Source organism: Shewanella jiangmenensis (assembly GCF_018596335.1).
Lineage (GTDB): Bacteria > Pseudomonadota > Gammaproteobacteria > Enterobacterales > Shewanellaceae > Shewanella > Shewanella jiangmenensis.
Window position 1 is genome coordinate 748,577 of sequence record NZ_JAHEPS010000001.1, and the last position, 461,373, is coordinate 1,209,949.

General features: G+C 55.5%; 411 protein-coding genes, 6 tRNA genes and 1 pseudogene (1 of these 418 running past the window's edge). 176 read left to right on the top strand and 242 right to left on the bottom strand.

The window, feature by feature from the left end; all coding sequences use genetic code 11:
• Positions 1-21 precede the first annotated feature (21 nt).
• Positions 22-897 (bottom strand): site-specific tyrosine recombinase XerD, encoded by an 876-nt coding sequence (xerD, locus tag KJI95_RS03325; protein WP_250885623.1) that lies wholly within the window; start codon positions 895-897, stop codon positions 22-24.
• Positions 898-1,188: 291 nt separating this feature from the next.
• The gene (gene brnQ, locus KJI95_RS03330; RefSeq protein WP_214505731.1) at positions 1,189-2,526 is read right to left on the bottom strand and encodes a branched-chain amino acid transport system II carrier protein; all 1,338 of its coding nucleotides are present in this window, start codon (positions 2,524-2,526) and stop codon (positions 1,189-1,191) included.
• 559 nt (positions 2,527-3,085) lie between these two features.
• Between brnQ and KJI95_RS03335 the strand changes: the two genes are divergently transcribed.
• From KJI95_RS03335 to KJI95_RS03360, 6 genes are all read left to right on the top strand, one after another.
• A complete protein-coding gene (locus KJI95_RS03335) occupies positions 3,086-3,790 on the top strand; it encodes a tRNA1(Val) (adenine(37)-N6)-methyltransferase (protein WP_214505732.1) in 705 nt (234 codons plus the stop codon).
• A 56-nt stretch (positions 3,791-3,846) separates the two neighbouring features.
• Positions 3,847-5,097, top strand: coding sequence for an ATP-dependent RNA helicase SrmB (gene srmB / locus KJI95_RS03340; RefSeq protein ID WP_214505733.1), 1,251 nt, complete (start codon positions 3,847-3,849; stop codon positions 5,095-5,097).
• Between the two features lie 170 nt (positions 5,098-5,267).
• Positions 5,268-6,473 (top strand): efflux RND transporter periplasmic adaptor subunit, encoded by a 1,206-nt coding sequence (locus KJI95_RS03345; RefSeq protein ID WP_214505734.1) that lies wholly within the window; start codon positions 5,268-5,270, stop codon positions 6,471-6,473.
• On the top strand, positions 6,473-9,676 hold the full coding sequence (locus tag KJI95_RS03350; RefSeq protein ID WP_250885554.1) for an efflux RND transporter permease subunit: 3,204 nt from the start codon (positions 6,473-6,475) through the stop codon (positions 9,674-9,676). Before KJI95_RS03345 ends, KJI95_RS03350 begins: the two co-directional genes overlap by 1 nt.
• A 137-nt stretch (positions 9,677-9,813) precedes the next feature.
• Complete coding sequence (locus KJI95_RS03355) at positions 9,814-10,419, top strand: TatD family nuclease-associated radical SAM protein (protein ID WP_214505735.1); 606 nt, start codon at positions 9,814-9,816, stop codon at positions 10,417-10,419.
• 83 nt (positions 10,420-10,502) lie between these two features.
• Positions 10,503-12,722: a PAS domain-containing protein gene (locus KJI95_RS03360; protein ID WP_214505736.1), complete on the top strand. Its 2,220-nt coding sequence runs from the start codon at positions 10,503-10,505 to the stop codon at positions 12,720-12,722.
• On the opposite strand, the gene KJI95_RS03365 is transcribed toward KJI95_RS03360, so the two are convergent.
• The 3 genes from KJI95_RS03365 to KJI95_RS03375 all read right to left on the bottom strand — a co-directional run bounded on the left by KJI95_RS03365 (position 12,712) and on the right by KJI95_RS03375 (position 15,479).
• Complete coding sequence (locus KJI95_RS03365) at positions 12,712-14,118, bottom strand: hypothetical protein (protein ID WP_214505737.1); 1,407 nt, start codon at positions 14,116-14,118, stop codon at positions 12,712-12,714. The two genes, KJI95_RS03360 and KJI95_RS03365, sit on opposite strands and share 11 nt — an antisense overlap.
• Positions 14,119-14,212: 94 nt before the next feature.
• A complete protein-coding gene (locus KJI95_RS03370; protein ID WP_214505738.1) occupies positions 14,213-14,728 on the bottom strand; it encodes a hypothetical protein in 516 nt (171 codons plus the stop codon).
• Positions 14,721-15,479: a winged helix-turn-helix domain-containing protein gene (locus KJI95_RS03375; protein ID WP_214505739.1), complete on the bottom strand. Its 759-nt coding sequence runs from the start codon at positions 15,477-15,479 to the stop codon at positions 14,721-14,723. Before KJI95_RS03375 ends, KJI95_RS03370 begins: the two co-directional genes overlap by 8 nt.
• Before the next feature lie 424 nt (positions 15,480-15,903).
• Here KJI95_RS03375 and KJI95_RS03380 point away from each other — a divergent pair, with 424 nt between their 5' ends.
• Positions 15,904-16,722 carry a cytochrome c3 family protein gene (locus KJI95_RS03380; RefSeq protein WP_214506177.1) on the top strand — a complete coding sequence of 273 codons (819 nt, stop codon included), beginning with the start codon at positions 15,904-15,906 and terminating at the stop codon, positions 16,720-16,722.
• Between the two features lie 9 nt (positions 16,723-16,731).
• On the top strand, positions 16,732-17,241 hold the full coding sequence (locus tag KJI95_RS03385) for a hypothetical protein (protein ID WP_214505740.1): 510 nt from the start codon (positions 16,732-16,734) through the stop codon (positions 17,239-17,241).
• Positions 17,242-17,256: 15 nt separating this feature from the next.
• Here KJI95_RS03385 and KJI95_RS03390 read toward each other — a convergent pair whose 3' ends face one another.
• The 10 genes from KJI95_RS03390 to tkt all read right to left on the bottom strand — a co-directional run bounded on the left by KJI95_RS03390 (position 17,257) and on the right by tkt (position 30,431).
• The gene (locus KJI95_RS03390; RefSeq protein WP_214505741.1) at positions 17,257-17,790 is read right to left on the bottom strand and encodes a hypothetical protein; all 534 of its coding nucleotides are present in this window, start codon (positions 17,788-17,790) and stop codon (positions 17,257-17,259) included.
• Positions 17,783-18,598 (bottom strand): hypothetical protein, encoded by an 816-nt coding sequence (locus tag KJI95_RS03395; protein ID WP_214505742.1) that lies wholly within the window; start codon positions 18,596-18,598, stop codon positions 17,783-17,785. Before KJI95_RS03395 ends, KJI95_RS03390 begins: the two co-directional genes overlap by 8 nt.
• Positions 18,599-18,761: 163 nt before the next feature.
• Complete coding sequence (nhaD, locus tag KJI95_RS03400; protein ID WP_432653771.1) at positions 18,762-20,186, bottom strand: sodium:proton antiporter NhaD; 1,425 nt, start codon at positions 20,184-20,186, stop codon at positions 18,762-18,764.
• 252 nt (positions 20,187-20,438) lie between these two features.
• On the bottom strand, positions 20,439-21,182 hold the full coding sequence (locus tag KJI95_RS03405) for a DUF481 domain-containing protein (protein WP_214505744.1): 744 nt from the start codon (positions 21,180-21,182) through the stop codon (positions 20,439-20,441).
• Between the two features lie 129 nt (positions 21,183-21,311).
• A complete protein-coding gene (locus KJI95_RS03410; RefSeq protein ID WP_214505745.1) occupies positions 21,312-22,907 on the bottom strand; it encodes a protein adenylyltransferase SelO in 1,596 nt (531 codons plus the stop codon).
• 112 nt (positions 22,908-23,019) lie between these two features.
• The gene (locus KJI95_RS03415) at positions 23,020-24,528 is read right to left on the bottom strand and encodes a M48 family metallopeptidase (RefSeq protein ID WP_214505746.1); all 1,509 of its coding nucleotides are present in this window, start codon (positions 24,526-24,528) and stop codon (positions 23,020-23,022) included.
• 324 nt (positions 24,529-24,852) lie between these two features.
• Entirely contained in the window at positions 24,853-25,920 is a 1,068-nt protein-coding gene (fba, locus tag KJI95_RS03420; RefSeq protein ID WP_214505747.1) for a class II fructose-bisphosphate aldolase, read from the bottom strand.
• A 133-nt stretch (positions 25,921-26,053) separates the two neighbouring features.
• Positions 26,054-27,229 (bottom strand): phosphoglycerate kinase, encoded by a 1,176-nt coding sequence (locus KJI95_RS03425; RefSeq protein ID WP_214505748.1) that lies wholly within the window; start codon positions 27,227-27,229, stop codon positions 26,054-26,056.
• Positions 27,230-27,310: 81 nt separating this feature from the next.
• Positions 27,311-28,327 (bottom strand): erythrose-4-phosphate dehydrogenase, encoded by a 1,017-nt coding sequence (gene epd, locus KJI95_RS03430; protein WP_214505749.1) that lies wholly within the window; start codon positions 28,325-28,327, stop codon positions 27,311-27,313.
• A 112-nt stretch (positions 28,328-28,439) separates the two neighbouring features.
• Positions 28,440-30,431 carry a transketolase gene (gene tkt, locus KJI95_RS03435; protein WP_214505750.1) on the bottom strand — a complete coding sequence of 664 codons (1,992 nt, stop codon included), beginning with the start codon at positions 30,429-30,431 and terminating at the stop codon, positions 28,440-28,442.
• A 367-nt stretch (positions 30,432-30,798) separates the two neighbouring features.
• On the opposite strand from tkt, the gene metK reads away from it, so the two are divergent.
• Entirely contained in the window at positions 30,799-31,950 is a 1,152-nt protein-coding gene (gene metK, locus KJI95_RS03440; protein ID WP_214505751.1) for a methionine adenosyltransferase, read from the top strand.
• A gap of 172 nt (positions 31,951-32,122) precedes the next feature.
• On the opposite strand, the gene KJI95_RS03445 is transcribed toward metK, so the two are convergent.
• From KJI95_RS03445 to KJI95_RS03455, 3 genes are all read right to left on the bottom strand, one after another.
• Complete coding sequence (locus KJI95_RS03445) at positions 32,123-32,443, bottom strand: hypothetical protein (protein ID WP_214505752.1); 321 nt, start codon at positions 32,441-32,443, stop codon at positions 32,123-32,125.
• Between the two features lie 85 nt (positions 32,444-32,528).
• Positions 32,529-34,580, bottom strand: a complete 2,052-nt coding sequence (locus KJI95_RS03450) for an EAL domain-containing protein (protein WP_214505753.1) — start codon at positions 34,578-34,580, stop codon at positions 32,529-32,531.
• Positions 34,581-34,664: 84 nt separating this feature from the next.
• A complete protein-coding gene (locus tag KJI95_RS03455) occupies positions 34,665-35,189 on the bottom strand; it encodes a GNAT family N-acetyltransferase (RefSeq protein ID WP_214505754.1) in 525 nt (174 codons plus the stop codon).
• A 149-nt stretch (positions 35,190-35,338) separates the two neighbouring features.
• On the opposite strand from KJI95_RS03455, the gene KJI95_RS03460 reads away from it, so the two are divergent.
• On the top strand, positions 35,339-36,304 hold the full coding sequence (locus KJI95_RS03460; protein WP_214505755.1) for a nucleotidyl cyclase domain-containing protein: 966 nt from the start codon (positions 35,339-35,341) through the stop codon (positions 36,302-36,304).
• A gap of 112 nt (positions 36,305-36,416) precedes the next feature.
• Positions 36,417-38,021: a GGDEF domain-containing protein gene (locus KJI95_RS03465; RefSeq protein ID WP_214505756.1), complete on the top strand. Its 1,605-nt coding sequence runs from the start codon at positions 36,417-36,419 to the stop codon at positions 38,019-38,021.
• Here the strand turns inward: KJI95_RS03465 and KJI95_RS03470 are convergent.
• Positions 38,006-38,230: a hypothetical protein gene (locus tag KJI95_RS03470; RefSeq protein WP_214505757.1), complete on the bottom strand. Its 225-nt coding sequence runs from the start codon at positions 38,228-38,230 to the stop codon at positions 38,006-38,008. The genes KJI95_RS03465 and KJI95_RS03470 overlap by 16 nt on opposite strands.
• A gap of 138 nt (positions 38,231-38,368) precedes the next feature.
• Here KJI95_RS03470 and KJI95_RS03475 point away from each other — a divergent pair, with 138 nt between their 5' ends.
• Positions 38,369-38,698 carry an META domain-containing protein gene (locus KJI95_RS03475; RefSeq protein WP_250885558.1) on the top strand — a complete coding sequence of 110 codons (330 nt, stop codon included), beginning with the start codon at positions 38,369-38,371 and terminating at the stop codon, positions 38,696-38,698.
• Between the two features lie 106 nt (positions 38,699-38,804).
• Here the strand turns inward: KJI95_RS03475 and KJI95_RS03480 are convergent, their stop codons facing one another.
• Together KJI95_RS03480 and KJI95_RS03485 are read right to left on the bottom strand one after the other, a co-directional pair.
• On the bottom strand, positions 38,805-40,103 hold the full coding sequence (locus KJI95_RS03480; RefSeq protein WP_214505759.1) for a dicarboxylate/amino acid:cation symporter: 1,299 nt from the start codon (positions 40,101-40,103) through the stop codon (positions 38,805-38,807).
• 138 nt (positions 40,104-40,241) lie between these two features.
• Positions 40,242-40,550, bottom strand: a complete 309-nt coding sequence (locus KJI95_RS03485) for a hypothetical protein (RefSeq protein ID WP_214505760.1) — start codon at positions 40,548-40,550, stop codon at positions 40,242-40,244.
• A 192-nt stretch (positions 40,551-40,742) separates the two neighbouring features.
• On the opposite strand from KJI95_RS03485, the gene KJI95_RS03490 reads away from it, so the two are divergent.
• Complete coding sequence (locus KJI95_RS03490) at positions 40,743-41,195, top strand: GNAT family N-acetyltransferase (protein WP_214505761.1); 453 nt, start codon at positions 40,743-40,745, stop codon at positions 41,193-41,195.
• 78 nt (positions 41,196-41,273) lie between these two features.
• Here KJI95_RS03490 and KJI95_RS03495 read toward each other — a convergent pair whose 3' ends face one another.
• From KJI95_RS03495 to KJI95_RS03505, 3 genes are all read right to left on the bottom strand, one after another.
• Positions 41,274-42,638 carry an L-serine ammonia-lyase gene (locus tag KJI95_RS03495; RefSeq protein ID WP_214505762.1) on the bottom strand — a complete coding sequence of 455 codons (1,365 nt, stop codon included), beginning with the start codon at positions 42,636-42,638 and terminating at the stop codon, positions 41,274-41,276.
• A 50-nt stretch (positions 42,639-42,688) separates the two neighbouring features.
• Positions 42,689-43,915, bottom strand: coding sequence for a serine/threonine transporter (locus KJI95_RS03500; protein WP_250885626.1), 1,227 nt, complete (start codon positions 43,913-43,915; stop codon positions 42,689-42,691).
• 429 nt (positions 43,916-44,344) lie between these two features.
• The gene (locus tag KJI95_RS03505) at positions 44,345-46,960 is read right to left on the bottom strand and encodes an acylase (protein ID WP_214505763.1); all 2,616 of its coding nucleotides are present in this window, start codon (positions 46,958-46,960) and stop codon (positions 44,345-44,347) included.
• Between the two features lie 220 nt (positions 46,961-47,180).
• Between KJI95_RS03505 and yjjX the strand changes: the two genes are divergently transcribed.
• The 8 genes from yjjX (at position 47,181) to KJI95_RS03540 (ending at position 54,179) form a co-directional block, all read left to right on the top strand.
• Positions 47,181-47,726, top strand: coding sequence for an inosine/xanthosine triphosphatase (gene yjjX / locus KJI95_RS03510; RefSeq protein WP_214505764.1), 546 nt, complete (start codon positions 47,181-47,183; stop codon positions 47,724-47,726).
• A gap of 109 nt (positions 47,727-47,835) precedes the next feature.
• Entirely contained in the window at positions 47,836-48,804 is a 969-nt protein-coding gene (locus KJI95_RS03515) for a bifunctional helix-turn-helix transcriptional regulator/GNAT family N-acetyltransferase (protein ID WP_214505765.1), read from the top strand.
• Positions 48,805-49,090: 286 nt separating this feature from the next.
• Positions 49,091-50,131, top strand: coding sequence for an NADP(H)-dependent aldo-keto reductase (locus tag KJI95_RS03520; RefSeq protein WP_214505766.1), 1,041 nt, complete (start codon positions 49,091-49,093; stop codon positions 50,129-50,131).
• Between the two features lie 139 nt (positions 50,132-50,270).
• A complete protein-coding gene (locus KJI95_RS03525) occupies positions 50,271-51,509 on the top strand; it encodes an aminotransferase class V-fold PLP-dependent enzyme (RefSeq protein WP_214505767.1) in 1,239 nt (412 codons plus the stop codon).
• Between the two features lie 46 nt (positions 51,510-51,555).
• The gene (locus tag KJI95_RS03530) at positions 51,556-52,041 is read left to right on the top strand and encodes a SufE family protein (protein WP_214505768.1); all 486 of its coding nucleotides are present in this window, start codon (positions 51,556-51,558) and stop codon (positions 52,039-52,041) included.
• A gap of 17 nt (positions 52,042-52,058) precedes the next feature.
• Positions 52,059-53,213 carry a membrane dipeptidase gene (locus KJI95_RS03535; RefSeq protein ID WP_214505769.1) on the top strand — a complete coding sequence of 385 codons (1,155 nt, stop codon included), beginning with the start codon at positions 52,059-52,061 and terminating at the stop codon, positions 53,211-53,213.
• Positions 53,214-53,467: 254 nt separating this feature from the next.
• Positions 53,468-53,620, top strand: a complete 153-nt coding sequence (locus KJI95_RS19430) for a DUF5993 family protein (RefSeq protein WP_250885628.1) — start codon at positions 53,468-53,470, stop codon at positions 53,618-53,620.
• 10 nt (positions 53,621-53,630) lie between these two features.
• Positions 53,631-54,179: a disulfide bond formation protein B gene (locus KJI95_RS03540; protein ID WP_214505770.1), complete on the top strand. Its 549-nt coding sequence runs from the start codon at positions 53,631-53,633 to the stop codon at positions 54,177-54,179.
• A gap of 78 nt (positions 54,180-54,257) precedes the next feature.
• Here the strand turns inward: KJI95_RS03540 and KJI95_RS03545 are convergent, their stop codons facing one another.
• On the bottom strand, positions 54,258-55,181 hold the full coding sequence (locus tag KJI95_RS03545; protein ID WP_214505771.1) for a polyprenyl-phosphate transporter: 924 nt from the start codon (positions 55,179-55,181) through the stop codon (positions 54,258-54,260).
• Positions 55,182-55,398: 217 nt separating this feature from the next.
• Between KJI95_RS03545 and KJI95_RS03550 the strand changes: the two genes are divergently transcribed.
• A complete protein-coding gene (locus KJI95_RS03550; protein ID WP_214505772.1) occupies positions 55,399-55,875 on the top strand; it encodes a hotdog fold domain-containing protein in 477 nt (158 codons plus the stop codon).
• Positions 55,876-55,930: 55 nt separating this feature from the next.
• On the opposite strand, the gene KJI95_RS03555 is transcribed toward KJI95_RS03550, so the two are convergent.
• Complete coding sequence (locus KJI95_RS03555; protein WP_214505773.1) at positions 55,931-56,662, bottom strand: 16S rRNA pseudouridine(516) synthase; 732 nt, start codon at positions 56,660-56,662, stop codon at positions 55,931-55,933.
• A complete protein-coding gene (locus tag KJI95_RS03560) occupies positions 56,659-57,294 on the bottom strand; it encodes a helix-turn-helix transcriptional regulator (RefSeq protein WP_214505774.1) in 636 nt (211 codons plus the stop codon). Before KJI95_RS03560 ends, KJI95_RS03555 begins: the two co-directional genes overlap by 4 nt.
• A 161-nt stretch (positions 57,295-57,455) precedes the next feature.
• Between KJI95_RS03560 and KJI95_RS03565 the strand changes: the two genes are divergently transcribed.
• Entirely contained in the window at positions 57,456-58,061 is a 606-nt protein-coding gene (locus tag KJI95_RS03565) for an NAD(P)H-dependent oxidoreductase (RefSeq protein WP_214505775.1), read from the top strand.
• Positions 58,062-58,101: 40 nt separating this feature from the next.
• Positions 58,102-58,524 (top strand): VOC family protein, encoded by a 423-nt coding sequence (locus KJI95_RS03570; protein ID WP_214505776.1) that lies wholly within the window; start codon positions 58,102-58,104, stop codon positions 58,522-58,524.
• On the opposite strand, the gene KJI95_RS03575 is transcribed toward KJI95_RS03570, so the two are convergent.
• Positions 58,484-58,900, bottom strand: a complete 417-nt coding sequence (locus KJI95_RS03575) for a TehB-like domain-containing protein (RefSeq protein WP_214505777.1) — start codon at positions 58,898-58,900, stop codon at positions 58,484-58,486. The two genes, KJI95_RS03570 and KJI95_RS03575, sit on opposite strands and share 41 nt — an antisense overlap.
• An 87-nt stretch (positions 58,901-58,987) precedes the next feature.
• On the opposite strand from KJI95_RS03575, the gene KJI95_RS03580 reads away from it, so the two are divergent.
• On the top strand, positions 58,988-59,464 hold the full coding sequence (locus KJI95_RS03580) for a YcxB family protein (protein WP_214505778.1): 477 nt from the start codon (positions 58,988-58,990) through the stop codon (positions 59,462-59,464).
• A gap of 63 nt (positions 59,465-59,527) precedes the next feature.
• Here the strand turns inward: KJI95_RS03580 and KJI95_RS03585 are convergent, their stop codons facing one another.
• A complete protein-coding gene (locus tag KJI95_RS03585) occupies positions 59,528-60,049 on the bottom strand; it encodes a GNAT family N-acetyltransferase (protein WP_214505779.1) in 522 nt (173 codons plus the stop codon).
• 241 nt (positions 60,050-60,290) lie between these two features.
• Between KJI95_RS03585 and KJI95_RS03590 the strand changes: the two genes are divergently transcribed.
• Positions 60,291-60,557, top strand: a complete 267-nt coding sequence (locus tag KJI95_RS03590; protein WP_214505780.1) for a hypothetical protein — start codon at positions 60,291-60,293, stop codon at positions 60,555-60,557.
• A gap of 224 nt (positions 60,558-60,781) precedes the next feature.
• On the opposite strand, the gene KJI95_RS03595 is transcribed toward KJI95_RS03590, so the two are convergent.
• The 3 genes from KJI95_RS03595 to KJI95_RS03605 are packed head-to-tail and all read right to left on the bottom strand — an operon-like array spanning position 60,782 to position 65,347.
• Entirely contained in the window at positions 60,782-61,849 is a 1,068-nt protein-coding gene (locus KJI95_RS03595) for an ACP S-malonyltransferase (RefSeq protein ID WP_214505781.1), read from the bottom strand.
• A complete protein-coding gene (locus KJI95_RS03600) occupies positions 61,846-64,113 on the bottom strand; it encodes a dehydrogenase E1 component subunit alpha/beta (protein WP_214505782.1) in 2,268 nt (755 codons plus the stop codon). The genes KJI95_RS03595 and KJI95_RS03600 overlap by 4 nt, the downstream gene beginning before the upstream one ends.
• 58 nt (positions 64,114-64,171) lie before the next feature.
• Positions 64,172-65,347 (bottom strand): acyl-CoA dehydrogenase, encoded by a 1,176-nt coding sequence (locus tag KJI95_RS03605; RefSeq protein ID WP_214505783.1) that lies wholly within the window; start codon positions 65,345-65,347, stop codon positions 64,172-64,174.
• A 175-nt stretch (positions 65,348-65,522) separates the two neighbouring features.
• Between KJI95_RS03605 and KJI95_RS03610 the strand changes: the two genes are divergently transcribed.
• The 5 genes from KJI95_RS03610 (at position 65,523) to KJI95_RS03630 (ending at position 69,798) form a co-directional block, all read left to right on the top strand.
• Positions 65,523-66,359, top strand: coding sequence for a LysR family transcriptional regulator (locus KJI95_RS03610; protein WP_214505784.1), 837 nt, complete (start codon positions 65,523-65,525; stop codon positions 66,357-66,359).
• Positions 66,360-66,533: 174 nt separating this feature from the next.
• Positions 66,534-67,397, top strand: coding sequence for a MipA/OmpV family protein (locus tag KJI95_RS03615; protein WP_214505785.1), 864 nt, complete (start codon positions 66,534-66,536; stop codon positions 67,395-67,397).
• A 29-nt stretch (positions 67,398-67,426) separates the two neighbouring features.
• The gene (locus KJI95_RS03620) at positions 67,427-67,804 is read left to right on the top strand and encodes a DUF3019 domain-containing protein (protein WP_214505786.1); all 378 of its coding nucleotides are present in this window, start codon (positions 67,427-67,429) and stop codon (positions 67,802-67,804) included.
• A complete protein-coding gene (locus tag KJI95_RS03625; protein WP_432653772.1) occupies positions 67,804-68,514 on the top strand; it encodes a response regulator in 711 nt (236 codons plus the stop codon). Before KJI95_RS03620 ends, KJI95_RS03625 begins: the two co-directional genes overlap by 1 nt.
• 3 nt (positions 68,515-68,517) lie before the next feature.
• Positions 68,518-69,798: a sensor histidine kinase gene (locus KJI95_RS03630; protein WP_214505787.1), complete on the top strand. Its 1,281-nt coding sequence runs from the start codon at positions 68,518-68,520 to the stop codon at positions 69,796-69,798.
• 50 nt (positions 69,799-69,848) lie between these two features.
• Here KJI95_RS03630 and KJI95_RS03635 read toward each other — a convergent pair whose 3' ends face one another.
• The gene (locus tag KJI95_RS03635; RefSeq protein WP_214505788.1) at positions 69,849-70,151 is read right to left on the bottom strand and encodes a DUF1289 domain-containing protein; all 303 of its coding nucleotides are present in this window, start codon (positions 70,149-70,151) and stop codon (positions 69,849-69,851) included.
• A gap of 131 nt (positions 70,152-70,282) precedes the next feature.
• Here KJI95_RS03635 and KJI95_RS03640 point away from each other — a divergent pair, with 131 nt between their 5' ends.
• Entirely contained in the window at positions 70,283-70,861 is a 579-nt protein-coding gene (locus KJI95_RS03640; protein WP_214505789.1) for a DUF4136 domain-containing protein, read from the top strand.
• A gap of 153 nt (positions 70,862-71,014) precedes the next feature.
• Here the strand turns inward: KJI95_RS03640 and KJI95_RS03645 are convergent, their stop codons facing one another.
• The 3 genes from KJI95_RS03645 to KJI95_RS03655 all read right to left on the bottom strand — a co-directional run bounded on the left by KJI95_RS03645 (position 71,015) and on the right by KJI95_RS03655 (position 74,132).
• A complete protein-coding gene (locus tag KJI95_RS03645; RefSeq protein WP_214505790.1) occupies positions 71,015-72,481 on the bottom strand; it encodes an AAA family ATPase in 1,467 nt (488 codons plus the stop codon).
• 89 nt (positions 72,482-72,570) lie between these two features.
• Positions 72,571-73,716, bottom strand: coding sequence for an HlyD family secretion protein (locus KJI95_RS03650; RefSeq protein WP_214505791.1), 1,146 nt, complete (start codon positions 73,714-73,716; stop codon positions 72,571-72,573).
• A 2-nt stretch (positions 73,717-73,718) separates the two neighbouring features.
• Entirely contained in the window at positions 73,719-74,132 is a 414-nt protein-coding gene (locus tag KJI95_RS03655; RefSeq protein ID WP_214505792.1) for a DUF3302 domain-containing protein, read from the bottom strand.
• 198 nt (positions 74,133-74,330) lie between these two features.
• Between KJI95_RS03655 and purT the strand changes: the two genes are divergently transcribed.
• From purT to KJI95_RS03675, 4 genes are all read left to right on the top strand, one after another.
• A complete protein-coding gene (purT, locus tag KJI95_RS03660) occupies positions 74,331-75,509 on the top strand; it encodes a formate-dependent phosphoribosylglycinamide formyltransferase (RefSeq protein ID WP_214505793.1) in 1,179 nt (392 codons plus the stop codon).
• Between the two features lie 266 nt (positions 75,510-75,775).
• Positions 75,776-76,381 carry a PepSY-associated TM helix domain-containing protein gene (locus KJI95_RS03665; RefSeq protein WP_214505794.1) on the top strand — a complete coding sequence of 202 codons (606 nt, stop codon included), beginning with the start codon at positions 75,776-75,778 and terminating at the stop codon, positions 76,379-76,381.
• 23 nt (positions 76,382-76,404) lie between these two features.
• The gene (locus tag KJI95_RS03670; protein WP_214505795.1) at positions 76,405-76,923 is read left to right on the top strand and encodes a DUF2271 domain-containing protein; all 519 of its coding nucleotides are present in this window, start codon (positions 76,405-76,407) and stop codon (positions 76,921-76,923) included.
• Between the two features lie 160 nt (positions 76,924-77,083).
• On the top strand, positions 77,084-77,896 hold the full coding sequence (locus KJI95_RS03675; protein WP_214505796.1) for a DUF4198 domain-containing protein: 813 nt from the start codon (positions 77,084-77,086) through the stop codon (positions 77,894-77,896).
• A 44-nt stretch (positions 77,897-77,940) separates the two neighbouring features.
• Here KJI95_RS03675 and KJI95_RS03680 read toward each other — a convergent pair whose 3' ends face one another.
• Genes KJI95_RS03680 through KJI95_RS03700 form a run of 5 tightly spaced genes read right to left on the bottom strand, consistent with a single transcriptional unit; the run spans position 77,941 to position 82,056 of the window.
• Positions 77,941-78,894 carry a D-2-hydroxyacid dehydrogenase gene (locus KJI95_RS03680; protein ID WP_214505797.1) on the bottom strand — a complete coding sequence of 318 codons (954 nt, stop codon included), beginning with the start codon at positions 78,892-78,894 and terminating at the stop codon, positions 77,941-77,943.
• A 3-nt stretch (positions 78,895-78,897) separates the two neighbouring features.
• Complete coding sequence (locus KJI95_RS03685) at positions 78,898-79,512, bottom strand: porin family protein (protein WP_214505798.1); 615 nt, start codon at positions 79,510-79,512, stop codon at positions 78,898-78,900.
• A gap of 16 nt (positions 79,513-79,528) precedes the next feature.
• On the bottom strand, positions 79,529-80,299 hold the full coding sequence (gene djlA / locus KJI95_RS03690; protein WP_214505799.1) for a co-chaperone DjlA: 771 nt from the start codon (positions 80,297-80,299) through the stop codon (positions 79,529-79,531).
• 9 nt (positions 80,300-80,308) lie between these two features.
• Positions 80,309-81,013, bottom strand: coding sequence for an N-acetylmuramate alpha-1-phosphate uridylyltransferase MurU (gene murU, locus KJI95_RS03695; protein WP_214505800.1), 705 nt, complete (start codon positions 81,011-81,013; stop codon positions 80,309-80,311).
• Positions 81,010-82,056, bottom strand: coding sequence for an aminoglycoside phosphotransferase family protein (locus KJI95_RS03700; protein WP_214505801.1), 1,047 nt, complete (start codon positions 82,054-82,056; stop codon positions 81,010-81,012). Before KJI95_RS03700 ends, murU begins: the two co-directional genes overlap by 4 nt.
• A gap of 145 nt (positions 82,057-82,201) precedes the next feature.
• On the opposite strand from KJI95_RS03700, the gene lptD reads away from it, so the two are divergent.
• From lptD to KJI95_RS03735, 7 genes are all read left to right on the top strand, one after another.
• Positions 82,202-84,496 (top strand): LPS assembly protein LptD, encoded by a 2,295-nt coding sequence (gene lptD, locus KJI95_RS03705; RefSeq protein ID WP_214505802.1) that lies wholly within the window; start codon positions 82,202-82,204, stop codon positions 84,494-84,496.
• A gap of 130 nt (positions 84,497-84,626) precedes the next feature.
• On the top strand, positions 84,627-85,931 hold the full coding sequence (gene surA / locus KJI95_RS03710) for a peptidylprolyl isomerase SurA (RefSeq protein ID WP_214505803.1): 1,305 nt from the start codon (positions 84,627-84,629) through the stop codon (positions 85,929-85,931).
• A gap of 3 nt (positions 85,932-85,934) precedes the next feature.
• Positions 85,935-86,924, top strand: a complete 990-nt coding sequence (gene pdxA / locus KJI95_RS03715; protein WP_214505804.1) for a 4-hydroxythreonine-4-phosphate dehydrogenase PdxA — start codon at positions 85,935-85,937, stop codon at positions 86,922-86,924.
• Between the two features lie 9 nt (positions 86,925-86,933).
• Complete coding sequence (gene rsmA / locus KJI95_RS03720; protein WP_214505805.1) at positions 86,934-87,737, top strand: 16S rRNA (adenine(1518)-N(6)/adenine(1519)-N(6))-dimethyltransferase RsmA; 804 nt, start codon at positions 86,934-86,936, stop codon at positions 87,735-87,737.
• A 56-nt stretch (positions 87,738-87,793) separates the two neighbouring features.
• Positions 87,794-88,174, top strand: coding sequence for a Co2+/Mg2+ efflux protein ApaG (gene apaG, locus KJI95_RS03725; protein ID WP_214505806.1), 381 nt, complete (start codon positions 87,794-87,796; stop codon positions 88,172-88,174).
• Positions 88,174-88,989 (top strand): symmetrical bis(5'-nucleosyl)-tetraphosphatase, encoded by an 816-nt coding sequence (locus KJI95_RS03730; protein ID WP_214505807.1) that lies wholly within the window; start codon positions 88,174-88,176, stop codon positions 88,987-88,989. Before apaG ends, KJI95_RS03730 begins: the two co-directional genes overlap by 1 nt.
• Positions 88,990-89,084: 95 nt before the next feature.
• Positions 89,085-91,106, top strand: a complete 2,022-nt coding sequence (locus tag KJI95_RS03735; protein WP_214505808.1) for a methyl-accepting chemotaxis protein — start codon at positions 89,085-89,087, stop codon at positions 91,104-91,106.
• 317 nt (positions 91,107-91,423) lie between these two features.
• Here the strand turns inward: KJI95_RS03735 and KJI95_RS03740 are convergent, their stop codons facing one another.
• The 7 genes from KJI95_RS03740 to rplU all read right to left on the bottom strand — a co-directional run bounded on the left by KJI95_RS03740 (position 91,424) and on the right by rplU (position 95,560).
• On the bottom strand, positions 91,424-91,831 hold the full coding sequence (locus KJI95_RS03740) for a DUF3718 domain-containing protein (protein ID WP_214506180.1): 408 nt from the start codon (positions 91,829-91,831) through the stop codon (positions 91,424-91,426).
• Between the two features lie 85 nt (positions 91,832-91,916).
• Complete coding sequence (gene folA, locus KJI95_RS03745) at positions 91,917-92,399, bottom strand: type 3 dihydrofolate reductase (RefSeq protein ID WP_214505809.1); 483 nt, start codon at positions 92,397-92,399, stop codon at positions 91,917-91,919.
• Between the two features lie 25 nt (positions 92,400-92,424).
• Positions 92,425-92,892, bottom strand: a complete 468-nt coding sequence (locus tag KJI95_RS03750; protein ID WP_214505810.1) for a threonine/serine exporter family protein — start codon at positions 92,890-92,892, stop codon at positions 92,425-92,427.
• Positions 92,889-93,650: a threonine/serine exporter family protein gene (locus KJI95_RS03755; RefSeq protein WP_214505811.1), complete on the bottom strand. Its 762-nt coding sequence runs from the start codon at positions 93,648-93,650 to the stop codon at positions 92,889-92,891. Before KJI95_RS03755 ends, KJI95_RS03750 begins: the two co-directional genes overlap by 4 nt.
• Before the next feature lie 21 nt (positions 93,651-93,671).
• Positions 93,672-94,841, bottom strand: coding sequence for an Obg family GTPase CgtA (gene cgtA / locus KJI95_RS03760; protein ID WP_214505812.1), 1,170 nt, complete (start codon positions 94,839-94,841; stop codon positions 93,672-93,674).
• Positions 94,842-94,979: 138 nt separating this feature from the next.
• A complete protein-coding gene (rpmA, locus tag KJI95_RS03765) occupies positions 94,980-95,234 on the bottom strand; it encodes a 50S ribosomal protein L27 (protein ID WP_037439204.1) in 255 nt (84 codons plus the stop codon).
• A 14-nt stretch (positions 95,235-95,248) separates the two neighbouring features.
• Positions 95,249-95,560 carry a 50S ribosomal protein L21 gene (rplU, locus tag KJI95_RS03770; RefSeq protein ID WP_011760937.1) on the bottom strand — a complete coding sequence of 104 codons (312 nt, stop codon included), beginning with the start codon at positions 95,558-95,560 and terminating at the stop codon, positions 95,249-95,251.
• Between the two features lie 283 nt (positions 95,561-95,843).
• Between rplU and ispB the strand changes: the two genes are divergently transcribed.
• Positions 95,844-96,815: an octaprenyl diphosphate synthase gene (ispB, locus tag KJI95_RS03775; RefSeq protein WP_214505813.1), complete on the top strand. Its 972-nt coding sequence runs from the start codon at positions 95,844-95,846 to the stop codon at positions 96,813-96,815.
• Positions 96,816-96,919: 104 nt separating this feature from the next.
• Here ispB and ung read toward each other — a convergent pair whose 3' ends face one another.
• A complete protein-coding gene (gene ung, locus KJI95_RS03780; RefSeq protein ID WP_214505814.1) occupies positions 96,920-97,582 on the bottom strand; it encodes a uracil-DNA glycosylase in 663 nt (220 codons plus the stop codon).
• A gap of 177 nt (positions 97,583-97,759) precedes the next feature.
• Here ung and KJI95_RS03785 point away from each other — a divergent pair, with 177 nt between their 5' ends.
• Entirely contained in the window at positions 97,760-98,080 is a 321-nt protein-coding gene (locus KJI95_RS03785) for a DUF3144 domain-containing protein (RefSeq protein ID WP_214505815.1), read from the top strand.
• 63 nt (positions 98,081-98,143) lie between these two features.
• Here KJI95_RS03785 and KJI95_RS03790 read toward each other — a convergent pair whose 3' ends face one another.
• Positions 98,144-98,770, bottom strand: a complete 627-nt coding sequence (locus tag KJI95_RS03790) for a LysE family translocator (RefSeq protein WP_214505816.1) — start codon at positions 98,768-98,770, stop codon at positions 98,144-98,146.
• A gap of 290 nt (positions 98,771-99,060) precedes the next feature.
• Here KJI95_RS03790 and KJI95_RS03795 point away from each other — a divergent pair, with 290 nt between their 5' ends.
• The 3 genes from KJI95_RS03795 (at position 99,061) to KJI95_RS03805 (ending at position 103,107) form a co-directional block, all read left to right on the top strand.
• On the top strand, positions 99,061-100,476 hold the full coding sequence (locus tag KJI95_RS03795) for a sigma-54 interaction domain-containing protein (RefSeq protein WP_214506181.1): 1,416 nt from the start codon (positions 99,061-99,063) through the stop codon (positions 100,474-100,476).
• Positions 100,477-100,732: 256 nt separating this feature from the next.
• Positions 100,733-102,232: a cytochrome c oxidase accessory protein CcoG gene (ccoG, locus tag KJI95_RS03800; protein ID WP_214505817.1), complete on the top strand. Its 1,500-nt coding sequence runs from the start codon at positions 100,733-100,735 to the stop codon at positions 102,230-102,232.
• Positions 102,233-102,567: 335 nt separating this feature from the next.
• A complete protein-coding gene (locus tag KJI95_RS03805; protein ID WP_214505818.1) occupies positions 102,568-103,107 on the top strand; it encodes a thioredoxin family protein in 540 nt (179 codons plus the stop codon).
• Between the two features lie 62 nt (positions 103,108-103,169).
• Here KJI95_RS03805 and KJI95_RS03810 read toward each other — a convergent pair whose 3' ends face one another.
• From KJI95_RS03810 to KJI95_RS03820, 3 genes are all read right to left on the bottom strand, one after another.
• Entirely contained in the window at positions 103,170-103,898 is a 729-nt protein-coding gene (locus KJI95_RS03810; RefSeq protein ID WP_214505819.1) for a phosphoadenylyl-sulfate reductase, read from the bottom strand.
• Between the two features lie 98 nt (positions 103,899-103,996).
• Positions 103,997-105,712, bottom strand: a complete 1,716-nt coding sequence (cysI, locus tag KJI95_RS03815; protein ID WP_214505820.1) for an assimilatory sulfite reductase (NADPH) hemoprotein subunit — start codon at positions 105,710-105,712, stop codon at positions 103,997-103,999.
• Entirely contained in the window at positions 105,712-107,520 is a 1,809-nt protein-coding gene (locus KJI95_RS03820) for an assimilatory sulfite reductase (NADPH) flavoprotein subunit (protein WP_214505821.1), read from the bottom strand. The genes cysI and KJI95_RS03820 overlap by 1 nt, the downstream gene beginning before the upstream one ends.
• A 350-nt stretch (positions 107,521-107,870) precedes the next feature.
• Here KJI95_RS03820 and KJI95_RS03825 point away from each other — a divergent pair, with 350 nt between their 5' ends.
• Together KJI95_RS03825 and pntB are read left to right on the top strand one after the other, a co-directional pair.
• Positions 107,871-109,397: a Re/Si-specific NAD(P)(+) transhydrogenase subunit alpha gene (locus KJI95_RS03825; RefSeq protein WP_214505822.1), complete on the top strand. Its 1,527-nt coding sequence runs from the start codon at positions 107,871-107,873 to the stop codon at positions 109,395-109,397.
• Between the two features lie 12 nt (positions 109,398-109,409).
• On the top strand, positions 109,410-110,894 hold the full coding sequence (gene pntB, locus KJI95_RS03830; RefSeq protein ID WP_214505823.1) for a Re/Si-specific NAD(P)(+) transhydrogenase subunit beta: 1,485 nt from the start codon (positions 109,410-109,412) through the stop codon (positions 110,892-110,894).
• Positions 110,895-111,288: 394 nt separating this feature from the next.
• Here pntB and KJI95_RS03835 read toward each other — a convergent pair whose 3' ends face one another.
• Positions 111,289-112,875, bottom strand: a complete 1,587-nt coding sequence (locus tag KJI95_RS03835) for a hypothetical protein (RefSeq protein WP_214505824.1) — start codon at positions 112,873-112,875, stop codon at positions 111,289-111,291.
• Between the two features lie 207 nt (positions 112,876-113,082).
• Here KJI95_RS03835 and KJI95_RS03840 point away from each other — a divergent pair, with 207 nt between their 5' ends.
• The gene (locus tag KJI95_RS03840; RefSeq protein WP_214505825.1) at positions 113,083-113,325 is read left to right on the top strand and encodes a DUF4258 domain-containing protein; all 243 of its coding nucleotides are present in this window, start codon (positions 113,083-113,085) and stop codon (positions 113,323-113,325) included.
• A 154-nt stretch (positions 113,326-113,479) separates the two neighbouring features.
• Here the strand turns inward: KJI95_RS03840 and KJI95_RS03845 are convergent, their stop codons facing one another.
• Positions 113,480-113,716 carry a hypothetical protein gene (locus KJI95_RS03845; protein WP_214505826.1) on the bottom strand — a complete coding sequence of 79 codons (237 nt, stop codon included), beginning with the start codon at positions 113,714-113,716 and terminating at the stop codon, positions 113,480-113,482.
• A gap of 356 nt (positions 113,717-114,072) precedes the next feature.
• Between KJI95_RS03845 and KJI95_RS03850 the strand changes: the two genes are divergently transcribed.
• Both KJI95_RS03850 and KJI95_RS03855 read left to right on the top strand, forming a co-directional pair.
• Positions 114,073-115,062 carry a transposase gene (locus tag KJI95_RS03850; RefSeq protein ID WP_214505827.1) on the top strand — a complete coding sequence of 330 codons (990 nt, stop codon included), beginning with the start codon at positions 114,073-114,075 and terminating at the stop codon, positions 115,060-115,062.
• A gap of 242 nt (positions 115,063-115,304) precedes the next feature.
• Positions 115,305-115,892, top strand: coding sequence for a YiiX/YebB-like N1pC/P60 family cysteine hydrolase (locus KJI95_RS03855; protein WP_214505828.1), 588 nt, complete (start codon positions 115,305-115,307; stop codon positions 115,890-115,892).
• Between the two features lie 158 nt (positions 115,893-116,050).
• On the opposite strand, the gene KJI95_RS03860 is transcribed toward KJI95_RS03855, so the two are convergent.
• Both KJI95_RS03860 and KJI95_RS03865 read right to left on the bottom strand, forming a co-directional pair.
• Positions 116,051-116,791, bottom strand: coding sequence for a sporulation protein (locus KJI95_RS03860; RefSeq protein WP_214505829.1), 741 nt, complete (start codon positions 116,789-116,791; stop codon positions 116,051-116,053).
• A 424-nt stretch (positions 116,792-117,215) separates the two neighbouring features.
• Entirely contained in the window at positions 117,216-118,115 is a 900-nt protein-coding gene (locus KJI95_RS03865) for a LysR family transcriptional regulator (protein WP_214505830.1), read from the bottom strand.
• Positions 118,116-118,215: 100 nt separating this feature from the next.
• On the opposite strand from KJI95_RS03865, the gene KJI95_RS03870 reads away from it, so the two are divergent.
• Together KJI95_RS03870 and KJI95_RS03875 are read left to right on the top strand one after the other, a co-directional pair.
• Entirely contained in the window at positions 118,216-118,578 is a 363-nt protein-coding gene (locus KJI95_RS03870; RefSeq protein WP_214505831.1) for a DoxX family protein, read from the top strand.
• A 281-nt stretch (positions 118,579-118,859) separates the two neighbouring features.
• On the top strand, positions 118,860-120,395 hold the full coding sequence (locus tag KJI95_RS03875) for an MFS transporter (RefSeq protein WP_214505832.1): 1,536 nt from the start codon (positions 118,860-118,862) through the stop codon (positions 120,393-120,395).
• A 169-nt stretch (positions 120,396-120,564) separates the two neighbouring features.
• Here KJI95_RS03875 and KJI95_RS03880 read toward each other — a convergent pair whose 3' ends face one another.
• Entirely contained in the window at positions 120,565-120,990 is a 426-nt protein-coding gene (locus tag KJI95_RS03880) for a hypothetical protein (RefSeq protein ID WP_214505833.1), read from the bottom strand.
• 50 nt (positions 120,991-121,040) lie between these two features.
• Here KJI95_RS03880 and KJI95_RS03885 point away from each other — a divergent pair, with 50 nt between their 5' ends.
• Complete coding sequence (locus KJI95_RS03885; RefSeq protein ID WP_214505834.1) at positions 121,041-121,208, top strand: hypothetical protein; 168 nt, start codon at positions 121,041-121,043, stop codon at positions 121,206-121,208.
• A 387-nt stretch (positions 121,209-121,595) separates the two neighbouring features.
• Here the strand turns inward: KJI95_RS03885 and KJI95_RS03890 are convergent, their stop codons facing one another.
• Positions 121,596-122,027 (bottom strand): universal stress protein, encoded by a 432-nt coding sequence (locus KJI95_RS03890; protein WP_214505835.1) that lies wholly within the window; start codon positions 122,025-122,027, stop codon positions 121,596-121,598.
• A 74-nt stretch (positions 122,028-122,101) separates the two neighbouring features.
• Positions 122,102-122,485, bottom strand: a complete 384-nt coding sequence (locus tag KJI95_RS03895) for a SpoIIAA family protein (RefSeq protein ID WP_214505836.1) — start codon at positions 122,483-122,485, stop codon at positions 122,102-122,104.
• A 248-nt stretch (positions 122,486-122,733) separates the two neighbouring features.
• Between KJI95_RS03895 and KJI95_RS03900 the strand changes: the two genes are divergently transcribed.
• Together KJI95_RS03900 and KJI95_RS03905 are read left to right on the top strand one after the other, a co-directional pair.
• Complete coding sequence (locus tag KJI95_RS03900; RefSeq protein ID WP_432653773.1) at positions 122,734-124,197, top strand: coniferyl aldehyde dehydrogenase; 1,464 nt, start codon at positions 122,734-122,736, stop codon at positions 124,195-124,197.
• An 11-nt stretch (positions 124,198-124,208) separates the two neighbouring features.
• Entirely contained in the window at positions 124,209-124,793 is a 585-nt protein-coding gene (locus KJI95_RS03905) for a TetR/AcrR family transcriptional regulator (protein ID WP_214505837.1), read from the top strand.
• Positions 124,794-124,875: 82 nt separating this feature from the next.
• Here KJI95_RS03905 and KJI95_RS03910 read toward each other — a convergent pair whose 3' ends face one another.
• The 4 genes from KJI95_RS03910 to KJI95_RS03925 form a co-directional block, all read right to left on the bottom strand.
• A complete protein-coding gene (locus KJI95_RS03910; RefSeq protein ID WP_214505838.1) occupies positions 124,876-125,664 on the bottom strand; it encodes a CsgG/HfaB family protein in 789 nt (262 codons plus the stop codon).
• Positions 125,661-126,050, bottom strand: a complete 390-nt coding sequence (locus KJI95_RS03915; RefSeq protein ID WP_214505839.1) for a curli assembly protein CsgF — start codon at positions 126,048-126,050, stop codon at positions 125,661-125,663. The genes KJI95_RS03910 and KJI95_RS03915 overlap by 4 nt, the downstream gene beginning before the upstream one ends.
• 2 nt (positions 126,051-126,052) lie before the next feature.
• On the bottom strand, positions 126,053-126,418 hold the full coding sequence (locus KJI95_RS03920; protein WP_214506183.1) for a curli production assembly/transport protein CsgE: 366 nt from the start codon (positions 126,416-126,418) through the stop codon (positions 126,053-126,055).
• A 275-nt stretch (positions 126,419-126,693) separates the two neighbouring features.
• Positions 126,694-127,077 carry an MAPEG family protein gene (locus tag KJI95_RS03925; RefSeq protein ID WP_214505840.1) on the bottom strand — a complete coding sequence of 128 codons (384 nt, stop codon included), beginning with the start codon at positions 127,075-127,077 and terminating at the stop codon, positions 126,694-126,696.
• A gap of 152 nt (positions 127,078-127,229) precedes the next feature.
• Between KJI95_RS03925 and KJI95_RS03930 the strand changes: the two genes are divergently transcribed.
• A complete protein-coding gene (locus KJI95_RS03930) occupies positions 127,230-127,901 on the top strand; it encodes an esterase/lipase family protein (protein WP_214505841.1) in 672 nt (223 codons plus the stop codon).
• A gap of 114 nt (positions 127,902-128,015) precedes the next feature.
• Here KJI95_RS03930 and KJI95_RS03935 read toward each other — a convergent pair whose 3' ends face one another.
• Entirely contained in the window at positions 128,016-129,191 is a 1,176-nt protein-coding gene (locus KJI95_RS03935) for a linear amide C-N hydrolase (RefSeq protein WP_214505842.1), read from the bottom strand.
• Between the two features lie 380 nt (positions 129,192-129,571).
• On the opposite strand from KJI95_RS03935, the gene KJI95_RS03940 reads away from it, so the two are divergent.
• Positions 129,572-130,477 (top strand): DODA-type extradiol aromatic ring-opening family dioxygenase, encoded by a 906-nt coding sequence (locus KJI95_RS03940; protein ID WP_214505843.1) that lies wholly within the window; start codon positions 129,572-129,574, stop codon positions 130,475-130,477.
• A 126-nt stretch (positions 130,478-130,603) separates the two neighbouring features.
• Here KJI95_RS03940 and KJI95_RS03945 read toward each other — a convergent pair whose 3' ends face one another.
• Positions 130,604-131,371: a cobalamin-binding protein gene (locus KJI95_RS03945; RefSeq protein WP_250885640.1), complete on the bottom strand. Its 768-nt coding sequence runs from the start codon at positions 131,369-131,371 to the stop codon at positions 130,604-130,606.
• A gap of 206 nt (positions 131,372-131,577) precedes the next feature.
• Between KJI95_RS03945 and pyrC the strand changes: the two genes are divergently transcribed.
• Both pyrC and KJI95_RS03955 read left to right on the top strand, forming a co-directional pair.
• Positions 131,578-132,603 (top strand): dihydroorotase, encoded by a 1,026-nt coding sequence (pyrC, locus tag KJI95_RS03950; RefSeq protein ID WP_214505845.1) that lies wholly within the window; start codon positions 131,578-131,580, stop codon positions 132,601-132,603.
• A 216-nt stretch (positions 132,604-132,819) separates the two neighbouring features.
• On the top strand, positions 132,820-133,218 hold the full coding sequence (locus KJI95_RS03955; protein WP_214505846.1) for a hypothetical protein: 399 nt from the start codon (positions 132,820-132,822) through the stop codon (positions 133,216-133,218).
• 175 nt (positions 133,219-133,393) lie between these two features.
• Here KJI95_RS03955 and KJI95_RS03960 read toward each other — a convergent pair whose 3' ends face one another.
• Positions 133,394-133,618: a type II toxin-antitoxin system antitoxin gene (locus KJI95_RS03960; protein WP_214505847.1), complete on the bottom strand. Its 225-nt coding sequence runs from the start codon at positions 133,616-133,618 to the stop codon at positions 133,394-133,396.
• 7 nt (positions 133,619-133,625) lie between these two features.
• Complete coding sequence (locus tag KJI95_RS03965; RefSeq protein ID WP_214505848.1) at positions 133,626-134,471, bottom strand: SPFH domain-containing protein; 846 nt, start codon at positions 134,469-134,471, stop codon at positions 133,626-133,628.
• Between the two features lie 218 nt (positions 134,472-134,689).
• On the opposite strand from KJI95_RS03965, the gene KJI95_RS03970 reads away from it, so the two are divergent.
• The gene (locus KJI95_RS03970; protein ID WP_214505849.1) at positions 134,690-136,321 is read left to right on the top strand and encodes a methyl-accepting chemotaxis protein; all 1,632 of its coding nucleotides are present in this window, start codon (positions 134,690-134,692) and stop codon (positions 136,319-136,321) included.
• An 85-nt stretch (positions 136,322-136,406) separates the two neighbouring features.
• On the opposite strand, the gene KJI95_RS03975 is transcribed toward KJI95_RS03970, so the two are convergent.
• The 4 genes from KJI95_RS03975 to prfB form a co-directional block, all read right to left on the bottom strand.
• Complete coding sequence (locus KJI95_RS03975; protein WP_214505850.1) at positions 136,407-137,495, bottom strand: PepSY-associated TM helix domain-containing protein; 1,089 nt, start codon at positions 137,493-137,495, stop codon at positions 136,407-136,409.
• Between the two features lie 322 nt (positions 137,496-137,817).
• On the bottom strand, positions 137,818-140,034 hold the full coding sequence (locus tag KJI95_RS03980; RefSeq protein WP_214505851.1) for a TonB-dependent receptor: 2,217 nt from the start codon (positions 140,032-140,034) through the stop codon (positions 137,818-137,820).
• A gap of 566 nt (positions 140,035-140,600) precedes the next feature.
• Positions 140,601-142,103 carry a lysine--tRNA ligase gene (lysS, locus tag KJI95_RS03985; protein WP_214505852.1) on the bottom strand — a complete coding sequence of 501 codons (1,503 nt, stop codon included), beginning with the start codon at positions 142,101-142,103 and terminating at the stop codon, positions 140,601-140,603.
• A 19-nt stretch (positions 142,104-142,122) separates the two neighbouring features.
• A protein-coding gene (gene prfB, locus KJI95_RS03990; protein ID WP_214505853.1) for a peptide chain release factor 2 occupies positions 142,123-143,221 on the bottom strand; the annotation gives its coding sequence in 2 pieces (ribosomal slippage) (positions 142,123-143,145 and positions 143,147-143,221; 1,098 coding nt in all).
• Between the two features lie 287 nt (positions 143,222-143,508).
• On the opposite strand from prfB, the gene KJI95_RS03995 reads away from it, so the two are divergent.
• Positions 143,509-144,492 carry an ion channel gene (locus KJI95_RS03995; RefSeq protein WP_214505854.1) on the top strand — a complete coding sequence of 328 codons (984 nt, stop codon included), beginning with the start codon at positions 143,509-143,511 and terminating at the stop codon, positions 144,490-144,492.
• Positions 144,493-144,598: 106 nt separating this feature from the next.
• Here the strand turns inward: KJI95_RS03995 and KJI95_RS04000 are convergent, their stop codons facing one another.
• From KJI95_RS04000 to hemG, 3 genes are all read right to left on the bottom strand, one after another.
• A complete protein-coding gene (locus tag KJI95_RS04000) occupies positions 144,599-146,263 on the bottom strand; it encodes a methyl-accepting chemotaxis protein (RefSeq protein WP_214506184.1) in 1,665 nt (554 codons plus the stop codon).
• A gap of 314 nt (positions 146,264-146,577) precedes the next feature.
• On the bottom strand, positions 146,578-147,144 hold the full coding sequence (locus KJI95_RS04005) for a cytochrome b/b6 domain-containing protein (protein WP_214505855.1): 567 nt from the start codon (positions 147,142-147,144) through the stop codon (positions 146,578-146,580).
• The gene (gene hemG, locus KJI95_RS04010; protein ID WP_214505856.1) at positions 147,126-147,671 is read right to left on the bottom strand and encodes a menaquinone-dependent protoporphyrinogen IX dehydrogenase; all 546 of its coding nucleotides are present in this window, start codon (positions 147,669-147,671) and stop codon (positions 147,126-147,128) included. The genes KJI95_RS04005 and hemG overlap by 19 nt, the downstream gene beginning before the upstream one ends.
• A 231-nt stretch (positions 147,672-147,902) precedes the next feature.
• On the opposite strand from hemG, the gene KJI95_RS04015 reads away from it, so the two are divergent.
• The 4 genes from KJI95_RS04015 to KJI95_RS04030 all read left to right on the top strand — a co-directional run bounded on the left by KJI95_RS04015 (position 147,903) and on the right by KJI95_RS04030 (position 151,368).
• The gene (locus KJI95_RS04015) at positions 147,903-149,111 is read left to right on the top strand and encodes an MFS transporter (RefSeq protein WP_214506185.1); all 1,209 of its coding nucleotides are present in this window, start codon (positions 147,903-147,905) and stop codon (positions 149,109-149,111) included.
• 175 nt (positions 149,112-149,286) lie between these two features.
• Positions 149,287-150,129: a TIGR03899 family protein gene (locus KJI95_RS04020; RefSeq protein ID WP_214505858.1), complete on the top strand. Its 843-nt coding sequence runs from the start codon at positions 149,287-149,289 to the stop codon at positions 150,127-150,129.
• A 283-nt stretch (positions 150,130-150,412) separates the two neighbouring features.
• A complete protein-coding gene (locus KJI95_RS04025) occupies positions 150,413-150,616 on the top strand; it encodes a DUF2986 domain-containing protein (RefSeq protein WP_214505859.1) in 204 nt (67 codons plus the stop codon).
• A gap of 119 nt (positions 150,617-150,735) precedes the next feature.
• Positions 150,736-151,368, top strand: a complete 633-nt coding sequence (locus KJI95_RS04030) for a GNAT family N-acetyltransferase (RefSeq protein WP_214505860.1) — start codon at positions 150,736-150,738, stop codon at positions 151,366-151,368.
• Between the two features lie 187 nt (positions 151,369-151,555).
• Here the strand turns inward: KJI95_RS04030 and KJI95_RS04035 are convergent, their stop codons facing one another.
• From KJI95_RS04035 to cobA, 8 genes are all read right to left on the bottom strand, one after another.
• Entirely contained in the window at positions 151,556-152,536 is a 981-nt protein-coding gene (locus KJI95_RS04035; RefSeq protein ID WP_214505861.1) for a Kelch repeat-containing protein, read from the bottom strand.
• Positions 152,537-152,934: 398 nt separating this feature from the next.
• Positions 152,935-153,765: a hypothetical protein gene (locus KJI95_RS04040; protein WP_214505862.1), complete on the bottom strand. Its 831-nt coding sequence runs from the start codon at positions 153,763-153,765 to the stop codon at positions 152,935-152,937.
• A gap of 10 nt (positions 153,766-153,775) precedes the next feature.
• Positions 153,776-154,480 (bottom strand): hypothetical protein, encoded by a 705-nt coding sequence (locus tag KJI95_RS04045; protein ID WP_214505863.1) that lies wholly within the window; start codon positions 154,478-154,480, stop codon positions 153,776-153,778.
• A gap of 452 nt (positions 154,481-154,932) precedes the next feature.
• On the bottom strand, positions 154,933-155,529 hold the full coding sequence (gene cysC / locus KJI95_RS04050; RefSeq protein ID WP_214505864.1) for an adenylyl-sulfate kinase: 597 nt from the start codon (positions 155,527-155,529) through the stop codon (positions 154,933-154,935).
• 27 nt (positions 155,530-155,556) lie between these two features.
• On the bottom strand, positions 155,557-157,308 hold the full coding sequence (locus KJI95_RS04055) for an SLC13 family permease (protein ID WP_214505865.1): 1,752 nt from the start codon (positions 157,306-157,308) through the stop codon (positions 155,557-155,559).
• 54 nt (positions 157,309-157,362) lie between these two features.
• On the bottom strand, positions 157,363-158,772 hold the full coding sequence (gene cysN / locus KJI95_RS04060; protein ID WP_214505867.1) for a sulfate adenylyltransferase subunit CysN: 1,410 nt from the start codon (positions 158,770-158,772) through the stop codon (positions 157,363-157,365).
• Entirely contained in the window at positions 158,772-159,680 is a 909-nt protein-coding gene (cysD, locus tag KJI95_RS04065) for a sulfate adenylyltransferase subunit CysD (protein WP_214505868.1), read from the bottom strand. Before cysD ends, cysN begins: the two co-directional genes overlap by 1 nt.
• 43 nt (positions 159,681-159,723) lie before the next feature.
• Positions 159,724-160,533 (bottom strand): uroporphyrinogen-III C-methyltransferase, encoded by an 810-nt coding sequence (cobA, locus tag KJI95_RS04070; RefSeq protein WP_214505869.1) that lies wholly within the window; start codon positions 160,531-160,533, stop codon positions 159,724-159,726.
• 391 nt (positions 160,534-160,924) lie between these two features.
• Between cobA and KJI95_RS04075 the strand changes: the two genes are divergently transcribed.
• On the top strand, positions 160,925-162,421 hold the full coding sequence (locus KJI95_RS04075; protein ID WP_214505870.1) for a S41 family peptidase: 1,497 nt from the start codon (positions 160,925-160,927) through the stop codon (positions 162,419-162,421).
• 164 nt (positions 162,422-162,585) lie between these two features.
• Here the strand turns inward: KJI95_RS04075 and KJI95_RS04080 are convergent, their stop codons facing one another.
• Positions 162,586-164,298 carry a hypothetical protein gene (locus KJI95_RS04080; protein WP_214505872.1) on the bottom strand — a complete coding sequence of 571 codons (1,713 nt, stop codon included), beginning with the start codon at positions 164,296-164,298 and terminating at the stop codon, positions 162,586-162,588.
• Positions 164,299-164,968: 670 nt separating this feature from the next.
• Positions 164,969-167,512 (bottom strand): TonB-dependent receptor plug domain-containing protein, encoded by a 2,544-nt coding sequence (locus tag KJI95_RS04085; protein WP_214506186.1) that lies wholly within the window; start codon positions 167,510-167,512, stop codon positions 164,969-164,971.
• Between the two features lie 343 nt (positions 167,513-167,855).
• On the opposite strand from KJI95_RS04085, the gene KJI95_RS04090 reads away from it, so the two are divergent.
• Entirely contained in the window at positions 167,856-169,466 is a 1,611-nt protein-coding gene (locus KJI95_RS04090) for an AMP-binding protein (RefSeq protein WP_214505873.1), read from the top strand.
• A gap of 93 nt (positions 169,467-169,559) precedes the next feature.
• Here the strand turns inward: KJI95_RS04090 and KJI95_RS04095 are convergent, their stop codons facing one another.
• From KJI95_RS04095 to KJI95_RS04120, 6 genes are all read right to left on the bottom strand, one after another.
• The gene (locus KJI95_RS04095; protein ID WP_214505874.1) at positions 169,560-170,846 is read right to left on the bottom strand and encodes an acetyl-CoA hydrolase/transferase family protein; all 1,287 of its coding nucleotides are present in this window, start codon (positions 170,844-170,846) and stop codon (positions 169,560-169,562) included.
• Positions 170,847-171,032: 186 nt separating this feature from the next.
• Positions 171,033-173,423: a TonB-dependent receptor domain-containing protein gene (locus KJI95_RS04100; RefSeq protein WP_214505875.1), complete on the bottom strand. Its 2,391-nt coding sequence runs from the start codon at positions 173,421-173,423 to the stop codon at positions 171,033-171,035.
• 445 nt (positions 173,424-173,868) lie between these two features.
• Positions 173,869-175,662, bottom strand: coding sequence for an ABC transporter transmembrane domain-containing protein (locus KJI95_RS04105; protein WP_349356698.1), 1,794 nt, complete (start codon positions 175,660-175,662; stop codon positions 173,869-173,871).
• Between the two features lie 127 nt (positions 175,663-175,789).
• Complete coding sequence (gene hutZ, locus KJI95_RS04110) at positions 175,790-176,338, bottom strand: heme utilization protein HutZ (protein ID WP_432653774.1); 549 nt, start codon at positions 176,336-176,338, stop codon at positions 175,790-175,792.
• A gap of 2 nt (positions 176,339-176,340) precedes the next feature.
• Positions 176,341-176,919 carry a heme utilization cystosolic carrier protein HutX gene (gene hutX, locus KJI95_RS04115; RefSeq protein WP_214505876.1) on the bottom strand — a complete coding sequence of 193 codons (579 nt, stop codon included), beginning with the start codon at positions 176,917-176,919 and terminating at the stop codon, positions 176,341-176,343.
• 10 nt (positions 176,920-176,929) lie between these two features.
• Complete coding sequence (locus tag KJI95_RS04120) at positions 176,930-179,074, bottom strand: TonB-dependent hemoglobin/transferrin/lactoferrin family receptor (protein ID WP_250885560.1); 2,145 nt, start codon at positions 179,072-179,074, stop codon at positions 176,930-176,932.
• 171 nt (positions 179,075-179,245) lie between these two features.
• Here KJI95_RS04120 and KJI95_RS04125 point away from each other — a divergent pair, with 171 nt between their 5' ends.
• From KJI95_RS04125 to KJI95_RS04140, 4 genes are all read left to right on the top strand, one after another.
• Positions 179,246-180,082, top strand: a complete 837-nt coding sequence (locus KJI95_RS04125) for a heme/hemin ABC transporter substrate-binding protein (RefSeq protein ID WP_214505877.1) — start codon at positions 179,246-179,248, stop codon at positions 180,080-180,082.
• A gap of 1 nt (position 180,083) precedes the next feature.
• On the top strand, positions 180,084-181,118 hold the full coding sequence (locus tag KJI95_RS04130) for a FecCD family ABC transporter permease (protein WP_214505878.1): 1,035 nt from the start codon (positions 180,084-180,086) through the stop codon (positions 181,116-181,118).
• Positions 181,119-181,143: 25 nt separating this feature from the next.
• Positions 181,144-181,902 carry a heme ABC transporter ATP-binding protein gene (locus KJI95_RS04135; RefSeq protein WP_214505879.1) on the top strand — a complete coding sequence of 253 codons (759 nt, stop codon included), beginning with the start codon at positions 181,144-181,146 and terminating at the stop codon, positions 181,900-181,902.
• A gap of 116 nt (positions 181,903-182,018) precedes the next feature.
• Positions 182,019-183,062, top strand: coding sequence for a phospholipase C/P1 nuclease family protein (locus KJI95_RS04140; RefSeq protein ID WP_214505880.1), 1,044 nt, complete (start codon positions 182,019-182,021; stop codon positions 183,060-183,062).
• Here KJI95_RS04140 and KJI95_RS04145 read toward each other — a convergent pair.
• Together KJI95_RS04145 and KJI95_RS04150 are read right to left on the bottom strand one after the other, a co-directional pair.
• Positions 183,043-184,503 (bottom strand): NAD(P)/FAD-dependent oxidoreductase, encoded by a 1,461-nt coding sequence (locus KJI95_RS04145; RefSeq protein ID WP_349356699.1) that lies wholly within the window; start codon positions 184,501-184,503, stop codon positions 183,043-183,045. The two genes, KJI95_RS04140 and KJI95_RS04145, sit on opposite strands and share 20 nt — an antisense overlap.
• The gene (locus KJI95_RS04150) at positions 184,500-184,805 is read right to left on the bottom strand and encodes a winged helix-turn-helix domain-containing protein (RefSeq protein ID WP_214505881.1); all 306 of its coding nucleotides are present in this window, start codon (positions 184,803-184,805) and stop codon (positions 184,500-184,502) included. The genes KJI95_RS04145 and KJI95_RS04150 overlap by 4 nt, the downstream gene beginning before the upstream one ends.
• 168 nt (positions 184,806-184,973) lie before the next feature.
• Between KJI95_RS04150 and KJI95_RS04155 the strand changes: the two genes are divergently transcribed.
• From KJI95_RS04155 to KJI95_RS04170, 4 genes are all read left to right on the top strand, one after another.
• Positions 184,974-185,507 (top strand): PH domain-containing protein, encoded by a 534-nt coding sequence (locus tag KJI95_RS04155; protein ID WP_250885561.1) that lies wholly within the window; start codon positions 184,974-184,976, stop codon positions 185,505-185,507.
• Positions 185,504-187,276: a PH domain-containing protein gene (locus tag KJI95_RS04160; RefSeq protein WP_214505882.1), complete on the top strand. Its 1,773-nt coding sequence runs from the start codon at positions 185,504-185,506 to the stop codon at positions 187,274-187,276. The genes KJI95_RS04155 and KJI95_RS04160 overlap by 4 nt, the downstream gene beginning before the upstream one ends.
• Positions 187,277-187,285: 9 nt before the next feature.
• Positions 187,286-187,834, top strand: coding sequence for a DUF924 family protein (locus tag KJI95_RS04165; RefSeq protein WP_214505883.1), 549 nt, complete (start codon positions 187,286-187,288; stop codon positions 187,832-187,834).
• Between the two features lie 115 nt (positions 187,835-187,949).
• The gene (locus KJI95_RS04170) at positions 187,950-188,717 is read left to right on the top strand and encodes a substrate-binding periplasmic protein (RefSeq protein WP_214505884.1); all 768 of its coding nucleotides are present in this window, start codon (positions 187,950-187,952) and stop codon (positions 188,715-188,717) included.
• A gap of 28 nt (positions 188,718-188,745) precedes the next feature.
• Here the strand turns inward: KJI95_RS04170 and KJI95_RS04175 are convergent, their stop codons facing one another.
• The gene (locus tag KJI95_RS04175; RefSeq protein ID WP_214505885.1) at positions 188,746-189,249 is read right to left on the bottom strand and encodes a cystatin domain-containing protein; all 504 of its coding nucleotides are present in this window, start codon (positions 189,247-189,249) and stop codon (positions 188,746-188,748) included.
• Between the two features lie 169 nt (positions 189,250-189,418).
• On the opposite strand from KJI95_RS04175, the gene KJI95_RS04180 reads away from it, so the two are divergent.
• The 3 genes from KJI95_RS04180 (at position 189,419) to KJI95_RS04190 (ending at position 194,665) form a co-directional block, all read left to right on the top strand.
• Entirely contained in the window at positions 189,419-190,276 is an 858-nt protein-coding gene (locus tag KJI95_RS04180; RefSeq protein ID WP_214505886.1) for a DMT family transporter, read from the top strand.
• Between the two features lie 81 nt (positions 190,277-190,357).
• The gene (gene pepN / locus KJI95_RS04185) at positions 190,358-192,982 is read left to right on the top strand and encodes an aminopeptidase N (RefSeq protein ID WP_349356700.1); all 2,625 of its coding nucleotides are present in this window, start codon (positions 190,358-190,360) and stop codon (positions 192,980-192,982) included.
• 390 nt (positions 192,983-193,372) lie between these two features.
• On the top strand, positions 193,373-194,665 hold the full coding sequence (locus KJI95_RS04190; protein WP_214505887.1) for a glycerophosphodiester phosphodiesterase family protein: 1,293 nt from the start codon (positions 193,373-193,375) through the stop codon (positions 194,663-194,665).
• A gap of 236 nt (positions 194,666-194,901) precedes the next feature.
• On the opposite strand, the gene KJI95_RS04195 is transcribed toward KJI95_RS04190, so the two are convergent.
• Positions 194,902-195,663: a type 2 periplasmic-binding domain-containing protein gene (locus KJI95_RS04195; RefSeq protein ID WP_214505888.1), complete on the bottom strand. Its 762-nt coding sequence runs from the start codon at positions 195,661-195,663 to the stop codon at positions 194,902-194,904.
• 400 nt (positions 195,664-196,063) lie between these two features.
• A complete protein-coding gene (locus KJI95_RS04200) occupies positions 196,064-197,053 on the bottom strand; it encodes a transposase (RefSeq protein WP_214505889.1) in 990 nt (329 codons plus the stop codon).
• An 87-nt stretch (positions 197,054-197,140) separates the two neighbouring features.
• Between KJI95_RS04200 and KJI95_RS04205 the strand changes: the two are divergent.
• Positions 197,141-197,497, top strand: a pseudogene (locus KJI95_RS04205) (transposase); the annotation flags it as partial.
• Positions 197,498-197,534: 37 nt separating this feature from the next.
• Here KJI95_RS04205 and KJI95_RS04210 read toward each other — a convergent pair.
• The 4 genes from KJI95_RS04210 to KJI95_RS04225 all read right to left on the bottom strand — a co-directional run bounded on the left by KJI95_RS04210 (position 197,535) and on the right by KJI95_RS04225 (position 202,337).
• Positions 197,535-198,482: a hypothetical protein gene (locus KJI95_RS04210; protein WP_214505890.1), complete on the bottom strand. Its 948-nt coding sequence runs from the start codon at positions 198,480-198,482 to the stop codon at positions 197,535-197,537.
• Between the two features lie 145 nt (positions 198,483-198,627).
• Positions 198,628-199,170 carry an imm11 family protein gene (locus tag KJI95_RS04215; protein WP_214505891.1) on the bottom strand — a complete coding sequence of 181 codons (543 nt, stop codon included), beginning with the start codon at positions 199,168-199,170 and terminating at the stop codon, positions 198,628-198,630.
• Between the two features lie 617 nt (positions 199,171-199,787).
• Positions 199,788-200,354 (bottom strand): phosphoribosyltransferase, encoded by a 567-nt coding sequence (locus KJI95_RS04220; RefSeq protein WP_214505892.1) that lies wholly within the window; start codon positions 200,352-200,354, stop codon positions 199,788-199,790.
• Between the two features lie 216 nt (positions 200,355-200,570).
• A complete protein-coding gene (locus KJI95_RS04225; protein WP_214505893.1) occupies positions 200,571-202,337 on the bottom strand; it encodes an alkaline phosphatase D family protein in 1,767 nt (588 codons plus the stop codon).
• 207 nt (positions 202,338-202,544) lie between these two features.
• Here KJI95_RS04225 and KJI95_RS04230 point away from each other — a divergent pair, with 207 nt between their 5' ends.
• On the top strand, positions 202,545-202,964 hold the full coding sequence (locus tag KJI95_RS04230) for a CBS domain-containing protein (RefSeq protein ID WP_214505894.1): 420 nt from the start codon (positions 202,545-202,547) through the stop codon (positions 202,962-202,964).
• Positions 202,965-203,093: 129 nt separating this feature from the next.
• On the opposite strand, the gene KJI95_RS04235 is transcribed toward KJI95_RS04230, so the two are convergent.
• Entirely contained in the window at positions 203,094-203,783 is a 690-nt protein-coding gene (locus KJI95_RS04235) for an LrgB family protein (RefSeq protein WP_214505895.1), read from the bottom strand.
• Entirely contained in the window at positions 203,780-204,229 is a 450-nt protein-coding gene (locus KJI95_RS04240; RefSeq protein ID WP_214505896.1) for a CidA/LrgA family protein, read from the bottom strand. The genes KJI95_RS04235 and KJI95_RS04240 overlap by 4 nt, the downstream gene beginning before the upstream one ends.
• A gap of 102 nt (positions 204,230-204,331) precedes the next feature.
• Between KJI95_RS04240 and KJI95_RS04245 the strand changes: the two genes are divergently transcribed.
• Complete coding sequence (locus KJI95_RS04245; RefSeq protein WP_214505897.1) at positions 204,332-205,222, top strand: LysR substrate-binding domain-containing protein; 891 nt, start codon at positions 204,332-204,334, stop codon at positions 205,220-205,222.
• Positions 205,223-205,267: 45 nt separating this feature from the next.
• Here the strand turns inward: KJI95_RS04245 and KJI95_RS04250 are convergent, their stop codons facing one another.
• From KJI95_RS04250 to KJI95_RS04260, 3 genes are read right to left on the bottom strand one after another with little or no spacing between them, the layout of a single operon-like run.
• A complete protein-coding gene (locus KJI95_RS04250; protein ID WP_214505898.1) occupies positions 205,268-206,074 on the bottom strand; it encodes a hypothetical protein in 807 nt (268 codons plus the stop codon).
• 18 nt (positions 206,075-206,092) lie between these two features.
• Positions 206,093-206,830, bottom strand: a complete 738-nt coding sequence (locus KJI95_RS04255; RefSeq protein ID WP_214505899.1) for an RES family NAD+ phosphorylase — start codon at positions 206,828-206,830, stop codon at positions 206,093-206,095.
• Positions 206,831-207,193 carry an antitoxin Xre/MbcA/ParS toxin-binding domain-containing protein gene (locus KJI95_RS04260; protein ID WP_214505900.1) on the bottom strand — a complete coding sequence of 121 codons (363 nt, stop codon included), beginning with the start codon at positions 207,191-207,193 and terminating at the stop codon, positions 206,831-206,833.
• A gap of 238 nt (positions 207,194-207,431) precedes the next feature.
• On the opposite strand from KJI95_RS04260, the gene nfsB reads away from it, so the two are divergent.
• From nfsB to KJI95_RS04295, 7 genes are all read left to right on the top strand, one after another.
• The gene (gene nfsB, locus KJI95_RS04265) at positions 207,432-208,085 is read left to right on the top strand and encodes an oxygen-insensitive NAD(P)H nitroreductase (protein WP_214505901.1); all 654 of its coding nucleotides are present in this window, start codon (positions 207,432-207,434) and stop codon (positions 208,083-208,085) included.
• A 230-nt stretch (positions 208,086-208,315) separates the two neighbouring features.
• On the top strand, positions 208,316-208,966 hold the full coding sequence (locus KJI95_RS04270; RefSeq protein WP_214505902.1) for a DNA-J related domain-containing protein: 651 nt from the start codon (positions 208,316-208,318) through the stop codon (positions 208,964-208,966).
• A 201-nt stretch (positions 208,967-209,167) separates the two neighbouring features.
• Entirely contained in the window at positions 209,168-209,914 is a 747-nt protein-coding gene (locus tag KJI95_RS04275) for a thioredoxin domain-containing protein (RefSeq protein ID WP_214505903.1), read from the top strand.
• A gap of 349 nt (positions 209,915-210,263) precedes the next feature.
• A complete protein-coding gene (locus KJI95_RS04280) occupies positions 210,264-211,646 on the top strand; it encodes a Na+/H+ antiporter NhaC family protein (protein ID WP_432653775.1) in 1,383 nt (460 codons plus the stop codon).
• A gap of 36 nt (positions 211,647-211,682) precedes the next feature.
• Positions 211,683-212,387, top strand: a complete 705-nt coding sequence (locus tag KJI95_RS04285) for a hypothetical protein (protein WP_214505905.1) — start codon at positions 211,683-211,685, stop codon at positions 212,385-212,387.
• Between the two features lie 130 nt (positions 212,388-212,517).
• Positions 212,518-213,189, top strand: a complete 672-nt coding sequence (locus KJI95_RS04290; protein WP_214505906.1) for a hypothetical protein — start codon at positions 212,518-212,520, stop codon at positions 213,187-213,189.
• Positions 213,190-213,204: 15 nt separating this feature from the next.
• Positions 213,205-213,936, top strand: coding sequence for a pseudouridine synthase (locus KJI95_RS04295; RefSeq protein WP_214505907.1), 732 nt, complete (start codon positions 213,205-213,207; stop codon positions 213,934-213,936).
• 66 nt (positions 213,937-214,002) lie between these two features.
• On the opposite strand, the gene KJI95_RS04300 is transcribed toward KJI95_RS04295, so the two are convergent.
• On the bottom strand, positions 214,003-216,159 hold the full coding sequence (locus KJI95_RS04300; RefSeq protein ID WP_214505908.1) for a S46 family peptidase: 2,157 nt from the start codon (positions 216,157-216,159) through the stop codon (positions 214,003-214,005).
• Between the two features lie 156 nt (positions 216,160-216,315).
• Positions 216,316-217,503, bottom strand: coding sequence for an amino acid permease (locus tag KJI95_RS04305; RefSeq protein ID WP_214505909.1), 1,188 nt, complete (start codon positions 217,501-217,503; stop codon positions 216,316-216,318).
• 564 nt (positions 217,504-218,067) lie between these two features.
• Between KJI95_RS04305 and KJI95_RS04310 the strand changes: the two genes are divergently transcribed.
• Positions 218,068-218,628: a TMEM165/GDT1 family protein gene (locus KJI95_RS04310; RefSeq protein ID WP_214505910.1), complete on the top strand. Its 561-nt coding sequence runs from the start codon at positions 218,068-218,070 to the stop codon at positions 218,626-218,628.
• 116 nt (positions 218,629-218,744) lie between these two features.
• Here the strand turns inward: KJI95_RS04310 and katB are convergent, their stop codons facing one another.
• The 4 genes from katB to exeM form a co-directional block, all read right to left on the bottom strand.
• A complete protein-coding gene (katB, locus tag KJI95_RS04315; protein WP_214505911.1) occupies positions 218,745-220,214 on the bottom strand; it encodes a catalase KatB in 1,470 nt (489 codons plus the stop codon).
• Between the two features lie 274 nt (positions 220,215-220,488).
• The gene (locus tag KJI95_RS04320; RefSeq protein WP_214505912.1) at positions 220,489-220,734 is read right to left on the bottom strand and encodes a YgjV family protein; all 246 of its coding nucleotides are present in this window, start codon (positions 220,732-220,734) and stop codon (positions 220,489-220,491) included.
• A 55-nt stretch (positions 220,735-220,789) separates the two neighbouring features.
• On the bottom strand, positions 220,790-221,227 hold the full coding sequence (locus KJI95_RS04325; protein ID WP_214505913.1) for a PaaI family thioesterase: 438 nt from the start codon (positions 221,225-221,227) through the stop codon (positions 220,790-220,792).
• Positions 221,228-221,403: 176 nt separating this feature from the next.
• Positions 221,404-224,004 (bottom strand): extracellular exonuclease ExeM, encoded by a 2,601-nt coding sequence (gene exeM, locus KJI95_RS04330; RefSeq protein WP_214505914.1) that lies wholly within the window; start codon positions 224,002-224,004, stop codon positions 221,404-221,406.
• A gap of 933 nt (positions 224,005-224,937) precedes the next feature.
• Here exeM and KJI95_RS04335 point away from each other — a divergent pair.
• Positions 224,938-225,372, top strand: a complete 435-nt coding sequence (locus KJI95_RS04335; protein WP_349356701.1) for a curlin — start codon at positions 224,938-224,940, stop codon at positions 225,370-225,372.
• Between the two features lie 13 nt (positions 225,373-225,385).
• Entirely contained in the window at positions 225,386-226,876 is a 1,491-nt protein-coding gene (locus KJI95_RS04340) for a curlin (protein ID WP_214505916.1), read from the top strand.
• Between the two features lie 285 nt (positions 226,877-227,161).
• On the opposite strand, the gene KJI95_RS04345 is transcribed toward KJI95_RS04340, so the two are convergent.
• Positions 227,162-227,827, bottom strand: a complete 666-nt coding sequence (locus KJI95_RS04345; protein WP_214505917.1) for a helix-turn-helix transcriptional regulator — start codon at positions 227,825-227,827, stop codon at positions 227,162-227,164.
• A gap of 466 nt (positions 227,828-228,293) precedes the next feature.
• On the opposite strand from KJI95_RS04345, the gene serA reads away from it, so the two are divergent.
• A complete protein-coding gene (gene serA, locus KJI95_RS04350; RefSeq protein WP_214505918.1) occupies positions 228,294-229,523 on the top strand; it encodes a phosphoglycerate dehydrogenase in 1,230 nt (409 codons plus the stop codon).
• Positions 229,524-229,651: 128 nt separating this feature from the next.
• Positions 229,652-230,611, top strand: a complete 960-nt coding sequence (gene ygfZ / locus KJI95_RS04355; protein WP_214505919.1) for a tRNA-modifying protein YgfZ — start codon at positions 229,652-229,654, stop codon at positions 230,609-230,611.
• Between the two features lie 119 nt (positions 230,612-230,730).
• On the opposite strand, the gene KJI95_RS04360 is transcribed toward ygfZ, so the two are convergent.
• Positions 230,731-231,753, bottom strand: a complete 1,023-nt coding sequence (locus KJI95_RS04360; protein WP_214505920.1) for an HD domain-containing phosphohydrolase — start codon at positions 231,751-231,753, stop codon at positions 230,731-230,733.
• A 31-nt stretch (positions 231,754-231,784) separates the two neighbouring features.
• The gene (locus tag KJI95_RS04365) at positions 231,785-237,043 is read right to left on the bottom strand and encodes a PAS domain S-box protein (protein WP_214505921.1); all 5,259 of its coding nucleotides are present in this window, start codon (positions 237,041-237,043) and stop codon (positions 231,785-231,787) included.
• Between the two features lie 665 nt (positions 237,044-237,708).
• On the opposite strand from KJI95_RS04365, the gene KJI95_RS04370 reads away from it, so the two are divergent.
• Complete coding sequence (locus KJI95_RS04370; protein ID WP_214505922.1) at positions 237,709-238,257, top strand: DUF3332 domain-containing protein; 549 nt, start codon at positions 237,709-237,711, stop codon at positions 238,255-238,257.
• 60 nt (positions 238,258-238,317) lie between these two features.
• On the opposite strand, the gene KJI95_RS04375 is transcribed toward KJI95_RS04370, so the two are convergent.
• Positions 238,318-239,460, bottom strand: coding sequence for a Na/Pi symporter (locus KJI95_RS04375; RefSeq protein ID WP_214505923.1), 1,143 nt, complete (start codon positions 239,458-239,460; stop codon positions 238,318-238,320).
• Positions 239,461-239,793: 333 nt separating this feature from the next.
• Between KJI95_RS04375 and KJI95_RS04380 the strand changes: the two genes are divergently transcribed.
• From KJI95_RS04380 to KJI95_RS04405, 6 genes are all read left to right on the top strand, one after another.
• The gene (locus KJI95_RS04380) at positions 239,794-240,486 is read left to right on the top strand and encodes an ABC transporter ATP-binding protein (protein WP_214505924.1); all 693 of its coding nucleotides are present in this window, start codon (positions 239,794-239,796) and stop codon (positions 240,484-240,486) included.
• Positions 240,487-240,509: 23 nt separating this feature from the next.
• Complete coding sequence (locus tag KJI95_RS04385) at positions 240,510-243,161, top strand: ABC transporter permease (protein ID WP_214505925.1); 2,652 nt, start codon at positions 240,510-240,512, stop codon at positions 243,159-243,161.
• A 1-nt stretch (position 243,162) separates the two neighbouring features.
• Entirely contained in the window at positions 243,163-244,413 is a 1,251-nt protein-coding gene (locus KJI95_RS04390) for a lipocalin-like domain-containing protein (protein WP_214505926.1), read from the top strand.
• A 117-nt stretch (positions 244,414-244,530) separates the two neighbouring features.
• Positions 244,531-245,859 (top strand): leucine-rich repeat-containing protein kinase family protein, encoded by a 1,329-nt coding sequence (locus KJI95_RS04395; RefSeq protein WP_214505927.1) that lies wholly within the window; start codon positions 244,531-244,533, stop codon positions 245,857-245,859.
• Between the two features lie 225 nt (positions 245,860-246,084).
• The gene (locus KJI95_RS04400; RefSeq protein ID WP_214505928.1) at positions 246,085-246,402 is read left to right on the top strand and encodes a DUF3144 domain-containing protein; all 318 of its coding nucleotides are present in this window, start codon (positions 246,085-246,087) and stop codon (positions 246,400-246,402) included.
• Between the two features lie 593 nt (positions 246,403-246,995).
• Positions 246,996-248,765 carry an NACHT domain-containing protein gene (locus KJI95_RS04405; RefSeq protein WP_214505929.1) on the top strand — a complete coding sequence of 590 codons (1,770 nt, stop codon included), beginning with the start codon at positions 246,996-246,998 and terminating at the stop codon, positions 248,763-248,765.
• Positions 248,766-249,094: 329 nt separating this feature from the next.
• On the opposite strand, the gene KJI95_RS04410 is transcribed toward KJI95_RS04405, so the two are convergent.
• From KJI95_RS04410 to KJI95_RS04470, 14 genes are all read right to left on the bottom strand, one after another.
• A protein-coding gene (locus KJI95_RS04410) for an IS3 family transposase (RefSeq protein ID WP_214506194.1) occupies positions 249,095-250,284 on the bottom strand; the annotation gives its coding sequence in 2 pieces (ribosomal slippage) (positions 249,095-250,026 and positions 250,026-250,284; 1,191 coding nt in all).
• A gap of 185 nt (positions 250,285-250,469) precedes the next feature.
• The gene (locus KJI95_RS04415) at positions 250,470-251,210 is read right to left on the bottom strand and encodes a hypothetical protein (protein ID WP_214505930.1); all 741 of its coding nucleotides are present in this window, start codon (positions 251,208-251,210) and stop codon (positions 250,470-250,472) included.
• 337 nt (positions 251,211-251,547) lie between these two features.
• Positions 251,548-251,757: a hypothetical protein gene (locus KJI95_RS04420; protein ID WP_214505931.1), complete on the bottom strand. Its 210-nt coding sequence runs from the start codon at positions 251,755-251,757 to the stop codon at positions 251,548-251,550.
• A 12-nt stretch (positions 251,758-251,769) separates the two neighbouring features.
• Positions 251,770-251,901 (bottom strand): hypothetical protein, encoded by a 132-nt coding sequence (locus KJI95_RS19550; protein WP_284730671.1) that lies wholly within the window; start codon positions 251,899-251,901, stop codon positions 251,770-251,772.
• 412 nt (positions 251,902-252,313) lie between these two features.
• A complete protein-coding gene (gene cspE, locus KJI95_RS04425; protein WP_214505932.1) occupies positions 252,314-252,526 on the bottom strand; it encodes a transcription antiterminator/RNA stability regulator CspE in 213 nt (70 codons plus the stop codon).
• A gap of 498 nt (positions 252,527-253,024) precedes the next feature.
• The gene (locus KJI95_RS04430) at positions 253,025-254,215 is read right to left on the bottom strand and encodes a class I SAM-dependent methyltransferase (protein WP_214505933.1); all 1,191 of its coding nucleotides are present in this window, start codon (positions 254,213-254,215) and stop codon (positions 253,025-253,027) included.
• 258 nt (positions 254,216-254,473) lie between these two features.
• Entirely contained in the window at positions 254,474-255,583 is a 1,110-nt protein-coding gene (locus tag KJI95_RS04435) for an endonuclease/exonuclease/phosphatase family protein (RefSeq protein WP_214505934.1), read from the bottom strand.
• 171 nt (positions 255,584-255,754) lie between these two features.
• Entirely contained in the window at positions 255,755-256,825 is a 1,071-nt protein-coding gene (locus KJI95_RS04440; protein ID WP_214505935.1) for an alpha-hydroxy acid oxidase, read from the bottom strand.
• A 30-nt stretch (positions 256,826-256,855) separates the two neighbouring features.
• On the bottom strand, positions 256,856-258,193 hold the full coding sequence (locus tag KJI95_RS04445) for a tetratricopeptide repeat protein (RefSeq protein ID WP_214505936.1): 1,338 nt from the start codon (positions 258,191-258,193) through the stop codon (positions 256,856-256,858).
• Positions 258,194-258,402: 209 nt separating this feature from the next.
• Entirely contained in the window at positions 258,403-259,098 is a 696-nt protein-coding gene (locus KJI95_RS04450; protein ID WP_214505937.1) for a TonB family protein, read from the bottom strand.
• Between the two features lie 5 nt (positions 259,099-259,103).
• The gene (locus KJI95_RS04455; RefSeq protein ID WP_214505938.1) at positions 259,104-259,514 is read right to left on the bottom strand and encodes an ExbD/TolR family protein; all 411 of its coding nucleotides are present in this window, start codon (positions 259,512-259,514) and stop codon (positions 259,104-259,106) included.
• Positions 259,486-259,875, bottom strand: coding sequence for a MotA/TolQ/ExbB proton channel family protein (locus tag KJI95_RS04460; protein ID WP_214505939.1), 390 nt, complete (start codon positions 259,873-259,875; stop codon positions 259,486-259,488). Before KJI95_RS04460 ends, KJI95_RS04455 begins: the two co-directional genes overlap by 29 nt.
• Complete coding sequence (locus KJI95_RS04465; RefSeq protein WP_214505940.1) at positions 259,872-261,248, bottom strand: MotA/TolQ/ExbB proton channel family protein; 1,377 nt, start codon at positions 261,246-261,248, stop codon at positions 259,872-259,874. The genes KJI95_RS04460 and KJI95_RS04465 overlap by 4 nt, the downstream gene beginning before the upstream one ends.
• Positions 261,241-262,065 carry a DUF3450 family protein gene (locus KJI95_RS04470; RefSeq protein ID WP_214505941.1) on the bottom strand — a complete coding sequence of 275 codons (825 nt, stop codon included), beginning with the start codon at positions 262,063-262,065 and terminating at the stop codon, positions 261,241-261,243. The genes KJI95_RS04465 and KJI95_RS04470 overlap by 8 nt, the downstream gene beginning before the upstream one ends.
• Before the next feature lie 148 nt (positions 262,066-262,213).
• On the opposite strand from KJI95_RS04470, the gene KJI95_RS04475 reads away from it, so the two are divergent.
• Both KJI95_RS04475 and KJI95_RS04480 read left to right on the top strand, forming a co-directional pair.
• Entirely contained in the window at positions 262,214-264,433 is a 2,220-nt protein-coding gene (locus tag KJI95_RS04475) for a TonB-dependent receptor (protein WP_214505942.1), read from the top strand.
• Positions 264,434-264,497: 64 nt separating this feature from the next.
• Positions 264,498-265,172 carry a Fe2+-dependent dioxygenase gene (locus KJI95_RS04480; RefSeq protein WP_214505943.1) on the top strand — a complete coding sequence of 225 codons (675 nt, stop codon included), beginning with the start codon at positions 264,498-264,500 and terminating at the stop codon, positions 265,170-265,172.
• 66 nt (positions 265,173-265,238) lie between these two features.
• Here the strand turns inward: KJI95_RS04480 and KJI95_RS04485 are convergent, their stop codons facing one another.
• A complete protein-coding gene (locus KJI95_RS04485; protein WP_214505944.1) occupies positions 265,239-265,916 on the bottom strand; it encodes a nitroreductase family protein in 678 nt (225 codons plus the stop codon).
• 166 nt (positions 265,917-266,082) lie between these two features.
• Here KJI95_RS04485 and KJI95_RS04490 point away from each other — a divergent pair, with 166 nt between their 5' ends.
• Complete coding sequence (locus tag KJI95_RS04490; RefSeq protein WP_214505945.1) at positions 266,083-267,756, top strand: sensor domain-containing diguanylate cyclase; 1,674 nt, start codon at positions 266,083-266,085, stop codon at positions 267,754-267,756.
• A gap of 57 nt (positions 267,757-267,813) precedes the next feature.
• On the opposite strand, the gene mrcB is transcribed toward KJI95_RS04490, so the two are convergent.
• The 3 genes from mrcB to KJI95_RS04505 all read right to left on the bottom strand — a co-directional run bounded on the left by mrcB (position 267,814) and on the right by KJI95_RS04505 (position 274,955).
• Complete coding sequence (mrcB, locus tag KJI95_RS04495; RefSeq protein WP_214505946.1) at positions 267,814-270,144, bottom strand: penicillin-binding protein 1B; 2,331 nt, start codon at positions 270,142-270,144, stop codon at positions 267,814-267,816.
• 12 nt (positions 270,145-270,156) lie between these two features.
• Entirely contained in the window at positions 270,157-272,664 is a 2,508-nt protein-coding gene (hrpB, locus tag KJI95_RS04500; RefSeq protein WP_214505947.1) for an ATP-dependent helicase HrpB, read from the bottom strand.
• Positions 272,665-272,753: 89 nt separating this feature from the next.
• Positions 272,754-274,955, bottom strand: a complete 2,202-nt coding sequence (locus KJI95_RS04505; protein ID WP_214505948.1) for a putative bifunctional diguanylate cyclase/phosphodiesterase — start codon at positions 274,953-274,955, stop codon at positions 272,754-272,756.
• Between the two features lie 87 nt (positions 274,956-275,042).
• On the opposite strand from KJI95_RS04505, the gene thpR reads away from it, so the two are divergent.
• Positions 275,043-275,618, top strand: a complete 576-nt coding sequence (thpR, locus tag KJI95_RS04510) for an RNA 2',3'-cyclic phosphodiesterase (protein WP_214505949.1) — start codon at positions 275,043-275,045, stop codon at positions 275,616-275,618.
• Between the two features lie 204 nt (positions 275,619-275,822).
• Here the strand turns inward: thpR and nqrF are convergent, their stop codons facing one another.
• From nqrF to KJI95_RS04540, 6 genes are read right to left on the bottom strand one after another with little or no spacing between them, the layout of a single operon-like run.
• The gene (nqrF, locus tag KJI95_RS04515) at positions 275,823-277,040 is read right to left on the bottom strand and encodes an NADH:ubiquinone reductase (Na(+)-transporting) subunit F (protein WP_214505950.1); all 1,218 of its coding nucleotides are present in this window, start codon (positions 277,038-277,040) and stop codon (positions 275,823-275,825) included.
• Positions 277,041-277,053: 13 nt separating this feature from the next.
• Positions 277,054-277,662, bottom strand: a complete 609-nt coding sequence (gene nqrE / locus KJI95_RS04520) for an NADH:ubiquinone reductase (Na(+)-transporting) subunit E (RefSeq protein WP_214505951.1) — start codon at positions 277,660-277,662, stop codon at positions 277,054-277,056.
• 10 nt (positions 277,663-277,672) lie between these two features.
• Complete coding sequence (locus tag KJI95_RS04525) at positions 277,673-278,299, bottom strand: NADH:ubiquinone reductase (Na(+)-transporting) subunit D (protein WP_214505952.1); 627 nt, start codon at positions 278,297-278,299, stop codon at positions 277,673-277,675.
• A 1-nt stretch (position 278,300) separates the two neighbouring features.
• Positions 278,301-279,065, bottom strand: coding sequence for a Na(+)-translocating NADH-quinone reductase subunit C (locus KJI95_RS04530; protein ID WP_214505953.1), 765 nt, complete (start codon positions 279,063-279,065; stop codon positions 278,301-278,303).
• Positions 279,055-280,278: an NADH:ubiquinone reductase (Na(+)-transporting) subunit B gene (locus KJI95_RS04535; RefSeq protein ID WP_214505954.1), complete on the bottom strand. Its 1,224-nt coding sequence runs from the start codon at positions 280,276-280,278 to the stop codon at positions 279,055-279,057. The genes KJI95_RS04530 and KJI95_RS04535 overlap by 11 nt, the downstream gene beginning before the upstream one ends.
• Entirely contained in the window at positions 280,278-281,645 is a 1,368-nt protein-coding gene (locus KJI95_RS04540; RefSeq protein WP_214505955.1) for a Na(+)-translocating NADH-quinone reductase subunit A, read from the bottom strand. The genes KJI95_RS04535 and KJI95_RS04540 overlap by 1 nt, the downstream gene beginning before the upstream one ends.
• A gap of 598 nt (positions 281,646-282,243) precedes the next feature.
• On the opposite strand from KJI95_RS04540, the gene KJI95_RS19555 reads away from it, so the two are divergent.
• The 10 genes from KJI95_RS19555 to KJI95_RS04590 all read left to right on the top strand — a co-directional run bounded on the left by KJI95_RS19555 (position 282,244) and on the right by KJI95_RS04590 (position 290,906).
• On the top strand, positions 282,244-282,687 hold the full coding sequence (locus tag KJI95_RS19555; protein ID WP_214505956.1) for a type IV pilin protein: 444 nt from the start codon (positions 282,244-282,246) through the stop codon (positions 282,685-282,687).
• A gap of 4 nt (positions 282,688-282,691) precedes the next feature.
• Complete coding sequence (locus KJI95_RS19560; RefSeq protein WP_214505957.1) at positions 282,692-283,123, top strand: GspH/FimT family pseudopilin; 432 nt, start codon at positions 282,692-282,694, stop codon at positions 283,121-283,123.
• On the top strand, positions 283,120-283,503 hold the full coding sequence (locus KJI95_RS04555) for a prepilin-type N-terminal cleavage/methylation domain-containing protein (protein WP_214505958.1): 384 nt from the start codon (positions 283,120-283,122) through the stop codon (positions 283,501-283,503). The genes KJI95_RS19560 and KJI95_RS04555 overlap by 4 nt, the downstream gene beginning before the upstream one ends.
• Positions 283,500-284,018, top strand: coding sequence for a PilW family protein (locus tag KJI95_RS04560; RefSeq protein WP_214505959.1), 519 nt, complete (start codon positions 283,500-283,502; stop codon positions 284,016-284,018). The genes KJI95_RS04555 and KJI95_RS04560 overlap by 4 nt, the downstream gene beginning before the upstream one ends.
• Before the next feature lie 15 nt (positions 284,019-284,033).
• Complete coding sequence (locus KJI95_RS04565) at positions 284,034-285,650, top strand: pilus assembly PilX N-terminal domain-containing protein (protein ID WP_214505960.1); 1,617 nt, start codon at positions 284,034-284,036, stop codon at positions 285,648-285,650.
• 398 nt (positions 285,651-286,048) lie between these two features.
• Positions 286,049-286,318: a chaperone NapD gene (locus tag KJI95_RS04570; protein WP_214506195.1), complete on the top strand. Its 270-nt coding sequence runs from the start codon at positions 286,049-286,051 to the stop codon at positions 286,316-286,318.
• Positions 286,315-288,798, top strand: coding sequence for a nitrate reductase catalytic subunit NapA (napA, locus tag KJI95_RS04575; RefSeq protein WP_214505961.1), 2,484 nt, complete (start codon positions 286,315-286,317; stop codon positions 288,796-288,798). Before KJI95_RS04570 ends, napA begins: the two co-directional genes overlap by 4 nt.
• 49 nt (positions 288,799-288,847) lie before the next feature.
• Positions 288,848-289,570 carry a ferredoxin-type protein NapG gene (napG, locus tag KJI95_RS04580; RefSeq protein ID WP_214505962.1) on the top strand — a complete coding sequence of 241 codons (723 nt, stop codon included), beginning with the start codon at positions 288,848-288,850 and terminating at the stop codon, positions 289,568-289,570.
• Positions 289,567-290,478: a quinol dehydrogenase ferredoxin subunit NapH gene (napH, locus tag KJI95_RS04585; protein WP_214505963.1), complete on the top strand. Its 912-nt coding sequence runs from the start codon at positions 289,567-289,569 to the stop codon at positions 290,476-290,478. The genes napG and napH overlap by 4 nt, the downstream gene beginning before the upstream one ends.
• Positions 290,475-290,906, top strand: a complete 432-nt coding sequence (locus KJI95_RS04590) for a nitrate reductase cytochrome c-type subunit (RefSeq protein ID WP_214505964.1) — start codon at positions 290,475-290,477, stop codon at positions 290,904-290,906. Before napH ends, KJI95_RS04590 begins: the two co-directional genes overlap by 4 nt.
• 82 nt (positions 290,907-290,988) lie before the next feature.
• Here the strand turns inward: KJI95_RS04590 and KJI95_RS04595 are convergent, their stop codons facing one another.
• On the bottom strand, positions 290,989-291,408 hold the full coding sequence (locus KJI95_RS04595; protein WP_214505965.1) for a GNAT family N-acetyltransferase: 420 nt from the start codon (positions 291,406-291,408) through the stop codon (positions 290,989-290,991).
• A 17-nt stretch (positions 291,409-291,425) separates the two neighbouring features.
• Positions 291,426-292,325: a LysR family transcriptional regulator ArgP gene (locus KJI95_RS04600; protein ID WP_214505966.1), complete on the bottom strand. Its 900-nt coding sequence runs from the start codon at positions 292,323-292,325 to the stop codon at positions 291,426-291,428.
• A 228-nt stretch (positions 292,326-292,553) separates the two neighbouring features.
• Between KJI95_RS04600 and KJI95_RS04605 the strand changes: the two genes are divergently transcribed.
• Entirely contained in the window at positions 292,554-293,180 is a 627-nt protein-coding gene (locus tag KJI95_RS04605) for a LysE/ArgO family amino acid transporter (protein ID WP_214505967.1), read from the top strand.
• An 84-nt stretch (positions 293,181-293,264) separates the two neighbouring features.
• On the opposite strand, the gene KJI95_RS04610 is transcribed toward KJI95_RS04605, so the two are convergent.
• The gene (locus KJI95_RS04610) at positions 293,265-293,549 is read right to left on the bottom strand and encodes a hypothetical protein (protein ID WP_214505968.1); all 285 of its coding nucleotides are present in this window, start codon (positions 293,547-293,549) and stop codon (positions 293,265-293,267) included.
• A 158-nt stretch (positions 293,550-293,707) separates the two neighbouring features.
• Here KJI95_RS04610 and KJI95_RS04615 point away from each other — a divergent pair, with 158 nt between their 5' ends.
• Complete coding sequence (locus KJI95_RS04615) at positions 293,708-294,085, top strand: TonB-dependent receptor (protein ID WP_214505969.1); 378 nt, start codon at positions 293,708-293,710, stop codon at positions 294,083-294,085.
• 82 nt (positions 294,086-294,167) lie between these two features.
• On the opposite strand, the gene mltA is transcribed toward KJI95_RS04615, so the two are convergent.
• Complete coding sequence (gene mltA, locus KJI95_RS04620; RefSeq protein ID WP_214505970.1) at positions 294,168-295,316, bottom strand: murein transglycosylase A; 1,149 nt, start codon at positions 295,314-295,316, stop codon at positions 294,168-294,170.
• 251 nt (positions 295,317-295,567) lie between these two features.
• Between mltA and KJI95_RS04625 the strand changes: the two genes are divergently transcribed.
• Positions 295,568-296,515 (top strand): L-threonylcarbamoyladenylate synthase, encoded by a 948-nt coding sequence (locus KJI95_RS04625; protein ID WP_214505971.1) that lies wholly within the window; start codon positions 295,568-295,570, stop codon positions 296,513-296,515.
• A gap of 113 nt (positions 296,516-296,628) precedes the next feature.
• On the opposite strand, the gene KJI95_RS04630 is transcribed toward KJI95_RS04625, so the two are convergent.
• Entirely contained in the window at positions 296,629-297,510 is an 882-nt protein-coding gene (locus KJI95_RS04630) for a pirin family protein (protein ID WP_214506196.1), read from the bottom strand.
• 97 nt (positions 297,511-297,607) lie between these two features.
• A complete protein-coding gene (locus tag KJI95_RS04635; RefSeq protein ID WP_214505972.1) occupies positions 297,608-297,805 on the bottom strand; it encodes a YheV family putative zinc ribbon protein in 198 nt (65 codons plus the stop codon).
• Positions 297,806-297,962: 157 nt separating this feature from the next.
• Between KJI95_RS04635 and KJI95_RS04640 the strand changes: the two genes are divergently transcribed.
• Together KJI95_RS04640 and KJI95_RS04645 are read left to right on the top strand one after the other, a co-directional pair.
• Positions 297,963-299,867: an ABC transporter ATP-binding protein gene (locus KJI95_RS04640; protein ID WP_214505973.1), complete on the top strand. Its 1,905-nt coding sequence runs from the start codon at positions 297,963-297,965 to the stop codon at positions 299,865-299,867.
• A gap of 28 nt (positions 299,868-299,895) precedes the next feature.
• Positions 299,896-300,330 (top strand): TIGR02444 family protein, encoded by a 435-nt coding sequence (locus KJI95_RS04645; protein ID WP_214505974.1) that lies wholly within the window; start codon positions 299,896-299,898, stop codon positions 300,328-300,330.
• A 118-nt stretch (positions 300,331-300,448) separates the two neighbouring features.
• Here KJI95_RS04645 and KJI95_RS04650 read toward each other — a convergent pair whose 3' ends face one another.
• Both KJI95_RS04650 and KJI95_RS04655 read right to left on the bottom strand, forming a co-directional pair.
• Positions 300,449-302,098, bottom strand: a complete 1,650-nt coding sequence (locus KJI95_RS04650) for a GMC family oxidoreductase (RefSeq protein ID WP_214505975.1) — start codon at positions 302,096-302,098, stop codon at positions 300,449-300,451.
• 9 nt (positions 302,099-302,107) lie between these two features.
• Complete coding sequence (locus tag KJI95_RS04655; protein WP_214505976.1) at positions 302,108-302,626, bottom strand: TAT leader-containing periplasmic protein; 519 nt, start codon at positions 302,624-302,626, stop codon at positions 302,108-302,110.
• A 140-nt stretch (positions 302,627-302,766) separates the two neighbouring features.
• Here KJI95_RS04655 and KJI95_RS04660 point away from each other — a divergent pair, with 140 nt between their 5' ends.
• From KJI95_RS04660 to KJI95_RS04670, 3 genes are all read left to right on the top strand, one after another.
• Positions 302,767-303,822, top strand: coding sequence for a hydrolase (locus tag KJI95_RS04660; RefSeq protein WP_214505977.1), 1,056 nt, complete (start codon positions 302,767-302,769; stop codon positions 303,820-303,822).
• Entirely contained in the window at positions 303,819-304,076 is a 258-nt protein-coding gene (locus KJI95_RS04665; RefSeq protein ID WP_214505978.1) for a YheU family protein, read from the top strand. The genes KJI95_RS04660 and KJI95_RS04665 overlap by 4 nt, the downstream gene beginning before the upstream one ends.
• An 84-nt stretch (positions 304,077-304,160) precedes the next feature.
• Positions 304,161-305,054 carry a phosphoribulokinase gene (locus tag KJI95_RS04670; RefSeq protein ID WP_214505979.1) on the top strand — a complete coding sequence of 298 codons (894 nt, stop codon included), beginning with the start codon at positions 304,161-304,163 and terminating at the stop codon, positions 305,052-305,054.
• A 349-nt stretch (positions 305,055-305,403) separates the two neighbouring features.
• Here the strand turns inward: KJI95_RS04670 and KJI95_RS04675 are convergent, their stop codons facing one another.
• Positions 305,404-306,177 (bottom strand): tetratricopeptide repeat protein, encoded by a 774-nt coding sequence (locus KJI95_RS04675; protein ID WP_349356702.1) that lies wholly within the window; start codon positions 306,175-306,177, stop codon positions 305,404-305,406.
• A gap of 391 nt (positions 306,178-306,568) precedes the next feature.
• Here KJI95_RS04675 and crp point away from each other — a divergent pair, with 391 nt between their 5' ends.
• From crp to KJI95_RS04695, 4 genes are all read left to right on the top strand, one after another.
• Positions 306,569-307,204 carry a cAMP-activated global transcriptional regulator CRP gene (gene crp / locus KJI95_RS04680; RefSeq protein WP_011761111.1) on the top strand — a complete coding sequence of 212 codons (636 nt, stop codon included), beginning with the start codon at positions 306,569-306,571 and terminating at the stop codon, positions 307,202-307,204.
• 89 nt (positions 307,205-307,293) lie between these two features.
• Complete coding sequence (locus KJI95_RS04685) at positions 307,294-307,638, top strand: PepSY domain-containing protein (protein ID WP_214505980.1); 345 nt, start codon at positions 307,294-307,296, stop codon at positions 307,636-307,638.
• Positions 307,619-308,293: a response regulator transcription factor gene (locus tag KJI95_RS04690; protein WP_214505981.1), complete on the top strand. Its 675-nt coding sequence runs from the start codon at positions 307,619-307,621 to the stop codon at positions 308,291-308,293. The genes KJI95_RS04685 and KJI95_RS04690 overlap by 20 nt, the downstream gene beginning before the upstream one ends.
• A complete protein-coding gene (locus KJI95_RS04695; protein ID WP_214505982.1) occupies positions 308,290-309,624 on the top strand; it encodes an ATP-binding protein in 1,335 nt (444 codons plus the stop codon). Before KJI95_RS04690 ends, KJI95_RS04695 begins: the two co-directional genes overlap by 4 nt.
• A 157-nt stretch (positions 309,625-309,781) precedes the next feature.
• Here the strand turns inward: KJI95_RS04695 and astD are convergent, their stop codons facing one another.
• From astD to KJI95_RS04730, 7 genes are all read right to left on the bottom strand, one after another.
• The gene (gene astD / locus KJI95_RS04700; RefSeq protein WP_214505983.1) at positions 309,782-311,242 is read right to left on the bottom strand and encodes a succinylglutamate-semialdehyde dehydrogenase; all 1,461 of its coding nucleotides are present in this window, start codon (positions 311,240-311,242) and stop codon (positions 309,782-309,784) included.
• 10 nt (positions 311,243-311,252) lie between these two features.
• On the bottom strand, positions 311,253-312,272 hold the full coding sequence (astA, locus tag KJI95_RS04705; RefSeq protein ID WP_214505984.1) for an arginine N-succinyltransferase: 1,020 nt from the start codon (positions 312,270-312,272) through the stop codon (positions 311,253-311,255).
• Positions 312,273-312,434: 162 nt separating this feature from the next.
• Entirely contained in the window at positions 312,435-313,649 is a 1,215-nt protein-coding gene (locus tag KJI95_RS04710; protein ID WP_214505985.1) for an aspartate aminotransferase family protein, read from the bottom strand.
• A gap of 309 nt (positions 313,650-313,958) precedes the next feature.
• Positions 313,959-314,936, bottom strand: coding sequence for an alpha/beta hydrolase (locus tag KJI95_RS04715; protein WP_214505986.1), 978 nt, complete (start codon positions 314,934-314,936; stop codon positions 313,959-313,961).
• A gap of 8 nt (positions 314,937-314,944) precedes the next feature.
• Positions 314,945-316,087, bottom strand: coding sequence for an HDOD domain-containing protein (locus KJI95_RS04720; protein WP_214505987.1), 1,143 nt, complete (start codon positions 316,085-316,087; stop codon positions 314,945-314,947).
• A gap of 166 nt (positions 316,088-316,253) precedes the next feature.
• On the bottom strand, positions 316,254-318,722 hold the full coding sequence (locus tag KJI95_RS04725; RefSeq protein WP_214505988.1) for a S9 family peptidase: 2,469 nt from the start codon (positions 318,720-318,722) through the stop codon (positions 316,254-316,256).
• A gap of 454 nt (positions 318,723-319,176) precedes the next feature.
• Positions 319,177-319,752: an anthranilate synthase component II gene (locus KJI95_RS04730; RefSeq protein ID WP_214505989.1), complete on the bottom strand. Its 576-nt coding sequence runs from the start codon at positions 319,750-319,752 to the stop codon at positions 319,177-319,179.
• A 135-nt stretch (positions 319,753-319,887) separates the two neighbouring features.
• Here KJI95_RS04730 and KJI95_RS04735 point away from each other — a divergent pair, with 135 nt between their 5' ends.
• Positions 319,888-321,042: a GGDEF domain-containing protein gene (locus KJI95_RS04735; protein WP_214505990.1), complete on the top strand. Its 1,155-nt coding sequence runs from the start codon at positions 319,888-319,890 to the stop codon at positions 321,040-321,042.
• Positions 321,043-321,218: 176 nt separating this feature from the next.
• On the opposite strand, the gene KJI95_RS04740 is transcribed toward KJI95_RS04735, so the two are convergent.
• From KJI95_RS04740 to KJI95_RS04805, 14 genes are all read right to left on the bottom strand, one after another.
• Positions 321,219-321,686: a ClpXP protease specificity-enhancing factor gene (locus tag KJI95_RS04740; protein ID WP_214505991.1), complete on the bottom strand. Its 468-nt coding sequence runs from the start codon at positions 321,684-321,686 to the stop codon at positions 321,219-321,221.
• A complete protein-coding gene (gene sspA / locus KJI95_RS04745) occupies positions 321,686-322,315 on the bottom strand; it encodes a stringent starvation protein SspA (RefSeq protein WP_214505992.1) in 630 nt (209 codons plus the stop codon). Before sspA ends, KJI95_RS04740 begins: the two co-directional genes overlap by 1 nt.
• Positions 322,316-322,409: 94 nt before the next feature.
• The gene (locus KJI95_RS04750) at positions 322,410-323,147 is read right to left on the bottom strand and encodes a cytochrome c1 (protein ID WP_214505993.1); all 738 of its coding nucleotides are present in this window, start codon (positions 323,145-323,147) and stop codon (positions 322,410-322,412) included.
• Positions 323,147-324,361 (bottom strand): cytochrome b, encoded by a 1,215-nt coding sequence (locus KJI95_RS04755; protein WP_214505994.1) that lies wholly within the window; start codon positions 324,359-324,361, stop codon positions 323,147-323,149. Before KJI95_RS04755 ends, KJI95_RS04750 begins: the two co-directional genes overlap by 1 nt.
• Entirely contained in the window at positions 324,361-324,951 is a 591-nt protein-coding gene (gene petA / locus KJI95_RS04760) for a ubiquinol-cytochrome c reductase iron-sulfur subunit (protein ID WP_214505995.1), read from the bottom strand. Before petA ends, KJI95_RS04755 begins: the two co-directional genes overlap by 1 nt.
• Positions 324,952-325,276: 325 nt before the next feature.
• Complete coding sequence (gene hflC / locus KJI95_RS04765) at positions 325,277-326,203, bottom strand: protease modulator HflC (RefSeq protein ID WP_214505996.1); 927 nt, start codon at positions 326,201-326,203, stop codon at positions 325,277-325,279.
• 3 nt (positions 326,204-326,206) lie between these two features.
• Entirely contained in the window at positions 326,207-327,340 is a 1,134-nt protein-coding gene (gene hflK / locus KJI95_RS04770; protein ID WP_214505997.1) for an FtsH protease activity modulator HflK, read from the bottom strand.
• Positions 327,341-327,371: 31 nt separating this feature from the next.
• The gene (hflX, locus tag KJI95_RS04775) at positions 327,372-328,679 is read right to left on the bottom strand and encodes a ribosome rescue GTPase HflX (RefSeq protein WP_214505998.1); all 1,308 of its coding nucleotides are present in this window, start codon (positions 328,677-328,679) and stop codon (positions 327,372-327,374) included.
• Between the two features lie 33 nt (positions 328,680-328,712).
• Positions 328,713-328,985, bottom strand: a complete 273-nt coding sequence (hfq, locus tag KJI95_RS04780) for an RNA chaperone Hfq (RefSeq protein ID WP_214505999.1) — start codon at positions 328,983-328,985, stop codon at positions 328,713-328,715.
• 80 nt (positions 328,986-329,065) lie between these two features.
• On the bottom strand, positions 329,066-330,007 hold the full coding sequence (miaA, locus tag KJI95_RS04785; protein ID WP_214506000.1) for a tRNA (adenosine(37)-N6)-dimethylallyltransferase MiaA: 942 nt from the start codon (positions 330,005-330,007) through the stop codon (positions 329,066-329,068).
• Positions 329,991-331,988, bottom strand: coding sequence for a DNA mismatch repair endonuclease MutL (gene mutL, locus KJI95_RS04790; protein WP_214506001.1), 1,998 nt, complete (start codon positions 331,986-331,988; stop codon positions 329,991-329,993). Before mutL ends, miaA begins: the two co-directional genes overlap by 17 nt.
• Before the next feature lie 4 nt (positions 331,989-331,992).
• Positions 331,993-333,318 carry an N-acetylmuramoyl-L-alanine amidase gene (locus KJI95_RS04795; protein ID WP_214506002.1) on the bottom strand — a complete coding sequence of 442 codons (1,326 nt, stop codon included), beginning with the start codon at positions 333,316-333,318 and terminating at the stop codon, positions 331,993-331,995.
• On the bottom strand, positions 333,315-333,776 hold the full coding sequence (tsaE, locus tag KJI95_RS04800) for a tRNA (adenosine(37)-N6)-threonylcarbamoyltransferase complex ATPase subunit type 1 TsaE (RefSeq protein ID WP_214506003.1): 462 nt from the start codon (positions 333,774-333,776) through the stop codon (positions 333,315-333,317). The genes KJI95_RS04795 and tsaE overlap by 4 nt, the downstream gene beginning before the upstream one ends.
• A gap of 66 nt (positions 333,777-333,842) precedes the next feature.
• Entirely contained in the window at positions 333,843-335,333 is a 1,491-nt protein-coding gene (locus KJI95_RS04805; RefSeq protein ID WP_214506004.1) for an NAD(P)H-hydrate dehydratase, read from the bottom strand.
• Between the two features lie 124 nt (positions 335,334-335,457).
• Here KJI95_RS04805 and KJI95_RS04810 point away from each other — a divergent pair, with 124 nt between their 5' ends.
• Entirely contained in the window at positions 335,458-335,646 is a 189-nt protein-coding gene (locus tag KJI95_RS04810) for a hypothetical protein (RefSeq protein ID WP_214506210.1), read from the top strand.
• A gap of 139 nt (positions 335,647-335,785) precedes the next feature.
• On the opposite strand, the gene KJI95_RS04815 is transcribed toward KJI95_RS04810, so the two are convergent.
• The 8 genes from KJI95_RS04815 to orn all read right to left on the bottom strand — a co-directional run bounded on the left by KJI95_RS04815 (position 335,786) and on the right by orn (position 338,166).
• A complete protein-coding gene (locus KJI95_RS04815) occupies positions 335,786-336,241 on the bottom strand; it encodes a ferritin family protein (protein WP_214506005.1) in 456 nt (151 codons plus the stop codon).
• A 355-nt stretch (positions 336,242-336,596) separates the two neighbouring features.
• Positions 336,597-336,672: transfer RNA gene (locus tag KJI95_RS04820), tRNA-Gly, on the bottom strand.
• A gap of 42 nt (positions 336,673-336,714) precedes the next feature.
• Positions 336,715-336,790, bottom strand: a tRNA-Gly gene (locus tag KJI95_RS04825).
• Between the two features lie 33 nt (positions 336,791-336,823).
• Positions 336,824-336,899 (bottom strand) — tRNA-Gly (locus KJI95_RS04830).
• Between the two features lie 106 nt (positions 336,900-337,005).
• Positions 337,006-337,081, bottom strand: a tRNA-Gly gene (locus KJI95_RS04835).
• 106 nt (positions 337,082-337,187) lie between these two features.
• A tRNA-Gly gene (locus KJI95_RS04840) sits at positions 337,188-337,263 on the bottom strand.
• A 106-nt stretch (positions 337,264-337,369) separates the two neighbouring features.
• Positions 337,370-337,445, bottom strand: a tRNA-Gly gene (locus KJI95_RS04845).
• A gap of 175 nt (positions 337,446-337,620) precedes the next feature.
• Positions 337,621-338,166 (bottom strand): oligoribonuclease, encoded by a 546-nt coding sequence (orn, locus tag KJI95_RS04850; RefSeq protein WP_214506006.1) that lies wholly within the window; start codon positions 338,164-338,166, stop codon positions 337,621-337,623.
• A gap of 111 nt (positions 338,167-338,277) precedes the next feature.
• Here orn and rsgA point away from each other — a divergent pair, with 111 nt between their 5' ends.
• From rsgA to KJI95_RS04875, 5 genes are all read left to right on the top strand, one after another.
• On the top strand, positions 338,278-339,333 hold the full coding sequence (rsgA, locus tag KJI95_RS04855; protein WP_214506007.1) for a small ribosomal subunit biogenesis GTPase RsgA: 1,056 nt from the start codon (positions 338,278-338,280) through the stop codon (positions 339,331-339,333).
• 34 nt (positions 339,334-339,367) lie between these two features.
• A complete protein-coding gene (asd, locus tag KJI95_RS04860) occupies positions 339,368-340,231 on the top strand; it encodes an archaetidylserine decarboxylase (RefSeq protein WP_214506008.1) in 864 nt (287 codons plus the stop codon).
• Entirely contained in the window at positions 340,231-341,109 is an 879-nt protein-coding gene (locus tag KJI95_RS04865) for a DMT family transporter (protein ID WP_214506009.1), read from the top strand. Before asd ends, KJI95_RS04865 begins: the two co-directional genes overlap by 1 nt.
• A gap of 72 nt (positions 341,110-341,181) precedes the next feature.
• Complete coding sequence (locus tag KJI95_RS04870; protein WP_214506010.1) at positions 341,182-344,382, top strand: mechanosensitive ion channel domain-containing protein; 3,201 nt, start codon at positions 341,182-341,184, stop codon at positions 344,380-344,382.
• A 9-nt stretch (positions 344,383-344,391) separates the two neighbouring features.
• The gene (locus KJI95_RS04875; RefSeq protein WP_214506011.1) at positions 344,392-345,114 is read left to right on the top strand and encodes a glycerophosphodiester phosphodiesterase; all 723 of its coding nucleotides are present in this window, start codon (positions 344,392-344,394) and stop codon (positions 345,112-345,114) included.
• A gap of 100 nt (positions 345,115-345,214) precedes the next feature.
• Here KJI95_RS04875 and KJI95_RS04880 read toward each other — a convergent pair whose 3' ends face one another.
• Entirely contained in the window at positions 345,215-345,547 is a 333-nt protein-coding gene (locus KJI95_RS04880; protein WP_214506012.1) for a DUF3392 family protein, read from the bottom strand.
• A gap of 54 nt (positions 345,548-345,601) precedes the next feature.
• On the opposite strand from KJI95_RS04880, the gene KJI95_RS04885 reads away from it, so the two are divergent.
• Positions 345,602-346,528, top strand: a complete 927-nt coding sequence (locus KJI95_RS04885) for a D-2-hydroxyacid dehydrogenase (RefSeq protein ID WP_214506013.1) — start codon at positions 345,602-345,604, stop codon at positions 346,526-346,528.
• Between the two features lie 188 nt (positions 346,529-346,716).
• Here KJI95_RS04885 and KJI95_RS19630 read toward each other — a convergent pair whose 3' ends face one another.
• Together KJI95_RS19630 and KJI95_RS19460 are read right to left on the bottom strand one after the other, a co-directional pair.
• Positions 346,717-347,928 carry a methyl-accepting chemotaxis protein gene (locus tag KJI95_RS19630; protein ID WP_349356703.1) on the bottom strand — a complete coding sequence of 404 codons (1,212 nt, stop codon included), beginning with the start codon at positions 347,926-347,928 and terminating at the stop codon, positions 346,717-346,719.
• Between the two features lie 15 nt (positions 347,929-347,943).
• A complete protein-coding gene (locus tag KJI95_RS19460) occupies positions 347,944-348,294 on the bottom strand; it encodes a PAS domain-containing protein (protein WP_250885562.1) in 351 nt (116 codons plus the stop codon).
• A gap of 274 nt (positions 348,295-348,568) precedes the next feature.
• On the opposite strand from KJI95_RS19460, the gene KJI95_RS04895 reads away from it, so the two are divergent.
• On the top strand, positions 348,569-348,760 hold the full coding sequence (locus tag KJI95_RS04895; protein ID WP_214506014.1) for a bacterioferritin-associated ferredoxin: 192 nt from the start codon (positions 348,569-348,571) through the stop codon (positions 348,758-348,760).
• Between the two features lie 308 nt (positions 348,761-349,068).
• Here KJI95_RS04895 and parC read toward each other — a convergent pair whose 3' ends face one another.
• From parC to nudF, 7 genes are all read right to left on the bottom strand, one after another.
• Positions 349,069-351,339, bottom strand: a complete 2,271-nt coding sequence (parC, locus tag KJI95_RS04900; RefSeq protein WP_214506015.1) for a DNA topoisomerase IV subunit A — start codon at positions 351,337-351,339, stop codon at positions 349,069-349,071.
• The gene (locus KJI95_RS04905; RefSeq protein ID WP_250885660.1) at positions 351,336-352,454 is read right to left on the bottom strand and encodes a PQQ-dependent sugar dehydrogenase; all 1,119 of its coding nucleotides are present in this window, start codon (positions 352,452-352,454) and stop codon (positions 351,336-351,338) included. The genes parC and KJI95_RS04905 overlap by 4 nt, the downstream gene beginning before the upstream one ends.
• Positions 352,455-352,516: 62 nt before the next feature.
• A complete protein-coding gene (gene parE, locus KJI95_RS04910; protein ID WP_214506017.1) occupies positions 352,517-354,403 on the bottom strand; it encodes a DNA topoisomerase IV subunit B in 1,887 nt (628 codons plus the stop codon).
• A gap of 55 nt (positions 354,404-354,458) precedes the next feature.
• Complete coding sequence (locus tag KJI95_RS04915) at positions 354,459-355,034, bottom strand: YqiA/YcfP family alpha/beta fold hydrolase (RefSeq protein ID WP_214506018.1); 576 nt, start codon at positions 355,032-355,034, stop codon at positions 354,459-354,461.
• A 27-nt stretch (positions 355,035-355,061) separates the two neighbouring features.
• The gene (gene cpdA / locus KJI95_RS04920; protein ID WP_214506019.1) at positions 355,062-355,901 is read right to left on the bottom strand and encodes a 3',5'-cyclic-AMP phosphodiesterase; all 840 of its coding nucleotides are present in this window, start codon (positions 355,899-355,901) and stop codon (positions 355,062-355,064) included.
• A gap of 15 nt (positions 355,902-355,916) precedes the next feature.
• A complete protein-coding gene (locus KJI95_RS04925) occupies positions 355,917-356,351 on the bottom strand; it encodes a DUF1249 domain-containing protein (RefSeq protein ID WP_214506020.1) in 435 nt (144 codons plus the stop codon).
• Positions 356,352-356,357: 6 nt separating this feature from the next.
• Positions 356,358-356,963 (bottom strand): ADP-ribose diphosphatase, encoded by a 606-nt coding sequence (gene nudF / locus KJI95_RS04930; RefSeq protein WP_214506021.1) that lies wholly within the window; start codon positions 356,961-356,963, stop codon positions 356,358-356,360.
• A 232-nt stretch (positions 356,964-357,195) separates the two neighbouring features.
• On the opposite strand from nudF, the gene tolC reads away from it, so the two are divergent.
• The gene (gene tolC, locus KJI95_RS04935; RefSeq protein ID WP_214506022.1) at positions 357,196-358,503 is read left to right on the top strand and encodes an outer membrane channel protein TolC; all 1,308 of its coding nucleotides are present in this window, start codon (positions 357,196-357,198) and stop codon (positions 358,501-358,503) included.
• An 84-nt stretch (positions 358,504-358,587) separates the two neighbouring features.
• Here tolC and KJI95_RS04940 read toward each other — a convergent pair whose 3' ends face one another.
• Genes KJI95_RS04940 through KJI95_RS04950 form a run of 3 tightly spaced genes read right to left on the bottom strand, consistent with a single transcriptional unit; the run spans position 358,588 to position 360,810 of the window.
• Positions 358,588-359,340: a TIGR04219 family outer membrane beta-barrel protein gene (locus KJI95_RS04940; protein WP_214506023.1), complete on the bottom strand. Its 753-nt coding sequence runs from the start codon at positions 359,338-359,340 to the stop codon at positions 358,588-358,590.
• A gap of 2 nt (positions 359,341-359,342) precedes the next feature.
• The gene (locus tag KJI95_RS04945) at positions 359,343-360,314 is read right to left on the bottom strand and encodes a DUF2333 family protein (RefSeq protein WP_214506024.1); all 972 of its coding nucleotides are present in this window, start codon (positions 360,312-360,314) and stop codon (positions 359,343-359,345) included.
• Between the two features lie 13 nt (positions 360,315-360,327).
• Positions 360,328-360,810, bottom strand: coding sequence for a copper chaperone PCu(A)C (locus KJI95_RS04950; protein WP_214506198.1), 483 nt, complete (start codon positions 360,808-360,810; stop codon positions 360,328-360,330).
• Between the two features lie 29 nt (positions 360,811-360,839).
• Between KJI95_RS04950 and KJI95_RS04955 the strand changes: the two genes are divergently transcribed.
• The gene (locus tag KJI95_RS04955; RefSeq protein WP_214506025.1) at positions 360,840-361,586 is read left to right on the top strand and encodes an enoyl-CoA hydratase-related protein; all 747 of its coding nucleotides are present in this window, start codon (positions 360,840-360,842) and stop codon (positions 361,584-361,586) included.
• A gap of 115 nt (positions 361,587-361,701) precedes the next feature.
• On the opposite strand, the gene KJI95_RS04960 is transcribed toward KJI95_RS04955, so the two are convergent.
• The 3 genes from KJI95_RS04960 to dusA form a co-directional block, all read right to left on the bottom strand.
• Positions 361,702-361,890 carry a PspC domain-containing protein gene (locus KJI95_RS04960; RefSeq protein ID WP_250885563.1) on the bottom strand — a complete coding sequence of 63 codons (189 nt, stop codon included), beginning with the start codon at positions 361,888-361,890 and terminating at the stop codon, positions 361,702-361,704.
• Positions 361,891-362,041: 151 nt separating this feature from the next.
• Entirely contained in the window at positions 362,042-362,314 is a 273-nt protein-coding gene (locus KJI95_RS04965) for a hypothetical protein (RefSeq protein ID WP_214506026.1), read from the bottom strand.
• Positions 362,315-362,519: 205 nt separating this feature from the next.
• Positions 362,520-363,500: a tRNA dihydrouridine(20/20a) synthase DusA gene (gene dusA / locus KJI95_RS04970; protein ID WP_214506027.1), complete on the bottom strand. Its 981-nt coding sequence runs from the start codon at positions 363,498-363,500 to the stop codon at positions 362,520-362,522.
• A gap of 190 nt (positions 363,501-363,690) precedes the next feature.
• On the opposite strand from dusA, the gene KJI95_RS04975 reads away from it, so the two are divergent.
• Positions 363,691-364,155: a chemotaxis protein CheX gene (locus KJI95_RS04975; protein WP_214506028.1), complete on the top strand. Its 465-nt coding sequence runs from the start codon at positions 363,691-363,693 to the stop codon at positions 364,153-364,155.
• 139 nt (positions 364,156-364,294) lie between these two features.
• On the opposite strand, the gene alr is transcribed toward KJI95_RS04975, so the two are convergent.
• On the bottom strand, positions 364,295-365,371 hold the full coding sequence (gene alr / locus KJI95_RS04980; protein ID WP_214506029.1) for an alanine racemase: 1,077 nt from the start codon (positions 365,369-365,371) through the stop codon (positions 364,295-364,297).
• A gap of 30 nt (positions 365,372-365,401) precedes the next feature.
• A complete protein-coding gene (dnaB, locus tag KJI95_RS04985) occupies positions 365,402-366,808 on the bottom strand; it encodes a replicative DNA helicase (protein WP_214506030.1) in 1,407 nt (468 codons plus the stop codon).
• A gap of 121 nt (positions 366,809-366,929) precedes the next feature.
• On the opposite strand from dnaB, the gene KJI95_RS04990 reads away from it, so the two are divergent.
• Together KJI95_RS04990 and KJI95_RS04995 are read left to right on the top strand one after the other, a co-directional pair.
• Positions 366,930-369,119, top strand: a complete 2,190-nt coding sequence (locus KJI95_RS04990) for a S46 family peptidase (RefSeq protein WP_214506031.1) — start codon at positions 366,930-366,932, stop codon at positions 369,117-369,119.
• Between the two features lie 187 nt (positions 369,120-369,306).
• On the top strand, positions 369,307-372,309 hold the full coding sequence (locus tag KJI95_RS04995) for a TonB-dependent receptor (protein ID WP_214506032.1): 3,003 nt from the start codon (positions 369,307-369,309) through the stop codon (positions 372,307-372,309).
• Positions 372,310-372,421: 112 nt separating this feature from the next.
• On the opposite strand, the gene rplI is transcribed toward KJI95_RS04995, so the two are convergent.
• The 4 genes from rplI to rpsF are packed head-to-tail and all read right to left on the bottom strand — an operon-like array spanning position 372,422 to position 373,873.
• Positions 372,422-372,871: a 50S ribosomal protein L9 gene (gene rplI, locus KJI95_RS05000; protein ID WP_214506033.1), complete on the bottom strand. Its 450-nt coding sequence runs from the start codon at positions 372,869-372,871 to the stop codon at positions 372,422-372,424.
• Positions 372,872-372,911: 40 nt separating this feature from the next.
• A complete protein-coding gene (rpsR, locus tag KJI95_RS05005; protein WP_011761169.1) occupies positions 372,912-373,139 on the bottom strand; it encodes a 30S ribosomal protein S18 in 228 nt (75 codons plus the stop codon).
• An 11-nt stretch (positions 373,140-373,150) separates the two neighbouring features.
• Entirely contained in the window at positions 373,151-373,456 is a 306-nt protein-coding gene (gene priB, locus KJI95_RS05010; protein ID WP_214506200.1) for a primosomal replication protein N, read from the bottom strand.
• A 9-nt stretch (positions 373,457-373,465) separates the two neighbouring features.
• Entirely contained in the window at positions 373,466-373,873 is a 408-nt protein-coding gene (rpsF, locus tag KJI95_RS05015; protein ID WP_214506034.1) for a 30S ribosomal protein S6, read from the bottom strand.
• A gap of 224 nt (positions 373,874-374,097) precedes the next feature.
• Here rpsF and KJI95_RS05020 point away from each other — a divergent pair, with 224 nt between their 5' ends.
• Positions 374,098-374,844 carry a DUF481 domain-containing protein gene (locus KJI95_RS05020; RefSeq protein WP_250885564.1) on the top strand — a complete coding sequence of 249 codons (747 nt, stop codon included), beginning with the start codon at positions 374,098-374,100 and terminating at the stop codon, positions 374,842-374,844.
• Positions 374,845-374,949: 105 nt separating this feature from the next.
• Here the strand turns inward: KJI95_RS05020 and rlmB are convergent, their stop codons facing one another.
• From rlmB to zapE, 7 genes are all read right to left on the bottom strand, one after another.
• Positions 374,950-375,690 carry a 23S rRNA (guanosine(2251)-2'-O)-methyltransferase RlmB gene (rlmB, locus tag KJI95_RS05025; RefSeq protein WP_214506035.1) on the bottom strand — a complete coding sequence of 247 codons (741 nt, stop codon included), beginning with the start codon at positions 375,688-375,690 and terminating at the stop codon, positions 374,950-374,952.
• Positions 375,691-378,117, bottom strand: a complete 2,427-nt coding sequence (gene rnr, locus KJI95_RS05030) for a ribonuclease R (protein ID WP_214506036.1) — start codon at positions 378,115-378,117, stop codon at positions 375,691-375,693.
• 38 nt (positions 378,118-378,155) lie between these two features.
• On the bottom strand, positions 378,156-378,773 hold the full coding sequence (locus KJI95_RS05035; protein WP_214506037.1) for a tetratricopeptide repeat protein: 618 nt from the start codon (positions 378,771-378,773) through the stop codon (positions 378,156-378,158).
• 145 nt (positions 378,774-378,918) lie between these two features.
• Positions 378,919-380,214 carry an adenylosuccinate synthase gene (locus KJI95_RS05040; protein ID WP_214506038.1) on the bottom strand — a complete coding sequence of 432 codons (1,296 nt, stop codon included), beginning with the start codon at positions 380,212-380,214 and terminating at the stop codon, positions 378,919-378,921.
• Between the two features lie 297 nt (positions 380,215-380,511).
• The gene (gene rpsI / locus KJI95_RS05045; protein WP_214506039.1) at positions 380,512-380,904 is read right to left on the bottom strand and encodes a 30S ribosomal protein S9; all 393 of its coding nucleotides are present in this window, start codon (positions 380,902-380,904) and stop codon (positions 380,512-380,514) included.
• 14 nt (positions 380,905-380,918) lie between these two features.
• The gene (gene rplM / locus KJI95_RS05050; RefSeq protein WP_214506040.1) at positions 380,919-381,347 is read right to left on the bottom strand and encodes a 50S ribosomal protein L13; all 429 of its coding nucleotides are present in this window, start codon (positions 381,345-381,347) and stop codon (positions 380,919-380,921) included.
• Positions 381,348-381,574: 227 nt separating this feature from the next.
• Complete coding sequence (gene zapE, locus KJI95_RS05055) at positions 381,575-382,687, bottom strand: cell division protein ZapE (protein WP_214506041.1); 1,113 nt, start codon at positions 382,685-382,687, stop codon at positions 381,575-381,577.
• A 265-nt stretch (positions 382,688-382,952) separates the two neighbouring features.
• On the opposite strand from zapE, the gene KJI95_RS05060 reads away from it, so the two are divergent.
• The gene (locus KJI95_RS05060) at positions 382,953-384,302 is read left to right on the top strand and encodes a DegQ family serine endoprotease (RefSeq protein WP_214506042.1); all 1,350 of its coding nucleotides are present in this window, start codon (positions 382,953-382,955) and stop codon (positions 384,300-384,302) included.
• A gap of 95 nt (positions 384,303-384,397) precedes the next feature.
• Positions 384,398-385,468 carry an outer membrane-stress sensor serine endopeptidase DegS gene (gene degS / locus KJI95_RS05065; RefSeq protein ID WP_214506043.1) on the top strand — a complete coding sequence of 357 codons (1,071 nt, stop codon included), beginning with the start codon at positions 384,398-384,400 and terminating at the stop codon, positions 385,466-385,468.
• A 166-nt stretch (positions 385,469-385,634) separates the two neighbouring features.
• On the opposite strand, the gene KJI95_RS05070 is transcribed toward degS, so the two are convergent.
• The 8 genes from KJI95_RS05070 to mlaF all read right to left on the bottom strand — a co-directional run bounded on the left by KJI95_RS05070 (position 385,635) and on the right by mlaF (position 390,485).
• Positions 385,635-385,808 (bottom strand): hypothetical protein, encoded by a 174-nt coding sequence (locus KJI95_RS05070; RefSeq protein WP_214506044.1) that lies wholly within the window; start codon positions 385,806-385,808, stop codon positions 385,635-385,637.
• A gap of 96 nt (positions 385,809-385,904) precedes the next feature.
• Positions 385,905-387,161: a UDP-N-acetylglucosamine 1-carboxyvinyltransferase gene (murA, locus tag KJI95_RS05075; protein WP_214506045.1), complete on the bottom strand. Its 1,257-nt coding sequence runs from the start codon at positions 387,159-387,161 to the stop codon at positions 385,905-385,907.
• Positions 387,162-387,171: 10 nt separating this feature from the next.
• A complete protein-coding gene (locus KJI95_RS05080) occupies positions 387,172-387,429 on the bottom strand; it encodes a BolA family protein (protein WP_214506046.1) in 258 nt (85 codons plus the stop codon).
• A gap of 25 nt (positions 387,430-387,454) precedes the next feature.
• Positions 387,455-387,745 carry an STAS domain-containing protein gene (locus tag KJI95_RS05085; RefSeq protein ID WP_214506047.1) on the bottom strand — a complete coding sequence of 97 codons (291 nt, stop codon included), beginning with the start codon at positions 387,743-387,745 and terminating at the stop codon, positions 387,455-387,457.
• Positions 387,742-388,383, bottom strand: a complete 642-nt coding sequence (locus KJI95_RS05090; protein WP_432653776.1) for an MlaC/ttg2D family ABC transporter substrate-binding protein — start codon at positions 388,381-388,383, stop codon at positions 387,742-387,744. The genes KJI95_RS05085 and KJI95_RS05090 overlap by 4 nt, the downstream gene beginning before the upstream one ends.
• 10 nt (positions 388,384-388,393) lie before the next feature.
• Positions 388,394-388,864 (bottom strand): outer membrane lipid asymmetry maintenance protein MlaD, encoded by a 471-nt coding sequence (gene mlaD / locus KJI95_RS05095; RefSeq protein WP_214506048.1) that lies wholly within the window; start codon positions 388,862-388,864, stop codon positions 388,394-388,396.
• 39 nt (positions 388,865-388,903) lie between these two features.
• Positions 388,904-389,686, bottom strand: coding sequence for a lipid asymmetry maintenance ABC transporter permease subunit MlaE (gene mlaE / locus KJI95_RS05100; RefSeq protein WP_214506049.1), 783 nt, complete (start codon positions 389,684-389,686; stop codon positions 388,904-388,906).
• The gene (gene mlaF, locus KJI95_RS05105; RefSeq protein WP_214506050.1) at positions 389,673-390,485 is read right to left on the bottom strand and encodes a phospholipid ABC transporter ATP-binding protein MlaF; all 813 of its coding nucleotides are present in this window, start codon (positions 390,483-390,485) and stop codon (positions 389,673-389,675) included. Before mlaF ends, mlaE begins: the two co-directional genes overlap by 14 nt.
• 201 nt (positions 390,486-390,686) lie before the next feature.
• Between mlaF and KJI95_RS05110 the strand changes: the two genes are divergently transcribed.
• The 11 genes from KJI95_RS05110 (at position 390,687) to KJI95_RS05160 (ending at position 398,518) form a co-directional block, all read left to right on the top strand.
• Positions 390,687-391,649, top strand: coding sequence for a calcium/sodium antiporter (locus tag KJI95_RS05110; protein ID WP_214506051.1), 963 nt, complete (start codon positions 390,687-390,689; stop codon positions 391,647-391,649).
• Between the two features lie 44 nt (positions 391,650-391,693).
• Positions 391,694-392,671: a KpsF/GutQ family sugar-phosphate isomerase gene (locus KJI95_RS05115; protein WP_214506052.1), complete on the top strand. Its 978-nt coding sequence runs from the start codon at positions 391,694-391,696 to the stop codon at positions 392,669-392,671.
• The gene (kdsC, locus tag KJI95_RS05120) at positions 392,672-393,220 is read left to right on the top strand and encodes a 3-deoxy-manno-octulosonate-8-phosphatase KdsC (protein WP_214506053.1); all 549 of its coding nucleotides are present in this window, start codon (positions 392,672-392,674) and stop codon (positions 393,218-393,220) included.
• Positions 393,217-393,774: an LPS export ABC transporter periplasmic protein LptC gene (gene lptC, locus KJI95_RS05125; RefSeq protein ID WP_214506054.1), complete on the top strand. Its 558-nt coding sequence runs from the start codon at positions 393,217-393,219 to the stop codon at positions 393,772-393,774. The genes kdsC and lptC overlap by 4 nt, the downstream gene beginning before the upstream one ends.
• Complete coding sequence (gene lptA, locus KJI95_RS05130; protein ID WP_214506055.1) at positions 393,761-394,321, top strand: lipopolysaccharide transport periplasmic protein LptA; 561 nt, start codon at positions 393,761-393,763, stop codon at positions 394,319-394,321. Before lptC ends, lptA begins: the two co-directional genes overlap by 14 nt.
• Positions 394,318-395,049: an LPS export ABC transporter ATP-binding protein gene (lptB, locus tag KJI95_RS05135; protein WP_214506056.1), complete on the top strand. Its 732-nt coding sequence runs from the start codon at positions 394,318-394,320 to the stop codon at positions 395,047-395,049. Before lptA ends, lptB begins: the two co-directional genes overlap by 4 nt.
• A gap of 113 nt (positions 395,050-395,162) precedes the next feature.
• Positions 395,163-396,644, top strand: coding sequence for an RNA polymerase factor sigma-54 (locus tag KJI95_RS05140; protein WP_214506057.1), 1,482 nt, complete (start codon positions 395,163-395,165; stop codon positions 396,642-396,644).
• A gap of 30 nt (positions 396,645-396,674) precedes the next feature.
• Complete coding sequence (gene hpf, locus KJI95_RS05145; protein WP_214506058.1) at positions 396,675-396,962, top strand: ribosome hibernation promoting factor; 288 nt, start codon at positions 396,675-396,677, stop codon at positions 396,960-396,962.
• Positions 396,963-396,964: 2 nt separating this feature from the next.
• The gene (gene ptsN, locus KJI95_RS05150) at positions 396,965-397,408 is read left to right on the top strand and encodes a PTS IIA-like nitrogen regulatory protein PtsN (protein ID WP_214506059.1); all 444 of its coding nucleotides are present in this window, start codon (positions 396,965-396,967) and stop codon (positions 397,406-397,408) included.
• Positions 397,405-398,256 carry an RNase adapter RapZ gene (gene rapZ, locus KJI95_RS05155; protein ID WP_214506060.1) on the top strand — a complete coding sequence of 284 codons (852 nt, stop codon included), beginning with the start codon at positions 397,405-397,407 and terminating at the stop codon, positions 398,254-398,256. The genes ptsN and rapZ overlap by 4 nt, the downstream gene beginning before the upstream one ends.
• A complete protein-coding gene (locus KJI95_RS05160; RefSeq protein ID WP_214506061.1) occupies positions 398,243-398,518 on the top strand; it encodes an HPr family phosphocarrier protein in 276 nt (91 codons plus the stop codon). Before rapZ ends, KJI95_RS05160 begins: the two co-directional genes overlap by 14 nt.
• A 106-nt stretch (positions 398,519-398,624) precedes the next feature.
• Here the strand turns inward: KJI95_RS05160 and KJI95_RS05165 are convergent, their stop codons facing one another.
• From KJI95_RS05165 to KJI95_RS05175, 3 genes are all read right to left on the bottom strand, one after another.
• Positions 398,625-399,008, bottom strand: coding sequence for a hypothetical protein (locus tag KJI95_RS05165; RefSeq protein WP_214506062.1), 384 nt, complete (start codon positions 399,006-399,008; stop codon positions 398,625-398,627).
• 70 nt (positions 399,009-399,078) lie between these two features.
• Positions 399,079-399,915, bottom strand: coding sequence for a molybdate ABC transporter substrate-binding protein (locus KJI95_RS05170; protein WP_214506063.1), 837 nt, complete (start codon positions 399,913-399,915; stop codon positions 399,079-399,081).
• A 224-nt stretch (positions 399,916-400,139) separates the two neighbouring features.
• Positions 400,140-400,808 (bottom strand): YiaD family glycine zipper/OmpA-like lipoprotein, encoded by a 669-nt coding sequence (locus KJI95_RS05175; RefSeq protein ID WP_214506064.1) that lies wholly within the window; start codon positions 400,806-400,808, stop codon positions 400,140-400,142.
• 395 nt (positions 400,809-401,203) lie between these two features.
• On the opposite strand from KJI95_RS05175, the gene KJI95_RS05180 reads away from it, so the two are divergent.
• The 6 genes from KJI95_RS05180 (at position 401,204) to KJI95_RS05205 (ending at position 407,964) form a co-directional block, all read left to right on the top strand.
• Positions 401,204-401,437, top strand: coding sequence for a transposase (locus tag KJI95_RS05180; protein ID WP_214506065.1), 234 nt, complete (start codon positions 401,204-401,206; stop codon positions 401,435-401,437).
• Between the two features lie 91 nt (positions 401,438-401,528).
• Entirely contained in the window at positions 401,529-402,674 is a 1,146-nt protein-coding gene (locus tag KJI95_RS05185) for an FIST signal transduction protein (protein WP_214506066.1), read from the top strand.
• Positions 402,658-404,082: a sensor domain-containing diguanylate cyclase gene (locus tag KJI95_RS05190; RefSeq protein WP_214506067.1), complete on the top strand. Its 1,425-nt coding sequence runs from the start codon at positions 402,658-402,660 to the stop codon at positions 404,080-404,082. The genes KJI95_RS05185 and KJI95_RS05190 overlap by 17 nt, the downstream gene beginning before the upstream one ends.
• Before the next feature lie 97 nt (positions 404,083-404,179).
• Positions 404,180-404,800, top strand: a complete 621-nt coding sequence (locus KJI95_RS05195; RefSeq protein WP_214506068.1) for an ABC transporter ATP-binding protein — start codon at positions 404,180-404,182, stop codon at positions 404,798-404,800.
• Positions 404,797-405,921: a DUF6136 family protein gene (locus KJI95_RS05200; RefSeq protein ID WP_214506069.1), complete on the top strand. Its 1,125-nt coding sequence runs from the start codon at positions 404,797-404,799 to the stop codon at positions 405,919-405,921. The genes KJI95_RS05195 and KJI95_RS05200 overlap by 4 nt, the downstream gene beginning before the upstream one ends.
• Before the next feature lie 156 nt (positions 405,922-406,077).
• The gene (locus KJI95_RS05205; protein ID WP_214506070.1) at positions 406,078-407,964 is read left to right on the top strand and encodes a bifunctional diguanylate cyclase/phosphodiesterase; all 1,887 of its coding nucleotides are present in this window, start codon (positions 406,078-406,080) and stop codon (positions 407,962-407,964) included.
• A 47-nt stretch (positions 407,965-408,011) separates the two neighbouring features.
• Here the strand turns inward: KJI95_RS05205 and KJI95_RS05210 are convergent, their stop codons facing one another.
• From KJI95_RS05210 to KJI95_RS05230, 5 genes are all read right to left on the bottom strand, one after another.
• Positions 408,012-410,120, bottom strand: coding sequence for a TonB-dependent receptor domain-containing protein (locus tag KJI95_RS05210; RefSeq protein WP_214506071.1), 2,109 nt, complete (start codon positions 410,118-410,120; stop codon positions 408,012-408,014).
• Between the two features lie 141 nt (positions 410,121-410,261).
• Positions 410,262-410,981 (bottom strand): tRNA (5-methylaminomethyl-2-thiouridine)(34)-methyltransferase MnmC2, encoded by a 720-nt coding sequence (mnmC2, locus tag KJI95_RS05215; RefSeq protein ID WP_214506072.1) that lies wholly within the window; start codon positions 410,979-410,981, stop codon positions 410,262-410,264.
• Positions 410,982-411,106: 125 nt separating this feature from the next.
• Complete coding sequence (locus tag KJI95_RS05220; RefSeq protein WP_214506203.1) at positions 411,107-412,282, bottom strand: winged helix-turn-helix domain-containing protein; 1,176 nt, start codon at positions 412,280-412,282, stop codon at positions 411,107-411,109.
• Between the two features lie 162 nt (positions 412,283-412,444).
• Positions 412,445-413,191: an MBL fold metallo-hydrolase gene (locus KJI95_RS05225; RefSeq protein ID WP_214506073.1), complete on the bottom strand. Its 747-nt coding sequence runs from the start codon at positions 413,189-413,191 to the stop codon at positions 412,445-412,447.
• Positions 413,192-413,436: 245 nt separating this feature from the next.
• Positions 413,437-415,245 (bottom strand): amidohydrolase, encoded by a 1,809-nt coding sequence (locus KJI95_RS05230; protein WP_214506074.1) that lies wholly within the window; start codon positions 415,243-415,245, stop codon positions 413,437-413,439.
• 294 nt (positions 415,246-415,539) lie between these two features.
• Here KJI95_RS05230 and KJI95_RS05235 point away from each other — a divergent pair, with 294 nt between their 5' ends.
• The gene (locus KJI95_RS05235; protein ID WP_214506075.1) at positions 415,540-416,091 is read left to right on the top strand and encodes an excalibur calcium-binding domain-containing protein; all 552 of its coding nucleotides are present in this window, start codon (positions 415,540-415,542) and stop codon (positions 416,089-416,091) included.
• A gap of 76 nt (positions 416,092-416,167) precedes the next feature.
• Here the strand turns inward: KJI95_RS05235 and KJI95_RS05240 are convergent, their stop codons facing one another.
• Positions 416,168-416,800, bottom strand: coding sequence for a DUF4124 domain-containing protein (locus KJI95_RS05240; protein ID WP_214506076.1), 633 nt, complete (start codon positions 416,798-416,800; stop codon positions 416,168-416,170).
• Between the two features lie 164 nt (positions 416,801-416,964).
• Positions 416,965-417,204 carry a DUF3624 domain-containing protein gene (locus KJI95_RS05245; protein WP_214506077.1) on the bottom strand — a complete coding sequence of 80 codons (240 nt, stop codon included), beginning with the start codon at positions 417,202-417,204 and terminating at the stop codon, positions 416,965-416,967.
• Between the two features lie 293 nt (positions 417,205-417,497).
• Here KJI95_RS05245 and KJI95_RS05250 point away from each other — a divergent pair, with 293 nt between their 5' ends.
• Positions 417,498-418,193 carry a glutathione S-transferase gene (locus tag KJI95_RS05250; RefSeq protein WP_214506078.1) on the top strand — a complete coding sequence of 232 codons (696 nt, stop codon included), beginning with the start codon at positions 417,498-417,500 and terminating at the stop codon, positions 418,191-418,193.
• A 313-nt stretch (positions 418,194-418,506) separates the two neighbouring features.
• On the opposite strand, the gene KJI95_RS05255 is transcribed toward KJI95_RS05250, so the two are convergent.
• The 4 genes from KJI95_RS05255 to KJI95_RS05270 form a co-directional block, all read right to left on the bottom strand.
• Positions 418,507-419,520 (bottom strand): OmpA family protein, encoded by a 1,014-nt coding sequence (locus tag KJI95_RS05255; protein WP_214506079.1) that lies wholly within the window; start codon positions 419,518-419,520, stop codon positions 418,507-418,509.
• Positions 419,521-419,893: 373 nt separating this feature from the next.
• Positions 419,894-421,798 carry an amidohydrolase gene (locus tag KJI95_RS05260; RefSeq protein WP_214506080.1) on the bottom strand — a complete coding sequence of 635 codons (1,905 nt, stop codon included), beginning with the start codon at positions 421,796-421,798 and terminating at the stop codon, positions 419,894-419,896.
• Between the two features lie 296 nt (positions 421,799-422,094).
• Positions 422,095-422,505, bottom strand: coding sequence for a large-conductance mechanosensitive channel protein MscL (mscL, locus tag KJI95_RS05265; RefSeq protein WP_214506081.1), 411 nt, complete (start codon positions 422,503-422,505; stop codon positions 422,095-422,097).
• 277 nt (positions 422,506-422,782) lie between these two features.
• Positions 422,783-425,698: a TonB-dependent receptor domain-containing protein gene (locus KJI95_RS05270; RefSeq protein WP_250885565.1), complete on the bottom strand. Its 2,916-nt coding sequence runs from the start codon at positions 425,696-425,698 to the stop codon at positions 422,783-422,785.
• Positions 425,699-426,548: 850 nt separating this feature from the next.
• On the opposite strand from KJI95_RS05270, the gene KJI95_RS05275 reads away from it, so the two are divergent.
• A complete protein-coding gene (locus KJI95_RS05275) occupies positions 426,549-428,630 on the top strand; it encodes a S9 family peptidase (protein WP_250885566.1) in 2,082 nt (693 codons plus the stop codon).
• Between the two features lie 173 nt (positions 428,631-428,803).
• Positions 428,804-430,522: a SulP family inorganic anion transporter gene (locus KJI95_RS05280; protein WP_214506083.1), complete on the top strand. Its 1,719-nt coding sequence runs from the start codon at positions 428,804-428,806 to the stop codon at positions 430,520-430,522.
• A gap of 56 nt (positions 430,523-430,578) precedes the next feature.
• On the opposite strand, the gene KJI95_RS05285 is transcribed toward KJI95_RS05280, so the two are convergent.
• Together KJI95_RS05285 and KJI95_RS05290 are read right to left on the bottom strand one after the other, a co-directional pair.
• Entirely contained in the window at positions 430,579-431,541 is a 963-nt protein-coding gene (locus KJI95_RS05285; RefSeq protein WP_214506084.1) for an alpha/beta hydrolase, read from the bottom strand.
• 2 nt (positions 431,542-431,543) lie between these two features.
• Positions 431,544-432,716, bottom strand: coding sequence for an MFS transporter (locus KJI95_RS05290; RefSeq protein ID WP_214506085.1), 1,173 nt, complete (start codon positions 432,714-432,716; stop codon positions 431,544-431,546).
• Positions 432,717-432,873: 157 nt separating this feature from the next.
• On the opposite strand from KJI95_RS05290, the gene KJI95_RS05295 reads away from it, so the two are divergent.
• Positions 432,874-436,377, top strand: coding sequence for a hybrid sensor histidine kinase/response regulator (locus KJI95_RS05295; RefSeq protein WP_214506086.1), 3,504 nt, complete (start codon positions 432,874-432,876; stop codon positions 436,375-436,377).
• Between the two features lie 15 nt (positions 436,378-436,392).
• Here the strand turns inward: KJI95_RS05295 and KJI95_RS05300 are convergent, their stop codons facing one another.
• From KJI95_RS05300 to KJI95_RS05320, 5 genes are all read right to left on the bottom strand, one after another.
• The gene (locus KJI95_RS05300; RefSeq protein WP_214506087.1) at positions 436,393-437,073 is read right to left on the bottom strand and encodes a response regulator; all 681 of its coding nucleotides are present in this window, start codon (positions 437,071-437,073) and stop codon (positions 436,393-436,395) included.
• Positions 437,074-437,202: 129 nt separating this feature from the next.
• Entirely contained in the window at positions 437,203-439,479 is a 2,277-nt protein-coding gene (locus tag KJI95_RS05305; protein ID WP_214506088.1) for a TonB-dependent receptor, read from the bottom strand.
• A gap of 266 nt (positions 439,480-439,745) precedes the next feature.
• Positions 439,746-440,690 carry an extracellular catalytic domain type 1 short-chain-length polyhydroxyalkanoate depolymerase gene (locus tag KJI95_RS05310; protein WP_214506089.1) on the bottom strand — a complete coding sequence of 315 codons (945 nt, stop codon included), beginning with the start codon at positions 440,688-440,690 and terminating at the stop codon, positions 439,746-439,748.
• A 217-nt stretch (positions 440,691-440,907) separates the two neighbouring features.
• Positions 440,908-441,567, bottom strand: a complete 660-nt coding sequence (locus tag KJI95_RS05315) for a CoA transferase subunit B (RefSeq protein ID WP_214506090.1) — start codon at positions 441,565-441,567, stop codon at positions 440,908-440,910.
• A gap of 9 nt (positions 441,568-441,576) precedes the next feature.
• Positions 441,577-442,290, bottom strand: coding sequence for a CoA transferase subunit A (locus KJI95_RS05320; RefSeq protein ID WP_214506091.1), 714 nt, complete (start codon positions 442,288-442,290; stop codon positions 441,577-441,579).
• A 163-nt stretch (positions 442,291-442,453) separates the two neighbouring features.
• Here KJI95_RS05320 and KJI95_RS05325 point away from each other — a divergent pair, with 163 nt between their 5' ends.
• On the top strand, positions 442,454-443,242 hold the full coding sequence (locus KJI95_RS05325; protein ID WP_214506092.1) for a 3-hydroxybutyrate dehydrogenase: 789 nt from the start codon (positions 442,454-442,456) through the stop codon (positions 443,240-443,242).
• Between the two features lie 117 nt (positions 443,243-443,359).
• Here the strand turns inward: KJI95_RS05325 and ssb are convergent, their stop codons facing one another.
• Positions 443,360-444,076, bottom strand: coding sequence for a single-stranded DNA-binding protein (gene ssb / locus KJI95_RS05330; RefSeq protein ID WP_214506093.1), 717 nt, complete (start codon positions 444,074-444,076; stop codon positions 443,360-443,362).
• Positions 444,077-444,115: 39 nt separating this feature from the next.
• Positions 444,116-445,483, bottom strand: a complete 1,368-nt coding sequence (locus KJI95_RS05335) for an MFS transporter (RefSeq protein WP_214506094.1) — start codon at positions 445,481-445,483, stop codon at positions 444,116-444,118.
• 253 nt (positions 445,484-445,736) lie between these two features.
• Between KJI95_RS05335 and uvrA the strand changes: the two genes are divergently transcribed.
• From uvrA to KJI95_RS05355, 4 genes are all read left to right on the top strand, one after another.
• Positions 445,737-448,565: an excinuclease ABC subunit UvrA gene (uvrA, locus tag KJI95_RS05340; RefSeq protein WP_214506095.1), complete on the top strand. Its 2,829-nt coding sequence runs from the start codon at positions 445,737-445,739 to the stop codon at positions 448,563-448,565.
• A 5-nt stretch (positions 448,566-448,570) separates the two neighbouring features.
• Positions 448,571-449,596, top strand: coding sequence for a M28 family peptidase (locus tag KJI95_RS05345; protein ID WP_214506096.1), 1,026 nt, complete (start codon positions 448,571-448,573; stop codon positions 449,594-449,596).
• A 207-nt stretch (positions 449,597-449,803) separates the two neighbouring features.
• Positions 449,804-451,825, top strand: coding sequence for a DEAD/DEAH box helicase (locus KJI95_RS05350; protein ID WP_214506097.1), 2,022 nt, complete (start codon positions 449,804-449,806; stop codon positions 451,823-451,825).
• A gap of 354 nt (positions 451,826-452,179) precedes the next feature.
• On the top strand, positions 452,180-452,791 hold the full coding sequence (locus tag KJI95_RS05355; protein ID WP_214506098.1) for a globin domain-containing protein: 612 nt from the start codon (positions 452,180-452,182) through the stop codon (positions 452,789-452,791).
• 96 nt (positions 452,792-452,887) lie between these two features.
• Here the strand turns inward: KJI95_RS05355 and KJI95_RS05360 are convergent, their stop codons facing one another.
• The gene (locus KJI95_RS05360; protein WP_250885568.1) at positions 452,888-454,849 is read right to left on the bottom strand and encodes an alkyl/aryl-sulfatase; all 1,962 of its coding nucleotides are present in this window, start codon (positions 454,847-454,849) and stop codon (positions 452,888-452,890) included.
• Between the two features lie 361 nt (positions 454,850-455,210).
• Here KJI95_RS05360 and KJI95_RS05365 point away from each other — a divergent pair, with 361 nt between their 5' ends.
• Together KJI95_RS05365 and KJI95_RS05370 are read left to right on the top strand one after the other, a co-directional pair.
• Entirely contained in the window at positions 455,211-456,161 is a 951-nt protein-coding gene (locus KJI95_RS05365; RefSeq protein ID WP_214506099.1) for a TerC family protein, read from the top strand.
• 65 nt (positions 456,162-456,226) lie between these two features.
• Complete coding sequence (locus KJI95_RS05370) at positions 456,227-456,427, top strand: hypothetical protein (RefSeq protein WP_214506100.1); 201 nt, start codon at positions 456,227-456,229, stop codon at positions 456,425-456,427.
• Positions 456,428-456,519: 92 nt separating this feature from the next.
• Here KJI95_RS05370 and KJI95_RS05375 read toward each other — a convergent pair whose 3' ends face one another.
• Positions 456,520-457,425, bottom strand: coding sequence for a dTDP-4-dehydrorhamnose reductase family protein (locus tag KJI95_RS05375; protein WP_214506101.1), 906 nt, complete (start codon positions 457,423-457,425; stop codon positions 456,520-456,522).
• Positions 457,426-457,557: 132 nt separating this feature from the next.
• On the opposite strand from KJI95_RS05375, the gene KJI95_RS05380 reads away from it, so the two are divergent.
• Positions 457,558-459,441, top strand: a complete 1,884-nt coding sequence (locus KJI95_RS05380) for a metallophosphoesterase family protein (RefSeq protein WP_250885570.1) — start codon at positions 457,558-457,560, stop codon at positions 459,439-459,441.
• A 161-nt stretch (positions 459,442-459,602) separates the two neighbouring features.
• Here the strand turns inward: KJI95_RS05380 and KJI95_RS05385 are convergent, their stop codons facing one another.
• The 3 genes from KJI95_RS05385 to KJI95_RS05395 form a co-directional block, all read right to left on the bottom strand.
• Positions 459,603-460,109, bottom strand: a complete 507-nt coding sequence (locus KJI95_RS05385) for a hypothetical protein (RefSeq protein ID WP_214506102.1) — start codon at positions 460,107-460,109, stop codon at positions 459,603-459,605.
• A 95-nt stretch (positions 460,110-460,204) separates the two neighbouring features.
• On the bottom strand, positions 460,205-461,254 hold the full coding sequence (locus KJI95_RS05390; protein ID WP_214506103.1) for an HlyD family secretion protein: 1,050 nt from the start codon (positions 461,252-461,254) through the stop codon (positions 460,205-460,207).
• Positions 461,255-461,373 carry the 3' end of a glycosyltransferase family 2 protein gene (locus KJI95_RS05395; protein ID WP_214506104.1) on the bottom strand. The gene runs 1,210 nt beyond the window's last position, so the window shows 119 of its 1,329 coding nt (coding positions 1,211-1,329); the start codon falls outside the window, past its right edge — the gene reads right to left on this strand; the stop codon is at positions 461,255-461,257.

Genomic DNA, 461,373 nt, shown 5'->3' on the forward strand with positions numbered 1-461,373 from the left:
AAGCGTGACAGAGATTCAACCTCAGCCACGGGGATGGTGCTTGGTGTGAAGCTCGGCGAGCCGGGTTCGGGCCACATGGGTATAAATCTGGGTGGTCGATAACGAGCTGTGACCGAGCAGCAACTGCACCACCCGAAGATCGGCGCCATGATTGAGCAGATGGGTGGCAAAGGCGTGCCTCAAGGTATGGGGCGACAATTCAGTGCCAATATTGGCCCGCAGCGCATACAGCTTTATCCGGTGCCAAAAGGTCTGGCGGGTCATTTGCTGGCCACGGCTTGACGGAAACACCACATCGGTCGCGCCCTGGGTTAACAGCGCCTGCCGGGCGTTTTTGAAATAGCTCTCCAGGGCGTCCTGGGCCACCTCACCCATGGGCACCAGCCGCTCCTTGCCGCCTTTACCGACAATCCGCACCAGCCCCTGGCGCAAACTCAGCTCAGACATCGACAGCGCCACCAGCTCCGACACCCGAAGCCCTGTGGCATACAAAAGCTCCAGCATCGCCTTATCACGGCACTCAATCGGGTCATCGCAATTTGGCTCAGCAAGCAGCCGCTCGACTTCCGCCTCCGACAAACTGCCCGGCAGCTGGCGCGGCAACTTGGGGGATTCAAGCGTTGCGGTGGGATCGTCAGCCTTCACGCCGCAGGTCAATAGATGCCGGTAAAAGCGCCTGAGGCTTGAGAGCATCCGCGCGCTCGAGGTTTTGGCCATGCCCAGCTTAACCCTGTGCTCGAGATAATCCCGAAGCAGCAAGGTGTCCACTTCAATGAGCGTCGCGCCACGGGCATTAATAAACGCATCAAGCTGGTACAGATCCGTGCGATACGCGCCGAGGGTATTGTCGGCTAGGCCGTGCACCGACCAGAGCTCATCGATAAAGGCATCAATCAGCTGTGCACCGGCCGCACTTGGCCCACTGTCCGCACCTGGCGAAGCGGCGGCGGTTGAAGCAGCGTTAGCGTCTGAAGCGTTAGCGGCAGAAACCGGCGACTTATCTGGCTTGGGGGATGAGGCTTTGGCGCGCAACGCGGACTCCATCAGAAAAAACAGGCTAAAGAGTAAAAGGCCAGTTGGCGTGTCGCGGCTCAGTCAAAGGCAAAAAGCCAAGCAAACGAGCACGAAAGACCACGCCAACAGGCACAAAAAAACCGGGCAAGCCCGGTTTTCAGTCAGATGCCAGCGTTACGCTGCCTCGACCTTACGGCTGCCGATAAACAGGCAGACTACCATGGTCGCGAGCGTTGGCAACAGCCAGGCCATGCCTTCGTTATAAAGCGGCATAAAGGCAAAGGCGCTCATATCCACACCGGCGGCCTTCAGGCCATCGATGGCACCAAACAGCAGCGCCACCGCCAGCACAGCGCGGTGCGAAAGCTCTGGATTCGGGAAACGCTCGGTCAGGAACGTCGCTGCCACCAGCGCAATCACCACAGGGTAAACACTCAACAGCACCGGAATGCTGATGGCAATCAGCTGGGTCAGGCCCACGTTGGCTACCACGGCACAAATCACCGAAAACAGCACCACAAACTGGCGATACTTGATGGATGGAAACAGCTCGTTGAAATAATCCGAGCAGGCGCTGACCAGCCCCACAGCAGTGGTGAGACAGGCAAGCGATACCACAGCTGCCAGCATCACAGCGCCCATGGTACCGAACTCACGGTCAACGTAACGGGTCAGGATCTGGCCGCCGTTTTCAGCGCCGGTGGCAATATCACCGGCAGTCGCACCAAGGAAGAAAAGCGATACGTACACAAAGGCAAGACCGCTTGCGGCAATCAGCGCCGCACGCACCAGCGCCTTGGTTTGGGCAGCTGGCTCATTCACACCTTTTTTACGCAGCAGGTCGATAATCAGCATACCAAACATCAAAGACGCGAGCGTGTCCATGGTGTTGTAGCCTTCAATCACACCTTTAATCAGCGGGCTTGCGGCATAATCTCCCTGAGGGATACCGGTTTCACCGCCGGGCAAAAACACCACCGACAGCGCAAGTACCATCAGCAGTATCATCAGCACAGGTGTCAGCACCTTACCGACGCTGTCCATCAGCTTGCCGGGAAACAGCGCCAGCAGCATGGTCAGGGCAAAAAAGCCCAAAGTACACAAAAGCTGTGACACATTCAGGCTGATGCTGCCAAGCATCCACACGGCGCTGGTATCTCCCAAAAACGGCTTGGCACCAATTTCATAGGCCACAAGGCCGGTGCGCGGGGCAGCGAAAGCCGGACCGATAATGATATAAATCGACACCGCCAGCGCAGTCGCGGCGAATGCCGGTAAGTAAGCCATTACCTTGCCCTGGGTCTTGGCCACTGCAATCAGGCCAACCAGCGGCATACCCACGGCGGTCACCAAAAAGCCAAGCATTGCCAACGGCATATTTTCACCGGCGAGCATGCCGGCAAACGGCGGAAAAATCAGGTTGCCCGCGCCCAGAAAGAAGGCGAAGGTCATAAAGCCCAGACTCAAGGTGTCTGAGAAACTCATCTGCTTGTTTTGCACAAGAAGCCCCATCTTATTAATCTTTTGTGAACAAACTTAAGTGATTATCCTGCGCTTGGCTACCACGAAGCACCGTCATCGGCAGCGCTGTAAAGCCATTATTACAAGATACGCAGCAATTATTTGGCCGAAAGCGCCCAAAAAACCCACAACTCCTAGGCGACGTTTGGCAAAGCTGGCCGTCTTGGGGGCCGACGTCATTAAAACAGCCCCCGGGGAGGGGAATGACTAATACCAGAGCCGGTAAATAAGCGCAACCAAAGCAGGCCTTCGGCGCCGAAAAAGCGCCTTAATGCAACAGCGAGGCTAATGCCATGTTGCGCGGCGTCACATTCCGCCAAGGCTCACAGCCCAGATAAGGTTACAAAGCATCAACAGCAGCAAGGCTTCGATGAAAGCTTTAACCAAGCTGATAAGACCAGTCAGAGGTGAATCTCAGGCCAAATGCCAGCCAAATGCCAGCCGAATGCCAACATCGGGGCACGGGCAAATGAGTTCAGCGCGATGGCGGCTGCCAGCCAAGCCTGTGTTAACATATGCCCCTCAGACGACGTATTCTGCGGACAGGTGAATGGGTTTTACGTTCAAAGCATTTCATATCAGCGATGAAGGGCTCGGTATGCCGGTCAGTACCGACGGAGTGCTGCTTGGTGCCTGGGCCCCGCTCGATGGCGCGCAAAAGGTGCTCGATCTCGGTGCCGGCAGCGGTTTGCTGTCGCTGATGGCGGCGCAGCGCTCAAACGCCCAAATCTGCGCCATCGAAATCGACAGCGCCGCCGCCAGAGTGTGCCGCGATAACTTTGCCGCAAGTCCCTGGGCTGACAGACTTAAGGTTATCGAAGCCGATGCCACCCGTGCCAATGCGCTTGCAGGCGAAGTATTTACTCACATTCTCTGTAACCCGCCCTACTTTGAAACCGGCCCTTTATCGGCAAAGCCCGGCCGCGCGCAGGCCCGCCACACCGGAAGCCTTGGCTTTGATGCCCTGTGCACTCTGCTTGCGCGCCATTTAAGCCCCGGTGGCAGCGCCAGCCTGATTTTGCCCATCGAAAGTGAGCCATCCTTTATGCGAGCACTCACTGACTGCCCGCTTGGCGTGACTCAAAGGGTTGAGGTCAGCACGGTTGAAGGCAAGGCACCAAGGCGGCTTTTGTACGCCCTTGGCCACCATAAAGAAGGGACTCCGCACTGTGATACCCTCGCCATCCGTGATACAAACGGCGAGTACACAGCGAGGATGCGAACGCTGACCCAAGACTTTTACCTGAAACTGTAAGACAAGGTTTGGATAAGCGCGTATAATACGCGCCCCTTTGTGTAGGAAAGCCGCCCATGCAATTTGAAGAATTCCAACTGGACCCGAGCCTGCTCGAGTCGCTGAAAGCTATGGGACACAAGTCCCCAACCACCATTCAACGCATGACCATTCCGCTTGCCATGGAAGCCAGGGATATTCTGGCGCGCGCCCCTACCGGTACCGGCAAAACCGCGAGTTTCCTGCTGCCTGCGCTGCAGCACCTGATTGATTTCCCACGCCGCCGTCAAGGTCAGGCCAGGGTGCTGGTGCTTACCCCAACCCGCGAGCTGGCAAGCCAAATTCATCGCTATGCCTGCCATCTGGCAACCCACCTTGAGCTCGACATCAAGCTTATCACCGGCGGTGTGCCCTACGGCCCGCAGGAAGAGATGCTGCGCGGCAACGTCGATATTCTGGTGGCAACGCCCGGCCGTTTGCTTGAATACCTCGACAAGGGCAAGTTCACCGCCGAGATGGTTGAAGTGCTGGTGATTGATGAAGCCGACCGTATGCTCGACATGGGTTTTGGCGAAGTGGTGAAAACCCTTTCCAAGGAAGCCCGCGATCGCAAACAGGCGATGCTGTTTTCGGCCACCCTCGAAGGCGGCGGTGTGGGCAGCTTTGCCCGTGAGCTGCTGAACGAGCCTGTGTTTGTCGAATCCGAGCCACCGCGCAGCGAAAAGGCCAAAATCCATCAGTGGATCCACCTTGCCGACGACAAAAACCACAAGTTTGCCCTGCTGTGTCACCTGCTGAAGCAGGAAGACGTGAAGCGCGCCATCGTATTCTGTAAGACCCGCGATATTGTTGCCTCACTCGAAGGCCAACTGCAGCAGGCCGGCATCGTCTGCGCCTTTATGCGCGGCGATATGGATCAGAAAAAACGCTTCCAGGCACTGGGCCGCTTTACCAAGGGCGAAGTGAATGTGCTGCTGGCCACCGACGTGGCCGCCCGTGGTATCGATATCGATGACATCACCCACGTGATTAACTTCGACATGCCACGCTCTGCCGACGTATACGTGCACCGCATCGGCCGCACCGGCCGCGCCGGCGCCAAGGGCACCGCCATTTCGCTGGTTGAAGCCCACGACATGCAGGTGCTTGGCAAGGTTGAGCGTTATATCGAGCAGCCGCTGAAGCGGCGCGTCATCGAAGAGCTGCGCCCCAAACACAAAGAGGCCAAGGTGCCGGGCAAGAAAAAGGTCAAAGGTAAAGACGCCAAGGCCAAGCCGAAAAAGCCAAAGAAGCCGAAAAAACCAGCTGAAAAAGCGGCAAAAGTGTAACTTTCAATGAAGAGGCCTGAGGGCCTCTTCTTTTTTTCTTTCTTTACCAATCACTTCCCATCAGCTGCCACGCAAGATCCAGATACATTTGTGTTACAAAAACTGATTGGTATCAGAGGCCGCATTTGGTAACTTAGCCAGCGTTACCTGTTAATGGAAAAGCGGGCCCTATGAGTACTATTGTCAGACGTTCACTCCCTTTCATCATCCTTGTGCTGTTTTTGATAGCCGCAGTCGCCCTGATGGCGACCCGCGAGGCGCCGGAGCAAAAGGCCGAAGAAGCCGCCCTGCCACTGATTGAAGTGATGCAGGTGCAGCAGGAAACCCTGTCACTGAACCTGCCATCCTACGGCGTGGTCAACCCCAAGCACAAAACCCAGTTGGTGGCCGAAGTGCAGGGACGGCTGCTCAGCGTATCGGCTAACTTTGTGGCCGGTGGCGTAGTAAAAAAAGGTGATGAGCTGGCGGTGATTGAACCGTCTGACTATCAAGCCGATTTGATGCAGGCCGAAGCAAGCCTTGCTCAGGCAACCGCCGCACTGAATGAAGAAATTGCCCGCGGCGAAGTGGCCAAAACCGAGTTCAAAGGTTACGACAAGGGCGTACCGCCTGAGCTTGGTCTGCGTATTCCGCAGCTGAAAAAAGAGCAGGCCAACGTTAAGTTTGCCGAAGCCGCCCTTGAGCGCGCCAAACGCAACCTCGCCCGCACCGTTATCCGTGCCCCCTTCGATGGCATAGTCAAAGGCCGCAATGTGGATCTGGGTCAGTACGTGACCATGGGCACCAAGCTTGGCGATTTGTACGACACCGGCATCGCCGAAATCCGTCTGCCGCTGGCCAATGCCGATTTGGCCTACCTTGAGTCAGTCGAAAAGCCCGACACTGAAGTGACCCTCACCGCCTCCCTCGCCGGCCGCGAAGTGAGCTGGAAAGGCGACATAGTCCGCAGCGAAGGCATGATAGATGAAGGCAACCGCATGGTGTATCTGGTGGCCGAGGTGAAAGACCCATATCTGCGTAACAACAAGGCTCAGGGCGAGCTGCCGCTTAAGTTTGGCACCTTCGTCAACGCCGTTATCAAGGGCCGCAGTGCCGGTGGCATAGTGAAATTGCCGCGTCACATAGTGCGCGACCACAAGGTGCCCGTGGTACTGCCGGACAATAAACTGGAGCTGCGCCACGTCAATGTGGTGCGCGCCGATGTGGAATTTGCCTACATCAAAGACAGCCTCAAAAGCGGCGAGCGCGTGGCGCTGACCAACGTCGGCAGCCTGGGTACAGGTCAGCTGGTCAAGGTTCAGGGCGACGAGACCAAGCCAAGCAGCAAACAAGACACCCCGGCTGAAGAGCGTCTGGCACAGGCAGGGGACAAGTAATGGACACCCAAAAAGGCATTATTGCGTGGTTTGCCCGCAACAGTGTGGCGGCAAACCTGCTGATGTTTGTGCTGCTGATTGGCGGCCTGTTCAGCACCCAAATCATCAATAAAGAAATTTTCCCAAGCTTTGAGCTCAACCTGCTGCAAATTTCGGTGGCTTACCCCGGCGCCGCGCCTCAGGAAATCGAAGAAGGGATCAACATCAAAATCGAAGAAGCCATTCAGGATGTCAGCGGCATCAAGAAGGTAACATCGGTGGCGAGCGACGGCGTGGGCAACATCACCATCGAGGTGGAAAACGGTGTCGATGCCAAAACCGTGCTCGATGAAGCCAAGCTGCGTATCGATGCCATTGCCACCTTTCCGGCCAACATCGAAAAACCCAACATCTTTCAGATTAAGCCAGAAAACAACGTGATTTGGCTGTCGATATATGGCGATATCAACGCCCACGAGATGAAAGAGCTGGCGAAAAACATTCGTGATGAAGTCGCCGCCCTGCCCTCGGTGACCCGCGCCAAACTGAGCGGCGCCCGCGACTATGAAATCGGCATTGAGGTATCTGAAGATAAACTGCGTGAATATGGCCTTACCTTTACCCAGGTGGCGATGGCGGTGCAAAACTCCTCCCTCGATTTGCCGGGCGGTGCCATTCGCGCCGAAGATGGTGACATTTTGCTGCGCACCAAGGGTCAGGCTTATACCGGCGATGACTTTTCCAGCATAGTGGTGGCAACCGGGCTCGATGGCAGCCGGGTGATGCTAAGCGATGTCGCCAACATCAAGGATGACTTCGAAGAGCGTCTCGATTACACCCGCTTTAACGGCAAACCGGCTGTGATAGTCGAGGTGCTGAGCGTTGAAGATCAGGACGCAGTGGCCATTGCCACCGAGGTGAAAAACTATATTACCGAGCGCAAGCTCAGCCTGCCCGCCGGCGCCGAGCTCGACTACTGGGGCGATTTGACCCACTACCTCAAGGGTCGTCTCAACATGATGCTGTCGAACATGTTGATGGGCGCGGCACTGGTGTTTGTCATTCTGGCGCTGTTCCTTGACCTTAAGCTTGCCTTCTGGGTAATGGTGGGCATCCCGGTGTGCTTCCTTGGCACCCTGCTGCTGATGCCGATGCAGCCTTTCGGGCTCACCATCAATATGCTCACCCTGTTCGCCTTTATTTTGGTGCTCGGGATCCTGGTGGACGACGCAATTGTGATTGGCGAGAGCGTGCACACCGAGGTGGAGCGCCACGGCCACAGCATGGATAACGTTATTCGCGGCGCGCAAAAGGTCGCCATGCCGGCCACCTTCGGCGTACTCACCACTATTGCCGCCTTTATCCCCATGCTGATGGTGGATGGCCCGATGGGCATCATCTGGAAATCCATCGGCATGGTGGTGATTCTGTGTCTGGCATTTTCGCTGGTCGAATCCAAGCTCATTCTGCCCGCGCACCTTGCCCACATGAAGGTGAACACCCAGCCGCCAAGCGGGCCTTTTGGCCGCTTTAAAGCTCGCTTCAACGAAAAAGTCGCGCACTTTATTCACCACAGTTACAAACACTTCCTCGAGCGCGCCATCCGTAACCGCTACAACTGGCTGGCAGGCTTTGTGGGTGTGCTGATCCTCGCGATTGCGCTGGTTGCCAGCGGCAAGGTGCGCTGGGTGTTCTTCCCCAGCATCCCTTCTGACTTTGTGCAGGTTAACCTGACCATGGAAGAAGGCACTTCGGAAGAAACCACCCTAAAAGCGCTGCAGCAGATTGAAGATGCGCTGTACCGCATGAACGGTGAAATGGAGCAAAAATACGGTGCACCTGTGGTCAAGCACAGCTTTTTTGCCCTTAACTCCCGAACCAGCGCCTTTATTTTTGCCGAGCTGACCAAGGGCGAAGACCGCGAGCTTGACGGCACATCCATTACCGAAGCCTGGCGCGAAGCCGTGCCTGAACTGGTTGGCATGAAAAAGCTCACCATGAATGCCACCACAGGCGATGGCGGCGGCGATGTGGCGTTTCGTCTGCAATCGAGCGACCTTGAGCAGCTGGCGCTGGCCGCCAAAGAGCTTAAAGCCAAACTGGCAAGCTACGAGGGCCTTTATGATATTGCCGACAATTACTCCTCCGGCAGCCATGAAATTCGTCTTAAAATTCGCCCCGAAGCCGAAGCGCTGGGTCTGACCCTGTCGGATCTTGCCCGTCAGGTACGGTACGGCTTTTACGGCTATGAAGCGCAGCGGATTTTGCGTAACAAGGAAGAAGTGAAGGTGATGGTGCGCTATCCGCTGGATCAGCGCCGCACCGTAGGCCACCTTGAAAGCATGCTCATCCGCACCCCAAATGGCCAGGCGGTACCCTTTGCCAATGTGGCCGAAATTGAAGTGGGCGATTCTTACTCCGCCATCACCCGGGTAGATGGCCGCCGCGCCATCAGCATCACCGCCAGTGCCAACAAGGACAAGGTGGAGCCGGGCAAGATAGTCAGGGAAATCGAACAGGAGTTTATTCCGCAGCTCAAGCAAAAGTATCCGCACATTTCCACTGCGCTCGACGGTCAGAGCCAGGAAGAAGCCAGTGCCATTTTCAGCCTGCTGCAGGGGCTCTTTTTCGCGCTCTTTACCATCTATGCGCTGATGGCAATCCCGCTTAAATCCTACAGCCAGCCGATGATCATCATGTCGGTCATCCCCTTTGGCATGATTGGTGCCATCGTCGGCCATCTGGTGCTGGGACTGTCGTTAAGCGTGCTCAGTTTGTGCGGCATTATCGCCCTTGCCGGGGTGGTGGTGAACGACTCGCTGATTTTGGTGGACTTTGTAAACCGTGCCCGGGAGCAGGGTTACTCTATCCGTGATGCGGCCATTAATGCCGGTTGCTATCGCTTCCGCGCCATTATCCTGACCTCGCTCACCACCTTCTTCGGTCTGGTACCTATTATCCTTGAGCGCAGTCTGCAGGCGCAGATTGTTATCCCCATGGCCACTTCGCTCGCCTTCGGGATCCTGTTCTCCACCGTGGTGACGCTTATCCTGGTGCCGCTGCTGTACGTTATTCTGGCGGACATGAGTGCCCTGTGGCGCCGCTTCTTCAACTGGTGGTGGCGCCCACAAGCCCAGCCTGCCCATCTGGTTTCAGACGCTGTGGCCAACACAGCATCTGAGCGTTCGCCTGACGCAGAGCCCGGCAAGCTCAGGATTGATTAAGCATCCGTAATACCGCAAGCAATGCCAGTGATTTAGACAAAAGGGAGAGCCAGGCTCTCCCTTTTTGATCGAGCAAACAGTTCGCTGGATAAGCCCCTGTTACACTGCCAACATTGTCAATCTGCCGGTTTGTTGCCATGCCCGGTTCCGCCACCCTGGTGTATGACATACGCCAAAGCCGCTATCTCAACATCACCGGCCGCTGCACCCTTCGCTGCGGCTTTTGCCCCAAGCAGCAAGGCAGCCGCGAGCTGCATCAATATCAGCTGGCGCTGGACAGCCAGCCAAGCGCTGCTGACATCATCCCACTCCTTGGTGAGGTAACTGACTTTGATGAATATGTGTTTTGCGGCTACGGCGAGCCGACGCTGAACCTTGAAACCCTGCTTGCGACCGCGCGGGAGATAAAAGCACGCGGCGGCAAGGTGCGGGTTAACACCGACGGCCTTGGCAACCTGTTTCACCGGCGCAATATCCTGCCTGAGCTCGCAGACTGCGTGGAGGCCCTGTCGGTCTCCCTCAACGCCCAGGACGAAGCGACCTATATCCGTCACTGCCGCCCCAAACTCAAGGGCTCCTGGCAGGCGGTCAATGCCTTTATCCGCGAGGCGCCAAGGCATATTGCAAAGGTCGAGGTGTCAGCCATCGACGGGCTTGACGGCGTGGATATCGCTGCCTGTCGCGCGCTTGTGCTTGCGGCAGGTTGCCAGTTCAAATACCGCAAGCTCGATGTGCTGGGTTAAGGCGAGCACCAACCTTATCTGCCCTGTATCCTAAATCGAATCGTGTTAACATGTTGGCCAACATCCGCCGACACCTATTTTTCATGCTGAAACCCAACTCAGGATTGTCCCCATCCCTTTCGCTTTTGGCCGATTCCCAGGGCGTGCGCTGGTCCCATCAGCGTATTCTGGCGCTTTCAAGCCAGTTGGCGATGCTGGTGATAAGCGTGGTGTTGGTGGTCAATGTCAGCATTACCCTCGGCGAGCGGCGGCTGCAGGAAGAGTGGGCAACCCAGAGATACAGCGAGCTGCAAACAGTCGGCGCCATGATTGCCGACAAGGTCACTTTCCAGCAATTCCGCACCCAAACCTTCGCCCGTGGTGAGCTCTTGCGCCAGTACATGGAAAGCGGCGATGAGCAGCTCAAGCAAAAATTGCTGCTGCAGTGGACGGCGCTGCAAAAGAACATGCCGGAGCTGATGGGCATTGCCCTGTTCAATACCAAGGGCGAGTTCCTGTTTGCCTCAACCGATCTCTTTGGACGCCAGACCCTGCCACCTTCGCTGCTTGGCGGCGCACGCAATATGGGCGGCAATGAGATTTACAGCTCGCCGATGGAGTTTTTGTCGGTCAATGGCGGCCTTGAGCCATACATGTATCAGCTGGCCTGGCTTGAAAACCCGGATCAGAGCGTGCGCGGTTATCTGGTGACTTACAACTCGATGCTGCGCACCCTCGAGATGATAAAGCCCGCACTCAGCGCCGGTCAGTCGCCGATGATGATGTTCGACACCCAGGGCCTGATGTACGCCGGTGCCACCGATGCGCCGCTGCCGCGCCTGCCAGAGTCCCTCAACGCCAGTCTGCGCCAGAGCTATCCCGCGCTGTGGCGCCAGATGGCTATGAGTAACTTTGGTCAGTTTCATGGCGACGATGCGACCTTCGTGTACCTTAAGGTCGATTTGACCACCCAGTACGAAACCCGCCGCGAATACTTTTTGGTGTCTTATATCCGTAACGACGATATCGCCGCCCGTTTTGCCCGCTGGCAGACCATTTTGATTGTCGGCGCCGCCATCATGACGCTGCTCGCCAGCGCCGCGCTGATTTTGGTGCACCTGTACCGGATGGAGCAGCGCGCCCGCTTTAACAGCATTCAGCTGGCGGCTGATCTTTTTACCGGCGATGAGGGGCTGCTGCTGGTGAATGATGCAGGCAGGGTGCTCAGTGCCAACCGCAAGGCCGGACAGCTGCTAAGCCTTGAAGCAACCCAACTGACCGACCGCAGTCTGCAGCGCTGCCTGCAGCTGGATGATGCTGAATATCAGCAAATCGTGGAGCGCACCAAAACCAAGGGCGAGTGGCAGGGCGAGCTTAAACTCGATACCAGCCCCTCAGCCACCATTCGGGTGCAGCTGCGCTTTACCCACGCCAATCGCGACAAACAGCAGTATTTTCTGGCCGAGCTTACCGACATCAGTGAGCTCAGTGAATGCCGCAAAGAAGAATCACTGCAGCGGCTTTTGGCCGACAGCGCCGTCGCCACAGCCCTGACCCTGGCCGACGGAACCCTGCTCAAGCACAACAGCGCCTTTGAGCAGCTCCTTGATGGGGTTGAAATTCAGGATGCCAACCTCACTGAATTGCTCGAAAACGACCTGGGTAACCAATGGCCGCGCATCACCCAGATGGTGGCGATGCAAGGCAGCTGGCAAGGGCAAATTCTGTGCTCCAGCAGCGCCGCCAGTTGCCTGCAGGCAACACTCAAGGGGCATCTGGATGAAGAAGGGGAAATCGAATATCTGGTCTGTACGCTCGAGCAGGCGGCGCGCGCACCGCGCGGACGCGACAATGGCCAGCTTATTCCCAACCGCAGCACCATTCTGGCCAATATCGAGGATTTATCTCGCTATTTCGACGCCCTGACCGACAGTGGCCGCAGCGGGGCCTGCCTGATGCTGATGGACATAAGCCCAGCCGGAATGCTGAGCCACATGAGTGACATAGGCCAGCTCGAGAAGCGCCAGCAGGAAGTGGAAATGCACCTGCTGCGGGAGCTGCCGACCAACTTCCAGATTTCACACTGGCAGCTTGGCAAGCTGGTCATCATACTGCCCCACACGGATGCCACCGAGGCGCACCGCTATGCCACGGAATCCATGGAGCAGCTTGGCAGCCATGGCCTCAGCGAAGGGATTTGTATCGGCATTGCGTCTTATCAGAGCGGCCAGGACTTGGAAGCCTTTATCAGCCATGCCGAAATCGCCCTGAAACGGGCCAAGCAGACGGGCGATCAGAAAATCTGTCAGGCCTTTACCCGCTGACCCCCAACAACTGCTCCGGCAGGGATTTTTCGCTGACACTGATAATGCCGCTGCGGTTAAGGGTAACCTTGTAGCGGGCATAACGGGGCGGCTTGCGGCCTTCTTTGTACACCAGCACCACGTTTATCTGATAGCGGCGCTCGGCGGTTTCTGAGCGAATGGCCCCATCCTGCTCGGCAAACACCCGCACCTTGCCGCGTTCAAGGTTACGCACAAAGGGCGCAAGACTGAAAGATACCTGCTCCGACAAACTATCGTATCCCGCAAGGAAAAAGCCGTCGCGCCCGACCCGGGTGGCAAGACCATAATGCAGGTACTCGGCCTCAATCCGGTTTTGCTGATGGCGACGGCTTAAAATCTCGGTCACCGCCAGCGGCAAATCCTTCACCCGCACAAAATCGAGCCACACATGTTGCTTGGCAATCGCCTTTTGGCTGGAGGTGTCGCGCAGCACTCTGCTCCAACGCGGCCTGCCGCGCTGAATGGCGCGCCACATCACGTTGCGGATATCTTCTTTGAAAATCTCCCGAAAACCGTAAATCACCGACAGGGTGAACAAAAGCCCCATGGTCAGGCCGCTGAACACGCCCTGGGCCTTGATGATAAGCGCCGACACCACCAGCATCACAAGGCCAGTGGCAAGGCCGGTAACCAGCTTTTTAAGCCCAACGCCCAAAGGTTTAAGCTCTTCTTTGAGCACCACGCCCTGCTGAATAAGCCGCCTGAGCAGCAACATCTTGTTGGAAATACGGTTGGGGTCGGATTTGGTTTTCTCAGAGTTGTAGCGCCTTGCGTCCCGATACGCCGACTCGGCGCGGCACAGCGCCAGCACGCCCTCGCGCACCGGCGCGAAATCTGACTCCTGCTCGGCCGTCCACGCCGGCCCCTGCATCAACAGCTGCAACAGCTTTTGCTCACCATGCCAGGAGAGGTAGTTATCGGCATGCTCAAACCAGGGTTTCCACTTGGGGTCTTCCGGCTCGTTGCGGCGAAACTTTTTCAGCAGCACGGCAAACTGCTCGCCAAGCTCCTTAAGCCTTGGGTAAAAGTCGGCTGCCTGTTTTTGCTGCAACAGCTCCTTGGTGTCTGTGTCCATCGCCACCGCAAACTGATAGGCAAAGAGATTCAGATACAACCTGAACTCTTCCACCGTGCGCTTGTTCAGGCTCGCGAAACGGCTTTGCACCAAAGGCAGGTGTAATCCGTCTGAAAAATAGGCGCGCCGCCCTACAATGGCACTGTGAAAATACTCTTCTTCATCGAGGCTTTGCGGACCAATACCCAAATCCTTGGGCAGGGCAAAGTAAAGGTCCAGGCGACAGCTTTCGCCGGCAGCAAGCTGATGGGAAAACTTAATCGAAAGTGCATCTTCCTGCTTTAAAACGACCTTGGCCACGGGTCTCCCTGAAATAAAAACCGTCGCCTGTCACCACTAGGTGGCAACAGAACATAGATTGCAGTGAATTGGCAGATGATAAGCCTTGCAAGGGTTAATGGATCAAACGGCAACCACAAACAGTATTGCTTGGCTGAAACAGCACTATCGCATAATCACGGGTCTTGTCCAGCTCAAGGATCTCAAGTTCAAGCTGATGCAGCCCGGTGGAAGATAGATTTAAGCCACTGACATAAGAGATATAATTCATGTGCATCGGCCGGGGTGCGCTATTTTTGCCGCCCTTTTCTTCCTTGTTGTGAATCGCTATCCGATAGCGGTTGCCGCTGCCCGGCGATGCGGTGAGCTCGCCTTCCATGCTGATACTGCCCGCCAGCGAGCCATCAAGATTGAAGTAACGATAATGAATTTGCGCCTTCTTGCCCTTGGTCACCAAATCCACCAGCAGATACTGGCGCGCCTTGCCATCATCGTCCGGCTCATACAGCTCAGATGAACAGTTAAGCAGTGTGGTTTCGGCGCCGCGGGTCAGCGAATAGATGGTGCCAAGAGCAAGTAATAACACCATTAAAATGCTGAGGTTAACGCCCCAAATCCAGGGTTTAGTCACAAATGTCCACCTCCCGCAGTCCCTCGGCGCTGATAAAGTCCCGCGGCTCGCGGCCATCGCTGAGCTTAAGATTGCGTACCACAGCCTGGCCAAGGTATTCGCCCCTCAGGGTCAGATTAAGCACCCGGGAGTCGTGGCTGAGCGACAGATACACATCGCGCCAGCGGGAGCTGCGACACTCGGCAAGCACACTGCCTATCATGGCCGCCTTTTCCACCAGCAGGGTATTGTTGCTGCGGGAATGGGCATACAGCACCAGACGGACCATCTGGCCGTCGGCCTGGGTAAGGGTATCGACCCTATAGGGCGCGCTTGGCGCAAGCTCTGCCACCCGCCAGGCGTAATAAACGCCGCCGGCGATGGCAAGCAGCATGGCAAAAGAGAGAAGCCACACAGGCACCAGGCTCACCCGCTGGCCAAAACGCCTGGGGCCATGCAGGTTACTGCGCCGCTCCTGCGGACTTAAGCGCAGCATATAGCCCTGCCCCTTTACGGTTTCAATCAAAAGCTCACTGCCGGGCCCGATGAAAGAGCGCAGCATAAACACCGCCCTTGCCACCGACGAGTCGCTGAGCGGCTGATGTTCATCATCTCCCTGACGAAGCTCGGCTTTACTCACCACCTTGCCGGCGGCGGCGCACAGAAGCCTCAGCACCTGCAGCTCGGCGCGGGGTAAATGCCATACGTCACCGGAGGCGCGATTAACCAACTCGCCCCGGGCGTCATCAAACCAGCATTCACCCAATTGCATTGCATATCCTCAACATAGACATGCGCCAATTGTAACTGCCTTCCCACACAGCGACTGTGATCTGGATTAAGACCGCGGCAGACTCCTACACCAAAGAGGTATGACCGCTTGTGTGATACGCATCATGTCGATGAATGGCAAGACTCACGGGCATGAATCGCCCCGAATCCACATAAATTAACCTGAAGATTACAAATAAGCCGCGCTGGCGCACATCCTGACAGATTGCGCATCTCAATAGCCCACACATTCAGCGTTAAAACCGATTAAGAGCCCAGCTTCAGCGCGCCGAGATTTCTGCGGTGGCAAATCACAGTCTTCATTTTCACAGGCGACATACTGACTGCCATGGCCTTGCGGCCCCTTTTACACAAAGACCTGAGCAAAGCGCAGAACAAGGCGCCAGACAAAGAGGATAAGAATGATGAAAATCGACAGAAGACAGGCACTTGGGCACATTATTGGACTTGGCAGTGCGGCGGGCCTTGGCCTGGTTGCAAGCCCCCTGATGGCCGCCACCGATGAAAACGGCAACTATCGCCTCGCGCTGGGCGAAAAGCTTAAATACGTACCGCTTGACCCCATGGCTACCGCCAAACTCGCCTATGAAACCGGCGGCGGCTGCATGCATCAGGTGTTTCATGCCACTGTGACCATGCTGGCCAATTCCGCAAGCAGCGATGCCGATAAGTTCAAAGCCATTCCCACTGCGCTGGCGGGCTACGGTTTTGCCGGTGTGGTCGGCCAGGGCACCCTGTGCGGCAACCTTAACGCCATCGGCATGCTGGTGAACCTGCTCGATGACATCAACGGCCAAAACGCTGCCGTGATTGGCGCTACTTTCCGCTGGTATGAAAACACCCTGCTGCCGCTGGAAAGCCCTGAATTTATCGCCGGTATCGGCTCAAGTGCCGAAAAAACCTTGCTGGTCGGCAAGTCGTCCGTCGCCAACAGCGTGCTGTGCCACTCCTCCATCAGCAACTGGTCCAAGGCATCGGGCAAAACCTTCAGCCAAAAAGGTGAGCGTTGTTATCGCCTGTCGGCCTCCATGGCCTACCATCTGGTCGAGCTGCTTAACCGTGCCCACAAGGGCGAAGTGATTGCCGGCACCCCGGCGGCCAAACCCTCTGACGAAGCCCAGCGCTGCCAGACCTGCCATGGCGTATCCGACACCATGGGCCCGGCCGCCAGCATCAAAACCGACATGGAATGTACCACCTGCCATACCGGCCACTTTAACTAAGGGGGCAACATGAAAAGCCGATACCTGTATCCACTGCTGCTGGGGCTTCTGCTCGCTGGCTGTGGTGACGACAACGACAGCACGCCGCCCGAGCCGCCCGTCCCTGCTGCGGTTCACATAGACGAGGCCGACACTGTCGTACTGACGGTGGAGAGCTTTGAGAGCGAAACCGGCATGGTGGAATTCAGTTTGAAAGATGCCAGCGGCGCGGCGCTCACCGGCGCAAGCCGCTATGAGCTGGTGTATTTTGGTCTGCCGGCCGAGGGCAAGGCATCACGCAATGCCAAGGCCTGGAAGCGCTGGCACGTAACACAGAGCTTTACCTGCAACGAGGTAGTGAGCGAATGTCAGGGCAAGCTCACCGAAGGAAGCAGTAAGGGCCGTTACAGCTTTGAGGCCCACGGACTCGACTGGAGCCAGGATGCGCCCAAAGACAGCCTGAGCCGCTACCGCCTTGCCATTACCCTGCACGGGGCCAAGGCAAGCAGTGAAATGCAGTTTGTTGCCGACGCGCCGTAGCCGGCAGCGGGGGGCTCAGCGAGCCATGGGTCCCCATTTTTTAACCTCGCAGCTCCACAGCGCCTGGCTGTCATCAAACACCACCAGCGCGCTGTGCTTTTCAAGTTCCAGCACCCTGAAGCTCACCGGCAACGGCTTACCCTGCACAAGCGGCTGTCGCCCAAGCATCACCACCTGCTGCAGGTGATCAGGCAGTCTTGGCTGAGTAAAATCCATCAGCACCTGCCCCTTATCGAGTGACAAGTGGTAACTCAGACTCGCAGGCGTCCATTCGCTTAAGGTGCCCCAAAGCCGGATAGCACCCAGTTCAACCCCGTCCCTGTGTACGCCGTACACCAGCTCAGCATTGCCGTCATGAATACTTAGATGCAGCGCCAGGTTTTCACTGAGCGGCCCCTCGCCATCGGCAAGCTGTGCCGTGCAGCCAAGCTCGAGATCGCCCCTATCTTCAGTCCAGTGTTGCATTCCTACCAATGCCAGCAAAGGCAGCAGTATCACCAATGCCGCAAGCCACAGGCTGCGACCAGACCAGGAAACCGTATCAGTCACAGACTCCCGCCTCCTTAAGCACGGCAAGCGACAGCGACTCATCGCCATCGATATCAAATAATTTCAGGTTTTGCGGCGCGCTCAGGGCGCCGCCTTCCAGCACCAGATGCAGTAACGGATGGGGCGCAGCGCTTGATGCCGACACCGAAATCCGCTGCCACGGCTGATGCTCACATTGGGGCAGAATGGCTTTTAACTGTTTGATGGCAGTGTTTGTTTCACCCACACGCCGCCACAGCAGCGACTCGCCACTGGCATTGGTCAGGGTTTGCTGCTGACTGAAGGGCAGCAGCTCAAGGGTTGGCAGCTGCCGGTTCAGAAAAAACAGCAGGCCGGCCAAAATCAGGATAAGACCAACAAACAGCGGCGCCGATAACTCCCCGGCGGGCCTGGCAAAGAGCCTTCGCGCCGGGCGGCGATGATGAAGGATAAAACCCTGGCGGCCAACGACTTCAAAATGGCTGTGCCAGTCGGCGCCGATGAGCCGCTCGAGGGAAGCCATGATGTCATCAAGCGCAACAAAACTCTTGTCTGCCCGTGTGTCTGTCCGTGTGTCTGCCCGAGTCTCTGTCCGAGAGTCTGCCCGGGCTTTGGGCGACTGAGCGGCATTGGCGGCCTGTTGTGGCAACTCGCTGCCACAGGCCGTGGCGATGGCCGCCTGAATGCTGGCGCGGGACACCACCCGGCCACGCTCGCCAAGCAGCATCACCAGCACGGCAGCCTGCACCCTGGTAAGCGGGCGCTGCTCACCAGTGGCAGTTTCGAGTTTCAGCGATGAGGCTAAAAATCGGGTTTGGCCGATAAACATGCTGCCGTCCTGTAAAGTGAAAGGGGCGGCAGTATAAAAGCACAGCAGCGATAGGGGTGTGATCCAGCTTGTCTAACGGTAAATATCATCTGAAAACGTGACGGGGCGCAGATCATCAATGATTCAAACACTTACAAAGATGATCTGCGCTGATGAAATGTTGTCAAAAGGTACTGGCGTTAATCCACATATGCACCAGAATTGACGCGATATAGCCAAGGGCGATGACGGGTGTCCACTTGAGATGCGCGCCAAAGGTGTAAATGCCCCGCGCCTGCCCCATCAGCGCCACCCCGGCGGCGCTGCCAATGGAAAGCAAACTGCCGCCGACACCGGCGGTCAGGGTTACCAGCAGCCATTGCCCGAGCGCCATGTCCGGGTTCATGGTCAGCACGGCAAACATCACCGGAATGTTATCGACCACGGACGACAGCAGACCAATGGCGATATTGGCATAGGTTGGGTCCCAGTGGCTGTACATGGCCTCAGATACCAGGCTCAGATACCCCATAAAGCCAAGGCCACCCACACACAGCACCACACCGTAGAAAAACAGCAGCGTATCCCATTCGGCGCGGGACACCCGGCTGAACACATCAAAGGGCACCACGTTGCCAAGATAAGTAAGCCGCTCTCTGTCCTGGCGGGCCTCAGCAATGGCACGCTCCCTGGCCAGTGAGCTGTTGAAGGTCTTTCTCAGGAAGTAGCCAAAAAACTGCAGGAATCCAAGGCCTGTCATCATCCCGAGTACCGGCGGCATGCCAAGGAAGGAGTGCGCCATCACCGCCGAGGCAATAGTGAGTAAAAACAAACCGACAATGCGTCTGGCGCCGCGGCGCAAAAACACCCGCTCCGATACAGCCGCAGGCCGGTCATTGCCCACAAAAAAGCTCATCACCAGCGCCGGTACCATAAAGTTAACCACCGCCGGAACAAAGAGGTCAAAAAAGTCCGCAAAGGGCACTATGCCTTTTTGCCACACCATCAGGGTCGTGATGTCACCAAAGGGGCTGAAGGCGCCACCGGCGTTGGCCGCAACCACAATATTGATACAGGCGAGGGTTACAAAGCGGCGGTTGTCGCCACCAACCTTAAGCACCACGGCGCACATCAGCAGCGCCGTGGTCAGGTTATCGGCCACGGGAGAGATAAAAAACGCCAGCAGTCCGCAAAGCCAGAACACTTGTCTTAGGCTAAACCCCCGCCCGACCATCCAGGCGCGCAGGGTATCAAACAAGCCACGCTCTTCCATGGCGTTGATGTAAGTCATGGCAACCAGCAGGAACAGCAAGAGTTCGGCGTACTCAAGCAGATTGTGCTTGAATGCAACTTCCGCCACCTGCGGCATACCGTGCTGGGTATAGACAAAGCCGAGCATCCCCCAGATGATCCCGGCCGCAACCAGCACCGGCTTTGATTTGCGAAGGTGCAGCTTTTCTTCAAGCATCACCAGAAGATACGCCAGCACAAATATCGTGAGTGCCAGATACCCTACCCCCGAGTGGGTCAAATCAAGCCGCTCAGTTTGCAACGCCGCCTCACTTGCCAGCGCCAGCGGCGACAGCAACACCCACAGCACACACGCCATTGCCAGCCCAGAAACGCGCCGCAACCCGCTTATCCAAAGCTCTGTTGTCATAACTTGCCTTAGTTGTCGTCATTTGCGCTGAAAGTAGCATGCCCCGCGAGCGGCAATTGTTGATTGAGCGCAACTTTCCTTGAATAAGCTTTGGCTGAATCAGGGAAAATTTCATTCTTTTTTTACATTTACCTACAAGGTGGTAATAAATAAACGCAAAAAAGGCGCCCTGGGGCGCCTTTTCAATGAAGACTGACTGACTCAGAACGCGTACAGCAAGGTCATGTTGGTTTCGGTGTCGGTGCTCTTTTTTCCTTCCAGCGGCTCGCTGTTATAGCGCACCACCACGGCAAATTTCATCGCCAGCGCACCTATAATGCTCGCCGTCAGCGAGGTTTCACTGCGGGCTTCGAGTTTGTCACCGTAATCGGCCACCACCAGTTGGCGGAACTTGGATGAATCACTGATCTCGGTTTCAAAGTTCATCACGCCGTGGGCAACCACGCTGGCATCTGAACTGTAACCGAGCAGCTGCGCCTGCTCACTGTCGAGGCGCTGGTACTGATAACCGGGGCCGATTTCCACATCAAATATGGTCTTGCCGGTATCGACAAAGCGGTGACCATAACCTGCGGCTGCGGTGAACTTGTAGTCGTAACCTGTGAAAGGATCCTGCTCGTAGTTGCTGTTGGCAAACAGATAATCATCGTCATCGAAACGATAATTGCCCTGGGCTCCGGCAAAGTAGCGCTCGGCGGTCACCACATCTGTGTCTTCCTTGTACAGCGCTTCGAGCACGTACTGGTTTTCCCAGTTGCCAAGCTCATGCTTCAGGCCAAGGCGACCCTTGAGCGAGCTGGTGTCGGTGTTGCCCGTGGTCAGGGTTGCGCCAAGCTCTGCTTCGCCGGCGAAGGTATTGTCGCCCTCAATAAAATCGGCCCCAGCCAGCGCAGGCAGGGAAATGGCGCCGGGAAGCAGCACTCCAATCAGCAGTTTGTTGAACATATTTTTATCCTTATCAGACTTTATTACTCCAAATTTCGCAGGGGATAGTACCACCCAGGGGCGAAAAGTTGAAACTTCAGCATTGTCTTCTATAAGGATTTTTCACTTATTTATCGCAATTATGCAGCATCAGGTACCACAAAAAGTACGAAACGGCGCACTGTCTTTGGGCGCTGGCATGGCGTAACCGGTTTTGCCCGGCTGCTCATCAAAGGGACGGCACACCAGCGCCAGCAGCGCTTCAAATGCCGCCATATCACCGGCCTCAGCATCATCGAGCGCCGCCTGCAGCAGGTGATTGCGCGGAATATAAATCGGATTGGCGCCAAGCATGCGTGCGCGGGTCTGCTCGGGCGGCTCGCCGCCAAGCCGTGCGCGCCAGCGCTCAAGCCAAGCAAGCAATGAGGCGGTATCGGCGCAGCTATTCACGCCTGATGCGCGCCAGAGCGACAGAATATGGCGCTCATCCTGAACCTCTGTCTCGAGACTGAACGCCAGCGCGCGAAACGCCTGGGTAAAATCAAGCCCAAGCTTGCCAAGCTCGGTAAGAAAACCCATAAACAGGTCCAGATCGTCCTCTTCGGGCGCGGCGATACCAAACTTGGGCGCAAATACAGCAAGCCACTCGCGGGTGTAAACCTCGGCAAAGCGGTCAAGCACGCCCTGAGCCAGCGCAAGCGCTTCGGATTCATCCTTTGCAAGCAAAGGCAGCAGCGCCTCGGCAAAGCGGGCGAGATTCCAGCGGCAAATGCCCGGCTGATTGCCATAGGCATAGCGGCCGTCGGCATCGATGGAGCTGAATACGGTATGGGGATCGTAAGCCTCCATAAAGGCGCAGGGGCCGTAATCTATGGTTTCACCTGAGATGGTCACGTTATCGGTATTCATCACCCCGTGAATAAAGCCAAGGCCCATCCAGCGGGCAACCAGCGCCGCCTGCGCATCCGCGACCTGCTCAAGCAGTGCCAACGCCGGATTGGTGGCGGTGTGCTCTTTACTCTCCGGCGTGGACGGCTCCTGAGTTGACGGCTCTAGAACTGACGGCTCCTGAGTTGACTGCTCCTGAGTTGATGGCTCATGCATTAACGGATAATGGCGCGCCAGGCTGTAGTCGACCAGGGCCTTGAGCGCCTCATGGTCCTGCCGGGCGGCAAAGTACTCAAAAGTGCCAACCCGAATATGGCTTGCCGCCACTCGGGCGAGCACGGCGCCGGGCTTAATGCCATCGCGGTACACATGCTCACCTGTGCTGACTGCCGCAATGGCACGGGTAGTCGGCACTCCGAGGGCATGCATGGCTTCTCCCATCAGGTATTCGCGCAGCACAGGGCCAAGCACCGCCTTGCCATCACCACCGCGGGAAAAATTGGTACGCCCGGAACCTTTAAGGTGAATGTCGCGTCGCCGCCCATGGGTATCTATGACTTCACCAAGCAGCAAGGCCCGGCCATCGCCCAGACGCGGTGAAAAGCCGCCAAACTGATGGCCGGCATAAACCAGCGCCACCGGCTCACTGCCGTCTGCGTTTAACATGCCGCTGAAAAATGCCGCCAGCCGGTCATCGGCGCTGTAGCGCATGTCCATGCCAAGCTCATCGGCAAGCTGCAGGTTAAGACACACCAGCTGCGGATTGGGCACCCTTGCCCCCTGCCATGGCTCATAAAATCCGGGTAAATCCCTGACCAGGGTGTTATCAAATCTGAAGGGGGAAAAATCCAACGCCATGCTTTACTCCTGACATACTGTGCCCAAACGGCGGTTAACACATGCTAGCAAGTGTTGCCCCGCCATGCCCGCATAAAAACAACAAGGCCGCCAAGCGGCGGCCTTTTGAGCATTATCCCTGACACTGCTCAGGCAGGTACTCGTTGGGAATATCCGGCGAGTGACATACCCACTCGATACCCGCTTCGTGAACCTCAGGAATAAGGTAAATTTCGTAGCCCTGGAAACTGCCAAGGGCGTCTGAGCCGGTGAAACCGATTATGCCCTGTTCATACAGCTGAATAACCGGCAGACCTTCAGGCACATCCACCGACTCAGGCCATGCCTGGGTGGTTTGGTAGTGGGTGGTGATAAGCTCCTGAATAGGCTTGAATCCACCCAGCTGCGCGGCAATATCGGCAGCAGACTGCTGCGGGTTACCGGCATCGAAGGCGACCTCAGCCGAGCTGTCAGCCCCGCTGCCATCCTCAGCAAATACGCCTGTGGTACCCTGGGCATCCGCATTGGCGCCGCCTTGATCCGCATAGCTTTGGTCAGCAGCGCTTTGATCCGTATAACTTTGATCGCTATAGCTCTGGTCCCATTGGCTGCTGTCCTGCGACAGACCACCGCCCAGCAGCCCCGGTAATTTGTCGGTCATGCCGGACATTTTCGGCAGCAGCAAGGCTGCCACTACGCCCAGGATCATAAAGAAGAAGATCATCGCCCCCAGCGGATTGCCGGTACGCGGCATCAGGAGTGACAGACACCAAGCCAGCACACTGCGCCCCGGTGCCACATAGGGCTTGCCTTCGGCGCGGGCCTTGAGATGGCCCATGCGCTTGGTCAGCCAGGGGTAGCTCGCGCCAAGCTCATGAAAGCTCATCCAGAAACCACGGCTTTCTTCACTTTGGCGGATATAGGCATCAAGGTTCATATTGCGCCACTGCTCTGAGCCGGCGGCCAGCACAGCCACGGCACGGCTTGCGGACTCTAAGCTATTGGTGCAGCGCAAACCGTGCAGATCGCAGCTGTATTTGCAGGCGCGGGCATAGGCAGGTCCAAGCAGCGGCAGCCAGCTTGAGAGCACCAGAAACGGGCCACTGCCGAGGTGACCACGGCGGATATGGCCAAGCTCGTGGCCCATGTAGAAATTGATCCCGTCCGGATCCTGTTTAAGCGCATCCACAATCGATGAGAACAGCACTACATAGTTACGGCGTAAAAAGCGGGTCGCGAGCGCATTGAGCATGCCATCGGCGGCAAAGAGATAGGCGCGCGGCGGCGTCTTTATCTCAAGGCGCTTGCAGCTCTCGAGAAACCGGGCATGAAGCTCGGGGAATTGGTCAGCGGTAATTTCCACCGCCGTGCCCTTGAGGTAGCTGATAAAGGCAGAGTGACCAAACAGATAGGCGATGAAAAACATCAGCACAAACAGGAGTGCCAAGCCCTTGGTCAGTACAATCAAGGTCAGCCACAGCAAGGCTGCAATAACAGCCAAAATGGCAAACAGCGGTTTTTCTTTGGGGTACACCAGCGCATCGAGTGCGATGGGTGCAGCAGATTGGGTTACAGAGTTTGGCGCGGGTGCGTCGGCGCTCGAAGCAGGGATAACCCCGCCTTCGGGTAAAACGGCTTCCATGTCAGTCAGTCCTTAAGGTTAAAATTCGAGCGCACGTTACTGAAAGCAAAGTAGAAAAACAAGTCCAACCTGAGTTTTTACCCAAATTAAAACAATCAGACTGCACAATTCTCAACGAACTGATGAAATAGTCGCGCCGCGTCATGAAAAGTGCCCAGGGTTAACGTCAAAAAACCTTGATGGCTAAAACAAAGGTCATGGCCGCAAAATCGAAATGCCTTGCCTGTAAAATCAAAAAGCCCCGGCAGCAAAATAAAAAAGCCCGCAATCTGCGGGCTTTTAGCTGTGTTTTTATCGGCTTACCGGTATTGGCCGGCAACAGGATCAACCGTTGATCTTCGGATCCAGCTCGCCGGTCTGATAACGCTTGTACATGGCCTGCAGTGACAGCGGCTTGATTTTCGAAGCCATACCGGCACAGCCAAAGGCTTCGTAACGCTCGGTACAGATCTCGGCCATGGCTTCCATGGAGGCCTTGAGGAACTTACGTGGGTCGAATTCACGTGGGTTTTCGGCCAGGAACTTACGTACCGCGCCGGTAGAGGCCAGACGCAGGTCAGTATCGATGTTCACTTTACGCACGCCGTGCTTGATGCCTTCGACGATTTCTTCCAGCGGCACACCGTAGGTCTCAGGAATGTCACCACCGTATTGGTTGATGATTTCCAGCCAGTACTGAGGCACAGACGATGAACCGTGCATTACCAGGTGGGTGTTGGGGATGCGGGCGTGGATTTCTTTGATGCGGTCGATACGCAGCACATCGCCGGTAGGCTTGCGGCTGAACTTGTAAGCACCGTGGCTGGTACCGATGGCGATGGCCAGGGCATCAACGTGGGTGTCGGCCACAAAGCGCGCGGCTTCTTCGGCGGTGGTCAGCAGCTGATCGTGGCTCAGTACGCCTTCGGCGCCGATGCCATCTTCTTCACCGGCAGTACCGGTTTCGAGGCTGCCCAGACAGCCGATTTCACCTTCAACCGACACACCACAGGCGTGGGCAAATGCCACTGTCTTGCGGGTTACATCGACGTTGTACTCGTAAGAAGCCGGGGTTTTACCGTCGGACATCAAAGAGCCGTCCATCATCACCGAGCTCATACCCAGCTGGATAGAACGCTGGCACACGTCGGGGTGGGTGCCGTGGTCCTGGTGGATACACACAGGGATATCAGGATACTGCTCGAGGGCGGCGTTCATCAGGTACTTGAGGAACTGAGGACGGGCGTACTTACGGGCACCGGCAGAGGCCTGCACAATCACAGGGCTATCGGTGGCTTCGGCCGCCTGCATGATGGCGCGCATCTGCTCGAGGTTGTTTACGTTAAACGCCGGAACGCCGTAACCATGCTCTGCCGCGTGGTCCAGCAACTGACGAAGGGAAATAAGGGCCATTTTTTACTCCATTAAATAGGGTGACATCCTTGGTTGGGTCACCGAGGTCGCTATCGTTTGGACTGATTTTTATACCTCCCGGTCGGGCCGGGAGGCGGTTTCTTTTAATTATAATAACTTAAAACTATTAAGCTTAGTTGCCGCGCGCTTTGAGCATGGCAACTGCTGGCAGCTCTTTGCCTTCGAGGAACTCAAGGAAGGCACCGCCACCGGTAGAGATGTAAGACACCTTATCGGCAATACCGTATTTATCCACGGCCGCCAGAGTGTCACCGCCACCGGCGATAGAGAAGGCAGAAGACTCGGCAATCGCTTGGGCGATGCGCTTGGTGCCTTCACCGAACTGGTCGAACTCGAATACACCCACAGGGCCGTTCCAGACTATGGTACCAGCGTTCTTGAGGATGGCAGCCAGGGCCTCGGCGCTGTCTGGGCCGATGTCGAAAATCATATCGTCGGCGGCGACGTCACTCACATTTTTCAGGGTAGCAACGGCATTCGGGCTGAACTCTTTACCCACTACCACATCAGTCGGCACAGGGATATCGCCACCACGGCTCTGGGCATTGGCCACCAGTCGCTTGGCTTCATCAATCAGGTCGGCTTCATACAGCGACTTACCTACCTGGTTACCGGCTGCGGCAATAAAGGTGTTGGCGATACCGCCGCCCACCACCAGCTGATCAACGATACCGGAGAGTGACTCAAGTACAGTGAGCTTGGTCGATACCTTGGAGCCACCCACGATGGCCACCAGCGGACGGGCGGGGTTGTCCAGCGCCTTACCGAGCGCATCAAGCTCTTCAGCAAGCAGTGGACCTGCGCAGGCGATAGGGGCGTACAGACCCACGCCGTTGGTAGAGGCTTCAGCACGGTGCGCGGTACCAAAGGCGTCCATCACGTATACGTCGCACAGAGCTGCCATCTTCTTCGACAGCGCCTCGTCGTTCTTCTTCTCGCCCTTGTTGAAACGAACGTTTTCGAACACCACCACTTCGCCAACGGCCACGTCAACGCCATCGAGGTAATCGGTGACCAGACGCACAGGGCAATCCAGTGCGGCCGTCAGGTAGTTAACCACCGGCTTCATGGAGAACTCTTCGTTGTATTCGCCTTCGGTCGGACGACCCAGGTGTGACATCACCATCACAGCCGCACCTTTTTCGAGCGCGAGTTTGATGGTCGGCAAAGAGGCACGCAGACGGGCATCGCTGGTGACGACGCCATCGGCCACGGGAACGTTCAGATCTTCACGGATAAGCACGCGCTTGCCGTTGAGATCCAGGTCTGACATTTTGATAATTGCCATGGTATTGCTTCCTTATTTTTAATCAAAAACAAATTCTTGCGAGAGCCGCTTTTCCTTGCAGCCCTTAATAGTCTTGTAGGGTCACGCCTTTTCTGTGGCGACCATCGCCAATGCGGTATCGAGCATGCGGTTGGCAAAACCCCACTCGTTGTCGCACCACAGCAGCATTTTTACCAGGTGCCCGGCGCTGACCCGGGTCTGGGTTCCATCCACCACGCTGGAGCGCGGGTCATGGTTAAAATCACATGATACCAGAGGCTCATCTGTGTAGCCCAGTATGCCGCTGGCACTGCCATCTGCGGCGGCCTTGAGCGCCGCATTCACTGTGGCGATATCCACCTGTTTTTCCAGCGTCACCGAGAGGTCAATGGCGGTAACGTTGATGGTGGGCACCCGTACCGAGATGGCTTCAAACTTGTCTTTCATCTGCGGCAGAATACGCTCAATCCCGCGGGCAAGCTTGGTGTCCACCGGAATAATCGACTGGCTGGCGGCGCGGGTGCGGCGCAGGTCGTCATGGTAGGCATCAATCACCTGCTGGTCGTTCATCGCCGAGTGGATGGTGGTGATGGCGCCGCTTTTCACGCCAAAGTGGCGGTCGAGCACATCGATAACCGGCACCAGACAGTTGGTGGTGCAGGAGGCGTTGGAGACCACGGTATCAGTGGCTTTAAGCGTGCCTTCGTTCACGCCATACACTATGGTGGCGTCGATATCAGCAGAAGACGGATGGCTTATCAGCACCTTACGGGCGCCAGCATGAATATGGGCTTCGGCACTGGTTCTGTCGTTGAGGGCGCCGGTACATTCAAATACCAGGTCAACATCCAGCTCACGCCAGGGCAGCGCGGCGGCATCTTCAATGCAAAGCAATTGGATACGGTCATCACCCAGATGCATCATGCCGTCATCGAGTGAGGCGCGGGTGTGAAATCGACCATGGGTGGTGTCGTAATTGGTCAGGTGGACTATGGCCTCGGGTTTGGCCAGTTCATTAATGGCAACCAGCTGCATTTGCCCGCGCTTACCGGACTCATAAAGCGCCCGCAGTACCGAGCGGCCAATGCGGCCATAACCGTTGATTGCAACACGGATCATAGTGGTGAGCAAATCCTCAGGGGAGGTAAAGAGCCCTGCCGACTCCCCTGCCGGCAGGACCTGAACGGCTTGTCGTTCAGACGGCGGATGCAGGCATCCGCCTTGCTCGCAATCAGCCCAGCAGCTCGTCGGCGGCAGCAACCACCTTGTCGACGGTGAAGCCGAACATTTCAAACAGCTGATTGGCTGGCGCAGATTCACCGAAGCTGGTCATGCCGATGATGCGGCCATTGAGACCCACATACTTATACCAGTAATCGGCAATACCCGCTTCCACGGCCACGCGTTTTGTGACGTTGGCAGGCAGAACGGCTTCTTTGTAGGCCGCATCCTGCTTGTCGAACACGTCGGTAGAAGGCATGGACACCACGCGCACCTGCTTGCCCTTGGCAGTCAGTGCAGCCTGCGCCTTCACGGCCAGTTCCACTTCAGAGCCGGTGGCAATGATGATGAGCTCAGGCGCAGCCGCGCTGTCTACCAGCACGTAACCGCCCTTGGCGACATTGGCGAGCTGCTCGGCAGTGCGTGGCATTTGTGCCAGGTTCTGACGCGAGAAGATGAGCGAGGTCGGGCCGTCTTTGCGCTCGATGGCGTATTTCCAGGCCACGGCAGACTCAACCTGGTCACATGGGCGCCAGGTGCTCATGTTCGGGGTTACGCGCAGCGAAGCCATTTGCTCCACCGGCTGGTGAGTCGGGCCGTCTTCGCCCAGACCGATAGAGTCGTGGGTGTACACCTGGATGTTCTGCACCTTCATCAGCGCAGCCATACGCATGGCGTTACGGGCATATTCCATAAACATCAGGAAGGTCGCGCCGTATGGCACAAAGCCACCGTGCAGGGCGATACCGTTGATGATGGCAGTCATACCGAACTCACGCACACCATAGTGCAGGTAGTTGCCGCTGGCATCGTCACCTGTGATGGACTTGGAGCGTGAGTACATGGTCAGGTTGGATGGCGCCAGGTCAGCACTGCCGCCAAGGAACTCAGGCAGCATGGCACCGAAGGCTTCCAGGGCGTTTTGCGAGGCTTTACGGGAAGCGATGTTGGCAGGGTTGTTCTGCAGCTTCTCGATGTAGGCCTGAGCTTCTGCGCCAAAGTTGGCAGGCAGTTCGCCCTTCACGCGGCGCAGGTATTCGCCAGCCAGCTCTGGGTAAGCGGCGGCGTAAGCGGCAAACTTTTCATTCCAGGCAGCTTCGGCCACTTTACCGGCTTCTTTGGCATCCCACTCGGCATAAATATCAGCAGGGATAACGAATGGATCGTGCTTCCAGCCAAGGAACTCACGGGCAGCGGCGATTTCAGCATCGCCCAGCGGCGCGCCGTGGCAGTCGTGTGAGCCAGACTTATTTGGTGAGCCATAACCGATAATGGTTTTGCAGCAAATCAGGGTTGGGCGTGGGTCAGCCTTGGCAGCCTTGATGGCTGCATCAATGGCGTCGGCGTCGTGGCCGTCCACACCGGCAATCACATGCCAGCCGTAGGCTTCGAAACGCTTCGGCGTGTCATCGCTGAACCAGCCTTCTACGTGACCGTCGATGGAGATGCCGTTGTCATCCCAGAAGGCAATCAGTTTGCCAAGACCGAGAGTGCCCGCCAGTGAGCAAGCCTCGTGGGAGATACCTTCCATCAAACAGCCGTCACCCATGAACACATAGGTGAAGTGGTCAACGATGTCGTGACCGTCACGGTTAAACTGAGCCGCCAACACTTTTTCAGCGATGGCCATACCCACGCCGTTGGTGATGCCCTGACCCAGAGGGCCGGTGGTAGTTTCGATACCAGGGGCATAACCGTACTCTGGGTGGCCCGGAGTGCGTGAGTGCAACTGACGGAATTGCTTGAGATCTTCAATTGTCAGGTCGTAGCCGGCCAGGTGCAGCAGCGAGTAGTGCAGCATAGAGCCGTGGCCATTGGAGAGGATGAAACGGTCGCGATCGGCCCACTGTGGGTTGGTGGGGTTGTGCTTCAGGTGACCACGCCACAGGACTTCGGCGATATCGGCCATACCCATTGGGGCACCCGGGTGACCGGAGTTGGCCTTTTGAACGGCGTCCATGCTGAGTGCGCGGATAGCGTTGGCGAGTTGTTTACGAGACATGCTCTCTCCTGCTTGTATTGAGGCTTTTCGGGCAATTGTAGGCGCATATTTTCCCTTACAAGGGCTTGTTGACGCAAATTTAAATTTCCATCCCAGCCACAGCGGTCAGGGCATATCGCCTGTGGCTGAACGTCCAAAAAAACGATGCGGCTGCAATTTAGACCAAATTTCCGCTTATCATCATGAAATCGTTGAACTAAATAAATTCCTTAAGCAAAACAAGCCTATTACTCTATTCCGGCTGCGTCACAGTTAGCAGTAAATTTTCTGATCCGGGGGATGATTGTGAACGTAATTTCAACTAAAATGGCCATCTAGATGTAGATGCTTCTACACGTTTAACGCTTAAAGACGAGATTTTCCCAACATGGCAAAACACTTGTTTACCTCTGAGTCGGTCTCAGAAGGTCATCCAGATAAAATTGCAGACCAGATTTCCGATGCCGTGCTCGACGCCATTCTGGCCCAGGATCCCAAGGCCCGCGTTGCGTGCGAAACTTACGTAAAAACCGGCATGGTGATGGTAGGCGGTGAAATCACCACCTCAGCCTGGGTCGACATTGAAGAGCTGACCCGCAAGACGGTGCGCGAAATCGGTTATACCCATTCAGATATGGGTTTTGACGCCAATTCCTGCGCAGTGCTGAGCGCCATCGGTAAGCAGTCACCCGACATCAACCAGGGTGTTGACCGCAGTGACCCACGTGAGCAGGGCGCGGGCGACCAGGGCCTGATGTTCGGTTACGCCAGCAACGAAACCGACGTGCTGATGCCAGCTCCTATCACCTACGCCCACGCGCTGGTGAAGCGTCAGTCTGAAGTGCGCAAAGACGGCACCCTGCCATGGCTGCGCCCGGACGCCAAGTCACAGGTGACCTTTGCCTATGACGAAGGCAAAATCATCGGCATCGATGCCATCGTTCTCTCTACCCAGCACTGCGACTCTGTGTCACAGGCCGATCTGGTAGAAGGCGTGATGGAAACCATCATCAAGCCAGTACTGCCAGCCCAGTGGCTGAGCCGTGACACCAAGTTCTTTATCAACCCAACCGGCCGTTTCGTTATCGGCGGTCCAATGGGTGACTGTGGTCTGACTGGCCGTAAGATCATCGTTGACACCTACGGCGGCATGGCCCGTCACGGTGGCGGCGCTTTCTCCGGTAAAGACCCATCCAAGGTTGACCGCTCAGCCGCTTACGCCGCCCGTTACGTTGCCAAAAACATCGTGGCTGCCGGTCTGGCTGATCGCTGTGAAATCCAGGTGTCCTACGCTATCGGTGTGGCCGAGCCAACCTCTATCAGCATCGAGACCTTCGGTACCGGCAAGCTGCCTGAAGACAAGCTGATTGCACTGGTACGCCGTCACTTCGACCTGCGCCCATACGGCCTGACCGAAATGCTGAACCTGGCCCGTCCTATCTACCAGGCGACTGCCGCTTACGGTCACTTTGGCCGCAGCGAGTTCCCTTGGGAGCAGACCAACAAGGCCGAAGCGCTGCGCGCAGACTCGGGTCTGTAATCGCCGCAAGCCAATAAAAAAACCGCCGAAAGGCGGTTTTTTATTGGCGCTTTTTAAACATGATTTTGAGTTTGAGATTGAGTTTGAGTCTTCGCTGTTGCAACCACAGAATTGGCTTTGCTTGGGGGAAAAACGCGCTCGATTGACGTGAGTGCATCGCTAAACCCCAAACTCAGCAGTGATCAAAATGCGCCGTTTCAACCAATAAAAAACCAAGCTGAGACTGCGGAATGGCCTCAAGCGTCATCGGCGTCAAGCTTGCTGAAAGTGACAGCGGCCGCACCTGCCACTCTGCCTGATAGCTGTTGCAGCGGCCGCAGTGATAAAGCTGGTTATCACACATAAACCAATAGGCTTCCGCATCGCCGCCTTTGAAGGCCACAGGCGCAAGCCCCGCATGAACACACAGACTGAAACCAAGCCTGAGTCTGTCCCAGGCGCTTAAGGATAAATCCCGGTAAGGGAGAAGTAACATCTCGGCACTGGGTGTCATACCTGTTCCCAATTTTGAATCCACATTGCGAAAAACTCTTACCTAAGGCATTGGCAAGCTGCGATAACAACATGGCATCACCTGTTTAGCCAGACTCTCTTAAGCTCGCAGCAAGATTGTCGCTCTCACCCGAATTAAAGCGCTTGGCAAAATCATGGGCGGCATCAACAGGCATAGCCTTGGCGTATAACCATCCCTGCACAAAACCAACCCCGGCACTCGCCACAAAATCCGCCTCAGCCTCAGTCTCAACCCCCTCGGCAACCAGGGTAAAGCCGAGCGAATGACACAGGCCGCACACTTCCTGGTAAAGCACCCGCCCCTTATCTTCGGCAATTTTTGCCAGCATGCTGCGGTCAAGCTTAATGCCATCCACGCGAATTTGCGTCAGCAAACTGAGACTGGAAAAACCGGTACCAAAATCGTCCAGCAAAAAACGGAATCCGCGCGACTGCAGCTGATCTATCGCAAGGTTTATCCCCTCTGGGTCCTGCATAAAGGCACTTTCGAGGATTTCGACTTCAATCTGCGGCGCAAATTCACCCAGCGACACACTGAGGCGGTCGATAAGTTTAACATCCCCAAGGTTGTTGGGGTCCAGATTAATACTGACCCTGGGGGTGAATCCCATTTCGCGCCAGCGGGCCAAATCCTCTGCAACAGTGGTAATCACAAACCGGTCAATCACATGGGAATAGCCCGCCTTTTGGAAGGCATCGATAAACCAGGGCCCCTTGATTTGGCCGCTGGCGTCTTTCAGGCGCAGGAGCGCTTCAAAGCCGATGATTTTTCTCTCCGGCAACTTGAGCTTGGGCTGGTAATACACCAAAAGTTCACCGCTCAGCACCTCACGCACCGTTTTTTCAAGGTTGCGGGAGGCAGCCAGGGTTTCCGATTGGGTGCGGCTGTATTGCAGCTCAGACATACGCTCTATATCGAGCTGCAACTCGGCGCGCTTGATAAGCTCGCGATCGAAACTGTTACTGTCGGCAAACACACTGTAGCGGCGGATAAAAGGCAGGTAGATGAATACGCCAACCAACAGCAATATCAGCTGCAGCACCATCACCCCAAAGCCACCGGACGCAATCCAGCCATTTAAGAAAATGGGCGTTACCCAGGGAAATGCCACCCCATCAAAAGTAAGCAGTCCGCCCCTAATCGCCGCCCAGGCAATAAACACGTTAAGGCACGGCAGCAGCACAAAGGGGATAGCTAGTCGGGGGTTAAACACGATTGGCAAACCGTAAATGAGCAACTCGTTGATATTTACCAGTGAAAACGGCGCTGCGATTTTGGCCAGATTATGGTTTTGACCGCGGCGACCCTCCAGAAAAATCGCTATCAGCAAAGGCATGGTCGCGCCGCTGCCACCAAGCAGCACAAAGAGATCCATAAACTGGCTGATGGTCAGATTGGGGGCAAACAGCTGCGCCCCGTTATCGGCGCCCATCAGCAGCAAATAGGCATTATCGCCATGCACACCGAAACACCAGAGCAAATGCGACAAGAGCACCCTGAACATGGTTTGACCAAGGGGCTGAAGCCCTGTCACCCACTCGATAATCGGTGAAAAGAGGTAAACCAAGCCCTCACTGACACCACGCAGCAGCAAAAAAACCACCACAAAGGTCAGCAGCATCGGCAGGATAAAATTAATGTGTTGCTGCAGATAGGCACTAAGCTCGGTGCCACGGATAAGCCGCAAACGGCTCATGGCCAAAAAACGCTGCAGCACATAGGCCACCAGAATAGGCGTCAAGACCACACGCGGGTCGCTGAGCACCAACATCAGGTAGTCACCAAGCATTTCGTGCCCCGTCGAATGCACGTGCAGGGAAAAAACCAGGCACAGGGACAAGGTTGCCGAGGCGACCGGCGACACTTCAAGATATTTGGCTAAGTGAAACGACAGTGAAAGCATCGCCAGCAGCGGAAACAGCCGCGCCAGTGTCACACTGAGCCCTTCAAACCAGGCAAACGCAGGCGTTTTGGCTAACTCAGGTAATGTTGCGTACGCCAGCACCGGCAACAGGGCCAGCAGGGCGTTAATCAACAAAAACGGCAGTAAGGCAATAAATGACTCACGTACCGCGAGCAGTAAACTGCGATCGACTAAGTTAAAGGTTCTGGGCATCCCGGTTATGCTCAAAGACGCAAGTCATTAACTTAACCTTAACCTAAACAGGCGCTCAGATCAAAATCACACCAGCCGTAAGTACTACTTTAATAACAAATAAAATCCGCGGCCTTCATCCTCAAAAAAATCCACCACTTGCATGCCTGCGGCTTTTACATGCACGTTAAGCGAGTGCTCATTTTCTTCGGCAATAAAGGTTGCCAGAGTATCGAACCGCGCACGGCACGCATCAAACAGGGCTGCAGTAAGCGGCGTGAATATTCCCTTGCCACGAAAAGCAGGAGCAACCCACACAGGCCCATAACAGCCAAGCTTTTGGATTTTTCGCCCAGCATCAGGACCGCAGCGCAAAGCGCGACTGAAAAACCGGCCGTAAAATCCCTGCTTCCCAAAAAAGCGCTCCGAGGCAGCCATGGCATACGCAACTATCTGCCCATCCACCGCCGCAACCAGTAAGATTTCTTTCTCAATCAGCTGCCTGAATTCGTCCCGGCCAAACAGCTGCGCCTCCAGCAGGCGCTCGTCACGATTGAGTTCATCCCGGCCATGCCTGCGCTCAAGAGCTACCAGCGCTTCTATATCGTCGATTGTTGCCTGCCTGATCACGCCGCGTTCCTGCCTTATCCACTAAATAAAGCCGATTATACCCGACACGCGCCCAAAGAGATGCTGATTGAAAACCATTGGAAATTTGCGGTAATCCCCAATAGCAACCACACTTTAGCTAACTGAATATCAAGAGACCGCTGCCGCTTATGCTGCCCGAATCCATCAATCCACATGTCAGTCTGCTGGAATCCGACACGCCGCAAATCAATCTGGTACGCTGGATGCACCAATGCGAGCTGATAAAGCGCTATTACGAAGCCGACTATGTGTTTGTAGTGCAAAAAATCAGTCACGGCTATGAAATTCTGGTAAGCGCCATCGCCGCCGTGCCGCACTTTACCTCCGGACAAGGGTTCGATCGTGACGTCCCCCTGTTTTTGGATTTGGTAAACGCCATGCCGGACGGGGTGTCGATTGACCTGTCGAAGTACCAAGCCGGTGAACTGCCAAGCGATTTTGATAGCTGTGTCGGCCTGCTCGCCCGGCCAATCCTCTGGCCTGATGGCTCAATTTTTGGTTGCCTGTGCGTCCTTTCGCACCACAAGGTCGAAAACCAGAGCATTAACAGTTTGATGCTGGAGCCCTTTCAAATTCTGCTGCAGCAGGATTTGGCGCTCCTTTGCCAAAGCCACAGAGTTGAATCCCTGTCGATGCGCGACCGCGAGACCGGCATGCTCAATCACTATGGTTTTATTATGATGGCGCCAAGGCAGCTAAACCTTGGAAGGCGCTTTGGTGCCCACGCCGGCCTCATTTTTTTTGAGCTCGAAAACGCAGGCACAGGCGACCCATCGCTTACCGAAAAACATCACCGCCTGCTTGGCAACATAGTGCAGCACACCATACGCACCGCCGATATCGCCGCCCATTACAGCGACACCCTGTTTGTGGTGCTCGCCTTTTTGGATAACGAGCGGGATTTAAGCCACATAGTACAGCGGGTGCAAAAGCAGCTGCAGTCACAGGACCCAATGCTGAAACTCGATTTCAGTTACCGCTTTTTCACCCCCGACACCAGCACCAAACTGGGCCCTATGCTCACACTTGCCAAAGAGAACCTCAAAAGCTGGCAGGCAAGCCAAAAAGCCAAACAAGAGGCCAAGGCTGAGTAAGCGCAGGCGAACTCATCTGAGCAGGGAAACACTGTGTTCGTCAGACTGGCTTTTTTAGCATTCTGTAGCTAAGTTATGATGCAATAACAAAAATTACATTGTGTAAACAACCATGTCCCAGAGTCCACACGCCGAATGGCTGCTGCAAGAATCACATCCAGCCATAGATGAAACCCGTTGGCAGCACATCACCCAATTGCTGGGTCAGCTGTTTAAAGCCAGCGCTGCTGCCTTGGTTCAATACCAGGGCGGCGAGGCGTGCATTTTAACCCTGCGCCAAACAAAAAACGTGGGGCTGGTGAAAGGCTCTGTCGATAACATCGACAGCCTGCGTTCACGCCTGCGAACCCCCGGTTTACCAACCGATGGCCTGTGGCAGTATGGACTCATTGAATTTCCGCTGTATTGGCCGGGCGGCATTCAATTCGGCGCGGCACTGCTGGTGTGCGACGCCCAGCCGCCCAACCTAGAATCCTGTCAAATGCTGGCCGGCCCCATGCTTGAACTTATCCAAAGCGAGCTTAAGGTCTATCGTCAGGCCAGACAAATCGAGCAGATGTCGCTGCAGGATGAAACCACCCAGATGCTTAACAGCCACGGCTTTAACCTGATGGCACCAAGGCAGCTGAATTTAAGCCGCAGACTCGGCTCGCACGCCGGGCTGGTCGTGATGGAAAATGGCACTCAGTTTGAAGGCAGCCTTGCTGAAGATAAACTCAAAGCTCTGTCCCAGGTGGTGTACGACAACCTGCGCGAGGCAGATCTTGCGGCGCGGCTTGGCAACCAGATTGTGCTGCTGGCCTTTGTCGACAGCCAGGCCAATCTCGACTCGCTGGTGAGCAGGCTTCGCAAGCAATTTGTCAGAAAACTCGAAGATCAGCGGGTCTTGACCGGACACAGTTTTTTCACCCCAGACTCCCACCTTGAGCTCGGCCCCATGCTGGCAGATGCGCAGACTGAACTTGAACAAACCCGCGCCCGCCTTTACCCCAAACCAAGTGAAGAGAGCAGCGCCAATGCCGCGCACGGCAGCAACGAACCCCTTGAGCAGCAAAAAACCGACAAGCTGGCAGAGACTTTAGCTTCTGACGAAGAAAAGGCAGAAGAAGAAACGGTAGAAGAAGAAAAGGTAGCAGCATCTCAACTGTCCAAGGCAAACGAGGCCGCCACCCCAGACGATACGCAAGCGCTGGCATTCACTGAGGATACAGAGCAAAGCGCAGTTGGCGCTGCGGCCACGACAGACAGTCAATCATCAGACTCACAGCCAAGCCCTGCCGAAACCGGCGAAGCGGCAGAACCAGTGTTCACTGCCGGGGCAGTGTCAGTAGCCAGCACTGAGGCCGAAAGCGGTGATGCCGAAAGCATTGATACAGGCACAGATGAGCCAGTCTTTACCATACTGAACGTCGAAGCTGTGAGCGACACTCAGGATGCAACGAGCGACGCTGTCTGCGAAAAAGTCGCTGAAATGGAAGGCGCAAAACCCAAAGGCCGCGCCAAGCGGGGCAGCAGCAAAGCGGCAGCTGCTACCTCTGCGTCTGCCAATGCGTCTGCCAATGCGTCTGCCAATGGGGCCAGCACAAAAGCTGCCAAAATCGGCAGAACCAGCAAAACCACTCACGGCAGCGGTAAAAACAGCGCTGAGGCATCCACACAGCAAAAGCCAGCCAAAACCTCACGGGCACGGCGCAGCAAGCCTCAGTCGCCGGACTGACGCCTCGCCCACTCAATCACCAGCACCACAGGATAGGGCGACATCAACACCAGCCCAAGGCCACCCAACACCGAAATCAGCAGCATGCCCTTAACTTCAAGGGCTGCCTCTGAGCCCCAATACAAGCCTGCCGCCGCCAGCACCATGGCTACGCCGATCCAGTGCAGGATTTTCAGAAATTTCATTACACTTTTCATCGATTCCACCACATAATCGCCCCAAGAATGGCGAAAGTGCCGCCACAGTAATGTATGGAACGCAGCATGATCAAGAAAATCACCTTAGCAGCATCACTGGCCTGGTTAGCAGCAGGTTGTCAGAGCACAGCGCAGATGGGAGACGCCACAATGGAACTGTTGGGCAGTTGGCACATAGAACAGGTATACGACCGTCCGGTCATTGACTACAGCCCGGCAAAGCTGGTGTTTGAAGCCGATGGCAAATTGACCGGCAACAATAGCTGCAACAACTTTTTTGGCAGCTTCACTCAGGACGGTGCAAACCTTTCTCTGACGCCCTCAGGCGCGACCCGCAAAGCCTGTGTCGATGCGCTGATGGATCAGGAAGCCCGGGTAGTCGATGCCATGCCCAAGGTCAAAGCGGCCAAAGAGCAGCAGGGTAAGCTGCTGTTTTTGGACGCTGATGGCAACACCATCATGATCTTAAGCCGCCTCTGAGCCCATAAGGCGAATCCCAGCAGGGCTTCATTTAATCAAGCCCTTCTGAGTCAGGCGCCAGCAAACCAAAAACGCCATCACAAAGCCCCGCGTGCGGGGCTTGCTTTTAACACTGACTATCCTGCTCACTCGCCATTCTGGCGCTGGTTTCCATGTCGGCATTGTAATGCTCGACATCGATTTCACCTTCCGAGCGGGCAATCACAGTGGTTGCCACCAAATCGCCCGACACGTTCACCACGGTGCGCGCCATATCGAGCACCCTGTCGATACCGGCAATAATGGCGACCCCTTCCAGCGGCAGCCCAACGGTGGTCAGCACCAGGGTCAGCATCACCAACCCGGCACCCGGCACACCGGCAGTACCAATGGACGCCAGCGTCGCAGTGAGCACTATGGTGAGGTAATCAACCCAGGTTAAATCGATGCCGAAGGCCTGGGCGACAAAAAGCGCCGTCACGCCCTGATACAGCGCCGTGCCATCCATGTTGATGGTGGTGCCAAGTGGCAGCACAAAACTGGAAATCTTTTTATTTACCCCAAGATACTCGCTGGCGCATTTCATGCTCGCGGGCAAGGTGCCGGCACTGCTCGAGGTGGTAAAGGCAACCGCCATGGCGTTGCTGATCCCCTTGAAAAACTGCAGCGGACTCAGCCCCGCAAAAAGCTTTAAAATCAGCGAATAAAACCCAAGCACATGCAAGGCGCAGCCAAGGTACACCGCCAATATCACCTTGATAAGCGGCAGCAGCATGTCCATGCCATACTCACCTGCGACCCAGGCCATCAGGCCAAACACGCCGTAGGGCGCAAGTTTCATCACCATATCCGTGAGTTTGTACATGGCCTCGGCCAGACTCTCAAACACCCTGATAGCTGGCTTGCCGTGGTCGCCAATCAGCACCAGCGCCACGCCCAGCGCCACCGCAAATACAATCACCTGCAAAATTTGGCCATTGGCGAGCGCCGCCACCGGGTTGGTGGGGACGATATTAATCAGGGTTTCCATCACCGACGGCGCCGCTTTCACTTCAGCCGTCAAATCATGGCCTTCGAGGCTAAGCCCGGCTCCGGGCTGGATAACCGAACCCACCAGCAAGCCAAGGGAAATAGCAAACGCCGTGGTGCCGAGGTAAAACACAAAGGATTTAAAGCCGATGCGCCCCATTCTGGCGGTGTCCTGCATCGAGGTCACCCCCACAATCAGCGAGCAGAATACCAAGGGCACAATCAGCATCTTGATGGTATTTACAAACAGGGTGCCGATGGGCTTAAGCAGAGTGGCGTCAGGCCCGAGCAGCGCGCCTGTGGCAATACCCAGCAACATACCGGTAAGAATTTGCAGCCACAGCGGCACAGCACACCAGCGCCGCCACAGGCCGAAAGAAGAGGATTTGGATGACATAACAAACCTTAGCTGACCGACAGAATTTCGCGCTAAGGTCCGTCCCGGCGCCCCGACAATCAGTGTCGGCGCGTTATGTTAACATTTGCCGATATTCACCATGGCGATCGGCCTCACAAGATACGCCGCCGTCACAGCTCAGGCCTCAAAAATGTCCCGCTGCTCGGCGCTGAACTTTTGCGGATACAAGGCTGCCGGCGGCTGCTCGCGCTCAATCAGATAGCTCCAGTAGTCATCATCGAAACCGGCCAGAAAATTCGCCTGTTGCCCTTGCTGACGCAAAATGAGATACCACCACACCAGCCCCCACAGCCCAAAGCTTGCCAGGGTCAGGCAAAAATGCAGCGGGTGGCAAATCCCTGCCGATTCTTCACTGATAGCTGTTTCAGGTGATTGATATGAAGGCAAAAAAAACTTGGGACGCACAGCATGGATACGTTTCATCATCGACTTCCCCTACCCGTGGCAATCAACAAGGTGATGGGATAAGTGTAGTCATATTCGACTTTGGTCGAATACCTCAAACGCAGTATTTTGCACCACCAACTCACAGCGCAGCCGCCCGACACTCGTGCCCGGCTGCATCATCGCCAAGGCCATGCTAGATTATCCGGCCAATAACAATAACAGGACTGTTTGATGAACATACGCAAGGCAACCGGCGCCGATTTGGTCGATATAGTCAACTTCAACCAAGCCATGGCACTCGAAACCGAAGGGCTGCAGCTAGATACCGCCACCCTCACCAGGGGCGTATCCACCCTGCTGGACAACCCCGCCAAGGGGTTTTATCTGGTGGCCGACATTGATGGCGAAATTGCCGGCTCGCTGATGGTCACTTATGAGTGGAGCGACTGGCGCGCCAAAGATTATTACTGGATCCAAAGTGTGTACATTCGCCCCGAGCACAGACGTAAAGGCATCTACACCCGCCTGTATCAGGCCGTGAAAGACCTGGCCGCCGCTACCGGCGGCGCTGCGAGCTTCCGTCTGTATGTGGAGCAGGAAAACAGCAATGCCCAGCGCACCTACGAGGCGCTCGGCATGGAAAAAAGCTACTACCTGATGTACGAAGAAAAGCCCAAAAGCTGATAAGTGAAAAGTGCGATAGCACTGATAAATAACGCATTTAGGATGTAAAAAAGGCCATCATTGATGGCCCTTTTCAGTTTAATCGCAAATGCTGGTGACCTTGATGGCAAGGCCGCCGAGGCTGGTTTCACGGTACTTGGCGTGCATATCCTTGCCGGTCTCGTACATGGTGGCTATGACCTTATCCAGGCTCACACGCGGGTCCGAGGTGCGCCGCAGCGCCATTCGCGCCGCATTCACCGCTTTCACGGCAGCAATGGCATTACGCTCGATACAGGGTACCTGCACCTGACCGGCAACCGGGTCACAGGTGAGCCCGAGGTTGTGCTCCATGGCAATTTCGGCCGCCATGCACACCTGCGCCGGGCTTGCGCCCATCAGCTCAGCAAGCCCCGCCGCCGCCATAGAGCAGGCAACGCCCACTTCGCCCTGACAGCCCACTTCGGCGCCGGAGATGGACGCATTGCGCTTGTACAAACCGCCGATGGCCGCCGATGCCAGCAAAAAGCGGCTGTATTCTTTCTGGCCAAGTGGCTGAATAAACTTGTCAAAATACGCCATCACCGCCGGAATAATCCCCGCCGCACCGTTGGTTGGTGCTGTCACCACCCGGCCGCCTGCGGCGTTTTCTTCGCTCACCGCCAGGGCGAAAAGGTTTACCCAGTCGACAATTTCCATGGGGTCAGCACTGATGCGGCCGCTGCTTTCAAGCTGCTTTAAGAGCGCCGGCGCCCGGCGCGGCACCCTGAGCGGCCCGGCCAAAATCCCTTCGGTGTGGCAGCCGCGCTCAATCGCCTGTTTCATGGTCAGCCAAATCTCACGAAAGCCGCGATAGAGCGACTCTTCGCAGTGCAGCGCCTTTTCGTTGGCCAGCATCAGCGTTGAGATACACACGCCGCGGCTGCGGCACAGGGCAATCAGCTGCTCGGCATTCTCAAACGGAAACGGCACCTCGGCAACAGCGGCATCTGTCTTGCCAAAATCCGCCTCTTCCACCACAAAGCCGCCACCCACTGAGTAGTAGGTGACCGAGTGCAACAGCGCCCCGCCGCCAAAGGCGCTCAGGGTCATGGCATTTTCATGCTTTGGCAGCGCATGGGGATGAAACACCATGGCATCGCGACCAAAATGCACCGGGCGGCCACAGGCAAGCCACAGGGTTTCAGTCTCATTCACCGCCGCAATGGCCGCCGGTATCGCATCAATATCCACAGTTTCAGGGCTGTTGCCCATCAGCCCAAGCAAAATAGCGCTGTCGGTATGATGGCCGCGGCCCGTAAGCGACAGTGAGCCATACACATCGGCCCGCAGGCTATCAACCCGACCAACAAGCTCAAGCTTTTCAAGGGTATCGATAAACCCACGTGCGGCCTTCATCGGCCCGACCGTGTGGGAGCTCGAAGGGCCTATGCCGATTTTGTAAATATCAAAGGTACTGAACATCTAAGACTCCGAAACGCAAAAGCGGCGCATCGCGCCGCCTCTCAACCAACTCAGGCTGCCAGACCGTAGAGGATGGCAGTCATCGACAGAACACCGGCAATTATCACGAAGATATTGCTGATGCGGCCACGGTAAGCCTTGAGCGCAGGCACGCGGTACACGGCATACATAGGCATCAAATACAGGATGGCGGCGATGATGGGACCACCGAGGGCTTCAATCATGCCAAGGATGCTGGGGTTGATAACGGCAACCGCCCAGATGGTCAGGAACATAAAGGCCAGAATGAAACGATTGATTTTGGCTTCATTCACCGCCTTGCCCTGCCCTTCAAGCTGGCGCACGATAAGGCCGCGCATACCTTCGCTGGCACCCATATAGTGGCCAAAGAAGGACGACACAATGGCCACAAAGGCGATAAAGGGACCAAAGTAGCTGACAAAACCGCTGTCAAACACGTTGGCAAGATACGACAGGATTGGCAGGTTCTGGCTCTTGGCCTCTGCCAGTTGCGCCGGGGTCAGCGACAGCACGCAGGAGAACACAAACAGCATCACAAATCCCACCAGCATCATGGCGGTATTGCGAAGGATAATGTCGGCCTTGCGCGACGCATTGGCACCGTGTTCACGCTTGAGTGACACCGCAAACTGACTGATGGCAGGCGAGTGGTTAAAGGCAAAAATCAGCACCGGAATCGTCAGCCAGATGGTGCCGAGAAACTCACCGGCGCTCGGCACTTCGGTAACGGCAGCAAGGTTCCAGTTTGGCATCAGATACAGCGACATAAAGGCTAAGATGGCCACCAGCGGGTACACCAGAAACTGGGTCACTTTGAGCATCATCTTCTCGCCCGACACCATCACCGACATCATGCCAAGGATAAGCACGCCCGACAGCAGCCAGCGCGGCAGCGATTCCATCCCCAGCTGATTGACAATAAAACTGTCGACCACGTTGGTAATGCCGACGCCATAAATCAGCACAATCGGATAAATCGCAAAGAAATACAGTACGGTAATCGCCTTACCAGCGCCCTTGCCGAAATGCTCTTCCACCACCTGAGTGATGTCGCTGCCGGCAATGGACGATGAGCACACAAAGCGCGACAGGCCGCGGTGCGCCAGATACGTCATGGGGCCAATCAAAAGCGCCATCACCACCAGAGGCCAAAAACCGCCCATACCGGCATTGATGGGCAAAAACAGAATGCCGGCGCCAACGGCTGTGCCAAACAGGCTCAGCATCCAGGTGGTGTCCTGGGCGCTCCACTTCATGGAATGGGTTGCAGGGGCGGCGACAGACGCGCTGGCCTCGATGGTTTGACTGGGGATGGCTTCGTTGGACATAGGCTCAACCTTGGCACCGTAAGTGCGGTAATCATGGGGGTATGAGTCGCGACTCAAATTCGGCGCAAGCATAGCCAAAAGGCAAGTACCAACCCTTGATCTGCGGTCAAATTACGTAATTTAATTTCATCAATTGCTGATATTGCGATCCTGATCCCGCATATCACGTAATTTGTTTTCAGTTAGGTTGCCAAACCTTAACCCAGCATTAACCACGGGCAACCCGAATAACACATTTACCCCGCTCCGGTAGCCTCACTCACTCTGATGAAGCAGCTTAAACAAAGTCGACACGGCAATAAAAAACCGGCCACTGGGGCCGGTTTTTGCACATTGGCGCTGTAAAGCAAGCGTGGATTAAGGTTTAGCGACACTGGTGCCGGTCAAATCCAGCGTTTGCTGCACATCGGCGGCAATGTCCGCCTCGGTGAAACGAAACGGACGGAAGCGCTTCTCAGTGGCATAGAGCAGGGCTTGGTCGGCAAACTCAGGCCGCAGAATGTTACTGGTTTGCGAGTAGGTCAAAATCCCCCGCGCATCCACGCCGGTGTCGGTAAAGCTCACCGCCATCATCCAGCTTGAGCCGTAGCGGATTTGATAGCCCTTGGCGGTAAGGCCGGAAGGCAGCACCTTGCCGCTGACGGCATCAACGGCAGCAGGATAGCTGTGCTGCGGAATAAGCGTGTCATCACCGCTCATGCTGGTCGAAAACACGTTAAAGCCACCTTCGGCATTGTGGGTACCGGGCCAGGGAATGCGCTGACCACTTGGCAGCCCGTTTGGCAATGAGCGCTCCACAAACTGCACGCTGCCAAGGGGCGCATCCACCGCAAATCCAGCCTTTTCGAGGTTAATCGCCGCCAGTGCCAGCGCCTTCAACGCACTGCCATCGGTGGCAAGACCGCTTGGTGTGGTAGCGGCGGCGGTGTAGTCAAAAGGCACGGTCAGCATAGTGTCTTTGAAGTTGTGGGCAAATTCGCGAAGGAGCGCCCCGCCTACGCTGTCGTTATCCTGCTTGCCATTCCAGCGTGACAGCGCATCACAGGCCGCGCTGATGTCCTTGGACACACCTTCGGCAACCACCACCGGGGTTGAGCCCTGGGCCGCGCACTGGGTCAGCAAATCGTCAAGCACCATTTCGGCAAGGTAGCTGCGGTTACCAAGCGCCGCGCCCTCGAGTTCATCGAGGTTAAACTTGCCATCGCTGCCACCTGCGTCGCTCATCATCTTCAGCGCCATGCGGGTACGCAGCGACTGCTTACCGCGCTCAGGGCCATACATGGGCGAGTAAAACTCCAGCGGCTCACTTAGGTTGGTCGACCAGAACGAGTTATTGGAGTTTTGCACAAAGTCGCTGCGCTCAAGTTTGGGCGCGCGGTTGTAGGGCATGGGGCCATCGAAGGCAAACATCGAGGTATTGCCGGGCAGTATGGTAAAACCTGCCTTGGCGCGGGCATCGATAATGGCTTTTTCGGTACGCAGCAGCATCACCGCCGCATCCGACAGTCCGGGCACGGTCGAGTCGTCGATATAAAAGGCATTGCCCTCTTTATCGGCGTACATGGTGTTGTTGAAAATCACCCCGTCGTAATCTTTAAACGCCTGCTGGAACTCGTCCTTGTTTTTGGCAAGGTTCATCGCCAGCCAGTGGTCGATGGGGTCCATGTTGGCCATGTTGGCGTCCTGCAGCATAAAGGCGCCGCCATCATCCCAGCCAAACGGCGCGAGGTTGGCAGGTGCTTCAATCATCACCCCTTTTTCAGTGGTGTAAACATCCTTTTCGGCCACCAGAATGCCCGCAGGCCCGGCATTGACCAGCACCTGCACTGTGTCTTTTTTGATGTCTTTGACTGCGCCATCCAGCAGGTACTGCATCCGGTCGCCGGACTTAAGTTCAAGCTGATACACGATAAAGTGCTCGGCGGTGGAGAAAGTATGGGTCCAGGCGAGGTTTTCGTTGAAGCCGATGTTGATTGGCCCGGGCATACCCACCAGCGAGCCTCCCATCACGTCCAGCTGGCCGGGGATAGTGGCGTGTGACTGCCAGAAGCGCAAATTGCCGGTATGCGGAAAGTGCGGGTTACCAAGCACCATGCCGCGGCCATTTTCGGTCTTGTCTTTCCCAAGGCCCCAGCCGTTGGAGCCTAAGTCTCTTGGGTTGGTTTCCGGGGTTTGAATACGCGCGGCGCGGGCAATCAGCCGCTGGTTCACATCATCGACAAAGCCTTTGGCAGAGACGTTATCCTTGCTTGCTGGCAGTCCGGCCACTGCCGCCACGCCGGCAGGCGCAGGGCCAATGATGCGCGGCAAATACTCGGTAGCATCGCCCGGGTTTGCGTAAAAAATCAGGTCGAGGAAATTGGCAGCCCCCGGCAACAGCGCGATAGAGAAGAGGTAGGTCACCACATCTTCGGCGACAATCGGCTTCACCCAGGGCTGACCGGCACAGAAGGGCTCGCCCTGCACCTTGCCCGCGTCGAGATCGGCCAGATACTGGTTATAGCCCGCCACAAAGCCTGAAATAAGCGCGCGGGAATTGTCGCTGAAACTTGGCCACTTGGCTTCGGCCTGAGCGCGAATTTTCAATGCTTTGTAAGCAAAGTCACTGATAAGGTTGCCATTGTCTTCCGAGGTCGGCATGCCGGTGGTAAAGTCCAGGCTGGCGTGGGGACCAAAATACAAAGAGCGCTGGCTGTTGGCCTTAATAAAGCCGTCGGCAAGGATACAGAGGTTATCTTCCGCCTGCACATAGCCGTTACCGTAGCCCAGGCTTTCCAGGTTATCGGCCTTGATGTGCGGCACACCATAAGAGGTGCGGCGGATATTGACTGAGAGTTTGCCGTCCGGCGCGAAGGCCACCAGGCCCGATCCCGGTGGCGGAGGTGTGGTATCAGTTGAGTCGCTGTCGTTACAACCTGTCAGCAGCATGCTGCCGCCAAGCCCCAATGCAAGCACGAGTTTGTTGAATGTCATTATTATGGTTCTCTTATGGATCCCTTTCCTTCAACAACCTTCACCCGACATCATTTCCGTACGGCATCACCGGACGGGCGAACCTGTTGTTGTATCCCGGCTGTTATTGCTACCTTGGCCCATCGAAGCGACAATGGCACCAAAATCCGAGCAAAAACACCTCGGACCATTTAAACAGCCATTCAAATAAACGTCCATAACGAAAAAAATATTTTACGCCATGACACAAGAGTACATTCCCGTGTTGGTCGGCTCGACCAATCCGGTCAAGATTGCCGCCGCGAGGCACGCTATTTCGGCCCTGTTTCCCCATGCTGCGGTGGATTGCAAAGGCGTTGCCGTGCCATCCGGTGTACCGGACCAGCCGATGACTGCCGCCGATACCCGACTTGGCGCCATCAACCGCGCCAAAGCATGCGAAGCCATGGGCGGCGCGCTGTTTTATGTGGCGATGGAAGGCGGCGTGGACCGTTTTGAAGATGGCCCGGCCACCTTCGCCTACGTGGTCATCATACGTCAGGGCGGCGGAATGTCGGTCGGACGCAGCAGCCAGCTGCCGCTGCCGGAGCAGGTGTTTGCCGCACTAGAGGCCGGCGAAGAGCTTGGCCATGTGATGGACCGGTTGTTTCACACCACCAATATCAAGCAGGCGGGCGGCGCCATCGCGCTGCTTACCCGCAATGCCGAAAGCCGCGAAAGCAGCTACCGTCAGGCGCTGATCCTGGCCATGGCGCCGCTGCTGCACACAGAGCTGTATCAGGCCTGAAATCTGGTCGGGCATCTGTGGGCTACATCGACGCTTGCTATAGGTTAAAAAACTGTTAGTTTAGTTGTAATTCGCAACGAACAGCATTCACGATTAAGTCATCTAAGCCATGGATAACAATCACAGCCAAGCCCAATCCCGCGCGCCGCAATCGATGGCGCGGGAGATCCGTCAGCTGTCGCGCCAATTGGTGCGCCAGCTCGGTATGCTTTCCGGTGCCTGCGGCGCGTTGCCCTTAAGTCCGGTACAGGCCCACGCCCTGCTGGAGCTTGGGCAGCAAAGCCTGTCCATCAAGCAACTGGCGTTACTGCTCAATATCGACAAGTCCAATGCCAGCCGGGCCGTCAGCCATCTGGTGGAAAAAAAGCTCGCCGAGACCAAGGTCAATCATCGCGACAGCCGCAGCCTGCAGGCCAGCCTCACCGCCAAGGGCCGCGCCATGCTGGCCAAACTCGATGAGCAGCAGGATTGTTATTTCCAGCAGGTGCTGGCCCAGCTGTCTGAAGAAGAAAGCAGCCAGATTGCGCTGGCGCTCGGACGTTTTCAGCGCGCCATTATTCAGTCAAAGGCGCAGGAAGGCATTGAAATCCGCACCATCACCGAGGCCGACGATGCCGCCATCGCCGCCGTTATCCGCACTGTGTCGGCGGAATATGGCCTGACACCGGACAAAGGCTATGGCGTTGCCGACAAAACCCTCGACTGCTTAAGCGAGGTGTACAGCATTCCCGGCGCCCGGTACTGGGTGATTTGTGACAAGGGCCAGGTGCTTGGCGGCGGCGGCATTGCGCCACTTGCCAGCGAGCCCGGGGTTTGCGAGCTGCAAAAGATGTACTTTTTGCCCGCCATTCGCGGCAAGGGGCTTGCCCGCCGTCTTGCCAACCACGCGCTCGCCTTTGCCCGTGAGGCGGGTTACCGCGAATGCTACCTTGAAACCACTGCTGTGCTGATTGAGGCGGTAAAACTGTACGAATCCCTTGGATTTGAGCATCTTACCGCACCGCGCGGCGCCACCGGCCACGACGCCTGTGAAATGCCCATGCTCAAACGCCTGAGCCAGAACGACTCAAGCATCTGAACCCTATGCCTGAATTCTGCGCCAGAGCCCAGCGCCAGAATCCGGCGGCTGCGCCCAAGGAACAGGTTCAAGCGCGAAAGCGCCTGTGGCGCAAGAGCGAAAGCGCAGCCGATGATCCGGCCTGAGCGTATCGCCCGTATCACCTGCATCACAGCAGCAGTAAACAACCAGGCGCCGGCGCAGCTGGCGCTTTTTTACCCTGTCGGCAGGCCGTGTATCCGGCCCGGCTTGCAATCAGGGGCAAACTTGATAGCTTCAACTCATTGGGCCACTAAAGGATTTTTTCATGGAATATCGTCGCCTGCCCCACTCCAGCCTTGAAGTCAGTACCCTGTGCCTTGGCACCATGACCTGGGGCGAACAAAATACCCAGGCCGAAGCCTTTGAGCAGCTCGACTACGCCATCGGCCGTGGCATCAACTTTATCGATGCCGCCGAGATGTATCCGGTGCCGCCGCGCCCCGAAACCCAGGGGATGACCGAGCAGATCCTCGGCAACTACTTAAAAGCGCGCGGCAACCGCGATGATCTCATCATCGCCACCAAGATTTGCGCCCACGGCGGCAAAGGCGATTTTATCCGCCCCAAGATGGCGCTCGACTGGAATAATATCCATCAGGCGGTGGATGCCTCGCTTACCCGTTTAGGCGTAGACACCATCGACCTGTATCAGCTGCATTGGCCCGACCGCAACACCAACTTCTTCGGCGAGCTGATGTACAAGCGCGATGACGCGGAGCATCAGACACCGATTATCGAAACCCTCGAGGCACTGGCTGAGCTTATCCGCCTTGGCAAAATCCGCTACATCGGCGTGTCGAACGAAACGCCCTGGGGGATCATGAAATACCTGCACCTGGCAGACAAACACGGCCTGCCGCGCATAGTGTCGGTGCAGAATCCTTACAACCTGCTCAATCGCAGTTTTGAAGTGGGCATGAGTGAAATCAGCCACAGAGAAGAGCTGCCGCTGCTGGCCTACTCGCCACTGGCGTTTGGCACCCTGACCGGCAAGTACCAAAATGGCAACTGGCCGGAAAAGGCGCGCCTGACTCTGTTTAAACGCTTTGCACGTTACACCGGCAGCGATACCGCCAAGGCCGCCACCGACGCCTATGTCAAACTCGCCGTGGAGTTTGGCCTGAGCCCGGCGCAGATGGCACTCGCCTTTGTAAACAGCCGCAGCTTCGTTGGCAGCAACATCATAGGCGCCACCAACCTTGAGCAGCTCAAAGAGAATATCGACAGCCTGGATGTGCGTCTGCCCGATGAACTCTTATCGCGCATCAACGCCCTTGGTGAAGTCTACCGCCTGCCCTGCCCCTGATGCGTTGAAAAGCAGCGCAAGCAAATATAGCCTCAACCCCAGCGCGGCCTTGCAATGGCCGCGCAAATCCTTAAAGATCGCAGCAGTGCTTTTTTCTGGCTCCTTTTTGGCCTTAACTTGCTTGCAGTGACAGTTTTTGATGGATATTTCCAGCCTTCGCGCCCAGTTTCCCGCCCTTGACCAACAGATAGGTGACTATCCGCTGGTATATCTCGACACCGCTGCCACCAGCCAAAAGCCGCGGCAGGTGCTCGATGCTATGACGCAGTTTTTAGCGACCGACAATGCCAACGTGCACCGCGCCGCCCACACACTGTCGGCCCGCGCCACCGCAAGTTACGAGGCCGTGCGCGCCAAAGTGCAGGCCTTTATCAGGGCATCGCGCCGTGAAGAGGTGATTTTCACCCACGGCACCACAGAGGCCATCAATCTGGTTGCCCATGGCTTAACGGCGCAATTTGGCCCGGGCGACATCATTCTTGTCGACAGCGCCGCCCACCACGCCAATCTGGTGCCCTGGCAGGAGCTTGCCAAACGCAGCGGCGCAAGAGTTGTACCTATCCCCTTAAGCGCCGATCTTCGTCTCGATGAAGCCGCCTTCGATGGGCTGTTAACTGAAAACGTAAAGCTGGTGGCACTCAGCCACATCTCCAACGTGCTTGGCACAGTGAATGACGTTAAGCGCCTTTGTGCCAAGGCCCGCGCCAAGGGTGCACTTACCCTGGTGGATGGCGCTCAGGCAGTGGCGCACCGGCAAGTGGATGTGGCTGATATAGAATGTGATTTTTACGTGTTCTCCGGCCATAAAATGTATGGCCCCGACGGCGTCGGCATACTCTTTGGCCGCTATGACGTGCTCGATACCCTCACGCCGCTGCTCACCGGCGGCGAGATGATAAAAAGCGTGAGTTTTGATGGCAGCAGCTTTGGCGAGCTGCCAAACCGCCTCGAAGCAGGCACGCCGCCAATTGTGTCAGTGATTGGCCTTGGCGCCGCCATCGACTTTCTGAATGCCATCGACCGCGATGCGCTTAAGCAGCATGAAGAGGAGCTGATGCGCTGCCTCACCCAAGGCCTTGCCGCCATCCCGGCGGTCAAGCTCTATGGCAGCGCCGGTGACACAAGGCTACCGCCGGAAAACAGCGGCGCCGTGGCCTTTAACCTTGCCGATGAGCATCATCAGGACGTGGGCATACTGCTCGATAAATACGGCATTGCGGTGCGCTGCGGCCACCACTGCGCCATGCCGCTGATGGCACTGATAGGGATTAAAGGCTGCTGCCGCGCCTCCATCGGGCTTTATACCAGCAAGGACGACATCGACCGTTTTGTTGCCGCGCTTAAAGACTGCGCCGAGCTGCTGGGGCTGGATGACTAACCCCGCCGCTTATATTCACCCCAATTCATCCATTTCAGAGGACAGCATGTCTGACATCAAGCCCGAAAGTCAGCCACAGGCGAGCGACTTTGCCGCGCGCCACAGCGCCAGTCAGGATGCCCTGCGTGCGCTCGGTATGCAGGTTGAAAGCGCGCCCAACTGGCAGGAAAAATACCGCGCCCTGATGCTGGGCGGCAAGGCGCTGATGCCGCTGCCGGACCAGTGGCAACAGGACGCAGCCAGGGTGCGCGGCTGCGAAAGCGCCGCCTGGCTTTATCATCACAGCCTTGGCGCAGATGATAACAAGCGCCACTACTTTATTGCCGCATCCGATGCCCGTATTGTTAATGGTCTGATTGCCCTGCTGCTTGGGCAACTCTCAGGGCAAACCACAGAACATATTTGCACCTTTGATATTGAAGCGTATTTTCGTAGCATAGGGCTTGAAGGCCAGCTCAGTCCGTCCCGTACCAATGGCCTTTACGCCCTGGCGCAGGCCATCAAAGCCTTTGCAACACAGGACCCTCACTGACTGTTTAAGGAGTAAACATGACAGACATCCACAAGCGCGCGCTGATAAAAGCCATGGGCGCCGGGGCTTTGCTGGCGGGACTGCCGCTGACAAGCCTCGCCAAAACCCAGGCCGCCAAGGCTAAAGGCTTGCCGCTGTATATCGATGGTCTGTCATTTTTGCCAAGCGATTTAAGCGACCTGAAGGCATCCAGACTCAGTGCCTTTTTGTGTGACATTTCCGCCATCGAAGAAGTGAAGCAGGAAGACGGCACTGTCAATTACAAACGCACCTACAACGCCTGCATGAAGTCCATCACCGAGGCGGCGCAAACGGTAAAAGACAACCCCAGCTTGCTGATGCAGGGCCTGCGCGGCGCCGATATTGAGCTAGCCCACAAGCAGGGCCGCACCGCAGTGTTTTTTCAAATTCAGGGCGCCGACTGCGTCGAAGAGCGCCTCTCCCAGGTGGATGAGTTTTATCAGCACGGCCTTAGGGTGCTGCAGCTGACCCACCACTACGGCAACAGTTTTGCCGGCGGCGCCCTCGACTACAACAACCGTGGCGGCCAGGATTTACCCCTTACGCCAAAGGGTTACGCCTTGGTGGATAAACTTAATGACAGCGGCATTCTGCTCGACTTAAGCCACTCGTCCGAGCAAACCGCGCTGGATGCCATTAGCGCCTCCCGCATGCCCGTGGTTCAAAGCCACGGCGCCGTACGCGCCATCGTCAATCACGCCCGCTGCTCGCCCGACAGCGTTATCCGCGCCATCGCCGATAACGGCGGCGTGTTCGGGGTGTTTATGATGAGCTTCTGGCTCACCAACGACCCAAAGCCCACCACGGCCCATTATCTTGCCCAGCTTAAACATGTGGCCAACATAGGCGGCATCGATGCTGTCGCCATTGCCAACGATTATCCGCTGCGCGGCCAGGAAAACCTGCTCAAACTCAATAACGATAACGCTGAAGGGGTAAAAGAGTACCTTGAGTGGTGGCACAGCCTGCGCGCCAAAAAAGTGCTCGGCTTTGACCATGAGCCGCAGCATGTGGTCATCCCCGAGCTTAATCACATCGAGCGCATGTCGCGCATCCACGATGCCCTCAAAGGAGCGGGATTCAGCGCCAGCGACACAGATAAAATCATCGGCGGCAACTGGCAGCGGGTGCTGAGTCAGGTATTGGTGTAGTCAGAGACTGACCCTCAACGCAAAAGCCCGCTGATGCGGGCTTTTTTGCAAATTGAGTTAGGCTAACCTTTGGTTTAGTGACTGTTTTGCCCGTGCCTGCACCAAAAAGCACGCAGTTTACGAAGCGTACGCCTTTGTTTTAATGCCAGATAAACGTTTGATCTTTTGAAGATTCAACAGAATGGCTGAACAGATTTCTGCCGGTCGCTAACTAGAATAAGCGCTCAGTTTTCAACGAGAGAGCGCTCATTATGATGTCCCTCATCTTCCTGTTATTCCTCATAACATGCCTGCTGATCATCAAGAATAAACGCAAACCCGCTTATGTGATGTTTGCTGTCAGCTGCGTGGCGACCCTGTATTGGTTCAGCTTCCACGCCACCGATCCGCTGCCAATCTTGCTATAAGGGGGAGATCATGTCAGAAACCTTATCCCGTCACCTCAACGCCCTCGGCGCGCTCGCAGTATCCCTGGTGCTGCTGTTTGCCTTTTACTCCCAATTTGTCGATGGCGACCTGCCCTGCCCGCTGTGCCTGTTGCAGCGAATCGGCTTTGTGGCGGTGTTAATGGGCCTGTGTGCCAACGTGGTATTCGGGCCGCATCCAAAACACTATGCCATGATGATAATCGGCGCCCTAATCGGCGGTGCTATTGCCCTCAGGCAGGTGGCACTGCACGTGATCCCGGGCACCCCATTTTATGGCGACGCCTTTTTTGGCTATCACTTCTACACCTGGGCCTTTATCGTGTTTGGCATCATCATATTCGGCAGCGCCATCATCATGTCCTTTGGCGAGCAATATCAACATGATGTGAGCAGCACATTCGCCGAGCAGTCGCCGTTTTTGAAGTTTTCGGTAGCCGTGGTGTTCGTGGTGATTTTGCTCAATCTTCTGTCTACCTTCGCCGAGTGCGGGCCGCTGGTTTGCCCCGACAATCCCACCGAATACTGGTTATTCAGTTAAGGCGCTGCAAACGGCTGCCCGCCGCTGGGGCACAAAAAAGCCCGCATTGGCGGGCTTTTGCGTTAACGCTCGAGGCCATCAATGGTTCGGCTTAGCGGCGCCCAGCTTTTCAATCACCAGCACCAAGCCTATGCCGAACAACGCACAGGCAATCGCGAGCATCAGCTCAGATGGCTGACCGCTGATTTGCTCAAACGCCCAGGGGCTCAAGTTTTGCTGATCCACAGGCACCTGCTCGCCGTGGGAGTTGGTGCGCCAACTCAGGGTTTCTTTCCAGGGCCAGATTTTGCCAAGGGTGCCGAGCATCAAGCCGGTGAGGAAGAAGATAGTCGCATCATGGAACTTACGCAGCAGCAGCGACAGTACATGACTGAAACACAAAATGCCGCAAAGTGCGCCTAAGGCAAAGCAGGCAAGAATATCCAGCTGCAGCCCTTTAGCGGCCGCGAGCACCGCAGGATAAAGCCCGAGCAGCAGCAGAATAAAGCTGCCGGAAATGCCCGGCAGCAGCATGGCGCAAATGGCCAGCGCGCCGCCCCAGAACACGTTGAAATAGGTGGCGGGAATTTCGGTTGGTGACAGCACGGTAATACCCCATGCCACAAAGGTGCCAAGGGCAAAGAGGGCAATCCGGCCTGCGCCAAAGCCTTTAACCTGACGCAGCATATGCCACACCGACACCAAAATCAGGCCAAAGAAGAAGGACCACACCGGAATAGGATGATGGGTAAGTAAATAGGAAATCAGCTTGGCGAGGCTGAAAATGCTGGTAAGTATGCCGCCAAGCAGACACACCAGAAAGGTGCCGTTGATTTTTTCCCACGCCGCTTTGGCGCCTTCGTGACGGATGGTTTTGATTAACCCCGGATTAATCGCCCGCACACTGTCGAGCAGCTTATCGAGGATCCCTGTGATAAACGCGATGGTGCCACCGGATACACCCGGCACCACATCGGCAGCCCCCATGGCCAGTCCCTTCAGATACGTCAAAAAGTAATTCACAACATCCCTCTAGCAAGATTTCAATTCTGCCGGCGACAGCGCCGCTTGTGTGGCGCGATTATATGTCTGCCCACCCTTTCCTGAAAATGAACTTTGCATCATCTTGCGCTTGTCGTTGGTTAACGGCGTGTTACACTGCCAGCAAACAAACAGGCCAGACCAGTTGCAATCTTATCCATCACAACTCCGGCCGACTATAAAGCACAGGAAGCAAACCATGACAGGCAAACCCAACAAGGTGATGGCGCTTTATCAAAAGTTGATACCCTATCCCTTTGGCAGAATCATCTTTTCCAAAATGGTGGCGCGGATGGCGCCCTACTTTGGCACCATCAAACCACTCATCACCGAGCTTAAACCCAACCACTGCGAATGCCTTATCAAGAAGCGCCACGCGGTGCATAACCACATTAAAACCGTGCACGTGATTGCCATCTGCAACGGTCTGGAAATGGCGATGGGCGTGATGGCCGAAGCCTCAATCCCGCCGCATCTGCGCTGGATCCCCAAGGGCATGAGCCTGGATTACACCGCCAAGGCGGGCAGCGATATCCGCTGCGTGGCCGAAGTCAGGCCCGAAGATTGGCAGGAAGGGGATTTACTGGTGCCGGTAACCGCCTACGATAAAGACAATGTGGTGGTGGTAAAAGGCCATATCAAACTGTGGATTTCGCAAAAGCCGCCCAAAGTCTAAGCATCTTTTAAACGAAAAAAGACTGATTTATCAGTCTTTTTTGTATCTGTCCTCTTTAAAGCCCTATCTGACCTTCACTCTGCTGGCAGGCACGTTTTTCATCGTCACTGAGTAGCCGCCACTGCCCCGGCGCAAGCTCAGGGTCGAGCGGCAGCGCCCCGATGCGAAAACGGTGCAGCGCTGTCACCCGGTTTTGAAAACGGCCGAACATACGCTTGATTTGATGATATTTGCCTTCATAAAGCTCCACCTCCGCCTCATGTTCGCCAATAATCACAAGCTTCGCCGGCAAGGTAGTGATGTCTTCGGTTTCAAAGTAAAAGCCCTGGGCAAAGGCATAGATGTATTCCGGCGTCAGCGGCTTTTCGAGGGTCACCCGATAGGCTTTCGGCACATGGGCACCGGGCTGCATCATGGATTCCGACCAGCGGCTGTCGTTGGACAGGAGCACCAGCCCCGAGGTGTTCAAATCAAGCCGCCCGACTATGTGCAGGCCGAGTCTAAGTGCCTCAGGAATAAGGTCGAGTACGGTTGCGTGCTCTTGGTCTATGGTGGCCGACACCAGGCCCACAGGTTTATGCACCATCAAATAACGCGGCGTGTCGGCTCTTAGCGCTGTTTCATCAAGGTAAATCTGACTGAAAGGGCCGATTTGCGCCGAAGCCTCTTTGGCAAGGTCGCCATCCACAGTCACCCGCCCGGCTTTAATCAGCTCGCGGGCTGATTTTTTCGGCACATTCAAGGTTTTGGCCAGAAACACATCGAGCCGGCCACGGGGCGAAATCATGCCTGATCCTTTGACTCAACCCAGCTTATGCGATAGCTGCAGCGGCGCGCGCCTTCGATAATGTGTTCACTGCGCTCGACCGTCACGCCCTCGCCCAGCAGGCGGCGAAACAGCATAAGCTCCGAGCGGCAAAAGTTCTGACAGCTGCTGGCCGCCGCGCAGATAGGGCAGTGATTTTCATACAACCACCAATGGTCGCCGTCCTGCTCGATGCTTGCCATATAGCCTTCTTCACTGCGAATAAGCGCAAGTATTCTGAGCCGCTCAGCCACAGTCTGCGCCCCTGCCATGCGTGCAAGGTACGCCGCCTCCGACGCCGCCTCGCGATGGCTGATGAGCGCGTCCATCCCCGCATCGCCAAAAATCACCTTTACCGAATCAATCAGCCGCAGCGTAAGTTCGCTGTGGCGGTCACCAAACTGGCTGTGGGCATCGTCAGTCAGCTTCCAGTAGCGCGCCGGACGGCCACGCCCTTCGCTGATGTCATCAAAAGCCAGATTGCCTTCGGCCTCCATGGCCTGCAAATGCTGGCGCACCCCCATGGAGGTGAGCCCCAATGCATCGGCAAGCCCAGCTGCCGTCATCGGGCCGTGCTGTTTCAGTAACTCGAGGATTTTTTGGCAGGTTTTCATCGGTCCACCGGACGAATTTGAGATGTCGCTTGCGCTCTATTATCGACAACCAAGGTATTAAGTAAACTTTTTTATTTACTTTTATCTTTACAGGATTAAATAAAGCATCTACCTTACAAATTAATTTAGAAACTAAAAACTTTACTAAAAGGTATCAGCCTATGAAGCTCAGTATCATCAACGGCAGCCAGCGCAAAGAGTCCCAAAGCGGCCGGGTCGCGCAGTTTATCAAGGCCCACAGCCACAGTTTCAGCGAGGTAGAAGTGATTGAACTGGCTGACTATTCATTGCCGTTCTGGGATGGCGACAGCATCGAGAGCAAGGGCGCAGACTGGGGAGTGATTGAGCCAAAACTGGCGCAAAGTCAGGCCTATGTGCTCATCACGCCTGAATGGAATGGGATGGCAACACCGCTTATCAAGCAGTTTTTGATGAATGCCAGCGTCCCGGTGACCGGCCACAAACCGGCGCTGCTGGTGTCGGTTTCCTCGGGTGTAAACGGCGTATACCCGCTGAGTGAGCTAATGGTTAGTGGCAATAAAAACAACAAGATGGTGTTTGTTCCGGCCAACATCATTGTGCGAAATGTCGATGAGATGCTGCATTCAGAGGAGGCCAGCGAGCAGGCGCTGAGCAAGGGTGAGCTTGCCAGTCGCGACCGCGCCATCCGTGAGCGAATAGCCGAATCCCTTTCACTGCTGGGGCGCTATGCTGAATTGCTCACACCGCTCAATGACTACCGCGACCCTTATGGTTACGGCATGTAAGGCTTGTAAAACATAACGATACACAATCAAGGAGCGCATCATGGTACATCTGGAACACATCAATCTGGTCGTGCATGACCTGCAAAAGAGCCTTAAGTTTTACCAAGCCGCTTTCCCTCACTGGAAGGTACGCGGTGGCGGCCAAGGTAGCTGGTACGGCAAACCGCGCCGATGGCTGCACTTTGGCGATGAGTATCAATATATCGCGCTGAATAACGACGGTGAAGGTGCGGCGCGGGATCTTAAGGGGCATCAGCCCGGGCTTGCACACTTTGCCTTTGTGGTGGCATCGCTGGATGGGCTTATTCAACGCATGGCGGACGCGGGCTTTGCCGTCGATAAAGACGGCGCGCCGGACTTGGGTCGACGCAATGTGTATTTCATCGACCCGGACGGCATGGAAGTGGAGTTTGTTCAGTATCTTAGCGATGAGCCTGCTGTGCGTAATCAGTATCCCGCGTAAAACCCGGGCTGCTGTCTGCGTGCTCGCCTTCCAGAAACAGGCTCACGGTGGAGCTTGCGGCGGCATTCACCTCATGCAGGCTCTCGTGGGCGAATACGTTGAGGCGAAAGCGGGTGTCTTCAGTTAAGGGCTCGAGGCTATAAAGCTTGCCGGGATGGGTCATGGCGCGATCGTTCGCGCCAAGGCGCACCTCGACCACGGGCTCGCCATCGGTCTCACGGTAGCCAAACCAGAGCAGATCGCCATTCAGCACTTCAATCTGGCTGTAAAAGCCTTTGCGGGTTTTGTGCTGCTCGAGTAACAGCGCGGGCACATCATTGCCGCCAAACACCCGGGTTGCTCCCAGAGGAACATAATTTTTTGGTACCAATGCCATGAGTCCCGTCTCCGGTTGAGCTGTGTTAACCTAGCATTAAGCCTACAATGGGATCATTCCCGCAGTTTCCTGACTCAAGAGCTCCTAATGCCTTCAAGTTTAGTCCACCAGCATAGTTTTATCCTGAATCGCGCCCATTTTGAAGAGTGTTTCGACCAATCGGTAGAGCCGGCACGCGGCTGGAAACCCTATGTAAAAACCATCGGGTTTACACTGATGACCTTTGCCCTGCTGGCAAGCCCTATTCCCAGCTATCTTGGCTGGTTTTTTATGGGCTTGACCATGGTGGAGTTTTTAAGCGTTAAGTACCAGCGCAGTTGGTGGTTGTGGCGCCAGTTGATGAGCCGCGCTGCCAACAATGAAGTGAGCCTCACTGTTACCGAGGATGCGCTGATCACCGAGTCGCTGGGTCAAAAGCGCGAGCTTAAGTGGAGTGCGCTCGATAAAATCAGTCGCACCGAGCGCGGCTATCTGCTGCATCAGGGCAACGCCAAACAGTATTTGTCCCGAAGTGCATTGTCGGATGATGCGGCCGCGTTTCTTGAGCAGCGCTTCGGGCTTTAAAGCCGCCAGCGCTGTTAGCAGATGGCTGACCACAACGTCACTCACGAGCAAAAGCGCCGCAAGCTAGCCAAAGTCGCGGCAACTTGCCATAAAAAACACATCCACATATTCGCCATTACGGAAGGCGTAGCCGATGGCTTCGCCTTCAATCACAAAGCCGTGGCGCTTATATAGCTTAATGGCGGCATGGTTGTCGGTGTACACCTCAAGCTCAATGCGCCGCACCGCCAGCCAGTTATGGGCGAGTTCAAGCAGCGCGCCAAGCAGCGCCGAACCCACACCTATACCCTGAAATTCTTCACTGACCGCCATACCAAGGTTTGCCACGTGTTTACGGCGTGGATTGGTGAACACTTCCATCCCGGCGTGCCCCACCACTTCGCCGTCAATTTCGGCGACCAGGCTGTAAAAATTCTCGGGCAAATTGCCAATCCGCTGCTGCCATTTTTCCAGTGACGGGAACGGCTGCTGCAGCGTATTGGCATAGCAACTTGGCTGACTGTAAATATCGCGCACCGTGGCGATATCGCCGCTTTGGCTGTGACGAACCAAAATACGGCCATCACCAAAAGAATACTCCGCCATCGCTCGCTCCTGCACTTTTGCTAATTAGCTGTAAGATAAAGAGATTAATATGCCATCTTTTTTGGGCACCGCACAAGAAGCACATTTATGGGAGTTTGGAAAAAAAATCTGACCGAAAGCACTAAAATCTCTCGATTTCAAACTGGCATTCTTGCTGTCACAATAGCGCCGCCTCCGGGGAATTGTAAGGCTGCCGAGCGGCACCTTGGCCCCAGAGTCGTTCATTCCTAAGGACCCCAAAATGCGCACCCCCTCAGCAATTCTCACCCAAGTTACCCTCGCGCTGGTACTTGTGGTCAGCTTTGCCGTTTCTGCCGAAGAAGAACCCACACTCGACCTTCCTCCGGCCCCCAGTGAAGATGTACAACAAATAAAAGAAGTCTGTCTGGATCTCATCACAGAGCAGGAAGTTGCCCCCGAAGAGCAAGAGCATTTTCTGCTGACCTGTGTAAATGACCAACTTTATGAGATGGGATATCTCGCCGTTCAGCAGCGGGATTTGAAGTAAGCGCATCTGTCGACGCTGTCAAAAACTAGCAAAAACGAAGCACAGTAGTAAAAAACGGCCGCCAGGGCCGTTTTTTTATTGTCTTTAGCCTAGCCCTGCTCGGTGCAAAGGTCAGGCTAAAGGCCAACGCTACAAACTCACAGCGGGACTTTTTACCGTGAGACTTTTCACCGCCTGACCTTTTACCGCTGACCTTTTACCGCTGGCTTTTTACTGCAGGCTTTTTACTGCCGCTTTTTTACTGCAAGAGTGCGCTGACTGTCCATGCCAAGGGCAACCATGGGGCAGCTTTGCTTTTGTGCGGCGCTGAAATCGGCTTTGCTGTGCCAGCCAAACCAATTGCAGCCGATAAGGCTTTGTGCCACCGCACCGCCAAGGGTGGTGCCGGGGCCCAAAATCATCACCCTGTCAGGGGCAAATTCTTTTACCGCTACCTGCACTGCCTTAGTGAAGTCGTAGGGCTCGGTTACCTGATGCCCCAGGGTGTAATCCCAGAGTTTTTCGGTATCTGTGCTGTACTGGGTCCAAATGGCGCCGCGGCCATCCACCATAGGTACCTTGGGCGCTTTAAAGAGGCTTTTTGGCAATAAACTTTTGCCTTTGACCGACACCTCGGTTAACAGCGGCGAGTGAAAGGCGCCATGGTTATAAAGCCGCATCGGATAACGCTCATCGATTTTCGGTAGCCGCTCTTCGGCAAGTTTAAGCCCCGCCTCATTGCCCGCCAGCACCCGAAAACCGCCAAGATGAATCGAGGTATAAAGGGCGCAGCCCTCGGTGGCCTCGGCCTCATCAAGCAAGGCATCCAGCATTTGGGTCGCAGCGGGGCTCGTATGCCAGTTATCATCCATCTCGGGATAAATCAGCTGCCCGCCGATTAAGCCATCCTGCATCATGGAGCCCATGGTATTGATAACGCCAATAGCTCCCTCTTCATCCAGCGCCCCAGCGCAGGCAAGGGCGATATACCAGCCCATGGAATTGCCGGTAACCGCCACTATCTCAAAACGGTCACGGTCAATATCCATAAAATCCGCCATAGCGCAGGCGTAAATCAGCGCCGAGGCATTTTCGCCCGGGGTATGCAGCTTAAAGGAGTACTTATCCATGGCATCGAGCTCAGCAATACTCTTTTGCCCCTCGTGGCGGCGAAAGGCGTCGATACCGGCGATAAACTCAGCTTTGTCGGCGTGCAGGCGCTTAAGATACCCAAGCTCTTCTTTGTTATAGCAGCCACGCCCTGGGGCTATCACTAACACTCTTTCTTTCGTTAGGGGTGTATTTGAGCTCATGCCGATGCCTCCAGTCCAATCACTATGGCGCCCTCTTTTTTACTGCCCTGCACCAGCTTAAGTGCTGCGGCCACTATGCTGTTTTTACTTGGCAGCGGCAGGGTCGCGGCATCGGCCAGCGGAATAAAGCAGTCTTCAGCGTTGAGGCGCGAAAGCGGCGGGCACTTATCCTTAAGCCTTTCATGCAGCGCAGTAACTATCGCCTCGGATACTGATCCTGAGCGGCGACATTCATCCACCACCAACACATGGCGGCAGTTGGCGGCGATATCACAAACGGCGGCTTCGTTGAGGGGCACCAGGTACCTAAGATCAACCACAGTGCAGTCTATGCCCGCTTTCGCAAGCTCCCTTTCTGCCTGACGGCTTAAGTAGTAACCATTGCCGTAGCTGATGATGCACAAATCCTTCCCCTCTCCAAAGCGGCCCGGCTCGCCGAATGGCAGTGGCGTGGCTTCGCGCTCGGGCACATATTCCGCCGCCCACAGGCTGTCGCCGGCCTCATGCAGGTCGCGGGTCATATAAAGCGCGATGGGCTCAAGGAATATCACCAGCCGCTGCTCTTCACGGGCAAGACGCACGCATTCGCGCAGCATCCCCTGGGCATCGGCGCCATTGGATGGGCAGGCGAGGATAAGCCCGGGAATATCGCGAAACACGGTGAAAGAGTTGTCGTTATGGAAGTGACCGCCAAAGCCCTTTTGATAAGCAAGCCCCGCAATACGAATAACCATCGGATTGGTGTACTGGCCATTGGAGAAAAACGGCAGAGTCGCCGCCTCGCCGCGAATTTGGTCTTCGGCGTTATGTACATAAGCCAAAAACTGGATTTCGGGGATGGGCAGCAGTCCATTGTGGGCCATGCCGGTGGCAAGCCCCAGAATGGAGGTCTCATCCAGCAGGGTATTGATAACCCGGCTCGGGCCAAAGCGCTCCACCAGTCTCGAGGTGACATGGTACACGCCGCCCTTTTTGCCCACGTCCTCGCCGCAGATAACGATATTGTCGTGGCTTGCCATGAGCTCAGTGAGGGTCAGGTTAATCAGCTTGCCCATGTGCACGGGTTTACCGAGCGACTGCTTGTCGGCGGCAAAGAGACTGGCAAAAGCGTCTTCTCCCAACGTTTTCACTGCACGGGGATTGGCAAGCTTCGGCGGCACCACACTCGCCATGGCATCTTTTGCCGTTCTAAGCTTGGGCCGGGTCGCAGCCACTCTGGCGATGGCAGCAATCCGCTCTTTAAGTTCCTGATACAGCGAAAGGATTTGCTCAGCGCTCAATACGCCCGCCTCAATCAGCATGGCGGCGCTGCGAAGCAAGGGGTCCAGCGCTTCGTTTTCAAGGATTTTATCTTTGGAAAGATAGGCAATTTCGGCATCGCTGCCGGCGTGGCCCATCAAACGCACGGTGCGAACATGCAAAAACACCGGCTGGCGGTGGCTTCGACACCAATGGGCTGCCTCTTTGGCCACCTTGTAGGTATCTAGCAAATCGAGACCATCACAGCAAAAATACTTAAGCCCGGGTCTTTGGCTGAAGTTGGCGCCAATCCAGCCTTTTGGGGTGGGGGTAGAAATACCTATGCCGTTGTCTTCGCAGACAAACATCAGCGGCATAGGAATATTCTGAAACGCCGCCCAGCAGGCTGCATTGATGGCTGTCTGGGCGCTGGCGTGGTTCGCCGAGGCATCACCAAAATTGCACATGACAATCGCATCGGGAGGCAAAGAGCCTTCCACGCCGAGGCGCTCGGTGAGCGGAACACTCAAGGCCACACCCACCGCCTTGGGCAAATGGGAAGCAATGGTCGAGGTTTGCGGCGGAATATTGAGTGACTTGCTGCCAAGCACCTTGTGGCGGCCGCCTGAGATGGGGTCTTCACTTGAGGCCGCGAACGAGAGCATCATGTCCCACAGCACGGTTTCCGCCGCTTCGTGGCGCGCGCGCTCAATCATAAAAGCGCCGCTGCGGTAGTGCAGCAAGGCCATGTCGCTGGTGTTGAGCACTGCCGCAATAGCCGCATTGCCCTCGTGGCCCGAAGAGCCAATGGTGTAAAAGCCCTCGTTGCGGGCTCGCATCCGCCGGGATTCCAAATCCAGCAGGCGGCTTTTTAATTGGGACTCAAAAATCCCGACAAAGTCGGCATCACTGAGCCCGAGGCGGCGATGATCCCAGCCCTGGGTATGGTCTAAAAAGGCCTCGATACGGCCACTTTCCAATGCTTCAATAAATTGCCGCTCAACGGCAATGGCCCTGTCTTCCATGCTTATCCCTCACTGGATGAACGAGACAAAAACGGGGGCTCCTGGCCCCCGTTATCCCTCAGCAAAATGCCTGCAGATCGGTCTGGGCACGGCCCAGGATCAGGGCATGGATGTCGTGGGTACCCTCGTAGGTGTTCACCGCCTCAAGATTCATCACATGGCGGATAACATGGAATTCGTCGCTGATGCCGTTGCCGCCATGCATATCGCGGGCGATGCGGGCAATGTCCAGCGCCTTGCCACAGGAGTTGCGTTTGATAAGTGAAATGGCCTCAACCGGCAGCGCATCGGCGTCCATCAGGCGGCCTGCCTGCAAGCAGGCAAAGAGACCGGTGGTGATTTCGGTCTGCATATCGGCCAGTTTCTTCTGATACAGCTGATTGGCCGCGAGCGGCCGGTTGAACTGAATACGGTCCAGACCATACTGACGGGCCGCATGCCAGCAAAATTCGGCGGCGCCCAGCGCGCCCCAGGCGATACCATAACGGGCCTTGTTCAGACAGCCGAATGGCCCCTTGAGGCCTTCAACGTTTGGCAGCAGCGCATCTTCGCCCACTTCCACATTGTCCATCACGATTTCACCTGTGATGGAGGCGCGCAGGGAGAACTTGCCCTCAATCTTAGGCGCCGACAGGCCCTTCATGCCCTTTTCGAGCACAAAGCCGCGGATCACGCCATCAAGCTTGGCCCACACAACAAACACATCGGCAATCGGCGAGTTGGTGATCCACATCTTGGCGCCGGTGATGCGATAGCCGCCATCGATGCGCTCGGCGCGGGTCTTCATGCCGGCGGGATCCGAGCCCACATCCGGCTCGGTCAAACCAAAGCAGCCCACCCACTCGCCGGTGGCGAGCTTTGGCAGATACTTGCGGCGCTGTGCCTCGGTGCCGTAGCTATAGATAGGATGCATCACCAGAGACGACTGCACGCTCATGGCCGAGCGATAACCGCTGTCGACCCGCTCGATTTCGCGGGCCACCAAACCGTAGCTGACATAGTTGGCATTGGCACAGCCGTATTCTTCCGGCAGCGTTGCCCCAAGCAGACCCAGCTCCCCCAGCTCGTTCATGATTTCGCGGTCAAAATGCTCTTCACGGTTAGCCATCAGCACCCGTGCCATCAATTTATCCTGGGCGTATTCATGCACCATGTCGCGGATCATCCGCTCTTCTTCGGTCAGCAGGGAGTTGAAATTCAGCGGGTCTTGCCAGTCAAATTGCACGCGGGCCATAGGTCATCCTTTATTAATTCGCTTGTTATTGGTCGGTCGCGGGCGGCATAACAACCGAAAGAAGCCGCAGCGCCACTTGTGAATTGCCTTAGCATAGGCATAATCAATCATTAGGAAAAATATTCTTTTTCTCTTACTTCCATAGCAATCTCCTATATCTTACGTTTAGGTAAAGATGAACCTTAAAGCCTTGAATTACTTTGTTGCCGTGCTCGAAAAAGGCAGCATCAGCGCCGCAGCCAAGCACTGCTATATTGCCCAGCCCTCAATCTCGGCCGCTATCGCATCGCTTGAGTCGGAACTGGGAGCGGCGCTGTTTGCCCGTCACGGCAAGGGCGTCTCGGCCACAGATGCAGGGATGCGGCTGTACCCGCTCGCCAAGCGGCTCTTAAACGAGTCCAAAGCGATTCAATCGCTGTTTTCCAAGCCAGAAACCCAGGTGCCGTTTCGATTGGGGCTGATTCGCTCGCTCGGGGTAGCGCGCATGAGTATGCTGCTCAAAGACTTTACCGCCGCCTGCCCTGACATGGACTTAACCCTGGTGGAACCCGGAGAAGAGTGCGATGGGCGCATCATCACCACTGCCGACCTGACGCCAAACGAGAGCTTTCAGGCGATGTGGCACGACACCTATCTGCTCGCCATACCGCCGTCTTTCAGCCTGGCACTGAAAAACAGCATCAGGCTTGAGGACCTGCAGGGGCAGCCCTTTATTCACCGGGCGCCCTGTGAGGCCCTGACAAGCCTTCAGCAACTCCTGGATATGGAAGGGATAAAGATGCAGGTGCGGGCCCGTATTCAGACCATCGAATATGCGGTGGGATTAGTGGCCGCAGGCCTTGGGGTAGCGCTGGTGCCTGCCATACCGGCACTGCTTGAGCAAGCCGATATCAGCTGCCGGCCGCTCGCGGATATTGAACTTAAACGCACAGTAGGGTTGGCGCTGCCCCTTGGCAGGCCCCACAGCGTGCAGCAGCGCCAGCTGTTATCCCTTTGCAAACTGTGCAGCTAGCCTTGTTCGGTTAGCCAGTGCTCAGTTAGCCAGAGCTCAATTAACTTTGGATCAACCTGCTTAAGACACAGGTATCAAATTGCAACAGTCCAAGCTTCATCTCTGGTTTGGCTGCAATTAAATGATACTCTGTTGCCATAATTGTTAACGGCGTAACCAACCAAAATCATAGTGATGAAGTCTTTTTCAGCCTTGGCACTGCTGCTGGGCAGCCTGTTTTCTCAGGCAGTTATGGCAGCCGAAAACACCTGTGACGACACCACCGACTGTATCCGGCAGGGCAGTTGGGACTTAGGCATTGCCCTCGGTTACGGGGTCAAATCCAACCCGCTGAAAGACTACAAAGACATCCCGATTTACGTGCTGCCCACGGTCGCCTATTACGGCGAAAAATGGTTTTTCGATAACGGCGCGCTCGGCTACACCCTTACAGAGCAGGAACGTTTTACCCTGAATCTGGTCACCGGCTTTTCAAGCGACAGGGCATATTTTTACCGCTGGGATCCGTCCAATATTTTTCTTGCCGGCAGCTCGCAAGCCCTGCAGCAAGCACCGATTGCACGCACCACCTGGGAACTCACCCCGCCCATAGGACCGCTGGAAGAGCGCAGCTTTACCTATCTTGGCGGAATGGAGGCGTATATCTATAACCGCTTCGGTACCTGGCGCGTGGCACTGCTGCACGATCTCTTCGATGTCCACAACGGCATGGAGGGGCAGATAAAATGGAATTACCATTGGAGTCATCAAGAATTAAGTCTTGATTTTGCAGCATTCCTTGATTGGAAAAGCCAAGAAATCGTGGATTATTACTATGGCGTGCGCCCCTCGGAAAGTGCATACTGGAGCCTTAATTACCAGGCCGAAAGCGGCTGGAATTCCGGTGTGGAATTCACCGCGCGCTACCACATGACACCAGAGTGGGAACTTCTGATGACCGCACGTTACACCCGGTTTGCCGACACGATTGCCGACAGTCCGCTGCTGGATGAAGACGATGGTTACGCCTACCTGATTGGTGCCGCTTACAGGTTCTGATCCGCTTGAAATGCCCCGGCCGCGTATTGATGTTATTGCCCCTGATAGCCCTTATCGGTCAATCAGTGGCTAAGGCCGCCGAAATCAAAGAAGAGGCGCTTACCCTCTCCCCGAGTCTGTGTCTGGTGAGTCCGGATTCATCCCGCTGCGACATTCAGGTCACCCTGTCCTGGAGCACACCGCAGCCCGTGTGTATCGAGCTTGAGCTGGACGAATTGCATCGCTGGTGCATCACAGAACCGACGCAAAAATCGCTGGCACTGAATATCAGCACCGAATCGGACGTGCATTTTGTGATGCGCGACCCAACGACAAATCAGCAACTTGCCGAGGCTGTACTCAGGGTCAAACCCTTGAGCGAACCCCAGACCCGGCGCCGCTTTCGTAACCCATGGAGTATTTTCTGATGACGACACAAGCACCGCACCGGATTTTGTTGGTTGAAGATGATGTGCGCCTCGCCAATCTTATCGTGGATTACCTCAAGGCCAACGGCATGCATGTGGAGCTCGAGCGCCGCGGCGATACCGTGCTGACCCGCCTGCTCAACTACAAGCCCGACATTATTTTGCTGGACATCATGCTGCCCGGCATGGATGGCCTGACCCTGATTGAAAAACTGCCCGATTACTTTGCCGGGCCGATTTTGCTGATGAGCGCCCTTGGATCCAATGAAGATCAAATCAAGGGGCTGGAGCTCGGCGCCGACGATTACGTGGTAAAACCGGTCGACCCGGCGCTGCTGGTCGCCCGCATCAACAACCTGCTGCGCCGCCACAGCGAGCCGCCCAAGCAGGAAAGCCACTGCCTGACCTTTGGCAAACTCAGTATCGATCCGCACACCCAAACCATTCGCCTTGGCGACAAAGAAGTGGATTTGACCAGCCACGAATTTGAGCTGCTGTGGCTGCTCGCCTCACAGGCAGGTCAGGTGCTGAGCCGCCAGTACATTTACCACTACCTGCTCAATATCGATTTCGACGGCAAGGATCGCAAAATCGATGTGCGGATCTCGCGCCTGCGTAAAAAGCTCGACGACAATCTGGAAACCCCTTTTCGGATCAAAACCGTATGGGGCCAAGGCTACCTGTTTGCCCCAGAGGCCTGGACCAACTGAGCCGTGAAACGCCTGTTTGTCAGCCTTTATCTGCTCCTGTGTCTGTCTATCCTCGGGATAGGCTGGACACTGGACAGCCTCTGGCACCATAACGTCAACGACACCGCCGCCGAAGACGCGCCGTTTCTGGCACTGGCGACCATTCTGGCCGACATGCCGCCGGCCGAGCGCGCACAGCACCTAAAATCCCTCGACAACAATCAGGCCCTGCCGATGACCCTGGTGGACGCAAGCCAGGTGGCGCTGTCGAGCAACGAGCCCCTTGGCGGCGGCAAGGTGTTTACCATAGCGCTGGACGATAACAAGGAGATGCGCCTGGTGCGCATTGGCGAGCAGGTGCTGATGGCAGGCCCGCTTGAGATTGATCCCAGAGAAAGCCTGCGCCCGCTGTTTACCCTGTTTTTCTATCTGATGCTCGCCGGCGTGGCGCTGGTGTGGGTCTGGCCGCTGTCACGGGATATCCGTATTCTGCGCGAAGCCACCGAGGCCTTTGGCCGCGCCAAATGGGATACCCGCATCACCCTTTCAAGCCGCTCGCAGGTAGCTGGCCTTGCCGATACCTTCAATGAAATGGCGCGTCATATCAGCGCCCTTATCGACAACCAAAAGCACCTGACCAATGCGGTTTCCCACGAAATACGCACCCCGCTGGCGCGGCTTAAGTTTGCCCTGGCGCTGATGCCGGGTTACTGCGGCGATGGCAGTGACGAAGAAAGACGCAACGCGTTTCTTGCCGATATGCAAATGGATATCAAGGAGATGGAGCAGCTGCTGCAGGAGCTGTTAACCTTTGCCAGCCTCGAAGCGCCGCGGGAAACACCCTTGTTTGAGCAGTGCAACCTCAGCGCCCTCGCCCGCCAGACCATAGCGCGGCTGCAAAGTCTAAACCCCGTGCCAATAAGCTTTCATGGGCCGCAGACCGATGCCATCGCACCGGCCGACCCATCCCTGATTGAGCGGGCGCTGCAAAACCTTATCACCAACGCCCAGCGCTTTGCCAAGAGCAGCATTGACGTGCGACTCATCCTCGAGGGTGACAGCTGGCTGCTGTCGGTCACTGACGATGGTGAAGGTATTCCAGAGCTGGATCAGGCAAAGATTTTTGAGCCATTTTACCGGGTCAGCAGCTCGCAAAACGGCAACAAAGGCCATGGTCTCGGGCTTGCCATCATCAAACGCATCATGCAGCGCCATAAAGGCAGCGTGAGTCTTGAAAGCCGCCCCGGCCACACATGCTTTAGCCTGCATATTCCGGCCAAAGGCCAACTTCATAGCCAGTCGTAACAGAGCCAGGCGTGACTGACTCAGGCGTGAGAGATTCGGTCGAGACAGATTCAGTCGAGACTGAAATCCCCCAAATCCAGCGTAGGCGGCGCATCATCCAGCGGTAAACTGCCATTCATTGACGCCCGCTCGGCCTTTTCGGCTTCCTGCTTCGCCTTGAATGCGGCATAGGCACGGCGCTTTTTACGGTCGCGGCAAAGCCGTATGGTTTCCATCTTTTGCGCATCCGACATTTGCTGCCAGTTAAAGCGTTCATCACGGCTTCGAAAACAGCCCAGACAAAAGCCACGGTTGTCACTCTGACACACGTTGATGCAAGGGCTGGGAATTTCGAAAAAAACTAATTGTTCCATGGACAAAGGCTGAAAATACCCCGTGGGCTAGGTATAACATCAAACCCTGAAAAAGGCGAAATAATCTACAGCAGCGCTCTTGCCTTGTTCAGCAAGCAGGGGCAGAGTAAAGAAAAAACAGGGAGACTCCCATGAAGCGAATGCTGTTAATTTTCACCTTACTGCTGCTTGGCGCCTGCCAAAGCGGCCCGAAAACCGACTACGACCCCAAGGTTAACTTTGCCGCCATGCAGACCTTTACGCTGCTGTCACCGGCTCAAACCAGCGACCCGCTGAGCTCAGAGCGCATTCGCGCCGCCATCGGCGACAGCCTGCGCGCCAAGGGCATGCGCGAGATTAACGGCCAGAATAATGGCCAGACTAACAGCAATGATAATAGCGATCCAACGAGCAGCGCCGATATCAAAGTCACCTGGGCCTTTGAAACCGGCAGTAAGCCCTCCAACTCCGGTCTCTCCATCGGTCTTGGCAGCGGTTCATGGGGCCACTCCGGCGGTATAGGCGTTGGTACCAGTATTGGCATCCCGATTGGCGGCGACACCTTATATCAGCTTATTCAGATTGATGTGCTGAGCGCTGCCGGCGACAAGCTGCTGTGGCGCGGCAGTGACGGCTTTGAATTCAGCGATGGCGGCGACAATAAGGCCAAAGCGACCAAAGAAACCGTGGATAAAATCCTCGCAAGCTTCCCACCCAAAGCGGGCAGCTGATTTAAACGGGCTTTTCCTAAACACATAAGCGGCACATATAAGCCGCACAAAAAAAACTGCACAAAGAAGCCGCGTCATCCTGAGGTGACGCGGCTTGTTTTTATCCGAGCGTAAACCTTGGCGATTAGGGCGAAGACGCACCGGCATCCGCCCTCAATCCAGATGGGCGTTTACCGTGCGACCAGCAGCCCATGAGCGCAGCGACTCGATTTTCTCCCGCATCACCACAGACAATGGCCGGGTGCGGGATAACTCTTCAAGAATAATGCCCTGCTCCACCGGCTGCTGACGACTGGCGGCGGCATAAATGGCCGAAATCACCACCTGCTCGATTTCAGCGCCGCTGAATCCCTGACTTGCGCGGGACAAAAGCCCCAAATCCATGCTGGTGACATCCACCGCGCGCTTTTTACAGTGAATAAGGAATATCGCCTTACGGATTTCTTCATCAGGCAAATCCACAAAAAAGATTTCATCCAACCGGCCTTTACGCATCAGCTCAGGCGGCAGTGCCTGAATGTCGTTGGCGGTGGCCACCAGAAACACATCGCTTTTGCGCTCGGCCATCCAGGTCAGCAGGGTACCCAAAATCCGCGACGATGTGCCCTCATCGCTGCTGCCGCCGCTGACACCCTTTTCGATTTCATCAATCCACAGCACACAGGGCGCCATTAAATCAGCAAGCTCCAGCGCCTGGCGCAGGTTCTTCTCGGTTTCACCTATGTACTTGTTATACAGCGCGCCCATATCGAGCCTGAGCAGCGGCCGCTGCCACACGCCGGCCACGGCCTTGGCGGCAAGACTCTTGCCACTGCCCTGCACCCCAAGCAGCATAATGCCCTTGGGCGGCTCGAGGTTGGGGTTTGTAGCCGGCGCGCGGGCCTTGAGCCAGTCTTTGAGGTTATGCAGCCCGGCGATATCGGCAAAGCTGCTGGTGTCGTACTCGTATCTGAGCACGCCATCCATGTCCATCAGGCGAAACTTGGCCTGATTCACCCGCGCCACATCGTCATGGCTGATGGCGCCATCATCGACTATCGCCTTGCGAATAAGTCGGCGGGCATCATCAAAGGTCACGCCGCGCAGGTTATCGGCAAGCCGCGCCACCGCCGCATCGTCTGTGATAAGCGGCAGGCCCTGACGGCGGACTTTGTCAATTTCTTCGGCTATCAGGTTTTCGAGCTGGTTTTTACTTGGCAGCGACAGGCGAAAATGGGCGCAGTAACGGCGAATTTCAGGCGGAATATCAAAGGCATGGCTCACCAGCACCAATGTGTGTTTCAGCGAGTCGTATTCAAGCGCTATCTCTTTGAGCAGCCGGACGTTGCGCGGCGCATCCTGCATAAAGGGATGAAAGTCGCACAGCACATAAATGCCCTGCTGCTGGGTGGATTTGATTTGACCAAGCAAATCCGCCGGATCGGTATTGAATTTCTGACTGCCCATGTCCTTGTCGACCCGCGACAGGCCGCTGGTGATGGACCAGGTAAAAAGTGGCTGATACAGAGTGGATGCCACCCGCTTAAGCAGCTCTATTACCCGATATTCTTCATAGGTTTCAATCACCACTATCGGGGTGTTCGACCTCAGTACTGCGGTTAAGTCCTTTACGTCCTGCATCAGCTTTTATCCGTTGTGTAAAAAAGGGGCTCAACGAGCCCCTCGATTATGGGTGTAAATCCCCGCTGAGCACAATCGGCACCTGAGGATTAATGCCCTTCAGAAAACAGGTAGTTAAGCCAGCCCTGCATCCGCAGCAGCACTTTTCGCATCACAGCCACATGGGAGAAGTGGTCGGTGTAAATCGCGACCTGCCCGGCCACACCGGCGGGCAACTCGGCGAGCGCCTCAGGCTTGTCGAACTCTATCATCACCAGCACCCGGCCGCGCTGAAACAGCCTTGCAGAGGCCTGCAGCTGACCGTTTGACTGCACCTCGCCCTCGGCCATGGCAGGCAGCACCTGCGCCACTTTGCCATGGAACACTTGCCCGGGCGCCGCATCGAGAATGACTTCGGCCTCATCACCGGCTTTAAGGCGAAGCAGCGAGTTTTGCCAGAAGGCACCGACAAAATAGCGCTGCTCGGATGGAATAAAGCTCATCACCGGCCGAAGCGGCATTGGCACGGCCACCATGCCGGGGCGCAGCGCCATGTGGGTCACCATACCGTCGGTGGGCGCTCTGACCACAGACTGCTCCAGATCGAACTCGGCCTTGGCCAGATCGGCGGCGGCCGCAGCGACCTTGGTGTTAACCCCATCGATATTGGACTCAAAGGCCAGGCGGACACGCATCTCTTCAGCACTGGCGGCAGTCAATTGCGCCTCGGATGCAAGATACAACTGACGCTTGTTATCCATTTCAAGTTCGGTGAAGGGCGAGTTGGCGCCACCCTTTTTGCGGCCGGCCTGATAGCGGTTGTACTCAGCAAGGGCACGGTCGCGGTCGGCTTTGGTGCGCTCAACTGCAGCTCTGGCGCTGTCCCAGGCGGCCTGCAACTGCGGCACTTCCTGCTCGGCAGCCTTGAGGGCGGCCTGTTTTTGCACCACAGCCGCCTTAAAGGGCACAGGGTCGAGCCTAAAGAGCACATCACCTTGTTTTACTGGCACATTGGGCTGCACGGCAACTTCAACCACCTTGCCGGTTACCAGCGGATTGATGGGCACAGTGACAAAATACTCCCGCGCAAAGCGGCTGTAGGGGTGGTTGTAGTTCATCAGCAGCAGCAAGGTGCCCAGCAGCACTATGCCGCCCAGCACGGCGGTGGGCACTGTCCACTTGTTAAGCGGGATCTTGAAGACTTTGAAAATCACCACGCAGATGGCGGCATAGGTCAAAATAAGCAGTAAATCCATGATTATGCCTCCCCGCCCTGAGCTTGTGTTTGAGCTTGTGTTTGAGCTTGCGCGTGAGCCGGGTTTTGGGCCGCCGCAGATTTATCGAGCTCCAGCGCCTGCAGGCGGTTTTCAAGCTCAAGCAGGTTGGCACTGAGTTCTTTCACTTTTTCTTCCAGTTCGAGCTCACGCTTTACCACTGTGCCAAAGCCCCAGCCGCGGTCTTCGCGGTACAGGGTGGCCCAAATCCATAAAAACGGCCACAGCACATGCAAGGTAAACAGGCTCACCCAGCCGGCAATATGCAGCGCATCCTGCTGGGGATGATTACGCTTTTTGGCAATTTCGTAGGGAATGTCATGGATGGCGATAACGCCATAAAAAATCACCACCACCACAAACAGCAGCACCCCGAGTGCAAAATAGTCCAGAAACACAGCCACCTCCCGCCTGATCAATAATCATACTTTTGTTATCAGAGAGTAGCGCAATCCGCTGCAGACATACCAGATTCAAGTCTCAATTGTTTGCTATTTTCTGTTTGATTTTGAGCACATTTTCCCGAGCGCTTCCTGCATTTTTTGCCGATGCAGGTTATTATTTTTGACCTCAGACAATAACGAGGATAACCCGCCATGATAGGCACCCCCTACACTCCGGGCGCAACCCGCGCCATGCTGCTGGGCTCTGGCGAGCTTGGCAAAGAAGTCGCCATCGAACTGACCCGCCTCGGGGTAGAAGTGATTGCGGTTGACCGTTATCCCAACGCCCCGGCAATGCAGGTAGCCCACCGCAGCCATGTGATAAACATGCTCGATGGCGCCGCGCTCCAATCCTTAATCGCGCTGGAAAAACCCCATCTGGTTATCCCCGAAATCGAAGCCATCGCCACCGAAACCCTGGTTCAGCTCGAAGCTGACGGCCTCAAAGTAGTGCCAACCGCCCGAGCGGCGCGTTTGACCATGGACCGAGAAGGCATACGTCGCCTTGCCGCCGAAACCCTTAAGCTGCCCACCTCGCCCTACGTATTTTGTGACAGTCAGGCCGAGCTTGAAGATGCCATCGCCGTGACCGGCATTCCCTGCGTGGTAAAACCTGTGATGAGTTCGTCCGGCAAGGGCCAGAGCGTTATTCGCAGCCAAAGCGATATCGCCAGCGCCTGGGATTACGCCCAAAGCGGTGGGCGCGCCGGCAAGGGCCGCATTATAGTCGAAGGCTTTATCGACTTTGATTACGAGATCACCCTGCTGACTGTGTCTGCGGTGGACGGCATTCATTTTTGCGCGCCCATCGGCCATCGTCAGGAAGACGGCGACTACCGAGAATCGTGGCAGCCACAGGCCATGAGTGCACTGGCGCTCGAGCGCGCCCAAACCATTGCCCGCGAGGTGGTGCAAAACCTTGGCGGCTTCGGCCTTTTTGGGGTTGAGCTCTTTATCAAGGGCGATGCAGTGTACTTCTCCGAAGTCTCGCCCCGCCCCCACGACACCGGCATGGTGACCCTTATCAGCCAGGATTTATCCGAGTTCGCGCTGCATGTACGCGCCATTCTCGGTTTGCCAATCAAGGGCATAGTCCAGTATGGCCCGAGCGCATCGGCGGTGGTGTTGGTGGAAGGCCGCTCCAGCAACCTCGGCTACTCCGGGCTTGCTGAGGCGCTCGCCAAACCACAAACCCAAATCAGACTCTTTGCCAAACCCGATATCGACGGCCGTCGCCGCCTCGGTGTGGCATTGGCGCGGGCAGAAACCCTGGATGAAGCGCTCGCCAACGCCCTTGGCAGTGCCGCCTGCATCAAGGTGCATTTCAACTGAAATCGGCTATCTGCCGCCAGCACTTGGATTTAAGGCAGATTTTTAAAACAAGGCCGATTTTTAATATAAGGCAGCCCACTGGCTGCCTTTCTATTTAGCCTGCCTTTCTTTTTAGGCTGACTTTCTTTTTAGGCTGGCTTTCCTTTCAGGCTGCTTTTTTGCCCGCAATCGGCAGCGCCAAATCGACGTGTAAACTTTGTAAAGCCATTTCAATTGAGAATAAATCTTAATTAGATTGATACCACTTTGGTTTACCGCCTGTGGTTATGTCTGTCTCTTTACGTCCGGGTAAAAAAGCCCTGTCAGTTGCCCGCACCCTGCATGTGTATGTCTCAATGGCACTTTTGCTGCTGATGCTGTTTTTTGCCCTGACAGGTATCACCCTCAACCATCCCGATTGGTTTGGCGCATCCAGCGCCGACACCCAGCGTGACATCGCGCCCTTGCCGGCATTTTTAGTGCCAGTCGAAGCAAGCTCAGTGCGCTGGCAGGACAATGCCGCCCACTGGATGGCAAGCAACTGGCAGGGAAACCGCGCCGAGGTTGAGATAAGCGACGATGAGCTGGTGCTGGTGCAAAAAGGCCCCGGCCGCTATCGCACCATTACCCTGCTTAGCGAGGCACAGCAGGTTGAAATCGAGACCCTGGATTATGGTCTGGTTGCCGTGCTTAACGACCTGCACAAGGGGCGCAGCACAGGCCCGGTGTGGAGTTTGGTGATAGATATCAGCGCGCTGCTGATGCTGATTTTTTCACTGACCGGCGCCTTTTTACTGCTGCCGCAGCAGCGCAGGCTTAAGCGCTCTTTGGGCTATATGACCGCGGTCAGCGCCAGTTGTCTTTTGATTTACTTCTGGTTTATTCCCGCCTGAACCGGCGCCACATCGAGGATGTTATGAAACACACGACCGCACTGCTTTTTGCATCCATGCTGCTGACTGCCCTGCCGACAATCGCAGCAGCCGCGCCGGACACGCTTGAAATCGAACTCACACTCGCCGACATCCAGGGCGGCCAATATCACAGGCCCTACACCGCCGTGTGGGTTGAAAACGCCAATGGCGAGCCGGTGAAAACCATCGCCCTGTGGCTGCAACACGACGGAGAAAAGTGGTTTAAAGACGTGCGCCGTTGGTGGCGTAAAAGTGGCCGCGATAATCCGGCGCTGATTGATGCCGTATCGGGTGCAACCCGCCCGGCGGGCCTGTATCGCCTGAGCTGGGATCAGACCGGCGACGATGGCAAGCCGCTAAGCGCCGGTGACTATGAACTCTTTATCGAAGTGGTGCGCGAAAAAGGCAACCGTGAGCTTATTCGCGCGCCGCTGACACTGCCACTTGCGCCCTTTGAGCGTGAGCTTGCCGCCACCAGCGAAACCGCGGCCACAGTGCTCAGGGTATCCGATACCCAATAACTTGCCCCGAATCGTGCTTTTGCCTTTGTCAGCTGCGCCCGCTTATCGACAGTTGACGCGGGCCAGCACTGATTCAAACAGGACTGATGCAAACAGCACTGATGCCACATGCATTAACGCCAACAGGCATTCACGAATAACATCTGCTACGGAGCCTCCCATGAAAAAACTCTTACCCCTTGCCGCCTTACTGCTCACGCCTCTGGCCCAGGCACACGACCGCTGGATTTTACCCAGCCATTTCAACGTCTCAGGTGAAGATGGCAAAGGCGTGTGGATAAGCGCCGATGTCAGTGCCAGCGAGCGCATGTTCGAGTTTGATAAACCCTTTGGCGCCGAAGATGTGCAAATCATCACCCCCGATGGCAGCGCCGCCAAACCGGCCGCCAGTTTTCGCGGCAACCGCCGCGCGGTATTTGATTATGAGCTGACAAGTGACGGCACCTACAAGCTCGAGAAAGAGGCCAAACCGCGCTATTTTTCGCGCTACAAAATCAAAGGTCAGGATAAGCCGGCGCGTATCGCCGCCGACAAGGAAACGGCCAAAGCCGCCATGCCAAAAGATGGCTATGAGCTGGAATCGGCACTGTATTTTTCGCGGGTTGAATCCTATGTGACCCTCAACAAGCCGTCAGAGCAGGCGTTCAAACCCAGCGGTGAGTTTCTGGAATTGGTGCCGGTGACGCACCCGGCCGACTTTATTGAAGGCGAAGCGCTGACACTGAGCCTGCTGTTTAACGGCAAGGCGGCTGCAGGCGTGAAAGTGACTGTGGTCGCCGATGGCATGCAGTACCGCAATCAGGCCGAAGAAACAGCCCTTAGCAGCGATGACAAAGGCCAAATCCGCTTTACTCCGCCAAAGGCTGGCCGCTACCTGCTGCATGCCGAGCTTGAGTCGCCGCTGCCGGACACCCGCCTTGCCGATAAAGCGGTGAGCGAAATCTTCCTCACCTTCGAAGCCAATCTGCAGTAAAAAGCAGGTAACTCGTACGCCATTAAGCGGCATAAAAAACCGGGTCAATCGACCCGGTTTTGTTTTTCGCCCCGCAAAAAGGCATCAAGGTTTGCCAGCGCAATATCGAGCAGGTTCTGCCTCGCCTTGACTGTGGCCCAGGCGTTGTGGGGCGTAATACTGATATTGGGCGCATGCAGGAGCGGGTTGTCCGGCGACGGCGGCTCGCTTGAGAGCACATCCACCGCGGCGCGAATGCGCCCCTGGTGCAGCGCATCGGCGAGCGCCGCTTCATCCACCAAACCGCCGCGGGCGGTGTTGATGATAAGGGCGCCCTGCTTCATCAGCGCCAGATTCTCACGGTTAACCATCATCGCCGTTTCCGCAGTCAGCGGGCAGTGCAGCGACAGCACATCGGCGCGGGCAAACAGGGTTTGCAAGGGCACAAACTCGGCGCCTGCGGGTAAATCGTCGGGCTTTTTGCGGCTTGTGACCAATAGCTTCATACCAAAGGCGGCGCCGATAGCGGCCATGTGCCTTGCAATATCACCAAAGCCCACCAGCCCCAGCGTCATGCCCGACAACGACTCGAGCCTGCCGAGGGTAAAACAGAAATCCGGCTGCGCCGACCAGGCGCCGCGGATCACCGCCTGATGATGCTCCCACACCCGCGAGATATGGTGCAGCACATGGGCAAAGGCATTTTGCGCCACCGCATCCGGCCCGTAGCCCGGTACATTGGTTACCGCAATGCCGAGGCGGCGCGCCGCATCCATATCCACCACATTGGTGCCGGTGGCGAGCACGCCTATGTACTTAAGCTCAGGCAAGGCGGCAAGGGTGTCAGCATCCAGCGGCGTTTTGTTGGTCAGCAGCACCTGCTTGCCGGCGGCGCGGGCAAGAATATGCCCGGCTGGCGTGCGTTCATGCACCTCCACATCGCCAAAGGCGGCCAGCACAGACCAATCCAGATCGCCGGGGTTCAGGGTATGGCCGTCCAGCACACAAATCGATGTCATCAATTAAAACCTGATACTCACACCAAAATTGGCCTGCCCCTGCCACATCACATCGGCTTCTACCTGCCACAGGCAGTTGCTGGCGTCGCAAAAGAGGTCATTCTTGCTGTCGATAAAGGTGGCGTAGGCGCGCACATCGCCCACCAGTGCCACGTTGGCGGCGAGGCGATATTCAAGCCCGGCGCCAAACCCCATGGAGAAGCGGGTTTCGTCGCTGTAGTTATCGCCGGGGCGCATCTGGGTCAGGCCCATGGATGCGGTGACATAGGGCATCAAATCGCCCTTGGGAAAATACAGACTGCCACCCACATGGGCATAGTCGATATCCAGGGATGTTACCCGCTCGTTGGAGAAGGCGCCGCCCGCGAGCAAATCTGTGCGCTGGCTTGAATACAGCACATACATATTGCCCGGGTGATTGGTGGTGGTACCAAAGATAATGCCGTAATGGGACGACTCATCGGCGCTGACGCTGCCCGGGGTGTCAAGCCCGGTTTTGCTGGCATCCAAATCACTGGCGGCAAAGCTGTAGCCCACAAAAGGCGTGAGGTACATTTCGGCCTGAGCCACCGGCACCATCAATAGGGCTGCGGCCAACACACTGGCGGGGTATTTCATTGTATTCTCCCTGATATCAACGCATCCCGCGTGCGGCCTTAACGGCTTCGTACGCGGCCTGAATGTCCTGAGCCTTGCGTTTGGCCAATTCCATCATTTCCTGTGGTAATCCTTTTGCCACCAGCTTGTCGGGATGATGTTCGTTCATCAGCTTGCGATAGGCTTTCTTAACGTCCTGATCTGTAGCAGATTCTTCAATACCCAGCAAGACATAGGCGTCTTTGAGGGTGCTGCCGCCACCATTGCCCTTGCGGGCAAAATTGAACTCGGCCTGCCAGCGACCAAGCAGCATCTCCAATGCCTGTTCGCTGAAACCAAGCTCGGCGGCCACTGTGCGCAGGATCTTAAGCTCGTTCGGGTGCAGCTCGCCGTCGGCCAGCGCCACCTGAATTTGGATCTCAAGGAACATCTGCAACAAATCGTTACGGCCCACCGACAACAAACGAAACGCGCGCAGATTGCCCTTAAGGTCAAAATCCGCAGCCTTGCCGTCACGGAAGGACTGCTGCGCCTGACGCCTGGCGTCATTGTCGAGCCTGAGCTGATCCATAAGCCCGCTGGCAAGGCGAATGTCGGCTTCGGTCACTTGCCCCGAGGCCTTGGCCACATGGCCCATCACCGCAAAGGTGGTATTGAAAAACACCTGCTGGCGCTTGCTGGCATTACCCACGGCGCGGGCAAACTTTTTATCGAGCCAGTGACCCACCACCAGCCCAAGCAGTGCGCCGAAAATCTTGCCGAACATAAACCCGATGAGAAACCCGAACAGCTTTCCTTTGTACTTCATAGCGGCGCGTTACACTCCTTCGGCCCGGGATTGTTGCATGAGTTGCAGCATGGCTTGTTGCTTGAGTCTGTGATTGAGCCCGTCGAGGCGCTCGAGGGTACCGACATCGCACCAGTAATCGCGGTAATGCTCACCGCTCACCTGCCCAAGCGCCATGTGCTCACGCAGCAGCGGCCCAAGGGCGTGTCTGCCAGGCTTAAGCCCGGCAAACAGCGCCGGCCGGTAAATCCCCATGCCGGCAAAGGTGAGCTTGCTGTCGCCCTCGGCCAGCACTCGGCTGCCATCGAGGGCAAAATCCCCCTGTGGGTGCTGCGACGGGTTATCCACCAAAAAAAGGTGCGCGAGGGTCGAGTCATCGAGGGTCGGCAGCGATGGTAATCGGTCGATAAAGATATCGCCGTTAATCACCAAAAACGGCGCATCACCAAGCAGCGGCAACGCTTTTAAAATGCCGCCTGCGGTCTCAAGCGCGTCCTGCTCGTGGCTGTATTGGATGGAGACACCAAATTGACTGCCATCGGCGAGGGTTTCAACGAGTTTATGCCCAAGCCAGGCGGTGTTTATCACCACCTCACTTATTCCGGCGGCGGCGAGTTTTTCAAGGTGATAGACAATAAGCGGCTTACCGGCGGCTTCCACCAGCGGCTTAGGCACAGCATCGGTGAGCGGGCGCAGGCGCTCGCCCCGGCCTGCGGCGAGGATCATCGCCTTCATGCTGTAGCCTCCAGCGCCGGCATTACCCGCGTCATGATGAACTTGGCAAAGTCGCCAAGCTCTTTGTAACGCACAGCCACATCGCGAATGTAATGCAGGGTCAGAGGAATGTCTTTAAGGTAGCCGGCTTTTCCATCCCTGTGGTTCAGGCGGGCAAAAATGCCGGCCGCCTTGATATGGCGCTGCAGCCCCATCAGTTCAAACCAGCGGCGAAACAGCACCATGTCGGTCTCAGGCGGCACCAGCGCCTGTTCGTGGGCAAGCACAAAAAACTCGACCAGCATGTCATCGACTATCTCTTCGCTCCAGCGAATGTAACAGTCGCGCAGCAGCGACACCGCATCGTAGGTCACAGGGCCAAGCACGGCGTCCTGAAAGTCCAGCAGCTTAAGCTCACCGTCCACTACCATGAGATTGCGACTGTGAAAATCTCGGTGCATACCGACTTTGGGCTGCGAGAGCGCATTGGCGGTGAGCATATCAAAGGCGTCTGTGAGCACGGCTTGCTCGGCGTCGGTCAGCTCAAGCTTAAGGTGGGTGCCAAGCAGCCACTCGGTAAAGATCCCCAGCTCACGGCGAACAAAGGCCCCATCGTAGTCCGGCAGCGGCCCGAGGGCCGTTTCGGTCACGCCAGCAATGGCGGGCAGCAGCGCCAGCGCCTTGGGATACCAGTGGCGCACCGTTTGCCGGTCAAGCAGCGACAGCAGCTGCACATCACCAAAGTCCTCCAGCGCCATAAAGCCCTGGGCGTCATCTCTGGCAACAATGGCTGGCACAGGCAGGCCTGCGGCGGCGTAAGCATCGCGCACCGCCACAAAGGGCTCGGTGGGAATAAGCGCCACCGGCGTATCCATGATGATTAAATCACGGCCCTGACAACGGGCTCGAAAGTAGCGGCGAAAGCTGGCATCCCCGGAGATAAGCTCGGGGGTACTGACCTCGGTGAAGGTCTGGGAAAGCCAATGATTAAGAGTAAGAAATCTCGGGTCTGACACAGGGGTTCCATGGCTCTTGGCAAAAAATTGCTTTATTATAGCCAGCATATTTTTTGGAAACAGCCAATTCGTTGATACTGGAACCCTGGCAGCCCCAAATCGGGTAGAAGTGCAACTTTTCCCGCCCGTGTGTGTCCACTGAATGGGCAGATAATTTCATCCAGAAACAGAATTTCAAACAGAATACTTAACCATGCAGATCCGTTATTTACTGGCCTTGGGCCTGTTTCCGCAATTGGCACTCGCCGATGACGTCGTGCAGGCTCCCGCCGAGGATCAGTGCCTGGTGATCCCGCCGGTACCGGTTCCTGACGCAGATGCGCAGTCAAGCACCTCTGAGCAGGTGGAAATCCGCTCCAACAGCTCTGATGCCATCATGAATCAAAGCGCAGTGTTTGAAGGTGACGTGAAGTTTCGTCAGGGCAGCCGCTCTATCCACGCCGACCGCGCCAACATGGATTACGAAAAGCAGCGCCTCGAAGCCTCAGGCAATCTGGTGTTTCAGGACAGCCAGTTTACCGTTACCGCCGACAACCTTAGCGCCGAAATCAAAGACAACAGTGCCAAGCTTGAAGGCGCCAAATACTGGCTGCACGGCCAGCAGGTTCATGGTGATGCCAATAAGCTGGAAATCACCAAAGACAACAACCTCAATCTGCGCGGCACCAATTTTACCACCTGCCCACCCGGCGATAACTCCTGGAAGCTTGAAGCCGAGCGCATCAAAATCGATGGCACCGAGGAATGGGGTGAGGTGTGGGACGCCACACTGCGTATCGGCGATGTGCCGGTATTCTATGTGCCGTACATGACGGTACCCGTGTCGGACAAGCGCAAAACCGGCTTTCTGTTCCCCGAATTCAGCACCAGCACCACCAACGGCGTGGAAGTTGCCACCCCCTGGTACTGGAACATAGCCCCCGAATACGATTTAACCCTGACACCGCACTACATGTCGTCCCGCGGCCTGTTTATGCAGGGTGAATTCCGCTATCTGGCAGGCGATGCCCAGGCCGGACAGGTAAACCTTGAGTACCTCGGCAGCGACCGCATGCTCGCCAAAGACAGCGACCGTTACCTGTATCACTGGGAGCAGCGGGGCGCCATCGACAAACACTGGCGGGTAAACGCCGCCTTTACCGATGTGTCGGATAACAACTACTTTAACGATCTCGACTCAGCCGTGGCCCGCGCCACCGACAACCAATTGTCGCGCATCGGCGAGATGAGTTATTTCGAGAACGATTGGAACGTCAGCGCCCGGGTACAGGACATCAAGGTGCTGGGCGAAGATGAGATGCCCTATCAGGTGATGCCTCAGGTCAACTTCAACTACCGCCAGCGCGACCTTATCAACACCCTCGAATTCGGTTTTATGGGCGAAGCGACCAACTTCGAACACAAAGACAGCGAGATGGTCACCGCGACCCGTCTGCACATGCAGCCCTCGCTCACCCTGCCCATTCAGGGGCCGGCGGGCTCACTCACCAGTGAGCTCGCGGTACTGCAAACCAACTACTGGCAGCGCAATACTGAACTGTTGAATGGCGAAAGCCTGGATGAGAGCGTCAGCCGCACCATTCCGCGGGCAAAAATTCACGGTCAAATCAACCTTGAGCGCAACACCTCCTGGCTTGGAGACCGCTATCGCCAGACGCTGGAGCCGCAGTTCCAGTACCTGTACGTTGGCTATGAAAATCAGAGCGGCATCGGCGTGTACGACACAGCGCCGCTGCAGGACGACTACTACGGCCTGTTCCGCGCCCGCCGTTTTTCCGGCCTGGACCGGGTTGCCGATGCCAATCAGATGACCCTGGGTCTGACCACCCGCTTCTTCGATGAAAATAACCTCGAGCAGTTTAAATTCAGCCTGGGTCAGATTGCCTATTTCTCGCCGAGCAAGGTGTCGTTTTACGAAGGCCTGATTGAAGAACGCCCCAGTGAATCGGCGATTGCCGCCGAGCTCGATGCCCGGGTGACCGACAACTGGTACTTAAGCGGCGCGGTGCAGTACGATGCCCGCACCAGCGACAATAAAAAATCCGAGTTTACCCTCGACTATCGTCCGGGTGGCAACAAGCTGCTGCAGTTCAGCTATCGCTATGTGCCGGATTTGATTAACACCAACAACAACGATCAGGTCAATATCAGCCAGGCCGGTATGCGTACCACCTGGCCGCTCACCGACAACCTGTATTTTGTCGGTAACTGGTACTACGACCTGAACGAAAGCCGCTCGGTGGAAACCTACACCGGCTTCCAGTACGAAAGCTGCTGCTGGGCCGTGCGTTTGAGTTACCACTACCGCATCAAGACCAACTACGAAGACACCTTCAATCCGGTGCAGGACAACCGCGAGCTGTTTGAAAGCGGCGTGTACCTTAACTTCGTGATTAAAGGTCTGGGTGGCTCGGGCCCGCTTGGGGTCAGCGATATGCTTAACGAAGGACTGTTCAATTACAGAAAGCCGCTTTATCTGCGGAATTGAGGAATTCGTGCGGAAATGTGGTAGATTGCGAAACCACATCAAAAACACGTTGTCCAAACAGGTTAACACTACCGGGTTTTCTTCGCCCGCCAGGTGGATGAAAACTTAAGAAAGCCAAGGATTTATTTGGATGAAACCCTGTAAAAATCTGATATTTGCCGCGCTGGGCATGGCCATGAGCCTGCAGAGCGTTGCCGCGCCACAACTGCTCGATCGCGTTGCTGTACAAGTGAACGATGGCATAGTACTGGAAAGTGAAATCCAGAACCTCATCACCAACGTCAAACAAAATGCCCGCGCCGCCGGCCAGAGCCTGCCATCAGACGAAGCGCTGCGCACCCAGGTCATTGAGCGCCTTATTCTGACCCGTCTGCAGCTGCAGATGGCCGACCGCATCGGCCTGCACATAGGTGATTTACAGCTCGACCAGGCGATTGAAAACATTGCCCGCGAACAGAAAATGAGCGTTGCACAAATGCAGCAGGCCATTGCCGCCGAAGGCATGAGCTTTGCTCAGTACCGCGAGCAGCTGCGCGAAGAAATCACCCTGGGCGAAATCCAGCGGATTCAGGTGCAGCGCCGTATTCAGGTATCTCCTCAGGAAATCAACAACCTGGTGAAGATGATTGAAGAACAAGGCAACAAGGACGTGGAATACCAGATTGGCCACATCCTGATTGAAGTGCCAAGCAACCCCACCAGCGCCGAACTCGAAGCCGCCAGCAAGCGCGCCCAGACAGTGCTGGAGCGCCTCAACGGCGGCGCCGATTTCCGCTCCATCGCGATTGCGGCCTCGTCTGGCCCCAAAGCGCTGGAAGGCGGTATTTGGGATTACATGAACATCAACGAAATGCCGACCCTGTTTGCCGAAGTGGTTGGTGATGCCAAGAAAGACGAGATCATTGGCCCCATCAAGAGCGGCTCAGGTTTCCATATCCTGAAAATCGTCGATATCCGCGGCCTGCAGACCAAAGAAATCGAAGAAGTGCGCTCACGCCACATCCTGCTTAAGCCATCGCCGATTCTGTCAGAAGAGCGTGCCAAGGCCATGCTGGATCAGTTCGTGAAGCAAATCCGCAGCGGCGAAGCCAAGTTTGAAGACATTGCCCGCCAGTACTCTGAAGATCCGGGTTCTGCCACCAAGGGCGGCGAACTGGGCTGGGCCGAGCCAAGCGTGTATGTGCCTGAATTTGCTCAAATGCTCGGTCAGCTGCGCTTGGATGAGATCAGCGAGCCGTTCCGCACTTCCCACGGCTGGCACGTGGTGCAGCTGGAAGAAAAGCGTAAAACCGATGCCACCGATCGCTTTAACTCCAACCGGGCGCACCAGTTGATTTTCCGTCGTAAATTCAACGAAGAACTGCAAACCTGGCTGGATGAAATCCGCGCCGAAGCCCACATCGAAGTGTGGGAGCCTGAGGCCAACCGAGGTTAATACGTGACAGTAAAACGCATCGCCATCACCCCCGGCGAACCCGCCGGGATAGGTCCTGATCTGGTTATCCAGCTGGCACAGCAGGATTGGCCCGTGCAGCTGATTGCCTGCGCCGACCCAAAACTGCTCAAGGAGCGTGCCCGCAAGCTTGGACTGCCGATAACCCTCGAGCCCTATGATGCGTCACTGCCGGCCAAGCCCCAGGCCGCCGGCACCCTCAGCATAGTGCCCTTCAGCCTCAACGCCGAGGTTGAATGCGGCAAACTCAACGAGCAAAACGGCGCCTATGTGGTGGATACCCTGCGTTTTGCCGGTGAGAAAAATATGAGCGGCGAGTTTGACGCCGTGGTCACAGGTCCGGTGCACAAAGGCATCATCAATCAGGCCGGCATTTCTTTCAGTGGCCACACTGAGTTTTTTGCCAATCAGGCCGGTTGTCAGGACGTGGTGATGCTGCTCGCCTGCCCCGGATTGCAGGTGGCGCTGGTGACCACTCATATTCCGCTGGCGTACGTGGCCAAGGCCATCACCCGCGAGCGGCTGCACAAGATTATCCGCATTCTGCATGCCGATTTGGTGAGCAAATTTGGCATTCAGGATCCTAAAATTTACGTCTGCGGTCTTAATCCCCATGCCGGGGAGAATGGACACCTTGGCCGCGAAGAGCTGGATGTGATAATCCCCGCCCTTGATGAACTCAGGGAAGAGATGCATTTCAATATTGTCGGCCCTCTGCCCGCCGATACCCTGTTCCAGCCAAAATACCTGGACGATGCTGACGTGGTGCTTGCTATGTACCATGATCAGGGTCTGCCGGTACTCAAGGCTCAGGGTTTTGGCAAGGCGGTGAACATCACCCTGGGCCTGCCATACATCCGTACCTCGGTAGACCACGGAACCGCGCTCGAGCTGGCCGGTACCGGGCGCGCCGACATCGGCAGCTTTGTCTGTGCCCTGAACAAGGCCATAGAACTTGCCGCCAAGACCAATTGATAGAGAGTCATGAGCAATAAAGTCCATTTGGGCCACACGGCCAGAAAACGTTTCGGTCAGAACTTCCTCACCGATGGCAATATCATCAACCGGATTGTCGGTGCCATTGCGCCGGACAACGACCATGTGATGGTGGAAATCGGTCCGGGCCTTGCCGCCCTCACCGAGCCGGTGGCGCAGTCCATCGATAACCTGACGGTGATTGAACTCGACCGCGATCTGGCCGAGCGTCTTAAGGTACACCCAACGCTGAAAAACAAGCTCACCATCCATCAGGGCGATGCGCTTAAATTCGATTTCAGTCAGTTGGTGGTGCCCGATCGCAAGCTCAAGGTGTTTGGTAACCTGCCATACAACATCTCCACCCCGCTGATGTTCCATCTGTTCGAATTTGCCGAGCATATTGAGAACATGCACTTTATGCTGCAAAAAGAAGTGGTGCTGCGCCTGTCGGCCTCGCCCGGTACCAAGGCCTACGGCAAGCTGACCGTCATGGCTCAGTACTATTGCCAGGTGGTGCCAGTGCTCGAAGTGCCGCCCGGCTGCTTTACCCCGCCGCCGAAGGTCGATTCTGCCGTGGTGCGTCTGGTGCCGTATGCAGTGAAACCCTGGCCCTGTAAGGATGTGGAGCTTTTGCGCACCGTGTGCAACACCGCGTTCAACATGCGCCGCAAGACCCTGCGCAACAACTTAAAACCCATGCTGTCGGATGCGGACTTTGAGCTGCTTGGCATCGACCCGGGCCTGCGTCCGGAAGATATCAGCGTGCAGCAGTATGTTGCCATGGCCAACTATCTTTTCGACAAGCGCTAATCAAGGCGCGAGTCACTATTACACTTAAGAGTCTGATAAACAGTTTTGGAATGACGATGACCGACGTAGATCCCGCCATCAAGGTTCAGGTAGATACCGAGTACCTCGAAGAGCAATCCACGCCAGCCGAAGACAAGTACGTGTTCAGCTACACCATCACCATCATCAATCTGGGTGACAGGACGGCCAAACTCGAAACCCGCCATTGGATAATCACCGATGCCAATGGCCATATCACCGAGGTGCAGGGCGCCGGCGTGGTGGGCGAAACGCCAACCATACCACCCAACACCGCCTACCAGTACACCAGTGGTACCGTGATGGATACCCCGGTAGGCTTTATGGAAGGCCGCTATGGCATGGTGTGGGAAGACGGCAAGCAGTTTTTTGCCGCAATCCCCACCTTCCGTCTGGCAGTGCCCGGCGTGCTGCACTGATGGCCCGTTACTTTGTCGGCGATATTCAGGGCTGTTACGAAGAGCTGATGCTCTTGCTGCTGCGGGTAGATTTTCATCCCTCCCGCGATGAGCTCTGGTCGGTGGGCGACATGGTCGCCCGCGGGCCCGAATCCCACAAAGTGCTCGGCTTTATGACATCCCTCGGCGACGCCGCCAAGGTAGTGCTTGGCAACCATGATTTGCATCTCCTTGCCATCACCGCCGGCCTTAAGCGCGCCAAACCCAGCGACAAACTCAAAAAACTGCTTGAATCCAAGCACCTGCCCGGTTTTATCGACTGGGTGCGCCATCAGCCACTCATGCGCGAAATCCCCGAGCACAAACTCATCATGACCCACGCCGGCGTGCCGCCCCAGTGGGATTTGGCGACCCTGCGTACCGAAGCCGGCGAAGTCAGTAAGCTTTTGCAAAGCGATGGTTACCTCTCGCTTATCGGCGCCATGTACACGGATGAGCCGGAAGCCTGGGACCCCACAGCCTCGGGTTTTCTGCGTCACCGCTATTGCATCGATGCGCTGACACGGATGCGTTACCTGCACCCGGACGGCCGCCTCGATTTTGCCTGCAAAAAGCCGCCCAGCGATTGCACCACCGAGCTTAAGCCCTGGTTTGAGCTTCCATCTGAGCTTGACGACCACACCCTGGTGTTTGGTCACTGGGCAGCACTGATGGGACACACGGGCAAAGCAAATCGCATCGCCCTCGATACCGGCTGCTGCTGGGGCGAAGATCTCACTCTGTGGCAGCTCGAAAGCGGGGAAAAAATTACTCAAAAGAAGTTAAATTTGGGTTAAACTAACGCGCAAACTGGCCGATACAAAAGAGCCTCGCTGGCGCCTAAGCGCGCAATCCATTCGGGACAAGAATTACAATATCTCCGGAGTACCCTATGAGAATGAAAGTCGCCACCAGAGTTATTGGCGGATTCGGTTTTATCACTCTGCTGTTAATCCTCCTCGGTCTGGCCTCACTGTGGACCAATTCCCAACTGAAACAAAGCACTGCCGTAGTACAAGAGCTCAGTATGCCGGCGCTGGAAGCAACCAGCCATCTGACCGAGACCTTAAGCGAGCAGCAGCGACTGTTACTTAAGGCCTTTCACAGCAAATCCGCCGCCAGTGTCCCGCCAATCGAGCAATCCTTTGTAAAGCTTGGCCAGGAGTTTCAGAATAAGTACGCCTCGCTGTCGTCGCTGCTTGCCAATCAGAGTGAATTTTCAAGCGAGCTGAACACCCTTCGCAGCAGTTTCCAGACGCTCGACAGCAACAGCAAAGCCATGCTAAAAGCCCGCTTTGCCGCGCTCAGCGAGCAGGAAGCGCTGCTCAAGATGCGTGAGAAACTCGAAAACAGCGCCGATGACGCCTCATCCAACCTGCTGGATATCGTTGATCTTGAGAGCAGCGAAAACCAGACCGAGCGTGAGCTTGCCGCCGCTGCGGGCGCCATCGACACCACCATGACCAACCTTATCACCACTGTGTACGATCTGGTGGCGACCGAGGAGAAGAGCAAATACGAGCTTATCTCCAAAGAGCTGGATTACATGGTTGGTGAAGTCAAAACCAAGACCGAATATCTGGAGCGCCATGGTCAGGGCGTGATTGATGCAGAGGTCATCTCCGCGTTTAAGGACGACTCAGCCAAGGTACTGAAACTGCTTGAAGGCAGCGACACCCTGGTTGCCCTGAAAGCGGTGCAGCTTGGCAGCGACCAACTGGCAAACGACAAGCTGGATGCGGTGGAAAAAAATGCCGTGACAGTGACCGCCCAGATGCGCCAGCTGACCAAAAACATTGAAAACTTCACCACCAAAATTGGTGACGACGCCCTCGGCTCCATCAGCCGCGCATCCACACAAACCATGCTGCTGGTCGGTTTTGCCATCGTGATTGCCATCGCCATCAGCATGGCGGTAGTGCGTCCACTGAAGCGCTCCCTCGATGAGGTGAATGACGCCCTTAACGTGCTTGCCAGTGGCGACCTGACTCACAAGCTTGATGGCTCAGGCCACGACGAATTTGCCGAGCTGTCGCGCAACTGCAACCGTCTGGTGGACAGTTTACGTCGGCTTATTACCAGCATTCTTGACCGCTCCAATCAGCTGGCGGCCGCCGCCGAAGAAACCTCGGCCATCACCTCGCAAACCACCAGTGGTATTCAGGAGCAAAAAAATCAGGTCGATCAGATTGCTGCGGCCACCACTGAGCTCAGCTCCAGCGCCCATCAGGTCAACATGAGCGCCGAAGACGCCCTCGGCCAAATTAAGCAGGCCGACGACGAAGCCAAGCATATGCGCGCCATCGCCGATGAAAACAAGCGCACGATTTTGTCGCTCGCCGACGAAGTGGCCAAGGCCAGCAAGGTGATTAACAAGGTACATGCCGACAGCGCTTCCATCGGCTCTATTCTCGATGTAATTCGCGGCATTGCCGAGCAAACCAACCTGCTGGCACTGAACGCGGCCATCGAAGCCGCCCGTGCCGGTGAGCAAGGCCGCGGCTTTGCGGTTGTTGCCGATGAAGTACGAAGCCTCGCCTCCCGCACTCAGGACTCCACCCGCGAAATCCAGCAGATGATTGAAGTGCTGCAGCAAGGCACGCAGCAGGCGGTTGCGGTGATGCAGCTTGGGCAGAATCAGGCCCAGTCCTGTGTTGAAAAGACCGAGCAGGCCAACCAGGCGCTGCAAACCATCAGCAATTCGGTGCATCGTGCCTACGACGCCGGCACCCACATTGTGCACGCCGCCGAGGAGCAGAATCTGGTCAGCCAGCAGGTTTCAGAGAAGCTTGAGCATATTGCGGCCATCTCGGAAGAAACCGCCATCGGCGCCGATCAGACCGCCAAATCCAGTCAGGAAGTGGCACGGCTCGCCGAAGAGCTGCAAAGCTCGGTAAAAGAGTTCCGGGTGTAAGAGACCTCTGTACAGAGACTAAAAAGCCCGCTTGGCACGATAAACAAAAAGCCCTGAAATGCGTTCAGGGCTTTTTTCTTTCCGTCGGCAACACCATCCCATAACCTGGCCGAGACAATGCACCACAGGCACCTTGATGCGTTGCTATGCCAGTCACCTCAATCGCTTCTATGGCCTTCCTATCGGGCCTTACTATCGCAATCCATCCAAGGCTCACACTGGCTGATAAGCGTTTGCCGTTAACCTGCAATCAAACAAAGCAGATTTCAGCCATAAAAAAACCGGGCAAGCCCGGCTTTTTTATCAAGACGCTGCGATTAATCTTCCGACTCTTCGCCGCCGCCAGCCATCCGCTCTTTGATTGCAGCGGTAATGGGGCTCGCACCATGACCGTTGGCTTCTGCCCAAGCCAGCACTGTCATGCCATCAGCCTCGGCAACGCCGAGCTCATTGGCGGAAAGACGTTTGGCAACAAACTCGCCTACATCGTTAGCACCGGCCGCCATGGCAGTACGCAACAAACTGCTGCCGTCACAGCTGATGCCGGCATACACGTTACGCAGTTTAACCCGGCTTTCTTTGAGCTTTTTACGCAAACGATTTTTATCGTTGGCTTTTACATAATCACACAGGCTCGCCACCAGCGGGTCGGCATTGGCCATGGATGGGGTCGGGACAAAGGAAGCCGCTATCACTGCAGCAAGGGCCAAAGGCAACACTCGCATCATAAACTCCTTGGTTTGTTATTTTAGTTATCAGTAAATTCCATTTAACGGATTTACCTGTAGGGCACATTTAAACCAAGTTAATTTAACACTTTTTTACCAGTGTGATAAAGCGATATTCCAGCCCTTTGGCTGACACATGATTGCTGGAATCAAGCAGCTCCCAGCTGCCATCATCCCATTCGGGGAAGTGGGTATCGCCTTCAACATCAAGCGAAATTTCAGTCAGATATAACTTATCAGCCTGATCCAGCAGGCTTTGATACAGCTGTCCGCCACCAATCACGACCAGTTCGTCACAGTCGCCCACCAGCGCTTTGGCCTCATCAAAGGAAGACACCAGACTAATACCTTCGTGGGGGTAATCGGTTTGGCGGGAAATAACGATATTGTGACGCCCCGGCAGCGGCTTGCCGATGGACTCAAAGGTCTTGCGCCCCATCACCACAGGCTTGCCCAGGGTCATGGCTTTAAAATGCTTCAGATCTTCCGGCAGGTGCCAGGGCATCTGGTTATCTTTGCCAATAACCCGGTTATTGGCCATGGCGGCTATCATGGCGATACGCATCTAAGTTCCCTCTTATTTGAATGGTTTATATGACGGGACGGGTACGGAAATACAGCAAACTCGGCAGCGCCAGCCCAACCGACAGCGCGCCGAGAATAAACACGGTTTTGAGGCCATTACTGATAACGGCGCCGGTAAGCTCGGGGCTGACCTGCGACTGTGCCGTAAGCTGCACCAAAGCGATAACGGTATTAAACGCGTAGGTGCCTGGGATCATTGGAATAATGGCGGCAACTGCGTAAAGCAGCGGCGGCGCCAAATGGCGCCTGGCAAAAGCGATGGTGATAGTCCCCACCAGAGCGGCTGCGGCAAAGGTGGCCCACTCGATGGGCAGGCCAAAGTGCAAAATCAAGGTTCGGAAACTGTGCCCAAGCGCGCCGGCAAGGGCGCAGTAAGGCAAAAATCGCCGTGGCACGTTAAATACCATGGCAAAGCCCACCGCCGGAATGGCCGAAAATAGCGCATCGTTAATCAGGGTGATAAGCAGATTCACAAAAACTTGCCTCCCAGCTGCATGGCAATGGTTATGCCTATCACCGACGCCACGGTCAGCAAGGTGGCATGGCCCCAACGGGAAATGCCCACGTTCATGTGGCCTTTCACCATATCTGAGATGGCGTTGATCATCGGAAAGCCCGGCACCAACATCAGCACACTGGCCGCCATGGCAAGCTCAGGGGTCTTGGTAAGCGGACACTCGTAACCAAGCTGCGCCACCGCCGTAGTGACAAAGGCGGTGATGGAGAAAATGACCAGCGGATTAAAGTGGCGACGGGCCAGAAAGAGCCTTGCGCTCATGCCGATGGCTGAAGCAACAAAGGTAATGACAGAGGCCATCCAATCGCCGCCAAACAGGTGACAAAAACTGGCGCAGGACAGACCAATCATAGGAATAACCAGATAGGCAGGATAGGTCTTGGGCCTTATCCGCTCAACCCGTTTACGCACCTCGTTGGGCCCATAAAGGCCTTTTTCGGCCAACAGGCAAATGCGCTGCAGCTCGCACACCACGCGCATATTGATGCCGTGCTCGCGAATGCGGCGGGTGGTGGTGATACAGCGGCCGTGCACCAGACTGGTGAGTACCAGCGAGTTGGAAGAAATGGAGAGTTCAACACTGCCAAGGCCAAGGGCCCTGCCCAGACGCTGACTGATCTCTTCAACCAGATCAGACTCAGCGCCGTAGGCCAGCAGGAGCTGCGCCACGCGCACCACCTGCCGGGTTATATCATTTTGGGTATCTGCGTACACCGCTATCCCCGATTTGAAGGCTTATCTTTGGTAAATGACTTCCACGTCGTAGTCATCATCGTCAAAGTCATCATCGTCGTCCGAATCGTCAAAGTCCGGGTTCAAATCGTCCAGTTGAGCCTTGTGGTAGTTATCCCACTTGAACTCCACTTCTTTGTCCGGATCTTTAGCGGCTTCATCATCAGGCAGACTCTTGATGAAATCAAACAACTTTTCCGCGATTTCCTTGGTGCCTTCACGGGTTGCGGCCGACATGGTGTAGATGTCACCTTCCCAACCGAGGTCAGCAACGATGGCATCAACCTTTTCCTGCAGCTCTTCTTCGAGCAGCAGGTCGGTCTTGTTGAACACCAGCCAGCGAGGCTTGGCCGCCAGCTCAGGCGAGTACTTCTCAAGCTCGGCCACAATGGCGCGGGCGCTGTCGGCAGGATTGGAGCCATCGATAGGCTCGATATCCAGAATGTGCAGCAGCACGCGGCAACGCTCGAGGTGCTTGAGGAAGCGGATACCGAGACCGGCACCGTCAGCTGCGCCTTCAATCAGACCGGGAATATCGGCGACCACGAAGCTTTGACCAGGGCGTGGATTCACTACGCCGAGGTTTGGCACCAAGGTGGTGAAGGGGTAATCAGCAACCTTGGGTGTTGCGCGGGATACGGCGCGGATGAAGGTCGACTTACCGGCGTTTGGCATGCCGAGCAGGCCCACGTCTGCCAGCAGCAGCAACTCAAGACGCAATTCACGTACCTCACCCTTGGTACCCAAGGTCTTTTGGCGTGGCGCGCGGTTTACGCTGCTCTTAAAGCGGGTGTTACCCAGACCGTGGAAGCCACCTTTGGCCACCAGCAGCTTTTGGCCATCTTCGGTCAGATCGCCAAGCACTTCTTCGGTCTCGATATCCACAGCACGGGTACCCACAGGCACACGCAGGGTCAGATCGCTGCCGCCTTTACCGGTACAATCACGGCCGCGGCCGTTTTCACCGCGCTCAGCCATGTGAAAGCGTTCGAATCTATAGTCAATCAGGGTGTTGAGACTGGAATCGGCAATCAGATAAACACTGCCGCCATCACCGCCGTCACCACCGTCAGGACCGCCGTCCGGAAGGTACTTTTCACGGCGAAAACTCACACAACCACTGCCACCGTCACCGGCCTGAACCTTGATGACCGCCTCGTCGACGAACTTCATATCAACTCCTCACCACAGAATAGGGCAATTATACCGCCTGTAGCGCGGCGAACCAAAATCTCTGTATCCGGGCATGCCCCCAGACAAAACAAAAGCCCCACCAAAGGCGGGGCTTAATCAGCTAAGCTAGTTAGAAGCTTATTCTTCGATGCTAACAAACTTACGGTTGTTAGGACCTTTAACTTCGAACTTCACCTTGCCGTCAGTCAGGGCGAACAGGGTGTGGTCACGACCAATACCTACGTTCACACCGGCGTGGAACTTGGTGCCACGCTGACGTACGATGATGTTACCAGCCAGAACTGATTCGCCGCCGAAGCGCTTTACACCAAGACGTTTGCTTTCTGAATCGCGGCCGTTACGAGTAGAACCGCCAGCTTTTTTGTGTGCCATGAGTCAGACTCCTATTAAGCGTTGATAGCAGTGATTTTAACTTCAGTGAACCACTGACGGTGGCCCATCTTCTTCTCGTGGTGCTTACGACGACGGAACTTTTGGATAGTTACCTTTTCGCCGCGGCCGTGAGCAACAACAGTAGCAACTACTTTGCCGCCAGCAACCAGTGGAGCACCCACTTTCACGTTTTCGCCATCAGCAACCAACAGAACCTGATCGAACTCGATGGTTTCACCGGTAGCAACTTCAATTTTTTCCAGACGAACTGTATGGCCTTCAGCAACACGGTGTTGCTTGCCACCACTTTGAAAAACAGCGTACATAGCTATTTTACTCCAAATTCCTGACGCTTCGGTCTCATACCCCTCTGGGGCTACAACGCGATGCGCCACAAAAAACTTTAATGACAATGGGCGCGGAGTTTACGCGAAGAATCCAGGACTGGCAAGACCTAATTAGCAAAGATTAAAAAAAGATCTGCATAACTCCCACATTAACGGGGCAACTGCTGCCATTGGCCTTATTTTTAGGTAAGATCGCGTTATTATAACACTTACGCCTAAATCAGGGCTCTATTATAGCCAGCCCTGACAACCAGAGTCTGTTATGGATTTGAATGCGATTCGACAGCTGGCCGACGCCGACATGCAGGACGTCAATCAGCTGATCTACAAACAACTGGAATCCGATGTTGCTCTTATCAATCAACTTGGCTTCTACATTATTAATGGTGGCGGTAAGCGTCTGCGCCCTTTGCTGTCGGTATTGGCGGCTCGGGCGGTTGACTATAAAGGTGAAGGTCACCTCAAGCTTGCGGCCATTATCGAATTCATCCATACCGCTTCGTTGCTGCATGATGATGTAGTGGACGAGTCGACCCTGCGCCGCGGCCGCGAAACCGCCAATGCCCTGTTTGGCAACAGTGCCAGCGTACTGGTTGGTGACTTCCTTTATACCCGCTCCTTCCAGATGATGACCGAGCTTGGCAGCATGAAAGTGCTGCAGGTGCTGGCCGATGCCACCAACGTGCTGGCTGAGGGTGAAGTACTGCAGCTGATGAACTGCAACGACCCGGACACCACAGAAGAAAGCTATATGCGGGTCATCTACTGTAAAACCGCCAAGCTGTTTGAAGCGGCAACCCGCCTTGCGGCCGTGTTGGCCGGCAGTGACGAAAAGACTGAAGAAGCGCTGGCCGACTATGGTAAATACCTCGGCACCGCCTTCCAGCTGATTGACGACCTTCTGGACTACACCAGTGACGCCGAAGAGCTTGGCAAAAACATCGGTGATGATCTGGCCGAAGGCAAGCCAACGCTGCCGCTGATTTATGCCATCGCCAAGGGCAATGACTACGAGCAGTCACTTATTCGCAGCGCCATCGAAAAAGCCGACGGCACAGGTGCCATCGAAGAAATTCTGGCCGCCCTCGAGCGCTGTGGCGCGCTGGAATACACCCGCAAACGCGCCGAAGAAGAGTCGGCCAAGGCCATCGCGGCCCTGTCGGTGCTGCCTCAGGGCGACTTCAGAACCGCGCTTGAATCGCTGGCAAAAATTGCGGTTTCCCGCAGTAACTGATGCGCTTTTCTTCCTGATAAGCTTCTAGCAGATTAGTTTTCTACTCAAAAAAGAACCTCGCCGCGGCGAGGTTTTTTTTGTCTGGCGCAAGATAAGCGCAACTGTTACAAGCGCCAATCGATGGGCTCGCTGCCTTGGGCCTTGAGCAGTTCATTGATTTTCGAGAAGTGAGCACAGCCAAAAAAGCCGCGATACGCCGACAGGGGCGATGGATGCACGCCGCTTAGTACCTGATGCTGGGGCGCGGTAATGCCCTTACCCTTTTTAATCGCGTGGCTGCCCCAAAGCACGAAGATGATGGGCGTCTCGCGCTCGTTCAGCAGCTTAAGCGCCGCGGCGGTAAAGGTCTCCCAGCCCGCCTTGGCATGGGAGTGGGCCTTGCCCTCCTCCACCGTGAGCACGGTATTGAGCATCAGCACCCCCTGTTTGGCCCAAGGCAGCAGATAGCCATGGTTTGGGGTGGTAAAGCCCTCAATATCGACCGCAAGCTCTTTGTACATGTTCACCAGCGACGGCGGCGGTTTAATCCCGGGCTTCACCGAAAAGCACAGTCCATGGGCCTGCCCCGCACCGTGATATGGGTCCTGACCAATCAGCACCACCCGCACCTTATCCAGCGGCGTATGTTCAAAGGCCGCGAATACCTCATCCTCAGGGGGATATACGGTTTTACTCTGACGCTCGGCGGCGACAAACTCGGTCAGCGCCTGGAAATAGGGCTTGGAGGATTCGGCGGCAATAAAGTCCTGCCAGCTTGCAATGGCCATGGGGCTCCGGGGGTTTTGACATTCTGGGGCAGCAGTGTACCCCATAGCCCACGGCAAATCAGCCCACTGTGATTAGCCCTGTTGGGAAACGACACAGATCTCAATCATCGCCGATAGCGGTAGTCAGCTGCATTGAATTGAGTAAAATCAGCAAAGACGAAAATACGGGAACCAACCATGTCTGAGACAAATACCAACCTGTTTGAACTTGCCGATAAATTTATCGCGCTGGCCAACGAGCTTGCCGCCGCCGAGGGGGATGTGGGCAAAGTCGGCACCGCCCTGCGCTTCGCCGCTGCCCGTTTCAACGCCTTCGAGGCCGCCATAAAATCTGCGGATCTGCAAAACGAAAAAGCCAATGCGCTCAAATGGTTCAGTGACGACTATCAGGACATGCTGAACGATAACCTGGACGACCATATCGCCAATCCGCCGGTTGTCGCTGCGCCCAATGCTGAAGCTGCCATCGATACTGCAGTGCAGACGTTTAAGCTTTAAGGCTCGCTGTTAGAAAGCAAAAAGGCCGTAATCTGCGGCCTTTTTCGTAAAATTGAGGTCGTATTAAAAGCCCTGCCACAGGGTCCAGAGCACCCGAAGGCCAAGCAATATCAGCACCAGCCCCGAGAGCTTGTCGATAAGCGCCGCCTTCCCCCTCAGTTTTGGCAGCAATCTTGGGTGCGAAAGCATAAGTGCCACCAAAGTGTACCAAAGGCCGTCCACCAAAAGCGGCGTCAGTACGATAATCGCCTTGCCTTCCAGCGTGGATGACGCCATCACAAACTGGCTGAAGAGCGCGAGGAAGAACAGCAAAATCTTGGGGTTAAACAGGGAGATGGCAATGCCGTCACGGGCTGCCTCGGTGAGCGTTGATACCTTACCGGCCGCAAGCTTCTCCTGCATACCGCCTTTGGAGTTCAGCGCCCCCCAGCCCATCCATATCAGATAAAGGGCACCAATCAGCGCAATACCGTTAAACAGCAGCGGCGCCTCTTTCATGGCAAGCGCGAGCCCCAGCAGGGTGATAAGTGCATAAACACCAATCCCCAGTGCATGTGCCCAGGCACAGGCAATACCGGCACCGCGGCCGCCGCCGAGCGTATGACGCACCACCATGGCAAGGCTCGGCCCCGGCGACATGGCCCCCAAACAACAAACGGCCAGCAGCGCCAGCCAAACACTCAAACTCATCAGTCCCCCTGAAATCCCATCTTTTGAGTCGCGCCAGCGCGCTGCTACATCCCAAGTCCCATCGCGGTTATCGTACTCAGAGACCGGTCTCGGAGCGGCCACTATACTCCAGCAGACACAGCGGGATGAAGCCCAATTCCGTCGATGACGGAACTATTCACTCGGAAATGGGGTGTGAGGTCACGATATTTCGTGATCCAACCAACAAACTGCGCCTCGGATGCCCTGACGGCGTGTTGCCGCGCGCTATACTCAGGGCCACGTCTATCTACAATCCGAGTCGTTTTGCCATGTCCAAGCCTGACAGCTTTTTACCCGAAAACCGCCTGCTGCTGGATGCCGTCAGTGAAGGAATTTATGGCTTTGATCTCAATGGCAATGCTGTATTTATCAACCCCGCCGCCGAACGCATGACCGGCTGGCGCGCCGATGAACTGCTTGGCCACAAAATCCATGATTTTCATCACCACAGCCATGCCGACGGCAGCCACTACCCCCATGAAGAGTGCCCGATTTATCAAACGCTGAAAGACGGCAAGGCCCGTGAGATCAGCAATGAGGTGTTCTGGCGTAAAGATGGCAGCAGCTTTCCGGTGCATTACAGCTCAACCCCAGTCTGGCAGGAAGGAAACCTTAAGGGCGTAGTGGCGATATTCCGTGACATCAGTTTGCAAAAGCAGACAGAGCAGTCGCTGCGTCAGGCGCTCGAGCAGGTGCAGGCACTGTCAGAGCAGCTGGCGTCCGAAAACTCACTGCTGCAGGCCGAGCTTGAAGATAAGCGCGGCCCCTCTCAGCTTACCGGCAGCAGCGCCTGTATGCAGGCACTGCAAAAGCAAATCCGCCTGGTCGCCAACACCGGCAGCACAGTGCTGATTCAGGGCGAAAACGGCACCGGCAAAGAGTTGGTGGCGCGGGAGCTGCACCGCCTCAGCAGCAGGCGCGACAAACCGATGATTTCAGTCAACTGCGCCGCCTTCTCGGCGTCACTGCTCGAAAGCGAGCTGTTTGGCCATGAAAAAGGCGCCTTTACCGGTGCAAGCAGTCGCCGCAAGGGCCGCTTTGAACTGGCCCACAGGGGCACGCTGTTTCTCGATGAAGTGGCTGAGCTCAGCCTCGAAGCCCAGTCCAAGCTGCTGCGGGTTATTCAGGAGCAGGAGTTCGAGCGACTTGGCAGCAGCGAAACCATCAAGGTCGATATCCGCCTGATTGCCGCTACCCATCACGATCTGCAAAAGCGGGTTGAGCAGGGGCTGTTTCGGATGGATCTCTTCTATCGTCTGAACGTGTTTCCGCTGCGGGTACCGCCGCTCAGGGAGCGGGTCGACGATCTGCCGGAGCTTGTGAATCAGCTGCTGAAGGGCTTGTCAGTGAAACTCGGTAAGCCGCTCTCTGCAATCGATAAGCAAAGCCTTGATAAACTGTCGAAATACAGCTGGCCCGGTAATGTGCGCGAGCTGCAGAATCTGCTGGAGCGCGAGGCAATTTTGACCCAGCACCCCATCCTCAGTCTCTCAACAAATCAAGGGTTGCAGCCGGGCAACGGCCGCGGACAAACCCTTGCTGAAGTGGAAGCGGCGCATATTCTTGCCACACTCGAGCAATGCCAGTGGCGCATCACGGGTGCCCAGGGGGCGAGTGTCAGGCTGGGGCTGCCGCCAAGCACCCTGCGCTCGCGGATGCAGAAACTCGGGATCCGCCGCCCCTGAATGCGCCCGGCTTAAAACTGCATTTAACACTTAAATTAACGCTTAACTTAACGCCGTATTTAACGCTGAAGCCCTCAGCTCTACGTCAACAAAAAGCCAGCAAAAGTCACGATATATCGCCACATCACGATATGCCGTGACTCAATCTGAGTTCACAAACAAAGCCATCCCATAAAATTCAATAAGTTAAACAAAACTCCTCTCTGGCACGCCACTTGCCATGCACAGCCTTGTTGCATGCCATTCAGGAACCATTATGACCAGAAAGACCCCAGCGCCCGATACGATTCCCGTGACCTTTATTCCAAGCCCGGGCGTGCCACGCCCGACTGTTCAAAGCAAGAATGTTCAAAGCCAGAATGCTCCAAGCCCGGAACAAGGCCCGCAGCCCTTATCAACCAAAGCAGCCAGGCCACAGATTGCCACTCCCAGCGGCGGTAAAATTCAGTTTCGCAGCCAGACCGGCTACTTTCAGCGCCTGCGAAGCACCCTGAATGCGCTGCTTATCCTCTTGTTTTTGCTTATCCCTTTTATCGATTGGAACGGCCGTCAGGCCATTTTATTTGATATCGCCAGTCAGCAGTTTTATCTGTTTGGCCTGAGTTTCTGGCCCCAGGACTTTACCGTGCTGGCGTGGATTTTTATTGCCGCCGCCTTCGGGCTGTTTTTCGTCACCCAATTCTGGGGCCGGATCTGGTGTGGCTTTTTGTGCCCGCAAACCGCCTGGACCTTTATGTTTGCCTGGGTGGAGGAAAAAATCGAAGGCAGTCGCAATCAGCGCATCGCCCTGGACCGGGCACCCATGAGCCCGGCCAAAGCCGGCAAACGGGCGGCCAAACACAGCCTGTGGCTGCTGATGTCGCTTATTACCGGCTGCGGCTTTATCGCGTACTTTATTCCGGCCAAAACCCTGTATCCCGAAATATTCAGTTTAAGCAGCGGCTTTTGGGAAACCGCCTGGGTGTACTTTTTCGCGCTCTGTACCTACCTCAATGCCGGTTGGATGCGCGAGCAGATGTGCCTGCATTGCTGCCCTTATTCGCGTTTTCAGTCGGTGATGTTTGATGAGCACACCCTGACTGTTACCTACGACGGCGCGCGGGGTGAGAGCCGCGGCCCCCGTAAACGCAAGGCAGATACCGGGCTTGGCGATTGCGTGGACTGCAATCTGTGCGTGGAAGTGTGCCCTACCGGCATCGATATCCGTAACGGCCTGCAGTATGAGTGCATCAACTGCGGCGCCTGCGTCGATGCCTGTAATCAAACCATGGACCATTTCGGCTATCGGCCAAACCTTATCAGCTTTACCAGCGAGGCGGCGCTTGTGGGTAACACCGAGCCCGTGTGGCAGCGCAGGCGCTTCCTTGGCTACGGCGTTGCGCTGGGCCTAATCCTCATCACCCTTGGCATCGACCTTTCACGGCGCGACGCCATCACTTTAAACGTGCTTCGCGACCGCCAAACCCTGGCGCGGGAGGTGGCGAATGAGCAAGTTGAGAACACTTACCTTTTAAAAATCCGCAATAAAACCCAGCAGGAGCGGATATATCAGATATCGGTAAGCAGCGAGCTGCCCTATGACATTTCACGCCAGCAGGTGCGGATTGGCGCCGGTGAGCAGCTTGAGGTGCCACTCACGCTCAGGGTTGCCAAACAGCAGCTGACCTTGCCGCGCCATCCGGTGCAATTTACGGTGACAGATGAAAGGGAGCCAGCCGAGGCGGTGAGCCAGGCATCGGTGTTTTTCGCACTCTAGGCTGAGAAATAGAGGCTAAGAGAGCGACTGATATTGCCTCAATCAATGTAACTATATCAGTAGCTTAATTCTAAACAGCGGCCGGTTCTTAACGACTGGCCGCTTGCTTGTTTGTGGTAAGGCCTAACCTTCGCCACGGCAATCATCCGCGCTCAACACTTCTCGCTCAACCATCCTCGCTCACCCCTTCCCCGCTCATCAGTCCCAGCTCAAAGTTCTGCGCTTAAAGTTCCGCGCTCAGGGAGAGCAGCCACAACCACAGGCGATAGCTTGCTTTCACCTTGGCTTAAGGGCGAGACCGTATCCTGAATGCTCTTTTACCCATGGAGCCTTCGATGATCCTGACACTCAGCATCCTGATGACACTACTGCTTGTAGCCGCCATGGTGGCGCTGATCATTGCCCGCACCCGCGGCAAACCTATCCCGCTGGCGGTGATCCCCGTGATTGGCCTGATGGCGCTGATGGTGGGCTCGGCGAGCTTTTTTGTGCACCGTGCCAGTGGCGAGCAGGATTATCGCGAGCTGTTATGGCAACCGCTGGCGGCCGACAAAATCCCCATGCTGGTTGAAAGCGGTTATACCGTGTTTGTGGATTTGCACTCCGACTGGTGCATGCCCTGCCAGACCAACCGCGCCGGTGTGCTGCACCGCCCCGATGTGGTCAATACCCTGATGTCCGGCAAGGTGGTGCTGATGCAGGCCAACTGGAGCCAGGAAACCGACCTGATTGCGCCTTTCTACGGCAAGGTGGCCGCCCCGGGCGCGCCGTTCAACAAGGTCTATGGCCCCGCGCTGCCCACCGGAAAAGTCCTGCCGGGCGAACTGACTGAGAACGATGTGATTGTGGCCATCCATAAAGCCAAAGGCCATTGATCCTGCTGAATAAATCCCATAAAAAACGCCGGCGATTGCCGGCGTTTTTGTTTGCTTCTGCGTCAGATTTCGTAGTGCAGACCACACTCACGCTTCATGCCATTAAAGCGGGTCTCTTCTTCACTCATACCCAGCTCCAGCGGCTTGGTGGAGTGAGTGTCGCCCACCGACACATAGCCCTGCTCCCACAGCGGGTGGTAAGGCAGCCCGAACTTGGTCAGGTATTCATGCACATCCTTGTTGCTCCACTCGATAATCGGCAACAGCTTAAAGCGCTTGCCGTGAATGGCAAGAATGGGCAGCCCTTCGCGGGTCGAGGCCTGGGTGCGGCGAAGGCCAGCAAACCAGGTGCTGACTTCCAGCTCCTGCAGCGCCCTTTGCATCGGCTCGACCTTGTTGATGCGGTTGTACTGCTCAAGGCCATCGAGCCCCTGCTCCCAAAGCTTACCGAAGCGGGCTTCCTGCCAGGCTGCTGTCATCGGCGCGCGGTACACCTGCAGATTCAGTTTTAAACGCTCGGTCAGTTCATCGATAAAGCGGTAGGTTTCAGGGAACAAATACCCGGTATCGGTCAGCACCACAGGAATATCGCTTTTTACCTGCGTCACCAAATGCAGCATCACCGCCGCCTGGATACCAAAACTGGAGCTTACAATATGCTCGCCGGGTAATTCACGCAGCGCAAATTCAACCCGCTCGGCAGGCGTGACCTTGGCCAGCTGTAGATTGATGTCCCCAAGCGCGGCCGCTTGCTCGGCTGCGTCCAGACTAAGTAAATCGTGATAATTCATGCTTATCTCCAAGGGTTCTGGCGTCGCTACACGTCTTGGCCATCGGCCATCGGGCCGCCAAAACAAACGGGGGAAGCCTAGCTTCCCCCTGACTGGTATCAGGCGTGGAAGTCGGTTTTACTGACTTTCACTTCGGCAACAACACCCACCCGAATAACAAAATCACCAAAACATTCACCTGGGTTACGCTCAAATGACCAGCGGCCAATCAAGCTATCCAGTGCAGCCAGAATTTCCGCTTCGGCCACGTTATCCAAATACAATTTCGGAATACGGGTACCCGCAGTGTTACCGCCCAGATACAGGTTGTATTTGCCAGGACCACGGCCCACCAAACCGGCCTCTGCCAACATGGCGCGGCCACAGCCATTCGGGCAGCCCACGACGCGCAGGATGATATGGTCTTCGGCAATGCCGTGCTTGCTCAAAATCCCTTCAACGTGGGTGACCAGGGTTGGCAGGTAACGTTCGGCTTCTGCCATCGCCAGCGGACACGTTGGCAGTGACACGCACGCCATCGAGTTTTTACGCTGGGTGGACGAGTTATCCAACAAACCATGACTGCGCGCCAACAGCTCAATCTGCGCTTTATCTTCAGCAGCAACCCCTGCGATGATCAGGTTCTGGTTTGCCGTCATGCGAAAATCGCCTTTATGCACTTTGGCAATTTCAGCAACACCCGTTTTCAGCGGCTTACCCGGATAATCGAGCAGACGGCCGTTTTCGATAAAGAGTGTTAAATGGTGCTTACCATCAATGCCTTCCACCCAACCAAAGCGATCGCCACGGTGGGTAAATTCGTAAGGACGGCTTGGGCCAAAGGCCACGCCAACCCGTTGTTCCACTTCTGCTTTAAAAGCATCCACACCGATGCGATCTATGGTGTATTTGGTTTTGGCATTTTTGCGGTTAACCCGATCGCCGTAGTCACGCTGCACTGTCACCACGTGCTCAGCCACTTTCAGCACATGCTCAAGACCGATAAAGCCCAAGTCTTCTGCCCGGCGCGGATAAGTCGCTTTATCGCCGTGGGTCATCGCAAGGCCGCCACCCACCAACACGTTAAAACCAACCAGCTGGCCATTTTCGGCGATAGCGACAAAGTTCAGGTCATTGGCGTGAACATCGACATCGTTATGCGGTGGGATCACCACAGTGGTTTTAAACTTACGCGGCAGGTAGGTATCACCCAGCACCGGCTCAGTTTCCGTTGTTTCTACTTTTTCTTCGCCCAGCCAAATCTCGGCATAGGCGCGGGTTTTTGGCAGCAAATGTTCAGAGATTTTCGCAGCCCACTCATAAGCTTGCTGGTGCAACTCCGATTCCACAGGGTTTGAGGTACACAGCACGTTGCGGTTTACGTCACCGGCGGTGGCAATCGAGTCGATGCCGATTTTATTCAGCATCTGGTGCATCGGCTTGATATCCGGTTTAAACACGCCGTGGAACTGGAAGGTCTGGCGGGTGGTTAACCGGATTGATCCGTACATGGTGTGCTCGCGGGCAAATTCATCAATCGCCAGCCATTGCTCAGGCTTGATAATCCCGCCGGGCATGCGCGCCCGCAGCATCACATTATGCAGCGGCTCGAGCTTTTGCTCCGCGCGCTCAGCACGTAAGTCGCGGTCATCCTGCTGATACATGCCGTGAAAACGCACCAATAAGAAGTTATCACCGGTAAAACCGCCGGTAATTTCGTTTTTTAAATCTGTGGTGATAGTGCCACGCAAATGGTTGCTCTCAGCCTTCAGACGCTCGTTATCAGACAGCTGGCCCTGTACCTGCAGTTCAGGTTTAATTGGATATTGGCTCATTAATAAACATCCTTCTGATAACGTTTGCTTGCGCGTAACTCTTCGAAATACTCGTCGGCTGCTTCTTCAGACAAGCCACCGTGGGTTTGGGCAATTTGTAATAACGCCTGATGTACATCTTTCGCCATCCGGTTGCCGTCACCACAAATATATAAGTGCGCACCTTGTTGCAGCCAAGACCACACTTCGGCGCCTTTGGCAGCCAGTTTATCCTGCACATACACTTTTTGTGCCTGGTCGCGGCTAAATGCCACATCCAGGTGGGTTAACACGCCACGCTTCAAGTAGTCCTGAAGCTCCACCTGATATAAGAAATCACGGGTGAAATGCGGGTTGCCAAAGAACAGCCAGTTTTGGCCGGTCGCACCTGCGTTATCACGCTCTTGCAGGAACGCCCTAAACGGCGCAATACCGGTGCCGGGGCCAATCATCAACACTGGCGTATCATTGCTTGGCAGGCGGAAGTTGTCATTGTGTTCAACAAAGACTTTCACCGGCTCACCTTCAGCCAAGCGCTCGGCCAAAAAGCCTGACGCACCACCTAAATGGGTGCTGCCAAAAGCATCGTAACGCACCACGCCAACGGTTAAATGCACTTCTTCGCCCACTTCGGCCTGGCTTGAGGCGATGGAATACAAGCGTGGCTGCACTTTGCGCAGACTGTCCACCAGCTGCTGTGCGCTGATGTTGGCAGGGTTTTGCACAATCACATCGGCACTTTGTTTATCGGCCAGATAAGCGCGCAGCGCGTCTTTGTCTGCGCCAAGCGCCTGCAATTCGGCATTGTTGCTCGCCTCGGCGTACTTGGTCACCAGCGACGGGTAAGCCTGGGTGAGCTCCAGCTCGTCGGTTAACGCTGCTTGCAGGGTTAACGTCTGGCCAGACAGTTCAACTTGCTCGCTGCCGGTTAAGCCTGTGGCGGCCAGCACGCTGGCGACAAGCTCTGGTGCATTGCGGAAATACACCCCTAAAGCATCACCCGGCTGATAGCTCAGGCCGGAGCCTTCCAGCGAGATCTCAATATGACGCACATCTTTGGTGGAATTACGCGCCGTAATTTTTTGATTAACACTTAACTCAGCGGTAGCTGGGTTTTGCTTATCATACTGGCTGTGGCTGCCCGCGGTGCCAGTCGCACCTGGCCATGCAATCACTTTCTCGCTACCGGCGCCTGATGCTTTAAGCAGCGGTGCAAACACATCCAAGGCTGCTTCCTGCCAGTTTTTCGCCCCCTCGGCATAATCAACGTCAAGCAGGGCTGGCTCATGCAAGCGCTTTGCACCCAATGCAGCCAGTTGGCTGTCAAAGTCAGTGGCGGTTTTGCAGAAAAACTCATAGCTGGTATCGCCAAGGCCCAACACGGCAAATTGCAGCTCAGGTAACTTGGGTGCCTTTTTACCAAACAGGAACTTATAGAAACTGACAGCACTCTCGGGTGGCTCACCCTCGCCATAGGTCGAGGCAACAATGATCAGGAATTTTTCTTTTGCCAACGCATTGGTTTTATACGAGGCAATATCCTGCAGCTGCACAGCTAAGCCACGGCTTTCTGCTGCCGCTTTGATTTTACTGGCCACGCCTTTGGCATTGCCGGTTTGCGATGCGTAAAGCACGGTTAAGGTCGCGGCTTCCTGGGCGGCTGGTGGCGCAGCAAAAGCACCCCCAGCGGCAGATTGGGCGCTTGCCGCCAGATAACCACTGACCCAGGCCAGTTGCACAGCATTGAGCTCAAAGGTCAGTTTCTTGAGATTGTCGACCTGCTCGGCACTGAGCGGGGACGCGAGGGATGATAATTCTTTTAACAGCATGAGGACGACCCAGTGACATTTTGATGGATGCTAGCTTAGTGAAGTTTCTCCAAAGCAAAAAAGAATAAATATTAATTTTTAATTCACTTTAGGAATATGCAGAGCTGAAAAATTAAGCTACAAAAGTGTGGCCCGGCGCAAAATTTTTGCTCCGACCAGTGGCTTAGCTCGCCACATGAAGAATATGAGCTTGTGTCAGCAGGCAGACTTGCCACAATGAAGCCACACCGTGAAAAGCTCTGTCCCCTACAGACAGCAGACCAGGCGACCTCGCCCCGGTCAGTCTTGACCTGTTTCGCCCGACACAGGACACGGTGTGTTCATGTTTTTTCAACCATCAGGGAATCGTCATGCAAATTGGAATTCCGAGAGAGAGTCTCGCCGCTGAGACCCGGGTCGCCGCGACCCCGGCCACGGTAGAGCAACTTAAAAAGCTCGGCTTTGAGGTTGCTGTTGAAACCGGAGCAGGCGTACTTGCCAGCTTCAGCGATGCAGCCTTTGAGGCGGCGGGTGCCAGCGTAGTGCCCTCCGTATGGCAGGCCGACTTTATTTTTAAGGTCAATGCCCCTACCGAAGATGAAATACAACAAATCAAAGACGGCGCAACCTTGGTGAGTTTTATCTGGCCCGCTCAGAATCCTGAGCTGGTTGAGAAATTATCAAAGCGCAACATTAACGTGATGGCCATGGACATGGTGCCGCGTATTTCCCGCGCCCAGTCCCTCGATGCCCTGTCATCCATGGCCAACATCGGCGGCTACCGCGCCGTGGTCGAAGCCGCCCACGAGTTTGGCCGCTTCTTCACCGGCCAAATCACCGCTGCCGGTAAAGTACCGCCTGCCAAGGTGCTGGTAATTGGTGCCGGTGTAGCCGGTCTTGCCGCCATTGGTACCGCAGGCTCCCTCGGCGCCATTGTGCGCGCCTTCGACACCCGCCTTGAAGTGGCGGAGCAAATCGAGTCCATGGGTGGCCAGTTCCTCAAGCTCGACTTTGGCGGCGAAGATGGCTCCTCATCAGATGGCTACGCCAAGGTGATGAGCGAAGAGTTTATCAAGGCCGAGATGGCACTTTTTGCCGAGCAGGCCAAAGAAGTGGACATTATCGTTACCACGGCGCTTATCCCCGGCAAACCTGCTCCGCGTCTTATCACCAAAGAGATGGTGGATTCGATGAAGAGCGGCTCGGTGATTGTGGACATGGCGGCTGCCACCGGCGGCAACTGTGAATACACCAAGCCCGGCGAGCTGTATGTTACCGCCAACGGCGTGAAGGTGATTGGTTACACCGACCTGCCCGGCCGCCTGCCGGCGCAGTCTTCCCAGCTTTACGGCACCAACCTGGTGAACCTGATGAAGCTGATGTGCAAAGCCAAAGACGGCAATGCCGTTATCGACTTTGACGATGTGGTGATGCGCAACATGACAGTGGTCAAAGCCGGTGAAGTGACCTTCCCGCCGCCAGCCATTTCAGTGTCTGCCGCTCCGGCCAAGGCCGCCCCCAAGGTAGAGCTTAAAAAAGCCGAGCCCAAAGCCCCTTCCAAGCTTAAGTACATCCTTGGCGCTTTGGGTCTGATTGGCTTTGGCGCCGTGGCAAGCGTGGCACCGCCTGAGTTTTTGTCCCACTTCACCGTGTTTTTGCTCTCCTGCGTGGTGGGCTACTACGTGGTGTGGAACGTAACCCACGCGCTGCACACGCCGCTGATGTCGGTCACCAACGCCATTTCGGGCATTATCGTGGTGGGCGCACTGCTGCAGATTGGCGGCGGCTCGACGCTGGTTACAGTGCTCGCCTTTATCGCCGTGCTTATTGCCAGTATCAACATCTTCGGTGGCTTTACCGTCACTCATCGCATGCTGAAGATGTTCCGTAAGGATTAAGGGGGAATCACTGTGTCTCAAGGACTGGTAACAGCCGCCTACATAGTAGCTGCGCTGTGTTTTATTTTGAGTCTCGCGGGCCTGTCCCGTCAGGAGACGGCCAAGCAGGGTAACCTCTTTGGTATCACCGGCATGAGCATTGCGCTGATTGCCACTATCCTCAACCCCGAAACCAGCGGCGTGCACTGGATCATTCTCGCCATGGTTATCGGCGGCGCCATCGGTGTGCGTTTGGCACTCAAGGTCGAAATGACCGAGATGCCGGAGCTGGTTGCCATTCTCCACAGCTTTGTGGGTATGGCCGCCGTACTGGTTGGCTTTAACAGCTTTATCGACCTGCACCCGCAGGCGGTAAACGAAGTGGTGATTGCCGTTGGCGGTGATATCAATGCCACCCTGGAAGCCGCCAAAGCCGCATTGCAGGAAGCGAGCAAAGCCGCCGAAGGGCATCACCTCACCGGCGCTATGCTCAGCATCCATCTGGTAGAAGTGTTCCTTGGCGTCTTTATCGGTGCCGTGACCTTCACCGGATCTGTGGTCGCCTTTGGTAAGCTGCGTGGCCTTATCTCCTCCAAGCCGCTGATGCTGCCCCATCGCCATAAGCTCAACCTGCTGGCGGTATTGGTATCTCTCGGTTTGATGGTGTATTTCGTCAAAGCCGACGGCGCCATGCTGCCGCTGATCCTGATGACCCTGATTGCCTTCGCCTTTGGCTGGCATCTGGTGGCCAGTATCGGCGGCGCCGACATGCCGGTAGTGGTGTCGATGCTGAACTCCTACTCGGGCTGGGCGGCTGCGGCGGCGGGCTTTATGCTCTCCAACGACCTGCTGATCGTTACCGGCGCTTTGGTGGGTTCTTCGGGTGCCATCCTGTCTTACATCATGTGTAAGGCGATGAACCGCTCCTTTATCTCGGTGATTGCCGGTGGCTTTGGCACCGACGGCGCCGTGTCGAGCGGCGATCAGGACTTGGGTGAATACCGCGAAACCAACGCCGAAGATGTGGCCGACATGCTGAAAAACGCAAGCTCAGTCATCATCACCCCCGGCTACGGTATGGCAGTGGCTCAGGCTCAGTATCCTGTGGCCGAAATCACCCAGAAACTGCGTGACCGTGGTATTGAAGTACGCTTCGGTATCCACCCAGTTGCCGGTCGTCTGCCAGGCCACATGAACGTGCTGCTGGCCGAGGCCAAGGTGCCTTACGATATCGTGCTGGAAATGGATGAAATCAACGACGACTTCCCAAGCACCGATGTAGTGCTGGTGATTGGCGCCAACGACACAGTTAACCCAGCGGCCTCGGAAGACCCCACCAGCCCCATCGCCGGTATGCCGGTACTGGAAGTGTGGAAAGCCCAAACCGTTATCGGCTTTAAGCGCTCGATGAACACAGGCTACGCCGGGGTGCAGAACCCGCTGTTCTTCCGCGACAACACCCAGATGCTGTTTGGCGATGCCAAGGCCAGTGTCGAGGCGATTCTGAAGGCGCTGTAAGCCTTCAAGCATCCCCGGCTGTTGTTGCACCGCTAATAATGCACAGCTAGCTAGTGCACAGCTAAATTTAAAAAGGGCGCCATAAGGCGCCTTTTTTTATCCCCGCTCGACAGCCGCAATTGCCATTGGGTTGAGTTGTCTTGTTGTGTCGCTGAGTAAGCGACTTTAACATCACGGCCTTCCAGCCCTGTCTAATTCGTCTCAGCTCGACCTCGTTCTTAGACAATGCACGGCAGTCCTGCCGCGCAACGAACACCAATGCCCTGCGGCCGCTTGGAGCGGGATTGGTGTATTCCTCAGCAAAGGTGTTTTGGGTGTCCTGGCTCTTCCTCGGACAACATATTCACTTATTTACATCACAAGTATTGATAATCTTTACGCTTTCAATTGCTATCTAAAGAATGTCAAAAATGTCAACTTTTAAATCATTAAGTCTTTCTTGCATTTCTTTGTATCTCTCATCCATTTTGTTCGAGTAATCATCAAATGCAGAAAAATCTTTATAAAGTTTTTCTTTAGCACACTCAGACATTCCAGCTCTAATCAAACCAACCAAGTTTTCGTTGAAAACCTTTAACCTACCAGAATAACTTTCATCAACCCCAACCAAGCTGTCAAAGTAATCAACTGAATTAGCAACCTCACTTTTAGAACGAACTAACTCCAATATAGAACAGTAATTTCTAAAAGAGCGTTCAACTCTTGCTTTCCATATGTAATCGCTAGTTTCAGAAGGATGAAAAGATTGAATAATTTCAATTTTTACTTGCTCACTCAGCTCGAGATTTTTATGATTCTCACTTAATAACATAATTGTATTTGCAAGCTTTGACACTTTCCCACTTACGTCACTAGTGGTAAATTCCCCAGAAAATAAGTCAGAGAAATCTATTATATCCATCCAGCCGCTACCAGAATGTTCCACATACATTTCTAGCATCTCAAGACTCATGCGTCTAAACGCACTAAGAATATAAGGTGAAAATGATTTAGCTAAAGGATTGAGCAAGACGAAAAGAGTTGGAGACTCCTGCCGCATTAGAAGGTGGCGCTCAGCCATGTATTCATAAAAACTAGGAAATCCGAGGTTTTTACTCCAAGATGTATAGTCTGAACTTAAATACTTTGGTGTATATCCGTCATACTCACAAACATCTGATATTAGTTCAATAGTCTTATTAAACGCCTCTGGAAACTCCTTCATCCACATCGAAAAAAGTCTAGAATTTAATTCAAGAACACTAACCTTACTAACCCTGTGATTAAGCCAGGACCACGTACTTTCCATTGGCTCAAGAAACTCCCATCGCAGAAAACTATTAAGCTCAAATTGTAGATTTTTAGACATGCAAGCATGTATTACACTCATCAACTTAGGGTTATTAAGTGTTTTAATCAACTCCATGCAGGCATCGTCCCACATCGATAAATATTTTTCTAATTGCTTTTCCGACAGACGAACATCCTTCTCATGCTCTTCATAGTTATATGAAAAATCATTCCGCTCAAAATGATGTAATTCATCCAATGTCAAACTATCGTTCTCTAGATAAATCGTTTTAGAAGTCATTTTCAATTCAGACATAAACATTAAATATTCATAGTTTTTAATTTCACGCTTTAAGCCATCTATCTCAAGCAACATTCTTTGATTATTTATATGTGATTTTGATGGGGATTTAATGTATCTAGCTAGATTTTCATCAGTGTAAGCCTTTATCAACTCGCATAAATAATAATCTCTCTCGGACTTTTTCATGGGGATTGAGTCGAATAGAGGTACTAGATCTCTTAACGGAAGTTGACGTCGATCTGCAAAAATATCTGAAAGCTTAGACGCTGCACCTATTGAACGCCCGCCAACACGTCTTTTCATCTCTTCATGGACCTGGTTCCTCGATAAGCCGGATCTCTTGACTAAAGTTCTTATCAGCTCGCCAGCTGACATCAGCCTATTGGTTTCTAAGTCACGAATTTTCATTTTTGCTCCGCTTTGAGGAAGTTTTCAGTCTGGAGCATATCCACCTTAGCATCTCCGGTAAAGTCTCATTCATGTGATTTTCCTGCGACAAAATGAGTCACAAATTTGTGACTTTAGCTCAGGCACAAAAAGTCACAAATTTGTGACTTGAATGACGTGCATTCCCTTGCCTAAATTGTCGATAACGAACAACACGAGGGCATGCTTATGTATACCAGTCATGTGGAAAAGCGGATGCAGCAAAGAGGATTCTCCAGTGCCGATATCGACTTAATCGTCAATCATGGAGTTGAGAAAATCTCTTCAGGCTCCAGCGTCTACACACTGACCAAAAAAATTGCAAATAGGCTTGTTTCTGAGGGCTATGAGCTAGCTCAAGTTGACCGATGTAAAAGCTCATACGTGGTTGTTTCAGATGGCTTGCTTATCACTGTTGCTCACATTAAATAGAAGGAGTTGGTTTATGTACACTTGTGGAAGATGTGGCGGTAGAGGTTACATTCCTAGATATTCACACGTTTTCGATGGTATTTGTTTCTCATGTGACGGCGAGGGTACCCTCCCCTACCGTTCGAGTTCTATTTACAACTCTACTGATTCCATCTCAAACTGCCGTCGAAATTCTGAATTTGAAAAGGTTTGGGTATTGATTGTTGATGAAAATCAGAAAATTCTTTTCAATAAAACCATCGCTGCCTGTGATGCCCCTCAAGCCAACGCCATCTTTAAGCCAGAGATTGATGCTCTCAGTCGAAAACACCCCAATGACGAGTTTCAAGTTGTCGTTGGGAAAGTCAACCAGCGTAGGGAAGATGTTATGTCTGAATTTAAAGGTCAACATTCAGCCTCCAGTTCTCCAATTAGCAAGGTACGAAACTATGACCCAACTCTTCCATGGCATACTTAGCCTGTACTTCCCCCTTCATAAGGTTGGAATTATAGGAGCGCCCCATAGACTGGACCTTAAGCATTGAGATGATGAAGCATTCCATCCAAGCTGTTGTCTTTATTAGACTTTGACTGTGGGCTTCGTCGACACGTTTGGGCAATGAAATTTATTGCCCAAGCCACATCCGCCCGCAATTGGGTCTGAGATTGAGTTGCCAAAAATCTTTGAGGACAGCCAAACCTTTTTGAGGTTTCGCCGCCCCTCGACTAGGCTTTGACGAACCTCCTTTGAACCTGTTGAGGCTCGCCATGACTACCGCTCGTCGCCAATTAATTGATGCCGAAAGTACGCCTTTTTACCATGTGATAAATCGCTGTGTCAGACGGGCGTTTTTGTGTGGCGAGGATGCGCTATCAGGCCGTAGCTATGAGCATCGCCGTGGCTGGATAGTTGATAAAATCAGGCAGTTGTCGTCGATATTTTGTATTGATGTCTGCGCCTATGCGGTGATGTCGAATCACTATCATTTGGTGCTGAAAATTGACCTTGTCGCTCAAAAGTCGCTGTCGCCATTTGAAGTGATAGAACGTTGGACACGGCTTTTTTGCGGCAATCCCGTCGCGGCAAAGTTCCTCAAGGGCGAAAGCCTGTCAGAGGGCGAGCGCGTCTTGGTCGATGGCTTGATTAGTGACTGGCAGGAGCGGCTTGGCAGTATCAGTTGGTTTATGAGGTGCTTAAACGAAGAAATTGCCCGCAAGGCCAATCGGGAAGATGGCTGCAAGGGCGTATTTTGGGAAGGGCGATTTAAATCTCAGGCGTTACTCGATGAACAGGCGCTGCTCGCCTGCATGATGTACGTAGATTTAAACCCCATTCGTGCAGGCATTGCTGACTCGCTGCAAGCATCTGATTACACATCGATTCAGGAACGAATAACTGACCTTGCAGAGCCTGCGCCGCCAAAAGCCTCGCTAAAGCCGTTACTTCAATTCGATGGCGCTGCCATTAACGCCGAGCAATCCGGGATCCCCTTTCACTTTGCCGATTATCTGGAACTCATTGACTGGACGGGCCGAGCAGTGCGTGACGACAAACGCGGCTTTATTACACCTACCAAACCTAAGCTTTTGCATGAACTTGGTATCAGCGATGATGCCTGGATAACTTCAGCGAAAGAATTTCGTCGCCAATACAGTGGCATCAGCGGCCGGTGGGACGCGATGTGTGCCATGAAAGCCAAGTCCGGTGGCAAGTGGTGCCGGGGCAAGCAATGCAGCACGGCACTACATCCCTTTTAACGTGAATCAGCCCCTCTTATGTTGACCAAACAGGCTTGAGCCTGATATCAACATGCCTTTAACTCTCTATTTTGTAATGATTTTAAATTAGCTTGAGAGATTGGGATAATAAAACCGAACTTTTCGTTAATGCTGTTGTATGCCCTTTGGTTTTATTGGCTCTTGATTCCTTCGTTGATTCCGATAGATTCCACCTATACCACGCGCCAAAGAACATACCTTTCAATGGTAGATTGCTGAAAATGAAAAAAGTATTTTGCTTGCTTATCGCCATAACAGTTCTCTTGGGCTGTATGGCTCGACCAACAGTGGAAATCACCAGTCAAACAATACACGCAGAACAAAACATGCGTATCAAAGAGCAGCTGTTAAAGCTGGCTAAGACCGGCGATTGGCTGGTGATTAGGGGGTATCACGCCACCGATAACCTGGTGACCAACGCGACCGGTATTCCCATTAGTCATGTAGGGGTGTTCAATCGGGACTCCCTTAAAATTGTCGAGGCGGAAGGCCAAGGCGTTCATTTGTCAGAACTGGATGATTTTATCGATAAATCTTACAGACTGATTATTATTCGGCCAAGATGGCGCACTGAGGCCAACGCCATAGCGGCTTGGAACAAGGCGGAAAAACTAGTGGGCAGTAACTACGATTTTCTGGGCACCATTGGCTTTAACTATCCCAATAATTACTACTGCAGTGAGTTAGCGGTCAGCATTTACAGCGAATGGTATAGCGGCAAAGAGAAATTTCCCGCGGTCGTAAAACCGGGTGAGCTCTATCTGTGGGGAAGTGTTTTATATGACTCCCTGCCAAGAGACGAAATCTAGCCAAGCGAAAAACAGCAAGAGAAAAACCAGGACAGCCGAAAGATTTGGCTTCCGCAAGAGCTCTGAAAGGGGCTCTGCCATTCCAAAAAGAAAAGGCGCCCTGGTCAGACATAGAGGCGCCTTTTTTACCATGCTAATCAGCCTGCTGAAAGCCGCTATCAGCGGATGTAGTGCTTAAGCTTGGTCAGCACCTCGCTGGCGCTGGCGTTATTGGCGAGCGAGAAGGCGGTGTAACCGTCGCCGCGGAAGGCGCGGTCGAGTTCGATTAAGAGATGAGTCTCGGTTTCATCGCACACCAAAGAGATTTCCACTTCGCGCAGACTGGAGAAGCCAAAGCTGCGGGGGTGGAATTCCAGCTCCTGATAACAGCCGGAGCGGGAGCGGAAACTAGGGGCATTGAGGTAGCCCTGCTCCACATCGGCCTTGGTGAGGGCAAAGCCCAGTTCGTTCATGGCGTTCAGCACATGCTCAAGCACAGGTGTTGGCAGAATTTCCACCACATCGGCGTCGGTCGGGTCGATGGCCGAGTCGATGTCGGCACCGGTCTGGATCCACACATGGCACTGGTTGTTACGAACTGGCAGCGCGGTGAAAGGCGTCTCAGGATGCAGCTGCGCCCTGAACGGCAGCTCGCGGGCTTCGCCGGGCTGAACCTCGAACGACTCCGCCACCCGCCACTTGGCCAGACAATGGTTTTTGAAATACTCACCATTGTCGGTACTCACTTTTACCTTGGTCATCAGCGCCAAATCGATACCATCGATTTTTTGTGCCACATCACCGCCTTTCACCACTATGGTGGCCTCGAACTGCTGTCCCGGCAGCAAACGGCTTTGATGCAAACGGGTGTCGACTTTGGCGCTGCCAATACCAACGGCAGCAAGGAGCTTTTTGAACATGTATCCATCCTGAATAACAAAAGAGGCGGGCATTATGCCGCTGGGCCTGGCCCACTTAAAGGGGTAAAGGCCCAATCAAAGGGGGAAAGGCCCAAATCAAAGGGGTAAAGGCCGCCAATCAGCCGGTGGGCCGGGCGGCTGATGCATCTTCACCCGCGAGGGTTAACTGAGGATTAATTGACGCAGCCACCCAAGGCTTTTCTGCGCCCCGGTGGCGGTTTTAATGGTTTGGCATAACGGGATTAAAGCCTGCCGGCGCACTGTTTCGGGCGCACTGTTTATGGTGCGGTGTTTCTGGTGCGGTGTTTCTGGTGCGGAGTTTCTGGTGCAGTGGCTACGGCGCTCTGCGTATGGCGCTGATGGCTTACGGCGCCTTTGCCCAAGCCACACTCCTTATCGCCTAAGCAACAACAGCCACAGCTGGTTAAGCGATTGCCGCCAGCGCCTGCCACAGCCGCGCGGCCACCGGCCCCGGGGTGATATCGGCGCGGCGTGCCAGCGAATACCCAAACTGCTCGCAGGTGCTCATATCCTTAAGCTCGAGTCGCTGCAAACGGCCTTCATCCAGAGCAGCTTTAATCATCCACAGCGGCAGCCGCCCCCAGCCCATGCCCTGTTCAATCAGCGACAGCTTGGTGGCAAAGCTGTTGACGTACCAGTGGCGCTGTGCGGTCTGAACCCCAAACTTAACCCCACGACTGCCACTGCCGCTGTCCTGCACCAAAATCTGATATTCATCCTTAAGCTGTGCCACCGTCTGCAGTGCACTGTGGCGCGCGATAAGCTTGGGCGACGCCACGTTCACCATCTCACCCCGGGTCAGAAACTGCATTTGGATTCTGCTGCCCGCGCCTTTGGACGGACTGAGAGACGGGCTCAGCGGGCTGATACAAAGCTCTGCCAGATCTTTTTGCACCAGCTCCACCGCGCCGGTCAAATACTCCTGGCGGATAATAATTTCACAGGCGGGAAACTCGGCCTGCACCGCCTCAAAGGCCGGCAGAATGGGCGCAAGCTCGAAGGAGGCCTCCACCGCCAGCGTCACCTGCGCCTCATTGCCGCCGGCAAGAAATCCCGCCACCTGCAACAGCTCGTTGTGACTCTCCAGGGTGCGCATGGCCAGCTGATGAATGCGCTCACCCGCATCGGTTAACTTAAGCCGGTATGCATCGCGGCTGAACAGACTCAGCCCTAGCAGGGATTCAAGCTGGCGGATGGCATGGGTCAGCGCGGGCTGGGTCTTGCACAGGCGCTCGGCGGCAATACGCAGCGAGCCGCACTCCACCACGGCATTCAGCACCTTAAGCTGTTCGATTGAAGGCATAACGATAAACTCTTTGAATCATCCTGATAAATTAACATCAATATAATTTATTTTTTGATCGACTGATACTTAACTCACCAATCCACTTATGGTGCATTTTATGAGTAAGCTCAAAGACATACTAAAGTTTACCCCCATAGTATTGCTGGCGCTGCCAATGCTGGGGTTTGGCGCCGCCAAACTCGCCGGAGTGCCGGAGCTGCACCGCGCCTTTCACGCCATGAATTTACCAACCTGGTTTGGCTACTTTATTGGCGCCGCCGAGTTTGCCGCCGGCATTGGTTTACTGCTGCCGCGCTGGAGTGCGCTGGCCGCCACCGGGCTTATTCCCATCATGCTGGGCGCCGCCGGTTTTCATATTGCTTTTAAGGTTCCTTCACCCCTTCCGGCGCTGATTTTTATCGCGCTTTGTGTCTATATCATCAACCTACGCCGCAAAGACGCCATCTGGTATCCGTTCTGATCCCAAGGTTTTCTGAGTCGCGTATTTTCCATGTGGAAGGGAGCCCTGGATTTCCCCCTCAAAGGCTCCCGTTTTTTTATCTTGCCCGCCCTTTTCTCATCGCCTTCAACGGCAGTTGCGCTGACTGTGCTTATTCCACATCTTTGGCCGCATTTTTTGGTCTTTGGCGTTAAAAACGGTACAGTGGCCTATTCCGGCGGCAGACTCCCCCGGAACGGTTGTGGCATGCACGCCACGGCCGCATAACAACACCAATAAAAAGACAAAGAGAAGGAAGCGTCATGAGTCAATCAAGCAAGCTTGCCGGCAACGATCTTTCAGAGGTCAAACAGCTTGGCATGTGGGCCTCCATCATGAGCCTGGGATACATTTTCTGGCTGGTAGGTGGCATGGAACTGGTGGAGCGCATCGCCTACTACGGCGTAAAGGCCAGTGCCGGTTTGTATGCCAAAGCGCCTGTGTCCGAAGGCGGCCTTGGGATCAGCCTGTCGGATTACGGCATCATCATCTCCACCTGGGCGATACTGCAAACCTTTATCCCGGTGTTTTCCGGCGGTATTTCTGACCGGGTCGGTTACAAAGAAACCATCTTCGCCTCCACCATCATCAAGATTGGTGGTTACCTGTGTATGGCCTGGTTCCCGAGTTTTTGGGGCTTTATGGCCGGTGCCATGCTGCTGGCGGCGGGCACGGGGATTTTCAAACCCGGCATTCAGGGCACCCTGGTGCTGGCCACACGGCGAGACAACAGCTCCATGGCATGGGGCATTTTCTATCAGGTCGTAAACATCGGCGGCTTCCTTGGCCCTTTGGTGGCCGTGCATATGCGCCAGCTCTCCTGGGACAATGTGTTTTATGCCTGCGCCGCAATTATCTCGCTTAACTTTTTGTTTTTGCTCACCTATAAAGAGCCTGGCAAAGAGGCGCGCCTCGAGCGCCAGCGCAAAATCAAAGCCGGCGAACTCAAGCAGGAATTTCTGTGGAAGGATGCCTGGAACGAACTGAAAAAGCCGGTGGTGATTTACTACATGCTGGTGTTTGCCGGTTTCTGGTTTTTGTTCAACTCACTGTTCGACGTGTTGCCCATTCACATTGCCGAATGGGTCGATACCAGCGTGATTGTCACAAGCCTCTTTGGCGAAGAAGGCACCCGCAGCGGCATTTTGCAGTTTTGGCTTGGGCTGAATAACGAAGGCACCAAGGTGATGCCCGAAGGCATGTTGAACCTTAACGCGGGCCTTATTATGACCAGCTGCTTTTTGGTGGCGGCACTCACTGCCAAGTACCGCATCACCACCGCCATGCTGTGGGGCTGCCTCCTGTCTATCGGCGCCTTTGTGATGATTGGCGCCACCCATGCCGCCTGGTACATAGTGTTGGCCATCGCCATGTTTTCGCTCGGCGAAATGATGATAAGCCCGAAAAAGAACGAGTTTATGGGCAATATCGCCCCAGAGGGCAAAAAGGCAATGTATCTGGGCTTTGTGATGCTGCCACAGGGCATAGGCTGGGGCCTTGAAGGCTATTTCGGCCCCAAGCTGTATGAGATGTACGCCTCGAAAGAAAAGTTCGCCCGCCAGATGCTGGGCGAAGAAGGCATGAGCGCCGCCGATGTGGCCGCCATTCCCAATGGCGAGGCGTTCAGCCATCTGGTGGAATTTACTGGCCGCGGCAGCCGCGAGCTCACCGAAGTGCTGTACAACGCCCACAACATCGGCATGGCCTGGTACATCATCGCCGCCATCGGCACCATCTCGGCGGTGGGGATTTTTATCTACGGCAAGTGGCTGTTACGAATGCAGCAGCAACAGGCCTGATGGCGCACATTGAGTATCACAGTTAAATCAATGCCCTGAAACGGGCTGATTAAAAACAGAAAAGCTGCCGTTGGCAGCTTTTCTTTTATCCTTTGCACCTGCAGAACTGGCGTTAAACGTCAGACCTTGTAATGTCAGACTTTGCAACGGCAAATAGCTGAGCTTGAGCTCAGGCCTTGGCGGCAGACTTTTTCAGCCACTTGGCGACATCGTTGCCGAGGGTGTTCACAGTATGCTGCAGCACGCTGCACGAGCCCTTGAAGCCGCCCCAAAAGCCGCCGCCGGAGAAGCGGGAAAAGGTGTTACTGTCGGCAGCTTTACCATCCACCATCAGGGTTGCAGTGGCAAACACCTGCTTACGATGGGGGTTAAAGGGGTTGGCGTTACCTTCGCTTATCACGCTGTTGATGGTCACCTTGACCACAGTGCCCTGGGTTGGCAGCGCATCGACCGACTTAATCTGCAGTTTTTGCTTGTTGCCGTATTTGACAATCGAGTCGGCAAACTGGCTGCCAAGGGCGGTGCATTCTTCTTTGACCTTGGAGACAATCTCATCGCTGTCTTTGAAGGGAATGTTGCTTTCGATATAAAACACCCCGGCTTCGCCGACAATGGCCGCGGCAGTGTTGGCCTCAGGAGCAGCAGGTGCAGAGGCTACAGCAGGTGCAGCAGGTGCAGCAGGTGCAGCAGGTGCAGCAGGTGCAGCAGGTGCAGCAGGTGCAGCAGGTGCAGCAGGTGCAGCAGGTGCAGCAGGTGCAGCAGGTGCAGCAGGTGCAGAGGCTACAGCGTCAGTTGATGCTTGCCCAGCCGTAAGCAGGCTTTGTTCAGTTGCAGGCGCAGTTTCAACGGCAGGATTTGTTTCTGCGCTCGTTTGTACGTTTGTTTGTACGTTTGTTTGTGGTTTGGCCGGCTCACTTTTTGGGGTAGAGCCGCAGGCGGCAAGCAAAACGGCCAGCAAGGGGGCCAGCATCAGAGCGCGAGAGTTTGATGTCATTTGTCAGTCTTCCCTGTGAAGTTTCCATGTTTACAAAGGCGCAACCTATCGGAATTTCTGACAAAAGAAAAGTGTTCACAGAATTTTGCTACAACTTTGCAACCACTCGCCGCAATTCACTTCGCGAGCAGTTTATGCGCTGCCGGCTATTTTGCGGCCGGTTAGGATACGGCCAGTGACTTAACGCCCAGCTATTCGACCACCTGCTACTTAACCACCAGCACAGGACAATGGGCGCCATTGGCCACCGCCTCGGCCACATTGGCGTGCAAAAAGTGCTGCAAGCCTTTATAGCCGTGGCTGGCAATCACCACCATGCCGACGTCAGTTTCATTGGCCTCACGTACGATTTCCTCTGCAGCGTCACCCTGGCGAATACGGGTTTCAACCTTAAGATCAGTATTGAGTTTGGCGAGCAGGTCGCGCATTTTCGCGGCCGCCGCTTCTTCCATACTCTTGGCGAGCTCATCGGGGGTGATGGCCAAAATCATGAAGTTTTCATCGCCCATCGGCCGGGGCACAACGTGCAATATTTTAAGCCCCACACGGTAAAAATTAGCCATTTCCACCGCATACATCAGTGCATGGGACGCCGTGGTTGAAAAATCGGTGGGCCACAAAATCGCTTTGTTAATCATGATATCCTCCTCATTTACCTGCATTTACCTGTGCCAGGCAAAAGCCTGCTCCGCGCAATGCATTCACCAGGCGCTCAGTCTCCAAGCCACTCGAGCGCATCCTGCCGGTCGATAAAAAATCTGGCATCGGCGGGGGTAAACCAATCGGCGAAGCGGGTCATCCACTCCTGCCAGCCGGGCTTACCGACCACAGCGACTTTTTCAAAGTGACGGCCGTGTTTGATGCCAAGCTTTAAATCATCCCACATGGCGCGGGCTTCAAAACCGTCAAGCTCGGTTACGTCGGCAAGCAGATAGATGTCAGGGTCTTTGACACCGGCAATGGCGCCTTCAAGCACAGGCACCATGCGCTCGTAGTCTGCATGGGTTAAGGTGCCGACCACCCTGAGCACCACAAAAAAATCATCCTTGCCGTGGCGCTCAACCCCTATGCTGAGCCCGTGTCTTAATTCAGCCATTTACTCCTCCTTGTCCCTGTCTACTCACTTCAATTGCCTGCTCACTTCAATTGCAGTCGGTGAATGCAGTTCGTGAATTGCTGTCTTTAAAGTGTGACCCCGGATAGCGGCCGCAGACGTGATCCAGCTCAAACTTTTCCGGACTGCTTGCCAAAATCCGTCCCCCGCACTACCATTGACCGACTAATCAGTCGGTTTATTTTTATGCCGACCTGTCGCTACCCTTCCCCCCATCCGGAGGAGCCGCCATGAATGCCATCGCGCCACAAAGCCTGAGCCCGAATCAAAACGACAACCAGAGCGAGCGCCAGCACATCGCCGCCATGCAAAATCTGTTTAATGCGCAAAAACAGGCCTTTGCCGCAGCCCCCTTCCCGACGATGGCGAAGCGGCGCGCCGCACTCCATGCCATCAAGGCGGCGCTGCTTGCCAGGCAGGATACGCTTATCGAGGCGCTGGCCACGGACTATGGCGATCGCAGCGCCGACGACAGCCGCATATCCGACATCATGCCGGTGATTAATCACATCAATTACACCCTGTCGCACCTTAAAGGCTGGATGAAGCCAAGCCGCCGTCACGCCGGTATTTTGCTTGCCCCAGCCAGCGTCAAGGTCGAATACCAGCCCAAGGGCATTATCGGCATTATCGTGCCCTGGAACTTCCCGGTGATGTTAAGCCTCGGCCCGCTGGTCACCGCCATTGCCGCCGGTAACAGCGCCATGCTGAAGATGTCCGAGTTCACCCCGGCCACCAACAAAGTGCTTAAAGCCATGCTAGCCAAGGTGTTTAATGAACAGGAAGTCGCCGTTATCGAAGGCGAGGCCGAGGTGGCAGCGGCGTTTTCATCCCTGCCCTTTGACCATATTCTCTTTACCGGCTCCACGGCAGTTGGCAAGCATGTGATGCGCGCAGCGAGCGCCAATCTGACGCCTGTGACCTTAGAGCTTGGCGGCAAATCCCCTGTAATAGTGGCGCCGGACATGGACATGGATACCGCCGTCGAGCGGCTGATTTACGGTAAATGCCTGAACGCCGGGCAAATCTGCGTCGCGCCCGACTATGTGCTGGTGCCTCAGGGCAAGGAAAGCGCCTTTATCAGCGCCTACCAGGCCAAGTTTGCCGCCCTGTATGGCAAGGTCGAAACCAACAAAGACTATGGCGCCATCATCAACGAACGTCAGTGGCAGCGATTGATGGCAGTGCTCGATGACGCCAAAGCCAGGGGCGCCGAGGTTCACAGCGCCAGCGGCGAAGCGCCGCTGCATCCCATCCGCAAACTGCCAACCCAGCTGTTGACCAAGGTGAATGACGACATGCTGGTGCTGCAGGAGGAAATTTTCGGCCCGCTGCTGCCGGTTATCCCCTACGCCACGCTGGATGAGGCCATTGCTTACATCAATGCCCGCCCAAGACCGCTGGCGCTGTATTTGATGAGCTTCGACGGCAACACTCAGGACAAGGTGCTCAAACTCACCCACTCCGGCGGCGTGTGTATCAACGAGACGGTATTCCATGTGGCCGCCGATGACGCGCCCTTTGGTGGCATTGGTCCATCCGGCATGGGGCATTATCACGGCGAAGAAGGCTTCCGTACCTTCAGCCACGCCAAAACCGTGCTTAAGCGGGGTCGGCTGAACACAGGCAAAATGGTGCATCCGCCCTACGGCAATGCGATTCAAAAGTTGCTGATGAAAGTGTTTTTGCGCTGAGGAAAACTCCCATGGTTAAGCAAACCGAGGGCGTGGACAAGCGCAGCCAAATTCTGGCTACGGCGCTTAAGCTCTTTAATTCACAGGGCTTTCACGGCACCTCCACCGCCAGCATTGCCAAGGCGGCGGGGGTTGCGACCGGCACCCTGTTTCACCATTTTCCGAGTAAAGAAGCCCTGCTGGAAATCTTGTTTTTATCGGTGAAACAGGAATTTGCCAACGCCCTTGGCGCCATGGCTGTGCCGGAAGGCGAGCTTAAGCAGCAGGCCCGCACCCTCTGGCTGGGCGCCATCGACTGGGGCATGGAAAACCCCGACAAGCAGCAGTTTTTCCAGCAGTTTTCGCTGTCGGTGGAAATTCCGCTGCCGCTCAGGGAAGAAGCCATGCAGGGGATTCTGGGCTTTATCGGCGCCATGATCCTTGAAGGCCAAAAGCGTGGCGTGATTGCCGCGCTGCCATTGCCACTGCTGCTGGAAAACTGCCACGGCCAGTATCTGTCGGCCAGCCGCTTTTTTCTGGACCGCCCGGCACTTGCCCGGGATGAGACCCACCGCGAGGCGAGTTTTCAATTGTTCTGGAATGCGCTGCGCCCTTGATTTTGGCTGTGTATGCGATGAAAAAAATGGGTGCCCGAGGCACCCATTTTTGTTGGCAGCAAAGCGCTTTTTTAGACAGCCCTTAGCCTTCCTGCTCCAGCTGCTGGCTGCCGGGCGCCGTTTGTGACGCCGACCAGTAGCCATGACGAATACCCTTTTCAATCAGCTCTGCCACCGCTACCTCAATGGCCTGCTGCACGCAAAACTGCACCGGCTCGTTGGTGGTAAAACCGATTTCAGCTTCGGCAAGGCGGTTTAAGCTGGTAAAGCGAAACAGCCCGGCGCGCATCTCCTGCGACATCACCCGCTTGGTGGTGTTGACCGACATCAGCACCTTGCCGCTGTGCACATCCACCGCGCGCAGGTAAATGGTTACCTGATCTTCGCGGTACATTTCAGAGGCGCCAATGCCATAGTATTCCACCCCAGCGCCGCCGGTGCTGGTGTTGGTTTCATAGCTGATAATGCCGCCTTCGAGCAGCAAGCGGGCGTTGGCCATCACAGGCAAGCCATCGGTTTTCTTTTGCTTATCAATAAACTTGCGTTCAGTAAGCAGGTTTTGCAGCCCTTCACGCTCAACCGGGGTAAACCAGCCGGTGTCGAGCAGGGTTTGCACCAGCATAGAAGTGGCGCCCTGGGTCACGGCGGTGGAAAACGAGCTTACGTTGGCCTGGGGTTTATACTGACCGGTCTGATCCCGAAACGAGTACACCGCCACCGGAATGGGGTATTTGGGGCCGGGCTTAGACTGCAGGCTGCGCATGGTTTCGCTGAGCGGATTCACCTGCGCTTCGGTAATGTTGACATCGGGCTTGGGGATAAGGCTGCAACCACCCAAGGTCAGCAGCAGCGCTGCGGCGATGAGTCTCATGGGTTACCTCCATACACCGGCATTTCAATCACAGTCACTTCGCCGGTAAGCTGGTTGGTAATGGTCAACACCACACCGCCGCCGTTGGTGGCCACCTCAATGCGATAATCGCCTGTGTCGTACACGCCGTCTTTCACCTCACCATCGGCCACCTTGCGGGTGATGGAGTTGATGATATTGCGCTCCAGCGACTCTTTAAACCGGGTGACAAAGTCCTTCTCTGACGACTCGGCCTGATTGTCGTTCTGGCTCTGGGCCTTGTTGAGCAAAAAGGCGCCGTTGAGGGGCGAGCCACCAAAACTCGGGTTAACCGGGGTATACACCAATTCGGTCGCGCCTACGCTGCCCGACAGCGCCAACGCGGTTATCAGTAACTTCCTGTTCATTGTTATTCCTGTGTGCCGCCAATGGGCTGCAGCTCATCACCGGTAATGGCACTGGCGCGTACCGCGGCCAGATAATCCACTGTGATAAGCACGGCTTCCTTGGCCTTGTCTTCAATTGAACTGGCTCGGCGACCAAAATGGGTGCTGTAAATTTTGGTGCCGTTGATTTCGAGTACCAGCAGCGTGCCAGCCTGGGGAAACACGGTTTCAATGAGGGTCACGTTAAAGCCCTGAGTAAAGGGCAATTCGCGAAAGTACGAGGAATAATGAAAGCTGAATTCCTTGCCAAAGCGGGTCAGGGTTCTGTCAATTACCAGCCCGCTGATCTCCACATCATCATTCAGCGCCATCAGTTTGCCCGATGGCATTAACAACAAAGGCAGCAACAAGGCTGCCAATAATGCCTGCTTCAAATCGCCTCTCCCCTGGCCGCAGTGTCCCGCTGCATCACTGTTGGAACCTGAGCAATGTAGCAGGATTGAAGCGCAGAAATCACCTAAAAAGACTAACCATTACAGCAAATTAGCCAGAAGGTATAGGTCGCAGGCTGGCTGGTAATACTTTTTTCCTGTATAGAAAAAAACCGCCAACAGTTGGCGGCTTGGGGTATTTATTGAGTTAGCTGAAGCTGCTGGCTGCGCGCTTAAAACGCCTGCGCCAGCACAGTGAAGCTTGCGATTATGCCTACAAACCAGAGGCTTGAGCGGAGCTTATCGGTATCGTACAGATAAGCGAGCTGATAACCGACCCGGGCAACCACATGCACCACGGCCGCCACTTCGGCGGTGCCATTGACCTTGCCTGCGGCAATCACAGCCACCACCGCCAGACCAAAAATCAGCAAAGATTCAAAGGCATTTTGATGGGCCGCCAGCGCCCGCGCGCCAAAACCCTCAAGCTTTGCCTGCTGACTGCGGGGATGATGGTTGTCGTAGCCGCCAAGTTTTGCCATCGCCACCGCCACCGGCCCTTTGGCAAGGTAAGGCAGCAACATGGCAAGCAGCAGACAGGTGAGTAAGGTGGTCATGGAAGGCTCCCGAAAATGGATAAATGTTCATTTGTGTTTTGGCTCATTTAGCCAGCTAATAAGGGGATGTTCAAGCCTGACGGGGCGCGGCTTATCATGGCTCGCCGGCCAAGGCCTTTCAGGGTGCGGAATGAGGCTTGCCAGGGAGCACAATGGAAACTCAAACAATGCACGCGATTTTCATCCATGGCCTTGGGCGCACGCCGCTGTCGGGGCTGCCGCTGCTGATGACCTTAAGGCGCGCCGGTATCCGCTGCCATGTGCTTGGCTACCTTGCCGCCACCGAGTCGGTGGAGTCCATTGCAAACCGTCTTGCAGCCAAAATCAACGCCCTTGGGCCAAACGCCCCCTATGTGCTTATTGGCCACTCCCTTGGCGGCGTCATCAGCCGCTACCTGCTCACGGGCCCTAATCCACCGGTCAATCTGCCAAAGATGCTGTTTTTACTGGGCTCGCCCGTCAATCCATCCCGGCTTGCCGCCCGTTTACAACCAAGGCTGCTGTTTCGGCTCTTCAGCGGCGATGCAGGGCAACTCCTTGGCAGCAAAGAGCGGATGGCCGCCATCGGCGCCCCGAGCGAGCAGCTTAACATCCCCTGCTGCGCCTTTATTGGCACCCGTGGCATCTCTACAGCTGGCCGCACGCTGCCGCCGTTTTATGGCGAGAGTAACGATGGCGTAGTGGCGCTCTCGGAAGTCACCGCCCCCTGGCTGATGGATGAGGCACTTTGCGAGCAGGTGGAAATCGCGCTGCCGCACACGTTGCTACCATCGAGCAGCGCCATTGGCAAGGCAATCCTTATGCGGCTCGAGCGATTTAATTGATATCAAAGCGCGACTTGGTTAATAGCAAAAAAGCGGACAGCGGTGAAAAGCCATAAAAAAGCCCGGCACAGGAGGCCGGGCAACAACAGCGCAGGATGAAAAAAACTGGCGTTATCAGCCGTTTTTAGGCGGGAACAGCTGCTCTATGTCCTGGGATTTTTCTTTATCCAGCGGCAGGCGCACCACCTCTTTGGCGTTGAAATCCAGATTGTTGAAATCCACCTCCCGCACCCGGCGGTTGTGCATGGTGTGGTAATGCATCACCAGGTTTTTTGTGTCGTAGGCCGTGGTCCAGATGGTGGAGCTGCGCATGCCTTTTTGATTCACTTCACCGCCGCCCTCGGCCGCTGTGCCCACCGTCAGGTTAAAGTTGTCCAGCACCCGGAACGCTTCATACAGGGTCTCATCACCGTCGGCTGTTTTACGGGCGGTGCTGGCATAGGCGGCCGCGCGCAGGAAGCGCGACGGTGACGTCAAATCGCCCGGCAGGCCATACAACCTGGCGCCGGCACCAAATTTGATGGCTTTGATATCCTTGGCCTGGCGGTGCGGCAACGGCTCATCCAGATTGACGTAGTTGAGCAGGTTGTTCATGTGCCAGTCGTAATTGGGGCCGTTGGTCACCACCCCGAGCGGCGCTTCATGCACTGTGGTAACACCCTTGGTAAATTCCACCACTATGGCCTTACCTCGCGGATCCGTGAGGAAAATATGCACCGGTGGCACGCCGCCGATGGCATCCACATGCACGCCCACCACCTGAATTTTTTCAAGCGCGGCGCGCACTTCGTCTGTGTTTGCGAAATTGGTCAGCAGATAAGGCGCCAGTGCCAGAATGGGCACCGAGCTGTCAGCCTTGGCCGGATCGTACTTGGCGTACTCGGCAAAGCCTTCATGATAGAAAAGGTTGGCTGTCAGGCCTTTTTCGTTCATGCCGTCGATAAACAGGTCTTTATTGAGCGCATCTACGCCGACCAATCCGTATTTGGTTTTCCACGACATCCCTTTCTTGCCATCGGGCAGGTCGGTATTGATTTGATAACCCCGGGGGACAATGGTGATACGCGAATTCAAATCAAAGGTGCCCCACTCCTCGGTACGGGCAAAGATAACGGCGCCATCGTCGGCAACCAGGGTTACGCCGGTACAGGCGGTTGCGGTTTGCACCGGTACTGCAGCGGCAAATACCAGCGCCATGGCGGCGCACAGGGCCTTAAATTGATGTCGGGGCTTAGCTTTATGTCGCGCCTCAGTTTGCTGTCGAGACAGGGCGTGGAATGCAGACTTCATCGGTCAATCTCCGTATTGATGCGCACGGCAAGGCAAAATCAGGCAGCCGGATTGGCTGACGTACCCAGTACCGTATCTGGTTGATAGTCCGACTCTATGTCGTTTGAAAAAGGCTTAACAATCAGGCAAAAGTGCCGCATTCCCGAAACAGTGAGCCAGCCAGCAGCCTTGGACACAAAGTGGCATACTTAGGTTGGAGCTACTGTTCGGATGGCATCAGCTATGCGCTCCCCCTTGCTGTTCCCTTGCTTAGTATCCTGCTTATATCTTGCTTATATCTTGCTTGGCCCGGCACGCTAAAGGCACACTGGTATCTGGTTTGTATTAACGCGCCCGGCTGTTTGCCTTTTTGCCTGCTCCGCCTGACTCAGGAGAATAAAATGCCTCGCTCCAACATAGCCCCGGTTCTGTTTATTCCCCACGGCGGCGGTCCCATGCCTTTGCTCGATGAGCCCCCTCATACCGATGCCGAGCATAGCCACGCTGAGCTGATTGCCTTTTTACAGGCGCTGCCGGCAAGCTTTGCCAAGCCGTCGGCCATTGTGGTTATCAGCGCCCATTGGGAAGAAACTGTACCCACCATAACCGGCAGCGCCCAGCCCGGGCTTATCTACGATTACTATGGCTTCCCGCCGCAAAGCTATCAGTTTAAGTATCCGGCGCCGGGCGCCCCCAAGCTTGCCGCAAGAATACAAACGCTGCTTCAAAACGCAGGCTTTACTGCCCACATAGATAACCAGCGCGGTATAGACCACGGGGTATTTGTTCCGCTGATGCTGATGTATCCCGCAGCCGATATTTCACTGCTGCAGCTGTCGCTGATAAAAGGGCTGGATGGGGCGCAGCACATTGCCATGGGCAAGGCGCTCGCTGCGCTAAGGGACGAAAACGTACTTATTCTCGGCTCAGGTTTTTCGTTTCATAACCTGCGCGCCTTTGGCATGGGCGGCGCTGATGATGCGCTCAATACAGGCTTTGAGCGCTGGCTTGAAGACACCCTCAGTGACCCATCGAGCAGCGCAAACGACAAAGCCGAGCGCTTATGCGCGTGGGATAAGGCGCCGGGCGGACGCCATTGTCATCCGCGGGAAGAGCATTTGCTGCCGCTGCATGTGTGCTTTGGGGCAGGCTTGGGCTCACAAAGCGTCGGTGCAGGCTCGGATACAGATGGCCTGCGCGGCGACAACAATGACGGTTTGAGAATTGAAGGTTTGATAAATGGCTGCGCTATCAAGCGTTTCGATGGCAGAGTGCTTGGCAAAAAGACCTCCGCCTGGCAGTGGTAACGCGCCGTATTGGCAACGACAGGCGCGCCTAATTCAACGCGCCTGACTCAACACGCCAAGCTCAACGCGCCTAAGTTAACACGCCAAGCTCAACGCGCCAGGCTCAACGTGCCAAGCTGAACGTGCTCAGCGCGCCTTATCGATAGCGCCGCACAGCGCTTCCACGCCCTGAATCGCGCGGGGGCCGGCGCGGTGCAACAGATCTGCATCAAGCTGATAAATATGCTTATTGGCCACCGCCGGCACTTCGGGCCACTGGCTCCAGTCTACGGCGGTGGTGTTGCCCTGCTCCTGACTTATCAAAATCAGCTCAGGTTTGCCCTTAAGCACGGCCTCGACGCTCACCAGCGGGTACTCGCCCTTGGCGTCGACAAACAGGTTATCGCCGTTGCAGACTTCGATTATCTGCTGGATCCAACTGCCGTGGCTCACTGTCATCAGCGGCTGGCCCCAGAGCTGATAAAAGAGTTTTTTGCGGGCTTTAGAGTGATTTGCGAGCCTAAGCGCCGCCAGTTCGGCACGAAAATCCGCGGCAACCTGACGCGCCTTGTCTTCATTGCCGGTAAGCTCACCAAGGGCTATCAGCTCCTCGGCGACGGCATCGAGGGTTTTGGGGCTGCTGGAAAAGGTGGCAAAGCCGAATTTTTTCAGCATTTCCAGATCTTCCGCGCGGTTACCGCCATCCCAGGTCACTATCAGGTCGGGCTTAAGCTCCAGCACCCGCTCCATCTGAATGCCGTAATAACCGCCGATACTGGGAATGAGTTTGGCCGCCTCGGGATAATCAGCATGATCGGTTGTCGCTACAATGCGCGAGCCCGCGCCTATGGCATACAGCATTTCCACGGCATGGGGCGACAGGGCAATAATCCGCTCGGCGCCTGCACTGGCCATCGCGGGGAACAAAGCAACAAAAAGTGCGATTTTAGGCAGGATATTCAACATCTTTTCCTTGTTGGGACCACTCCATTAAAGAGCCGCTACTATAGCCCAAAGCGGCGCTGCGGCCAAACCTTGAGCGGGACTATTATCGCGCCCTCCTTGCCCTTTAAAGCCCGGATACTTAAAATCTGGCCACTCTCACAGCCGAAGATAGCCCTATGACCAAACTTACCCTCACCCGTCCGGACGATTGGCACATTCACCTGCGCGATGGCGTCTCACTTGCCGACACAGTGCGCGACGCCGGCCGTTACATGGGCCGCGCCATTGTGATGCCAAACCTGGTACCACCTATTACCAATACTGAAGCCGCCCTCGCTTATTACGAGCGCATCAAGGCCCACAGCAGCACCGCCTTTGAGCCGCTGATGGTGCTGTATCTGACTGATAAAACAAGCCCGGACGAAATCCGCGCCGCCAAAGCCTCAGGTAAAGTGGTTGCCGCCAAGCTGTATCCGGCCGGTGCCACCACCAACTCGGATTCGGGCGTTACCGACGTGGCGAACATCTATGGCGTGCTCAAAGCCATGGAAGAAGAAGGTTTGCTGCTGCTGGTTCACGGTGAAGTAACCGACTCTGCCATCGACATTTTCGACCGCGAGCGCATCTTTATCGAAAACATCCTGTCAAAGGTTGTGGCTGACTTCCCGGGCCTTAAGATTGTGCTTGAGCACATCACCACCAAGGATGCGGTGGACTTTGTGATGTCCGCCGGTGATAACGTTGGCGCCACCATCACCGCCCACCACCTGCTGTATAACCGCAACCACATGCTGGCCGGTGGCATTCGTCCGCACTTCTACTGTTTGCCAATTCTCAAGCGCAACACCCACCAGCAGGCGCTGCTGGCGGCCGCGACCAGTGGCAGCAAGAAGTTTTTCCTCGGCACGGATTCTGCGCCCCACGCCAAGGACAAAAAAGAAGCCGCCTGTGGCTGCGCCGGCTCTTACACCGCCCACGCAGCGCTGGAGCTTTATGCCGAAGCCTTTGAAGCCGAAGGTAAACTCGATAAGCTCGAAGCCTTTGCCAGCTTCAACGGCCCTGACTTCTACGGTCTGCCACGCAACAGCGACACTGTTACTCTGGTTAAAGCGCCCTGGCAGGTGCCTGAGTCTTACCCGCTCGGCGGCGCGACTGTTGTGCCTATCCGCGCCGGTGAAACTATCGGCTGGAAGGTTGAGTAAACCGCATAAGCCGCAAACCGGCTAACCCGCCCAAAGCCACATTCGTGTGGCTTTTTTATTGCCCGCTTCAGCCTTAAGTCACAAGCTTGCTGCAAATGTTACCCTGCGTCAGCTAAGGTTCAGCTCGCTCTGATACCCTGCCTGCAATCGGCACAAAGCACATCTGCGAAGCACATCTGCGCCGCCGTTTGTCCGGATCCATGAATGAGGTAAATCATGAGACTTTTGCCCTGCCTGCTGCTGGCATTACTGCTTTTGGGTGGCTGCACCAGTAAACCTGTACTGGATCTGGAGGAGCAATTGGTGCCGACCAGCTTTAGTGGCGAGCCGCTTGCCCTTAGCAAAGTGGAGCAAAGTATTCTCAGCGCCAGCCGTAAGCGCGGCTGGATAGCAAAAGTGGTTGCCCCAGGGCTGATTGAAGCGCAAATTTCGGTGCGAAATCATGGCGCCAGCGTTCAAATCCCGTTCAATCAGGACAGCTACGCCATCCGCTACAAAAACAGCGAAAACCTCGACTTTGACGAAGGCAGTATCCATCGCAACTACAACAAGTGGGTTGCCAATCTGGCCAAATCCATTCGCCAGGAACTGCTGGGCTCAGGCGTGGCGCGCTGATGTCGAACGGCCTCAGGCGAGGGCTTACTGGCCTTTAGCAACATAGATGCTTAGCAGTACGGGCGCTTCGCAATTCAGGCGCTTTGCAATAGAGGCTTTGCGATTAAGTAAAAAGGAAGCCCGAAGGCTTCCTTTTGGGTTTTATCGGGCGTGAAACCCGATAATGATGCGCTTATTACTCACCCGCACCGTCTGCATCAGACTCTCGCGCATCCTCTTCATTTTCAACCACTTCAGTCAGTACCTTTTGCACCAGCTTTACCCGCCCGTTCTTTACCAGCGCATCGCGCAGCACAAACTCTATCTGGGCGTTGAGGCTACGAAGCTCATCATCGGACCAGCGCTGCATGGCCGCCAGCACATCGGCACTTATCCTGAGTGGGTATGCCTTTTTCGTCATTCACACCTCAGTACAGGCTGCCACTGTTCACTACAGGCTGGGCGCTTTTATCACCGCACAGCACCACCAGCAGGTTGCTGACCATCACGGCCTTGCGCTCTTCATCAAGCTCGACCACGTTTTGCGCCTTTAACCGCTCAAGCGCCATTTCCACCATGCCCACGGCACCTTCAACGATTTTGGCCCGGGCGGCGATGATGGCGCTGGCCTGCTGGCGCTGCAGCATGGCGCTGGCAATTTCAGGGGCGTAGGCGAGATGGCTGATGCGGGCCTCATGCACTGTGACCCCGGCGCGGCCAAGGCGCTCCTGAATTTCCTGCTTCAGCTTATCGGCAATTTGCTGCGGATGGCTTCGAAGCGCCACCACATCTTCATCCATCGGATCGTAGGCATAGCTGCTCGCCATATTGCGAAGCGCCGCCTCACTCTGGATAGAGACATAGCTTTCGTAGTCATCCACCTCGAACACGGCTTCGGCGCTGTCGGTGACCGACCACACCACTATGGTCGCGATTTCAATGGGATTGCCCTGATTGTCGTTTACCTTGATTTTGGCGCTCTCAAAGTTGCGGATCCGCAGTGAAATCGTGCGTCTGGCAAACAGCGGTATGGTCCACTGCAGGCCGGTGTCGCGCACTGAGCCAACGTAGCTGCCAAAGAGCGTCATCACCTTGGCCTGATTGGGCTGCACCATAAAAAAGCCAAGCCAGCACAGGCCATTGAGTATGCCGCCAAGCAAGCCTGCCACCACATAGCCTTTGAGGAACATGCCCAAAAACAGCAGCTGCAAAAACAGCAGCACCACAAAGGCGATATAACCGTTAAGCGAAAATCCACGTTTTTCCTGAACCATGACCACCTCCTATTGATATCACTTTGATATCAACTTAGATCAAATTTTCGCCTTCCACAATCTTTTTTGAACCTCATCACAAAAATCAGCAATTCTGTCTGCCAGCGCCAAAGTTAAGATAAACAGCACGCAATTCAGTTATTTTTCACAAATGCCTCAGATACTATGGTGATACAGGGAAAAAAGTATTAAACCCTTCTACTGACAAGGATTAATTCATGACTTTAGGCTTTCGTGCCAAAATTGCCCTGCCGGCAATTGCCGTTGGTGCAACCTTCCTGACCCTTATCATCATCGCAATTCTCAACTTCAATACCGCCGCCCGGCTCGGCAAAGAATCCACCACCGAGCTGACTCCGATTTACAACGACTTAAACGATGCCTACCGCGATTTTTACCAAACTGTAGATGCCATCAAGGGCCTGGCACTCGCCCGCCCAAACAGTGACGACATCAAACACTGGCTGTTTGAATACCAGGACAATGCACCAAAAATCCAGGCCAGACTCGAAAGCATCAGGCCACTGATTGCCGATGGCCGCCTGCCGGCGAGCGAAGGCCCGAGGCTCGATTCGCTGCAGGATCAGCTTAAGCGCTGGCTGGGCAGCCACAGGGTATTTCTTGAAAACCCGCAGGATGCAGCGCAGCTGTTCCAAACCCACGGCGCCAAGCTGGAAGCGGATTTTGCGCTGATGCGCGGCGAACTCAAGGGTTTACAAACCGCCATAGAGGACTACATCGCCAAACAGCAGCAAGCCCAGAGCAACGAGCTTGAAGACACTGCAGTGGTACTCGAAGTGGGCACCTTTATCGCCGTCGGTGGCGGTGCCGTGCTGGTGTGGCTGCTGTCGGGCTGGCTGCTTGCCCCCATCACCCGCCTGCAGCAGGCCATGGAAGCCATCGCCAAGGGAGATGGCGATTTAACCCAGCGCCTCAGCGCCCAAAGCGATGATGAGCTCGGCGCACTTGCCCACAGTTTCAACGACTTTGCCGAGAAAATTCAGCACACCCTCAAGGACGTGACCCGCGCCGCCGACAACGTGCGCTCGCAAACCGCTGAGCTGGTTGAGCTGACCCGCGATGTGTCACGCAACGCCGATACCCAGCGCAGCGACAGCGATGCCGTGGCCACCGCAGTACATGAACTCAGTGCCAGCAGCGCCGGGGTGTCACAAAGCGCCGTTGATGCCGCCAATGCCAGCACCTCGGCGGGCAAAGATGCCGCCGATACCCAGCTGGTGATTGAACGCGCCATTGGCGATATGGGCAGCCTTGCCAACGACATAGGCAAGGCAAGTGATGTGATAAATGCGCTGGAGCAGGATGTGGCCAACATCGCCTCCATCCTCGATGTCATCCGCAACATTGCCGACCAGACCAACCTGCTGGCGCTTAATGCCGCCATCGAAGCGGCCCGCGCCGGCGAGCAGGGGCGCGGCTTTGCGGTAGTGGCCGATGAAGTCCGCAGTCTTGCCAGCAAGACCCAGGACAGCACAGGGGAAATTCAGGCCATGATCACCCGTCTGCAACAAGGGGCGCGGGACGCGGTGGCCGTGATGGCCAGCAGCCGCAGCAGTGGCGAGCGCACAGCAATGCAGGTTGAAGGCGGCCGCAGCTCGCTAAGCAGCATAGTCGCCTCGGTGCAGCGCATCATGCACCTGAACGACCATATCGCCCAGGCATCCAAAGAGCAGAGTGATGTCAGCGGCAATGTCAGCCAAAGCATTCAGCGGATTGCCGACGGCAGCCATCATCAGGCATCGCAAATGGATACGGCGCTCGATGTGTGTCAGCGTCTGGACCGTGAATGTGTGGCACTGGACACCTGTCTCGCCCGCTTCAGGCTATAGCGCCTGCTTTTGTGTGGAGCGACTGGCTGCATCTGTAGCAAAGCGTAATAAAAAGGCCCGCAGTTGATTGCGGGCCTTTTTGCATTCAGATGCTGGCAGGCAGCCCCTTTTTACGCCGGCGGCTGAGATAAAGATACAGGCCGCTTATTCCCAAAATCAGCGGCATACTGCCAAGCACGGTCCAGACAATCCGGCTGCCCATGCCGGCAAAATCGCCAAAATGCAGCGCACGGAAGCTGTCATCCACCGTCAGATACCAGGGCTGGCTCGACTGCTCAGTTTTCGTGGTCAACTCGCCGGTTTGCGGGCTGAAATTGACACTGGCGCTGTAATTGCTCGCCAGTGGATTGACCCCGGGCAGCTTGCCGTAAAAGGTGATATCCAGCTCAGGCTCGGTCGGAAATACCAGAAAATTCAGCCGGATCCCCGGCAGTGCCACCTGGGCGCGCTTGAGCAGCTCATCAAAGTTGACCGCCTCGGTGTAAAGCGGGCCTTTGAGCGGTGGATGCGGCTCTGTTACCTCATGCAGGTCGTGCAGCAACTCCTCTGCGTTCCAATAACCGCCGGTAAAGGCAAGGATAATGAGCACAGGTGCCGCCCAGGCGCCCGCGAGGCGATGCAATGACGAGTTGCGGACCCGCCAGTCGCCGCGCCAGCGCAGGCTAAAGAGTTTGCGGTAAAACTGGCGGTGCATTTTAAGACCGCTGATCCCTAAAAACAGCAGCGCCAGCGACGCAAGAAACCCCACAATGGTGCCGCTTGGACCGAGTAAAAAGCGGTAATGCAAATCCACCAGCCAGTCACTCAAATAGTCACTGAGCCCCACCGGCTCACTGAGCAGCACGCCGCGATACGGGTCGAGAAACACCTTGGCCCATTCCTGGCTGTCGCGGTGCACAAGATACACGGCGTCACTGCGCACACCATCATCAAAGAGCTCCCAACTGCCAAGCTCATAGGCTGGCAGCTGCTGCTTTATGTGGGTCATCAGGCTGGTCATCGATTGCCGTTGCCCCACTTCGGCAGGCGCAGGCAGAGTCGCCTTGCCGGACAGCAGCCAGGCATCCAACTCCGGCTTGAACACCAGGATGGCACCGGTTACCGACATAATAAAAAGTGGCACCAGCGCCAGTAGGGCCAGCAACCGATGCCATTTAATCCATTGTTTTGACATATTTTCCCTGCGAAATTTCATCTGCAAGCAGTCTTAGCCAAAAGACCGCGTGGCTGGCAGAGTAGCATTTTGATAATAATTCTCAATTGTAAGACGGAGAATTTACACAAGCGACTGACGGGCAGCAGAGGGAGTTGTAAAAAGCGGCAATAAACAAAAACCGGCCGGAGCCGGTTTTTGCTTTGACTGTTTCGCACGCTGCGCTTTCATCTGCAGCGCTGCACTTCTTTTGGCTGCACTTCTTGTGGCTGCGAATCGATTTACTACACTGCTTTGCCCGCCATGATGACCACAGCAGGCAAGCAGTTGTAGGACGCCGAGATTAAAACGGCAGGCTGTAGCCAAGGCTCACAGTGCGGCCCATGCCTTTGAAATTACGGGTATCGTTTGGCATGGTTTGCGAGTAGTAGGTGTAATAGTCTTCGTTCAGCAGGTTCTGCAGACCAACCGACAAGCTGCCGCCGTACAGGGGCACAGTGAACGAGGCATCGACCGTGTAATAACCGTCGAAATTGGCGTACTCGCTGCCATCGGCCTTGTGGAACTCGCGATCCATAAAGTAATTCAGTTGGATACGGCTGGTCGCCTCAAAGCTGAATTCATGCTCCCAATACAGGTTGACCCGGTTGGGGGCGATGTTGGCACCATCGAGATCTGTGTCGGTGCGGCCATCCTGATTGGCATCGTAACGCCCTTCGGTGAGCGCCATATTCAGCCCGAGGGTGTCGGCGTCGCCGACATAGGCATTCAGGCTCGCCTCAATACCACGGATGATGCTTTTCTCGCGCTTGACGCTGTAAATGCCGTCCTGATTGAGCTCAAGCCGCGCGCCCATATCGCTGCCGGAGTGGAATCCCGCCAGCTTGGCGGTAAAATACTCGCCCTGATAATCGATACCAAGCTCGTAGTTGTCAGTGAGCACAGGCTCAAGGTTAATGGCGCCATCGACGCTGGCGTTTTCAGCCGGGAAGCTGTTGCCATCACGCAGCAAGCGGCCAATGTCGGCCATGCCAAAGCCCTGGCTGTAGCTGGAATAGACCCTGAGTGCCGGGGTCAGGTTGTAGCTGGCACCGAGGTTAAACAGGGTCTGGCTGAAATCCGGCTCGCCACCGGCGACCTGCTTGTTGCCAGCACCCCACAGGGTCTTGTAATCATCCACCTTGAGGGTTGCAAATTCCTGGCGGATCCCGGCCGACAGCGCAAGCTGCGGCAGCGGCTCGAAACTCAGCTGGGCAAAAGGCGCAATGTTGTCGTAGCGGGTTTCAGGCACCCAGGACACGCCGGTTTGCACCAAATCCTGCTCTGTGGTGTCGCTGAAAAGGTCAAGGCCATAGGCGAGATCCACGCCAAAGCCCAAGAGATCGTTCGCCAGCAGCGAGGTCTTGAGGCCCCATTTGTTCGAGCGGTTACGGCTTTGCTCGTAATACAGATTCTCGCCCTTGTTGGTGGTGGAGCAAGTTGTCAGGCCGGGCGCAGAATCAAACTCGGGATCGTAAAAACTGGCAAAACAGCCGCCGCCGTACACCGCCTGAAAGTTCTGATTAAACAGCTGCATTTCCAGCTGCTGACCGCCAATATCATTATGCTTGTACACCAGGCTTGAGGTGGTCACCCGGTTGTTGGCCGCGTCCCACGGCTGGCTTTGCTCCACCGCCGAAGTGGGAATGTCGTTGGCGACACTGCCCTTCACCGCCATCCAGTTGCCATTATTGTTCATCCGGAAGTGGTTAATCATAAGCTCGAGGCGCGAATCGTCCATGTCGTAGCCGAACTTGAGGAACAGGTCTTTGCTTTGGCTGTCCATCGACTCGCCCTGGGTAGTATCAACCCCAATCACGTCGCCGTTGGCATCGTAATACACGCCGCTGCTGTGATAGCCGACAGAGCCGAGCATATCGAGCGCGCCGCTGCTGCCGGAAAAGCTGTAGTTGGCGCCAAAGCTCAGGCTGTCGTGGCTCAGGTCGGTCGGCGCCGATACGTCCAGACTGAGCTTATGACCGCTGTCATCGGGTTTCTTGGTGATGTAGTTGATGATACCGCCCTGGGCACCGAGACCATGCAAGGCGTTGGCGCCGTGGATAATTTCAATGCGCTCAATCATGTCAGGATCAATTGTCTGGCCCGAGCGGCCGCCGCTTCGAAGCGGATTGGATTGAGGCACGCCATCAATCATGATAAGTGGAGCACGACCGCGCAGGGTCTCGCCTGTGTTGCTCATCTTCTGCCGGCTTGGCGAAAACCCGGGCGCGAGGTTACCTATGATGGTGGACAGGTCGCGACTTGCCGCCAACTGCTGCTGCAGCGTTTCCTGGTCAATTACAGTCACAGTATTGGGAATAGCGCTGACGGGCTTTGCCATGCGGCTTGAGGTAATGACCATCTTTTCAATCGGCTGCTGCGACTGACTGGCGACAGCCGTGTCATTTTCGGCCTCTGCAGGAAGATTTTGCGTGGCAGCATCAGCATTGGCATGGGCAAACTGGGGGGCAACGATGGCTGTGACAACGGCCAGCGCCAGGGCAGTGGGAGCAAATTTCATCATGGTTCCTGTCTCTCTTTCACCCCGTGGGGCGAATGTAGTCCGGGGACGTGAGTGGCAACGGCGCTCCCTGCCAAAAACTCAAATGATAATCTGTATCATTCGTATAATTGATGCGAAGTATAAGGATCTGCTCAGGCACTGTCCAGTAGAGTGCAAACTCAAACTTGCCAAAAACCAATGTGAATGCTGATGTTTAGACGAATGTGTTCGACGGGAAAATGGTCGTTACACCGATAATTCCACCATTTATCAGGCGGGTTTTGCCTGCTTATCGCGGTTTACCATGCGATCACAGGTAAAATTGACGCCAGGCAGGCAAAAGATTTTTTGGAGACTGGGATCCGGCGCGCATTCCTGCAAGCCGACAAAACCATCTGTACGTAAAAACAACAGTGCGTAAAAACCCGAGTGCAAAGACATCAGCGCAAAAACCCGAGCGCACAAACATGAAGGCGCAAAAACAACAAAGCCGCCCTGAATTTCATCAGGACGGCTTTGATATTAAGGCTTTACGCTAAAGGGCTTATGCGAAGTGCTTACGCTAAAGCCCTTATGCGAAAGGCTTAGGCCTGTGGACGCATGGCCGGGAACAGGATCACGTCACGAATGGTGTGGGTGTTGGTAAACAGCATCACCAGACGGTCGATACCAATGCCCTGACCAGCGGTTGGTGGCAGGCCGTGTTCCAGTGCGGTGATAAAGTCAGCATCGTAGAACATGGCTTCGTCGTCACCGGCATCCTTGGCTTCTACCTGTGCCTTAAAGCGGTTGTCCTGATCTTCAGCATCGTTAAGCTCGCTGAAGCCGTTGGCCACTTCACGGCCGCCGATGAAGAACTCGAAACGGTCGGTGATGAAGTCGTTACCATCGCTGCGACGGGCCAGCGGCGAAATGTCCGCAGGGTAGCCGGTGATGAAGGTTGGCTGCATCAGCTTAGGCTCGGCGGTCTCACCGAAGATCTCCTCAAGCAGCTGTCCGCAGCTCCAGAAGGTTTCGATTTCGATACCGACATCCTTGGCGAGCTTACGCATGAAGTCGAGGTTCTTCACTTCTTCGTAGGTCATGGCCTGGATGGTGGCATTGTCAGGATTGTAGTGCTTGATGGCTTCCAGCATGCTCATACGGGCAAATGGGCCGCCAAAATCAATCACATGCTCACCGTAAGGCAGCTTGGTGTCACCCAGCAGATCCAAAGCGATGCTGGAGAGCATCTCCTCGGTCAGGTTGATGAGGTCGTTGTAGTCGGCGTAGGCCATATAGAATTCCATCATGGTGAATTCTGGGTTATGGCGTGGCGACAGACCTTCGTTACGGAAGTTACGGTTGATTTCAAACACGCGCTCGAAACCACCCACCACCAGACGCTTCAGATACAGCTCTGGGGCGATACGCAGGTACATTTCGATGTCCAGCGCATTGTGATGCGTCACGAACGGACGGGCAGAAGCGCCGCCTGGGATCACGTGCATCATCGGGGTTTCAACTTCCATGAACTCTTTTTTGATCATAAAGTTACGGATAGCGGCAACCACTTTGGAGCGCATCTTGAACGCTTCGCGTGAGTCTTCGTTAACGATAAGGTCAACGTAACGCTGGCGATAGCGGGTTTCCTGATCGGTCAGGCCGTGGAATTTTTCCGGCAGCGGACGCAGTGCCTTGGTCAGCAGCTGGTAGCTTTCCATGTTGACGTACAGGTCGCCCTTGCCAGACAGGTGCAGAGTGCCTTCAACGCCGATGATGTCACCAATGTCCAGACCCACATAACGTTCTTTCAGATCGGCCTGAACGTCTTTGTCGGCATACACCTGAATGCGGCCGGACACGTCCTGCAGCACCAGGAAGGGGCCACGCTTGGCCATCACACGACCGGCAACGGCGGTCTTGAAGCCCAGGGCCTCCAGCTCTTCTTTGCTGTTGGCACCAAACTCGGCCTGAAGCTCAGCGGCCTTGTGTTTACGGCGGAAGGTGTTCGGGTGACCATTGGCCGGGCAGCTCTTGCGAACGTGGTCCAGCTTGGCACGACGTTCCGCAATCAGCTTGTTCTCGTCTTGAATGTGTTCAGTCATCGTCTCTTCTCGCAGTAAATTACAGCCCGGATTTGAGGCTTGCTTCAATAAACTTGTCCAGATCGCCGTCCAGCACCGATTGGGTGTTACGGGTCTCGACGCCGGTACGCAGATCCTTGATGCGGGAATCGTCCAGCACGTAGGAGCGGATTTGACTGCCCCAACCGATGTCGGACTTGGCATCTTCGGCCGCTTGCTTTTCGGCGTTCTGCTTTTGCAGTTCCAGTTCAAACAGCTTGGCTTTCAGCTGTTTCATGGCGGTGTCTTTGTTTTTGTGCTGAGAGCGGTCGTTCTGACACTGCACCACGGTGTTGGTGGGCAAGTGGGTGATACGTACCGCAGATTCAGTCCGGTTTACGTGCTGCCCACCGGCACCAGAGGCGCGGTAAACGTCGATACGCAGATCGGCCGGGTTGATATCAATCTCAATCGAATCATCGATTTCCGGATACACGAACACGGAGCAGAACGAGGTGTGACGACGGCCGCTGGAGTCGAATGGCGACTTACGCACCAGGCGGTGAACGCCGGTTTCAGTGCGCAGCCAGCCGTAGGCGTACTCGCCGGTGAACTTGATGGTGGCACTCTTGATGCCCGCCACGTCACCGTCTGATACTTCAATCAGCTCAGGTTTAAAATCGTGGGCCTCGCCCCAGCGCAGATACATACGCAACACCATGTCGGCCCAATCCTGAGCCTCGGTACCACCGGAGCCTGACTGAATGTCGAGATAGCAGTCAGAGGCGTCCTGCTGGCCGGAGAACATACGACGGAATTCAAGCTCTTCCAGGCGCTTTTCAAGGCCATCCAGCTCGGATTTGGCATCTTCGAAAGTGCCTTCGTCTTCTTCTTCGACCGCCAGCTCCAGCAGGCCTTCGACGTCCTCAAGACCTGTGTCCAGAGTGTCGATGGTCTTTACCACCAGCTCCAGGCTGGCGCGCTCTTTACCCAGATTCTGGGCACGCTCGGGTTCGTTCCATACATCAGAGCTTTCCAGCTCACGGGTCACTTCTTCCAGACGCTCTTTCTTGGCGTCGTAGTCAAAGATACCCCCTAAGGAGCGAAGTGCGATCGGCAAGCTCCTTGATTTTGTATTTAACCGGATTGATTTCAAACATGAGAGTCAACTTAAATCGATTGGATTAACGGAAAAATTAAACGGCGTATTCTAGCAAACTGACCGGATTGTTACCAGTTCAGACGTCCGGAAATCCGCGGCCATCCGGGTTATTTTTTATCAGCCTGCCAATATCGCCGAAACAGCACAAAACGCCGGGCGAAACAAAGCAAAGCGCCCTCTTCTGCACGCAGCGCCGTATCCGCAAGATAAAACTGCACCCAAATCAGCAGCTAATATTTATCACTGATTTTTATCGCCCCGCAGAGCAGGGGCTATACTTTGGCGATGGACGAAAAAAAACCAACATGCTGCTATCACGAAGATGAGGGATTCTCCTGCAGTGAGCCTGCAGGCCCAAGCGGCCTGTGCTACTGGCACGACCCCCGCATCACCAAAGATGGCCCGGACGATAAAGCCAAACTCGAAGCATACGCCCGCGGCGGTGGCATGCTCAGAGGCGTGCACCTGAAACGGGCCAATCTTGCCGGCATCGACCTTGTCAAACATCACTCCAAAACCGGCTACGACATGAGCCATGCCGAGCTGTACCGCGCCAATCTGCAGGGCGCGCACCTGTTTAATCTCAACCTCGAAAACGCCAGCCTGATGAAAGCGGATTTACGGGAGGCCAATATTCACTGCGCCAATTTGCTCAACACCAACCTGCTCGGGATCAAATGGTTTGGCGCCAAAATCGAAAACATCAGTACCGGCAAACTCATCAAACAGGAAAAGCTGGCAATGGAGGCCGAGAAAGTGGGCGAAATGGAAATCGCCATTGACTACTTTGAACAAGCCGAAGAAATCTACCGTGATTTACGTAAAGCCGCTGAACGCGAAGGATTATTTGCCATGGCAGGGCATTTTATTCAGAAAGAGCTCACCATGCGACGCCACCAGCTGCCCAAGTATTCAAAGGCACGCCTGGTATCAAAATTGGTTGACGTATTTTGCGGTTATGGCGAATCGCCAATGCGGGTCATCGGCTTTTCCATGATGCTCATTCTGATTTGTGCCGTGCTGTATTTCTTCACAGGTCTCAGCTACGGCGGCACTGAACACGTATTTCGGCCAGAAAACACCTTCAGCCGAAACTTTTACCTTTTTTTCAATTGCATATACTATTCAGTCGTCACCTTTACCACCCTTGGCTACGGCGACTTTACCCCCATAGGTTTTTCAAGGCTAATCGCCGCCATCGAAGCCTTCACCGGCAGTTTTACCATCGCCCTGTTTGTGGTGGTATTTGTGAAAAAAATGACCCGCTGACCCCTAGGTTGCTGACGCCACGCCAACTGTAATTCTGAGCGCAAATCGCGCGACCTGAGCCAATAACAAGGGCACACTCGGGTGCCTTTGTCCTGCCCGGCGCTTGTCACACCTTAAACTGCCCCACCAGCTGCGCCAACTGGCCGCCTTCGGTGGATACGGTGCGGCTCACGGCGCTCGCCTGCAGGCTCGATGCCAGCAGCGCATTCACTATCTCCTGAATGGCGTAAACGTTGCGGTTAATCTCTTCGGTTACTGAGCTTTGCTCGGTAGCCGCGGTGGCGATTTGGGTGCTCATGTCATTGATGGCGGTGACGGCGCTGGTGACCGCGCCAAGGCTGTCGGAAATCGCCTGGGAAGAAGCCACCGAGCGCTCACAGCTTTGCTGACTCTCATCCATGGTTTTTACCGCCGTGGCCACCAGCTTATGCAGCTCGGTGAGCATCTCATTGATTTCCAGGGTGCTGGCCTGAGTACGGCTGGCAAGGCTTCGTACCTCATCGGCGACTACCGCAAAACCACGGCCCTGTTCCCCGGCGCGGGCAGCCTCAATGGCGGCGTTAAGTGCCAGCAGATTGGTCTGCTCGGCAATACCGCCGATAACCGACAGTACCGAGTTGATTTTCTTCGATTGCTCACTGAGCGAGGTGATGTTTGCCGCCGCCTCGTTAACCTGCCGCATCAGGGTCGATATTTCCCTGACCGATGAATCGACACAGGCCTGAGCGCGGGCCACATCGTCGGTTGCGGCGTGGGTTGCCTCCGCCACCTGGGTAGTATTTTGCGCCACTTCGGCGGCGGTGGAGGACATCTGGGTAATCGCCGTCACCACCTGATCGGTTTCGTTGTTGTGATTGCCAAGCTGCAGCGCCATTTCGGAGGTTTGGCGGTCTATGTCGACAGCCGCCTGCTTCACCCGGGTGGTGGTGTCGGCCACATCGCGGATTATCCGCTGCAGCTTGTCAACAAACAGATTAAAGGCATTGCCAAGCTCGGCGATTTCATCCTGCCCTTTTACGTTAAGCCGCGAGCGCAAATCGCCGTCGCCACGGGCGATATCGTTCAGGCTGTCGACCATGCTGCGAATGGGCACCACCATGCGGTTGGAGGCAATAGTGATGGCAATCAGGGTCGCCAATGTCAGCAGGGACGACATCAGCAGGATCCCGAGTGCTTTATCGACCATGGCGCTGCTTGCCATGTCGCGATACCCATCCACCACAGCATCGATGTCGTCAATGTACACCCCGGTGCCGACCAGCGAATCGGTGCCGGGAATAGGCGCTGCGTAACTGATTTTTTCCACCAATCCTTCGACGCCGGGCTTGGCATGAAAGTAGCTGCTGAAATCGCCGCCACGGCGGGCCGAGTCAATCAGCCCCACCACAATTTTGGTGCCGCTCGGGTCGGTCATGCCGATAAGATTGGTGCCCTCCTGCTCGGGCTTGGCACCATGAAACACACTGAGGCCGGCGTAATCGTAAATAAAGAAATAACCGGCTGCGCCGAATTTAAGCTGCCGCAGCGCGCCGTTCACATCACCTTTATCGCCGAGTTGCCGCTGATACACTATGGTGGCGAGCGCCATGTCGGTTGCATCTTTAAGCTGCTGTTTTCGCTCGTTTACCAACTTGTCTTTAAACAGGGCAACTGAATCGTGCAGCGCCTGGCTTTCCAGTCGCCACGAATAGGCCATCACAGCCGTGAGGATAATTATCAAAGGAGCCAGCGACAGCAGCAGAAACTTGCTGCGCAGGCTGTAATTCGACATCGACATGGACATAACTTAACCCCCGTGGCAACCACAGCGCCTGACTGAACATTCCTGTTGCCAGCGCCAGCGATAACACCCGCTCGCCAATCCATAGCCCATCAAGAGAGTATAGTCCGGTCTGAACTTGGGCTTTAGCATGAATGAGGAATTCGCCCAGAGGGCAAAGCAGCAAAACACTTATCGGAGGGAATACCGCAGCCACAAATAAGACACGCGCTAACGCTATTCAGACATTTGCTCACGCAAATCCAGATAATCCACGCGGCTAAAGGGCACAAAGCCCGATGTGTTAACGGCGGAAGAAGTCGGAGTTAACGGCGGAAGAAGTCGAGCAGATGGGACAGCGCAGCCAGTACGTGCAAAATCAGCACGATAAAAAAGGCAGTAGCGACATCCTGATGCCAGCCGCGCCACCTGAGCGCCTCGGCAGAACCTTCTGCCAGATACCAGCCAAGGCCGGTCAGCGCGGCGGCGCACAGCAGCAGCGCGCTGAGGCCTTCAAGCAAACTGAAGAGGCCCGCACCGCCGCCTTTGGGCAGTTGTCCACGCAGCAAGCCCTTGATATCCGAACCTAATGCCGACTGTCTAAACGGGAAAAACTGCCCCGCCCTGCCGCCAGTCAGGCAGTAATAGAGTAGCAGCAGCGACAGCGGCACCAACAGCAGCCCTAAATACACATGGGTCAGTTCCCAGATGCTGGCATTTTCCCTAAGCCTGCGGGCCATCAGCAAAAACGGCGAGCTGCCAAGCACCAGCAGGGTTGGCAGCATAATCAGCAGATGGAGCCTTGGCAGCAGCCACTGCCAGGCGCGTGCCGCCTTGCCTTTGCGCTTGGCAATTTGGCTGGCAGAGCCTGAACTCAGTGGGCTTTGGGGCATAGTTTCTCCATGGTCGCCACTTCGCGGGCAAAGCTGTCGACCTTGTGCCAATCCGTGTATTCCACCTTGGTATTGGGATCGGTCGGCCCTTTGGTTATCCACATGATAAAGCGGATGATATGTCTATCCATGGCACTGTACCCCCGGTAATCAAGATTACCGCCAAACACTTGCAGCAGCTCAGGTCGCCAGGGTGATTTGCCCAAAAAATCCTGCATATAAGGATTGGTGGCCGGGGTATTTTTGGCGCTTTTGCGCGCCACCAGACTTACGGAGAAAAACGCGCCTGCCTTGGCTTTCAGCAGCTCAAGGTTTTGCTCGATATAGCTGTACACCGCACTGTTGTGTTTGCCGTGGCGAATGCTGGCGCCCAGCACCACCTTGTCATACTCGTCCAGCGGCGGCGCATCGGTCAGCGGCATGAGCGTGACATCATCGCCCTGCCTTTGGATTTCCTTGGCCATGCGTTCACAGATCTTGCGGGTCTGGCCATGGACAGTGGAAAAAAGGATCAGTGTTTTGCTCACGTTGCACCTGCCAACTTAACTTGGGATTCAAAGGCATATTAGGACAAAGTGCTGCAAAAATTGGTGAAATGGATCACGACCTCCCGGGTTAGCGGCCGGGGATTGCGCTAAATCCAAACTGTCTCACATTTGCGGCGCTATTTTCGGCGCCATCCACGGCCGAGCCGCCGATAGCCAAGCGCGCCACTTGGGGTTAACATGCTGAAACTCAGTTATTTCAATCACATTAACATGCTCACCATTTCAGACGCCAAACAGGCACGGCAACTGCTGCTGTGGATGACCTTTATCATGTCGATGGTGTTTGCCGTGTGGCAGGCGCTACTTAATAACTTTGTGATTGAAAAGGCCAATTTCAGCGGCGCCGAAATCGGATTGCTGCAGAGCCTGCGCGAAGTGCCGGGCTTTCTCGCCTTTACCGCCATATTCGTGCTGATTTTTATCCGCGAGCAGCGCTTTGCGCTGTTTTCTTTGCTGCTGATGAGCGTTGGCGTGGCTATCACCGGCTTTTTGCCAACCGTGCTCGGGCTCTATTTCACCACGGTGCTGATGTCAGTCGGGTTTCATTACTACGAGACTCTTAACCAGTCGCTCACGCTGCAATGGGTCGAAAAAGACGAAGCGGCGGCCTTTATGGGCACGGCGCTTTCGTGGAAGGCCGCCTCCGCGCTCGGTGGCTACGGCAGTATCTGGCTGCTGATGACGGTATTTAAGCTCGATTATGTGTGGGTGTATTTATTTATCGGCGGCCTTGGCTGCCTGATGACGCTCGCGCTGTGGCTGCACTTCCCGCATTTTGAAACCGGCGAAGTACAGCATAAAAAGGTGATTTTACGGCGCCGCTACTGGCTCTATTACCTGCTGACCTTCCTCTCCGGCGCCAGACGGCAAATCTTTGTGGTGTTTGCCGGTTTTATGATGGTGGAGAAGTTTCATTACAGCGTCAGTGAAATCACCGCGCTGTTCCTTATCAACTATGTGATTAACCTGCTGTTTGCCCCGGCCATCGGCCGCCTTATCGCCAGAGTCGGCGAGCGCAACGCCCTGTGCATCGAGTACCTTGGCCTGATTGGCGTGTTTGTCAGCTACGCCCTGGTAGAGAACGCCCACTTTGCCGCCGCGCTTTATGTGATTGACCATTTGCTGTTTGCCATGGCGATTGCCATGAAAACCTATTTCCAGAAAATCGCCGACCGCGCTGACATTGCGGCCAGCATGTCGGTGAGCTTTACTATCAATCACATAGCTGCGGTGGCCATTCCGGTGGTATTGGGGTATTTGTGGATTGAATCCAATGCGGCGGTATTTTACATCGGCGCGGCGCTGGCGGCGTGCTCGCTTCTGGCATCGCTCAACGTGCCCCGCGTGCCCGCCCCCGGCAACGAAGTTGCCTATGTGGGCGCCGTGAAGAGTGAACCATTAGAAGTAAAAACACCGTGAGTTCAAGGCACTGTGAGTTCAAAGCTCAGAGAATTGAAAGCACTGTGAATTCAAAGCACAGTAAAACATAGCGTCGCAATCAGTACGCGACAGTGACAATTAACTAAGTCGACAGAGCAAAACCGTCAGGACACTGTGCCAAGCCGCCAGGGCACAGCAAGGGAGCAAGCGCCGGATGAACGCCGAACAAGAAGCCGTAGTGATAGACAGCAGCACCAAAACCGACAGCGAAGTGTCGGCGCGGCGCAAGGCCCTGGTCATAGGCCGCATACTCGGCCTTGCCGGCGAAGGCGATTACAAGCCATCCAATGTGTCGGTGGCCGAGCGCGCCGCCTTTCGCTACCGAAAACTGCAGGCTCAGTATCAGGCCAACGTGGAAGCCATCTATGCCATGGCAATCAAGTACACGCCATCGGATGTGGTGGGCAGCGATCCGGACCCTGACTGGCTGTATCAATTTTTTGAAATGGCTGAAAAAATCCATAACAGGCGCATGCAGGAGCTGTGGGCTCGGATTCTGGCAAAAGAGCTGACCGAGCCGGGTAACTTCAGCCTGCGCACCCTGGAAACCCTCTGTCGCCTCACCTGGCGCGAGGCGCAAACCCTCGAAAAAGCGCTGGCGGTGGCGCTGACCATAGGCAACGATGGCAGGCTTAAGCTGCTGTCGGGCTACCGGCTAACCGGCGGTTTTGGGCAGTATTTTCGCAAATCGCCCACCACCGCCATGCCACTGTCGCAGTTTGGCCTGCCCTACTCGGCGCTGGTGATGTTGATGGATGCCGGCATACTGCACAGCAGCGAGTTTGAGACCGGCCTGCTGGATCCCAAACAGCGCTTTACCCTCACGCTGCAAAAGGGCGAACTCAGCCTGCAGCCCAAAAGCAGCCACCTGCTACTGAGTTACTATCGCTTCTCACCTGTGGGCGATGAACTCGCCCAGCTGGTCCGCCCCCAGGGCGACACCAACTTTGGCAATGTACTCAAGGGCCTGCTGGCAAAGGACTTTATCGTAAGTTAGTGGGCTTAATGGAGTGAGTTTAGCAGCTCGCCAATCATCCCAAGGCTTCTCCTGCATTCAAAGGCGCAAGCGACGCGATAACTTAGCCACGCGTTTAAGCCCGCCTGAAATGCTGCTATAGTGCGCGGTCTTTTTATACTGCGCTTTGTGCTGACGACTGATCCGGCAAACAACTCTTCTGGCAAATGAATCAGATAAGTTGCGCTGAGGATATGCTCAGCAAGGCCGGCAGAAAAAATTGCCCAGCGAACACCTCCTGAAAACCAATCCACCACTGCCGTTTATGAACAGAAAAAAGAAAATCAATCAAACCCTGATTGCCAAAGACAAAAAGAAAAAGGCCAAGCTGCATGGCAGCAACAAGCCAAAGTATATTTCCAAGGCTGAACGTGAGAAATTGGCACAAACCGATGCTGCAGATTTGGCTGGTTCAAAAGCGCACGCAGAGCACGAGCAAGCACCCGAGCAAACGGCTGCGCAGGATTGAGCCAAGTGCAGCGCAGGCTAGCCCTATCGGACATACGCTTTAAGCGGATTAGGCCAAAGAGCTGTGAGCCTTAAGCCCATAAAAGCAGGCCGCTTTAACAGCAGGAGCAAGGATACGCCATGACCAACAAGCCAGCCCTTTATGAAAAGCCAGCCCTTTATGCAAAGCCACCTGTGCTTCGAGGCCAGCGCATCCAGCTAAGAGCACTGGCGCAGCGCGATCTGCCCGCCTTCACCGCCTACCGCTGTCACCCCGATGTCGCCCGCTACCAAAGCTGGACTGATTATGATGCAGTGCGGGCACAGCAGCTGCTCGATAACCAGCAAAACAGCGACTTTGGCGCGCCGGACTCCTGGTTTCAGCTTGCCATCTGCGATACCAACGATGCCCTAATCGGCGATCTCGCTCTGCATTTTTTGGATAATAATCAATTGGAAATCGGCTTTACCCTGGCCCCTGCGCATCAGGGAAAAGGCTATGCTGCCGAAGCCGTGCGCTGCCTGCTCAGCTGGTTTTTTGAGGAAGACGGCAATAGCAGTTATGAGAATAGCAGCGTTGAAAAACCCAAAGGCCACCGGGTATCAGCCACTTGCGATACCGAAAACCACGCCAGTTATCAACTGCTCGAGCGCCTTGGCTTTCGCCGCGAAGCACACTTTGTAGAAAACATCTTCTTCAAAGGCGCTTGGGGTTCGGAATACCAATACGCCCTGCTCAGACGCGAATGGCAGGCAATGCAAGGCGGCAGCTAAGGCAAGACCGTTGAGATAAAAGCCAAAGGTCGAAAAATAGTACAGTCAAAAATAGGGCAGGCACATAGACACAATGTCATGCCTGCCCTGACTCCTTTTGCCCCTTACCTTTTGCCCCTTAGTTCTTTCGCACAATATGCCTGAGTGAATATCTGTAAGACACTTCATAAGATTATGGTGGCCATGTTTATTCTGTCTTCTCAGGGTAAAAACGTTGGGTAGTGTTTAGCGTTTGCTCCAATCCAACGTGTTTTGCACCGCCAATCAGTAGGATATGGTCATCAACTGTGACAGCGCCAAGACCATGCCTCGCGATTTCATGACCCTTTACTCGTTGCCACTGATTGCTTTTGAAATCAAACACCAGAATATCTTTATTGACGCCTTGTGCACTTTCACCACCAAATACATAAAGCTTGTCACCCAAAATGGCCGCTGCATGTCCGGCTCGGCCCTCAGGCATACTTGGCCCTTCCAGCCATCTATCCTCAGCAGGCAAATACTCAAGTAGGTCGTTAAACACCTTGCCATTAGTTTGTCGTCCGCCAATAACAAACCAACGCTCACCTAACTGTACCGTTGCCGCACTGTTTCTGGCACCGGGTAATGATGCCTTGCGAGTAAATTCAAAAGTCTGCGGATCAAATACCAAATGCACATCGACATCAGTACTGTGCTGCCATTGACCGTTTAACTCGCCCTTGGCACTACGCCCCCCCACCAGGTGCACTTTGTTATTGATAACCGCAGCTACGGTTTCACTTAACGGCATTGGCAGTGTCGCCACCGGGCGCCAACGGCTCCGTTCTTCATCAAGCATCAAGACATCATCTGAATTAAACCACTGCCCTTGTTGAGTTTGCACAAAGCCGCCAAAAGCGAATAGTCTCTCGCCCACCGCCTGCAAATAAGTATGATGCCGCCCTTCAGGTAAATCCGGTGCACTCGTCCACGCTCTATTGTCTTGTGACAAATAATGGACTTTTGCAGTCATATTTCCCTGCTGAGCCGGAAGTTCTGATGAAATTCCCCCTGCAATCCAAACTTCGTCACCTACCAGAGCTGGATAAATCTCTTGTATCGCTTCCGGCAGTAATAAAGTCTCGTGGGACTCTTCAGGTTCAGCCATCGTAATAGAGCTGACTATCAGTAAGGAGGAAGTCAGCAAGGAGGAAGCCAGCGAAGTAAATATGAGTAGAGGCCGACGCATAGATATCCTTTATCAATAACCAGTAAAAAATAACGCTTAGAGCCCCTTGGATTTCGGCCATAACCGCCACACCTTGGTTTAACCGTCATACCTGGGTTTAACCAGCACACCTTGGTTTAACCGCTACACCTTGGTTTAACCAACAGCGCCGTAAAACCTAACGCTCGCACATTTGCAAGAGGACATCCATAAGCCTTTCGCAGCAGGTTGCACGGAAATTTGTCCCGTTCTAAGCAGAAAAAGATAGAAAAAAAGTAAGAAAGTCATAGGGCTACAAAGGCAGCAAGCACATAGCAAAGTTCGATAAGGAGTGTTGTGGGTGTCCTGACACTTCATATATGTCCTGTCTTTTTTGCTCATTTCTTAAAAAAAGCAGCTTCTGAGATATCATCAGTATCAAACTCCACCGACTCCATCCCCCCACTACCGATATCATATCGAGATAAGCTAACCTGATTTTTCCCCAACGATTCAGAAACAATAATTCCAATAATGCTATTTCCAACAATCAACCTAGGAATGAAGTTTTCTGCTTTTATAATCATTCCCCCGCTAACAAAAAAGTATTTACCCCACTCTTTCCCTCTACAAACAATTCCATAATCTTTGGAAATTGCAACTGGAACACAGTAATCCAATTTTGCTATATAATTACTTACAGCTTTACCCTGTATTAATTTCAATACCTTTTGCTTGATGTCAAAATAGGCAATCCCTTCTTTTGAGGAAGTTGAGTTACCTCGCCCTATAGAAATAGGCAATTCCTCATGTATTCTTTCAGAACCATTTTCATCAACACATACAATCGAACTGCCTTCGCTATCAAGCAGGTCACGAGCAAAGCATAGGCTTCCATTTATGAATGATGGATATTTTCCATTAGAAATAAATGAAACTTTATTTTTACCTATCGAGTAACCGTATATTTCAGCCACATTTCCATGTTCAGGCTTAAAATAGCCAACTGAAAAAAAAACTTCTTCCCTGTTAGCAATTACGCCCAAAAAAGAATAATTGGGATGACTAGCCTTTAAATAACTTAAAAATTCGATCTTACCAACTTCATCAATTACACCACCATCCACTTCATACTCGTAGATACGCCCATCTCTTTTTAGAACAAAATAGTCTTCAGCCACAGCACTAAGCGATAAAAAAAGAGAGACAAAAATCAACATGAATTTCAACTGCACACCCTCACAATCCAGAAAAAAGCTTTCGGGCGGACGTAACAAACATCTGACAATTGTGAGTTGTCAAATTATAACTATTACCGTCCCACGGTATAGATGTACTAATCGGCATCCCTACAGAATCCAGCCCTATCACAGTTTGTGAACCAGGCATATTTGTAAGCATCGAGTATATATCAACTGCCCCATCAGCGACATACATGGGGGAAGAAAACAAATAATCTTTCACAGTCCAACCTTGGGAAAATGAGTTGAACGTTCCGGTTGTTGTATACCCTATTGTATGTAGGCTACCGACCTCATCAAACCAGAATATATCTTCATGTAAAACCTCTTGATCCATGGCATCTCTGTTGGGTTGCTGTGCCATTCCCGGTGTATGAGCCAATTTTCTTTTACCAGAGAATACCAAGGTCTTACCTTTTTCGTATCCCATTTTCTGCTTCAATTCATCTTCGCTGTCAGACCTTATTGTCGCTTTTCGTTTAGATAAAGCCGTTTCAGCATTGAACAATTGAATGAAAGCTCCTGTAACTGCACCATTCACAAACTTCCCTCCGGAAAGCTTTGAAGCAGTTCCCCCAATAACCCCAGCGACAACGACCCTCATCGGACGATAACTTGACTCACCACCACCAATCTGATTGATCAAGGGCTTAAATGCAATTAAAAGATAGGACAGGCACAACGCTTTACTCGCAGCGAGCACGAGGCAACACTCCCCATCGAAGCCGCTTTGGCTGTTGGGCTGAGGGAAACGGGCAAGCCGAGATAGGGATATCGAGGCAGTGACCGTCGAGCTTGGAGCGAGTCGGTCACGGTGCTCGTTTTCAGCCCATAAAGCCAAAGTGCTCGGCTTCGTCTGGGGTCGCTGGGGGATTGGATAAGGGGGCAAGTCGATACTGCCTCCGCGTGGCGTACAGAGCACTTCGGCTTCCGCTAAGCGACAGAAACTTTTCTGTCGCTTGCCTTTCAGGCACACTTTCGCCCTTTCCTCGGGTGTGGGGTGAAGCCCCACGACTTTGGTTGCTTGAAAAGCAACAGAGATTAAAACTATGTGGCGTTAGCCATCCCATCGAGTAGGAAGCAGGAAGTAGGAACAGTCTACTCAGCAATTACCAGCGAAGCACTCGGCTAACGATAAAGCCCCCTGATGCTCAATCAGGCCGGAATGTACCCACCACCAATCAAATAATCCACCAGCTTCGCCACCTGCGAATCCAGATCCCCCTCACTGGTATCAATCACCAATTCCGCACTTACAGGTGCCTCGTAAGGCGAGGAAATACCGGTAAAATCTTTAATCTCACCAGAGCGGGCCTTCTGGTAAAGGCCCTTCGGATCGCGGGATTCACACACATTGAGCGGTGTGGCTACGTGCACCTCGATAAACTCACCCTCGCCCACCAGTGAGCGTACCAGATCCCGCTCGGCGCGCTGGGGCGAAACAAAGGCCGAGAGGACCAAGAGCCCGGCGTCCAGCATCAGCTTGGCCACCTCGCCCACCCGGCGGATGTTTTCGCGTCTGTCGTCGAGGCTGAAGCCTAAATCGTTACACAGGCCGTGGCGCACATTGTCGCCATCGAGCAAATAAGAATGCAGGCCGCGACGATACAGCTCGGCTTCCAGAGCGCCAGCGAGGGTGCTCTTACCGGCACCGGAGAGGCCGGTAAACCAGAGGATGGCGCCGCGATGGCCTTTTTGCTCGGCGCGCTCGCTGCGGGTAATGGCGTGTTGATGCCAGACGATATGGTTCATGGGTGCTCCTTCCTCTGTTATCACGGCTTACAGGCGGTGAAACGGGAACAATAACGGAATTAGGGTCAGCACCGCCAGACTGTAGGCCAGCGCCATCGGCAAGCCGACGCCCACATATTGTTTCAGGCGATAATTGCCGACTGTGAATACCAGCAGGTTGGTCTGGTAGCCCCAGGGGCTGATAAAACTGGCACTGGCACCAAACAGCACCGCCATGATAAAGGGCATGGGGTCGATGCCAAGGCCCTGCGCCAGACTGATGGCGATGGGGCACACCAGCGCGGCAGCGGCGTTGTTGGACATAAGCTCAGTGAGCAGCAAGGTAAGCAGATACACGCCCGCCAGCACCAGCACCAGATGCACACCGCTGAAACCGCTGGAGAGTGCATCGGCCAAAAGCTTGGAGATGCCGCTGTTGCTCATGGCTTCCGACAGCGCCAGCGCGCCGCCGACAATCAGCACTATATCAATCGGGAAGCGGCGCTTAAGCTCAGACAGGGTCACCACCTGAGTAAACAACAGCCCCGCCACAAACAGGGTCAGACCCTTAAGGAGCGGCAGCACGTTGAACATGGCAAGGCCAATCACAGCCGCAAAGGAGGCCAGCACCCAGGCGCTGCGCGCCGGAGTCAGGCGGGTGGAGGAATCCACGCCGTTGACGAGCAAAAATTCTTTATCGAGCCGCTGTGAGGCATCACCAAAGCCCTTGCCCGGTACCAGCAGCAGCGCGTCACCGGCCTGCAGTTCGATGGTGCCAAGACCGCCGCGCAAACGCTCGTGACCACGGCGCACCGCTACCACCACCGCATCGAAGCGCTCACGGAACTGGGCGTCTTTCAAGCTTACGCCGTTCAGGCTGGATGAGTGGCTGATAATAGCTTCGGCAAGACTTTGGCCATTCATGGTGTGGTGACCATAGAGGGTCAGGCCGTCGATTTCCTGCAGCACTGCCACCGACTCCATGTCGCCGGCAAACAGCAGTACATCGCCTTGCTGAATGACTTCTTCCGGCGTAACCGGAATGATGGTGGTCTTTTCGCCATCAATCACCCGTTGGATTTCAGCCAGATACAGCTTACGCAGATGACGAAGGCCGGCATCGCTGACCGTCTTGCCAATCAGAATTGAGCCCTTGGCGATACGCGCCTCAAGGAAGTACGGCAGGTCGTCTACGTTTTCGGCTTTTTCGGTCACCGGCAGCTTGTCGGCAATCAGCCACAGCATCAGCATGCCCGAGGCAACAACACCTAAAGCCACACCGGTGGTAGAGAAAAACTCAAGCAGCGGCAGACCGGCTTTGTCGAGGAAACTGTTCACCACCAGGTTGGTGGAGGTGCCAATCAGGGTCAGGGTGCCGCCGAAGGTGGCCGCAAAGGCCATGGGCAGCATCAGCTTGGAGGGCGCATAACGCTGGTTGCGTTTGATGGCACCAATCAGGCTCGCCACCACCGCGGTGTTGGCGGTAAAGGATGACAGCACAGAGGTGGAAAACCACAGCTTGGTGAGTACGGTACGCAGGCCGCCACGGCTAAGCTGCACGCCAACCCAGCTGATAAGGCGGGTCTTTTCCAGCGCCACAGACGCGAGCAGCAACAGCACCAGCGTCAGCAAGGAGGAGTCGGTGAAAGATGCCGACAACTCATTGAGACTTAAAAGGTTAGTCACATAGGATAGCAGCGCCACAGCGGCAAACACCCATGACGCCGGCACCCGGGTACAGGTGAGCATGCCAACCAAGGTCAGCAGCATACCTATTACCCAATATTGCTCTAGCGTCATAGTGTCTATCCTTTCAATCAGTTAATGAGCGGGCGCGGGGCCCGCTTTTGGGTTTCAGCGTTTGCTGATATCCAGCGCCTGCCAATGTGGAAAGTGCTTACGGATAAGGGCATTGAGCTCAAGCTCAAACTCGCTGAAGTCAGTGGCCTTGTGCTCGGCTTCGAGGGCACTCTCCACCAGACCGGCACCGACAGTGATGTTGCTGATGCGGTCGATAAAGATAAAACCACCTGTGTCGCGGTTATCCTGATACGCATCGAACACCACGGCTTCGTCGAGCTCCAGCTCCACCAGCGCAATGCCGTTCAGTGGCAGCTCGGTGGCCTTGTCTTCGGCGAGGGTGTTCACATCTATGCTGTGAATGATGTGACGCACAGTGCCGGGCACCTTCTTGGTGGCAAGCTTGATGTTGTACTGTTTGCCCGGAGTCAGCGGCTGCTCGTGCATCCACACCACCTTGGCGAGCAAGCGGTTGGACACGGTGACATCGCTCGATACCGGCACAATCACGTCGCCACGGCTGATGTCGATTTCATCTTTGAGGGTCAGGGTTACCGCCTGACCTGCAAAGGCCTCGTCGAGGTTGCCGCTGAAGGTGACTATGCTGTCGATCACCGAGGTCTTGCCCGATGGCAGCGCCTTGATGGCATCGCCCACCTTGAAGTTGCCGCTGGCGATGGTGCCGGCAAAACCACGGAAATCCAGGTTCGGGCGGCTCACGTACTGCACCGGCAGACGGGCTTCAAACTCACGGTTGGCACCGGTTACCGGAGCACTTTCGAGGATAGACAGCAGGGTCTCGCCGCTGTACCAGGGGCTTTCCTCGGAGCGGCTGACCACGTTGTCGCCACGCAGGGCTGACAGCGGCACAAACTTGATGTCCGGCACCTTGAGCTGCTCGGCAAAGGCGAGATAGTCGCGTTTGATTTCTTCAAAACGCGCTTCATCGAAGCCCAGCAGATCCATCTTGTTCACCGCCACCACAAACTGCTTGATGCCGAGCAGTGAGCAGATAAAGCTGTGACGACGGGTCTGGGTCTGCACGCCGTAGCGGGCATCCACCAGTATGATGGCGAGGTCGCAGTTGGACGCGCCGGTAGCCATGTTGCGGGTGTACTGCTCGTGGCCGGGGGTGTCGGCGATGATGAATTTGCGCTTCTCGGTAGAGAAATAGCGGTAGGCCACATCGATGGTGATGCCCTGCTCGCGCTCGGCCTGCAGGCCGTCTACCAGCAGTGCCAAATCAATCGCTTCGCCTGTGGTGCCGTGCACCTTGGAGTCTTTCGACAGGGCGGCGAGCTGATCTTCATAAATCTGGGCGCTGTCGTGCAGCAGACGACCAATCAGAGTCGATTTACCATCGTCCACCGAGCCACAGGTCAGAAACTTGAGCAGCGACTTGTGCTGTTGTCTTTCCAGATACTCTTCGATACCCAGATCTTTAACTTGCTGTGCAATAGACATCAGAAATACCCCTCGCGCTTTTTCTTTTCCATGGAACCGGAAGAATCGTGGTCAATCACCCTGCCCTGACGCTCACTGGAGCGGGACAACAGCATCTCTTCGATGATGCCGGTGAGTGTGGTGGCGCTGGATTCAATCGCGCCGGTGAGCGGATAACAGCCCAGGGTGCGGAAACGCACCAGCTTCTGCTCGGGCACTTCGCCCTCGTTCAGCGGCATACGGTCATCATCGACCATGATCAGGGTGCCGTTACGCTCAACCACAGGACGGTAGTCGGCAAAGTACAGCGGTACTATGTCGATGTTTTCCTGATAGATGTATTGCCAGATATCCAGTTCGGTCCAGTTGGACAGCGGGAATACACGGATGCTCTCGCCCTTGTTTACCTGGCCGTTGTAGGTGTGCCACAGCTCAGGGCGCTGGTTTTTCGGATCCCAGCGGTGCTTGCTGTCGCGGAACGAATACACACGCTCCTTGGCGCGGGACTTCTCTTCGTCGCGGCGGGCGCCGCCGAAGGCCGCATCAAAGCCGTACTTGTTCAGCGCCTGCTTCAGACCCTCGGTCTTCATCACGTCGGTGTGCTTGGATGAACCAAAAGTGAACGGGTTCATGCCCATGGCAAGACCTTCAGGGTTCTTGTGCACCAGCAGATCGAAACCGTACTTCACCGCCGCTTCGTCGCGGAATTTGATCATCTCGCGGAATTTCCAGTCGGTATCCACGTGCAGCAGCGGGAAAGGGATCTTGCCCGGATAAAACGCCTTACGTGCCAGATGCAGCAGCACAGACGAATCCTTGCCGATGGAGTACAGCATCACGGGGTTGTCGAATTCCGCCGCGACTTCACGGAAGATCTGGATGCTTTCCGCTTCCAGTTGCTCAAGGTGACTTAACACAGGCCCTGACATCTTGTTTCTCCGAGTTACTAATGGGTTAACCGCGTTAGCAGTATTAAATTGAGTTCTGTTTGGCTGCCGGGGTACTGGCAGCCGCTGGCTCGAACCAGCTCAGGGAAGCGGCAAGACTCACCACTTCACCGATAATCATCAGCGCGGGCATCACTACCCGCTCGTCTTTTGCCAGGGATTCAAGCTCGCCCAGGGTGCCGACAATCCGCTGCTGCTGGGCTGTGGTCGCCTTGGAGACGATGGCCACCGGGGTGTCGGCGCCGCGGCCATGGCTAATCAGCTCACGCTGGATAAGTCCGGCGTTGAGAATGCCCATATACACCACCAGGGTGTTGGCGGGATTGGCGTAGCCCTGCCAGTTCATCGGGCGGCTTTCCAGCTGGCAGTGGCCGGTAATAAAGGTCACGCCCTGGGCAAAGTCCCTGTGGGTCAGCGGAATACCGGCATAGGCCGAGGTACCACTGGCGGCAGTAATGCCGGGCACAACTTCAAATTCCACCCCGGCTTCCACCAGAGTTTGCAGCTCTTCACCGCCACGACCGAAGATAAAAGGGTCGCCGCCTTTGAGGCGCACCACGCGCTTGCGGGTGTAGGCCTTGGTGACCAGCAGTTGGTTGATTTCTTCCTGGCGGGCGCTGTGGGCGCCGGCCCGTTTGCCCACGGCAATTTTTTCAGCCTGCTCAGGAATGAGGGCGAGGATGTCATCGCTGACCAGCGCGTCGTACAATACGGCATCAGCTGTTGAGAGCACGCGGGCAGCCTTCAGGGTCAACAGCTCCACATCACCTGGACCTGCACCCACTAAAAAGACTTTGCCCTTGGGTCCCTGACCCGGCAGCGTTACCACATCCATACACACCCCCATTTCACAGTTGCCAGCAAATATAGCCGCCCTTATATTCCATAATAAATAGAAAATAATTTGTTTTTATAACCAAAAGAAATATAGAGCCGTGATCCAGCCCGCAAATCGGCCAAAGACAGGATCCGGATTGGTGATGGTGGGTAAAATCGGCGCTGGGATTAGGAAAAACAGCCGGTTAGCACAAATTTGGCGACCCTGGGGTGACGAGACCGCAAACTAAGTTATTGCAAAAAGATCTATCAGTTTTGCCGCTGACAAACGCTCAAAAGCGCGGCAATGAAACGTGATGCGCTGTTACCCTGTCAAAGTCATGGACTATAATGCTCAATCCCAATATCTTGGTATCGGCTTTTCAATCAATGGCTTGTTTTAAAACCACATGACAGCGCATTCCACAGGCAACGCCGATAGCAACCTCGCCCATGTCGAGGCGATTCTGGCGGTGCTGGTCATCATCATTACGCTCAGCGCCATGCGCCTCAGTTTATTTCTGTGGCCGGAAGAGGCGCGCGCCAGCGTGCTCACGGCGCGGGAGATGCGTCAGGACCTGTATTTACTTCGGCGCGAGCTTGACGCCCACTCAGCCTTTCTGACCCTGGATGAAGCGAGCAAGTCGGCCCAGATTGATGCGTACATTAAGGCGATGGCAAGCCGCTATCCGGATCAAATCCCATCGACAATCTTTGGCGCCGAAGTACTGAAGATAATGAATATCCTGCAGGACCCCGGCACAGGTACTGGCCCCGAAGCCGAGTTTGGTCAGCGGCTGCCGATAGTGCCGCGGGCGCTGGATGACCGCTGGCTGGCGCTGGATGACTCCCTTAACGCCTGGGATGAAGACCATCCCTTTATCAGTCACATAGACGATGTGCCCCTGAGCCGCTGGCAGGAGGCCACCCAGGCCTTTTTGCCGGGCAGCAGCAAATACAGCCTGACCAGTCAGGCCCAGTGGCTCAGACGGATTGCACTGCTGCGCCATGAACTTGGCCTCAGCGCCAAACCCAGTGTCACCCTGACCCTGACCAGCCTTGAAGGTCAGGTGCGTCGGGTAACGCTGCAGCTGTTACCGGACGAGCCGCCCGTCACCGAAAACCTTTTTTCCATCAAGCCCCTTGGTGAAAAGGCCAATCTAATCACCCTCACCAATATCGATGAAATTGAGCATAACCGCAGCCATCAAAAGCAATTTCAGCAGGCCATGGCCGCCGATCTGCTGGTGCTTGACCTGCGCGCCGCCCAGGGCGAGAGTCCGGCGCTGCTGACCATACTCGGCGCCTACGCCGACTCGGACGACCCGCTTATCGGTTTTGCCCGCTACCGCGCCTCAGCAAGCAAGCGCAACGACTACCTCGGCACCGACGCATACCGTGCCGCAGACTCGGGCCCAACCCTGGCAGGGGACGATGCCCATGTCCGCTTTGGCCAGTGGTTTGTCCGCAGCCAGCCAAAGGGCCCCAAGGTCACAGGCCGCTTGGCGGTGATTGCAGGCCCCGGCTGTCGGCAGGAATGTGAATGGATAGTCCACAGCGCCAAGCAATGGCAACGGGCCATTATCATAGGTGAAGACACCATGGGCGACCTTGGCAAGCTGCACCGCCTGCGTCTGCCGAATCTTAAGCAGGAGTTTTTCTTTTCAAGCTCCCTCGCCTACGCCCGTGATGGCAGCCTGATTTCCGGTGCCGGCACCAGCCCCGATATCTGGGTGCCGGGCCAGGAAGCCTTCGATGCCGAGGGGCTGCTGGCGCTGATTGGTGAATTGCCAAGCTCAGACGGCGCTTTGGAAGCCAAGACTCAAGACTCCGATGAAAACGCCGCTGCCCAGGAAGCCGCAAGTGACACGTCGCCAGCCGCCAGTGCAAATACGGCCCAGCGCTGAGAAACCAGCCACTGAGATGCAGGCCGCCACTAACGTTCTTCAGTACTGACCTTCACTACCGATAAAAGCGCCTGACTTTTCCCCGCCAAACCGGTAAAAAAGTCGCAAAAAAAGCGCCGCTATTGCGGCGCTTTTTCACGCTTTCTGCCCCAACCTGAACCGGCTTAGGGCTTCATCACAAAGCCAGAGCGGAACACTGGCCCCTGGGCATTGACGTCAACTGCCATCTGGATCTTCATGTTGAAGTTTTCCATGCCACTCAGCTCAGGCGGCACTTCTTCACCAGAGGCTTCGAGCAGTGTCATCAGCGGGCCCATCATGCGGCCATAGTCGGCCGACATGCCGTACAGACCGTTGGCGCTGAGCTTTTCAGACGACAGCGCATCGGCAGCCTTTTTACCGCCTTCACCGCTGTACACCACCATATGCTGGCCGCGCAGGCCAAGCTTGGCACTGACACCAAACTCAGGCGGAATGAAACCGGACAGGTCTACATCTTCACCGGCCTTGAGTTCAATCTGGCCCAGCACGGGCGCAAAGGGCTTAACCATGTTAAACAGCAGCGCCGGATCTTCGGCAGAGAGGCTTATCAGGGCATCGAGCTTGTTCAGCTTTGGCTCGTCATCCACCACCTCAAGCTGATAGTCAATCAGGGCAGCGGCAATGCCTTTAACGCCATCGGCCATACCGGTTGCCATGCCCAGCATCGCCGGATTCAGCTCAGACAGCTGCGCCTGTAATTCGGCCAGCGGCTGACACTGCAGCTTGGGCTGCATGGCATCATTCCAGACTTTGGTCAGCGACGGCGCGAGCTCAGACACATCCAGCCCCAGCCCCATGGCAATCACGCTGTTTTGCGGATTGGTGGTGTAAGAAGGCAGGAAGCCGCGCATTTTCTCAAGCGCCGCTAATACCACGGCGTTCTTGGTTTCGACTACCAGTTTCATGTCCATGCTGGTTTGCTGACTGTCGACTTTCAGCGTCGTTAAACCGGCTACAGTGCGCGGCCAGTTGGCGGCGATGGCATTAAGCTCGGTCTGACACTCGGCGGTGCGGATTGCCTGGAACGGATCTTCACCTTCCTCGGCCACCAGGGCGCTGAGCTGCTTGCCCAGCTGGTTGTCGCCGCTCACGACGGCACGGACCAGTTCCTGATGGTTGATAAAGCTGATGCTGTCTTCAAGGAAACCGTGGGTCTTGATGATGTCGGCGATTTGACTGGTGGCCGAAATTGGGTTGGCAACCTTGGTCACACCCAGCGCATGCTCAAGCAAGGCGGCATCCTGCATCGAGGTGTTAAGACTGACGCTGACCATGCCTTCACGCTCAGCAACAACGAGCTCTATCTTCGTCGCATCGGCGCCTGGCTCACCCAGGGTGTAAGCCCGGTAACTCTGGCCCGCAACCGTGCCCACACTGTGCTTAAAGCCACTGAAGGTTTCGGCTTCATCCAAAAGCGCCCAGAAAGCGGCTGCGTTGGCCACTTCCATGCGGGCAACCGGCAAGGCACCGAGGGTATAGAAATAACCGCGCGGCTGCTCACTCAGACCAAAACGCTTGATAAGAGCGTCGGGATCCTTAAGCCCATCCAGATACGCCTTATACAGGAAGGCGCCAAAGCGGATGGCAGGCTCAGAGGTATCGGCGAGCATTTCAGCAAGCACAGGGTCTTCTGCCATCATCGCCGTATTGGCGGCGGTGGCTTTCAGATAATCCTTCAGCGGGAACGGCTTCAGCTGGGCTGAAAACAGTGGTGTGTCGGCGGGAATATAATCGAGGGCCGGGTTACTCAAGGCGTTTTGGCCTTGCTGCTGGCTGTACCAATAACCCCCTGCCCCTGCGGCAAGGATTGCCACGGCTAGCGCAAGTTTCTTCATGGGAAGACTCCATTCTTTTAAGGTAAACAAATTTGAGGCGGGCACCCGGTTCCTGATAGGCACCCAATGTCTTGTGAGACAGGGGCTTAATCTAGCACAAGCGCATGACAAAGGCGATTTGCGGTTCAGTAAATGGTGCAGGGGATTTACTGAGCCAATTTTGGCGCTGCGGATGTGGGACTTAGGAAAAAGGCAGAAAGTAAAACCCCGGATAGCCCAGAAGGAGAAGTGGGGCTACCCGGGGGAAAGTGTGATTGTCAGGCGCCAGCAAGCCAATCAAGGAGATTCGGCCACACGGCCAGGTCTGAAGCTCTGTGGCGGGCAACGAACGAAGCTCAAATTAAGCTCCAACTATCCGTGACAACAGCCCGGCGGCGAACTTAAAACCATCTACGGGAACTTCAAACTATAGCGCAAATATTATCACTGTGAACAAAGCTGTGAGTAAAAATGTACAAAAGTTGTAACCAACAATGAAATCAATAAATTTTAACATTTAAAATCATTACTTTAGATATAACACCCCATGTTGACATTTTTATCCACAAAAATTTTATTTGAACAGAAAAGTCAGCAGCAATAAACGCCGCTTAAGCTGAAAACCAGAAAAACCAACCGCCATAAAACGTAAAAAGGGCTGCCGCAGCAGCCCTTTAGGTCACAGCCAAGATCAGAAGTTGTAGTTGATCCGGCCGTAGTAGTAACCGCCGTTAAAGCCGTATGGCGAAGTCACAGGGTATGCGGCACCGGCCACGCCAGCCCATGGGTTGTCGTCAGGATAGGTATCCAGCAGGTTCTGCGCGCCCACCGCAATGCTCCAGTTATCATTGAAGTCATAACCAAGCTCGGCATCAAAGGTCACGGTGGAGCCGTTGAAAATCGGCAGCTCGCCTTCTGAGTCCAGGTGATCTTCGTAGAACTTACCGTAGTAGTTCATCCGCAGCATGGAGCGCATATTGGCGCTGAGTTCCTGGGTCCAGGTCAGGGTGCCCTTGTGCTGTGGCAGACCTTCTTCCAGAATTTTTACCCGCGCTTCGGTGATGTTATCGGGGTTGTAGCTGTCTACCTGGGTTTCGGTCCAGTTGTAAGCCAGTGCAAAGTTGCCGCCATCGAGCCAGGAAGGCGCATAGCTTGCCACCAAATCCACCCCCTGAGTTGTGGTGTCGAAGTCGTTGGTGAAATACAGCACTGTGCTGTAGCTGTTGGCATCGAGCACGCCCTGAGCTATCAGCGCATCCTTATCTTCCTGGGTCAGCTCCTGATTCGAGCTCTGGGTAATACGGTCTTCCAGAGTGATGTGGAAGTAATCGGCTGTCAGGAAGAACTCGCCCACAGTTGCCACGGCACCGAAGGACAGGTTGACTGAGGTTTCTGGCTCAAGGGCAGTACCACCCTTTTGCACCGAAATCGGGTTGGTTGGCGGCAGCGTTGCCTGATCTTCAAGCTGACCACCGGAGTAAGCTGTGGTCACGTTGCGCACGTTGCTCTGGCCCACAGTCGGAGCGCGGAAACCCGTGCTGGCGGCAGCGCGCAGCGAGAAGTCATCGGTAACGCTATACATTGAGCTCAGCTTCCAGTTGGTGGTTGAGCCGAAGTCATCGTAATACTCGTAACGCAGCGCGCCGGTCACCAGCCAGTTGTCGGTCAGGTCGTGCTCGGCATCAAAGTAGGCGGCGTAGTTATTGCGACTCCATGAACCGGCATCCTGTGGCTTGAAGCCCGGGAAGCCGTTGGAGCCGATACCAAAGCCCTGGGTGTACAGCGGGCCAATCTCGAAGGATGCGGCATCACCGTTATAGATTTCAAAGTTTTCGTTGCGGAACTCAAGACCCGAGGCAAAGCTCCAGTCATCCACTTCAAAGTAACTGAAGTCCAGCGAAGCGCCGCGCTCAAGCTGCACATAACGGCCGGGTTTAAAATCGTTGGGCGAATCAGGTCCCAGTGACGCGTTAACTGTGTTCTTGATATAGAAATCGGCATCGCTCTTACCGTAGCTCACGCCGAAGTCATAGTTCAGGTTGTTGTCCATGGTGCCCTTTACACCGGCGCTCAGGGAGGTGTCTTCAATCACACCGCCAAAGCGAGGGGTAAAGCCGCCGGGGAACATCTCATTGAATACGAAGCAGTTGGGATCATTTTTCACCTGCGCCAACGCATCCGGATCGGGCTTGTTGTCGACTATCTTAATCACAGGGCAGTTACCGGACATATCACCGGTTAAATCGCCCACCAGCAGGGTTTCACCGTCATCGTTGCTGTACACACCGCCACGGTTGTTGGGGTTACGGAAATAGAAACCGCCTTCCACATCGCGACGAGCCCAGTTACCGAACATATAAGCGCTCTGGTTGGCGCTCAGATCCAGACCTGAGTTAAAGAAAAGCTTAAAGTCGTCCTTGGTTTCCGGTGCACCCCAGATTTGCGCCGGATTGGCGACGGCGCTGTTGCCGGCCGCAATCAGGTCGGCGGCATCGTCGCGCTGCACGCTGCGACTGGTGGAATCAGCGGTCTTGTACTCACCACTTACGTTAAAAAAGCCGTTTTCAGTCAGCGGCATACCTATGTTGGCCGCCACCATGGGGCTGGAGCCGTCACCCTCATAAAACTCGCCATAGCGGGCTTCGATGGTGCCGCCTTCGGCATTGTCTTTAAGCTGGAAGTTAACCACGCCGGCGATGGCGTCGGAGCCGTACTGGGCGGCCGCGCCGTCACGCAGCACTTCGACCTGCTTCAGGGCAACAGCCGGGATCACCGAAATATCCGGACCCTGGGCACCGTTGGACACGCCGCCGCCGAGGAATGAAATCACCGCCGCGCGGTGGCGGCGCTTACCGTTAACCAACACCAAAGTATGATCAGGCGCCAAGCCGCGCATGTTGGCCGGACGAACCAGGGTCGCCGCGTCGGAAATCGGCTGGGTGTTGACGTTATAAGAAGGCACGACCTTGCCGAGCAGATCGTTCATGTCGGTGGTGCCGTTTTTGGTGAATTCTTCGTTGTCGATAATATCAACCGGCACAGGTGATTCGCCCACAGAGCGCGGCGCCGCGCGCGAGCCAACCACAGCAATTTTTTCAATGTTGTCAGAAGCCTGAGCTTCGGCCTGCGCCTCTGCTTCTGCGGCAACGGCACCAGCGCTCACCCCGGCCATGGCCAATGTAATGGCAAGGCTTAATGAACTTAAGCCAAAGGTCTTTTTGTCATGGAAAGTCATCATCAATGTTCTCAGTTATTTTATTTGTTTTCGCTCTGCCGAGGGTCAGAAAGGTCCGGCAAAGTCAGGAAAAGGGTTTCCTTTCGACACATTTCTATAACACTTTCGTTTTGACTGACAACAACCTTTTTACATCTTTAAATTTACATTTGAGCAACCATTTCAATATCAACAACTTAGTGAACAATATTTTTTACACCGCATTGTATGCGCTATAAAAGAAATTTAGGACATAAAATCAACACCCTAAAAGGGTTCGACACTTTTGGACAGTTGACCCTGCCAGCGTATTGGCCCTAAGCTGACTATCTTATGGCAAGCGACCTTGCACACAGGAATCACCATGACTAAAAACAATAATAATCAGCTGGATATAAGTGAATACACCTCCCTCACCGACCTGTTTCAGCAGGCCTGCGAGCGCTACCGAGACCGGCCCGCATTCGCCTGCCTCGGTAAAAGCCACAGCTTTGGTGAGATAAACACCCTGTCAGATCAGTTTGCCGCTTATTTAACCCATCACTGCCATTTGTCCCCCGGTGACCGGATTGCCATCCAACTGCCCAATCTGACTCAGTTTGTGATTGCCGCCTACGGCGCCCTCAAGGCTGGCCTGGTGCTGGTCAATACCAACCCGCTTTATACCGAGCGCGAGCTTATCCATCAGTTTAAAGATGCGGGAGCCAAGGTGCTGGTCGTGCTGTCGGACTTGCTGCCAACCCTCGCCAAGGTGGTGGCCGAAACGCCGATTGAGCAAGTGATATCCACCCATGCCCTTGATTTGATTGCGCCGCAAATTCAGCCCAAAACCGGCCTTAAAAACATCGAGTTTTTAAAGGCGCTTGCCCTTGGCGCCGAGCATCTTGGGCCCAATACGCCCTTTAGCCCCATGCCGGCAAGCCACAGCACCCTGGCGGCGCTGCAATACACAGGCGGCACTACGGGGCTTTCCAAGGGGGCGATGCTGAGCCACGGCAACCTGATTGCCAATGCGCTGCAATGCCGCGACCGGCTGCAGGATGTCATCACCCCGGGCGAAGATATTTTTGTGGCGCCGCTGCCCATCTACCATATCTATGCCTTTTTGGTGAATCTGGTGCTCTATGTTGAGCGCGGTGGCTGCTCTGTGCTTATCCCCAATCCGCGCGACATACCGGCGCTGATAAAGGCCTTAAGCCAATATTCCTTTACCGGTTTTGCCGGACTCAACACGCTTTTTGTGGCCCTGTGCCATCAAAGTGAGTTCAAGGCGCTGGACTTCAGTAAACTTAAACTCACGATTTCAGGCGGCACCGCGCTGACCGAAGCGGCGTCAAACCTATGGCAGCAAACCACAGGCTGCACCATCAGTGAAGGCTATGGTTTGTCTGAAACCTCACCCGTGGTGACCTTAAACCAGCCGCGCCACGAGCGCCTTGGCACCATAGGCAAGCCCGTGCTTGGCACCGAAGTGCGCATTCTTAACGAGGATGAGGCCGAAGTGGCCATGGGCGATGCTGGCGAGCTTGCGGTGCGCGGCCCGCAGGTAATGGCGGGTTACTGGCAGCAAGCCGCTGAAACCGAGCGGGTATTCACCAAAGACGGTTTTTTCAAAACCGGCGATATCGCCATTGCCGAGCCGGACGGCTGCTACCGTATCGTCGACAGGAAGAAAGACATGGTGCTGGTATCTGGCTTTAACGTGTACCCCAACGAGGTGGAAAACGTGCTGGCAAGCCACGCTCTGGTGCTTGAGTGCGCCGTGATTGGTGTGCCCGATGAGCGCAGCGGCGAAGCGGTCAAAGCGGTGATAGTTCTTAAAGGCGATAGCAATCAGGAGGAGGCCAGAGCCGCGATTATGGCTCACTGCGCGGCCAATCTTGCCGGTTATAAACAGCCGAAAATCATCGAATTTGTCGATGCGCTGCCAAAAAGTACCGTCGGAAAAATTCTGCGCCGGGCACTTAGAAGCTAATCATCGCTGTTCATTCAAGACCAAAACACCTCGCCCGGCGAGGTGTTTTGCATCAACATCAACATCAGCATCCACATCAGCATCAGCGGCTGGCTAAACCGACAGGCCCCACACTTCATGGGTTTCACGCGCAAGTTGCTCCCGAAAATCCGGATGGGCGATATCAATCAGTGAACGAGCCCGCTCGCGAATGGATTTGCCGCGCATATAGGCCACGCCGTATTCGGTAACTATATAGTGCACATGGGCGCGGGTAGTAACCACGCCCGCCCCCGGCGACAGCACGGTACTGATGCGCGACAGCTTGCCGCCACAGGCTGTGCTTGGCATGGCGATAACCGAGCGGCCGCCTTCCGACAGCCCGGCGCCGCGGATAAAGTCCATCTGGCCGCCAACCCCCGAGTAAATGCGGGTGCCAATGGAGTCGGCGCACACCTGGCCACTCACATCCACCTGCAGCGCCGAGTTTATCGCCATCACCTGCGGGTTGCGGCGGATAATGGCGGTGTCGTTCACCTGCTCAATATCGAGAAACGCCACCTGCGGGTTATCGTCGACAAAATCGTACAGCCGGCGACTGCCAAGGGCGAAGCCGGTCACCAGCTTGCCCGGATGAAACAGCTTGCGGCTGTTATCCACCACGCCGCGCTCCACCAGATTCAGAATACCGTCGGAAAAAAGCTCAGTATGCACTCCAAGATGCTGATGATTACCAAGGCAGCCAAGCACCGCATCGGGAATGCCGCCAATACCCATCTGCAAGCAGTCGCCGTCGCGCACCAGCGCCGCCACATTGCGGCCAATGGCCTGACTCACGCTGTCGGTGGTGGCAAGCGCATGCTCAGGCAGAACCATCGGCGCCTCAAAAATTGCATCGAAGCGGCTTAACGGGATAAAGCTGTCGCCGTGGGTGCGCGGCATTTCGGGGTTAATATGGGCGATGATTTTACCGGCCACCTCACAGGCGGCGCGGGTTGCCTCCACCGAGATCCCGAGCGAACACATGCCGTGCTTATCCGGCGGCGACACCTGCACCAGCGCAGTATCGATGCGCTGCTCGCGGCGGCGAAACAGCTTGGGCACCTCAGATAAAAACACCGGCACATAATCGGCGCGGCCCTTGGCGAGCAGCTCCCGGGTCGGACTGCCGCCAAAATAACAGCGATGGCGCAAATGAGCCTCAAGCTCGGGGCCGCTCAAACACTCAGCATGTTCGGTATGCAGTTGCAGCAGGGTGAGATTGCGCCGTGTCAGCGCGTGCTCGGCCAGTGCTTCAAGCAGCAGCCTTGGGGTGGCCCCCATCGAGTGGGTCCAGATAAACTCGTCATTGTCGATGACCGACACAGCCTCAAGGGCGGTGGCGCAGTATTTGGGTATCATCTTGCATCCTTGAAGATTCAGACCTTGCTGTTATAGCAGCATTTTTTAGCACACATGCCGATCTTGATCATGTTTTGGCCGGAGTGGGAAAAATCCATTTCTCCCACCCAGCGCCTGTGCACTTAACGGCGTTAAGCCAGAGTTTGGCTTCTAGCCGAAACCCAGAGTTTGACTCTCAGCCGAAAGTCACAGTTTGACTTCCAGCCCCAAAGTCAAAGTACGACCGGGCTCAGGCATGGCCACCACTGAGCCTGCCGACACTGTGTACCTGTTGGTGAGGTTGGTGAGCGAAGCATAGGCTGCGTAGTTTTTGCTGAAGCGATAGTCGGCATAAAAATCGAGCTGATAGCTTGATGGAATGCGCTGCAGCGCGTTGGCGCCGGTGCCCGACAAAAAGCCGCCCGGATGATTCTTGGCCGAATGGCCCTTGTAGGTCAGGCCAAGCTCCAGCGCGTCATCAAACAGTTTTGTGCCCACGCTCACCACCAGATTCTTTTTCGGCGGAATACGCAGCGGCGTCAAGCCACCGGAAAAACCGGTTTCGTTGCAGCTATCTACGCCTTCGGCCTCGCCAATCAAGGTCGAGCACATTTCAATATCTGTGTAATAGGTGTAAGACGCTTTGGTACTAAACCACGCATGGTCGTAACTCACCTCAGCCTCGACGCCGGGTAATTCAAATTTGTCGTAGTTGGTGAAGGTAAAGGATTGATCCCACCATTGTGCACCCGGTTTTTTGCTCGGTAAAAAGCCGGTGGCTATCATGTCGTTGATGCGGGTATGGAAGTAGTTTGCCCCGAGTGTCAGCTCATCGGCGCTGCCCAAAAGCTTGGTGAAGACACTTTCAATACCGGCCTCAAATAGCTCAATATTTTCTTCGGTTATGGGGTAATCCGGCGAGTAGGAAAACACCTCGTTCGACACGGTCGATTCATACAGGCTCGGCATACGGTAGGCGTTGCTGTACTTGGCCTTAAGCGCGGTGTTCGTAAAAAGCTCATACACGGCTTCCAGGGTCAGGTCGGTTTTGGGGCCAAACTCCAGCGTATTGTTTATCTGAAAATCCTCATTGACCGAATCATGGTGGTTCAAGTTTAACGACAGCGCCAAGTCAGCCAGCTCAAGGTGACCATTGGCGAACAGGCTGCGCTTGGTCTGCTTACCATTGCGCGACGTTGGCTTGAGGTTTTTATTCGCAGCCGCATGGCGGCGTTTGAAGATTTCCTGCCAGTTGTCGAACGGTGAAAGGGTTTCATCCTGCCAGGATGCGCCGTACATCAGGGTCAGCGGCACAGTGTCGGTCAGCTGAATTCTTGAGGTGTTAAACAGCCCCACGCCATGGCGCTTGTTATCGTACTGGTGAAAGTACTGACCCGCGTTGGGGCCAAGATTACTGCCAAGGGCGTTGTACTGCTCAAGCTCGGCATCGGTGTGCCACAGGTTTACCCGCACGTCCAAGAGCGGATTGTCGCTGGCGCTGAACTTGTACAGCACATTGTAACTTTGCACATCGGCCGTACCCGGTTTCCACTGGGGCATGGTTTCCACGCCTTCTGGAATTTCCTCTGAGTGCCATTGGGTTTTACCGTTTGCATCGACCGTCGACCAGAATTTGGAATCGCCGGCGCGCTGCTTATGCCAATAGGAGGCCAGCATTTCGCCCGCTTCCTGCTGATGCAGGCGACTGCTTAATTCAAGGGAATGCTCATCGGTAAAGTCGATGCCAAGCTTGGCAAGGTAGGATTCGCTCTCAAAGCTGGTATTAACCACTTCACCTTCGGGATTGACCGGCGGCAGATCGCGGATAACAGTACCATTCCAACCGGTCCGCTGTTCAACGAAGGCGTCATAGCCGTGTTTGCCTGCAAAGTAGTTGCCCATACGCTTATCACTGAAGGCGAGCAAAGCATTGACCTTATCGAGCTGCATACCGGTGGCCACCATCACCCCGCCGCCGGAAAAATCCAGGCTGCCGGGCTTATCATGCACCTCGTAATATTGCTGCTGGTGAAAGTCGCTGCTGACCTCTGGCATGTGGTTATTGTTGTGGGTTTTCAGCTTGACCAGGGCGCCAAACTGCTTGCCGTCGCTGACCACATCGGCAGCGCTCAGGGTACGGATTTGCACAGTGCCGCCAATGGCGCCGGCGCCAAAAGCCGCCCCCTGACTGCTGGGGCCCTTTTCCAAATCGAGATGGCTAATCAGATCTGTGTCTATGTAAGTACGGTCCGACGTCCCCATGTAACCACGGTTGGTATGGGTCGATTGCAGGCTGCCGTCGATAAAAATCTGCACCCGGCCCTCGCCCTGCACGCCACGAATACCTATATCCAGCGCACCGGCTTCGTTACGCAGGTTATTGGCTTCAACGCTGGTGTTGGTCGAAAAGATATCGGCGTTGGAAATCCCCTTGGTGTGCTGGGCCTCAGCCAGCTTGCGCTGCTGCTTGCCGTTAACGACTATGACTTCGATGTCTTTGTCTTTTGGCTGTTTTTCAGCGTCGGCCGCAAAAACGGCGTTGGGAAGTGTGCTGGTGAGCAGGGCGGCGATGGTCAGTGAGAGTCTTGAAGGTTTCATAAACGGTCTTGTTAGTTATCGAATAAGCCCGTGGATGATAGTGATTCTCATTTGCATGGCAACGCATTTTACAAAGGTAAGCAATTCGTTTCATTTGTTAATCAAATGATTTTTGAATAGCTTTGGAGTGATTTTTAAATGATGAGGCAATTCGGCTGCCTGCTATGCCGCGAGTGATGCCAAAAGCAAGCCAACCAACCACATATCCATTTAAAACAATGGTATAGCGGCTTATGTCGGCAGAAAATTCCCGCTCCGCGACAGCGCAGCCAAGCCGTGTAAACGCAAAAAAATGAGCCGTTTAGATGCAGGAATGAGTCGTTTAGACGCAGGAATGAGTCGTTTAGACGCAGGAGTGAGCCCTGTAAACACCAAGGAGCGAGCAGCGCCAGCCGCTGCTCATTGGTGGTAGATGAGGGAAAAAGGGCGAAGCTGCCAAACCGCCTCAGCTCTCGTTAAGCAGCTGCAGGCTGGCGAACTCGCGGTACTGAGGGCTGGTTTCCAGAAGCGCTGCATGGCTGCCTTCGGCGATAATTTTGCCCTTATCCATCACCAGAATTCGGTCGGCGTTTATCACAGTTGCCAGCCGGTGGGCGATGATAAGGCTGGTGCGGCCCATGATGAGGGTATCGAGCGCTTCTTTGACGTAGCGCTCGCTCACTGCATCCAGCGCACTGGTCGCTTCATCGAGCAGCAGCACAGGGCGGCCTGCGAGGATCGCGCGGGCTATGGCGATGCGCTGCTTTTGGCCGCCGGAGAGCTTAACCCCACGCTCACCCAAATAACTGTCGTAACCCTCGGGCATCGCCTCAATAAACTCGTGGGCTCGGGCGGCAATACAGGCGGCTTTCACCTCGTCGAAGGTGGCGTCAACCTTGCCGTAGCGCACGTTCTCCAGCACCGAATCAGCAAAAATCACCGACTCCTGCGGCACCAATGCAAAGGCGCGCCGAAGCGAGTGAATATCGACATCGGCAATGTCGATATTGTCGAGATACACAGCGCCACTGTCCGGCGCATAAAAGCGGCCAAGGAGCTGAAACAGCGTGCTTTTACCGGCGCCGCTTTCACCCACCAACGCCACTTTTTCGCCGGGGCGAATGTGCAGCGAAATATTATCAAGTGCTTTGGTTTGGCTGCCGGGATAGCTGAAACTGAGCGATTCGATACGAATATCACCCGCAACCTTTGCCGGCATAGGCACGGGGCTTAGCGGCAAAGGAATATCGCTTTTTGCCTCCGATAGCTCTTTCAGGCGCTCGGCGGCGCCGCTTGCGCGCTGCACATCTCCTATCACTTCGCTGATGGTGGCAGTGGCTCCGGCCACCAACAGGGCATAAAACAAGAAGGCCGACAGTTCACCTGCGCTGATGGCGCCGCTCATCACATCCCTTGCGCCAACCCAAATCATCAGCGCAATGGCGGCTATGGTTAAAAACATCACTCCGGCAATCAGCAGCGCCCGAAACTGGATCCGCCGGCCGGCGCTGCCAAGCACCTTGCCGAGCAGACCACCGAACTTGTCGCGGTCAACCTGCTCGTGGGTGTACGACTGCACCGTATGGATTTCATGCAGGCTTTCATCGATATAAGCGCCAAGGTCCGCCACCCTGTCCTGACTGTCGCGGGACAGCGCCCGCACCTTGCGGCCAAAAAGCAATATCGGCACCAACACCGCCGGCACGGCCACCAGCACCAGCGCGGTGAGTTTGAGGCTGGTAATAGCCATCATCACTATGCCGCCGAGCACAGACACAAACGAGCGCAGCGCCATGGAAAAACTCGAGCCAATCACGGTTTGCAGCAAGGTGGAGTCAGCGGTAAAGCGGGAAATCACTTCGCCGGTGCGCAGTTTGGCGTAAAAGGTTGGCGGCAGGGTCAACAGGTTATCGTACACCCGGGCGCGGATATCATTGCTGACCCGCTCACCAAGCCAGCTCATCAGATAAAAGCGGCAGAATACGGCGCTGGAGCTGATGGCCGCAATGCCGATGAGCACCCACACCAATTGATTGAGCCGCTCGGCATCGCCGGCGACAAAGCCTTCATCAACAATCAGTTTTACCCCCTGCCCGAGGGCAAGCCAGGCAACTGAGCCAATGAGTAAACACAGCAGCGCTGCCGCGACTCTTCGCTTATAAGGGCGCAGAAAACTGCCAATCCAGCCAAGCACTTTGGGCTTGGCCACGACCTTGGACGTGTCAGCGACTGCGGCCGACACCAGGGATGCATCCGGCACGGCGGACTCCGGGATAATTAAGAGGGGATGTGGAAGCAATATGTGGGCAGGCCGGATAAAAAACAACCTCGGCCTGCCAATGGGCAAATGCCGAGGTCGGTACGAGCTGGCCTTAAGCACTCAGCCGTTAAGCGCTTTGGCTTTTAACGGCATCGGCATCGCCCTGATGGCCATCCTTTTGCCAGCGAATATCCAGCATCTCGCTGCCAGAGAGCGCAAAGGCCTGACCGAAGCCTTTGACATACAGGCCGCGGGTCGGCGTGAGCCGGTAAAGATTAAAATCGGCAAGCCCGGCAAGGCCGCGGGGCATGTCGCCAAAGCGCTGCGCCAGCGCATCGACTGCGGCGTTAAATTCAGCGCTGTCGCGGCCTACGGCCTCGGCGGTCACATCAAAGGTCAGTCGGCGGCGGGCGAACACGGTTTTGGCCTCAGACTCATCTTCCAGCAGCATGGCCGATACCTTGCTGCTTTGCTTGAGGTTTTGGCCGTGGCGCGCCAGATCGCTGACCAGAATGTAAAAGCCGTCAGACGTCAGCGCAAAGGGCGAATAGCTGGCATTGGGCGTACCGTCGCTGTCGCGGGTCGCCAGTTGCAGGGTTTTGCGGCTGTGTTTGAAAGCTTCGATTTCCGGCAGCAGCCGCTCTCTCAAACGCTCGTCTTGTTGGGTATGGTCCACTGTTATTCCTCCTTCGCTGCGAGTGTGGCGCGCAGCTGCATAAACGATTCAAGCTGCCCGGTCAGCAAGGCACCGGCCTTGTCACGCCCCAAAAACAACTTGAACACTACCGAGCCATCGGCGGCAAAAAAACAAAAATGATGGCTGTCCCGTCCCCGCATCGGCCGACTGACCAGCGCAAGCGCAGCAAAGGAATCCGGCTTGATATGGCCATCAATCCCCTCACCTTTCTGGATAAGGTTGTAATAGCCATGGGCAGGCTTACCTAGGGGGAAAGGTCCTTTAAATTCAAACACGTTACCTGCTACCTGAATGATGGCAGTCAAAGGCCCCCAGCCGGCAAGCTCAGTCAATAAGCCGGTTACGGCGTCGGGGCGACCGAGGGGATACCAGGCCACCATGGCTGGCGGCATGGCCCTTAGCACAGCAAGCTCACTGACGCCGAGGGTGCGGGCCGCCTCGGCAAAGCTCAGCTCAGGCGTTTGGGCAAACAGCGCCTCGATACTTGCCTGACGGCATGGCTGCGGCCCGGTCTGCGCCGTGGCAATTACGTCGGCTTGCGGCTGGATTTGTGTATCCATCTGTTATTCCTCAGAAACGGTAGCCAAGGGAGAGCTTGAAGTTGCGACCCGGCTCATACAGGGTTTGCCAGGCGCGGCGATACTGCTCGTCACCCACGTTTTCGATGGCAAAATCCACCCGCGTACCGCTGAGCGTGCCCGCCTGCGGCTGCCAGCTCAGGTACAGATCCCACAGGCCATAATCATCGTAACTGCCGACACTGTGGCCAGCCGGCACCTCGTCCTGAATCGCCACGTACAGATAACGGCTGCCCAGTTTCATGTCGCCGTCCATGATGGCGCGGGACAAATCGAGCTTGAGTTTGTTGGCCGGCATGCCTTCGATATAGCTGCCATCGAGCTTGTCTTTGCCGCGGGTTTCGCCGTAGCTGAATCCAAACAGGGTCGCGCCGTAGCGGTAGCTGCCTTCAAGCTCAAAGCCGGTAAGGCGGGCAGCAGTCACGTTATCCCAGCGGGTGTACTGTTCAAGCCCCGGAATGCCCATCAGAGGGTCTGTGACCCGCTGCACGATAAAGTCGTCGATGTCATTGCGAAACACGCTCGCGCTAAGCAGCAACTCATCGTCACCGGCAAGATTGCTGAACTGCAAATCCGCCTTCAACTCTTTGTTTTTGGCCTGCTCGGGACGCAGGTTTTCATTCACCTGAAACTGGTTACAAAGCCCGCGAGGCAGGAATCCCGGGATCGGTGGAATGCAGTAATGGCTGCCGCTCGAGTACATTTCTTCCACGCTCGGCGCACGGAACGCTTCATCGTAGCGGCCACTCAGGGTAAGCCAGGGCTCTGCCTGCCAGATAAGTCCAAAGCTTGGGCTCAGGGCATTGTCCGACGCCGAACGGTCAAGGTTGTTGCTTTCGTTGTCGTAGCTGTCGTAGCGAACTCCGGCTTCGGCCACCCAGTTTTCAGCAAAGCTGAGGCTTGCCGACGAAAACACGCCAAATACCTGAGTTTCACCGTCGATATTGTCGGGGCGCTGCCCGGGCTGCCCATTGGCATCGCGCACGGTTTGAATGCGGTCGCGGTAGCCGTCGGCGCCAAGAAGCAAAGTCAGAGCGCCAATCGGGCTTTGGCCGAAGTCGCTTTTGTTCACCACACTCAGGCCAAGGGTGTCGTAATCGGTGTCATCAAACTGATTGCGGCTGACTCTGTGCTCCTGATAACGGCTCTGGTTTTGATACAGCTGAGCGGTCAGATCCAGCCAGTCGCGCTGCTCGGGGGCGAGGCGATACTTAAGGTTAAGGTTGCTGTCTTCGGTGCTACGGCGAACCAGCGGCACCGAGCGGCTCTGGGCGACCGCCGGATTGCTTGGCACCAGCTCGCTGATGTCACTCGAGCGGGCGCTGAGCTCCAGCCGCTGTCCATCGGACAATGCCCAGCCAAGCCTTGCCAGGGCGTTATCGCTGCGTGAAGCACTGTGAGCCAGTGCTTCGCCGCCGCCAATGTCGATGTCGTCACTGTCGCGATAGCTGCCGCTCAAAAGCCAGTCGAGCGACCCACCGCGGCCATAGACACCACCGGAGGAGCGCATAGCATCACCATTGGTTTCAAAGCCTTGCTTAAGGTAAGCGCCAAAGTTGTCGCCTTCATCCAACAGCTCTTCCACTGATCTGGTATTCATCGCCACCACGCCGCCGATGGCGGCGCTGCCCCACAGACTTGACGCAGCGCCGCGCACCACTTCCACCGAGGATAAAAGCTCAGGGTCGATAAAGAAGCTGCCACGGTGGCCAGCCGACACATTTTGCCGCGCGCCATCAATAGTTTGCAGCACACGGCTGCCTGACAGACCGCGAATGGCAACCCCTTGACTGCTGGCGCGGGGGCCGTTGCTTATCTCGATATTGGCCTCACCCGCGAGGGTCTGCGCCACCGACGCACTTTGCAGCTCGGCCAACTTCTCGGTATCGACCACAGCAATACTGCGGCCAGTGTCTTCGACCGCCGCCTCGGTGCGGGTGGCCGTAACCACATGCAGGGGTAATTCGGCAATAGCTTCAGAGGATTGCGCTTTACTGGATCCTGCTTGAATGGATCCAGCTTGACTGGTTTCAGACGTGCTGCTGCCAGTGGTGTTGCCATAAGCCGTGTCGGCTGCCATGGCAGCGCCATTCACCAGCACCGCCAAAATCGCCAGGTTCAGGGGGGATTTGTGCATTAAATTCACTCCACGAATGTCCTGAGATCGGCCTTGTTTCCAACCGATGCCCAAATTTCGTAAGCACAATATCCGACTGTTGAAATGAGATCAAATAATAATTGTTATCATTTGCATTGTTATTTAGCTTGATTTTGATCAAAAATAACCGGACTTTTTTCCGGAGGTTTTATGTCACCTATTCGCCACTCTCTCGTTGCCCTGTGCGGGCTGTTTATGATTTCTGCGCCGCAGGCTATGGCCGCCGAGCGCATCGTCAGCGCCGGGGCTGGCGTCACTGAGCTTATCCTCGCCCTCGATGGCGCGGCTAAACTGGCAGCGGTGGATGTGACCAGCAGCCTGCCAGCCAAACTCGCTAACTTGCCCAAGGTCGGCTACCACCGCCAGCTTGGCAGTGAAGGCATTCTCGCCCTTGGCCCGGATCTGCTGGTCGGCTCCGATGCCATGGGCCCCAAAACCACACTGGATACCCTCAGGCAAGCGGGGGTCGAGGTACTGGTACTGCCAACCGCAAGCGGCAGCGACGAACTGAAGGCCAATATTCACGCCTTGGGTAAGCACCTTAATCAGGAACAGAAAGCTGCAGCGCTTGCGAGCGACGTAGAGCAAAGGCTCACCAAGCTTAAACAACAGAAAGTGTCAGGTAAGGTGCTGTTTGTGCTGATGCAGTCCGGCCGTCCGGCCCGTGTTGGCGGCAAAGGCACCGCCGCCGACAGCATCATCACCCTGGCGGGCGTCAGCAACATCGCCGATTTCGAAGGCTACCGTGATGTGTCGGCCGAAGGTCTTTTGGTAATGGCTCCTGAGCTGATTTTGGTGGCAAACCGCGGCGAGGCCGAGCTCAGCGCCGACAAAGTGCTGGAGCAAATTCCCCTTCTTGCCCACACGCCTGCGGGTAAAAAAGGCGCGATTCAGGTACTGCCTGGTGCAGCGCTGATTGGCGGTGTCGGCCTTGGCGCCATCTCGGCAGCCGAAGCCCTGCAAGCTCAGTTTGCGCCGGAAAACTGAGATGCAACGCGCAGTTACCTCTAAGCAGCAAAGGCTCGCTGTGCCTTGCCTTTTGCTGCTGCTGACTCTTTGCAGCCTGCTCTCTATCAGCACAGGCCCGCTCAGCATAGACCCGCTGCAGGCGCTCGGCAGTTTGCTTGATACGCTCACGCCCGCAAACCTCAGCACCCTTGCGCCCCATGAGCGACTCATCATCGAGAATGTGCGCCTGCCGCGCACCCTGCTTGCCATGGCCACAGGTGCCTTGCTGGCCATGTGCGGCGCCGTGATGCAGGGGCTGTTTCGTAATCCGCTGGCAGACCCCGGAATAATCGGCGTGTCGTCCGGCGCCGCCTTGGGCGCAGCCGTTTGTCTGGTGCTGCTACCGGCCGCGCCAACCTTTGCCGTGCCCGTCAGTGCCTTTGTGTTTGGACTTGGCACCACAGTGCTTATCTACCGTCTTGCCAGCCACAACGGCAGCACCTCGGTGCCGCTGCTGCTGCTTGCCGGAGTCGCGATTGCCGCACTCGCCGGTGCCGGCATCGGCCTTTTAAACTACATCGCCAGCGACACGGCGCTTAGGGACTTAAGCCTGTGGCAGATGGGCGCCATCGCCGGTGCCACCTGGCCCTACACCTTGCTGAGCCTCGCTGCGGCGCTGGGACTCTTTGTGCTGTTTCGCCGTGATGCCCGCTCGCTCGATGCGCTGCTGCTTGGCGAAAGTGAAGCGCGCCATTTGGGCATAGACACCCAGGGCCTGAAGCGGCGACTGGTCATACTCTGCGCCCTCGGGGTCGGTATTGCGGTGGCGGCCACCGGCATCATCGGCTTTATCGGTCTGGTGGTACCGCATCTGGTGCGGATGGTAAGCGGCGCGGCCCATCACAAGCTGCTGGTGCAAAGCGCGCTGGCAGGCGCATTGCTGCTGGCGCTGGCGGATATTCTTGCCCGAAGCCTAATCGCCCCCGCCGAAATGCCGGTAGGGCTGGTTACAGCGCTGCTTGGCGCGCCATTTTTTGTGTTTTTGCTCATTAAACAGCGGCATAAGCTGGGTTAAAGCGCTGTTACTTAAGGATGCTTTTATGCTGAAAATCACCGAACTCGGCTTTGGCATGCCGAGCCGACCAGTGCTTAGCGCCATTGATTTCACCCTTGAGCAGGGCAAGGTGTATGGCCTGCTTGGCCCCAATGGCGCCGGTAAATCCACCTTGCTTAAACTGCTGTGCCGCGAGCTTACCCCGGCCACTGGCAAGATAGAACTCGATGGGATTGCGCTTAATCTGTGGTCGCGCCAGGAGCTTGCCTGTCGGCTGGGGGTGCTGCCCCAGCATGCCAAACTCGACTTTCCGTTTCAGGTCGCCGAAGTGGTGGCCATGGGCGCCTTTCCGCTGTCACTCTCAAGCCAGGCCATTGCCGCTGAAGTCAGCCACTGCCTGGCGCAGGTGGGGCTTAATGGCTTTGAGGAGCGCGACTACGGTAAGCTCTCCGGCGGTGAGCGTCAGCGGGTGCAACTGGCGCGGGTGCTGCTGCAGCTGAGTCAAACCGACAGGGGCATTCTGCTGCTGGATGAACCCACCTCAGCGCTGGATCTCGCCCACCAGCACAGGGTACTGCAGCTTGCACGAAACCTCGCCCGCGAGCGTAATTTTATCGTAGTGGCCGTGCTGCACTGCCTCAATCTTGCTGCCGAATACTGCGATGGCATTCATATTCTCGATAATGGCAGGCTCAAACTCAGCGGCGGCCCGAAAGCGTGCCTGACGCCTGAGCAAATCAATGCGGTATGGCATTATCAGCCAAGCCGCTTTGTGGCCGACGATGGCCGAACGCTGCTGTTCTAAAGGATCGGCTTTTTTGAAAGAAATGCAGTGTTGAACGAAATCGAAATGTAATAACTATTGGCGCTGAATTAGGGGTTTAGCTAGAGTCTACCAAACACACAGAAACGGATGTCGATGTGAACCACTCTCTCTTTTCCCTGCCCCGCCGGATACATAATCGCGCTGGGCCGCTGACCTGTAATCTCTTTGCCGCGCTGTTGCCGCTGACCTTTTTAAGCTCTGCGGCGCTGGCGTATGAGCCAAACGAAGGACACCGCAAGCTGACTCAGGCCGCCTTTGAGGTGCTGGAAAAGTGCAAGATGCCGCTGAGCGCCGAGCTTAAACAGCAGGTGATGGCGGGTAACCTCGCCATGGACAAGGGCGCGGCTAAACTGCCGGATAGCCTGATGGACAGCATTCATGCCAACGCGCTTTATCCGATGAAGGTCAGAGTTCATAACTGGCATTTTTATCATCCGGATAAAACCTCGGACGCCGAGCGGCTGTCGGGCAAAACGGATATGTCGATGGCACGGCTTTGGCAGGCGGGGCAAACCGGGCTTGCCACTGCCGATAACGGCCACAAGGGTTATTACCTTGGCGCGCTGCTTCATCTAATTCAGGATGTGACTGTGCCGGCGCACACGACGCCTGTGTACCACGGCCCGAAAATTATCGCCTGGAAAGGGGAATTTGCGCCGCTTATCCGCTACCTTGGCTGGCGCCACCGCGGCTTGTTTCTTATCAGCGACCCCATAGATAAATGGCCGGTCGTCGGAGTTAAGGTCGGCGTTAAGCTCGGCGATAAGTTCGATGCGCCTTGCCCAGCCGTTATAGCTGATGTAAACGATGAAACTGCACCTTTGGCCGAGGCGTTTGACACGCTGAGAGAGACCACCTCGCGCCAGACCCTGAGCGCCCTCGATGCGCCGATTCAGGGCTGCGGTGAGCCGTGGGGGATATTCTGGCGTCAGAACATAGGCCACAGGTATTTTTCGGGCTATAACCAGGCGTTAAAACCCTTTGATAAAGAGGGGGACTTTGTCTTTAACGGCAAGCAATGTACCCCGGATTACCAGTCATTTGTGGCCGCCAGACATCAGGCGGCGGTCGATGCCAGCGTGGCCGCGCTGGCGTTATGGCTTAAGGAGTCCGGTGCCCTTAATCGGTCCGGCTCATAAAGGCTTCGAGGGCATCGGCAAGTTTGGATACCCCCGCCGTGAGTTTACTTTGGGGGCGGCTAACCAGCAGTCTTTCTTCGGCGCGATAGAGCGCACCACTGCTGCTGTAGCCAAGCCAGGGCCAGGGCTCAGACTCCCAGCGCCTTAGGATTTCAGTGATTTTTCCCTGATAGGCCCAGGGCATACCTGCAAGCTCAGAGTCGGGGTTCGCAATCAGGCTTGCCAGGGTTTCGCCAAACAGCATGCTCGCGCCAACACCTTCACCGCCATAGCCGCCGATAAAACCAAGGCCAGTGCTGCTGTCAAAAATTGCGTGGGGTCTGAATCGGCGCGACAGTGCAAGGCAGCCGCCCCAGCCATGGGTCAGTTCAACCCCTTTGAGGGCGGGGAAAAAGGCGCTGAGCAGCTCACTTCGAAGGTCAAAAATATCGCCCATGGGCGGCTCGCCTATGCGCCGTGGCTGAAAACCAAAACGGGTTTTGACTGCGCCGCCAAAGCCATAACCGCCGCGGGCACCAAACACCAGCCGCCCATCCTGACTGCGCTGGCCATAGGTGATAAGCCGTGATGCATCAGCAAAGGTCTGCCTGCCGTCAAGGCCAATGTTTTGCCACTGCGCGTCGCTTAACGGCTCGGTGGCACAAAGCACGCTGAAAACCGGCAGACTGGTGTGGCCATCAAGCCCCAAAAGGCGCTGATAACCTTCAAGCGCCGACACCAGCACAGGCGCCTTCACCGAGCCGTGGGCGGTAGTCACTTTGTGCTCGCCGGGTTTACTGCTGACAGCCATCGCGGCGCTTTGCTCAAAGAGTTCAACCCCAAGCGCCTCAACGGCGCGGGCAAGGCCCCTGACGAGTTTGAGCGGCTGCACCCGCGCGCAGTGGGGAGTAAAAATAGCGGCGCGGGTATCCGGAAGATTCAGCGCCGCGCTCGCCTCATCGGCCTCAAGCCAGCGGATGTCGGCCTCATCAAAACCAGCGGCGCGAAAATGCTCAAGCTCGGCCGTTAACCGTTTAAGCTGCTGCGGGTAGCGCGCCGCCACATGTAAATTGCCGCCATGGTGAAAGTCGCAGTCAATGCCAAGGCTCGCAAGTAAGCGCTCGCCCTTCGCCACAGTGCCGGTGATAAGCGCCTTGGCGCGGGAACGCCGCTCGCCATCCAGCATCGCCAGATAGTCTGTATCGCCGCCAAAACTGCCCATAAACCAGCCGCCATTGCGACCGGACGCGCCTTCGCCCGCCATGGCCGCTTCCAGCACCACCACCTTAAGCGACGGATTGACGCTTTTAAGAAAATACGCGCTCCACAGCCCCGAATAACCGGCGCCAAGAATACAAACGTCGGCCTCGATATCGCCCTCAAGCATGGGCCTTGGCGTCATCGCCTCGCCAAGGGTTGCCGCCCACAGGCTTTCATCCAGCCCGCCGGTTTGTGTTATCACGCCTCGCCTCCGAGAATGGCTTTGACTTCATCGAGATGGGTATCCATCCAGGCGCTGCTGATGGGCCCCCAGGTGCGAATGCGGTAGTAACCGGCGTTATGGCGCTCGCCGTCCTGCACAAACTCAACCTCAATGCCGATATCGCCAAAACTGGCAATAGCGTCCTGTAAGGTGCGCCTTGGCATGCCGGTGAGTTTGCTTAAGGACAATAAATTATGCCGCTCATCATCCATAAGATGAGCCAGATACAACTTGCGTAAAAATGCCTTGTGCTGCTTGCTGACATCTCCGGTGTGGGGCATGGCGAACTCCTGACAGATTTTTCACCAAATTACTTGAATTTGCGCCGCTTACCAAGAGGCACGCAGTTAACACCACAGCAGGATAGACATGTGGCAAGGCTATGGATTTATATAAGTTTTCACTGCTATATTGCCAAAATGCACCACAATTCGACATGGATAAACCCAATGCAGGAACAAGATCTCGACCACAGCGCCGCCTACAGGCTGCTGGAGCCGGGCCACTGGAGCGTATTTGAGCTGCCCGCACTGCAAAGGGTTGAGAAATCCTACGCCAAGATGCTGAGCATTATGGTGACAGTGCCGATAGCAGCACTCGTACTTGGCCTGTCGGTACTGCTGTGGCGCGATGGCTTGCACCAGCTGCTGTGGGGCGTGCCGGCTATCGTTTTACTCCTGTGCCTTGCCGCTGTGTATCTGTGTCGTCGCCATGTCGCGCATCTGGGGTATGGCGTCACCGAGCTTGAAATCATCAGTCAGAAAGGGATCTGGTGGCAAAGCCGTACCGCCCTTCCCTACAGCCGTATTCAGCACGTTACTCTGTCCCAGGGGCCGCTGGAGCGCCGTTTCGGATTGGCGCGAATCGAATGTTTCAGCGCCGGCAGCGGCACGGCTGAAATTGAAATTGCCGGTCTGGCCGAGGCAACCGCTGAAGCGCTGCGAAGCCATCTGCTTGGCAAAGCCGGAGCGCAGGACGCATGAGCCCCAATCAGCAGCAAAGCACAGATAACCGGCCAGTGTTGGAAATGCCAGAGGGCCAGGAGCCGCCCCACAGCGACCAATGGCAACAGCTGTCGCGCTGGTCGGTGCTGAGTTTTACCCTCTCGGCCAGTAAACAGCTGCTGATGCAGGGCTATGCCGTGGTGCCAATCGTCTACACCGGCTGGAAAAAGGGCTTTGACTCACCACTTATGCTGCTGGTGATTTCCGCCGTGCTGCTTGGGATTATCATCAATGGTCTGGTGCAGTATTTTACCTTCAGATTCAGGGCGCTGGATAACAAGCTTGAGGTGCGCCGGGGCCTTGTATTTGTCCGGCGCGACGAGCTGCCGCTGGATAAAATTCAGAATATCCGCCTCGACCAGCCGTTTTATTTCAAGCCGCTGAACCTTTGCACTCTGGTGATTGAAACCGCCGGCTCCAGCGACAGTGAAGTGAGCATTGCAGCCATGAGCCTTGAGCGGGCGCAGGAACTCAAATCCCATCTGCTTGGCGAAGGCCGCCACGCCGCTGACGCGATGCAGGGCGCAACATCAGTGGCGACCTCAGCCTCAACATCGGCTTCAACATCAGCAGCGGCCTCAGATGCCACATCCGCACAAGGCTTGGCCGAAGCATCAGCAAAAGCATCCGGCGCATCAACAAAAGCCCAAGGCGCATCAGCCAAAACATCGGAGCGCCGCGACGACATCCAGGTTATCCACCGCAGCGCCCGGGAGCTGGTGATCTTTGGCCTGTACCATAACAACCTGATTTGGCTTGCGGTATTTGCAGGCTCCCTGCTGGGGCAAATCCCGCTGCATGAAATTATCGAACGGCTCGGATTTGAGGCCGCATCCCAGTGGCAATCCAAGGGGCCGCTGCTACTTGCGATGCTGAGTCTCGCACTCATCGCAGCAGGCTACCTTGCCCTCAGTCTGCTGTCGGTGCTGTTTGCGCTGCTCAAATACTTTCCTTACGCGCTACACCTGCTGCATTCAACCGCGCAGCATCGGCCACAGAGTGAAGGCAGTGCAAAACGGCAGCCGACACTTGAGCGGCGCGGCGGCATTATCGCCCACCAGCAGGATGCAGCCGCCATGCGCCGGGTGCAGTTGGTGGCATTCAATCAGCCACCGCTGGCACGGCTGATTGGCCGCTGGACGGTATTTTTTCATCAGGTGAAAGGCAGCGAAGTTGAGCGGGTGGCCAAACTGCCCATGTTGGTGCCAGCATTGAAAGAGTCGGAGCTTGCGCCGCTTCTTGCTAAGTTGGCGGCGCTGCCGGGCGGCGATGCCTCGCTGCCGTCCATCAGCACGTTAAACCCCATTCATAAGGCCTGGTTTTACCGCAAGCTTATTCCACTGCTGGTTGTCGCCGTCGCGGCATTGATTGCACTGAGCAGCCTCGTTTCCACAAGTAGCCTGCTTTCCACAAGCAGCCTGATTGGCGAGCTTGTCCTGACCGGCGCCCTGCTCGCAAGCCTTGGCCTGTGGCTCAGGTACCGCCATTACGGCTATCAGCACAGCAACGACCTGCTGTGGCTTCGAAGCGGCCTGCTTGGTCATACGCTGGTGCGGATCCCGCTTGGCAAGGTGCAGCACGTTCGCCTGCATCAATCGCCCTGGCAGCGAAGACACAAGCTCGCCACCCTTGAGCTTGGGCTTGCCAGTGGGGTGCAGCGCCTGCCCTGGGTACCGCTTGAACATGCCAAGGCGATTGCCGACCACAGCTTACGCCTCACCCGCACCGATCGCCGCAACTGGATTTAGGAGCGCACTATGACCGACATGCACTGGCAAACTGTTATCGATTTTTGGTTTGAAGAAATCAGCCCCAAACACTGGTGGCAAAAGGATGAAGCCTTCGATAAAGCAATCCAGAGCCGTTTCGGCGACTGGCTGATTGCGGCCAAAAAAGCCGAGCTTTATCCGTGGCGTACCGAGCCCTTGGGGCGGCTTGCCGAGGTGATAGTGCTGGATCAGTTTTCCCGCAATATCCATCGAGACACCCCGGCCGCATTCGAGGCCGACCCAATGGCACTGGCGTTGGCGCAGGAGGCCGTCGCCCTAGGCATCGACACCCTGCTGCCCGCGCCCATGTTGCCCTTTTTGTACATGCCTTATATGCACAGCGAATCACAGCTTATCCACGAGCAGGCGCTGGTACTTTTCAGCCAGCCGGCGGCGAAGGGCAATCTTGAATTTGAGCTGCGCCACAAGGCAATTATCGACCGCTTTGGCCGATATCCCCATCGCAATCAAATTCTTGGAAGACAATCAAGCAGCGACGAGCTGGCCTTTTTACAGGAGCCGGGTTCATCTTTTTAACGCAATGATTTTAACGAGGAGACAAGAAGCGCGCCTGAGTGTGAGCTAAACTCAAATCAGTCTCACCACAGCCACATCCCAAGGCGCGGGTTTTCAATCTGAATCACAGGCTGCCATGACACGAAAACTACACCTTATCAATACCTTGATTGCCGCAAACCTGAGCATCTTGATACAACCTGCCGCTGCGGACACCCTGGATATAGGGGTAAGTTTTGCCATTCCGCCCTATGTCATTCAGGCCAACAGCAGCGGTCTGGAACTCGATATTCTCACCGAAGCCCTCGCCCGCAGCGGCCACCGCGCTACCATTCATTACCAGCCACTGGCGCGCACCTTCCGTGAATTACAGGACGGAAAACTGGACGGGATCATCAACACCCAGCCGCACATACTGGATGGCGTGTACTACAGCGAGGTGGTGATCCGCTTTCAGAACTGCGCCTTCAGCCTTTCCGGCCGCAAGCTTAGCATCAGCTCCATAGCCGATCTTAAAGACAAGAGCGTGGTAGCTTTTCAGCAGGCCGGACGCCTGCTCGGCGATGAGTTCAAACCCATTGCCGCACAGGAGAGTTACAGCGAAATTGCCGCCCAGCGCAACCAGGTGCATGTGCTGTTTAAAGGTCGCACCGACGTCATCATCATGGAGCGCAGTATTTTCGGCTATTACCGCAAGCAGGAAATCAATTCCGGCTTTTTTGATGCGCAGGCGCCCGTAGACGAGCACTGCATCTTCCCCCCCACAGATTACCGCTTCGCCTTCCGCTCAGAGAAAATCCGTGACGACTTCAACCGGGGTTTGCGCGACATCAGTGAAGACGGCACCCTCGATGCCATCCGCAGCAAATACCGCGACATGCTGGCCCTACCCGAAGAGCGCTGAGCTAAGCAGCAGCCAGCTTGCCTAACGCTTATTTGGGCGGGCAGAAGGGTTTAAGGTTTCCCTGTTTTGCCACCTGCTTCATGCTGTGCTGGCCTTTTAAATCCCGGTACACCACAGTGTTCCACACTTCGCCATTATCCATTTCAAATTCAATGGCGTAATTAATGCCGGCCACCACCTGGGTGCGCACTTCGCGGATACTTTTAAGCTTGGCGGCGCTGTTCATTTGCGACAGTACCGAATCGAGCGCCGCGCGGGCTTCGTCGGTTACCTCGCCCTGACGATGCCAGCCGCCCGGCAAACCTTCACCCGGAAGACAATCCATACCCACATCCTCTCTTGTTGCGCTCTGCCCCATGGTGTTGCCAGACTCGCTGGCCTCCGGCGCTGCGCTTGCTGACGGCGCTGCTGCTGACGACGCGGCGCTTGTTGACGCAGCGTTTGTCGAGGGAGCCTCGGTACAGGCGCCGAGCAGCATCGCCGCCCCCAATAATAATGCCACCTGACCTTTTGCGAATATCGCTTGCTTCATTACCAACACCTCCTTTGCTGTTTCAGCTTTTATATCAGACTATTAAATGCCAAAGCCTGAGCCGGTTCCAAAAACCGTCTTTTGGCTGACCCTTGCCGCCCCTTAACCAAACCGCTACATTGGCCCCTCACGCCTGACATCCTTTACTGTTAATCCTTAGCCACGAATCATGAACAGCCGCTTTTATTTGATGGCCGCCTGCTCCGCCATCCTGATGGGCACCATAGGCATTATCGCCCGCCTCGGCGAGCTGGATGCCGCCACCCTCACTTTTTATCGTCTCGGCCTTGGCGCCCTGGTGCTGGCGCTGTTTTTACTGCCGGGCAACGGCTGGCGTCGCCTTGGCGGCTGGCCGCACTGGGCGACTCTGGTTGCCGGTGTGCTGCTTGGCAGTTTTATTCTGTGCTTTTTAAAGGCCATCGAAACCATTCCGATGTCGATGGCCATCATGCTGGTGTATCTTGCGCCCGCCGTGGCCGCCATCGGTGCCCATCTGCTGTTTAATGAGCGGCTGACCAAAGCGTCCCTCGCGTTGGTACTGCTGGCGTTTTTCGGCTTTGCCATGCTGCAGGAGTTCCGGCTGCAAACCCAGGGCGCCGAGGCGGTTGGTCTTGGCTTTGCCATAGCCTGTCTGCTGGCCTACAGCGCCTTTATTCTGGTGAATAAAAAAATTCCGGCAACGGTCGACCCCTATGCCAAAACCCTGGTTCAGCTGATGGTTGGCGCCCTGTGCGCCCTGCCCTTTATCTGGAGTGAACCGCTGCCTGAGGGGCAAGACTGGCTGTGGCTGCTGCTGGCGGCGTTCTTCCCGGGATTTATTGCTATTTTGTTTGCGGTCAAGGCGATAGCGGCGTTGCCCGCCAAGGTGTTTGGCACCCTCGCTTATCTTGAGCCTTTGGTGGTGGTGCTGGCAGGCTTCTTTATCTTCAGCGAACCCATGTCGGCACTAAAGTGGGGCGGCTGCGCGCTTATTCTTGTCAGCGGCATAGCTCAGGCGCATCTGGCGCGATCTCAGTCGGGCTCCTGACTGGCATTGCGCTCGTCCATAGGGTAATTTAGGCGCCAAAAATACAAGCCGCTCAGGCGGCAATTTGAAGGAAGCAGTTACGTGAAGTTTTCAAGCCATGTCCTGGTGGCCGTCGCCGCGCTCACCCTGGCCTCGTGCGCCAGCACAGGCCGGCATAATCCGCTGATGCGCGATGGCACCGCCTATATCAGCGCCACCCAGGCCGAGCATCGCTCCGAGCGGGTCAGCAACGTCAGCTACGAGCTGGATTTTAACCTTACCGGCGAGCGCGAATTCAGCGCCACCAGCATAGTGACCTTTGATTTATCCGACGCAGGCTCAGCGCTGACGCTGGATTTGAATCAGGCACGGGTCACCAATCTGGTGATCAACGGCACCAAGGTGTACCCCAACTACAATGGCAGTTACCTCACCCTTAACGCCAAACTGCTCTCCAGCGGCAGCAACCGGGTGGAAGTGAGCTTTGTTCGGGCCCACAGCACCAATGGCGAAGGCCTGCACCGCTTTGAAGATCCGGTCGATGGCCGTATCTATCTGTATTCCCATTTCGAACCCGCCGCCGCCCAGCAGATGTTTGCGGTGTTCGACCAGCCCGATCTGAAGGCAAGTTACAAACTCAAGGTCAAAGCACCGGCCGAATGGCAGGTGGTGAGCACCATGCGCGAGAGCAATGTCAGCCCCGAGGGCCTGTTTAAGGTGTGGGACTTCCCCGAAACCCCGAAACTGAGCCCGTACAACTTCTCGCTCCATGCCGGCCCCTACAAGGTATGGCAGGACAGCCGCGCCAAGTATCCGATGCGCCTTTTTGCCCGCCAGTCGATTGCCGACAAGGTTAACCCTGAAGACTGGTTTAACTATACATCTCAGGGCCTTACCTACTTCGAGCGCTACTTCGGCATTCCCTATCCCTTTAAAAAGTACGATCAGCTGCTGGTGCCTGACTTCCTGTATGGCGCGATGGAAAACGCCGCCGCCATTACCTTCTCCGAGTCCGGTTTTGTCAGCAGTGGCGAGATGAGCCTGCCGCAAAAGCAGTCCCTCGCCGGCGTTATCATGCACGAAATGGCGCACCAGTGGTTTGGCGATCTGGTCACCATGAAGTGGTGGAATGGCCTGTGGCTGAACGAGAGTTTCGCATCCTTGATGGGCACCATGGCACTGGCTGAAATTCCCGAGTTTGCCCATGCCTGGCAAAGCTTTTTTGCCAGCGGCAAGCAGCGCGCCTACACGCTGGACAGCCTGGTGACCACCCACCCGATTGAGGTGCCGGTGCCAACCTCAGGCAACGCCTTTGATAACATTGACGCCATCACCTATCAAAAGGGTGCCGCAAGCCTGCGTCAGCTGAGCTACCTGCTCGGGCCTGAAATTTTCCGCCGCGGCGTGTCCAACTACCTGACACAGTTCAGCTATCAAAACGCGACCCTGGATGACTTTATCGGCAGCCTGGGTAAGGCAGCCGGCAAAGATTTGTCGGGTTGGACCAAAGACTGGCTGTATCAACCGGGCGTAAACAGCATCGAAGCCGATTACCTCTGTGAAGGCGGCATCATCACCCGCTTTGCCCTGCTGCAAAGTGCGCCGGTGGAATACCCGACCCTGCGCGAGCAAAAAGTGCGGGTGGCACTGTTTGATGGCAGCAGCCATGGCCTGCACCGTGACAGAGTGGTAGATGTGACCTTTAAAGGTTCGCGCACCGAAGTGCCTGAGCTGGTTGGCCGCGACTGCCCCAAACTGGTGTACCCCAACTTCCAGGACTGGGGTTATGTAAAGGTAAACCTCGATCAGCGCTCGTTTGAAACCGCCCGCAGCCTGTTAAGCCAAGCCGACGATACCCTGCTGCGTGCCATGCTGTGGCAAAGCCTGTGGGACAGCGTGATTGACGGCAAACTGCCGCTGCAGGACTTTGTGGCCACCGCGCTTATCAACGCGCCGCTGGAAAACGATCTGCAGATCAGCGAGCAAATCATCGGCAAGCTTAAAACCAGCGCCTACTACCTGCACAGCAGCGATAAACGCAAAGGCAGCTTCGCCGAAAAGGGCCTGCGCGCCCTGTCGCAAATGAGCCTGCGCCGCGCCATGGAAAGCCGTGGCAACAAAGAATTGCAGGGACTGTGGCTCGATGCCTACATTGATTTGGCCTATGGCGGCGATGCCATAGAACACCTCAATGCGCTGCTTGATGGCGAAACCAAGGTGCGCGGCGTGGACGTGGATCAGGACAGACGCTGGGACATTATCGCCCGCCTCAACCGCCTCGATGCCCTCGGCGCCGAGCGCCGCATCCGTGATGAGCTTGAAAAAGACAGCGGCGACAGTGGCCAGAAAGCGGCTATCCGCGCCAAACTGCAGCGCCCCGATGGCAATATCAAGCGCCAGTGGCTCGCCAAAATCGGCGCCGCCAGCGAGCCTTTCCCCAAGCTTAGAGTCGCCATGGATAACCTGTATCAGCCCGAGCAAGGCGCGCTTGCCCGCGCCAGCACAGACGATCGTCTCGGTATGCTGCTCGCCCTCGATGGCCGAGGCCCGGTGTATTCCCGCGCCGCCGCAGCCATTATTCCCGGCAACTGCACCCAGGATGACATCGACAGCCTGACCCGCTACATCGATTCAGACCCCAAACTCTCAAGCGGTATGAAGCGCGCCGTGCTCGAAGCCCGCCAGTTGCAAGAGCGCTGCGTACGCATAGTCTCCCGCCTGCCGTGAGCCCGCCAGCGCTAAACAGATTCGAGAACAAGGCGTAATAGAAAGCAAAGCGCCCAAAAAAGCCCCTCAACGGGGCTTTTTTATTGGCCGCGATTGACCCGCCCCTAAACCATCAAAGGCGCTCGAAAGCGAGGAAAGCGAGGACAGCCATAACAAATTCGTAGCCAAAGCCCGAAAGCGAGGACAGCCATAACAAATTCTTAGCCAAAGCGCCGACGAAAGCGAGGACAGCCAGAACAACTCAGCAGCCAAAACGCTGGCAAATGCCAGACCATTCGCCGGGTGTGCCTTCGTCATCTTAGTGTCACGGGCTTGTCACTTGCAGGTAGCGCCCCTGTCACCTTGACCGGTTACTGTGTTGCCGTCTTAACTCATCCAAGGTAATTCAATATGTTGACTCGCAGTTCCTTTCCTTCGGCGGCTGCCCTGCTGCTCATGCTTCCAATCGCGCTGCTCAGCGGCTGTAACGACAGTAACGACAAGCCCACCGAAGAAGCCGTTACACCAAAGCCGCCGGTGGCCAAGGCCAGCGCTGAAGTAGGCGTGCGCCCCGCGCATCTGATATCACAAATGAGTGATGGACCGGTTAAATCCAAACTTCAGTCCTGCGCCGGCATGCGCTTTTATCGCAGCGACTTTTCGATTGGCCATCGCGGCGCCGCGATGCAGTTTCCCGAGCATACCCGCGAGTCTTATCAGGCCGCCATCGACTCAGGCGCAGGGGTTGTGGAATGCGACGTGACCTTCACCGCCGATAAGGAGTTGGTGTGCCGCCACTCCCAGTGCGATCTGCACACCACCACCAATATCCTCGCCGTGCCTGAGCTTGCCGCCAAGTGCAGCAAGCCATTCACCCCCTATGATGCAGCCACCGGCACTCCGGCGTCGGCCGAGTGCTGCACCAGTGATATTAGTCTTGAGGAGTTTATGAGCCTGAAAGGCAAGATGGATGGCGCCAATCCAAAGGCCACCACGGTGAACGAGTACCTTGCCGGTACCCCGAGCTGGCGTACCGAGTTGTACTCTGCCACCGGCACCCTGATGACCCATGCCCAATCGATTGAAATGTTCAAAGCCGCCGGGGTGAAGATGACCCCAGAGCTGAAAGCGCCCTCGGTTGCCATGCCCTTTGATGGCATGAGCCAGCAGGACTATGCCGACAAACTGGTGGCCGAATACCAGGCGGCGGGCGTAAGCGCGGAAAATGTCTATCCCCAGTCTTTTAATCTTGAGGACGTAAAACACTGGATTGCCAGCGCGCCGGAGTTTGGCAAGCAGGCCGTGTATCTTGATGAGCGCGATACGACCTTGCCGGGCTTTGACCCGATGAATGCAGCGAGCTGGCAACCCACCATGGCGGAGCTGAAAGCCAGCGGCGTGCAAATCATTGCACCGCCGCTGTGGATGCTGGTGACGGTCGGCGGTGATGGCAAGATAGTGCCATCAACCTATGCCACCGAGGCGCGCGCCGCCGGCCTGGATATCATCACCTGGACCCTTGAGCGCTCGGGCCACTTAAGCGCTGGCGGCGGCTGGTACTATCAAAGCATCAAGGATGTGACCAGCAACGAAGGCGTGGTATATGAGCTTTTGGACGTGCTCGCCAAAGACATAGGCGTGATTGGCGTGTTTTCCGACTGGCCCGCAACTGTGACCTACTACGCCAACTGCAACGGCCTGTAACGACGCTTTATCCATTGCTCAGGCAACGTATGCAACGCATCAGCACCAGGAGAAATACAAAAGCCGGGCTTAACCCGGCTTTGATGCGCGCGGTTTTAATGCGCGCTGCTTTTCGCATGATTGTTTGCAGGATTGCAGGGGCCGCTGACACGACAGCGCGCTTTTTTAACTCAGGTCAAAGGCAAAACTAAACCAATGGCCAATGTGCAAGGGAAAGGGCAAAGCAAAAGCCTAAGCTAAGGCTTGGAGGATTGGACACGGCTTGCCTGTGCCATCGCCTGCAGCCGATATACCTCAATTAGCCCCTCGTCTGCCATGCTGCGCAGCACAGCCTCTAGCGGTTTGGCAAGGTCTGCATTTTTGGGATGCAGCACAGGGTAACCATCCACCTTTTCAAGCACTCCCGCCACTTTAACCTGCCCTTCGGGAAAGGCGCCCGACGCCAGTAACGAGAGCACATCCACTTCGGCATCCACATACACATCGGTGCGACCGGCAAGCAGCTTGCGGATCCCGGTTTCCCAATCATTGGCGATGGATAGGTTTTCCGGCTTGATAATCGCAACCAAACGGGACTCAGCCAACGCCGCGCCGCGCCGATACTCGACTTTGAGGTTATCGGCAGTAAGGTCTTCCCACCGCTGCAGCTTCAAGCCCTCTTTTACGCTGAACGCGGTAAAATTGGTCCAGGCAACGGCCACCGGCACCAGAATAAGACTGGGATTTCGCTCGATAAATTGCTCAGAGCGTGCAAGGTCGCCATCCACCTCGCCCTGACTTAACAGCAACTCACCGCGCTTATCCGGAAAGGTTTCCACCTGATATTGACGCCCAAGCCGCCTGAAGGCCTCGTCATACACCAACTTAAGCCACAGGTATCCGGCATTTGTGTCATTGCGGGCGCTGATAAAAATCAGCGGTTTATTCTCACCCATGGCAGATGAGCACAGACATGCAAGCAGTAAGATAATGCCGTAAAAACTGTGGTTCCTTGCCACCGCCAACTCCTTGAAACCATCGCCAGTGACTGCATTTTCTTAAGTAATACACCAAGATGCAGCGCCAAGAGTCAGTATAGAACGCCCCGGCAACGGCGGGCAGCAAAGTTGAAAAATGGCAACTATGGATTGAAAAGGCCTCGAGAGAAAAGCGCTCTGGCGGGAAACCATACCGCTGCAAGGCTGTGCGGCTGTGCGGCTGTGCAAAGGTAATGGGACATCCTTAAGATTCGTTAGATCGAAACGCATGAAGCGTGTCTCCATTGCGACACTGACTAGCGTTGTGGTTCTTCGGTATCTGCGCTCGGAAAAATTGGAAACCACAGCAAAGCGTGATTTACAGACATGCCGACATCAGGCTTAGGCCTGTTTGAGTTAACCTTCGAGTGCCTGATGGGTGTTAATTAGGATGTATCGCTTCGCTTTGCTGCTTACCTCGGCACCACTTGCCGCCGCATTTGGCTTTCATGGCGCACATGGCATCCCACCGGCCGCTGATGCCACTGTATTGGCGACGAAATTCTTTCGCTGAGGTTATCCAGGCATCATCAGCGATGCCGAGTTCTTGCAAAAGCTTTGGTCTGGTAGAGGCAATAAAGCCGCGTTTGTCGTTACGCACTGCTCGGCCGGTCCAGTCAATAAGTTCCAGATAATCAGCAAAATGAAAGGGGATGCCGGATTGCTCGGCGTTAATGGCAGCGCCATCGAATGGGAGTAACGGCTTAAGCGAGGCTGTTAGTGGCGCAGGCTCTTCAAGGTCAGCTATTCGTTCCTGAATAGATGTGTAATCAGATGCTTGCAGCGAGTCAGCAATGCCTGCCCGAATGGGGTTTAAATCTACGTACATCATGCAGGCGAGCAGCGCCTGCTCATCTAAAAGCGCCTGAGATTTAAATCGCCCTTCCCAAAATACGCCCTTGCAGCCATCTTCCCGATTGGCTTTGCGGGCAATTTCTTCGTTTAAGCACCTCATAAACCAGCTGATACTGCCAAGCCGCTCCTGCCAGTCACTAATTAGCCTATCCACCAAGATACGCTCACCCTCTGACAGGCTTTCGCCCTTGAGGAATTTTGCCGCAACGGGATTGCCACAAAAGAGCCGTGTCCAGCGGTCTATTACTTCAAATGGCGACAGCGCCTTTTGAGCGACAAGGTCAATTTTCAGCACCAAATGATAGTGATTCGACATCACCGCATAGGCGCAGACATCAATACAAAATATCGACGACAACTGCCTGATTTTATCAACTATCCAGCCACGGCGATGCTCATAGCTACGGCCTGATAGCGCATCCTCGCCACACAAAAACGCCCGTCTGACACAGCGATTAATCACGTGGTAGAAGGGCGTGCTCTCGGCATCAATCAATTGGCGACGAGCGGTAGTCATGGCGAGCCTCAAAAGGTTCAAAGGAGGTTCTTCAAAGCCTAGTCGAGGGGCGGCGAAACCTCAAAAAGCTATGGCTGTCCTCTAAAATTAGGCAAGGTACTGGCATACACCTTACTCAGCGACTTACCCGAGCTTGGCAAACTTAACCGCAAAGAAATCGCTGCACTGGCAGGCGTTGCCCCCATGAGCCGCGAGAGCGGCAGTTACACAGGCAAACGACGTATTCGCGGCGGCCGAGCCAAAGTGCGAACGGTGATGTTTATGGCCATGATGTCAGCCATCCAGTGCAACCCTGTTTTCAAACGCTACTACGAACATTTAAAAGCTCAGGGGAAGCTTCCAAAAGTGGCGTTGATTGCCTGTATGCGAAAGCTCTTGGTCACACTCAACACCATGATGAAAAATGGGACTCGCTGGGGCGAAAAATCACCTGAAATGGCGTAATAAATATTGACGGAATGCCACAGTCACTTGTTAGGCCTTATTGATAATCCCAAAACTTATAGTTTAATGATTTTTCAAGTAACTCTATTTTATTTTGTATCTGAGCTGTACCAGAGTCGGTAATCACACCTTTTTTATGCATTTTAGATACATTTTCTTTAACTTTTTTTCGTTCGCTAAATCGTTGCCGGTTTAGCTCTATGCCTTGTGTAAAGCTCTTAGCGATGAACTTTAAGACCCCTTCATATTCTATACAGAACTCTACGTAAGGCTTAACGGAATCTGTTACGTCTAGCCACTGACTATTTTGATCGGCGATTTTATCGAAATCACATGGCTTTATAATAGTATTATTTGGAATCCCAGTATTTTTAATTTTGCTATCAAGATAAACTTTACGTGCTAATTCGGAACAGTATGAGAATTTCTTTGCCGGTTTCTTTTTTGGCAAAATTATATATGGTTGCTCAATATAATAAGCGCATGTCTTGCTGAGCACCTCACTGTCTTTCTCTTGTAGTCCTTTAAATCGAATAATCCGCCAACCTTCTTGAACATCATTCAAAACTTCAGGTATTAATTTAAGAGAAACACCGATATTGGGCATTGCATCTATACATATAAAGTCGGCTAGAACGATTACAACATGACTAGATCGAGCTTTTGAGTAAACCGTTTTTTGTAATTTCGCCAATACCTTTGAGGAGTTTGAAGTACCAGTTACAAGAATAATATCTCCTGTTTTCAGTTCATCCTTAAAATTCTGAAGCTTTTCAGTAAAATCATTTTCTTCGCCTCGAGTTAACTTGCGATATATTGGTAAGTGCTCTTTCTTGATACCTGCATTTGTTCCCAGCATATCTAGTAGTTCATCAGGCATGCTTTTAAATTGTTCGATAACTTTGGCACCAGAACCTTCCGTGCCCATAGTTTGAAACACATTGGCAGTAGCTTGCATTCTTATTTGATGCTTTAAGTCTTCCACTGAAATTTTCCTTGTCCGCCTATGCTAGAGTAACCGAGGCCTAACGCCTCAAACACCGGCTTGGTGAAGTTGGCGGCTTTTTTGGAACAAAAAAGGTGACAGCTTTACCAAGTCCGTGTGCTTTGACTTGTTACATTTTGACTGGCTATACGCTCTTAAACTGCGCACCCAAAACCCCTGCTGATTCTAAGTTTTGTTTTACTTGAGTACTTACAACAATAGCAATGCTAAAGCCCTTAACTCTAAAAATATTGAAACCTGAACATTTCTCAGGATTGACCACCATTTTGAAGAAGCCTCGATACTCGCCAGCTTTCTCGGGACGAACAGGATCATTTACCTCGAACTTTTGAAATTCTGATTCTTCTTCGTTAATGCACTCAAGCTCTTTCGGCAGAGCCATGATATAGAACTCACTGTCAGTTTTTTTACCAATAATATTTGCTTTAGCAAATTCAATATCATCAACGCCAGAAAGAGCCTCTTTGAATTTCTTACTTACAACGCTTACGCCATATGCCTCGTTACACGTGTAATCCATTTCGAAGCCGTCACGACATACCTCAATTTCATACTCTCTTTCAGGATCTAGGCTATGCGCTAATTCCCAGTTGTCTGCAAAAGCAACATCTCCCAAGTACCATCTATTGGGAAAATTAATATCATCAGCTAACTCGTAATACTTCAATCTCTCAGATTCCTGACTGAAATGTAACAGTTGTATAACGAGCCGGCTCATTTATCACCTCAGACCAGTGAAAGGCGTGCCGACTAATATTCAATATAATTAATCACTTAGTCCGTTTCGTCCAGATAACTTGCCACAGTAAAGCGTGCCGGCTCGTTTTCCATCTCAGACCAGTGAAAAACGCACCAACTAATATTAAATAAAATTAAAAACTTATCTTGCCTTGTCCAGATAACTTGCCGCAGCAAAGCGTGCCAGCACGGTTTCTCGCCTGTTATATCCCTTGCTGACTGATGCAAGGATCTGTTTTTAAAAGGCTATACCGTTAAACAAAGAAGCAAAGCGTACCAATCGAGCATGATCTTTGCGCATTGCTACTAAGCGTGGGCATGGCTACCGCACGGGCTGGAGTGTGATTCTGCGTCCCTGATAAGTGCTTTGATCCATCAAATCAGCATCTTGGCATAAGGTTCACTGGCTGGGCAAGCGTAGAAATTGAACTGCGCTTATGAGCAAATTGCCGCCCACAAAAAAGCCGTGTCTGTTGGATAAACAGTAACACGGCTTTTTGTTACCTGTGCTTGATGGCTGGCAGGCTTAGCGCATAACTCCAAGCGTTAGATAAACAGCTCGGCGATATTTTTCAAATCACTCTTGCCGTTGGCGATTTCATCCGGCGTCAGGCCAGACACTTCGTGGGGGAATACCAGCCAGTCTTCGGAAGCGTGAATATAGTAGTCAGGCTTTAACGGCACAGCGGTGTTTTTTGGCTTGTAGTATGGGCAGGCAATGCGGATATCGCGCGGCATGTTAAGGCGCATCAGCTGCGACAGTTTTTCTTTCAGCGCGTGAATGCTGCGGCCTGAATCGAACACGTCATCTACAATCAGCAGGCTGTCGTCGGCGTTACAGTTTTCGATGATGTAATGCAGGCCGTGAACCTTGATTTCTTTGCTTTGCTTGTCGGTGCCGATACCGTAGTAGGAGGAGGTGCGTACTGCGATGTGGTCGGTATCAACCTTTTTAAAATCAAAGTATTCCTGCACTGCGATACCGATTGGCGCGCCGCCGCGCCAAATGCCGACGATAAACTGTGGCCGAAAACCGCTGTCGTAAACCTGGGCGGCGAGGCGGAAGGAGTCTTCCAGCAGCTGCTGGGCGGTAATGTAATACTTATCAGACATGATCTTTAACCCCATCATAGTTATTGTGTTTTTATATCCGGCCTTACCGGAAGGATGCACAGACAGGGCCCAAACCCGCCTTACTGCATGATTTGGGCGCGCATTTTACACAAATTTTTGCGCCTTGACTGCTGCAAGCATAACAAGGCAGAGAATTTCCTCCAGCCACAACGAAAAAATCCACCCGCAGGTGGATTTTTCAGCTTAACAACTTACTCAGGCGACCGGTTCAATCACATGGGCACCTGCCGCGGTGCGGGCGCTGTAGCGCCGCTCTGTGGCCTCGGTGAAGTCTTTATCGAGTATGGTGGACACAAAGTGCCAGTCGCTGCGCACCTCAGCCTCGGTGAAGGTGAGCACCATAAAGCCACGGTCTTTGAGGTTGGCATACTTCAAATCTTCCACCAGCCCCACGACTGCGGCTTCGGTGGCCGGAATTTGCTCGGGCGGCAACTGCAGGTAGTACTCAAGCCCGGGGGATGACACAGAACTGGTGGCAAACTCCACCCCAACCTGATTGCCATTGACGTCGCGAAGCTCGTTGGCCCAGGCATTGTGGGTGTCACCGGCAATGACCACCAGATTGGCGTTGACCGATCTGGCTGTCCCCAGAATCACTTCCCGCTCATAGGCGTAGCCGTCCCAGGCATCGAGGTTATAGGGAATGGCCGGCAGCTTCAGCAGCGCTATCACCTCGGGGGTCAGCTTGTGCTGATTTGCGCCAAGGTACATGAGCTCCTGTTGGGTAAGAGTCGGATCGCCGGCCTGAGCGCGGGCCGCGAGCTGCGCCAATGCGGCCAGTTCGGCAAATTGCGGAATAGACAACTGCTGGGTGGCAATCGCGGCAGGCAGCATCATCTTGCCCATCAGAACCTGCTGCCCCAGCACCTGCCAGCGGGCAGTGTTGGTGAGTAGCTTGCTTTGCAGCCACAGCAGCTGCAGCGCGCCCAGCATGGTGCGGCTGGTGCTGGTCACATCGGCCATAAAGCTGGTGCCATCAAAGGCGCCGGTGGCCGGGTCGAGGTAGGTTTCAAATTGCAGCTGCTCGTCGCGGCCAAGCAAGCGGGTGTCGAGCATGTGCAAATCGACCAGATCGCCAAAGGCGAAACTACGGTAAATCTCTTCATGGTTGCCTTCGCGCCATGGGCGAATGGGCAGCCATTCAAAGTAGGCCTGCAGCGCGGCTTCTTTACGGGCGCCGTAATCGCCCTCGCCTTCGTTGTGGTTTTCAGCGCCGTCACGCCAGGCATCATTGCACACTTCGTGGTCGTCCCACACTGTGATAAAGGGCACGGCAGCATGCAGTTTCTGCAAACTGGCATCGCCCTTGTACTGGGCATAGCGGCTGCGATAGTCGCCAAGGCTTACAAGTTCGTGGGCGGGCAGCACTTCGCGGCCAAGGGCAGCGGCATTTTCACTGGCGTAACCGCCGCGTGGATATTCGTAGATGTAGTCGCCAAGGTGCACCACGGCATCCAGCCCCTGATAGTTGGCGGCCAGTTCATACACGTTAAAGTAACCGGCGGGGAAGTTGGCGCAGCTCATCACCGCGAGCTTAACCTCCGACACAGCCCCCTCGGGCAGAGTACGGGTTTTGCCGACGGGCGATGTCTTGTCGCCGCTCATAAAGCGGTAGTAGTAGGTACTGCCGGCGGTAAGGCCCATGGCATCGACCTTGACTGTGTAATCGCGGTCTTTGTTGGTCACCATACTGCCATCGGTCACCAGCTCGTTGAACTCGGCGTCTTTGGCCACCTGCCAGGACACAGTCACCTCGCCATCGCGCTCCGGCGTGACTCGGGTCCAGAGTATGACCGCATCATGGGCGGGATCGCCACTTGCAACGCCGTGGGCAAAGGTGACTGCCAGCGCGGGTTCATCCTTGCTGTCTGAGCAGCCCATCAAGCCATAGGAGAGCACCGCAGCGCCCACCCCTTTGGCCGACATGGCCAGAAAATCGCGACGTGAATAAGACCGTTTCATTATTATTATTCCTTTGGTTGTAAGCTATTGAAGTGGTATGAGGTCTAATGAGCCTTAGTTTGCAACATAACTATTACACAAGCATGACACACTTGATAAGCCCTTTGATTAGCATCTTGAAAAACAACCAGTTAAACGGAATGCTATACTTTAGCGACCATGGCCGCCGCCCGGAAACCAGCCTGCCGGGCCCTCAGGGAGAAACCTATGCAAGTCAAAGACATTATGACGGTTGCGCCGGTCTGCATCAGTGATGCGGCCACGCTCAAGGACGCCCATTTACTGATGCAAAACCGTGGCGTGCGCCACCTGCCGGTGATAGGCGAGACGGATGGCCAGTACAAGGGGGTGCTCACCCACAAAAAGATGGTCTCGACCCTGGTAACTGTGCTTAACAAATACGGTCAGGGCGGGCTTGACCGCAAAGAGCGCATGACCTCGGTGGCCGAATTGATGGATAAAGACAGCGATACCATCAGCGACGATGAGCCGCTTACCGTGGTGGTGGACTTTTTTATCGACAACAAGCTTGGCTGCCTGCCGGTGCTGGGTCAGGATCGCAAAGTGATTGGCATAGTCACCTCATCAGACTTTGTGAAACTCTGTAAACGCCTGCTGCAAATATAAAAAAAGCCGGCCACAGGGGCCGGCAAAACAAGCAACAAAGGTCAAAGATGGATTCGGGACAGGCAGCGAGCAGCGCTGCCATTCAGGCTAAACCAATAACAAGGCAAGCTATACCAAGCGCAGTGCAAGCTATACCAAGAGTAATGCAAACAGCGGCGCTGTGAGCACCATGGCGATGCCGGTGAAAATCATGGTCAGGCTCGCAACCACAGCTTCTTCCTCACCGTATTCCCGCGCCTTGGCAGCACCCGCGCCGTGGGCAGATGCGCCAAGGGCAGCGCCGCGCGCCAGCGCCGAGCGTACCCTACCCAGACGAAACAGCGGCCCGCACAGCAACATGCCGATAATGCCGGTCATCAGCACCACCATGGCCGTCAGCTCAGGCACTCCGCCAAAGGCAGTGGTGGCCTCCATGGCAAAGGGCGTGGACACAGAGCGCACCAGCACGCTGTGGCCAAGCTCCGGCGGCAATTCAAACAGTTTTACCAGCCCCCATGACGACAACAGCCCCAGCAGCAGGCCAGCCATGACTCCAAGTGTCAGAGTGATGGGGTAGCGCGCGATAAGTGCCCGCTCACGGTAAATCGGCAGTGCAAAGGCGATGGTCGCAGGCCCAAGCAAGAGCACCAGAAAATGGGTGTATTCAAAGTAACTTGGCAGCGGAATATCAAGCAGCAGCACGGCGGCAATAATCAGCACAGGTGCCAGCAAAATAGGTGCTGCCCACCAGTAACCCAGCTTGCCGTAGAGGCGCTTTGCCCCGTAGTAACCGACCAAAGTAATTATCAGGCTTAACAGCCCAAGCCAGGTGTGGCTCATTTTGCGGCTCCGAATTCGAGCCGCGCCAGCTCCCGCGACAGCCGCAATCTGCGCTCAAACTTAAAGACGCGGTCCACCACCCAGGCAGTGCCAAGCAGCACGGTCACACTGCCGGCCACCAAAAAGCCCAGCATCTGCGCGCCATACTGCTCAAGCACGGCCTCGTACTGGATAACCGAAATCACCGGCGGAATAAAAAACAGCAGCAGATCGCCCAAAAGCCAGGCGGCACCGGCCTGCAGCGACTGCTCGGGCACCCACTTGAGCGACAACAGCAAAAGTAACACCCCAAGCCCCACTACCCCCCCGGGAAGCGGCAGGTCAAAATACAGCACCAGCCCATGGGCAAGCCAGGCCAGCAAACAGATAGCCGCCGCCTGCAGCAGGGTTAAACCTGCGTGTCTGGCACTGCGTTTCAGTTTGGCTTTGCCTTGTTCAAGCGTCATGGGGGCTCTCGTTGGGTGATTTGCACAGCCATAGTCTAGGGTTGTTATTTGAATAAAAAAAATGAATATTAAGCATAGATAACATTACCAAAGGATATTCAATTGGACCTCAGGGCCATCAAATACTTTATCGAAGTGGTCGATGCCGGCGGCTTTGCCAAGGCATCAGACAAGGTGCACCTGACCCAGCCGGCACTGTCCAAAGCCATCCGTCAGCTCGAAGACTCGCTTGACTTGCAGTTGATTGAACGGGGCAAGCGCGGGGTGGCGCTTCGGCTCTCGCCCGCCGGTGAGGTGGTATATCGCCACGGTTTGGCGCTGCTGGCGGCGCGGGATGACATGCTTGGAGAGCTTGAAGCCATGCGCAACCTTAAAAGCGGCAGGCTTAAGTTTGGGCTGGCGCCTCTTGGCAGTGCCGAGCTGTTTGCCCCTGTGATTGCCCGCTTCAGGAGCCTCTACCCCAAGGTGGACATGCAGCTGCTGGTACGCGGTGGTATCGAGCAAACCAACGCCCTGCGTAAAGGGGAAATTGAACTTGCCACCGGCATTACCGCCCTTGATGCGGAGTTTGACGGCATCCGCATACGGCGCGACCCCATGGTGGTGGTGCTGCCAAGGCAGCATCCATTAGCCCACAGGCGCGAGTTGTGCCTGCACGAGCTGGCCGACACGGCGCAAATTCTGTTTGAACCTGAATACGCCCTGCATCAGTTGGTGGTCAATGCCTGCACTCAGGCCGGATTTGCGCCCAAAGACGTGACCAGGGTCAGCCAGCCGGACTTTGGTATTGCGCTGGTTGCCGCAGGCACAGGCGCCATGATCCTGCCAAGCTATATCGCCGATCGCCACGCGGTAAGCGGCGTGGTCAGTGTTGCCCTGTGCGAAACCGATCTTTACTGGGAATTGTCGCTGTTCTGGCGCCGTGGTCAGCCGTTATCCTTCGCCGCCGAGGCCATGATTGCGCTGGTAAAAGAGCGCCTTGGGGATATGTAATTCGAGGCTCGCCAGGCGGCAAGCCCCGAACGTTTTGCAATGCACTTACCAGGGCACAGTCAGGTACACCCGATACAGGGTATCTGAGTCCCACGGCAAAATAGGCAGGTAGTCTTCGCTGTCTTTGGGCCACTTGTCGTAGTGGTCAAGGTTGTAGTCGGTCTGCTCTACGCTGAAAGTCAGTACCGACTGCTGATACAGCCCGGGGGTATTGATATCCAGCCGGCCGCGATAACGGGTCTCCAGGGTATCGCTGCCATCGGCCCAGTATTCAACGCCGCCGGACAGTTTCCAGCCCGGCGCCAGCATCACATAGGCGCCGACATCGCTCATCCAGGCGCTGGCATCATTACCAAACTCGCCGCGCTCGTAGCCCCGCTCCTTGGGCACGTCATCGTCTATCTCAAGAAAGTAATAACCCATCCCCAGCTGCGCCGTGGCACCAAAGGCGGGCCTTGCGTAATCGAGCAGCAGCGACGGATACAACTTGATTTGTTTCTCAACCGAGCTGACCGTGTTGCGCTTGCCGCGCAGGTCCAGTTGCCAGTCGAGGGTTAAGTGCGGTGACAGTGCCAGCCACTTGCCACGGGCAAAGTAGGATGACTGAAACCAGATCGGAATATGATCCGGATCCAGCTTGTCTTTATCGCGATCGACAAAGGTATCGAAACTGCCATGCAGGGCAATGCCGCCCTCGGTCAGGTAGTCCAGCCCAATTCCGGCATGGGCACCGAAGGTATCTGAGCTTTGCACCTGAAAATCATGGCCGCCGAAGGACAAGGTCCAATCCAGCTCCGACGCCGACACGCCGTCGGCTCCCAATGCCAGCACACAAGGCAAAAAGTATTTCATTGTTCCCCCTACAATGAATCAGGCCGGGCGCGGTAAGACACCCTCCTGCAAAAAATCTGTTAATTCAAAATACTGCGGCAGCTTACCCCGGCCGCGTTCGGTAAAGGCCAGCCGCTGTGGCTCCAATTGGCAGATCCACAGCCGCTGATCCAATGGCTCACTTTGCAGCACCGACGGTTCAACCACCGCCAGATTCACGCCCAGAGGCCAGCGCGCCGACAGGCTGCGGATAAGATCGCACCCCTGCTGCACCAATTGCTGCCCCAGTGCCTGAGTGTAGTCATAGTGGCGCTTGTCGGTGAGCCTGGCGATAAGTCTTTGGTCGTCAATCAAGGTTAAATCCGCGCAGGCGCGGGCCTTTATTTCAACCCGGAACATCATGTGCTCCGAGCGCAGCACCCCTTCATAGGGCGTCGCCATATCCGCCATAAACACAAAGCGATAAAAAGCGACCTCAGCCAAACAGGTTGCCACAGATTCGCTGGCATAAAAAAAGCTTGGCATCAAACGGTTGCCAAAACGTGAGCCATGGCGCAGCGGCGGGTAACGAAACGGGGATTTAAGCAGGTAATGCAGCTTTTCGGTGCCGGGCCTGTAGGGTGGCTTGGCGTCATCGAGCAGGCTTTCAAGCAGCATCTGCTCTTCAAAATTGTCTACCAGACTCAGGGTGGCGGCCTCTTCCTGAGACTCAACCAGCCTGAAACCACTGCCCTCGTAAGGGCGGCCCTGACACGTTGAAGGAATGTTTAAGTCCATTTACACCTTGCCACGCATGGCATCGAGATATTGATTAACGCTCACCAACCCCACCACCGAGCGCAGCAGTTCGCGGGGCGCGCCGCCAAGGGCGTGATTGGGGCTGTTAAGCCAGTGGCGCATAAAATCCTGCTGACCACCGGCAATGGCATACAGCGAGCGATAGACACGCACCAGCTGTAATTGCAGCTCGCCCTGCTTGGATTCGGGTTTAAACCCCTGCGCGGCATTGCGGCTTAAGGTGCTGGGGTTCACCCCGATAATGTGGCTGGCTTCGGTGTTACTCAGCTCCAGCGCATGGCAGGCATTGATAAAAGCCTTGTAGAGCACGGCGGCGGCATCGGGTTTGGCAACGGCTGACATAGACATAACTCCCGGCAGGTGATGTAGATATTTTAGCCAGCGTAAATTGCATTTGCAATAAAAAAGCAAGTATTGCGGCATATGCAAACAGCCTGCACCATCCATCCTTAAGATTAAGCCGGGAAAATTGCCGTTATTATCAAAATATTTTTGAAACTTATGCCGCCTTCCGCCGATTGTTTTAGCGCCGCTCGAGGGTAGAATGCTGCATCATATCCAGCCTCATCGGAGAGAATCCATGCAAGAATTAGCTCAACTGGTCCGCCGTCGCCACACCTGCAAAGCATTTGATCCCAATCGTAAAATCAGCCCTGAGCAGGTAGAAACCCTCAAGACTTTACTGCAGTTTTCACCCTCTTCGACCAACTCTCAGCCCTGGCACTTTGTGCTGGCAGGCACAGAGCAGGGCAAAGCGACCATCGCCAGGTCCACCGAGCAGTTTGGCTTCAATACGCCGAAAATCCTCAATGCATCCCATGTGCTGGTGCTGTGCACCAAGGCGCAAATGGACGAGGCTCACCTGCTGCGGGTGTTGGAGCAGGAGCAGGCCGATGGCCGCTTTGCCGATGAACAGGCCAAGCAAAATCAGCACAATGGCCGTTCATTTTTTGTGAACATGCACCGCTTTGAGCTGAAAGATGCCCAGCAGTGGATGGAAAAACAAATTTATCTGGCGCTCGGTACCGTATTGCTTGGCGCGGCGGCCATGGAAATTGATGCTTGCCCGATTGAAGGCTTTGATGCCACTGTGCTCAATCGCGAGCTGGGCCTCAGAGAAAAGGGTCTGTGCGCCTCGGTGGTGGTGGCACTGGGTTATCGCTCAGACGCCGACTTCAACGCCAATATGCCCAAGTCGCGTCTGCCACAGGATGAGATTTTCACCCTGCTGTAATGGCGAGCCGCTTTGATTGCGGCTTGATCTTGGGATTGAGGCTTAATCGCTGCGGCATGGCTTAAGACAGCGGCTCCGGATCGCAAGTCAGAGTCTCAGCCTAAGGACCAATGCCCCGACATATTCCTGTCATGCCGGGGCATTACGATTGTTCATAATTAAATCGCATTTGTCATCCCCGCCCCCTGTGGCATAGTGGCTGAAGTCACTTTTCAGGATGAATCGCGCCCATGCTTCTGCCTCCTTTGGTTCCGCAAATCGCCCAGGCCTCCACCGAGGTATCGGCAAACAAAGGCGACAATCCCCTTATCTGGCCACTGCTGAGTGTGCTGCAACAATCCCCCCAGGGCTGGAAGGTGCACCATCTGGCGAGCGAGCTGCAAAGCCGCGGCCTGATGCATAACCTCGATCCTGTGCCGGAAAAAGACCTGTTCAAGCGCAATTTTTTACTGATGAACGCCCTGTTTGAACTGCAGGACATGCTGCTGCCGGGGCAGTGGTTGCAGGCGCAGGCCATGGATATCCGCCTGCTCAGAATTGTGCCTGCCAATGTCGACCTGATCCTGCATCAGGAGGCTGGCCTTAAAAGCTATTACCTCGACTGGGGCAATTACGACACCAGCACCAACGTGGTGCGCGACATGCTCGAATCCTTCTGGAACAGCTATCAAAGTTATATCGGCATCAATGGCCGCGTGATGCATCAGACGCAGGCGCTCAGGGTGCTTGAGCTTGATATCAGCGCCAGCGACCGCGAAATCCGCCGCCAGTGGCGGAAACTGGCACTCAAATGGCATCCGGATCGCCCCGAAGGTGACGCGGCGCGCTTTCGTGAAGTATGCGAAGCCTGGCAGGCGCTGCGGGGCCGCTCCGGCGATTAACCGGGCAGCATTTTGTCAAACTCCAGGGCAGATCACAGTCCGGCGCGGGCTTTTTGGCCGCGATTCAGAGATAATTAAGCCTTTCCTTTCACACTGTTTTCATCCTGGCGACTCAAGTCAGTTTCCTTAAAGACTGCGCCGAGAGCTCAACTGAGCCTGCAGCCGCCAATCAATTATTACAGCCTGAAACCCGGAGTGATTATGCTTAAACGTTTTACCCTGGCCGCTGCCATCGCCGCCTTGCCTCTGACTGGCTTTGCCAGCGAATTTGTTGAAGGCAAACACTTTGTGCAGATTTCCGATAACGCGCCAAGCGAAACCCCAAAGCTGACCGAATTCTTTTCTTTTTACTGCCACAACTGCTTCAACATGGAGGTGATGTACCTGCCCACCATCAAAAAGCAGCTTAACCAAGACGTGACCTTTGACACCAAACACGTTGACTTTATGAACAGTGAAATCGGCACCGAAGTGATGCGCTCGCTGGCCGTTATCCAGCAAAGCGGCAACAAGCCTGAGCTGGTGCACGCCATGTTTGCCGCCATTCAGGGCGAAGAAGGCGGTCAGGGACACCACGACCACAGCGCCCCAGGCCACAAGCATGAGCCGGGCATTGAAACCGCTGCCGACATCAAGGCAGTATTTGCCAAGCACGGTATTGATGAAGCCGCTTACGATAAATTGGCCTACAGCAAAGACACAGATGCCAAACTGGAGCTGTGGCGCAAGCAGCAGCAAGAGTTCAAAATCCAGAGCGTACCAAGCTTTGTGGTTAACGATAAGTACATGATTAATCTTCAGGAAATCAAAACTCTGGAAGAATTGTCAGCCCTGGTTAACTTCCTTGCCATCGAAAAAGACAAGGATCAGGACAAGGGCGGCAGCCTCGGCTGGGCCGCAATTGGCCTGATGGCACTGATTGCACTGGGCCGTCGCCGCTACGCTTAAGTGCGAAGCTCAGGCCGAATTGTTAAACCTGGGCCTGATGGCTAGACCAAGGCCTGCTAGACAGGGCCTGATGGCGAAAGCCAAGCCAAATTGCTAAATCTAAGCCTAACAAAACAAAAAGCCCCGCACTGCGGGGCTTTTTGTTTAACGTAAATTGTTTGGCGCGTGTTTTTTGCCACACGTTGTTTGCCACGAAGACGCCTCATAACCTCGGTTTCACAATTTCAAAATGGATGTATAACCATCTAGACGTCTAAATTGACAGATGGCTGGCTATCCCATATCCTTTGGCCTAAGTTGTCGGGAGATGAAGCCGTTACGACACCCAATTTGTCGCTGCCGCCGGGAAATGCAGGAAGAATTCCCGCCGGCACATCAAGATAGAGAGAACACCTTGAATCAGTCCAATGCCGCTTCAGGCCAGTCACAGCCAGGCTCTTTGCTGGCGCTCTTACCTCTGTTTGTGTTTCTCGCGCTGTTTATCGGTGCCGGGGTCTACTTTACCCAGCAGGGCGTCGACTTTGCCTTCTATCAGCTGCCGAGCGTTGTGGCCATTCTGCCGGCAATCGTGCTGGCGCTGCTACTGTCCAAGCAAAAGCTCAATCAGGCGATTGAGACCTTTGTTGGCGGCATTGGCCACAGCAACATCATTGCCATGTGCTTGATTTACCTGCTGGCTGGCGCCTTTGCCTCGGTTGCCAAAGCCACAGGCGGTGTGGACGCCACCGTGGCGCTGGGTCTGTCGCTGATCCCGTCTGATTTGCTGGTACCGGGCTTTTTTGTGATTGCCGCCTTTATCGCCACCGCCATGGGCACCTCCATGGGTACCATAGCCGCCGTTGCCCCTATCGCTCTGGGTGTATCCCAGGAAGCGGATATTTCCCTGCCACTGATGGCCGGCGCCATCATCTCCGGCGCCCTCTTCGGTGATAACCTGTCTATCATTTCCGACACCACCATTGCCGCGACCCGCACCCAGGGCTGCGACATGAAAGACAAGTTCCGTGAAAACCTGATTTTTGCCATTCCAGCCTCCATCATCACCCTGATTGCCTTCACTTTTGCCGGTCAGGGCGAAGCTAACGTGGCACCGCAAAGCGTGGATATTGTCAAAGTACTGCCTTACCTCGCGATTCTGTTTTTGGCGGTGGCCGGCCTTAACGTATTTGTGGTGCTGACACTCGGTATTGTGCTGGCCGGAGGTGTTGGTCTTGCCACCAGCGACTATAGTCTGGTGAGCCTGAGTAAGGATATTTATGCCGGTTTCACCAGCATGCAGGAAATCTTTATTCTGTCGATGCTGGTTGGTGGTCTTGCCGCACTGATGCAGCAGCAAGGTGGCCTTGCCTTTGTAAACAACCTGATTGAGCGCATTATCGGCCGTTTCTCGAAGGCAAAGGGCGAAGCCTCCTGCCGCGCCGCCGAGCTTGGTATGGCCGGGATTGTGTCGCTGACCAACAGCTGTGTGGCCAACAACACAGTGTCGATTGTGGTCAGCGGTGACATCGCCCGTGAACTGGCCCAGAAGCACGGCGTCAGCGCCAAGCGCAGCGCCAGCATTCTCGACATATTTTCCTGTATCGTTCAAGGACTTATACCGTACGGCGCCCAGGCACTTTTAATTGGCGCAACCTTTGCCATTACCCCTTTAGAGGCAGTATCCTACGCTTGGTACTGTATGATTCTGGCGCTGGTTGCAATTGCTATTGTGGTTTTCAGAAAGCGCCATTGATTGAATTCGGGAGGCCTGGCCTCCCCCGGAAGCGGCATGAGCGACGAGCAAAGAACCGATTTCAGCGAGTTTGACCCACACCGACTGGTGTTTCACATGTCCATTGGCGGGGTAATGATTTGCGCCTTTGGCATGAGTCTGTCGATTTTGGCGGTGCTGGGTGACATTGGCTGGCAGATAATCAATCTGCGCATCGATCGCCTCGGCGACTACTTAAGCTCGCCGCTGGCGTACGTGTACAACATCTGTCTGCTGTTTGCCGGCGCGAGTTTTGTGATTGCCATGCTGGGGCTGTTTAGCCTCAGGTACAACAGTTTCAGCCGCTATATCGCTATCATCGGCGGCTGCACTGGCCTGAGTATCATGCTTCTGGGCATTTACCCTTTCAATGACCCTGAATCCCATCGGCTGGCGGCGGTGTTTTTTCTGTTTTGCAGCCTGGCGATGTTTCTGATGCTGGCACTGACACGGCGCAATCATCGTGAGCTTTGCAGCGCGCCGCTGTGTCTCACGGCCCTGATGGGCCTAATCTCCTGCATCGGGCTTTTAATGCAGCTTGACCTCAATACCCTCGACTATCGGCCCTGCGGTGAGCTGACGGAGTTTTGCCCGGTAGCCTTTGCCATGTGGATCCACACCAGCGCCACCATGCTGGCCGGTATTGGTCTGGCGCTGATGGCCAGAACCCTGATGCACCGCGCCATTGCTGAGCGGGCACCGAGCACTGATCTACTTCGCTAACGATCTGCGGCGTGTAAAATCCGCCGCTTTGACTAACATCTGCGCATCACACAGCAACCAAAGCCGGTTTATCTTGCCCGGGCGTATGCCTTTGGGGCACAGTAAGCTCATCTGAACGTTGGAGCCATCAATGCCAGTTGCTGCCAATCAACCTTCACAGCGGGATTTACCCCTGCTGGCGGCGGGGCTGATTTTACTGTCGCTTATCATAGGTCTTGCCGGATTTTCGGTGGGCGTGCTGTTTCATGCTGAGCAGGGCGATATGAGCTGGAGCTTTCGCCCCTCGGGCCTTGGCAATTATCTGCAGTCGCCGCTGGCGTGGGTGTATAACGCCGCCCTTATCTGGGCTGGCCTGTGGCTTTGTCTTGCCATGGTGACTCTGGCGTATATGCGGCCGCGCCTGCCGGATCTGCTGCTGCCTCTGGGCGGTGGCCTTATCGCGCTGATGGTGATGTTGATGGGGGTATTCCCCAATCATTACGGCAGTACCCATACTCTGCTGGCCATCAGTTTTACCCTGACCATGGCACTGACCCATGCCATGGTTCTGGGGTCGGCTATCCGCTGGCGTTTGTATTATGCAAGCCCGCTGCTGTATGGCCTGAGCCTACTCGGCCTTGGCTGCGCACTGCCGATACTGCAGCAAACCGACTGGCTGACCATGACCATCCCAAGATGCGAGCCTTCAGCCGAGGTTTGCACTATTGATATGCTGCTGTGGCTGCAGCTTGCTGCCGTCAAACTGTGGGTGTTGGTGCTTGGCATCAGCATTTATCGTAAACCGCACCGCAAACAGGGCTGACGGACCCGCAGCGCCATGACCCGTCTGTGTAAATACCTCGCCGATGCCGGAGTTGCCTCCCGCCGCGGCGCCGCGCGCCTGATTGAAGCCAAGCGCGTTACCTTAGATGGCAAGCTTGCAACCCACACTGACCCTGTATTGGCTCACACGCTGGTGTGTGTCGATGGCAACGCCGTTAACCCCTCAACTGATAAACACTACTACGCCTATCACAAGCCAGTTGGCGTAGACTGCCGCTTGCTTAAAAATGACCCCTGCAGCCTGCTGAATCAACTGCCGGCGGCCTTTGCGGGCGAAGGCATACCAAGGCTATATCCCGCCGGCAGGCTCGATAAAGACTCCCGCGGCCTCTTGCTTCTGACCAATGATGGCGAGCTGACCCAGCAGCTGATGCACCCGGATTTTGACCATGAAAAAGGCTATCTGGCGACCTTGGATAAAGCGCCAAAAGCGGAGGATATTGCCGCCATTGCCGCAGGCTTGGATTATGGCGACGGCCCCACCCGCCCCTGCCGGGTCGAGCGAATGTGTGATGACGACGCTTCAGAAGCAGACGTCACGTTTCGGGTACGGATGTTTATTACCGAAGGAAAGAAGCGGCAAATACGCCGCCTGTGGCGCGCTCGGGGCTATAAGGTGGTGGATTTGCTCCGCGACTCCATTCAAACCCTGATGCTTGGAGAGCTTGCCGAGGGTGAGATGCGCCCGCTGACGCCCGAAGAAATGAGCTTACTCAAACGCACTTAAGTGCAAACCCGCCATAAAAAACGGGGCCGTTCGGCCCCGTTTTTTATTCAGTCAGTAAGCAGACTGTTATTCAACAATTTCCATCTCGGCCAGCAGGTTGTCTGCATTGTCGAGGTACTTCATCACCCACAGCATGTAGCGGCTGTCGACGTGGATGGAGCGGTTGATGTTGTCGTCGTAGTTCCAGTCGCCGATGATGCTCTCGTACACGCCATCAAACAGCAAGCCAACCAGTTCGGCGCGGCCGTTGAGGGTGGGCGAGCCTGAGTTACCGCCAGTGGTATCCACAGTAGACAGGAAGTTCACCGGTACTGAGTCTATGTCTTTGACATAGAAATCACCGTATTGCTTGGCCTTGATAAGCTCGAGCTGCGCCTTGGGTGCATCGAATGGCTCAACGCCAGTGTCTTTCTGGGTGATACCTTCAAGACGGGTGAATGGCACTGAGTACTGACCATCTTTTGGCGAATAACCCTTCACGTTACCGTAAGTTACGCGCAGGCTGGAGTTGGCATCGGCGTACACAGGCTTACCCTGCTCTTTGTTGTACGCGATGATGGCTTCCATGTAAGCAGGACGCACTTTCATCAGCTCGCCGCCCAGCGCCTTCTCGGCTTTTTCGCGGGCCATGCTGGTGTCAAAGGTGGCTACTGCCAGTTGGATGAACGGATCTTTGCTGGCTTTGAAATCGTCAACTGACTTTTCCATCCACGCCATACGTACGTCTTTGTTGCCGATTTCGGTCTTGGCGTACATCTTGTCGAGCTGCTTCTTAAGCTTCTTCTCGTCAAACTTCTTGCCAATGTCGAAGAAGGCGTCGATATCCGCGCGGCGCTTGTCGGCAGGCAGTGCGGCGTAGCGCTTGAGCATCTCAAACAAAATGGCCTGATCAACCTTGGCATCGTAACGGCGATCGATACGCTCAAGACCGGCCACAAAGCGGGTCATGTCGCGCTCTTGATAACCGGGTTCACGCTCCATGTCGGCCAGCAGCTTTTCATGGGCCAGACGATACAGGCGCGAAGCCGTGCTCATCGGGGTGGAGTAGCTCATGTAACCCAGAATGAGATCCAGTTCCTGATCCTTTTTGCTTTCGGCTACCAGGCGCTCAAGCTCGGTCAGGGTCTTGCCATACTGGGCTTCACGCTTGGCATCGGCCTTGATCCAGGCGGCAAGCTCAGCTTCACGGGCCTTGCGGTCAGCCAGCATGCTGGACTTGCCGTAGGACTCAATCATGGAGCCGAAGTTTTTGGCGTAGTTGGCAAGGCTTGCCAGGGTGCTTTCGTACTTGATGCGCTCATCGCTGCCATCGGGCGCCGTGGTTTTGATGATATCAATCACGCGCTCACGCAGCTCTTTGCTGGCGGGATAATTCCAGGTGAACTGGTTTTCCACTTCATAGGCGGTGCGGTAGCGGTTGGTGGAGCCCGGGTAGCCGGTCACCATCACAAAATCGCCGTCCTTCACGCCCTTGGCAGACACTTTCAGGAAGCTCTTTGGCTCGTAAGGCACGTTGTCCTTGGAAAAATCTGCAGGCTTGCCATCTTTACCCACGTAGGCGCGGTAGAAAGAGTAGTCGCCGGTATGACGTGGCCACATCCAGTTGTCGATGTCGCCGCCGTACTTGCCGACGCTGGCGGCTGGGTTATGCACCAGACGCACGTCGCGGATTTCCATTTGCTTGATGAGGTAGTACTCAAGGCCGCCATGGAAGCTGTACACGCTGCAGCGGTAACCGGCGTCTTTTTCACACTCGGCCACGAGGGATTTTTCTTTGGCTTCAACGCCCTTGTAGAAGGCATCGCCGGTGGCGTTTTCAAGGCCGGCCTTGATGTCGGCGGTCACGTTGGTCAGTGACTCGGTCACGTATACCCGTGAACCCGGCGCGGCCGGCAGCTCATCGGCAAAGGTTTTGGCCAGAAAGCCATCCGCCAGCAGGTTTTTCTCGGCGGTAGAGTTGTACTGGATTGAGCCGTAGGCGCAGTGATGGTTAGTCACCACCAATCCCTTTGGCGATACGAAAGATGCGGTGCAGCCACCCAGGCTAATCACGGCATTCATCGGGAATTCGGTCAGTTTGGAGATGGACTCAGGATTGATTTCAAGGCCCTTGGCCTTAAGGGTCGCAGCAAGTTCGGGCAGCTGGTGTGGTTGCCACATGCCTTCGTCCGCCTGAGCCCCGAATGCAGCGGCAATGGCGGCGGTCAGTAACCATGTTTTCATTGTTGTATTCCGTTTATTTTTGAGTGTCTTATGGGGTCAATTGCATTGCTGCGCCCATAAAAAAAGCCGGGCGCGAAGTCCCGACTTTAACATACGGTGCCGGGCTGTCACAGCCCGTGATAAATCCGTTTACAAATCAGTTGCTATGACCTGAGTTCACAGCGCCACAAAAAGCTGAGCGGCGATAATAACCAGGCCAGCCAGCGCCAAAAGGCCCAGCACAGCGTTACCGCCACGCACCTGATAGCCGTCGCTCGATTGGGCGCGCTGCTTCAGCGCCATGGCAATCGGCAGGAAGATAATCATAAACACCAGCGGAATGGCAGCAAAACCCAGCACGGCCACAAAGCCTTCCGGCACATAGAGCGCACACAGCATGGGCGGCACAAAGGTAATGGCCCAGGTTTGTACCCTGCCCCAAATACCGCCCTGAGAGCGGGTCAGCTCCGACAGAAAATCAAACAGGCTCATGGTCACCCCAAGGAACGAGGTGATAAGCGCCAAATCGGCAAATACCGCAATACACTGGCCGACCAACGGATTGGCTGCCAACTCCTGCAGCGCGCCAATGAGTTTTGGCAGCGCGCCGCCAAAGCCATTGATGGTATCGCCGCCGACAGTGCCCAGGGTCACCATCAGCCACAGGATGTAACACACCAGCGGAATGGTGGAGCCAATCAACAGCACCTTACGCAGGCTTGGCGCATCACCATCGAGGTAGCGCACCAAAGTGGCGATACACACATGAAAACCAAAGGAGGTAAACACCACAGGAATCGCCGCCATCCAGGCATTGGTCGAGACCTTTTCAAAGGCATCGGCGGCAATCACCGACGGGCGCACCTCGGGCAGCAAAAAGCCCACCACCAGCACCAGGAGCACCACCATCAGGCTAAAGAGCAGGCGCGAGAGTTTATCCACCCAGCTCACGCCAAGGGCCGCAACGCTACCCAGCACCAGGGTAAAAAGCACCACCGCCAGCTGATTATCCAGCTGCAACGCAAACACCGACTCGAGGCGATGCACCAACAGCGACGAGCCGCCGGTCAGATAGGCGGCAGTCAGCGCAAACAGCAAGCTTAAGAAAGAAGCGCCCTGAATCAGCTGGCCCTTTTTGCCCAGCGTCTTACCGGTAATGGCGTGGACATTGTCACCCACGCCGCTGCGCAGGTTGATTTCGAGCATCAAAAGTGAGGTATAAGCCGAAATACCCCACACCAGAATCAGCAATACCAGAGCGGGGATCACCCCCAGCGCAGCCGTTGCCAGCGGCAGTGCCAGCATACCGGCGCCAATGGCGGTACCGGCCACAATGGCAATAGAGCCAAGAAATTTCAAATTCACGGAACTGTCCTGTTCATGTCTTGCAAAGCAATTGTTGTTATTGGGAGACAGCGAGGACGTATCCGCCGCCCCTTGAAGGTCTGAGCCGGTTTTCAGTACTGCCGAAAACAATCAGCAGTGAAGACGCTTATCCCCATCAGCTCGTTGAAGGCTTTCTCAATAAAATCGACTGCAGCCGACATTAACAGAGCCATAAAGGCACGGCAAGCGCAGCGCCCCACAGCATGACCGACTGGCGTCAGGCGGCGCCTGCGACACCATAAACAGGCACAGCACCGTTACCCAAGCTCAACAAGCGCTGCAATTGTATCGACGCAGCCGAAAAGGCCATACTTGCGAAGCGCACACTTGCGGGTATAATGGCCGTCTCACTTTCGGGGGAGTAGCCAGCTCAGATTGCCAGGCAATTTGGGGGTAAACATCAACAGACTTGGCCATATGCCATGGTGTTTACGATAAACAAGGCGTTTATCCGGCAAGACCTGAGCGCGACTAGCCACAACCAATAACTATGGGGTGGCGGGCTTGTCGTGCTTTGTTGGTCAGCCACCCCGGGAACGCATCATGTTAGAAGCCTTTACCGCCTCCACCTTAACCGTGGCCATCGCCGAAATCGGTGATAAAACCCAACTGCTGGCCTTGCTGCTGGCTGCCCGCTTTAAAAACAAAACCGCCATTATCCTCGGCATTTTCATTGCAACACTGGCAAACCATTTTGCCGCAGCCTGGCTTGGCCAATGGGCATCGGGGCTGATAAGCCCTGAGCTTGCGCGCTATCTGGTGGCGGGCAGTTTCTTTGCCATCGCCCTGTGGGTATTGGTGCCGGATAAAGTGGAAGCCGAAGAAAGCGCCCTTTACCGCTTCGGCCCCTTCCTGGCGACCCTGGTACTGTTTTTTATTGCCGAAATCGGCGACAAGACCCAGGTGGCTACCGTGGTACTTTCAGCCCGTTACGATGACCTGTGGATGGTGGTAATGGGCACCACAGTGGGCATGCTGCTTGCCAACGTGCCAGTGGTGATTGCCGGCCATTTCAGTGCCGACAAGCTGCCGATGACCTGGATCCACCGCGGCACCGCGGTACTCTTTGCCGTGATGGGGGTTGCCACCCTGATGTGGCACTGATGCTCTGATACGAAGCGGCGCTAATGCACTGTCATCAAGTGTCTGAATAAAAAGAAAGGGAAGCGATTGCTTCCCTTTGTTGTTTTCAAGCCCGATTGTGCGGCGTTAAGCAGGGCTTAGAGCACGGCGCGAATACGCTTTCCGTAGTCGGCATCGGCCTTGTCGAAGTGCGCCAGCATCCGCTCCTGCACGTCTTTAGAGGCCTGACGCAGGGTCGAGGCGATGGTTTCGGCAAGGCGGCTCTTTTCGCCGTCGCTGAACAGGCGGTACAGGTTGCCGGCCTGGCTGTAGTCATCCTTACCGTAGCGGCTGTAACGGGCGGCTTCACCTTCGAGACGCAGTGGCGGCTCGGCAAAGTGCACCGGCTCAGTCAACGCACCTTTTACTGTGCTTGGACCATAGTTGGCACTGGCATCGCCACCGGTCTGGTGTTGTTGGCCCTTGTCACCGTGGTAGGGGCACTGGGTACCGGCCATGGCGCCGCCGCGCTGGTGATGATTGGCCACAGTGGCATGTGGGCAGTTCACCGGCAGCTGGTTGTAGTTGGCACCGATGCGATAACGCTGGGCGTCGGCATAGGCAAACAAACGGGCCTGCAGCATCTTGTCCGGTGATGCGCCCACACCCGGTACCAGGTTACTTGGCGCCAGCGCCGCCTGCTCTACTTCGGCGAAGTAGTTTTGTGGCATGCGGTTAAGCTCAAGCACACCGATTTCCAGCAGCGGGTAATCCTTGTGTGGCCATACCTTGGTCAAATCGAACGGGTCGATGTGATAGGTGTTGGCATCGGCTTCAGGCATGATCTGCACGTTCACAGTCCAGCTTGGGAAGTTGCCATCCATGATGGCTACCATCAGATCCCGCTGTGACGAATCCGGATCTATGCCTTTCAGTTTATCGGCCTGCTCGTTGGTCAGGTTCACCACGCCCTGACGTGATTTGAAGTGGAACTTGACCCAGAAACGCTCGCCTTTGGCATTCCAGAAACTGAAGGTGTGGGAGCCGTAACCGTGCATCTGACGGTAGTTGGCCGGAATACCGCGGTCTGACATCAGAATGGTCACCTGATGCAGCGCCTCAGGGTTCAGCGACCAGAAGTCCCACATGGCCTGGGGATCTTTGAGGTTAGTCTGCGGGTTACGCTTCTGGGTGTGGATAAAGTCAGGGAACTTGATGCCATCACGCAGGAAGAAGGTCGGGGTGTTGTTACCCACTACATCGTGGTTGCCGCGCTTGGTGTAAAAGCGCACCGCAAAGCCGCGTGGATCGCGCTCGGCATCGGCTGAGCCCATTTCGCCGCCAACAGTAGAGAAGCGCACGAAGGTTTCGGTGACCTTGCCTTCGCCGATAAAGTGGTCGGCAATGGTGTACTCAGACAGGTCGCGGGTCAGGGTGAAAGTGCCGTAGGCGCCTGTACCCTTGGCGTGCACCACGCGCTCCGGGATACGCTCGCGGTTGAAATGCGCAAGTTTTTCAATCAGTTGCCAGTCCTGCAGTAACACAGGACCACGGCTGCCTGCGGTCAGAGAATTCTGGTCATCGGCAATCGGGGCACCATTCTGGCTGGTCAGGTAAGATGTGGACATAGCAGTTCTCCTTAGACAGGTTTCTTTGAAATCAAATCTTCAATCAGGTCATATACAGTCGCCATCGCAGTTCACCTCAATGGTTGCTGGTTGATGTGGCTATAGTATGAAAAGCAGCTCCCCACTTAAAACGATTAATAACGATAATCCTGATTATTTTTTTAGATTAAAGCCTGACAGACGGCTATGTGTTATTGCCAGCCAGTGTAGCCCAAAGACGAAAAAACCGGCGTGACTCAGGCCACACCGGTGAGAATGGTTACCATTTGATACGTTATTCAGACGAGGGATTTTGCGGCTCGCGATACAGCTTCACCAAATAGTAAGCATCGATAATCACAATAAAAAAGTTCACCAGCGCCACCGGCAACGCATCGATGGCAAGGCCATAGGCGACAAACAAGGCCGCACCGACCAGGTTCCACCAGCGCAGCTTTTTGATGTTGGCCATCATCAGCGAAATTGCCACTACCACCGAGGCCAGATAGCCGACCCATTCCCAAATCGTTGCTGTTTCCATCGCTTTTTCCTCAGTCCCACGCTATTTGGGGATGATAACCTTATGTGATTGTAGTTCAGCGCTCCACAACCGCCGCCGTCATCCGTGAGATACAGGTGAGTTCGCCGGCACCGTTATGCACCAGCACTTCCCACACCGAGCTGCGCTTGCCAAGGTGCACAGGCCTTGCTGTCGCAGTCAGTACCCCATTACGGGCGGCGCGCAGGTGGTTGGCGTTAATCTCCTGCCCCACGCAGTAATACTTTTCAAAATCCACCACGAAATTAGCGGCATAACTGGCCACGGTTTCGGCCAGCACCACATTGGCGCCGCCATGGACTATGCCAAGCGGATTGTGTACCGCAGGTGTGGCTGGCATGGTGGCCTTCATATAATCGTCACCGATTTCGCTGATTTGGATCCCGAGGGTCTTCATCAGGGTGCCGCGGCCGTGCATGCCTTCATCCATCTTGGCGCAATCTTCCAGGGTGACCGGCCTGAACCAAATACTCATTCGTTGTTCCCCAACTGTGACTAATGGGCTCAGTGTACTTGCCACTGTGCCACAGGTAAACCGGCGCCCTCATCCTCCCGCGGTATGAAAAGCACTTGAAACTGGAAAGAAAAAGGGGATGCACGCATCCCCTTTCACTACTCAGTGTTCCCTGAAGGAACGCCTTGCCCAGTCGCTTATTTCAGGCGGCGACGTCCAAGACCCATCAGGGTCATAAGCGCCAATGCCAGCCCACCCAAAGCGCCGCCATCATCTTTTTTCGGCGCTTCTTTATCCGGATAGCTTAAAGCCACAATCACAGGGTCGTGATCCGAGGCCGAGAAGGCGTTTTCGGATTTCTCCAGGCTGCCGGTGAACTTCTTGCCGTACTCAAACAGGTTGGATTCGACCGAGTTGATGTGCCAGTCCTCGATGTCCACCACTCGTTTCGCCAGGCTGTCGTTGCCCAGAGCATGGTCGAGGTTACCCAGCTCGCCGTTGTAGCTGTAGGAGTAGGTATCGGCACCGTGCACCTGGGTGTTGAGGTTGATCAGGCCATAGCCCTTGTCGATTACACTGCCTTCCTGCTCATAGGTTTTGCCGCCAAGGGTGGTGTAACTAGCCGTTTTAACCGCCCGATTTGACTTGCTGGCATCGTAATCGGTAAGCACACGCACCGGATCTTCCATGCCGTAGGCATTGAGATCGCCAATCACCAGCAGATCGCCTTCCACCGACTTTAACCGCTCGCCAATCACCTTGGCCGCCGACACACGGAAGGCATTACACTTACCCTGCAGATTGGCCGGATCGCGGCTCTCATCAAAGTTCACCCAATCCTCAAGACAGCCAGAGCCCTTGGACTTGAGGTGGTTGACCACCACGGTCAGCTTGTCGTCCTTCACCTTGAAGGTTTGTGCCAAGCTGTGACGCTGGTACTTGTCCTGCGCCGGATTTTGCTCTGCCGTGCCCTTGTTGTCGCGGCTCAGCACACCCGCCGGCGCGTGCTGCTCCGGCGTTTCAATCACAAAGGCAGCGCCATCAGGGCTCACCTTGGACGCGCGGTAAAGCATGCCGACCGTGATGGCATCATTGCCGAAGAACTTGCCATCGGTTTTGTCGGCATCGGCGATTTCAACAAACTTATAAGCATTTTCAGCGGTTTGCTTGGTATTGAGGGCATTGACCAAATCGGCGATGGCGCTCTTGTCGCCAAAACCGTTGTTGGCGATTTCCATCAAACCAACGATATCGGCATCCATGGCGGTAATGGCGCTGACGATTTTGGTGCGCTGCAGCAACATTTCTTCTTCGGTCAGGGCACCACGGTTTTCGCCGGTGGGGTTAGCATCGCCGCCCGCGACCTCGTTGAAGAAGTTAAGCACGTTGAAGCTGGCCACCCGGATATCGCCCTTGCTGGCCACAGACGGAGCATTGGTGCGATCATTACCGCGAACAATGTCGGCCGGGGTGATGGTGTTACTGGTCACCAGACGATATTCATTAAAGCTGTAACTCACCATGCCTTCGAGACCTTTGAGCTCATCGCCCACCCGAATGTAGCCGGTTTCGGCATTAAAATCGGGCAGGAAAGGCACCACGCCATTGGCGGCCTTGAAGTCGGATTCGACAAACAGCTCATTGCCACGGTTTTGTTTTTCAAGGGCAATGGCTTCCTCACTCAGGGCCGGATAAAGCTGAGTCGGCTTCATCAGCGGCGCCTTGTGAGACAACATCAGGTTGTTGCGACGACCGGCATAGTCGTAGCTGAAGGTACGGCTCACTTTCATCTCGCTGCCGGCATCCAGCACTATCTTCATGCCTTCAAAGCGCTCCAGCGCCTGCTCCAGGGTTTCTCCATCGGTCACGGCAAACGGCACTGCGCCAGGCACCTCGCCCTTGGCGCCTACTTCAAACTTCTTGTCGGCCTTGATATCGATTTGGGTCAGGCCGAAATACTCTTTCACCTTACCCTGAACGCAAACTTCAACGCCGGGCTGGATGGCCTCAGGAGCGGCTTCTCCGAGGAATACAAAAATGCCATCGGAAGTCAGCGGCGAGTTATCGCCCTTCACATCAATGAGATAAAAACCTTTGGCGAGGCTCTCGCCGCGGGCGCTGACCACGCCGCGCAGGGTCACTTCGGTCTCGGATTCAAACTTACCCTCAGGCACCAAGGGGCTCTTGTCGCCGCTGCCCTGAATTTCATAAATAGGCACCAGGGTGGCACCGGCGCAGCTGAACGTGGGCTCCGGCGGCACCACCACGGCATCGCCGACACGGCCAAGGCCGCTGAAGGTATCGACGGCTGACGTGTCCCAGTCGGCGTCGTTGAATACGGCATTGGCCTTGAGCGCCGAGGCTTTGCGGGCGATAGTAACGTTCAGGCCCCAGTCTTTCGGAGTGGGAATAGCGCCAACCACATCCACAATGGCGCCATCTTTCATCAACGCCACCGCATCTGTGCCGTTAAAGAAGAGTTCACCATTCATGCTGTCGGTGCCGGCTGGCAAGGTAATAGCGGCGCTCGGGTGCAGCACCACCTTAATACCCTTGGCGGGCAGGCTGGTGCCATCCAGCAGCACCATGTTGGTGGGAGTGGTCGCGCCATCCTTGTAGCGCACCAGCGAATAGCCGCTCAAATCAACGGTCGCATCACCGCTGTTGTACAGCTCAATCGCCTTGTTATTGGAATTGCCTTCAACATACTCGGTGATCATCACCTCGGCAGAAGCCGCCAATGGCAGCGCCGCCGCAACTGCCATGGCGACGGCAGTCAGCTTTTTAACATTATCCATATTTTCAACCCCGTTATTTTAATAATGGCGTTATCTTTCGTTAACGCGGGCGGGATTGTTACAGAGTTAATACTCTAAAAGAAGGGGTGGGATCACAGTTCGGCTAATGGATATTCGCAGCAAATTCAGACGCAAACAGTACAAAGAACCATCATTTTGTTTGATGATAAAGATAGAGCAATTATTTTTAGTTAAATAACAGCGACTAACAAACTCAATATAAAACATATCATACTGAATAATCAGATATTGTTTTCAAAACCACGCCATTATTTTACTCCTGCCATTTAATCAAACGCGCATTATTTAAACAGCCATTCCAGCGATTACCAGGCCAGTTAAACCGTATTCTTTACCGATAAAACACTGCAAGAATAAACGTGACTGAATTAAAGGAAGGGGCGAAAAAACCGCTATCAACCAGGCTCGCAAAGCAGGGTTTTGAGGGCATAAAAAAAGGTGGCCGGAGAGCCACCTGAAAAGTTACTGCCTGCGTCTGCTCAGTAAAAAAACTGTTCAGTAAAAACAACTTGGAAAAAACTGGCCGGTAAAAGCCATTCAGCTAAAACCATTCAATTCAGGCCAAGTCGTGCAATGAAAGCGGATTTGCCCCAAGGCGCTCGACTGCCTTTCATTACGCCGCCTACTGTGCACTCTGTAAGCAGGGATGAAAACCGCCCGGCGCACACTCCATACTTTTCTACTAGCCCTAAACAGCTAAGCCGGCCTGCACCAACATTCGCAAAAACACACTAAGTCATTGTTTTACCGAAAGAGTAATTACACCTCATACCAGTAAGACTCAGGCCGAAACAGCCAAATTAAATAAGCTTTCTTCCAATTGTGAGTACCGGCCCGGCACCGTAAGTTTGTGCCTGAATCCGATGGCAACATTTTGCTAACCATATGGAATGCATCGCAAAGGAGTGTCGAGTGTCTACCAATAAGACGTGGGTGTTGACCGCCTCCCTCCTGCTTTGCAGCTTCTTTGCCAACGCTGAACCCACCACAGATGACGACAGCACGCTGCACTCGCTGCCCGTCACCTTGCAAACCCTGCTTGAAACCCACGGCCGCGAAAATCTGGTCGAACTGTTTCAGGTCGGGGCGCAAAACCAGTTCAGCGCCGAGCAAGCCGGCAGTCAAAATCAGCTGTATGCCGCCCAGGCAGGTTCGGGCAACGAGGCCAAAGTGATTCAGGTTGGGGTAAACAACAGCGTTGAGCTGCGCCAGGTTGGCAGGGACAACCGCGCCACAGTTGCTCAGATTGGGGACGACAACCAGGTACAACTCAACCAGTTAGGCAGTGCCAATTTCACCATTCACCAAATCGGCGACGGTGCATCCATCGCCGTGACTCAATATTAACAGGGAGCGTCACATGAAATCACAAGCAAACAAATCCTTGGTAGCACTGGCCATCGCCGCTGCATTTGGCCTGTCTGCACAGGTTATGGCCGGCGAAGCCAATGACATCAAAGTCACCCAGTCAGGCAGCAGCAACGAAGCCACTGTCGAGCAGACCGGCGTAATGCACGTTGCCGAAGTGACCCAGTCAGGCGCAGATAACAGCGCTGTAGTGTCTCAATCAGGTACTTTCCACGAGTCTTACAGCACCTCAAGCGGCAACGGCAACCAAGTGGCCGTGACTCAAACTGACCTGTGGCACATTGCCAACACCGAGCAAACCGGTGACAACAACGCCGACACAGTGACCCAATCAGGCTTCCTGAACGTAAGCGCCGCCGCCACCACAGGTAACGACAACAAAGTCGACGTTATTCAAAACGGCTTCCTGAACGAAAGCTCAGTTGAGCTGATTGGCAACGAAAACACTGCCAGTGTGGATCAGGATGGCGACGGTAACTTCGCCGTATTCCGCGTTGCAGGCACAGGCAACGATGGCAAGATCACCCAAACTGGTAACAACAACCAGGGCGGCCTGCTTGCACTCGATGGCAGCACCAACGAAGGCGACAACAACGACGTGACCGTTTACCAGAAAGGTGACAACAACGTCGGTGGCGTGCGCGGCGTAGCCGGCGACAACAACGCCATTGAACTGACCCAGGAAGGCAACAACAACCTGGCCTTTGTTTACGGCCTGCAGGGCAGCGACAACGACCTGACCATGAGCCAGGACGGCAACCGCAACACCTCAGTGCTGGAATTCACCACCGGTGACCACAACGACGTGGAAATCACCCAGAAAGGCGAAATGAACGCCATCGGTGACAGCCTGATTGCCGTGGTTCAGGGCAATGACAACCAAATCGACATCAAGCAAAAAGGTGATGTCAACAGCGCACAGTTCGCTGTTGTTGGTAACGACAACGACGTGGATCTGGAGCAAAAAGGCAACGCCAACTACGCCGAGTTTGTAGCCCAGGGCAACGACAATACCCTGGATCTGAGCTCCAAAGGCGACAGCAACGAGATTCAGGCTGGCGCTTTCGGCGAAGACAACAGCCTCGAAGTGGTTCAAAAAGGCGACATGAACTTCGCTTACACAGTGACCGCCGGCAACGACAACGAAGTTGACGTGAAGCAAAAAGGCAATGATAACGAAGCCATTGTAACCATTGAAGGCAACAACAACACCGACGTGGTTGCCGACCAGACCGGCGATCTGAACGTGATTGACCTGCTGATCGTTGGCGATGAAAACCTGGCCAAGCTGACCCAAACCGGCAATGGCAACTGGGTAGGTAACGATGACGGCGCCTTCGCAGTAACAGGTAACGGTAACAGCCTGCTGGTTGCTCAAAGCGGCACCAACAACCTGGTCACCGGCTCACAGAACGGCGTTGGCAACAGCATCAACGTGATGCAGTCTGGCACCGAAAACGTCGCGACTGTTATTCAGCACTGATCTTTCAAGGCTGATTAGCCAAACAAAACGGGCCACGCTCAGGTGGCCCACTGAAAAGGAGCCCAAGGGCTCCTTTTTTATTGCGCTGATGCTATTAACGTAACTGTCATTTACCGGCACTGGTTTAACAGCTGCTTTGGCAGGTGCTGATGTCACAGGCACGGATTTAACTGAGTTTGGGCTGTGAAGGCAGAAGCTGGCTTATGAAGCTAATGCCCGAAAGATAAACGCAAGAGATAAACCTGAGGCTAAAACCAATGCAGCCCGAACGGGCTGCCATAAAGGTTAACTGACCAGAGCGAAATGACTTTGATGGGTTTGCGCCCAGCGCAGCAACTCAACCCGGTTACGGGAATGGGTTTTGCGGAAAATAGAAGAGATATGCGCTTTCACTGTGTGCTCGCTGATACAGAGACGATCGGCAATTTCCTTATTGCGCGCGCCGCTGCCCACCAGCTGAATAATAGTGCGTTCGCGGCTGGTCAGCGACTGCAGCATAGCCATGGCATCCGGCGACACTTCAACGTTCGAATCCAGCTTCTGCACCAGACGGCGGAACATCTTGCTGATAAGCGGCCGGTCAAACCAGAGCTCATCAGCCACCATCTTACGCAGGCCTGTCAGCATCAAATCCATGCGCTGATCGGCAAACAGCAAACCGCGGATCCCAAGCAGCAGTGCCGCTTCCTGATCCAGTGACTCACGGTCAACCTGATACAAGGCCACCGGCACATGGGACACCAACCGGCTCGCCAAAAGTGGAATGCCTTTGCTGTCCAGCGCTGCGCCCTTTTGGGCAATCAGATAGAAGGTATTGTTACCGCGTTCAACATCAAGCTCACCCGGATGTTTAACGATACGGGTTTTAAGCCCGATTGACTCGGCCAGAATGGCCAGATGACAGGGTGCAACCAACTGATGCACAAACACTAACTCATTTACCGTATTCAACGCTCCATCTCCCTTTATAGATCGCAGCGACCGATACTTCCCTGTAAGACGTTATGCACGCCAACTGCTTGAACCGGAATAGCCATTGTGCTGGCTGGCGCATATAAAACCATCAGTCTAAGGCATGAATCAACCCCAGCCTCAACAGGAACAACGTACTGTAACCAATACTCTTTCCCGAAAAGCCAGCAATGGTACGACTTTCGGCGCCATATTTCTCCATTTTGTTAAATTATTAACAATTGTAAATTCAGAGTTTTTGCACTCGTACAAAAAGCGGCCGGGCCAAACGCAGCCTTAGCATCTGCGGCACTGTTCATCTTACTGAATAGAGTTCTTTAATTTGAATAAACACTTTAGCCATCCAGCCCTCCACAGTGTGTAAAAAAAATGCTACTTTGGGTGGGCATTGACAGTCAGCAGACCATTACCAAAATTTGGCATTAGAAAAGAGGGTATCTACACCATGGCGAAACACTCGCTGGATAAGGATAAGATCAAGTTCCTGCTGCTCGAAGGCGTCCACCAATCTGCGGTAGATGTACTTGAACGGGCGGGCTACACCAATATCGAATTTCACAAGGCATCCCTCTCCGATGAGGCGCTGGCTGCATCCATTAAAGATGCCCACTTCGTTGGCATTCGCTCCCGCACTCAGCTCACCGCTGAGGTGCTGAAAAAGGCCGAGAAGCTGGTCGGTGTTGGCTGTTTCTGTATCGGCACCAACCAGGTGGATTTGAAAGCCGCTGAACTTGCCGGTATCCCTGTTTTCAACGCCCCCTTCTCCAACACCCGTTCGGTAGCCGAACTGGTGCTCGGTGAAATCATCATGCTGATGCGCGGTATTCCGCAGCGCAATGCGCTTTGTCACCGCGGTGGCTGGCTCAAGAGCGCCAACGGCAGCGTCGAAGCTCGTGGCAAAACCCTGGGCGTAATTGGTTATGGCCATATCGGCACCCAGCTTGGCATTCTGGCCGAAACCCTCGGCATGCGGGTTAACTTCTACGATATCGAAGACAAGCTGCCGCTCGGTAACGCCCAGCAAATCCACTCACTGGAAACCCTGCTCGCCACCAGCGATGTAGTCAGTCTGCACGTGCCCGAAACCCCGGCCACCAAAGACATGATTGGCCGCGATGAACTGGCGCAGATGAAAAAAGGCAGCTTCCTTATCAATGCCTCCCGCGGCACTGTGGTGGACATCGACGCCCTGACTGCGGCGCTGAAAGAGAACCACATCGCCGGCGCGGCCATCGACGTGTTCCCGGTTGAGCCCAAGTCAAACGACGATGAATTCCAAAGCCCGCTGCGTGGCCTGGACAACGTTATCCTGACTCCACACGTGGGCGGCTCCACCGAAGAAGCGCAGGAGAACATCGGCATCGAAGTGGCCGGTAAACTCGCCAAATACTCAGATAACGGCTCAACCGTGTCGGCAGTAAACTTCCCTGAAGTATCGCTGCCGCTGCACAAGGGCACCTCGCGTCTGCTGCACATCCACAAAAACCGCCCCGGTATCCTTATCAAGATTAACCAGGCGTTTTCCGAGAAAGGCATTAACATCTCGGCCCAGTACCTGCAAACCACCGCCGATATCGGTTACGTGGTTATGGAAGTGGATACCCATCAGGCCGAAGAAGCGCTGGAGCAGATGCGCGCCATCGAAGGCACCATCCGCACCCGCCTGCTGTACTGAGGTACGGCTCAGCAATGCCAAAGGCGCCTTCGGGCGCCTTTTGTTTTTTGCGTGCCACGGCCATTCACCCCGCCTGCGCTATCCGCTACAATCGATGCCAAATCTCGGTTCATTTCAAGGAACAGGCAATGACATTCACCATCTCTCAGGCCAACTGGGCACTGGACAGCGACGGCCCGGCTCTCTCCTTAAGCCTGCTTAACCATATGGGGCTGGTGTCGGTCACCGGCGAGCAGGGCGCAAGCTTTATTCACGGCCAGGTCACCGCCGATATCAGTTCACTCAAGCCCGGCGACATTTGCTGGGGCGCCCACTGCGATCCCAAGGGCCGTATGCTCGCCACCTTCCGCGCCCTGAAAAAGGACGACGCCCTGCTGCTGCTGTTGCCGCGCAGCGCGCTTGAAGTCTCACTGCCACAGCTGAAAAAATACGCCGTGTTCAGCAAAGCTGAGCTCACCGATGTCAGCGCCGATTACTGTCTACTTGGCGTGGCCGGCAAAGATGCCCATACCTTTGTCAGCGGCTATTTTGGCGAGATTAATGCCGCCGTGAGCTACACCGACAAGGGCATAGTCATCCGGGATGGCGAGCGCTACATTCTGCTGCTTGACCGGACTCAGGCCAACGCGGTTATCGCTGCCAGCGACCAGCCGCTCTTTGGCGCCGATGTGTGGCAGGCCGAAGAAATCCGCGCCGGTTACCCCAATATTGCCGGCAGCCATGCCAGCGAATACATTCCGCAAATGTGTAACCTGCAGGCCGTGGGCGGCATCAGCTTTACCAAGGGCTGTTACATGGGGCAGGAAACCGTGGCCCGCACCAAGTATCGCGGCGGCAACAAGCGCGCCCTTTACATACTGCAGGGCGAGAGCAAGACTCCGGTCAGGCTGGAAAGCACACTGGAAATCGCCGTTGAAGGCGGCTATCGCAAAGCCGGCAACATCATCGAGGTGGTGAGCCGTGGCGGTAAGGTGCTGATGAGCGCCGTGCTTGCCAACGACACAGCCGCCGATGCGGTGCTGCGTCTGGCAGACGACCACGAGGCGAGCTTCCGCCTGCTGCCGCTGCCTTACTCCCTCGAGGACTGATAGCAATAAGCCAGGCTCGTAAAAACGGGTTCGTAAGGACAATGCAAGACACAAAAAAAGCGCTTCGGCGCTTTTTTTATATCTGAATCAATACCTCTGAAAACCGACACACAGACAGCTCAGGTCTCGATATGCTGGTCACGGATGGCAATCACCTCGGGCAGAATCACTTTAAAGTGCTCCACCAGGGCCGGGTCAAAGTGTTTGCCTGCTTCGGACTCCAACAGCGCCATGGTGTCTTCTATGGTCCAGGCTTTTTTGTAAGGACGAATCGATGTCAGCGCATCAAACACATCGGCAATGGCAACGATGCGCCCTTCGATGGGAATTTCCTCGCCTTTGAGGCCATTGGGGTAGCCGGAGCCATCCCATTTTTCATGGTGAGTCAACGCAATACGGCGCGACATCTGCAGCAGAGGGTCGGCATGTTCGCCGATAATTTCGGCGCCTATCTGGGCGTGCTGCTGCATGATTTTCCACTCATCCGCATCCAGCTTGGCGGGCTTTTTCAGTACCGCATCCGGCGTGCCGATTTTACCTATGTCGTGCATGGGCGCGGCGTTGTAGAGCATTTCACAAAACGGCTCGGGCAAGCCCACCTGCAGCGCCAGAAGCCGGGCATAGTGGCTCATACGCACCACGTGCAGGCCGGTTTCGTTGTCCTTGTATTCGGCGGCGCGGCCGAGGCGGCGGATGATTTCAAAGCGGGTGCGTTCAAGCTCTTTGGTGCGCTCGCGCACCTGCTCTTCAAGCAGCCGCTTCTGGTCATAGAGCGCGAGGTGAGTCTTTACCCGCACTTTCACAATGGGCGCGCTAACCGGCTTGGTGATGTAATCCACCGCGCCAAGCTCAAATCCCTGGGTTTCGTCGGCCACTTCTGCCATGGCGGTGACAAAAATCACCGGGATATGGGCAGTCATCGGCTCCTGCTTCAAGCGGCGGCACACCTCATAACCGCTCATGCCCGGCATCATCACGTCGAGCAAAATCAGATCCGGCGGCGAGCTTTGCGCCACCGCCAGCGCCCGGGGGCCGTCAATGGCCACTTTGACCTTGTAGTCCTGCCCCAGTATGCCCACCAGAATGTCGATATTCTCCGGGGTATCATCCACCACCAACACAGTAGCCTTATCGACTGTCACCTTGATATCTCCCCTGAATTTGCCAAACCCGTCACGCGTCCGAACTGCCTTCGAGTTCCTGCAGCAGTTCTTTGAGTAAATCGGCCCCATCGTCAAACTGATAACCCGACACCAGCTCGGTCACGGGTTTAAACCTGGCCTTGAGTTTTGGCGCCACCTGAGCGCCAAGCGCATCGATCGCCATTACAGCACTGGCGTCGGACTCTTCGAGTTTGGCCAGAATCGCCCGAAGCGCCGCGCAAACCTCAGCATCGGGCAGCACCTCCGCCTGAGCGTCGGACTGTGCATCGCCCTCTTCACCATCAAGCCACAGGCGGATAGCCGCGACTATGGGCGCAAGCTTAAGTTCAAGCTCGGCAAGCAACTCATCCACCGCCTCCCCTTGACTGAGCTTAGCCTCAAGGCTTCGACCAAGTTCCACCAACACCTCGGCGCTGAGGTTACCGGCCACGCCTTTCAGCGTGTGGGCAAAACGCACCGCATCCTCCTGCCGTCCTTCTTTGATGGCCTTACGGATTTGCGCCGGCGCCTGCGCCTGGCCATCGGCAAAGCGCTCAAGAATACGCCGGTAGAGCCGGGCGGAGTTTTGCACCAGCTGCAACCCCCGGTCGATGTCGATATCGTCGTGCAGCGGCCAGCTGACCATGGCAGGCGTTGCCGCTTTCAGCGTCATGTCTGCTGCCGGCAAGGTGATATCGGCCGGGCCCAGATAGCGCAGCAGCGCCTGATACAAGAGCCCCACTTCGATGGGCTTGGCAATATGGTCGTTCATGCCGGCGGCAAGGCACAGCTCCCTGTCGCCCGCCATGGCGTTGGCTGTCATGGCCACCACCGGCAGCTCGGCCAGCCCCGGCATTTTGCGAAGCTCGCGGGTTGCCTGATAGCCGTCCATGACCGGCATCTGGCAGTCCATCAGCACAATATCAAAGGTCTGCTGACTGAGTTTTTCCAGCGCAATCTGGCCGTTATCGGCGATGGAGAGCACAACGCCCACCTGCTCAAGAAACTCAGTCGCCACTTCCTGGTTCATTTCATTGTCTTCCACCAGCAGCACGCGCTTGCCCCTGAGGCATTCAAGCTGCGCCGCATCCAGCGGCTCAGCCTTGCGCCGCACCGGCTTTTGCCCCTGCTTGCCAAGGGCCGACATAATGCCGTCGAGCAGCCGCGAGGCACTGATGGGTTTGGCGATATAACCACTGTTCCCGCGCGCCGCCACCTCATCGACAAAACTGGCATCCGCATGGGCCGACACCATCAGCACCACGGGCGGATTGGGCAACTGCTTAAGGCGGGATGCGGTTTCAAGGCCGTCCATTTCCGGCATTTTCCAGTCGACCATGGCGATGCGATAGGTGTTCGCGGCGCACTTCTCCAGCGCTTCCATGCCACTGCGGGCCGTTTCCACCGCAAAACCCATGCTTTGCAGGGTGGCGCGCATAATGTCGCGGGCGGTGTTGTTATCGTCCACCACCAGCACCGGCATGTTTTCAAGCTCACGCTCCACATTGGGCAAGGCCTGTTCCGACACCTTGGCACTGATGGTGAAAAAGAAGGTACTGCCGTTACCAAACTGGCTGTCGACACCTATCTCGCCGCCCATGAGCTCCACCAGCTGTTTGCAGATGGCGAGTCCAAGGCCGGTGCCACCGTATTTACGGGTGGTGGAGGTGTCGGCCTGACTGAAGGATTTAAAGAGTTTGCCCTGCTGCTCGGCGGTAAGGCCGATGCCGCTGTCGCGCACCGCAAACTTAAGCTGCACCTCATCGCCATCGCGGGCAAGCTCACTGATAGACAGCATCACCTCGCCGCGCTCGGTAAACTTAATCGCGTTATTCATCAGGTTAATCAGCACCTGCCCGAGGCGCAGCGGATCGCCTTCGAGGTGCCTTGGAACATTGGGCGCCACGGAAAACAGCAGTTCCAGCTGCTTGGCCTCGGCCTTGACCGAGAACATGTCGCCCAAATCTTCAAGGATGGTATCGAGCTGGAACGGCACCACTTCGATATCAAGCTTACCGGCTTCGATTTTGGAAAAGTCGAGAATGTCGTTGATTATCCCAAGCAGCGACTTGGACGCGCGCTCGATTTTCTCCACATAATTGCGCTGTTTGCGGTCAAGATTGGTCTGCAGGCACAGCTGCGACATACCGATAATGGCATTCATCGGCGTGCGGATTTCGTGGGACATATTGGCCAAAAAGTCGCTCTTGGCCTGATTGGCGGCGTCGGCGTCCTCTTTGGCGGCAAGCAGCTCATCCGACAGCAGTTTAAGGCGGGTGATGTTGGCAACACTCATCACCACCGAGCGCTCGCCATCGTCTTCATCGAGTTCAGAGGCTATCACCGCCATCCACATCAGCTCGCCAGAGCCGCTCAGCATACGCCACTCGCCGTGGATGCTGTCGCCACTCTCCGTGAGAGCCTGCGGCAAGTTGGTAGCAAGCTCTCTGTCGTCGGGGTACATCAAATCCGCCAGCGCGCGGCGCTTCACATCATCCAGACTCATGCCAAGGTCGCTCAAGAAGCGGGCGTTGCAGTCTTTAATCATGCCGCGACCATCAAGATTGACTATGCCCATGCCGGCGTTATCAAACAGGGCGCGGAAGTGCGCCTCGCTCTTGGCAAGCCCGGCCTCCATTTTTTTGCGGGCGCTGATGTCCATCATGTAGCCGTTCCACACCAGGCAATCGTCCTGCTTGCTGCCGCGGGCCCCGGCCTCAAGCCAGCGCACTTCGCCGGACGGGAAGCTGTAGCGGAACTCCTTGGTCCATTGCATGCCGCCTTTGCCGCTGAGTAACCGGATAAACTCGGGGCGGTCTTCATCGTTGATACGCTCGGCAACCAGCTCAAAATTGGCAAAGATTTCATCACGATGGAAACCCAGGGTCGACATCACTGCGCTGGACAGGAAGGTAAAACGGCGATCTTTTTCGTGGCGCCAGGTGAGCTGATACACGGTACTCGGCACAGATTCGGTGATGTGTTCCAGCCGCTCGCGGGACTGCTCCAGCCGCTCCTGAAACAGTTTTTGCTCTGTGATGTCGTTGATGGCGCCGTCAAACCACAGCGGGTTGCCGTCTTCATCGTAACTGGCCTTGCCTTTTTCGTGGATCCAGCGCAGCTGGCCATCCCGGTGCACAATCCGGTATTCCACCTCAAAGGCATGCTGCTCGGCGAGGGCTGTGTCTATCACCCGATTGCAGTGGCCCATGTCGTCATCAAAAATGATGGAGGCGAAACTGCGCTTTTTGTTGTCGATAAAGTGCCAGGCCGGGTAGCCGGTGATATCGGCGATATTGTCGCTGACATATTCCATCACCCACACCTCGCCGATGCGGGTGCGGTACACGGCGCCGGGGATATTGGACACCAGCCCGCGGAACCGGCTCTCGCTCTCGCGAATTTTTTGCTCCACTTCTATCTGCACCGACAGATCGCGGATAGAGGCCGCTACCTGGTGCTGGCCATTATCATCGGCGGGCAAAATACTGAGGCCAATCTGCACCGGAAACAGGCTGCCGTCACGCTTGAGCGCATGCAGCAAGCGGCCTTCGGCCATGATCCTGTCTTTGCCTTTGGCAACAAACTCATGGCGGCTTTGGGCGTGGGCAACCCGGTGCATTTCCGGCATCAGGGTTTCAACATTAAGCCCAAGCATCTCATCGCTGCGATAGCCAAAAAGCGACTGACAGCGACTGTTGCTGAACACCAGATTGCCAGCCTCATCGACAATCAGCATTGCCTCGGGCGCTGCCTCGAGCACTGCATTGGACCAGGCCGCCGCCGACATCTGCTCGGTCACATCGGTAAACAGCATTTCCACCGACAACAGGGCACCATCGTTATCCAGCAGCGGCTGCATAAACAAATCAAGTCGGCGCAGGCGGCCATCGTGGGCCTCCATTTCGACCTGATGGGCAGGCACACTCTCACCGCTTAGCGCCCGCTCCGTGTATTGCCAGTTTTGCTCGTTGATGGGATTGCTGGAAAACAGCCTTTGGTATTTGCGCTTCATCAGCTCGGGCGAGAGACCAAGCACCTTCTCCACCCCGTTGCTGACCTGCTCGAGCGCGCCGCTGGGTGCCATCGAGCAATAGAAGGATTTGTCGCTCATGCCATCAATCAGCCGGGCAAAGCGGTTACCACGGGAATCGAGCAGTGCCTGCTCGCGCTCTTCCAGCGCTGCCGCCATCTCGTTGAATTTCTCGCTTAAGGTCGCGACTTCCCGCACCGCGCCCGATGGCTTTTGCAGCCGCTTGATTTGCCCCTTGCTGAAACTGACAATGCCGCTTTCAAGCCACTCGAGCGGCGCAGTCAAGCGCCGGGCGCTGGCATAACTGGTGAGCAGCAACAGCCCCAAAAACAGCAGCATACTGAGCGACACCCCAAGCACCTTGTGGCTCATAGCCTCCAGCAGATGCTGCTCCGGGGTCACGACCAGCAAACGCCAGCCAAGGGGCTGCACCGGTGCCACACTGACGAGATAACGGGTGTTTTTGCGATCGCGAACGCTAAGCTCGCCCTGCGCCATGGTAAGGAGGCGCGGGTCAACGCCATCAACCAACCAATCGGCGAGCGTGCCATTGAGCGACAGCTCGCTGTCGGGGTGATAAATCAGCCGGCCGCTGCCGTCGGCCACTATCAATTGTTTGGGGCTTATCCCCACAGTGGCGGGCAGGCCTGCGAGCGCCAAGTCGGTGGTCACCACACCAAGGGCAACCTTGCCACCAAAGGGCTGAGAGAAAGTGAGCATAGGCACATCGCCGCCGCCCTCATCGAAATAGGCCGGGGTCCAGTAACCCTCGGGGTTGTCTATCGCCTTGTCCCACCAATCCCACTTGCCGCTGCTGTAGTCGTAGCCATCGCGGCCGAGATCTTTTTGAATAAGCTCATTATTCTGACGAAACACATAGGGGGCGAACAGGCGCGCCGTGGGCAGAAAATCCGGTTTGAATGCGATGGCGGTGCCATAAAATCCGGGATTGAGCGCCATACGCTCGCGCAGTTGCAGATAAAGGCTGTCGCCTTGTTGAAGCTCTTCGGTGCTGGCGAGGTTAGTCAGGGCAAAGGCCAGGGTGCGGGTGTCGCGCTCGGTGAAGTTAAGCTCAGACTCCAGTCTGCCGGCGGCGTAATTGGCTTTTTCGGCCAGATCGGCAAAAAAATCCTTACGGGTCTGCTGATAATCAAACCAGCCATTGACCGCCGCCAGCGCCGTCATCAGCACAATCAGTGGCAGGGCAATTTGCAGCAGTATTCGGGTCTTGAAGGTTTTAAGCCTGGTTTCCTGCATCCTTTCTCTCCACCGCCGGGCTTTCCACGCGCGGGCTTTCCACGCGGATGTGCCACGGCAAAAGACAAGCTGCGCCAGTGGCAAAACACCACCTGCTACTCTCTTGCCCAAGCGGGAAGGACGACAGTAACTTTAGCGCTTCCTGTTACTCAACTAGTTGAACTATAGGAAAATTCTAAAGCAATATAAGCACCGGAATTGAGTGTAAACAAGCAATTCGATTAAGTATGATCTTAAAGTTGTCACCGGCACGACAATCCCTCATACCAAATTACGAGACGGCGTCCCAAAGCGATCAGCGCGCAACCAAGGTAACAGTGTTTTTTTAAACTTGCATGCGGTAAAAGCAAAGGCATGGGGGCGAAGACAGCGCGGTTACAAAAGGTCACAGCTGTAAAAATCGCCGCCACATCAGCCCCAGGCGCAACACCTCAAGCCAACGCCAAGCCAACGCCACTTCAACCACCAGCAAACCCAATCTCAACCAGACGACGTTTCACTCAACAGCGCCCCAGTGATGCTTACAAGCCAAGCGAGCCGGACAAGGCCGCAACAAAGGTTTTACCCAAGGCTGTGAAGCAGCGCGCGGCGTTTTTTCGCTCAGTCTTTAGGATCTGCGCCCCTGTCGAATGGCCTAGCGCCAAAGCAATCCTAAGGAATACCCAATGAACAAGAAGATGATAGCCGTTACCGCCAGCCTGCTTGCCTGCACCCAGCTCAGCGGCTGTATGGGCCAGATGGGTCTGAGCAGCATGCTGACCCAGGGCAACCTGTCGGCGGTGGACAACCGTTACGGCCGCGCCGGCTTGTATATGCTGCTGGCCCCTGTTTATGGCCTGACCGCCACAGCGGATCTGTTTATTTTCAACAGCATCGAATTCTGGACCGGTAAAAACCCCATCACAGGTAAATCCCCTGCCCTGGTCGACACACCGGCCAACGCGGTTATCAAGGTCAATGACAAGCTTGGCAAGGAGCTGAGCACTGCGCCACTTAAAGGCACCATTGGCATGGCCGGCAGCAAACACATTGAGGATGCGCAGTTTGTCGCCATCGACGATGACACCCTCGCCATGCTGGTTCGCTTTGACGATGGCAGCGAGCAGACCATGACCGGCAAACGCAGCGGTGACTCGGTGCGCTTTTTTGTAGACGACAACTTTGTCAGCGAAGTGAGCATTGATGAGCTGAGCCGTTACGCCGCCGCACGCTGATAACGATTTGCAGCGACGCAAAAAAGGGCGCAGTGCGCCCTTTTGCATTGACAGAAGCGGTTAACGAATCGCCAGCAGCAAGGTACCCGGCAGCACAAAGAAACAGCCAAGCACGTAGGCGAGCGCCGCACCTTTGTGTTTTACGCTGGTGCGGGCCAGCGCCTCGGCGCAGTGCACCGGAATATCGCGCAAAAACGGCAAACCAAAAATCAGCGCAACCGCAAACACGTTAAACAGCACATGCACAAAGGCAATGGTCAGCGCCACTTCAGATGCCGCGCCTGAAATCGCCGTCGCCGCCAGCAGCGCCGTAATGGTAGTGCCTATGTTGGCGCCCATGGTGAAGGGGTAAATCTGCCGGGTGGTAAACACGCCGCTGCCTGCCAGAGGCACCATCAGACTGGTGGTGGTGGACGACGACTGTACCATCACAGTCACAGCTGTGCCTGACAGAATCCCCGCCAGCGGCCCCTTGCCAATGGCGCTGTGCAGCATGTGTTTGGCGCGGCCAACCAGCGCTTTTTGCAGTAACTTACCAAGAAAGGTCACCGCCAGCAGAATAAGGCCAATACCGATAACAATCATGGCCACACCTGCCCACAGCGGCTCAAGCCAGGAAACCGATGCCTTAACCAGTGACTGACCGGGCTCGGTAATCACCTTCATAAAGTTGTAGTCTTTCATCGACAGGTTGGCATCGACAGTGACGAGATCAGCCAGATAACGGGCAGATTTCTCGAGGATGCCGAACATGATTTCCAGCGGCAGGAAAATCATCACCGCCATAATGTTAAAGAAGTCATGCACGGTCGAAGCCGCAAAAGCGCGCTGAAACTCGTCTTTATTACGCACATGGCCGACCGACACCAGAGTATTGGTGATGGTGGTGCCTATGTTGGCACCCAGCACCATGGGAATGGCCACCGACATGGGCAGGCCGCCCGCCACCAGCCCCACAATCACCGAAGTTACCGTGGAGGAGCTTTGCACCAGTGCGGTGGCAAATACCCCCAGCAAGAGTGCCACGAAGGGGTGACTGGCAAAGGCAAAAATCGCTTTTGCACCCTCACTGCCACCGGAGGCCAGTTTGAAACCATCGCCGACTGAACCTACAGCCACCAATACGAGGTAAATCATCGCGGCGATGGCAATCCAGTTCATCACCTTGGTTTGAAGCGAAGTGGTTTGTACAGTTTGACTCATGCTATTTCTCTTGGATTCGGGGAAGTCGCGGCGCATTAGACCAAAGCTTTATGACAAAAATATGTCAGTAAAAAGACAGTCAAACCCGCCGAAAATCTCGCCCCAAAGGGCAAAACCGCGCACTATAAACACCAAGTTATAAATCATCATTAAAATTCACATTTGCCACGAATTTAACCAGCATTTTTAGCATCTACGGCACCTTCAACTGCCAACAAAGTGCAGCAAAAGCAGTTTAAAAAACGATCCCAAGCCCGTGATTAACCGTAGTTTTAACTGAGTGACTCGGGTATTCTCGAGCCACTGCGCAGTAAATGGACCTCAGGAGCAGTCATGACCCCCATCGTCGCGCTTGCCGGCATAAAAAAAAGTTTTCAGGATGGCAGTGAACGCCATCTGGTACTGGACGGCCTGACCCTTGCCATCCATGGCGGCGAAACCATCGCCCTCACAGGTCCAAGTGGCTGCGGCAAAAGCACCCTGCTAAACCTCATTGCCGGTTTCGATACCCCCGACAGCGGCGATATTCACCTCCTTGGCAGGCTCGCCAACGATTTTACCGCCCGCGACTGGGACAGTTTTCGGCGCGCCGAGCTTGGCATGGTGTTTCAGCAGTTCAACTTGCTCGACCCGCTCGATGTGCGCGCCAATATTCACTTTCCCCTCGCCCTCAATGGCAAGCCCTGGAATGGCTGGTGCGACACCCTGATAAGCCGCCTTGGGCTTAGCGAGCTGCTGTCACGCCCAATCGACAGCCTCTCCGGCGGCCAGCAGCAAAGGGTGGCCATTGCCCGCGCCCTCGCCCAGCGCCCGCCACTGCTGCTTGCCGACGAGCCCACAGGCAACCTCGATGAACAGTCCGGCGATGAGGTAATGGCGCTGCTGACAAGCCTTGCCCGCGAGAGCAACACCGCCATCCTGATGGTGACCCACAGCGAGCGCTGCGCCGCCTTTATGCAAAGGCGCTGGCACTTAAGTGGCGGGCGCATTGCTGAGCGCGAGCAGCACCGGCAGGCAAATGTATGAGCACAGCCCGGGCAGGCAAATGTATGAGCACAGCCCGGGCAGGCAAAGGTATGAGCACAGCGGCGCAGCGACAACATCACCGCCCCCTCCATGGACTCTGGCTCAGCTTCAGGGTGTTTTTGGGGCACTACCGCCGCGCGCCGCTGCAGGCGGGGGCGATTTTGCTTGGAGTCATCTTGTCGGTGGTGCTGCTCACGGCGGTTAAGAGCATCAATGAAAACGCCCGCAGCAGTTACCGCGAGGCCACCGCGCCACTTTCAAGCCGCGCCGCCTTTACCCTGCTGCCCGCAGGCGGCAAGGCATATCTCGATGATGAGGTGTATTTCCGCTTAAGCCGTCAGGGGCTTAAGTTAATGCCAAGGTTAAACGGCGTGATGACCGACGACAGCGGCCGGCGCTTTTATCTCGACGGCATAGACATCATAGCGGCCACGTCAATTGCAGCCTCCTACACCAGTACATCCGCGCCAGGCACCAGTACACCCGCGCCAGGCACCGGGCCAGCCAGCCCATTGTCGGCAAACCTCGACCTTGGCAGCTTACTCACAGGTGCGCCTGTGCTGCTGTTAAGTCAAAGCCAACTTGAAAAGGTGAGCGCCAAAGGTGCGCTCAAACTTAAAGGCCAAGCCATTGAACTGATTGGCCTTGATGACGCTCTCGGCCTTGGCAGCGCCACTGTGGCCGATCTCGCCTTTGCCAAACAGGCGCTCGAGCTGCCCCATTCACTGAGTTCAATCGAGGTGCTGGATAACATCCCCCTTGAGACCTTTAAACAGCAGCTCAGCGCCGCCGGCATTGATGAATCAAGCCTTGATATCCTTCAAGGCGACAACGGCGCGGCGCTGACCGAGCTCTCCGGCAGTTTTCACTTAAGCCTTAAGGCCATGGGCCTGCTCGCCTTTGTGGTGGGGCTTTTTATTGCTTACAACGGCGTGCGTTACAGCCTGATGAAGCGCACCCGTTTGCTGCTGCAACTGCGACAGCTCGGCGTGGGGCAGCGCGAGCTGCTTGGCGCGCTGGTGCTGGAGCTGATGCTGATGGTAATTTTTGGCGCAGCAATAGGTTTTGCCCTTGGGCTGTGGCTTGGGCAGGGGCTGATGCCGCTGGTATCCATGACCCTTGAGCAGGTTTACGGCGCGCGGCTGCTGCCCGGTCATTGGCGCCCCGGCTGGTTTATCGAAGCCTTTGGGCTCAGTGCGGCGGCCAGTCTCTTTGCCTGTATTCCGCTGATGGCGCGCCTGGTGGCAACGCCGCTCGCCTCGGGCCGTCATCAGGCGGCAAATCAGGGGTTTGATGTGAAGATGCAGCGCCTGCAGCTTTTTGCAGCCGCCGCGTTGTTACTGCTTGCGCTTATCATCACCCTGTTTGAGCCTGGCGTGAGCCAATATCTTCGTGAGCAACAGCTTACCCGCTTGTTGCCCCTTTACAGCCTTGGGCTTATCGCGCTGGTGACCCTCGCCGCGCCGCTGCTGCTGCCAAGCCTGCTCGCAAGGCTGCCTGCGCTCTTTGGCAAATCGGGGGTAATCCGCCCCGGGCTTGGGCAGTACCTTATTGCCGAGCTTAAGGTGCTGGCGCCGCCCATGTCACTTGCCATGATGGCCATGCTGCTGGCGCTGTCGGCCAATATTGCCATGACGACCCTGGTGGTGAGTTTTGAAGGCACGTTAAAGGTCTGGCTCAATCAGCGCCTGCACGCCGACATCTATTTACGCCCCGGCGACAGCCACATGCCGCAGGTGATGGCAACGCTTGAAAACGATAGCCGCATCAGCGCCAGTTACCGCCAGTATTCAAGCCCTGCGCTGCTTAACGGCATGGGCGAGCAGCAGCAAACCCGCTTTCGGCTGCTGGCGCGCGACAGTATTTCGGTGCGGGAAACCAGCACCTTAAAAACCTTCGATGCCGCGCTGTGGCAGGCCATGCAGGCCGGCGGGCGGCAAATCCTGATTAACGAGCCCATGGCGCAAAAGCTTAACCTGCGACTTGGGCAGCGGCTTGATATCACGGTGGGCGGCAAAGACGTCAGCCTTGAAGTCGCAGGCATTTTTTACGATCACGGCAATCAGCAGCTTGAAACCCTGATTGAAGAAACCCTCTGGCAGCAACTCGGGTTATCGCCAATTCCCATGAGCCTTGCACTAAGCTGCAACGGCTGCGATGCCGAGCAGCTGGCCGACACCCTCGCGGGCGAGCTTGAGCTGTCGCGGGCGCAGATTTTCAGCCAGCAGAACATCAAAAAAATCGCCATCAGCATGTTTGGCCGCACCTTTGAAATCACCGCAAGCCTTGGCACCCTCACCCTGCTTGTGGCCTCGATTGGGCTCTTCTCGGCGCTGTCGATGCTCTCGGCGAGCCGCGAAAACCCGCTGGCACGGCTGCACGCCCTCGGGGTGAGCCGCAGTGAGCTGCTGTTAATGAGCGCTGCGCAAATGCTGCTGATGGTGCTCGCCACCGCGCTTTTGGCCATCCCCGTGGCCTGGGTACTTGGCTACCTTTTGATCCACAAAGTGATTTTGCTCTCCTTCGGCTGGAGTCTCACCATGGACTGGCAATGGCTGCCGGTTTTCAGCGCCGTAGGCGCAGCGCTGCTGTCGGCCGCACTGGCACTGGCCTGGCCCTTGTGGCGCCAAAGCCGCCGCCCGCTTATCCGCAGTTTGCAGCAGGAGGCAAATTGATATGGCATTCTGCAAAAAAATCAAAACCTTGCCACTTATGTTGCCGATTATGCTACTGCTTGCGCTGCTGTCCGGCTGCGGCGAACCTGTCACAACTCAGACGCAAAACAGCCAAATCCAGGACAGCTCCGGCATGGGCGAGCTGATGTCAGGGGATATCACAGGTTTTGATAAGGTTAAGCCCACAACGGCACTAAGTTTTCCCGCAGACCATGGCCCCCATAATAACTTTCGTCAGGAGTGGTGGTATCTCACCGCCAACCTCACAACCGCCAGCGGCGAGCCTTTGGGGCTGCAATGGACCCAGTTCAGAGTCGCGCTTAAGCCGCTTAACCCAGCGCCAGAACAAGAGCCAGACCCGGCATTGAACCAGGCAGCTCAATCAGACAATAGCTGGCAAAGCCGCCAACTGTGGTTTGCCCATGCCGCCGTGACCCGTAAAAACAGCCATATCGCCGCCGAGCGCTGGTCGCGCGGCCATGGGGCGCTTGCAGGCGCTGGGGGCAGCCCCTTTGCTGTGTATCTCTCGGACTGGCGCTGGCAGTCGCAAACCGAGGCGCTGTTTCCCGCAAGCCTTGCTGTAGCGCACAGCGGCGATAAGGGCACGCTCGCATACCGGCTCAACCTCTCAAGCAGCTCGCCGCTGCAATTACAGGGCGACAAGGGCTACAGCGCCAAGAGCGCCGATGCGGGGCTGGCATCCCACTATTATTCCGCGCCCTTTATCCACATTGAGGGCGAGGTGCTGCTGGACGGCAGCTGGCAACAGGTTCGCGGCCAGGGCTGGCTCGACCGCGAATGGAGCTCGGCGTTTTTGGGGCTTAAGCAGCAAGGCTGGGACTGGTTCGCGCTGCGCCTCGACGATGGCTCGGCGCTGATGCTGTTTGCGCTTCGTGAGCAAAACGCCAAATCCTTCACCCATGCCAACCGCATGTGGCCCGATGGCCGCAGCCAAAAGCTTGAAGTGATTTCGATGTCGCCAAGCGACTACCATCAGGGCTATCCGGTTGCCTGGCAACTGAATTTGAAAGACAAAAGCGCAGGCGAAAACAACGGGACAGGCAGCGAGCTTAACCTCAAAGTTGAGGCCCTCAATCCCGACGCCCGCATGGCGCTCAGCATGCAATATTGGGAAGGCCCGGTGCGCATCAGTCGCGGTGACAGCAAGAGTGACAGTGACAACAAGGGTGACATTGATAGCAAGAGTGACAGCCACATAGGTGAAGGTTATATGGAGCTCACGGGCTATTGACGACGAACCGGCAGCTGACGTGGCGATGGATTGCCACATCGCCCTCTTGCTTGTTGGCTCGGGCCTAACTGACTACAATGCCCGGCAACTTTTGAGTCGAATATTGTGGTAGCTCTTATGCCAACCAGTTCTTTGCCATCAAGCACAGCAGAAACAAGCCCGGCACCTGTCACCCGCATCAAACTTGCCGAGGGGCTCAGCGAGTTTCCGGTCGAGCTGTATCAGCATGCCGACACGCTTGAGCATCTGGATTTATCGGACAATCAGCTCTCAAGCCTGCCCGCTGACTTTGGCCGCTTTGTTGCGCTCAAGAGGCTGTTTTTTACCAATAACCAGTTCGAGTATATCCCGGAAGTACTGGCAAGCTGCCAAAGCCTCACCATGGTGAGCTTCAAAGGCAATCAGCTGACCAGGTTTGCCGAAGGAAGCCTGCCCGAAGAGCTTGAGTGGCTAATTTTAACCGACAATAAGCTTTCGCAGCTGCCCGAGGATTTTGGCCGCTACCGCAGGCTTAAAAAGCTCGCGCTATCAGGTAATCAGCTGTCATCGCTGCCAGACTCGATGGCAAATTGCCGCGAGCTTGGGCTGGCGCGACTGTCGCTGAACCGCTTTGAAGCCTTCCCCAACTGGCTGTTTGCGCTGCCAAAACTTGCCTGGCTCGCCCTTGGCGCCAACCCGGCCACGCCGGTGAGCAATCACAGCAGCATACCCACACAAGACATAGCCAACTACCTGCTGGACGCCGAGCTTGGCACAGGTGCCTCGGGCACCATTTACCTTGCCCATCATAAAGACAGCACCGAGCCTGTGGCTCTGAAAAAGTTCAAAGGCTGGCTGACCAGCGATGGCTGCCCCAAGGATGAGCTCAATAACGCCCTCAACGCCGGGCTGCACCCAAACCTGATTCCGATTGTGGCCAATATCAGTGGCCTTGAACTGCCTGCCATGGTGATGCAGCTTATCCCCAACACTTTCAAGTCGCTGGGTATGCCGCCGTCTTTTGCCACTATCACCCGCGATACCTATAAGCCAGAGCTGACATTAAGCCGCGCGCAAATCCTCACCCTCGCCCGCCAGGTAAGCTCAGCCATGGCGCACCTGCACGGCGCGCAAATCTGCCACGGCGACCTCTATTCCCACAATATGCTGGTGAATGAGGCATCTGAGTTGTACCTCGGTGATTTTGGCGCGGCGACGGCGCTCGAATCCTTACCCGCCCATCAGGCCGATGGCTTTAAAAAGCTTGAAGTACGCGCCTTCGGCTACTGGCTGGATGAGATGCTAAGCCGCTTAAGCCCCAAAGCTGACAGCAATCGCCAAGAGCCTGAAAGCGACAACGAAACAAGCAACGACGCCCTGATTACCCTGCGCGAGCAATGTCTTATGCCATCTGCAAGCCTGCGGCCTGATTTTCGCCAGATCAGCGAGCGGCTACAGCAGTTGTAAGCCGAACGATGGGAAAACGGCTGGCCGCCTTCTCCCATCCCCATCATCTCCAAAAGCACGCCGCAACTCATATCTGGGATGCGGCGCAGCAATATCCTCAATTATCAAGCGATTCTGTGATTCAGTCGGCTGTCACTTTACGGGTAAATACCTTAGGGTAAGGGCAACGCATTAAGGCGCGAGCGCCCGCGCAGGCGACCGCCCCCAACAACAGGAACTGTTCACATGTCTGAAAAAGAATCTGCAACCACGACTGACAGCCAAGCCGCCTTTTACGAGCGCGCCACAGCCATGATTAAGCTCGCCAACCAGCAAAATCAGGACCCGACGATTAAAACCGGTGAGATCAGCGCCTCTTTCATGTGGGCCGTCGCCCGCTACAACGCCTGGTTCGGCTCCACCAGTTTTGAAACCAAAGAGCAGATGCAGGCCAAAAAGCAGGAAATGCTGGATTACTACATGGAGCGTTACAAAGAGATGCTCGATGCAAATCTTGATGATTATATTGAGAATTTTGACCACTATCGGTCCACCCAAAAGTAGGGAGGCTGATGCCCCAGCCTGCTCTGGCTGTTAACTCTATGTCGCTTTGCAAGCGACGGTAGGTCGTGGGTCTCCGACCCACACCCGGCCAAAAGGGGATCTACAGCGATCCCCTCTTACTCTTTTATAACTAAAGCCCGCGCCGCCCCTGACGAAGCCGAGCACTTTGGACTTTTGGGCTGAAAACGGACACCGCGACCGATTCGCTCCATGCTCAACGGTCGCTGCCTCGATATCCCTATCTCAGCTTGCCCGTTTCACTCAGCCCAACATCCAAAGCGGCTTCGAAGGGGAACAACCGTGTCGTCCGACAGTAAGATGAACAGTTTCATCTCACTAGCGTTTCCCGAAGACCTTTGGCCGCCACGCGCGGGATGGCGTGTCCCTCAGCATAAGTGTTGTGCCTATCTTATCTTTTGCAACATCCAAAGCGGCTCCGAAGGGGGAATAGAGTGATACCTTAGGCAACGGTGTAGTGCGAGAGTAGTGGGTGCCCTGACTTTTCATAGTTATTTAAAGAGCGATCTCTTGATTCTTATATCCTAAGTGAGTAAATTTCAGTCATATTTTTCAGTAAATAACAGGGACAGATTTTGAGCATTGGAGAAGCAGTAACAGGCGAAGCGTTTAAGTTATTATTGGCAGAAGCTTTTTCTTATATCAAGTCCAGAACAAGCCAAATTTACAAATTTCAAAAATTAAATGTAGACGAAGTATATCTTAAAGCTAGGAATGTTGAACGAGTCAAAACCATATGGCAGGTTGATAAAAGTGTAGATCTAAGAGACTTTTATTACCCAGCATGTATTAGTGTTAGCAATAAAGAGATCGCTGTGAGCTCTCTTTCGGTATTTCCTAGTAATGACAAAGCTGTAATCCAAGGGACCGCGGGGCAAGGAAAGTCAATTTTATTGAGATATCTTGCGGGTGCCAGTTTAAGAGATGGTGAGATAATACCTATCTTTGTCGAATTGAGAAAAATATCTGAAAGAAAAAGCATTGAAGACCTAATAGTCACCGCAATTAATGAAATGGGGATCAACATTGGGCATTCAGAACTGGACCTTATATATTCATCGAGAAAGTTTTCATTACTTCTTGATGCATTTGATGAAATACCAGAGTTCTGTATCATTGATACGATCTCCTATATTGAAGGGGTTTGTGCAAAACATTATGACCAGCAAATAGTAATTACCTCAAGGCCAGGGGCAGAAATACAAAAGGTACCTTATTTCTCTGTATATCACTTAAAACCTTTAGTACAAAATGATTTCAGACCCATGTTGCTTAAGTTATTTAGCGGGGATGAAGTTGTGGTTCATCAAATATTAAAATCCCTCAACAGCAATGACTGTGAGATTGGCTCATTAATCACTACACCACTATTATTGACACTACTTGCCATAACTTATAAAACATATAATAAAATACCTTCTCAGTTACACGAGTTTTATGAAAGAATTTTCAACGTTCTAGTTAATAGACATGATGGCACAAAACCTGGTTTCAAAAGAAGCTATAAGTCAAATCTAAACGAAAGAGAACTAGAAGAGCTTTTCTGTGCATTTTGCTTTTTTTGCATGATTGAGGATAAAACATCATTAACATTGCAAGAAGCTGTATCCATATCCAAGAAATCCAAGGAATTGCAAAGGGTTAGCCCTAGCTCAGAACACGCGTTTCTCAATGATTGTGTTAAAAACACCTGTCTATTACTTGAAGAGGGATTTAGTTACCACTTCATACACAAAAGCATTCGAGAATATCATGCTGCCAAATTTATTAGCATCAGTCCTCCAACACTAAAATCCAAATTCTATGATGCTGCGAAAAAATCGCCAAGTAAGTATAAGGTTGAACTGGACTTCCTAAAAGTAATTGATGAACACTGCTTCAATATGGATTTTTTGCTTCCTATCTACTCAGATATAATTAGCGTTCTTAAATTAGATCTGGAGACGCCAGCTTCTGTTTCAATGGAACAGATTTTTAACGATTCGTTTGTAACGTTGGGGCGGAAAGGTATCGGCAATAATGAATTCAACAAGTTTTTTCTCAGTAGAGTTGTTTTAGGGGACAATGTAATCTTTAAATGCGCTTCTATTTCAGCAGGAGGAAATAGAATTATCGATAATATATTTGACACTATCTTCTCTAAAAGTATAGAGCATGCTTTTGAGATGGAAGATAGTTTAGAATGTCATGACATAAATCTCATTGAATATATAAAGATGATCAATGTTGAGGATGATATATCAAATTTTATAAATTCATTTATCGCTAAAATCATTGAGAAGTATAAGGATGTTAAACTTAAGCAGGAGGCTAAAGAGAGCAAGATTGTTGATATATTGTTTTGATAGGAAATAGTGAGGACAGGCATAACACTTAGCTCGCAGATTGCACCTGAACTGCCTCCGCGTGGCGGGCCAGAGGCCCTTCGGCTCAAGCTAAGCGATAGAAACTTTTCTATCGCTTGCCTTGCAGGCTCGTTTTCGCCCTTTCCCCAAGTGGGGATTGGGCGAGTGTCGCGCAGCGACATGTTCACGAGCGAGAGCCATAGATGGGGGAAAGAGTGAGGACAGCCACAACACTTATGCTAAAGGATACACCCTCCCCATCGAAGCGGCCGAGGGTGTTGCTGAAAATGGCGTAGCGAGGCATGGGCGAGTGTCGCGAAGTGTAGTGGTCAAGTAAAACTGGCCACGGGTTTATAGTTAAGCCAGTATCTTCTCTCTGACTCATTTGGGTTCAAGCCACCGTTGTAATGATGTGGTCTGATGTTGCTGTAATACGCCAGGATATATTGGGTGATTGCCAGCTTGGCCTCGGTAAAATTCCGATAACCGATTTCCGGTATCCATTCCGTTTTTAAACTCCTGAAAAATCGCTCCATAGGGCTGTTATCCCAGCAATTTCCTCTGCGACTCAGGCTCTGGGTTATCTGGTAACGCCACAGCAATTGTCGGAAACTTCGGCTGGTGTAGTGACTCCCTTGGTCACTGTGGAACAACACGCCTTTAGGCCTGCCACGTTGCTCAAATGCCATGCTCAAGGCCTGCTTGGTTAACTCACTGTCCGGTGAGTGCGACAGCGCCCAACCCACTGGTTTGCGCGCAAATAAATCCAGCACCACAGCCAAATAAACCCAGCGAGTGCCTGTCCAAACATACGTCACATCGCCGCACCACACCTGATTGGGCGCAACCACGTCAAATTGGCGGTCCAACCGATTCGGGATGTCTACATGTTCTTGATTGGCTTTCTTATAAGCATGCTTTGGTTGTTGGCAACTGACCAATTCCAGCTTTTTCATTAACCGACCCGCACGGTAACGGCTTAATGCAAAACCCCGAGCGGTCGCGATGTCGGCTATGGTTCTGGCCCCAGCAGAGCCATTGCTCTCTCGGTGGATTTGTCGGATTGCACTGTGCAAATACACCGTCTCTGGGCATATCTGCGACTCCTGACTTAACCAATACCTGTAGCTGCTGCGCTGGACACCAAACACCTCGCACAGCCAGGCGACCGGGTATCTTGCCCGGTGGCTCTTGTTGAGTTTCTCAATCAGCGAGAAGTGTTCATGGAGTCCGACATCAACAGAGCGGTAGCCTTTTTTAGAACTTCCTTTTCTAATTCAAGCCGTTCTATGCGCTTCTTCAGTTCACGGATTTCAATCTGCTCAGGTGTCATTGGCATAGCCTTGGGGGACTGGCCAGAGCGTTCTTCGCGCAGCTGACTTACCCACTTGCCAATAGTGGAATACCCCACGCCCATTGCCTGAGCAGCCTCTTTTTGGGAGTAGCCTTGGTCAAGCACTAACTGAGCCGTTTCCAACCGGAACTCAGGGCTAAAATTCGGACCTTTTTTCTTTGCCATTTCGTCACCTAATGCTGCTATGGTTGCAATCATAACAGCTCTAATCAGGTGGCCAAATTCACTATGCCACTACACCCACAACACTCATGCAGAGGGATAGAGCAAAGAGTGGAGACAGCCGCAGCGATTGGCGGCTGATTCAAGATTGGTTACACCCTCACTACGGCTCTGGGAGCGTCCGGTTTTTACCAGAATTTCCACCAGGGTTTGCTTGGTTTGGTTATGGCCGCATCCGTTTGATGCTGTGAGATTGCGGGCGGTGGTGCTTTATCGGCATTGTCGGCAGCACTTGTCGTATCAGGGCCTTTAGCATCCGGGCTTTGTGCCCAGCCGAAGCTATCTATGCCTTTTACACCCATATCCAGCGCCGAGGCGTTTCGAGCTCTGAGACGATCAAGATAGGGATTACGATAGAGTTCGACCAGACTGACCGGGGGCAAACTGCTGTCATAAAAAGCGAGCTCGGCCATTGCATCGAATGAGTCTCTGCTACGGCTAAAACCCTTGGCGAATGTGGCAGCTTCTACATCCGGGTCATTCAGAAACAGAACTTCGATGGGATGGAGAGACAGATACGGATACGGCATATCCTGAAGATCTGCGACTGCCTTTTCCCAATATTGTTCACCCAGCTTTTCATCGCCGCAAAATTCAATGACTAAGGATTTACTGGCAAACAGATTGGCCTGTGCACGCTCTTTGGTTGTGCAGGGCGCCATGTAATTTAAAACAAATGGCGATTCGTCATCATCTACGCAGTGATATTGATTGGCTATCAGATCCGATGCTTCAAAGCAAAAATACCAGATAACCGGAATTTGGTTGCCTGCGGTAGACAGCACCTCGTAGGCCTCGCCCCGTTCAAGTATTTCAACGATATCAGAGCTGTGAATAACAGAGTTTATCAGGTATGCGTTATTAGCCATGGATTACTCAATGTAAGGGAGAATAACCGAACGACACCCGTTAAAATACGTGTTGGACGAGGCAGTCGGTTTTAAACGTAAGGGATTACAACAATTGCGGATGGGAATATGCACTGTCGATTTAGGTAACAGGAATGAGTCGCGAAAAATAGTACAGATGCCGACTTAGAATGTCTATCAGTACAGCCACATAGACTGAACGAAAAACGGAGTGGGTCTGGCTGGCGGAGCTGGAACAGCTTAGGGCTGGGTAACGAGGGACTTAAACAAAGAAATTGCCCGCAAGGTCATTCGAAATTGCGGACAATCTGAACCACTACAACTGAATTTTGGGTACTTATTTTTGCCTGCTATTGAAAAATCGCTCGGCGCTGGCGAACAGCTGATCGCACTGCTTTTGCTGCGCTGCATATTCAGCACTGTCTTCTGCCAGGGTATCCAAAACCGCTTTGGCGCTTTGATACTCACCGACCATATGTTCAAACTTTGAGTCAAAATTATCCTGACGGGCTTTTTTACCGACTTTACCCTTAGATGGCTTACGCATGGCACTCTCCTGTTAAAGTTCCAGCTTTTTCTGCTGCTCTCTGGCTATCAGAATGTCTTCGATTCTTTTTCTGACCTGATGACTATTAACAGGCTTTTTCGAATTATCACTCAGTGGCTTGCTTCCAGGCTTTTTAACGCTCATGACGTACTTCCTTTTCTGATTGAAATTCAAACACTCTCCAGATGAACTAAAGAGAGATAGCCGTTATACCGGAACCAGTAGACTCGTTAATCTTGATGGATTATTGAGGTGTGAGCTGTGATGAATAGCATACTCTGCCGAGCAATCACGGAGCAGATACTGTCGCTCCTGACGCTAAACAAACAGATACTGAATAAACAGATACTGAATAAACAGACACTAAATAAACAGAAACTAAAAACTGACACTAAAAAATTGGTACTAACGATTTGATAATAGCGATTTGATGCTATCAGCGGTATAGATAAAGCATGATGGTGGTACCTGCACGGCTGGCTTATGGCGCAGCATTGCAAGTACCCAAACAGTGCAGGTGCCTACTGCTGTGCAGCTGGCACCTGAAAACAAGCAGTTACAGCAGAGTGACGTTTGCGGCCTGTGGGCCTTTGTTGCCCTGCTCTACGTTAAACTGTACTTGTTGGCCTTCGGCTAAGGTTTTGAAACCGTCGATGGCAATTGCTCTGAAGTGAACAAAAACATCGGCGCCGCCATTATCTGGGGAGATAAAGCCAAAGCCTTTAGTATCGTTGAACCATTTTACTGAACCAGTAGTTTTAATAGACATAAATATCTCGAATAAATAAAAATTGAAGCTACTAAATTGGAAATGAAGAAAAAGGAATCGCAGGATAATTATGACAAACTGATTCAGTTTGAAACTGAGAAAATCTTGAACTAAATATATCAATAGTAACTGTGCTCTTTGAGCTGCGACAACTATACACTTTATGAGCAGAATAGATAGTTATTTCTCATTTTATTTTCTCACTTTGCAAATTTACCTCGAAAAATCAAACGTAAAAAATGGCATTAAAACTCATTAAATCAGACGGCTGCAGACAAAATTGAGGTTTTTAAAACAGCCATAATGAGTTTGCTCAAACTCCCCGCCTCGGCAAAGGTGTTGGCAATGTATTTCTCAGCAGAGATAAGCTGGCGAATGGTCGCAGCCTATTCTTCGGCCCAAAAGAAAAGCCTGCTCATCAAGAGCAGGCTTTTGGTTAGGTGCTATGAGTTACCAAATCGAGTTACCAAATCGAGTTACCAAACCGGATTAGCCGGATTACCAAACCCGGGCAACCAATCCCTTGAGGTAGAAGCCTTCCGGGAAGGCGGCGCCAATAGGGTGATCTGAGGCTTGGCTCAGGCGCTCGATAAACTGGGCATCGCGGCCTGCATCCAGCGCGGCGTCAGCGACGATTTTCTGAAACAGATCTGCAGGCATCAGGCCGGAGCAGGAGAAGGTCAGCAGAATGCCGCCGGGCTTAAGCAGCTGCATGGCAATCATATTGATGTCCTTGTAGCCACGGCAGGCGCCATTGAGCTGGGCCTTGTTGTCGGCAAACTTCGGCGGGTCGAGCACTATCACATCGAAGGTTTTGCCTTCGTCGCGGTACTGACGCAACAGCTTGAATACATCGGCTTCGCTGTAGGTCACATGGTCGTCGTTAAGGCCATTGATGGCCATGTTATGGCGGGCGGTGTCGAGCGCGAGCGTGGATACATCCACGTTTTCGATGCTGGCGGCACCGGCCTTGGCGGCATAAAGACCAAAGGTGCCTGTGTAGCAGAAGCAGTTGAGCACCGACTTGCCCGCCACGAAACGGGCGGCCATGGCGCGATTGTCGCGCTGATCAAGATAAAAGCCGGTCTTGTGGCCCTTTTCCACATCAACGGCAATCTTGATGCCGTTTTCTTCAATAATCAGTGGCATGGCAGGCAGCTCGCCATGGAGCAAACCTGTCACCAGCGGCAGGCCTTCTTTCTTGCGGGAGTCCACATCGGAGCGCTCATAGATGGCGCACTCGGGGAACTGCTCAGCCAGCACAGAAACTAACGTCTCACGCCAGTAATCGGCACCGGCCGACAGCAGCTGGCACACCAGCACATTGGCGTAGCGGTCGATGGTGATGCCGGGCAGGCCGTCAGACTCAGCGCCCACCAAGCGGTAACCTGTGAGGCCCTTTTCACCGATAAGCTCATCGCGGCCAGCCTGGGCGCGGGCAATACGGCGGGCGAAAAAGTCGCGATCGATGGCTTCTTCTTTATCGAACGTCCACACCCGCACCTGAATTTGTGAGGCTTCGGACCAGGCACCGCGGCCAAGCCAGCGGCCATCGTGGGCGACCACATCCACGGTTTCGCCGCTCAACGGCTTCCCCTTGATGTTGTGAATGCCGCTGGAGAACACCCAGGGGTGACGACGGTCGAGGGACTTTTCACGTCCCGGCTTGAGTTTGATACGAATGCTCATGAAGATGTCTCGATAACGCCCAAAAGGCGTGTTTCAGATTGGCAGCGGCCCCGATTATCAAAGTAATCAAAGTACCAAAGTAATCAAAGTTGCCAAAGCTCAAGTTGCCAACGCTAAAGTTGCCAACGCTGCCGCTGCCGTGATTGGGCGCTATTTTACCCTGCCTGCGTCACCCTGTTAAGGCGACCTTGGCAGGCATTGCCTTAAAAACGCAAAAGCCGATGGTTAAGACCGCCGGTGTGGCGCTTGCGCTCAGCGCTACAGCAGCTCAATCCCGGCCACCAGGGCCGCATGATCCGAGCTTTCACTGTCGCGCTCATACACAGGGCGTCGAAGGTGCTCATCGAATACCGAGAAGTGGCACACCCGGCCACGGGCAGGGGCGAGCGCGCCATCAAAGTCCTGACTTAACAGGATATGGTCGAGCAAAATCCCCCGCGAGCCCAGATAATGGGTCGGGCGGCGAAGGTGTGTCACCGGCTCCTGCGGCGCCTCTTCGCTGCCCGGCATACCAGTCTCGCTGCCGACAAAAGCGCTGTCCAGCGCCAGCCCCTCCATAAACAGCATTGAGGCATCTTTCAGGCCAAAATGATCCACCCGGCGGCGAAACGCCTCATCAGACATGGCGCCAAAGCCCGCAGCCATCCGGTCGCTACCATGAATGGCCCCGGCGCCGAGCCAGAAACCGCGAAATTCGGCCGCATCCATACCGCCATTAAAATCGCCCATGACCACAAACGGGTTGGCGCTTTCATCGCGACGCGTAAGCAGCGCATGATACAGCAGCATGGCCTCAAAACCCCGGCGGGCACTGCTGGCAAAACTGCCAAGGGCGCGGTGGGCCAACAGCCGTGGCAGCGCCGTCATTGAGCCAAGTGCCTCAGGGTCAAACAGCGGCCGCGGCGATTTGAAATGCAGCACATAGATATCGAGCGCGCCCCAGTCAGCAAGTTCTATCGTTGCCCTGAGCACCTTGCGGCCAAAGCGAAAATCGGCGGCAAGCCCCATGGCGGCAACGGCCTCGGGGCAAGGCTCGACCGCAGTTACCTCAGCAATCGGCAGGCGGCTGGCAATGGCCACCACAGGCGCGTGATACACAAAATCTTCGCCTTTGGGGCTGTCGACCACGGCAAAATGCACATAACCCTGCTCTGCCATCAAGTGCTTAAGTTCATCGACGCTGAACACCTCCTGAAAGCCAATAATATCGGCCTCAAGGGATGTTACGCAGTGGCGCAGCCAGTTGCACTTTTTCTGCCACTGGGCATTGGTGTAGATGCGATCAAACTCGTAGGCAGCCGAGGGCGGCGCCAAAAAGTTAAACAGGTTCAGGGTGGCGATATCCACCCGGGCAAGCTTGTTTGTCAAGGCTTGTTGATTGTCCCCGACCGGCGTGGCTGCCGGGCCCGACGCTAAGCTCGCTGCGGGTTCTTCGGCGGATTTGGCTTTTATCGCTTTGGGCAAGCGGGTTTCCAGACTGGTTTTTGATAAGGCTAAGCCTAGCGTCAGCGGCCTTTGAGGGCAATATCGATGCTGTTGCTACTTGCCCCACAAACAATCGCGGTTCAGTTCTTTTAGGCTGCTTGCGCCAAGCAGTGCCATTACCATGGCAAGCTCATCTTTCAGGATTTTAAGCATGCGCGCCACCCCGAGGGCGCCGTCCAGCGCCAGCGCCTGCATGAGCGGGCGGCCAAGCAGCACGCAATCGGCGCCAAGGCACACAGCCTTGGCGATATCGCTGCCACGGCGAATGCCGCCATCGAGCATCACTGTCATCTCAGGCCCCACTGCGGCGCGCACCGCACTCAAACACTCTATCGTGGCCGGCACGCCATCGAGCACCCGTCCACCGTGGTTTGAGACGATAATGCCATCGACGCCAACGGCCTTGGCAAGCGCTGCATCCGCTGGCGACAAAATCCCTTTAAGAATAATGGGCAATGAGCTTTCGCTTCGCAGCGCCTCGATGCTGCGCCAATCCGGCGCACAGGCAAGCAGCCCATCGAGGGTCGTGGGCGCAGGTTGCATGCCCTCAAGCTCCACCGCGCTCACATTTGCCGGAAGTGAAAAGCCTGTGCGCAGCTCAGACAGCCGAAGCCCGGTCACGGGCGCATCCACAGTCACCACCAAGGCACTGAAACCACAGTCTTCGGCGCGCCGGATCAAGCTTAAGCTGTCCTGCCAGCGCGGCTGCAAATACAGCTGAAACCACAGCGGCGGCCGCTTAGCGGGCAGCGCTGCGCCGCAGGCAGCGCGCGCCACCTCGGCCATAGGACAACTGCTGAGGGTGGAAAGCACAAATCCTAAATCCTGCGCCATCGCCGCCGCTGCCGACGCAAGCTCACCATCGGGATGAGCAAGACACTGCAGCGCGAGCGGCGCAAGCATAATCGGCGCCGCCAGCGGCTCATTAAAGAGCGTCAGCGAGCAATCCACTTTGGCTGCACGCAGCACCCTTGGCAGCAGCTTAAACTCATCAAATGCCGCCTGATTGCGCTGAAAACTTAAGCCGTCACCGGCAACGCCAGCCACATACTGCCACAGGGCGTCATTCATCCGGCTGCGGCTTTGCAGCTCGAGTCCCGCAAGGGATAAAAACGAATTGGTCACTTAATTACTGCCCGTAAAACCAAGTGCGCCTCAGCGGCGCGCCGACAGCCGCTCGAGCTGCTCAAGGTTATCTTTAAGGTCGCGCCGCGCCGGATTATCTTTCAATGCCTGCGCCAGTAACTCAGAGGCGCGGCGCCAATCCGCGCCCTTAATGGCAAGCTGGGCGTGGCCCAGAAGTGCCCGCTCCCGCACCGCTTTAATTGCCGCAGCGCGCACATAATAAAGCTCGGCACGGGCGCTTTCGCCCTTGGCCGAGTGCAGCTGGGCCAGCGCCAGCAGCACACTGCCATTTTGCGGCGCGCCGGACAGCGCCTCAGTAAGCCAGCGCTCGGCTTTGGCACCATCGCCCCGCGCCGAGGCTATCGCTCCTTTAAAGCCAAGATAGCGGGCACGATTGGCAGCGCTTAAGCCTGGCGGCTCTTGCTTAAGCGCCCGCTCGGCGCCATCCAGATGCCCTTCGGCCAGAAGATAATCGATGGCGGATGCCGCGTCGCCAAAGTCAGCACCGGCAGTAAGCGCGCGGCCAATCAAAGTGCCGCCCCGCTCCATACTGCCCTGACGCAGATGAATGCGACCGGCCAGCATCAGGTTATCGGCGCGCTTTTCACCCAGAGCGATGGCGCGCTCAAAGCTTGCCAGCGCGCTCGCCTCTTCGCCGGATTGCAGCGCAAGCTGGGCGCGCATCAGCCACAAGGCGGCATCGTCACTGCGCTCGCCCAGCATCTCATCCACCAGCGCCCTTGCCGAAGGGTAGTGCTGCGCCTGCATCAGCGCATGCAGCAGCCCTTCCTGCCACTGGCGCGAAGCGGGCTCAAGCAGCAGCGCCTGCTGATAACCTGCCACGGCGCCAAAGGGCGAGCCATCCTTTAGATTCATATAGGCGAGCTGCCCAAAAAGCTGCGCATCCTGCGCCCCGAGTGAAAGCGCCGCTATCAGATGGCGGCGGGCATCTTTGGTGTTGCCGGCCTTCAAATAGCCAAGCGCCGCCGCGCGATGGGCGCGCATCATGCCGGGCTGAGCCTTAAGCGCAGCTTCAAGCACAGTCGCCGCCTCGCCATAACGTTCAAGGGCAAGCAGCACCTGGCCTTCAACCAACAGCAGCGCTGCGCTGCGGCCATCGCGGCTGCCACTGAGAAGGCTGGCGGCGCGGCCAAAATCGCGCTTTTCAAGCAAGGGTTTAAGCTCATCGGCAAGCCCCTGCTCAGCAGGCTTAAGCCGTGGTTCGGCCGCTGGGGCAACATCGTTACTGAAGCTCACCGACGGCGGCGTTAGACTCAGGCTAACCTGCTTATCCATGTGGGCTGCCAGAGCACTCATATCCGCAGCGGCAAAGGCCGGGGCTGAGCTCAAGGCAAGCGTCGCAGTCATTGCAAGTGTCGCTGTCTGTGCAAGTGCCGCTGTCAGTGTGACGGCTACGGCCTGCAAGCTCAGCCCGCGCCGCCCACTCATCCTCTTGTTTTCCAATATCTTTTGTCTGTTTTTCATGACGTTCTTTCTGCTTTCATGATGATTTGTCTGCTTTCATGATGTTGTTCGGCCTGGATGACTTTCTGCCTGGAAATTTTCCGGTGTGCAGCTCATGACTTTTTGAATTCAACCGGCCAGATAAACCTTGCCTTCACCGCCACACCGCCGCGAGTAGGCGGGCTGAATCGGGAGCCGCGCAGCAACTTGTTGATGGCATCGTCAAGCTCGGGATGGGGATTATCGGCAATGGCCACCAGTGTGGGTTTGCCGCTTTCATCGATAAACACATCGAGGCGCACCACGGCGCGCTCGACGCCCTTGCGCGCGAGCGCCGCAGGAAACGCGGTTTTAACCTGGGTCAGCAGGCTTGGCAGCCCATCGAGCTCATCAAGGCCAAAGGCCTGCCAGTCAACACTGAGGTCGGCCTCAAAATTGTCGGTAATCTTAAGCACCGGCTCGGGCGCGCGGATATTGAGCGGCGCAGGCGTTGGCACCTCAAGGGAAAGCTCCATGGCCGCGCCCGCGCCTTCAACTGCAACTGCTATCGGTGTTTCTGGCATCTGCGCCTGCATAGATGCCGGTGGCGGCGGAGGAGGCAGCGACACGGTTGTCACCTCCCGCACCATCAACTTTGGCGCGGTGGTGAGCGCACTTTGCTGGCCCAGCCACAGCAGCGCGAGCGCAGCGCCAAGCACGGCGGCGGCAATCAGACTGGCGTAAAAATGATGTCGCCCGGCTTTTACCGAAGCTTTTACCCGGCTTTTCTCAGGCATTGCGGGGCTTGGCCCCATGCTGCTTTGTGTCATGGCAATCAACCCTGGGGCAAGGTGGCGATGCTGACGCTCGCGGCGCCGGCCAGCTTGGCTTCATCCAGCACCTGGACCAAAAGCTCGGTAGACACCAGCTTGTCGGCCTGTATAACCACGGCGCGTGGCTGCTGTTTCATCAGCTGCGCCACAGTGCCCTGCACGCCGCTGACGCCGATATTGGCGCCGTCGTACATCACCTCGCCGCCCGCGGTAATCGCCAGCAGCACCAGATTGCGCTCAAGCTTGGCCGCCGACAGCGCCTGGGGCTTGTCCACCTCGACCCCGGTTTCTTTGACAAACACTGTGGTGACGATAAAAAAGATCAGCAGAATAAACACCACATCCAGCAGCGGTGACAGGTCGATATGCTGCTGATGTTGCTGCTCAAGCCGCTGCTGAAGATTGGCGCGCATTGGCCTGCTCCCGTTCAAGGTTAAGACTGAGGCGCTTTAAATAACCAAGCAGCAGCCAGGCAGGCAGCGCCAGCATCAGCCCAAGCTGGGTGGTCCAGAGCGCATCGGCAATGCCGGCGGCCATGCCGCCTTCAAGCCCTTCGCCCCGCGCCATGGCGGCAAAGCTGTCGAGCAGCCCCATGATGGTGCCCAAAAGCCCCAGCAGCGGCAGCGCCGCCACCGCCTTGCCAAGGGCCTCACACCAGCCCTTGTCGCATCCATCCAGCCCGGTTTGCAGCCGAAGGATCAGAAACGCGATCCGCTGATAAATCCCAAGCCCAAGCAATAACAGACACCAGACCAACAGGTTATCGAAACTCATGCGAGGGCCTCCCTTGGCTGAGCAGCCGCTTCAAAGGGGTTTTTGCCGGGTTGCTGACCTGGCGTTTCTGGGTCGCTGCCATGCCGTGACAACTGAGCCGCCATTGGTGGCTGCTCAAGCTGACTTAAATGAATGGCGCACTGCTCCAGCTGGCCGTAATAGGTTTTCACCCGCCGCGCCAGCAGCGCATGCACCAGGAGCGCCGGAATCGCGACGATGAGCCCAAGCTCAGTGGTCACCAGCGCCTCGGAAATACCGCCGGACACAGCCTGAGGGTCCCCCGCGCCAAAGAGCGTCATCAGTTTGAAGGTTTCAATCATGCCGCTCACAGTGCCAAGCAGCCCCAAAAGTGGCGACACGGCGGCCGTGATGGCGATGGCACCGAGGAAATATTCCAGCGTCTGCTTATGACCAAGCAAAGCGGCAAACAGCTTGTCGTCGCGCTCTCGGCCATGCTTTGAGTGAAGGCAGATGTCCATCAGCTCGCGCTGCATCCCAGCAATGCCCGCCACGGCGCGGCGCTCATGGGCAAGCCGCTCGGCAAGCAGCGGCTGCACCACAGGAAGCCGGTAAAGCTGCCAGGCTTTGAAGAGGGCAATCAGCAGCGCAAACACGCCAAAGGCCAGAATGGGCAAGGCCCACAGGCCACCTTTTTGCACATGCTCAGGCAGGGATTCGCGCTCGGCCGCGCGTGCCAGCGCCCGCTCGAGGGTCGGGTCAAACCAGACTGAGCCGGGCTTTCCGTCAAACAATGCCTGCAGGCCATCGGCTTCAACCTCGACACCGGCGCGAGGGCCGCTGTCGCTCTGCGCTGCAAATCCGGCGCCGTCGCTGCCTAGGTACCAGCTCACAGGCCCAAGGGTCAGCACGGGCAAGGTCACCACCTTGCCATCGGCCATGGCAACGGGCTGATCGCGCCAGCCGGCGGCGTGTGGCAACTCATTTGCCAGCAGCGCCGACAGCGCGCCAAGTTCAGGCTCTGCCTGTCCGGCAAGGGCCGTGCCTGCCACAAAACGCGCCAATGCCGCGCGCTGAAAATCGGCCTGCTGCTGCCACTCGCGGCCACGTTGCTTGAGGGATTCAAGACTCATGGCACTTTCATCGGCGGCGCGGCGCACCGCAGATGCCTGCTGTCTAAGCTCCAACAGCTCGGCCTCGGCGGCGGCGAGGCGGCGGCTTAACTGCTGCCGCTCGGCAAGCTGCGCCTGCTCAAGCTGCTCGAGCTTCGCCTTGCTGGCGCGCACTTCTGCGGTAAATTCATCGGCCTTAGCAGAAGACTGCGCCAGCATCAGGGCGCCAATCATGCCAAAGGCAAAGGCGAGTGGAGCGAGCCTCATAAAACGGGATTGATGGCGCAAGGCACTGTTACTCATTTGCAGACTCCGCAGATACAAGGGGCTCAGACGCTGATACCGGATGCTTGGGTTCAGGCGCCGGATGCTTTGGAAGTGGCGACAGCGCCACCCTGACCAGCGCCGCTTCGCGCTCACGGGCCGCCATGGCAAAAATCCGTCCAAGCTCGGCGGCGCCGGGCTCAGCAACCTGCTGCCACTGCCATACACCGTCCACCGCGCGGCCTTCCATCACCTGACTGCCATCCAATGTCAGATACCAGCCCTGCCCCGCGCCCAGATACAGCTGACGCACCAGCAGCGGCTCGCCGCCCGGGGTGATGATTTCTTCTTCAAAGGTGGCGATGCGGCCATTGAATTCACGCAGTTTGCCAAATGCCGTCAGCAGTGCGTCGAGGCGCTGATTGTTATCGCCGGCAAGCTTTGCGTCATCCAGCAGGGTTTGCCACTGACGAGCCAGTGGCGGCGGCAACATAGGCAGCAGAGCCCGGGCACGGGCAAGTTCGGTATCAAGCCAGCTGCGCATTTGGGTCTGGCGTGCTTCGGCGTCCAGCTGGGCGCGCTGCAGCGCGAGCCGCTCGGTCTCGGCTTCGCTGCCCTCCTGTCGCTGCTCACCAAGCAAAGCTTCGAGGGCGTTCTTTTCGGCGGCCAAAAGCTCGAGCCGCTGCTGCAGCAAGGGTTTGCTTTCCTGCCATTCAAGCTGAAGTGCCGAGCGTTGCCGCTCGAGGCTGAGCCAGTCGGACATGCTGCGGTCGAGCCCATTCACTTCGGACGCCGCTTGCCCTTGTATTGCGATACCCAGCGCAGTGAGCGCGAGGAAGATTTTAGTTAAGCGCATATTTCTCAATCACTTATCAGGATTTACGTGACGACGATCAACATTATGTTGCAGATGATAATTATTTTCATTACGATCCGCAACCTCGTTTAAGCCTGAGTTAATAAATCAACTTTCCCCGTGAAGGGAACCACTGGAGAAATGCACCATGAAAGCCCAACCAACCAAGGCATGCTTTGCCCGTCGTCCACTCGCCAAGGCCATAGTGCTGGGTCTGACGGCGATGGGATTATCGGTACAGGCCGCCGAGGCGGTAAAAGAACTGCAGCTGACCGAAGTGAAAGATGAAAAGCAGCAGGAGTACAAAAAAGACAAGGCATCGTCGCCCAAATACACCACACCGCTGTTGGAAACCCCGCGCACCATCAATGTGATCACAGGTGATGTACTCAAAGATCAGGGCGTGACCAGCCTGAACGATGCGCTGCGCAACGTCAGCGGCGTGTCCACCTTCGGCGCCGGTGAAGGCGGTGGCGGCAACATCACCACCAACGACAAGATCACCATCCGTGGCTTCAGCGCCAACAACGATATTTATGTCGACGGCATCCGCGATATCGCTGGCTATTCCCGCGATATGTTCAACTACGAGCAGCTGGAAGTGACCAAGGGCGCCGGCAGCAGCATCAGCGGCAAAGGCTCGGCGGGCGGCACCATCAACCTGGTGACCAAGCGCGCCAAAGACGATGAATTTAGCGTGATGGAAGCGAGTTACGACGAGGCCGAGCGCCTGCGTCTTACCCTGGATGGCAACACCCAGCTTGGCAGTGTCGGCAATGGCCGGATTAACCTGATGTTCACCGAGGGCGGCGACACTTTGGGCAACGACATCGAAAACTACCGCACCTTGGGTGTGGCACCGTCTGCCAACTTCAAACTGGCCGAGCGCACCAGCCTTGGGCTGGATCTGTTTTACATGGAGCAGGACAACAACCCGCTGCTGGGCCTGCCCTGGGTGAATGAAGATGCCGCCGCCCAGCTCAATCGTCCGGTTGGCCCTATCGACAGCCAATACTGGAGCAACTACTACGGCGTGGCCGCCCGCGACTTTGAAAAGGTCGATACCCTGATGGCAACCCTGGTGTTTGATCATGAATTCAGTGATTCGGTGCGCCTGATTGGCCAAACCCGCTTTGCAGAAAACGACAAGCAGTCCACCCTCGCCCGCCCTATCTTCAAAAACAGCCGCGATCCCAAAACCGGCGTGCGCAGTTATGAAGATTTGATTGATCTCACCTTTACCCAGAATATCGACCAGACCAGCAAGCTGGCGCTGACCCAGTGGGATCTGCAAAGCAACTTCAGCACCGGTGCCATTGGCCATCAGCTGGTCACCGGCGTTGAGCTGTACCAAGAGTCATTGGAAAAGCAGCTCCTGTCAGACAAGCGGGTACTGGATACCCCGTATGTCCCCCTTGATAAACCCGCGCCGCATCAAAGCTTCACCGGTCAGGTAGAAATCATCGGCAAGCCGACAGAAGTCACCGGCAAGGGCGCAGCCATTTATGCCCTCGATACCTTAAGCCTTGGCGAGCACTGGCAAATCGATGGCGGCGTTCGCGTTGAAAACTACAGCGCTGAGGGCTCGACCTACCTCTCAGGAAACGTACTCAAGGAAGGGGTGAAGGCCGACGACAACTTCTTCAGCTGGAACCTCGGCGTGTCGTATCAGCCAAACGCCTACAGCAACTACTATGTGGCCGTGGCCAACGCTCAGGATCCGGCTGGCGGCAATCTGGTATTCAGCGGCCGCACCGACAGCCAGCTTGAGCAGTACAACAGCCTCAAGCCGCAGGAGTCGACCAACTATGAAGTCGGCGCCAAGTGGGATTTGCTTGAGCGTCGCCTGCAACTGACCAGCGCGGCGTTCCTCACCCGCAAAACCGTGACCGACACCAACGATAAGGGCGATGTGTTCCTTGGCGGCGAGCAGGAAGCAAAAGGGATTGAACTTAATCTCAGTGGCGCCCTGAGTGACGATTTGAATCTGATCGGCGGCTACACCTGGCAGGAAACCGAAGTCACCAAGGATTTCAGCCTCGACACCACAGGCAACGGCCTGACCGCCGCCCCTGAGCACAGCGCCAGCGTCTGGCTGACCTACGACATCGACGCCCTAACCCTGGGCAGCGGCGTGCAGTACAACTCAGGCAATATCTTCTGGCGTCAGAACCGCGCCTTCTTTGAAGCGGACTCGGTTTACCTGCTGAGCCTGATGGCCTCCTACAGCCTGAGCGACAACCTGATGCTGCAGTTCAATGCCGACAATCTCACCGATGAAGAATATGTCAGCGACTACAGTGCCCGCGGTCACTTCCGCCCGGGTGCCGGCCGCAACCTCAAGCTGGGCGTACGTTACGCATTCTAAGGGTAGTAACGGCAGTTAATTTTTCGGGGCACCGCTGTGCCCCTTTACCTTTTTTGGAGCCAAGATGCTGGTCAGGATCCCCGCCGTACTCTCACCCGCGCAGGTACAGGAATGTCGCGCCCTGCTGGAAGCCGCCGACTGGCAGGATGGCAAGCTCACCGCCGGTCATCAGGCGGTGCAGTGCAAACACAATCTGCAGCTGCCGCCGGATGGCGAGCTTTCGCGCCAGCTGGGGGACTTTATTCTGGCGCGCCTTGGCGACAATCAGGCGTTTTTGGCCGCAACCCTGCCAAACAGGATTTTCCCGCCCATGTTCAACTGTTATCAGGCCGGCGGTACCTTTGGCGACCATGTGGACAATGCCATACGCCGGGTCGGCGGCGTGAAAATTCGCACCGACGTGTCGATGACGCTGTTCTTAAGCGATCCCGACAGTTACGACGGCGGTGAGCTGATTATTCAGGACACCTACGGCGAGCAAAAGGTTAAATTTGCCGCCGGCGACATGGTGGTGTATCCCGCCACCAGTTTGCACCGGGTCACACCGGTTACCCGGGGGCGGCGCCTTGCGGCGTTTTTCTGGCTGCAAAGCCTTGTTCGCAGCGACGAGCAGCGCCGGATGCTGTACGACCTCGACCTGGCTATTCAGGCGTTAACAATGAAAGATGCCGCCGAGCCTGAGCTGGTGCGCCTCACCGGCGTGTATCACAACCTGCTGAGGCAATGGAGTGAAACCTGAGCGGCAATACCCAAAGCAAAAGCCCGGCAGTGCCGGGCTTTTCATTCGAGAGTGTCATCACAGGGCTTAGATAAAGGAAGCTACCTGCTCGAGGGTCTTTTTCTTCAGCGCATGGTCGGGAATGGTGGCATCTTCGGCCGGATAGCCTGCCACAATCAGCATGTAAGGCCGGTCCACATCGTTGTCGCGATCGCAAATTTTGCTTAAAAAGCTCATCGGCTTGGGGGTGTGAGTCAGGGTGCCAAGCCCGGCATGGTGCAGCGCCTGAATCAAAAAGCCGGTGGCAATTCCCACAGATTCATGCACATAGTAGTTGGTTTTGTCATCCCCTTCGGCCACACCACCACGCTTTTGGCTGAACACCGCGATCAGCCAGGGGGCGGTTTCAAGGTAGGCCTTGTTGGCATTGGTGCCCAAAGGCTTTAACGCATCCAGCCATTCCTGTCCGGCGCGGCCGGCATAAAAACTTTGCTCCAGCGCCTCGGCCTCGCGGCGAATGGCGGCTTTGACCTCAGGGCTTGAGATGGCGACAAAATGCCATGGCTGATGGTTGGCACCGCTTGGCGCCGAGGCGGCAGTTAAAATGCAATGCTCTATAATTTCGCGGGGCACGGCGCGGTCGGAAAACTTGCGGATAGAGTGACGGCGGCGCAGCTCGGCCAGATTGGTTTCGGCGCGAAATCGCATTTCATCGAGTGGATATTCCACAAAATCCGTCAGCGGGTGATGTACTTCGTTGGTCATAAGAGTCCCTTCCTGGCATGGATTGTTATCGTTTGGCACCAAGTTAGCAGGAAGCCGGGCCAGATTTAAGTAAAACCTTTACCGTACATTTTTCTGATAAATATACAAATGAATGCCAACTCATTAATATAATTAACAAACTAACGGATTGCTTTAACAAGACGCAATGAAGGCACGACAAGGGATAGTCTTTATATTACTGCTGCTATGCTCTGTGCTTGCCAAGGCGCAGCCTGTCAGGGTGTCCGACTTGCCGCTCTCCCCCCTTGCCACTGAATGGATGCAGTTAAGCGAGCGCCACGGCTCCTACACCACGGCGATGGCGTATCAGGCATTTAAAGACCGTAATTTCAGCCCCCATGGTAAAGGCATTCCAAGCCTTGGGATCGGCGCGCCGCCAATTTGGCTGGCGCTGGAGCTGCTAAACGATTCAGACAGCGAACGTGAGCTGATTTTCGAACTCGCCAACGGCTGGCAGGATGACATTCGCCTGAGCCACTTTGCGGCCGATGGCAGCGAGGCGCACTGGTCAGGGGGCGATATCCACAAAAACGCCGCTGATAACCGCTTTTTTCGGGTCAACCTCAGCATTAAACCGGGTGTGAGCGTGCTGCTGCTTCGGGTCGAAGGGCCCGACCCACGGGTGCTGCCAGTTTATCTAACCTCACGGGAAAACACTGCCAAGCGTGAGCGGGCCGAAGCCTACAGCTATGGCTTTCTCTACGGTGGCATTGTTGCCTTGCTCGGTTATAACTTCCTGTTGTATTTGGGGATAGGCAGTCGAAGCTACCTGTATTACTCGGTGTTTCTGCTGACCTTTTTATGGCTTAACCTCAGCTACACCGGCCATGGCAGCGCCTGGATTTGGCCGAGCCTCGACCACTGGCGCCAATGGTCCAACCCGCTGCTGATGACCCTTTACTGCATCACGGGGCTGATGTTTGCCCTGCGCTTTTTGGGCATAGATAAATTGCGGCCACGCTTAAGCCAAATCGTGCTCGGGCTTGCGATGCTGATGATGCTGGTGCAGGCCGTCGCCTTTTACATCGACGACAGGGCGCTGGCGCTGATTGTGGCATTCGATTTGGTGTATATCTTTTCACTGCTGATGCCGCTCCTCGGCATAATGGCCTGGCATTTTGGCATGCCCATCGCCAAGCTGTTTTTGCTGGCCTCTGTGTCGACCATGATAGGCATGAGCACCACAGCACTCACCGTTGACGGGGTACTGCCTTTTAATCAATGGACCTACCGCGCCGCCGAAATTGGCATGTTTATCGATGCCATGTTGCTGGCTCTGGCGCTGGCGGCTAAGTTTCGTCAATCTGAGCAGGAGCGCACCCTCGCCAAACGACTGGCGGCAACCGACCCGCTTACCGGCGTGGATAACCGCCGCGCCTTTGGCGAGCACCTGCTGCAGAGCTGGAACCAAAGCCGCGACCTGCGCTGCCGCGCACTTATCATGATAGACATCGACAAATTCAAATCGATAAACGACAGCTACGGCCACGATGTGGGCGACAAGGTACTGACCGATATCGCCCGCAGCATTCGCTATTCCATTCGTAACCGCGACCACTGCGGCCGCTGGGGCGGGGAAGAATTTGTAGTGCTACTGCCAAACGCCACCGAGCAGGAAATCGCTGCCATCGCCGAGCGCATTCGCCAAAACATTGAGCTTTTACGTTTTCCACGACCTGCCGACAGCCTTAAGGTTACTGCCAGCGTGGGCGTGTGTGTGGATGAAGGGCTAAGCCATTATGAAGACATACTGCGGCGCGCCGACGAAGCCATGTACAGCGCCAAAGCCGCCGGCGGCAACCGCATTGTGTTTGTTTGATAATTAGGCCACCAACAACAAGCCCGGCGATTGCCGGGCTTGTTGTTAATACTGAGGTTAGTTACCCAGCAGCTGTTGCCACCAGGACAGTGGCTGGCCGCAGTTAGGCTCAGGGTTCCAGCTGCCGGCGCGGGCCGGAACCGGAATAGCACCGGCGCAGTTGCGCTCAAGCGGCGAGCCCTGGGAGTTGAAGTATCCCTGAATCACGCCATCGGGCGGCGTCATCCGCAAGCCCACCGGCGGACGCTGCTCAAGGAACGCCTGATAAATCGCCATCGCACCGCTTGCTCCCACCAGCTTGGTCTTACCGTTATCGTCGCGGCCCACCCACACGGCGGCCACGTTTCGCTCATCAAAACCGGCAAACCAGGAGTCGCGGCTGTCGTTACTGGTACCGGTTTTACCGGCGAGCGTAATGCCGGGGAAAGTGCGGCCAAGGCGCGCACCTGTGCCTTCGGCCACCACGCGGGTCATGGCGTACTGGGCAAGGTAAGCGCCGACCGGATCGATAGCCTGCTCCGATGGCAAACGGCTGGTCAGAATCGCTTCGTTGTTCATGTCCAGCACGTCGGTAACGGTATACAGCTGGCGGAAACGGCCGTTATCCGCAAGCGTCTGGTACACCTGTGCCACCATCATGGGCGAGCCATCCACGGCGCCAAGCAGCATGGACGGATAGGGATTGATGGTCTCTTCCCGCCAGCCGGCATCGCGCATGGTCTGCACCACGTTTTCAACTCCAACCGCCATGCCCAGATTCACAGTCGGGATGTTGAGCGACTTGAACATGGCGCGCATCAGCGGCTGACGGCCACTGAAGGTCTTGTCGTAGTTCAGCGGCGACCATGACTGACCATGCTTGTTGGTGATGGTCAGCGGCTCGTCCTTGAGGGACGTCATCAGGTTGTATTTCGGATCCTCAAGGGCGGTCATGTACACAAAGGGCTTCACCAGAGAACCAATCGGGCGGCGCATTTCGGTGACGCGGTTATAGCCGTCAAAGCCCGGGTTGCGATCGCTTACCAGCGCCGCAATACCGCCGCCGTATTTGTCGGTCACCACCATGGACGCCTGCAGCTCTTTCGAGTCTTTGCCGATGCGGCCCATTACATCTTTCACCGCTTTTTCAGCCGCTTCCTGGGCAATCGGGTCAAGGGTGGTATAGACCTTGATGCCAGATTCATTCAGCAGACTGTCGCCCCAGCGCAGCGCAAGCTCCTTTTTCACCTGGGCATAAAACGCCGGGATCTTCTGATGCACCGGACGATTTTCAGGCCTAAGCCCCAGCGGTGACTCGGCGGCAATCTTGAATTCATCGACGCTGATTTTGCCCGACTCCATCAGGAGGCGCAGCACCAGATCCCGCCGCTCCTGGGCTCTGTCAGGGTAGCGCCACGGGTTGTAATAGGACGGCCCCTTAATCACAGCCACCAGAAACGCCTGCTGCGCCACGGTCAGCTCAGTCAGCGGCCGGCCAAAGTAAAACTGCGACGCCAGCCCCATGCCGTGCACGCCACGGGCCTTGTCCTGCCCCATGTACACTTCGTTAAGGTACGCCTCGAGGATTTCGTCTTTGCTGTAGCGGAAGTCGATGATGATGGCCATCAGCGCTTCGCGGATTTTCCGCTCCAGAGAGCGCTCGCTGGTGAGGAAGAAGTTTTTCGCCAGCTGCTGGGTCAGGGTCGAGCCGCCCTGCACAGTGCGACCGGCACTGATGTTAATAAAGGCTGCGCGGATAATCGCAAACGGGTTCACCCCGTGGTGCTCGTAAAAGGCACGGTCTTCCACCAGCAGCAGGGCGTCCACCAGGTGCTGCGGCAACTCTTTACGCGGCACAAACAGGCGATCTTCGCCGTCACCGGCGATAATGCGGTCAAGCAGCATGGGCTCCAGGTGGAATACCGCCAGCTCGCGCTTATCGCTGCCACGGGAAACTGAGCTTACGCCCTGCTCATCAAAGCTGATAAGCACTCTGGTTGCTTCCTGGCTGCCCAAGGGATGCAAAAACGGCCGACGCCACAAATCCACTTTGGTGGCCGAGGCTGAAAACTCACCCACTTCGCGTGGGTTGGCCACCTTGCGATAACCAAGAAGCCGCAGTTCCGCCAGCAGTTGGTGATGGCTCACCGCAGCGCCGGGGTACAGCGCCATGGAGCGGCTGTAGATTTGTGCCGGCAGATGCCATTTCTGGCCTTCGAATTTTTGTGCGATTTGCTGATCAAGATAGATGGCAGCGGCGCCACACAGCACCACTACAATCAGGGCCAGTTTCCATAAAAAAGACCAGATACGCCATAAAATACCCGGCTTGCTGCGACGGGCGCGGGACTTGCTTTTGGCTTTTCCTTTGGTGCTTTGTCTCTGTGCTGAGCGGTCTTCCGTTCTCATAATCTCTCTGCCTCAGGCCTGGCCCAAGGTCTTTTTCTTGGTAAATTTGGTTGGCAAGGTGTTTGCCGGGTCGTCTGGCCACAAGTGTCTGGGATAACGGCCGCGCATTTCCTTTTTCACGTCCTGATACGGCCCCTGCCAGAAGCTCGCCAGATCGCCGGTCAACGCCAGCGGCCGCTGGGCTGGTGACAACAGCTCCATGGTGAGCTTGAGTTTGCCATCGGCCAGCAGGGGCGTATCGGCCATGCCATAGGCCTCCTGCAAGCGCACCCTGAGCATGGCGCGGCCATCGGCTTCGTAGCGAATGGGCGCGCGGGTTCCGGTCGCCATAGGGTAATGGGTCGGCAGCGCCTCGTCCAACTTTGTTCGTGCCTGCCAGTCGAGGCTGTCACGTAAAATGCGTCCAAGGTCGAGTTTTGCAAGCTGCTCGAGGCTTTTTATCTCGCCAAGGTAAGGGCCAAGCCAGCTTTCAAGGTTCTCCAAAAGCGACTCATCATCCATGGCGGGCCAGTCACCGCCGAGCAGTGTCGCGGCAAGGGTTACCCTGAGCCGCAGCTGCTCGGCCGCCTCATCAATATTAAGACTGCCAAGGCCTTTTTGGCGCAATCTTGCTATCCAGGCGCTGGCGCGAAGCTCGGCCGGCACCTGCGCCAGCGTCTGGCGCGACAGCACCAGCTGCCCCACCTGCGTCTGCCGCTCGGCCACAAAACGGCCACGGCCTTCATCAAAACCGCTCACGTCCCGCTCTGTCTTTAAAAAAGCGAGCGGCCCGTCGAACAGCCTTACATCCAAAGGTGCGCCCAGCCATAAACGACCTGCGCTGCGCCCTTCTATCTCGCCAAAATCCGCCGCCACCAGCATGGACTCGAGCGCCATGGCATCGCTTTCATCCACAGTAAGCCCGCTGCCGTTTGCCAGCACAAAGCCCTCTTTGCCCCGCGCCATGGCGATGCGATCGGGGTATGCCAGCGCCAGCAGTAGACCGCAGTCGTGGGGATGGGCTGCGCGGGCCACCGCAGCCAAATCGGCGCTGAGATTAAGCTTGCCAAGCCACTGCCGTGCCTGAGAAGCCGCCTCGCCGGACTGGGCCCACAGCAGATACTGACTGATGTCGGCGCCGCGCCGGGGCAAACCGCGCCCTTCCAGAATCGCCGCCAGCACACAGGCAAGCGGCGCCAGATTGGCATCATTCAGGCTAACGCCAAGCAGTTTCGCCTTTTGCAACATATGGGCGAGGCGGGGATGACAGCCAAGGGTATGGGCGGTGCGGCCAAGGGCGGTGAGCTTGTGCTGCTCGTCCACCAGCTCCAAATCTTTTAAAAGCGCCCAGGCGAGTTTTTCATTCACCCGTGGCGGGCAGGACAGCAATTTAAGCTCAGCAAAACTGCGGGCGCCCCAAGCGGCGGCTTCCAGCGCCAGCGTCACCAGTTCGCTGCGCAGAATTTCCGGCTCATCGGCCTTCATCTGCCGCTCAAATTCATCCTGACTCCAGAGCCGGATACAGAGCCCCGGCGCCAGTCGGCCGGCGCGGCCTGCGCGCTGAATAGCCGATGCCTGACTGATGCGTTTAAGTCCAAGCCGGGTTACGCCGCTGCGAGGGTTAAAGCTGGCCTGACGCACCAGCCCCGAATCGACCACCTGCGTCACGCCATCTATGGTCAGACTCGATTCGGCCACGTTGGTGGCGAGCACCAACTTGCGCCGCCCCTGTGCATCTTTGCCAAGCGCCAGATCCTGGGCTTTGGCATCAAGCTCGCCGTAAAGTGGACAGATGGCAAACGCCTGCTCGCTCAAACGCTCGCGCAAAAAGCCGGCCACACGCTCGATTTCGGCCTTGCCCGGCAAAAACGCAAGCACAGTACCGGGGGCAATGTCCGGCGGTAATTCGCGCTTGCCGCTGGCAAGTTCGAGCAGCACCCGCCCCATTTGCTCGAGGTAATCCGCGCCGCCGGCAGCGGCGTACTCAACAGTGACGGGATAACTACGCCCTTCGCTTCGAAGCATAGCCGCCTGCGGCATTAGCTCATGCAGCGGCAAACCACTTAAGGTTGCCGACATGGCCATGATTTTCAGGTCGTCCCTGAGCCCTGCCTGCACCTCAAGTGCCAGCGCCAGTCCAAGGTCGGTGGTTAAATGGCGTTCATGGATTTCATCGAAAATAATCAGGCCGACACCGCTAAGCTCGGGGTCGTCCTGGATCATGCGGGTCAGAATACCTTCGGTGACCACCTCAAGTCGGGTGTCTTTGGAAACCTTGCTGTCGCCGCGCACCCGATAGCCCACTTCGCCGCCAAGGGCCGAGCCGCGCTGGGATGCAATAAAGCGGGCGACGCTGCGGGCCGCCACACGTCTGGGCTCCAGCATCACTATCCGCCCCGAGATTTCGGGCCAGTCGAGCAGCGCCAGTGGCAAAGCGGTGGATTTACCGGCACCGGTTGGCGCCTCAAGAATAAGCTGGTTGTGGGTGTTCAGCGCTGACTTAAGGTCATCAAACAGGTCGCAGACGGGCAGTGAATTCAAGGCTTATCCGGCAGGAAACAAACAATGGCGGCTATTGTACTGGCTTACGCCCAAGCTTGCATCAGCAAGGCGGATTTTGGAAACGCCGCTCAGTGACCTTCGCCAAGCTGCCAGGGCGTTCGCAGGCCCGAATCCAGGGTATCGAGCGGGGTTGGCTTGCCGATGGCATAGCCCTGAGCGTAATCCACCCCGAGGGTTTTAAGGCGTGCACCTATCGCCTGTGATTCCACAAACTCGGCAATCACCTCAAAATCCATGTCGCGGCCAAGCTGACAGATGGCGTTGACAATGGCTTGATCCGATTTGTTTTCACACAGATTAACCACGAACTGGCCGTCGATTTTGACAAAATCCACATCCAATAATTTAAGGTAGGCAAAGCTTGAAAAGCCGGAGCCGAAGTCATCCAGCGCCAGTTTGCACCCCAGCGGCCGCAGCAGCTCAATCAGGGCCTGCGCCTGATCAAGCTGGCTCACCGCGGCGGTTTCGGTGATTTCAACACAGAGCTTATCCACCAGCTCAGGCTCGGCCATCAGCCGCAGCTCAAGCCAGCTCATAAATTCCGCATCACCGAGGGAGGTGGCCGACAGATTAACCGACACCATATCAAGCTCGCGCCAGATGTGAATATGGGCGCTGCCCCAGCGCAGCAGGTTATCCACCACCCAGCGATCGACCCGCGAGGCGAGATTGTAGCGCTCAGCCGCCGGCAGGAAGATTGCCGGGGAAAGGGTCTGGCCGCCGGGGCGCTCAAGGCGCAGCAGAATTTCCATGTGCAGCCCGATTTCGTTGCGCTCAAGCGGCTCAATAAGCTGATAGTAAAGCTGAAATTCGTTCTGCTGCAGCGCCTCTATGATGTCCACCGACGCGGTCATCTCGCTGTAGAAGCGGTTCATTTTCGGGTCGTTCGAGGTGTAAATTTGCCAGCCATTGCGGCCCTGATCCTTGGCGACACGGCAGGCGGCATCGGCGCGGCTCATCACCGCATAGATGTCGCTGACACCGGGCTCCAGCGGTGCAACCCCCATGGAAACCGATACGCTGTGGCGCCGGTGCTCCCAGCAAAACTCGTGTTCAAACAATTGGGTACAAATGCGCTGGGCGATGATTTTGGCGGTCTCTTCGTTGCAGTGGTGCATCAAAATAGCAAACTCATCACCGCCGAGGCGGGCGACCGTATCACCCTTACGAACCAGCTGTTTGAGCCGCAGCGCCACCTCGCACAGCAGTTTGTCGCCGGCCTGATGCCCGCTGACGTTATTGACCACCTGAAACTGATCCAAATCCAGAAACGCCACACAGATGGGGCTTTCCTGCACCTGCGCCATCTCTTTTGCCAGTAAGTCTTCAAAGTGCGAGCGATTGGGCAGCCCGGTGAGGGCATCGAAATTGGCATGGAATGACAGCTCATCGGCAAGGCGATGGCGCTCACTCACGTCTTCCACCAGCATCAGCACATTACCGGCTGCGTCTGCCATCGGGCTGAAACTGAGCCTGAGCCACTGCTGCACCATCATGGCGCCCTTGAGCGGAATCTCACACCACGCCTGATGCAGTATGCCGTCGCGCACAATTTGCAGGGTATCAAGCAGCATGGAGCCATCTTCCGGCCTGACCAGCGCCAGCAGATCCTGACCATCGGACAAGGGCAGATTTTGCCTTGCCACCGAATTGAGCAGCTTAACCCGATTGCGCGGGTCCACCAGCCCGCAGGCGAGCGGCAGCTGATTAAAGAGCTGCTGATGTTTGCGCTCACTTTGCAGCAGCGAGCGGGTGACGCGGGCCAGCTCCTTCACCGCAGCCACCAGCAAGGACGCGTTGGTCAGCGCGTCTATCGATTCATCGTTCCACTCACGAATGCCGGCGCAGTGCATGGCACCGAGCACAATCTGACTTTCGCCAAGCCTGACCGGCGGCAACACCAGCAGACTTTTAACGCCCCGCGCCAGCAGGAATTGCCGCTCGGCGTCGGTGTCAGGTCCAAGCGCAGCGACATCGGGAAGATTGATAAGCTGTGGTCTGCGGATAAGGTGCCTGAACCAGGCCATTTGCAACAGCGGCCAGCGACGTGGATCGCCCGCGCCGCCAAATTCAGGATTCAAATAGACATTACGCAGCCGCACACCGCCCTGACTGCCCGGCTGCGACAGCATAAACACCCCGTCACAGCCAAGTTCAGTGGCAATCAGCTGCAGGGTGCGGTCGATATTTTGCTCAAGGGTTGCCAGCGGAACCTGAGTAAAGTTCGCGGCAAGTGCCCGATGCAGCGTATTCGACTTCGGCAGCGACATATACCTCATCCCTTGGTAATGGCATGACTTGCATTCAACCTAGAGTATAGGCAAGGTTTTATTAACAGAAAGAACGGGGCTGGTTTTATGGCATTGGCCAAACGCTTGTTTTTGGGTTTTTCGCTGACTGAGCAGCAGTGCTTGGCCATGCGGGGCTTGCAGCAAGACTTAAAGCAGAGCTCAAACAGCTTGAATTGTGACGCCGTCGATTGTGAGGCGGTAAGTTCTGGCGGCCTCGATGTCACGCTGGGCAACCTGCATCTTACCCTCGCCTTTTTAGGACAAACAGACGCGGCAACCGAGGCGCGGCTTTGCGATGAAATCACCCACATGCCCAAACCAAGGTTTCACCAAACCCTGGATAGTTTTGTGCATTGGCCGGGCGCTGGGGTGGTTTGCCTTTGGGGTAAGGCTGAAGACAGCGCCCTTATCGAAATGTTTAAGGCAAGTCAGGCGATTGCCGCCAAACTTGGCCTGCATCAGAGCGAGCACACATTTAACCCGCACATCACCTTAAAACGCAAAGCCAAAGTATTTGAAATGCCTGAGTGGACACCTGCACCGCTTACACTCACGCCTGACGCGCTGCATCTATATCACTCCCAAAGCACGGCCTTTGGGGTGCAATACCAGATTCTGCAAAGCTGGCCGCTCGGCGATTAGCTTAAGCAATCATGCATTTGGGAGATGCAGAAGAGAGCGCAGTTGCCAACTTAAACAGCAAGTTTCCGCCCAATAAACATAAAAAAATCCCCACCTGAGTGGGGATTTTCAAAGTATCAGCGGTTCAGATAACAGCCCTATAAACTAAGCAAGCAGAGCAACTAAGCAAGCAGAGCAACTAAGCGACCAGAGCAGCAGCCAGTATCAGCCACCAAAGTCATCGAGCAGTATGTTATCGCGCTCAACGCCCAGACTTTCGAGCATGGCAATCACAGAGCTGTTCATGATTGGCGGGCCGCACATGTAAAACTCACAGTCTTCCGGCGCCTTGTGCTGCTTTAAGTAGTTCTCATACAGCACGTTATGGATAAAGCCGGTGTAGCCAGTCCAGTTATCTTCCGGCAAGGGCTCCGACAGGGCGATGTGCCACTGGAAGTTAGGGTTCTCGGCCGCCAGACCATCGAAGTCTTCCTGATAGAACACTTCACGCAGGGAGCGGGCGCCGTACCAGAAGCTCATCTTGCGCGACGTTTTCACCCGCTTGAGTTGATCGAAGATATGACTTCGCATCGGCGCCATACCGGCACCACCGCCGATAAACACCATTTCGGCGTCGGTCTCTTTGACGAAGAACTCACCGAAGGGGCCGGAAATAGTCACCTTGTCGCCGGGCTTCAAGTTAAAGATGAAGGACGACATTTGTCCCGGTGGCAGCTCAGGGCTTGGCGGCGTGGCAATACGCACGTTCAGCATGATGCGGCCCTTTTCTTCGGGATAGTTGGCCATGGAGTAGGCGCGCATTACTTCGGTATCGACCTTGGAGACCAGATTAAACAGGCCGTACTTTTCCCAGTCATCGCGGAAGATTTCCGGAATATCAAAGTCTTTGTAATGCACTTCGTGGGCGGGGGCTTCAATCTGAATGTAACCACCGGCCTTAAAATCCACCTCTTCGCCTTCTGGCACCTTAAGCAGCAGCTCTTTGATGTAAGTAGCGGTGGAGCGGTTGGAAATCACCTCACACTCCCACTTCTTCACCCCGAAGATCTCTTCATCGAGCTCAAGTTCCATATCGGATTTCACCGCAACCTGACAGGCGAGACGGCAACCCTCTTTGGCCTCTTTCTTGGTGATATGGTCAAGTTCGGTAGGCAGGATATCGCCGCCACCGGATTTCACCTTCACCCGGCACTGACCGCAGGTACCGCCGCCGCCACAGGCAGACGGCACGAAAATGTTTTTACCGGCCAGGGCACCGAGCAGCTTGCCACCGGCAGGCACGGCCACACTCTTGTCGGCATCGTCGTTGATGCGAAGCTTCACATCACCGCTTGCCACCAGCTTGCTGCGGGCAATCAAAATGACCGCCACCAGGATGCACACCACCACGGTGAACATGCCCATTCCAATCGTCATTTCCATGGATGTTCCTCCGTTAAAGGCTGATACCGGCAAAGGACATAAAGCCCAGCGCCATCAGCCCTGTGGTGATAAAGGTGATACCAATACCCTGCAGCCCTTCGGGGATGGCATTGAACTTGAGCCGCTCACGAATACCGGCCAAGAGCACAATGGCCACCGCCCAGCCGGTACCGGCACCGGCGGCAAACACTGCTGACTCGGTCAGGGTGTAGTCGCGGTTGGCCATAAAAATCACCCCGGCGAAGATGGCGCAGTTTACGGTCAAAAGCGGCAGGAAGATCCCCAGCGTCTGGTACAGCACCGGCATATAGCGGTCGAGCACCATTTCAAGGATTTGCACCAGCGCCGCAATCACCCCGATAAAGGTGATGAGCTGCAGGTAGGACAAATCCAGCTCCGGAAACCCGGCCCAGGCCAGCGCACCCGGCTTGAGCACGGCAACGTAAATCAGCTGGTTGAGTGGCACTGCCAGCACCATCACCACCACCACAGCCACACCGAGGCCGAGGGAGGTCGACACCTTTTTGGATACCGCGAGGAAGGTACACATCCCCAGGAAGAAGGACAGCGCCATGTTGTCGATGAAAGACGCCTGAATAAACAGATTGATGTAGTGTTCCATATCACTCACCTCAGGCCTTGGCGCGCTTGCGCTGAGCTATGTTAACCACCCAGATGATGACGCCAATCAGGAAGAAGGCGCTGGGTGGCAGCTTGAACATCTCGTTGGGCAGATACCAGCCGCCCTGCTCTATGGTCTTCAAAATGCTGTGACCAAACAGGGTGCCTGAACCCAAGAGTTCGCGCACAAAGGCGACACTGAGCAGGATAAAGCCGTAACCGGCGGCGTTACCCAGCGCATCCAGCACCGACAGGTGCGGCGGCTCCTTCATGGCGAAGGCTTCGGCGCGGCCCATCACGATACAGTTGGTGATAATCAGACTCACAAACACCGACAGCTGCTTGGATAAGTCCGGCGCCACGTCCTGCAATACCATGTCCACCACAATCACCAGCGAGGCGATAATGGTCATCTGGGCGATGATGCGCACACTGTTGGGAATAAGCGCACGGATAAGCGAGATAAAGAAGTTGGAGCACACCAACACAAAGGTTACCGCCAGGGTCATCACCAGCGCGGTTTGCATGGAGTTACTCACCGCCAGGGCCGAACAGACCCCCAGCACCTGCATGGCCACCGGGTTATTGGCAAACACCGGCTTGAGCAGCAGATCACGATTGGATAATACAGCGCTCATGTTACACCCCCGCCGCTTTCAGTTTGCCAAGGAAGGTTTCAAAACCCTCGGGACCAAACCAGAACTGCACTGCCTTGGCGACACCGGCACCGGTACGGGTGGCACCGCTCACGCCATCAACGGCGCTCTTGTCACCGGCCTTGGCTTCGCCCTTCACGATCTTGAAGGCCACATCGCCCTTGGCGTTGAAGATTTGCTTGCCCTGCCACTTGGCGAGCCAGTCATCGTGGTTGATAAAGTCGCCGATACCCGGGGTTTCACCGTGCTCGTAAAATACAGCGCCGGAGATGGTGTTAAGGTCGGCCTTAACGCCCACGTAACCGTAGATAATTGACCACAGACCCTTGCCATACACAGGCAATACCAGTGCCTGCAGCTGGCCCTGCTCGTCCAGCACCTTGAATACCCGCACCTGATTGGCGCGGGTCTTGATACGGGCGGTGTCTTTGGCAATCTTGCTGGAGGTATCGGGATTGATGGCCGCCATGCGCTCGTCAAAATCGAGGATATTGTCACGCTCAATCATCTCGCCGCTGGCGATATCCACCATCACAGGGCGCACCCGCGCCTCGAAGGTGCCTTTGACATCGCTTACGTCCTTGATATCAGCCGCAATCAGCACGTTTTGCATCAGCTCATTGCGCTTTTTCACCAACTTGCGCTCCTTGAGCACATCGGCGGTGCCGGTGATCATAAAGGAGCACACCAGGCACAGCACGACCGTAAAGGTCATGGTGCCGAGGATACTGTCTTTGTTAAAGGCCATGGCGCTTCAGCCTCCGTTTGATGTTGAACCGAGCCACCAGCGAATCCAGCAGCGGTGCCCACAGGTTGGCGAACAGAATCGCCAGCATGATGCCCTCGGGCTGCTTGACGTTGGCAACGCGGATAAGAATGGTCATGGCGCCCACCAGAATGCCGAACATCAGCTTGCCGGGGCGGGTATAGGCGGTGGTCACAGGATCGGTAGCCATAAACATCATCCCCAGCGCAAAACCGCCGGTAACCAGATGCCAGGTCCAGGGCATGGCTGCCATGGCGTTTTTGCCATCGCCCAGCAGATTAAACAGCAGCGAGGTGGCAATCATGCCCAGCATCACACCCACCACAATGCGCCAGTCGGCAAGGCGGGTGAGCAGCAGCAAGGCGCCGCCAAGGAGAATTGCCAACGCCGAGGTTTCGCCTATCGCGCCCACTTCAAAACCGAGGAAGGCATTCCACCAGGCGCCATCGCTAAAGGCGTGGTACCAGGGATAGTCAGCAAACTTCATCTTGTTGGCGGCAACTTCGGCAAGCGTCGTGGCCGAGCTGTAACCGTCCACCGCCACCAGCTGCGCCGAAGTGGTCACTTCGCTTGGGTAGGCAAAATAGATAAAGGCGAGACCCGCCAGCGCCGGATTCAGGAAGTTGTAACCCATGCCACCGAACAGCTCTTTGGCAACCACCACACCAAAGCTGATGCCCATCACCACCAGCCAGAGGCTGATATTGGCGGGCAAACACAGGCTGAACAGCAAGGCGGTCACGAAGAAGCCTTCCTGCATTTGCTGGCGTCTGGCCTTGGCAAACACCATTTCCCAGAAGATGGTGGTGATAAGGGCAGCCAGATAAATCGGCAGATAGTAGATAAGGCCATATGCCATCAGGCCGACAATGCCGGTGCTTTCACTCAGGCCGCCAAAAACGGCGTTGTACAGAGCCTGATGCCAGTTATCCAGCGGTGCACTGCCCGCCAGAATCGCCAGCTGCGCCTGCAGGCCAGTGTTGTAGATGCCAAACAAAATCGCCGGCAGCAGACACAGGCCCACCAGGGTCATGGTGCGCTTTACTTCGATGGCATCGCGCACGTGCACCGTGTCCTGGGTGCTGGCACCATGGCCGATAAACAGCGAGCGGAAATAGTCTTTAATGGTCAACCCGGGCGCGTAGTAGGCGTCCTGAGCCGTTGGTTTGCTTTTTGATTCAGTGGGTTTGCTCATCAGCCTTCCCTCTCGATAATCGTCAGGCAGGCGCGAAGCTCCTGGCCAAAATCGTACTTGCTGGGGCAGACAAAGGTGCACAGGGCCAAGTCTTCTTCGTCCAGCTCCAGTGCGCCCAACAGCTGCGCCTCGTCGGTGTCACGCACCACCAGATCCCGCACCAGCAGGGTGGGCAGAATATCCAGCGGCATCACCCTGTCCAGCTGACCAAAGGCCATCATGGCGCGCTTGGCACCGCCGGTGTGGGTGGTCATGTCGTAGAGTTTTTTCGGCAAAAAGCGCGACAGCACGGTACGGGTGATAGAGAACTTGTCCCGACCCAAACGTACCCAGGGCAGGAAGTGCTCGCTGTCATCTTCGGTGACTACCGAAATCTGTGGGTGGAAGCGGCCGAGGAAGTCGAACGCACCTTCGGCGGTGTGACCGGACAGCACAGAGCCTGACACGACGCGGGAATGCACTTCGTCTTTCAGCTCGCCCTTGACGATATCGCTGACCTTTGCACCCAGCACAGTAGCGAGCAGCCTTGGATTAAGCACGTTGGGGCCACCGAGTGCGACGATACGGCGGTTATCCAGCTGTCCTGTGGTAAAGAGGCGACCAACCGCCATCACGTCCTGATAGCCGATGTGCCACACCTGACGCTCCATATTCACCGGCATCAGCATGTGGATGTGAGTGCCCACCAACCCGGCAGGGTGCACGCCCTGGAATCTGTGGGTCTGTACCCGTGGCAGCTCGGCGCCGGGCAGGCTGTCGTGGCGACCATCCTGACACAAAAACACCGGCCCATCGGTGAGATGAGTGAGTACCTGCATACCGGCGGCAAAGGCATCCACGTCGGTATTGATAATCACCCGCGGATCGGCCGCCAGCGGATTGGTGTCCACGGCAGTCACAAACAGGCCTGCAGGCGCAGTGCCTGGCTTGGGAGCACGGGAGAAGGGACGGGTGCGAAGTGCAGTCCACAGGCCACTTTGCAGCAGCTTGTCCTGCACCTGCTCACGGGTCAGGGCGGCAAGGTTTGCCTCGGCGCCAAAATCGATAGCCTCGTCGGAGCCATCACAATCGATGACCACCGACAGCAGCAGGCGCTTGTCGCCTCTGTGAATGGCTGACACAACACCGGCACAGGGCGCGGTAAAGCGCACTCCCGGGTTGCTCTTGTCTTCAAACAGCGCCTGACCCTTGATGACCCGCTCACCCTCTTCCACCAGCATGGAAGGCTTAAGCCCCACATACTCCTTGCCTAACACGGCAAGCTGGCTTGGTTTGGCGGCGGTATCAATCACCTGCCTTGGCGCCCCGGCAATGGGCACATCCAGGCCCTTTTTCACTGTGATTATCGCTTCGGAATAATCTGCCATGATTGCGGTCGCTCATATGGAAAATACACTGCGTATGATCGTACTTGGCAGCGCAAAAAAATTCCGTCAGCCACATCACAATTGGCTCAAAAGTGAAATTTAACTACAAAACATCACAAAACCCCGCCAAAGCGGCGCGAAAATCGCCTTGAACACACTTATTTCGTAGGAATATTACAAAGAGGACAAACCACAGCCGAATGCTGGATTTATATTTAAAACATTAACTTATGGCTACAACCCCAATAAAAGATTGGGATCCTGACGGGCACAAATTCTGAAAGTTGTAGAAAAGCTACCGCATAACCAGCCTGTGGCAGTGACCAAATCGCCGGGTGATCAAGCTCTCAATTCCGCAATAAAGCCTTCGTGACCAACAAGGCATCCCGGTCAGGAACCATGACATGCCGCAGTCAAGGCACACAAATTTGCGTCACTTCTGACACTTCAAACATCGCTTATAACCAAACGATATAGCTTGAATGTAAAGAGTATACAAACATATTGCACATATACGTCAAAAGCCCTATGTTCAGTCAAAAAAATGACAACGCTGTCGTTTGTCAAAATATAACGATAACAAAGGTATACAATCTACATGGCATGGAAGCATCCCCGCAATTTAACACTCAGCGGCAAACTCAGCAGTAAACTCAGAGCCAGTCTGACATCCAGCACAAGCAGCACAGGTTTCACCCTGATTGAACTCATGATAGTGGTCGCCATTGTCGGCATTATTGCCGCCATCGCGCTGCCGTCTTATCAGGAGTATCTCAAGAAAGGCCGCCGCTTTGACGCTCAGCAGCAGCTGATTAGCCTAAGCCACGGCCTTGAGCGCAGTTACTCTCGCGACGGCGCCTACCCCAATGCCATCGCCAGTCTGCCGTCGGACGATTTTTACACCTACAGCTACAGCCAGACCGGCGGCACCGAGTATGAATTAAAAGCCACGCCGACAAGCAGACAAAGCGACAGCTGTGGTGCCCTCACCCTCAATCAAAAGGGTGTCGAAGGCGCCGCCAAGGCCGGTTGCTGGGAGTAACGCCATGAAGCAAACCAATCAAGGCCTGAGCCTGGTTGAGCTGATGGTGGTAGTTGCTATGGTGGGTATTCTCTCTGCCATTGCTATCCCGTCGTACAACAATCTCATTGCCAGTGAACAACTTACCGCCAGCGCCAACCGCCTGCAGGCGGGTTTTAAATACGCCCGCTCCGAAGCGATGAAACGCAGCGAAACGGTTCATCTCAAAGTTCAGCAGAATAAAAGCATCAAGATAACCCAGGGTAACGAAGAGCTGAAAATCATCCCAGCCCCCGATGCCAAGGTGACTGTCACAGGGCTTGCCGACATCAGCGTATCGCCCCTTGGCACCACAGCCAGCGCCAACATAAAACTTGAGCGCAGCGGCCAGAGCCTGAGGCTGTGTATTTTGCGCAGCGGCCAGAGCCAACTCACCAAAAACGGGTGCCCCACATGAAGCAAACACAACAAGGCTTTACCCTGACCGAAGTCATGGTGTCACTGGTTATTTCGGTTGTGGCGCTGCTTGGCCTTGGCAAGGCGCAGCTGCAATCGTTAAAACACGCCAGCAACAGTTTCAATTACACCCAGGCGAGCATCCACGCCCAGAACGTGGCCGAGCGCATCTGGCTGCGGGCCTGCGAATTTCAGCGCAGTCCGGCGCAGTTTGAGGATGTGAATTACCGCCAGAGCCTGCAGCCCGGCGGCAACTACAGCCTCACCCTACCGGCGAACTTTGCCAATCAAATGGCCATAACCGTGAGCTGGCAGGACAAACGGATTGAAGATAACAACAGCGTCAGTGTGAATTTGACCTTTCCGGAGTTTTGCCAATGATGCGCCGCCAACAGGGCATGACCCTGACCGAACTTCTGGTGGCCATGGTACTTGGCCTGCTGATTAGCCTTGCGGTCATCAACCTTTATACCCCACTGAAAGCCACGGTGGCCGAGAGTAAGCGGCTGGAAATGGCCAATGAGAGCCTGCGTTTTGTGACCCTGCACCTTGGCCGCAGCATCCGCCATGCGGACTCGGTCACGGGACTCACCCCCACCAGTCTGGATCTCAACATCAAGGTTGGCGCCGATCAACAGACCCAAAGCTGCCTGGACAACACCAAAACGGCGGATTTCGTTGAAAGCTGGCGCTTCGAGGCGCACAAGCTTTACTGCAACGATGGCAGTGGTGAACAGCTGCTTTTGACCGACATCAGCGCCCTGACCTTTGCTCAAAACGGCGCACTGGTCTCAATTAGTCTGTCGCCCCAGGGCGCACCGACCAATCAGGCCACCACCCGAATCGATATCGCCATGCGCAAGCCCCTGTGGCAAGCCGCAGCAGCCAATCCATAAGTTGAGGGAACAACGATGCGTCAAACAGTCCATCCATCCCGAGAGCGGGGAGCCGTACTACTCGTCGTGCTGGTGTTCAGCATCATGGCCACCCTGCTGGTGGTCACCAATTTGAAAGACAACATAGTGCAGGAGCGCGCCGCCGGAAACTTCCAAAAGCAGCTCAACGCCCGCTACACCGCCGAGCAGGGCATGTACGAGAGCTACAACAAGATTAAAGCCAAGCTCAAGACCCACCCAAACAGCACGGTAGACATACTCAAGGGCGAACTGCCGGGCCGCGCCAACGGCGCCATTAAAGGCAGTCATTTTGAGACCAGCAATCACCGCATCCCCGCTCCGGGACTGCTTATGCTGGCGAGCCGCGGCCATCATCTCGAAGGCGCCGCCGGGCTTAATGTCGCCTTTGCATTGCTGGGCCAGCCTGGCAATGATATCTACAAAGATGCGGTAGTCGCCTGCGACGGGTTAACCCTCAATGGCAGCGGCACCATCGACAGCTACGACTCATCAAAAGGCGCCTACGGCGACAACAATAAGGGTAAAAATGGTGATGTTGCCACCATTCGCCCCGATGCCGATGTCACCCTTACAGGCGATGCGCCAATCCGCGGCGATGTTCGCGCCACCGGTAACATAACGACCACAGGTACCTCTCCCATCAGCGGCAATGTCCATGCCACCAAAAACGTCACCATTCAAGGCGGGGCAGTTGCGAGCAACAGGGTGGGCGGCAATGTGATGAGCGGTGGTAACTTCAACCTGGACAACGGCAATGTAGCAGGTAGCGTTAAGGCAAATGGAAATGCAACCTTGGGGGGAGGCGCGTCGATTATGAGTAACGATTTGCTATACGGTGGTCAGGGAACATTCGCCGACAGCGAAGATAAAAAGTATTTGCAACCGGGCTACAAAGGCAATCCCAACGTACAGGAGGTTGCAACGGGCACCTGTGATCCAATCGGCATGCCCGGATTAGTCGGGAAATTTACCGGTGCGTCGCAAAGCCTGACCGTAAGTTCTACACAAATCTTGAATCTGCAACCACAAACCAACTCTTATGATTCACATAACGGCTGGAAGCCACCAACGCTTACGAGCTCAAATGCCGACATCCTAGGCCATTCAGGCCCCGTATATCGATTCGACGACTTAAAAGTTAATAGCGATGGCAAACTTAACATCAGTGGTGGCGACGTTACCCTGATTGTCTCAGGTGATTTCACCTTAACCGGAGACGCTAAGGTTAACATAGCCTCTGATTCCAGTTTAACCATTGTAGTCAAGGGTAAGACAGAGCTGAGTGGTAGCAAGATATTCGACAGCGCAACGGTCAACGGCGCCGGGATCAGAGATAACGGAAAAGTGTCAATGTCACTTTTCTCTGCCTATAACCTCAAGGATGGCGTGATACTGTCGGGTGCTGCCAACATGTATGCGTCTATCTACGCCCCTCTGACCGATGTCAAACTCACCGGCAGCGGCGATCTCTTAGGCTCTGTTCGTGGAAAAACGGTAACTGCATCCGGCGCAGGTGCCATCCACTACGACGAAGCCCTGGGCCTTGCCGACCTTGGCGACGAACATGCCCGTCCGCCCGTTCTAGCGCTGCGTGACTGGCTGTGGCTGTAAGCCGCAAGCCGCAAGCCGCAATAATAGTCCGTGACATTCAGCTATACACTAAAAGGCCCTGCGGGGCCTTTTTGCTTTTCCGCTCTCAGGGATGTTGCAACTGACAGCCAGCATTCAACCTAACTACCCACAAAGCAATAGCCAAACAAGAATCAGTTTCATTTAAATCTCTGAGACTTAAGGCCTGTTTAAGCTTGCAGCGCCAGTACAAATTCTCCTTTACCAATGCGCCTTTTGGTTAAATTTCAAACTGAGAAGCAGATCACGCTCAAAAACATGATCTGGGTCTACAAACCTGTTTGATACCTCCTAGTGGGTATACCCACAAAAATAGCAAGGTCTAGACTCGAAACCATCCGATTGACCCTAAGCGGTCGAATCCTATGGGAGCAAGCGTCATGACCCAGGAATATCACGTCACCAGTTTGGTGGTGCACGCCGCACCAAGCCAGGCCAATGCCATTGGCGCAACCATTGCGGCCCTGCCCGGCGCCGAAGTCCATGCCATCAATCCCCAAGGCAAGTTGGTTATCACCCTGGAAGGGTCAAGCCAGCGGGCCATCCTCGACAACGTCGAGACCATCAACGCCCTTAACGGGGTGTTATCCAGCAGTCTGATCTATCACCAATCAGAACTCGAACAACAAGAGAGTGAGGAAACACCATGAGCATAAGCCGTCGCGAGTTTCTAAAAGCCAATGCCGCCGTTGCTGCGGCTACGGCCGTGGGTGTCACTCTGCCAGTGAAAGTGGTTGAAGCCGCTGAGCAGAACGACAACATCAAATGGGACAAGGCCCCCTGCCGCTTCTGCGGCGTGGGCTGTTCGGTGCTGGTAGGCACCCGGGACGGCAAAGTGGTTGCCACCAAGGGTGATCCCGAAAGCCCGGTCAACAAGGGCCTGAACTGTATCAAGGGCTACTTCCTGTCGAAGATCATGTACGGCAAGGACCGTCTGGACACGCCACTTTTGCGCATGAAAGACGGCAATTACGACAAGAACGGCGAGTTCACCCCGGTAAGCTGGGAGGTGGCGCTGGACACCATGGCCGACAAGTGGAAGGCGAGCCTCAAGGCCAAGGGCCCCACTTCGGTGGGCATGTTTGGCTCGGGCCAGTGGACCATCTGGGAAGGCTACGCCGCCGCCAAGCTGCACAAGGCCGGTTTCCTCACCAACAACATCGACCCCAACGCCCGCCACTGTATGGCCTCGGCGGTTGCCGGCTTTATGCGTACCTTCGGTATCGACGAGCCCATGGGCTGTTATGACGACCTCGAAGCCGCCGATCACTTCGTGCTCTGGGGCGCCAACATGGCCGAGATGCACCCCATCCTGTGGGCGCGCCTGTCAGATCGCCGCCTGAGCCACGCCGATGCCCGCGTGCATGTGCTGTCGACCTTCGAAAACCGCTCCTTCGATCTGGCCGATAACCCCATGGTGTTCCGTCCGCAAACGGACATGGTGATCCTGAACTTTATCGCCAACTACATCATTGAAAATAAAGCGGTTAATAAAGACTTCGTCAGCAAGCACACCAAGTTTGCGTTGGGTGTGACCGACATTGGTTACGGCCTGCGCCCTGACCATCCGCTGGAGAAAAAGGCCAAAAACCCCGGCAATGGCAAATCCACGCCGATTTCCTTTGAGGAATACGCCAAGTTTGTCAGCAGCTATACCCTGGAATACGCCAGCGAAATGAGCGGCGTACCGGCCGAGCGCTTGGTGGAGCTCGCCAAAGCCTATGCCGATCCTAAGGTGAAGGTGATGAGCCTGTGGACCATGGGCGTTAACCAGCACGTGCGCGGTGTGTGGACCAACAACATGCTGTACAACATCCACCTGCTGACCGGCAAAATCGCCACCCCCGGCAACAGCCCCTTCTCGCTCACCGGCCAGCCATCGGCCTGCGGCACCGCCCGTGAAGTGGGCACCTTTGCCCACCGCCTGCCCGCCGACATGGTGGTGGACAACGACAAGCACCGCGCCCTGACCGAAAAGCTCTGGCTGCTGCCCGAAGGCGCCATTCCGCCCAAGCCCGGCTTCCACGCCGTACTGCAAAGCCGGATGCTCAAAGACGGCAAGCTCAACTGTTACTGGACCATGTGTACCAACAACATGCAGGCCGGCCCCAATATCAACGATGAAATCTATCCGGGCTTCCGTAATCCCGAAAACTTCATCGTGGTATCAGACCCTTATCCAACAGTCACCGCCATGGCGGCCGACCTTATTCTGCCCACCGCCATGTGGGTAGAAAAAGAAGGTGGCTACGGCAACGCCGAGCGCCGCACCCATATGTGGCACCAGATGGTGAAGGCCCCCGAAGGTGCCAAGTCTGACCTGTGGCAGCTGATGGAATTTGCCAAGCGCTTTACTGTGGACGAAGTCTGGCCCGCCGAGCTGATTGCCAAAAAGCCCGAGTACGCTGGCAAGACCCTGTTTGAAGTGCTGTTTGCCAACGGCGTTATCAACAAGTATCCGGTGTCCGACTGCAAGGGTGAGATGAACGACGAGTCCGAACACTTCGGCTTCTACGTGCAAAAGGGCATCTTCGAAGAATACGCCGCCTTTGGCCGTGGCAAGGCCCACGATCTGGCGCCGTTCGATACCTACCACCCAACCCGCGGCCTGCGCTGGCCTGTGGTGGATGGCAAAGAAACCCTGCGCCGTTTCGTTGAGGGGTCAGATCCTTATGTGAAGGCCGGTGAAGGCTTTAACTTCTACGGCAAGCCCGATGGCAAGGCAGTGATTTTTGCCCTGCCCTTCGAGCCCGCCGCCGAAGAGCCGAACGAAGAATACGATCTGTGGATGAGCACAGGCCGGGTGCTGGAGCACTGGCACACCGCCTCCATGACCGCCCGGGTACCTGAGCTCTACCGCGCCTACCCCGACGCGCAGATTTTTATGCACCCTGAAGATGCCAAGGCTCGCGGCTTAAATCGCGGCGATGAGGTGATAGTGGCCTCACCCAGAGGCCAGGTGAAGACCCGGGTTGAAACCAAGGGCCGCAACAAGCCACCCCGTGGCGTGGTGTTTATGCCCTTCTTCGATGCCCGTCAGCTGGTGAATAAGCTGCTGCTGGACGCGACCGATCCGCTGTCAAAAGAGACAGACTTCAAGAAGTGTCCGGTGAAGGTGATGAAGGCCTGAGCGGCCTCATCCCATCAAGCACGCTAACTACAGGCAGGAGATAGGGTAAATGGCAAGCCAACCCCGCAGCAGCAAAGGCATCAACCGACGTCAGTTTCTGGCGACGTCGGCGCGTTTGTCCTGCGCGGTTGCGCTGGCAGGCGGCGGCATCGCCACCATCGCCTCATCGCAGCAGCTTGCGCCTCAGGCCATCCGGCCACCGGGAGCGCTGACCGAACAGGCGTTTTTGTCGGCCTGTGTGCGCTGCGGTTTGTGCGTCGAGGCCTGCCCCTACGACACCCTGAAACTTGCCCGCTGGTTTGAGGGCGCGCCCACCGGCACGCCCTGGTTTGAGGCCCGCAAGGTGCCCTGCGAAATGTGCGATGACATCCCCTGCATCAAGGCCTGCCCAAGCGGTGCCCTGGAGCAGACGCTCACCAACATCGACCAGGCCAAAATGGGCATAGCGGTACTGATTGATGAAACAAACTGCCTGAATTTCAAGGGCCTCAGATGCGATGTCTGTTACCGGGTTTGCCCGCTGATTGACAACGCCATCACCCTTGAGCGCTCCCGCAACGAGCGCAGCGGCCATCATGCTCTGTTTATCCCTGTCGTCAATCCGGACTCCTGTACCGGCTGCGGCAAGTGTGAACATGCCTGCGTGCTGGACGAGGCAGCCATCAAGGTATTGCCACCCCAGATTGCCCTTGGCAAACCGGCTGCGCACGACAGCTACATCGACACCGAAAACACGACCCTGGAGATGCTGAATAAGGGGTTTGAACTATGAGCACAGCCAAGGTAAACAAGGCACGCTTTGCCGAAGACGCCATCCGTGAGCTCGGCTGGTGGAAAGCGCATCGCTTTTTGCTGCTGCGCCGCGCCGCCCAGCTCGGTTTACTGGCACTGTTTGCCATCGGCCCCCTATGGGGACTGTGGCTGCTCAAAGGCAACCTCTCATCGAGCTTACTGCTCGATACCATCCCCATGGCCGATCCGCTGGTCACACTGCAGCTGCTGACCTCGGGCCATGTGCCCGAAGCCAGTCTGCTGCTTGGCGCGGCGATCATCGGCGGCTTTTATGCGCTGATGGGGGGGCGGGTGTTTTGCAGCTGGGTGTGTCCGGTGAACATGGTGACAGATCTCGCGGCCTACCTTCGCAGACGCTTTGCCCTGCCAAGGACGCCCGAACTGCCCCGCAGCCTGCGTTACTTTATGCTGGCGCTGGTGCTGCTGTTGCCCATAGTCACAGGCGTGGCCGCCTGGGAGTGGCTCAACCCCGTGCCCGTGCTGTATCGCGCCGTGCTGTTTGGCGCTGGTGCCGGGCTTGGGCTGCTTGTGGCCATCTTCCTTGCGGACCTCTTGATTGTCGAGCGGCTGTGGTGCTCGCACCTGTGCCCAAGCGGCGCTTTGTTTGCGCTGCTTGGCAAACTGAGCCCGCTGAAGATGACGGCCGTCAACGCCAGGGACTGCAACAACTGCATGGACTGTTTTGCGGTCTGCCCCGAGCGGCAGGTACTCAAGGGCGCTCTCAAGGGCGCAAGCCCGGTGATAACCGACAGCGACTGCACCCTGTGCGGCCGTTGTATCGATGTCTGTGCCAAGCGTGTATTCACCTACAAGAACCGATTTACCTTCCAGGATAATTCTTTACCGAATAGCCACCGAATTGCCACCAAGGCGGAGAACGAACAATGAAAAAAGTACTCACCTTAGCCGCGCTGCTCGTCGCCATTGCCGGATGCAGCGGCCAACAGGCCAGTAGAAACAACGAGCCAGTGAACGTCCAGTCACTGGCGGGCAACACCCCCATCACCGAGGTGCGCCCGGCCGATGCGCTGCCAAGCTATCCAACGCGCGGCAAAGCCATCGAGCGTAACTATATCGAGCAGCCGCCGCTCATCCCCCACAAGGATGACTACTCGATTACCATGAGCAAAAATGGCTGTATGAACTGCCACAGCTGGGACAAGGCCGAGCGGATGAAGGCAACGCCGGTTGCCAAGTCTCACACCCTGGACGCCAAGGGCACGCTGAATGGCCAGAACTACTTCTGTACCCAGTGCCACGTGGCCCAGGCCGAAAACAAGTCGGAGCTGGTGGAAAACACCTTCAGCACCAACTAATGTTTGCAGCCCAAGGGAACAGCAACAAACAAAAAGCCCCGCATTAGCGGGGCTTTTCTTTGGCGAATGGTGGATTACTTCTTCAATCGAAGTGCCACACAAGCAGCCTGTCACCATTACTTTGCAGCGCCCCCGGCTGCCAACCGGCCTTCAGGTAAAAGGCTTCGGCGCGAGTCCCCGGCTCTGTGGTCAACTGCACAGTGGAAATACCTTCATCACGAAAACACTCCATCATGGCCTGCAACAGCATGCTGCCGCAGCCACGGCCCTCAGCCTCGGGAGCCACAAACAGCGCCCACACGCTGGCCTCGTTTAAATTGGCAACCGCGAACCCCAAAATGCGGCCCTCTTGCTCCGCCACCCAGCCACGACCAGTTTGCTCGATTTCGGGCACATAATCGGCCTCGCCGATGGCACAGCTGGTAAGCCGGTTTTCCCGTACCGCCAGTCTTATCACATGCATTGCGGCAATATCCTGGCGGGTAGCTTGTCTGATGTTCATTTCAATGTCCGTTGAATTTATGCCGTTTTTTCGCCCAGCACCTGCCGGGCGGCCACCGCTAAAGCCCGGTAGATGATGGTGGTATATTTGGCCTTGATGTTCCAGTGCTGCCAATACAGGGCCACATCCATGGTCACCGATGGGCAGAGATCGATGAGCACTCCCGCCGCAATCAGTTTATCAGCCTGCAAATGACCAACCATGCCATAACCCAAATGCTGACAGATGGCATCGAGAAACCCCTCCGACGAAGGGACCGTATGCTGGTAAAAACCGCTTGAGGGCAAGGAAAAGTGCTTGGCCAGAAAGCGCTCGTGCAGCCGGTCCTTGGTGGAGAAAATCACCGCCGGCGCCTTGGCCAGCGCATCCTGAGTCAGACCCGCCGCAAAAAAGCGCTCAATAAACTCAGGGGTTGCGACGCAGCGATAGCGCATCACCCCCAAAAACTCCGCCGAGCAGCCCGCCATGGGTTCGGCGTTGGTGGTCACGCAGCCAACCGCTTCACCATTTTTCAACAGGTTATGGGTGTACGACTCATCATCCACTATCAGTTTCATCAGCCAGCCATAGCGGGCAAACAGCGGGCTTAAGGCCGGCAGAAACCAGGTGGCGAGGCTGTCGGCGTTGACGGCGATGGCTATCTGGGTCGGCTTGTGCGGATCGTCAGCATTAAGCTCACTGCCAAGCTCACTTTCCAAAAGCGCCACCTGATGATAATGCCGCAAAAGCCGCTTGCCGGCGGGCGTCGCCGTCACCGGCACAGAGCGGATAAGCAGCGACTGACCGATGCGCTCTTCAAGTGCCCGGATCCGTTGGGATACCGCCGACTGGGTAATGCACAGCACCCGCGCCGCCCGCTCAAATCCGCCGGTTTCCACTACCGTGGCCAGCGCCTTGAGGTTGGTGTAATCGAGCATCAGCCTCTCCTTTTTCCTGCGCCGTCACACAGAAAACACCCTGCAGCAACAAGCTATAAACATCATAAGAGATACTAATATCCCATAAAAAACATTAGTTATCTTACTTATTTTAACGGGAGTAAGCTTGGCGGCAATTACCGATTTGGACGATGACACTGGCCGTAACGCGCCAGCAGCGACGCCATTCATCGACCGTTAACACCTTCTGCTGAAAGAGAATTTCAAATGGAAACCGCATTTTTGCAAGGCATCATGATAGGTGCCAGCCTGATTATCGCCGTTGGCGCCCAAAATGCCTTTGTGCTCAAACAGAGCATTATGCGCTCCCACAGCCTGCCGATAGCCCTGACCTGCTCTGTCATCGATGCGCTGATGATTGCCGCCGGTGTAGCGGGGCTTGGCTCAATTATCATGGCGTTTCCGGCGCTCAAGCACGCGGCGACCTTTGGCGGCGCAGCGTTTTTGCTCTGGTATGGCACCAATGCACTCAAGGCGTCTTTCAATGCCAAGGAAATGGACTTGTCCAAGGCCAAGGGCGCTGGCAGCCTGAAAACGGCGCTGATGACCACCCTCGCCATCAGCTTTTTGAATCCGCATCTGTATCTGGATACCGTGGTGCTGCTTGGCTCTATCAGCACCCAGTTCAGCGGCGAGGCACGCCAGTGGTTTGGTGCAGGCGCGATTTTGGCCTCGTTTATCTGGTTTTTCAGCTTAAGCTTTGGTGCCCGCCTGATGGCACCTATGTTTGCCAAACCGGCTGCATGGCGTTACCTCGACCGTTTTATCTTTGTCACCATGTACAGCATCGCCATCGCCCTGCTGTGGCCTTACGCCAAGGCGTTGCTGCAATAAATCCCTTATCGCCGTGCCCGCCCCAGCGCGGGCATGGCTTTATCACTACATCCAACGCCAATCCGGCACGACTTCCATCGCCTATCAGGTACTGCACGCACCAAGCGCATAGTCAAAGCTGCCGCCATCAAGGCACGCGTCCACCCTGATAAAGCCATACAGCTCAACACCAAACCAAATCAGCAGCACCCAAAAGAGCAGCCCCACCAGCAATACCCGCAGCCCGTCGGGGTCGACCGACGGTTTGAAGGGCCGGCAAATCAGATAGCCAACTCCCTTCAACATAAATTCAATCACCGCCTCGCTGATAAAGCGCCCAAATAAGCGCCCCGCAGTTTCAAGCACGTCTGCCAATGCATCCAATGCCATAAAGCGCCTGCCCTCCCTGATGTAAAAAGTAAATGTATCAACCTTTGCCAGCGTTGCTTTGTTCATGCCCGCCAGGGCAATGGCACTCGCCCCGCAACCACATGCCCTGCAAAAAAGCCGCACTATACTTTTTCATACTCAGGTTGGAGAAAACAGGTATGGACAGGAAATTTATCGTCACCGCGTTAAGCTACGCCATCGTCGGTATGTGCCTTGGCATTTACATGGCCAAATCCGGCGACCATGGCCACAGGGTAACCCATGCTCACATCTTGCTGGCGGGCTTTGTGGTGTCATTTATCTATGGCCTGTGCCATAAACTGTGGCTGCCGGGTGCGGCGGGCGCGCTGGTGCAGGCGCAGTTCTGGCTGCATCAGCTGGGCGTGCTGATGATGTCGGGCGGGCTGTTTTTACTCTACGGCAAGCACATTGCGGTCGAGAGTATTGACCCACTGCTGGCGCTCTCATCACTGATGCTGTTGCTTGGAATGGTGCTGATGCTGGTGCTTTTTATCAAATCGCCCGGACAGGGCTGAGATCTTCTGCTGAAGGCTCAGATCGCTCGCTAAAGACCCAGAGTTGACGCTAGGTCTTTAGCGATTTGCAATCTGAAACCGGCTATTTGACCCCGGAAACCGGCGCCATGCCCATGGCTCCCAGGCGCCAGACACGGCCGAAATGCTTGTAGTGACCTGCTTCAACACCGGCTTCGCTGCCCATGCCATGGTACAGGTCAAGATGTCCGCCTTTCACGGCGCCGCCGGTATCGAGTGCAATCAGCAGTCGCAGTTCATGCTTGCCGGTCCAGTTGCCTTCTTTATCCAGCAGCGGCACTTCGGCCAGAATCGGCGTACCCATCGGCAACAGACGCTTGTCGGCGGCTACTGCCGCCATCGGAAGCAGCGGTATCCCAGCGCTGCCCAGCACATCAAGGTTGGGTGCCCGCTTAAAAAACACATAGGACGGGTTGGTCTCAAGCAGCTCTTTCACCTCTGCCTCGGACTTATCCTCGGCCCACTTTTTGATGGCGCGCAGCGACATCTGCTCTTTGCTCACTTCGCCACGGTCAATCAGCACCCGACCTATGCTGGTATAGCCATGGCCGTTTTTGCCGGCGTAGCCAAGATAGTTAAGCGAGTCATCGTCGCCGTAATGGATAAAACCCGAGCCCTGAACTTCAAGCAAAAAGGTGTCCATCAGCGAGTCGCTGTAGGCGAGTTCCAACTTTTTGCCCTTGAGTGCGCCGCGATGAATGTCGGCGCGGCTCGGGCAGCGGCCTTTACAGCGCGGCATGGCGTAAAGCGGGTAGCGGAACTTGTCATCGGGCTTGTGGCGCACCTCAAGCACAGGTGAAAAATAACCGGTAAACATCACGTTACCTTGCCGGTCACCGCCGCCGAGCTGATCGAGCCTGATACCATAATGGCCAAGCAGCATGGGGTTAGCCCCGGCCGCCAGCCAGTGCTGCAGCTTTTGATACAGCCCTGCATAACGGTTGGCGAGCCTTGGCGAGCGCTCAAGCACCAGTCGGCTTTGGGCCTCAAAGGTGGAAAAGTTTCGCGGCGCGTGGCTGTTTACAGCCGGAACGGGATTAAGCTCAGCCGGAAAAAAGCCGTCGAGGTACTGATGGCCAAGCGGATACTCAAACACAGGCGCGGCCACGGGTGTGACCGGCTGGGGTTTGGCCGGTTTGGGAGCAGAAGATGAGCAGCCAAACAGGAGCGCGGCGGCGCAGGCTAACAGAGGCAAACGGCGGGTGATTCCCATAACTCTCCAAACAACTCGGCAATGGCGGCTTTATGGGCTGCAAGATGCCAAAAAAGTACAATAAAGGCAAAGACAAGCCCAATAAAGCAATCCAAATGCTCAGCAAGGCATCGACAGATAACAGCGCCGTAACGCCATGGGCATAAATCCCGGCAAACAGGCGCGAATTGGCCAGATCCGGCTTGACGGCAACTGGTCAAATTTTTACCATACGCGGCCTGCTTGCTGCACCGCCGTTTATTGAGGTTTTCATGGCCCATATCACTGACCAGATCCCACTCGCCGTCGCCGCCCTGTCTCAGGGTGAGTTGGTGGCCATGCCAACGGAAACCGTCTATGGTCTGGCCGCCGACGCCGCAAACGACGAGGCCGTCGCCAAGGTGTTTGCCCTCAAGGGCCGCCCCGCCACCAATCCGCTGATTGTACATGTGGCCGACACCAGCTGGCTTGAAGACTGGGCAAGCGATATCAGCGATGACGCCAAACTGTTGATGGCCGCCTTCTGGCCCGGGCCGCTGACTTTGGTGCTGCCCGCCAAGGCATCGGTATCGCGCACCATCACCGCCGGGCAGGACACAGTCGCACTGCGCATGCCAGCCCATCCACAGGCGCTGGCACTGCTGCAACAGTTTGGCCGAGCGCTGGTCGCACCTTCGGCCAATAAATACATGTCCATCAGCCCCACCAGCAGCGAGCATGTGGCGCGCCAGTTTGCCGCTGATGAACTGCTTATTCTCGAAGGCGGTAACTGCGAAGTCGGGCTTGAGTCCACCATTTTGGCGCTGCTGCCGGGTGATTCGCCAAGGCTGCTGCGCCCGGGCATGGTGTCGGTGGCCAGCATCGAAGCGCTGCTCGGCCGCGAGGTAGCGCAGCAAGCCGGCGGCGTGGTCGCGCCCGGACAACACCACAAACATTACTCCCCCGGCCTGCCCTGCCACCGGTTTACCGACGCCGTGGATATGGGTGAGCTTGTTGATATTGAAAACATCGGCTGGATTTTCTGCGGCAATCCCAAGGCGGTCGCCGGAACAGTAATTGACTTAGGCGCAAGCCCGGACGCCTACGCCCAGGGGCTTTACGATGCCCTCTATCAGCTCGACCATGGCGCACTCAGCGCCATCTATGTGGCCGAGCCGCCCCACAGCAGCGAGTGGCAGGCGGTGCACAATCGTCTCGAGCGCGCCGCCAAACCTCTGTAATCACAGCAAGGTTTAGGCAAGCAGCGCAGAAAGAAAAAAGGCAGCCCTGCGGCTGCCTTTTACGTTGCTAAACCCTTGATGCGCAGCGGCTATTTCGCTGAGATGCGCGGCGGCTAATGTGCTGGAATGCTGGCCTGCAGTTTACCGAAACGCCCGGCCTGATAATCCTCAATGGCCTGACGTATCTCGGCCTCGGTGTTCATCACAAAGGGGCCCATGTGGACGATTTTTTCCCCCACCGGCTCACCGGCAAAGAGCAGCACGCCCGCGCCTTCGTTTGCCGCCACCAGCTCAAGCTCGCCGCTTTGCAGCAGCAGATATTCGCCGCGCTCATAGCGCACGTCATCAATGCCAAGCAAGGCGCCATCGTATATGTAAGCGCCGACAAAACCGCGCTCAGTCAGTGACAAACTAGCCCGGCCAGCCTCAGTGTCGGCCGTGGCTGCGGCAAGCATCAAATCCGCTACCGCGCCGTTGGCCGCCAGCCCCTGAATAAGCCCCTGGCGGCTTTGGCCTTCAAACTGCCACTGACCGGCGAGGGGATAAAACAGCGCGCCAGTGCTGTTCTCATAGCGGCGCTGCTCGGTCGCCGTGCTGTCTTCATAACGCGCAGGACGCATCTTGTCGGCGGCAGGCATATTGAGCCAAATCTGAAAACCATGCAGGCCGTCTTTGGCATCGGCCAGCGGCATTTCTGAGTGAATGACCCCGGAGCCCGTGCTCATCCACTGCACATCACCGGCGCGTATGGCACAGACATTGCCCATCTGGTCGCGGTGCTCAAAGCCGCCTTTGCGGATATAGGTAAAGGTTTCAATGCCACGGTGCGGGTGCGGCGGAAAGCCACCGATAAAATCGCTCTTATCGTCGGAGCGGATTTCGTCCACCATCAAAAACGGGTCCAGCAGCAGACGGTTGAAGTCGGCCACACGGCGGATATTGACGCCGTCACCATCCATGGCTGGGCGGGAAAACAAGCGGGATTTAACATTCAGCATGATTCTGTCTCCGGGTTGATGGAATTAGCTTAACCAAGACGAAGACGAATGAATAATGCAATTTTAAGCAATAATAGTTCGATAAAATCGAATGTTAATCGGGTTTAAACACCCCAATCACGGCGCCAGTGGCCTTTTGCTCTACTTTTTGCTCGAGCTGCTGCTCACGGTAATCGCACTCGGTGCACTCTACGGTTTCGATATTATTTTCTTTGAACAGCATAATGCTGTCCTTTGCACCGCATTTTGGGCATTTGGCGCCGGCCACAAAGCGTTTTTTTATTTTGGTCATGGCGTGGGTTCCTCGTTGACGACGCGCTATTGTGCCACAGCAAGGCGCGAGCGCCAGCCTCAGTTTGCCATCAGCGCCGCCGCTGACCGGTGAAAACTGGATGATAAGGCCGAACTTGGTTATTATTCTGCCCTTTCCAACAGCTTGCAGGCGCTTCATGATCACCCTGTCCCAGGCCCAGCTTATCCGCGGCAGCAAAGTGCTGCTGGATGAGGCCACCCTCACCATTTACCCCGGCCACAAGATTGGCCTGGTCGGCGCCAACGGTACCGGCAAGTCGTCATTGCTGGCGCTTATCATGGGTAAACTCAGCCTCGACAAGGGCGACATTCAGGTGCCGCGCGAGTGGCGTATTGCCTCGGTAGCCCAGGAAACCCCGGCGCTGGATGTCTCGGCGCTGGAATATGTGCTCGATGGCGACAAAGAGTATCGCGAGCTCGAAACCGCACTCAGGGCCGCCGAAGAAAGCAACGACGGCCACGCCATTGCCGAGCTGCACGGCAAGCTCGATGCCATTGGCGGCTACAGCATCCGCGCCCGCGCAGGAGCCCTGCTGGCAGGACTTGGTTTCAGCGAAGACAAGCAATCCTCGAGCGTCAAAAGCTTCTCCGGTGGCTGGCGGATGCGTTTAAACCTGGCCCAGGCGCTGCTGTGCCGCAGCGAACTCTTGCTGCTTGACGAACCGACCAACCACCTGGATCTCGACACCACCTTTTGGCTCGAAGACTGGATTAAAGCCTATCCCGGCACCCTGGTGCTTATCAGCCACGACCGCGACTTTATCGACGCCATCGTCGATGAAATCGTCCATGTCGAAAACCAAAAGCTCAATTTTTACAAGGGCAACTACTCCACGTTTGAGCGCACCCGCGCCGAGCGCATGGCCCAGCAGCAGGTGGCGTTCGACCGCCAGCAGCGCGAACGCGCCCACATGCAATCCTTCGTCGACCGCTTCCGTTATAAGGCCAGTAAAGCCAAGCAGGCCCAAAGCCGCTTAAAGGCGCTGGAAAAAATGACTGAGCTATTGCCCGCCAAGGCCGACAGCCAGTTTTATATGGAATTCCGCGAGCCGGCGAGCCTGCCAAACCCCTTGATAGCGATGGAAAACGTGTCTGTTGGCTATGCCGACAAACCCATCCTTGGCAAGGTGCACCTTAACCTGGTGCCTGGCGCCCGCATCGGTTTGCTTGGCCGCAACGGCGCCGGTAAATCAACCCTGATTAAGCTGCTCGCCAGCGAGCTTAAGCCGATGACCGGCCGTTATGAACCCAACCCCGGCCTCAATATCGGCTACTTCGCCCAGCATCAGCTCGAGTACCTGCACATGGACGACAGCCCGCTGATGCACCTGCAACGTCTGGCTCCAACTCATCGCGAGCAGGAGCTGCGCGACTTTCTCGGCGGCTTTGGCTTTGTCGGCGATATGGCACTGTCGCCGGTGGCGCCCTTCTCCGGCGGCGAGAAAGCCCGGCTGGTGCTGGCTCTGTTGGTATGGCAGCGCCCCAACTTGCTGCTGCTTGACGAACCCACCAACCACCTGGACCTTGAGATGCGCCACGCCCTGACGCTGGCACTGCAGTCGTTTGAAGGCGCCATGGTGATAGTGTCCCACGACCGGCATTTGTTAAGGCTGACCTGTAACGATTATTATCTGGTCGATGGCGGCGAAGTGCGCACCTTTGATGGCGATCTGGACGATTACCATCAGTGGCTGCTGGAAGCCGCCAAAGCGGCAGCAGCCCGCAGCAGCGATGATGGCAGCGGCGCATCCGTCGATAAAAAGCAGCAAAAACGGCTGCAGGCGGAACTCAGGCAAAAGCTGTCACCGCTGAAAAAGCAGCAGGAAAAGCTTGAAAAACAACAGCAAAAGCTCGCCACCCGTCTGGCTGAGCTGGAAGAGCGCCTCGCCGACACCAGCCTGTACGATGCCGCCAACAAGGCGGAGCTGACGCAGATCCTCGCTGAGCGCACCAGCCTTGGTGCCGAGCAGGACGACAGTGAAATGGCCTGGCTTGAGCTTCAGGAACAAATCGATGCCATCGAACTTGAGGCCAACGCCTGAGGGCACTTGAGAGCAGAAGGAGCTTGGAGTGAGCAGCGACAACTTTAGCCAGGAACTGTGGCAGGCCTGTGAGGCCCATTATCAGACCCACGAGGCACTGTGCCTCAAGCTGCAGGATGACTGCCAGATAAACGTCAATCTGCTCCTGCTCGCGGCCGAGCTCGACAAACGCGCTATTAGCCTGAACCTGAGCCAATGGCAGCAGCTTATCGTGGAAGTGAGCAGTTGGGATGAGCGCTTGATTGGCCCGTACCGGCGGCTGCGCCAGCTTGCCAAAGCAAGTCTGAGCCCGGAGGAGTACCGCCAGATGCTGGACGTGGAGCTGATGATGGAGCGCAAGGTGCAAAAGATGCTGCTGACCCGCCTCAATCAATACAGCCCCGGCGCTGGCCGTGAAAATCTGCCGACTCTGCTTGCCGAGTTTGGTATTGATGTGGCATTGGTGGCGGCGCTCGCTGAGTAACGGAGCTCACGCAGTCAAAAACAAAAGGCGCCTTGGGCGCCTTTTTGCTTTTTGTATTTCGGGTTTTATCGCCAGGCGTTCTTTAGCGGCTCTGCTTCTGGGCTTCTGGCTCAGATTTTTACTCAGTTTTTGGCTCGGTTGCTGATTCAGATTTTGGCTCAGTTTTTGGCAACGAGGCCAATCGCGCCGCCAGTGCCGTGGCGTTACGTGCTGTGATGCCATAAATCGACAGCTGCGGGTTCGCCCCCAGACTGGTTGGGAAGATGGAGCCATCCATCACCGACAGATTCTCAAAGTAATGACTATTGCCAAAACTGTCGACCATGGCCTTGGTTTTATCCTCGCCCATGGGGCAGCCGCCCATCACATGGGCAGAGGCGACCACGGTTTTAAGCGGTGCCAGCGCCATGTTATCAATCGCCGCCTTGGCTTCATCCCACGAATTGAGATAGCCCATGCCATCACTAATCGGCAGCACCTTGCGGGCACCGGCGGCAAATTGCAGCTCGGCCATGCTGGCAAAGGCACGGCGCGCCGCCAGCCAAAAGCTTGCAGTAAGCGGATAATCGAGTGTAAAGCCCTTGCCATCGAGGGACACAGTGCCGCCCGGGCTGTCGGGATGAAAGCCGTCACGCACCAGGGCTATCACCACCTGCAACTGGTTAAAGTTGGCCATCAGCTCAGCGTGGCTCTTGCCAAAGCCCAGGGTTTTGGAGGCAATCAGCACCGGGTGGATCGGCGGCACTTCAAGTTTGTAGCCAAGGGCACCGGCCGCGCCATCGCGCCAGACAAACTCATCGGAATAAATGGATTGGGGCGCGCCGCTGTGGCCGTTGATGGCCTCATCAAACAAGGCGCCCGACAGCACGGTCGGGTGCAAAAAGGTGCGCTTACCCAACAGCTGATGTGGGTCAGCCAGCATGGAGCGCAGCATCAGCACCGGCGTGTGAATGGCGCCGCCGCTGAGAATGTAGTGACGCCCCTTGAGCAGCAGCTCTTTTTCCGAGGTGCGCAGGGACTCATCCCGCGCCCGCACCCGAATGCCGCTGATGTTGTCGCCCTGATGCTCTATCTTCACCGCTTCGAAGCGGCTCAGCAGGGTGGCGCCCCTCTCCAGCGCGGCCGGAATTGTGGTCACCAGCATCGACTGCTTGGCATTGACCGGGCAGCCCATGCCGCAGTAGCCGGTGTTCCAGCAGCCAAGCACGTTGCGTTTGATAACGGTATAGTCCCAGCCCAGCTGCTCACAGCCCTTTTTCAGCATGGCGTTGTTGCGGTTGGGGTCGAAGCTCCATTCGCTGATCTGCAGCCGCTTTTCCATCTGCTCAAACCAGGGCTCCAGCTCCTTTTCGGATAAGCCCTTTACATTAAAGGCGCTTTGCCAGTAATCGAGGGTATTGGGCGGGGTGCGGATTGAAGTGGTCCAGTTGACTGTGGTCGAGCCGCCCACGGCGCGGCCCTGAAAAATACCAATCGCCTTGTCGGCGGTCTTCATGGAAGCGGCCTGCTGGTACAGATTGGGGTAGGCGGTGCGCTCTTCCAAATCAAAATCGCTGGAGGAGCGCAGCGGCCCCTTTTCCACCAGAATCACCGACAGCCCGGCTGCGGTGAGGATTTCAGCAGCAACCCCGCCCCCAGCGCCGGTGCCAACGATAATCACATCGGCCTCAAGCTCGCGGGCATTGTCATCAGACTTAAGCCAGGCAGCGCCATCCAGATGACGCCAGCCCGCCGCCATTCCTTCGCGCACCAAATCGACAATGGCCATCTTTTCTCCCTAACGCTTGTCGGTGATGCCGGGCAGCTCCGGCTTGGCATAATTAAGGCTCACCCAGTGCTCCGGACAGCTGTAATAGCTGGCAAGGATAAGCTCCCTAAGCCCCAGATACGCGAGCTGAAACAGCTCGATACTGCGCTCACGCCAGTCATTGAGCATAAACTCAAGCTCAGCGTGGCTTCGCAGCAACAGCGGCGTCATGCTGCCGGTGAGCAGCAGCAGCCCGAGCCGGTTTTCCAGCAAGTCCAGCAGGGTAAAAAGCTCCTCTCGCTGGCCCTGGGGCAGCACCTTGAGGGTAGCGCTGATGGCATTGAGGGTGCGGTTTATCGATAAATCCCGTGGCGATGCCATCTCGGGCAAGGCGCCATCGAGCAGCACTGGCAGCAGCACCTTGAGCAGCAGTCTGTGCTCTTCGTCATTGGCTTCTTCTACTGCTAATTCAGGGCGATACAGGCTCACCCCCAGCGCCAGCGCGGCAGTGGTGCCCAGCGCTCCGAATAAAAATGTGCGTCTTTCCATCGGCTCCCCCTGCCGTCAGGCTGACTGACAACCGTGAATAATGCGTGATTGCTGGCAGAAAGGTTTTGCCGAAGTTCGCTCGCGGTTATAATCGATAAACTTAAACATACGTTTTATTTCCCGGCAACTAAATCCTGAGTATGACCATCCACTTCCGTGCGCCCTGGTGGGCCAAAAGCCCGCATCTGCAGACCATTTTGCCTGTGCTGACCAAGCAACCGGCGCCGCCACTACGGCGTGAGCGACTGGAGCTGGACGACGGCGATTTTCTGGATCTTGACTGGCTCGGCACGCCGCAGGATGGCACGCCGCTTGTACTGATTATCCATGGTCTTGAAGGCAGCTCCCGCTCCCACTATGCCAGCCGCCTGCTGCATCAGTGCAAGGCAAATGGCCTTGCGGCTGTGGTGCATCATCACCGCAGCTGCTCGGGGATAGCCAACCGACTGGCGCGATCTTACCACAGCGGCGATACCGCAGATATTGGCCACACCCTCGCGCTTATCCAACGCCGCTATCCCAAAAGCCCAATTTTGGCAGTAGGTTACAGCCTTGGCGGCAATGTGCTCAGCAAATATTTGGGTGAGCAGGGCCTTGACGGGGCGCCAAGCCCGGTGAGCCGCGCTGTGGTGGTGTCAGCGCCGCTGCAGCTGTCGGCCTGTGCCAAGCGGCTGGAAAAAGGCTTCTCCCGCGTGTACCAAAGTTACCTTATCCGCCAATTGCAGGCCAAACTCGCGTTTAAGGTGCAGGATGCCACCCTTGGCCCCTCGATGCCGGTAAAGCACAGCCAAATCAGTGCCCTGGGCACCTTTTACGATTTCGACGACAAGGTCACTGCGCCGCTGCACGGCTTTTCGGGCGTGCACGACTATTATCAGCGCGCCAGCGGCCTGCCCTATTTAAAATCCATTCAGGTGCCAACTTTGGTGCTGCACGCCGCCGATGACCCCTTTATGACAGATGCGGTGATCCCGGCGCAGTGCGAGCTGTCTGCGGCGGTGGAATATGAACTGCACAGCCACGGCGGCCATGTGGGCTTTATCGAAGGCGGCAGCCCATGGAAACCGCGCTTTTATCTCGAGCGGCGGATTTTGGATTTCCTGCGCGCAAGTGATGCACAAGACGATGCACAAGACGATGCTCAGGACGATTCGCAAAGCTCTGCACAACAAACCAGCAACGGGAGCCGGGAATGATAGTCCCTTTTGAAGCGCTGAAGCAGTTACCGCCTGATACCCTTAACAATCTTATCCGCGAATACCTGCTGACCCAGGTTGAAGACGGCAGCTTTGATGGCCTTGAAAGCAGCGGCATGGAGCAGGCGATTGCCCAATGCCGCGCCCTGCTCAAACGGGGCGAACTGGTGGTGGAGTATTCTGAAGATAACGACAGCATCGGCATACGTCACAAAAGCCAGCTTGCCCAGCATCAGGGCGCAGAATACGACTGACAAGTCTTGACCGCTCGGGCGCCAACCCCGTATAACTGGAACGTTTCCCCGCCACGACAATCTTTTAACATCTCAGGAAGCGCCATGTCTGCCAAGCATCCCATTATCGCTGTCACCGGTTCATCCGGCGCCGGGACCACGACGACAACGACCGCCTTCAACCATATTTTCCGCCAGCTTGGCGTTAACGCCGCCTATGTCGAAGGCGACAGTTTTCACCGCTATACCCGCGCCGAAATGGAAGTGATGATCCGTAAAGCCAAGGCGGAAAACCGAAATATCAGTTACTTCGGCCCCGAGGCCAACGACTTTGGCCGGCTGGAAAAATGCTTTGCCGATTACAGCGCCACCGGCAGCGGCGAAACCCGTACTTATCTGCACACCTTTGATGAAGCCGTGCCCTTTAACCAGATGCCGGGCACCTTTACCCAGTGGCGTCAGTTGCCGGGCGATACCGACATGCTGTTTTACGAAGGGCTGCATGGCGGCGTGGTGACCGCCGAGCACGATGTGGCCAAGCACGTTGACCTGCTGATTGGCATGGTGCCCATCGTCAACCTGGAGTGGATCCAGAAAATCATCCGCGATACCTCCGAGCGCGGCCACAGCCGTGAAAAGGTGATGAACTCCATCGTCCGCTCCATGGACGATTACATCAACCATATGACGCCGCAGTTCTCCCGCACCCATATCAACTTTCAGCGGGTGCCCACGGTCGACACCTCAAACCCGTTTTCGGCCAAGGCCATTCCAACCTTGGATGAAAGCTTTGTGGTCATCCGCTTTCGCGGCATTAACAATGTGGATTTTCCTTACTACCTGTCGATGCTGCAGGGCAGCTTTATGTCGCGGGTCAACACCCTGGTGGTGCCGGGCGGCAAAATGTCGCTGGCGATGGAGCTGATTCTCACACCGCTTATTCGGGATCTGAAGCAAAAGCGCCAGGCCATTCTCGATGGCGGCACGGCGCAGGATTAAGGTAAATTTTTAAAGATTCACTGCAGTTTCAGCTTGCCTTAAGTCAAGGGCGATATGCTTTCACTCGTCGGGATTTCAGGCGAAATAACGAAAGTTGACATACTCTCGGGGGTGGATTCCCCCATCTTGATCTGTTCATTCCCTTGAGTATGTCAGCGCCCTCCCCAAAGCTTTACCGTAACACTTTCACAGTCTATTTTTTTCCAAGTTTCGACTTTGAAGCTGACAGCCAATCGCTGCCAGCTGTTTTTTTATTGCCGCTTTTTGATGAGCTTTTTTGGCGATGCCGATTTTGGAGCAGAACCTCGGGCATTAAAAAGCCCGGACTGTGCCGGGCTTAAGCGTTTGTTTACTGCAATGGGATCACTTCGCGGTAGGGTTTCCCCTGCTGATAGCGCTTGAGGCGCTGATAAAACTCATCGGCCTTGATGTCGGCCTGTTTGCTGTTTTCCAGCGCGGCAATGGCCCGCTCCTGTGAATCCACCGCTTTACTGAAATCACCAAGCTCAGCGTAGGCCGCCGCCAGGTTATCCAGATTGGTCGGGTCGTTGGCATTGCTTTCAAGCAGCTTAAGGGCGATACCGAGCGCCTTGTTGCCGTTACGATACCTGGCTTCCGGGCAGGTCGCTAAAATCCAGGCCGCATTGCCCATGGCCACATCGTCGCCGGCAAGCTGAAACTGCTCCACCGCCCGGCCACAGTTACGCTCAATACCATCGCCACCGGCGGCATAAATAAACCCGAGGCGGAAATTGGCCCAGCGCTCACCGCGAAGACTCATCTGCAGATACCAGCGCTCTGCTTCGGCAAGATTTCGGCTCACCAGCTGGCCTTCAAAACGCAGGTCCGCCAGGGTTTGCTGCGCCTTTGGGTGGCCCTGCTCAGCGGCTCTGTCTATCCATTTGAGCCCAAGCTCGGCATCCTGCTCAACATAGCGGCCGGAGACATGCATCAGCCCAAGCAGAAACTGGGCGTCGGCGTCGTCCTGTGCGGCACGCATCTCGATGTGCAGCAATTTGCCCGCCGCCTGATCGCTGGCAGGCTTTGGCAGCGAAAACGCCTGCGCAGCACCCACATTTATCAGCAACACCAAGGCCGCCGTTACCCCTTGCCAGTACCTCACACTCAGGCTCCCTCTTACACAATTCCCCTGAGTTAGCCAGAAAATGCCGCCGGTGTCGAGTATCAAAAGGTACCAAAGCGCCCGCTCGCGCATGGCTGCATAATTGGCAGGCACAAAGCGCGCTGGCGCGGTGAAAACTTGCGCTGCTCGGGATGGCGCAATCTCGCCTGTGTGATGCAGCTTACAGACTTGCGCTTTAACAATCGCGCCCACACGGTATTGATTGACATACATCCGCAAAACACCAAAATAAATCCTTAATTTTGATGCTTAATTGCGTACATTCGGTTGTTCTGAATTTCGATCTGTATCATGGTTTGACCAGATACATTGACGTAGAATGCTTAATTAGAACGACCTTACTTAGATTTTTCATGCGAGGAACACGGGCATGGCACTGATTGGCAAACCTAAACCTGATCCGACTCTGGAATGGTTTTTATCACACTGTCACATTCACAAGTATCCGGCCAAGAGCACCTTGATCCACGCCGGTGAAGATTCAGACACCCTGTACTACATAGTCAAAGGCTCAGTAGCCGTGCTGATTAAAGATGAAGAAGGCAAGGAAATGATCCTGTCTTATCTTAATCAGGGCGACTTTATCGGTGAGCTTGGTCTATTTGAAGAGCAAGCCGAGCGTACCGCCTGGGTTCGCGCCAAGCAGGCCTGTGAAATCGCTGAAATTTCCTACAAGAAATTCAAGCAGCTCATTCAGGTAAACCCCGAGATCCTGATGAAGCTTGCAGCACAGATGTCGGTGCGTCTGCAAAGCACCAGCCAGAAGGTGGGCGACCTTGCCTTCCTCGACGTGGCTGGTCGCATCGCGCAAACCCTGCTGCACCTGGCACGCCAGCCAGACGCCATGACCCACCCCGACGGCATGCAAATCAAAATAACCCGTCAGGAAATCGGCCAGATCGTTGGCTGCTCGCGGGAAACTGTGGGCCGCATCCTGAAGATGCTCGAAGAGCAAAACCTCATTCAGGCACACGGCAAAACCATAGTGGTGTACGGCACCCGTTAATTGTGCAGTTAACATTCAGCTTGTGTTAAGTCTGCTAAAGTAAAGTGGCTCGCGATCTATCCGAGCCACTTTTTCTTTAAGGAGCATGTATGTCGCGTCGACTGCCGTTTGGCATCTTCATTACATCCCTGCTTCTTCAGGCTGAAGTGGCTGCTTCCCCCATCGAGCTTGAACATTACGAAGCCAAACGATTGGTCAGCACCGGGCAGATCCTGTCCCTCGATGCCACCCTTGAACGGGTCGCTGCGTTTTGCCAGGGAAAACTGCTTGATGCTCATCTGTATCAGGAGGGAGACAAATGGCGTTACGATTTGCAGTTTGGCTTCCAACGTGGTCAGATAATCAATCTGAGTGTTGATGCCACAAGCGGTCGGCTCAATCCCGATTCAGTTCTGCCGGACGAATGCAAACCCCATGAAACTGCTACTCGTTGAAGACAATGCCATGCTGGTCAAAGAGCTGCAAAAACAGCTCAAACAGGCCGGCTTTGTAACCGATGTCACCGATAAGGCCGTCGATGCCGATTACCTTATCAATGAAACCCAATACGACTGCGTCATTCTCGACATCGGCCTGCCCGATGGCAATGGCCTGAGCCTGCTGGAAAAGTGGCGCACCGAAGGCATCACCACCCCGGTGATCATGCTGACCGCCCGCAGCCAGTGGCACGAAAAAGTCGAAGGCTTCAATGCCGGTGCCGATGACTACCTTGGCAAGCCATTCCATGCACAGGAGTTGCTGGCGCGCATTCAGGCGCTGATTAACCGCGCCCATGGCCGTCCGGCAAGCCCGGGTAAGCAGCTGTCCTACGGCGGCGTGACGTTGGATGAATCCCAGCAAACCGTGCAGGTGGGGGATGCGTCCCACGAACTCACCGCCATGGAATTCCGCCTGCTGAAGATTTTCCTGCTGTCACCCAAAAAACTGCTGTCCAAGGCGCAGCTCACCGACAAGCTGTATCAGTTTGACGATGAGAAAGAGAGCAACGTGGTGGAAGTGTACGTGACACACCTGCGTAAAAAGCTCGGTAAAACCGCCATCGAAACCCGCCGCGGCCAGGGATATATCTTCCACGGCCTGGACGCATGATATCGATTCGCGCCAAGCTCAGTCTTTGGCTGACCGGGCTTGTGGTTGTGGGCACCATAGTAGGCCTGTTCCTGTTCGAGTCCATGCTCAGGCAGGCCTTCCACGACTCCATCATCAACCGGCTTGAGGAAGATCTCGAGCACATCATCATCGCCACCCACATTCAGGATGGCGATATCAGTATCGATCCCTCCAAGCTGTCTGGCTTTTACAAACCGGCCTACTCCGGGCGTTATTACCAGCTGAACCTGCCGGATGACGTTATCCGCTCGCGATCGCTTTGGGATCAACAGCTTGAGATTATTGCCCTCGCCCCCGGCGACACCCGGGTATGGCAGGCCAAGGGCCCGAAAAACCACGATATGCAGCTACTCAGCGTCGGGCTTAAATCCCAGAATGGCGAAGTGCAGGCAACCCTGACCGTGGCCCAGGATTTAAGTATCGGCCGGCGGGTATTCAGCGAAATCTACGGCACCAAGCTGCTGGTTAACCTCGCCATGTTGCTGGCGATGATCACAGGTATTTTTCTGGTGCTGCGCCAGTCGTTCAAGCCGCTGCGCAAAATCAAAGAAGCCCTGTCGCGCCTCAGGGACGGCGAAACCGACCGGCTGGCACTTGATACCATTCCCGCCGAGCTGCATCCGCTGGCATCCACCTACAATGAGCTGTTGGAGTACACCAGCAAACAGATTGCCCGCAGCCGCAACAACCTTGGCAACTTAAGCCACGGCCTTAAAACGCCGCTGGCGGTGATGCAGCAGCAGGTTGAAACCCTTGGCCTGAGCGATCCGGAAATGGCCGAGGCGATGCAGCAGCAGCTGGATATGATCCGTAAAATGATAGAGCGCAAGCTTGCCGCCGCGCGTATCACAGGCGACATGCTGCCCGCAGCGCAAATGCAAATTCCGCGTGATATCGACAGCCTCACCGGCACCCTGCAAAAGGTGCATCGCAGCAAAGACATTCACTTCAGTGTTGATATCGCCCGTGGCATACACAGGCTGCCTATCCACCGCGAAGATGGCATGGAGCTTTTGGGTAACCTGCTCGATAACGCCTGCAAATGGGCGCAGCAAACTGTGTCGCTGCGGCTTTATCCACTCGATGACAAACTCTGGCTTGAAATTGAAGACGATGGCCCCGGCGTGGCGCCGGACGCGCTGTCGCAGCTCACTGAGCGCGGCACCCGCCTCGATGAGGCCGTGATGGGCCACGGGCTTGGGCTGTCGATTGTTAAAGAAATTTGCGAGCAGTACGAGCTTGCGCTGAATTTCAGCCACGGCAGCCGGTTAAGCGGCCTTAAGGTCAGCATAGGCTTTCGCTTAAACTGAGGCTAAGCTGTGATTTAAGCTGTGATTTAAGCTGTGATTTACGCAATAAAAAAACCGGCAACACCGGTTTTTTTGTTGGTCGGTGCAGCGTTACCTGCACCGCGAAACGTTACCTGCACTGCGAAACGTTAGCTGCACCGCGAAGCGTTGACATCCGTTACAGCGTCAGGCCGGGGCTTAAGCTTGCAGGCATGGCCACAGCGTCAGACTCCATTGAGGCTACCGGGTAAGCACAGTAATCGGCGGCATAAAACGCGCTCGCCCTGTGGTTACCCGAAGCGCCCACGCCGCCAAAAGGCGCCGCGCCGGAAGCGCCGGTGATCTGCTTGTTCCAGTTCACTATGCCGGCACGAATGCGGGCAAGGAAATACTCATAATCGGCTCTGTCGTCAGCCAGGATCCCGGCAGACAAGCCATAGCGGGTGTTATTGGCAAGCTTGATGGCCTCATCAAAATCGCTGTAACGCACCAGCTGCAGCAGCGGGCCGAAATACTCTTCATCAGGAAGTTCAATCACTTCGGTAACGTCAATAAGCGCCGGTGTCACCAAGCCAGTGCCAGGCTCGAGCTGCTTCATTTCCACCAGCGCCCTGGCGCCTAGGTTAAGCAGATTGCGCTGGGCCTCCAGCATGCCTTTGGCGGCGGTTTCAGAAATCATCGAGCCCATAAACGGCTGAGGCTCGGCGTTCCAGTGGCCAACCCGGATGGCCTTAACCGCTTCAGTAAGTGCAGCCACCAGCTTGTCACCGGCCTCGCCTTTTTCAACATACAGACGACGGGCGCAGGTGCAGCGTTGACCGGACGAAATATAGGCCGACTGAATAATGTCGTGGATGGCGGCGCGGGTATCGCTGACCCCTTTGATAATCAGCGGATTATTACCGCCCATTTCCAGTGCCAGAATTTTACCCGGATGCCCGGCATACTGCTGATGCAGCAAATGCCCGGTGCGCGAGCTGCCGGTGAAAAAGAGGCCATCGAGCTGCGGATGGGACGCCAGCGCCTTACCGGTTTCCACCTCGCCTTGCACCAGGTTGATAACGCCCTTTGGCAAACCCGCCTTTTCCCACAGCTGTAACATGAATTCGGCGACTTTGGGCGTCAGCTCAGATGGCTTGAATACCACAGTGTTGCCCGCGAGCAGCGCCGGCACTATGTGGCCATTGGGCAAATGCCCGGGGAAGTTATAAGGGCCAAACACCGCCACCACGCCGTGGGGTTTGTGACGCAGCACAGCGCGGCCGGCAGGGCCTTCATTCACTTCGGTGCCGGTACGTTTGTGATAGGCGCTGATGGATAAAGCCACCTTGCCCATCATGGTCGCCACCTCGGTGGCTGTCTCCCAGCGCGGTTTACCGGTTTCCTGGGCGATGGTTTCAGCAAGCTCGGTCTTGTGGGCCTCAAGTTCGGCGCGGTACGCCTCGACTATGGCCTGACGGGCCTCAAAGCCCAGCATAAACCAGTCAAACTGCGCCGCGCGGGCCGCCATCACAGCCGCATCCACCTGTATTGGTGTCGCCGACTTTGCCTGCCAAATCACCTCGCCATTGGCGGGGTTAACCGACTGCATTGATTTGCCTTCGCCAGCGAGCCACTGGCCATTGATAAATTGAGTCATCTTGGTTGTCCTACATTGCCAGTACCCGCACCAGCTCGCCGTTGTCGACCAGAAGGCCGGCGGCAAGCTCGGGGCTTAATATCACTTCATCGGAATCCGCACTCACCTGCAAATCGGCGCTGGTAGCGCGATAGTCGGCAAGTTTGGTGTTAGAAATCAAAAAGTTGCTTTTACTTTCAGGCATAGCACCAATGCGCACCGTCAGCAAGCGGCTGTCGCGTACACCGCGGATATCCTGCAAGGTGCACTCGACCGTGGGACCGGCATCGAAAATGTCCACATAACCACGGCAGCGGAAGCCTTCGGCGCGCAGCAAACTGATGGCTGGGCGGGTATTGGTGTGCACTTCGCCAATCACCTTTTGCGCCTCTTCCGGCAGCAGGCAAACGTAAACCGGGTTTCTTGGCATCATTTCGGCCATAAAGGCCTTTTGGCCAAGGCCCGAGAGGTAATCGGCCTCGACAAAGTCGATACCGAGGAAATGCTTTTGCAGCCAGGCATAAAAAGGCGAATTGCCGTTTTCATCACTGACACCGCGCATCTCGGCAATCACAGTTTCACCGAAGCGCTCGCTGTGGGATGCCAGCAGCAAAAAGCGGCTGCGCGACAACATGCGGCCATTGTTGCCCTTGCGGTAAGGTTCACGCAAAAACAGGGTGCACAGCTCAGCCGCGCCTGTGTAGTCGTGGCACAGGGTCAGGGTTTCGACCTCGTTGCGCACATGAATTTGTTCTGAGTGATAGACCTCGGTGCCAAGGCGGTAATGGTAGAACGCATCTTCCATGCCCACCGCCGCTTCGAGCGCACAGGTACCAACGACCATGCCGTTGTCTGTGTCTTCCAGCACCATCAGATAACCTTCGTCGAACGGGCGCTCCACCGCCTTGATGAAGGACGCTTCCGAGCGGGCAATTTTCCGCTTCAGCAACTCCTCATTCACCGGCAGCGAGGTAAAGCCGTGCCCGGACTCGACGGCGATTTGATAAAGCGCATCGAAGTCGCTGGATCGGATTGGACGTATGATTAACATCGTTGTATCTCCTCTCTGTCCCGACTGTTGCTTTTTTATGCATTTTAAGACGTCGGGCGCGCAAAAATCCCCACCGCACAGATGCAGCGATGCTTTGCCTGCCCTGGGCAACAGTCGGTATTTAGCTTTTTGTCAGGGGGCGGCAGCGCCGCCCCTCAGGGATCAGGCGGTGACCTTGGCCACGGCACGCTCGAAACGCGCCAAACCTTCGCTGATATCAGCCTCAGGGATCACCAAAGATGGGGTGAAACGCACCACGTTGGCACCGGCCATCAGCACCAGCAAACCTTCGGCGACGGCGGCGTTGAGGAAGTCACGGCTGCGACCGGCGTACTGCTCATTGAGCACGGCGCCAAGCAGCAAACCCTTGCCGCGGACTTCAGAAAATACGTGGTATTTTTCATTGATTCCGGCGAGACCATCACGGAACAGCTGCTCACGGCGCTTCACACCATCCAGCACTTCCGAGGTGTTAACCACGTCCATCACCGCATTGCCGATGGCACAGGCGAGCGGGTTGCCGCCGTAGGTTGAACCATGGGTGCCCACTTTAAGGTGTGAGGCAATTTTGGTGGTGGTCAGCATGGCCGCAATCGGGAATCCACCGCCGAGCGCCTTGGCGCTGGTAAGGATATCCGGCACGATTTCAGTGCCCATGTAAGCAAACAGCTCGCCGGTACGGCCCATGCCTGACTGCACTTCGTCAAAAATGACCAGCGCATTGTGTTTATCGGCAAGACGGCGCACCGCGCGCAGGAATTCAGGGTCGCCATTGATGATACCGCCCTCGCCCTGCAGAGGCTCGAGCATGATGGCGCAGGTGTTGTCCGACACGGCCGCTTCAAGCGCAGCGATGTCGTTGAATGGTAAATGGGTGATACCGGCAGGCTTGGGGCCGAAACCGTCAGAGTAAGCCGCCTGGCCACCCACAGAAACGGTGAAGAAGGTACGGCCGTGGAAGGCCTTGTCGAAGGCAATCACTTCGACTTTGTGCTCACCGAAGTTATCGATGGCATAACGGCGGGCAAGCTTGAGCGCGGCCTCATTGGCCTCGGCGCCTGAGTTGGCGAAATAAATCCGCTCAGCAAACGTGGACTCAACCAGCTTGGTGGCCAGCGCCAGTGCCGGCTCGTTGGTCATGGTGTTGGACAGGTGCCACAGCTTCTCGCCCTGCTCTTTAAGCGCAGCAACCAGCGCAGGATGACAATGACCCAGACAGTTCACCGCAATACCGCCGGCAAAGTCCACATACTCAGTACCTTGCTGGTCCCAAACTCGGCTGCCTTCGCCGCGCACGGGGATCACCGCGGCCGGAGCATAGTTAGGCACCATAACTTCATCAAACTGGGCACGGGTCAGATTCATGTTGTCAGTCATTCCTGTTCATCCTTTGTGGGTTTTGCAGCCGTCGAGGCCACCGTTTTCGCTGCCGCTTATCTTTATCGGGTTTGAATTGCAGCATTTGCTTGTGTCGGCTGAATGTCATTATTAGCCAAATTGTGATCAGAATACCAGTTTTTCACAATCAGCTATGACAAACCCGCCCACAGCGCTGCATAAAGATTTGCCGGCGTAACGTATAAAAGCGCTTATCCATGGGGATATTGGCATATTTAGTCAGAAAAAAACTTATTTACCGGCAATTTTTCAGACTATGCAGCAAATATGCATAAATAGACAAGTTCATCAGAGGCTGTAACGGCGAATAAAGTTGACGATAAGCGCTTTGGCGAGCGCCGCTTCGGGCAGGAGTTCAAACAAGGGAAACACGTGGGGCATATTGGCAATAAAGCGGCTCTCGACCGTGACGCCGGCGCCGGCAAGGCGCTGCGCCATCCGCCTGGCATCATCAAGGAGCAACTCGCGGGTGCCGGCAAGCAGCAGCACAGGCGGCAAACCATCAAGCTTGCCATGGAGCGGGCTCACTCTGGGATCCATGGGATTGGCGCCCCGTAAATAAGCGCCGCGAAGCCGCAGCAGCGACTCTACGGTGAAGAAGGGATCGTCGGCCTCAAGCAGTTGCTCGCTGTCACCTGTGATGGCCAAATCCAGCGCGGGGCTTAGCAGCACTGCCGCTTGCCCTGTGTTAAGCCCACGTTTTTTGGCTTCAAGCAGCAGCGCCATGGCAAGATTACCGCCGGCGCTGTCGCCCATCACCACAAAAGGCCCCTGCCAGCGCGCGAGAAACTGCCCGAACGCTTCGAGCACATCCTCAAAGGGCGCCGGGAACGGATGCTCAGGGGCGAGGCGATAATCGGGCACAAAGGCTTCAGCATCAAGCTCGCGGCACAAGGCGGCAATAAAGCGGGCATGGGCGTGGGGCGTTTTAAAGCAAAAACCGCCGCCGCGCACGTAAAACAGCGCCAGTGGCGCGCGCCTTTTTGCCTCAGGCGCTGACGCTTGCTCAGCTTCAGGAATTAGAGCGGGCGCTTCTGCCTGTGATAGCGAATTTTCATCGTTTAAGCGATAGTGCAGCAGCTTGCTGTGGGTCAGCGGAATTTCATCAACGGCCAGCGCTTTTGGCCAGGCAAGATAGCGGCAATCCAGGGCAAGCAGGCGCAGGCGAATGTCGGCAAGCGATAACCTCACTCCCTGGGCATTAATGCTGGGTCTGGCAACCAGCGACAGTATGCTGTTCAACACCTTTGCCTGCCAGCTTGCCATTTTGCCCCCTAGAACAAATCGATTTTGCGGTAATTCTGCGCCTTGAGCCGCAGCATCTCCTGCTCGTTCAGGCCGTAATAACGAAACAGCAGCCGCGCCTCCTGGGGCTCAAGCAGCTTGGACTCATCGAGCGTCATGGCGGTGGCAAAGCCGCTGGCCTTGGCCTGAATTTGCACATCCAGCGGCAAATCGGCCACCGTCAGCGACTGCTCCAGGGTTTTGATCACTGTGACCATGTCATGGTTTTCAAAGTCGAGCCGGGCGGGAATCTCCCACGCCAGATGGCCGCCGTGGCGCACCACTTCATCCAGCACCTTCTCGGCCGGAAACTCAGTCGCCATCACCGCATCGTACAGCTCTTTGTCACGGCTGGCACTCGCTTCCCTGAGCCAGTTACCCCAGTTTTTTTCGTAAGCCGCGGCGGCGGTACCAAGCACCATGGTGACCCCGAATTGCTGCAGCAGCGCACAGATAAATGCCAGAGTTTCGTTGCGGCCGTGCAATTTTGCCAGCGCCTTGGCGGCGGTGGCGCAGGTCAGGGCATATTGCCACAGCTTGCGGTTGATCCACAGCAAGCAGGAATGACCGGAGGGCAGCCAGTTGCGCATGCTGTAGTAAGGGATAAGCTGGCGCAGGTTTTCAACGCCGATAAAATTCAGCACCAGCTTGATGTCGGTCACCTGCACATCGGCGCGCTGTGGATGGCGCTGACGAAAGGCGGTACTGTTGACCACATTGGTCAGATCCCGCGACAGCCAGCCAACGCCGGTCATCAGCAGCCTGAGGCGCGCCATGTCGGGGCTTTCGCGGCACAGCTGCTCAAACAGGGCAAGCTGAGTGGCAGTGAGGCTGGAGCGCTGCACCAGGCGGTCAAAGTCCGCCAGGGTTTGCTGGATTTCAGCGACTATGGTGCTGGTCAGCTGCGCCGATACCGCCAGATAGACATCGCGCGCCTTTTGCTGCTTTTCTATCCGTTCGAACACGGCCGCCCGCTCTATGTCCAGTTTAAAGGCCACAGATTCGAGATCCTGATCCAGCTCGTCCTGAACCCGGGACGCTTTTTGTTTACCGACAATCAGTTGCCGGTACAAACGCCGCTCAAGCTCAAGCACACTGCCGGGCTTTACGCCACCCGAAGCACCCGTTACCACCCGCTGTTCTCTCCAAAGCCGTTATTGCACACGTCCATTATCTCTTTATTTAGCACAAATGACTCCCTTGCCCAGACTGAATTTTTGCCAACAGACTGACAAATCGCCAAAATTTACAAAAAAATACAGGGCCGGATGGCCCTGTATTTAACGGCTTGATTTAAGGTTACTTGAGCTCGGCTTCAAACAGCTTATAAATGCGGCGATACTCATCGAGCCAGCTTGATGGCTCGCGGAAACCATGGGGCTCGACCGGATAAATGGCGGTTTCGAACATCGGCTTCTCAAGCTCAATCAGGCGCTGCACCAGACGCACACTGTCCTGGAAGAACACGTTGTCATCGAGTACACCGCTCATGATAAGCAACGGCTTGTTGAGACCCTGGGCGTGTTCAATCGGCGAACTGCGCTCAAAGGCAATCGGGTCCACATCCGGGGTATTGAGGATGTTAGAGGTATAAGGCGCGTTGTAATGGGCCCAGTCGGTCACAGGACGCAACGCCGCACCGGCCTGGAACAGCTCAGGCTCGCGGAACAGCGCCATAAAGGTAAGGAAGCCACCGTAGGAGCCGCCATAGGTACCAACCCGCTTGTCATCGACCTTGGCATTTTTCACCATCCAGGCCACGCCGTCTTTAAGGTCTTCCACTTCAGGATGGCCCATCTGGCGGTAAATGGCGGTGCGCCAGTCACGGCCGTAACCTTTCGAGCCGCGAAAATCCATGTCCATCACCACATAACCTTGCTGGGCCAGCAGGTTGTGGAACATAAACTCACGGAAATAATTGGAAAAACCAAAGTGGGCGTTTTGCAGGTAACCGGCACCATGGTTGAAAATGACCGCCGGATACTTGTCAGCCTTGCTGGCATCGAATCCCTCAGGCAGGTATACCCGCGCATACACCACACCGGCGCCATGATTTGACGGCACGGCCACCACTTCCGGCGTCTGCCATGGGTAGCTGGCAAAAGCAGATGAGGTATAATGGGTCAAACGCTCAAGCTTGCCGCCGATATGCTGCACATAGACTTCATCTGGCTGGGTGCGGGTGGAGGCGAGCAGCAACAACTTGCTCTCATCCGGACTTAAGCGGTAATCGAGCACACCCTGCCACTGGGTCAGCTGCTCATCTTTACCGTCAGCAAGGGATACCCGATACACGTTGTACATGCCCGGATGGTCTTTGTTGGCCTTGTAGTAGATGTACTTGCCATCGCTGCTCACGGTCAGATCGCTGACCACAAACTTGCCCTGGGTCAGTGCCTTGGCGGCCTTACCCGGTGTTTTGATATAAAGCTGCGAGAAACCGGTTTCTTCCGACAGGAAATAGAAACGGCCATCCTTAAGCCAGCCAAACTGGTTGTAATCGTAGTTAACCCAGGCCTCGTCGTGCAGACGATGCTCTGTGGTCATTTTGCCGGACTCAGGGTCGACTGCGGCTATCCAGCGGTCTTTGTTGTCCACCGCTTCGAGCATCACCAGCAGCTTGCCGTCCTCGCTCCACTGAATAGCGCTCTGGCTCCAGCCCCAGTCCTGCATCAACTGCACTTTGCGGGGCGATTTTTCACTCTTGTAAGTTTCGCCGCGTGCCTTGGCGTTTTCGGCTTTCACCTTGGCCAGCACGTCTTCATCAAACCCGCTCAGGCCTTCGATGCTGATGTCATGCTGCTGGCGGTCTTTAAGGTCAATCAGCACCAGACGCTCGCCCGGCGGATTATCTTCGGCAACCCGGGCGCGCACAGGCACAGGGTCAACGTAGCCGTCTTTGCCAAGGTAGTTGGGCATGATGTCGTGCTCGCTGCGGCCCTGATAGTTTTTATCCTGCAGGCTCAGCAGCAAATAACGGCCATCCGCGGACAGCGACAGCTCGTTGACGACCTCGGCGTCGCCCAGATACCAGGGCTCGGCACTGATAGTACTGTCGGCTTTGCCAAGCTCAGTTTTAAAGCTTTCACGGGCCTTGGCCTTGTCGTGCTGGGCGGCCACAAATTGGATCAGGCGGGCATTTTGCTTGGCAAGGTACGAGCTTGGTGCCTGCACGCCCTGGGGCGCTTTTGTCATACGGATATCGGCCAGCTGCTCGACCATGCCGTCGGCATGCAGACGAAACACCGAATTGCCCTGCCAGAATGCCAGATCGCCGTTACTCAGGAAGCGCACGCCATCGACCGCAGTGTTGGTGCGGGTCATCTGACGGGTTTCACCACTGGCAAGGTATTTAACAAACAGGTTGCCCTGATAGATAAACGCCTTACGCTGTCCGCTCTGGTCTAACACGCCCTCGGCCGACGCATCGCTGAGCTTGTCGAGCGCTACTTCGCTCGCTTCACCATTCAGCGGCTGCACGTACAGGGTTTTCAGCGCATCGCCACTTGGCTGACGCTGAAAATACACGCTTTTGCCATCATCACTCCAATAGGGATTGGTGGCAAACACGCCCATCCAGTCCGGATTGGCCATGATTTGCTTCATGGTCAGTTTTTCACCGGCAACCACAGGCGCAGCAAGGGTCACTTGTGTGGTAACAGGTGCGGCGCTTGGCTGGGTTTGGGCGACAGGCGTGTTGGCACTGCAACCGGCAAGGATGGCGAGCGCAAGGGCGCTCACGGCAAAGGGGCGGATAACGGGGCTCATGATGCTTCCTTTGATTTTTATCTGGTTATTTTTTATTTGGTTATTTTTATTTGGTTATTCTTATTTGGTCATTGTGATCTGGCTACTTTGTATCGGGTTATTGTGTCAGATAGCGCTAACTGACGCTGTTAACCGGCAACTGGGGTATCAGACTTGCTCTTCTGGACATTTCAGGCGAAACACATCTCCGGCAAAACTCGTCTCAGGTGAAACTCGTCTCAAGCGAAACAAGCCGTGGATAAAATTTTAACGGCGATTTATATCACATTTGTGTGGGCAACGCCGAATAGCGGCTGGGCGGATGGCGGGAAAACTTGTAACAGAACGTCAAAGCCACGGCTACACGCGGCCACAGCGCCACGCTTTAGTGCAACGCATTAGCGCCGCGCATTAGTGCAATGCATTAGCGACTGGCTTTTGAATGCCCGGCTTGTGAATGTGGCATTTACGCGAGTTAAACGTGAGCCTTAAGAAAGTTCGCGAGCAGCTCATGGCCCTGGGCGGTGAGAATAGACTCGGGGTGAAACTGCACGCCAAAGAGCGGCAACTCGCCATGGCTTAGCGCCATGATTTCACGGCCATGCTGCGGGTCATCGAACCAGGCATCAAGCTCAAATCCAGCCGGCACCGACTCGACCAGCAGCGAATGATAGCGGGTCACCCGCAGCGGATTATTGAGTCCGGCAAACAGGCGCTGATCGTTATGTTGAATATCGCTGGTTTTACCATGCATCACCCGTGCAGCCCGCACCACCCTGGCGCCATAAACCTGCGCCATCGCCTGATGCCCAAGGCATACGCCCAAAATCGGCAGTTTGCCTGCAAAGTGCTCAATGGCAGCAAGAGAAATACCGGCATCATCCGGAGTACAGGGGCCGGGGGAAATCACCAATCGCTCGGGGGCGAGTCTGGCAATCTCGTCGAGGCTTATCTCGTCATTACGGCGAACCAACACCTCTTCCCCCAGCTGCTGAAAATACTGCACCAGGTTAAAAGTAAAAGAGTCGTAGTTGTCTATCATCAGCAACATGGTTGCAAATGCCCGCCGTAAAACCCAACCAGAATTGGCCGCGAATGCTAGCACACTGAGGCGACGGGATCATCCGGATTGCCGAAGTTTGTCTATCATTAACACACCGGCCCGCCCGAAAAAAACCAACAAGCAATGAGTAACTGGAAACACCGACTGGTGCAATCCATCACCTTGGGAAGCCAGTTTTGCACCAGTAAGACACAGGAGCGCAAGCTCATTCAGACCAATATTGCCGTCTATATCGCCATGGTCACTATCTTGGTGTTTGATATAGGTTTTGCCATTTCCGGCAATGTCGGCCTCATCTATTCCGGTCTGGTGCAAACACCCTACTGGTTGCTGCTGCCGGTCACGCTGCTGTTGAATAAACGCGGGCGAAGACTCGAGGCCGTGCTGTGGCTTTTTACCCTGGTTATTCTCGATGCGTTAACTGCACTGGTATTGGCTCAGGGCGTAAGCATAGGTTTACACTACTATTTCGTCCTCTTCGCCATCATGCCGGCATCCTTTATCGATCAGCGCCACTGGTTGTTTGTCATCGTCTTGTTTGTGATTAATTTTTCGCTGTTTGCCTACTTTGAGATTTACGGCTGGCAGCCCCATCCGGCAGTGCTTGAGGTGCCAGAAGGCACACTGCATTTACTCAGGATTATGATGATTGCCTCCTGCGTCGCGACTGTGCTTTTGGTCGTGCTGTGTAATGAGTACTATGCCAGTGAGAACGAGCGTCAGTTACAACAGCTTGCCGATACCGATGCCCTGACCGGCCTGCCGAACCGCCGCGCATTTATGCAGCGCCTTGAGCGCACTATTCTGGAAAATCGGCCTTTTAGCCTGCTGCTGATTGATTTGGACCATTTCAAACGCATCAACGACAGCCATGGACATCTGGTGGGCGATCAGGCATTGAGGTTTGTCGCAAGCGAAATGAGCAAGCGTATCGGCGGCAACGACTTTATCGGCCGTGTCGGCGGTGAAGAGTTTGCAGTGGTCATGTTAAGCCCCGCGCCGGGCGACAGCGTTATTCGCGCCGAAGAACTGTGCCGCCACATCGCCATGACGCGCTGCAACCTCGGCCAACTGTCGCTGACCATCACGATTTCTGTCGGTCTGTGTCAGGTACACCCACCGGCAAAACTGGTCAATGTCATGACCCTTGCTGACGCAGCCCTTTACGAGGCCAAAAATAACGGCCGCAACCGCCTCGAAGTCACCCAATCGCTGCGGGAGATTCAGTCCGACCCTGGCAACTATGACGAAGACAGCAAACCTCGCGGCCACAGCTAGTGAAAAAGCATAAAATGAGGCGAGAGCCCGGATGGGCGAAGCCGAGCCAGCCCAAACAAAACTAGCCCTGCCAAGTCAAATTGGAAGCAGGCTTTTAAAACCTGTCGCAGCAGAAATGAAAAAACCAGCACGTGGCTGGTTTTCAGGTTTGCTCAGAAGCGGGCGTCGAGATGAGATTATTTCACCACTGTCAGATGGCCACGGCGCTTGGGCGTCGTTTCCACCTTGGCAGCCGGAGTCGTATCGACCAGCTCAAACTCATCCGCATCAGGTTCGCTGTCAGCGGCAAAAAAGAGTTCGTCTTCGCCTTCTTCGAGCAGGTAAGCATCTTCGGTATCAAACACGGTACCGGCACCGTTTTCGCGGGCATAGATGGCCACAATGGATGCCATTGGCAGCACCACATGGTGCGGCACACCGCCAAAACGGGCATTGAACTCAACCGCGTCGTTACCCAGTTGCAGCTGACCAACAGCAGAGCCGGCGATATTCAGCACAATTTGGCCGTCGCGGACAAACTGCTGCGGCACCAGCGTGCCCTTCACCATCGCGTCCACCACCACATGGGGAGTAAGCTGATTATCCATCAGCCACTCATAGTAGGCGCGCAGCAGGTAAGGACGACTTGGGCTCAGCGGCTTCATTACATACCCATGCGCATTTCGCGCTCGGCTTCGGTCAGTGACGCCTTGAATGACTCGCGCTCGAAAATACGGGTCATGTAGGCTTTGATGTCTTTGGCAACGCCGGTATCCAGATGGATGCCGAGCACAGGCAAACGCCACAGCAGCGGGCCGAGGTAGCAGTCAGCCAGACCGAATTCTTCATTCATGAAGAATGGCATTTCACCAAACAGAGGGGAAATGGCAATCAGGCCTTCACGCAGCTCTTTACGGGCAGCATCGGCACGGTCATTGCGCTTGATACGGTCAACCAGGGTGTACCAGTCGGTGTCGATGCGGTGCATCATCAGACGGCTCTGACCACGGGAAACAGGATAAACCGGCATCAGAGGTGGATGCGGGAAACGCTCATCGAGGTATTCCATGATGATGCGTGATTCATACAACACCAGTTCGCGATCAACCAGGGTAGGTACTGAATTGTATGGGTTCAGTTCCAGCAGATCTTCAGGCATGTCGTTCGGATCGACCTGCAAAACATCAACGGTCACGCCTTTTTCAGCCAGCACGATACGCACCTGATGGCTGTAAAGGTCATCAGCGCCGGAAAACAGAGTCATGATAGAGCGTTTGTTGGCAGCAAGAGCCATTGATACCCTCCAGGATCGAATCAAATAAAATAAACGAGGGGCTAATGCCCCCCGTTTCAATACGCGGATAGAGTATTTTACCCGCTATTGGCTATCAGTGTACATCTTTCCAGTATTCTTTCTTCAGCAGGAAGGCCACGATGAAGAAGATAAACAGGAAGGCAAGTACCCAAACACCCATGGCCTGACGCTCAAGTTTCACTGGTTCAGCAGAGTAAACCAGGAAGCCAGTCAGGTCACGCATGGCCTGATCGTACTCTTCAGCAGTCATTTTGCCGCCGGTCGCAGGGTTCACGCCCTTAACCTTAACAACTTCTTTGCCGTCAACCACTTCGGTTTCAATAACTGGGGTAGCGATACCCTGCAGCTCTTCAAGCACGTGTGGCATACCCACAGATGGGAACACGGTGTTGTTAACGCCGAATGGACGGCTTGGGTCCTTGTAGAAACCCTTGAGGTAAGAGTAAACCCAGTCTTCACCGCGTACACGGGCAACCAGAGTCAAATCCGGTGGTGCAGCACCAAACCACTTGGCAGCGTCTTTCTCTGGGATGGCGTTTTCCATCAGTTCACCCACTTTGGCGCCGGTGACTATGTACTTGCTGCGCATATCATCGATAGACACACCCAGGTCGGTCGCTACACGCTCGTAACGCTGGTACTGCTGGCTGTGACAGCCGGCACAGTAGTGCTGGAACAAATCCAGACCACGAACCAGAGACTCTTTGTCATGCAGATCTACGTTGGCCTGTTCCAGGTGTACCTTGTGACCTGCGGCAGCAAAGCCGAGGGTAGGCACCAGAGCAACCAAAGCAATGAGTAACTTTTTCATTATTTAGTCAACCTCGCTGGAACTGGCTTGGTTTTCTCGTTCTTACTGTACACCCACAGGGCTACGAAGAAGCCGAAGTAAGTGATGGTGAACACCTGAGCGGCAATGGTCAGAGCCGGAGTCGCAGGCACAGCACCGAGGTAACCCAGAATGATGAAAGATACAGCGAACTGACCAATGTTCAGCTTGTGGATGAAGCTTCTGTAACGAACAGACTTCACCTTACAGCGATCCAGCCATGGCAGGATGAACAGTACGGCAATCGACAGACCCATCATGATCACACCGCCGAGCTTGTGCGGTACCGCACGCAGGATGGCGTAGAATGGGGTGAAGTACCATACAGGCGCAATGTGCTCTGGGGTCTTCATTGGGTTAGCGGCCTCGAAGTTTGGCTTCTCGAGGAAGTAACCACCGCCCTCAGGCATAAAGAACAGCACGTAGCAGAACAGGATCAGGAAGCCCGCCACACCTACAATGTCTTTCACAGTGTAGTAAGGGTGGAATGGGATACCGTCAACCGGCCAGCCGTTTTCGTCTTTGTTCTTCTTGATCTCGATACCGTCAGGGTTGTTAGAACCCACTTCGTGCAGCGCAATCAGGTGCAGGAACACCAGCACAACCAGAACCAGCGGCAGCGCAATCACGTGCAGGGCGAAGAAGCGGTTCAGGGTAGCACCCGATACCACGTAGTCACCACGGATCCACAGGGTCAGATCATCACCGATAACAGGGATGGCACCGAACAGAGAGATAATTACCTGCGCACCCCAGTATGACATCTGCCCCCATGGCAGCAGGTAGCCCATGAAGGCTTCGGCCATCAGCACGAGGAAGATCAGCATACCGAACAGCCACAGCAGTTCACGTGGTTTCTGGTATGAACCGTAGATAAGACCACGGAACATGTGCAGGTAAATCACCACGAAGAAGGCCGAAGCGCCGGTGGAGTGCATATAACGCAGCAGCCAGCCATACTCCACATCACGCATGATGTATTCGATGGAGGCAAAGGCGCCTTCTGCGGTAGGTACGTAGTTCATGGTCAGCCAGATACCAGTGAGGATCTGGTTTACCAGCACGAGCAGTGCCAGAGAACCGAAGAAGTACCAGAAGTTGAAGTTTTTGGGAGTCGCGTACTGACCCACGTGACGGTTATAAGTAGCCGTCATCGGGATACGTGCGTCGATCCAATCGATAATGTTTTTAACCATTATGCAGTCTCCCCGTCGACACCGATGATCACGTTCACATCATCAAGATACTTGTGCGGTGGGATCACCAGGTTCAGTGGCGCAGGAACGCCCTGGAACACGCGGCCAGCCATGTCGAACTTGGAGCCGTGGCAAGGACAGAAGAAACCGGAGTTAACACCAACTACCTGCTCAGCAAAAGAGTCTGGCAAATAGGTGGGTGAACAACCGAGGTGAGTACAGATACCAACGGCGATAAAGTACTCTGGCTTGATAGAACGTACGCCGTTTTTGGCATACTCTGGCTGCTGTAGTTCATCAGAAGCCGGATCACGCAGCTGACCGTCGAGACCAGAAAGTTGCTTAAGCACTTCCTCGGTGCGGCGTACAACCCAAACGGGTTTACCGCGCCACTCTACACGGATCAACTGGCCTGGTTCCAGCTTACTGATATTTACTTCTACCGGCGCACCTGCAGCTTTGGCCTTGGCGCTTGGATTCCATGACTTAATGAAAGGAACCGCTACAGCGACGGCACCTGCACCACCAATAACGGCGGTTGCGGCTGTCAGGAATCTGCGACGTCCGGTATCGACTGGCGCATTGCTCATCCACATATCTCCCAGCGGGGTTGGAATTTTTGTTTTTTCAAAACCTTACCTCAATCCAAAAGGCATTAAGGCAAAATCGTAGTTTGAGGCGGGGCTCATTATAGCCAAAAAGCAGATACAGATCATAGTTAAATGACACATCTAAGTTGTGGAGATTGTGTTTTTTTGAGGGCCCCAATCGAGTTAAACGGTAGAACTCAGGACTTATCAGCGACAATCCCAATTTAAACTGTGTATTGGCTATTGCTAAACAAATGTAATCGCGAAAAATTATCCAAAAAAAAGCCCAACCTGAGAGGTTGGGCTTTTTATTCGCATCAGCGCCTTATTTTGGCTCAGATTGCTTCATGTAGCGGAAAAACTCACTGCTTGGCTCAAGTACCATCACGTTGCCACTGCCGGCAAAGCTGGCACGGTAGGCATCGAGACTACGCACAAAGGCATAAAACTCAGGGTCTTTCTTGTACGCATCGGCGTAAATCTTGGCTGCGACCGCATCGCCTTCACCGCGAACAACCTGCGCGTTACGCTGGGCGCTCGACAAACGAACTACTACGTTGGCATCGGCAGTTGCACGGATTTTCTCCGCTTCTTCGCGGCCCTGGGCACGGTGCTCTTTCGCCACAGCCTGACGCTCGGCGCGCATACGCTGGAAAATTGAGGAGCTGACGTTGGTTGGCAGGTTAATCTGCTTCACCCGCACGTCCACCACTTCAATACCCAGGTCTTCAGCGCTCTTGCGCACATTGATAAGGGCATTGCGCTGCAGTTCGTCACGGCTGGAGCTTTCTTTGTCCTGCACTTCACCAACGCGCACACCTGACACGATTTCCTTGATGGTACGCTGACCAAACTCGGTACGCAGGTCACTGTTTATCTTGCGCTGCAGCAGGGCTTCGGCATTGGACTTAATACCACCATTGGTAGACAGGTAGTACTTTTCAAAGTCCTTGATACGCCACTTCACGTAAGAGTCGACCATCAGGTCTTTCTTCTCGGAAGTCACGAAGCGGTCGGCGGCGCCATCAAGGGTTTGCACCCGCGCATCCAGATAACGCACTGTGTCGATAAAGGGCACTTTGACGTGCAGGCCAGGTTCAAACACCTTGGTTTTTTCCACGCCATCCACGTTAACGCGCACTATGTCATTAAAGCGTGACACGATTGCCCGCTCGCCTTCGCTCACCACCAGCAGTGAGGAGCTCAGCACTGCCAGCACAACCGCCAGCACAACCAGAATCAAACGGCTCATGAATTACTCCCTCCCTTCACGGACACGATCTTCACGTGAAGGACGACCGCTGACCGGCACGCCGGCAGCGCGATTGTTAGTGCTGCTGTCGACCTGAGGCTGGCTGGAAATGCCGTTTTCTTCCGGCTCCGCCACACTCACAGACGGGGTGATCATCTTATCCAGCGGCAGATACATCAGGTTGCCATTGTTTTTGGCATCAATCAGCACCTTGTTATTGCCGGAAAGCACCTGCTCCATGGTCTCGATATAGAGACGCTGACGGGTAACCTCTGGGGCCGCCTTGTACTCAGGCAACAGCTTTTCAAAGCGTGCCACGGCACCCTGAGCCTGCTGAACCACCTGCTCTTTGTAAGCACGGGCATCTTCGGCGATACGCTGCTCCTGACCACGGGCACGAGGCTCAACTTCACGCTGATAGGCTTCGGCTTCACGGATAAAGCGCTGCTCGTCTTCCTGAGCGGCAATGGCGTCATCGAAGGCGTCTTTCACTTCTTCCGGCGGACGAGCCGGCAGGAAGTTCACGTCGACTATGGTTAAGCCGAGTTTATAAGGCTCAATAATGCGCTCAAGCTCTGCCCAGGTGTCGGTACGGATTTTGTCACGGCCTGTGGTGAGGATGTCATCCATGCGGGAGTGACCCACCACGTAGCGCAGGGCGCTGTCGGTGGCTTCACGCAGAGACGAATTGGCATCCACGGCACTGAACATGTATTGGTAGGCGTCGGTCACCTTGTACTGCACCGCAAGCTCCACCTGAACCACGTTCTCGTCCGAAGTCAGAATGCTGCCCGAGGCCTGAATGGCACGGAAGGTTTCCACGTCAACCGGAAAGACTTCATCGATAAAATTGGCCTTCCAGCGCAAACCGGGGCCCACTTCACCAATGTACTCACCAAAACGCAAATGCACGCCGCGCTCCGCGGTTTTGATGGTATAAAAACCAGACAGGAACCACACAGCTACGCCGAGTGCGAGGATAATACCCAGACCGCCGAAACCGACGCCGTTACCCTTGCCGCCGAAGCGTTTGGAAATATTGCGAAAGACTTCGTCCAGATCCGGCGGCCCCTTGTCGTTACCGCCTTTGTTTCCCCAAGGGTCCTGACCCTTGTTACCGGGCTCGTTCCAAGCCATTTAATACTCCATAAGTGGATGATATTAATAGTTAACAAACTACCCTATCAGTCGCTGTATCGACAATAAAGGTTTCCAACTCACCTTGACTCTGTTTAGCCAGCCGGCACCAGTCGGCATCCGGCAAACGAACAGACAAGATACAGTTCCCCAGATCGTCATACTCTTTCTGCTGTATCGCATCCAGTCGGTAAAACTGGCCAAGATAATGCCCGGCGTTTGCCGGGATTTTCAGGGTCAGCTCGGCAATCTTACTGCCCACCAACTCCTGAATGGCCTGACGCAGCAAATCCAGTCCAAGGCTTTGCTGCGCAGACAACCACACCCGGAATGGCTTTCCGGTTTCATCTCTGTCGATTGACGGGCTTACCCCTTCAACCAAATCGATTTTGTTACACACAATCAGCTGCGGAATTTCATCGGCTTCGATTTCGGCCAGCACCGCCTGCACCTGCTCCACGTTGTCACGCATTTTTTCATCTGCGCAATCAATAACATGAAGCAAGAGATCCGCTTCACGGGTCTCTTGAAGTGTGGCTTTGAATGCCGCAACCAAATCGTGTGGAAGATGGCGGATAAACCCAACGGTATCCGCAAGAATGGCCGCGCCATCAGCCAGCGCAAGCTTGCGAAGGGTCGGATCCAACGTTGCAAACAGCTGATCGGCCGCATAGACCTCGGCGCTGGTCAACGAATTGAACAGGGTCGACTTTCCGGCGTTGGTGTAGCCCACCAAAGACACGGTCGGCATATCGCTTCGCTGTCTGGCTCGGCGACTCTGCTCACGCTGTTTGTCCACCTTTTCCAGACGACCGTTAATCGTCTTGATCCGGCCGCGCAGCAAGCGTCGGTCGGTTTCGAGCTGAGTTTCACCGGGCCCACGCATACCGATACCGCCTTTCTGGCGCTCGAGGTGGGTCCAGCCCCGCACGAGGCGAGTCGACATGTGGCGCAATTGCGCTAGCTCCACCTGCAACTTACCTTCGTGTGTCCGGGCCCGCTGAGCGAAAATATCCAGGATCAGTGCAGTACGGTCGAGTACCCGACAACGGCACAACTGCTCCAGATTTCGCTCCTGAGCCGGACTCAGGGCATGGTTGAAAATCACCACTTTAGCCTCGGTCATGGCCACCAATGCAGCCAATTCCTCCGCTTTGCCGGATCCCACAAAATACTTGCGATCCGGCGCTCGGCGGCTTCCTGTGATTACACCAACAGAACGGGCACCGGCCGACTCCACCAACAACTGCAACTCGGCGAGATCTTCCCGACTGCCTTCGTCGGTAAAATCGATATGGACAAGAACCGCAGTTTCTCCCGCCTCATAACGATCAAACAAGAAGCAAACCTCTCAAAATAGGATTAACCGGAATTACTGGTCGCCGGCTACATCATCCTGCTGTGGATTGTAGCCGCTGCCACCCTGGTGGCTGCCCACGTTAAACGGACGGGATGGCACTACGGTCGAAATGGCATGCTTGTACACCATCTGGCTGACAGTGTTTTTCAGCAGGATCACGAACTGGTCGAAAGACTCAACCTGGCCCTGAAGCTTGATGCCGTTAACCAAATAGATTGAAACTGGAACACGCTCACGGCGCAGTGCGTTCAGAAATGGGTCTTGTAAAGATTGCCCCTTTGCCATTTGTTATTTCCTTTTTAAATTATAAAATTCCAATACAAACGTTTTTTGTTTGAATTGAGTAGTATACAGCAAAAGCAGATTCACTTCCGGGATTGCTGTACAAGTTTCTCCAAATTCCCTGCTTCGCCGCTTATAAGCCACTGCAAATCAGCCCAACCCCGCAACCATGTTAATTGACGCTTTGCCAATTGCCTAGTAGCGGCCACAGCTTTTTCGACCATAGTATCATGGTCATATTCGCCCTCCAGATACTGCCATACCTGTCGGTAACCTACGCATCGCATTGACGGCAGTTCAAGGTGCAAGTCTCCCCGACCTTTTAACCTTGCCACTTCATCAACAAATCCCTGCGCAAGCATGGCTTGGAAACGCTGCCCAATAAGCGCATGCAGCGTTTTCCGCTCCGCCGGTGCAATGGCGAACTGCACCATACGGTAGGGCAAGGCATCCGCCTTGACCTGAGTTAATTCGGTCAGCGTTTTGCCGCTGATCCGGTACACCTCAAGCGCCCGCGATAACCGCTGCGGATCGTTTGGGTGGATTCTGGCGGCCGACACCGGATCGACAGCCTTAAGTTCATCGTGCATTGCCTGCCAGCCCCTGGCCTCAACCTCGGCGGCAATGGCAGCCCTGACTGACTCGTCGGCACTGGGCAGCGGCGACAGCCCATCTAGCAGCGTCTTGAAGTACATCATGGTGCCGCCAACCAGCAGCGGCGTTTTACCGCGGGAGAGAATATCTTCAATCTCCCGCACTGCATCGGCACGAAAATCCGCCGCCGAGTAGCTTTCCAGCGGATCGAGAATATCGATAAGCCGGTGCGGCGCCAGCGCAAGTTCCTCGGCCGTGGGCTTGGCGGTGCCTATATCCATGCCGCGATAAATAAGCGCGGAATCAACCGAGATAATTTCGCAGTTGTGCTTTTGTGCAAGCTCAAGCGCCAGCGCGGTTTTGCCGGACGCAGTCGGCCCCATCAAAAACAGCACTGTAGGCAGCGCTGCGACGTCAGTGTTTGTGTTCATTAAGCCATGTCTGCCAGGGCAATTCCCGGCCGCCTGTTAAAATCGAGTCTCTCACGTCGCTTGCAAGCAGCTGAATACGCTGCCAAAGCTTGGGTGCGGCCTCAAATGCCGGACTGTGAGCCGCAAGCCAGGCGCTGAGCGCCTCATCAGCCGGCTCTTCGAGCTTTATCCACTCGAGGAACTCCGGGATCACGCTGGCAAGCTGACTGTCCCTCAGATATGGGGGCACTTTTTTGATTATCAACTGCTGATAGCGAATTGCCAGCTCAAGCCCAAGCCGTCGAAGCAAGGTATCACGCTCAGAGAGTATCTGTGCCCAATCCGGATCGGCGGCAACCGATACCGGCATCAATAACGGCTGACCCACAAGCCCCGTCGGTAAGCTTTGCTTGATATCATAAGTCAGCACCGATCGGGCAGCCTCATCAAGGGCGAGCAATCTAAGTTCAGTGCCTTCGCAAAACACCCAGTAGCGGCCATCAAGCAGCGGCGGCATCGGGGTAATAGAACCCGTGTAAGTCGTATCAGCCTGAGTGCGCGCGGCCTGCGGCGTGCGCAAAAGCTCAGCGTAACTTTGCGCTGCGCTGTGAAGTTGCGCCGCGCCCTTTAAATTGCCACCAAGCTCTTCGCGCACATAGCGCCCGCCCTGAGAGCTGCCAGCGCTGTAGGAATTGCCAGCGCCTTGGCCGCTGCGGGCGCCGCCATAACTGCCCTGCCCCGCACCTGTATATCCCGGCGCTGCGCTGCCAACGCCTTTGTTATCAAAGTCTGCGAAGCCTGAGCCACTATGCGTTAGAGACGCCGCCAAACCCGAGCGCTGAGCATCATCGCTGCTGCGGGACGAAAGCGTAAAAGCAACATCAGTAGTCGCTCCCTTCACAGCCAACACGTCGTCATCGACGCTGCTGACCAGCTTATCGGCAGTGCCCAGTTCAGACTGAAGCGTCGACTGGCTCGGGGGCTGAAGCGCAGACTGAATTGGCAGCGCCTGAATCTGCGAAAGCGCCGACTGCAACACCTGCAAAATAAAATCGTGTACGTAACGGGCCTGATGAAAACGCACTTCATGTTTGGCCGGATGCACGTTGACATCCACCTGATGCGGGTCGAGGCTGAACATCAGCACGTAGCCAGGCTGCTCAACACTCGCAAACTGCGCAAACGCCTGACGCACGGCATGATTAACCAGCCGGTCGCGTACCAGGCGGCCATTGACATAAAAATAGTTGCAATCGACGGATTCACCGAGCGAGGGCGACTGCAAATAGCCGCCAAGATGCATACCATCATGCTGACAATCGACCTTAACGGCGCTGTCGGCAAAGCCGCGACCTGCGACCTGCGCAAGGCGCTGCAGATATTGGCTGTCGGTGGTGGCCGGACGGAACTGGCGCACGATTTTATCGTTATGACTCAGGGTAAAATGCACGTCAGAGCGTACCAGAGCGATCCGCTTAAGCCACTCATCAATATGGGTGAATTCTGTCTTGTCGCTCTTTAAAAAACGCCGTCTGGCCGGGGTGTTGAAAAAAAGATCGCTCACCTCAATGCTGGTGCCTACCGGATGCGCCGCCGGCATCAGTTTAAGCGCCACTTCCGAGCCTTCGGCGTGGGCCTGCCAGGCCTCGGATTGATCTGCGGTGCGGGAGGTCAGTGTCAGACGCGACACCGAGCTGATACTCGCGAGCGCCTCACCACGAAAGCCAAAACTTAAAATGCCTTCCAAATCATCGAGGGTTTGCACCTTGGAGGTGGCGTGACGCGCCAGCGCCAGAGTGAGTTCATCCCTCGGGATACCCGCGCCATTGTCGCGGATACGGATAAGCTTGCTGCCGCCCTTGTCGATATCGATATCAACGCGGCTCGCGCCGGCATCGAGACTGTTTTCGACCAGTTCTTTGACCACAGAGGCAGGACGTTCAACCACTTCTCCCGCTGCAATCTGGTTCGCCAGCTGTGGCGGCAGTATCTGAATCGCCATCGGCTCAGCCCTGGGGGATCACAAGCTGCTGCCCAATCCGCACCGTATCAGACTTAAGATTATTGGCCTGACGGATACTGGACATGGACACGCCATAGCGGGCGGCGATGCCGGACAAGGATTCACCGCGCTGCACCAGATGCTTACTGCTGCTCGCTTTACTCTTGCTGCGGCTTGCCAGCATGGAATCACCTGGCGGATTGGCCTCAAAATAGCGCATTACGCCGGAGTGAATCGCCTTGGCGAGCTTCTCCTGATGGGCGCTGTTTCTCAGCAGTTTTTCTTCGGCCGGGTTAGATATAAAGCCGGTTTCCACCAGAATCGATGGGATATCTGGGGATTTAAGCACCGCCAGACTCGCCATTTCGGGGCGATTTTTATGAAGCTCAGTAACCCGGCCAAGGTCGCGCAGAATATCGTTGGCGACACTGTGACTGATGGCCATGGAGCGGTCCATCGACATGTCGAGTAAGGTCATTGCCAGATACTGCTCGTCGTCGGCGTTTTGAATAATTTCACCGGCGCCGCCAAGCAGCTCCGAGTGCTTTTCTTTTTGCTCAAGCCAGCGACCGATTTCACTGTTGGCGCGGCGCATCGACAGCACCCACACTGACGCGCCCTTGGGATTGGGCGAGGTAAAGGCGTCAGCATGAATCGACACCAGCAAATCGGCGCGATGCTTTCGGGCCAAATCCGAGCGGCGGTTAAGGTTAACAAAGTAGTCGCCGGTGCGGGTCATCACGGCTTTCATGCCGGGTGTGGCGTCGATTTTCGCCTGAACCCGTTTGGCAATTTCCAGCGCAATTTTCTTTTCATACAGTCCGGTCGGGCCAATGGAGCCCGGGTCATCGCCGCCGTGGCCGGCATCGATGGCGACAACGATATCGCGCAGCGACTGAGGAGCCGACGCAGTGACATTACGGCTTGGGGCGGTTTTCTCTTCCAAATCCACCACCAAACGGTTGCCATAAGGCGCGGTGGGCGGCAGCGAAAACAGATTTGCATTCACCGGGCGGTTTAAATCAATCACCACCCGCAGCATGCCCTTTGACGGCGCCTTGCTGAAACGCAACTTTTTGACCAGCTTGGAGTTGTTGGCCACCTTTTCCAGCGCGAGTTTACTTTGAGTGTCGGCCAGATCCACCACCAGACGGTCGGGCGATGGCAAAATAGAATGGCTGTAACTTGGCTTGGCCGCCAAATCGAACACCAGACGGGTAGATTCAGGCGCGGCCCAAATCCGCACCCCTTCAAGTTTGTTGGCCGCACTGGCGCCAAAAGCAAACACCAGCGCCATGATGGCAAAGAGTCTTATTGTATTTGTTTTCATTGGCTCAAATGTTCAATCACTGCCTGACCGGCGGCGCTGCCGGCATGGACATTCAGCTCTCGCCCGTTACCGCTGTAGGCAAGGTGCAGGTGCAGATCCGCTGGCGGCAACAAGCCTTCGCCGCGATCCGGCCACTCAACGATACACAGGCTGTTTTCGGAAAAATAATCGCGAATGCCCATAAACTCCAGCTCTTCCGGATCGGACAGGCGATAAAGATCAAAATGATAAACTTCGACCCCGGGCAGCTCATAAGGTTCCACCAGGGTATAGGTTGGACTTTTAACGGCGCCCTGATGACCGAGCGCCTGAATCAGGCCACGGCTTAAGGTCGTTTTGCCGGCGCCCAAATCGCCGGTGAGATACAAGGTCAGAGGTGGACGGGCTACCTTGGCCAGCTTCTGACCAATTTCGACTGTGACCGCTTCATTTTCAAGGTAAAACTTAACGTCTTGCATCCTGGCTCTACACTAAAAAGCAAAAGTGCCGGCACCGCTGGCCGGCACTGGCTTATTCTATGTCGCCTAGATTAAATCACTATTGACCAATTGGCGAATAAAAGGCATCAGATCGCTGGCCAGCATGCCACGCTCGCCGCTCTTTGCCGCAAGGTCGGCCGCTTCGCCATGAACCACGACACCGGCAACGGTTGCTGTCATGGTATCCAGCCCCTGCGCCATCAGGGCGGCGATTATACCAGATAACACGTCGCCGCACCCACCGCTGGCAAGACCGGGATTACCCACAGGTGCCACCACCAGAGATTCGCCATCATAAATAAGAGTGCCCGCGCCTTTAAGCAGCACTACACCGCCATAAAGGTCATGAAGCCTGCGCACCGCATCAAAACGGTCAGCTTCAATGTCGGCAATGCTGATGCCAAGTAATCTCGCCGCCTCGCCGGGATGCGGCGTCAGCACCCGGTTGGGCTGTTTGCAGGGCTCTTTGGCGAGCATGTTCAGTGCATCGGCATCAAGCACACAGGGCTTGTCGGACAGCCCGACCGCCTTGTACAGGTTATAACCCCAGTCATCCTTACCAAGGCCGGGGCCAAGCACCAATACGTCGGCCCAGCCAAGGCGCAGATACACTTCCATGTCCACCAGCTCGCAGCCCCAGAACATGAGTTCGGGGCGGTTGGCATTGACTGTCATCTGATGTTCAGGGCGGCTGATAACGGTTACCAGGCCAGCGCCGGCACGCAGACAGGCCTCGCCTGCGAGGCGCACCGCACCGGCCATGCCGTAGTTGCCGCCCATCACAGTCACTTTGCCGGACTTACCCTTGTGGCTGTCTCTTGCCCTTTTACCCAATAAATCAGTAAGGTACCCGGCATCTACCCGTTTCGCCGCAATAGGTTGCAGAGCAAGTGCAGGCCCAAAGCCGAGATCGGCAAAGTGAATTTTGCCGGCGAAGTGGCGCGCACGGGACGTAAAAAGCCCCTGCTTAAGCGCGCCAAAACAGAGGGTGACATCGGCTTCGACCGCAACAGGCTCCACATTACCAGTGTCGGCATTGACGCCGGATGGCATGTCGAGGCTAAGTACCCAGGCCGGACTTGCGTTGATGGCATCGATGCACGCTTTAAGCTCTGATGTAAGCTCACCGCTCACACCTGTCCCCAAAATGCCGTCCACTAAAAGCTCGGCATCACTTAACAGTGCACTGTCAAAGGGCGTGAGTTCACCGCCTGCGGCGATAAACTGCTGCTCTGCCGCCTGATGCTCTGCCGTTTTCCCTTCGCCTAGCAGGCAAACAATGGGGGAGTGACCGCTTTCAAGCAGTAAGCGGGCGAGCACCAAGGCATCGGCGCCATTGTTACCTTTACCGGCGATAATGACAGTTTTAGCGTGGCGGCGCTGATACTCCCCAAGCAAGCCAAACGCCGCGGCAGCGGCGCGCTCAACCAGCCCAAACAGGCTAACGTCGCCACGCGCAACCAGCGCAAGCTCGGCCGCACGCACGGCAGCCTGAGTGTAAAGTGATTGGGGCAAGGATTCAGCGAAGGCCGCCATGCCAACTCTCCATAAAATATCTAATTTAGATCAATAGCTTGAATTTAACTGGCAAGCATAGAGATCTGTTCATACACTTAATCTAGGTCTTGTTTGACCAAGGACTCACCTTCGGAGCACTGTCATGACAGCCACACGGATGATGCTGTTTACCTTGCTGATCTTGGTTTTGTCGGTGCTGCTTATCAGCCTGCCGCTGACCTCCAACATCCTTATCCAGGCACTTTTGCTGCTGTGCGTGCTGATGGTGGCGTTCGGCCTGTACCGGGCGCTGACCCAGCCATCGCAGGATAAAGACAACGACCGGCGCTGAAGGCAGAGCGCTTAAAACACTATCAGTTTACTGGCCAGGCTAACTTTGATGCAGGTCATGTAATTCGCGTAAAGCTAAACAAATTTGTTTTAACAATAAAAAAGCCGGCACTGTGGCCGGCTTTGCTTAGTTTATCCGCTCAGATGTCGTCCATCCGAATGGTGCTGTGGACCAGTCGCTGCTGCTGGATTTTTTCAACCCGAACCAGGTCGGCAAGGGCGCTGCGGATCTCTTCGGTCTGAGAGGTATCTGCGGTTTTTTCCAGAAGCTCAATCAAACGGTTTTCCAAATCAAGGTGCAGGCTCAGCACATCGTCTTCCTGCATGTTTGCCGGCAACATGGTGCTTTGGCATCTCTTAACAAAGTCCTCAAATATCAAGTCTTTGTACCAAGTATCCAAAAGTCTCGCCGGGGCATCATCCACATAGTCTTCCAATGTCTGGGCAATGTGCTTTTGTTGCTGCTGGAAGTATTCCAGCATCAGCTTGACCCGGGAAGAATCGGCCTGGGCGTGCAGTCTGCCGTACAGCTGCGCCATCTCCAGCCGGCATGTTGCCAAATACTCCAGAAGTTCACGCAATTGTTGAATACGCATAGGACTGCCTCCTGTTAACTGACCGACCTTGCGGTCAAAAATGAACTTTGTCTGGAGTCATTATGGAAGCAAAGCAAACTCGAATATTTGAATTGCATCATAATTCAGCAATCGCGAAATTCAGTCTGGGTGGGCTTTTGATGGAAGTTTGCAGCGGATCACCGTCTGTTATCAGTCTGTGTCGGGGCTCACAGGAAAGCGCCCAATAAAACCCACAAAAGACCGACATGGACGAGGCAAGTTACTATGCAATGAAAATGCATGTTCAGGCTTGGGCTGAACTTAGCGCTTTATAAAATCAAAAGCAGTGAGGCAAATATTGATATATTGAGCAGGAGTAACACTTGGGGGGGATTGGAGCGACATATCGGGTTCGAACCGATGACCTATACCTTGGCAAGGTATCGCTCTACCAACTGAGCTAATGTCGCGTCTTGTGATTTATCGTTTTAAGGCCGAAACGCCTGAGAATTTGGAGCGACATATCGGGTTCGAACCGATGACCTATACCTTGGCAAGGTATCGCTCTACCAACTGAGCTAATGTCGCATTCACTGTTTAATGACTGGTGAAGTCAGAATTTGGAGCGACATATCGGGTTCGAACCGATGACCTATACCTTGGCAAGGTATCGCTCTACCAACTGAGCTAATGTCGCATTTTGTGCTGCATTCTCGATTGACGGTTTTCAAGGTATCGCCCTTTCTTACCGGCAACTGAGCTAATGTCGCATTCACTGTTTAATGACTGGTGAAGTCAGAATTTGGAGCGACATATCGGGTTCGAACCGATGACCTATACCTTGGCAAGGTATCGCTCTACCAACTGAGCTAATGTCGCATTTTGTGCTGCATTCTCGATTGACGGTTTTCAAGGTATCGCCCTTTCTTACCGGCAACTGAGCTAATGTCGCATTCACTGTTTAATGACTGGTGAAGTCAGAATTTGGAGCGACATATCGGGTTCGAACCGATGACCTATACCTTGGCAAGGTATCGCTCTACCAACTGAGCTAATGTCGCATTTTGTGCTGCATTCTCGATCGACGGTTTTCAAGGTATCGCCCTTTCTTACCGGCAACTGAGCTAATGTCGCATTCACTGTTTAATGACTGGTGAAGTCAGAATTTGGAGCGACATATCGGGTTCGAACCGATGACCTATACCTTGGCAAGGTATCGCTCTACCAACTGAGCTAATGTCGCGTCTCGTGCTGCATTATCAAAGTAGCGTTATCAGGGTATCACCCTTTTAACTGCACCAGAGCTAATGTCGCATTTCAACGTTGAGCAACCCAAGGGCTACTGCAAACGTGAGGCCGCATTATATGAAAATTTCCAACCGCTGCAAGCCCCCGAACGCGAATTATCTACCGTTTGCTCAAATTTTAAATACTTTCTCGCGATAGAACTTGAGCTCAGCGATGGATTCCTGAATATCGAGCAGTGCCTGGTGGGTGCCCTGCTTTTTAAAGCCTTTCATCACTTCAGGGTCCCAACGCTTGACCAACTCTTTGATAGTGCTGACATCAATATTGCGATAGTGGAAAAAGTCTTCCAGCTCCCGCATATATTTGTTGAGGAAGCGGCGATCCTGCCCCACGCTGTTACCACACATGGGCGACACGCCCTTGGGCACGTGGTTTGACAGGAATGCAATAGTCTGGGCGATGGCGTCGGCTTCGGTATGGGTACTGCCACGAACGCGCTCAATCAAACCAGATGCGCCATGGTGCTGCTGGTTCCAATCGTCCATAGCCGCCAAAACCTCATCGGATTGATGAATGGCGATCACAGGTCCCTGTGCCAGGATGTTCAGATCCTGGTCGGTCACCAAGGTCGCAATTTCCAGCACCCGGTCTACTTCCGGCTCAAGGCCAGTCATTTCCAGATCGATCCAGATAAGATTTTTTGCATCTGCAGCCATATACCTGCCTTTATGTTGCCAGTGCCGTAATTTCAGGCTTTTTTGTCAAAGACCGTGTATCATACTGCCTTTTATCCCTAACCACATCAGATTATTGACGAAGATAGCCCGGTGAGTAAAAAGAAACCCCTAAGTCACGGCCAGCTCAGACGTATGCGTGCCAACCACGAAAAACGCCTGAGCCGTACCAAACAGGAAAACCAACTACCTGAATTACAGGATAGTTCACTTGGGCAGGAAGAGCCTGCAATCGTCATTTCCCGTTTTGGCCAACACGCCGATGTGGAAGTGGCCAGCGGCGAAATCATCCGCTGCAATATTCGCCGCACCATTCAAAGTCTGGTCACCGGCGATAAAGTGGTTATCCGTCAGGCACTGGAAGATGGCAGCGCCATCGGCGGTGTGGTCGAAGCCGTGCACCCGCGCACCTCTTCACTCACCCGCCCGGATCTCTATGATGGCGTCAAGATTATCGCCGCCAATATCGACCAAATCCTGATTGTCAGCTCCGTCGTGCCGGCCTTTACCACCCAAATCATCGACCGCTATCTGGTGGCATCGGAAGACACAGGTATAGCGCCGATCATCATCCTCAATAAGATGGATTTGCTCGATACGGCCAGTCGCAGCGACATCGAGGCGGCGCTCACGCGCTATCAATCCCTTGGCTACCCCGTGTATCAGGTATCCAGTAAATCCAAAGAAGGGATTGAGACTCTGCAAGATCTGCTGAAAGATAAAATCAGCGTCTTCGTCGGTCAGTCCGGCGTTGGCAAATCATCGATGATCAACGCCCTGTTGCCCGATGCCGAGCTCCTCACCGGCGATGTATCCGAAAACTCAGGGCTTGGCCAACACACCACCACCACCGCCAGATTGCTGCACTTGCCAAGCGGTGGCGATCTGATAGATTCCCCCGGCGTACGCGAGTTTGCCCTCTGGCATCTGCCGGCTGACCGTGTCAGCTGGTGCTTTGTCGAATTCAGGGAATTCCTCGGCACCTGCAAATTCCGCGACTGCAAGCATCTGGATGACCCGGGTTGCAGCCTCAAAGAAGCGCTGCAGGACGGAAAAATCCATCAGGACAGATTCAATAACTATCACAGGATCATCGCCAGCCTCGATGAGCAGCGTCACGCGCGCCATTTCAGGCACAGCGAGGAATGATTCGGCAACACATTGAAAGCGCAAGGATATTAAAGTGGATAAAGTAAAAATCGCCCTCCAGTACCTGATGCCGAAACACCTGCTTTCGCGCATCGTCGGCAAGTTTGCCGCCGCCGAAGCGGGCGTTGTTACAACGGCCTTTATCAAGTGGTTTATCAAGCAGTACGGCATCAACATGAATGAAGCCCTGCACTCTGAGCCCGAGGCCTACAAAACCTTCAACGACTTTTTTACCCGCGAACTCAAGCCAGGTCTGCGCCCTGTGACCCAGGATAACGACATCATGGTGCATCCGGTGGATGGCGCGGTCAGCCAGCTTGGCCCGATTGAAGATGGCCGCATCTTCCAGGCCAAGGGCCACCACTACACAGCACTGGCGCTGCTTGGCGGACAGGCCGATGACGCAGCCCGCTTCGAAGGCGGCGATTTTGCCACTATCTATCTGGCGCCAAAGGATTATCACCGCATCCACATGCCCATCAAAGGTACTCTGTCGAAGATGACCTACGTGCCGGGCGAGCTGTTTTCAGTAAACCCTCTCACAGCACGTAACGTACCAGGCCTGTTTGCCCGTAATGAGCGGGTGGTTGCGATTTTTGAAACCGAAAAAGGCCCGCTCGCCATGGTATTGGTTGGCGCGACCATTGTGGCCAGCATCGAGACCGTGTGGGCAGGTACCGTGACCCCGCCTACAGGCAAAAAAGTCTTTACCTGGGATTACCCCACCGAAGGGCCAGATGCCATCACTCTGGAGAAAGGCGCTGAAATGGGCCGCTTCAAGCTTGGCAGCACTGTGGTCATGCTGTTTGCCAAAGATGCCATCGATGAATTCGCCGACGGCGTTGAAGCCGAGGCCGTTACCCGCATGGGCAAGCCATTCGCCAAACTGGAAGACTGATGTCCAAAAGCGCCCCGGCGGGATTGGTTGAATTACATCTGGCGGTGCTGCTCTTTGGCGGCACCGCGCTGTTTTCCAAACTGATCCCGCTCAGCGCCCTCGACATTACCGTGTTTCGCTGCGCCATTGCCGCCCTGGTACTGGCGCTGATTGTCAAAGCAAGCCGGGCACAGCTTCGGCTCAGCCGCGCCAAAGACTACGCCATCGCCCTGCTGCTTGGGGTTATAGTTAGCCTGCACTGGGTGACCTACTTTGCCTCGATGCAAATGTCATCGGTCGCCATCGGCATGATTGCCTTTTTTACCTATCCGGTCATGACTGTGCTGGTCGAGCCTTTGGTTAACGGCACTCGCCTCAAACTGCAAGATGTCACTTGCGGCATCGCGGTATTAAGTGGCGTGTGGCTGCTCATTCCCGAAGCAAACCTTGGCAATGATGTCACCCTCGGCATTTTGGTTGGCGTGCTGTCGGCGGCGCTTTTTACCGCCCGTAACCTGCTGCATAAACGCTACTTTGCCAGTTACAGCGGCCCGCAGGCGATGTTCTATCAAACCACCGTGGCTGTGCTGTTTCTTGGCAGTTTTGTTGAAGCCAAGCCGCTTGAGCTCAGCATCGACGTGTGGCAACTGCTGCTCCTGCTTGGGGTGATTTTTACCGCCATGCCCCATGCGCTCTTCACCTCTGCGCTGCGTCACTTAAGCGCCAAAACCGTTGGCCTGGTGTCCTGTTTGCAGCCCCTTTACGGCACAGTGCTGGCGTTACTGCTGCTGGGTGAGTCGCCAAGCTCGGCCACCATGCTCGGCGGCCTGTTGGTGGTGTCGACTGCGGTATTTGAAACCGCCCAAAGCCACAGATCACAGCGGCAAAAAAAGCAGTAATTCAGTCATACCAAATGGCGGTGGCTTTGGTAACATGTCCTGTGTCCCCAAGCCAAGTAAAACACCTGTGCCATGCTGCGTATTTTTTTGATTTTTTTCTGCTTTATTTCTCTCCAGTCGCTGGCCAATTCTCCTTTGCAGCTGGAAAAACGCCTCGGCTTCAATCAGGGCGGCAACGCTCAGACCAGCACGCCGGCGGCGCAGGCACAGGATCTGCAAACCAATATCGACAACCTGGCGCAGCTTTCAGAGGAATATCAAAATGCGCTTCTTGGCTATGACGACGAAAAAGCGCGGCTGAAAAAAGAGCTCAAGGCGGCCCAGAGCGAACTTAAGCTTGCCCGGCGTCAGGATCTGAATCAGCAGGCGTCTGCGGCCTATCTGCGACTGTCTGAACTCAAAGAGCAGGAAAGTAAGCTCATCATAGATCAGACCAATCTGCTCGCCAGACACAATCAGTTGCCAAGCGCCATCGCCAGTGCGCGCCAGTCGCTGCAACAACATCAAAAAGCGCCACTGGCGCCGGCCGATACCCCCAATGGCGCGCTGCAGCTCACCCAGCGCCAATATTACGAGCAGAATCTTGCCACTGTGGAGGCTGAGCAGGCCTCCAGCCAAAAACGCATCGAACTGACCCAGCTGGCACTGCAGGTGGTGCGGGCCAAGTTACGCCAGCAGGAACTCTTTATCGAAAAGCTCAATCGAGCTATCAGCACCGAGCGCCAGGCGATTACCGATAAAACTCTGGCCGACAGCTTATCGGCCCAGCCCCAAAGCCGCGATCCTGAGCTGCAGCGCCTGCAGGCCGACAACGAAATTCTGGGGCAAAAACTGCAAACCCTGACGCTGCAAATCGACAATGTGGTCGACATGCAGGAAGCAGCAGAAAAACGCTATCTTGAGCAGTCGATGCAGCTCTCCAGCGTGCAGGAGCAAATCACCTGGGTGAAAACCAATTCGGCCTTTGGCGAGCGCTTTTTGCAGATGCTGCAAAGCCTGCCCAAACCGCCCAATCAGGAAGCGCTGCAAAATCAGGTTGCCGATGTGCGCTTAGCCCGCTATCAGATTGAGCAGGAGCTGGCCCGTAATATGGAGCAGCTCGATCAAAAATCCGAATACAGCAACGAGCACTACGAGCTTTTAAAAGCCGAAAACAAACTGCTCAAGCAATTGCTGCAAAGCTCAGATCAGCTCTTAAGTGAACTTGCCAAGCTCAAGGTCAGCCACAATGAGCTGACCGCCCAGTACCACCTGCTGAAAAATACCCTGAGCGAGCACCTGTTTTGGGTGCCCAATGCCGCGCCCATCGGCAAGCTGTGGCTGACCGACCTGCACCGCAGCGTGATCTGGCTGGCGCAGCAGGCGCCGTGGCAGCAGCTGTCCGATGCCATTGATGAGCAAAACAGCTATTGGTCCTGGTGGCTCATCCTTCTGGTGCTCTGTTTGGCGGTAAAAGACATAGCCCGCCCCCACGTAAACCGTGCGCTCGGCAACTGGCTTTCGCCGGTGGGCAAGGTAACCCAGGATGATTTCTGGTTTACCTTCAAGGCACTGCTTATTAGTGTCGGCTACGCCCTGCTGCTGCCGCTGCCGCTTATTGCCGCCGGCGCGTTTTTCCTGCTCAGCCAATATAACCTTGCCCAGGCAAGCGGCGCAGCGCTCCTGGTCACGGGGTTTGTGTATCTGGTGTATCGCACCTTAAAACAGCTTTCGGGAGAAAAGGGCCTGCTGGTCGGCCATTTTGGTCATCCGCAGGAAGTGATCAGCTATGCCCACGGGCGACTTCGCACCCTGTTTCTGCAGGCCATAGCATTGGTTGCCATCGTCAGCTTTACCGAAGTGCTGGATCAGTCGCTTATCCGCAACAGCCTTGGCCGCGGCGCCTTTATCATGCTGTGTTTGATGCAGTTTTGGTTTTACCGCGACATTCTCAACTTTGGCAGCAAGTACCGGGCAAAACAGCGCGACCCAGGCAAAAACCGCCGTTTGCTGCAGCGGCTGTTGTGGCTGGTGCTGCTTATCACCCCAGTGCTGAGCCTGGTATTGGCCTGGCGCGGCTTTTATTTCACGGCTTATCAGTTGCTGCTGCAATTGCAGTTGTCGCTGCTGCTGGCCATGGGCTTTTTGCTGCTGTACCAACTTATCAAACGCTGGATGCTGATTGAGCGGCGCCGCATCGCCTTCGATCGCGCCAAGGCCAAGCGCGCCGAAAAGCTGGCCCAGCGCGAGCGTGGCGAAGCGGTATCGGCCGACTCGCTGGACGTGTACGAAGAGCCGCTGGTCGACTTGGAAACCATTTCCAGCCAGTCGCTTGGACTGGTGCGTTCGCTGCTTATTCTGGCCTTCCTCACCAGCTTGATTGCGCTGTGGACCCAAACCCATTCGGCGATGTTCTCCTTCCTCGATGGCATCAACCTGTGGACCAGCCAAACCATGATAGATGGCAGCGAGCAGACTGTGCCTGTTACTCTCAAGTCGGTGCTGTTTGGCATACTTATCATGGTGTTTTCGCTGGTGATAGCGACCAATTTGCCGGGTTTGCTCGAACTTGTGCTGCTGCAGCGGCTCGATTTAACCCCGGGAACCGGCTTTGCCATTACCACGGTCAGCCGCTATCTGGTGGTGATGCTTGGCACCCTGATTGGTTTTTCAACCCTTGGGATGGAGTGGTCCAAGCTGCAATGGCTGATTGCGGCGCTGTCGGTGGGCCTAGGCTTTGGTTTGCAGGAGATTTTTGCCAACTTTATCTCCGGCCTGATTATCCTGTTCGAAAAGCCCATCCGGATTGGTGACACGGTCACCATTCGCGATCTGACCGGTACTGTCAGCAAAATCCAAATTCGTGCCACCACCATCATCGACTGGGACCGAAAAGAAATTATCGTGCCGAACAAAGCCTTTATCACAGAGCAACTGGTGAACTGGTCTCTGTCAGACCCTATCACCCGCGTGTGTATCAAGGTTGCGGTAGCGCGGGATTCAGACCCAGGTAAAGTCGAAGCCACGCTTTATCAGGCCATTCAGGATTGCCAGTTTGCGCTGCGCCACCCCGAGCCTGAAGTCTGGTTTGCCGGTTTTGGCCAGCACACCCAGGATTATGAAGTCAGGGCTTATGCCAAAGACATGGATTGCCGCTGGCCGCTAAGACACGAGCTGCATAAGCGCATCAGCAATACCCTGAAAGAGAACAAGTTGGAACTGGCTTATCCGCAGATGGAAATTACCATCAATCAAGCCGGTCAAAGTGCACGCGACAGCCTGTTGGTGCGATAAGGAGAACCCATGTTAGTGTTTGCCCACCGCGGAGCAAGCGGCTACGCGCCGGAAAATACCCTCAAAGCAATGGAACTGGCCATGCAGCTTGGCGCTGCAGCGGTGGAGCTGGACGTGCACAGGGTCGAAGACGAGTTGGTGGTGTTTCACGACCGGCGCCTTGAAGGCAAGAGCAATGGCCACGGCCTTATCCACCAAAAGACCCTGGCTGAACTTGCGACCCTGTCAGTAAAGGGTGAACCAATTCCAACCCTGTGGCAGGTGCTGGAGCTGCTTGGTGGCCGCTGCATCGTCAATATCGAGCTTAAAGGCATAGGTACCGCCGAGCCCATGGTAGCGCTGTATCACAAAGCCATCAGCGAGCTTGGTTATCGACCCGAGCAGTTGCTGATGTCATCTTTCGATCATCCGCAGCTTGCGGCCTTTAAAGCGGCAGTGCCGGATGCGCGCATTGCGCCGCTTTTAGGCTCACTGCCCCTTGATGGCGCCGCGATAGCCCGCCAGATGCAGGCTTACTCGCTGCATCTGGATGTAAGTTTTATCAGCCAGCAAATCGTAGACGATGCCCACAGCACCGGGGTCAAGGTTTATGTGTATACGGTGGATGATGCCGACGATATCCGCGCCCTTGCGGCCATGGGTGTCGATGGCGTTTTTGCCAACTATCCTGACAAGGCCACGGCTGCGCTCACGCTGCCAAGCCAAACCGATTATCAGGGCTGGTTCGGTTAAGGCTTTGGCTAAAACCGATGATTGGCGCGGTGATTTAATCGCCAGCCAACCCCAAGGCCCCTCACAGAGGCCCCTCACAGAAGCCCTCAAGCTTAACAGATCAGATGAGTCGCTGACGCTCGGCCCACACGCCGATAAACACAAAGCTCAGCGACAACACCCCAAGCAGCCACCCCGGCGATAAACTGCGAAGCCCGGCCGCAAGCTGCGGACTGAGCCACACGATCAGCAAGCCAAAAATCACCGCATTTACCAGAAAAAACACAGAGGTACGGATTAAAAAAACCTTGGCTCCCACCAAGCGCTGCAAACTGCGATTGATACTTGGAGCAAGCACCACCAGCAGGCAGGCGACCAGACCGGTCGCAATGTGTGATATCCAGGGATAAAGCAAAGTGGCTAAGTCGTAAGACAGACCCTTGATTGTTTCCATTCGACTAAAGTAGTTAATATAGAATGATAACGACAAGAATAAGGGGAACTTACCTTGAGACACAAGTTACTGCTGCTCACCCGAGAAAATGATCGCTATCGCAACCTGCTCGCGAGCTGCCATTTGCCGGAACTTGAGCTGCTCGATGACGATCCGGTCAATATTCGCCGCGCCGATATCTGGCTCGCAGAGCCTGGCCTAGCAGCGCCGCTGCTTGGCCACGCCGACCGCCTGTTATGGCTGCAATCCACCTTTGCCGGGGTGGATTTACTGGTTAAGCCAAGGCAAAGGCGCGACTACCAACTCACCAATGTGCGCGGCATTTTTGGCCCGTTAATGAGTGAATATCTGTTTGGATACCTGCTGGCACGCCAGCGCGAACATCAGCTTTATAAACACCAGCAGCAACAAAAGCTCTGGTTGCCCGGTAACTACAAAACCCTGCAGGGCTCTGAGCTATTGCTGCTTGGCACCGGCTCCATTGCCAAACACTTAGCTCAAACCGCCAAGCACTTTGGCATGCAGGTAACAGGTATCAACCGCGCAGCCAAACCCACAGTTGGTTTTGATGAAGTGGCGACCCTCGATGCCCTGCCCTCGCTAATCGGCCGCGCCGATGCGATTGCCAGCATACTGCCAAGCACAGAGCAAACCCGTGGCGCTTTAAGCCGCGAGATCCTGGCAAAAATGAAACCCGATGCGGTGCTCTTCAACCTTGGCCGGGGTGATGTGCTGGATTTGGATGCGCTCGAGCAGCAGCTGCGCCAAAATCCGGAGCAGCAGGCAGTGCTTGATGTATTCAATCAGGAGCCCTTGCCGGCAGAGCACCCACTTTGGGAGCGGGAAAACGTGATCATCACGCCTCACATTGCCGCGCCAAGTTTTCCTGAGCAGGTGGCAGAGATTTTTACCAATAACTACCACAAGTTTTTAGGCGGCGAAGTGCTGTCACACAAGGTGAACTTCGAACGGGGTTATTAAGCCGCAGGGCTCATTCACCAAGCCCGGCCGGCAGTGGCTGTTTAAGTACCTGTAGGGGACTCATCATCACTTACCGGCACGAGCCAGCACCTGTTTTGCACAGATTAGGATTGGTTTGGGGCAAGTGAAGACAGGAAAAAACAGGGCGCTTCACCTTAGGTAAGCGCCCTTTTTATCAGGACTTTCTATCAGGATTTTCTGAAGCTTCGCGCCAAAAACTGTTTCACCAGCGCTTGCTGGGATCCAATCTGCTCAACCACGCCTTTATTAAGGTGCACCATCTCATGGCCAAGCTGGCTGCTTGAAGTAGCAAGCTGCGAAGCGTTGAGAATATTATGGGCCACTTCGTTGGACACACTCGATTGCTCCTCAACTGCGCTGGCAATGTGGTGGGTCATGTCGGTAATGGATGCCACAGCGTCACGGATAGCCTGCAACGCCTCCCGCGCCTTATCGGCCATGTCGACACAGGACTGCGCCTTATCTACGCCCTGATGCATTGAGGCAACGGCCTTATTGGTGCCTTGCTGCAGCAGATTTATCATGCTTTGAATTTCAGTTGTTGACTCATGGGTTCGCTTGGCAAGCGCCCGCACTTCGTCGGCAACCACAGCAAAGCCGCGCCCTTGCTCCCCGGCGCGCGCCGCCTCAATAGCCGCGTTAAGTGCCAGTAAGTTGGTCTGCTCGGCAATACTTTGAATCACATCAAGCACGGTGCCGATGTTTTTGCTTTGCTGCTCAAGCTCGCCAATAACACCTGAGGTATCAACCAACTGCGCCGACATGGACTCGATGGACTTCACGGTACTTATTACAATCTGGTCGCCCGCAATCGACTCGTCACTCGCGCGCTGCGACGCGGTGGCCGCATCGGCGCAGTTGCACGCCATATCCTGCAAAGTGGCCGTCATCTCCTGAATGGCGGTGGCAACCTGATCCATTTCTTTTTGCAGCTCCTGACTGTTGCCCTGCACATCTTCGCCCTTGGCTGCCGAGCTGTTTGCACAGCTACTGCTCTGTTCGCACGAATCAAGCGCCCGCCCGAGCACGGCTTTAAGCTCAGAGGTTTGCATATGCAAGGCAAGGTCAATCTGCGCCACGCAATCGGTATGGCCAGTGTAAAGGTAGGTCATCAGCGGGCTGTCATAGATAGCTCTGGCTTTTTTTACCAGCTCACGGTAGCGGCCCAGGCACATATAACCGCCGCCAAACAGGATTGCTACGCTGGCAGCCCACGCGAGCAAGCCTGGCACACCAGCCATATAGGCCGGATACAAGGCCGGTAGCAGCGCCAGCAGTGCCACCGCGACCAATTTCTGGGTCATGGTGGTTTTGACTTTAAGCCGCGCCACTGAGCCTTTGTCGTTAAGCTCTTTATAAACGACTTCGGCGCGCTTCACCGCCTCTCTGTCCGGCTAGGTGCGCACCGACTGATATTCCACTATCTGCCCGTTGTGGGTGATTGGCGTGACAAAGGCGTCCACCCAGTAGTGGTCGCCGTTAGCGCAGCGATTTTTCACCAGGCCTTTCCAGGGATTGCCTTTTTTGATGGTGTTCCATAGATCTTCGAAGGCCTGCGGCGGCATATCCGGGTGACGCACCATGTTGTGCGGTTGCCCCTGCATCGAGGCGAGGTCGTAGCCTGCCACCTTACAAAATGCCGGGTTGGCGTACTTGATGATACTTTTGGTATCTGTAGTCGAGAGTAAGATCCAATCAGATGGATAATCATTCTCTTTTTGTGTGACAGGCAGGTTTTTACGCATAACACTTCAATCCTCAGGATTTTATCTTGCCTGTTGCCAGACGTGCAGCATTAAAGCCCAACAACTCCCATCTCACATCATATGTACTTTTTGTTAATATTCTTCAAAAATAATCAGCGCTTAGTCTATTTATTGAGCAGCTGAATTAAGTTTAGTCGGTTTTGCGGCATAACTGAGAATTTGAATTTATCGCACACATATAAAAAAGCGTTATTGATGATGAGAATGTTTTTCATTTATAATCCAGCTGTTCAGTTTTGGAGCAGAATTCATCATGTACGTATGTGTTTGTTATGCAGTGACAGATACCCAAATCCAGCAAGCTGTGCACCAGGGGGATACCACCCTGGCGGCGGTGAAAAAGCGCCTGGGCGTTGGCAGTCAGTGCGGTAAATGCATCCAAATGACGCTGGAAGTGATTGAGCGTCAGCTCGACACCGAGCCAAACTATTACGAAGTGGCCTGAGTTCGCTCAAGCCCCTTTGGCACGGCGCGAACCTGGTGCCAGAAAGACAAGCGGAAAAGATTCGCAGCCAATCGGGCAAGATTAACAGTCAAGTTCAGCTGCAAAGTTCAGCCGCCAAGTTCAGCAGCAAAGTTAAGCAGCAAGGCACTGACTGTAATTCACATTCCAAACGACATGCTGCCGAGCGCCACTCGCCTCAACCGCTGGCCCCCGCTGAACTTCTCCCATAAAAAAACGCTGCCAGAGGCAGCGTTTTTTGTTTAAAGATTATGCATCAAAGACAAGCAAAGCTTGGAAGCATCAATAGCTTACAGCGGCGCTGGCTCGCCCTCACCCAGCTCCACCCGGTCGACACGTTGCAAACCGCGCGGCAGCTTGGCGCCGCGGCGGCCACGCTCACCACGATAATGCTCAAGGTCGCTGCTCTTTAACGTGAGTTTGCGCTTACCCGCCCACAGGGTGACAGGCATGTCGGCCGGCACCAGATACAGGTGACTGAGCAGCTCTTCGCGATTCTTGGCGCGCTCGGTTGGAATACCGATGATCTTATTGCCCTTGCCCTTGGCGAGCTGCGGCAGGGCTTCAAGCCCGAATACCAGCATTCGGCCCTCGTTGGTGATGGCAAGAATGGAAGGATTTCCGTCTTTATCCACTCGCCGTGGCGGCAGCGCCTTGGCGCCGGAAGGCAGGCTCAGCAGGGCCTTACCGGCCTTATTGCGCGACACCATGTCGGCAAAGGTACAGATAAAGCCGTAACCTGCGTCACTGGCAAGCAGGTAATGCTGCTCATCGTCGCCAAGGAGCACATGCTCCATGGTTTCGCCCGGCGTCAGGTTAAAACGGGTGGTAATAGGCTCACCCTGACTGCGGGCCGATGGCAGAGTATGGGTATCGGTCGAGAAGGCGCGGCCTGAGCTGTCGATAAATACCGACTGCTGATTACTGCGCCCAAGCGCGGCGCAAAGGAACGCATCGCCGGCCTTGTACGACAAACCCTCAGCGTCGATATCATGGCCCTTGGCGCAGCGCACCCAGCCTTTTTCCGACAGCACCACAGTCACAGGCTCGGTCGGCATCAGCTCCTGCTCGGTCAGCGCGCGGGACTCGTTACGCTCCACCAGTGGCGAGCGGCGCGCATCGCCATAGGCTTCGGCATCTTCGGCCAGCTCTTTCTTGATAAGGCTCTTAAGGCGGCGCTCAGAGCCCAGAATTTGCTCAAGCTTGTCACGCTCGGCCTCAAGCTCGCTCTGCTCGGCCTTGATTTTGATTTCTTCAAGCTTGGCGAGGTGGCGCAGCTTGAGCTCGAGAATGGCTTCGGCCTGCTTGTCCGACAGGCTGAAACGAGCCATCAGCTCGGCTTTCGGTTCATCATGGAAGCGAATGATTTCAATCACTTCATCAATGTTGAGGAAGGCAACCATCAAGGCTTCGAGGATGTGCAGCCGTGCCAGCACCTTATCCAGCCGGTATTGCAGACGGCGGCGCACGGTTTCGGTGCGGAATATCAGCCACTCGCTGAGCATTTCCTTAAGGCCTTTGACCTTGGGACGACCGTCGAGGCCCAGCACGTTAAGGTTGATGCGGTAACTCTTTTCAAGCTCAGTGGTGGCAAAGAGATGCGCCATCAGCTGCTCAACGTCGATGCGGTTTGAGCGCGGCACCAACACCAGGCGTACCGGATTTTCATGATCCGACTCGTCGCGAAGGTCGGTGACCATAGGCAGCTTTTTCGCCAGCATCTGGGCGGCGATTTGCTCAAGGATTTTGCCCGAGCTTGCCTGATGCGGCAGCGCGGTAATGACTATCTCGCCGTTGTCCATGCTGTACACGGCGCGCATTTTCACCGAGCCGCGGCCAGATTCGTAAATTTTGGCGATTTCATCGGCGGGGGTAATGATTTCCGCCTCGGTGGGGTAATCAGGCCCCGGCACCAACTCCAGCAGGCGCGACAGCTCGGTCTTGGGGTTATCCAGGAGCTCGATACAGGCGCTCGCAAGCTCACGCACGTTGTGGGGCGGAATATCGGTTGCCATGCCCACCGCGATGCCGGTGACACCGTTAAGCAGAATATGCGGCAAACGGGCAGGCAGCACCTTGGGCTCTTTCATGGTGCCGTCAAAGTTAACGCCCCAGTCCACTGTTCCCTGACCCAATTCGGACAGCAGCACTTCACTGAAGCGCGACAGGCGGGCCTCGGTATAACGCATGGCGGCGAAGGATTTAGGATCGTCCGGCGCCCCCCAGTTACCCTGGCCGTCCACCAGCGGATAACGATAGGAAAACGGCTGCGCCATCAGCACCATGGCTTCGTAACAGGCAATGTCGCCGTGGGGGTGATATTTACCGAGCACGTCACCCACGGTACGGGCCGACTTTTTATGCTTGGCCTGGGCGCTCAGCCCCAGCTCACTCATGGCGTACACAATGCGACGCTGCACCGGCTTAAGACCATCACCTATGTGTGGCAGGGCGCGGTCCATGATCACGTACATGGAATAGTTGAGATAAGCCTCTTCGGTGAAGCGCCTCAGCGGCATTTGCTCCACGCCATCAAGGCTTAAGTCAATGGCGTCACTCATGGTTGTTCTTCCTGGTTGGGTAGTGCTTCGGGAACGGGCTGCGCCTCTTCGTTTTTGTAGAAGAAGCGATACACATTGCCTTTCAAATCATCGGAAATAAACAGCGAGCCGTCCGGCGCCATGGCCATGGCATAGGGCCTTGCCACCGGAAATTCGCCATCAAGGAAACTAATGAGGGTTTCGCGGGAGGTCACATCGCCGGTCGCACTCACATTAAGCACCACTATCTGGTAGCCGATTTTACTAGAGCGGTTCCAGGAGCCATTTTCAGCCACCAGCAGTTGATTGTGGTATTGCTCCGGCAACTGAGTACCACGGTAAAACAGCATTCCCATCGGCGAAACGTGGGCCGGCAGTTCATACACAGGCGCAGTCACCTTGAGGTTTTCAGGCTTTTCGTAGGCGGGCTCAGACACATTGGTGGCATGAACATAAGGGAAGCCATAGTGCATGCCCTGATTATCGACCCGGTTGATTTCATCCGGCGGCAGGTTATCACCCATCCAGTCGCGGCCTATGTCGGCAAACCAGAGCTTGCCGTCCCGCGGTGACCAATCAATACCACGCACGGTACGCACGCCGCTTGCCACCTGCTCGCTGGCACCGGTATTAACATCGATGGCCAGAATTGAGCCGTAAGGCGCTTCGGATTCACACACGTTGCAGGGCGCGCCAATCGCGACATAGAGCCTGTCATCGGGGCCGAATGCCATGGTGCGGGCACTCTTTTTATAATCGGCTGGCAGTTTGCTGTAGACTTCTTTTGGGCGCCCCGGACGGCGCAGGCGCTGCTCAATCTCATCGTAGCGAAGGATTTTCTCTTCCATGGCGACATAGAGCGAGCCCTGATGGAAGGCGATGGCTTCGGGGTTTTCCAGCCCTTTACCGACCACATAGCGGCGATCGACCCGGCCATCGTTGTTGCTGTCCACCAGCGCCGTGATGGTGCCAGCCTTGGCACTGCCGACAAACAGCGTACCGTTATCACCCACCGCAAGCTGCTTGGCATCCTCAAGATCCGAGGCATAAAGCTCAATACCAAATCCCTTGGTAACGGTAATCGTCATGCTCTGCTCAGCCAGCGCCGGCAGCGAAAGCCAGGCGATCCCGGCCATCAAAACCCGACCTAACCTTGTGTTACTCAACATTTTTCTGCCTGTTATTCTTATCATGGGCATCAGACAACCGCTAAATCACCCTTGGTTTCGAGCCAGTTTTTACGATCTGGCGCCCGCTTTTTGGCGAGCAGCATGTCCATCAGGGCCACGGTATCGTCCCCTTCTTCAATGGTCAGCTGCACCAGGCGGCGGGTATTGGGGTCCATGGTGGTTTCGCGAAGCTGCAGCGGGTTCATCTCACCCAGACCTTTAAAGCGGGTAACCTGGGGTTTACCTTTTTTCCCTTCGGCGGCCAGACGGTCAAGAATACCCTGCTTTTCCGACTCATCCAGCGCGTAATACACTTCTTTGCCGATATCGATACGGAACAGTGGCGGCATCGCGATATACACATGGCCGCGCTCCACCAGCACCCGATAGTGCTTGAGGAACAGCGCACACAGCAAGGTGGCAATGTGCAGTCCATCTGAGTCGGCGTCGGCGAGGATACAAATCTTACCGTAACGCAGCTCGGAGATATCCTCACTATCAGGGTCGCAGCCGATAGCCACCGAAATATCGTGTACTTCCTGAGAGGCCAGCACCTGCGAGGCTTCCACCTCCCAGGTGTTCAGAATTTTACCGCGCAGCGGCATGATGGCCTGAAACTCGCGATCCCGCGCCTGCTTGGCACTGCCGCCCGCCGAGTCACCTTCCACCAGAAACAGCTCCGATGCCATCGGATCCTGTCCGCTGCAATCGGTCAGCTTTCCGGGCAGCGCCGGACCGGAGGTCACCTTCTTACGGGCGACCTTCTTGGCCGCACGCAGGCGCTTTTGCGCATTGGCAATGCACATCTCGGCCAGCAGCTCAGCCAGATCGGTGTGAGAATTCAGATACAGCGAGAACGCATCACGCACTATGCCGGACACAAACGCCGCGCTTTGGCGACTGGAGAGTTTTTCCTTAGTCTGGCCGGCAAACTGCGGGTCCTGCATCTTGATAGACAGGATAAAGGCCGTTTTGTCCCAGATGTCTTCCGGACTCAATTTAATGCCGCGCGGAATGAGGTTACGAAACTCGCAAAACTCGCGCATGGACTCAAGCAGCCCCTGACGAAAACCGTTGACGTGGGTACCGCCAAGGGGCGTAGGAATAAGGTTTACATAACTCTCGGCCAGATACTCGCCGCCTTCAGGCAACCAGGTAATGGCCCAGTCGGCAGCCTCATTATTGCCTTTAAAGCTGCCAACAAAAGGCTCAGGCGGCAGCATGGTCGCGTCGCCCACGGCGCTTTTGAGGTAATCGGTAAGACCGGCTTCAAAGTACCATTCATGCACATCGCCGGTTTGCTTGTTGGCAAATTTGATACGAAGCCCCGGGCACAATACGGCTTTGGCTTTCAGCAGATGCACCAGGCGGGAAATAGAGAAGTTTGGCGAGTCGAAATAGCTGGGCTCAGGCCAGAAATGCACCCGGGTACCGGTGTTACGACGGCCGCATGTGCCGGTGATACGCAGGTCTTCCACCTTATCACCGTGCTCGAAGGCCATTTCATACACCTGAGCATCACGGCGCACCGAAATCTCGACCCGGCGCGACAGGGCGTTTACAACCGAGATACCCACCCCGTGCAAACCACCTGAAAACTGGTAGTTTTTATTGGAAAACTTACCACCGGCGTGCAGCTTGGTTAGGATAAGCTCAACCCCGGGAATCCCCTCTTCAGGGTGAACATCCACCGGCATACCACGGCCATCGTCGATAACCTCAAGAGAGTTGTCGAGGTGCAGAATAACGTCAATACGGGTGGCATGCCCCGCCAGCGCCTCATCGACGCTGTTGTCGATAACCTCCTGCCCAAGGTGGTTGGGTCGGGTGGTATCGGTATACATACCGGGGCGGCGCTTAACCGGCTCAAGCCCGTTAAGTACCTCAATAGCATCAGAATTGTATTGATTAGTCATGGCGCGCGTTATTCTTCATTATTCAGGCCATGGTGCGGCCCTGCATGTCAATTTGTCAAGGTAACTGTAAAAATGCCGCTATCTGCGGCAAATGCTGCTCAAACCCCACAAAACTGTGGTCTCCGCCGGGTTCAATCAGCAGTCGGCAGCTATGGTATTTATTCAGCGCCAGACGGTAGTCCAGCACCTCATCGCCGGTTTGCAATAATACAAAAAAGCGGTCGGGATTGGCTATGGCCTGGGAGTCATAACGAGCCAGCGCATCGCGGTGATGCTGCTCAACCAGGTAGTCTTCGCCGGTGTAAGGATTGTGCTGCGGCCCGAGAAACTCTTCAAACAGGTCCTGGGGGGAAACCGCCGGATTGATAAGCACGGCATGGCCGCCATAACGTTCGGCAAGATAGGTCGCGTAAAAGCCGCCCAATGAGGAGCCGATAAACCGAAGCGGCTCGCCGCTGGCCTTTGCTGTTTCGGTCAAGCCGCAAAGCAGTGCGATAGCCTCATCGATATCGGCCGGAATTTGCGGTTGCAGCAGGGTTTCAGACGCAAAATGCGTCGCCATAAACCGGGCGGTCACCACGCCTTTTTCAGACAAAGGTGAGCTGTTGAATCCGTGAATGTAAAGCAGCATAGATCCTCATGCCGCGGCCTGCCTGACTCAGTAACCGCTGGAGCTGTGGTCCGGCGCGAAGCGATTGCCCGGCACCCGATAAACATGGGTATGAATGCTACCATCGCTCAAAAGCTCCAGCAAACGATAGCCGGGCTGTAGATGGTCGAGCGCGAAGTAAGGTGACTGGGGCTTGAACTGAATACAGGTCGATGGCGTCGCCATCAAAGGCAGCGGCTCACCGCTGCGGGGATAAAACTCATCGATAGCCTGATGCACATGGCCCCACAGCCCCCCTTTCACCTGCGCATAGCGCGACACCCGCGCGAGAAAGTCCGCACCGTTATCCATACAATGCTGATCAAGCCAGGCACAGTTCACCAAAATCGGGTTGTGGTGCATCACCAGCAAGGTATGGCGGTCGGGCTCGGCGGCAATCGCCTGTTCAATCAATTGAAACTGCACCTCGGCCATATGACCGCCCGGCTTGCCACGCACAGTGCTGTCGAGCATCAGAATTTGCCAGTTGCCGATGAAAATGCGCTGCTGCCCAAACACCCCCGGGCCCTGCATGTGCAGATGCATCACCCGCGGGTCGTCGTGGTTGCCGGGCAAATAATGGCAAGGCAGCCCCAGAAACTGGATGGCTTCGACGAAATTTCGATAGGATTCAGGAGTGTAGTCCTGGCTTATATCGCCAGTGGCAAGCATAAGGTGAGCGGGATAATGGGTAGCGGCCAGGGTATTGAGCACGGCAGAGAGGCTGTGCGCTGTGTTTACCCCCAGAAGCTGGCCTTCGTGGCTGGCAAACAAATGAGGATCGGTCAGCTGCACAAGGCGCGCAGTTTCCCCCTCTGTCAATTTATACTTAACAGCCTCTTTCAGCACTCTGTTTACCCAATTTCAAGACCGGACTTCGCTTAAAAAACGACAGCCAATCTTCAACAAATCTTCCAGGAACGCATTAACCTGGTACTTTTCATCACTTTGATACATTCGCAAATTGGGGTAATCATACACCGCACTGAGAAGGGAAATCTGCTGACCAGTTAACACTTCTGCTAATTTAGCATCATGGTAAATCCGAACCAATACCTTGGGATCCTCGACCAGCGAGATTTTGAGCAAAGGACGGGATATTTCGACCAATTGGGTGTAACGGGTGTTTTCCAGCAAGGTAATTTTCAACACGCCGTGACTGCCACGCACACTGACAGGCGCATCCGCCGCCAGCGAATGGGGCAGCCATTTCAGCAGCAAGGCATAATTGCGCCCGCACAGCGCAAGAAAGCTGTTGATGTCAGGCTGATATCTGGCCCTGGCCTTACAGCTGCCCACCCAAAGTTATCCTTTCAGTTTGTGATGATTAAGCTCAAGCCACTGCAAACCAATCACAGTGGAGCCATTGTCTATATCGCCGGACTCAACCAGGGCATAGGCTTCGCTGCGGGGCAGCACCAGCACCCGGATGTCTTCATGCTCTTCTGCAAGGCCATGCAAGCCCTGGGCAAGCGCTGCATCCACCGTGGCCACATAGGCATAAAAACGCTCGCTGCAGCCGCCGGGGCTTGCAAGATAACTGCCGATGGACGTAAGGCTTTTGGCTTCAAGGCCCGCCTCTTCCATCAGCTCGCGGCGCGCCACGTCATCGGGCACCTCGCCCGCTTCAATCATGCCGGCCACCAGTTCCAGAAGCCACGGCGACTTGCTGGTTTCCAGCGCCGGAAAACGCACCTGCTCAATCAGCACCACAGAATCAGTAATCGGATCGTACGGCAGCACCACCACAGCATGGCCGCGCTCAAATACCTCACGGGTGACTATGTCGCTCCAGCCGCCGGCAAACAACCTGTGGCGGAAGCGGTACTGCATCATCCTGAAAAAGCCCTGATACAGCGGCTTTGCCTCCAACACTTCTATATCGTTTTTACCCAGCAATCTGTTAAACATCCTTTGCTCCGCGGCGACATCGTTCACTTATTATCAGGGCTTTTGCACAAAGATTTAAAATAAAATCTGTTACACTTCGGGTTTGACTCAAAAATGGTTGATTTTTTAGTATTTCAACCATTAACTTTTAGCTGTTTCGGGAAGCGTCGGGAAGCGCGAACCGCCCTGGTATGGGCATAATCAGTTCAATCCAGTTAATCCCCTTGGGGTATTTGTCTTATAAGGACATCCAATGAAATTCAAGTTCAGCTCTCTGTGTGCCGCCATCGTGCTGGCCACCGGCGCCGCCAGTGCACAGGCCGACGACCTTCTGCAGATTTACCAGCAAGCACTGACCAGCGACCCCATAGTGCTGCAGGCCAAAGCCCAGCGCGATACCCTGTATGCCCAAATTGAAGAAAACCGCGCACCGCTGTTGCCAAATATCAGCGCAAACGTGGGTTACGACAAAGGCTGGAGAGATCCATCCGAAGATACCGACGGGTTTACCGGTGGCTTAAAGCTAAACCAAGTGATTTACGATCACAGCGCCTGGGTGGGTTTGTCGCTGGCCGAAAAGGCCGCCGCACAGGCCGACGCCAACTATGCTTCTGCGCTGCAATCGCTTATCACCCGTGTGACCCGTGCCTACTTTGATGTACTGAAAGCCAAAGACAATTACGAGTTCCAGGGCGCCGAAAAGCGTGCCATCGAGCGTCAGCTTGAGCAGACCAAACAGCGTTTTGCCGTGGGTCTGACCGCCATCACCGATGTGCATGAAGCCCAAGCCCAGTATGACCTGGCGTCGGCCACCGAAATTCTGGCAGAAAACACCCTGTCCAACAGCTACGAAGCGCTGCGTGAAATCACCGGCATCGACCACAAGTCTATCAATGTGCTCGACACCAACCGTTTCAGCGCCGTGACGCCAAGTCCATCAGTTCCCAACGAATGGATCAAGATGGCCGAAACCAACAGCAAAGACTTGCTGAGCGCCCGTATCTCCAAAGACATCGCCGAAGAAAGCATCAGCCTGTATAAAGCCGGTCACTATCCGTCACTGAGCCTCAGTGCCGGTTACACCAAAGGCCTTGAGCAATCGCCTGGCCCGGACTTTGATAACAGCTCAGTGGGCGTAAACCTGTCTATCCCGATTTTTGAAGGCTTCCGCGTGTCATCCAAGGTTGAGCAGGCCCAGTATCGCTACGTTGAAGCAAGCGAGAAACTGGAGCAGGCACACCGCGGTGTTGTGAAAGATGTGCGCAACAACTTCAACAACGTTGGTGCGTCAATCAGCTCTATCCGCGCCTATGAGCAGTCAGTTATCTCTTCTGAGAGCGCCCTGAATGCCACCCAGGCCGGTTTTGAAGTGGGTACCCGTACCATAGTTGACGTACTGAACCGTACCCGTGACCTGTACGACTCCAAGCGTAAGCTGTCTGATGCGCGCTACAGCTACATCAGCTCAGTGCTGGCCCTGAAACAGGCCGCCGGTACCCTGACTGAAGATGACATCATCGCCATCAACAATGGCCTGATGGCAGCGGTGCAGCAGCAGTAATCTGCCGCCCGCCCATAAAAAAACCGCCTTTCGGCGGTTTTTTTGTGGCTCAATTTCATCTGAAATCAAAGCCTTGATAAGAGCTTAGAACGTGAGTTCTACACCGGCAAAGTAACCGCTGAAGCTGCTGTCGGTAGTGATACCGTCAAAGCCTTTCACGTCGAAGTTGAATTCGCGGTAACCGGCACGCACGCGGGTATCCACCGCCACGCCATCAAACTCCCAGCCAAGGCCGATGGTGTAATCGTACACCTGACCTTCATCGATGCCGGCCAGCAGGTCGATAAAGCCGTACAGGCCCAGACCCGGTACACCGGCCACGCCGCTGGCGTAACCCATCATGATGCCGTCGCTGAAGTCTTTCTGAGTGGCAAAAGGCAGGCCGGTAGCGTTAGCGTTGGTTACGCGCACTGCGCCGTCCATTTTCTTCCAGGCGCCGCCCACGTCGAGTGACAGGATATCGTTGTCCAAAAGCTCGTAGTACAGCACAAAGTCGGTGTTGCCAAGGTCGGTGGTCACGCCCACGTCGCCGTTGAAAGTAGTGCCGTTGAAGGTAAAGTCGGCACCGGATTTGAAACCATTGGATTCAAAACGGTTTTCACGAACAAGCAGGTTTGGCACAAATGGCAGCGGATGTTCTACCGCAAACCACAGGCTGCTTTGGCCGGTAGTGGAATAGTCGAATGACTGACGATTACCTTTGTCGTCGGACACACTGGCGTCCGCGTCGGCGTGAATGTAGTCAGCACCAATTTTAAAACCGACTACAGTGGCAGCCTGGGCGGCCGGGGCCAGCATGGCAGCAAACACAACACCGGCAAGATACTTCTTTTGCATAGTTAACCCTGTGAAAGCAAGTTGGTAAGGTCAATAAGCGCCGCGTTGGCGCGTGAAACATAGTTTGCCATCACCAGCGAGTGATTGGCCACATAGCCAAAACCAGTACCGTTTAAGATCATCGGGCTCCAAACCGGTTGCTGGGTCGCTTCCAGTTCGCGGATGATCTGCTTGAGGCTGACTTCGGCGTTTTTCTTCTTCAGCACGTCGGCAAAGTCCACTTCGACGGCTTTCATAAAGTTGAGCAGAGCCCAGCAAGCGCCGCGGCTCTCGTGAAACACATCATCAATCTTCCACCAGCTGGTTTTCACCTGATGGGCGGCAAGATTGGGGGTGGATTGTCTGGCGGAGGTATCACCGGCCAAATCGGTGTTGAAACGTTCCTGACCGACGCTGGCAGACAGGCGCTGTGACATGCTGCCCAGACGCTTTTGCACCTCTTTGAGCCACTCATTGAGGTTGTCGGCACGGGCGTAAAACTGCGCGTCACGGTTACTGTTGTCGGCAATACGGGCGCGGTAGAGTTTGAGCAGCTTCACCGCATCGCCATACTCACTCTCAGCGCTTGGCACCAACCAGGAAGTGTGGTCAATGTTGAGCTTGGAGTGCGCCTCCAGCAAATCGTTATCGGCGGTAGACTGGGACTGAGACCGGCTGAATTCTTTACGCATGATAAGCGCAAGATCCCTCGCCTGCTCAAGCGCACCAAACTCAAATGCTGGCATGTTATCCATCAGCACCGACGGCGGAGTGGTGTCGTTTGACAGCCAGCCACCGAACTTATTGAGCAGGGTTTCCAGGGTATTGATAAGGGATGAAGTGGTAGCATAACCAATGATTTGCTTACCATCTTCGGCATTGAGAACTTCCGGCTCAATCGGGTCCGGTTCAATACTCCACCAAACACTTACGCCGTACATCAGAATGGCAACCGCAGCGGCCACCCCAGCGACCTTTTTCCATGTCACTTGCATCAATCGTTACTCCTTAGTGATGATGGTGATGATGATCATCACCTTCGCCGGCCACAGGTGCCTTGCTGACCGGCAGAGTCAGCTCAAGGGTCTGGCCATCGTTGAAACGTAAATTCAGGGTTACCTGCTGCCCTTCGGCAAGGGCCGACTTGAGGCCAAGCAGCATCACATGATTGCCACGCTCACTGAGCTCAAGGGTGCCGTGGGCGGGCAGTTCAAGCGAGCTGACTTCACGCATTTTTACCACGTCATTTTCGGTGACTATGGTGTGCAGCTCGGCTTTGTCAGCAATCTCAGTCGACACGGCCACCAGCGTCGTCGGCTCACCGTGATTTATCAGGGTGAAGTAAGCCGCTGTATTGGGCGCAGACGGCGGCATGACGCGCACAAAGCCGTCCTTCACTATAATTTCAGCCATAACCGGCGTGGATAACAGAGCCAGCAGCGCCAGATTAAACAGATGTTTGAAAATAGGTTTCAATGTCATACACTCCATGTCATGCCAAGTCATCTGAGGAAATCCCCATGAGTAAAATACTCGTCAAGGACGCGGGGGGCGTTCGCCACTTAAGCTTTAATCGCCCGGAAAAGCGCAATGCGCTGGACCTCGATATGTACAGGCAGCTCACAGAATACCTTATGCAGGGCGAGAGCGACAACGACATTCGCGCCTTCCTCATCAGTGGTGAGAGCAATTGCTTTACCTCTGGCAATGATGTTGCTGACTTTTTAAAAAATAGTGACTTAGGACCAAACCATCCGGCGGTTCGCTTTCTCTATTGCCTGCTGGAACTGAAAAAGCCCATGGTGGCCGCCGTCAGTGGCAGCGCCGTTGGCATAGGCACCACACTGCTGCTGCACTGCGACTTGGTGTATGCCGATGCGAGTGCCAAATTCCAGCTGCCCTTTGTCAATCTGGCACTGGTTCCCGAGGCGGGTGCCAGCATGTTGCTGCCGGAATTGGTCGGTTATCAGAAGGCCGCCGAGCTGCTTTTGCTTGGTGATGCCTTTGATGCCAATACTGCCCTCTCGCTCGGTTTGATTAACGCCGTGGAATCACCAGAGGCGCTGCTTGGCAACGCCATGGCCAAGGCGGTAAGACTGGCATCGCAGCCACCAGAGGCGCTGCAGCAAACACGCCAGTTGATGCGCCCCCACAAACACCGCATTCAACATCAGATGCATCTGGAACTTGAAGCCTTTGGTGAGCGCCTGAAAAGCGATGAAGCCAAAGCCCGTTTTCAGGCATTTTTGGGCAAAAGCGCAAGCTGAGCCGCCCTGGCCGCGCCCATAACAACAAGCCCCTTGTCAAAGAACCCCGCAAACTATGCTGCGAGTGTCTTGGACAAGGGGCCTGTCAGCGGTCAATCAACGCCATGCAGCCACCTTACGCCCACTTTTCTTTCAATAACGCCAAGGCAAAATACACCACCAGAAACAAGGCAGGCTTAACCACGATCAGCGCCAGCCATCCAACCCGGGTCCAGAAGCAGGACCAACCAAACTTGGCTGCGATGGACGCCGCCACACCGCAAACCAGGCTGTCCGAATCGTTAAGGCGTTTCTCAATATTCATAATTACTCCAAAGCTTATCTATCTTTTGCGTCTGTTACACACGGTGCCAGCGCATCATGCAGGCCAGCAAGGCACAGGCGGCGAAGCTTGCCACCGGCAGAAGCAGCACCAGCGCGGTTTTCAAGGACAATCCCAGCGTCAGCCACATAGCTTACTCCTTCACCAGCGCCGTGGTTTGCTCGGTCTTGGCGGCGGCCTTTTCATCATCGGCTGTGAGCGCGAGCCACTGGGCCGACAATTCAGTTTCAAGCTCGAGTTTCAAGTCCACCACGGCGGCTTGCAGCATTTCTTTTGACTGGGACACCAGCACCTGCTCGACAGAGCGCAGCACTTCGGTGGTTAAGGGTTCACTTGCCTGAGCACCTGCGGTGGCAAATACCAGAGTAGCGGCTATCAGACTGCGGTTAAGGATACGTTTGGACATGGTGTTCACTCCTGTTGTTTACCAATGTAACAGGGGTGATTACAAGCTACGTGCCAACTTTATGGATTGCAATTAAGTAACTGAATTAAAATGAATTTAAATTCCACCGCGAGCAGGCGATTGGATTTTTGGAGAAGGGAGTAATAGATGGAGGCGAAATCCACCACTTCTGTAGTTAATTTCGCCAACACTATGATAATCGCGACTACAGCTGGGAAATCTCCATGGCTTTTATCGCATTTTCAATCACTTCGATACCTGCCCCGGGCTTATGGGCATTCTCACTCAGGTGCCGACGCCAGGCGCGGGAACCGGGCAGCCCCTGATATAAGCCTATGATATGGCGACTGATATGATTAAGGCGCCCACCTTCGGCCAGATGTTTCCCGATATAAGGAAGTAATTTCCCTATTACCTCCTCCCGGCTGAGCACGGGATGTTGCAGGCCGCAAAGCTCGTTATCCACCGCGGTCAAAATGTAAGGGTTTTGATAAGCCTCGCGGCCAACCATCACTCCATCAAGTTTGGCAAGGTGTACCTTGGCGGCATCGATTGAGGTCACGCCGCCATTAATACTGATGGAAAGCGCGGGGTAATCCTGCTTGAGCTGATAGACGCGGTCGTAATCCAGCGGCGGGATCTCACGGTTTTCTTTCGGGCTTAAGCCCTGCAGCCAGGCTTTGCGGGCATGGATGATAAAGGTATCGCAGCCAGCGGCGGACACAGTATCGATAAAGTCGGTGAGAAAGGCGTAGGAGTCCTGCTCGTCAATGCCAATGCGGGTCTTCACAGTTACCGGAATAGACACCTGCTGACGCATGGCATCAACACACTCGGCAACCAATTTGGGCTCGGCCATCAGGCAGGCGCCGAAGCGACCATTTTGCACCCGGTCGGACGGGCAGCCGACGTTAAGATTCACCTCATCGTAACCACGCTGCTCGGCCAGTTTGGCGCACGCCGCCAAATCCTGCGGATTGGAGCCACCCAGTTGCAGCGCCAACGGATGCTCTTCCTCGTTGTAGGCAAGATAATCACCTTTGCCATGTAAAATCGCTCCCGTGGTCACCATTTCGGTATAAAGCAGTGCCTCCCTGGACATCAGGCGTGCAAAATAGCGGTAGTGCCTGTCGGTCCAATCGAGCATGGGTGCGACAGAGAAGGTGCGATTGAGTGGTGCTGGCATAACCCCGGCCGTTACTGGTAGCAATCAAAGGGCGCACATTCTACACCCATAGGGCCAAAAACGACAGTAACAGGGCATGGGCTGCAGCTTTTGAAAAGTTATGCCCGCACCGAAAAATCATCTACGCTTATGGATATGCGGCTGTAATCAAGCGATTGCATTCCATACTCTCACAAAGGGTGCTTCAAGCATGAATGTTGAATTTATCAACCCGTTTTTACAGTCACTGCTCAATGTGGTGTCGACCATGGCCTCAATGCAATTGACGCCGGGCAAGCCGCGCTTAAAGACCGATAACCTCGCCAAAGGCGATGTCTCCGGGCTGATTGGCATGGTGGGGCCCCAGACCAAGGGCTCGATGTCTATTACCTTCGATCAAAGCCTGGCACTGCAAATCATGCAAAATATGCTCGGCGAAAACCCCGGCAAGATAAATGATGAAGTAACCGACATGGTCGGCGAAATCACCAACATGGTCACCGGCGGCGCCAAAAACCTGCTGGCGGAGAAAGGCTACGACTTTGAAATGGCAACCCCTGTGGTGGTGGCCGGCGTCGGCCATCGCATCTCCCACAAGGCCGACGGCACCAAGATGATCATGCCCTTCACCAGCCCCTATGGCACGGCCTACATTGAAATATGCTTTGAGAATTGATCCCAAAGTCATAGCCAGAAAACCATAGCCAGAAAACCATAGCCAAAAACCATAGGCAAAAAGCCATAAATAGAAAAAGAGCCTCAATCGAGGCTCTTTTTGCTCCGGACAGACTGGTTTTAATCCAGACATGCGGCTTTTAATCGAGACAGACAGCGACCCGTGGCGTGAGCTTGGTCACCAGCTCGTAGGCGATGGTACCGATTTGCTCGGCCACCTCTTCCACCGGCAAGGCTGGCCCCCACAGCATGGCGCTGTCACCGACTTTATCGGTGGCGTCCGGCCCTAAATCAACGGTCAGCATGTCCATCGACACCCGACCAACAATCGGCACTCTGCGGCCATTGATAAACACCGGCGTGCCTTCCGGCGCATTGCGCGGATAGCCATCGCCATAACCAATGGCGACAACGCCAAGGCGGGTGTCGCGGCTCGATGTCCAGTATCCACCGTAGCCAACACTTTCACCAGCCTTGTGTTCACGCACCGCAATCAGCTGCGACACCAGCGCCATGGCTGGCTCAAGTCCGTGGTTGGTGCCATGGTCGCCCGCAACCGGCGACACGCCATAAAGCGCAATGCCAGGGCGGATCCAGTCGGCCTGGCTGTCGGGCCAATAGAGTACACCGGCAGAGTTGGCCAGCGTCCGGTCGCCGGGCAAGCCTTCGACCAGCTCATTGAAGCGCGCCATCTGGGTCGCTGTCACGGTTTTTTGCGGCTCATCGGCGCAGGAAAAGTGGGTCATCAGGTGCACAGGCTTGGCCACATTGGGATTGGCATTGAGGCGCTGATAAACCTCGGCAAACTCCTGAGGATGAAAGCCCAAACGGTGCATGCCGGAATCGATTTTAAGCCACACGGTCACCGGCGTTGAGAGGCTCACCGATTCGAGCATCTCAAGCTGTGACATATGATGCACCACGGTATCTATGTCGTGCTCAACCAGAAGCGGCAAATCTTCGCTGCGAAAAAAGCCTTCGAGCAGTAATAGCCTGGCCTTTACGCCACCGGCGCGCACTTCAAGCGCTTCTTCGAGGCGGGCGAGCCCGAAACCATCGGCATCGCTCACCACCTGGGCCACATTAAGCAGGCCGTGGCCATAACCGTTGGCTTTCACTACTGCCATCACCTTGCTGCCGGGCGCAATTTCCCGAAGCCGTGCGAGGTTGGCTTTCAGCGCGCGACTGCTGATTTCTGCGCGTGGAAAGGGTTTCAAACTGTCTGCCTTGTGCAAGCCATAAAGGAATTAATCTTCTTCAAACTGAGGACCGGCGTAATTATCAAAGCGGGAGAACTGGCCCTGGAAGGTCAGGCGCACCCGACCGATGGGGCCGTTACGCTGCTTACCGATAATGATTTCGGCGGTGCCTTTGTCGGGCGAGTCGTTATTGTATACCTCGTCACGGTAGATAAACATGATGAGGTCGGCGTCCTGCTCAATAGAGCCGGATTCACGCAGATCCGAGTTTACCGGGCGCTTGTCGGCACGTTGTTCCAGCGAGCGGTTTAGCTGCGACAGGGCAATCACCGGAATTTCCAGCTCCTTGGCGAGCGCCTTGAGTGAGCGGGAGATCTCGGCGATTTCCAACGTACGGTTATCGGAGAGAGCCGGCACCTGCATCAGCTGCAGGTAGTCGACCATGATCATCGACAGGCCGCCCCATTCACGGGCCACCCGGCGTGCGCGGCTGCGCACTTCTGTCGGGGTCAGACCCGAGCTGTCGTCGATATACATCTTGCCCTGCTCGAGCATCAGCCCCATGGTGGAAGACACCCGCGCCCAATCTTCATCGTCCAGCTGACCGGTACGCACCTTGGTTTGGTCAACCCGGCCAAGGGACGCGAGCATACGCATCATGATCTGTTCCGAGGGCATCTCGAGACTGAAAATCAGCACCGGCTTGTCTTCGTTCATGGCCGCGTATTCACACAGGTTCATGGCAAAGGTGGTTTTACCCATGGACGGACGGGCCGCCACAATCACCAGATCGCCACTCTGAAAACCCGCGGTCATGCGGTCGAGATCGGAAAAGCCGCTCGATACCCCGGTCACACCGTTGTGGGGGTTGTTGTAAAGCTGCTCGATTTTATCCACCGTCTTTTCGAGGATGGATTTAATGTCTTCCGGGCCTTCGTTGGCATTGGCCCGCTGCTCGGCAATCTTGAATACTTTGGATTCGGCCAAGTCCAGCAGCGCGCTGGAATCGCGGCCCTCCGGGTTGTAACCGGCGTCGGCAATTTCGTGGGCGACGCGGATCATCTCACGCACCACGGCGCGCTCACGCACAATTTCGGCGTAAGACAGGATGTTACCGGCGCTGGGGGTATTTTTGGCAATCTCACCCAGGTAGGCAAAGCCGCCCGCGTCGTCGAGCTCATGGTTAAGCTCAAGCCGCTCAGACACGGTGATCAGGTCGATGGGCTGGCCCTGCTCGACCAGCTTTTGCATGGCAGAAAAAATTAATCGGTGCGAGCGGGAATAAAAGTCCTCGCGCACCACCGCCTCGGCCACCTTGTCCCAGGCCTCGGCGTCCAGCATCAGTCCCCCGAGCACAGATTGCTCCGCCTCAATCGAGTGCGGCGGCATCTTAATGGCATCGAGCTGGGCATCTTTGGGTTTGCCCTTGGGCTTAAATGCGGTGTCCTGTGACATTCAGTCCCCCAATATCCAACGGATTTGCAAAATATGGTATAAAACTCACCGGCTTCGGCGCAGCCAAAGCCTAACGCATCCCATCCACGATGGATTTACGAACAAAAATTAAGGAATCAACATGCGCAACCTGGTCGCAGCGGCACTGGTGTTTTCATCGGGGCTGGCTTTCGCCGACGAAGGCCAATGGCAACCTTATCAGATGCCTTCCATCGCCGACAAACTCAAGGCCCGTGGGATTGATATTCCCGCCGAGCAACTCGCCGATTTGACCCGCCACCCGATGAATGCCGTGGTCGGGCTGGGGTATTGTACCGCCAGTTTTGTATCACCCCAAGGGCTGGTGGTGACAAATCATCATTGCGCTTACAAGGCCATCCAATATAACAGCAGCAAAGAGAAAAACTACCTCGCCGATGGCTTCCTCGCGACCAGCATGGACAAAGAGCCTTCAGCCGGCCCCAACGAGCGTTTGTATGTCACCGAAGCCGTGACCGATGTCAGCGCCAAGGTCACCGACGGCCTGCCACTGGAGCCACTCGAGCGTGTTGAAGCCATTGAAAGCCGCCAGAAGGCCATCATCAAAGAATGTGAGTCCGATGATAACTACCGCTGTGCGGTACGCAGCTTCCACAATGGCCTGGAATACTACCTCATCAAACAGCTGATGATCCGCGACGTGCGCCTGGTGTACGCGCCGCCCGAGAGCGTTGGCAGCTACGGCGGCGATATCGACAACTACGAATACCCGCGCCACAGCGGCGACTTTACCTTCCTGCGCGCTTATGTGGGCAAAGACGGCAAGCCGGCGGACTTTTCTGAGTCGAACATCCCATACCAGCCCAAGAGCTTCCTTAAAGTGAACGCCAGCGGCGTTAAAGCCGGTGACGGCGTGTTTGTGGCAGGCTACCCGGGCTCTACCAGCCGCTACCGCCTGACCACAGAGCTTGAGTTTGCCAGCAACTGGCTGTATCCGACCGATGCCAAGCGCTTCCAATCCCGCATCGATACCATCGAAGCCATGGGCGCCGAAAATGCCGAGCTTGCCATCAAATACGCCGGCACTGTGGCGGGCATGGCCAACCGGATGAAAAAACTCAACGGCTTGCTGGATGGCTTTAAGGCCACCGACATTACCGCCATCAAGCGTAAGCAAGAGCAGGAATTCATGGCCTGGTACGCAAGCCATGGCGATGCCAAACAAATGGATGAACTCAAGGCGCTTATCATCGAGAGCCAGCAGCAGTATCAAACCAACTATTACTTTGTTAACGCCCAGTCCAGCGACCTGCTTGGCGCCGCCAACAGCCTGTATCGCCTTGCCAAAGAAAAGCAAAAGCCCGACGCCGAGCGTGAGCAGGGTTATCAGGAGCGCGACCTGAAGATGTTTGCCGATAAGCTTAAGCGTATCGACAAGAGCTTTGATGTGCGGGTCGACAAGGTGCTGTGGCAGGCCGATATCGAAAGTTATCTCGCCCAGCCAAACCGCGTTGCCGTGCTGGATGAGCAGCTAAACCTCAGCGACAGCGCCGCCCTTGGCAGCAAGCTCGACTCCCTCTACGGCGCAACCAGCCTCATCGACCAGGCCACCCGCCTGGGCTGGATGGACAAGAGCCCGGCCGAGTTTGAACAAAGCAGCGATCCTTTCATCAAGCTTGCAGTCGCCCTGTACGACACCCGCATGGCGCAGGAAAAAGCCGAAAAGACCCTGGATGGCAAACTCAGCATCGCCCGCCCAGCCATGATGAAAGCCATCATCGCCTTTAACAAAGACAAGGGCCTGCCAGTCTATCCGGATGCCAACGGCACCCTGCGTATCACCTATGGCATGGTGGATGGTTATCAGTCCCGCGATGCGCTGTACAAACAGCCATTTACCAAGCTTGATGGCATAGTCGCCAAGCACACAGGTGTCGAGCCCTTCAACGCCCCGCAAAAGGTATTGGATGCCATCAAGGCCGGAAATCTTGGCAGCCACAAGGTAGACGACCTGTACCCGGACGCCCGCAGCTTTATCTGCAAGCTATTCTCCTGCCTGGATAAACCCGAAGCCTTTGGCTCAGTGCCGGTAAACTTCCTCTCCAGCGTCGACACCACAGGCGGCAACTCAGGCTCGCCGGTATTTAACGGCAAAGGCGAACTGGTGGGCCTTAACTTCGACTCCACCTACGAAGCCATCACCAAAGACTGGTTCTTCAACCCCGAAATCACCCGCGCTATCCACGTCGATATCCGTTACATCCTGTGGATGATGGATAAAGTGGATAACGCCCAGAACCTGCTAAGCGAAATGGATTTAGTACGTAACTAACCTAAACCCCGCAGTATCAAGCCACCCATTAGGGTGGCTTTTTTTTAGCCAAACGATACATAACCCACGATTATTAACAATTATTTACAATCAACAAACAATTATGAGATGTTATGACAGCAAATCCGCAGCCATAGCGGATAAGCCTATGAAACTATAAATACAAACGTTCAAAGGAATGCTGATCATGAATAAAACAACTTTCCGCCGCTCGCTGCTGGCGGCCTCAATCACCACGCTACTAGCCATACAAGCACCGGCTTTTGCGGATAACACCACGGGTTCTGTTTACGGTACTGCTAAGGCAGGCTCAACCGTTACTCTGGTTAACCCCAAAACCGGTATCAAACGCGAAGTTGTTGTTTCTGCCGACGGTAAGTACAACATCTCTAATGTCCAACCCGGTGTCTATACCGTATCCAGTGGCGGTGAATCCCATGAAGTACTGGTTGCTATTGGTACCGGTGCATCCGCCTATTTCGGTGGCGGCACAACTGAAGTCATTTCGATTGTTGGCAGCCGCATATCGTCAATCGATACCAGCTCTGTAGAGTCCACTACCGTTTATATGGCAGATCAGGTTGAACTGCTGCCCGTTGGACGTGACCTGACCTCGGTTGCACTCTTGGCACCAGGCACAGTTCAGGGTGACTCAGGTTTCGGTAATTTGGCAGCGTTTGGCGGTTCATCCGTAGCGGAAAACGGATATTTCCTCAACGGTTTTGACGTCACCAACACCCGTACTCTGCTGGATTTTGCCGATCTGCCCTACGATGCGGTTGCCCAGCAGCAGGTTAAAACCGGTGGTTACGGCGCCGAATATGGTCGCTCTTTGGGTGGCGTAGTTGCCGTAGTAACCAAGCGCGGTACCAACGATTGGGAATTTGGTGGCGCAGTCTACTACACACCAGACTCGCTGAGAGCCTCTGGCAGAGATGCTTTAAGAAAAGAGCCACTTGTGCATCCTGAAACTGGGGATTTAAACCCCTATTTAGCCTATCGCTCACAAAACCAAAACGACAAATTCTCGTATGTTGTTCACGGTAGCGGCCCCTTGATAGAAGACAAACTGTTTTTCTATGCAATGTTTGAGGGCAAACACAATACGACAGATACCTTTAGCACCAGCGGTGAAACCTCCCAAGCAACCACAAACAATTCACCCAAAATGCTGTTAAAGCTCGACTGGAACATTACCGACGAGCAAACATTAGAGTTCACGGCTCTGAGAAATAAAGAAGAGCTGGACATTACCCCTTATAAGTATCCTGACGGTGATTACACCCACACAGGTGAACATGGGGAACTCGATGCTGATTCAATCCGTACCGCTCACTCTGGCGGAGACATTTTTATCGGTAAATACACCGCCGCGCTGACCGATAATTTTACCGTATCAGCATTGATTGGCTCGATGAAAAACGAGATTTATAACGACCCCATCGCGCTTAAAGGCTTTGAATGTCCAAGGGTATGGGATAGCCGAGGCCCAAGCTCCAGCAACCTGGCCTACCTTGGTTGCTGGAACACAAACCAAGCTAATATCGTAGATCCCGAATTCGGACCAGATACAGACGAAAGGTTGTCCTACCGTTTCTCCCTCGACTGGGTACTTGGAGATCACACCCTCAGAGCAGGTGCTGACATAGAGCAGTGGGAGTCTGGTGCAGCTGGCACCGCGCAGACAGGGGTCGGCTTTGACAATAAATATTTCCGCTATTTTACCTCGAGAGGTCGCGTCAATGGCGTAACCGTACCTGCTGGTACTGAGTACGTTCGTACGTGGGATCGTGGTTCTAAGTCCGCGAATTTTGAAGTGGAAAACACAGCCTTTTTCGTCGAAGACTCATGGCAAGCAACTGATGAACTTTTGGTTTATGCCGGCCTTCGCAGTGAAAGCTTTGTTAACCGTAACGCCGATGGCGTGGCCTTCGTTGAAGCTGAAAACAGCATCGCACCGCGTCTTGGCCTGTCTTACGACCTCTCTGGCGATTCAACGCAAAAACTCTACGGTACCTGGGGACGCTACTATATTCCCGTCGCAGCCAACACCAACATCCGCGCCGCTGGTGTTGAATGGTTCGACATCCAATACTTCTATTTTGAAGGCATAGATCCGGTAACTGGTGTGCCAATTACTATTGGAGATGAAATTGGTGAAGGCGCATTCGACCCCCGTACGGCGCCAGATCCGGGTACCATAGCGGTAACCGATTTGGATCCTATGCATCAGGATGAGCTTATCATCGGCTATCAGCTGGCACTGAATGAAGACTGGACCGCCGGTATCAAATTGATCCATCGCGAAGTTAAAGATGGTATGGACGACTACTGCTCTCATCAACCATTTATTGACTGGGCAGAGGATAACGGCTACGACCAATTTGATGAAAACACAATGGCTGGCTGTCTGATCATGAACCCAGGCAAAGATTTCCGCTTAAAGATGGATTTGAACAATGACGGAAATCTCACCGAAGTGACAGTGCCAAATTCCTACATTGGCTTGCAAAAATATGACCGCACGTACAAGGCCATTGAGCTGAACTTAGCCAAGGCCAGTAGCGACGATTGGTATATGGACGCGTCATACACTTGGTCTAAGAGTGAAGGCAACATTGAAGGTTACGTCAACTCTACCCTCGAGCAGGATGATGCGGGTCTGACCCAGGACTTCGACCACCCACTGTTCCAGGAAAACGCTTATGGCTATCTGCCAAACGATCGCAGACATCAATTTAAGTTTATCGGCGCCTACTACATTACCGATGAACTGTCCGTGTCAGCGAACTTCAACTTAAGCTCTGGTCGCCCCGTCAACTGTAACGGTTTTGTGCCTCTTACTGATGACTTAGGTGTTGATCAATCAGGCTTACAGGGCTACTCAGCCTCTGCGTTCTTCTGCGTGGATGAAAACGGCGAGCATCAACCTACCTACCGTGGCCAATATGGGCGCACCCCTTGGACCCACAAGCTGGATTTGGGTCTGACCTACGTGCCCCACTGGGCGGATGATAAGCTGACGCTGCAGATGCAGGTGTTCAACGTACTCAATCAGGATCGCGTCACCGAATACGTCGAAACCGGCGATATTGACCGTGCAGATCCGACACAGAACCCAGAGTTCCTGAACGCCCGTAACTTCCAGTCTCCACGTTACGCAAGCTTTACCGTCAGATATAACTTCTGATGAAGGGTGCAGGTGCCCGCAGTATTTGCGGGCACCTGATGTAAACTCACTGCGAAAAAGCCATAAAAAAACACCGCCTTTCGGCGGTGTTTTCTTTGAAGCTTAAAAGCGATTATTCAGCAACAACAGTTACTTTAACAACGGCTTTCACTTCGGTGTGCAGCTGTACTTCAACTTCGAAGTCGCCAGTAGTGCGCAGGGCACCGTGTGGCAGACGAACTTCGGCTTTAGCCAGTTCTACGCCAGCAGCGGTAACGGCGTCAGCGATGTCGCGAGTACCAACAGAACCGAACAGCTTGCCTTCGTCACCAGCTTTAGAAGCGATAACAACTGCGTCCAGAGCAGAGATTTTCTCAGCACGGGCAGTGGCAGCAGCCAGGTCAGCAGCCAGTTTGGCTTCCAGCTCGGCACGACGGGCTTCGAAAACTTTTACGTTTTCGGTGTTGGCTACAACAGCCTTGCCCTGTGGCAGCAGGAAGTTACGAGCGTAACCAGCCTTTACAGACACCTGGTCACCCAGGTTGCCCAGGTTTGCGATTTTATCAAGCAGAATAACGTTCATTATCAAATCCTCTCTATTCGATTAGGCTTCAATGCTGGGATTACTGATGCAGATCAGTGTATGGCAGCAGAGAAAGATAACGAGCGCGCTTGATGGCGCGAGCCAGTTGGCGCTGGTACTTAGCGCTGGTACCGGTGATACGGCTAGGAACGATTTTGCCGCTCTCAGTGATGTAGTTCTTCAGAGTAGCAATATCTTTGTAATCGATCTCTGCAACACCTTCAGCGGTGAAACGGCAGAACTTGCGACGACGGAAATAACGTGCCATGTGACAGTCTCCTAAGATTTCAATTCGACATTTTCGGCATGCAGTACCAAGCGACTTTGTCCATTTCGATTCTGTTGAGTCGAAAGGAAACCCTGTACCTGGATCTCCATGCCTGCCTGCAATTTGTCTGTGATGCACTCAAAGTGCTGACCGCTCATGACTGCCTGAATTTGGCAGTAGACGTTTCGGGGCAAATTTGCATCAAAACGTTGGCTTCGGTGTTCCAGCTGTACCACACAATGTGGGATACCTGCGGGGCTTTTAAAGCGTCTGACCCGTAAAACCGAGCCAGTCAACACCAAGGCGTTGGCGGTCACCAACAGCAATTACTCGGCAGATTCTTCAGCGTTTTCTTCGGATTCTTCGAAGTCAGCCACTTTCTCGCTGGCAGCAGCACGACGAGCGTCACGCTCATCACGGGCTTTAGCCATTGGAGAAGCTTCAGTGATGGCACCCTTGGTGCGCATTACCATGCTACGCAGAACAGCGTCGTTGAAACGGAAAGCAGTCTCCAGCTCTTCAACAGACTCGGCAGTGGCTTCAACGTTCATCAGAACATAGTGAGCCTTGTGCAGATCCTGAATTGGGTAAGCCAGTTGACGACGACCCCAGTCTTCCAGGCGGTGGATCTTACCGTTAGCGTCGGTGATAACACCGGTGTAACGCTCGATCATACCAGCAACTTGTTCACTCTGATCAGGGTGAACCATAAATACGATTTCGTAATGACGCATTTATTGCTCCTTACGGGTTTGTAGCCTCGTGTTTGGCTCAGCCGGACCAAGTTTAGAGGCAAGGAACGAATTCAAAAGGGCTGATAAGGCGCGAAATACTACATAAACGCAGCGCAAAACACAAGCAATACCTTTGACCTGACCCACATCAAAGGTATGATGAAGCCGCGTCGCAGCGTCCGTTTTCGGACGTTTGTTCTTAAAGGAGTATACGGGCCGCCAGAATGACTATTTTACGCTTGCTCAGTGCCACCTCGCTGTTAACTGCCTTTTCAGCCAACGCGCTGATCCCACCTGAGTATCAGGAGCCTGCCAGCGGCTTTACCGCCGAAGTGGAAGCGGGTCTGCAGCTCAACACAGGCAACACCGAATCCAGCAGCTTTAACGGCCGCACCAAGCTGGTGTACGACACCAAAAAAGCCAAACAGGAAGCCGTGGTCAAAGCCTATTTTGCCTCCGATGCCGAAAAAACCACGGCCGAAAAGTACGACACTCAGTTTCAGTCAAACTACAAGGTCGAGTCGGGTTACTACTTTGCCCGCGGTGAAGGCACCTGGGACGAGTTTGGCTCCTACACCCGCCTTTATACCGGCTCTGTGGGTTATGGTTTTGATGTGATAAACCGCTATGCCACCAAGCTTAAACTCGAATTCGGCCCGGGTTATCAGTACAGCCTGCCACAGGCGACAGATACCGACCCGGCGCCGGAAGCCACCAAAGACATAATCTTGCGCAGCGCCGCTAAATTCGAGCAGCGCATCCACGAATACAGCAGTTTTACCGCCGATCTAGTCAGTGAAAACGGCCGTGAAAACAATGCCATCACCCTGGAGCTTGGCTACAAGAACATCCTGTTTCAGGACTTGGCGTTCAAAGTGGGCATGAACCTTAAGTACACCGACGTGGTGCCTGAAGGCAGTAAACAAACCGACACCATGACCACCTTTAACCTGCTCTATACCTTTCAGTAGCTTTATCGGCAGCGGTTCAATCAGAGTAACTTCCGCCCAATTAATCAGCCCAATAAAAAAGGATTGCCATGGCAATCCTTTTTAGTATCTCGGTTTAAGAGCGTCTTAGCCGATGCGCTGGCGCACCACTTCAAACAGGCAAATGCCGGTCGCCACCGACACGTTCAGGCTCGAAACTGTGCCCGCCATCGGAATGGAGATCAGGGTGTCGCAGCACTCACGGCTTAAGCGGCGTAACCCCTTGCCCTCAGCGCCCATGGCGATTGCCAGCGGGCCTTTGAGGTTGGCTTCAAACAGGGTCGAGTCGGCCTCGCCAGCGGTGCCGGCAATCCATACGCCGCGCTCCTGCAGCCGCTTCATGGTGCGGGCAAGGTTGGTCACCTGAAACAGCGGGATCACCTCGGCGGCGCCGCAGGCTACTTTGCTTACGGTCGGCGTAAGACCGGCGGAGTTATCCTTGGGTACTATCACCCCATGTACACCGGCAGCGTCGGCATTTCGCAGACAAGCGCCCAGGTTATGCGGGTCGGTCACGCCATCGAGAATGAGCAAAAATGGCATTTCGGTGTTATCCAGCAGCTCCTCGAGATCGTTCTCGGTCAGCACCTTGGCCGGACGCACCCGGATGATAACGCCCTGATGCTGTGTGCTTTCAGCTTTTTCGTCCAGCGTTTTACGGGCAGCAGGCTGCGCCTTGATGCCCCAGCTCTGGGCGATTTCAATCAGCGGCAATACCCGCTCGTCCTGGCGACCACTGAGCAGCCACAGCTCGAGCACGCGCTCAGGCGCGTGTTTGAGCACAGATTCCACCGCGTGGATGCCAAACACCAGTTCCTGTTTTTTCATTTATTTCTTTCTCTTAACTCGCTTGGCGGCCTTGGGCTTATGCTCGGCCGCTTTTTTGGATTTGTTGCCGTCTTTGCTCTTCGCTTCTTTGGCGCCGGCTTTACCACCCGCAAGTTTGCCACTGGCAAGCTTGCTGCGCACACTGCCGCCCTTGGCATCTTTACCGTCACGGCTGCGGGCACCTTCGGCATTGGTTCGCTCACGGGCCGACATCGGCTTTTTGCCGCCCTTGCGTCTGGCCATGCCCTCGCCTTCCATCTGCAAATCGATTTGCCGGTCGTCGAGGTTGACCGAGGCCACCTTCACCGCAACCGGATCGCCAATCTGGTAGATTTGGCCTGAGTTTTCGCCAATCAGGCGCTGGCGCTGTGGATCGTACTGGAAGTAGTCGCTGCCAAGGCTTGAGATATGCACCAAACCATCGATAAACAGCTCATCGAGGCGCACAAACAGGCCAAAGCTGGTCACAGAGGCAATCACGCCGCTGAAACTGTCGCCCACGTGGTCTTGCATAAACTCGCACTTAAGCCAATCGGACACATCACGGGTCGCCTCATCGGCGCGCCGCTCAGTGGTGGAGCACTCTTCACCGAGCAGATCCAGCTCTTCAATTTGGTAATGATAACCGCCATCCGCAGTCCATTTTTCGCTGGCTTCGCCCTGCTCTTTGGCAAGCAGGTAACGGATAACCCGGTGCAGCACCAGATCAGGATAGCGGCGAATCGGCGAGGTAAAGTGGCTGTAAGCCTCCAGCGCCAGACCGAAGTGACCTTCGTTATCCGGGGTGTAGATAGCCTGACGCATGGAGCGCAGCAGCATCACCTGAATAAGCTCAGCATCCGGGCGACCTTCCACCTTGGCCATCAGCGCCTGATAATGGGCAGGCTCAGGCTCAAGGCCGCCTTCCATCGACAAACCACGCTCGGCGAGGAAGTCTTTGAACTGGGTCAGCTTCTGCTCAGAGGGCTTTTCGTGCACCCGGTACAGCACTTCGCCCTTGTGTTTAATCACAAACTTGGCCGCCGCGACGTTGGCGAGGATCATGCACTCTTCGATTATCTTGTGTGCCTGATTGCGCGCTCGCGGCACTATGCGGTCAATTTTTCTCTCTTCATTGAAGATAAACTGCGTTTCCAGGGTCTCGAAGGCGATAGCACCGCGCTCGGCACGCTGCTCATCCAGACACAGGTACAGTTCCTGCAGCACTTGAAGGTGCGGGAACAGCGCCTTGTGCTCGTCTTTCACTTCGCCGCCGTCGAGCATGGCCGCCACCTGGGTATAGGTGAAACGGGCATGGGAGTGCATTACCGCCGGATAAAACTTGTAACCCGACAACCCGCCTTTGGCAGAGATGGTCATCTCGGCCACCATACACAGGCGGTCTACACCCGGATTGAGCGAGCACAGGCCGTTGGAGAGCTTCTCCGGCAACATGGGGATCACCTGCGACGGGAAGTACACCGAGTTGCCACGGGCGCGGGCCTCTTTATCGAGGGCCGAGTCAGTGCGCACATAGTGGCTCACGTCGGCAATCGCCACCCACAGGCGCCAGCCGCCACCGCGTTTGCGCTCGGCATACACGGCATCGTCAAAGTCGCGGGCATCTTCTCCGTCTATGGTTACCAGCGGCAGTTGGCGCAAATCAACACGACCGGCCTTTTCTTCATCGGTGACAAAATCGGGAATACGGCGCAGTTTTTTCTCGATGACCGACGACCATTCGTGGGGCAGATCGTAATTGCGAAGGGCAATCTGGATTTCCATCCCAGGTGCCATCTGTTTGCCCAGCACCTCGGTGACCTTACCACCGGCTCGCACGTAGCGGCCAGGACGGCGGGTCAGCTCGACCACCACCACATCGCCGTGGCGGGCGCCATTTTTATCTTCGTTGGCAATCAGGATTTCGTGGGGGATGCGCTTGTCATCGGCCACCACGAACGCCATACCGGCATCCACGTAAAAGCGGCCGACCAGCGCAGCGGTGCGCTCGGCCAGCAGCCGCACGATGCGGGCATCACGGCGGCCTTTGCGGTCATAGCCCGCAGGCTGCGCCAACACCTTGTCGCCGTGGAAGTAGAGCTGCATATCGCGCTCATTGATAAAGAGGTCATCACCGCCGTTATCCGGGCGGAAAAAACCAAAGCCATCTTTGTGACCGAGCACTGTGCCGGCCAGCAAATCCATGCGCTCAGGCAGGCCATAACACTGGCCGCGGGTGAACACCAGTTCACCGTCACGCTCCATGGCACGCAGGCGGCGGCGCAAGGCTTCAAGACGTTCTTCGTCGTGGATTTTCAGCGCCTCGGCAATCCGGTCTCGGGATTGGGGTGCGGTTTGCGATCTCAGATACTCGAGAATAAATTCCCGGCTGGGGATGGGGTTGTCGTACTTTTCTTGTTCACGCTCAAAATGCGGATCGTTAATCATTCAGTTTCCATTGGTTTCATCCGCGTAAATTACGGATGTCAGTAATTCCATAAATGCTCGCCCCGGGCTCTGGCCACGGCGCTGGCGGGCATTTTCGATTCGAGTTTTTTCAGCAATCCCCAAGCCTGGTCTTTGGTTTTCTGATCGTTGAAAACCTCGTTATAAAGCCAGTGGTATGCCATTTCATAGTCTCTGGGGCTGCCAAACCCTTCGTTATAAAGGCGCACCAGCATCATGCGCGCCTGTTGGTCGCCGTTGGCAGCGGCGGGGTAAAGATATTGTACCGAACGATGTTTGTTCTTCAGTACGTATTTGCCCTGCTCGTAATAGCGGGCAATCTGCAGCATTGCCTCTGTGCTGCCCTGCCCGGCCGACGCTTTCAAAAGCGCTAGGCCACGCGGCGCATCCTGCTTGACGCAGGTGCCGTGGATAAACATCTCGCCCCACAAATACTGATAGAGCGGCTGTTTAAGCACTTCAGCCCGGGCTTCAATGTCCTGCACCAACTGGCAGTCATCAACTTTTTTAACCTGCTCCAGATGCTTTTGCGAGCGAATTAGCTCGAGCAATTGCTCCTGGGTATACACATCCACAGCCTCCGCCGCCAGAGTAATGGGCGAGACGACTAACAACAGGGCTGACATAACACGCAACATAGCAAGTTCCGAAACTGGGCAAACATTCCCTTTCATCGGCAGTATAACCCAAATCTTGAGCAGGCCGCCAAAGGTCAGGGGCATGAAAAAGGCCGCTTTCGCGGCCTTAATGTACATCAATCAAATTGACAGCTGCCCGCAGGCATCAGTTAAACGGGCTCACCCGAATAAAAGTCTCATTCCGATCTGGACCGGTAGAGATGATGTCGATTGGCGTCTCGAGGATTTCCTCGATGCGCTTGATGTAATTGACCGCCGCTTGTGGCAGCTGATCCATGGAGGTCACACCAAAGGTGTTGTCGCTCCAGCCTGGCAGAGTTTCGTACACAGGTGTTACCTGCTCGTAACCTTCAGCAGCGAGAGGCGTAACGGTAGATACAGTGCCATCGGCCAGCTGATAACCTACGCAAATCTTCACTTCTTTCAGGCCATCCAGTACGTCCAGCTTGGTCAGGCAGATACCTGTCAGGCTGTTGATCTGGATTGCACGCTTCATGGCAACGGCATCGAGCCAGCCCGGACGACGTTTACGGCCGGTGGTGGCACCGAACTCGTGACCCTTGGTACCCAAGTGATCGCCGATTTCACAGGTCAGTTCAGTCGGGAATGGACCTGCACCCACGCGGGTGGTGTACGCCTTCATGATACCCAGTACATAGTCCAGGTGACATGGGCCGAAACCACTACCGGTAGCAACGCCACCTGCGGTGGTGTTGGACGAGGTCACGAACGGATAAGTACCGTGGTCGATGTCAAGCAGAGTACCCTGAGCGCCTTCAAACAGAATGTTTTCACCGGCTTTGCGGGCATTGTCCAGCATATCGGTTACATCAACACACATGGCCTTGAGGTAATCAGCCAGCGCCAGCGCGTCATCCAGCGTCTTCTGGTAATCAACGGCTTCAACACCGTAGTACTCGGTCAGCATGAAGTTGTGATACTTCATCACTTCTTTGAGTTTTTCGGCAAACAGCTCAGGATTGAACAAGTCACCTACGCGCAGACCGCGACGGGAAACTTTGTCTTCGTAGGCTGGACCGATACCACGACCGGTAGTACCGATGGCTTTGTTGCCACGGGCCTTTTCACGGGCGATATCCAGAGCACAGTGGAATGGCAGGATCAGAGGACAAGCCTCGGAGATCAGCAGACGCTCTTCAACCGGTACGCCACGCTCTTTGAGCATGCTGATTTCTTTCATCAGCGCGTCTGGAGCCAGCACAACACCGTTACCGATAATGCATTTCACATTATCGCGCAGGATGCCTGAAGGGATCAGATGAAGAACGGTTTTGACACCATCGATTACCAGAGTGTGACCAGCGTTGTGGCCGCCCTGATAACGAACTACGTATTTTGCCTGTTCAGTGAGAAGGTCGACAATCTTACCTTTTCCCTCGTCACCCCATTGAGTGCCGAGAACAACTACGTTTTTGCCCATTGTTTGCTGCAAGGTTGCGGTTAAAGCAGAATTTTAGCAGATTTCGGGGGGGGATGGGCAAGGGATTTATGAAAAAATAATCAGCGCCGCTGTACGCAAGTTGGCAGAAATTACGCTATGCATTACCGAAAGGCACTGATTTCATTCCGATAAATCTGCAAGCTGCGGGATTGTGTTAACCACAAAACAGTGTAAGCAGCGGATCGGGTTAAAACGCCATCCTAACCGCCAAAAGCCGTTTTCGCCTGATAATAAAAAACCCGGCAAAGGCCGGGTTTTTTGCAGACTCGCAGCGAATTAACGCTTGGAGAACTGTGGTCTACGACGAGCTTTACGCAGACCGACTTTCTTACGCTCAACCTTACGGGCATCACGGGTAACGAAACCAGCGGCACGCAGAGTAGGACGCAGAGACTCGTCCAGCTCCATCAGAGCGCGGGTGATACCGTGACGGATGGCACCGGCTTGGCCAGTGATACCACCGCCCTTAACAGTGACATAGATGTCCAGTTTTTCAGTCATTTCAACCAGCTCGAGCGGCTGACGAACAACCATACGAGCAGTCTCACGACCGAAGTAAACATCCAGAGGACGCTTGTTAACGATGATGTTACCGCTGCCTACTTTAGCGAATACGCGAGCGGTAGAAGTTTTGCGACGGCCAGTGCCGTAGTACTGAGTAGCAGCCATTTACTTAATCCCGTTTAGATATCAAGAACTTGAGGTTGTTGTGCAGCGTGGTTATGCTCAGCGCCAGCGTATACTTTCAGCTTGCGGAACATATCACGACCCAGAGGGCCTTTTGGCAACATACCCTTGACTGCTTTCTCGATGATCATTTCTGGCTTGTGCGCCTGCAGCTTTTCAAAGTTGATTTCTTTGATGCCACCTGGGAAACCAGAGTGAGAGTAGTACATCTTGCCTGCAGCTTTGTTGCCAGTCACGGTCACTTTCTCGGCGTTGATAACGATGATGTAGTCACCGGTGTCAACGTGAGGAGTGTACTCAGGCTTGTGCTTACCGCGCAGACGGCGAGCAATTTCAGTAGCGATGCGACCCAGAGTCTTACCTTCGGCGTCAACAACGTACCAGTCACGAGATACAGTTTCTGGCTTGGCAGTAAAAGTCTTCATTATTACAAAAACCCAAAGTTAAATTCTGTCACACATGTTATCCGACCCCGGATAACACATTTGCCTTTTCCAGTACCCCTTCGAGTAGGGAAATCGGCTTTGATTTCCGCCTCTTCGGCGGAGGTAACGTGGGCAGGTCGCGAATTATAGCGAAGGCTGGGTTAAAAATCACCTGCTTTTTATGACCAAAATCAAAAAAGATCGCGAGGATCCGCGGCCTTGCCCGCTTACGGTAAATGTTCCAGCGCCAGATAATCCCTTGATTGCATTTCAATCAAACGAGAGCGGCAGCGGCGGAACTCAAAACTGAGCAAACCATCGGTGTAGATATCTTCCAGCGCTACTTCGGCCGAAATGATGAGCTTTACGTGTCGCTCATAAAACTCATCCACCAGGGCGAGGAAGCGCCGGGCAATGTCATCACCGGTTTGCTGGGCGCCCATCTGCTCGACGCCCGACAGCAGCACAGTGTGGTAAAGCCTGGCGAGCTCCATATAGTCACGCTGGCTGCGCGGCCCATCGCACAGGGCACGAAAATCAGCAAGCAGCACGCCCTGCGCCTGCTTACGGATATTAAGGTTACGGCCTTCAATCTCAATCGGCTCGATTTGCACCTCAGACTCGGGCGCAAGCTGGGAGAAGTAGCGCAGCAAATTCGCCTCGGCCGCCTCATCGAGCGGGTAGTGGTAAATCTCGGCCTGCTCGAGGGTTCGCAGGCGATAGTCGATACCCGAATCGACATTGAGCACGGCGCAGTGCTGATTTATCAGCGCAATGGCGGGAAGGAAACGCGCCCGCTGCAACCCGTTGCGGTACAAATCGTCCGGAATGATGTTCGACGTGGCAACCAGCACTACGCCCTCGGCAAACAGGGCTTCAAACAGGGTGCCGAGCAGCATGGCATCGGTAATGTCAGAAACAAAAAACTCATCGAAGCAAATCACCCGCACCTTGGCGGCCATCTCTTTGGCAATCACCAGCAAAGGATCGCGGGTACCTTTCAAACGATCGAGATCCAGATGCACCTGATGCATAAAACGGTGAAAGTGCGCCCTTAACTTGCGCTCAAACGGCAACGCCTCATAAAAGGTGTCCATCAGGTAAGTCTTGCCCCGGCCTACGCCGCCCCAAAGATAAAGGCCTTTGACATAGGGCTTTTTCGCCGCCATACCAAAACGGCTGCCGAGGCGGCCAATCAGGCTGCTGTGATTTTCGCTGGCCAGCAGGGCATCGTAAACGCCCTGCAATGCCTTGACTGCGGCTTCCTGCGCGCCGTCGTGGGAAAAACCTTCCCGTAACAAATCCTGCTGATAATGCTGCCAGGGGGTAAGCTCGGACACTTGAATTCTTCTCTTGGGGCCATATAACAATTTGGCTGAATGTTAACACGCCGGACAGGCTCAGGTAAAAGCCCGCACCGGCTAAGATGGCCAGTATTCAAGTAGTTCAAAACGCAGATGAAAGGGGAATTAACCTTTGTTAATCGTGACGAACTTTGTTGTTACACGCAGGTCGGAAGGGTTATACAGGTGAACAGTCTCGTGAATACAGTCCAGTACAGACAGTCACCTTGAAACCGATCCCCGAATTGGAGCAATGAAACAGATGAAAACCAAACTTTCACTTATTTCCGCCGCTATTCTCGGTGCCAGCCTGACTCTCGGCACCCTGCCCGCTCACGCATCTTTACCGGTCGCCGTGGATGGTCAGCAGTTACCAAGCCTAGCGCCTATGCTGGAACAAACCACCCCGGCGGTAGTCTCGGTGGCGGTATCTGGCACCCAGGTGTCCAAGCAGCGGGTACCGGACGTATTCCGTTATTTCTTCGGTCCTAATGCCCCACAGGAGCAAGTGCGTGAGCGCCCCTTCCGCGGTCTTGGCTCAGGCGTCATCATCGATGCCGACAAGGGCTACATTGTCACCAACAATCACGTGATTGACGGCGCCGACACCATTCAGATTGGTCTGCTCGATGGCCGTGAATTCGAGGCCAAGCTGATTGGTACCGACAGCGAGTCGGATATTGCACTGCTGCAAATCAAGGCCGACAAACTGACCGCGATTAAATCGGCCGACTCCGACGCCATCCATGTAGGTGATTTTGCCGTGGCCATCGGCAATCCCTTTGGTCTCGGTCAAACCGTTACCTCGGGCATAGTGTCTGCGCTGGGTCGCAGCGGCCTTGGCATTGAAATGCTTGAAAACTTTATTCAAACCGATGCCGCCATCAACAGCGGTAACTCGGGCGGCGCGCTGGTGAACCTGCGCGGCGAGCTGATTGGTATCAACACCGCAATCGTGGCCCCGGGCGGCGGTAACGTGGGGATTGGTTTTGCCATTCCGGCCAACATGATGCACTCGCTGGTTGACCAGATTATCGAGCACGGTGAGGTTCGCCGTGGCGTGCTTGGTATTTCCGGCCGTGAACTCGACAGCAAGCTTGCCGAAGGTTTTGGCCTCGACTCCCAGCACGGCGCCTTCGTTAACGAGGTCATGCCCGGCAGCGCCGCTGAAAAAGCGGGCATTAAGGCAGGTGACATCATCGTCAGCATTAATGGCCGTAAGATCAAGAGCTTCCAGGAACTTCGCGCTAAAGTCGGCACCCAGGGCGCCGGCAGCGAAGTGGAGCTTGGCCTTATCCGCGACGGTAAAGATAAAGCCGTTAAGGTGACGCTGGGCGAAGCCTCAGAGCAAACCGCCGCTGCCGATGAACTGCATCCTCAGCTGGCCGGCGCCAAGCTGGAGTCTGGCTCCAATGGCATTGAAATCACCGACGTGCAGGAAGGCTCGCCGGCAGCACTGAGCGGCCTTCGCAAGGGCGACATCATAGTCGGGGTGAACCGCACGCCGGTGAAGGATCTCAAGGCGCTCAAGGAGCAATTGAAAGAGCAGGATGGCGCCGCCGCGCTTAAGATCCTGCGCGACAAGAGCCTGAGATACCTGGTTCTGCGTTAACCGCTGACAGCCCCATAAGCCCAGCCCTCCGGCTGGGCTTATTGTTTTGAATCGTGTTAATCTAGTTCAACTATTTGAATAATCTCGCCGCCTCCATGAAAAGCACTCTGCTCTATCTCGGAAAAGCCGTCCTGTTTGGCCTGGTCATGGCCGCTGTGTTTTTGCTGGCGCAGCAATATCTGGTCAAAGATCACGACAACCTGTATCGCAGCCATGGCGAAGGCACGGTGGAGCTGTCCTTTGCCAAGGCGGTGCGTAAAGCGGCGCCTGCGGTCGCCAATATCTACAACATCAGCATAGATCAGCGTCAGCCGCTGGCGTCTGGTGCCCTGCAGGGCCTGGGCTCAGGGGTCATCATGAGCAAAGAAGGCTACATTCTCACCAACTATCATGTGATTAAAAAAGCCGATGAAATCGTGATTGCACTGCAGGATGGTCGCCGTTTCAGCGCCGAAGTGGTGGGTTCAGATCCTGAAACCGACCTTAGCGTGCTTAAAATTGATGGCGACAAGCTGCCTGTGGTTCCGCTGAACCTCAACAGCCTGCCCCAGGTCGGTGACGTGGTGCTCGCCATCGGCAACCCCTATAACCTCGGCCAGACCATCACCCAAGGCATTATCAGTGCCACCGGCCGTAACGGCTTGAGCTCGGGTTATCAGGACTTTTTACAGACCGATGCTGCCATCAACGCCGGTAACTCGGGCGGCGCTCTTATCGACACCAGTGGCGATCTTATCGGTATCAACACCGCTGCGTTTCAGATTGGCGGCGGTGGTGGCAGCAATGGCATCAGCTTTGCCATTCCGATTCGTCTGGCCTATTCCATCATGGGCAAACTGATTGAAAATGGCCGGGTGATCCGCGGCGCGCTGGGGATTTCCGGCGAAGCCGTCACCGCTTATATGGCGCAGGTGCTTAAGTTGCCTGAGGTGCAGGGAGTGCTCATCACCGGAGTAGACCGTTCAGGTCCGGCCGCCGCGGCCAATCTACTGCCCCGTGATGTCATCATTGAATACGCCGCTGAAACCGTGACCAGCTCTGAAATGCTGATGGACCGGATAGCCGAAACCAAGCCGGGCACTGAAGTGATAATGACTGTGATACGCCAGGGCCAACCCTACAAGGTGCCGGTTATCGTGGGTGAAAAGGTTGCCGAATATAACTGATTTGCTTGAAGTGGCTTAGCTTGCTCATGGCGTATTCGAGCGGAGCTAATCGATAAATTACAGACACAAAAATGCCCGGTAAATCCGGGCATTTTATTGCGTTAAACGCAGCTTATGTACCAAGCGAAGATTATATATCAAGCGTAGCTGAGGCAGAAAGCACCACTTAGCCTTTATCGGACGGGCTGGCCAAATCCACCAACCGCACCCAAAACGCCATCTCGAAACATACCCCCAGCGCCAGCAGCACCATCGAGGGCAGTTTGGCGCCGGCGAGGTAACTTGCCAGTGCCGCGATTAACAACAATGCCGGTACCGCCCACCTTGCGATTTTCATCATGTCCTTGACTCCGACCATATTTTCCCACCTTTCGATAACCATCCTATAACAAAAAAACCGCCGGTCAAGGCGGTTTTTATGAATAGTAAGTTAGGCTTACTTAATGCGTACTACCTTGCCACCGAGGCCCTCAAACTTGGTTTCGATGTGCTCGTAACCGCGGTCAAGGTGGTAAATACGGTCAACCACTGTATTTCCATCGGCCATCAGACCGGCAATCACCAAACTGGCAGAAGCGCGCAGATCTGTCGCCATCACCTGAGCGCCGCTCAGACGCTCCACACCGTGAACGATACAGGTGTGACCTTCAAGCTCCATGTCGGCACCCATACGCATCAGCTCCGGCACGTGCATAAAGCGGTTTTCGAAAATGGTCTCAATGATGGTACCGCTGCCTTCGGCCAGACAGTTGAGCACACAGAACTGCGCCTGCATGTCGGTCGGGAACGCCGGATAAGGCGCGGTCTTGATGTTGACCGCCTTCGGGCGCTTGCCCTTCATATCAAGCTCAATCCAGTCTTTGCCGGTACGGATCTCGGCGCCGGCATCCTCAAGCTTGGCAAGCACTGCTTCCAGAGATGAAGGATCGGCGCTTTCACAGCGGATGCTGCCACGGGTTACTGCGGCAGCCACCAGGAAGGTACCGGTTTCGATACGGTCTGGCATCACCCGATATTCGCAGCCATTAAGGCGCTCAACACCGGTAATGCGCAGCGTCGCCGAACCGATACCGCTGATCTTGGCACCCATGGCCACCAGACAGTTGGCGAGATCAATCACCTCTGGCTCACGGGCGGCGTTTTCAATTACGGTTTCACCGTCGGCCAGCGCCGCAGCCATCAGCAGGTTTTCGGTGGCACCAACACTGACCATGTCCATAAAGATGTGCGCGCCTTTGAGGCGGCCATCCACACGGGCCTTGATATAGCCTTCTTTCACCTCGATTTTGGCGCCCATCTGCTCCAAACCGTGCAGGTGCAGGTTCACCGGGCGGGCACCGATGGCACAGCCACCGGGCAGCGACACATCGGCTGTGCCGTAACGTGCCAGCAGCGGGCCAAGGATCAGGATAGAGGCGCGCATGGTTTTCACCAGCTCATAAGGCGCGACAAAATGATTGATGTTGCTTGGGTCGATACGCACAGTACCGGCCTCATGACTCACCTCGGCACCAAGGCAGCGCAGCAGCTTGCAGCTGGTGTCCACGTCTTTGAGGTTAGGCACATTGGTCAGCACAAACTCGCCATCGGCGAGCACGCCGGCCATCAGAATTGGCAGGGCGGCGTTTTTGGCACCGGAAATAACAACACTGCCGGCGAGCGCGCCGCCGGATTGAATCGAAAGCTTATCCACGAGGAGTCTCTCAGAGTGGCATGTTGAAGATTTTTTCACGCTTCCATTGGGTTGGCGTGAACGTCTTGATGCTCAGAGCGTGCAGAGCACCACTGGTGATCTGTTCCATCAGAGGGGCGTAGATGGCCTGCTGCTGCTTGATGCGGCTCATACCATCGAAACACTCGCCCACGGCAACCACCTGATAGTGACTGCCGTCGGAAGTGACATGCACTTCCTCCAAACCCAAAGCCTGGGTCAAAATTTCTTCAATCTGTTTGCAATCCATGGATGAACTGAACCTTATTGCTGCGCTAGGCTTCTTCGTGGAAGAAGGCTTGTAAATCGTAAAGGGCAATTAGTTTACCAAGCTGAGGCGACGGCTGCACCAATGTCAGTGTCTGGCCCCGTTTTTGGGCACGTTGCCACAACTCGAGTAAAAAGGCGATACCGGCGCTGTCGCTGTAAGACAGCTGCCGCAAATCAAGCCGCGTTGCCACGCGGGGCACCAGAGCGTCGGCCTCAGACCACAGCGCCTTCACTACGCCATGGTCGAGCCGTCCTGCCACGGCGCAGGTTTCACCATCCAGAGACAGAGTTATCACTTGGCTGCCGCCTTGGCCTCTTTGGCCACAGACGCGGCGGCCTTTTCGTTCAGCATGGTAATCACATTATCGATACCCTTCTGACGAATAAGCGTGGTGATTTCGGACTGCTTGGACTGCAGCAGGCTCACGCCTTCGGCAACCAAATCAAACGCTTTCCAGCTGTCATCTTTCAGACGGCGGGCCTTGAACAGCAGTTTGATTGGCGGGCGGCCAGCTTCGATGATGCGCACATTTACATCGACAATCTTTTCATCGCTGAAGTTCGCCGCCGGCGCATATTCAACCGTTTGGTTGGTGTACTCGGTGAAGGCCTGGGCGTAGGTGGCCACCAGATAGCCTTCAAAGGCGGTGACGAAACGGTCACGCTCGGCTTCGCTGGTTTCTTTGAGATACTGACCCAGCACTTTATAAGAGGCGTACTTGAAGTCGATGTAAGGCATCAACTCTTCACGGACAATCACTTTCAGGTGATTCGGATCGGCATCGATTTTGGCCTTGTCCGCATGGAAGCGATTAAAGGTTTTGTCGGCCACCGCCTGGATCATCTCGTAAGGGTTTTTACTGTCAACGGACGCGGCCTCGGCTTGCAGACCAATCACACTGAGGACCATCAATAACAATGCACGTAACATCATGTGTCTCCTGTTAATCCTTCTTACCCATGCTGTAAAGGAACTGACCAATCAGGTCTTCCAGTACCAGCGCCGACTTGGTGTCGGCAATCCGGTCGCCATCCTTCAGCATGACACTTTCATCATCCACAAACCCCGGCGTCAGGCCGAGGAACTGTTCACCCAGTAAGCCAGAGGTCAGAATCGACAGGCTGCTGGACTCGGGAAAATTACGGTAACGTCCGTCCATATTCAGGGTAACCACGGCGACCAGGCGCTCGGGATCCAGCTCAATCTGGCTGACCCTGCCCACCACCACGCCACCGACCTTGACCGGAGAACGCACCTTCAGGCCACCGACGTTGGTGAACCTGGCATACAGGGTGTAACTGCTGTTACCGGCCTGCACTTCAACGTTGGCAACCTTAAACACCAACACCAAAAATGCCGCGATACCAGCAAGCAGAAACAGTCCCACCCAAATCTCTACTTTCCGTGACAACATGTTAAAGTCCCACTCCTTGCAATTAGCTGAACGCCGCCATTAACCAAACATGATGGCGGTCAGCAGAAAATCCAATGCCAGTACGGCAAGGCTCGATTGCACCACGGTCGAGGTGGTGGCCTTACTGATCCCCTCGGGATTGGGCACCACTTCATAGCCGCGATACAGGGCAATCCAGGTCACCACAATGGCAAACACCAGACTCTTGATTAAGCAATTCACTATGTCCTGACGCCACTCAACCGACGCCTGCAGAATCGACCAGAAGGCGCCGTGATCTATGCCCTTCCACTCGACACCGACAATATGACCACCCCAAATGCCCACCGCGGTAAAGAGCACCGCCAGAATCGGCATACTGATAACGCCCGCCCAAAAACGCGGCGCAATGATTTGCCGCAGCGGGTCGACTGCCATCATCTCGAGGCTTGAAAGCTGCTCTGTGCTCTTCATCAGGCCGATTTCAGCGGTCAGCGCTGAACCGGCGCGGCCGGCAAAGAGGAGCGCCGTTACCACAGGACCAAGCTCACGCAGCAAACTCAGCGCCACCATGGGGCCAAGGCTCTCTTCGGTGCCGAAATCCACCAGAATGGTGTAGCCCTGCAATGCCAATACCATGCCGATAAACAGACCCGACACCAGAATAATAATCAGCGACTGCACCCCAACCACATACAACTGCTTGATAAGCAGCGGCATGCCTTTGGCCGGCCTTGGCACAGCCACCAGTGCGCCCCACAACATTAAGCCAGCGCGGCCCATGCCAGTGACCTGGCCGATAGCCGCACGCCCAAGGCGCGCTACCGCATCAATTAACGCCACCAACAAGCTCCTTTTGATAATCGGCCGCAGGGTAATGGAACGGCACCGGGCCGTCCGGCTCGCCGCCGATAAACTGCCGCAGACGAGCATCGTCCGATGCTTTCAGCTCAGCGGGCGTACCTTCAGCAATAATCTTTTTATCGGCAATCACATACACGTAATCTGCGATGCCAAGCACTTCGCCCACATCGTGGGAGACCACCACAGAGGTGAGACTGAGCGCATCGGACAGCTCACGAATCAGCTTAACCAGCACGCCCATGGAAATCGGGTCCTGCCCGGCAAAGGGCTCGTCGTACATCACCATTTCAGGCTCAAGCGCAATCGCACGGGCCAGGGCTGCCCGGCGCTGCATACCGCCCGACAGCTCACTTGGCATCAGCTGCGCCGCGCCGCGAAGCCCCACGGCTTCGAGTTTCATCAGCACGATGCGGCGGATAATGGCCTCATCGAGGCCTGAGTGCTCCCGCAGCGCAAAAGCAACGTTGTCGAATACGTTGATGTCGGTAAACAGGGCGCCGCTCTGGAACAACATGCTCATACGCTTTCTGAGCTCGAACAGTTCACTGCGGCTTACCTTGTGAATATCCACCCCATCAAACAGCACTTCGCCGTGATCCGGCGTCAGTTGTCCGGCAATCAATTTAAGCAAGGTGGTTTTGCCAATGCCGCTCGGGCCCATGATGGCGGTCACCTTGCCCCGGGGGATTGCCAGGCTGATGTCTTCATAGATGACACGCTCACCGCGGCTGAAACCCAGATTGCGGATTTCGACCAAAGTGTCGGACTTATGATTCATGATGATTCCCTGTTCTTGACAAGAAGAAGTGATATTCGGCCATCCTGGCTTACGACTAACTGAACACAACTTAAAAGAGGCGAAATTGTACGGAATTGCCGGGATTGCGACAACAGCTTACACACTTCCTGACCCGGATACTTTTAATTTGCCTGATTTCCGGCGAAAATGCGCCTCGGTATTCAAGGATTTTGTCAACAAATGTTATTCAATGTGTTATCGCTTGTCGCCGGCCTGACCCTGTTGGTCTGGAGTGCCGACAAGTTTGTCTATGGCGCCGCTGCCTTCGCCCGCAATCTGGGATTGCCCCCGATGCTCATCGGTCTGACAATCGTCGCCATGGGCAGCTCTGCGCCGGAAATGTTTGTCGCCGCCACCGCCGCGATGGACGGCATGCGCGATACAGCCGTCGGCAATGTGCTCGGCTCCAACGTTGCCAACATCACCCTGATCCTCGGTATTACCGCCCTACTTGGCGCGATTGCGGTCAGCTCGCAAACCCTGAAGCGCGAAATCCCGCTGATGCTGGCCGCGACTATTCTGGCCGGCTATTTCCTGCATGATGGCAACTTAAGCCGCACCGAAGGCGTGGCGCTGGCAGGGGCCTTTGTGGCGCTGATGGCGTACCTTATCTGGCATGCTCTGAGCAACAAGAGCGCCGATCCGCTCGCCGATGAGGCCGACGATGAAGTGCCCAAAGATGTGCCCACCTCCCGCGCGCTGTTGTGGCTCATGGTCGGTATCGTGTTACTGCCGGTGTCGGCTGACTGGATGGTCGATGGTGCCGTCGGCATTGCCAAGCACTTTGGTTTGTCGGATCTGGTGATAGGCTTGACCATCATTGCCGTCGGCACCAGCCTGCCTGAGCTTGCCGCCTGCATCGCCAGTGCCCTGAAAAAAGAAGACGATCTGGCGATTGGCAATATCGTTGGTTCCAATATGTTCAATATTCTGGCGGTGTTGGCACTACCCGGCCTTATCGCGCCGGGTGTGGTAGACTCCCAGGCCGCAAGCCGCGACCTGTATATGGTACTCGCCACCAGTGTGGCACTGGCACTGTTCGTGCTCATCAGCGGCAAAGATCGGCAGCTCAAGCGCTGGCATGGCGCGGTATTGCTGGCAGTATTTATTGGTTATCAGTACGTGCTGTTTCAGGCACACTGAAGCCCGGTCGGCCATTGAGTGCCAACCCAAACAGAGAGACAGATATGGTAAACAGACAACAGCTGCGTCAGTGGGGCCGTAAGGTTATCGACATTGAAAAAACGGCTCTGGATAACCTGTACCAGTTCGTCGACAGCGACGCCTTTGCCGATGCCTGCGAGCTGATTTTAGGCTGCACCGGCAAGGTGATAGTGATGGGCATGGGCAAATCCGGCCACATAGGCAATAAGATTTCTGCCACCCTGGCGAGCACAGGTACCCCGGCATTTTTCGTGCATCCGGGCGAAGCGAGCCACGGCGATTTGGGCGTGCTCAGCGACAATGACATCGTCCTTGCCATCTCCAACTCAGGCGAGTCGAGCGAAATTCTGACCCTGATGCCGGTCATCAAGCGTCGCGGCATTCCGATTATCGCCATGACCGGTAAACCCGAGTCCACCATGGCCAAACACTCGCAGCTGCACCTGTGCATCCGGGTGCCAGAAGAGGCCTGCCCACTCGGGCTGGCACCAACTTCCAGCACCACGGCGACCCTGGTAATGGGCGATGCGCTGGCGGTGGCGCTGTTGCAGGCCAAGGGCTTTACCAAAGATGATTTTGCCCTGTCGCACCCCGGCGGCGCACTTGGGCGCAAGCTGCTGCTGCATGTCAGCGACGTGATGCACCGCGGTGAAGAGCTGCCGCTGGTGCGCGACAATATCTGCATCACAGACGCCCTTTATGAAATCTCCAAGAAGGGCCTCGGCATGACAGCCATCGTCGATGAGCACGGGGTATTGGTTGGGATTTTCACCGACGGCGACCTGCGCCGGGTAATAGATGCTCAAATCAACCTGCGCCAGACCAGCATTGCCGATGTGATGACCCGAAACTGTATTACCATCAAAGAGCACATTCTGGCGGTGGAAGCCCTGACCTTGATGGATAAACGCAATATCAACGGCCTGATAGTGATTGACAGCGAGCATCGCCCGGTTGGCGCGCTCAATATGCTCGATTTGGTCAAAGCGGGAGTAATGTAAATGCGCGAAGGACTTTACGGCCCGGTGGCCGATGCCGTGTGGGACAAGGCCCGCGCCATCAAATTGCTGATTTGCGATGTGGACGGCGTGTTTTCCGATGGCCGCATTTACCTTGGCAACAACGGTGAAGAGCTCAAAGCCTTCCACACCCGCGACGGCTACGGCGTAAAAGCACTGCAGGGCGCCGGTGTAGCGGTGGCGGTGATCACCGGCCGTCAATCCAACATAGTGCAAACCCGCATGACCGCCCTTGGGGTGAAACACATTTATCAGGGCATAGACAACAAGTTTGCGCCCTATGAAGAGCTGCTGGCGCACTATGGCGTCAGCGCCGCCGAAGTCGCTTACATTGGTGATGACATGGTCGACTTGGCAGTGATGAAAGCCGTTGGTCTCAGCGTTTGCGTCGCCGACGGCCATCCTTTTGTGCGCCGCCATGCAGACTTTGTGACGACCTTGCCGGGTGGCCACGGCGCACTTCGTGAGCTTGCCGACCTGCTGCTGATGAGCCAGGGCAAGCTTGATGGCGCCCACGGGATGAGCGTATGAATCGGGTCACACTGGCGATTTTGCTGCTGTTTGGTACGGCGCTGGCACTCTATTGGCAGGTTCAGCAGAAAAAGGCCAATCTGCCGCCGGCCCAAATCGTTGAAGAAAAACCAGACTTTATTGCCACCGACTTAAAAAGCCTCAGCTTTAACGACCAGGGCCAACTCGAAAGCCGCGTCAGCGCAACCTATATGGAACACTTCAATTCCGACGCGCTGACGGTGTTTTCCGACCCGGTTTATACCCTGTTTCCAAAAAATGGTCAGGGTGAATGGCAGCTTACCGCCAAAATTGGCAAACTGGACAAATTTGCCGACAAGGTCACGCTGGAAAATGAGGTGAAAGTCGAAGCACTGAGCTTTGATGAGCCGCTGCAGCAGCTGACGACCAGCTATCTGGCGCTGGACATTGGCACCATGATCCTGACCTCTGACAAAGAAATTCAAATCAGCGGTAACAACTTCCACTTGAGCGGGCTTGGGCTCTATGCCGACCTCAACAAAGAAGAAGTTAAACTTTTGAGTGAGATAAAGGGAACCTATGAACCTAAATAAGGCGCTTCTTGTGGTGCTGCTTTGCGCCTGTGGCAGCTTGGCCCAGGCCAACACCAAGCATGATTTGATGCAGGAAGTGAAAATTCTCGCATCCAACAGCTACGCCGATCTGAAAAACAAGCGCATCGTCTACGAAGGCCCGGTGAGGCTGACCCAGGGCTCGCTCGTGCTTAACGCCGACCAGCTGAGCTCCTTTACCGATGAAAAAACCGGTAAACGCATCCTGCTCGCCAAAGGCAAGCCCGCCACTTATCAGCAAAAAGTGGAAGATGGCCGCACGGTACAGGCCAGCGCCAATGAGATCAGCTACAACATCGACAGCCGGGTGATGAGCCTCAAAGGCAGCGCCAAGGTTGAGCAGGATGGCAGCCAGGTGACCGCCGACTCGATTGTGTACGACATCCAAAAACAGCAGCTGACATCCCAAAGCAGCGGCAAACGTGACGATCAGGTGATTACCATCATCCAACCGGAAAACTACCAGCAAGAGCTGCAGGACAAGGGTAAGCAAGAAAACAATCCGTCCAACAGTGAGAAGCAGCAATGACGACACTGACCCTCAAGGCCAGTAACCTGGCCAAAAGTTACAAAAGCCGCCAGGTCGTCAAGGATGTGAGTCTGGTGGTTAACACAGGCCAGGTGGTCGGCTTGCTCGGCCCCAACGGCGCCGGAAAAACCACCACCTTCTACATGGTGGTGGGGCTGGTTCAGAGTGACAAAGGCAGCATCCACATTAACGATGAAGATTTGACCCTCGACCCCATGCACCTGCGCGCCCGCAAGGGCATAGGCTATCTGCCGCAGGAAGCGAGCATTTTCCGCAAACTGTCGGTGCGCGATAACATCATGGCCGTGCTGCAGATGCGCAGCGAACTGAGCAAGCAAGAGCGTGAAGAGCAGCTCGAAAAGCTGCTGGAAGAGTTCCATATCACCCACATCCGCGACAACCTCGGCATGTCGCTCTCGGGCGGTGAACGCCGCCGGGTCGAGATTGCCCGCGCTTTGGCCGCCAATCCGCGCTTTATTCTGCTGGATGAACCCTTCGCCGGGGTTGACCCCATCTCGGTCATCGACATCAAGAAGATTATCGAGCAGCTCAAAAGCCGTGGCCTCGGGGTGCTTATTACCGACCACAACGTGCGCGAAACCCTCGATGTGTGTGAAAAAGCCTACATCGTCAGCCACGGCAGTTTGATTGCCGAAGGCACGCCTGCCGAGATCCTGGACAATCAGCAGGTGCGTGCAGTGTACTTGGGTGAGCAATTCAGGCTATAGTTAATTAACCAGGCCACCCGTCGCACATCCGGTATATGAGGGTGGCAATAGGCCGGATAACCTGATAGATAAAGCTTTATCTCTGAATTATTTAGTGAAGGATCCGCGGTACGATGAAAGCGTCGCTCCAGCTTAAACTGGGACAACAACTCACAATGACGCCACAGTTGCAGCAAGCGATTCGCCTGCTTCAACTCTCCTCGCTTGAACTGCAACAGGAAATTCAACAAGCCCTCGACGCCAACCCGCTGCTCGAAATGGATGATGACTACCAGGACGAGCAGTTTGATGCAGATGGCGGCGACCGGGAATTTGACGACAAGTTCGATGATGCCCCCTTATCGGCACAAAGCAGCGACAGCGCCACGGTAGAGACCTCCGAAGCCGTGACTCAGGAGTCGATGCCGGAAGATTTGCCGATGGATACCACCTGGGATGAAGTCTTCACTGCCGCCCCCGCCTCGGGCTCTGGCATTCGCAGTGAAGATGATATGCCGTTTCAGGGCGAAACCAGCGAAGGCCTGTACGAACACCTCGAGTGGCAAAAAAATCTCACCCCTTTTTCGGATACCGATTTGGCCATTGCCACCGCTATCATTGATGCTATCGATGATATGGGCTATCTCACCCAAAGCCTTGAGGAAATCCTCGAAGCCGTGGGCAATGACGAGGTGGAGCTGGACGAAGTCGAAGCAGTACTCAAGCGCATTCAACACTTCGACCCCATTGGTGTAGCCGCACGCGACCTGGCCGAGTGCCTGATTATCCAGCTTGGCCAGTTTCCCAGCGATACCCCGCATCTGGACAATGCCAAACTGCTCATTCGTGAGCATCTGGATTTGATTGCCAACCGGGATTTTCGCACCCTGATGCGTAAAACGCGCCTCAGGGAAGACGAACTGCGTGACGCCATCAGCCTTATTCAGACCCTGAATCCGCGCCCCGGCGAAACCATCACCGCCACCAAGGAAGAGTACGTTATTCCTGATGTGTCAGTGAGTAAAAAGAATGGCCGCTGGGTGGTTGAGCTCAACCCCGACTGCATGCCCAAGCTGAGCGTTAACCAGCATTACGCCGCCATGGCCCGCACCAGCCGCAATCAGGCCGACAGCCAGTTTATTCGCGGCCATTTGCAGGAAGCCAAATGGTTTATCAAGAGTCTTGAGAGCCGCAACGACACCCTGCTCAAGGTGGCCAATTGCATAGTACAGTTCCAACAGGGATTTTTTGAGTACGGCGAAGAGGCGATGAAACCCATGGTGCTCAACGACATCGCCGAGGCGGTGGAGATGCACGAATCGACCATCTCGCGGGTCACCACCCAAAAGTACATGCATACCCCAAAAGGGATTTTTGAGCTTAAGTATTTTTTCTCCAGCCACGTCGGCACCGACGATGGCGGGGAATGCTCCTCTACTGCCATCCGCGCCTTCATCAAAAAGCTGGTGGCGGCAGAAAACCAGAAAAAGCCATTGAGCGACAGCAAAATGGCCGAACTTCTGGCAGAACAAGGAATCAACGTTGCAAGACGGACCATTGCCAAGTATCGCGAAGCAATGCTTATTCCACCGTCAAACCAGCGTAAAAGTTTGTAACCTAACCGAGGTCATTGGAGGAAAGTGTCTATGCAAATCAATCTGACTGGGCATCACATCGAGATCACCGACTCTCTGCGTGCATATGTTGAGAGTAAATTCTCCAAGCTTGAACGCCATTTCGAACAGATCAATAATGTACACGTTGTTCTCAATGTTCAGAAATTGCAGCAAATCGCTGAAGCCAAACTTCACCTCAACGGGGGCGAAGTCTTCGCCACCTCAGAACATGAAGACATGTACGCCGCCATTGACGCCCTGATTGACAAGCTGGACCGTCAGGTTATTAAACACAAAGAGAAACTGACAAAACATTAACGATGGAACTAAGTACCATCCTGGCGCCGGAGTGCACGAGCTGTGCTACTCCGGGCAGCAAAAAAAAGGTTCTGGAGCTGATTAGTCACCTTGCTGCAGCCCAGCATCCCTTCCTCTCTTCCCAAGAGATTTTCGAAAGCCTGCTTGCCCGTGAAAAAATGGGCAGCACTGGTATAGGGAACGGTATTGCCATTCCCCACGGACGCCTGGGAAATATCGACAAACCCCTTGCAGTGCTTATCAAGTGCGAAGAGGCAATCAATTACGATGCCATCGATAAACAGCCGGTCGACATACTGTTTGCCCTGTTGGTGCCATCGGATCAATGCCAACAACACTTAAGCACCCTGGCAGCCATGGCCGAAAAGCTGAATGACAAGCAGATCCTCAAACAGCTGCGCAAAAGCCATGATGAAAAGGAACTTTACCAGGTAATCATAGGATGAAACTCGTCATCGTTTCCGGCCGCTCCGGCTCAGGCAAATCTGTCGCCCTGCGCGTGCTGGAAGATCTTGGTTATTACTGCGTCGACAACTTGCCGCTGTCGCTGATTGGTGCCCTACTGGGGCAGCTTAGGCGCAGCAGTGACAAGGTTGCCATCAGCATTGATATCCGCAACATCCCCGAGCAGGAAAAGGCGCTGGAGCAAGAGCTTGCCAAACTGCCTGAGGGCGTTGAGCTGACGAGTTTTTTCCTCGATTCAAGCGACAAGGTGCTGCTAAAGCGTTACAGCGAAACCCGTCGCCTGCATCCGCTTTCACGCAGCAAAACCTCGCTGCAGGAAGCTATCCGCCACGAAGGCAAATTGCTTAAGCCTTTGGCTGAGCAGATGGACCACTATATCGACACCTCGGCGCTGAACGTGTACGAGTTGTCCGATGCGGTCCGGCAAATATTGCTTGGCCGGGTCGATAAAGAGCTGGTGATCATCTTCGAATCGTTCGGCTTCAAATATGGCATGCCCGCCGAAGCGGATTTTATGTTTGATGCCCGTTTTTTGCCAAACCCACACTGGGAGCCCGATCTCAGGCCACTGACCGGTCTCGATGAGCCGGTGAAACAGTTTCTCGAGCGTCAGGTGCTGGTGAACAAGTACATCTGGCAAATCGAAAACCTGCTGGAAACCTGGCTGCCGCACCTTGAGCGCAACAACCGCAGCTACCTTACCATTGCCATAGGTTGTACCGGCGGTCAGCACCGCTCTGTGTATGTGGCCGAGCAGCTTGCCAAGCGCTTTGCCAGCACCCACCACAAGGTTGAGGCCCGTCACCGGGAAATCCATGCCGCGTCTTGAACGGGATGTCGTAATAGTCAACAAACTCGGGCTGCATGCCCGCGCCGCCACCAAAATGGCGGTGCTTGCGTCTGAGTTCAAGGCCAGTGTGACCCTGGTTCAGGGCGAGAAAAAAGCCTCGGCGGCCAGCGTGCTTGGCTTGTTGATGCTTGAATCCGGCATGGGTAAGACTATCCATATTATTGCCGAAGGGGATGATGCCGAGCAGGCGATGGATGCCATCTGCAACCTGATTGATGCCCGCTTCGACGAAGAGTCCTGAGAAAGCAGGCCTGAGAAAAATCAGGCCTTAAAAAAGTGCCTGAGCCGCGACTCGCACCAATCCGGCATCACAGTCAGGCCGCACAGCGCCAACTATCACCCCGCAATCAGGGCTCCTGCCACTGTATATCCGGCTGATTTTCACAGCTCAGTACCGACACACACTCTTTATCTGTTACCACCAGAAACTCCCGCAGCGCCAGATTACAGCTTGCCATAAAACCACTGCGGGACTGCTCCTGCGCGAGCCATCCGCCTTCAGTCAGCAAAAACAGCCAGCCGTTTGAAAGACTGAACTCGGCCCAGTATTCCATCAGATCCGCCTGATCCAGCAGTCTGAAACCGCTGACACAGGCAAAGGTCAGTTCGCAGCGCCGCCCGGCCACCTTAAGCTGCAGCACCAATTCGTCAGCATCGTACTTCAGCGAGTAGAAACTCACTTCGTCACCAAGGTTTTCAGTAACCAAGGCCACACCACGGGGATGACTCATGCTAACCAAACTCCGTACGGATACATAAATCTCATTTAAAAGACTTATGCGCCGTCTTGCAAGATCGCAGTTACAAAGGCGCAGGTCCGGCAAAGCCAAAACTGGCCAGAATCGCCTGCCCCTTGGCCGAAATCAGGTAGTCAGCCAGCGGCCTTGCCCGCTCATCGAGCAGTAACACCCCGTAGTCAGCGCCCACCCGCAGATAATCGGGTAAGGGGATAAGCTGCAGCGCCGCAAACTCGGCCTGAGCGAGGCGGCCATTGGTACAATAAGTAAGGAACACATCGGCCTGCTGCTGACGCATCACATGGGCGTAGGGATTAACGCCATCCGGCGCTTTGGCACTGCTTGGGCCGCCGGTGAGCTGGCGGGCCTTGACCTTGAGGGCGGCGGCTGCACCGGCACGCTGCTGCTCGGCAAGCTCAAACACAGCAACAGCGTAATCGCCGGCCGGATCGGCTTTGGGCGTTGACATGCCGACGACCACATCGGCTGCCAACAGGGTTGAAAGCAGGGTTTCCGTGTTAACCGAAAGCCCGGGCCTGGCAAGCGCACACAGCTCATTGCGGGCAAATGGCCGCACTTCCAGGCCAATCCCCGCCTTCAGCAAAGCCTCGGGGTGTTTCATATTGGCCGAGGCAAACAGCGCCGCCGCCTCCCCCTGCTCTATCCTGTCTTTGAGTAGCCCCGATGGCCCAAACTCAGCCGCCACCTTGCCGCCGCTTTCCTTCTCATAGGCGGTTATCAGCTCTGTCAGCGCCGCTTTTAAGCTGCCGGCGGCGCGCACCTGAATGGTGCCAGCGCTTGCCTCAGTGGGCTCAGCTGCAACGCCCTGGGCGGATGCGCCAAGCAGCGACAGCGTAAGTATTGGGCTCAAGAGTATTGGGCTTAATAAGGTGCGTTTCATCGAATACCTGTTTGATAAACAAATGGAACCGTCAGAAAAAACCAAAGCCGCATCCGACTCAAGGGCAGAGATCACAGCCAGAGGGATTTCACACTTAGGCATGAAACACACTGCAGCGAATAAAACAGGGCCATGAAACACGGAAGAAGACTGCAGCAAATAAAACAGGGCCATGAAAAAGGGAGGCAAAAGCCTCCCTTGATTAGCAATAGTTACTTGCCGGCTCAGCCGGTTGGCGTCAGCACGATTTCAACACGGCGGTTTTGCGCCCGGCCTTCGGCAGACGAGTTGGAGGCAATCGGACTTGCCTCACCCATGCCCTGGGTGCTGACCCGATTGGCTTTGAGTCCTTTGCCGAGCAAGTAGTTACCCACTTGAGAGGCGCGAACCTGAGACAAACGCAGGTTATAGCTGTCGGCGCCACTGGAATCTGTGTAGCCCAGCACATTCAAACGGGTCTTGTCGTACTCTTTGGCCACCAGCGACACTGAGTCCAGCACTTCCATGGCGCGTGGGCTCAAATCGGTTTGGTCCACACCAAAGGTCACTTCGTTTGGCATGTTGAGGATGATGTTGTCGCCATTACGGGTCACGCTCACGCCGCTTGCCTGCAGCTGCTGACGCAATTTGGCTTCCTGCACGTCCATGTAATAACCGATGCCGCCGCCCAGCGCCGCGCCTGAAGCTGCGCCAATCAGCGCGCCCTTGCCGCGGTCACTCTTGCTCGACGAGGCAACGCCAATGGCAGCGCCAGCCACTGCACCGATAATGGAACCCGTGGCAGCCTTACCGGTCTGCTGTTCGTTGGTATACGGATTGACTGTAGTACAGCCGCTTGAAAGTGCAGCGAGTGAAAAGATGGCAGTCAGGCCAATGACATTTATTTTTTTCATTTGATGTCCTCAGGTAAATTTGCCGGTCAGTATATCGACGCCAAGATGACAAACAACTGAACATCAACCGTTTGGACAAGGTCTGGCCGATTTGCTACATCGCGGTCACAGTCGCAACCTTCACAACACCGCACCATCACAGGGCATTTTGCCCAAACAAGGCGCAAACCACTGACAGCTCACACCACAATTTATCAACAACACACTGTTTTATATTGATTAATCATTCTGACATCTTTTTTGCATACCCTGATTTGGGTAGACAATAAGGAGTCCGTCATGAAGTTTTTTCCTGAAATCCTGTACAGAGTGAAATCCGAATGGCACAGCATTTTTGCCGTGGGTGTCAGCCAATGGGAACTGGGGCGCGACACTCGCTACCGGAGGACTGGTTTATGATGACGTTAAGCCCCTACAGCCGTGAAGAAGCGGTAAGCGCCGTACTGGAAGGCGGCCAGCTGCCGTCGGAAGTCGCCCGCGAACGCGGCATCGCCAGCAAAACCCTGCTCAAGTGGCTAAGGGAAAACCATCAACCCTTCGAGAGCCGCAAGGTGAAGCTGCAGCAGGAAATCCAGTCGCTGGAACACCGTCTGGCAAGCCTAAGGCACGAGTTCGCCCATCTGGATTGACCGGCCCTAACACCGAGAGTGGCCAGCCTGGTTGCCAAGCGGCCACGCTGTTCTAGACTTGAAGAAAGTCTGGAACCAGGTGAGGCATACAGTGAATTGCGTTCAAACTCATTGGGATGGTGCGACATGGAGCCCATGCGAACTGTCTGGGTTAAACCACAGCCGCACCTTGGTACTGCTGTTTGGCGACTTGCCAAACCATGTCGAAGCGATACAAACCCTGCGGGAGAAGCTGCCCGAGTCGATATTTGCTGGCTGCACCACGGCAGGCGAAATCAGTAGCTGGGGCATTACCGAAGGCGGCCTGGTCGCCACCCTTATTCAGTTCGAGCGGGTCGATATCCGCCTGGTATCGACCCAGGTGGCACGGCGGGAGGAGTCTCATCGGGCCGGGCTTGAGCTGGCACAGCAACTCGGCAGCGAGTCGCTCGGTTTTATTATGGTGCTGAGCGATGGCATGTCAGTCAACGGCAGTGAGCTGACCCGCGCTATCACAAAAATCCATCCCAAGGTTGCTATCACAGGCGGTCTCGCCGGCGATGGCGCCCGCTTCGAGCAAACCTACACCCTGGCCAACGACAAGCTTGCCACCCATCAGGTGGTAGCGATTGGTTTTTATGGCGCCGCCTTGACCGTAAGCTACGGCTCCCGCGGCGGCTGGACACCCTTTGGGCCTATCCGCAAAGTCACCAGCTCGGATGGCAACATTCTTAAAGAGCTCGACCATGAAAGCGCACTGACCGTATACCGGCGCTACCTTGGCGAGCAAGGGGGTGATCTGCCCGCCGCCGGGCTTAGGTATCCACTCGAAATCATCGAAGATGGCAAACAAACCACTGTGGTTCGCACCCTGCTAGCCATCAACGAGCAGGACGGCAGTGTGATCTTCGCCGGTGATATACCCAAAGGCGCCAACGCTAGGTTGATGCGCGCCAACGCCGAGTCGTTAATTGACGGCGCAACCGAAGCCGCCGAGGTCTGCAAGCAAAGTGAACAGGCCGGATCGGAGGTTGCGATTCTGGTGAGCTGTGTCGGCCGCAGGCTGCTGCTTCGCCAGCTTGCCGACGAAGAAATTGACGAAGTCACCCGGGTGCTCGGCGCAAACACCCTGGTATGTGGATACTACTCCTATGGTGAAATCGCCCCCTTTGCGGTGGGCGCGTGCGCCGAACTGCACAACCAAACCATGACGGTCACCAGCCTGTCGGAGCAATTATCTGATGCACCGCCTGCTTAAGCGCCAACTCAGCCGCTATTTCCCCGGGGGCGTCCCCGAATCGGACGCCCTTAACGGGTTACTGCAGTCCATCAACGACGCCTACGAAAATTTCAGCCGCGATGAAGCAATGCTCGGCCATTCACTGGATATCAGCTCCCAGGAGCTGAACGAGCGCAACGACACCCTGAGCAGCCTGCTCGATGCGCTGCCGGACACCTGTATCTGGGTAGATGAGCTGGATATTATCCGCGATATTCGGCTGGGGCAGCAGCTTGACGGCCTGTTCAGCGCCAGCGACAAGTTTCGCTCACTCGATGAGATTGCGCTGCTGAAAGGCCAGCACAGATTCCGAAGCTACATCATCAATTGTCGTAAAAACAATCGCCCCGAGATCCACGAATGCCAGCTGATGCTCGGCGAAAATCAGCTGTTTATTGAAACCCGTTTTTCACCACTCAAAAACAAACAGGTACTGGTGGTTTTTTGCGATATAACGGTGCGCAAACTGGTCGAGCGCTTGAAAACCACGGCACTGGAAGAATCTCAGCGCTCGGGCAAGCAAATGCAGCAGCTGATTAACGGCGCGCCCATCGGCATTATGCTGATTGATTCCTCAATGAATATCATCATGACCAACAACTGCGCCGCCTCCCACCTTGGACTGCAGCCAACCCAATTGCTTGGCCGCCCGTGTGACGAATTTATCGACCCCGCCAGTCGCCAGCAGTATCTGGCCGCGGTGCGCAGCGGCTTTGACAATCCCGGCAGCACCTGTGAAAGCCGGATTGATGTGAACATGCTGTCACCGACCCAGCCATCCTTTGCCGCTGAGCTTGCATTCAGCATTCTCCATCATGGTGGTAAAACGCTGGTCACTCAGGCTTTTATTGACATATCAGCCCGCAAACAGATGGAGCGCGATTTAAGGCGCCTGGCTCAGACCGACCCCCTGACCGGTGTTGCCAACCGGCGATTTTTCTACAGCCAGGGCGAAGACAGGGTCAGAAGCTGCCGTCAGGAGGGCATGACACTGTGTGTTCTCGCCATGGATTTGGATCATTTCAAACAAATCAACGATAACCATGGCCATGCAACCGGCGATGAGGTACTGAAAAGTTTCTGCCGCACCCTGGAAAGGCTGTCGCCGCAAAGCGCCATCATTGGCCGTTTTGGCGGTGAAGAATTTACCCTGTTGCTGCCCGGCCACAGCAGCGAAGAAGCCCAGCATCTCGCGTCCCGCATATTGACTGAATTGCCCAATAACCCGGTGACGACCAGCAGCGGCGCGCTGCGCTACACCACCAGCATTGGCATAGCATCCCTAGGCGAAACCGAAGGCGAGCTCGAGGCCTTGCTTAACCTTGCCGACAGCCGTCTGTACCGCGCCAAACATACGGGCCGCAACCGCTTTTGCGCCGCCGACTGACTTTTAATTCAGCAGCCGATCGGCGCTCGCTGTTCAAGATCAACAAGTTTCATTAACATGACCTGATGCCCACATAAACATAACCTTGGCGTTTTTCATGTTAACCCTGGATCGGGTCAGTTTTGATTTTGGTGCCGCACCGCTGTTTCGTGAACTGTCGATTTCATTTGTCGGTCCGCGTCATTTGCTGCTTGGTCCCAACGGCAGCGGTAAAACTACCCTGATGGCACTGATTGCCGGGCTGTACCAGCCCACTCAGGGGCAGGTTTTATGGCACGGGCAAGCTATGCCCCAAGCCACCGAGCAGGTGGCGTTTGCCAGCAGTCTCATCACCCTGCCGCAATTCCTCAGTGCCGCCAAACTGCTTAAATTTTGGGAGCAGCAGTGGCGCCCCCTCTGTCCCGACATCAGCGAACGCATTAAGCAGCTGGTGCTGACCCTGGATTTTTTGCCGCAAATGGGCTGCCGTATCAGCCATTTATCCAGCGGTAACCTGCAAAAGCTGCACCTGATAATGGCACTGTCGCGCCCAAGCGCGTTGCTGCTGCTCGATGAAGCCCACTCGGCCATGGACAAGCGTGCCCGCGAGGTGTTCTGGCAACTGGTCGATGACTATCCGGGGCTTATTATCGCCTCGAGCCATGAGGCGAGTGCCTTTATCGAACGAGGTTTTCAGCAGGCGCCGCTCATGGATATCAAAAAGGCCTCGGCCCGATGAACTACTGGCAGCTTAGGGTTGCACTGCTGCGCCACCCCATCGATGCGCTGTTTCAGGCACTTAATCAGGGCGGCCTGCTGCTGATTGCCCTGCTGGGAACAGCGCTGCCGGCGGCTGTGTATCTGGTGCTGCTGAATTTCGGCTTGCTGATGGACGAGACAGTCGACCCGCTCAGGCGCCTGCCGATATTGCTGCATCTGCTGGTATTGCAAATCCTCTGGATGGGGCTTCTGCGGGATGCCATTGTCGGCAATCAGGCAAAACTATTGCTGCGCTCAGTGCCGGGACATCGTCATCACCGCCGGGTCAGCCTGCTGCTGGCAAGCCTGGTTAATCCGCTGCTGTGGCCGCCCCTGCTTATCCTGCTAAGCAGCGCCCCCGCTCACTGGCAAGCTTTGCTCCCGCAGTGGCTGATGCTGATATTGCTGCTGATGCTGCAGTGGAGCAGCCTGTTTACGCCCGCCGGCACCTTAGTGTTTTTTGGCGGCGTATTTGGCTTAAGCCTGGTAATGATGTCAGAAACCTGCGCCGCCTTTTTGCTGTCGGCCAAGGGCATGGCGCTCTTTATGCTGATGCTGGTTATCTGTCAGCGGCTGCCAAGCAAACATTTGCAAAACCGCATACTTGCAATACTGGCAAACCTGCCGCTGCCGGCCGTCACCACGCTTGGGCAGGCGTGCCTTCGCGAACACCTGCCCGGCCTTATCCTCAGAGTGACCCTCGCAGGACTGGTGATAGCCACAGGCCACTTGGCAACCTCGCAACTGGCGGGACTGGTGGATGTGGTTCATACCCTCACAGTGTCGCTGCTCGCCGCCATTGCCGCCTCATGGCAGTTTCCGCTCAGCCGCTTTTTAGACCAACACAGGACGCTGCTCGCCAGCCTGCCACGGCCACTGCTGCCCAGGCTCTCGCTGCTCGCTCAGCCTTTGCTGCTGGGGTTACTGATGTTTCAGTTCTGGCAGTGCCACGCCAGCATTTGCCTGCTGCAGTTACTGCTGTTTGTCGGCCAGATCCTGCTTATCCAATACCAAGTGCGCCGCGCCGGACAGCACTTTGCCATCGCGGCGCTGCTGACGGCGATTGCCGCCCAGTGCCTGCACCGTTTTTTCATGCCATAACGGGACAATTGTTCATCTCAGCAATCAGCGTTTTCTGTCACTGAGCTAGACTGAAAGGGAATGCTTGTCCTCGCACAAGGTTTGGGAGCGCAATTGATGTTGCAATAGGGTTAACAAACACAATTGTGTAAAAACACGGCTGCTGAGCACTGTCACATGGCAAAAATTGATACCCGCACCATAACCGTTCCGGCCTCGATGGTTGATGGCTGGCAAGAAATCGTTGACCTGGTCGCCGATATCACCGAATGCCCGGCCGCGCTCATCATGCGCATTCACGAGCACGATATCGAAGTCTTTATCAGCAGCAAGAGTCAGGGCAACCCCTACGCGCCCCACGCCCGCGACTCGCTCGGGCACGGCCTCTATTGTGAAACCGTTATTCGCGAACGCCGCCCCTTGGTGGTGCCCAACGCCCTGAATGACCCTAACTGGGACAAAAACCCCGACATCAAACTGGGTATGATTTGCTACTGCGGCCTGCCGGTTTACTGGCCCGACAATTCCCCCTTCGGCACCATTTGTATTCTCGACAGTAAAGAGCGCCATTTCAGCGAGCGCACCTATGCCCTGCTCGGCCGCTTCCAGTCGGCGATTGAGGGCCATTTGCAGGTGCTGTATCACAAGGCCGAGGTGCAGGCACTCAATGAAGAACTGGAGCGAAAAGTGCGGGAGCGCACCCAGAGTCTCGCCGAGCTCAGCGCCCGCCTGCTTAAAGAGATAGAACAGCGCACCGCCGCCGAAGGGCATCTGGAGTTTCACCGCAGCTTCGACCCCCTGACCCACCTGCCCAATCGCGCCACCCTCACCGAGAGGCTACGTGGGCTGCTGCCCAAAATCCGCGACGACGAGCAGCTGACGCTGATTTACTTTGGGCTGAAAAACTTCAAATCAGTCAACGACAGCTACGGATACCTTGCCGGCGACCAGATGCTGGTCAGCCTGGCCCAGCGCCTCAGCGTCAAGTTGCCTGAAGACTGGATCCTTTCGCGTATCGCCGGGGTTGAGTTTGTGCTTGCCGCGCGCCATCCCCGTGGGTTGCCCCATGCAGAACAGGTGATAGACAGGGTGCTGCACGACTGCGCCATTCCATTTAACGTCAATAACAACAGCATCACGGTCAAAACCCATCTTGGGGTCGCCATTTTCCCCATGGATGCCAGCGACTCGGTGAGCCTGCTGCAGCGCGCCAGTGCCGCCATGAGTATTTGTAAAAAAGAAGGGGCCATGGTGTCGTTTTTCGGCACCGAAACCCAAAAGGCGGCCAACGAGCGCTTGCTGCTCGAATCGCACTTACTGGATGCGCTGCGGCTCAATGAACTCGAGGTTTATTACCAGCCGCTGATGAGCCTGCGTCAGGGCAGCAAAATCATCGGCGCCGAGGCGCTGCTGCGCTGGCACAGCCCAGAGCTTGGCAATGTCGGACCGGACCGCTTTATTCCACTGGCCGAAAGTAACGGCCAAATCATCGAGATAGGCAATTTTGTGCTGCATCAGGCGCTGGAAAAGGCATCTCATTGGTTCAAGCTGACCGAGCTGCCCTTCAAAATCGCCATCAATATTTCACCGCTGCAGTTTCGCGAGCGGCATTTTGTCGAGCACATTGAAGACCTGCTACGGCTGTACCAGGTACCGCCGCAAAGTCTGGAGCTGGAAATTACCGAGGGCATACTCCTGCAGGATGAGCATCATGCCAAGGGGAGTCTTGCGGCGCTGCGCGCCATTGGCGTCAGCATTTCACTGGACGATTTCGGCACCGGCTATTCATCGCTGAGCTACCTGCAAAAATACAGCTTTGATACCCTGAAAATCGATCGCAGTTTTGTCAGCCACCTTGAGTTCAACGAGCAAAACCGCGAGCTGACCCGCGCCATTATCGCCATGGCCCACAAACTCAAGCTGGCGGTCATAGCTGAAGGGGTGGAAAACGCGTTTCAGGAGAGTTTTATCCGCGACGAAGGCTGTGATTATGCTCAGGGATTTTTGTACGGCAAACCCGTTACCGCCGAGGTATTCCACCAGCTGCTGCGAGCACAGGAATAGCAAAAGGGGCCACTGGCCCCCTTTCATTCGATAGCCGCGCCTAGCGGTTAAAAGTCATAAGAGACTGTGAGCTTGATATTACGGCCCGGCTCGTAATCGGTGAGGCTTAGCTCGCCAAAACGCGGATGCAAGCTCACCCCTGTGCGTGACGACTGAGAGGCATAGTACTCATCGAACAGGTTATCCACCCCGAAGGTCACCGCCAGTCCTTCCAGTGAACCACTTGGCAAATAACGCAGCGACGCATTGTGCACGTCAAAGCCGGCCTTGGCATTGCTGAGGCTGGCGCCGTCGATATCGGCCCCCTGTGGCAAATCATCGACCCACTGCGACTCCCAGTGCAGACTCAAGTCCCATACAGGCAACTGATAGTCCAGCATAAGGCTCAGGGTATCGCCCTGCTCAGTATACAAACGCGAGCCGTCCGGCAAGCTGGTTTCGTATTCGGGGAAGCTATCGAGGCTGGAATCAGACGCCGAATAGGTGAGCAGAGCATCGAAGTCACCCAAACGATAGCCCACATAGGCCTCGCCGCCTTCGTTGCTCAGGTCGCCGACATTATCCCGCAGGCCGCGACCGGCATAGTCGTAGATATAGTTATCTATCAGGGTACGGAACAGGGTCAGCCCGAGGGAGAAGCGGTCTGCACCCAACACCTCATCGGCATAAGCGAATGCCAGCTCTGAGTTGGAACCGGTTTCGGCCTTGATATCCTGGTTTGGCTTATCGCCAAGCCCTGCGCCGGTAAAGACTTCACCGATTTCCGGCGCCTTGAACAGCTCTGTCACCGAGGCGCGCAGCAGCAGCGGTTCAATCAACCGATATTCCAGCGCCAGCGCCATCCCCAGATTATCGAAGCTGTTATCGGTAATCACCGCATCCAGATTGGCCCGCTCGTATCTGAGACCGGGGATAAGGCTAAAACTCTCGCCAAAACGTATTCTGTCTTCAACAAACAGCGCCATCGAGTCCATGGTCTCGGCCGATGACTCATTGGCGATATCGCCAATACGGCTATAGTGGGTTTCATAATCGTTCCACTCGCCGCCCCAGGTAAACTGGTGGCGGATGTCCTGACCGAGTTCTTGGGTAACAAGGGCGCTGATGCCAGTATTTTGGGCATCGCCGGTCACCTCAGCCGCCCAGTCCGGCCACTTGCTGCGGTAGGCATCTTCGTCGCGTATCAGGGTAGAGTCGTTCCGATAGGCGGTTAAACGCACGCGGCCACCGTCGCCAATTTCGGCGTTGTAGTGGGCCGTGAGGGTATCGCGGCTAAAACGGGTCGGGAATGTCAGCGGCAAGCCTTTGGCTACGAATGCCAGATCCGTCGCCAGCCCCATATCCGGCCGCGCCGAGTAATCGCCTTCATCCTGATAGCGCTCGAAACTCAGGCTCAGGCGCTGATTATCGCTGATATCCCAGCCACTCTTGAGCAACAGGTCATCCAACTCACCGGCGAGTCCTCGCACCCTGCCATCGGTACCGGGAATGACTACCCCATGTTCATCGGTGATCTCACCGCCGCCCACCTTGTAGTTGTTCCTGTCGACTCTGTTGTAATAGGCCAGAAAATCCAGGCTGTCGGTGGCCTGGCCGTACGCTGTCAGCGCATAGTTGCGTGCATCATTGCTGTGGTAGCTGTACTGGGCGCGGGCACCGAAGCGCTCATTGCCGTCCAGCAGATCGCGGGCGTCCTTGGTCTCAAATCTGACCGAGCCGCCGAGGCCACCATTTACCACCGAGTTGGTTCCCACGTCGATATCCACCGCCTTTAAGATGTCGGCATGGATCTGCAGGTTCCCCATATGGTGGAACATGTAGCTATTTTGGCTGGCGCCATCGATGCTTATTTTCAGATCCCGGTCGTCCATGGCGCGGATGGTGATCTTTTGATTGAGCGAATGGGCACCACCCACGTCGATCCCGGGGATCACCCTGAGCAGATCGCTGATATGGTCGGCCTGACGGGCCGCCAGGGCTTCGCTGTCGAGATAAAGAGAAGAGGAGCGTACTTCAGTGCCCCACACCTGCAGCTTTTCAATGCTGGCAGTATCTTGTTGGGAAGCGTTGCTGTTGGCTTCCTGCGCCTGAAGCGGCAGCACCAGCAGTGCGGGAATGAGCAGCCCGAGACGGCTTGGAGTAAATCGGCCTTGCATATGGATTCCTTTCACCAGTTAGCGGTGGGACCATAAAGATCCCAATCAAACTTGGCGACAAATGGTAGTGATTCTCATCTTCACTGAGAACCGGCTTTGCAAGGTTTTTACATTTGTAAGCATTACGTTAAGCCGCAAGGCTCAGCAGGGGATGTACAGCCCCTTCCACGCCCGGGTCATGTGGCGTCGCCCCATGGGGCCGGGGTAACTCTCAACCCTGAACCCGGCGGCCTTGAGGTCGCGCTTGAACTGGCCGTTGGAGCAATAAGATACCAGCAGTCCCTGGTCGCTAAGCCACTGGAAAATCGATGTGAAATTAGCTGCCGCCCACAGCTCTGGCTGCTTTTTCGGGGCAAAGGCATCGAAATACACCAGATCAAAACTGCCGGGAGCAAATTGCTGATGTTCAAGCCTGCCACAGATTTTACGAAGACTAAGGCCGCCCACCTCACAGGCTTCATCCCAGGGCGCCAAATGGAGCGCGTTAAACAGAGATGCCAGCTCATCATGACTGCCATAGCCGCCAAGCGCTGCGAGCTGCGAACAATAGTTAAGTGACGTGACAAGCTCAGCCGGAACCGGAAAAGGCTCAAGGGTGGTAAGGCTGACATCAAGCCCAAGCCTGCGGGCTTTTTGCGCCGTGAGCAGCACATTAAGGCCGGTGCCAAAACCCACTTCAAGGATGCGCAGCCGGGTTTGCCCCTTAGGCAACAGATATTCGCCAAGCGCAGCCATGCCGGCATCTATGTAGACATAAATGGATTCGGTCAGGGCGCCTTTAAAGACGTGGTAACTCTCATCAAGCTCCGTATTCACCAGGGTGTGGGAGCCATCGCCGGTCAATTCCAGGGTGATATTCATAACGGTCTTGGCAGTAACAATAACGCGCTGATTTTAGAAAATCAGCGCGGCAAAATCCATGGCCTCACGGGCAGTATCCTTAATCATCAGTTACCTGCTGTATTGGCTTAACCCGCAGGCCACAGCTAGACCCACACCTGGCGCGAAAAATGCCGCTTAAGCGTAGCGTTACTCGCCGCCTCAAGTTTCCATCGACTGAGGCCATTGAAACGGCAGAACTCGTTAATGGCCTGCGCCATGGGCTCAATAAACCCAAGCAGATTGCCATCATCGTCATAGGCACAGGGCTCGAGTGTCAGGCGCTTTAAGCGCAGCAGCCCCTTGTCACGCTCAGCCTTCACATCCAGGCGGCCGACAAAGCGGTCACGCCACAGCACGGCCAGGCAATAGTAACCAAAGCGGCGTTTCTCTTCAGGCACATAGACTTCAATCTGATAATCAAAATCAAACCACTGCTTAAGCCTGCCGCGCTGGATAAGCAGGTTATCGAATGGATTGAGAAGCCATACCTTGTCCGGCAACTCTGGCACTGTCAGCGACGGGCTGAAATACACCTCCTCGCCCTGATGCCGAAACCTTTCAAGTTCACCCGCCAGCCGCATTTCATTGAGCATGGCGCTGACCTCGGTCTTAATCCCACTGCGAAGGTAGCAAATCGATTTGGCGCTGCCGTGGCCGTGGGCCTTAAGATAGCCGCGGATAAGATGGCGGGCATACTCAGCCGGCGTTGGCGGCTCGGCGCTGATGCCATCTGGCAACACCCGCTCGGTCAAATCAAACACCTTCTGAAAGCCGTCGCGGCGCACTACCATCAGCTCGCCTTCCATAAACAGCTGCTCCAGTGCTTTTTTGGCCGGTTTCCAATCCCACCAGGGGCCGGAGGTATGGCCCTTGCTTTCAAAATCGGCCGCCTTAAGCGGACCTTCGGCGCGAATGCGCTCAAGTACCCGCTGCATTTCCCGGCTGTCTTTCTCAAACCAGTGGCGGTCACCGCCCCGCAGCGCCAGTTTTCGCGGCAGGCTGAAGCGATAATCGTCCATCGGCAAATACGCCGCTGCGTGTGACCAATACTCGAAAATGCGTTTGTGTGCCAGCGCCTGATCCAGCGCCGCCGGCGTAAAATCGGCCATGCGGCTGTGCAGCACATGCTGATGGGCGCGGGCCGCGACCTGAATCGAATCTATCTGCACATAACCAAGCTGTCGCACACAGGCGGCAACATCCGCAGGCGGCGCAAGAAGGCCCTGGGCTGCCAGATTGATAGCGCGCCACTCGGCGATGGAAAAGGGGCTGGACTCCATGGCGGCTGCCATGTTGGAGGTGTTATGGGATGTGCGCACTGGCAGCCCTCTTCTGATTGGCTCTGTCCTTTTTAACCCGGATGCAAGGCTTTGCTGCAGGAAGGCAAGCACCATCATGGCTGGCGAGCTGAGCCTGTGCAAGCCTTAAGGAAATTGCGGCGGTTACCCAATAATCTGCTTGAGCTTGGCCTTGACAGAACGCCAGTGGGTCATGGGCACGGTGGGCGCCTCCTCAAGTACCCGCTCAAGCTCAATCTCCTCCAGCGTCACCACCCCACCGTGGGCCAGCAGTACCTGCTTTGGCGCAAGCACCCTGAGTTTCATCAGCGAGCTTTTGTAACGATTGGGATAAAACAGCGGAAATGGCGGAATGTAGCGCCCCTTCACCCGCACAAGTAAATCAGCGACATACATACAGCTGGAGTCTTCGTGCAAAAGCGCCAGATCCCGGTCTGTGTGGCCGGGGCAGTGAAACACCCGCCACTCGGGGAAACCGGGCAGACGAGTATCGTCACCCAGCAGCACATCGGCACGAAGCCGGCGTGAATACCACAGCCAACGCATCGGCTTGGCCATGCGTTTGGCCACCCAGGCCGCCAGCGCCATGTCGGTAAGGTGCATAGCGATGCCATCGAGCCCACGGTACCAGTCACCGGCAACATCGGCGGCAACGATACGGGCGCCGGTTTTGCGCTTGAGGGCATGTGCGCCACCGGCATGATCGGGATGCATATGGGTCACCACCACCAGCTTAAGCTCGCCAAGGGAGAGCTTAAGCTCTTCGCGGATAAAGCGGCACACGGTCGCCACGTCGGCGCGGCAGCAACCATCCAGCAGCACCAGCCCCTGTGGGTGCTCGGCAAGATAAATGGTTTGAATATGACCTTGAATATGGTGGAGGCGAAACATCCTTTTTCCTGACGAAACGAGCCCTTAGCTTAAGGCGCGCTTCGGCGTAAGCAGCCGCTGGCGTTAATGGGTGATACCCGATTATGGCCAAACTGCTCAGACCACTCAAGCTATGTGTTCAATCTTTAGTCGAGGTTTCCCGGTAAAAGCGCTATCTGCCCGCAGTGGAGCCGCTTTCTAAAGAAACAGCTGTCAACAAAAAGGCCCCGCGTTGCGGGGCCTTGGGTTAACGCCAGTCGTGATGGCTAGTCATGGGAGTGGTGCAGCATGCCTGCACCTATCATGGCAATACTGGCCACCTTGGCGCACTTGTCGGACGCTGCGCAGCTCTTGGACGCGGTTTGCTGGGCGCTGGCGCGGCTGTACACTGTCACGCCATCCTTGATGGTTTGCTCCACCTTGATGTCTGCGATTGTTTCTGGCTTCACTTTCAGCGGGTTTGCCGACAGCACCACCAGGTCGGCGTTCTTGCCAAGCTCCAGCGAGCCCTTGGACTTCTCTTCCTTGTACTGGGTCGCCGCCCACAGGGTTTGTGCCTTAAGGCCTTCTAGCGGGGTAACCCGCTGATCCGGGCCGATTTCGCGGCCGGTGCGGCTGATACGGTTCACGGTGGCGTAATAAACCCGCATCGAATCTGGCAGCGCAACCGGCGCATCATGGTGGGAAGTGAAAATCATCCCAAGCTCACGGGCCCATCCTGTGGGCGAAATGTGTGATGCCCGCTCTTTACCCAGTACCGAGTCACTGTGCCAGTCGCCCCAGTAAAAGGTGTGCATCGGGAAGAAAGACGGGAAAATGCCGAGGCGATTGAAGGACTCAACCTGATCTTTTCGGGCGGTTTGCGCGTGAATAGCAACAAATCCCCGGTCGGCTTTACCGTGTTTTTTCTCACTGGCGTCAACGGCTTTAATCAGCTGATCGATGGCCGCATCACCGTTTACGTGGGTCAGCAACTGCCAGCCATTGCGCTGTGCCAGCTCCACGTATTTGGCGGCATCTTCGTCGCTCATGCTGGCATAGCCCTTGTAGCCCGCTTTCTGGCCCTCAGGTGGCACCAGATAAGGCTCAGTCAACCAGGCGGTTTTGCCCTGAGGTGAGCCATCCAGGTTTAGCTTGGCACCGGCAACACGGAAACCGTTCATATACACATCAGAAAGATACGGCGCTTTAATCACGCTTTGTGCCATCTGGATATCGGGATAGGCCGCCACATCCAGCTTTAACTTGCCCGTTTTGGCCACGTTGTACATGGTCTCAACCGCAGAAGGAGAGGCGCGTCCTTCCTGGGCTGTGGTGTAACCAAAACTCGCATACAACTCGATACCGGCTTTGAAGATGACTTCGTTTTCTTCCGGCTTGAGCTTGGCAAACATCGGCATCAGCGCGCCGAAAAAGGCAATTTCTTCCAGCACGCCGTTGGGGGTCTTGCCATCGGCTTCACGGCGGATTTTGCCGCCTTCCGGATCTTTACTGTCGGGAGAAAACCCGGCGAGCTCCAGCGCCTTGGTGTTGAAGGTCGCCAGATGGCCTGACTGATGGATAATCAGCACGGGCACATCCTTTGCTACCGCATCAAGCTCCTGACGGGTAGGATGGCGCTTTTCTGCCAGCTGCGAATCATCATAACCAAAACCCAGAATCACCCCATGGGTTTGGTTTTCCGCTTTGCCATACCAGTCTTTGAGGGTTTGCTGCAGCGAGGCGATGTCCTTCACGTCACCGTCCGGCGCAGCCAGCAGGTTGGCCGCCAGCGCCTGAATGCCGGTATTGAATACGTGGCCATGGCCATCCATAAAGCCCGGGATCAGGGTTTTTCCTGCCAAATCGACCACTTCCGTATCGGCAGACTTAAGACGCATCACCTCGTCCTTGCTGCCAAGGGCGAGAATTTTGCCATTTTTAACCGCCAGCGCTTCGACTTCGGGCTGGGCGTCGTTCACTGTCACTATGTCGCCACCGACGTAAATCAAATCGGCCATAGGTTTGGCCGGACTGGTGGCACCAGCGCCGAATGCAGTAAAGGCGATGGCAACGGCAATCAATGAAGGTTTCATGCAGGTTCCTTGTCAGTTTCTATCCACGAATTCGGTTACTTAAGCAAGATAGCAAGCACGATGCGCCTGACAATGGGAGCAAGCTGGCAATTCCTGCTATTGCAGTCAAAAGTTGTAAATGGCAACGACCCCAACTCCGGCCAAAATTTTCTTGTAAGGCAAATGTTAACTTCGTAAAGTAGCGCCGCAGTCCAATGCCCGCGTTGTTGATGATTGAGGCAAGGACACGCAATTACCATACTGCGCTCCATTCGGGGACAGGCAGTCAATCCGAAACTTTATCAGGGAACGAACATGCAACGGGGAACGCTGGTCAGTTGGCAAGCCGACAGAGGTTTTGGGTTTATCAAACCTGAACGGGAAAATGCGCCCAATGTGTTTATTCACATTTCGGTACTCAAACAGATGGCAAGGCCGCCAGAAGTCGGTGACGTTATTCTGTTTCAAACCGAAGTGCAGCCTGATGGCAAAGCCCGCGCCGCCATTGCCAGAATTGAAGGGGTTGCTGTCAAAAGCCAGCCCAAAGGCCGCGATAAGTCCGGCAACAATGTATTGACCGGGTTAATAAAGTGGGTTGCATTAGCCGCTGTGGTTGGCTTTGCGGCGCCCAAAATTCTCCCGCTGTTGCAGCTTTGGCTAGCGCCACCAACGGAGCAGCCTGCATACATGCTGCCTGTTGCAGAATTGCCATCAACAGAGCCCGCCTTTCGCTGCGAAGGGAAAACCCACTGCAGCCAGATGCGCTCCTGTGAAGAAGCAGAATTTTATCTCGCAAATTGTCCCGGCACCGAAATGGATGGTGACCGTGATGGCATTCCCTGCGAGCGCCAACTGTGCGGTCACTGAGCCCGTTGTGGAAGCACCTATCAAAAAGGCGCCTGATGGCGCCTTTTTGATAGGTGATAACGGCCCAAACTGAGAGTTAAAAACACGGCCCCTTGCGTAGATACTGATAGCCAATGCCGTTAAACAGGGTCAGGGTGCTGCCGTTAAACTCGGTGACTTCCCAATCACCTATCAGCTTATTTTGCGACAGGATTTTTACCCCATCGAGGCGATAGTCGCTGAAAACTTCCTGCTCGGCGTTATAGGCAGATTTCAGGCTGTAAGAAAGCTGGCGGTAATCCTTAAAATGCCACATGGCGGGGTCATCGTCCTGATAGCGGTTCTTGCCATCTTTGCTTTGGGCAAAGGCGCACCAGAGCCCGAGTAAATTCTCGCGGCTTACACGCGCGCCTGCCCCCGGTGGCAGAGACTTGCTTGGAGCCGTGGCTTTAAGCTGCGGATGACGGCGCTTGTCCGTCATATCGACCTTGTGTTCAACTTCGCCCGCGCGGCATATGTTGTCCTGAAAACTCACCTTGCCATCGGCTCCTATGCAGCGAAAAACTTCAGCTCGGGTGGGTGTTGAAACAAGCAGTACTGCAAGTGCCACAATCAGCGACACCATCGACAATAGAGCTGGCAACACGGCAGACAGCATTACAGGCAACACTCTGGTCCTCTGAATTGCTATCAAGCCAGCGGCGCTGCAGCAATCAAGGTGTCGGGTCATGTAACTCTCCTTAAAGGGATGCCGATCAACAATCCCGGCTGTTATACCACGGCCACAAGCGCATTCCTCAGCGCATCATGCACAAGTTCATCAGGCGCAAGCTCATATAAAGGAGCGCATTTCGGGAGCACATTCTCGGCGCAATTAGTTCAATAGCAGGCAGCTCAGTCCCGGCCGTTTACCCGGCGCCACAGCCAGACGATGCCATGCAATCCAAGCAGCCCGCTCCATGCCAGGCAAAAGAACAGCAGCGCAATCGCGCCGACGCTGCGGGGATTATCTGCAAACAGCCAGTACCAAACAGGCCAGCCGACAAGGCAAAGGCCGCTCAGCATCAGCATGCATTGACGGCAGCGGCCAAGCTTTTGCCGGAAAACAGAAGATGTGCAGTTATCGCAGGCCATGACGGCGTCATTCAGTCCTTATCATCGAAAGCGGCTCGGGAGAAGCTTGCCCCTGTGCTACATTATTGCGCCTGACTATCGCCACATTAACCTCCGGGGTTTATGGGTGACCTTGTCACAGCAGGGCCGACTTGGCACGCCGGGGAGCAGGCTCGCAAGCTAAACCAAGATTATCACCTTTGGAATGAGTAACATAAAACCTTTGCCTTCTCAAAACAGGCAATAAAAATTGCCAATTCAAAACCAAAATAGCCACTCAAAACAGCTACTCAAACCAGGAGTTGCGTTATCCAATGAATCACTCGCTGCCGCTACTCTTTAGTTTTCGCCGCTGCCCCTATGCCATGCGTGCCCGGATGGCGCTTATTCTCTGCCGGGTGCAGGTAAAGGTGCTGGAGATAAGCCTTAAAGCCAAACCAGCAGCGCTGGTTGCGGCCAATCCCAGGGGCACTGTGCCTGTACTGCTGATGCCGGATGGCAGTGCACTGTGCGAGAGCCTTGAGATAATGCTGTGGGCAAGCGCGCAAACGGCAGACTCGACAATGAAGGCTCAACTTCGCACCAATGAGGCGGCCGCGCTCGCCCTTATCAAACGAAACGACAGCGACTTCAAGCCCTGGCTTGATAAGTACAAGTATTTCGACCGCCACCCTGAGCACAGCCAGCAATATTATCGCGAGCAGGCAGGCGAGTTTTTGACCGAGCTTGAGCAGTCGCTTTTGCAAACGCCCTGGCTGCTCGGTGACAAGCCAGGCCTGGCTGATATCGGGATTTTTCCTTTTGTACGCCAGTTTGCGGCGGTGGACAGCAACTGGTTTGCCACTGCGCCCTACCCGGCGCTGCGCCAATGGCTCGAGCGCCTGCTGGCAACGCCGGCTTTTGATGCTTGTATGTACAAGTATCCCGAAAGCCCTGAAGCAGAAAACACCGAAGCCCAGAAAGATGAAGCCCAAAATAGCAAAGTGCAGCTGCTCAAGCTGCCGGACTGAGTTTGAGCTTGCACCGCCCAAGCTATTTCAGCACTCAGCGGCAGCACCAGACACAAAAAAGCCCGCGTCATTTGATGCGGGCTTTTACTTTACCAGAATGAAAAAGGGCCCTTGCGGGCCCCGGGTTCAACTGACAACGCCTTTTGCGGGCCTTGACCGACGTTCTGTCGGAGAGAGGCGACCGGGGGAGTGAACATAGTAGCTTTAAACAAACGCTATGAACTGGACACCTTCCCACGCCGGTCAATTGGCCCCGAAGGGCCGGGCTTCGCATCCGGTGAGCTGTCACCTCACCCTAAACTGTGTCAGCAGCTTATGGCGCTACCTGAACTTGCTTTTCAGAGGTCAGGGTGACAATCACGCGGCGATCCAGTTGACGCTCGCTGATGCTCTGGCCCTGGGCCTTGCTTTCACCGTCGGCCTGAGTATCAATAGACACCACCTCTACGCCACGGCTGGTCAGGTAATCAGACACGGCCGCAATGCGCTTTTCTGACAGACGCTGGTTGTAGCTGCTGTCGCCCTGACTGTCGGCCTGACCAATCAGTACCAGGGTGTCTTTATCACTTTGCTTTGACAGGGTCACAATCTGGTCAAGCTTGGCCTGACCTTCACCTGACAGGGTGGCAGAATCAAAACCGAACAGCACGGCGACACTGGCACTTTCTACTTTGGTTTCGTACTTGGGCGCTACTGGCTCAGGTACTGGCTCCACTACCGGGGCAACAGCAGCAACCGGGGTCGCCTTGGCACCGAAGCGGTAAGTCAGCTGCACGCCAACGGTTTCGGCATCCATCTGCGCCGTGTTCCACGCAGTTTCATCTATGTCGGTGAAACGGCGGTACTTGGCGGTAACATCCATATTGTCGGTGATGCGATAGCCCACACCGGCACCCACATAAGGGGTGGTATCGGTGGCGCTGACATAATGGTCGGCGGCCATGTGGTGTTCGAGGTGGTACTGATAGGCACCGGCCTCACCGGTCAAAAACCATTTTTCAGACAGTGGCAGGGTACCCACCAGGCCGAGCGTCGCACCGCTCACTTCGATGTTCTGGCCGTGGGCGGCTGCGCCACGCATGTCGGTATCGTTCAGGGTACCTAGGTCTTGCCAGCCGGCTTCGACGGCAAAATATTTATTCAGCTGATAACCTGCAACCGCGTTCCAGGCTGTGTCTTCACCGTCTTTCAAGTGGCTTTCGGTGGTTACATCATTGAAGTTGGTCTGGCCTGCGCCGGCGCCGAAATAGAAGCCACTCTCAGGTGCAGCAGCGTTGGCATAAGAAGTTGCAGCGATCAGTGCCAGTGCAATCATTGACTTTTTCATGGTTCACTCCTTGGTGTATAAACACGTCGTTTTGCGAAAGTGAGGCCATTGTAGGTAACCCAGCGGCGAAGAACGATAAGCCGAACCTAATAGTGATTATTAGATAAACAAATACATTGGGTTTAGCTTGCGATGTCGAAACGGGCTGATTCCGGCGCCGCTCGCGGGCATTGCCGTAGCTATAGCCGCATTTCCGGCAAAAACTGCGTTAGTGAAGAGACCTAGAGTGGCAACTGGCTGACGATGAAACGAAACAGGCTGACGATGAAACACATCTGGCCTTTGGAACAGGCCAGATGTGAAGAGAGTCCGGGCAGCCCGCATCCTCAATCAGGCTGGCGGCCATAAAAGGCGCGCCAGCCGCAAGGGCTTATCAATGGCTCGCGTGCTCTTGCTTGTGGCTATGCTCAAGCACACTGACCAGCTTGTCGGTGATATCGTTCTGCAAGCGGGCGACGTCGGTGGGCGCATCAGCTTGCTGCGAAGCCGCCTTCGGGGTTTTACCCACAGGCTGCAAGCGACCTTCGAGCATGGTGCCCCAAATGCGGATATCTTTAAGCTCGGCGCTCTGCACCTCAAACGGGCTCTTTTCCAGAATGGTCAGGTTGGCGTCCTTACCCACTTCCAGTGAGCCGATACGGTTTTCCTGCTGAATAGCATAAGCGGCACCAATAGTGATGGCCTTCAGCGCTTCATCGAGCGGCACCTTGTGCTCGGGGCCTACCACATCGCCTTCATAGGTCACCCGGTTTACCGCCGCCCACACCAACTGCATCGGCTTGGCCGGTGCCATCGGCATATCCGAGTGGAACGACAGCGAGCCACCCCACTTCAGTACATCGCCGTGGGGAACCATGTTCGGCATTTCCGACTCACGCATACCCATGGTGCCGTAACGGCCTGCCAGCGCCGTCACATAGTAGGGGTTGGACGACACAATGCCGCCAAGTTCAATCCAGCGCTTAACCTGCTCGGGGCGGGCAAAGCCGAAATGCGACAGCATGGTGCGATGATCTTTGCGCGGATTGCGCTTCATCGCCTCTTCAAGGGACGACAGCACCATATCAAAACCCGCATCGCCGTTGTTGTGGATAGTCAGCTGATAGCCCGCGTCCCAATAGGTATCGAACGCCTTGCCAAAGTTCTTGGGCTCCATAATCCATTCGCCATGGTGGCCATCGGCATAGCCGTCCTTCATCTGCATCAGTTGACTGAAAATGGCGCCATCGCTGAAAAGCTTAATCTGCTTGGGCAGATAGCGGGTGCGGCCTTCGCCCCAATACATCACCCGCTCGGTTTCGGCCAGCATACGTGCAGGCTCAGTACCAAAGCTGTTGGCCATGGACTTACCATCCACCACAAAGTAGTGGTTGAACGGAGTTGCCGCCGGGCTGTACACAGAGTTCACCAGCTCCTGCAACGGCTTACTGACCACACCACCCGGCTCTGATGCCGTGGTAATGCCGTTTTGGTGGTAGTAGTCAACGCTGAACTCCAGCCCTTCTTTGAAGATTTCCGGGGTTGCCATCAAGGGTGCCAGCTTAGTCAGTGCACTGAAAAAGCCTTGCTCATACATATGGCCGCGATCCAAATCGATGGCCTTTTGAGCCCCCTCACCCTGGGCGCTGACAAAGGCGGCGTCTATGCCCGCCAGTTTCAGTGCTGCCGAGTTCAGGAAAACCTCATGGCAGGAGCGGTGCCAGACCACCACAGGGAAATCCGGCGCCAGCTTGTCCAGATAACTGCGCGACAAGTCCTTGCCGTGCATGTAGTGGTGATAACCCCAGGTGACAAACGCCTTACGCTTGCCGTTATTGGTTTGACGGAATTCTTCAATCGCCGCGGCGAGGCGCTTGGCATATTCCTTGGGCTCGCGCACCGCTGGCGAAAAGCCATCAATGGCATCCCAATCTTCAATGGAAATCACCTTGCTGCTCATTGTCAGTGCCGCCAGCACAGGGTGCACATGCTCTTCGACAAAGCCCGGCATCACCACCATGCCATTAAAGGATTTATCCAGCCTGGCATCCGGGCCAACCACCTTGCCCACCTCGGCCTTGCTGCCCACGGCCAGAATGCGGCCATCCTGCACGGCAATCGCCTCGGCGCGGGGATTGGCGGGATCCATGGTAATAAACTCTTTGGCGGTATAAACCACCACAGGGGATCCACTTCCCTCGGCAATCTTTGCCGCATCCTGCATCGCGCCGGTACCGGCAAAGACCTGCCCGGCCAGGGTGGCCGTTACAACCACGGCGCAAACAGACAATGTTTTCATTTCCCTTCCTCCATGAGTAGATGTTGCCGGCGTGATAGCGCAAAGCAGCCCCGACATTGACCTGCAAAATCCTAGCAGATGCCGCGATACTTAAGTGAAAACAAATATGTAAACTATTGACTTACAATGTTAAAAATCAAACCTAGGTCGCATAATTCATTTGCGTGGATTATCAAAACGAAGCCGATTGATAAGCGCCGCCACTGCATTCGGCGCAGCTATCATAAGCACAATAAAAACGGGAAGCCTTGGCTTCCCGTTCGTTATGCTTGCGGCTTAATGCCCAAGGGCTGCACTCAATCGGCCTTGTTTTTGGCCAGCAGGTCGCGGATTTCCTGCAGCAAGACCACTTCATCTGACGGCTTGGCAGGGGCAGCTGGAGCCGCTTCCTCTTTCTTTTTCAAGGTGTTGATGGCTTTGATACCCACGAATACCGCCAATGCGATAATCACAAAATCAATCACGGTTTGGATAAAGGCGCCGTACTTAAGCAGCACAGCCGGGGTATTTTCGGTTGCTTCTTTCAGCACCACCGCCAAGTCGCTGAAATCCACACCGCCCAGCAGCATACCAATCGGCGGCATCACCACATCACCCACGAAAGAGGACACAATTTTACCGAATGCAGCACCAATAATGATACCCACGGCCATATCCACCACATTGCCCTTTACTGCAAATTCTTTGAATTCTTTAATAAAACTCATCTTTAGCTCCCCGAGATTTCTAATGCTGTTACACAGTCCATGCAGTTGTAACACCATCAGATACAAAACAAAAGCCATGGGCCCAAGTTTGTTCCACAGCAACCGCCAAAAAGCATGCCAATCAAGGGATAAAATGCCAAAAACCAACACAAACACGGCATCAATAACGACAGGCAGTGCGGCACCTATAACGCAAACCCACAGGGCTTATTTGGCAAAGCGCATAAAAAAGCCCGGCGAACCGGGCTTTTCCATACGCAGTTACTGCAATGTGCTATCAGAACTTGAAGCGCACACCGGCGTAGTAGCGGCGGCCAATGGCATCGTAAGTACCGGCATCGGTTTCAACGCCGGTATCGGCGCCCGGCAGACCTGAGATGATAGGCGCAGGATCGGCATCAAACAGGTTGTTCACCCCGATGTAGAACTCGGCCACATCAAATGGCTGATAGGCCACGTTCAGGTCGTGATAGGTCACAGAGCCCACACTCACTGACTCAGGTGCCAGTTTCTTACTGGTCAGGAAGCTGTCATCCAGATAAGACTCGCCGATGAAGGTGGTGTTCCACGCCACGGTCAGGTCTTCCCACTGATAGCCCAGCGACAGATAGAACTTGTTTTCCGGCGCGCCCACTTCGCCAGCGAACGGATCTTTTTCAGAGCCGGGCAGCGGAATGGCATAACCTTCAATCACATGGGTGTACGACAGACGGGCATTGGCCTGACCGGTCAGACCGTAATCACCCAGATCCTTGGAGTAGCTCACCACCACGTCCACACCTGAGGTGGCAAAGCCGCCGCTGTTGGACACGCCTGAGTCGATGTATTCCAATGTACCTATGTTGTTGTTACCTGTGGTTTGGCCACGACGGGTAACGAACTGACACAGGCTGGTGTCGCCGCCGCCATAGCACTGATCCAGAATAAACTGGCGCGGCGTAGATACGATGGCATCTTCAATCTCAATGTCGAAGTAATCGACGTTGAAGTCGAAATCTTCCAGCACGGCGATGTTTTCAGGTGACACAGTCACGCCAAAGGTCCAGGACTTACCTGTCTCAGGGTCAAGATTCGGGTTACCGCGGTTATAACCACTGATGCCCTGCAAGTCGGCCTGGGTCTGGGTAAAGGCACCATTGGCCTGAATGTTGGCCATGATGAGCGGATCTTTACGGCACGCCTCAGCGGCGGCACCCGCTGTGGTGGCGGTTACGCCGTTACAGGGGTCAGTCAGGCCAGATGGATAATCCTGGCTTGGTGGTGAGAACAGCTCGTTGATGTTTGGCGCACGGGTCGATTCGGCGCGGATAGCACGGAAACGCACTTCTTCAATCGGCGCCCAGTCCAGTGCCACGTTCCAGCTGGTGGTGTTACCCACGGTGGAATAGTCAGAGAAACGTACCGCACCGCGCAGATTCAGCTGGTCAGCCAGGAATACATCGGCAAGCAGCGGAACGTTTACCTCGGTGTAATATTCCATCACATCAAAGCCGCCTTCGGTACGCGGAATGGCGTTACCGGCGTTAAGGCCAGCCTGCTGCAGCGGGTCAAACTCAGAGCGGGAAAACTCCTCACGGTACTCGGCGCCCACCGCCAGACCGACACTGCCCGCAGGCAAATCGAACAGATCGCCGTTAACGTTAAGACCAGCCACTTTTTGTGAGGTAAAGGTCGACAGCATGCCCGGCGCATTGATGTACTTAGCGGCCTCGGGGGTAATGCTGCCGGCACCAAACACGTTTACCGGCACGCAGCCCTGGGCGCGGGCATCGGCATCGATACACATCAGATTGCCGTTGGCATCCTTATAGGCCTGCAGTGCATGCTTGAAGTTCAGCACGTTCACCTGGCCGCTCGACACCTGCGACTCCTTGGTGGCGCCGTAGTTGTAGAAGGCATCCAGATACCAGCCATCGGTAATTTCACCTTCAACACCGCCAACGATACGGAAAGTATCACGATCGGCGATATTGCCGCGGTTACCTATGTCGGTCATACGGCGGGTAAAGCCAATGTCACGGAAACCGTCACCGTCGGTGTCGGTGGCGGCATTAAATACCGCATCCGGAACGAAGGGGTTACGCACCATCACATCTTTGCCGCCCTGGTTCACCAGAAACTCAATTGGCAACTGGCCGCCGGTGCTTGGGAACAAATCTTCCGACGACAGTGCAAACGGCTCGAGTTCAGTCTGGGTCTGGGAGGAGGCGTAAGTACCTTCCATGAAGGTGCTCCAGCCTTCAGACAACTCATACTTACCGCTGGTCGCCAGCAGATAGCGCTCTACCGGAATCGCAATTGTGCGATAGTTGTTACGGTTAAAGCCGTTGGCCTCACGGGTGGCCGAGCCGTTAGTAGACCAGCCTTCAATCAGCTTGCCGTTTTTATCGTAGGTAAATTGGGTATCACCGGCAAAGAAACGGCCCTGCGGCGCAAAACTGGAGTAGAAGGGGCGAACCGGCGTAAACATATCTTCGGCTTTGCCGGTTTGCGCGCCCAATGAGGTCTGGTCGACGGCAGAGCGCTCTCTGTCACGCGAATATACGGCGCCCTGATCGGTATAGGCACCGTGGATCATGATGTTGCCTTTACCGTTGGACGACGAAGTCCCCATGGTAAACTGCAGCTGGTTTTCTTCGGCATCGCCTTCGGCGCTTTGTCCGCCCTGCACATCAAACTCAACACCTTCAAACTCTTGTTTGTAGATGATGTTTACCACACCCGCTACCGCATCAGAGCCATACACAGCCGACGCGCCGCCGGTCATGATATCGACCCGCTCGATAAACTGAGTAGGAATGGTGTTCAAATCCACCGCTGCACTGCCGGGAATACCGGATACAAAGCGGCGACCATTCACCAGCACCAGCGTACGATCTGTACCCAGGTTACGCAGGTCCACGGTGGCCACACCGGCGCTGGAGGTAGAGAAGTTGGAGTTGGTACGGCTGATGGCCGGTGAACCAAACGCCGGGTTCTTCAGCAGCAGGTCCTGAATGTTGGCCACGCTGGATGAGTCAATTTCCTTGGCATCCACGGTTTGCACCGGCGAGAAGCCCTGCAGATCGGTGCCGCGCATGCGCGAGCCTGTAACCTGAATGCGTTCCACCGAGGCATCTTTGGCAGTGCTTTCGGTATTTTCTTCGTCGGCGGCATATGCTGGTGTCAGACCGGACCAGGCTGCACTTCCCAAGGTTCCAATCAAAACTGCATGCGTCAATTTGTTTATTTTAAACATAGTCAATCTCCCTTGACTTTCATTTTATAAATACGGAGTTTCCGCTCGAAAAATAAACCATGAAAAAAATAAACGAACAACTCACCGGAATATTGAGTTACAAATGCAGATGAAAGAGTTACAAATTAAACATTAATTAAACAATACAAGCAGAATGCAACCACATGAATAAAATGAGCTTTTAATTTAAAATGCATCATTTACTTAACAATCAACCCTATTTGAAACGAGATATTTGTTAAAAATAAATTAAAAATCATTCTTAAGATTTAGCATTAAGAAATTAACTAACTCTTTAGCCATAAATTAGCTTTTAATCACTAAAATTGCGATGCGAATACTCATGAAATCCGCGTATGAACGGGTTAATTACCGTATGACAAACCTTTATTTACAGCTTATTTGTTACACCCCCGAAACTTATTCACTTTAACCCTTTCGATTTCTGTGACTATGCTCACCGTTTTCCGTCAACCTTTGTAAAGCAAAATGCAGCCTTGATCTCCGCCAAACCGACAACTAAGCGTCTCAAACGCCTCAGCCGGATTAATGACAGTTAAAGGTTAGTGTCGTAAGGTAAGTGCGCTTTAACCTATCCGGCGCCAGCCGGTAATTAGGGAAGGACTTGTTAGCAGCTTCCCTGAAAAGGCAAGTCTTGCGGTGGTGCCAGGCGGATATCGCCACCGCATCTAAGTTAAAAGACGATATAGAAAAGACGATATAGAAAGGACGACATTGAGAGGAAAACCTCGGCAGAAGGTCAATTCCCAACGACTGTGGATAGCGCAATCCTGGAGCCCATTGCATGAATAAAATCCATTTACTAACCGCGCTGTGTCTGTTTCCGCTGCTGTCAAACGCGGCCGACGACACCAGCACGCCTGCAACCAACGCAGCAACAACCAACACGGATGCCAACACATCCGAGCGGCTGCTCAGCGTCGAGCGCCTGTGGCAACTGGAGCGGGTCGGCTCGCCGGTGGTGTCACCCAGCGGCCAGTACATCATCGCGCCCGTGACCCGTTTCGATGTGAAAGAAGACAAGGGTTATACCCGTCTGTGGCTGTTTGACCGCGATGGCAACAAGCAGCGCCCTATCACCGCCGAGGGTCTCGGTGCCAGCGAGCCGGTGTTCTCCCCCGACAGCAGCACCCTCGCCTTTGTCAGCAAGCGCGACAAAGACGATGCCGGTCAGATTTATCTGCTACCGATGACAGGCCCGGGCGAAGCCCAGCGCCTGACCGAAGTGCCCACCGGCGTGTATGGCATCAAGTGGGTCGGCAAGCACCTCTACTTTATTGCCAATGTGTGGCCGCAAAAAACCTGGGAAGAAATGGCAGCCCAAATCAAGGCGGATAAAGACAAAAAGCTCTCTGCCCGTCAGTGGAACGCTCTGCCCTATTCCCAGTTTGATCACTGGATAGACGAAAACCGTCAGGCCCATGTGTTCCGTATCGCCCAGAGCGGTGGCGTGGTCGAAGCCATCACCCAGCCACTTGGCCGCGAGCTGCCACGCTCAAGCCAAAGTTCAGCTGACTACGATATCGATGCCAGCGAGAAGTACATCGCCTTTACCTCCAACGGCTGGGACAATCAGGTTGACCCCAATATCGACCTGTTCCTCGCCCGCATCGGCAGCAACAAGGCCGACAACCTGACGCCGGACAACAAGGCGCCGGATGACAGCCCAAGCTTCAGCCCCGATGGCGACACCCTCGCCTTCAGCCGCCAGCATATTCAGGGTTTTTATGCCGACACGGCACGGCTTATGCTGTACGACATCGGCAGTAAAAAACTGCAGTCCCTCACCGATGGCTGGGATCGCTCACTGGGCAGCTTTATCTGGAGTCAGGACGGCAAGAGCCTGTTCAGCAGCATTGATGACGCCGCCACCCAGCGCCTGTATCAAATCGATGCCAAAACCGGCAAGCCAAGGGCCATCACCAAAGACACCAGCTTTGGCGCGCCGGCCATTGCCGACAAAAACACCCTGGTGGCCACCAACGAAAGCTTCCTCTATCCGTCACACCTGGTGACTGTGGATGTAAAAAGCGGCAAAACCACTCGCCTTGATAATTTCAACGATGAGCTGCTTAAGCAAACCGACCTGGGTCACTATGAATCCGTGACCTACAAGGGCGCCGATGGCAAAGACATCCAGATGTGGGTGCACTACCCACCCGGGTTTGACAAGAGCAAGAAGTACCCGCTGTTCCTGCTTATACATGGCGGCCCTCACAACGCCATTGGCGACTCGTTCAGCTACCGCTGGAATGCCCAGACCTTTTCGTCCTGGGGTTATGTCACCGCCTGGCCTAACTTCCACGGCTCCAGCGGTTTTGGGCAGGAATTTGCCGATGCCATCAACCCTGACTGGCGCACCAAGCCACTGGCGGATATTCAGGGTGCCACCAAATACTTTGAGTCTCAGCCCTGGATTGATACCGAGCGCATGGTGGCCGGCGGTGCCAGCTACGGCGGCTACCTGACGTCAGTGCTGCTCGGCACCGAGCATCCGTTCAAGGCGCTGCTTATTCATGCCGCGGTGTACAACATGTACTCGCAGATGTCGGCCGACTTTGCCGTGCATGGCACCCGCTTTGGCGGCTACTGGGAAAACCCCGAGATCTACAAAAACATCTCGCCCCACTACCACGCCGACAAGTTCAAAACCCCAACCCTGGTTATTCACGGCCAGCTGGATTACCGCGTCCCCGTGGGCCAGGGCTTTGAGCTGTTCCGCACCCTGCAAAGCAAGGGCATTGAGTCGCGGATGATTTACTTCCCCGATGAGAACCACTGGATCCTTAAGCCAAATAACTCCATTTATTGGTACAACGAGGTTAAAGACTGGATGACCCGCTTCGCCGAGCCGGGCGCGCGCTGATCCTGCGATAGCCAACGGCCCCGCTTGCGGGGCCGTTTTTTGAGGTGTTCTCCAACGCGATCTCATTGTTCTGCCTACCTAGTACGACCAGCAGTATTGTTGGTTGGCTAAGGCCGACTATCTCTATAAACTCCGTGACCAAGATCACAACCGCATTTTGAAGGACAGCCAGCGTGCCGATATTTAACGCCTTTGACAGTAAATCCCGCACCAGCGACATCATGGGCGGTGTCACCGCCGCCATCGTCTCGCTGCCACTGGCACTGGCCTTTGGTGTTGCCTCCGGCGCCGGTGCCCAGGCCGGTATCTTTGGCGCCCTGCTGGTTGGCCTGTTCGCTGCCCTCTTCGGTGGCACCCGCACCCTGATTTCTGAGCCCACCGGCCCCATGACTGTGGTCACCACCGCGGTTATCGCAAGCTTCACCGCTGCCCACCCCGACAAGGGGCTCGCCATGGCCTTTACCGTGGTGATGATGGCGGGTTTGGTACAGATTATCCTCGGCGCGCTCAAGTTTGGCCGCTACATCACCCTCATGCCCTACAGCGTGATCTCGGGCTTTATGTCGGGTATCGGCGTGCTGCTTATCATCCTGCAACTGCCCAATCTGGTCGGCGTTGCCGGCATCACAGGCGGCGCAGTCGGGGTGATTGAAGCGCTACCGCAATTGGTCAGCAATATCAAATGGCAAGAGTTGGCACTGGCGCTTTCGGCGCTGGCACTGATGCAAATCGTCCCCAAACTCATCAAGATGCGCTTGCCGCCCCAACTGCTGGCGCTGGTGTTTTGTACCCTCGCCTCGGTGTTGCTGCTGGACATAGACGATGTGCGCCGCATCGGCGAAATCAACATCGGCCTGCCATCGCTGGTTATCCCTACTTTTACCTATGGCGAGCTGACCCACATGCTCATCAGCGCCGTGATGCTCGGCGCACTTGGCTGTATCGACTCGCTTATCACCGCCGTGATTGCCGATCGCCTCACCCGGGTCGAGCACGACTCCAACAAAGAATTGATTGGTCAGGGCCTTGGCAACATCGCCTCAGGCCTGTGCGGCGGCCTGCCCGGCGCCGGCTCCACCATGGGCACAGTGGTCAACATCCAGGCCGGTGCCAGCAGCGCCTTCTCCGGCGTAGTGCGGGTACTGACTCTGCTGACGGTGTTTTCCCTCGCCGCAGGCATAGTGGAGTACATCCCGATGGCGGTGCTCGCGGCCATTGCCTTTAAAGTGGGTCTTAATATTCTCGACTGGGCCTTTGTAAAACGTGCCCATCAGCTGTCGCGCTCGGCGGCCATGACCATGTATGTGGTGATGGTGCTGACCGTGTTTGTGGATCTGATTGTGGCCGTGGGCGTGGGCATGTTTATCGCCAACCTCATCACTATCGATCGCCTGTCGCAGCTGCAGGAGCGTAATATCAACGCCATCAACGACTCTGGCGAGGCGTCCGACATGCGCCCCAACGAAAAGCGCCTGCTCGATGCCATCAACGAAAAATCCAACACCCTGCTGTTAAGCCTGAGCGGGCCGATGATTTTCGGCGTTGCCAAGACTCTGCAGCGTGAATCCATCGCGGTGAAATCCGCCGAAACCCTGGTGCTTGACCTGTGCCGCGTGCCCTACATGGACTCCACCACCGGCCTTGCGATTGAAAACGTGCTGCTGGATGCCAAAGACTGCGGCTGCAATGTGTATCTGGTGGTGCCGCGTAAATATAAGTGGGAAGCCAACTTCGTCGACCACCACAGCGACCTGCCGACCTTCCACAGCCGCGCCGATGCCCTCACAAACCTCGCGTCCTCGCTGGGGATTGAAGTGGATGAGCTAAGTGCCAAGGCAAGCGGCACAGGTCAAGGCCGCGTGGAAACCAAGCCGACCTCAGCCTCTGCCTGAGCAAAACTGCAGTGCTGGCCCTAAAACGCCAGCACACAAACCATAATACGACGCCTTTAACGCTGACGTGAGCCCGCGATAAAGCGGGCGATGCACTGATAGGTGAAAAGGCACTCGTCCCGCACCAGGTCATGAAGCAGCATGTAGGCGTGGATCATCCCATCAAGACTGTGCTGTTCCACCCGCACACCGGCCTTTTTAAGCGCCTCGGCATATGCCAGCCCTTCATCCCGCAGTGGATCGCAGCCTGCGGTAAAAATAAGGGTTTCAGGCATACCCGCCGCCATGGCACCAAACAGCGGCGATGCTGCCCGCACCACCGCAGCATCTGATGCAAGGCGCTGAAAGTACTGCTCGAAATACCATTTCACCCGGGCCGTTTCCAGTAAAAAGCCGACGCCATTACTTTGATAAGACGGGCTCGACATGCTGTAGTCCACGCTGGGGTAAATCAGGATTTGCCGGTCAATTTTGAGCGTCGGATCCGCAACGCTTCGCATGCTCAGGCTGGTACAAATGGCGCCGCCAGCACTGTCGCCCATGATGTTGACCCCGGGCAAAAAGGCGACATCGTCCAACAGCTCGCGGTAGTGGTGCAGCGCATACTCGCAGTCCTCAAGCCCGGCCGGATACGGATACTCAGGCGCCAGCCGGTACTCCACGCTTATCACCACACAGCGGGCAATATCGGCAACCTGGCGGCATATAGGGTCGTACAGCTCAACGCTGCCGCACATATGGCCGCCGCCGTGATAATGCAGCACCACAGGCAAAGGCTCGCTTGGTGCCGGGCTGTAAACCCGGGCAGGCAAGGCTCTGCCAGCCACCAGCCAGGCCTTGTCGGCAACATAGGCAAGCGTTGGCCGCTCACTCATCAAGGCCGCGAGTTTATTCAGGTTTCCCCGAACAAGTTCAGGCGAATACGGGATATTTTGCGCTTTGGCGAGGGCAATATTCTCATTGGCCTGCGCCAAAAACTCAGTGAGTTTGGCCGAGGCCGTGCCACGGGAAGATGTCATCGTCACTCCTTTTGACTGCCGGTTTCGGGAAGAAAGTAACTGCCGATAAACACGGTAGAACTGAGCAGCGTGATAAGCACAAATGACGCCACATAACTGCCATGATTGATGTCCACCAGCTTGCCGAACAACCACAGCACCAAGGTCGAAATCAGGTAGCTGATGGACCAGAACAGGCTGAATACCACAGTCACTTTTTGTACCGTCATCGCCGGCAGCTCATGGGGGATGGACACCAGTGCCGTGACCGGCAAAAAGATACAAAAACCCAGCACTATGGCGCACAGGGTCTGCAGCCAGGGCGCGCTGGCAAAGGATAAGCCAAACACAGTGAGCACTATCCATGCGCCGCTCCAGCGGATCACCGGCAAGCGCAGCGGCTGTCGGCGGCTGTAGAGAATGCCGGCAATGGTGCCAATAATGCCAAAGCCGATAACCCACTTGCTTTGGCTGATCCCGGCCTGGGGATAAAAGGTAAACAGGCAGATATAAAAAGACAGCAAGCCCGAATAGGTGATGGCATAAATCCAGTTGAATCTGTCTTTGAGGCCATCGCGATAACGGTAGTCTGTGGCATCTTCGGTCACAGCAACCTTCGCTGTCGCCAAGGGTTCGAAGCGAACCAGCAACCACAGCAGTGCCAGCACCAGACTACAGAGCGAAAACCACACCAGACTGTGCTGCCAGCCGCCGCTGATGGCGTTGATATGGGGCATGCCCCACAGCACTATCGCGGTGCCCACGTTAAAGGCCACCGCATTCAAACCGTTAATCACCGGTCGCTCGGCCGGGGTAAACCAGTGCATCACTATCGGGTTGAAATACACAATCATAAAAGCGCCGCCAAGGCCCATCAAAAACCGGCTCAGCAACAAGAGGTCATAATTGGGGGCGTATGGGGTAACAATTCCGCTGACTATCAAAAGCGCCGCCAGCCAGAAGGCATATTTAACCCCAAACTTGAGCGTCAGATAGGCGGCCGCAAAGGTGCCGACTATCTTTGCCAGCGTCACGGCACCGCTCAGCAGACTTGCCGAGGCAAAGCTTTCAATCTGCATCGACGCCATAATCTGATCCATGCTCGCCGTACCGCCAACCCATGCCATGGCAAACAAGACGTAACTGCTGAACACCAGGGCTTCGACCGTATATTTATGGGTTATTTTCATAGGCATGGAATTCAATGGCTCAAGGTCAGAATAGCGCTAGGTTAGCCGATAGCCGCAGCCAAATAAGTACTACCTTAGTGCACCGCAGCGGGTAACAGCCTTTAACAAAACCTTTACCTGGTGTAGCTTGGCTGGGTAGCAAAATCGCACTCAGGGGACTATCTTGCTGGCTTGGTTATCCGTTGATACCTGGTGGATCAGCGCCATCTCAATCGCCTATCTGGCGCTGCTGTTTATTGTGGCCCAATGGGGACAAAATCAGGCGCGGGGCCAATGGCATAAGCGCCCCTGGGTGTACAGCCTGTCGCTGGGGGTCTGCTGCACTTCCTGGGCCTTTTACGGCACAGTCGGTCAGGCCGCAAGCACCGGCGCCTGGCTTGCGCCCATCTATATCGGCTCGATTCTGTGCCTGGTATTGGCCTGGCCTATGCTGATGCGGACGTTGCAGATAATCAAAAGCCAGAACCTGACCTCGGTGGCCGACTTTATCGCCTGCCGCTTTGACCGCTCGCCGCAAATCGCCGCCAGCGTGGCACTGGTTTCCCTGTTTGGCACCATCCCCTACATTGCCCTGCAGCTCAGGGCCATCAGCACCAGCTTTGACCTGCTCACAGGCACTTTTCAGTCGGGGATAAGCACCGCCTTTATCGTTACTATCGTACTTATTATCTTCAGTATTTTATTCGGTACCCGGCAACTGGCCGCCAGCAAACAGAATCAGGGACTGGTGCTGGCCATTGCGTTCAGCTCACTGGTGAAGCTGCTGGCGCTGACGGCGGTCGGCATTTTTGCCACCTTTTTTGTGTTTGATGGCTTCAGTGAGCTGCTGGCTCAATCGGCGCCATTGAGCGAGGCACCACCCCCGAGCTCGGGCTATTTTTTAGTGTCGCAAATCCTGCTTGGCGCTATCACCATCTATGCGCTGCCACAGGAGTTCCACATGATGATGATTGAAAATCATCATGCCAAGGAGCTTAAAACCGCGCGTTGGATGGTGCCCGTATACCTGCTGCTGATGAACCTGTTTGTGCTGCCGATAGCCCTCGCAGGCCAGCTCAGCTTTCCGGGCGGCAGTGTCGATGCCGACACGTATGTGCTGACCCTGCCACTCTTCTATCAGCAGGCCTGGCTTGGGATTGTGGTGTATGTGGGCGGTCTTGCGGCCGCCACCGCCATGGTCATAGTCGCGGCGATTGTGCTCAGCACCATGATTTCTACCGAGATACTCACGCCGCTGCTGCTGCGCCTGCCAAGGTTCAGCTCGCACAAAACCCCGGAACTTGCCGGGATCCTGCTGAATCTTAGGCGCATCGCCATTGCCACCATCTTGCTGTCGGCCTTTGCCTTTGAGCGCTATATCGACCAGCAAAATCACCTCGCCGGCATCGGCCTGCTGTCCTTTGTGCTGCTGTCGCAATTCGCGCCGGCGGCCGTGGGCGCGCTCTATTGGCGCAGGGCAAATCGTCAGGGTGCATTTTACGGCCTGCTGCTTGGCAGCCTGGTGTGGCTTTATACCCTGCTGCTGCCCGCCACCTTCCCCGATGCCGCCTGGGTGCAACAGGGACCTGCTAGCATCCACTGGCTGCGGCCGGGCGCCCTGTTTGGCCTTGAAGGGCTCGACAATATCAGCCACGGCCTGTTTTACAGCTTACTTGCCAATATCGGCTGCTTTGTGCTGCTGTCGCTGCTGCGGGAGCAGAGCATCGGCGAGCGGCTGCAGGCCGATGTGTTTATCAATCGCCGGGCGGTACAGCCCGAGCGGCATCTGAGTATCGACGACTTGGCGAGCTTGCTGCACCGGTTTATCAATAAAGAGGAAGCCGCCGAACTCCTTGCCCGAGCCAAAGCGGCGGGGCCGGAATTATCGGCGCAGCAGCGTGAAGACCTCGTGGTTTATACCCGGCTTAAGCTGTCGGGGGTGCTGGGCTCTGCCTCAACCAGAATGGTGATGAACGCCGCCGCCCGCTCCCGTCAGGTGCCGCTCGAAGACGTAGTCAGCATAGTAGACGAAGCAAGCCAGTTGTTTGAATTTAACCGTGAGCTGCTGCAGTCCGGGGTGGAAAACATAGAACAGGGGATCAGCGTGGTCGATGCGGATATGCGCCTGGTGGCCTGGAACAAGCGCTACATCGAATTGCTCGGTTACCCAAGGGATTTGGTTAAGGCCGGTATTCCCATCGAAAAACTGCTCAGATACAACATCGAGCGCGGCATCATAGTCGGCGACGAAGCCCAGGAGCTGGTAGAAAAGCGGCTCGACCATATGCGCAGCGGCAGCCCACACCATTTCCGCCGCACCATGCTGGATGGCAGGGTGTTGGAAATTCGTGGCCAGGCGATGCCGGGCGGCGGCTTTGTCAGCACTTTTACCGATATCAGCGCCCACATCGAAGCCGAAAAGGCGCTGCAATCGGCCAACGAGACGCTGGAGAAACGGGTGGCCGAACGCACCGCGGAGCTGATGCGAGCCAAGGCCGAGGCCGAAGCGGCCAACAGCAGCAAAACCCGCTTTCTGGCGGCGGCAAGCCACGATTTAATGCAGCCGTTCAACGCCCTGACTCTGTTTACCGAAATGCTGAAACAAAAAGCCACCTCGACCGAGCTGCAGGGGCTCGCTGGCAATATCGAAGCATCGCTGACAGTGGTCGAAAGCCTGCTGTCGGATTTGGTAGAAATCTCCCGCCTCGACAGCCGCTCACTGAAAACAGAATCGAGCGAATTTGCGCTGGATGAACTGCTCTCGACACTGGTGAATGAATTCAACGCCTTGGCACCGGCGCAGGGCATCAACTTCTCCTACCGCTATACCTCTTGCATGGTGAAAAGCGATCAGCGGCTGTTAAGGCGGATAGTGCAGAACTTTTTATCCAACGCCTTTCACTATTCGCCGGCCGGGGCGTTAAGCAGACGCCAGCAAACGCGCCGTCTCGCCAACGGCCCCGAGCCTGTGTGTGACCGCTTTACCCCAAGGGTCGTGCTTGGAGCCAGGCGTCTGCCCCACAGCCTGCTTATTCAGGTGTGGGACAATGGCCCCGGCATTCCCGCCGACAAGCAGCAAAGCATTTTCGGCGAGTTTGAGCGGCTGGAACAAACCCGGGAAATTCCGGGCCTCGGTCTCGGGCTTGCGATTTGCGACCGGATTGCCAGCCTGCTTGGCATTCGCCTTGCCGTGCACTCCGAGCTTGGCAAAGGCACCTGCTTCAGCGTGGAAGTGCCACGGGTGTCTGGCCGGGATGCCAGGAGCGCCAAGCCGGTACGTGACGCTGAGCCCGGCGCAGAGCATTTCCCCATTCGGGTGCTGGTTATCGACAACGACGAGCTGATGCTGAAAGCCATTTCCGGATTGCTTGAAGAGTGGGGCTGTGAGGTGCTGTGCGCCAAAGGCAGCGCCGATGCGCTGCGCCACTATACCGCTCAGGCAAGACCGCGGCTGATTATTGCCGATTACCATCTGGACGATGATGACAATGGGGTGTCGCTGGTGCAGTCGCTGCTTGAAACGGATGCCAAGCAGCCAAACACAGGCGCCAGAGCACCGGCCTGCATTATTTGCTCGGCCGATCCTTCCGAAGCGGTGCGCGAACATACCAGCAGCGCGGGATTCAGTTTTGTGCGTAAACCGGTTAAAGCGATTGCACTTAAGCGGCTGATAAAGCAGTTATCCTGAGCGGCTCAGGCCTTATCAGCCGCCAGACACACTGGCAGATGTTTTGTCGTTGCCTGTGGTCATCAGTTGCTGAAACACCAGCCCCGCCTGGGTGCGGTTATAGACCTCAAGCTTGAGCAAAATCGCCGACACATGCTTTTTAACCGTGGTTTCTTTGATATCCAGATCAAAAGCTATCTGTTTGTTTAACAGGCCATTGGCGATCCCCGCCAGCACTGTGTACTGCTGCGGAGTCAGCTGTGACAGCTGGCGCGCCAGGCGCTGATGTTCGGCCGTCGTTTGACGGTCGGCATTGAGGTCAGTGTGCTCGGGCAGCCATACCTCGCCGTCCAGCACTGTGGCGATGGCGCTGGCAATTTGCGCCAGATTGGCCGACTTGGGGATAAAGGCGCTGGCGCCCAGATTAATGGCTTTACGGATAATGTCGCTCTGATCGTCCGACGACACCATAATCACCCCTATGTCGGGGAAATGGTTTTGCAGCAGGGTCAGTCCGGTAAAGCCGTCGTTCCCCGGCATATGCAAATCCAGAAACACCAATTCAATATCGGGATGGCTTTCAATGGTGGCAATTAATTCCTGAAAGTTTTCCGCCTCCAGCACTGTGGCTTCACTGACATTTTTAAGCACAGCCTGGGTCAGAGCTGTCCGAAACAGCGGGTGATCATCTGCAATGGCTACTTTCATCGACAACATATTCCCTTACCTCAGATTGAAAATCAGTTTAGGCCCTTTACTATTCAACACCAGCACTTATTTCATTATTACCACAATGCAAAACCGACCCTGAGAGTCGGTTTTGTTTATTGCCGGTCGATTTAAATCCTAAAACTCATAACCTATGGTGAAAGAAATGGTTTCAGGATCGCCATAATAACCAATTAACGTATTGTCACCGCCAAGGCCGGGAATATATCCGCCGTTGCCATCCGGGGTCACAAACGCATAATTGCCCACCAGATATTCTTCGTCAGTTACGTTTTTCCAATACAGCCCGGCATGCCAGTGGCCGTCGGTGCTGTACCAGTTCAGCCCCAGATTCAATAAACCATAACCATCCTGACTGAGCAGGTTATCCACTACCGCCAAGTCGTAATCGCTGCGGTAGTAGTAGTTACCGTTGGCCACAAAGCTGCCGACATTGGTTTCCATGCTGTAGCTGAAGCCGACGTTGGCGGTGGTATCCGGGGTATTGGTGATGGTATAGGTGTCGCTGATATCAATCTGATTGCCGTTGGCATCGTAGGAAATCACTTCCTCAAAGCTTGAATCGATAAGGCCCAGGCTGGCGAACAAATCCAGTGACTTGGTGGGCGCAAACTCAACTTCGAGCTCAAGACCGGTGGCGGTGGAGGTACCGATATTCCCGAGACGCTGCTTCAGATCCGAGGCATCTTCACCCGGCAACACAGTGACAAACTGGCGGTCTTTATGGTTGAGGTAAAAGCCGGTGGCGTTCAGCCGCAGATTATCGTTCCACTCGCTTTTCATACCGATTTCGTAGGAATCGACCACTTCAGGATCAACGGCTGGCTCAGGACCGGACGCCCTTGGGTTAAAGGTGCCAGACTTAAAGCCCTGAGAGTAGCTGGTGAACAGCATCAGGTCGTCTGTCAGCTGATATTCAAGCCCGACTCTCGGCGTAAAGCGCGACCAGGTTTCTTCGTCATCCAGCACCTTGGGGATCTTGGCCTCGATGAGCGCCTCGTCACGCACATAGCCAGGATACCAGCCGGTTTCGGGGTAGATACTTGAGAAAATCACCCCGTTATATACGGTCGCTTCTTTGGTTTCATTGGAATAGCGCAGCCCCAGCGTCAGCGAGAGCTGCTCGGTGAGGTCGTAGGAACCCTGGGCGTAGGCGGCGTAGCTGTCGCTGTTATTGCAGCCGCGCACTTCACGGGTCAGGCCGCCATACACCTTGTAGGCCTCTTCGAGAATGGCATCAAACACGCCGCAGGAGTCGCCGCTGAAGTAGTACAGACCGGAAACCAGGCTCAGGTCATCGCCACTGTAGTTGACCTGCAATTCCTGGCTGAACTGCTCATCTTCATAAATCGCCGGCACATCAAAGATCCGCAGCGGCGTGTTATCAAAGTCGATGTTGGTGGGCGAATAGCTCTCGCGGGACGCGGTTATCGACTTCAGGGTCCAGTCTTCGTTCAGATCGTATTCCAGGGTCAAACCCCAGCCTTCGTTCTCCACCCGGTTCCAGGTTGGCATGCTGGTGTAAGAGTCAAACTTACTGTCCGGCACCGGCGCATCGGTCAAGAGACTGGGCAGCAAGCGATAGCCGCCTTTGGCGTTGGAATCGTCCTGGGTCTTGTCGTAGGTTAAGCGCATAAAGAGATTGTCGGTCGGCGTAAACTCCAGTGTGGCGCGGCCTGCAAACAAGTCTTTGTTGTAGTTTTCGGTGTCCTGCCCCGGCAGCGCCGAAATCACAAAGTCACCAAAACCGTCGCGGCTCAGGCTTGCCATGGCAAAACCAAAATAGAGTTTATTGTCGATAAGCGGGTACTGGCCGGCAACCTTGAAGTCTTGCTGGTTATAGCTGCCAAAGGTGCCGGCAAGGTTCAGCTCGGCATCACCCGTCATACGGCGGGTCACGTATTTCACCGCGCCGCCAATGGTATTTTTGCCATAGAGTGTGCCCTGCGGGCCGCGCAGCACTTCGATGCGCTGCACATCCAGAATATCCAGCACTGCGCCCTGCGGCCGTGCGATGTAAACATCATCGATATAAATCCCCACCCCGGGCTCGTAACCCCAGAGCGGATCTTCCTGGCCTACGCCACGGATAAAGGCAGTCAGAGTAGAGTTGGTGCCACGGCTCGCCTGCAGTGTGGTATTGGGCGAGAACTGCTGGATTTCGGTCATCACACTGATGCCGTTTTCTGCCAGTTCGGCGGCGCTGACCGAGGTCACGGCAACCGGTACGTTTTGCAGGCTTTCAACCGTTTTACGGGCCGATACTTCAATATGCTCCAGTGTCGACTGGGTGTCGTCTGCAGCGGTTTCATCCTGGGCAACAGCAAGGTGTGCTGTAAGCACAGAGGATATTGCCAGCGCGATGCAACTTAGCTTAATTGTGTTCTGTTTCATACCGAGTTCCCGATGTAGTATTTATTTTTTAAGGTTGGTACTTACTGCTGTTCCCACTCATATTGACTCTATAGCAGCCGGCTCAGTTTTTAATCGGTACTATAGTAGTATGTGCATATAACCAGTTGTTTTAAATTAATATTAAGTAACACTTTATATCCGTTGAGCGCGATTAAATCTGCCGTAATTAATATCGGCGGATTTAATTACTGCCCGCCGAGTAAAATCGCCAATGAAATAATGGCAATCCGGCAAGGTTTTATTTTTTATATTCCCCAAAGATGCAGCACTTCTTTTACCGTGCTGATGGGCGCTTTCAATAAATAATCCCCTGCGCTGCCGCCATCGGCGCTATCGGGATCCACAGCAATGCCATGCCCCATGCCGTCTATCTCAATCAGCGACACCTGAGGAGAGGCGTTTTCGCCGCCCCAGCTGCTGATCCGATAGCCGCTATTTTGCGTCACCGCCGCACTTTGGGGGGCGCCGCTGAGCGTGACCCACTGGGCCGCCAACTCGCGCGAATTTTCGGGATTCACCACCAAATCGGCGCTGCCGGTCCACACCGACAGGGCCGGCCACTTCGTCTGCCCCGGGTTAAGCGCACGCACCGCCTCTGCCAGCTGCGCACCGGACTGTGCCGGGCCCTGCTTCATACAGGAAATCGCCTTGGTCAGATTGTCGGCGCAGGGATAAGGCAGGCCCGCGACTACGGCTGCGGCCGCAAAACTGTCGGGGTAATTGACCAACAGCGCGCTTGCCATGGCGCCGCCGGCGGACAAACCCAGCAGATACACCCTGTCGGTCTCAGCCTTGTCACTGGCAGCGGCTATCATATTTTTCAGCGATAACATTTCGCCGCTGTCGCGGTCGGTGTCTTGGGGCGAGAACCAGTTAAAACAACGCTTTACGTTGTTCTCAAAGCTTTGCTGCGCCACCAGCACGGCAACATTGTTCCGGGCCGCCATTGCGCTGAGTCCCGATTGATTTGAAAGCTCAACCCCGTCCTGCACACAGCCGTGCAGCAGCACCACCAGCGCCGTCGCACCCGGCTTGCCCGCAGGCAGGTAAGATGCGCTGAGCTCGCCGGGATTGGCGCCAAACTCCGCCAGCGGTTCAAACGCGCCCGTCTGCGCCGCCCCTGCGTGGCCGACAGATAACAAACCAACCAGGGCCAACGACCGGACGGTCAAGCATGTGGTTTTGAACATAAGCTGCAACTCCGAAAGGTGATTAATGGCAAAGCTGCGCAATTGACCGGCGAATGACAATGGCACTTTAGATCCAGACTCTCGCTCCAGACTCGCGATCCGGGCTTTCGAACTGGGCTTTGGCGCCGGGCTTTGGCTTAAGCCTTTGGCGCCGGTTTTCAGAACCGGCGCCAGACGGTGTAATGCGGCTGTGACTAAACGCCGCAGCCAAAGCGGTTCAATCAAACTGCATTTCAGGCACACTGGCAGGCACCACCAGCTCGCCTGCTGTGAGCCTGATAATCTCCTCCACAGTGACACCGGGCGCCCGCTCAAGCAGATGAAACCTGCCATCTTTAATTTCGATAAAAGCGAGATCCGTCAGCACCTTTTTGATGCAACCCTTGCCGGTCAGCGGCAGGCTGCAACGGGTCAGCAATTTGGATTCTCCCTGTTTGGAGGCGTGGGTCATGGTGACTATGATGTTGTCGGCACCTGCCACCAGATCCATGGCGCCGCCCATGCCTTTGATGAGTTTGCCCGGGATAAGGTAAGACGCGATATTGCCCTCGGTGTCCACTTCAAATGCCCCGAGCACGGTCAGGTCGACGTGGCCGCCACGGATCATGGCAAAGGACTCGGCCGAATCGAACAGTGCCGCCCCGGTAGCCATGGTCACGGTTTGCTTGCCGGCATTGATAAGGTCGGGATCAACTTCATCCTCGGTGGGGAAAGGCCCCATCCCCAGCAAACCGTTTTCCGATTGCAGCATCACCTCAATGCCATCGGGAATGTAATTGGCTACCAGCGTCGGAATGCCAATCCCGAGATTGACGTAATAACCATCTTTCAGCTCCCGGGCGACCCGGCGGGCGATTTGTTCACGTGTAAGTGCCATTCCAGCCTCCTATACCTGCGCCGCGGCGGACCGGGTGGTCAGCTGCTCGATGCGTTTTTCAAATTGGCCCACAATCACGCGGTCGACATAAATGCCGGGGGTGTGGATCTCATCGGGATCGAGCGCGCCGGGCGGCACAATCTGTTCCACCTCCACCACGGTGATCTTGCCCGCCATCGCCGCCAATGGATTGAAATTGCGCGCTGTTTTTCGAAATACCAGATTGCCGTAGCTGTCGGCCTTCCAGGCTTTAACCAACGCAAAGTCGCCGCGAATAGATTCTTCGAGGATGTAATGTCGGCCGTTGAATTGCTTGACCTCTTTACCGGTGGCAACTTCGGTGCCATAGCCAGTAGCGGTGTAAAACGCGGGAATTCCAGCGCCGCCGGCGCGCATTTTTTCTGCCAGAGTGCCCTGGGGCGTCAACTCAACCTCCAGCTCTCCCGACATCATTTGCGCTTCAAAATTGGCATTTTCACCCACATAGGATGCGATCATTTTTTTGATCTGCCGCCCATGCAGCAGGATCCCGAGTCCATGCTCTGTGGTGCCGCAGTTGTTGGACACGACTGTCAGTTGGCGGGTGCCCCGCAGTTTGATTTCCCGGATGAGGTTTTCCGGAATGCCACACAGGCCAAAACCGCCCACTATCAGGGTCATACCATCCTCAAGACCCGCCAGCGCCTCGGTATAACTGCTCACGACCTTATTCAATCCAGCCACAGGGTTTGCTCCTTTGCATGCTGCAAGTGTGGCGCCCACTATCCCGCAATTTTCACGGCGCTCCTATGGTACTAAGGTCCCAAATCCAAAGGGGCCGGATTGCACTATTCTGGACTTCTTTGGACGCTTGAGTGAAAAACCGGGCTGCGGAGGGATTTTTTAAATGGCTGTTTTGAATGGCAAAGTGGCACTAATCACAGGTTCAACCAGCGGCATAGGCCTGGCAACAGCCCACGTGCTGGCCGAGCAGGGCTGTCATTTATTGCTGCATGGGCTGATGAACGAGGCCGAAGGACAGGCTCTGGCGGCAGAGTTCGCCGGGCAATATGGTATCAAGACGTTTTTCAGCAATGCTGATCTGCGCGAGATGGACAGCATTCATCAGTTTATGGCCGAGGGTGCCCAAGCCCTCGGGGATATCGACATCCTCATCAACAATGCCGGCATACAGCACACCGAAACCGTCGCCGCCTTCCCGCCCGAAAAGTGGAACGACATCATCGCCATCAACCTCTCGTCGGCGTTTCACACCATACAGCAAGCTCTGCCAGCGATGGCACAGAAACGCTGGGGCAGGATCATCAATATCGCTTCGGTTCATGGACTGGTGGCATCGGTCAACAAGGCCGCTTACTGCGCTGCCAAACACGGGATTATCGGCCTGACCAAGGTGGTGGCACTCGAATGCGCCGAGCAGGGGATCACCGCCAATGCCATTTGCCCCGGCTGGGTGGATACGCCGCTCATCAACAAGCAGATTGAAGCCATTGCCAGCAGCAGAAACCTTAGCCGCAGCGATGCCCGCTATCAGTTGATCACCGCCAAACAGCCGCTGCCGGAAATGCTGGACCCGCGCCAGATAGGGGAATTTGTGCTGTTTCTGTGCAGCGACGCCGCCCGGGGTATCACAGGTGCCGCCCTGACCATGGACGGTGGCTGGACGGCGCAGTAACGCCATCAACCATGCCGCGTATGCAAATAAAAAAGCTCCCTGAGTGGGAGCTTTTCTATTTAAGGCTGGTGCAGCTCTTGTCTTTTTAGAGCCGCCTGGAGTGCTGGCGCTATCCGGTTAGAACGGGATATCGTCGTCCCAGCCGTCGTCCAGATCAGGGGTGTAGTTTTGCTGCTGTGGCTGAGGCGCCGGACGCTGCTGTGGTGCCTGCTGTGGCTGATAGGCCGGTGCAGACTGCTGCGGCTTGCTCTGATAGCCACCCTGCTGTGGTGCCTGCTGGCCATAACCTTGCTGTGGCTGGACTTGCTGTGGTTGAGCCTGTGGCTGATAACCTTGCTGAGCTGGAGCTGAGTAGCTTTGCGCAGGAGCAGCCTGAGGCGCAGGTGCGTACTGGTTTTGTGCCGGTGCGCTGTAGGCAGGCTGGGAAGGGGCACCCATATTGCCACCCATGTTGCCGCCGTTACCGGCTGGCGCGCCCTGACCCTGGTTGCGACCGCCCAGCATCTGCATGCTGCCGCTCTGATCGACCACGATTTCAGTGGTGTATCTGTCCTGACCGCTCTGATCTTTCCACTTGCGGGTTTGCAGCTTGCCTTCGAGGTAAACCTGAGAGCCTTTGCGCAGGTATTCACCGGTGATTTCAGCCAGTTTGCCGAACATCACCACGCGGTGCCATTCGGTACGCTCCTGCTGCTGGCCCTGCTGGTCTTTCCAGCTTTCACTGGTGGCAACCGTGATATTGGCTACGGCGTTGCCGTTGGGCATGTAACGCACCTCTGGGTCTTGGCCCAGATTACCTACCAGAATCACCTTATTCACACCACGACTGGCCATTCACTCTCTCCTGAAATGTTTCGCGTTTTAAAGCTTGAGTTAATTTGCAGAGCCTAACACAGCTCTGGCTTCTCTTAAATCGAAATGCTCATCGACCTTGAGGTAAGCAACCTTTTCCTCAAGTACCACAATGGCTTCGGCCACACCTGCCAATTCTGACAGTCTGCTGGCCATTTCGCGGGCCTGCTCACGGCCATGAACCTGGGCCTCGAGGGTGTAACTCTTGAGCAGCACGGGATTTTTCATGCCAACGGAGAGCGCAAGCCACAGCGCCATCAGCACAATGGCGGCAATAAACACGCCCACTGCACCCACCAGCTGGAAGGCGCCGCCGCCAAGAATACCGCCGCAGAAGGCACCCATAAACTGACTGGTGGAATACACCCCCATGGCCGAGCCCTTTTCGCCCACAGGGCAGAATTTGGCGATCAGGCTGGGCAGCGAGGCCTCAAGGTAGTTAAAGCCGGTGAAAAACAGCAGCACAGCAAAGGCCAGCAGCCACAGGTTATCGGCAAACAGCGCCATCACAGTCAGCGACAGCATCATAATCACCAGCGCAAACTGGAACATGCCCTTGGCGTTTTTCCGCTTAACCCCGATGATGATAAGCGGCACCATCAAAAAGAAGGCACCGATAAAGGCCGGGAAATACAGCATCCAGTGCTTTTCTTTGGCAAGGCCGGCATCCACCAGATCCAGCGGCAGTGCCACAAACACCGCCGTCAGCACCAGGTGCAGAATAAAAATACCGGCATCGAGACGAAACAGCTGTGGGTCTTTCAGCATCCGCCACAGCTTGGCCGGTGCTGCGAGGGTGTCACCCTTAGGCGCCTGATGCACGGGATTCGGTACCAGAAAATGCACTATCGCCATGCCAGAGAGCGCGAGCCCCGCCGTGAGGTAAAACAGCCCTTCAAGCCCCAGATGCTGAGCCACCACAGGGCCAACCAGCAGCGATAGCGCAAAAGAGAAACCAATGCACATACCGATAACGGCCATCACCTTGGTGCGCTGTTCATCGCGGGTTAAATCCGCCGCCAGCGCCAGCACGGCTGCGGCAATGGCACCCATGCCCTGCAGCGCGCGCCCAAACACCACACCGTAAATGGTATCGGCCATGGCGGCGACGATACTGCCGATGGCAAACAGCACCAAGCCGCCCAAAATCACCGGCTTACGGCCATATTTGTCTGACAGTATGCCCATAGGGATTTGCAAGAGCGCCTGGGTCAGACCGTAGGCACCAATGGCAATCCCCACCCACAGGGGCGAAAAACCTTCGAGGTGTTGGCCGTACAGCGCAAACACCGGCATGATCATAAACAGTCCCATCATCCGCAGGCCAAAAACACTGGCGAGGGAGAAGGCAACTTTTTTCTCTGTGGCAGAAAGCCCACTTGCAGCCATAACTGAAAACCCTGCTTTTTTAAGAATGCATCGGGCGCGGCCTAGCGCAGCCGCAGCGTTTACCGACGCTGACACCCGCATTGAACCCGGCGGGCAGGAAAAATTGTCACGATTGTAAATTTGATCCCGTCCGCTGGCAAAGGGGTATTGCAGCTCACGACCAATTGCTGTGGCAGCAGAGTTTGCCGCTGCTGTGGTTTCAGGCGCAATTTATGCGATACTGAGGGTCTTTTTCCGGCGTTAGAAGTGGCAGATGGACAAGATAGAAATCCGTGGGGCCCGTACCCACAACCTGAAGAATATCAACCTGACAATCCCCCGCGACAAGCTGATTGTTATCACAGGTCTCTCCGGCTCCGGCAAGTCGTCACTGGCGTTTGACACCCTCTACGCCGAGGGCCAGCGCCGCTATGTCGAGTCCCTGTCCGCCTACGCCCGCCAATTTTTGAGCCTGATGGAAAAGCCCGATGTGGACCACATCGAGGGCCTGAGTCCGGCCATTTCCATCGAGCAGAAGTCCACCTCCCACAACCCGCGCTCCACCGTAGGCACCATCACCGAGGTGTACGATTATCTGCGTCTGCTGTTTGCACGGGTCGGTGAGCCGCGCTGCCCCACCCATGGCCAGCCGCTGGCGGCACAAACCGTGAGCCAAATGGTGGACAAGGTGCTGGAACGCCCCGAAGGCGAAAAGCTGATGCTGCTGGCCCCCGTGGTCAAGGCGCGTAAGGGCGAGCACGTCAAACTGCTCGAAAGCCTCTCCGCCCAGGGTTACCTGCGAGCACGGATCGATGGCGAGGTATGCGATCTGTCAGACCCACCAACGCTGGATCTGCACGTCAAGCACACCATCGAAGTGGTGGTCGACCGCTTTAAGGTGCGGGATGATATTGCCCAGCGCCTGGCCGAATCCTTTGAAACCACGCTGGAGCTCTCCGGCGGCATCGCCGTGGTTGCCAGCATGGAAGAAGGCGCCACCGAGGAGCTTATCTTCTCGGCCAACTTCGCCTGCCCCCACTGCGGCTATTCCATGGCCGAACTGGAACCTCGGATCTTCTCGTTCAACAACCCCGCCGGTGCCTGCCAGACCTGTGATGGCCTCGGAGTACAACAGTTTTTCGACCCTGAGCGGATTATCGTCTCCGGCGAGCTGTCGCTGGCCGGCGGCGCCATTCGCGGCTGGGACAGACGCAACTTCTATTACTTCCAGATGCTCAAGTCACTGGCCGAGCATTACGAATTTGATGTCGAAGCGCCCTTCTCCACTCTGCCTGCCAAGGTGACGAAAATTGTGCTGCACGGCTCGGGCAATGAAGATATCGCGTTCCGCTACGTCAACGATCGCGGCGACGTGGTGGTACGCAAGCATCCGTTTGAAGGCATCCTCAACAATATGGACCGCCGCTACCGCGAAACCGAGTCCAACACGGTGCGCGAGGAGCTGGCCAAATACATCAGCAATCAGGCCTGTAAGAGCTGCGGCGGCTCGCGCCTGCGCGAAGAGGCGCGCCATGTGTACATTGGCGATCTGAACCTGCCCAAGCTCACCACCTGGTCCATCGGCGAAGCCATGAACTACTTCAATCAGCTGGAGTTTGAGGGGCAGAAGGCGCAAATCGCCGAAAAGATATTGAAAGAAGTGCGCGACCGCCTCGGCTTTCTGGTCAACGTCGGCCTCAATTACCTCAGTCTGGCGCGCTCGGCCGAGACCCTGTCCGGCGGCGAGGCGCAGCGCATTCGTTTGGCGAGCCAGATTGGCGCCGGGCTGGTGGGGGTGATGTATGTGCTCGATGAGCCGTCCATCGGCCTGCACCAGCGCGACAACGAGCGGTTGCTGCAAACCCTCACCCACCTGCGGGATCTCGGCAACACCGTGATTGTGGTGGAGCACGATGAAGACGCCATCCGCATGGCCGACCATATCATCGACATAGGCCCGGGCGCCGGGGTACACGGCGGCGAAGTGATCTGTGACGGCGATTTGGCCGCTATCACCGGCTGCGAACATTCGGTCACCGGCAAGTATTTGTCCGGCGCGCTCAAAATCGGCGTCGAGGGTGGCCGCACCCCAATGGACCCAAACCGGGTTATCGAGCTGAAAGGTGCCCGTGGCAACAACCTCAAAAACGTCGATTTGACCGTGCCTGTTGGCCTGTTCACCTGTATCACCGGCGTGTCGGGGTCAGGCAAATCGACCCTGATCAACGACACCTTCTTCAAGATTGCCCACAAGGCGCTCAATGGCGCCACAGTCGATGAACCGGCGCCCTATGATGACATCATTGGCCTGGAGCAGTGCGACAAGGTAGTCGATATCGACCAGAGCCCCATCGGCCGCACCCCGCGCTCGAACCCGGCCACCTACACCGGCATCTTCACCCCAATCCGTGAGCTGTTTGCCGGTACCCAGGAGTCACGCGCCCGGGGTTATCAGGTGGGCCGCTTCTCGTTCAACGTCAAGGGCGGCCGCTGCGAGGCCTGTCAGGGTGACGGCCTTATCAAGGTTGAAATGCACTTCCTGCCAGACGTTTACGTTCCCTGCGACGCCTGTAAGGGCAAGCGCTACAACCGCGAAACCCTGGAAGTGAAATACAAGGGCAAGAACATCCACGAAGTGCTGCAGATGACGGTGGAAGACGCGCGGGAATTTTTCGACGCCGTGCCCGCCATCGCCCGCAAGCTGCAAACCCTGATGGATGTGGGTCTGTCGTACATTCGCTTGGGTCAGAGCGCCACCACCCTGTCGGGCGGTGAGGCGCAGCGGGTCAAGCTCGCCAAAGAGCTGTCCAAGCGCGACACGGGCCAGACCCTGTACATTCTCGATGAACCCACCACAGGGCTGCACTTTGCCGATATTCAGTTGCTGCTGGATGTGCTGCACCGCCTCAAATCCCACGGCAACACCATAGTGGTGATTGAGCACAATCTGGATGTCATCAAGACCGCAGACTGGATTGTCGACCTTGGCCCCGAAGGCGGCTCGGGCGGCGGCACCATTCTGGTTACCGGCACCCCTGAGCAAGTTGCGGAGCATCCCGAGTCTCACACAGCGCGCTTCTTAAAGCCGCTGCTTGCGAGATAAGGCCAATGCGGCGCCTGGCACTGCCGTTACTCTGCATGGTGCTTGGCGCCTGCCAGAGCACGCCGCAGTGTCGCCGCGACTTAAGCCCGAGCTGGGTAGCGCTGGAGACAGTGCGCGCCGATGTGGAATATCTGGCATCGAAGGAGCTTGAAGGCCGCAAGGCTGGCTCAGAGGGCGCAAGGCTCGCCCGGGAATATGTTGCCCAGCGCTTTGCGGCGATTGGGCTTATTCCGGTCGATGCGGGGCTCAAGCCACTTTTAGGCGAAGCCTTGCAAGCAGGCGAAACCGGCAAAGCGGGCGCGTTTTTCCATCCCTTTACCTTTGAGCAGTTATTTTCTGGCCGCGAGGGCGTGAACGTGCTCGGTCTCTTACCTGCCAGCATGCCAGCTACCACATTAGGCAGCACATCAGGCGGCCGCTGGCGCATAGTGCTGGCTCATTACGATCACCTGGGTAAACAGGGCTCGCGCCACTTCGCCGGTGCCGATGACAACGCCTCTGGCGTGGCGGCGCTGCTGGCACTGGCCGAACGGGCGGCCACAGACCCAGCACGTCCTGCCGATTTGAACCTGCTGTTTGTTGCCACTGATGCCGAAGAAGCTGGCCTTTTTGGCGCCAAAGCGCTGGCCGGACGTCTCACTGAGCTCGGGATCCGCCCCGAGCTTGCGCTCAACCTCGACATGGTCGGCCACCCAGGTCGCCCCTATGCGATATACATGGAAGGCAGCCGCAACTTCACCAATCCCGATGAACTCAGGGCGCTTATCGAGCGCAATGACCTCTGCGCCCGCCTCAGTCACTCGCGGCTCGAAAAGGACGGACTAAGCGGCCGGATTGATTATCTCAAGGCCTCGGATCACTATCCGTTTCACCAGCAAGGTGTGCCCTGGCTCTACTTTGGCGTGCCACCTCATCCTCAATACCACACGGTGGATGACACCCCCGAGAGACTCGACTTTGGCTTCCTCGCCGCCACCATAGAAGCGGTCTATCCTTTGTTGTGGCATTCGCTGCTGCCACGGCCAGACTGAGGCATTTGTTAAACATTTGTCATTTTGCCCTGTTGGACACAAAAAACGGTCAAACACGGCAAAAATCATAATTTCGTGGCCAGCATCCCGAAATGCTGCTATACTCTGGCGTTTTCGGATTCGGAGCGGGAAATCGACACGGGGTTGGTTTTCTGGTCTGTCTAGTGAATCAACAAGCGCAATCACGCGCACCCAAAGGCGTTATCCATGTCATCCAATGAAAAAACCTTCCGTGAACTCGGTCTGACCGAGCCAGTTTTGCGCGCCCTCGACGAGCTGGGGTACGAAACTCCCACGCCAATCCAGGCCGCCAGTATTCAGCCGCTGATGTCCGGCCAGGACATCCTGGGTCAGGCACAAACCGGTACCGGTAAAACCGGCGCCTTCGCACTGCCACTGCTGTGCAGCGTCGATGCCGACCTGAGCGCACCTCAAATTCTGGTTCTGGCCCCTACCCGCGAACTGGCGGTACAGGTAGCCGAAGCGTTCACCAGCTATGCCAAGCACATGAAAGGCTTCCACGTGCTGCCAATCTACGGCGGTCAGAGCATGTATCAACAGCTGCAGGCCCTGCGCCGCGGTCCTCAGGTGGTTGTGGGTACGCCCGGCCGCGTGATGGACCATATGCGTCGTGGCACCCTGAAGCTGGATACCCTCAAGGCTCTGGTACTCGACGAAGCCGATGAAATGCTGAAAATGGGCTTCATCGACGATATCGAGTGGATCCTCGAGCACACCCCTGAGAGCCGCCAGCTGGCGCTGTTCTCTGCCACCATGCCTGAACAAATCAAGCGTGTGGCCAACAAGCACCTGCGTAATCCGGTGAACATCAGCATCGCCGCCAGCCACACCACTGTGGACTCTATCGAGCAGCGTTTTGTGCAGGTATCCCAGCACAACAAACTCGAGGCGCTGGTGCGGGTACTGGAAGTGGAAAACACTGAAGGTATCATCATCTTCGTGCGTACCCGCAACTCTTGCGTGGAGCTGGCCGAGAAGCTGGAAGCCCGTGGTTACGCCGCATCACCACTGCACGGTGACATGAACCAGCAGGCCCGTGAGCGCGCCGTTGATCAGCTCAAGTCCGGCAAGCTGGATATTCTGATCGCCACCGACGTGGCCGCCCGTGGTCTGGACGTCGAGCGTATCGGCCACGTAGTTAACTACGATATTCCTTACGATACCGAAGCTTACGTACACCGTATTGGTCGTACCGGCCGCGCGGGTCGTACCGGTATGGCAATCCTGTTTGTGACCAGCCGTGAAATGCGCATGCTGCGCACCATCGAGCGCGCCACCAACAGCCGTATCTCCCCAATGAAGATCCCAAGCCCAGAGTCAGTGGCCGAGCGTCGTCTGTCTCGCCTGGGTGAGCAGGTTGCCGGCATCCTCGCCAACGAGCACCTGGACTTCATGAAAGGCGCCGTAGCACAGCTGTGTCAGCAGCTGGAAGTGGATACCGAGCAGCTGGCAGCCGCCCTGCTGCATCAGGTGCAGCTGGAGCGTCCGCTGCAACTGCCTGCCATGCACGAGCGTCAGCGTGACAACTTCGACGAGCGCACCGGTCGCGGTGAGCGCGGTGAGCGTGGCGATCGCGACAGCCGTGGTGAGCGTGGCGAGCGCGCTGAGCGTCGTGACAGCCGTCCGCTGCCAACCAACTTTGGCGCAGCCGATCAGCTGAAAGACAATCCAGACATCAACATGCGTCGCTACCTGATTGATGTGGGTCGCGACCATAACGTGGGTGTGGGCAACATCGTCGGCGCCATCGCCAACGAAGCCAATATTGACAGCCGCTACATCGGCCAGATCCAACTGTACGATTCAGTGACCACAGTTGACCTGCCAGACGGCATGCCAAAAGAAGTGCTGCAGCACCTGAAAAAAGTGCGCGTATGTGGCAAGCCACTGAACATCCGTGAAGTGAGCGCCGATGGCAACGATGAAATCCCACCGAGCAACGGTCCTGTTTCCAAGCGTCCACGCAAGCCTTCCGGTGAGCGTTTTGGCGACCGCGGCGGTGAGCGCGGCGAGCGTGGTGGTGATCGCGGTGGCGAGCGTCGTTTCAACGACCGCAACAGCGAGCGCGGCGACAGAAGTGATCGCGGTGAGCGTCGCTTCAACGAGCGCAGCAATGACCGTGGCAACGATCGCGCTAACGATCGCGGCGAGCGCAAGAGCTTCGACAAGAAGCCTGATCGCAAGCCACGTAAGCCACGCGAAGACTGATCAACAGTTAAACTGATACGCTAACCCGGCAGCCTTAATCCGGTTGCCTGAGTTAACAAAAAACCACCCACTCGGGTGGTTTTTTTATCGCTGCGGTTTCATCGATTGCCGCGTTCAGCTGTGTCAAAACCTTGCCAAGTCTGAACTTTACTCAGGCAGAACGATGCAAAGAGCTATGCCAAGAATGTTGCCAAGAGCTATGCCAAGAACTTTGCAAAGAGCTATGACCTGGCATCACAGCAACACCTTGCAGGCCGCCAGCCTGACCTATACTTGTCACAGACAGTTACTTGTCACAGACAGTTACTTGCCACAGACAGTAGTTGGCGCAGGTCGAATCGCAGGGAGCAATCTATGCAGCTCACACAGCAGGAACGGCAGCTTATTCAAATCTCCTTTGCCAAGCTGGACCGGCCCGGTGGCGATTTTGCCCGTTACTTTTTTGATTTACTGTTTGAAGTTGCGCCGCTGGTTAAACCCATGTTTGTCACCGAGCGCAATCTGCTCGAGCAGCATTTTTACGAGCTGTTTTCCACCGCTATCAAAAAGATGGACAGCTTTGACTCCATCAAACCAACCCTGCGCGCCCTTGGCCGTCAGCATGCCCGCCATCAGGTCAAAAAGGAGCAGTTCAGCGTGGTCAAATCGGTACTGCTGCTCGCCATCGACTACATGGAAGCCGGCACCTGCAGCAGCGAAACCTTAAATGCCTGGGGCCATTATTTTGATTGCATCGCCGCTGCGATGCAGCAGGGCATGGATGAGGTAACCGAGCTCAGCGCTCCTGTCTATAACATGGGCCCGGGCAGCCTTGCCGACCCAGCTTCTCTTAACGAACAAGCTTCTCCTATTGAACAAGCTGAGCTTAATCAGCAAGCGGCGCTGTTTGACCCAGCCGAGCAGAATGAGCACGCTGCGCAGGGGCACTGGGGAGCCCAAACTGTCACGCACAGCCCCACTCAGTAATAGACCAAAGCAGTAACAGACCAAGGCAGTAAAAAACAGCCAGACAGTAAAAAAGCCCGCTCAACTGAGCGGGCTTTTCTTCACAGCAGCGCCGGATCAGGGCGTCACGATATTGAACCAGAAATTAAAGTTATCCAGCATGCCGGTGAACTCCTTCAAACTGGCCTCCTTGCCCTTAAGGCTCACCTTGCCGGCTTTCACCATATCATCGATGCTGCCCTTGCCGAGCTGAATATCGTCCAGCACCACTTTATCCAGCGTTACCGACACATCACTGTTTTTACACTGGCGCTCGGCGTAGTTGAGCACGGCGTTTTTCACGTTGAGGCAGAAGTCGCGTTTAAGATCGTTAAAGCGGATTTCCAACGTCAGGTTTTTACCGGCGGCTTTTTCGCTGTTGAGGCGCACCGCAAAGTAGTCAAACACCATCTCTGGGGTCATGGCACGGATAATGTCAGGGCTGGCGGTGTTCACCCCGCCCGAGGTGGGCACGCCGTTTCTGAGTTCAAACGCCCCCTGCAGATACACAGAGCGCCACGGGCCAGACTCGGCCTGATAACCAAGCTGCTCAAAGCTGTCGGCCAGCAGGTTTTTAGCCTCTGTATTGCCGGGCTCGGCAAATACCAGCTGCTTCATCACCTCGGCCACCCAGCGGTACTCGCCCTTGTCGAAATCGGCTTTGGCCTTTTTCAGCATGGCGGCGCTGCCACCCATGTAGTCGACATATTTTTTGGCGGCATCTTCCGGTGGCAGGTTATTGAGGTTGGCCGGGTTGCCATCGTACCAGCCCATGTAACGCTGATACACGGCGCGGGAGTTGTGTCTCAGGGTGCCGTAATAACCACGGGTCGCCCAATTGCGCTCAAGCTCCGGCGGCAGCTTGATCATCTCGGAAATCTCACTGCCCACATAGCCCTGGTTCATCAGGCGCACGGTCTGATCATGGGTAAACTTGTAGATATCGCGCTGTTTTTCCATGTAGTCGACGATTTTATCATTACCCCACAGCGGCCAGTGGTGGCTCTGGAACTTCACCTCAACACCGGGCATAAAGTTGTCGATGGTTTCATTCAGGAAGGAAGACCATTTCAGTGCATCCCGCACCTGCGCGCCGCGCAGCGTCAGGATGTTGTGCATGGTATTGGTGCTGTTTTCCGCCATCCACAGCGCCTTGAAATCCGGGAACAGGGTGTTCATTTCTGCCGGCGCCTCGGTGCCCGGGGTCATCTGGAACACCATTTTCACGCCATCTATCACCAGCTCTTCATTGGTTTTTTTGATTTCGATGGTGGGCAGCAACAAACCGGCCGCGCCGGTGGAGGTGGTTTGCCCAAGGCCACCGTTTACGCCGCCCTGAGGATTACGCGGCAAAAGCGCGCCATACATGTAAATAGCACGGCGCGACATGGCGTTGCCGGCAATGACGTTCTCGCTTACCGCATGCTCGGTAAAGTGCTCAGGGGCAATAATATCAACCTTGCCAGCCGCCACGTCGGCATCGCTCACCAAACCGCGCACGCCGCCAAAGTGGTCCACATGGCTGTGGCTGTAGACCACGGCTTTAACCGGAAACTTGCCGACGTTTTCGCTTATCAGTTCGTAAGCTGCCTTGGCGGTTTCGGCGGAGATAAGCGGGTCAAACACAATCCAGCCTGTGTCGCCCTTTACAAAGGTGATGTTGGATAAGTCGTAGCCACGTACCTGATAAATGCCCTTGGTCACTTCAAACAAACCGTGGAGCATGTTGAGCTGAGCGTTACGCCACAGCGACGGATTGACTGTGTCAGGCGCGGCGGCCTCCTGAGTGATGTAGGTTTTGTACTGCTCCAAATCCCAAACGGGGGCGCCATTTTCCCCGGTAATGGTGACCTTGGCCGGAGCGGCGATAAAGCCCTTGCGGGCATTGTCGAAATCGGTCTTGTCTTCGAATGCCAAGGCGTCCTTAACGGCCTGGTTGATGGCTTTGGTGGTTTGGCTGGCTGGCTTTGGCGCCTCGGCGGCAACGCTGAATCCGGTTACACACGCAAGCAGCACACCCACGCCGATCCGCATATCCATAATGCTCTCCTTAAATGATTGAAAACAGACCAGACAGCCAGTCCGCATCCCTTCAGGCTAGCGCAATTCGCACCACCAGCAATCGCTCAAAAGTGCTACTTTTTCAACCAAAATGTAGCAAGTGACAGCCTTCAGATTATTTTTCATCAGGCCTCTGGCATGGCCTGTACAGCGCTGTTAAAGTAAGCGCCAACAAGGGGAGTAACTTCTCGCTGGTTTGTCGTCAAGACGGTGCTTTGCACCCGGCAACCAGGCAGCTTATGGCTGTAAGTGAGACCTTGCCGACGGGCAAGGTGTATCTCTCATTCAGAGCAGCTTGTGCCGTCCGGTACAGGCTGTTTTTGTTTTGGGAGTATTACTCGTGGAAACCTGGTGGTTATGGGCTGCGTTTGCGGCCATAGTGCTGGCCCTGTTGTGGGTCGATATCAAATTTGTGGGCGGCAAGAGTCATAAAGTCTCGATGAAAGAGGCGCTGACCTGGTCGCTTATCTGGTTTGCGGTGGCCATGGCGTTCAACGCCGGCGTTTGGGCCTGGTTTGATTACTCGGTCGGCCGCGACATTGCCAACGACAAAGCATTGGAGTTCCTGACTGCCTATGTGATTGAGAAAGCGCTGGCCGTGGATAACGTGTTCGTCTGGCTGATGATTTTCTCTTACTTTGCGATTCCGCCCGAGCTGCAGCGCCGCGTGTTGCTGTACGGCGTGCTCGGCGCAATCGTGATGCGCGCCGGCATGGTGTTTGGTGGTATTTGGCTGATTAACCAATTCCACTGGCTGCTGTACGTGTTTGGCGCCTTCCTCGCCTTTACCGGCGTGAAGATGCTGCTGACCGCCGACAGCGAGCCGGACCTGTCGACCAACCGCGGCCTTATCTGGCTTCGCAGCAAAATGAAGCTGACCGAAGAGCTGCACGGCGAGCGCTTTTTTATCCTGCGTGAAGGGGTGAAGTACGCCACGCCGCTGTTCCTGGTGCTGATCCTGGTGGAAATAAGTGACCTTATTTTCGCAGTAGACAGCATCCCGGCCATCTTTGCGGTGACGACCGATCCCTTCATCGTGCTGACGTCAAACATCTTCGCTATCATGGGTCTGCGGGCGCTGTACTTCCTGCTGCAGGGCGCGGCCGAGAAGTTCAGCCTGCTGAAATACGGTCTGGCTATCATTCTGGTGTTTATCGGCTTCAAGCTGATGCTGATTGATATCTTCCACCTGCCTATCGGCATAGCCCTCGGCGTGGTGGCAACCATATTGGTGGGCTCGATGCTGCTGAGCCTGTGGGTGAACCGCGACAAGCCCACCCATTTTGAATGACGAAACGGGCGGCCCCGGCCGTCCAATCGTATAAATTGCACTGAGCTGACAGAGGACGTTGGAACATGTTTATACAAGTATTTGCTTTTATTATTGCGGTATTTTGTGTGGCGCTTGGCGTAAAGCATGGCGACATGTTGTTGGTGATTGCAGGCGCTGTTGGAATGCTGTCCGGAGTACATCTTGTGTACCAGATCCGTACCGGCAAGAGCCTGCTGGAAACCTGGGGCACCCGAAGCCGCAAGACACAGCGCAGCAATACATAAGGCAGCTAAGCCTGATTTGCATAACGCTGATTTGAATTAAAAAGGGGCCATTTGGCCCCTTTTTGTTGGAATATGGCAGGCGAATTTAATTCTCAAAGCCCTGCGGCGCTGAGCGCGGATGCGGAGGCATTCAGCGCCTCGGCTGCGGCTTCATCAAAAGAGCGAGTGCTGAGTAATCCAAGCGCCGCCAATCTGTTGCAGCTTAAGGTGCAATCCTTTGGCCGCTTGGCTGTGTCAGTGGGATGAGGCTGGGCAATCAGATGGCCGCAGTCTTTGCCAAGGAGTCTCGCGAGTGCCACCGCCATGCCGTGCTTAGTCATGGCCTCGGCGGCACTGAAATGATAAATGCCGCTGATAATCTCGCCCACCAGATACTTGCCAATCATGCCATCGATGGCGCGGGCAATATCCGAGGTGGAGGTTGGGCGGCGCACCGCCCAGTCATCCACGCCCTGCTTATGAAAATCCAGCACCTGCTCAGTAAGTACCAGGACGGCCGATTCGCTGAGGCGCTCAACCTCGCCATATAAAATCGGCAGCCGTAAAATCGCGGCGCCCGGTAACAGCCTCGCCACCGCCTGCTCGCCCATGAGCTTGGTTTCGCCGTAAAAATTCACCGGATTGGGCATGGCGTCTTCCGCGTAGGGCGGCTCAGTGCCATCGAACACATAATCGGTGGAGATATAAATCAGCCAGGCACCGGTCGCTTTGGCGGCATGACACAAGGCCTCGGTGGCCGACAGATTAAGCGCCTTGGCGGCCTCGGGGTTTTGCGCCGACACATCGGGGCGACGCTCGGCGGCGCAGTGCACTATCACCTGGGGCGCGATTTCAGCCACGGCCTTGGCCACGGCATTTTCATCAGTTAAATCAAGCCGGATAATATCGTCGGCGGCGCGGCTGAAACCCGTGCCTGTGACCTGATGCTTACCAAGCAGCGCCTTCATCACAGCGCGGCCGAGCAGTCCGGTGGCGCCTGTCACCATAATTTGTGCCATCATCATCCCCTAAAATTGGCAAAAACCGCCAAAGCCTAGCACGCATTTAAGCTGCATTACATCAAGTTACGATTAAATGGCGGCTCTGACTTGTGATGCTCCAAGGCTTTTTTTACCCTTGGGGCAGAATTGATGAATCATAACTACATGACTACCAGCCCCGACACTCTCCCCACCCTGTTGGCAGGCCCGATATTGCGGCGCTGCGAAGCACATCAGCTGACGCTTTGGCTCGTCAGCTCTCGTAAACTCGCCGCCCCGGCGGTGCTGCTCAATGGCACAATCCATAGGCCCACGGTCAATGAGCAGCAGCTCGGTGAGCGCGCCTTTTTGTATCTGCTGAATGTGAGCGCAGAGCAGCTGCTCACCGATGGCGCTGAAGTTTTCTTTGACATTCAGGATGCTGGCGAGAGCCTGCTTGCCGGCATGGAACTTCAGTATCCCGGCAAATCCGGCCCGAGCCTGATTTGGCAATCGCAGCTTGGCAAGGTGCTGCATGGCAGTTGCCGCAACCCACACCATCACAGCGCCGATGCACTGGTGGCCGCCGATACCCTGCTGTCACAGGGCAGCGATGAGCGCCCGGCGCTGCTGATGCTGAGCGGCGATCAGGTTTATATCGACGATGTGGCAGGCCCCATGCTGCATGCCATCAGCCAGGTGATAGCACTGCTTAAGCTGCGTCACGAAGACTTTGAGCAGGCACCTGTTTCCGGCAGCGACAAACTCGACTATAGCACCCATGGACTGTACCAACGCGCCAAACAGCTGCTGCCACGTACCCGCTATCCGGCCAAAACCGCCCTGTGGCGCTGGTATATCAACCACCCGATTTTTACCTCGTCCATCGCCGAAAATCATCTTGTGAGCTTTGCCGAAATGAGCGCGCTGTATCTGTTGGTGTGGTCGCCGGAGCTGTGGCACTTTGTCGATATTCCCAAAGCTCCCGAAGGCCTTGGCCCCAAGCGCTTAGCCCAGTGGCAAAAAGAGTGGGACAGGCTGCTCGCCTTTCGCGCAGGCCTGGGTCAAGTGCGCCGCCTGATGGCCAATCTGCCTACTTACATGATTTTTGACGACCATGACATTACCGACGACTGGAACCTTACCGCGCGGTGGGAAGAAGCAGCATACGGCCATGGGTTTTCCAAACGGATTATCGGTAACGCGCTGCTGACCTATTGCCTGTTTCAGGGCGCGGGCAACGCGCCTGAAAAATTCAGCGCGCTTCTCACGCAATCCGCAGACCTGCTGCAAGCGCCGCGGCTCGACGCTGCCGCACTGGATGCGCTGATTGACCAGCTGCTGCGCTTTGAAGACTGGCATTATCACCTCGATACATCCCCCAGACTGGTGGTACTCGATACCCGCACCCGTCGCTGGCGCAGCGAATCCAACCTCGCCAAGCCTTCGGGCCTGATGGACTGGGAAGCGCTGATGGAATTGCAGCAACTGCTGATTGGTCAGGACAAGGTGATTATCGTCTCGGCCGCGCCCATGTTTGGGGTAAAGCTGATTGAGGCGGTACAGCGCACGGCCACCCTGATGGGCGGCTCGCTGCTGGTGGATGCCGAAAACTGGATGGCTCACCCCGGCGCCGCCAATGCGCTGCTGTCGATGTTTATGCACCGCAAAACGCCGCAGGAATTTATTATTCTCTCCGGCGATGTGCACTATTCCTTTGCCTACGATGTGCGCATTCGTTTTCGCGATACCAGCCCGAACATTTATCAAATCACCGCCAGCGGCATTAAAAATCAATTTCCGGAAAAACTGCTGCCCTGGTTCGATAAGTTAAATGGCTGGCTTTACGGCTATTTTTCGCCGCTGAACCTGTTTACCAAACGCAAACGCATGCTGATCCGTGGCCGCCGCCCCAATGGTGAGCGCAGCAAACGTCTGGTTAATCAAAGCGGTATTGGTATTGTCGACATTGACCCAAGCGGCACACCCAGCCGGATTGCCCTGCTGCACGCCGACATGAGCGAGACTGAGTTTTTGCCGCCGCGGGAGCACTGAGCCGCGAGCGCACTTCGCCGTGGGAACAGTAAGCCTTGGAACAGTAAGCTGCTAATCCAAAAGTAAAAAAAGCCCGCGTTAGTTCGCGGGCTTTTTATCAGGTCGATCAACTCAGACCATTCAATTCTGGCCAATGATTCAGGCCATTCAAGTCTGGCCGCTCAGGGCTTGGGCGGTGGCGGCAGGCTGACCGGCGTCTGCAGTGGCGCTGTCTTTGCCGCACTGCCCGGGCCGGGCGTTTTATGCATAGGCTCAGCGCCGGCCGGCGGCGGTTTGGGCGCATCGCTGGCTGCAGTGCTGGCTGCAGTGCTGGCTGTCGCGCTGGCGGTAAGCTCAATGCCTGCATCGGCAGCTTCAGGCGCGGTTTGCCCTTGGTCCACGACTTGCGCGGCGGGCGCATTTTCAGCAGCAACCGAAGAGGCTGCAGTTTCAGAAGATGCCAGGCCGCCATCGGTAACGCCATCGGCAGCGGCAGCGGCAGCGGCAGCGGCAGCGGCAGTGGCATCGGCGCCGCGATCAGTGCTTTTCTCAACACTTAGCTCACCACCGAGTTCAGTACTCTTAGCGGCGCCAGGCGCATCTTTCTGGCTTGCCGGCATCAGCCCCCAGTAGGCCAGCCCTGCAACGGCCAGCAGCACAGCCGTCAATATCAGGCGATTTTTCGTCATAATTCTGCTCCCCAGCAACAATTCACTGTGTTGCAGCTTACGGCTAAGTCAGGAATGACACAACGAATATTGCATTCAATATTCAAAATTTAGAATTAGAACCGGTCAAAGCTCACTTCCACCGGCACGCCTTCCACCGCCAGCGGCAGGGTCTCGGCCGGGGTCAGGGTCACTTTGAGCACAGGTTTTTCACCATCAAAGGGGCCAGACAGCTGCTTGGGCAGCTTACTCACCAGCTCAGTCGGCTCTTCGATGCGGCCACGGAAACTGTCGCCGTTGGGCAACTTGATGGTCGCTTCCTGACCTATTTCGACAAAATCCAGATACTTGGGCTCAAGATAGGTGACCACCACCGGGCTGGCGCGGCCCGAAAGCCACAGCAGCGGGCGCTCCAGCGCCAATTGCTCACCAATCTGCACCTGCACATCGGCCACCCGCGCATCGTAAGGGGCGCGGATGATCAGCTGTTCACGCAAGGCTTTGAGGCGCGACAATTCGAGCTCCATCCGCTGCCGGCTTTGGGTGACCACCCCGGCCTGACGCGACTCCTGCTGGCGCTGCTGCTCCATAATCAGCTCAGCTCTCGCCTGCTCCAGCGCCATTTTGGCCGAGGTGTGAGCCTGCATCACCGCCGCCATATCTGCGGTCGGTACCACGCCTTTTTTACGGAAGGTTTCAAACTGGCCAAGCAGCTCATCCTGACGCTTAACCCCTTCTTCGGCTACGCGAATTTTTTCGGCCATCTGATTGCTGATTTCAGCGCCCAGATCGCGAAATTGCTGCATTTGCGCCAGTTGCCGCTCCAGCCCCTGAATTTGGGCATCGAGCGCTGGGTCTTTCAGCTCCAGCAGCGGCTGCCCTGTGGTCACCGCATCACCACGTTTCTGATAGAGGGCATTGACCACGCCACCGGCGGGCGAGCGCATTTCCAGCGGCTCGCTGGTGACTATGCCGGGCGCGAGAATGAACAGCCACGGCTTGAGTAAAAACCACAGCACCAACAAAACCGGCGCAATCACCAGCGCCAGCAAAAAATACCAACGGCCACGGTAACCACCGCGCTTGGGTTTGTCGTAATTAACTTTGACACCTGCGTCGGTCGTGGGGGCGTCGGCTTTATCCGACGGCGTATAATTTACTTTCACTTAAAATCGTCTCCCGCGCTTCATCACCCACCAGGGCGCCATGGAACTTTCCTCATGGGAACGGCGCAGCACCTCATTGAGAAGCGCAAATGCACAAACCAGGCGCATAAACAGGGCAT

What these genes read in the sequence shown, in the direction of transcription:
- tolC (WP_214506022.1), top strand. Translation starts at nt 357,196, where the DNA reads ATGAAATTCAAGTTCAGCTCTCTGTGTGCCGCCATCGTGCTGGCCACC.
- KJI95_RS03585 (WP_214505779.1), bottom strand. Translation starts at nt 60,049, where the DNA reads ATGGCGGAGTATTCTTTTGGTGATGGCCGTATTTTGGTTCGTCACAGC.
- KJI95_RS04005 (WP_214505855.1), bottom strand. Translation starts at nt 147,144, where the DNA reads ATGCCCCAAAGCCCACTGAGTTCAGGCTCTGCCAGCCAAATTGCCAAG.
- KJI95_RS04275 (WP_214505903.1), top strand. Translation starts at nt 209,168, where the DNA reads ATGCTTAAACGTTTTACCCTGGCCGCTGCCATCGCCGCCTTGCCTCTG.
- KJI95_RS04810 (WP_214506210.1), top strand. Translation starts at nt 335,458, where the DNA reads ATGACAGCCACACGGATGATGCTGTTTACCTTGCTGATCTTGGTTTTG.
- KJI95_RS03995 (WP_214505854.1), top strand. Translation starts at nt 143,509, where the DNA reads ATGGACGAAAAAAAACCAACATGCTGCTATCACGAAGATGAGGGATTC.
- KJI95_RS04600 (WP_214505966.1), bottom strand. Translation starts at nt 292,325, where the DNA reads ATGCTCGATTACACCAACCTCAAGGCGCTGGCCACGGTAGTGGAAACC.
- KJI95_RS05020 (WP_250885564.1), top strand. Translation starts at nt 374,098, where the DNA reads ATGACTATTTTACGCTTGCTCAGTGCCACCTCGCTGTTAACTGCCTTT.
- KJI95_RS04895 (WP_214506014.1), top strand. Translation starts at nt 348,569, where the DNA reads ATGTACGTATGTGTTTGTTATGCAGTGACAGATACCCAAATCCAGCAA.
- KJI95_RS03935 (WP_214505842.1), bottom strand. Translation starts at nt 129,191, where the DNA reads ATGAAGTCTGCATTCCACGCCCTGTCTCGACAGCAAACTGAGGCGCGA.
- KJI95_RS04640 (WP_214505973.1), top strand. Translation starts at nt 297,963, where the DNA reads ATGATCACCCTGTCCCAGGCCCAGCTTATCCGCGGCAGCAAAGTGCTG.
- KJI95_RS04870 (WP_214506010.1), top strand. Translation starts at nt 341,182, where the DNA reads ATGCTGCGTATTTTTTTGATTTTTTTCTGCTTTATTTCTCTCCAGTCG.
- KJI95_RS03615 (WP_214505785.1), top strand. Translation starts at nt 66,534, where the DNA reads ATGAAGTCTTTTTCAGCCTTGGCACTGCTGCTGGGCAGCCTGTTTTCT.
- KJI95_RS04625 (WP_214505971.1), top strand. Translation starts at nt 295,568, where the DNA reads ATGGCCCATATCACTGACCAGATCCCACTCGCCGTCGCCGCCCTGTCT.
- nhaD (WP_432653771.1), bottom strand. Translation starts at nt 20,186, where the DNA reads ATGGCGTGTGTGCTGTGGGTGTTGCTGTCGCCGCTGGCGCTGGCAAGT.
- hpf (WP_214506058.1), top strand. Translation starts at nt 396,675, where the DNA reads ATGCAAATCAATCTGACTGGGCATCACATCGAGATCACCGACTCTCTG.
- KJI95_RS05385 (WP_214506102.1), bottom strand. Translation starts at nt 460,109, where the DNA reads ATGACGAAAAATCGCCTGATATTGACGGCTGTGCTGCTGGCCGTTGCA.
- brnQ (WP_214505731.1), bottom strand. Translation starts at nt 2,526, where the DNA reads ATGGGGCTTCTTGTGCAAAACAAGCAGATGAGTTTCTCAGACACCTTG.
- KJI95_RS03890 (WP_214505835.1), bottom strand. Translation starts at nt 122,027, where the DNA reads ATGATTAACAAAGCGATTTTGTGGCCCACCGATTTTTCAACCACGGCG.
- fba (WP_214505747.1), bottom strand. Translation starts at nt 25,920, where the DNA reads ATGGCCCTTATTTCCCTTCGTCAGTTGCTGGACCACGCGGCAGAGCAT.
- KJI95_RS03860 (WP_214505829.1), bottom strand. Translation starts at nt 116,791, where the DNA reads ATGTTCAAAAAGCTCCTTGCTGCCGTTGGTATTGGCAGCGCCAAAGTC.
- lysS (WP_214505852.1), bottom strand. Translation starts at nt 142,103, where the DNA reads ATGACTGAACACATTCAAGACGAGAACAAGCTGATTGCGGAACGTCGT.
- KJI95_RS05375 (WP_214506101.1), bottom strand. Translation starts at nt 457,425, where the DNA reads ATGGCACAAATTATGGTGACAGGCGCCACCGGACTGCTCGGCCGCGCT.
- rpsR (WP_011761169.1), bottom strand. Translation starts at nt 373,139, where the DNA reads ATGGCACGTTATTTCCGTCGTCGCAAGTTCTGCCGTTTCACCGCTGAA.
- nqrF (WP_214505950.1), bottom strand. Translation starts at nt 277,040, where the DNA reads ATGGAAATGACGATTGGAATGGGCATGTTCACCGTGGTGGTGTGCATC.
- KJI95_RS04370 (WP_214505922.1), top strand. Translation starts at nt 237,709, where the DNA reads ATGAACAAGAAGATGATAGCCGTTACCGCCAGCCTGCTTGCCTGCACC.
- KJI95_RS03550 (WP_214505772.1), top strand. Translation starts at nt 55,399, where the DNA reads ATGACAGGCAAACCCAACAAGGTGATGGCGCTTTATCAAAAGTTGATA.
- KJI95_RS03910 (WP_214505838.1), bottom strand. Translation starts at nt 125,664, where the DNA reads ATGAGACTCATCGCCGCAGCGCTGCTGCTGACCTTGGGTGGTTGCAGC.
- KJI95_RS03465 (WP_214505756.1), top strand. Translation starts at nt 36,417, where the DNA reads ATGTCCCAGAGTCCACACGCCGAATGGCTGCTGCAAGAATCACATCCA.
- KJI95_RS03570 (WP_214505776.1), top strand. Translation starts at nt 58,102, where the DNA reads ATGGTACATCTGGAACACATCAATCTGGTCGTGCATGACCTGCAAAAG.
- KJI95_RS04525 (WP_214505952.1), bottom strand. Translation starts at nt 278,299, where the DNA reads ATGAGCGCTGTATTATCCAATCGTGATCTGCTGCTCAAGCCGGTGTTT.
- KJI95_RS03965 (WP_214505848.1), bottom strand. Translation starts at nt 134,471, where the DNA reads ATGGTTCAGGAAAAACGTGGATTTTCGCTTAACGGTTATATCGCCTTT.
- KJI95_RS03490 (WP_214505761.1), top strand. Translation starts at nt 40,743, where the DNA reads ATGAACATACGCAAGGCAACCGGCGCCGATTTGGTCGATATAGTCAAC.
- KJI95_RS04610 (WP_214505968.1), bottom strand. Translation starts at nt 293,549, where the DNA reads ATGGCATTGGATGCATTGGCAGACGTGCTTGAAACTGCGGGGCGCTTA.
- petA (WP_214505995.1), bottom strand. Translation starts at nt 324,951, where the DNA reads ATGAGCAATGCGCCAGTCGATACCGGACGTCGCAGATTCCTGACAGCC.
- KJI95_RS05210 (WP_214506071.1), bottom strand. Translation starts at nt 410,120, where the DNA reads ATGCAAGGCCGATTTACTCCAAGCCGTCTCGGGCTGCTCATTCCCGCA.
- KJI95_RS03530 (WP_214505768.1), top strand. Translation starts at nt 51,556, where the DNA reads ATGTCTGACATCAAGCCCGAAAGTCAGCCACAGGCGAGCGACTTTGCC.
- napG (WP_214505962.1), top strand. Translation starts at nt 288,848, where the DNA reads ATGGCAAGCCAACCCCGCAGCAGCAAAGGCATCAACCGACGTCAGTTT.
- KJI95_RS04915 (WP_214506018.1), bottom strand. Translation starts at nt 355,034, where the DNA reads ATGCTGCTTTACATTCACGGATTCAACAGCTCACCTTTGTCTGAAAAA.
- KJI95_RS04650 (WP_214505975.1), bottom strand. Translation starts at nt 302,098, where the DNA reads ATGGCCATTGTCGATTTGGTGCGCGAAGGAATGGCGGCGGGCTGGCGT.
- cgtA (WP_214505812.1), bottom strand. Translation starts at nt 94,841, where the DNA reads ATGAAGTTCGTCGACGAGGCGGTCATCAAGGTTCAGGCCGGTGACGGT.
- KJI95_RS04475 (WP_214505942.1), top strand. Translation starts at nt 262,214, where the DNA reads ATGAAAGCCCAACCAACCAAGGCATGCTTTGCCCGTCGTCCACTCGCC.
- djlA (WP_214505799.1), bottom strand. Translation starts at nt 80,299, where the DNA reads ATGAAGTACAAAGGAAAGCTGTTCGGGTTTCTCATCGGGTTTATGTTC.
- KJI95_RS05140 (WP_214506057.1), top strand. Translation starts at nt 395,163, where the DNA reads ATGAAAGCGTCGCTCCAGCTTAAACTGGGACAACAACTCACAATGACG.
- KJI95_RS03355 (WP_214505735.1), top strand. Translation starts at nt 9,814, where the DNA reads ATGCCCGGTTCCGCCACCCTGGTGTATGACATACGCCAAAGCCGCTAT.
- KJI95_RS03645 (WP_214505790.1), bottom strand. Translation starts at nt 72,481, where the DNA reads ATGCAGGACGTAAAGGACTTAACCGCAGTACTGAGGTCGAACACCCCG.
- KJI95_RS04125 (WP_214505877.1), top strand. Translation starts at nt 179,246, where the DNA reads ATGTCACCTATTCGCCACTCTCTCGTTGCCCTGTGCGGGCTGTTTATG.
- KJI95_RS03600 (WP_214505782.1), bottom strand. Translation starts at nt 64,113, where the DNA reads ATGGAAGACAGGGCCATTGCCGTTGAGCGGCAATTTATTGAAGCATTG.
- KJI95_RS03795 (WP_214506181.1), top strand. Translation starts at nt 99,061, where the DNA reads ATGTCCAAGCCTGACAGCTTTTTACCCGAAAACCGCCTGCTGCTGGAT.
- KJI95_RS03870 (WP_214505831.1), top strand. Translation starts at nt 118,216, where the DNA reads ATGAGTAAGCTCAAAGACATACTAAAGTTTACCCCCATAGTATTGCTG.
- KJI95_RS05195 (WP_214506068.1), top strand. Translation starts at nt 404,180, where the DNA reads ATGTTAACCCTGGATCGGGTCAGTTTTGATTTTGGTGCCGCACCGCTG.
- KJI95_RS04695 (WP_214505982.1), top strand. Translation starts at nt 308,290, where the DNA reads ATGATATCGATTCGCGCCAAGCTCAGTCTTTGGCTGACCGGGCTTGTG.
- KJI95_RS03605 (WP_214505783.1), bottom strand. Translation starts at nt 65,347, where the DNA reads ATGGCCCGCGTGCAATTTGACTGGCAAGACCCGCTGAATTTCAACTCC.
- KJI95_RS03840 (WP_214505825.1), top strand. Translation starts at nt 113,083, where the DNA reads ATGTATACCAGTCATGTGGAAAAGCGGATGCAGCAAAGAGGATTCTCC.
- KJI95_RS04725 (WP_214505988.1), bottom strand. Translation starts at nt 318,722, where the DNA reads ATGAGCCCCGTTATCCGCCCCTTTGCCGTGAGCGCCCTTGCGCTCGCC.
- KJI95_RS03505 (WP_214505763.1), bottom strand. Translation starts at nt 46,960, where the DNA reads ATGACATTCAACAAACTCGTGCTTGCATTGGGGCTTGGCGGCAGCATG.
- KJI95_RS04135 (WP_214505879.1), top strand. Translation starts at nt 181,144, where the DNA reads ATGCTGAAAATCACCGAACTCGGCTTTGGCATGCCGAGCCGACCAGTG.
- KJI95_RS03855 (WP_214505828.1), top strand. Translation starts at nt 115,305, where the DNA reads ATGAAAAAAGTATTTTGCTTGCTTATCGCCATAACAGTTCTCTTGGGC.
- KJI95_RS04020 (WP_214505858.1), top strand. Translation starts at nt 149,287, where the DNA reads ATGAACGCCGAACAAGAAGCCGTAGTGATAGACAGCAGCACCAAAACC.
- hflC (WP_214505996.1), bottom strand. Translation starts at nt 326,203, where the DNA reads ATGAGCCGTTTGATTCTGGTTGTGCTGGCGGTTGTGCTGGCAGTGCTG.
- ygfZ (WP_214505919.1), top strand. Translation starts at nt 229,652, where the DNA reads ATGACATTCACCATCTCTCAGGCCAACTGGGCACTGGACAGCGACGGC.
- KJI95_RS05300 (WP_214506087.1), bottom strand. Translation starts at nt 437,073, where the DNA reads ATGTTGTCGATGAAAGTAGCCATTGCAGATGATCACCCGCTGTTTCGG.
- KJI95_RS03895 (WP_214505836.1), bottom strand. Translation starts at nt 122,485, where the DNA reads ATGGCTGAATTAAGACACGGGCTCAGCATAGGGGTTGAGCGCCACGGC.
- KJI95_RS03925 (WP_214505840.1), bottom strand. Translation starts at nt 127,077, where the DNA reads ATGACCACCTTACTCACCTGTCTGCTGCTTGCCATGTTGCTGCCTTAC.
- KJI95_RS03595 (WP_214505781.1), bottom strand. Translation starts at nt 61,849, where the DNA reads ATGAGCTCAAATACACCCCTAACGAAAGAAAGAGTGTTAGTGATAGCC.
- KJI95_RS04445 (WP_214505936.1), bottom strand. Translation starts at nt 258,193, where the DNA reads ATGACTGCGACGCTTGCCTTGAGCTCAGCCCCGGCCTTTGCCGCTGCG.
- KJI95_RS05165 (WP_214506062.1), bottom strand. Translation starts at nt 399,008, where the DNA reads ATGAGTCATCCCCGTGGTGTGGCCTTGGTTACTGAAAACCTTGGTGAC.
- KJI95_RS04295 (WP_214505907.1), top strand. Translation starts at nt 213,205, where the DNA reads ATGACCCGTCTGTGTAAATACCTCGCCGATGCCGGAGTTGCCTCCCGC.
- kdsC (WP_214506053.1), top strand. Translation starts at nt 392,672, where the DNA reads ATGCGCGAAGGACTTTACGGCCCGGTGGCCGATGCCGTGTGGGACAAG.
- KJI95_RS04815 (WP_214506005.1), bottom strand. Translation starts at nt 336,241, where the DNA reads ATGCGTATTCAACAATTGCGTGAACTTCTGGAGTATTTGGCAACATGC.
- KJI95_RS04285 (WP_214505905.1), top strand. Translation starts at nt 211,683, where the DNA reads ATGAGCGACGAGCAAAGAACCGATTTCAGCGAGTTTGACCCACACCGA.
- rpsF (WP_214506034.1), bottom strand. Translation starts at nt 373,873, where the DNA reads ATGCGTCATTACGAAATCGTATTTATGGTTCACCCTGATCAGAGTGAA.
- rpsI (WP_214506039.1), bottom strand. Translation starts at nt 380,904, where the DNA reads ATGGCTGCTACTCAGTACTACGGCACTGGCCGTCGCAAAACTTCTACC.
- KJI95_RS05175 (WP_214506064.1), bottom strand. Translation starts at nt 400,808, where the DNA reads ATGAAAAAAATAAATGTCATTGGCCTGACTGCCATCTTTTCACTCGCT.
- KJI95_RS04805 (WP_214506004.1), bottom strand. Translation starts at nt 335,333, where the DNA reads ATGGCGGCCTTCGCTGAATCCTTGCCCCAATCACTTTACACTCAGGCT.
- KJI95_RS04280 (WP_432653775.1), top strand. Translation starts at nt 210,264, where the DNA reads ATGCAGGAAGAATTCCCGCCGGCACATCAAGATAGAGAGAACACCTTG.
- KJI95_RS03650 (WP_214505791.1), bottom strand. Translation starts at nt 73,716, where the DNA reads ATGGATTTACTGCTTATTTTGACCTATGCCGCCATCTGCGTGGTGATT.
- lptB (WP_214506056.1), top strand. Translation starts at nt 394,318, where the DNA reads ATGACGACACTGACCCTCAAGGCCAGTAACCTGGCCAAAAGTTACAAA.
- rplI (WP_214506033.1), bottom strand. Translation starts at nt 372,871, where the DNA reads ATGAACGTTATTCTGCTTGATAAAATCGCAAACCTGGGCAACCTGGGT.
- KJI95_RS04080 (WP_214505872.1), bottom strand. Translation starts at nt 164,298, where the DNA reads ATGAAGAAACTTGCGCTAGCCGTGGCAATCCTTGCCGCAGGGGCAGGG.
- KJI95_RS05335 (WP_214506094.1), bottom strand. Translation starts at nt 445,483, where the DNA reads ATGGCTGCAAGTGGGCTTTCTGCCACAGAGAAAAAAGTTGCCTTCTCC.
- nfsB (WP_214505901.1), top strand. Translation starts at nt 207,432, where the DNA reads ATGCAAGAATTAGCTCAACTGGTCCGCCGTCGCCACACCTGCAAAGCA.
- dnaB (WP_214506030.1), bottom strand. Translation starts at nt 366,808, where the DNA reads ATGTCACAGGACACCGCATTTAAGCCCAAGGGCAAACCCAAAGATGCC.
- degS (WP_214506043.1), top strand. Translation starts at nt 384,398, where the DNA reads ATGAAAAGCACTCTGCTCTATCTCGGAAAAGCCGTCCTGTTTGGCCTG.
- KJI95_RS04155 (WP_250885561.1), top strand. Translation starts at nt 184,974, where the DNA reads ATGCAGGAACAAGATCTCGACCACAGCGCCGCCTACAGGCTGCTGGAG.
- KJI95_RS03565 (WP_214505775.1), top strand. Translation starts at nt 57,456, where the DNA reads ATGAAGCTCAGTATCATCAACGGCAGCCAGCGCAAAGAGTCCCAAAGC.
- KJI95_RS03810 (WP_214505819.1), bottom strand. Translation starts at nt 103,898, where the DNA reads ATGAATTATCACGATTTACTTAGTCTGGACGCAGCCGAGCAAGCGGCC.
- parC (WP_214506015.1), bottom strand. Translation starts at nt 351,339, where the DNA reads ATGAGTGACGCCATTGACTTAAGCCTTGATGGCGTGGAGCAAATGCCG.
- KJI95_RS03900 (WP_432653773.1), top strand. Translation starts at nt 122,734, where the DNA reads ATGAATGCCATCGCGCCACAAAGCCTGAGCCCGAATCAAAACGACAAC.
- KJI95_RS05290 (WP_214506085.1), bottom strand. Translation starts at nt 432,716, where the DNA reads ATGCCTATGAAAATAACCCATAAATATACGGTCGAAGCCCTGGTGTTC.
- orn (WP_214506006.1), bottom strand. Translation starts at nt 338,166, where the DNA reads ATGGCTGCAGATGCAAAAAATCTTATCTGGATCGATCTGGAAATGACT.
- KJI95_RS03575 (WP_214505777.1), bottom strand. Translation starts at nt 58,900, where the DNA reads ATGGCATTGGTACCAAAAAATTATGTTCCTCTGGGAGCAACCCGGGTG.
- KJI95_RS04015 (WP_214506185.1), top strand. Translation starts at nt 147,903, where the DNA reads ATGCTCACCATTTCAGACGCCAAACAGGCACGGCAACTGCTGCTGTGG.
- KJI95_RS04560 (WP_214505959.1), top strand. Translation starts at nt 283,500, where the DNA reads ATGATGCGCCGCCAACAGGGCATGACCCTGACCGAACTTCTGGTGGCC.
- dusA (WP_214506027.1), bottom strand. Translation starts at nt 363,500, where the DNA reads ATGCCAGCACCACTCAATCGCACCTTCTCTGTCGCACCCATGCTCGAT.
- ccoG (WP_214505817.1), top strand. Translation starts at nt 100,733, where the DNA reads ATGACCAGAAAGACCCCAGCGCCCGATACGATTCCCGTGACCTTTATT.
- KJI95_RS03820 (WP_214505821.1), bottom strand. Translation starts at nt 107,520, where the DNA reads ATGCTGTTAAAAGAATTATCATCCCTCGCGTCCCCGCTCAGTGCCGAG.
- KJI95_RS04390 (WP_214505926.1), top strand. Translation starts at nt 243,163, where the DNA reads ATGGCATTCTGCAAAAAAATCAAAACCTTGCCACTTATGTTGCCGATT.
- KJI95_RS04165 (WP_214505883.1), top strand. Translation starts at nt 187,286, where the DNA reads ATGACCGACATGCACTGGCAAACTGTTATCGATTTTTGGTTTGAAGAA.
- sspA (WP_214505992.1), bottom strand. Translation starts at nt 322,315, where the DNA reads ATGGCTCTTGCTGCCAACAAACGCTCTATCATGACTCTGTTTTCCGGC.
- ung (WP_214505814.1), bottom strand. Translation starts at nt 97,582, where the DNA reads ATGGCCATTGCAAGCTGGCAGGACTTTATTGCCGCCGAATCCTCCAAG.
- KJI95_RS05110 (WP_214506051.1), top strand. Translation starts at nt 390,687, where the DNA reads ATGTTATTCAATGTGTTATCGCTTGTCGCCGGCCTGACCCTGTTGGTC.
- KJI95_RS04945 (WP_214506024.1), bottom strand. Translation starts at nt 360,314, where the DNA reads ATGCAAGTGACATGGAAAAAGGTCGCTGGGGTGGCCGCTGCGGTTGCC.
- parE (WP_214506017.1), bottom strand. Translation starts at nt 354,403, where the DNA reads ATGACTAATCAATACAATTCTGATGCTATTGAGGTACTTAACGGGCTT.
- KJI95_RS03640 (WP_214505789.1), top strand. Translation starts at nt 70,283, where the DNA reads ATGAAGCGAATGCTGTTAATTTTCACCTTACTGCTGCTTGGCGCCTGC.
- KJI95_RS05040 (WP_214506038.1), bottom strand. Translation starts at nt 380,214, where the DNA reads ATGGGCAAAAACGTAGTTGTTCTCGGCACTCAATGGGGTGACGAGGGA.
- srmB (WP_214505733.1), top strand. Translation starts at nt 3,847, where the DNA reads ATGCAATTTGAAGAATTCCAACTGGACCCGAGCCTGCTCGAGTCGCTG.
- napH (WP_214505963.1), top strand. Translation starts at nt 289,567, where the DNA reads ATGAGCACAGCCAAGGTAAACAAGGCACGCTTTGCCGAAGACGCCATC.
- KJI95_RS04190 (WP_214505887.1), top strand. Translation starts at nt 193,373, where the DNA reads ATGTTGACTCGCAGTTCCTTTCCTTCGGCGGCTGCCCTGCTGCTCATG.
- murU (WP_214505800.1), bottom strand. Translation starts at nt 81,013, where the DNA reads ATGAAGGCGATGATCCTCGCCGCAGGCCGGGGCGAGCGCCTGCGCCCG.
- KJI95_RS03415 (WP_214505746.1), bottom strand. Translation starts at nt 24,528, where the DNA reads ATGGAAGCCGTTTTACCCGAAGGCGGGGTTATCCCTGCTTCGAGCGCC.
- KJI95_RS03555 (WP_214505773.1), bottom strand. Translation starts at nt 56,662, where the DNA reads ATGATTTCGCCCCGTGGCCGGCTCGATGTGTTTCTGGCCAAAACCTTG.
- napA (WP_214505961.1), top strand. Translation starts at nt 286,315, where the DNA reads ATGAGCATAAGCCGTCGCGAGTTTCTAAAAGCCAATGCCGCCGTTGCT.
- KJI95_RS03460 (WP_214505755.1), top strand. Translation starts at nt 35,339, where the DNA reads ATGCTGCCCGAATCCATCAATCCACATGTCAGTCTGCTGGAATCCGAC.
- KJI95_RS05260 (WP_214506080.1), bottom strand. Translation starts at nt 421,798, where the DNA reads ATGAAAACATTGTCTGTTTGCGCCGTGGTTGTAACGGCCACCCTGGCC.
- KJI95_RS04455 (WP_214505938.1), bottom strand. Translation starts at nt 259,514, where the DNA reads ATGCGCGCCAATCTTCAGCAGCGGCTTGAGCAGCAACATCAGCAGCAT.
- KJI95_RS04875 (WP_214506011.1), top strand. Translation starts at nt 344,392, where the DNA reads ATGTTAGTGTTTGCCCACCGCGGAGCAAGCGGCTACGCGCCGGAAAAT.
- mltA (WP_214505970.1), bottom strand. Translation starts at nt 295,316, where the DNA reads ATGGGAATCACCCGCCGTTTGCCTCTGTTAGCCTGCGCCGCCGCGCTC.
- cobA (WP_214505869.1), bottom strand. Translation starts at nt 160,533, where the DNA reads ATGGATGTGGTAACGCTGCCGGGTCAGGGACCCAAGGGCAAAGTCTTT.
- KJI95_RS04375 (WP_214505923.1), bottom strand. Translation starts at nt 239,460, where the DNA reads ATGAGTCAAACTGTACAAACCACTTCGCTTCAAACCAAGGTGATGAAC.
- KJI95_RS05345 (WP_214506096.1), top strand. Translation starts at nt 448,571, where the DNA reads ATGCGGCGCCTGGCACTGCCGTTACTCTGCATGGTGCTTGGCGCCTGC.
- rnr (WP_214506036.1), bottom strand. Translation starts at nt 378,117, where the DNA reads ATGATTAACGATCCGCATTTTGAGCGTGAACAAGAAAAGTACGACAAC.
- yjjX (WP_214505764.1), top strand. Translation starts at nt 47,181, where the DNA reads ATGACACAAGAGTACATTCCCGTGTTGGTCGGCTCGACCAATCCGGTC.
- KJI95_RS04340 (WP_214505916.1), top strand. Translation starts at nt 225,386, where the DNA reads ATGAAATCACAAGCAAACAAATCCTTGGTAGCACTGGCCATCGCCGCT.
- KJI95_RS05350 (WP_214506097.1), top strand. Translation starts at nt 449,804, where the DNA reads ATGTCATCCAATGAAAAAACCTTCCGTGAACTCGGTCTGACCGAGCCA.
- KJI95_RS04450 (WP_214505937.1), bottom strand. Translation starts at nt 259,098, where the DNA reads ATGACACAAAGCAGCATGGGGCCAAGCCCCGCAATGCCTGAGAAAAGC.
- KJI95_RS03940 (WP_214505843.1), top strand. Translation starts at nt 129,572, where the DNA reads ATGCCTCGCTCCAACATAGCCCCGGTTCTGTTTATTCCCCACGGCGGC.
- KJI95_RS05190 (WP_214506067.1), top strand. Translation starts at nt 402,658, where the DNA reads ATGCACCGCCTGCTTAAGCGCCAACTCAGCCGCTATTTCCCCGGGGGC.
- KJI95_RS04660 (WP_214505977.1), top strand. Translation starts at nt 302,767, where the DNA reads ATGACCATCCACTTCCGTGCGCCCTGGTGGGCCAAAAGCCCGCATCTG.
- KJI95_RS04565 (WP_214505960.1), top strand. Translation starts at nt 284,034, where the DNA reads ATGCGTCAAACAGTCCATCCATCCCGAGAGCGGGGAGCCGTACTACTC.
- KJI95_RS03930 (WP_214505841.1), top strand. Translation starts at nt 127,230, where the DNA reads ATGGAAACTCAAACAATGCACGCGATTTTCATCCATGGCCTTGGGCGC.
- mscL (WP_214506081.1), bottom strand. Translation starts at nt 422,505, where the DNA reads ATGAGTTTTATTAAAGAATTCAAAGAATTTGCAGTAAAGGGCAATGTG.
- KJI95_RS03395 (WP_214505742.1), bottom strand. Translation starts at nt 18,598, where the DNA reads ATGTTTATCGGCCAAACCCGATTTTTAGCCTCATCGCTGAAACTCGAA.
- KJI95_RS04260 (WP_214505900.1), bottom strand. Translation starts at nt 207,193, where the DNA reads ATGTCAGCCGTTGCCAAACCCGATGCCGCCGCCGTGCTCTACAAGGCT.
- KJI95_RS04865 (WP_214506009.1), top strand. Translation starts at nt 340,231, where the DNA reads ATGTCCAAAAGCGCCCCGGCGGGATTGGTTGAATTACATCTGGCGGTG.
- KJI95_RS04485 (WP_214505944.1), bottom strand. Translation starts at nt 265,916, where the DNA reads ATGACCAACGAAGTACATCACCCGCTGACGGATTTTGTGGAATATCCA.
- KJI95_RS03955 (WP_214505846.1), top strand. Translation starts at nt 132,820, where the DNA reads ATGAGACTTTTGCCCTGCCTGCTGCTGGCATTACTGCTTTTGGGTGGC.
- KJI95_RS04220 (WP_214505892.1), bottom strand. Translation starts at nt 200,354, where the DNA reads ATGTCTGATAAGTATTACATTACCGCCCAGCAGCTGCTGGAAGACTCC.
- KJI95_RS03380 (WP_214506177.1), top strand. Translation starts at nt 15,904, where the DNA reads ATGAAAATCGACAGAAGACAGGCACTTGGGCACATTATTGGACTTGGC.
- KJI95_RS04995 (WP_214506032.1), top strand. Translation starts at nt 369,307, where the DNA reads ATGAATAAAACAACTTTCCGCCGCTCGCTGCTGGCGGCCTCAATCACC.
- KJI95_RS04490 (WP_214505945.1), top strand. Translation starts at nt 266,083, where the DNA reads ATGAAGGCACGACAAGGGATAGTCTTTATATTACTGCTGCTATGCTCT.
- KJI95_RS05070 (WP_214506044.1), bottom strand. Translation starts at nt 385,808, where the DNA reads ATGATGAAAATCGCAAGGTGGGCGGTACCGGCATTGTTGTTAATCGCG.
- KJI95_RS04075 (WP_214505870.1), top strand. Translation starts at nt 160,925, where the DNA reads ATGACAGCGCATTCCACAGGCAACGCCGATAGCAACCTCGCCCATGTC.
- KJI95_RS04180 (WP_214505886.1), top strand. Translation starts at nt 189,419, where the DNA reads ATGAACAGCCGCTTTTATTTGATGGCCGCCTGCTCCGCCATCCTGATG.
- KJI95_RS05170 (WP_214506063.1), bottom strand. Translation starts at nt 399,915, where the DNA reads ATGAAACGCACCTTATTAAGCCCAATACTCTTGAGCCCAATACTTACG.
- KJI95_RS03730 (WP_214505807.1), top strand. Translation starts at nt 88,174, where the DNA reads ATGGCCCGTTACTTTGTCGGCGATATTCAGGGCTGTTACGAAGAGCTG.
- KJI95_RS04380 (WP_214505924.1), top strand. Translation starts at nt 239,794, where the DNA reads ATGACCCCCATCGTCGCGCTTGCCGGCATAAAAAAAAGTTTTCAGGAT.
- KJI95_RS05315 (WP_214506090.1), bottom strand. Translation starts at nt 441,567, where the DNA reads ATGGCACTTACACGTGAACAAATCGCCCGCCGGGTCGCCCGGGAGCTG.
- KJI95_RS05230 (WP_214506074.1), bottom strand. Translation starts at nt 415,245, where the DNA reads ATGAAACCTTCATTGATTGCCGTTGCCATCGCCTTTACTGCATTCGGC.
- KJI95_RS04470 (WP_214505941.1), bottom strand. Translation starts at nt 262,065, where the DNA reads ATGCGCTTAACTAAAATCTTCCTCGCGCTCACTGCGCTGGGTATCGCA.
- KJI95_RS04300 (WP_214505908.1), bottom strand. Translation starts at nt 216,159, where the DNA reads ATGAAAACATGGTTACTGACCGCCGCCATTGCCGCTGCATTCGGGGCT.
- KJI95_RS03350 (WP_250885554.1), top strand. Translation starts at nt 6,473, where the DNA reads ATGGACACCCAAAAAGGCATTATTGCGTGGTTTGCCCGCAACAGTGTG.
- KJI95_RS05325 (WP_214506092.1), top strand. Translation starts at nt 442,454, where the DNA reads ATGGCTGTTTTGAATGGCAAAGTGGCACTAATCACAGGTTCAACCAGC.
- KJI95_RS03450 (WP_214505753.1), bottom strand. Translation starts at nt 34,580, where the DNA reads ATGCCCAGAACCTTTAACTTAGTCGATCGCAGTTTACTGCTCGCGGTA.
- KJI95_RS04030 (WP_214505860.1), top strand. Translation starts at nt 150,736, where the DNA reads ATGACCAACAAGCCAGCCCTTTATGAAAAGCCAGCCCTTTATGCAAAG.
- uvrA (WP_214506095.1), top strand. Translation starts at nt 445,737, where the DNA reads ATGGACAAGATAGAAATCCGTGGGGCCCGTACCCACAACCTGAAGAAT.
- folA (WP_214505809.1), bottom strand. Translation starts at nt 92,399, where the DNA reads ATGCGTATCGCCATGATAGCCGCCATGGCCAATAACCGGGTTATTGGC.
- KJI95_RS04555 (WP_214505958.1), top strand. Translation starts at nt 283,120, where the DNA reads ATGAAGCAAACACAACAAGGCTTTACCCTGACCGAAGTCATGGTGTCA.
- KJI95_RS03685 (WP_214505798.1), bottom strand. Translation starts at nt 79,512, where the DNA reads ATGAAATACCCCGCCAGTGTGTTGGCCGCAGCCCTATTGATGGTGCCG.
- KJI95_RS03665 (WP_214505794.1), top strand. Translation starts at nt 75,776, where the DNA reads ATGTCTGTCTCTTTACGTCCGGGTAAAAAAGCCCTGTCAGTTGCCCGC.
- KJI95_RS03580 (WP_214505778.1), top strand. Translation starts at nt 58,988, where the DNA reads ATGCCTTCAAGTTTAGTCCACCAGCATAGTTTTATCCTGAATCGCGCC.
- KJI95_RS04950 (WP_214506198.1), bottom strand. Translation starts at nt 360,810, where the DNA reads ATGGAGTGTATGACATTGAAACCTATTTTCAAACATCTGTTTAATCTG.
- KJI95_RS04090 (WP_214505873.1), top strand. Translation starts at nt 167,856, where the DNA reads ATGACTAAAAACAATAATAATCAGCTGGATATAAGTGAATACACCTCC.
- KJI95_RS04320 (WP_214505912.1), bottom strand. Translation starts at nt 220,734, where the DNA reads ATGGAAACAGCAACGATTTGGGAATGGGTCGGCTATCTGGCCTCGGTG.
- KJI95_RS04415 (WP_214505930.1), bottom strand. Translation starts at nt 251,210, where the DNA reads ATGGCTAATAACGCATACCTGATAAACTCTGTTATTCACAGCTCTGAT.
- KJI95_RS04170 (WP_214505884.1), top strand. Translation starts at nt 187,950, where the DNA reads ATGACACGAAAACTACACCTTATCAATACCTTGATTGCCGCAAACCTG.
- KJI95_RS04290 (WP_214505906.1), top strand. Translation starts at nt 212,518, where the DNA reads ATGCCAGTTGCTGCCAATCAACCTTCACAGCGGGATTTACCCCTGCTG.
- rpmA (WP_037439204.1), bottom strand. Translation starts at nt 95,234, where the DNA reads ATGGCACACAAAAAAGCTGGCGGTTCTACTCGTAACGGCCGCGATTCA.
- mlaD (WP_214506048.1), bottom strand. Translation starts at nt 388,864, where the DNA reads ATGTTGTCACGGAAAGTAGAGATTTGGGTGGGACTGTTTCTGCTTGCT.
- KJI95_RS04750 (WP_214505993.1), bottom strand. Translation starts at nt 323,147, where the DNA reads ATGAAAAAGTTACTCATTGCTTTGGTTGCTCTGGTGCCTACCCTCGGC.
- hfq (WP_214505999.1), bottom strand. Translation starts at nt 328,985, where the DNA reads ATGGCAAAGGGGCAATCTTTACAAGACCCATTTCTGAACGCACTGCGC.
- KJI95_RS04365 (WP_214505921.1), bottom strand. Translation starts at nt 237,043, where the DNA reads ATGCAGGAAACCAGGCTTAAAACCTTCAAGACCCGAATACTGCTGCAA.
- KJI95_RS04230 (WP_214505894.1), top strand. Translation starts at nt 202,545, where the DNA reads ATGCAAGTCAAAGACATTATGACGGTTGCGCCGGTCTGCATCAGTGAT.
- KJI95_RS05225 (WP_214506073.1), bottom strand. Translation starts at nt 413,191, where the DNA reads ATGTTTCGCCTCCACCATATTCAAGGTCATATTCAAACCATTTATCTT.
- cysN (WP_214505867.1), bottom strand. Translation starts at nt 158,772, where the DNA reads ATGTCTATTGCACAGCAAGTTAAAGATCTGGGTATCGAAGAGTATCTG.
- KJI95_RS04990 (WP_214506031.1), top strand. Translation starts at nt 366,930, where the DNA reads ATGCGCAACCTGGTCGCAGCGGCACTGGTGTTTTCATCGGGGCTGGCT.
- KJI95_RS04880 (WP_214506012.1), bottom strand. Translation starts at nt 345,547, where the DNA reads ATGGAAACAATCAAGGGTCTGTCTTACGACTTAGCCACTTTGCTTTAT.
- KJI95_RS04480 (WP_214505943.1), top strand. Translation starts at nt 264,498, where the DNA reads ATGCTGGTCAGGATCCCCGCCGTACTCTCACCCGCGCAGGTACAGGAA.
- KJI95_RS04570 (WP_214506195.1), top strand. Translation starts at nt 286,049, where the DNA reads ATGACCCAGGAATATCACGTCACCAGTTTGGTGGTGCACGCCGCACCA.
- KJI95_RS04000 (WP_214506184.1), bottom strand. Translation starts at nt 146,263, where the DNA reads ATGTCGAATTACAGCCTGCGCAGCAAGTTTCTGCTGCTGTCGCTGGCT.
- KJI95_RS03675 (WP_214505796.1), top strand. Translation starts at nt 77,084, where the DNA reads ATGAAAAAACTCTTACCCCTTGCCGCCTTACTGCTCACGCCTCTGGCC.
- lptD (WP_214505802.1), top strand. Translation starts at nt 82,202, where the DNA reads ATGCAGATCCGTTATTTACTGGCCTTGGGCCTGTTTCCGCAATTGGCA.
- rlmB (WP_214506035.1), bottom strand. Translation starts at nt 375,690, where the DNA reads ATGAAAAAACAGGAACTGGTGTTTGGCATCCACGCGGTGGAATCTGTG.
- KJI95_RS04960 (WP_250885563.1), bottom strand. Translation starts at nt 361,890, where the DNA reads ATGAATATTGAGAAACGCCTTAACGATTCGGACAGCCTGGTTTGCGGT.
- cysD (WP_214505868.1), bottom strand. Translation starts at nt 159,680, where the DNA reads ATGTCAGGGCCTGTGTTAAGTCACCTTGAGCAACTGGAAGCGGAAAGC.
- KJI95_RS04730 (WP_214505989.1), bottom strand. Translation starts at nt 319,752, where the DNA reads ATGTTGCTGATGATAGACAACTACGACTCTTTTACTTTTAACCTGGTG.
- KJI95_RS04175 (WP_214505885.1), bottom strand. Translation starts at nt 189,249, where the DNA reads ATGAAGCAAGCGATATTCGCAAAAGGTCAGGTGGCATTATTATTGGGG.
- KJI95_RS05240 (WP_214506076.1), bottom strand. Translation starts at nt 416,800, where the DNA reads ATGACCCGACACCTTGATTGCTGCAGCGCCGCTGGCTTGATAGCAATT.
- astD (WP_214505983.1), bottom strand. Translation starts at nt 311,242, where the DNA reads ATGACTCAATTTATCAATGGCCAGTGGCTCGCTGGCGAAGGCAAATCA.
- lptA (WP_214506055.1), top strand. Translation starts at nt 393,761, where the DNA reads ATGAACCTAAATAAGGCGCTTCTTGTGGTGCTGCTTTGCGCCTGTGGC.
- KJI95_RS03845 (WP_214505826.1), bottom strand. Translation starts at nt 113,716, where the DNA reads ATGTTGACCTTTAAATTCAGACATAACATCTTCCCTACGCTGGTTGAC.
- KJI95_RS03905 (WP_214505837.1), top strand. Translation starts at nt 124,209, where the DNA reads ATGGTTAAGCAAACCGAGGGCGTGGACAAGCGCAGCCAAATTCTGGCT.
- KJI95_RS05090 (WP_432653776.1), bottom strand. Translation starts at nt 388,383, where the DNA reads ATGATGTTACGTGCATTGTTATTGATGGTCCTCAGTGTGATTGGTCTG.
- KJI95_RS04530 (WP_214505953.1), bottom strand. Translation starts at nt 279,065, where the DNA reads ATGGCCTTTAACAAAGACAGTATCCTCGGCACCATGACCTTTACGGTC.
- KJI95_RS03635 (WP_214505788.1), bottom strand. Translation starts at nt 70,151, where the DNA reads ATGGAACAATTAGTTTTTTTCGAAATTCCCAGCCCTTGCATCAACGTG.
- KJI95_RS05255 (WP_214506079.1), bottom strand. Translation starts at nt 419,520, where the DNA reads ATGAAAAAGTCAATGATTGCACTGGCACTGATCGCTGCAACTTCTTAT.
- KJI95_RS03590 (WP_214505780.1), top strand. Translation starts at nt 60,291, where the DNA reads ATGCGCACCCCCTCAGCAATTCTCACCCAAGTTACCCTCGCGCTGGTA.
- KJI95_RS04310 (WP_214505910.1), top strand. Translation starts at nt 218,068, where the DNA reads ATGTTAGAAGCCTTTACCGCCTCCACCTTAACCGTGGCCATCGCCGAA.
- KJI95_RS03410 (WP_214505745.1), bottom strand. Translation starts at nt 22,907, where the DNA reads ATGGCGTTGGATTTTTCCCCCTTCAGATTTGATAACACCCTGGTCAGG.
- KJI95_RS04235 (WP_214505895.1), bottom strand. Translation starts at nt 203,783, where the DNA reads ATGAGCCACACCTGGCTTGGGCTGTTAAGCCTGATAATTACTTTGGTC.
- KJI95_RS05355 (WP_214506098.1), top strand. Translation starts at nt 452,180, where the DNA reads ATGCAGCTCACACAGCAGGAACGGCAGCTTATTCAAATCTCCTTTGCC.
- KJI95_RS03425 (WP_214505748.1), bottom strand. Translation starts at nt 27,229, where the DNA reads ATGGCAATTATCAAAATGTCAGACCTGGATCTCAACGGCAAGCGCGTG.
- KJI95_RS03680 (WP_214505797.1), bottom strand. Translation starts at nt 78,894, where the DNA reads ATGACATCGATTTGTGTGCTGGACGGCCATACCCTGAACCCCGGCGAT.
- KJI95_RS04715 (WP_214505986.1), bottom strand. Translation starts at nt 314,936, where the DNA reads ATGGCAAGCTGGCAGGCAAAGGTGTTGAACAGCATACTGTCGCTGGTT.
- lptC (WP_214506054.1), top strand. Translation starts at nt 393,217, where the DNA reads ATGAATCGGGTCACACTGGCGATTTTGCTGCTGTTTGGTACGGCGCTG.
- KJI95_RS03485 (WP_214505760.1), bottom strand. Translation starts at nt 40,550, where the DNA reads ATGATGAAACGTATCCATGCTGTGCGTCCCAAGTTTTTTTTGCCTTCA.
- rplU (WP_011760937.1), bottom strand. Translation starts at nt 95,560, where the DNA reads ATGTACGCTGTTTTTCAAAGTGGTGGCAAGCAACACCGTGTTGCTGAA.
- KJI95_RS04160 (WP_214505882.1), top strand. Translation starts at nt 185,504, where the DNA reads ATGAGCCCCAATCAGCAGCAAAGCACAGATAACCGGCCAGTGTTGGAA.
- KJI95_RS04595 (WP_214505965.1), bottom strand. Translation starts at nt 291,408, where the DNA reads ATGAACATCAGACAAGCTACCCGCCAGGATATTGCCGCAATGCATGTG.
- KJI95_RS03920 (WP_214506183.1), bottom strand. Translation starts at nt 126,418, where the DNA reads ATGCCATCGGGCAAACTGATGGCGCTGAATGATGATGTGGAGATCAGC.
- cspE (WP_214505932.1), bottom strand. Translation starts at nt 252,526, where the DNA reads ATGTCTATTAAAACTACTGGTTCAGTAAAATGGTTCAACGATACTAAA.
- KJI95_RS03560 (WP_214505774.1), bottom strand. Translation starts at nt 57,294, where the DNA reads ATGAAAACCTGCCAAAAAATCCTCGAGTTACTGAAACAGCACGGCCCG.
- surA (WP_214505803.1), top strand. Translation starts at nt 84,627, where the DNA reads ATGAAACCCTGTAAAAATCTGATATTTGCCGCGCTGGGCATGGCCATG.
- KJI95_RS04095 (WP_214505874.1), bottom strand. Translation starts at nt 170,846, where the DNA reads ATGATACCCAAATACTGCGCCACCGCCCTTGAGGCTGTGTCGGTCATC.
- KJI95_RS04965 (WP_214506026.1), bottom strand. Translation starts at nt 362,314, where the DNA reads ATGTCCAAACGTATCCTTAACCGCAGTCTGATAGCCGCTACTCTGGTA.
- KJI95_RS04400 (WP_214505928.1), top strand. Translation starts at nt 246,085, where the DNA reads ATGTCTGAAAAAGAATCTGCAACCACGACTGACAGCCAAGCCGCCTTT.
- KJI95_RS05220 (WP_214506203.1), bottom strand. Translation starts at nt 412,282, where the DNA reads ATGGAGTCCAGCCCCTTTTCCATCGCCGAGTGGCGCGCTATCAATCTG.
- KJI95_RS04635 (WP_214505972.1), bottom strand. Translation starts at nt 297,805, where the DNA reads ATGACCAAAATAAAAAAACGCTTTGTGGCCGGCGCCAAATGCCCAAAA.
- KJI95_RS03515 (WP_214505765.1), top strand. Translation starts at nt 47,836, where the DNA reads ATGGATAACAATCACAGCCAAGCCCAATCCCGCGCGCCGCAATCGATG.
- KJI95_RS04955 (WP_214506025.1), top strand. Translation starts at nt 360,840, where the DNA reads ATGAGTAAAATACTCGTCAAGGACGCGGGGGGCGTTCGCCACTTAAGC.
- KJI95_RS04240 (WP_214505896.1), bottom strand. Translation starts at nt 204,229, where the DNA reads ATGACGCTTGAACAAGGCAAAGCCAAACTGAAACGCAGTGCCAGACAC.
- KJI95_RS05305 (WP_214506088.1), bottom strand. Translation starts at nt 439,479, where the DNA reads ATGAAACAGAACACAATTAAGCTAAGTTGCATCGCGCTGGCAATATCC.
- KJI95_RS05285 (WP_214506084.1), bottom strand. Translation starts at nt 431,541, where the DNA reads ATGACATCTTCCCGTGGCACGGCCTCGGCCAAACTCACTGAGTTTTTG.
- KJI95_RS05080 (WP_214506046.1), bottom strand. Translation starts at nt 387,429, where the DNA reads ATGGATTGCAAACAGATTGAAGAAATTTTGACCCAGGCTTTGGGTTTG.
- serA (WP_214505918.1), top strand. Translation starts at nt 228,294, where the DNA reads ATGGCGAAACACTCGCTGGATAAGGATAAGATCAAGTTCCTGCTGCTC.
- ispB (WP_214505813.1), top strand. Translation starts at nt 95,844, where the DNA reads ATGGATTTGAATGCGATTCGACAGCTGGCCGACGCCGACATGCAGGAC.
- KJI95_RS03495 (WP_214505762.1), bottom strand. Translation starts at nt 42,638, where the DNA reads ATGTTCAGTACCTTTGATATTTACAAAATCGGCATAGGCCCTTCGAGC.
- KJI95_RS19555 (WP_214505956.1), top strand. Translation starts at nt 282,244, where the DNA reads ATGGCATGGAAGCATCCCCGCAATTTAACACTCAGCGGCAAACTCAGC.
- tkt (WP_214505750.1), bottom strand. Translation starts at nt 30,431, where the DNA reads ATGTCTCGTAAACAACTCGCCAACGCTATCCGCGCACTCAGCATGGAC.
- KJI95_RS03405 (WP_214505744.1), bottom strand. Translation starts at nt 21,182, where the DNA reads ATGTTCAACAAACTGCTGATTGGAGTGCTGCTTCCCGGCGCCATTTCC.
- rsmA (WP_214505805.1), top strand. Translation starts at nt 86,934, where the DNA reads ATGAGCAATAAAGTCCATTTGGGCCACACGGCCAGAAAACGTTTCGGT.
- KJI95_RS03335 (WP_214505732.1), top strand. Translation starts at nt 3,086, where the DNA reads ATGGGTTTTACGTTCAAAGCATTTCATATCAGCGATGAAGGGCTCGGT.
- KJI95_RS04795 (WP_214506002.1), bottom strand. Translation starts at nt 333,318, where the DNA reads ATGAAAACAAATACAATAAGACTCTTTGCCATCATGGCGCTGGTGTTT.
- KJI95_RS03975 (WP_214505850.1), bottom strand. Translation starts at nt 137,495, where the DNA reads ATGTCAAAACAATGGATTAAATGGCATCGGTTGCTGGCCCTACTGGCG.
- nudF (WP_214506021.1), bottom strand. Translation starts at nt 356,963, where the DNA reads ATGTTTAACAGATTGCTGGGTAAAAACGATATAGAAGTGTTGGAGGCA.
- KJI95_RS04755 (WP_214505994.1), bottom strand. Translation starts at nt 324,361, where the DNA reads ATGGTTAAAAACATTATCGATTGGATCGACGCACGTATCCCGATGACG.
- KJI95_RS03970 (WP_214505849.1), top strand. Translation starts at nt 134,690, where the DNA reads ATGACTTTAGGCTTTCGTGCCAAAATTGCCCTGCCGGCAATTGCCGTT.
- KJI95_RS05250 (WP_214506078.1), top strand. Translation starts at nt 417,498, where the DNA reads ATGAATCACTCGCTGCCGCTACTCTTTAGTTTTCGCCGCTGCCCCTAT.
- pyrC (WP_214505845.1), top strand. Translation starts at nt 131,578, where the DNA reads ATGACCAAACTTACCCTCACCCGTCCGGACGATTGGCACATTCACCTG.
- KJI95_RS03785 (WP_214505815.1), top strand. Translation starts at nt 97,760, where the DNA reads ATGTCTGAGACAAATACCAACCTGTTTGAACTTGCCGATAAATTTATC.
- KJI95_RS04150 (WP_214505881.1), bottom strand. Translation starts at nt 184,805, where the DNA reads ATGCCCCACACCGGAGATGTCAGCAAGCAGCACAAGGCATTTTTACGC.
- KJI95_RS03960 (WP_214505847.1), bottom strand. Translation starts at nt 133,618, where the DNA reads ATGACGAAAAAGGCATACCCACTCAGGATAAGTGCCGATGTGCTGGCG.
- KJI95_RS04465 (WP_214505940.1), bottom strand. Translation starts at nt 261,248, where the DNA reads ATGAGTAACAGTGCCTTGCGCCATCAATCCCGTTTTATGAGGCTCGCT.
- KJI95_RS04130 (WP_214505878.1), top strand. Translation starts at nt 180,084, where the DNA reads ATGCAACGCGCAGTTACCTCTAAGCAGCAAAGGCTCGCTGTGCCTTGC.
- KJI95_RS04615 (WP_214505969.1), top strand. Translation starts at nt 293,708, where the DNA reads ATGGACAGGAAATTTATCGTCACCGCGTTAAGCTACGCCATCGTCGGT.
- astA (WP_214505984.1), bottom strand. Translation starts at nt 312,272, where the DNA reads ATGTTAATCATACGTCCAATCCGATCCAGCGACTTCGATGCGCTTTAT.
- KJI95_RS03520 (WP_214505766.1), top strand. Translation starts at nt 49,091, where the DNA reads ATGGAATATCGTCGCCTGCCCCACTCCAGCCTTGAAGTCAGTACCCTG.
- KJI95_RS03670 (WP_214505795.1), top strand. Translation starts at nt 76,405, where the DNA reads ATGAAACACACGACCGCACTGCTTTTTGCATCCATGCTGCTGACTGCC.
- KJI95_RS19430 (WP_250885628.1), top strand. Translation starts at nt 53,468, where the DNA reads ATGTCCCTCATCTTCCTGTTATTCCTCATAACATGCCTGCTGATCATC.
- KJI95_RS05360 (WP_250885568.1), bottom strand. Translation starts at nt 454,849, where the DNA reads ATGGATATGCGGATCGGCGTGGGTGTGCTGCTTGCGTGTGTAACCGGA.
- KJI95_RS03825 (WP_214505822.1), top strand. Translation starts at nt 107,871, where the DNA reads ATGCAAATTGGAATTCCGAGAGAGAGTCTCGCCGCTGAGACCCGGGTC.
- KJI95_RS05060 (WP_214506042.1), top strand. Translation starts at nt 382,953, where the DNA reads ATGAAAACCAAACTTTCACTTATTTCCGCCGCTATTCTCGGTGCCAGC.
- KJI95_RS05310 (WP_214506089.1), bottom strand. Translation starts at nt 440,690, where the DNA reads ATGTTCAAAACCACATGCTTGACCGTCCGGTCGTTGGCCCTGGTTGGT.
- KJI95_RS04460 (WP_214505939.1), bottom strand. Translation starts at nt 259,875, where the DNA reads ATGAGTTTCGATAACCTGTTGGTCTGGTGTCTGTTATTGCTTGGGCTT.
- tsaE (WP_214506003.1), bottom strand. Translation starts at nt 333,776, where the DNA reads ATGCAAGACGTTAAGTTTTACCTTGAAAATGAAGCGGTCACAGTCGAA.
- cysC (WP_214505864.1), bottom strand. Translation starts at nt 155,529, where the DNA reads ATGAACCATATCGTCTGGCATCAACACGCCATTACCCGCAGCGAGCGC.
- KJI95_RS04250 (WP_214505898.1), bottom strand. Translation starts at nt 206,074, where the DNA reads ATGAAATACTTTTTGCCTTGTGTGCTGGCATTGGGAGCCGACGGCGTG.
- KJI95_RS05035 (WP_214506037.1), bottom strand. Translation starts at nt 378,773, where the DNA reads ATGTTGCGTGTTATGTCAGCCCTGTTGTTAGTCGTCTCGCCCATTACT.
- KJI95_RS04395 (WP_214505927.1), top strand. Translation starts at nt 244,531, where the DNA reads ATGCCAACCAGTTCTTTGCCATCAAGCACAGCAGAAACAAGCCCGGCA.
- thpR (WP_214505949.1), top strand. Translation starts at nt 275,043, where the DNA reads ATGGCATTGGCCAAACGCTTGTTTTTGGGTTTTTCGCTGACTGAGCAG.
- mrcB (WP_214505946.1), bottom strand. Translation starts at nt 270,144, where the DNA reads ATGAGAACGGAAGACCGCTCAGCACAGAGACAAAGCACCAAAGGAAAA.
- KJI95_RS05275 (WP_250885566.1), top strand. Translation starts at nt 426,549, where the DNA reads ATGAATAAAATCCATTTACTAACCGCGCTGTGTCTGTTTCCGCTGCTG.
- mnmC2 (WP_214506072.1), bottom strand. Translation starts at nt 410,981, where the DNA reads ATGAATATCACCCTGGAATTGACCGGCGATGGCTCCCACACCCTGGTG.
- KJI95_RS05180 (WP_214506065.1), top strand. Translation starts at nt 401,204, where the DNA reads ATGATGACGTTAAGCCCCTACAGCCGTGAAGAAGCGGTAAGCGCCGTA.
- KJI95_RS05235 (WP_214506075.1), top strand. Translation starts at nt 415,540, where the DNA reads ATGCAACGGGGAACGCTGGTCAGTTGGCAAGCCGACAGAGGTTTTGGG.
- KJI95_RS05200 (WP_214506069.1), top strand. Translation starts at nt 404,797, where the DNA reads ATGAACTACTGGCAGCTTAGGGTTGCACTGCTGCGCCACCCCATCGAT.
- KJI95_RS03475 (WP_250885558.1), top strand. Translation starts at nt 38,369, where the DNA reads ATGGAACTGTTGGGCAGTTGGCACATAGAACAGGTATACGACCGTCCG.
- KJI95_RS04255 (WP_214505899.1), bottom strand. Translation starts at nt 206,830, where the DNA reads ATGGACTTAAACATTCCTTCAACGTGTCAGGGCCGCCCTTACGAGGGC.
- KJI95_RS03360 (WP_214505736.1), top strand. Translation starts at nt 10,503, where the DNA reads ATGCTGAAACCCAACTCAGGATTGTCCCCATCCCTTTCGCTTTTGGCC.
- KJI95_RS05380 (WP_250885570.1), top strand. Translation starts at nt 457,558, where the DNA reads ATGAATCATAACTACATGACTACCAGCCCCGACACTCTCCCCACCCTG.
- ssb (WP_214506093.1), bottom strand. Translation starts at nt 444,076, where the DNA reads ATGGCCAGTCGTGGTGTGAATAAGGTGATTCTGGTAGGTAATCTGGGC.
- KJI95_RS04200 (WP_214505889.1), bottom strand. Translation starts at nt 197,053, where the DNA reads ATGACTACCGCTCGTCGCCAATTGATTGATGCCGAGAGCACGCCCTTC.
- KJI95_RS19560 (WP_214505957.1), top strand. Translation starts at nt 282,692, where the DNA reads ATGAAGCAAACCAATCAAGGCCTGAGCCTGGTTGAGCTGATGGTGGTA.
- apaG (WP_214505806.1), top strand. Translation starts at nt 87,794, where the DNA reads ATGACCGACGTAGATCCCGCCATCAAGGTTCAGGTAGATACCGAGTAC.
- KJI95_RS03500 (WP_250885626.1), bottom strand. Translation starts at nt 43,915, where the DNA reads ATGAAGTGGAGCGCCCAGGACACCACCTGGATGCTGAGCCTGTTTGGC.
- cysI (WP_214505820.1), bottom strand. Translation starts at nt 105,712, where the DNA reads ATGAGCCAATATCCAATTAAACCTGAACTGCAGGTACAGGGCCAGCTG.
- KJI95_RS03445 (WP_214505752.1), bottom strand. Translation starts at nt 32,443, where the DNA reads ATGACACCCAGTGCCGAGATGTTACTTCTCCCTTACCGGGATTTATCC.
- KJI95_RS03540 (WP_214505770.1), top strand. Translation starts at nt 53,631, where the DNA reads ATGTCAGAAACCTTATCCCGTCACCTCAACGCCCTCGGCGCGCTCGCA.
- KJI95_RS03625 (WP_432653772.1), top strand. Translation starts at nt 67,804, where the DNA reads ATGACGACACAAGCACCGCACCGGATTTTGTTGGTTGAAGATGATGTG.
- KJI95_RS03700 (WP_214505801.1), bottom strand. Translation starts at nt 82,056, where the DNA reads ATGCTGGCTATAATAAAGCAATTTTTTGCCAAGAGCCATGGAACCCCT.
- KJI95_RS04975 (WP_214506028.1), top strand. Translation starts at nt 363,691, where the DNA reads ATGAATGTTGAATTTATCAACCCGTTTTTACAGTCACTGCTCAATGTG.
- epd (WP_214505749.1), bottom strand. Translation starts at nt 28,327, where the DNA reads ATGATCCGTGTTGCAATCAACGGTTATGGCCGCATTGGCCGCTCGGTA.
- KJI95_RS05205 (WP_214506070.1), top strand. Translation starts at nt 406,078, where the DNA reads ATGGCAAAAATTGATACCCGCACCATAACCGTTCCGGCCTCGATGGTT.
- KJI95_RS04120 (WP_250885560.1), bottom strand. Translation starts at nt 179,074, where the DNA reads ATGCACAAATCCCCCCTGAACCTGGCGATTTTGGCGGTGCTGGTGAAT.
- KJI95_RS03480 (WP_214505759.1), bottom strand. Translation starts at nt 40,103, where the DNA reads ATGTCATCCAAATCCTCTTCTTTCGGCCTGTGGCGGCGCTGGTGTGCT.
- KJI95_RS05245 (WP_214506077.1), bottom strand. Translation starts at nt 417,204, where the DNA reads ATGGCCTGCGATAACTGCACATCTTCTGTTTTCCGGCAAAAGCTTGGC.
- KJI95_RS04590 (WP_214505964.1), top strand. Translation starts at nt 290,475, where the DNA reads ATGAAAAAAGTACTCACCTTAGCCGCGCTGCTCGTCGCCATTGCCGGA.
- katB (WP_214505911.1), bottom strand. Translation starts at nt 220,214, where the DNA reads ATGTCCACATCTTACCTGACCAGCCAGAATGGTGCCCCGATTGCCGAT.
- KJI95_RS04420 (WP_214505931.1), bottom strand. Translation starts at nt 251,757, where the DNA reads ATGCGTAAGCCATCTAAGGGTAAAGTCGGTAAAAAAGCCCGTCAGGAT.
- KJI95_RS04735 (WP_214505990.1), top strand. Translation starts at nt 319,888, where the DNA reads ATGAGTAACTGGAAACACCGACTGGTGCAATCCATCACCTTGGGAAGC.
- rapZ (WP_214506060.1), top strand. Translation starts at nt 397,405, where the DNA reads ATGAAACTCGTCATCGTTTCCGGCCGCTCCGGCTCAGGCAAATCTGTC.
- KJI95_RS03740 (WP_214506180.1), bottom strand. Translation starts at nt 91,831, where the DNA reads ATGCGAGTGTTGCCTTTGGCCCTTGCTGCAGTGATAGCGGCTTCCTTT.
- KJI95_RS04535 (WP_214505954.1), bottom strand. Translation starts at nt 280,278, where the DNA reads ATGAGCAAACCCACTGAATCAAAAAGCAAACCAACGGCTCAGGACGCC.
- exeM (WP_214505914.1), bottom strand. Translation starts at nt 224,004, where the DNA reads ATGGATAATGTTAAAAAGCTGACTGCCGTCGCCATGGCAGTTGCGGCG.
- KJI95_RS04665 (WP_214505978.1), top strand. Translation starts at nt 303,819, where the DNA reads ATGATAGTCCCTTTTGAAGCGCTGAAGCAGTTACCGCCTGATACCCTT.
- metK (WP_214505751.1), top strand. Translation starts at nt 30,799, where the DNA reads ATGGCAAAACACTTGTTTACCTCTGAGTCGGTCTCAGAAGGTCATCCA.
- KJI95_RS04740 (WP_214505991.1), bottom strand. Translation starts at nt 321,686, where the DNA reads ATGAAGCCGCTGAGCCCAAGTCGTCCTTACCTGCTGCGCGCCTACTAT.
- KJI95_RS05160 (WP_214506061.1), top strand. Translation starts at nt 398,243, where the DNA reads ATGCCGCGTCTTGAACGGGATGTCGTAATAGTCAACAAACTCGGGCTG.
- hutX (WP_214505876.1), bottom strand. Translation starts at nt 176,919, where the DNA reads ATGGATACACAAATCCAGCCGCAAGCCGACGTAATTGCCACGGCGCAG.
- KJI95_RS03915 (WP_214505839.1), bottom strand. Translation starts at nt 126,050, where the DNA reads ATGAACAGGAAGTTACTGATAACCGCGTTGGCGCTGTCGGGCAGCGTA.
- miaA (WP_214506000.1), bottom strand. Translation starts at nt 330,007, where the DNA reads ATGAACACAAACACTGACGTCGCAGCGCTGCCTACAGTGCTGTTTTTG.
- KJI95_RS03805 (WP_214505818.1), top strand. Translation starts at nt 102,568, where the DNA reads ATGATCCTGACACTCAGCATCCTGATGACACTACTGCTTGTAGCCGCC.
- KJI95_RS04505 (WP_214505948.1), bottom strand. Translation starts at nt 274,955, where the DNA reads ATGTCGCTGCCGAAGTCGAATACGCTGCATCGGGCACTTGCCGCGAAC.
- crp (WP_011761111.1), top strand. Translation starts at nt 306,569, where the DNA reads ATGGCACTGATTGGCAAACCTAAACCTGATCCGACTCTGGAATGGTTT.
- hflK (WP_214505997.1), bottom strand. Translation starts at nt 327,340, where the DNA reads ATGGCTTGGAACGAGCCCGGTAACAAGGGTCAGGACCCTTGGGGAAAC.
- KJI95_RS05370 (WP_214506100.1), top strand. Translation starts at nt 456,227, where the DNA reads ATGTTTATACAAGTATTTGCTTTTATTATTGCGGTATTTTGTGTGGCG.
- KJI95_RS19460 (WP_250885562.1), bottom strand. Translation starts at nt 348,294, where the DNA reads ATGCGTAAAAACCTGCCTGTCACACAAAAAGAGAATGATTATCCATCT.
- KJI95_RS04655 (WP_214505976.1), bottom strand. Translation starts at nt 302,626, where the DNA reads ATGGAAAGACGCACATTTTTATTCGGAGCGCTGGGCACCACTGCCGCG.
- KJI95_RS04085 (WP_214506186.1), bottom strand. Translation starts at nt 167,512, where the DNA reads ATGACTTTCCATGACAAAAAGACCTTTGGCTTAAGTTCATTAAGCCTT.
- KJI95_RS04325 (WP_214505913.1), bottom strand. Translation starts at nt 221,227, where the DNA reads ATGAGTATTTGGTTCAGGCCGGTCACCCTGGAAGATTGCGCCAAGATG.
- KJI95_RS03980 (WP_214505851.1), bottom strand. Translation starts at nt 140,034, where the DNA reads ATGAAATTTGCTCCCACTGCCCTGGCGCTGGCCGTTGTCACAGCCATC.
- KJI95_RS03875 (WP_214505832.1), top strand. Translation starts at nt 118,860, where the DNA reads ATGAGTCAATCAAGCAAGCTTGCCGGCAACGATCTTTCAGAGGTCAAA.
- mlaF (WP_214506050.1), bottom strand. Translation starts at nt 390,485, where the DNA reads ATGAATCATAAGTCCGACACTTTGGTCGAAATCCGCAATCTGGGTTTC.
- rplM (WP_214506040.1), bottom strand. Translation starts at nt 381,347, where the DNA reads ATGAAGACTTTTACTGCCAAGCCAGAAACTGTATCTCGTGACTGGTAC.
- ptsN (WP_214506059.1), top strand. Translation starts at nt 396,965, where the DNA reads ATGGAACTAAGTACCATCCTGGCGCCGGAGTGCACGAGCTGTGCTACT.
- KJI95_RS03620 (WP_214505786.1), top strand. Translation starts at nt 67,427, where the DNA reads ATGTTATTGCCCCTGATAGCCCTTATCGGTCAATCAGTGGCTAAGGCC.
- KJI95_RS04670 (WP_214505979.1), top strand. Translation starts at nt 304,161, where the DNA reads ATGTCTGCCAAGCATCCCATTATCGCTGTCACCGGTTCATCCGGCGCC.
- KJI95_RS03850 (WP_214505827.1), top strand. Translation starts at nt 114,073, where the DNA reads ATGACTACCGCTCGTCGCCAATTAATTGATGCCGAAAGTACGCCTTTT.
- KJI95_RS03865 (WP_214505830.1), bottom strand. Translation starts at nt 118,115, where the DNA reads ATGCCTTCAATCGAACAGCTTAAGGTGCTGAATGCCGTGGTGGAGTGC.
- nqrE (WP_214505951.1), bottom strand. Translation starts at nt 277,662, where the DNA reads ATGGAACACTACATCAATCTGTTTATTCAGGCGTCTTTCATCGACAAC.
- KJI95_RS03385 (WP_214505740.1), top strand. Translation starts at nt 16,732, where the DNA reads ATGAAAAGCCGATACCTGTATCCACTGCTGCTGGGGCTTCTGCTCGCT.
- KJI95_RS04100 (WP_214505875.1), bottom strand. Translation starts at nt 173,423, where the DNA reads ATGAAACCTTCAAGACTCTCACTGACCATCGCCGCCCTGCTCACCAGC.
- KJI95_RS03835 (WP_214505824.1), bottom strand. Translation starts at nt 112,875, where the DNA reads ATGAAAATTCGTGACTTAGAAACCAATAGGCTGATGTCAGCTGGCGAG.
- KJI95_RS04905 (WP_250885660.1), bottom strand. Translation starts at nt 352,454, where the DNA reads ATGGCCGGGATCGCCTGGCTTTCGCTGCCGGCGCTGGCTGAGCAGAGC.
- KJI95_RS03375 (WP_214505739.1), bottom strand. Translation starts at nt 15,479, where the DNA reads ATGCAATTGGGTGAATGCTGGTTTGATGACGCCCGGGGCGAGTTGGTT.
- KJI95_RS05115 (WP_214506052.1), top strand. Translation starts at nt 391,694, where the DNA reads ATGGTAAACAGACAACAGCTGCGTCAGTGGGGCCGTAAGGTTATCGAC.
- KJI95_RS03610 (WP_214505784.1), top strand. Translation starts at nt 65,523, where the DNA reads ATGAACCTTAAAGCCTTGAATTACTTTGTTGCCGTGCTCGAAAAAGGC.
- KJI95_RS04025 (WP_214505859.1), top strand. Translation starts at nt 150,413, where the DNA reads ATGAACAGAAAAAAGAAAATCAATCAAACCCTGATTGCCAAAGACAAA.
- KJI95_RS03535 (WP_214505769.1), top strand. Translation starts at nt 52,059, where the DNA reads ATGACAGACATCCACAAGCGCGCGCTGATAAAAGCCATGGGCGCCGGG.
- KJI95_RS04690 (WP_214505981.1), top strand. Translation starts at nt 307,619, where the DNA reads ATGAAACTGCTACTCGTTGAAGACAATGCCATGCTGGTCAAAGAGCTG.
- KJI95_RS03735 (WP_214505808.1), top strand. Translation starts at nt 89,085, where the DNA reads ATGAGAATGAAAGTCGCCACCAGAGTTATTGGCGGATTCGGTTTTATC.
- KJI95_RS04685 (WP_214505980.1), top strand. Translation starts at nt 307,294, where the DNA reads ATGTCGCGTCGACTGCCGTTTGGCATCTTCATTACATCCCTGCTTCTT.
- KJI95_RS04605 (WP_214505967.1), top strand. Translation starts at nt 292,554, where the DNA reads ATGGAAACCGCATTTTTGCAAGGCATCATGATAGGTGCCAGCCTGATT.
- KJI95_RS03945 (WP_250885640.1), bottom strand. Translation starts at nt 131,371, where the DNA reads ATGGCCAGTGCAGGCGCCGAGCGGATTATTGCCCTGTCGCCCCATGCC.
- KJI95_RS04710 (WP_214505985.1), bottom strand. Translation starts at nt 313,649, where the DNA reads ATGACTGACAACATGAATCTGACCCGTGCCCAGTTTGATGAAGTTATG.
- KJI95_RS04225 (WP_214505893.1), bottom strand. Translation starts at nt 202,337, where the DNA reads ATGAAACGGTCTTATTCACGTCGCGATTTTCTGGCCATGTCGGCCAAA.
- KJI95_RS04385 (WP_214505925.1), top strand. Translation starts at nt 240,510, where the DNA reads ATGAGCACAGCCCGGGCAGGCAAAGGTATGAGCACAGCGGCGCAGCGA.
- KJI95_RS19550 (WP_284730671.1), bottom strand. Translation starts at nt 251,901, where the DNA reads ATGAGCGTTAAAAAGCCTGGAAGCAAGCCACTGAGTGATAATTCGAAA.
- mutL (WP_214506001.1), bottom strand. Translation starts at nt 331,988, where the DNA reads ATGGCGATTCAGATACTGCCGCCACAGCTGGCGAACCAGATTGCAGCG.
- KJI95_RS04055 (WP_214505865.1), bottom strand. Translation starts at nt 157,308, where the DNA reads ATGACGCTAGAGCAATATTGGGTAATAGGTATGCTGCTGACCTTGGTT.
- KJI95_RS03790 (WP_214505816.1), bottom strand. Translation starts at nt 98,770, where the DNA reads ATGAGTTTGAGTGTTTGGCTGGCGCTGCTGGCCGTTTGTTGTTTGGGG.
- purT (WP_214505793.1), top strand. Translation starts at nt 74,331, where the DNA reads ATGATAGGCACCCCCTACACTCCGGGCGCAACCCGCGCCATGCTGCTG.
- KJI95_RS04270 (WP_214505902.1), top strand. Translation starts at nt 208,316, where the DNA reads ATGCTTCTGCCTCCTTTGGTTCCGCAAATCGCCCAGGCCTCCACCGAG.
- KJI95_RS03345 (WP_214505734.1), top strand. Translation starts at nt 5,268, where the DNA reads ATGAGTACTATTGTCAGACGTTCACTCCCTTTCATCATCCTTGTGCTG.
- KJI95_RS04540 (WP_214505955.1), bottom strand. Translation starts at nt 281,645, where the DNA reads ATGGCAGATTATTCCGAAGCGATAATCACAGTGAAAAAGGGCCTGGAT.
- KJI95_RS03525 (WP_214505767.1), top strand. Translation starts at nt 50,271, where the DNA reads ATGGATATTTCCAGCCTTCGCGCCCAGTTTCCCGCCCTTGACCAACAG.
- KJI95_RS04430 (WP_214505933.1), bottom strand. Translation starts at nt 254,215, where the DNA reads ATGAGCATTCGTATCAAACTCAAGCCGGGACGTGAAAAGTCCCTCGAC.
- KJI95_RS04940 (WP_214506023.1), bottom strand. Translation starts at nt 359,340, where the DNA reads ATGCAAAAGAAGTATCTTGCCGGTGTTGTGTTTGCTGCCATGCTGGCC.